Annotated in this window: 410 protein-coding genes, 1 other RNA gene, 2 pseudogenes and 1 riboswitch (2 of these 414 cut by a window edge); of the genes and pseudogenes, 169 read left to right on the forward strand and 244 right to left on the reverse strand. The window is 50.8% G+C overall.

What is annotated here, in order from left to right; translation table 11 throughout:
* The 4 genes from bcsQ to ACOTSW_RS03445 form a co-directional block, all read right to left on the reverse strand.
* On the reverse strand, positions 1 to 317 hold the start of the coding sequence (gene bcsQ, locus ACOTSW_RS03430) for a cellulose biosynthesis protein BcsQ (protein WP_423681014.1). 451 nt of this gene lie to the left of the window's left edge; the window shows 317 of its 768 coding nt (coding positions 1-317); its start codon is at positions 315 to 317; its stop codon lies off the left edge, out of view.
* A gap of 35 nt (positions 318 to 352) precedes the next feature.
* Positions 353 to 1,813, reverse strand: coding sequence for a metalloprotease TldD (gene tldD / locus ACOTSW_RS03435; RefSeq protein ID WP_423681015.1), 1,461 nt, complete (start codon positions 1,811 to 1,813; stop codon positions 353 to 355).
* A 124-nt stretch (positions 1,814 to 1,937) separates the two neighbouring features.
* Positions 1,938 to 2,735 (reverse strand): carbon-nitrogen hydrolase family protein, encoded by a 798-nt coding sequence (locus ACOTSW_RS03440; protein ID WP_423681016.1) that lies wholly within the window; start codon positions 2,733 to 2,735, stop codon positions 1,938 to 1,940.
* Entirely contained in the window at positions 2,732 to 6,988 is a 4,257-nt protein-coding gene (locus tag ACOTSW_RS03445) for a YhdP family protein (RefSeq protein WP_423681017.1), read from the reverse strand. Before ACOTSW_RS03445 ends, ACOTSW_RS03440 begins: the two co-directional genes overlap by 4 nt.
* Positions 6,989 to 7,256: 268 nt before the next feature.
* On the opposite strand from ACOTSW_RS03445, the gene glnE reads away from it, so the two are divergent.
* The 6 genes from glnE to ACOTSW_RS03475 all read left to right on the forward strand — a co-directional run bounded on the left by glnE (position 7,257) and on the right by ACOTSW_RS03475 (position 15,512).
* Complete coding sequence (gene glnE, locus ACOTSW_RS03450) at positions 7,257 to 10,007, forward strand: bifunctional [glutamate--ammonia ligase]-adenylyl-L-tyrosine phosphorylase/[glutamate--ammonia-ligase] adenylyltransferase (RefSeq protein WP_423681018.1); 2,751 nt, start codon at positions 7,257 to 7,259, stop codon at positions 10,005 to 10,007.
* Between the two features lie 346 nt (positions 10,008 to 10,353).
* On the forward strand, positions 10,354 to 12,723 hold the full coding sequence (locus ACOTSW_RS03455) for a TonB-dependent receptor (protein WP_423681019.1): 2,370 nt from the start codon (positions 10,354 to 10,356) through the stop codon (positions 12,721 to 12,723).
* Positions 12,724 to 12,768: 45 nt separating this feature from the next.
* Entirely contained in the window at positions 12,769 to 13,977 is a 1,209-nt protein-coding gene (locus tag ACOTSW_RS03460; protein ID WP_423681020.1) for an alpha-hydroxy acid oxidase, read from the forward strand.
* A gap of 13 nt (positions 13,978 to 13,990) precedes the next feature.
* Positions 13,991 to 14,674: a Fe2+-dependent dioxygenase gene (locus ACOTSW_RS03465; protein ID WP_423681021.1), complete on the forward strand. Its 684-nt coding sequence runs from the start codon at positions 13,991 to 13,993 to the stop codon at positions 14,672 to 14,674.
* A gap of 36 nt (positions 14,675 to 14,710) precedes the next feature.
* Positions 14,711 to 14,983 carry a PepSY domain-containing protein gene (locus ACOTSW_RS03470; RefSeq protein ID WP_423681022.1) on the forward strand — a complete coding sequence of 91 codons (273 nt, stop codon included), beginning with the start codon at positions 14,711 to 14,713 and terminating at the stop codon, positions 14,981 to 14,983.
* The gene (locus ACOTSW_RS03475; RefSeq protein WP_423681023.1) at positions 14,967 to 15,512 is read left to right on the forward strand and encodes a cytochrome b/b6 domain-containing protein; all 546 of its coding nucleotides are present in this window, start codon (positions 14,967 to 14,969) and stop codon (positions 15,510 to 15,512) included. The genes ACOTSW_RS03470 and ACOTSW_RS03475 overlap by 17 nt, the downstream gene beginning before the upstream one ends.
* A 125-nt stretch (positions 15,513 to 15,637) precedes the next feature.
* Here the strand turns inward: ACOTSW_RS03475 and pbpG are convergent, their stop codons facing one another.
* The 3 genes from pbpG to ACOTSW_RS03490 form a co-directional block, all read right to left on the reverse strand.
* Complete coding sequence (pbpG, locus tag ACOTSW_RS03480) at positions 15,638 to 16,600, reverse strand: D-alanyl-D-alanine endopeptidase (protein ID WP_423682248.1); 963 nt, start codon at positions 16,598 to 16,600, stop codon at positions 15,638 to 15,640.
* A gap of 165 nt (positions 16,601 to 16,765) precedes the next feature.
* Complete coding sequence (locus ACOTSW_RS03485) at positions 16,766 to 17,461, reverse strand: nitroreductase (protein ID WP_423682249.1); 696 nt, start codon at positions 17,459 to 17,461, stop codon at positions 16,766 to 16,768.
* Positions 17,461 to 17,898 (reverse strand): acyl-CoA thioesterase, encoded by a 438-nt coding sequence (locus tag ACOTSW_RS03490; protein ID WP_423681024.1) that lies wholly within the window; start codon positions 17,896 to 17,898, stop codon positions 17,461 to 17,463. Before ACOTSW_RS03490 ends, ACOTSW_RS03485 begins: the two co-directional genes overlap by 1 nt.
* Before the next feature lie 346 nt (positions 17,899 to 18,244).
* Here ACOTSW_RS03490 and ACOTSW_RS03495 point away from each other — a divergent pair, with 346 nt between their 5' ends.
* Positions 18,245 to 18,811, forward strand: a complete 567-nt coding sequence (locus ACOTSW_RS03495; protein ID WP_423681025.1) for a phasin family protein — start codon at positions 18,245 to 18,247, stop codon at positions 18,809 to 18,811.
* Between the two features lie 90 nt (positions 18,812 to 18,901).
* On the opposite strand, the gene ACOTSW_RS03500 is transcribed toward ACOTSW_RS03495, so the two are convergent.
* The 6 genes from ACOTSW_RS03500 to ACOTSW_RS03525 all read right to left on the reverse strand — a co-directional run bounded on the left by ACOTSW_RS03500 (position 18,902) and on the right by ACOTSW_RS03525 (position 24,442).
* Entirely contained in the window at positions 18,902 to 19,627 is a 726-nt protein-coding gene (locus tag ACOTSW_RS03500; protein WP_423681027.1) for an ABC transporter ATP-binding protein, read from the reverse strand.
* Positions 19,627 to 20,397 carry an ABC transporter ATP-binding protein gene (locus ACOTSW_RS03505; protein ID WP_423681028.1) on the reverse strand — a complete coding sequence of 257 codons (771 nt, stop codon included), beginning with the start codon at positions 20,395 to 20,397 and terminating at the stop codon, positions 19,627 to 19,629. The genes ACOTSW_RS03500 and ACOTSW_RS03505 overlap by 1 nt, the downstream gene beginning before the upstream one ends.
* Positions 20,398 to 20,408: 11 nt before the next feature.
* Positions 20,409 to 21,599, reverse strand: coding sequence for an ABC transporter permease subunit (locus tag ACOTSW_RS03510; RefSeq protein ID WP_423681029.1), 1,191 nt, complete (start codon positions 21,597 to 21,599; stop codon positions 20,409 to 20,411).
* 11 nt (positions 21,600 to 21,610) lie between these two features.
* Positions 21,611 to 22,540, reverse strand: a complete 930-nt coding sequence (locus tag ACOTSW_RS03515; protein ID WP_423681030.1) for a branched-chain amino acid ABC transporter permease — start codon at positions 22,538 to 22,540, stop codon at positions 21,611 to 21,613.
* Positions 22,541 to 23,035: 495 nt separating this feature from the next.
* Positions 23,036 to 23,983 (reverse strand): 4-hydroxy-3-methylbut-2-enyl diphosphate reductase, encoded by a 948-nt coding sequence (gene ispH, locus ACOTSW_RS03520; protein WP_423681031.1) that lies wholly within the window; start codon positions 23,981 to 23,983, stop codon positions 23,036 to 23,038.
* 3 nt (positions 23,984 to 23,986) lie between these two features.
* Entirely contained in the window at positions 23,987 to 24,442 is a 456-nt protein-coding gene (locus ACOTSW_RS03525; protein ID WP_423681032.1) for an FKBP-type peptidyl-prolyl cis-trans isomerase, read from the reverse strand.
* Positions 24,443 to 24,528: 86 nt separating this feature from the next.
* On the opposite strand from ACOTSW_RS03525, the gene radC reads away from it, so the two are divergent.
* The 3 genes from radC (at position 24,529) to rpmG (ending at position 25,757) form a co-directional block, all read left to right on the forward strand.
* A complete protein-coding gene (radC, locus tag ACOTSW_RS03530; protein ID WP_423681033.1) occupies positions 24,529 to 25,203 on the forward strand; it encodes a RadC family protein in 675 nt (224 codons plus the stop codon).
* A 124-nt stretch (positions 25,204 to 25,327) separates the two neighbouring features.
* On the forward strand, positions 25,328 to 25,564 hold the full coding sequence (gene rpmB, locus ACOTSW_RS03535; protein ID WP_162040513.1) for a 50S ribosomal protein L28: 237 nt from the start codon (positions 25,328 to 25,330) through the stop codon (positions 25,562 to 25,564).
* 25 nt (positions 25,565 to 25,589) lie between these two features.
* The gene (gene rpmG, locus ACOTSW_RS03540) at positions 25,590 to 25,757 is read left to right on the forward strand and encodes a 50S ribosomal protein L33 (RefSeq protein WP_110257750.1); all 168 of its coding nucleotides are present in this window, start codon (positions 25,590 to 25,592) and stop codon (positions 25,755 to 25,757) included.
* 145 nt (positions 25,758 to 25,902) lie between these two features.
* On the opposite strand, the gene ACOTSW_RS03545 is transcribed toward rpmG, so the two are convergent.
* From ACOTSW_RS03545 to ACOTSW_RS03610, 14 genes and pseudogenes are all read right to left on the reverse strand, one after another.
* Positions 25,903 to 27,105 (reverse strand): DesA family fatty acid desaturase, encoded by a 1,203-nt coding sequence (locus ACOTSW_RS03545; RefSeq protein WP_423681034.1) that lies wholly within the window; start codon positions 27,103 to 27,105, stop codon positions 25,903 to 25,905.
* A gap of 130 nt (positions 27,106 to 27,235) precedes the next feature.
* Entirely contained in the window at positions 27,236 to 28,552 is a 1,317-nt protein-coding gene (locus ACOTSW_RS03550; RefSeq protein ID WP_423681035.1) for a mechanosensitive ion channel family protein, read from the reverse strand.
* A 57-nt stretch (positions 28,553 to 28,609) separates the two neighbouring features.
* A complete protein-coding gene (locus ACOTSW_RS03555; RefSeq protein WP_423681036.1) occupies positions 28,610 to 29,866 on the reverse strand; it encodes an RsmB/NOP family class I SAM-dependent RNA methyltransferase in 1,257 nt (418 codons plus the stop codon).
* Between the two features lie 41 nt (positions 29,867 to 29,907).
* Positions 29,908 to 30,513, reverse strand: a complete 606-nt coding sequence (purN, locus tag ACOTSW_RS03560) for a phosphoribosylglycinamide formyltransferase (RefSeq protein ID WP_423681037.1) — start codon at positions 30,511 to 30,513, stop codon at positions 29,908 to 29,910.
* A 90-nt stretch (positions 30,514 to 30,603) separates the two neighbouring features.
* Positions 30,604 to 31,023, reverse strand: a pseudogene (locus tag ACOTSW_RS03565) (barstar family protein); the annotation flags it as partial.
* Positions 31,024 to 31,028: 5 nt separating this feature from the next.
* The gene (locus ACOTSW_RS03570) at positions 31,029 to 31,400 is read right to left on the reverse strand and encodes a ribonuclease (protein ID WP_423681039.1); all 372 of its coding nucleotides are present in this window, start codon (positions 31,398 to 31,400) and stop codon (positions 31,029 to 31,031) included.
* A 237-nt stretch (positions 31,401 to 31,637) separates the two neighbouring features.
* A complete protein-coding gene (locus tag ACOTSW_RS03575) occupies positions 31,638 to 32,396 on the reverse strand; it encodes a 3-hydroxyacyl-CoA dehydrogenase (RefSeq protein ID WP_186896748.1) in 759 nt (252 codons plus the stop codon).
* A gap of 253 nt (positions 32,397 to 32,649) precedes the next feature.
* Positions 32,650 to 34,812, reverse strand: coding sequence for a sodium-translocating pyrophosphatase (locus ACOTSW_RS03580; RefSeq protein WP_423681041.1), 2,163 nt, complete (start codon positions 34,810 to 34,812; stop codon positions 32,650 to 32,652).
* A 152-nt stretch (positions 34,813 to 34,964) separates the two neighbouring features.
* On the reverse strand, positions 34,965 to 35,621 hold the full coding sequence (gene adk / locus ACOTSW_RS03585; protein ID WP_423681042.1) for an adenylate kinase: 657 nt from the start codon (positions 35,619 to 35,621) through the stop codon (positions 34,965 to 34,967).
* A 201-nt stretch (positions 35,622 to 35,822) separates the two neighbouring features.
* On the reverse strand, positions 35,823 to 36,578 hold the full coding sequence (gene kdsB / locus ACOTSW_RS03590) for a 3-deoxy-manno-octulosonate cytidylyltransferase (RefSeq protein ID WP_423681043.1): 756 nt from the start codon (positions 36,576 to 36,578) through the stop codon (positions 35,823 to 35,825).
* 12 nt (positions 36,579 to 36,590) lie between these two features.
* Complete coding sequence (locus tag ACOTSW_RS03595; RefSeq protein ID WP_186883146.1) at positions 36,591 to 36,776, reverse strand: Trm112 family protein; 186 nt, start codon at positions 36,774 to 36,776, stop codon at positions 36,591 to 36,593.
* Complete coding sequence (lpxK, locus tag ACOTSW_RS03600) at positions 36,757 to 37,800, reverse strand: tetraacyldisaccharide 4'-kinase (protein WP_423681045.1); 1,044 nt, start codon at positions 37,798 to 37,800, stop codon at positions 36,757 to 36,759. The genes ACOTSW_RS03595 and lpxK overlap by 20 nt, the downstream gene beginning before the upstream one ends.
* Before the next feature lie 141 nt (positions 37,801 to 37,941).
* Positions 37,942 to 38,391, reverse strand: a complete 450-nt coding sequence (locus ACOTSW_RS03605; protein ID WP_186883144.1) for an ExbD/TolR family protein — start codon at positions 38,389 to 38,391, stop codon at positions 37,942 to 37,944.
* A gap of 2 nt (positions 38,392 to 38,393) precedes the next feature.
* Positions 38,394 to 38,999, reverse strand: a complete 606-nt coding sequence (locus ACOTSW_RS03610) for a MotA/TolQ/ExbB proton channel family protein (protein WP_423681047.1) — start codon at positions 38,997 to 38,999, stop codon at positions 38,394 to 38,396.
* A gap of 1,145 nt (positions 39,000 to 40,144) precedes the next feature.
* On the opposite strand from ACOTSW_RS03610, the gene xseA reads away from it, so the two are divergent.
* The 5 genes from xseA to ACOTSW_RS03635 all read left to right on the forward strand — a co-directional run bounded on the left by xseA (position 40,145) and on the right by ACOTSW_RS03635 (position 47,041).
* Complete coding sequence (gene xseA, locus ACOTSW_RS03615; RefSeq protein WP_423681048.1) at positions 40,145 to 41,509, forward strand: exodeoxyribonuclease VII large subunit; 1,365 nt, start codon at positions 40,145 to 40,147, stop codon at positions 41,507 to 41,509.
* A gap of 161 nt (positions 41,510 to 41,670) precedes the next feature.
* Positions 41,671 to 42,249 (forward strand): superoxide dismutase [Fe], encoded by a 579-nt coding sequence (gene sodB, locus ACOTSW_RS03620; protein ID WP_423681050.1) that lies wholly within the window; start codon positions 41,671 to 41,673, stop codon positions 42,247 to 42,249.
* Between the two features lie 311 nt (positions 42,250 to 42,560).
* Complete coding sequence (locus tag ACOTSW_RS03625) at positions 42,561 to 43,433, forward strand: DMT family transporter (protein WP_423681051.1); 873 nt, start codon at positions 42,561 to 42,563, stop codon at positions 43,431 to 43,433.
* A 337-nt stretch (positions 43,434 to 43,770) separates the two neighbouring features.
* Positions 43,771 to 46,461 carry a prolyl oligopeptidase family serine peptidase gene (locus ACOTSW_RS03630; protein ID WP_423681053.1) on the forward strand — a complete coding sequence of 897 codons (2,691 nt, stop codon included), beginning with the start codon at positions 43,771 to 43,773 and terminating at the stop codon, positions 46,459 to 46,461.
* Between the two features lie 187 nt (positions 46,462 to 46,648).
* On the forward strand, positions 46,649 to 47,041 hold the full coding sequence (locus ACOTSW_RS03635) for a hypothetical protein (RefSeq protein WP_423681055.1): 393 nt from the start codon (positions 46,649 to 46,651) through the stop codon (positions 47,039 to 47,041).
* A 167-nt stretch (positions 47,042 to 47,208) separates the two neighbouring features.
* Here ACOTSW_RS03635 and ACOTSW_RS03640 read toward each other — a convergent pair whose 3' ends face one another.
* The 8 genes from ACOTSW_RS03640 to ACOTSW_RS03675 form a co-directional block, all read right to left on the reverse strand.
* Positions 47,209 to 47,364: a DUF3096 domain-containing protein gene (locus tag ACOTSW_RS03640; RefSeq protein ID WP_423681057.1), complete on the reverse strand. Its 156-nt coding sequence runs from the start codon at positions 47,362 to 47,364 to the stop codon at positions 47,209 to 47,211.
* Between the two features lie 155 nt (positions 47,365 to 47,519).
* Positions 47,520 to 49,943 (reverse strand): PAS domain S-box protein, encoded by a 2,424-nt coding sequence (locus ACOTSW_RS03645; RefSeq protein ID WP_423681058.1) that lies wholly within the window; start codon positions 49,941 to 49,943, stop codon positions 47,520 to 47,522.
* Positions 49,943 to 50,071 (reverse strand): hypothetical protein, encoded by a 129-nt coding sequence (locus ACOTSW_RS03650; protein ID WP_423681060.1) that lies wholly within the window; start codon positions 50,069 to 50,071, stop codon positions 49,943 to 49,945. The genes ACOTSW_RS03645 and ACOTSW_RS03650 overlap by 1 nt, the downstream gene beginning before the upstream one ends.
* Before the next feature lie 330 nt (positions 50,072 to 50,401).
* Positions 50,402 to 52,051 carry a beta-N-acetylhexosaminidase gene (nagZ, locus tag ACOTSW_RS03655; RefSeq protein WP_423681061.1) on the reverse strand — a complete coding sequence of 550 codons (1,650 nt, stop codon included), beginning with the start codon at positions 52,049 to 52,051 and terminating at the stop codon, positions 50,402 to 50,404.
* Positions 52,052 to 52,206: 155 nt separating this feature from the next.
* The gene (locus tag ACOTSW_RS03660; RefSeq protein WP_423682250.1) at positions 52,207 to 53,217 is read right to left on the reverse strand and encodes an SIS domain-containing protein; all 1,011 of its coding nucleotides are present in this window, start codon (positions 53,215 to 53,217) and stop codon (positions 52,207 to 52,209) included.
* The gene (nagA, locus tag ACOTSW_RS03665; protein ID WP_423681063.1) at positions 53,210 to 54,316 is read right to left on the reverse strand and encodes an N-acetylglucosamine-6-phosphate deacetylase; all 1,107 of its coding nucleotides are present in this window, start codon (positions 54,314 to 54,316) and stop codon (positions 53,210 to 53,212) included. The genes ACOTSW_RS03660 and nagA overlap by 8 nt, the downstream gene beginning before the upstream one ends.
* Positions 54,313 to 55,047 carry a GntR family transcriptional regulator gene (locus tag ACOTSW_RS03670; RefSeq protein ID WP_423681065.1) on the reverse strand — a complete coding sequence of 245 codons (735 nt, stop codon included), beginning with the start codon at positions 55,045 to 55,047 and terminating at the stop codon, positions 54,313 to 54,315. Before ACOTSW_RS03670 ends, nagA begins: the two co-directional genes overlap by 4 nt.
* Positions 55,048 to 55,069: 22 nt before the next feature.
* A complete protein-coding gene (locus tag ACOTSW_RS03675; RefSeq protein ID WP_423681066.1) occupies positions 55,070 to 56,002 on the reverse strand; it encodes a BadF/BadG/BcrA/BcrD ATPase family protein in 933 nt (310 codons plus the stop codon).
* A gap of 307 nt (positions 56,003 to 56,309) precedes the next feature.
* On the opposite strand from ACOTSW_RS03675, the gene ACOTSW_RS03680 reads away from it, so the two are divergent.
* The 3 genes from ACOTSW_RS03680 (at position 56,310) to ACOTSW_RS03690 (ending at position 60,743) form a co-directional block, all read left to right on the forward strand.
* A complete protein-coding gene (locus tag ACOTSW_RS03680; RefSeq protein WP_423682251.1) occupies positions 56,310 to 57,056 on the forward strand; it encodes a YoaK family protein in 747 nt (248 codons plus the stop codon).
* A 381-nt stretch (positions 57,057 to 57,437) separates the two neighbouring features.
* A complete protein-coding gene (locus ACOTSW_RS03685; RefSeq protein WP_423681067.1) occupies positions 57,438 to 59,537 on the forward strand; it encodes a TonB-dependent receptor in 2,100 nt (699 codons plus the stop codon).
* A gap of 75 nt (positions 59,538 to 59,612) precedes the next feature.
* Positions 59,613 to 60,743 carry a PepSY-associated TM helix domain-containing protein gene (locus tag ACOTSW_RS03690; protein ID WP_423681068.1) on the forward strand — a complete coding sequence of 377 codons (1,131 nt, stop codon included), beginning with the start codon at positions 59,613 to 59,615 and terminating at the stop codon, positions 60,741 to 60,743.
* Between the two features lie 177 nt (positions 60,744 to 60,920).
* Here the strand turns inward: ACOTSW_RS03690 and ACOTSW_RS03695 are convergent, their stop codons facing one another.
* Together ACOTSW_RS03695 and ACOTSW_RS03700 are read right to left on the reverse strand one after the other, a co-directional pair.
* A complete protein-coding gene (locus ACOTSW_RS03695) occupies positions 60,921 to 61,235 on the reverse strand; it encodes a hypothetical protein (RefSeq protein ID WP_423681069.1) in 315 nt (104 codons plus the stop codon).
* A gap of 315 nt (positions 61,236 to 61,550) precedes the next feature.
* Positions 61,551 to 63,230: a peptide chain release factor 3 gene (locus tag ACOTSW_RS03700; RefSeq protein WP_423681070.1), complete on the reverse strand. Its 1,680-nt coding sequence runs from the start codon at positions 63,228 to 63,230 to the stop codon at positions 61,551 to 61,553.
* Here ACOTSW_RS03700 and ACOTSW_RS03705 point away from each other — a divergent pair.
* The 3 genes from ACOTSW_RS03705 (at position 63,220) to sppA (ending at position 66,405) form a co-directional block, all read left to right on the forward strand.
* Positions 63,220 to 63,426, forward strand: coding sequence for a hypothetical protein (locus tag ACOTSW_RS03705; protein ID WP_423681072.1), 207 nt, complete (start codon positions 63,220 to 63,222; stop codon positions 63,424 to 63,426). The two genes, ACOTSW_RS03700 and ACOTSW_RS03705, sit on opposite strands and share 11 nt — an antisense overlap.
* An 84-nt stretch (positions 63,427 to 63,510) precedes the next feature.
* Entirely contained in the window at positions 63,511 to 64,524 is a 1,014-nt protein-coding gene (locus ACOTSW_RS03710) for a S1/P1 nuclease (RefSeq protein ID WP_423681073.1), read from the forward strand.
* 24 nt (positions 64,525 to 64,548) lie between these two features.
* Positions 64,549 to 66,405 (forward strand): signal peptide peptidase SppA, encoded by a 1,857-nt coding sequence (gene sppA / locus ACOTSW_RS03715; protein ID WP_423681075.1) that lies wholly within the window; start codon positions 64,549 to 64,551, stop codon positions 66,403 to 66,405.
* Positions 66,406 to 66,486: 81 nt separating this feature from the next.
* On the opposite strand, the gene ACOTSW_RS03720 is transcribed toward sppA, so the two are convergent.
* The 4 genes from ACOTSW_RS03720 to ACOTSW_RS03735 all read right to left on the reverse strand — a co-directional run bounded on the left by ACOTSW_RS03720 (position 66,487) and on the right by ACOTSW_RS03735 (position 71,312).
* Positions 66,487 to 68,187: a long-chain-fatty-acid--CoA ligase gene (locus ACOTSW_RS03720; RefSeq protein WP_423681076.1), complete on the reverse strand. Its 1,701-nt coding sequence runs from the start codon at positions 68,185 to 68,187 to the stop codon at positions 66,487 to 66,489.
* Positions 68,188 to 68,511: 324 nt separating this feature from the next.
* Complete coding sequence (locus ACOTSW_RS03725; RefSeq protein WP_423681077.1) at positions 68,512 to 69,738, reverse strand: acyl-CoA dehydrogenase; 1,227 nt, start codon at positions 69,736 to 69,738, stop codon at positions 68,512 to 68,514.
* Between the two features lie 65 nt (positions 69,739 to 69,803).
* Positions 69,804 to 70,568 carry an SDR family oxidoreductase gene (locus ACOTSW_RS03730; RefSeq protein ID WP_423681078.1) on the reverse strand — a complete coding sequence of 255 codons (765 nt, stop codon included), beginning with the start codon at positions 70,566 to 70,568 and terminating at the stop codon, positions 69,804 to 69,806.
* 9 nt (positions 70,569 to 70,577) lie between these two features.
* Positions 70,578 to 71,312, reverse strand: coding sequence for a histidine phosphatase family protein (locus tag ACOTSW_RS03735; RefSeq protein ID WP_423681079.1), 735 nt, complete (start codon positions 71,310 to 71,312; stop codon positions 70,578 to 70,580).
* 93 nt (positions 71,313 to 71,405) lie between these two features.
* Here ACOTSW_RS03735 and ACOTSW_RS03740 point away from each other — a divergent pair, with 93 nt between their 5' ends.
* Positions 71,406 to 72,311: a LysR family transcriptional regulator gene (locus ACOTSW_RS03740; protein WP_423681080.1), complete on the forward strand. Its 906-nt coding sequence runs from the start codon at positions 71,406 to 71,408 to the stop codon at positions 72,309 to 72,311.
* A gap of 167 nt (positions 72,312 to 72,478) precedes the next feature.
* Here the strand turns inward: ACOTSW_RS03740 and ACOTSW_RS03745 are convergent, their stop codons facing one another.
* From ACOTSW_RS03745 to rpsP, 9 genes are all read right to left on the reverse strand, one after another.
* Positions 72,479 to 72,817, reverse strand: coding sequence for a DUF3579 domain-containing protein (locus ACOTSW_RS03745; protein ID WP_423681081.1), 339 nt, complete (start codon positions 72,815 to 72,817; stop codon positions 72,479 to 72,481).
* Positions 72,818 to 73,124: 307 nt separating this feature from the next.
* Positions 73,125 to 74,183: an acyltransferase family protein gene (locus tag ACOTSW_RS03750; protein WP_423681082.1), complete on the reverse strand. Its 1,059-nt coding sequence runs from the start codon at positions 74,181 to 74,183 to the stop codon at positions 73,125 to 73,127.
* Positions 74,184 to 74,216: 33 nt separating this feature from the next.
* On the reverse strand, positions 74,217 to 74,753 hold the full coding sequence (locus ACOTSW_RS03755) for a GNAT family N-acetyltransferase (RefSeq protein ID WP_423681083.1): 537 nt from the start codon (positions 74,751 to 74,753) through the stop codon (positions 74,217 to 74,219).
* Between the two features lie 61 nt (positions 74,754 to 74,814).
* Complete coding sequence (locus tag ACOTSW_RS03760; protein WP_423681084.1) at positions 74,815 to 75,765, reverse strand: CobD/CbiB family protein; 951 nt, start codon at positions 75,763 to 75,765, stop codon at positions 74,815 to 74,817.
* Between the two features lie 117 nt (positions 75,766 to 75,882).
* Positions 75,883 to 76,551 carry a CoA pyrophosphatase gene (locus tag ACOTSW_RS03765; RefSeq protein ID WP_423681086.1) on the reverse strand — a complete coding sequence of 223 codons (669 nt, stop codon included), beginning with the start codon at positions 76,549 to 76,551 and terminating at the stop codon, positions 75,883 to 75,885.
* A gap of 95 nt (positions 76,552 to 76,646) precedes the next feature.
* Positions 76,647 to 77,030, reverse strand: a complete 384-nt coding sequence (rplS, locus tag ACOTSW_RS03770) for a 50S ribosomal protein L19 (protein ID WP_186883107.1) — start codon at positions 77,028 to 77,030, stop codon at positions 76,647 to 76,649.
* Positions 77,031 to 77,157: 127 nt separating this feature from the next.
* A complete protein-coding gene (gene trmD / locus ACOTSW_RS03775; protein WP_423682253.1) occupies positions 77,158 to 77,904 on the reverse strand; it encodes a tRNA (guanosine(37)-N1)-methyltransferase TrmD in 747 nt (248 codons plus the stop codon).
* A gap of 25 nt (positions 77,905 to 77,929) precedes the next feature.
* Positions 77,930 to 78,472, reverse strand: a complete 543-nt coding sequence (gene rimM, locus ACOTSW_RS03780) for a ribosome maturation factor RimM (RefSeq protein ID WP_423681087.1) — start codon at positions 78,470 to 78,472, stop codon at positions 77,930 to 77,932.
* A 17-nt stretch (positions 78,473 to 78,489) separates the two neighbouring features.
* Positions 78,490 to 78,741 carry a 30S ribosomal protein S16 gene (gene rpsP / locus ACOTSW_RS03785; protein ID WP_110255824.1) on the reverse strand — a complete coding sequence of 84 codons (252 nt, stop codon included), beginning with the start codon at positions 78,739 to 78,741 and terminating at the stop codon, positions 78,490 to 78,492.
* Positions 78,742 to 78,909: 168 nt separating this feature from the next.
* On the opposite strand from rpsP, the gene ACOTSW_RS03790 reads away from it, so the two are divergent.
* Positions 78,910 to 79,326, forward strand: coding sequence for a hypothetical protein (locus tag ACOTSW_RS03790; RefSeq protein ID WP_423681088.1), 417 nt, complete (start codon positions 78,910 to 78,912; stop codon positions 79,324 to 79,326).
* A gap of 72 nt (positions 79,327 to 79,398) precedes the next feature.
* Here the strand turns inward: ACOTSW_RS03790 and ACOTSW_RS03795 are convergent, their stop codons facing one another.
* The 7 genes from ACOTSW_RS03795 to ugpQ form a co-directional block, all read right to left on the reverse strand.
* A complete protein-coding gene (locus ACOTSW_RS03795; protein ID WP_423681089.1) occupies positions 79,399 to 81,189 on the reverse strand; it encodes an acyl-CoA dehydrogenase in 1,791 nt (596 codons plus the stop codon).
* 147 nt (positions 81,190 to 81,336) lie between these two features.
* Positions 81,337 to 82,266, reverse strand: a complete 930-nt coding sequence (locus tag ACOTSW_RS03800) for an electron transfer flavoprotein subunit alpha/FixB family protein (protein WP_423681090.1) — start codon at positions 82,264 to 82,266, stop codon at positions 81,337 to 81,339.
* Between the two features lie 103 nt (positions 82,267 to 82,369).
* A complete protein-coding gene (locus ACOTSW_RS03805; protein WP_423681091.1) occupies positions 82,370 to 83,122 on the reverse strand; it encodes an electron transfer flavoprotein subunit beta/FixA family protein in 753 nt (250 codons plus the stop codon).
* A gap of 460 nt (positions 83,123 to 83,582) precedes the next feature.
* Positions 83,583 to 83,810: a sulfurtransferase TusA family protein gene (locus ACOTSW_RS03810; RefSeq protein ID WP_423681092.1), complete on the reverse strand. Its 228-nt coding sequence runs from the start codon at positions 83,808 to 83,810 to the stop codon at positions 83,583 to 83,585.
* A gap of 432 nt (positions 83,811 to 84,242) precedes the next feature.
* Complete coding sequence (gene alaS / locus ACOTSW_RS03815) at positions 84,243 to 86,858, reverse strand: alanine--tRNA ligase (RefSeq protein ID WP_423681093.1); 2,616 nt, start codon at positions 86,856 to 86,858, stop codon at positions 84,243 to 84,245.
* 226 nt (positions 86,859 to 87,084) lie between these two features.
* Positions 87,085 to 87,414, reverse strand: coding sequence for a hypothetical protein (locus tag ACOTSW_RS03820; RefSeq protein WP_186883099.1), 330 nt, complete (start codon positions 87,412 to 87,414; stop codon positions 87,085 to 87,087).
* A 141-nt stretch (positions 87,415 to 87,555) separates the two neighbouring features.
* The gene (gene ugpQ / locus ACOTSW_RS03825; RefSeq protein WP_423681094.1) at positions 87,556 to 88,302 is read right to left on the reverse strand and encodes a glycerophosphodiester phosphodiesterase; all 747 of its coding nucleotides are present in this window, start codon (positions 88,300 to 88,302) and stop codon (positions 87,556 to 87,558) included.
* A 43-nt stretch (positions 88,303 to 88,345) separates the two neighbouring features.
* Between ugpQ and ACOTSW_RS03830 the strand changes: the two genes are divergently transcribed.
* The 6 genes from ACOTSW_RS03830 (at position 88,346) to ACOTSW_RS03855 (ending at position 95,470) form a co-directional block, all read left to right on the forward strand.
* On the forward strand, positions 88,346 to 89,587 hold the full coding sequence (locus ACOTSW_RS03830) for a CaiB/BaiF CoA transferase family protein (RefSeq protein ID WP_423681095.1): 1,242 nt from the start codon (positions 88,346 to 88,348) through the stop codon (positions 89,585 to 89,587).
* Between the two features lie 166 nt (positions 89,588 to 89,753).
* Positions 89,754 to 90,896, forward strand: a complete 1,143-nt coding sequence (locus ACOTSW_RS03835; protein ID WP_423681096.1) for a sensor histidine kinase — start codon at positions 89,754 to 89,756, stop codon at positions 90,894 to 90,896.
* A complete protein-coding gene (locus tag ACOTSW_RS03840) occupies positions 90,893 to 91,699 on the forward strand; it encodes a LytR/AlgR family response regulator transcription factor (RefSeq protein ID WP_423681097.1) in 807 nt (268 codons plus the stop codon). Before ACOTSW_RS03835 ends, ACOTSW_RS03840 begins: the two co-directional genes overlap by 4 nt.
* Before the next feature lie 57 nt (positions 91,700 to 91,756).
* A complete protein-coding gene (locus ACOTSW_RS03845) occupies positions 91,757 to 92,233 on the forward strand; it encodes a GNAT family N-acetyltransferase (protein ID WP_423681098.1) in 477 nt (158 codons plus the stop codon).
* Positions 92,234 to 92,290: 57 nt separating this feature from the next.
* Positions 92,291 to 93,169 (forward strand): sulfurtransferase, encoded by an 879-nt coding sequence (locus ACOTSW_RS03850; protein ID WP_423682255.1) that lies wholly within the window; start codon positions 92,291 to 92,293, stop codon positions 93,167 to 93,169.
* Between the two features lie 240 nt (positions 93,170 to 93,409).
* Entirely contained in the window at positions 93,410 to 95,470 is a 2,061-nt protein-coding gene (locus ACOTSW_RS03855; RefSeq protein WP_423681100.1) for a M13 family metallopeptidase, read from the forward strand.
* A gap of 80 nt (positions 95,471 to 95,550) precedes the next feature.
* On the opposite strand, the gene ACOTSW_RS03860 is transcribed toward ACOTSW_RS03855, so the two are convergent.
* Positions 95,551 to 96,120 (reverse strand): flavodoxin family protein, encoded by a 570-nt coding sequence (locus tag ACOTSW_RS03860; RefSeq protein WP_423681101.1) that lies wholly within the window; start codon positions 96,118 to 96,120, stop codon positions 95,551 to 95,553.
* 190 nt (positions 96,121 to 96,310) lie between these two features.
* Here ACOTSW_RS03860 and ACOTSW_RS03865 point away from each other — a divergent pair, with 190 nt between their 5' ends.
* The 3 genes from ACOTSW_RS03865 to ACOTSW_RS03875 are packed head-to-tail and all read left to right on the forward strand — an operon-like array spanning position 96,311 to position 98,659.
* The gene (locus ACOTSW_RS03865; protein WP_423681102.1) at positions 96,311 to 97,228 is read left to right on the forward strand and encodes a LysR family transcriptional regulator; all 918 of its coding nucleotides are present in this window, start codon (positions 96,311 to 96,313) and stop codon (positions 97,226 to 97,228) included.
* A gap of 40 nt (positions 97,229 to 97,268) precedes the next feature.
* The gene (gluQRS, locus tag ACOTSW_RS03870) at positions 97,269 to 98,165 is read left to right on the forward strand and encodes a tRNA glutamyl-Q(34) synthetase GluQRS (RefSeq protein ID WP_423681103.1); all 897 of its coding nucleotides are present in this window, start codon (positions 97,269 to 97,271) and stop codon (positions 98,163 to 98,165) included.
* Between the two features lie 38 nt (positions 98,166 to 98,203).
* Complete coding sequence (locus ACOTSW_RS03875) at positions 98,204 to 98,659, forward strand: hypothetical protein (protein WP_423681104.1); 456 nt, start codon at positions 98,204 to 98,206, stop codon at positions 98,657 to 98,659.
* Between the two features lie 69 nt (positions 98,660 to 98,728).
* Here the strand turns inward: ACOTSW_RS03875 and ACOTSW_RS03880 are convergent, their stop codons facing one another.
* The 5 genes from ACOTSW_RS03880 to ACOTSW_RS03900 form a co-directional block, all read right to left on the reverse strand.
* Positions 98,729 to 100,159: a multicopper oxidase family protein gene (locus ACOTSW_RS03880; RefSeq protein WP_423681105.1), complete on the reverse strand. Its 1,431-nt coding sequence runs from the start codon at positions 100,157 to 100,159 to the stop codon at positions 98,729 to 98,731.
* A 24-nt stretch (positions 100,160 to 100,183) separates the two neighbouring features.
* Entirely contained in the window at positions 100,184 to 101,611 is a 1,428-nt protein-coding gene (locus tag ACOTSW_RS03885; protein WP_423681106.1) for a TolC family protein, read from the reverse strand.
* Positions 101,612 to 101,725: 114 nt separating this feature from the next.
* Positions 101,726 to 102,127, reverse strand: coding sequence for a hypothetical protein (locus tag ACOTSW_RS03890; RefSeq protein WP_423681107.1), 402 nt, complete (start codon positions 102,125 to 102,127; stop codon positions 101,726 to 101,728).
* Between the two features lie 45 nt (positions 102,128 to 102,172).
* Positions 102,173 to 103,447, reverse strand: coding sequence for a diguanylate cyclase (locus ACOTSW_RS03895; protein WP_423681108.1), 1,275 nt, complete (start codon positions 103,445 to 103,447; stop codon positions 102,173 to 102,175).
* Positions 103,444 to 104,571, reverse strand: coding sequence for an ABC transporter substrate-binding protein (locus tag ACOTSW_RS03900; RefSeq protein ID WP_423681109.1), 1,128 nt, complete (start codon positions 104,569 to 104,571; stop codon positions 103,444 to 103,446). Before ACOTSW_RS03900 ends, ACOTSW_RS03895 begins: the two co-directional genes overlap by 4 nt.
* Positions 104,572 to 105,703: 1,132 nt before the next feature.
* Here ACOTSW_RS03900 and groES point away from each other — a divergent pair.
* The 3 genes from groES (at position 105,704) to ACOTSW_RS03915 (ending at position 110,090) form a co-directional block, all read left to right on the forward strand.
* Positions 105,704 to 105,994, forward strand: a complete 291-nt coding sequence (gene groES, locus ACOTSW_RS03905) for a co-chaperone GroES (protein ID WP_423681110.1) — start codon at positions 105,704 to 105,706, stop codon at positions 105,992 to 105,994.
* Between the two features lie 50 nt (positions 105,995 to 106,044).
* Positions 106,045 to 107,694 carry a chaperonin GroEL gene (gene groL / locus ACOTSW_RS03910; protein WP_423681111.1) on the forward strand — a complete coding sequence of 550 codons (1,650 nt, stop codon included), beginning with the start codon at positions 106,045 to 106,047 and terminating at the stop codon, positions 107,692 to 107,694.
* A gap of 413 nt (positions 107,695 to 108,107) precedes the next feature.
* On the forward strand, positions 108,108 to 110,090 hold the full coding sequence (locus ACOTSW_RS03915) for an OPT family oligopeptide transporter (RefSeq protein ID WP_423681112.1): 1,983 nt from the start codon (positions 108,108 to 108,110) through the stop codon (positions 110,088 to 110,090).
* A gap of 63 nt (positions 110,091 to 110,153) precedes the next feature.
* Here ACOTSW_RS03915 and ACOTSW_RS03920 read toward each other — a convergent pair whose 3' ends face one another.
* The 3 genes from ACOTSW_RS03920 to ACOTSW_RS03930 all read right to left on the reverse strand — a co-directional run bounded on the left by ACOTSW_RS03920 (position 110,154) and on the right by ACOTSW_RS03930 (position 114,039).
* Entirely contained in the window at positions 110,154 to 110,867 is a 714-nt protein-coding gene (locus ACOTSW_RS03920; RefSeq protein WP_423681113.1) for a tRNA-uridine aminocarboxypropyltransferase, read from the reverse strand.
* A 59-nt stretch (positions 110,868 to 110,926) separates the two neighbouring features.
* A complete protein-coding gene (locus tag ACOTSW_RS03925; RefSeq protein WP_423681115.1) occupies positions 110,927 to 111,820 on the reverse strand; it encodes a TIGR01777 family oxidoreductase in 894 nt (297 codons plus the stop codon).
* Positions 111,821 to 111,966: 146 nt separating this feature from the next.
* Positions 111,967 to 114,039, reverse strand: a complete 2,073-nt coding sequence (locus ACOTSW_RS03930; protein ID WP_423681116.1) for a TonB family protein — start codon at positions 114,037 to 114,039, stop codon at positions 111,967 to 111,969.
* Positions 114,040 to 114,283: 244 nt separating this feature from the next.
* On the opposite strand from ACOTSW_RS03930, the gene ACOTSW_RS03935 reads away from it, so the two are divergent.
* From ACOTSW_RS03935 to ACOTSW_RS03975, 9 genes and pseudogenes are all read left to right on the forward strand, one after another.
* The gene (locus ACOTSW_RS03935) at positions 114,284 to 115,243 is read left to right on the forward strand and encodes a 4-hydroxyproline epimerase (protein WP_423681117.1); all 960 of its coding nucleotides are present in this window, start codon (positions 114,284 to 114,286) and stop codon (positions 115,241 to 115,243) included.
* A 132-nt stretch (positions 115,244 to 115,375) separates the two neighbouring features.
* Entirely contained in the window at positions 115,376 to 115,942 is a 567-nt protein-coding gene (locus tag ACOTSW_RS03940; RefSeq protein WP_423681118.1) for a response regulator, read from the forward strand.
* Between the two features lie 132 nt (positions 115,943 to 116,074).
* Positions 116,075 to 116,779 (forward strand): MASE3 domain-containing protein, encoded by a 705-nt coding sequence (locus ACOTSW_RS03945; RefSeq protein ID WP_423681119.1) that lies wholly within the window; start codon positions 116,075 to 116,077, stop codon positions 116,777 to 116,779.
* Complete coding sequence (locus ACOTSW_RS03950) at positions 116,760 to 118,829, forward strand: PAS domain S-box protein (RefSeq protein ID WP_423681120.1); 2,070 nt, start codon at positions 116,760 to 116,762, stop codon at positions 118,827 to 118,829. The genes ACOTSW_RS03945 and ACOTSW_RS03950 overlap by 20 nt, the downstream gene beginning before the upstream one ends.
* A 271-nt stretch (positions 118,830 to 119,100) precedes the next feature.
* Positions 119,101 to 119,601 (forward strand): chemotaxis protein CheW, encoded by a 501-nt coding sequence (locus tag ACOTSW_RS03955; protein ID WP_423681121.1) that lies wholly within the window; start codon positions 119,101 to 119,103, stop codon positions 119,599 to 119,601.
* A 71-nt stretch (positions 119,602 to 119,672) separates the two neighbouring features.
* Positions 119,673 to 120,137: an MCP four helix bundle domain-containing protein gene (locus ACOTSW_RS03960; RefSeq protein ID WP_423681122.1), complete on the forward strand. Its 465-nt coding sequence runs from the start codon at positions 119,673 to 119,675 to the stop codon at positions 120,135 to 120,137.
* A gap of 159 nt (positions 120,138 to 120,296) precedes the next feature.
* Positions 120,297 to 121,325 (forward strand): annotated as a pseudogene (locus ACOTSW_RS03965) (methyl-accepting chemotaxis protein); the annotation flags it as partial.
* A gap of 174 nt (positions 121,326 to 121,499) precedes the next feature.
* Positions 121,500 to 123,647: a putative bifunctional diguanylate cyclase/phosphodiesterase gene (locus tag ACOTSW_RS03970; protein ID WP_423681123.1), complete on the forward strand. Its 2,148-nt coding sequence runs from the start codon at positions 121,500 to 121,502 to the stop codon at positions 123,645 to 123,647.
* 70 nt (positions 123,648 to 123,717) lie between these two features.
* Positions 123,718 to 125,295: a methyl-accepting chemotaxis protein gene (locus ACOTSW_RS03975; protein ID WP_423681124.1), complete on the forward strand. Its 1,578-nt coding sequence runs from the start codon at positions 123,718 to 123,720 to the stop codon at positions 125,293 to 125,295.
* A gap of 61 nt (positions 125,296 to 125,356) precedes the next feature.
* Here ACOTSW_RS03975 and ylqF read toward each other — a convergent pair whose 3' ends face one another.
* Positions 125,357 to 126,289 (reverse strand): ribosome biogenesis GTPase YlqF, encoded by a 933-nt coding sequence (gene ylqF / locus ACOTSW_RS03980; protein ID WP_423681125.1) that lies wholly within the window; start codon positions 126,287 to 126,289, stop codon positions 125,357 to 125,359.
* Positions 126,290 to 126,635: 346 nt separating this feature from the next.
* Between ylqF and ACOTSW_RS03985 the strand changes: the two genes are divergently transcribed.
* Together ACOTSW_RS03985 and ACOTSW_RS03990 are read left to right on the forward strand one after the other, a co-directional pair.
* Positions 126,636 to 127,070, forward strand: a complete 435-nt coding sequence (locus ACOTSW_RS03985) for a hypothetical protein (RefSeq protein ID WP_423681126.1) — start codon at positions 126,636 to 126,638, stop codon at positions 127,068 to 127,070.
* 153 nt (positions 127,071 to 127,223) lie between these two features.
* Complete coding sequence (locus tag ACOTSW_RS03990; protein WP_423681127.1) at positions 127,224 to 127,493, forward strand: DUF2798 domain-containing protein; 270 nt, start codon at positions 127,224 to 127,226, stop codon at positions 127,491 to 127,493.
* A gap of 74 nt (positions 127,494 to 127,567) precedes the next feature.
* Here ACOTSW_RS03990 and ACOTSW_RS03995 read toward each other — a convergent pair whose 3' ends face one another.
* The 3 genes from ACOTSW_RS03995 to ACOTSW_RS04005 form a co-directional block, all read right to left on the reverse strand.
* Positions 127,568 to 129,943 carry a putative Ig domain-containing protein gene (locus tag ACOTSW_RS03995; protein WP_423681129.1) on the reverse strand — a complete coding sequence of 792 codons (2,376 nt, stop codon included), beginning with the start codon at positions 129,941 to 129,943 and terminating at the stop codon, positions 127,568 to 127,570.
* A gap of 60 nt (positions 129,944 to 130,003) precedes the next feature.
* Positions 130,004 to 130,090: riboswitch (cyclic di-GMP riboswitch) on the reverse strand.
* 186 nt (positions 130,091 to 130,276) lie between these two features.
* Entirely contained in the window at positions 130,277 to 130,474 is a 198-nt protein-coding gene (locus ACOTSW_RS04000; protein ID WP_423681130.1) for a hypothetical protein, read from the reverse strand.
* A 22-nt stretch (positions 130,475 to 130,496) separates the two neighbouring features.
* Positions 130,497 to 131,435, reverse strand: coding sequence for a histone deacetylase family protein (locus ACOTSW_RS04005; RefSeq protein ID WP_423681131.1), 939 nt, complete (start codon positions 131,433 to 131,435; stop codon positions 130,497 to 130,499).
* Between the two features lie 143 nt (positions 131,436 to 131,578).
* On the opposite strand from ACOTSW_RS04005, the gene ACOTSW_RS04010 reads away from it, so the two are divergent.
* The 5 genes from ACOTSW_RS04010 to ACOTSW_RS04030 all read left to right on the forward strand — a co-directional run bounded on the left by ACOTSW_RS04010 (position 131,579) and on the right by ACOTSW_RS04030 (position 137,330).
* Complete coding sequence (locus tag ACOTSW_RS04010; protein ID WP_423681132.1) at positions 131,579 to 132,499, forward strand: AAA family ATPase; 921 nt, start codon at positions 131,579 to 131,581, stop codon at positions 132,497 to 132,499.
* Positions 132,500 to 132,533: 34 nt separating this feature from the next.
* Positions 132,534 to 133,517, forward strand: a complete 984-nt coding sequence (locus ACOTSW_RS04015; RefSeq protein ID WP_423681133.1) for a DUF58 domain-containing protein — start codon at positions 132,534 to 132,536, stop codon at positions 133,515 to 133,517.
* A gap of 10 nt (positions 133,518 to 133,527) precedes the next feature.
* On the forward strand, positions 133,528 to 135,522 hold the full coding sequence (locus tag ACOTSW_RS04020) for a transglutaminaseTgpA domain-containing protein (RefSeq protein ID WP_423682256.1): 1,995 nt from the start codon (positions 133,528 to 133,530) through the stop codon (positions 135,520 to 135,522).
* A 27-nt stretch (positions 135,523 to 135,549) separates the two neighbouring features.
* The gene (gene mltB, locus ACOTSW_RS04025) at positions 135,550 to 136,671 is read left to right on the forward strand and encodes a lytic murein transglycosylase B (RefSeq protein WP_423681135.1); all 1,122 of its coding nucleotides are present in this window, start codon (positions 135,550 to 135,552) and stop codon (positions 136,669 to 136,671) included.
* Positions 136,672 to 137,030: 359 nt separating this feature from the next.
* Positions 137,031 to 137,330 (forward strand): hypothetical protein, encoded by a 300-nt coding sequence (locus tag ACOTSW_RS04030; RefSeq protein WP_423681137.1) that lies wholly within the window; start codon positions 137,031 to 137,033, stop codon positions 137,328 to 137,330.
* 124 nt (positions 137,331 to 137,454) lie between these two features.
* Here the strand turns inward: ACOTSW_RS04030 and cysM are convergent, their stop codons facing one another.
* The 14 genes from cysM to gyrA form a co-directional block, all read right to left on the reverse strand.
* The gene (gene cysM / locus ACOTSW_RS04035) at positions 137,455 to 138,357 is read right to left on the reverse strand and encodes a cysteine synthase CysM (RefSeq protein WP_423681139.1); all 903 of its coding nucleotides are present in this window, start codon (positions 138,355 to 138,357) and stop codon (positions 137,455 to 137,457) included.
* A gap of 281 nt (positions 138,358 to 138,638) precedes the next feature.
* Entirely contained in the window at positions 138,639 to 139,181 is a 543-nt protein-coding gene (locus ACOTSW_RS04040; RefSeq protein ID WP_423681140.1) for a ComEA family DNA-binding protein, read from the reverse strand.
* A 131-nt stretch (positions 139,182 to 139,312) separates the two neighbouring features.
* Entirely contained in the window at positions 139,313 to 140,224 is a 912-nt protein-coding gene (gene rfaE1 / locus ACOTSW_RS04045; protein ID WP_423681141.1) for a D-glycero-beta-D-manno-heptose-7-phosphate kinase, read from the reverse strand.
* A 20-nt stretch (positions 140,225 to 140,244) separates the two neighbouring features.
* On the reverse strand, positions 140,245 to 141,618 hold the full coding sequence (locus ACOTSW_RS04050) for a UDP-glucose dehydrogenase family protein (protein ID WP_423681143.1): 1,374 nt from the start codon (positions 141,616 to 141,618) through the stop codon (positions 140,245 to 140,247).
* 93 nt (positions 141,619 to 141,711) lie between these two features.
* Positions 141,712 to 142,887, reverse strand: a complete 1,176-nt coding sequence (gene lapB, locus ACOTSW_RS04055) for a lipopolysaccharide assembly protein LapB (RefSeq protein ID WP_423681145.1) — start codon at positions 142,885 to 142,887, stop codon at positions 141,712 to 141,714.
* Positions 142,888 to 143,006: 119 nt separating this feature from the next.
* Positions 143,007 to 143,321: a LapA family protein gene (locus ACOTSW_RS04060; RefSeq protein ID WP_423681147.1), complete on the reverse strand. Its 315-nt coding sequence runs from the start codon at positions 143,319 to 143,321 to the stop codon at positions 143,007 to 143,009.
* Between the two features lie 151 nt (positions 143,322 to 143,472).
* Positions 143,473 to 143,778 (reverse strand): integration host factor subunit beta, encoded by a 306-nt coding sequence (locus ACOTSW_RS04065; protein WP_186883052.1) that lies wholly within the window; start codon positions 143,776 to 143,778, stop codon positions 143,473 to 143,475.
* Positions 143,779 to 143,808: 30 nt separating this feature from the next.
* Positions 143,809 to 145,515, reverse strand: a complete 1,707-nt coding sequence (rpsA, locus tag ACOTSW_RS04070; protein ID WP_423681149.1) for a 30S ribosomal protein S1 — start codon at positions 145,513 to 145,515, stop codon at positions 143,809 to 143,811.
* Positions 145,516 to 145,653: 138 nt separating this feature from the next.
* On the reverse strand, positions 145,654 to 146,334 hold the full coding sequence (cmk, locus tag ACOTSW_RS04075) for a (d)CMP kinase (protein WP_423681151.1): 681 nt from the start codon (positions 146,332 to 146,334) through the stop codon (positions 145,654 to 145,656).
* Positions 146,335 to 146,408: 74 nt separating this feature from the next.
* Positions 146,409 to 147,746 carry a 3-phosphoshikimate 1-carboxyvinyltransferase gene (aroA, locus tag ACOTSW_RS04080; RefSeq protein WP_423681153.1) on the reverse strand — a complete coding sequence of 446 codons (1,338 nt, stop codon included), beginning with the start codon at positions 147,744 to 147,746 and terminating at the stop codon, positions 146,409 to 146,411.
* 277 nt (positions 147,747 to 148,023) lie between these two features.
* Positions 148,024 to 148,941, reverse strand: coding sequence for a prephenate dehydrogenase (locus ACOTSW_RS04085; protein ID WP_423682258.1), 918 nt, complete (start codon positions 148,939 to 148,941; stop codon positions 148,024 to 148,026).
* 7 nt (positions 148,942 to 148,948) lie between these two features.
* Positions 148,949 to 150,022 carry a prephenate dehydratase gene (pheA, locus tag ACOTSW_RS04090; RefSeq protein ID WP_423681154.1) on the reverse strand — a complete coding sequence of 358 codons (1,074 nt, stop codon included), beginning with the start codon at positions 150,020 to 150,022 and terminating at the stop codon, positions 148,949 to 148,951.
* Positions 150,023 to 150,223: 201 nt separating this feature from the next.
* A complete protein-coding gene (serC, locus tag ACOTSW_RS04095; RefSeq protein WP_423681156.1) occupies positions 150,224 to 151,324 on the reverse strand; it encodes a 3-phosphoserine/phosphohydroxythreonine transaminase in 1,101 nt (366 codons plus the stop codon).
* Between the two features lie 4 nt (positions 151,325 to 151,328).
* Complete coding sequence (gyrA, locus tag ACOTSW_RS04100; RefSeq protein WP_423681157.1) at positions 151,329 to 153,971, reverse strand: DNA gyrase subunit A; 2,643 nt, start codon at positions 153,969 to 153,971, stop codon at positions 151,329 to 151,331.
* A gap of 685 nt (positions 153,972 to 154,656) precedes the next feature.
* On the opposite strand from gyrA, the gene ompA reads away from it, so the two are divergent.
* The 4 genes from ompA (at position 154,657) to ssrA (ending at position 157,414) form a co-directional block, all read left to right on the forward strand.
* Complete coding sequence (ompA, locus tag ACOTSW_RS04105) at positions 154,657 to 155,310, forward strand: outer membrane protein OmpA (protein WP_423681158.1); 654 nt, start codon at positions 154,657 to 154,659, stop codon at positions 155,308 to 155,310.
* Between the two features lie 262 nt (positions 155,311 to 155,572).
* Positions 155,573 to 156,277, forward strand: a complete 705-nt coding sequence (ubiG, locus tag ACOTSW_RS04110; RefSeq protein ID WP_423681159.1) for a bifunctional 2-polyprenyl-6-hydroxyphenol methylase/3-demethylubiquinol 3-O-methyltransferase UbiG — start codon at positions 155,573 to 155,575, stop codon at positions 156,275 to 156,277.
* A gap of 55 nt (positions 156,278 to 156,332) precedes the next feature.
* On the forward strand, positions 156,333 to 157,010 hold the full coding sequence (locus ACOTSW_RS04115) for an HAD family hydrolase (RefSeq protein WP_423681160.1): 678 nt from the start codon (positions 156,333 to 156,335) through the stop codon (positions 157,008 to 157,010).
* Between the two features lie 44 nt (positions 157,011 to 157,054).
* Positions 157,055 to 157,414, forward strand: a transfer-messenger RNA (tmRNA) gene (gene ssrA / locus ACOTSW_RS04120).
* 272 nt (positions 157,415 to 157,686) lie between these two features.
* Here ssrA and ACOTSW_RS04125 read toward each other — a convergent pair.
* The 7 genes from ACOTSW_RS04125 to ACOTSW_RS04155 form a co-directional block, all read right to left on the reverse strand.
* Positions 157,687 to 160,458, reverse strand: coding sequence for a molybdopterin-dependent oxidoreductase (locus tag ACOTSW_RS04125; protein WP_423681161.1), 2,772 nt, complete (start codon positions 160,456 to 160,458; stop codon positions 157,687 to 157,689).
* 120 nt (positions 160,459 to 160,578) lie between these two features.
* Positions 160,579 to 160,920, reverse strand: coding sequence for a nitrite reductase small subunit NirD (nirD, locus tag ACOTSW_RS04130; RefSeq protein WP_423681162.1), 342 nt, complete (start codon positions 160,918 to 160,920; stop codon positions 160,579 to 160,581).
* Positions 160,921 to 160,958: 38 nt separating this feature from the next.
* Positions 160,959 to 163,388: a nitrite reductase large subunit NirB gene (gene nirB, locus ACOTSW_RS04135; RefSeq protein ID WP_423681163.1), complete on the reverse strand. Its 2,430-nt coding sequence runs from the start codon at positions 163,386 to 163,388 to the stop codon at positions 160,959 to 160,961.
* A gap of 32 nt (positions 163,389 to 163,420) precedes the next feature.
* Positions 163,421 to 164,233 (reverse strand): ABC transporter ATP-binding protein, encoded by an 813-nt coding sequence (locus ACOTSW_RS04140; protein ID WP_186897153.1) that lies wholly within the window; start codon positions 164,231 to 164,233, stop codon positions 163,421 to 163,423.
* Between the two features lie 35 nt (positions 164,234 to 164,268).
* Positions 164,269 to 165,216 (reverse strand): nitrate ABC transporter permease, encoded by a 948-nt coding sequence (gene ntrB, locus ACOTSW_RS04145; protein ID WP_423681164.1) that lies wholly within the window; start codon positions 165,214 to 165,216, stop codon positions 164,269 to 164,271.
* Positions 165,217 to 165,238: 22 nt separating this feature from the next.
* The gene (locus ACOTSW_RS04150) at positions 165,239 to 166,522 is read right to left on the reverse strand and encodes a CmpA/NrtA family ABC transporter substrate-binding protein (protein WP_423681165.1); all 1,284 of its coding nucleotides are present in this window, start codon (positions 166,520 to 166,522) and stop codon (positions 165,239 to 165,241) included.
* Between the two features lie 425 nt (positions 166,523 to 166,947).
* Positions 166,948 to 167,622: an ANTAR domain-containing response regulator gene (locus ACOTSW_RS04155; protein WP_423681166.1), complete on the reverse strand. Its 675-nt coding sequence runs from the start codon at positions 167,620 to 167,622 to the stop codon at positions 166,948 to 166,950.
* Positions 167,623 to 167,840: 218 nt separating this feature from the next.
* Here ACOTSW_RS04155 and pgeF point away from each other — a divergent pair, with 218 nt between their 5' ends.
* A complete protein-coding gene (gene pgeF, locus ACOTSW_RS04160; protein WP_423681167.1) occupies positions 167,841 to 168,512 on the forward strand; it encodes a peptidoglycan editing factor PgeF in 672 nt (223 codons plus the stop codon).
* Between the two features lie 231 nt (positions 168,513 to 168,743).
* Here pgeF and ACOTSW_RS04165 read toward each other — a convergent pair whose 3' ends face one another.
* Entirely contained in the window at positions 168,744 to 169,181 is a 438-nt protein-coding gene (locus ACOTSW_RS04165) for an amidohydrolase family protein (RefSeq protein ID WP_423681168.1), read from the reverse strand.
* 3 nt (positions 169,182 to 169,184) lie between these two features.
* Positions 169,185 to 169,694 carry a hypothetical protein gene (locus ACOTSW_RS04170; protein WP_423681170.1) on the reverse strand — a complete coding sequence of 170 codons (510 nt, stop codon included), beginning with the start codon at positions 169,692 to 169,694 and terminating at the stop codon, positions 169,185 to 169,187.
* 947 nt (positions 169,695 to 170,641) lie between these two features.
* On the opposite strand from ACOTSW_RS04170, the gene ACOTSW_RS04175 reads away from it, so the two are divergent.
* From ACOTSW_RS04175 to ACOTSW_RS04205, 7 genes are all read left to right on the forward strand, one after another.
* Positions 170,642 to 172,732, forward strand: a complete 2,091-nt coding sequence (locus ACOTSW_RS04175; RefSeq protein WP_423681172.1) for a TonB-dependent receptor plug domain-containing protein — start codon at positions 170,642 to 170,644, stop codon at positions 172,730 to 172,732.
* Between the two features lie 31 nt (positions 172,733 to 172,763).
* On the forward strand, positions 172,764 to 173,165 hold the full coding sequence (locus ACOTSW_RS04180; RefSeq protein WP_423681173.1) for a glutaredoxin domain-containing protein: 402 nt from the start codon (positions 172,764 to 172,766) through the stop codon (positions 173,163 to 173,165).
* A gap of 56 nt (positions 173,166 to 173,221) precedes the next feature.
* Positions 173,222 to 173,377 (forward strand): hypothetical protein, encoded by a 156-nt coding sequence (locus ACOTSW_RS04185; protein WP_423681174.1) that lies wholly within the window; start codon positions 173,222 to 173,224, stop codon positions 173,375 to 173,377.
* A gap of 164 nt (positions 173,378 to 173,541) precedes the next feature.
* Positions 173,542 to 174,345: a YdcF family protein gene (locus ACOTSW_RS04190; RefSeq protein ID WP_423681175.1), complete on the forward strand. Its 804-nt coding sequence runs from the start codon at positions 173,542 to 173,544 to the stop codon at positions 174,343 to 174,345.
* A 162-nt stretch (positions 174,346 to 174,507) separates the two neighbouring features.
* A complete protein-coding gene (locus ACOTSW_RS04195) occupies positions 174,508 to 175,041 on the forward strand; it encodes a cytochrome b (protein ID WP_423681176.1) in 534 nt (177 codons plus the stop codon).
* Between the two features lie 286 nt (positions 175,042 to 175,327).
* Positions 175,328 to 175,639: a hypothetical protein gene (locus tag ACOTSW_RS04200; protein WP_423681177.1), complete on the forward strand. Its 312-nt coding sequence runs from the start codon at positions 175,328 to 175,330 to the stop codon at positions 175,637 to 175,639.
* 15 nt (positions 175,640 to 175,654) lie between these two features.
* Positions 175,655 to 176,983 (forward strand): ferredoxin reductase family protein, encoded by a 1,329-nt coding sequence (locus ACOTSW_RS04205; protein WP_423681179.1) that lies wholly within the window; start codon positions 175,655 to 175,657, stop codon positions 176,981 to 176,983.
* Between the two features lie 82 nt (positions 176,984 to 177,065).
* Here ACOTSW_RS04205 and ACOTSW_RS04210 read toward each other — a convergent pair whose 3' ends face one another.
* The gene (locus ACOTSW_RS04210; RefSeq protein WP_423681180.1) at positions 177,066 to 179,039 is read right to left on the reverse strand and encodes a peptidase U32 family protein; all 1,974 of its coding nucleotides are present in this window, start codon (positions 179,037 to 179,039) and stop codon (positions 177,066 to 177,068) included.
* Positions 179,040 to 179,249: 210 nt separating this feature from the next.
* Here ACOTSW_RS04210 and dacB point away from each other — a divergent pair, with 210 nt between their 5' ends.
* The gene (gene dacB, locus ACOTSW_RS04215) at positions 179,250 to 180,695 is read left to right on the forward strand and encodes a D-alanyl-D-alanine carboxypeptidase/D-alanyl-D-alanine endopeptidase (RefSeq protein WP_423681181.1); all 1,446 of its coding nucleotides are present in this window, start codon (positions 179,250 to 179,252) and stop codon (positions 180,693 to 180,695) included.
* Between the two features lie 94 nt (positions 180,696 to 180,789).
* Here dacB and ACOTSW_RS04220 read toward each other — a convergent pair whose 3' ends face one another.
* On the reverse strand, positions 180,790 to 181,608 hold the full coding sequence (locus tag ACOTSW_RS04220; RefSeq protein WP_186896904.1) for an acyl-CoA thioesterase: 819 nt from the start codon (positions 181,606 to 181,608) through the stop codon (positions 180,790 to 180,792).
* Between the two features lie 67 nt (positions 181,609 to 181,675).
* Positions 181,676 to 182,512 carry a phytanoyl-CoA dioxygenase family protein gene (locus tag ACOTSW_RS04225; protein WP_423681182.1) on the reverse strand — a complete coding sequence of 279 codons (837 nt, stop codon included), beginning with the start codon at positions 182,510 to 182,512 and terminating at the stop codon, positions 181,676 to 181,678.
* Between the two features lie 282 nt (positions 182,513 to 182,794).
* Here ACOTSW_RS04225 and ACOTSW_RS04230 point away from each other — a divergent pair, with 282 nt between their 5' ends.
* The 3 genes from ACOTSW_RS04230 (at position 182,795) to ACOTSW_RS04240 (ending at position 188,321) form a co-directional block, all read left to right on the forward strand.
* Positions 182,795 to 183,184 carry a hypothetical protein gene (locus ACOTSW_RS04230; RefSeq protein ID WP_423681183.1) on the forward strand — a complete coding sequence of 130 codons (390 nt, stop codon included), beginning with the start codon at positions 182,795 to 182,797 and terminating at the stop codon, positions 183,182 to 183,184.
* Positions 183,185 to 183,527: 343 nt separating this feature from the next.
* Complete coding sequence (locus ACOTSW_RS04235) at positions 183,528 to 185,081, forward strand: glycoside hydrolase family 10 protein (RefSeq protein WP_423681184.1); 1,554 nt, start codon at positions 183,528 to 183,530, stop codon at positions 185,079 to 185,081.
* Positions 185,082 to 185,480: 399 nt separating this feature from the next.
* The gene (locus tag ACOTSW_RS04240) at positions 185,481 to 188,321 is read left to right on the forward strand and encodes a TonB-dependent receptor domain-containing protein (protein ID WP_423681186.1); all 2,841 of its coding nucleotides are present in this window, start codon (positions 185,481 to 185,483) and stop codon (positions 188,319 to 188,321) included.
* 104 nt (positions 188,322 to 188,425) lie between these two features.
* Here the strand turns inward: ACOTSW_RS04240 and ACOTSW_RS04245 are convergent, their stop codons facing one another.
* The 9 genes from ACOTSW_RS04245 to ACOTSW_RS04285 form a co-directional block, all read right to left on the reverse strand.
* Complete coding sequence (locus tag ACOTSW_RS04245; protein ID WP_423681188.1) at positions 188,426 to 188,824, reverse strand: glutaredoxin family protein; 399 nt, start codon at positions 188,822 to 188,824, stop codon at positions 188,426 to 188,428.
* 9 nt (positions 188,825 to 188,833) lie between these two features.
* Entirely contained in the window at positions 188,834 to 191,035 is a 2,202-nt protein-coding gene (locus ACOTSW_RS04250) for a TonB-dependent receptor plug domain-containing protein (RefSeq protein ID WP_423681189.1), read from the reverse strand.
* A 78-nt stretch (positions 191,036 to 191,113) separates the two neighbouring features.
* Positions 191,114 to 191,452 (reverse strand): hypothetical protein, encoded by a 339-nt coding sequence (locus ACOTSW_RS04255; protein ID WP_423681190.1) that lies wholly within the window; start codon positions 191,450 to 191,452, stop codon positions 191,114 to 191,116.
* A 671-nt stretch (positions 191,453 to 192,123) separates the two neighbouring features.
* On the reverse strand, positions 192,124 to 193,902 hold the full coding sequence (gene arsA / locus ACOTSW_RS04260; protein WP_423681191.1) for an arsenical pump-driving ATPase: 1,779 nt from the start codon (positions 193,900 to 193,902) through the stop codon (positions 192,124 to 192,126).
* Positions 193,903 to 193,965: 63 nt separating this feature from the next.
* Positions 193,966 to 194,733, reverse strand: coding sequence for an arsenical resistance protein ArsH (gene arsH, locus ACOTSW_RS04265; protein ID WP_423681193.1), 768 nt, complete (start codon positions 194,731 to 194,733; stop codon positions 193,966 to 193,968).
* Between the two features lie 33 nt (positions 194,734 to 194,766).
* On the reverse strand, positions 194,767 to 196,047 hold the full coding sequence (locus tag ACOTSW_RS04270; protein ID WP_423681194.1) for an arsenic transporter: 1,281 nt from the start codon (positions 196,045 to 196,047) through the stop codon (positions 194,767 to 194,769).
* 59 nt (positions 196,048 to 196,106) lie between these two features.
* Entirely contained in the window at positions 196,107 to 196,607 is a 501-nt protein-coding gene (locus ACOTSW_RS04275; protein ID WP_423681195.1) for an arsenate reductase ArsC, read from the reverse strand.
* An 80-nt stretch (positions 196,608 to 196,687) separates the two neighbouring features.
* Positions 196,688 to 197,047 (reverse strand): ArsR/SmtB family transcription factor, encoded by a 360-nt coding sequence (locus ACOTSW_RS04280; protein WP_423681196.1) that lies wholly within the window; start codon positions 197,045 to 197,047, stop codon positions 196,688 to 196,690.
* A 368-nt stretch (positions 197,048 to 197,415) separates the two neighbouring features.
* The gene (locus tag ACOTSW_RS04285; RefSeq protein ID WP_423681197.1) at positions 197,416 to 197,994 is read right to left on the reverse strand and encodes a L,D-transpeptidase family protein; all 579 of its coding nucleotides are present in this window, start codon (positions 197,992 to 197,994) and stop codon (positions 197,416 to 197,418) included.
* A 246-nt stretch (positions 197,995 to 198,240) separates the two neighbouring features.
* On the opposite strand from ACOTSW_RS04285, the gene murQ reads away from it, so the two are divergent.
* Both murQ and ACOTSW_RS04295 read left to right on the forward strand, forming a co-directional pair.
* Positions 198,241 to 199,128, forward strand: coding sequence for an N-acetylmuramic acid 6-phosphate etherase (gene murQ, locus ACOTSW_RS04290; protein ID WP_423681198.1), 888 nt, complete (start codon positions 198,241 to 198,243; stop codon positions 199,126 to 199,128).
* Positions 199,129 to 199,187: 59 nt separating this feature from the next.
* Positions 199,188 to 200,096: a LysR family transcriptional regulator gene (locus tag ACOTSW_RS04295; RefSeq protein WP_423681199.1), complete on the forward strand. Its 909-nt coding sequence runs from the start codon at positions 199,188 to 199,190 to the stop codon at positions 200,094 to 200,096.
* A gap of 1 nt (position 200,097) precedes the next feature.
* Here ACOTSW_RS04295 and ACOTSW_RS04300 read toward each other — a convergent pair whose 3' ends face one another.
* From ACOTSW_RS04300 to ACOTSW_RS04320, 5 genes are all read right to left on the reverse strand, one after another.
* Positions 200,098 to 201,510, reverse strand: a complete 1,413-nt coding sequence (locus tag ACOTSW_RS04300; protein ID WP_423681200.1) for a serine hydrolase domain-containing protein — start codon at positions 201,508 to 201,510, stop codon at positions 200,098 to 200,100.
* Positions 201,511 to 201,512: 2 nt separating this feature from the next.
* Positions 201,513 to 202,112 carry a M15 family metallopeptidase gene (locus ACOTSW_RS04305; RefSeq protein WP_423681202.1) on the reverse strand — a complete coding sequence of 200 codons (600 nt, stop codon included), beginning with the start codon at positions 202,110 to 202,112 and terminating at the stop codon, positions 201,513 to 201,515.
* Positions 202,113 to 202,270: 158 nt separating this feature from the next.
* Positions 202,271 to 204,079 carry an ABC transporter substrate-binding protein gene (locus ACOTSW_RS04310; protein ID WP_423681203.1) on the reverse strand — a complete coding sequence of 603 codons (1,809 nt, stop codon included), beginning with the start codon at positions 204,077 to 204,079 and terminating at the stop codon, positions 202,271 to 202,273.
* Positions 204,076 to 205,062, reverse strand: coding sequence for a succinylglutamate desuccinylase/aspartoacylase family protein (locus tag ACOTSW_RS04315; RefSeq protein WP_423681204.1), 987 nt, complete (start codon positions 205,060 to 205,062; stop codon positions 204,076 to 204,078). The genes ACOTSW_RS04310 and ACOTSW_RS04315 overlap by 4 nt, the downstream gene beginning before the upstream one ends.
* A 132-nt stretch (positions 205,063 to 205,194) precedes the next feature.
* Positions 205,195 to 206,490 carry an AmpG family muropeptide MFS transporter gene (locus ACOTSW_RS04320; RefSeq protein WP_423681205.1) on the reverse strand — a complete coding sequence of 432 codons (1,296 nt, stop codon included), beginning with the start codon at positions 206,488 to 206,490 and terminating at the stop codon, positions 205,195 to 205,197.
* Between the two features lie 251 nt (positions 206,491 to 206,741).
* Here ACOTSW_RS04320 and ACOTSW_RS04325 point away from each other — a divergent pair, with 251 nt between their 5' ends.
* From ACOTSW_RS04325 to ACOTSW_RS04340, 4 genes are all read left to right on the forward strand, one after another.
* Positions 206,742 to 207,698 carry an N-acetylglucosamine kinase gene (locus ACOTSW_RS04325; RefSeq protein WP_423681206.1) on the forward strand — a complete coding sequence of 319 codons (957 nt, stop codon included), beginning with the start codon at positions 206,742 to 206,744 and terminating at the stop codon, positions 207,696 to 207,698.
* Positions 207,695 to 208,483: an N-acetylmuramoyl-L-alanine amidase gene (locus ACOTSW_RS04330; protein ID WP_423681207.1), complete on the forward strand. Its 789-nt coding sequence runs from the start codon at positions 207,695 to 207,697 to the stop codon at positions 208,481 to 208,483. The genes ACOTSW_RS04325 and ACOTSW_RS04330 overlap by 4 nt, the downstream gene beginning before the upstream one ends.
* On the forward strand, positions 208,484 to 208,978 hold the full coding sequence (locus ACOTSW_RS04335; protein WP_423681209.1) for a M15 family metallopeptidase: 495 nt from the start codon (positions 208,484 to 208,486) through the stop codon (positions 208,976 to 208,978). It begins immediately after the preceding gene.
* A 273-nt stretch (positions 208,979 to 209,251) separates the two neighbouring features.
* A complete protein-coding gene (locus ACOTSW_RS04340; protein ID WP_423681210.1) occupies positions 209,252 to 209,443 on the forward strand; it encodes a hypothetical protein in 192 nt (63 codons plus the stop codon).
* 14 nt (positions 209,444 to 209,457) lie between these two features.
* Here ACOTSW_RS04340 and ACOTSW_RS04345 read toward each other — a convergent pair whose 3' ends face one another.
* From ACOTSW_RS04345 to ACOTSW_RS04355, 3 genes are all read right to left on the reverse strand, one after another.
* Entirely contained in the window at positions 209,458 to 210,321 is an 864-nt protein-coding gene (locus ACOTSW_RS04345; protein ID WP_423681211.1) for an HDOD domain-containing protein, read from the reverse strand.
* 109 nt (positions 210,322 to 210,430) lie between these two features.
* On the reverse strand, positions 210,431 to 210,904 hold the full coding sequence (locus tag ACOTSW_RS04350) for a CreA family protein (protein ID WP_423681212.1): 474 nt from the start codon (positions 210,902 to 210,904) through the stop codon (positions 210,431 to 210,433).
* A gap of 53 nt (positions 210,905 to 210,957) precedes the next feature.
* The gene (locus ACOTSW_RS04355; protein ID WP_423681213.1) at positions 210,958 to 212,424 is read right to left on the reverse strand and encodes an APC family permease; all 1,467 of its coding nucleotides are present in this window, start codon (positions 212,422 to 212,424) and stop codon (positions 210,958 to 210,960) included.
* Positions 212,425 to 212,751: 327 nt separating this feature from the next.
* On the opposite strand from ACOTSW_RS04355, the gene ACOTSW_RS04360 reads away from it, so the two are divergent.
* Together ACOTSW_RS04360 and ACOTSW_RS04365 are read left to right on the forward strand one after the other, a co-directional pair.
* Entirely contained in the window at positions 212,752 to 213,126 is a 375-nt protein-coding gene (locus ACOTSW_RS04360; RefSeq protein WP_423681214.1) for a DUF2946 family protein, read from the forward strand.
* A 267-nt stretch (positions 213,127 to 213,393) separates the two neighbouring features.
* A complete protein-coding gene (locus ACOTSW_RS04365) occupies positions 213,394 to 215,610 on the forward strand; it encodes a TonB-dependent receptor (RefSeq protein WP_423681215.1) in 2,217 nt (738 codons plus the stop codon).
* Between the two features lie 141 nt (positions 215,611 to 215,751).
* On the opposite strand, the gene ACOTSW_RS04370 is transcribed toward ACOTSW_RS04365, so the two are convergent.
* The 5 genes from ACOTSW_RS04370 to ACOTSW_RS04390 form a co-directional block, all read right to left on the reverse strand.
* Positions 215,752 to 216,963, reverse strand: coding sequence for an ABC transporter permease (locus ACOTSW_RS04370; RefSeq protein ID WP_423681218.1), 1,212 nt, complete (start codon positions 216,961 to 216,963; stop codon positions 215,752 to 215,754).
* A complete protein-coding gene (locus tag ACOTSW_RS04375; protein WP_423681219.1) occupies positions 216,954 to 217,769 on the reverse strand; it encodes an ABC transporter ATP-binding protein in 816 nt (271 codons plus the stop codon). Before ACOTSW_RS04375 ends, ACOTSW_RS04370 begins: the two co-directional genes overlap by 10 nt.
* Entirely contained in the window at positions 217,766 to 219,079 is a 1,314-nt protein-coding gene (locus tag ACOTSW_RS04380; protein WP_423681220.1) for an efflux RND transporter periplasmic adaptor subunit, read from the reverse strand. The genes ACOTSW_RS04375 and ACOTSW_RS04380 overlap by 4 nt, the downstream gene beginning before the upstream one ends.
* Positions 219,079 to 220,581: an efflux transporter outer membrane subunit gene (locus ACOTSW_RS04385; RefSeq protein ID WP_423681221.1), complete on the reverse strand. Its 1,503-nt coding sequence runs from the start codon at positions 220,579 to 220,581 to the stop codon at positions 219,079 to 219,081. The genes ACOTSW_RS04380 and ACOTSW_RS04385 overlap by 1 nt, the downstream gene beginning before the upstream one ends.
* A gap of 202 nt (positions 220,582 to 220,783) precedes the next feature.
* Complete coding sequence (locus ACOTSW_RS04390; RefSeq protein WP_423681222.1) at positions 220,784 to 221,350, reverse strand: GNAT family N-acetyltransferase; 567 nt, start codon at positions 221,348 to 221,350, stop codon at positions 220,784 to 220,786.
* Between the two features lie 158 nt (positions 221,351 to 221,508).
* On the opposite strand from ACOTSW_RS04390, the gene ACOTSW_RS04395 reads away from it, so the two are divergent.
* Positions 221,509 to 222,192 (forward strand): MarC family protein, encoded by a 684-nt coding sequence (locus tag ACOTSW_RS04395; RefSeq protein ID WP_423681223.1) that lies wholly within the window; start codon positions 221,509 to 221,511, stop codon positions 222,190 to 222,192.
* A gap of 23 nt (positions 222,193 to 222,215) precedes the next feature.
* On the opposite strand, the gene cadR is transcribed toward ACOTSW_RS04395, so the two are convergent.
* Complete coding sequence (gene cadR, locus ACOTSW_RS04400; protein ID WP_423681224.1) at positions 222,216 to 222,647, reverse strand: Cd(II)/Pb(II)-responsive transcriptional regulator; 432 nt, start codon at positions 222,645 to 222,647, stop codon at positions 222,216 to 222,218.
* A gap of 310 nt (positions 222,648 to 222,957) precedes the next feature.
* Between cadR and ACOTSW_RS04405 the strand changes: the two genes are divergently transcribed.
* Positions 222,958 to 225,264 (forward strand): heavy metal translocating P-type ATPase, encoded by a 2,307-nt coding sequence (locus ACOTSW_RS04405; protein ID WP_423681225.1) that lies wholly within the window; start codon positions 222,958 to 222,960, stop codon positions 225,262 to 225,264.
* Here ACOTSW_RS04405 and ACOTSW_RS04410 read toward each other — a convergent pair.
* Both ACOTSW_RS04410 and ACOTSW_RS04415 read right to left on the reverse strand, forming a co-directional pair.
* Positions 225,243 to 225,566, reverse strand: coding sequence for a hypothetical protein (locus ACOTSW_RS04410; protein ID WP_423681226.1), 324 nt, complete (start codon positions 225,564 to 225,566; stop codon positions 225,243 to 225,245). The two genes, ACOTSW_RS04405 and ACOTSW_RS04410, sit on opposite strands and share 22 nt — an antisense overlap.
* 146 nt (positions 225,567 to 225,712) lie before the next feature.
* Positions 225,713 to 227,995, reverse strand: a complete 2,283-nt coding sequence (locus ACOTSW_RS04415; RefSeq protein WP_423681227.1) for a putative bifunctional diguanylate cyclase/phosphodiesterase — start codon at positions 227,993 to 227,995, stop codon at positions 225,713 to 225,715.
* A gap of 188 nt (positions 227,996 to 228,183) precedes the next feature.
* Here ACOTSW_RS04415 and ACOTSW_RS04420 point away from each other — a divergent pair, with 188 nt between their 5' ends.
* Positions 228,184 to 228,795, forward strand: a complete 612-nt coding sequence (locus tag ACOTSW_RS04420) for a TetR/AcrR family transcriptional regulator (protein ID WP_423681228.1) — start codon at positions 228,184 to 228,186, stop codon at positions 228,793 to 228,795.
* Between the two features lie 88 nt (positions 228,796 to 228,883).
* Complete coding sequence (locus tag ACOTSW_RS04425; protein WP_423681229.1) at positions 228,884 to 229,978, forward strand: alkene reductase; 1,095 nt, start codon at positions 228,884 to 228,886, stop codon at positions 229,976 to 229,978.
* 126 nt (positions 229,979 to 230,104) lie between these two features.
* On the opposite strand, the gene ACOTSW_RS04430 is transcribed toward ACOTSW_RS04425, so the two are convergent.
* From ACOTSW_RS04430 to ACOTSW_RS04465, 8 genes are all read right to left on the reverse strand, one after another.
* On the reverse strand, positions 230,105 to 231,517 hold the full coding sequence (locus tag ACOTSW_RS04430; protein WP_423681230.1) for a sensor histidine kinase: 1,413 nt from the start codon (positions 231,515 to 231,517) through the stop codon (positions 230,105 to 230,107).
* 2 nt (positions 231,518 to 231,519) lie between these two features.
* Positions 231,520 to 232,866, reverse strand: a complete 1,347-nt coding sequence (locus tag ACOTSW_RS04435) for a sigma-54-dependent transcriptional regulator (protein WP_423681232.1) — start codon at positions 232,864 to 232,866, stop codon at positions 231,520 to 231,522.
* Positions 232,867 to 233,016: 150 nt separating this feature from the next.
* Entirely contained in the window at positions 233,017 to 234,264 is a 1,248-nt protein-coding gene (locus tag ACOTSW_RS04440; protein ID WP_423681233.1) for an ABC transporter permease, read from the reverse strand.
* Between the two features lie 6 nt (positions 234,265 to 234,270).
* Positions 234,271 to 235,584, reverse strand: coding sequence for an ABC transporter permease (locus ACOTSW_RS04445; protein WP_423681234.1), 1,314 nt, complete (start codon positions 235,582 to 235,584; stop codon positions 234,271 to 234,273).
* A gap of 12 nt (positions 235,585 to 235,596) precedes the next feature.
* On the reverse strand, positions 235,597 to 236,307 hold the full coding sequence (locus ACOTSW_RS04450; RefSeq protein WP_423681235.1) for an ABC transporter ATP-binding protein: 711 nt from the start codon (positions 236,305 to 236,307) through the stop codon (positions 235,597 to 235,599).
* A 9-nt stretch (positions 236,308 to 236,316) separates the two neighbouring features.
* Positions 236,317 to 237,588, reverse strand: coding sequence for an efflux RND transporter periplasmic adaptor subunit (locus tag ACOTSW_RS04455; protein WP_423681236.1), 1,272 nt, complete (start codon positions 237,586 to 237,588; stop codon positions 236,317 to 236,319).
* A 58-nt stretch (positions 237,589 to 237,646) separates the two neighbouring features.
* Positions 237,647 to 238,120, reverse strand: coding sequence for a hypothetical protein (locus ACOTSW_RS04460; RefSeq protein ID WP_423681237.1), 474 nt, complete (start codon positions 238,118 to 238,120; stop codon positions 237,647 to 237,649).
* A gap of 159 nt (positions 238,121 to 238,279) precedes the next feature.
* Positions 238,280 to 238,717 carry a MerR family transcriptional regulator gene (locus ACOTSW_RS04465; RefSeq protein WP_423681238.1) on the reverse strand — a complete coding sequence of 146 codons (438 nt, stop codon included), beginning with the start codon at positions 238,715 to 238,717 and terminating at the stop codon, positions 238,280 to 238,282.
* 75 nt (positions 238,718 to 238,792) lie between these two features.
* On the opposite strand from ACOTSW_RS04465, the gene ACOTSW_RS04470 reads away from it, so the two are divergent.
* The 6 genes from ACOTSW_RS04470 (at position 238,793) to ACOTSW_RS04495 (ending at position 249,734) form a co-directional block, all read left to right on the forward strand.
* Positions 238,793 to 241,498, forward strand: a complete 2,706-nt coding sequence (locus ACOTSW_RS04470) for a heavy metal translocating P-type ATPase (protein WP_423681239.1) — start codon at positions 238,793 to 238,795, stop codon at positions 241,496 to 241,498.
* A 295-nt stretch (positions 241,499 to 241,793) separates the two neighbouring features.
* The gene (locus tag ACOTSW_RS04475) at positions 241,794 to 243,503 is read left to right on the forward strand and encodes an alkaline phosphatase family protein (RefSeq protein ID WP_423681241.1); all 1,710 of its coding nucleotides are present in this window, start codon (positions 241,794 to 241,796) and stop codon (positions 243,501 to 243,503) included.
* 418 nt (positions 243,504 to 243,921) lie between these two features.
* Positions 243,922 to 246,126: a TonB-dependent receptor gene (locus ACOTSW_RS04480; protein ID WP_423681242.1), complete on the forward strand. Its 2,205-nt coding sequence runs from the start codon at positions 243,922 to 243,924 to the stop codon at positions 246,124 to 246,126.
* 193 nt (positions 246,127 to 246,319) lie between these two features.
* Complete coding sequence (locus tag ACOTSW_RS04485) at positions 246,320 to 247,246, forward strand: metallophosphoesterase family protein (RefSeq protein ID WP_423681243.1); 927 nt, start codon at positions 246,320 to 246,322, stop codon at positions 247,244 to 247,246.
* Between the two features lie 277 nt (positions 247,247 to 247,523).
* Positions 247,524 to 248,564 carry a GMP reductase gene (locus ACOTSW_RS04490; protein ID WP_423681244.1) on the forward strand — a complete coding sequence of 347 codons (1,041 nt, stop codon included), beginning with the start codon at positions 247,524 to 247,526 and terminating at the stop codon, positions 248,562 to 248,564.
* 420 nt (positions 248,565 to 248,984) lie between these two features.
* Positions 248,985 to 249,734 carry an energy transducer TonB gene (locus ACOTSW_RS04495; RefSeq protein WP_423681245.1) on the forward strand — a complete coding sequence of 250 codons (750 nt, stop codon included), beginning with the start codon at positions 248,985 to 248,987 and terminating at the stop codon, positions 249,732 to 249,734.
* Positions 249,735 to 249,845: 111 nt separating this feature from the next.
* Here ACOTSW_RS04495 and ACOTSW_RS04500 read toward each other — a convergent pair whose 3' ends face one another.
* Together ACOTSW_RS04500 and tcdA are read right to left on the reverse strand one after the other, a co-directional pair.
* On the reverse strand, positions 249,846 to 250,349 hold the full coding sequence (locus ACOTSW_RS04500) for a chemotaxis protein CheW (RefSeq protein ID WP_423681246.1): 504 nt from the start codon (positions 250,347 to 250,349) through the stop codon (positions 249,846 to 249,848).
* A gap of 186 nt (positions 250,350 to 250,535) precedes the next feature.
* Entirely contained in the window at positions 250,536 to 251,348 is an 813-nt protein-coding gene (gene tcdA / locus ACOTSW_RS04505) for a tRNA cyclic N6-threonylcarbamoyladenosine(37) synthase TcdA (RefSeq protein ID WP_423681247.1), read from the reverse strand.
* 115 nt (positions 251,349 to 251,463) lie between these two features.
* On the opposite strand from tcdA, the gene ACOTSW_RS04510 reads away from it, so the two are divergent.
* The 4 genes from ACOTSW_RS04510 (at position 251,464) to ACOTSW_RS04525 (ending at position 254,562) form a co-directional block, all read left to right on the forward strand.
* Entirely contained in the window at positions 251,464 to 251,997 is a 534-nt protein-coding gene (locus ACOTSW_RS04510; protein WP_423681248.1) for a hemerythrin domain-containing protein, read from the forward strand.
* A gap of 45 nt (positions 251,998 to 252,042) precedes the next feature.
* Positions 252,043 to 252,678, forward strand: coding sequence for a pyridoxamine 5'-phosphate oxidase (gene pdxH / locus ACOTSW_RS04515; RefSeq protein ID WP_423681249.1), 636 nt, complete (start codon positions 252,043 to 252,045; stop codon positions 252,676 to 252,678).
* Between the two features lie 191 nt (positions 252,679 to 252,869).
* A complete protein-coding gene (locus tag ACOTSW_RS04520) occupies positions 252,870 to 254,015 on the forward strand; it encodes an MGDG synthase family glycosyltransferase (protein ID WP_423681250.1) in 1,146 nt (381 codons plus the stop codon).
* A gap of 61 nt (positions 254,016 to 254,076) precedes the next feature.
* A complete protein-coding gene (locus tag ACOTSW_RS04525; protein ID WP_423681251.1) occupies positions 254,077 to 254,562 on the forward strand; it encodes a hypothetical protein in 486 nt (161 codons plus the stop codon).
* A gap of 31 nt (positions 254,563 to 254,593) precedes the next feature.
* On the opposite strand, the gene ACOTSW_RS04530 is transcribed toward ACOTSW_RS04525, so the two are convergent.
* From ACOTSW_RS04530 to msrA, 3 genes are all read right to left on the reverse strand, one after another.
* On the reverse strand, positions 254,594 to 255,670 hold the full coding sequence (locus ACOTSW_RS04530; RefSeq protein WP_423681252.1) for a hypothetical protein: 1,077 nt from the start codon (positions 255,668 to 255,670) through the stop codon (positions 254,594 to 254,596).
* A gap of 10 nt (positions 255,671 to 255,680) precedes the next feature.
* The gene (locus ACOTSW_RS04535; protein ID WP_423681253.1) at positions 255,681 to 256,253 is read right to left on the reverse strand and encodes a lysozyme; all 573 of its coding nucleotides are present in this window, start codon (positions 256,251 to 256,253) and stop codon (positions 255,681 to 255,683) included.
* 134 nt (positions 256,254 to 256,387) lie between these two features.
* Positions 256,388 to 256,927: a peptide-methionine (S)-S-oxide reductase MsrA gene (gene msrA, locus ACOTSW_RS04540; protein WP_423681254.1), complete on the reverse strand. Its 540-nt coding sequence runs from the start codon at positions 256,925 to 256,927 to the stop codon at positions 256,388 to 256,390.
* A 272-nt stretch (positions 256,928 to 257,199) separates the two neighbouring features.
* Between msrA and ACOTSW_RS04545 the strand changes: the two genes are divergently transcribed.
* The 4 genes from ACOTSW_RS04545 (at position 257,200) to ACOTSW_RS04560 (ending at position 262,872) form a co-directional block, all read left to right on the forward strand.
* Positions 257,200 to 257,541: a hypothetical protein gene (locus ACOTSW_RS04545; protein ID WP_423681255.1), complete on the forward strand. Its 342-nt coding sequence runs from the start codon at positions 257,200 to 257,202 to the stop codon at positions 257,539 to 257,541.
* 365 nt (positions 257,542 to 257,906) lie between these two features.
* Positions 257,907 to 259,283, forward strand: coding sequence for a hypothetical protein (locus tag ACOTSW_RS04550; protein ID WP_423681256.1), 1,377 nt, complete (start codon positions 257,907 to 257,909; stop codon positions 259,281 to 259,283).
* Positions 259,280 to 260,041, forward strand: coding sequence for a hypothetical protein (locus ACOTSW_RS04555; RefSeq protein WP_423681257.1), 762 nt, complete (start codon positions 259,280 to 259,282; stop codon positions 260,039 to 260,041). The genes ACOTSW_RS04550 and ACOTSW_RS04555 overlap by 4 nt, the downstream gene beginning before the upstream one ends.
* A gap of 5 nt (positions 260,042 to 260,046) precedes the next feature.
* Entirely contained in the window at positions 260,047 to 262,872 is a 2,826-nt protein-coding gene (locus ACOTSW_RS04560; RefSeq protein ID WP_423681258.1) for an ATP-binding protein, read from the forward strand.
* 133 nt (positions 262,873 to 263,005) lie between these two features.
* Here ACOTSW_RS04560 and ACOTSW_RS04565 read toward each other — a convergent pair whose 3' ends face one another.
* Positions 263,006 to 263,383 (reverse strand): TraR/DksA family transcriptional regulator, encoded by a 378-nt coding sequence (locus ACOTSW_RS04565; RefSeq protein ID WP_423681260.1) that lies wholly within the window; start codon positions 263,381 to 263,383, stop codon positions 263,006 to 263,008.
* A gap of 442 nt (positions 263,384 to 263,825) precedes the next feature.
* On the opposite strand from ACOTSW_RS04565, the gene ACOTSW_RS04570 reads away from it, so the two are divergent.
* Positions 263,826 to 265,508, forward strand: a complete 1,683-nt coding sequence (locus ACOTSW_RS04570; RefSeq protein ID WP_423681261.1) for an alkaline phosphatase family protein — start codon at positions 263,826 to 263,828, stop codon at positions 265,506 to 265,508.
* Positions 265,509 to 265,584: 76 nt separating this feature from the next.
* Here the strand turns inward: ACOTSW_RS04570 and ACOTSW_RS04575 are convergent, their stop codons facing one another.
* From ACOTSW_RS04575 to ACOTSW_RS04585, 3 genes are all read right to left on the reverse strand, one after another.
* Positions 265,585 to 267,141: an oligopeptide:H+ symporter gene (locus tag ACOTSW_RS04575; protein WP_423681262.1), complete on the reverse strand. Its 1,557-nt coding sequence runs from the start codon at positions 267,139 to 267,141 to the stop codon at positions 265,585 to 265,587.
* A 209-nt stretch (positions 267,142 to 267,350) separates the two neighbouring features.
* Positions 267,351 to 270,539, reverse strand: coding sequence for an efflux RND transporter permease subunit (locus tag ACOTSW_RS04580; RefSeq protein WP_423681264.1), 3,189 nt, complete (start codon positions 270,537 to 270,539; stop codon positions 267,351 to 267,353).
* Positions 270,540 to 270,542: 3 nt separating this feature from the next.
* Positions 270,543 to 271,709 (reverse strand): efflux RND transporter periplasmic adaptor subunit, encoded by a 1,167-nt coding sequence (locus tag ACOTSW_RS04585; RefSeq protein WP_423681265.1) that lies wholly within the window; start codon positions 271,707 to 271,709, stop codon positions 270,543 to 270,545.
* A gap of 437 nt (positions 271,710 to 272,146) precedes the next feature.
* Here ACOTSW_RS04585 and ACOTSW_RS04590 point away from each other — a divergent pair, with 437 nt between their 5' ends.
* Positions 272,147 to 272,806, forward strand: a complete 660-nt coding sequence (locus ACOTSW_RS04590) for a hypothetical protein (protein WP_423681266.1) — start codon at positions 272,147 to 272,149, stop codon at positions 272,804 to 272,806.
* 315 nt (positions 272,807 to 273,121) lie between these two features.
* Entirely contained in the window at positions 273,122 to 274,153 is a 1,032-nt protein-coding gene (locus tag ACOTSW_RS04595; RefSeq protein ID WP_423681267.1) for a Leu/Phe/Val dehydrogenase, read from the forward strand.
* Between the two features lie 146 nt (positions 274,154 to 274,299).
* Here the strand turns inward: ACOTSW_RS04595 and ACOTSW_RS04600 are convergent, their stop codons facing one another.
* Both ACOTSW_RS04600 and ACOTSW_RS04605 read right to left on the reverse strand, forming a co-directional pair.
* Entirely contained in the window at positions 274,300 to 275,490 is a 1,191-nt protein-coding gene (locus tag ACOTSW_RS04600; protein WP_423681268.1) for a serine hydrolase domain-containing protein, read from the reverse strand.
* Positions 275,491 to 275,667: 177 nt separating this feature from the next.
* A complete protein-coding gene (locus ACOTSW_RS04605) occupies positions 275,668 to 277,101 on the reverse strand; it encodes an L-cystine transporter (protein ID WP_423681269.1) in 1,434 nt (477 codons plus the stop codon).
* Between the two features lie 259 nt (positions 277,102 to 277,360).
* Between ACOTSW_RS04605 and ACOTSW_RS04610 the strand changes: the two genes are divergently transcribed.
* From ACOTSW_RS04610 to ACOTSW_RS04620, 3 genes are all read left to right on the forward strand, one after another.
* Positions 277,361 to 277,906, forward strand: a complete 546-nt coding sequence (locus ACOTSW_RS04610) for a GNAT family N-acetyltransferase (RefSeq protein ID WP_423681270.1) — start codon at positions 277,361 to 277,363, stop codon at positions 277,904 to 277,906.
* Between the two features lie 407 nt (positions 277,907 to 278,313).
* Positions 278,314 to 278,628 carry an NINE protein gene (locus ACOTSW_RS04615; protein ID WP_423681271.1) on the forward strand — a complete coding sequence of 105 codons (315 nt, stop codon included), beginning with the start codon at positions 278,314 to 278,316 and terminating at the stop codon, positions 278,626 to 278,628.
* 100 nt (positions 278,629 to 278,728) lie between these two features.
* Positions 278,729 to 279,220 (forward strand): DUF805 domain-containing protein, encoded by a 492-nt coding sequence (locus ACOTSW_RS04620; RefSeq protein ID WP_423681272.1) that lies wholly within the window; start codon positions 278,729 to 278,731, stop codon positions 279,218 to 279,220.
* A 123-nt stretch (positions 279,221 to 279,343) separates the two neighbouring features.
* Here the strand turns inward: ACOTSW_RS04620 and ACOTSW_RS04625 are convergent, their stop codons facing one another.
* From ACOTSW_RS04625 to ACOTSW_RS04640, 4 genes are all read right to left on the reverse strand, one after another.
* Complete coding sequence (locus ACOTSW_RS04625; RefSeq protein WP_423681273.1) at positions 279,344 to 279,547, reverse strand: hypothetical protein; 204 nt, start codon at positions 279,545 to 279,547, stop codon at positions 279,344 to 279,346.
* Positions 279,548 to 279,752: 205 nt separating this feature from the next.
* The gene (locus ACOTSW_RS04630) at positions 279,753 to 280,373 is read right to left on the reverse strand and encodes a 3'-5' exonuclease (RefSeq protein ID WP_423681274.1); all 621 of its coding nucleotides are present in this window, start codon (positions 280,371 to 280,373) and stop codon (positions 279,753 to 279,755) included.
* A gap of 57 nt (positions 280,374 to 280,430) precedes the next feature.
* Positions 280,431 to 280,700 (reverse strand): hypothetical protein, encoded by a 270-nt coding sequence (locus ACOTSW_RS04635; protein ID WP_423681275.1) that lies wholly within the window; start codon positions 280,698 to 280,700, stop codon positions 280,431 to 280,433.
* Between the two features lie 3 nt (positions 280,701 to 280,703).
* Entirely contained in the window at positions 280,704 to 283,229 is a 2,526-nt protein-coding gene (locus ACOTSW_RS04640; RefSeq protein ID WP_423681276.1) for a putative bifunctional diguanylate cyclase/phosphodiesterase, read from the reverse strand.
* A gap of 248 nt (positions 283,230 to 283,477) precedes the next feature.
* Here ACOTSW_RS04640 and glyQ point away from each other — a divergent pair, with 248 nt between their 5' ends.
* The 7 genes from glyQ (at position 283,478) to gloA (ending at position 289,644) form a co-directional block, all read left to right on the forward strand.
* On the forward strand, positions 283,478 to 284,407 hold the full coding sequence (gene glyQ / locus ACOTSW_RS04645) for a glycine--tRNA ligase subunit alpha (protein ID WP_423681277.1): 930 nt from the start codon (positions 283,478 to 283,480) through the stop codon (positions 284,405 to 284,407).
* A 70-nt stretch (positions 284,408 to 284,477) separates the two neighbouring features.
* Positions 284,478 to 286,562, forward strand: a complete 2,085-nt coding sequence (gene glyS / locus ACOTSW_RS04650; protein WP_423681278.1) for a glycine--tRNA ligase subunit beta — start codon at positions 284,478 to 284,480, stop codon at positions 286,560 to 286,562.
* A gap of 23 nt (positions 286,563 to 286,585) precedes the next feature.
* Positions 286,586 to 287,161 carry a D-glycero-beta-D-manno-heptose 1,7-bisphosphate 7-phosphatase gene (gmhB, locus tag ACOTSW_RS04655; protein ID WP_423681279.1) on the forward strand — a complete coding sequence of 192 codons (576 nt, stop codon included), beginning with the start codon at positions 286,586 to 286,588 and terminating at the stop codon, positions 287,159 to 287,161.
* A gap of 32 nt (positions 287,162 to 287,193) precedes the next feature.
* Positions 287,194 to 287,940 carry a lysophospholipid acyltransferase family protein gene (locus ACOTSW_RS04660; RefSeq protein ID WP_423681281.1) on the forward strand — a complete coding sequence of 249 codons (747 nt, stop codon included), beginning with the start codon at positions 287,194 to 287,196 and terminating at the stop codon, positions 287,938 to 287,940.
* A gap of 98 nt (positions 287,941 to 288,038) precedes the next feature.
* Complete coding sequence (locus tag ACOTSW_RS04665) at positions 288,039 to 288,209, forward strand: hypothetical protein (protein ID WP_423681283.1); 171 nt, start codon at positions 288,039 to 288,041, stop codon at positions 288,207 to 288,209.
* The gene (locus ACOTSW_RS04670) at positions 288,206 to 289,141 is read left to right on the forward strand and encodes a YgjP-like metallopeptidase domain-containing protein (protein ID WP_423681284.1); all 936 of its coding nucleotides are present in this window, start codon (positions 288,206 to 288,208) and stop codon (positions 289,139 to 289,141) included. The genes ACOTSW_RS04665 and ACOTSW_RS04670 overlap by 4 nt, the downstream gene beginning before the upstream one ends.
* A gap of 104 nt (positions 289,142 to 289,245) precedes the next feature.
* On the forward strand, positions 289,246 to 289,644 hold the full coding sequence (gene gloA / locus ACOTSW_RS04675; protein ID WP_423681286.1) for a lactoylglutathione lyase: 399 nt from the start codon (positions 289,246 to 289,248) through the stop codon (positions 289,642 to 289,644).
* 86 nt (positions 289,645 to 289,730) lie between these two features.
* Here gloA and ACOTSW_RS04680 read toward each other — a convergent pair whose 3' ends face one another.
* The 6 genes from ACOTSW_RS04680 to ACOTSW_RS04705 all read right to left on the reverse strand — a co-directional run bounded on the left by ACOTSW_RS04680 (position 289,731) and on the right by ACOTSW_RS04705 (position 297,389).
* Positions 289,731 to 289,856 (reverse strand): hypothetical protein, encoded by a 126-nt coding sequence (locus ACOTSW_RS04680; protein WP_423681288.1) that lies wholly within the window; start codon positions 289,854 to 289,856, stop codon positions 289,731 to 289,733.
* A 203-nt stretch (positions 289,857 to 290,059) separates the two neighbouring features.
* Complete coding sequence (gene pgi / locus ACOTSW_RS04685) at positions 290,060 to 291,706, reverse strand: glucose-6-phosphate isomerase (RefSeq protein ID WP_423681289.1); 1,647 nt, start codon at positions 291,704 to 291,706, stop codon at positions 290,060 to 290,062.
* Positions 291,707 to 291,773: 67 nt separating this feature from the next.
* Positions 291,774 to 292,550, reverse strand: a complete 777-nt coding sequence (rsmA, locus tag ACOTSW_RS04690; RefSeq protein WP_423681290.1) for a 16S rRNA (adenine(1518)-N(6)/adenine(1519)-N(6))-dimethyltransferase RsmA — start codon at positions 292,548 to 292,550, stop codon at positions 291,774 to 291,776.
* Positions 292,547 to 293,590, reverse strand: coding sequence for a 4-hydroxythreonine-4-phosphate dehydrogenase PdxA (gene pdxA / locus ACOTSW_RS04695; RefSeq protein WP_423681292.1), 1,044 nt, complete (start codon positions 293,588 to 293,590; stop codon positions 292,547 to 292,549). The genes rsmA and pdxA overlap by 4 nt, the downstream gene beginning before the upstream one ends.
* Positions 293,590 to 294,939: a peptidylprolyl isomerase gene (locus ACOTSW_RS04700; RefSeq protein ID WP_423681294.1), complete on the reverse strand. Its 1,350-nt coding sequence runs from the start codon at positions 294,937 to 294,939 to the stop codon at positions 293,590 to 293,592. The genes pdxA and ACOTSW_RS04700 overlap by 1 nt, the downstream gene beginning before the upstream one ends.
* A 161-nt stretch (positions 294,940 to 295,100) precedes the next feature.
* Positions 295,101 to 297,389 (reverse strand): LPS-assembly protein LptD, encoded by a 2,289-nt coding sequence (locus ACOTSW_RS04705; protein WP_423681296.1) that lies wholly within the window; start codon positions 297,387 to 297,389, stop codon positions 295,101 to 295,103.
* Positions 297,390 to 297,487: 98 nt separating this feature from the next.
* Between ACOTSW_RS04705 and ACOTSW_RS04710 the strand changes: the two genes are divergently transcribed.
* The 5 genes from ACOTSW_RS04710 (at position 297,488) to ACOTSW_RS04730 (ending at position 302,145) form a co-directional block, all read left to right on the forward strand.
* Positions 297,488 to 298,555 (forward strand): aminoglycoside phosphotransferase family protein, encoded by a 1,068-nt coding sequence (locus ACOTSW_RS04710; RefSeq protein ID WP_423681298.1) that lies wholly within the window; start codon positions 297,488 to 297,490, stop codon positions 298,553 to 298,555.
* A 10-nt stretch (positions 298,556 to 298,565) separates the two neighbouring features.
* Positions 298,566 to 299,279, forward strand: coding sequence for an N-acetylmuramate alpha-1-phosphate uridylyltransferase MurU (gene murU, locus ACOTSW_RS04715; RefSeq protein ID WP_423681300.1), 714 nt, complete (start codon positions 298,566 to 298,568; stop codon positions 299,277 to 299,279).
* 5 nt (positions 299,280 to 299,284) lie between these two features.
* Positions 299,285 to 300,637 carry an aminopeptidase P N-terminal domain-containing protein gene (locus ACOTSW_RS04720; protein WP_423681302.1) on the forward strand — a complete coding sequence of 451 codons (1,353 nt, stop codon included), beginning with the start codon at positions 299,285 to 299,287 and terminating at the stop codon, positions 300,635 to 300,637.
* A 3-nt stretch (positions 300,638 to 300,640) separates the two neighbouring features.
* Positions 300,641 to 301,828, forward strand: coding sequence for an FAD-dependent monooxygenase (locus tag ACOTSW_RS04725; protein ID WP_423681304.1), 1,188 nt, complete (start codon positions 300,641 to 300,643; stop codon positions 301,826 to 301,828).
* A 104-nt stretch (positions 301,829 to 301,932) separates the two neighbouring features.
* The gene (locus ACOTSW_RS04730; protein WP_423681305.1) at positions 301,933 to 302,145 is read left to right on the forward strand and encodes a hypothetical protein; all 213 of its coding nucleotides are present in this window, start codon (positions 301,933 to 301,935) and stop codon (positions 302,143 to 302,145) included.
* A 160-nt stretch (positions 302,146 to 302,305) separates the two neighbouring features.
* Here ACOTSW_RS04730 and ACOTSW_RS04735 read toward each other — a convergent pair whose 3' ends face one another.
* Positions 302,306 to 302,761, reverse strand: a complete 456-nt coding sequence (locus ACOTSW_RS04735; RefSeq protein ID WP_423681306.1) for an Lrp/AsnC family transcriptional regulator — start codon at positions 302,759 to 302,761, stop codon at positions 302,306 to 302,308.
* A 296-nt stretch (positions 302,762 to 303,057) separates the two neighbouring features.
* On the opposite strand from ACOTSW_RS04735, the gene ACOTSW_RS04740 reads away from it, so the two are divergent.
* Both ACOTSW_RS04740 and rocF read left to right on the forward strand, forming a co-directional pair.
* A complete protein-coding gene (locus ACOTSW_RS04740; protein WP_423681307.1) occupies positions 303,058 to 304,149 on the forward strand; it encodes an ornithine cyclodeaminase in 1,092 nt (363 codons plus the stop codon).
* A gap of 36 nt (positions 304,150 to 304,185) precedes the next feature.
* Positions 304,186 to 305,097 (forward strand): arginase, encoded by a 912-nt coding sequence (gene rocF, locus ACOTSW_RS04745; protein ID WP_423681309.1) that lies wholly within the window; start codon positions 304,186 to 304,188, stop codon positions 305,095 to 305,097.
* 62 nt (positions 305,098 to 305,159) lie between these two features.
* Here the strand turns inward: rocF and ACOTSW_RS04750 are convergent, their stop codons facing one another.
* The 5 genes from ACOTSW_RS04750 to ACOTSW_RS04770 all read right to left on the reverse strand — a co-directional run bounded on the left by ACOTSW_RS04750 (position 305,160) and on the right by ACOTSW_RS04770 (position 309,584).
* Positions 305,160 to 305,945, reverse strand: coding sequence for a tetratricopeptide repeat protein (locus ACOTSW_RS04750; RefSeq protein ID WP_423681310.1), 786 nt, complete (start codon positions 305,943 to 305,945; stop codon positions 305,160 to 305,162).
* Positions 305,946 to 306,169: 224 nt separating this feature from the next.
* Positions 306,170 to 307,615 carry an NAD(P)(+) transhydrogenase (Re/Si-specific) subunit beta gene (locus ACOTSW_RS04755; protein ID WP_423681311.1) on the reverse strand — a complete coding sequence of 482 codons (1,446 nt, stop codon included), beginning with the start codon at positions 307,613 to 307,615 and terminating at the stop codon, positions 306,170 to 306,172.
* Positions 307,615 to 307,941, reverse strand: coding sequence for an NAD(P) transhydrogenase subunit alpha (locus tag ACOTSW_RS04760; protein WP_186882920.1), 327 nt, complete (start codon positions 307,939 to 307,941; stop codon positions 307,615 to 307,617). The genes ACOTSW_RS04755 and ACOTSW_RS04760 overlap by 1 nt, the downstream gene beginning before the upstream one ends.
* Positions 307,942 to 308,058: 117 nt before the next feature.
* Positions 308,059 to 308,421 (reverse strand): aspartate 1-decarboxylase, encoded by a 363-nt coding sequence (panD, locus tag ACOTSW_RS04765; RefSeq protein WP_423681312.1) that lies wholly within the window; start codon positions 308,419 to 308,421, stop codon positions 308,059 to 308,061.
* A gap of 47 nt (positions 308,422 to 308,468) precedes the next feature.
* Positions 308,469 to 309,584, reverse strand: coding sequence for a Re/Si-specific NAD(P)(+) transhydrogenase subunit alpha (locus tag ACOTSW_RS04770; RefSeq protein ID WP_423681313.1), 1,116 nt, complete (start codon positions 309,582 to 309,584; stop codon positions 308,469 to 308,471).
* A gap of 543 nt (positions 309,585 to 310,127) precedes the next feature.
* Between ACOTSW_RS04770 and ACOTSW_RS04775 the strand changes: the two genes are divergently transcribed.
* The 3 genes from ACOTSW_RS04775 (at position 310,128) to ACOTSW_RS04785 (ending at position 312,830) form a co-directional block, all read left to right on the forward strand.
* Positions 310,128 to 310,598, forward strand: coding sequence for an NUDIX hydrolase (locus tag ACOTSW_RS04775; RefSeq protein ID WP_423681314.1), 471 nt, complete (start codon positions 310,128 to 310,130; stop codon positions 310,596 to 310,598).
* A complete protein-coding gene (gene mnmA, locus ACOTSW_RS04780) occupies positions 310,595 to 311,698 on the forward strand; it encodes a tRNA 2-thiouridine(34) synthase MnmA (protein WP_423681315.1) in 1,104 nt (367 codons plus the stop codon). Before ACOTSW_RS04775 ends, mnmA begins: the two co-directional genes overlap by 4 nt.
* A 190-nt stretch (positions 311,699 to 311,888) precedes the next feature.
* Positions 311,889 to 312,830 carry a MurR/RpiR family transcriptional regulator gene (locus tag ACOTSW_RS04785; protein ID WP_423681316.1) on the forward strand — a complete coding sequence of 314 codons (942 nt, stop codon included), beginning with the start codon at positions 311,889 to 311,891 and terminating at the stop codon, positions 312,828 to 312,830.
* Positions 312,831 to 312,924: 94 nt separating this feature from the next.
* Here ACOTSW_RS04785 and ahpF read toward each other — a convergent pair whose 3' ends face one another.
* Together ahpF and ahpC are read right to left on the reverse strand one after the other, a co-directional pair.
* On the reverse strand, positions 312,925 to 314,472 hold the full coding sequence (ahpF, locus tag ACOTSW_RS04790) for an alkyl hydroperoxide reductase subunit F (protein WP_423681317.1): 1,548 nt from the start codon (positions 314,470 to 314,472) through the stop codon (positions 312,925 to 312,927).
* Positions 314,473 to 314,542: 70 nt separating this feature from the next.
* Positions 314,543 to 315,106: an alkyl hydroperoxide reductase subunit C gene (ahpC, locus tag ACOTSW_RS04795; protein ID WP_186882913.1), complete on the reverse strand. Its 564-nt coding sequence runs from the start codon at positions 315,104 to 315,106 to the stop codon at positions 314,543 to 314,545.
* A gap of 370 nt (positions 315,107 to 315,476) precedes the next feature.
* On the opposite strand from ahpC, the gene asd reads away from it, so the two are divergent.
* The 6 genes from asd (at position 315,477) to bfr (ending at position 318,630) form a co-directional block, all read left to right on the forward strand.
* Entirely contained in the window at positions 315,477 to 316,322 is an 846-nt protein-coding gene (gene asd, locus ACOTSW_RS04800; RefSeq protein ID WP_423681318.1) for an archaetidylserine decarboxylase, read from the forward strand.
* 183 nt (positions 316,323 to 316,505) lie between these two features.
* Positions 316,506 to 316,706 carry a hemin uptake protein HemP gene (gene hemP, locus ACOTSW_RS04805; RefSeq protein ID WP_423681319.1) on the forward strand — a complete coding sequence of 67 codons (201 nt, stop codon included), beginning with the start codon at positions 316,506 to 316,508 and terminating at the stop codon, positions 316,704 to 316,706.
* Positions 316,707 to 316,782: 76 nt separating this feature from the next.
* A complete protein-coding gene (locus ACOTSW_RS04810; RefSeq protein WP_423681320.1) occupies positions 316,783 to 317,097 on the forward strand; it encodes a hypothetical protein in 315 nt (104 codons plus the stop codon).
* A 42-nt stretch (positions 317,098 to 317,139) separates the two neighbouring features.
* Positions 317,140 to 317,379, forward strand: a complete 240-nt coding sequence (locus ACOTSW_RS04815; protein WP_423681322.1) for a (2Fe-2S)-binding protein — start codon at positions 317,140 to 317,142, stop codon at positions 317,377 to 317,379.
* On the forward strand, positions 317,376 to 318,062 hold the full coding sequence (locus ACOTSW_RS04820) for an energy transducer TonB (RefSeq protein WP_423681323.1): 687 nt from the start codon (positions 317,376 to 317,378) through the stop codon (positions 318,060 to 318,062). The genes ACOTSW_RS04815 and ACOTSW_RS04820 overlap by 4 nt, the downstream gene beginning before the upstream one ends.
* A 91-nt stretch (positions 318,063 to 318,153) precedes the next feature.
* The gene (gene bfr / locus ACOTSW_RS04825) at positions 318,154 to 318,630 is read left to right on the forward strand and encodes a bacterioferritin (RefSeq protein WP_423681324.1); all 477 of its coding nucleotides are present in this window, start codon (positions 318,154 to 318,156) and stop codon (positions 318,628 to 318,630) included.
* A 51-nt stretch (positions 318,631 to 318,681) separates the two neighbouring features.
* Here bfr and ACOTSW_RS04830 read toward each other — a convergent pair whose 3' ends face one another.
* Positions 318,682 to 319,290 (reverse strand): glutathione S-transferase N-terminal domain-containing protein, encoded by a 609-nt coding sequence (locus ACOTSW_RS04830; RefSeq protein ID WP_423681325.1) that lies wholly within the window; start codon positions 319,288 to 319,290, stop codon positions 318,682 to 318,684.
* A 267-nt stretch (positions 319,291 to 319,557) separates the two neighbouring features.
* Between ACOTSW_RS04830 and purB the strand changes: the two genes are divergently transcribed.
* The 5 genes from purB (at position 319,558) to ACOTSW_RS04855 (ending at position 323,504) form a co-directional block, all read left to right on the forward strand.
* Positions 319,558 to 320,925 (forward strand): adenylosuccinate lyase, encoded by a 1,368-nt coding sequence (purB, locus tag ACOTSW_RS04835; protein ID WP_423681326.1) that lies wholly within the window; start codon positions 319,558 to 319,560, stop codon positions 320,923 to 320,925.
* 267 nt (positions 320,926 to 321,192) lie between these two features.
* Positions 321,193 to 321,729, forward strand: coding sequence for a cytochrome b (locus tag ACOTSW_RS04840; RefSeq protein ID WP_423681327.1), 537 nt, complete (start codon positions 321,193 to 321,195; stop codon positions 321,727 to 321,729).
* Between the two features lie 20 nt (positions 321,730 to 321,749).
* Positions 321,750 to 322,316, forward strand: coding sequence for a YceI family protein (locus ACOTSW_RS04845; protein ID WP_423681328.1), 567 nt, complete (start codon positions 321,750 to 321,752; stop codon positions 322,314 to 322,316).
* A gap of 80 nt (positions 322,317 to 322,396) precedes the next feature.
* Positions 322,397 to 322,966, forward strand: coding sequence for a YceI family protein (locus tag ACOTSW_RS04850; protein WP_423681329.1), 570 nt, complete (start codon positions 322,397 to 322,399; stop codon positions 322,964 to 322,966).
* Between the two features lie 106 nt (positions 322,967 to 323,072).
* Positions 323,073 to 323,504, forward strand: coding sequence for a MarR family winged helix-turn-helix transcriptional regulator (locus ACOTSW_RS04855; protein WP_423681330.1), 432 nt, complete (start codon positions 323,073 to 323,075; stop codon positions 323,502 to 323,504).
* A gap of 97 nt (positions 323,505 to 323,601) precedes the next feature.
* Here ACOTSW_RS04855 and ACOTSW_RS04860 read toward each other — a convergent pair whose 3' ends face one another.
* The 7 genes from ACOTSW_RS04860 to queA form a co-directional block, all read right to left on the reverse strand.
* On the reverse strand, positions 323,602 to 326,688 hold the full coding sequence (locus tag ACOTSW_RS04860; protein ID WP_423681331.1) for an efflux RND transporter permease subunit: 3,087 nt from the start codon (positions 326,686 to 326,688) through the stop codon (positions 323,602 to 323,604).
* Positions 326,685 to 327,956: an efflux RND transporter periplasmic adaptor subunit gene (locus ACOTSW_RS04865; RefSeq protein ID WP_423681332.1), complete on the reverse strand. Its 1,272-nt coding sequence runs from the start codon at positions 327,954 to 327,956 to the stop codon at positions 326,685 to 326,687. The genes ACOTSW_RS04860 and ACOTSW_RS04865 overlap by 4 nt, the downstream gene beginning before the upstream one ends.
* 287 nt (positions 327,957 to 328,243) lie before the next feature.
* On the reverse strand, positions 328,244 to 329,182 hold the full coding sequence (secF, locus tag ACOTSW_RS04870; protein ID WP_423681333.1) for a protein translocase subunit SecF: 939 nt from the start codon (positions 329,180 to 329,182) through the stop codon (positions 328,244 to 328,246).
* 33 nt (positions 329,183 to 329,215) lie between these two features.
* Entirely contained in the window at positions 329,216 to 331,096 is a 1,881-nt protein-coding gene (secD, locus tag ACOTSW_RS04875; protein ID WP_423681334.1) for a protein translocase subunit SecD, read from the reverse strand.
* 77 nt (positions 331,097 to 331,173) lie between these two features.
* On the reverse strand, positions 331,174 to 331,440 hold the full coding sequence (gene yajC, locus ACOTSW_RS04880) for a preprotein translocase subunit YajC (protein WP_423682259.1): 267 nt from the start codon (positions 331,438 to 331,440) through the stop codon (positions 331,174 to 331,176).
* Between the two features lie 230 nt (positions 331,441 to 331,670).
* The gene (gene tgt, locus ACOTSW_RS04885) at positions 331,671 to 332,804 is read right to left on the reverse strand and encodes a tRNA guanosine(34) transglycosylase Tgt (RefSeq protein ID WP_423681335.1); all 1,134 of its coding nucleotides are present in this window, start codon (positions 332,802 to 332,804) and stop codon (positions 331,671 to 331,673) included.
* A 91-nt stretch (positions 332,805 to 332,895) separates the two neighbouring features.
* Positions 332,896 to 333,939, reverse strand: a complete 1,044-nt coding sequence (gene queA / locus ACOTSW_RS04890; protein WP_423681336.1) for a tRNA preQ1(34) S-adenosylmethionine ribosyltransferase-isomerase QueA — start codon at positions 333,937 to 333,939, stop codon at positions 332,896 to 332,898.
* A gap of 122 nt (positions 333,940 to 334,061) precedes the next feature.
* Here queA and recG point away from each other — a divergent pair, with 122 nt between their 5' ends.
* The 4 genes from recG to ACOTSW_RS04910 all read left to right on the forward strand — a co-directional run bounded on the left by recG (position 334,062) and on the right by ACOTSW_RS04910 (position 338,965).
* The gene (recG, locus tag ACOTSW_RS04895) at positions 334,062 to 336,185 is read left to right on the forward strand and encodes an ATP-dependent DNA helicase RecG (protein ID WP_423681337.1); all 2,124 of its coding nucleotides are present in this window, start codon (positions 334,062 to 334,064) and stop codon (positions 336,183 to 336,185) included.
* Positions 336,186 to 336,229: 44 nt separating this feature from the next.
* Complete coding sequence (locus ACOTSW_RS04900; RefSeq protein ID WP_423681338.1) at positions 336,230 to 336,712, forward strand: GNAT family N-acetyltransferase; 483 nt, start codon at positions 336,230 to 336,232, stop codon at positions 336,710 to 336,712.
* Positions 336,713 to 336,882: 170 nt separating this feature from the next.
* Positions 336,883 to 337,797, forward strand: a complete 915-nt coding sequence (locus tag ACOTSW_RS04905; RefSeq protein ID WP_423681339.1) for an SDR family NAD(P)-dependent oxidoreductase — start codon at positions 336,883 to 336,885, stop codon at positions 337,795 to 337,797.
* Positions 337,798 to 338,020: 223 nt separating this feature from the next.
* On the forward strand, positions 338,021 to 338,965 hold the full coding sequence (locus tag ACOTSW_RS04910) for a hydrogen peroxide-inducible genes activator (protein WP_423681341.1): 945 nt from the start codon (positions 338,021 to 338,023) through the stop codon (positions 338,963 to 338,965).
* A gap of 55 nt (positions 338,966 to 339,020) precedes the next feature.
* Here the strand turns inward: ACOTSW_RS04910 and ACOTSW_RS04915 are convergent, their stop codons facing one another.
* The gene (locus tag ACOTSW_RS04915) at positions 339,021 to 339,806 is read right to left on the reverse strand and encodes a helix-turn-helix domain-containing protein (protein ID WP_423681343.1); all 786 of its coding nucleotides are present in this window, start codon (positions 339,804 to 339,806) and stop codon (positions 339,021 to 339,023) included.
* Between the two features lie 200 nt (positions 339,807 to 340,006).
* On the opposite strand from ACOTSW_RS04915, the gene ACOTSW_RS04920 reads away from it, so the two are divergent.
* The 5 genes from ACOTSW_RS04920 (at position 340,007) to ACOTSW_RS04940 (ending at position 342,336) form a co-directional block, all read left to right on the forward strand.
* Positions 340,007 to 340,204: a hypothetical protein gene (locus ACOTSW_RS04920; RefSeq protein ID WP_423681344.1), complete on the forward strand. Its 198-nt coding sequence runs from the start codon at positions 340,007 to 340,009 to the stop codon at positions 340,202 to 340,204.
* 117 nt (positions 340,205 to 340,321) lie between these two features.
* Positions 340,322 to 341,167, forward strand: coding sequence for a 4-hydroxybenzoate octaprenyltransferase (gene ubiA / locus ACOTSW_RS04925; RefSeq protein ID WP_423681346.1), 846 nt, complete (start codon positions 340,322 to 340,324; stop codon positions 341,165 to 341,167).
* Positions 341,168 to 341,314: 147 nt separating this feature from the next.
* A complete protein-coding gene (locus ACOTSW_RS04930) occupies positions 341,315 to 341,626 on the forward strand; it encodes a DUF883 family protein (protein WP_186882892.1) in 312 nt (103 codons plus the stop codon).
* A 3-nt stretch (positions 341,627 to 341,629) separates the two neighbouring features.
* The gene (locus tag ACOTSW_RS04935; protein WP_423681347.1) at positions 341,630 to 342,013 is read left to right on the forward strand and encodes a phage holin family protein; all 384 of its coding nucleotides are present in this window, start codon (positions 341,630 to 341,632) and stop codon (positions 342,011 to 342,013) included.
* A gap of 8 nt (positions 342,014 to 342,021) precedes the next feature.
* Positions 342,022 to 342,336 (forward strand): YqjK family protein, encoded by a 315-nt coding sequence (locus tag ACOTSW_RS04940; protein WP_423681348.1) that lies wholly within the window; start codon positions 342,022 to 342,024, stop codon positions 342,334 to 342,336.
* A 6-nt stretch (positions 342,337 to 342,342) separates the two neighbouring features.
* Here ACOTSW_RS04940 and proC read toward each other — a convergent pair whose 3' ends face one another.
* Both proC and ACOTSW_RS04950 read right to left on the reverse strand, forming a co-directional pair.
* Positions 342,343 to 343,170, reverse strand: coding sequence for a pyrroline-5-carboxylate reductase (proC, locus tag ACOTSW_RS04945; protein WP_423681349.1), 828 nt, complete (start codon positions 343,168 to 343,170; stop codon positions 342,343 to 342,345).
* Complete coding sequence (locus ACOTSW_RS04950; RefSeq protein ID WP_423681350.1) at positions 343,160 to 343,864, reverse strand: YggS family pyridoxal phosphate-dependent enzyme; 705 nt, start codon at positions 343,862 to 343,864, stop codon at positions 343,160 to 343,162. The genes proC and ACOTSW_RS04950 overlap by 11 nt, the downstream gene beginning before the upstream one ends.
* Before the next feature lie 132 nt (positions 343,865 to 343,996).
* Here ACOTSW_RS04950 and ACOTSW_RS04955 point away from each other — a divergent pair, with 132 nt between their 5' ends.
* From ACOTSW_RS04955 to ACOTSW_RS04965, 3 genes are read left to right on the forward strand one after another with little or no spacing between them, the layout of a single operon-like run.
* Positions 343,997 to 345,040, forward strand: coding sequence for a type IV pilus twitching motility protein PilT (locus ACOTSW_RS04955; protein ID WP_423681351.1), 1,044 nt, complete (start codon positions 343,997 to 343,999; stop codon positions 345,038 to 345,040).
* A 24-nt stretch (positions 345,041 to 345,064) separates the two neighbouring features.
* Positions 345,065 to 346,201 carry a PilT/PilU family type 4a pilus ATPase gene (locus ACOTSW_RS04960; RefSeq protein ID WP_423681352.1) on the forward strand — a complete coding sequence of 379 codons (1,137 nt, stop codon included), beginning with the start codon at positions 345,065 to 345,067 and terminating at the stop codon, positions 346,199 to 346,201.
* Between the two features lie 2 nt (positions 346,202 to 346,203).
* The gene (locus ACOTSW_RS04965) at positions 346,204 to 346,689 is read left to right on the forward strand and encodes a glutathione peroxidase (RefSeq protein ID WP_423681353.1); all 486 of its coding nucleotides are present in this window, start codon (positions 346,204 to 346,206) and stop codon (positions 346,687 to 346,689) included.
* A 37-nt stretch (positions 346,690 to 346,726) separates the two neighbouring features.
* Here the strand turns inward: ACOTSW_RS04965 and ACOTSW_RS04970 are convergent, their stop codons facing one another.
* The 11 genes from ACOTSW_RS04970 to rplM form a co-directional block, all read right to left on the reverse strand.
* Positions 346,727 to 347,452: an LrgB family protein gene (locus ACOTSW_RS04970; protein WP_423681355.1), complete on the reverse strand. Its 726-nt coding sequence runs from the start codon at positions 347,450 to 347,452 to the stop codon at positions 346,727 to 346,729.
* Positions 347,449 to 347,781, reverse strand: coding sequence for a CidA/LrgA family protein (locus ACOTSW_RS04975; protein WP_423681356.1), 333 nt, complete (start codon positions 347,779 to 347,781; stop codon positions 347,449 to 347,451). The genes ACOTSW_RS04970 and ACOTSW_RS04975 overlap by 4 nt, the downstream gene beginning before the upstream one ends.
* Positions 347,782 to 347,790: 9 nt before the next feature.
* Positions 347,791 to 349,020: a glycolate oxidase subunit GlcF gene (gene glcF / locus ACOTSW_RS04980; protein ID WP_423681357.1), complete on the reverse strand. Its 1,230-nt coding sequence runs from the start codon at positions 349,018 to 349,020 to the stop codon at positions 347,791 to 347,793.
* Positions 349,021 to 349,026: 6 nt separating this feature from the next.
* Positions 349,027 to 350,091, reverse strand: a complete 1,065-nt coding sequence (glcE, locus tag ACOTSW_RS04985) for a glycolate oxidase subunit GlcE (RefSeq protein ID WP_423681358.1) — start codon at positions 350,089 to 350,091, stop codon at positions 349,027 to 349,029.
* Between the two features lie 32 nt (positions 350,092 to 350,123).
* On the reverse strand, positions 350,124 to 351,611 hold the full coding sequence (locus ACOTSW_RS04990) for an FAD-linked oxidase C-terminal domain-containing protein (RefSeq protein ID WP_423681359.1): 1,488 nt from the start codon (positions 351,609 to 351,611) through the stop codon (positions 350,124 to 350,126).
* A 139-nt stretch (positions 351,612 to 351,750) separates the two neighbouring features.
* The gene (gene erpA / locus ACOTSW_RS04995; protein ID WP_423681360.1) at positions 351,751 to 352,101 is read right to left on the reverse strand and encodes an iron-sulfur cluster insertion protein ErpA; all 351 of its coding nucleotides are present in this window, start codon (positions 352,099 to 352,101) and stop codon (positions 351,751 to 351,753) included.
* Between the two features lie 50 nt (positions 352,102 to 352,151).
* Positions 352,152 to 352,544: a bactofilin family protein gene (locus tag ACOTSW_RS05000; protein WP_423681361.1), complete on the reverse strand. Its 393-nt coding sequence runs from the start codon at positions 352,542 to 352,544 to the stop codon at positions 352,152 to 352,154.
* 75 nt (positions 352,545 to 352,619) lie between these two features.
* A complete protein-coding gene (locus tag ACOTSW_RS05005; protein WP_423681363.1) occupies positions 352,620 to 353,345 on the reverse strand; it encodes a DUF6776 family protein in 726 nt (241 codons plus the stop codon).
* Between the two features lie 7 nt (positions 353,346 to 353,352).
* Positions 353,353 to 354,390 carry an N-acetyl-gamma-glutamyl-phosphate reductase gene (gene argC, locus ACOTSW_RS05010; RefSeq protein WP_423681364.1) on the reverse strand — a complete coding sequence of 346 codons (1,038 nt, stop codon included), beginning with the start codon at positions 354,388 to 354,390 and terminating at the stop codon, positions 353,353 to 353,355.
* A gap of 161 nt (positions 354,391 to 354,551) precedes the next feature.
* A complete protein-coding gene (rpsI, locus tag ACOTSW_RS05015) occupies positions 354,552 to 354,944 on the reverse strand; it encodes a 30S ribosomal protein S9 (protein WP_423014725.1) in 393 nt (130 codons plus the stop codon).
* 9 nt (positions 354,945 to 354,953) lie between these two features.
* Positions 354,954 to 355,382: a 50S ribosomal protein L13 gene (rplM, locus tag ACOTSW_RS05020; protein WP_186882875.1), complete on the reverse strand. Its 429-nt coding sequence runs from the start codon at positions 355,380 to 355,382 to the stop codon at positions 354,954 to 354,956.
* A 290-nt stretch (positions 355,383 to 355,672) separates the two neighbouring features.
* On the opposite strand from rplM, the gene ACOTSW_RS05025 reads away from it, so the two are divergent.
* Positions 355,673 to 356,128: an OsmC family protein gene (locus ACOTSW_RS05025; protein WP_423681365.1), complete on the forward strand. Its 456-nt coding sequence runs from the start codon at positions 355,673 to 355,675 to the stop codon at positions 356,126 to 356,128.
* Here ACOTSW_RS05025 and ACOTSW_RS05030 read toward each other — a convergent pair.
* The 16 genes from ACOTSW_RS05030 to ACOTSW_RS05105 form a co-directional block, all read right to left on the reverse strand.
* The gene (locus tag ACOTSW_RS05030) at positions 356,119 to 356,892 is read right to left on the reverse strand and encodes a BPSS1780 family membrane protein (protein WP_423681366.1); all 774 of its coding nucleotides are present in this window, start codon (positions 356,890 to 356,892) and stop codon (positions 356,119 to 356,121) included. The genes ACOTSW_RS05025 and ACOTSW_RS05030 overlap by 10 nt on opposite strands.
* Complete coding sequence (locus tag ACOTSW_RS05035; RefSeq protein ID WP_423681367.1) at positions 356,889 to 357,854, reverse strand: homoserine kinase; 966 nt, start codon at positions 357,852 to 357,854, stop codon at positions 356,889 to 356,891. The genes ACOTSW_RS05030 and ACOTSW_RS05035 overlap by 4 nt, the downstream gene beginning before the upstream one ends.
* Positions 357,855 to 357,883: 29 nt before the next feature.
* Positions 357,884 to 358,318: a hypothetical protein gene (locus ACOTSW_RS05040; protein ID WP_423681368.1), complete on the reverse strand. Its 435-nt coding sequence runs from the start codon at positions 358,316 to 358,318 to the stop codon at positions 357,884 to 357,886.
* Between the two features lie 162 nt (positions 358,319 to 358,480).
* Entirely contained in the window at positions 358,481 to 359,461 is a 981-nt protein-coding gene (locus ACOTSW_RS05045; protein ID WP_423681369.1) for a porin, read from the reverse strand.
* A 347-nt stretch (positions 359,462 to 359,808) separates the two neighbouring features.
* A complete protein-coding gene (locus ACOTSW_RS05050) occupies positions 359,809 to 361,044 on the reverse strand; it encodes a multidrug effflux MFS transporter (RefSeq protein ID WP_423681370.1) in 1,236 nt (411 codons plus the stop codon).
* A gap of 103 nt (positions 361,045 to 361,147) precedes the next feature.
* A complete protein-coding gene (locus tag ACOTSW_RS05055; protein ID WP_423681371.1) occupies positions 361,148 to 362,629 on the reverse strand; it encodes an NAD-dependent succinate-semialdehyde dehydrogenase in 1,482 nt (493 codons plus the stop codon).
* Between the two features lie 225 nt (positions 362,630 to 362,854).
* Complete coding sequence (locus tag ACOTSW_RS05060; RefSeq protein ID WP_423681372.1) at positions 362,855 to 364,066, reverse strand: THUMP domain-containing class I SAM-dependent RNA methyltransferase; 1,212 nt, start codon at positions 364,064 to 364,066, stop codon at positions 362,855 to 362,857.
* A gap of 115 nt (positions 364,067 to 364,181) precedes the next feature.
* Positions 364,182 to 364,604 carry a CopD family protein gene (locus tag ACOTSW_RS05065; RefSeq protein WP_186897027.1) on the reverse strand — a complete coding sequence of 141 codons (423 nt, stop codon included), beginning with the start codon at positions 364,602 to 364,604 and terminating at the stop codon, positions 364,182 to 364,184.
* A 37-nt stretch (positions 364,605 to 364,641) separates the two neighbouring features.
* Positions 364,642 to 365,910: a glutamate-5-semialdehyde dehydrogenase gene (locus ACOTSW_RS05070; RefSeq protein ID WP_423681373.1), complete on the reverse strand. Its 1,269-nt coding sequence runs from the start codon at positions 365,908 to 365,910 to the stop codon at positions 364,642 to 364,644.
* Positions 365,911 to 366,047: 137 nt separating this feature from the next.
* Positions 366,048 to 367,067 carry a DNA polymerase III subunit delta gene (gene holA, locus ACOTSW_RS05075; protein WP_423681374.1) on the reverse strand — a complete coding sequence of 340 codons (1,020 nt, stop codon included), beginning with the start codon at positions 367,065 to 367,067 and terminating at the stop codon, positions 366,048 to 366,050.
* Positions 367,068 to 367,577, reverse strand: a complete 510-nt coding sequence (gene lptE, locus ACOTSW_RS05080; RefSeq protein ID WP_423681375.1) for an LPS assembly lipoprotein LptE — start codon at positions 367,575 to 367,577, stop codon at positions 367,068 to 367,070. It abuts the gene before it with no gap.
* A gap of 23 nt (positions 367,578 to 367,600) precedes the next feature.
* Entirely contained in the window at positions 367,601 to 370,228 is a 2,628-nt protein-coding gene (gene leuS, locus ACOTSW_RS05085; RefSeq protein WP_423681376.1) for a leucine--tRNA ligase, read from the reverse strand.
* Positions 370,229 to 370,314: 86 nt separating this feature from the next.
* Positions 370,315 to 370,761, reverse strand: a complete 447-nt coding sequence (locus ACOTSW_RS05090) for an ExbD/TolR family protein (RefSeq protein WP_423681377.1) — start codon at positions 370,759 to 370,761, stop codon at positions 370,315 to 370,317.
* 2 nt (positions 370,762 to 370,763) lie between these two features.
* Complete coding sequence (locus ACOTSW_RS05095; RefSeq protein ID WP_423681378.1) at positions 370,764 to 371,450, reverse strand: MotA/TolQ/ExbB proton channel family protein; 687 nt, start codon at positions 371,448 to 371,450, stop codon at positions 370,764 to 370,766.
* Between the two features lie 13 nt (positions 371,451 to 371,463).
* The gene (gene dapB, locus ACOTSW_RS05100; protein ID WP_423681379.1) at positions 371,464 to 372,276 is read right to left on the reverse strand and encodes a 4-hydroxy-tetrahydrodipicolinate reductase; all 813 of its coding nucleotides are present in this window, start codon (positions 372,274 to 372,276) and stop codon (positions 371,464 to 371,466) included.
* A gap of 11 nt (positions 372,277 to 372,287) precedes the next feature.
* Positions 372,288 to 372,827, reverse strand: a complete 540-nt coding sequence (locus ACOTSW_RS05105) for an outer membrane protein assembly factor BamE (protein ID WP_423681380.1) — start codon at positions 372,825 to 372,827, stop codon at positions 372,288 to 372,290.
* 76 nt (positions 372,828 to 372,903) lie between these two features.
* Between ACOTSW_RS05105 and fur the strand changes: the two genes are divergently transcribed.
* Complete coding sequence (gene fur / locus ACOTSW_RS05110; protein WP_423681381.1) at positions 372,904 to 373,335, forward strand: ferric iron uptake transcriptional regulator; 432 nt, start codon at positions 372,904 to 372,906, stop codon at positions 373,333 to 373,335.
* A gap of 47 nt (positions 373,336 to 373,382) precedes the next feature.
* Here the strand turns inward: fur and ACOTSW_RS05115 are convergent, their stop codons facing one another.
* The 3 genes from ACOTSW_RS05115 to ACOTSW_RS05125 are packed head-to-tail and all read right to left on the reverse strand — an operon-like array spanning position 373,383 to position 375,529.
* Positions 373,383 to 373,766, reverse strand: coding sequence for a response regulator (locus ACOTSW_RS05115; RefSeq protein WP_423681382.1), 384 nt, complete (start codon positions 373,764 to 373,766; stop codon positions 373,383 to 373,385).
* A gap of 12 nt (positions 373,767 to 373,778) precedes the next feature.
* A complete protein-coding gene (gene hrcA, locus ACOTSW_RS05120; RefSeq protein WP_423681383.1) occupies positions 373,779 to 374,798 on the reverse strand; it encodes a heat-inducible transcriptional repressor HrcA in 1,020 nt (339 codons plus the stop codon).
* A gap of 44 nt (positions 374,799 to 374,842) precedes the next feature.
* Complete coding sequence (locus tag ACOTSW_RS05125) at positions 374,843 to 375,529, reverse strand: HAD family hydrolase (protein WP_423681384.1); 687 nt, start codon at positions 375,527 to 375,529, stop codon at positions 374,843 to 374,845.
* Between the two features lie 74 nt (positions 375,530 to 375,603).
* Here ACOTSW_RS05125 and ACOTSW_RS05130 point away from each other — a divergent pair, with 74 nt between their 5' ends.
* The 7 genes from ACOTSW_RS05130 to ACOTSW_RS05160 all read left to right on the forward strand — a co-directional run bounded on the left by ACOTSW_RS05130 (position 375,604) and on the right by ACOTSW_RS05160 (position 384,005).
* Positions 375,604 to 376,497 carry an NAD kinase gene (locus ACOTSW_RS05130; protein WP_423681385.1) on the forward strand — a complete coding sequence of 298 codons (894 nt, stop codon included), beginning with the start codon at positions 375,604 to 375,606 and terminating at the stop codon, positions 376,495 to 376,497.
* Positions 376,498 to 376,595: 98 nt separating this feature from the next.
* The gene (gene recN / locus ACOTSW_RS05135) at positions 376,596 to 378,242 is read left to right on the forward strand and encodes a DNA repair protein RecN (protein WP_423681386.1); all 1,647 of its coding nucleotides are present in this window, start codon (positions 376,596 to 376,598) and stop codon (positions 378,240 to 378,242) included.
* 12 nt (positions 378,243 to 378,254) lie between these two features.
* Complete coding sequence (gene hemH, locus ACOTSW_RS05140) at positions 378,255 to 379,361, forward strand: ferrochelatase (RefSeq protein WP_423681387.1); 1,107 nt, start codon at positions 378,255 to 378,257, stop codon at positions 379,359 to 379,361.
* 11 nt (positions 379,362 to 379,372) lie between these two features.
* Entirely contained in the window at positions 379,373 to 380,200 is an 828-nt protein-coding gene (locus ACOTSW_RS05145) for a symmetrical bis(5'-nucleosyl)-tetraphosphatase (protein WP_423681388.1), read from the forward strand.
* 238 nt (positions 380,201 to 380,438) lie between these two features.
* The gene (locus ACOTSW_RS05150) at positions 380,439 to 383,057 is read left to right on the forward strand and encodes a DUF1631 family protein (RefSeq protein ID WP_423681389.1); all 2,619 of its coding nucleotides are present in this window, start codon (positions 380,439 to 380,441) and stop codon (positions 383,055 to 383,057) included.
* A gap of 29 nt (positions 383,058 to 383,086) precedes the next feature.
* On the forward strand, positions 383,087 to 383,257 hold the full coding sequence (locus ACOTSW_RS05155; protein WP_423681390.1) for a hypothetical protein: 171 nt from the start codon (positions 383,087 to 383,089) through the stop codon (positions 383,255 to 383,257).
* Positions 383,258 to 383,339: 82 nt separating this feature from the next.
* Complete coding sequence (locus ACOTSW_RS05160) at positions 383,340 to 384,005, forward strand: hypothetical protein (RefSeq protein ID WP_423681391.1); 666 nt, start codon at positions 383,340 to 383,342, stop codon at positions 384,003 to 384,005.
* Between the two features lie 240 nt (positions 384,006 to 384,245).
* Here the strand turns inward: ACOTSW_RS05160 and ACOTSW_RS05165 are convergent, their stop codons facing one another.
* The 6 genes from ACOTSW_RS05165 to ACOTSW_RS05190 all read right to left on the reverse strand — a co-directional run bounded on the left by ACOTSW_RS05165 (position 384,246) and on the right by ACOTSW_RS05190 (position 389,126).
* Entirely contained in the window at positions 384,246 to 385,013 is a 768-nt protein-coding gene (locus ACOTSW_RS05165; RefSeq protein WP_423681392.1) for a lysophospholipid acyltransferase family protein, read from the reverse strand.
* A gap of 183 nt (positions 385,014 to 385,196) precedes the next feature.
* Positions 385,197 to 386,480 carry a dihydroorotase gene (locus tag ACOTSW_RS05170; protein ID WP_423681393.1) on the reverse strand — a complete coding sequence of 428 codons (1,284 nt, stop codon included), beginning with the start codon at positions 386,478 to 386,480 and terminating at the stop codon, positions 385,197 to 385,199.
* Between the two features lie 82 nt (positions 386,481 to 386,562).
* Positions 386,563 to 387,537 carry an aspartate carbamoyltransferase catalytic subunit gene (locus ACOTSW_RS05175; RefSeq protein ID WP_423682260.1) on the reverse strand — a complete coding sequence of 325 codons (975 nt, stop codon included), beginning with the start codon at positions 387,535 to 387,537 and terminating at the stop codon, positions 386,563 to 386,565.
* A complete protein-coding gene (gene pyrR, locus ACOTSW_RS05180; protein ID WP_423681394.1) occupies positions 387,530 to 388,042 on the reverse strand; it encodes a bifunctional pyr operon transcriptional regulator/uracil phosphoribosyltransferase PyrR in 513 nt (170 codons plus the stop codon). The genes ACOTSW_RS05175 and pyrR overlap by 8 nt, the downstream gene beginning before the upstream one ends.
* Positions 388,039 to 388,446: a Holliday junction resolvase RuvX gene (gene ruvX / locus ACOTSW_RS05185; RefSeq protein WP_423681396.1), complete on the reverse strand. Its 408-nt coding sequence runs from the start codon at positions 388,444 to 388,446 to the stop codon at positions 388,039 to 388,041. Before ruvX ends, pyrR begins: the two co-directional genes overlap by 4 nt.
* Positions 388,446 to 389,126 carry a YqgE/AlgH family protein gene (locus ACOTSW_RS05190; RefSeq protein WP_423681397.1) on the reverse strand — a complete coding sequence of 227 codons (681 nt, stop codon included), beginning with the start codon at positions 389,124 to 389,126 and terminating at the stop codon, positions 388,446 to 388,448. Before ACOTSW_RS05190 ends, ruvX begins: the two co-directional genes overlap by 1 nt.
* An 85-nt stretch (positions 389,127 to 389,211) precedes the next feature.
* Between ACOTSW_RS05190 and ACOTSW_RS05195 the strand changes: the two genes are divergently transcribed.
* Entirely contained in the window at positions 389,212 to 390,699 is a 1,488-nt protein-coding gene (locus ACOTSW_RS05195; protein ID WP_423681399.1) for a cryptochrome/photolyase family protein, read from the forward strand.
* Between the two features lie 120 nt (positions 390,700 to 390,819).
* Here ACOTSW_RS05195 and ACOTSW_RS05200 read toward each other — a convergent pair whose 3' ends face one another.
* From ACOTSW_RS05200 to ACOTSW_RS05225, 6 genes are all read right to left on the reverse strand, one after another.
* Positions 390,820 to 397,179 carry an Hpt domain-containing protein gene (locus ACOTSW_RS05200; RefSeq protein ID WP_423681400.1) on the reverse strand — a complete coding sequence of 2,120 codons (6,360 nt, stop codon included), beginning with the start codon at positions 397,177 to 397,179 and terminating at the stop codon, positions 390,820 to 390,822.
* 89 nt (positions 397,180 to 397,268) lie between these two features.
* Positions 397,269 to 399,605, reverse strand: coding sequence for a methyl-accepting chemotaxis protein (locus tag ACOTSW_RS05205; protein WP_423681402.1), 2,337 nt, complete (start codon positions 399,603 to 399,605; stop codon positions 397,269 to 397,271).
* 57 nt (positions 399,606 to 399,662) lie between these two features.
* A complete protein-coding gene (locus ACOTSW_RS05210; RefSeq protein WP_423681404.1) occupies positions 399,663 to 400,247 on the reverse strand; it encodes a chemotaxis protein CheW in 585 nt (194 codons plus the stop codon).
* A 54-nt stretch (positions 400,248 to 400,301) separates the two neighbouring features.
* Positions 400,302 to 400,667: a response regulator transcription factor gene (locus ACOTSW_RS05215; protein WP_423681405.1), complete on the reverse strand. Its 366-nt coding sequence runs from the start codon at positions 400,665 to 400,667 to the stop codon at positions 400,302 to 400,304.
* Positions 400,668 to 400,693: 26 nt separating this feature from the next.
* Positions 400,694 to 401,095, reverse strand: coding sequence for a response regulator (locus ACOTSW_RS05220; RefSeq protein ID WP_423681406.1), 402 nt, complete (start codon positions 401,093 to 401,095; stop codon positions 400,694 to 400,696).
* Between the two features lie 138 nt (positions 401,096 to 401,233).
* On the reverse strand, positions 401,234 to 401,386 hold the full coding sequence (locus ACOTSW_RS05225; RefSeq protein WP_186883314.1) for a rubredoxin: 153 nt from the start codon (positions 401,384 to 401,386) through the stop codon (positions 401,234 to 401,236).
* A gap of 174 nt (positions 401,387 to 401,560) precedes the next feature.
* Between ACOTSW_RS05225 and thiD the strand changes: the two genes are divergently transcribed.
* Both thiD and hemL read left to right on the forward strand, forming a co-directional pair.
* Entirely contained in the window at positions 401,561 to 402,379 is an 819-nt protein-coding gene (gene thiD, locus ACOTSW_RS05230; RefSeq protein WP_423681407.1) for a bifunctional hydroxymethylpyrimidine kinase/phosphomethylpyrimidine kinase, read from the forward strand.
* Between the two features lie 67 nt (positions 402,380 to 402,446).
* Complete coding sequence (hemL, locus tag ACOTSW_RS05235) at positions 402,447 to 403,727, forward strand: glutamate-1-semialdehyde 2,1-aminomutase (RefSeq protein WP_423681409.1); 1,281 nt, start codon at positions 402,447 to 402,449, stop codon at positions 403,725 to 403,727.
* A gap of 83 nt (positions 403,728 to 403,810) precedes the next feature.
* Here hemL and ACOTSW_RS05240 read toward each other — a convergent pair whose 3' ends face one another.
* Positions 403,811 to 405,103 (reverse strand): amidohydrolase family protein, encoded by a 1,293-nt coding sequence (locus ACOTSW_RS05240; RefSeq protein ID WP_423681411.1) that lies wholly within the window; start codon positions 405,101 to 405,103, stop codon positions 403,811 to 403,813.
* Positions 405,104 to 405,190: 87 nt separating this feature from the next.
* Here ACOTSW_RS05240 and ACOTSW_RS05245 point away from each other — a divergent pair, with 87 nt between their 5' ends.
* On the forward strand, positions 405,191 to 406,195 hold the full coding sequence (locus ACOTSW_RS05245; RefSeq protein WP_423681413.1) for a LacI family DNA-binding transcriptional regulator: 1,005 nt from the start codon (positions 405,191 to 405,193) through the stop codon (positions 406,193 to 406,195).
* A 10-nt stretch (positions 406,196 to 406,205) separates the two neighbouring features.
* On the opposite strand, the gene ACOTSW_RS05250 is transcribed toward ACOTSW_RS05245, so the two are convergent.
* The 8 genes from ACOTSW_RS05250 to ACOTSW_RS05285 form a co-directional block, all read right to left on the reverse strand.
* A complete protein-coding gene (locus ACOTSW_RS05250; RefSeq protein WP_423681415.1) occupies positions 406,206 to 406,754 on the reverse strand; it encodes a YggT family protein in 549 nt (182 codons plus the stop codon).
* Positions 406,755 to 406,843: 89 nt separating this feature from the next.
* Positions 406,844 to 407,611, reverse strand: coding sequence for a histone (locus tag ACOTSW_RS05255; RefSeq protein WP_423681417.1), 768 nt, complete (start codon positions 407,609 to 407,611; stop codon positions 406,844 to 406,846).
* A 424-nt stretch (positions 407,612 to 408,035) separates the two neighbouring features.
* Entirely contained in the window at positions 408,036 to 409,211 is a 1,176-nt protein-coding gene (locus ACOTSW_RS05260; RefSeq protein WP_423681419.1) for a ribonucleotide-diphosphate reductase subunit beta, read from the reverse strand.
* 138 nt (positions 409,212 to 409,349) lie between these two features.
* A complete protein-coding gene (locus ACOTSW_RS05265) occupies positions 409,350 to 412,262 on the reverse strand; it encodes a ribonucleoside-diphosphate reductase subunit alpha (RefSeq protein ID WP_423681421.1) in 2,913 nt (970 codons plus the stop codon).
* 528 nt (positions 412,263 to 412,790) lie between these two features.
* The gene (locus ACOTSW_RS05270; RefSeq protein WP_423681423.1) at positions 412,791 to 414,230 is read right to left on the reverse strand and encodes a sigma-54-dependent transcriptional regulator; all 1,440 of its coding nucleotides are present in this window, start codon (positions 414,228 to 414,230) and stop codon (positions 412,791 to 412,793) included.
* Positions 414,227 to 416,005, reverse strand: a complete 1,779-nt coding sequence (locus ACOTSW_RS05275) for a sensor histidine kinase (RefSeq protein ID WP_423681425.1) — start codon at positions 416,003 to 416,005, stop codon at positions 414,227 to 414,229. The genes ACOTSW_RS05270 and ACOTSW_RS05275 overlap by 4 nt, the downstream gene beginning before the upstream one ends.
* Positions 416,006 to 416,026: 21 nt before the next feature.
* The gene (locus tag ACOTSW_RS05280; protein WP_423681427.1) at positions 416,027 to 416,290 is read right to left on the reverse strand and encodes a PP0621 family protein; all 264 of its coding nucleotides are present in this window, start codon (positions 416,288 to 416,290) and stop codon (positions 416,027 to 416,029) included.
* Positions 416,287 to 417,096 carry a cytochrome C assembly family protein gene (locus ACOTSW_RS05285; RefSeq protein ID WP_423681428.1) on the reverse strand — a complete coding sequence of 270 codons (810 nt, stop codon included), beginning with the start codon at positions 417,094 to 417,096 and terminating at the stop codon, positions 416,287 to 416,289. Before ACOTSW_RS05285 ends, ACOTSW_RS05280 begins: the two co-directional genes overlap by 4 nt.
* A gap of 247 nt (positions 417,097 to 417,343) precedes the next feature.
* Here ACOTSW_RS05285 and ACOTSW_RS05290 point away from each other — a divergent pair, with 247 nt between their 5' ends.
* From ACOTSW_RS05290 to ACOTSW_RS05315, 6 genes are all read left to right on the forward strand, one after another.
* Entirely contained in the window at positions 417,344 to 419,506 is a 2,163-nt protein-coding gene (locus ACOTSW_RS05290) for a S46 family peptidase (protein WP_423681430.1), read from the forward strand.
* A gap of 270 nt (positions 419,507 to 419,776) precedes the next feature.
* A complete protein-coding gene (locus tag ACOTSW_RS05295; protein ID WP_423681432.1) occupies positions 419,777 to 420,346 on the forward strand; it encodes a YIP1 family protein in 570 nt (189 codons plus the stop codon).
* A 301-nt stretch (positions 420,347 to 420,647) separates the two neighbouring features.
* Positions 420,648 to 421,436, forward strand: a complete 789-nt coding sequence (locus ACOTSW_RS05300; protein ID WP_423681434.1) for a type IV pili methyl-accepting chemotaxis transducer N-terminal domain-containing protein — start codon at positions 420,648 to 420,650, stop codon at positions 421,434 to 421,436.
* 54 nt (positions 421,437 to 421,490) lie between these two features.
* Positions 421,491 to 421,706, forward strand: coding sequence for a hypothetical protein (locus ACOTSW_RS05305; RefSeq protein WP_423681436.1), 216 nt, complete (start codon positions 421,491 to 421,493; stop codon positions 421,704 to 421,706).
* A 120-nt stretch (positions 421,707 to 421,826) separates the two neighbouring features.
* A complete protein-coding gene (gene ffh / locus ACOTSW_RS05310) occupies positions 421,827 to 423,194 on the forward strand; it encodes a signal recognition particle protein (protein WP_423681438.1) in 1,368 nt (455 codons plus the stop codon).
* 245 nt (positions 423,195 to 423,439) lie between these two features.
* Positions 423,440 to 423,769: an SWIB/MDM2 domain-containing protein gene (locus ACOTSW_RS05315; protein WP_423681440.1), complete on the forward strand. Its 330-nt coding sequence runs from the start codon at positions 423,440 to 423,442 to the stop codon at positions 423,767 to 423,769.
* Between the two features lie 143 nt (positions 423,770 to 423,912).
* On the opposite strand, the gene ACOTSW_RS05320 is transcribed toward ACOTSW_RS05315, so the two are convergent.
* Both ACOTSW_RS05320 and ACOTSW_RS05325 read right to left on the reverse strand, forming a co-directional pair.
* Positions 423,913 to 424,467 carry a lytic transglycosylase domain-containing protein gene (locus ACOTSW_RS05320; protein WP_423682261.1) on the reverse strand — a complete coding sequence of 185 codons (555 nt, stop codon included), beginning with the start codon at positions 424,465 to 424,467 and terminating at the stop codon, positions 423,913 to 423,915.
* Between the two features lie 177 nt (positions 424,468 to 424,644).
* The gene (locus tag ACOTSW_RS05325) at positions 424,645 to 426,381 is read right to left on the reverse strand and encodes a proline--tRNA ligase (protein ID WP_423681442.1); all 1,737 of its coding nucleotides are present in this window, start codon (positions 426,379 to 426,381) and stop codon (positions 424,645 to 424,647) included.
* 216 nt (positions 426,382 to 426,597) lie between these two features.
* Between ACOTSW_RS05325 and ACOTSW_RS05330 the strand changes: the two genes are divergently transcribed.
* Complete coding sequence (locus ACOTSW_RS05330) at positions 426,598 to 427,173, forward strand: RNA pyrophosphohydrolase (RefSeq protein WP_423681444.1); 576 nt, start codon at positions 426,598 to 426,600, stop codon at positions 427,171 to 427,173.
* A gap of 3 nt (positions 427,174 to 427,176) precedes the next feature.
* The gene (locus ACOTSW_RS05335; RefSeq protein ID WP_423681446.1) at positions 427,177 to 427,710 is read left to right on the forward strand and encodes a CNP1-like family protein; all 534 of its coding nucleotides are present in this window, start codon (positions 427,177 to 427,179) and stop codon (positions 427,708 to 427,710) included.
* Positions 427,711 to 427,755: 45 nt separating this feature from the next.
* On the opposite strand, the gene proB is transcribed toward ACOTSW_RS05335, so the two are convergent.
* From proB to rplU, 4 genes are all read right to left on the reverse strand, one after another.
* On the reverse strand, positions 427,756 to 428,874 hold the full coding sequence (gene proB / locus ACOTSW_RS05340) for a glutamate 5-kinase (protein WP_423681447.1): 1,119 nt from the start codon (positions 428,872 to 428,874) through the stop codon (positions 427,756 to 427,758).
* A gap of 211 nt (positions 428,875 to 429,085) precedes the next feature.
* Entirely contained in the window at positions 429,086 to 430,198 is a 1,113-nt protein-coding gene (gene obgE / locus ACOTSW_RS05345; protein WP_423681449.1) for a GTPase ObgE, read from the reverse strand.
* 149 nt (positions 430,199 to 430,347) lie between these two features.
* Complete coding sequence (rpmA, locus tag ACOTSW_RS05350; RefSeq protein ID WP_423681451.1) at positions 430,348 to 430,605, reverse strand: 50S ribosomal protein L27; 258 nt, start codon at positions 430,603 to 430,605, stop codon at positions 430,348 to 430,350.
* A 42-nt stretch (positions 430,606 to 430,647) separates the two neighbouring features.
* The gene (gene rplU / locus ACOTSW_RS05355) at positions 430,648 to 430,959 is read right to left on the reverse strand and encodes a 50S ribosomal protein L21 (RefSeq protein WP_186882810.1); all 312 of its coding nucleotides are present in this window, start codon (positions 430,957 to 430,959) and stop codon (positions 430,648 to 430,650) included.
* A 285-nt stretch (positions 430,960 to 431,244) separates the two neighbouring features.
* Here rplU and ispB point away from each other — a divergent pair, with 285 nt between their 5' ends.
* The 7 genes from ispB (at position 431,245) to ACOTSW_RS05390 (ending at position 438,015) form a co-directional block, all read left to right on the forward strand.
* Positions 431,245 to 432,225, forward strand: coding sequence for an octaprenyl diphosphate synthase (gene ispB / locus ACOTSW_RS05360; protein WP_423681453.1), 981 nt, complete (start codon positions 431,245 to 431,247; stop codon positions 432,223 to 432,225).
* Between the two features lie 247 nt (positions 432,226 to 432,472).
* The gene (gene pilB / locus ACOTSW_RS05365; RefSeq protein ID WP_423681455.1) at positions 432,473 to 434,212 is read left to right on the forward strand and encodes a type IV-A pilus assembly ATPase PilB; all 1,740 of its coding nucleotides are present in this window, start codon (positions 432,473 to 432,475) and stop codon (positions 434,210 to 434,212) included.
* Positions 434,213 to 434,227: 15 nt separating this feature from the next.
* Entirely contained in the window at positions 434,228 to 435,454 is a 1,227-nt protein-coding gene (locus tag ACOTSW_RS05370) for a type II secretion system F family protein (protein WP_423681457.1), read from the forward strand.
* On the forward strand, positions 435,454 to 436,317 hold the full coding sequence (locus tag ACOTSW_RS05375; protein ID WP_423681458.1) for a prepilin peptidase: 864 nt from the start codon (positions 435,454 to 435,456) through the stop codon (positions 436,315 to 436,317). The genes ACOTSW_RS05370 and ACOTSW_RS05375 overlap by 1 nt, the downstream gene beginning before the upstream one ends.
* Entirely contained in the window at positions 436,317 to 436,952 is a 636-nt protein-coding gene (coaE, locus tag ACOTSW_RS05380) for a dephospho-CoA kinase (protein ID WP_423681460.1), read from the forward strand. Before ACOTSW_RS05375 ends, coaE begins: the two co-directional genes overlap by 1 nt.
* Before the next feature lie 115 nt (positions 436,953 to 437,067).
* Positions 437,068 to 437,823, forward strand: a complete 756-nt coding sequence (gene zapD / locus ACOTSW_RS05385; protein WP_423681461.1) for a cell division protein ZapD — start codon at positions 437,068 to 437,070, stop codon at positions 437,821 to 437,823.
* A gap of 9 nt (positions 437,824 to 437,832) precedes the next feature.
* Positions 437,833 to 438,015, forward strand: coding sequence for a DNA gyrase inhibitor YacG (locus ACOTSW_RS05390; RefSeq protein ID WP_423681463.1), 183 nt, complete (start codon positions 437,833 to 437,835; stop codon positions 438,013 to 438,015).
* Here the strand turns inward: ACOTSW_RS05390 and ACOTSW_RS05395 are convergent.
* From ACOTSW_RS05395 to ACOTSW_RS05460, 14 genes are all read right to left on the reverse strand, one after another.
* Positions 438,012 to 439,571 carry a sigma-54-dependent transcriptional regulator gene (locus ACOTSW_RS05395; protein ID WP_423681464.1) on the reverse strand — a complete coding sequence of 520 codons (1,560 nt, stop codon included), beginning with the start codon at positions 439,569 to 439,571 and terminating at the stop codon, positions 438,012 to 438,014. The genes ACOTSW_RS05390 and ACOTSW_RS05395 overlap by 4 nt on opposite strands.
* Before the next feature lie 27 nt (positions 439,572 to 439,598).
* Positions 439,599 to 440,150, reverse strand: a complete 552-nt coding sequence (locus ACOTSW_RS05400) for a hypothetical protein (RefSeq protein ID WP_423681465.1) — start codon at positions 440,148 to 440,150, stop codon at positions 439,599 to 439,601.
* A complete protein-coding gene (locus ACOTSW_RS05405; RefSeq protein ID WP_423681466.1) occupies positions 440,147 to 441,439 on the reverse strand; it encodes a D-amino acid dehydrogenase in 1,293 nt (430 codons plus the stop codon). Before ACOTSW_RS05405 ends, ACOTSW_RS05400 begins: the two co-directional genes overlap by 4 nt.
* Positions 441,440 to 441,502: 63 nt before the next feature.
* A complete protein-coding gene (alr, locus tag ACOTSW_RS05410; RefSeq protein ID WP_423681467.1) occupies positions 441,503 to 442,627 on the reverse strand; it encodes an alanine racemase in 1,125 nt (374 codons plus the stop codon).
* Positions 442,628 to 443,010: 383 nt separating this feature from the next.
* Positions 443,011 to 443,385, reverse strand: coding sequence for a hypothetical protein (locus tag ACOTSW_RS05415; RefSeq protein ID WP_423681468.1), 375 nt, complete (start codon positions 443,383 to 443,385; stop codon positions 443,011 to 443,013).
* A gap of 395 nt (positions 443,386 to 443,780) precedes the next feature.
* Positions 443,781 to 444,170 carry a hypothetical protein gene (locus ACOTSW_RS05420; protein ID WP_423681469.1) on the reverse strand — a complete coding sequence of 130 codons (390 nt, stop codon included), beginning with the start codon at positions 444,168 to 444,170 and terminating at the stop codon, positions 443,781 to 443,783.
* Between the two features lie 385 nt (positions 444,171 to 444,555).
* Positions 444,556 to 444,975, reverse strand: coding sequence for a hypothetical protein (locus tag ACOTSW_RS05425; protein ID WP_423681470.1), 420 nt, complete (start codon positions 444,973 to 444,975; stop codon positions 444,556 to 444,558).
* Entirely contained in the window at positions 444,975 to 446,363 is a 1,389-nt protein-coding gene (locus ACOTSW_RS05430; protein ID WP_423681471.1) for an RHS repeat domain-containing protein, read from the reverse strand. The genes ACOTSW_RS05425 and ACOTSW_RS05430 overlap by 1 nt, the downstream gene beginning before the upstream one ends.
* Positions 446,364 to 446,647: 284 nt before the next feature.
* A complete protein-coding gene (mutT, locus tag ACOTSW_RS05435; RefSeq protein WP_423681472.1) occupies positions 446,648 to 447,094 on the reverse strand; it encodes an 8-oxo-dGTP diphosphatase MutT in 447 nt (148 codons plus the stop codon).
* The gene (locus ACOTSW_RS05440) at positions 447,087 to 447,965 is read right to left on the reverse strand and encodes an ATP-binding protein (RefSeq protein ID WP_423681473.1); all 879 of its coding nucleotides are present in this window, start codon (positions 447,963 to 447,965) and stop codon (positions 447,087 to 447,089) included. Before ACOTSW_RS05440 ends, mutT begins: the two co-directional genes overlap by 8 nt.
* Positions 447,966 to 447,976: 11 nt before the next feature.
* Entirely contained in the window at positions 447,977 to 449,215 is a 1,239-nt protein-coding gene (gene argJ / locus ACOTSW_RS05445; protein WP_423681475.1) for a bifunctional glutamate N-acetyltransferase/amino-acid acetyltransferase ArgJ, read from the reverse strand.
* Positions 449,216 to 449,359: 144 nt separating this feature from the next.
* The gene (locus ACOTSW_RS05450) at positions 449,360 to 450,568 is read right to left on the reverse strand and encodes an acyl-CoA dehydrogenase family protein (protein WP_423682262.1); all 1,209 of its coding nucleotides are present in this window, start codon (positions 450,566 to 450,568) and stop codon (positions 449,360 to 449,362) included.
* Between the two features lie 461 nt (positions 450,569 to 451,029).
* Positions 451,030 to 453,792 carry a preprotein translocase subunit SecA gene (gene secA, locus ACOTSW_RS05455; RefSeq protein WP_186882792.1) on the reverse strand — a complete coding sequence of 921 codons (2,763 nt, stop codon included), beginning with the start codon at positions 453,790 to 453,792 and terminating at the stop codon, positions 451,030 to 451,032.
* A gap of 171 nt (positions 453,793 to 453,963) precedes the next feature.
* Positions 453,964 to 454,920, reverse strand: coding sequence for a M23 family metallopeptidase (locus tag ACOTSW_RS05460; protein ID WP_423681476.1), 957 nt, complete (start codon positions 454,918 to 454,920; stop codon positions 453,964 to 453,966).
* A gap of 70 nt (positions 454,921 to 454,990) precedes the next feature.
* Here ACOTSW_RS05460 and ACOTSW_RS05465 point away from each other — a divergent pair, with 70 nt between their 5' ends.
* Complete coding sequence (locus ACOTSW_RS05465; protein WP_423681477.1) at positions 454,991 to 455,506, forward strand: DciA family protein; 516 nt, start codon at positions 454,991 to 454,993, stop codon at positions 455,504 to 455,506.
* 22 nt (positions 455,507 to 455,528) lie between these two features.
* On the opposite strand, the gene ACOTSW_RS05470 is transcribed toward ACOTSW_RS05465, so the two are convergent.
* A complete protein-coding gene (locus ACOTSW_RS05470) occupies positions 455,529 to 456,080 on the reverse strand; it encodes a cob(I)yrinic acid a,c-diamide adenosyltransferase (protein ID WP_423681478.1) in 552 nt (183 codons plus the stop codon).
* 303 nt (positions 456,081 to 456,383) lie between these two features.
* Between ACOTSW_RS05470 and ACOTSW_RS05475 the strand changes: the two genes are divergently transcribed.
* On the forward strand, positions 456,384 to 457,268 hold the full coding sequence (locus tag ACOTSW_RS05475; RefSeq protein WP_423681479.1) for a LysR substrate-binding domain-containing protein: 885 nt from the start codon (positions 456,384 to 456,386) through the stop codon (positions 457,266 to 457,268).
* Here the strand turns inward: ACOTSW_RS05475 and ACOTSW_RS05480 are convergent.
* From ACOTSW_RS05480 to ACOTSW_RS05490, 3 genes are all read right to left on the reverse strand, one after another.
* Entirely contained in the window at positions 457,258 to 459,576 is a 2,319-nt protein-coding gene (locus ACOTSW_RS05480) for a putative bifunctional diguanylate cyclase/phosphodiesterase (protein WP_423681480.1), read from the reverse strand. The two genes, ACOTSW_RS05475 and ACOTSW_RS05480, sit on opposite strands and share 11 nt — an antisense overlap.
* Before the next feature lie 661 nt (positions 459,577 to 460,237).
* Complete coding sequence (locus ACOTSW_RS05485; RefSeq protein WP_423681481.1) at positions 460,238 to 460,900, reverse strand: DsbA family protein; 663 nt, start codon at positions 460,898 to 460,900, stop codon at positions 460,238 to 460,240.
* Between the two features lie 53 nt (positions 460,901 to 460,953).
* A protein-coding gene (locus ACOTSW_RS05490) for an anhydro-N-acetylmuramic acid kinase (protein ID WP_423681483.1) crosses the window boundary here: on the reverse strand, positions 460,954 to 461,373 show its 3' portion. It continues 702 nt past the right edge of the window; only the last 420 of its 1,122 coding nucleotides appear in the window; the start codon falls outside the window, past its right edge; its stop codon occupies positions 460,954 to 460,956.

A 461,373-nucleotide genomic window follows, 5' to 3' on the forward strand; every position in this document is an offset into this window, starting at 1 on the left:
CAGTCATCCTGTTGCTCCAGAACACTCTCAAAACGCAGACGCTGAACTTCTCCACCACTGCCGTATGGAGAAAAATAGACATGGTATGGACTGCCATGCGTCACGCCTGCTAGCCTGGTACGCGGGCCGGTCAGTGCACTGATTCCTTTGCAATTGCTCTGTTCCAAGCCGCCGAGATGCCATTGCAGTGCATTCTGTGGGTCGAGATCGATCACCAGAGTGGGGTGACCACGCTGAGCAATACCGAATGCAAGGTTGGCAGATAGCGTAGTCTTTCCTACGCCACCTTTTGCTGACACAACAGCGATCACAAACATGGAACCCTGACCTCAATTTTAAACCGGTAAAAAAACTAAGCGGTGCCGCCGACTGTCAGACCATCAATCCGCAGACTAGGCTGACCAACGCCGACCGGCAGACTCTGTCCCTCTTTACCACACACGCCGATACCAGAATCGAGGCGCAAATCATTGCCGATCATGGACACATGGTTCAGTACTTCAGGTCCATTACCTATCAGGGTTGCACCTTTGACCGGATAACTGAGCTTACCGTTTTCTATCATATAAGCTTCGCTGGCAGAGAACACAAACTTACCATTCGTGATATCAACCTGACCACCACCAAAATTCACAGCGTATAAGCCATTTTTCACAGACGCCAGAATTTCTTGCGGATCTTTATCTCCGGCCAGCATATAGGTGTTGGTCATGCGTGGCATCGGTAAATGGGCAAACGATTCACGACGGGCATTCCCCGTAACTGCCATCTTCATTAGACGCGCATTCATCGTGTCCTGCATATATCCCTTCAGTATGCCGTCTTCAATCAGTGTACTGCATTGGGTTGGATTACCCTCATCGTCAATATTGAGCGAACCGCGGCGATTCCGCATCGTGCCGTCATCAACGACCGTCACACCTTTTGCAGCAACGCGCTCACCGATGCGGCCGGAGAACGTACTCGATCCTTTGCGGTTGAAATCACCCTCAAGACCATGACCCACCGCCTCGTGCAGCAATACGCCGGGCCAGCCAGGGCCAAGCACGACCGTCATTGGCCCCGCTGGTGCCGGGCGTGCATCCAGATTCACCAGAGCAGACTTCACAGCCTCATCAGCATATTGTTCAAGCAAGGCATCAGAAAAATAGGAATAATCATAGCGACCACCGCCACCGCTGGAACCCATTTCACGACGTCCGTTCTGTTCCGCAATCACGGTCAGCGAAACGCGTACCAGAGGACGGATATCTGCTGCCAGCGCACCATCGCTGCGGGCTACCAGAACGACATCGTATTCACCGGCGAGCGACGCCATCACCTGAACGATACGAGGATCTTTCGCACGCGCAATTTTTTCTATACGCTCAAGCAAACGTACCTTCTCGTTGGCGTCAAGAGAATGCAGAGGATCATCATGTAAATACAAATCCCGCCCCTGAATTCCGTGCAAAGCGGAAGCGACTTTGATCTTGCCCGCCCCCTGAACCGCAATCGTTCTGGTTGCTTTGGCCGCATCAGACAAGGCTTTTTCAGATATTTCATCCGAATAAGCAAACGCAGTTTTATCGCCGGAAACAGCACGGACACCCACGCCCTGGTCGATAGAGAAACTGCCGGTCTTCACAATGCCCTCCTCGAGACTCCAGCCTTCGCTGCGGGTGAACTGGAAATATAGATCAGCATAGTCCACACGGTGAGTGAACATAGAACCAAGCACTTTCGACAATTTATGGTCGTCCAGACCAAATGGCGTCAATAAAATGTCACGTGCAATAGCGAGGTGGTTCAAGGCTGAATTTGAAGAACTCATAAAGTAGATTAACCAATACAAAAGAATGCAATATATGCATTGTAAAACAACTCAGCGACGACAACAGTATGCTGATAACTTACACTTGAAGTTGAGCCATCCTGAGAGGTAAGCCGGATGGCAACTATAATTTCCGGTGTTGCAACGCGGGCAGACTGGTGCGGATCTGCTGCAACAATTCCGCATCGATGTCACCGCTGACCATCCCCTCACCTTCGGGCAATTCCGCGAGAATTTTCCCCCAAGGATCAATCAACATACTGTGCCCCCAAGTACGACGGCCATTGATATGTCTGCCACCCTGCCCCGATGCCAGAACATAACACTGATTCTCTATCGCTCTGGCGCGCAACAGAATTTCCCAGTGCGCCTGACCTGTGGTGTAAGTAAAAGCAGCAGGAACAACGATCAGAGAACAAGGCCCCATCGCGCGGAATAATTCAGGAAAGCGTAAGTCATAGCAAATAGACAGACCAACCCGGCCGGCCTCAGTTTCAAAGGTGGCTACCTGTTCGCCGGCAGTAATGGTACGTGCTTCTTCGTATGACTCATCGCCTTTGGAGAAACCGAACAAATGAATTTTGTCGTAGCGAACGCGCTGCACTCCCTGCGGATCAAATACCAGCGTCGTATTCATGACTTTGCCAGTTTCGGCTGATTGCAGCGGGATAGTGCCTCCGATCAGCCAGACCTTCAGCGAACGCGCCATTTCCGCTAAAAATTCCTGCATAGGGCCGCTGCCGGCAGGCTCGGCAATCGCCAGTTTATCGGTATCCTGCAAGCCCATTAAAGGCCAGTATTCCGGCAATAACAGGAGTTTGGCACCGTCGCCTGCTGCACTGGTCAGCAGACGTTTTGCTGTCGCCATATTGTCTGCCAGAGTGGCAGAAGAAACCATTTGTATCGCTGCAACTTTCATCATTCACCTTTCCTGGCATCTGGCTGTCGATGCTCAACGGCAACGTCCTGACTGTCCTGACGCTCAATTTTTTTCACCAGAGGATCCTTCCACGGGCCACTCACCATATATTCAAAGGTAAAAGCCTTTGCCAGCGGTTCACGTAAGAACAATTGCGCGAGGAAGGTTCCCAGACCAATAACGGGATTCACCGCTAGTCCGTACACCACCGACGCCGCGCCGGCATTGATAACCGGAATGACCACTACATGCAATTGCTGGGATTCATTGACGATATCTGCGTTACCCGCCATCACCACGGTCGCATTCACTCCGCGCATTTTCAGATTATCAGTGCGGGCTACACCCTGCACAATCTGCGCGCTGCCGGTAATGGCATCAAATGCGAAGCCTTCAGAAAATATATCCCGGAAATCCAGAGTAAGGCGTCGTGGCAAGGACTGCATACTCAGCACACCCAGCAGCTTTGCGGCCCCCGGATCGACCTTTAAAAACTGCCCGGCGGCCAGATCGAGCTGCACTTTGCCGCTCATACTCGGAATATCCATTGCATAGGGCAGGCCATTCCATTTCACGTCGCCATCCAAACGTCCGCGCCCGCCGCGTACAACATTGGCAAAACCCAGCCTGTCCAGCAATTGCCCGGCGTTCGTAATGTCGAGCACGTAATTGAGTTGCGTTACGCTACTCCCTGCACGGTTGCCCCAACGCCCGGTTGCCCTGAGTTCCGCATCCGGATTTTTCAATAATACTTTACTGAGCAACCATTCACTGGATGCGCCACTCATCTGATTACTGGCTTGCAGTTCCAGTCTGCCGAGCTTTTTATTGAATACCTCAAAACTATCGGCAACGATATCGAGTCCCGGTATCTGGGTACTGCTGCGCTTATCCTCCAACAAATCACTGACATCGCTGGTCGCCGCTTGCGGGATCGTCAGCTTGCTTAAACGTGCCGTCACCGTGCCCGGTCCCGCCGGCCCTGCCGTCCCAGCTTTGACACTGCCCTCATTCCAGCTGATATGCCCAGAAACCTGACTGGCGTCGATATTCGCCTGCCACAGATCATTGTGATGAGACATACCCATCACCACGTGATCCAGCTGCTTACCCAAGATATGCAACTGACCGGTTTTTAATGCCAGTGTGCTGATGTCGAGATAAGGAGCAATATTTAAAGCAGCACCGCCCTGCGCTGCTTTGCCCGTAGTACCGTTCAATGCAGAGGTGTTCGTCGTATTCCCAACTGCGGTATTGACGGAACTTGTATTTAAAACGCTACGCCACTCGTCCGCTTGCAGTACATTCGCTTCAATATTGACCGCCACGCCGCGCAAAGGCTCGGGCGCAGGCACATTCACACCGATACCGCCACGCAAGAGCTGCCAGTTGGCTTGCTTATCGGTACTTTTCTGACGTACGTATTTTGCATGCACTGCATTACCAAGATGCATCCGCAACTCATCCTGCAAAACGCTGCTGTCAGCTGTGTTCTGTGGCACCAGTTCGATGCGCAAGGGCATCAACTCCGTCGCATTTTTTTTCAGGGGTGCGGGAAAATTGAATGCCATTCCCTGTAAATTCGATTCAATCACGATTTCCGGTAATTGCTTTTTCACGGCAATCGTTGCGGTGTAGCGACTGGTACCGTCTATTTTGATTTGCTCGCGATTTGCAGCTGGCAGCATCTGCCGTACACCCTCACCAGTGACGCTGCCATCAAGCCGGACGCGAATACTGTTATCTTTTTGTGAGCCGCCGCTGATGACAATTGGACCACCCAGCGCACTTCCCTTCAGCGTCCCGAGATTGACGCCGCGCTCGTTAAATTCGAGTTTGCCATTGACCCCGGTGACCAGTGGAATACCGGGTTGCAGTACCACGTCATTATTGGCGAATTGCAGTACGCCGTTGACTTTTGCATCGATCATATGACGCAGCGGTAATTGCAGCTTTAAAGTTAAACCTGCGTTCGCACTTGCTTTCGACTCTGCCAGGAAATGCCCCAGCCAGCCAGCCACAGGACTTGCACTGACGTATGCCAGCATGGTCTGCAACTGGCCGCTGGCGTTGCCATCGATATTCAGGACAGATCCCGCACTTAATAAATCGGGAATCACCGCTTTCACCTTGCGCAGATCTGCCCCCAGAGTTTTCGCTGTGTCACCGTTAATTTCCATTCTGGCGCGCTCAAAGATGAAATTGCCTTTGATATCGTCAATGACCGGCCATAAAGGCGCCTTACCGCCTTCGGCCAGTTCGCCAGCGGTGAAATCCAGTTTGCCGCCGCTCAGACTGCCTTTGACCAGAAACTCCCCTTTATTCCTGGAGTGCGGGTCACTCGCAGAAAACGGGAAATGCGCGAGATCACCGCGAACACGCACAGTCACATCATCGGCACGGCCATCCAGTATGCTTTTCGTCAGCCAGTGACGCAAATCTGCTTCGGCGACGGTGGGAATATAGCGTTCGAGTCGCTTCAGATCAAAGCCGTCAATATGCGCAGTTAAGTCGACCTCACCGGGTTGCGGCTGCGCAGATGCACGCATAGACATGACGTGTTTGCCGGACAAAGTGGCATGCATACTGTCTTGCGTCATATCCATCTTATTGATCTGAAACACCAGCTTATCGTCCGCCTGAAATTTCCAGTTCGCCTCCATTTGCAGGCGATCGAACGGCATCACAGGATCGATGAAATAACTGGTGAGGCGTAATGACAGATCTTTGGAATCGAGTGAAAAATTTCCACCGCGATCACTCGCATCCACAGTACCGGATAAATTTTCAAAGCCGGGAATCGCTGGAACGGCTGCTTTCGCGGGTGTTTTTGCAGTTTTGGCCCGGGCTAACTGTGCAGGTTGCGGCCGCATGGACAAATTAATAAATTCGCCCTTCACTTTATATGCAGCCACATCCGGATATGTTCCCTGCCAAGAGGCAGAAAATTCCTTTAACTGACCTTTTGGCGCAAAATCCAGCAACATCTGCCGCTGGTCTGCAGGTAAGGGTAAGTGTCCGGCAAAGTTAGCCAGAATTTGTAAGTCCAGAAATTTGGTGTACAGCTCAACCTTCGCCGACTGATTGCCTGTGCCCGGGGTAAAACTTTCCCTGATAGTGGTTGGTGGCATGACCGAACCATCCCTGGCTTTCATATAAAAATCGGTCAGCGCAATGGTGTGTCCGGCTTTACCGAACAAGGACGGCAGATATTTTTTGCCAAGATCGGCTTTTTCACTGGCGGTGACGCGGCCACGGATTTCCGCCATATCCAGTTCAGGCAGATCTTTGGCAAATTGACCTTGCACGTCAACGAGCCTCAGATCGGCACTGACATCTGCGACGCGGCCGCGATCGAGTCGCAGCCAGGATCGTACTGCACCATGTCCCTGACTGATATCGCCCGGATAATCAATATACGAGCGCAATGCATGCAGATCGGTACTTTGCAGATCGGCATACAGTTCGCCGCTCCAGTTGGAGAAATCCGACACTTGTCTGGTGAATGCCGGATGTTGCACATCGCCGCGGATATCGACCGGCGCAGATAAGGCCGCCGGAGGCGTTGCACGCAAGGCAAACTGGTGGTGACGCCAGCGATTGCGCAGAATCAGGCTGACATCATTGAGTTGTAATTCCGGCGCCTGACGCACCCGGTCATTCCAGCGCAAAACGCCTTGCCTGATGACAATCTGATGCTGTGCCAGCACCCAGTCCAGCCCCTTGCCGTCGCTTTTCTTTTTCGGATCGATAAAAAAACCGCCGATATACAATTTGCCGTCGGTATCGCGCTGAATATCGAGTACTGGCTGATGCAGCTCGATGTTGTCAAAGCGCAGATCAAGCAGCGCCAGACTCCACCACGACAGCGTCGTCCTGACTTCAGGCAGACGCAAGGCCGCGTTGCCATGCTGGTCAAGCATCTCCACATTCTGTAATACCAGTTGCGGATTAAGCCCTTGCCAGGATGCCTGCAATGACACCATGTGCAATTCGCGTCCGATCGCACGGCTGACCATGGTTTCCACTTCCTGCTTGTAATCAGCCACGTGTGGCAACACCAGATAGCGCAACACCAGTACGAGGGCGCAGAACACAAAGTACAGCACCAGCACCGCACGAAGAAAAAAGCGGAGCCCGCCACCGCAAGCGGCAAAAGTATGCGACAAAAGGCGACGCCAGCGCGAGCGTGCTGGCAACACTGGCTCCTGATCTTCCGCAGCAGAAGGCTGAGAGGCGGGAATATCCGTTCTCATTTAAGCAATGACACTATTCTGCCGACGAGGCACTGGTCACTGGATATACCGCAATTTTCAACATACTCCCCTATATTTCTCTTCATTTCACCCAATTGTCCGCATAAACATTGGGGTTTAAATAATACTCCCCCGGAGTATATTTATGCCTTCCGGGAGAAACTTCACACTTCTTTGATTAAGACGCCCGCAGCCGATCAAGATGACTTAGAATCGAAGCAACACTGCAATAGGACTTACGCAAAACCGCGCTTTCCCGACATTGACTATGAATCTCACGCCACCCGACCAAGCTGACCTCCCCGATATTCTGAATGCATCGCGTTTCCTGCAACGCTGGCTACAAGGCGGCAGCGACCGTCAGACAATGTTGGACGAGATTTCAAGATTATCCTTGACCCCGGCGATTTTTGCTCAGATTTTACAAAAAGAAATTTCATCTGGCGCGACTCTGAACAAAGCCATGCGTCGTTTGCGCAACCTCGTCGTCTGCACACTGATCAAGCGCGATCTGTGCGGCGACGCCGACATGAACGAAGTGGTGACAACCATCAGCGAATTTGCTGACTTCGTCGTGCAACAGCATCTGGCCGCCCTAAATGCAGAAATGCAGGAGTTATACGGTACGCCGACCGGGGAAGAAAGCGGCCGCGCACAGGAAATGATCGTGCTCGGCATGGGCAAGCTCGGCGGCTATGAACTCAATGTCTCGTCGGATATCGATCTGATCTTTTGCTATGCCGAAGATGGCGACACCGTTACCAGCGACAGCACGCAACGCAGCTTGTCGAATCATGAATATTTCACCCGCCTCGGAAAAAAGCTGATTGCCGCGATTTCTGAAGTAACCGAAGACGGTTTCAGTTTCCGCGTTGACATGGCATTGCGCCCGAACGGCGCCTCCGGGCCGCTGGTCGCCAGCTTTGGTATGGTCGAAGAATATTTTCTGATTCAGGGTCGCGAGTGGGAACGTTATGCCTGGGTCAAAGCACGCGCCATGACTGGCACAGCGGAAGATATAACCACGCTGGAAAAAATTATCCGCCCGTTTGTCTATCGGCGCTATCTCGATTACGGCTCGATTGATTCGCTGCGCTCCATGCATGCCCAGATTCGTGCCGAAGTGGTACGCCAGGAAAGCAAGCACCCGGAACGCAGTAATAATGTAAAGCTCGGTCGCGGCGGCATCCGTGAAGTGGAATTTCTGGCACAGGTCTTTCAACTGATACGCGGCGGTCGTGACACCAGCCTGCGCGACCGCTCGACCCGCAACACCTTGAAAACGCTGGCTGACAAAGGGATACTCGACACCAGAATAGTGCAACAGCTAATTACTTCTTACACTTTTTTGCGTAACCTGGAACATCGTTTGCAATATCTGGATGATGCGCAAACGCACACTTTCCCGGCGCAGACAGAAGACCAACTGCGCGTTGCGCAGATGATGCGTTGCCAGACTGTGGACGAACTACTGACGCAATTGCAGCCGCATCGCGCCTTTGTCGCGGAACAGTTCGACGCCATTTTTAAAGATAAAGCAGACAACAGTACAGAAGCAGCCCAATACTTGCTGACGGCCAGTCTCGGCAGCAGCGACAGCGAAGAACTACTGACATCACAACTGACAAGCGCAGGCTTCCATGAGGCGGGCGATGTTGCGCGCAGACTGATCGCCAGTTGGCAATCAGCGAAAATTCAGAGCTTGTCTGAATCGAGCCGCACAAAAATGATTGCGCTGATCAACAATGCTTTGCCGCAGATTGCCAGACTGGAAGAAATGCAACTGGCTTGCTGGAACCGTCTGCTTGATTTTCTCGAAACCATTGCGCGTCGATCTGCTTATCTGTCTTTACTGACCGAATATCCGCACGCGCTGGAACGCGTAATCCGTATGATGGCCGCCAGCGACTGGGCCGCCAAGTTCCTGACACGCCATCCGATTCTGCTGGATGAACTACTCGACGAATCATCGCTGCACCAGCGTCCTGACTGGAGCAGCTTTGAGCAGGATCTGCAGCGCCAACTCAGCCAGCATCAGGGCGACACGGAACGCCAGATGGAAACCCTACGTGAATTGCACCATGCAATGCAATTCCGCTTACTGGCTCAGGATTTGGAAGGCCAGCTCAGCGTTGAGCATCTGGCGGATGAACTCTCGAAACTCGCTGATCTGATCGTGGCCGCAACCTTACAGGCCGCATGGGAAACCATCGCCGGCAGGCATCGCGAAGTGCCGCGCTTTGCCGTGATCGCCTACGGCAAACTGGGCGGTAAAGAACTCAGTTACGCGTCGGACCTGGATGTGATTTTTCTGTACGATGATGACGATCAGGAAGCGCCCGGTAATTACGCCAAACTGGCACAGCGCTTCATCACCTGGATGACCAGCCATACACCGGCGGGCATACTGTTTGACATTGATATTGCGCTGCGTCCCGATGGTGCCAGCGGATTATTGGTGTCGTCGCTAAGCTCGTTTGCCCGCTATCAGGAAAAATCCGCCTGGTTATGGGAACATCAGGCACTGACCCGCGCCCGCTTTTGCGCCGGTGACAGCGGGATAGCACAGGAATTTGAACGTATCCGCGATCAGGTATTACGTCAGCCCAGAGATGCTGTCAGCTTATCGCAGGAAGTCGTCAGCATGCGCAAAAAAATGCGTGACGCCAACATTAACCGGAGCGAATTATTTGACCTCAAGCATGATGCTGGCGGCATGATCGATATTGAATTCATAGTGCAGTATTTAGTGCTCAGATATGCCCACCAGTATCCGCAGCTGACCGCCAATATCGGTAATATCGCCTTGCTGAAACTATGTGGTGAGCTCGAACTGATTGATGCTGATCTGGCTGGACAAACTGCCAAAGCCTATCGCTGGCTGCGCAAGTTACAACATGGCATACGCTTGCAAGGGGAAGACCGTGCTCGCATCGCTGTCACCAAGGTTGCCCGGGAAGCAGAAGCAACCCGGCAATTATGGGACTCGCTGTTTGGTAAGGACATCACCCCAGCCTAAATCCCCTCCGAATTTCCGCCTGTCTCAGGGTAAGGACGACACCCAAACGCCTTTGCCCTGCATCTGCTCCCCTGACTGGTTCTCATCAGCCATTCCTCTTTTCATTATCGGCAAATACCAGTCGCCCAAGCAAAGCCGCGACCGGCATCAAATAACACCTTTAGCATGCCTCGCTCCCCCGCCCTCGCGGCAACATCAGCACCGATGCCAGACACTGCCTCTGTCACCCGCAACATATTCTTTGAAAAAAATAAACACCAATGCAAATGAGATTAATTCCTATTTACATTAACTAAAATCTTGTTTACACTACGCTCAAATCTTCAACACCACTTGGGAGTACATCTTGAAACGTAAACAAACGCGCCAGCCAGATAGCCTACGCACCAATGACACGAAGTTCACCTCCGTGAACAAAACCAGCATTGCCATGGGCATTTCCAGCGCGATGTTTATTCCTTTAGTAGCGATGGCGCAGACAACCCCGGCAAAACCTGCAGATGACAAAATGCAGGTACTGCCAGAAGTACAGATTTATGGCAAAGCGCTGGATCCGAACCCGAATGCAGAATCTGGCGTGCCTTACAAGGCAAAAACGTCTGGTGACTCCCGTCATACTCGCCCGCTGGCAGAGACACCACAGACCATTTCTGTCATTACTAAAGCAGCTATCGATGATTCCGGTCTGACTGAGCTGAAACAGATTCTGAATGCACAGCCCGGCATTACCCTCGGTACCGGTGAAAATGGTAACGCCTTCGGCGACCGCTATATCATCCGCGGTCAGGAAGCGCGTAGTGACGTTTTCGTTGATGGTCTGCGCGACCCCGGAATGACGACACGCGAAAGTTTCGCGATTGAACAATTAGAAATCTCCAAGGGGCCAAGCTCCAGTTTTGCCGGGCGCGGCAGTGCTGGTGGCGCGGTCAATGCCATCACAAAACAGGCAACTTTAGATAAGGACTTCTCCAAAGTGTCTATCGGGGCAGGTACTGATAATCAGAAACGTGTGACCGCCGATGTGAATAAAGGCTTTGGTGATAATTTCGCTTTGCGTGCCAACGTGCTCTACGGTGATGAAGGCATACCAGACCGCTCACCATCGAACCGAAATCGTAAAGGTGTGGCTCTGTCTGGACTGTGGGAAGCCAATGAAAATCTGTTTGTAACGCTGGATTACTATGGTTTGCGTACCGAAGATAAAGCACCGGATCTTGGTTACTATCTGGTTGGCACGGTGCCTGACCGCGTTCCGGCAAAAAATGTTCCGGTATATGCGCAGGCCAATGATTTTCTCAAATCAGATGTCGATACGCTGACCGCCCGAGTCAAATGGAAAATCGCCCCGGCGCTCACGCTCAACAGCCTGACACGTTACGGTAAATCAGGTAATTCCTATGTTACGACCGGTGCATCCAGCGCAACCCGCTACGATGGCGCGACTGGTAAAGCTTACACGACAGGCGTGCTTGATAACGGGCATACCGGCTGGCAGGACGTTGACTACTTCGCGCACCAAAGTAATCTGCGCTGGGATAAAGAATTGCTGGGTCTGAAGCACGAATTCATCTTTGGTGCAGAATACACAGATCACAAAGTGGTTTCCGGTAACTTCGCCATCAGCAACACCGGTGCATTTAACTGCAAAACAACCGCAGGTATCGGTGCAAATAACGGCTATTGCTTTACTGATAGCAATGGCGTTCCCGTCAGCAACCTGAACACACTCGCTGGTCGTAACGGAACCCGTCTGGGCTGGACACAGAACTGGCAGGTAAAAACGATCGCACTGACGGCGATGGATACCGTTGATCTGACGGATCGCTTCACGGCATTTGGTGGCTTGCGTGCCGATTATTTTGACCTGTCACTGATCCGCCGCAATAATACAACCGCAGCGATCACTGGCGACTACAGCTACAACGACACGCTGGTCAACGGTCACCTCGGTCTGAGCTATAAAGTCACGCCAAAACTGATCGTCTACGGCAGTGTGGCAAGCGCACAGGATATCAACGGCGGTGAAGCAGATGCCGGTACCAGCAGCGGTTACGGTGGTGCTGTCCTGTATCAAAATCAGATCGCTGGTGCTAAACCTGAAACTTCGATCAATCTGGAACTGGGTGCCAAGTGGAATCTGTTTGACGACAAATTACTCGCAACGGCAGCGATATTCCAGACTAAAAAATCGGACGTGATGGAAGGCGCCAATTACGACACGATCGGTACTTTCAACACGGGTAAAAATCGTGTACAGGGGATTGAGTTTGGTCTCGCTGGTGATGTGACTGAGAAATTGTCAGCACAAGTCGGCCTGGCAATACTCCGCTCGAAAGTGCTGGACTCAGCAACCGCGTCGAATATTGGTCGCCCTTTAAGTAACTTCGCAGAAAAATCATTCTCTGCACAAGCGAAGTATCAGTTGACAAACGCGTTCTCGTTCGGTGCCACTGCCCGCTACGAAAGCGACCGTTGTGGTGGTCAGCCAGACACTGCGGCTGGTTACACTGCAACTGGCTATTGCTCGCAACCCGTGCCGTCATTTGCGGTCTATGATGTGTTCGCGGCCTATCGTTTTTCCAAAAAACTGGATCTGCGCGTGAATGTGTTAAACGCGACAAACAAGGACTATTACACAGCGGTTTATCGTTCCGGTTCATTCCTGTACAAAGGTGATGCCCGGGCAGTCCGGTTAACGCTGAACTATGAAATGTAATCTCGCTGCAAAAACCATTATCAACGCAATATAACGTTAGATACCATGTCGGGCACTTGCCCGACATTTGCTGATATGACCAATACCACCTCACAGGCGCAAGCTCCGCTCAGCACTATTCCACCAGACATACGCTGCGCACAGGATTACGAGCGTCTGGCGCAACAATTCATGGCGCTCCCCCACTATGAATATGTTGCCGGTGGTTGCGGTCGAGACATCACTGTCGCGGCGAATCTGAACGCATTCGCCCAATGGGCGATTTATCCTCGTCTGCTGCGTGACGTCACCGCTGGGCATATCCGACTGACGCTGGGTCAGCAAACATTCCCCCACCCGATTTTCATGGCACCGGTTGCATTTCAGCGGCTTGCCCATCCGGCCGGAGAAATAGAGACTGCCCGTGCCGCACAGGCGATGCACAGTTGCATGGTCAGCAGCACGCTGTCATCTGTCCGCATGGAAGATATTTCTGCGGCCGCCAATAATGGCGGCTCGCCGCACTGGTTCCAGCTATATTTTCAGCCCCGACAAAATGACACTCTGGACCTCATCAACAGAGCCGCCAATGCGGGCTTCAGCGCCGTTGTCGTCACTTTAGACGCATCGATTCAAGCCGCCAGCTTGCGCGCCCAGCGCGCTGGTTTTCGCATACAACAAAGCTGTTTGGCGGCCAATCTGCGCAATCATGCTGCCCCTGAGAACATCACACTCGGTCCCGAGGAGAGCCGCGTCTTTCAGGGCATCATGCGCGATGCGCCAACCTGGAAAGATCTTGAGTGGCTGATGGCCCAGACATCGCTGCCGGTCTGGGTAAAAGGTGTGTTACATCCCGACGATGCACGCGCACTGCAAAACATGGGCGTGGCTGGCCTCATCGTCTCAAATCACGGCGGGCGTAGTCTGGATGGTGCCCCTGCCAGCCTCGATGCGCTGCCAGCCATTCGTGCTGCCGTCGGTAGCAGTTTTCCCTTGTTGCTCGATAGCGGCATACGCTCTGGCAGCGATATATTCAAAGCCCTGGCATTGGGTGCAGATGCCGTTCTCATAGGCCGCTTACAAATGTACGCACTGAGCGTCGCTGGTGCTCTGGGCGTTGCCCACATGATCAAGCTACTGTGCGAAGAACTCGAAATATGTATGTCGCTGGCTGGTTGCGCGACACTGAAAGAAATCAATCGCGGCGCGTTAGTGCGATGCGGCGCGTCGGCCACGTCCACGGATTGCCCTCCTCACGACAACAGTCACGAATAAATGAGATGAAATTATGCTGATTACTATTGATCACGTATTGAGTAAGGAAGAAGTAAAACAATTCCGCCGCCATCTGGATACAGCGGACTGGAATGACGGTACCAAAACAGCCGGAACCCTGGCGCGGAATGTCAAACGTAACGCGCAGATTGACGATAATTCAGAAATTGCGATCAGCCTTGGCAATCATATTCTGCGTTCGCTCGGGAATAATCCTCTGTTCGTATCGGCAGCATTACCACGCAAAATATATCCCCCAAAATTCAATCGCTATGCTGACGGCGGCACTTATGGCACACATGTGGACAGCGCGATCATGCAGATACCCGGCACAAATCTGAGTCTGCGCACCGACTTATCAGCCACATTATTTCTGGCCGAGCCGGATGAATATGAAGGCGGCGAGCTGGAGATCGAAACGGAATTCGGTGTGCAGGCAGTCAAACTGGAAGCCGGCAATATGGTGTTGTATCCATCTTCCAGTCTGCATCGGGTCATGCAAGTTACCGAGGGCGCCAGAGTCGCTTCGTTTTTTTGGATAGAAAGTCTGGTTCGTGACGAAGGCGAACGTGCGATGCTGTTCGACCTCGATCAGACTATACAAAAACTGACACCCGCAATTGCTGCAAGCGATCCTCGTTTGCTCAGTCTGACCGGCGTCTACCATAATTTGCTACGCCGCTGGACGATTACCTGAATATCCGTTTCACATTACCCTCATAAAGGAGTTTTTATGACATCAACAATGAAAAAATTTATTCCTCTGCTGCTCGCATTCTCCGCCAGCTACGCCTCTGCTCACGGAAACGTGAAGTGCACGACACAGCCAAAATCGGAATGGCGACCACATACAGAATTACAGGAGAAACTGACCAAGGAAGGCTGGGTCATACGCCGTATGGAAATGACTTCAAGCTGCTACGAAGTCTATGCCAAAGACCCGCAAGGCAAGCGCATCGAGGCTTTTTTTGATCCGGTGACATTCAAGCGTGTTGAAGAAAATTAAGCAGCAAGTCTGGGATTTGCCTGTACGCCTGCTGCACTGGTTGTTGGTTGCAACGATCGCAGCAGCATGGATAACCAGTCATCGTACCGGCTCAGCGCACGAATATATTGGCTACGGTGCGGGTGCGATCGTTTTGCTAAGGTTACTGTGGGGTTTTACTGGCAATCGTTATGCCCGCTTCCGGCAATTCGTTCGCCCTGCCCCGCAGACGCTGCAGTATCTGCGCGAAGTAATGCGTGGCAACGCAGCCCGCTATCTGGGACACAATCCTCTGGGCGGGTGGATGGTCATTGCATTACTGGTCTGTGTCGGTTTGCTCGTTATCACTGGCTGGCTAACGACCACTGATATGTTTTGGGGCTACGCATGGCCAGTGCTAATCCACATCACCATCGCCTGGACCTTAATCGGACTGATTGCTTTGCATATCTGCGGTGTCGCGTTTACCAGCTGGCAGCATCGTGAAAACCTGATTGCAGCAATGCTCACTGGTAAGAAAGCGCCACCCTGCGAGGGCGATATTCAGTAGCGCAACAGGGTCGGAAAAATCAGACAGGAAACATTAAAGAAAGTACGGGACGGCAGCACCGGAGCGAGAAGAAAGCGGTGATGCCGTTACCGATGTAGTCAGATCAGTATTGATCTGAAGGATGCTCAGACTTGAGGTTTAGCACTTTCCAGCCATTTTTTGATACGGCCTGCATCCGCCAGTCGAGAGTATTTGCCCTTTGAGTCCAGAAATACCATGACAATCGCGCGGCCTTCTATCATCGCCTGCATCACCAGGCAACGGCCAGCCTCTGCGATATACCCGGTTTTTTGCAAGCCGATTTCCCAGGCAGGATTAGAAACCAGTTTATTTGAGGTGCCATACTCAAGCTGACGACCACCCGGATTAACCACATATTTAGAGTCGGTTGAATACTCGCGAATGACAGGATGCTGATAAGCAGCATTAACCAGTTTAACCAGATCCTTTGCGCTTGCTCGGTTCTGACTCGACAAGCCACTGGAATCGACATAGTGCGTTTCCGACATTCCCAGTTGCCGCGCTTTTGCATTCATTGCATTAACAAAGGCAGGCAGACCACCCGGATAATTGCGTCCTAATGCCGAAGCCGCACGGTTTTCGGAACTCATTAAGGCGATATGCAGCATGTCCGAACGTGACAGCTTCGCACCTATCTTCAGACGGGAACCGGTTCCCTTTTCCTTATCAATGTCTTCTGTCGTAATTTCTATCAGTTCGTTCATATCCTGATTCGCCTCAACCACAACCAGACTCGTCATGAGTTTGGTAATGGAGGCAATCGGCAAAGACACATTGGAATTTTTTTCAAACAAGACCTTAGAACTCGCCTGATCAACCACATAGGCAACGTTTGACTGTAAGGCTAAAGGATCGTGTGAATGATTGAGTCCTACAGTATCGCCAACACTGGGCTTTTCTGGCACGATCGGAGCTTGTGCCACGCGTTCATTCACCAGTTTACGCTTACCATTGACAACGACATAACGTTTAGCCGGTTTTGCAGAAGCTGTTTTAACCACTTTTTTGTGGACAACATGTTTCTTGTGCTGGGTATGTTTATGCTCACTCGCCTGCGCGGATAACATGGTGGCGGGAAATAGGCTCACCAAAGAGAGAATTAAAGCTTGACGGGCAAATTTCACTGTCACTAACTCCTATATAAAATATGCCAAAAATTTGATGAAGTTTAGCAAATATCAAAAAAATCGCAAGATAATTAATAACTTAGCGCAAGTTTTTGAAGCAACACATCATGTTAAAAACTTAACGAAAGCAGATACTGACTCACGTTCAGTTACAAGTGAATTTTCTACTTTCGACATATCCGCGTAACCCAGAGCCATGCCACAAACAAGCATTTCATTTTCAGGAAATTGCAGTTGCTCACGAATCAATTTATGGTATTGAGTAAAGGCCGCCTGAGGACAAGTGTCCAGACCACGGGCTTTCGCAGCAAGCATAATATTTTGTAAAAACATGCCATAGTCCAGCCAGGAGCCTTGTTCCATTACGCGATCAATGGTGAAAATCAATCCCACCGGCGCATCAAAGAAAGCATAATTCCTGCCATGCTGCGCATGCATGCCCTGTTTATTCTCACGTGCAAGGCCGAGTAAGGCATATAAATCCCAGCCGACTTTGCGCCGCCGCTCAAGATAGGGACTGATCCATTTTACCGGGTAATAATTGTATTCCTCGGTATGCGGTTCGTCCGCGGAAGGATGATGATGAGCATGCAGGATCTTTTCAGATAACTGCGTGAGGCTCTCCCCCGTCAACACGTAAACCTTCCATGGCTGAGTATTGCTTCCGGATGGTGCACGTGACGCGACCTCAAGAATGCGCTGTATTTCTTCGCGATCAATGGTATCGGGTAAAAAGGCGCGGATAGAACGACGTTCAGTAATGATCTGATCAACAATTTGCTGGGAAGGGGAAGTTATCATCATGAGTCACTTTTTATCGATTGCAACAGTATGCGTAAAGCGTCCGGGAGCGGAACCGGCCTGCGGCTGTCCCTGTCCACATATACGTGAACAAAGTGTCCCTGAGCACATGCTTCAGTTTCATCGCCTTTGAAAATTCCCAATTCGTAACGTACGCTGGAATTCCCTAATTTACTCACAGAAACACCGGCCGTTACTTTTTCGGGAAAAGCGACAGAAGAAAAATAATTGCATTGCGTTTCTATCACGAGCCCGATCACATTACTTTTTTCAACATCAAGTACCCGATTGCTGATCAGAAATTCATTGACCACCGTATCAAACCAGCTGTAATACACCACATTATTCACATGCCCATACGCGTCGTTGTCCATCCAGCGTGTGGTTATTTCATGGAAATGGCGGAAGTCGCTGCGACTTTTCGCTTGTATCTTCATCAGTCCCCTTTTTCATCGGCTCAGACGGCCGCTTGTTGTCCTAGATAAAAGTCTAACATAAGCCTACAAATTCATGACCCTGTCATACAGGCCAGAGACACTAGGGATTGAGAACCGATATTTCTCCTGACTCATCATTCAAAGTCAGTGTTTCACCAAAAACCATAGCGTTAAAAAATTGCATTATTTGCACAATTAAACTTGATTAAGCGCTATGAAATAATATAATTATTACTGCATTGCACAAATTTAATGAACGACTGCATTTATCGATTGTATTTGTTCTGTTTCAATAAATGCTGAAAACACCCTCAGTCTGATTCCCCCTTTTAAACAGGAGATCATCATGTTTTCCGTACCTGAACAACTTTCCAATGCAACTAAAGCAAACTTAGATGCGCAACTCGCCTTGTTCTCTAATCTGAGCGGCAAAACCATCGAGAACCTTGAAAAGCTGATGGAATTAAACCTCAACGCAATTAAGGGCTCATTCGAGTCGTCTGCAGCAACCACAAAGCAATTACTGGCAGCAAAAGACCCTCAGGAATTCTTTACGCTGAGCAGCGCGCATGCACAGCCACGTGCAGAAAATCTACTCGATTACAGCCGTCATCTGACATCAATTGCATCTGCCGCACAAGCAGAATTAACACATGCAGCAGAAGTACAGATAACAGAAAACAATCGCAAATTTCAGGCCTTATTCGATGAAGTATCGAAAAATGCGCCTGCCGGATCCGAACAATTTGTGTCGTTTTTTAAAACGGCTTTCGCGAATATGAATTCCGGCTACGAGCAATTAAGTAAAACGACTAAACAAGCCGTGGAAGCAATAGAAGCAAACATGAACAATACCGTTGCACAAATTTCGCAAGCAACAGAAAAAGTAAGTCCCCGCACTGCCAAGAAATAAACTATCACCTGCACCTCTGCAGTCCGCATTCTCTGTCGCAGAAAGAAAAAGCCCCGGAATTTTCCGGGGCTTTTTGCTACAAAAAAACAATCAGGCTTCACCTAAATACGCTGCCTGAACCTTAGGATCATTCAGCATATCTTTGGCGTTCCCGTTCATGGTAATCGTACCCGACTCCATCACATAACCGCGATGAGCTGCCTGCAGAGCTAATTTTGCATTTTGTTCTACCAGCAAAATCGTAATACCCTGTGCAGAAACATTTCTGATTACTTCAAAAATCTTTTCAACCATAATGGGTGACAAGCCCATCGAAGGCTCATCCAGCAACAATAATTCAGGGTGACTCATTAATGCCCTTGCCATCGCCAGCATCTGTTGCTCACCGCCGGAAAGCGTACCTGCCAGTTGTGCAGAGCGCTCTTTGAGGCGTGGGAAAATCGAGAACCATTTAGCGATATCGCTTTCAATACCTGCTTTATCATTTCTGGTAAAAGCGCCCATCATCAGATTTTCGTGAATCGTCATGCGGGTAAAGACACCGCGCCCCTCAGGCACCATCGCCAGATGACTGGTCACCAGTTCGAAAGAATTTTTCCCCCTGATGGATTGACCGAGATAAAGAATATCCCCCTCAACTGTACAGCTGGGTAAAGTACCTGTGATTGCTTTTAATGTTGTGGTTTTTCCCGCACCATTCGCACCAATCAGGGTAATCAATTCGCCCTTATTCACCTCAAGGTCGATGCCTTTGACGGCTTTAATACCACCGTAAGCGACCTTCAGATTACTGATTTTTAAAATATTCTCGGCCATTAATGAGACCCTCCCAAATATGCTTCGATTACCGCAGGATTTTTCTGAATATCAGCGGGAACACCTTCTGCAATCGGTTTGCCATAATCCAATACGGTAATACGGTCACACAGGCCCATCATCAATTTCACATCATGCTCAATCAGTAATACAGTCTTTCCTTCTGCCTTGATTTTCACCAGCAGTTCCCTGAGCGCGAGCTTTTCAGTCGCATTCATACCAGCAGCCGGCTCATCAAGAGCAAGTAATTTCGGATCAGTTGCCAAGGCGCGTGCAATTTCAAGCCGGCGCTGATCTCCATAAGAAAGAAACTTAGAGGTACGGCCGGCAAACTGCCCAATACCGACGAAATCAAGCAACTCCTGCGCCCGGCGACGGATTGCAGCCTCTTCCTGACGTGCAGCAGCGTGCTGAAATATCGCACCAAAGACGCTCTGTTTTGTGCGGACATGACGCCCGACCATGACGTTTTCGAGCGCTGTCATTTCGCCAAACAGACGGATATTCTGGAACGTACGGGCAATCCCAGCCTTGGCAACCTCATGCGGAGCCGAGGGTGAATAAGGCTGACCATCCAGCTCAAAACTGCCGGAATCAGGCTGATAGAGACCGGTGATCACATTAAAAAATGTGGTTTTACCTGCACCATTCGGGCCGATCAAACCGTAAATCTGCCCCTTCTTGATGTCAATTCCTACATTTGACAATGCTTGCAAACCACCAAAACGCTTGTTCGCACCCTCAATTTTCAACATTGTTTGTTCAGTCATATTGATTTTCCTTATGCCGCGGCGTCATTCGTTTTGGCCATTCTGTCTTCATGTTTTGGCGCTGGCCATAAACCTGCCGGACGATTCAACATGACAACCACCATTGCCAGACCGTATAACAATTGACGCAACACCTCAGCATCAATCCAGATTTTTCCGAATATCAATATTTGTACTGGTTCAACCACGTGCCGTAACACTTCTGGCAAAGCGGCAATCAGAATCGCCCCCAGAATCACACCCGGAATATGCCCTATGCCGCCCAGCACAACCATCGCAAGTATGACCATTGACTCAGTCAGAGAGAAAGACTCGGGTGAGACGAATCCCTGGAATGAAGCAAACATCGCACCGGAAATGCCGCCAAACGACGCGCCCATGGAAAAAGCCAGTAATTTGACATTACGTGTATTAATGCCCATCGCTTTGGCTGCGATTTCGTCTTCGCGTATCGCCACCCACGCCCGGCCGAGACGGGAATGCTGCAAACGTGTCGATACAATCACAATCGCGACACACAAAATCAAGAACAGAAAATAGTAGGCATTGACCGATGGCATACTGAAACCAGCCAGGTTAATTGTTGCATTAGAGCCCGCCTCACCCGCCAGTGACACTCCGAAGACACTGACCGGGTCAATCATATTAATTCCCTGAGGTCCGTTCGTGATGTTGACCGGTGCATTCATGTTGTTCATGAAAATGCGGATAATTTCACCAAAACCCAGGGTCACAATTGCGAGGTAATCGCCACGCAGCTTTAAAGTTGGCGCACCAAGCAATGCACCAAAGAAGCCCGCAATGACCGCAGCAAACGGAATAATGATCCAGACAGAGAGATGAATGCCCTTTTGCGCAATTTCAGGACCAAACAGCGTCACCAGAAAATTCCCGAGTGCCGGATAATTTTCGACAAAAGACTCAAGGACAATCGCGAATTGTGGGGATCCGAACAATGCCGCCAGATAAGCACCTACTGCATAAAATGCAATATAGCCAAGATCCAGTAGTCCGGCAAAGCCGACCACAATATTCAGCCCCAGCGCCAGCATGATATACAGCAGCGCAAAGTCAATGATGCGAACCCAAGAATTACCAAAATTCGCCGCAACAAACGGGAAAAGAACCAGTACCAATCCCAGCACAGCAAAACTGGTGTAAGCCTTCTTCGGATTAGCTTTTACATCAAATATAGTTGACATCGTCTTTCCCCTTACGCACGGTCAGCAACGCGTTCACCCATAATGCCAGATGGTCGCAATGTCAGAACGATAATCAAAACAATGAAAGCAAAAATATCCTGATACTGACTGCCGAGCACGCCTCCGGTCAGGTCGCCGATATAGCCCGCCCCCATACTTTCGATTAATCCAAGAATGATGCCACCGACCATCGCACCGTAAATATTACCGATTCCACCTAAGACCGCAGCAGAAAAAGCTTTTAAGCCAGGAACAAAGCCCATGGCAAACTGCGCGGACGAGTAGTTTGCTGCCCACATCACGCCGGCAATTGCAGCAAGAGCGGCACCAATCGCAAACGTGGCTACGATTACTTTATTCGAATCGACACCCATTAAGCCGGCAACTCTGGGATTCTCCGCAGTTGCACGCATTGCACGTCCCATTTTGGTCTTTTCCACCAGCAGCACGAGCGCTATCATCGCCACGGTAGCGAGTACCAATAACAGAATTTGTACTTGAGAAATCACTGCGCCACCAATCTCAACGGGAACTATCGGCATCACGGATGGGAATGAGATAGGACTACGCCCCCAGATCATCATGGCAAAGGTCTGCACCAGAAGTGAAACACCGATTGCCGTGATCAAAGGTGCCAGACGAGGAGCATTGCGCAGACGACGGTATGCCACTCTCTCAATCAGCAGGTTGACGGCGATACAGACTGGAATGGCGCCAATAATTGCGATGAGTAACATGACGAATCCGGGAAGTTCAGGAGCATATACCAGTAATAGCTTGATAATACTCAGCCCTGCCATCGCTCCGACCATCAACACATCACCATGGGCGAAGTTAATCAGATTCAGCACACCATAGACCATGGTGTAGCCCAGGGCAACCAGAGCATACATACTGCCCAGAACAAGCCCGTTAATTATTTGTTGGATAAAGGTATCCATATTTTGCATCTCTCTTTATAAACGAATCGGAATTTCAGCCAAACGACGACTTACAACTGGATAAGCTAGTCTGCAATCAGCAAAAATCATTCCTGTTAACAAAAAACGGCTCCCTTTAATCAGGGGGCCGCTCGTGTTTTAACAATTTGCTATCCGAAAAGGCGCGTCATCATATCGAGAGTGCCAATAGTACGTGTAATGCACATGATCAATTCTCCTCTGCAACTTTTTGTAAAAGTTTTTCTAATATTTAGACTTCTTTAGTACGCCATTGAAGTGGGCGGAATTATACAGATGCGGCACACTATCCGAGTGGTAAAAAAACCACCCGATGCTACGTATTTTCCACAAAATTCAATACTGGCTGAAAACACTTGATCAATCTGGCAAATATCCGTATTGATGTGTGAAGTAATCTTAAATACGAATTAGCTAAATAAAATATTGAAAATTTTAAAAAAACAGATTTTTCAATTGTTATGTGAGTACACCCTCCTATTGTGCCGCTTCCTTATTGCCACCGAGTCCCTTTGGCATTGGAAACGTTACATGTTCCTCAACCCCATCTAAAGTCCGGACGCTACGCGCACCAAGATCGCGCAATCTGGCAATCACCTCTTCCACCAATACTTCCGGAGCAGATGCACCGGCGGTAACACCGATACGCACCACGTTCTCCAGCCAGACTGGATTGATCTGGGCCGCGTTGTCCACCATAAACGCTGGCACGCCTATTTTTTCAGCCACTTCACGCAAACGGTTGGAATTCGAACTGTTTGGACTGCCAACAACAAGTACCAGATCGACTTGCGGCGCCATGAACTTCACGGCCTCCTGCCGGTTAGTTGTGGCATAGCAAATATCGCCTTTTTTGGGTTCGCTGATCAATGGAAAGCGTCTCTTTAAAGCCGCAATAATTTCAGCAGTATCATCAACAGACAAGGTCGTCTGGGAGACATAAGCCAGCTTATCAGGATCAGCAACGGACAACTGCTCTACATCATCTGCCGTCTCAACCAGATACATCCCGCCCTCTGCCTGCCCCATAGTGCCTTCGACCTCAGGATGTCCCTGATGCCCAATCATAATAATTTCACGTCCTTCGCCGCGCATTTTCACGACTTCGGTATGTACCTTGGAAACCAGAGGACAGGTCGCATCAAAAATCTGTACACCTCGCTCCTGAGCCTCTTTACGCACAGCCTGAGATACGCCGTGCGCAGAAAAAACCAGGGTATTCCCATGTGGAACATCGCTCAGGTGCTCAATAAAAATGGCTCCTTTGGCTTTTAAATCATTGACGACATAAGCGTTGTGAACGATTTCATGCCTGACATAAATCGGCGCACCGAACTTTTCCAATGCTCTCTCAACGATTTCAATCGCACGGTCTACTCCCGCACAAAAACCACGGGGCTGGGCCAATAAAATCTCTTTTTCCATGTCTTACAAAATCCCGATGATTTTTGTTTCAAACAATAAAGTCTGTCCTGCAAGAGGATGGTTAAAGTCAAAAATGTATCCCTGCTCATCCACTGAGCGCAGGACACCGGCAAAACGACCACCCGACGGAGCGGCAAAATCCACCAGATCGCCAACAACGTATTGTTCGCCAAGCGCGGAGTTTTCTTTTAAAGTAGCAGCAGATACACGCTGAACCAGATCCGGGTTACGCGGACCAAACGCTTTTTCCGGCGGCAGCTCTTGCGTGACATGGGAGCCCTCTGCCAGACCGATCAGGGAAAGTTCGAGCTCCGGTGCGAGCTGACCAGTTCCCATCTGCAACGTAGCGGGGCTCTCTTTAAATGTAGTGATAATGTCTTCGCCATTTAAGGTCGCAAGCCGGTAATGCAAAGTAAGATAAGCGTCTTTGGTAACAACGGGAGTATCGGTAGTAGTCATGATGAATGGCTTTCACAAATAAGTCTCTATTGTAAGCCAGCTTTCGTAGTTCGATTCTTTTCTCAAAATCCTGGAGCGACCTGACTATGGCGATTAATGAATGGCCCGAAGACCAGAGGCCGAGAGAAAGACTGATTAAGTTCGGCGCTTCCGCCTTATCAGATGCCGAGCTTCTGGCCGTATTTTTAAGAACAGGGGTGGCCGGAAAAAGCGCTGTGGATCTGGGACGGGAAATGATCAATAGCTTTGGCTCTTTATCAAAATTATTTAATGCGACCATTGCAGAGTTCTCTGCTATTCATGGATTAGGAAGTGCCAAATATGCGCAGTTGCAGGCAGTCCTTGAATTAGCCAGACGATCGATTTATGAGGAGCTGCAAAGCAACGCATCGCTCTCATCGCCGCAAGCAGTCAAACATTATCTGCAACTGTTAATCGGAAACAAAGCACACGAATCATTTGCAGTGCTCTTTCTCGATACAAAAAACAGACTGATTACATCCGAAGAATTATTTCGGGGCACACTCAATCACGCCAGCGTATACCCGAGAGAAGTGATTAAGACCGCCTTACAACACAATGCTGCAGCCATTATCCTCGCTCACAATCACCCATCTGGCTCCTGCGAGCCCAGTGACGCCGATTTAAGACTGACACAAACACTGAAGCAAGCGCTGGAACTGGTTGACATCAGAGTTCTGGATCATTTTATTATCGCTAATCCTGAAGTTTACTCATTTGCAGAGCATGGTTTACTCTGATTTTAAATTGTTAAATTATTTTTTTTAATAAGACACAATTGTTTTTTGCAAGTCGTTGATATTTCATGAGATTTTGTTTATACTCTCATTTTTTCCAATTTCGGAAACTATCAAGGAGTTAAATATGGCACGTGTCTGCCAAGTAACTGGGAAAGGGCCGATGGTTGGCAACAACGTTTCCCACGCTAATAACAAAACAAAACGTCGCTTTTTGCCTAACCTGCAAAACCGTCGCTTTTTCGTAGAATCAGAGAACCGCTGGGTTTCTCTGCGTTTATCTAACGCTGGTCTGCGCGTCATTGACAAAATCGGTATTGATGCGGTTTTGGCTGACCTGCGTGCTCGCGGCGAAAAAGTTTAAGCTAATTTATTGTTAGGAAATTATCATGGCTAAATCTGGTCGCGACAAAATCAAACTGGAATCGACTGCTGGTACAGGTCACTTCTACACAACGTCCAAAAACAAGCGCACGATGCCTGAAAAAATGGAGATCATGAAGTTTGATCCTAAGGCACGTAAGCATGTGATCTACAAAGAAACCAAAATTAAATAATTTTAGTTTGCTTATGTAGCAATAAAAAAACCTCGCGATGCGAGGTTTTTTTTTCGTTTATTCGTTTTCATTTTTTCGAAACGCCATCGATTATTCACAAAAAAAAACGGCGTTAGTGACGCCGTTTTTCTTACAACGAAATCAATCAGGCGTAGGTACGCAGCCGGCGGGAAAAATCATGCAAAGCCTGGATACCAGATGCTTCCGCACGCAGACACCAATCCTGTAACTGATGTACAAGCTGCTCACGACTGACTGTCGAACGTTCCCAGATCAGCCCCAACTCTACTCTCATATCGTGCATCGTCTGCAATACCGTGCTGTGTGCCAGCACTTCTGACAATGCCTGTTTCTGAGATACTTCCAACTTGGTGGGTTCGCGCTGCAACAACTTTTTGGTCAATTTCAACCGTGCAGCTTCAAATTGCGCTTTCTCACGTAATAAAACGACTTCATCGTGCCAGGTTTTACGCAAAGATTTTGCATACTTTGCCATCACGTCATAGCGATTAGTAATGACGGCTTGCAAGGTTTCCATATCGACTGATGATTTCAATTCGACGAACTTCGGTTCCGGAGCAACTTTTTTAACAGTTGCCCAGCCAACGATTTCCATCATACGGATATACATCCAACCGATATCAAACTCATACCATTTAGACGATAACTTCGCGGAAGTACCAAACGTATGGTGGTTATTGTGCAGCTCTTCTCCGCCGATTAATATACCCAGCGGAAATATATTTGTCGAAGCATCCACACAATCGTAGTTACGATAGCCCCAGTAGTGACCAATGCCGTTAATAATCCCTGCAGCTGTAATCGGAATCCAGGCCATCTGTACAGCCCATACAGTAATACCGATAACGCCAAACAGCAGAAAATCGATAATGAGCATTAATACAATACCTTGCCCTGTAAAACGGGTGTAGATATTCTTCTCAAGCCAATCGTCAGGTGTGCCATGGCCGTATTTCTGCATCGTTTCAAGATTCTTACATTCACTACGATATAGTTCCGCGCCCTCGAACAACACTTTCTTGATACCTCGCGTTTGCGGACTATGCGGATCCTCTTCAGTCTCACATTTTGCGTGATGTTTGCGATGAATAGCGGCCCATTCTTTGGTGACCTGACCAGTCGTCAGCCATAGCCAGAAACGGAAAAAATGGCTGGGAATGGCGTGTAACTCCAGAGCACGGTGCGCCTGACAACGATGAAGGAAAATTGTGACACTGGCAATCGTAATATGAGTAACGATTGCCGTGAAGATGAAAATTTGCCAGCCAGTAGCGCGGGTAATGCCGTTGGACAGAAAATCAATTACTGTTTCAATAAAAGTGCTCAAAATATCATTTACTCCGTTGTTATCGCTTGCTTCTCAGCTTATGCTGTAAAAATATTGCACTACAAATATGTAGTATGTTACATCGGTATTGTACGCGTTTTCAGAGAGCTACCCCAATTAAAAGCGCAGCTCATTCTGACTTTGCTACCTCTGAGGACTCGTTCTGGATCAAGGTCACCACTCTCTGAGGATACGGCAAATCAACATTGTGCTCTTTAATGAGCTGCCAGATCGCCAGATTGACCTCAGACAGTACGCCGACACGTCCGTTCTCGGGATCTGATATCCAGAATCCTACGCGGAGCTCAAAACCATCAGCACCAAACCTGATCAGAGATGCAGACGGCACCGGATCCGGTGCGACCCGCGCAACCTTAGCGACCACAGAGGCTAAGAGAGGCAGCAAAACATCCAGATCAGTCTGATAAGAAACCGTCAGATCTGTCGACATCGCCACCTTACTATTGGTTAAGGAGTAATTTTGTACCGGGGTAGATACCAGCATTTCATTCGGAATCACTGATTCGGAACCATCCGGTCCCAGCACAACGGTGTAGCGGGTATTAATCTGAGTGACTTTTCCACTAAATTTATCTACGGCAATCATGTCCCCGATAGACATGCTGCGATCCAGCAAAATAATAAAACCCGAAACATAACTACTGGCGATTTTCTGCAAACCAAATCCAAGACCGACACCCAGTGCACCACCGAATACCGAAAGAACAGTTAAATCGATACCTACAATCGTTAAGCTCATCAAAATTGCAATGAGGATAAACAGAGCTCGTCCGACGCGGGAAAGAACAACTTTTAACGATGTATGCACAGTTGGCAGCATCATCAGCCGAGACTCGAGTGAAGCGCTGGCCCACAATGCAACTACCAAGGTAATAGCAACAGAGATACTTGCCTGGAAAATCGTCAGCAAAGAAATTTTATTCTTACCGACAGGGATAACCAGGCTTTCCATTGCCTCCAGCAAATCAGGCCACAAACCGCTGAAATGTAAAACTACACCTATCCAGACCAGGCCCGCAAAGAGCTTCTCAAAAAGAGCGAGAAACTTACCTATGCTTCCATCCCTCGCAAAAGTCTTACGTACGACGTAAAACCCGAAGCGAATCAGTGCCAGTGAACCGATAACCGGAAAAAGTAATTGAATCAGGTTGGTATGCTGCCATTGACCTAAAATCGCCTTACCAATCAGTAAAAACAATAAGGTCAACGCAGGGGTGAGAACGCGAGAAAAACTGCCGACACCTAACTGAACAACTCCCGAAGCGGCTCGTTCATGCGTAGTCGCGACGCTGTTTTTGAGAAAGCGTGAAGCTCCCCAGGCAAGCGCGAAACAACATAATACGGTCCCGACTTGCCAAAAAAACTGAGGCTCACGAAAATCGGTCGCCAGATCGGATAATAAGCTGGCAAGTAATGGTGCACTCATATCGGAAAAATAAAAATGTCCCCTGCGTATAACGAAGGGGACGAGAGATGGAACAAATTATTTATTGCGCTCTAATACCGCGGCAAAGAAGCCATCGGTCTGATGAAGATGCGGATACAACTTCAGATAATCGCCCATCTCCAGTTCTATCTTCTGCTCAGCCAGTACTTTCGACGCCGGAACTAAGGTGAAATCAGGATGTTCCGCCATGAAGGCCTGAACAATCGCCTCATTTTCCTCATCCAGAATACTGCATGTTGCATACACCAGGCGGCCACCGGGCTTCACCATACGAGAGGCGCTCGCCAGAATAGAGGCTTGCTTTACATTCAGCTCAGCTACCCCTTCTGCTGTCTGACGCCATTTGACGTCCGGATTACGGCGCAAAGTTCCAAGACCACTACACGGAGCATCGACCAGCACACGGTCGAGTTTGCCTGCCAGTCGCTTAATTTTTGCATCTTTTTCATGTGCGATCACAACCGGATGCACGTTCGACAAACCGCTGCGGGCAAGCCGAGGTTTCAATTTCGCCAGACGCTTCTCCGAAATATCAAAGGCGTATAAGCGGCCTGTATTGCGCATGATCGCGCCAAGTGCCAAAGTTTTACCGCCGGCACCTGCGCAGAAATCGGCGACCATTTCACCGCGACGTGCACCGAGTAGTTGCGCCAGAAGCTGACTACCCTCATCCTGGACTTCTATCGTGCCATCTTTGAATAAGGGTAAATTCTGTATCGACGGTTTTTTCTTTACCCGCAAACAAGTGCCCGCATATGCTGTCGGTTCGGCGATGATCGGAGCCTCTGCAAGAGCTGCTGCAACATCATCTCGATTGGCCTTCATCGAATTCACACGTAAATCAAGCGGAGCTGGTTTATTCAGGGATTCCGCCAATGTCAGTGCTGTATCCTCACCAAAACGTTCGCTAAGTTTATCCCATAGCCATGCCGGTAAATTAGCTTTCATGGCGACAGGCAGATGTGAACGATCAATCTGCATCACACGCTCTAACCAACTGGCTTCATCTTCTGTCAGTCCACCTAGTGATTCTACGCCGACAGCATCGGCGAGACCGAGTAAAGTCAGGCGTCGCATCGGAGAACCAGAGCCAGATTCAGCAAAATTGGTATACACCGATTTATTCCGCAACAAACCATATATTGCCTCCGCTATCACGCCTCGTTCGCGCGAACCAAGGCGAGGATGTTCGCGGAAATAACGGGATAAAGTACCATCAGCTGGACCGGTAAAACGTAATATCTCGCGTAAAACTTCTTCTGTGTGGCCAGTAATGGCGGGAGGTAATCTCATACTGCTTCCTTCAATTTCTGTATCGGTCAATATTGACCTGTTTATTCACTGACCTTAACTATATGGCCAGTAATATTGATTTTATTTTCCACGAACTTGCGCACTGCCTGTGGATAGATAACATGCTCCTGTTCGAGCACGCGCTGCGCCAGACTTTCTTCAGTATCGTCGGCTTTCACCGGAACAACTGCCTGTGCCACGATAGGTCCGTGATCAAGCTCAGCCGTCACAAAATGTACCGTTGCACCGTGCACCTTGACGCCGGCATCCAGCGCCTGACGATGCGTCGCAAGACCAGTAAAACTCGGCAACAATGATGGGTGAATATTCAGCAGACGACCGGCATAATGTTCGACAAATGCAGGGGTGAGTATGCGCATAAAACCCGCCAGAACAACCAGATCGGGAGAATATTCATCAATCTTCTGCTGCAGTGCGTGATCGAATGCTTCGCGCGAAGAAAATTCTTTACTGACGACAACGGCTGTATCTAAACCAAGCTCTGCTGCATAAGACAGACCACTGGCGTCGGCTTTGTTACTGATAACGGCAGCAATCTGAGCTGGCCATTTTTGTAAAATACAGGCATCAACTATGGCGCGCATATTACTGCCGCGACCAGAAATGAGAATAACGATCTTTTTCATGGCGGCATTGTAACGCCCTAAGGCACTGATTCCAAAATAAAAATGCCGGTCATGAACGCCGGCATTTTTATTATGGCAACGTCAGCATGACTATTCAAATGAATAAAATACCCGGAAAGCAACTTTTTTTTCTGCCCAGAATTCGGCTGCATCACGAAACACATCTAATAAAATTTCACGCGCTTCTTTATCGAATTTCGGTGTATTCGGCAATTGCTCAAGAACGATAACAAATCCGGGCTGAGGACCAGCCTGATGAATCATGTCTGTCAGGCAATCATACAAAGCGTCAAAATTTTTTCCGAAATGCTTAGGAAAACCAAAAGACGCGGCAATTTTCCCCAGCACTTGCTGTTTAGTCGTGGCGTCCAGACAGTAAGCATACAAAAAATGCTGTCCCAGATGCACTGCTTCTGCCTGCAGATCCGGTACACGAAAAGCCCGTATCGACTGCACGACGTTCGGCGCCACTGTTGCTAACAAATCCATTTCTCCCTCAGGTGATGAGATCATAATTATTCTCTGATACGCCGGAAACTTTCGTAATGGTCATCGGTATAGTAGTACTCTCCGGATTGAGCCGGTATTCCGCCTGTGATAATGCGGCGAGCCCCGCGATTACGGGCTTTCGGAGTTTTCACTGTGTATTCGTGATAATACCCGCGCTTTTGTTTTGGGAGTCTGGACTCATAGTTACCAAAAACAACGCCATCTTTGTCGTATGGAAACGGGCCGCCTTGTTTAATCAGGGCCAGGGTTATCTGCGCCTCACGCGGAAGCTCGCTGACGAAAACGATGCCGATATTATCTTTGGCAAACGCAACAGAAGCAAGTAAAGCGATTGCCAGAAAGAGGAAGTACTGACGAAAAAATCGGAAATTTCTCATTAATCACTCATTTGTTTAGCATTATGCAAACTATCAACGAAACCGTAGATTAACGTTTTGCTCGTCATGTATCAACCCGCATTCTTAGCCGGCAGCTCTGTCAGAAATATGGCAGATCGGCTGAAAAATAAAAAAAGGGCAAACAAAGGTTTGCCCTACTGTACCTGTCTGACCAGAATTGTTATCAGATTAACTGCGGGATCCGCACTAAAATAACAATTATGACCCGACAAGCCATTATTTTGGCTGCATGCGGATAGCGCCATCCAGGCGGATAGTTTCGCCGTTCAGCATCACGTTTTCAATAATCGTTTTGGATAAATGTGCATATTCTTCCGGCTTACCGAGGCGGGGTGGGAATGGCACCATTTTTCCTAACGCATCCTGCACTTCTTGCGGCATGCCCAGCAACATCGGTGTTTCAAAAATACCCGGTGCAATCGTCATAACACGAATCCCACTGCGGGATAAATCACGCGCCATCGGCAAAGTCAGCCCAACAACCGCTGCTTTAGAGGATGCATAAGCGGCCTGACCGATTTGTCCGTCATACGCCGCGACAGATGCAGTATTAATAATCACGCCGCGCTCGCCTTGTTCTGTCGCGTCTGTCTTTGCCATCGCATCAGCGGCCAGACGACACATATTGAACGTGCCAATCAGATTAATATTGACGACACGCTGAAAAACGTCGAGTGGATGTGGTCCGTCTTTACCGACAGTTTTAACCGCCGGCGCAACGCCCGCACAGTTCACCAAGCCACGCACAGTACCCAAAGCAGTCGCGGCTTCGACCACCGCTTTGCCATCGGCTTCTGAAGTCACGTCACACTTCACGAAGATCCCGCCCAATTCTGCAGCCAGTTTCTCGCCAGCGTCCACCTGCACATCTGCCAGCACAACTTTACCGCCATTGGCAGCAATCATCTTTGCCGTCGCGGCACCCAAGCCGGAAGCACCACCAGTAATAATAAAAACACCATGTTGGATTTGCATGTTCTGTCTCTTTCGTTTTGGTTAAGAAATAGCAAACTAATGCTATTGATGTGAAAATCTGACCAGATATTGGGCTTGTATTTCAAGGTAGAAGCAAACACATTACGTTTACGTAAACGTCATATCCGTATTGTATCCAACTTTGCCGCACCGCTAAAAGAAAAAAGATGCTCCGCCATTCTGGCACGCATCTTTTTTATCTGAATCAAATATTCCGTTTATATCTGTGTCTTTTTCTGATTTGATCTTGCATCTATTTCTTTACCGACGCTGACAGAATCCCCTCGGGTGGATGTACAGCAGGAACGACGACGACAGCGACAGATGATGCGGAAACACTTGCAGCAATTCCGCCAACCGACTGAGGCACCGGATGCGGTAGCAGCGGCACAAGCAATAAGGCAACAATATTAATAATTTTGATCAGCGGATTCACCGCCGGTCCGGCGGTGTCTTTGTATGGGTCCCCCACCGTATCCCCGGTCACGGCCGCCTTATGCGTCTCAGAGCCTTTGCCGCCGTAATGCCCATCCTCAATGTATTTCTTTGCATTATCCCAGGCACCGCCGCCGGTCGTCATCGAAATGGCGACGAATAATCCGGTTACTATCGTTCCCATTAATAATCCACCCAGCGCTGCCGGTCCCAGCAGTAAACCTACAAGCAGCGGCACGATTACGGGCAGCAGCGACGGCAATATCATTTCCCGTATAGCTGATGTCGTCAGCATATCGACCGCCTTGTCGTACTCTGGTTTGCCAGTGCCATCCATAATCCCTTTGATTTCGCTGAACTGGCGGCGCACCTCCACCACGACGGCACCAGCCGCGCGCCCGACGGCTTCCATGGCCATCGCACCAAACAGATAGGGAATCAAGCCACCGATAAACAGCCCGGCAATGACCTGAGGATTGGACAAATCAAATGCCGTCGATTTACCGACCGCATCTAAAGCATGGGTGTAATCGGCAAACAAGACCAATACGGCCAAACCTGCAGAGCCTATCGCGTAGCCTTTGGTTACCGCTTTGGTGGTGTTACCAACCGCATCCAGCGGATCGGTAATGGCCCTGACTGAAGCAGGCATTTCTGACATTTCAGCGATACCACCAGCGTTATCTGTAATCGGGCCATATGCATCCAGCGCAACGATGATACCAGCCATCGACAGCATCGCCGTCGCAGCAATCGCAATACCATATAAACCACTAAAGCCGTAAGAGGTCAGAATGGCGGCGCACACCGCCAGCACCGGCCACGCGGTCGACTTCATCGACACACCCAGACCAGCAATAATGTTGGTACCGTGGCCAGTCGTCGATGCCTGCGCCACATGCTGCACCGGCTTAAAATCGGTTCCTGTGTAATATTCAGTGATGTACACCATCAAGCCAGTCAGCACGATACCAACCACGGTCGCGCCCATCATACGCCAGCGCATTGCGTCGTCGGGCCACACCAGCCAGGTAACGATCGCAAAGCCGATCAGCGACAAACCGGCGGCCCACCATAAGCCGGTATACAGTGCTGACATGATTTTTTTATCAGGACGGGCTTTCACGGCAGAACAACCGACAATTGAGGCGAGTAACGACACCGCGCCGAGCAGCAAGGGATAAACAATCGCTTGCATTGCTGCGTTAGTGACGACCAGCGCTCCCAGTAACATCGTCGCAATCAGCGTCACGACATACGTTTCAAACAAGTCTGCAGCCATTCCTGCACAATCACCGACATTGTCGCCAACGTTATCGGCAATCACGGCAGGATTACGCGGGTCATCCTCGGGAATACCTGCTTCAACTTTCCCGACCAGATCCGCGCCGACGTCGGCGCCTTTGGTGAAAATACCGCCGCCCAGCCTGGCAAAAATGGAAATCAGCGAAGCACCGAAGGCAAGCCCGATCAAGGGCTGAATCACATCGTGCTGACTCAGCGTCAGCCCCATCCCATGCGGCGCGGAGAGTATGAGTATCGAGTAAAAACCTGTGACACCTAACAAGCCGAGTCCGACGACCAGCATGCCGGTAATTGCACCGCCACGAAAGGCAACATCCAGCGCGTCATTCATCCCTTTGGTTGCCGCCTGCGCAGTACGTACATTCGCCCGCACCGACACATTCATACCGATAAAACCACAGGCACCGGACAAGACTGCGCCGATCAGAAAGCCGCAGGCAGTCGTCAGGCCCAAACCGGGAATCGCAGCAATCGCAATGAACAGGATCACGCCCACCAGCGCTATCGTACGGTATTGTCGCGCCAGATAAGCTGACGCGCCTTGTTGTATCGCCGCTGCAATCTCCTGCATACGCGGAGTGCCGGCATCTTGTTTTAATATCCAGCGGCGCGACAGCAAACCGTACAGCACGGCAATCATGCCGCAGCCGATCACAAACCAGAGACTAGCTACCATGGTGACTCCTCCTGTTGTTGTCGTTGTCAGACAGCGTCGTCCGGGACGAATGCTCAGAGACGACAGAAAAACTCAGTACATGACCAGATCAGGCACAACAGGAGCAGAGACAAAAAAAAAGCGGACATATTGTCCGCTCCCTCTTACTACTCTTATTCCGTTAATGCAGCGAAAGCGCTGTCGCGTATGCTCTCGACTGGCCCTACTCCCGGAATCTTGCGATATTTAGGCGCACCGGGCTGACCTGATTTTGCCCAGTTACCATAGTAACTCACCAGCACTTCTGTTTGTTCGTGATAGACAGACAAACGCTTTTTAACGGTTTCTTCCTTATCGTCGTCGCGTTGTATCAGGTCTTCACCTGTGACGTCGTCTTTTCCTTCCACTTTTGGCGGATTGTATTTGACGTGATAAGTACGACCTGAACCCGGATGCACACGACGGCCACTCATACGGTCAACAATCGCTTCATCAGGAACGTCGATTTCCAATACATAATCAATCGCGACACCGGCTTCTTTCATCGCGTCGGCTTGTGGCGTTGTGCGCGGAAAACCGTCGAACAGATAACCATTTGCGCAGTCGCTTTCTTTCAGACGATCTTTGACCAGACCAATAATGATGTCATCGGAGACCAGACCACCTGCGTCCATGACTTTTTTTGCTTCCAGACCAAGCGGGGTACCAGCTTTGACCGCGGCGCGTAACATATCGCCAGTCGAGATTTGCGGAATATTGAATTTTTCTTTGATGTAATTAGCCTGCGTGCCTTTACCAGCACCTGGCGCTCCTAACAAAATAAGACGCATTTTATTTCCTAAGACGAGTTTGAATTTGTTTGCACGCTCGCAAGGGAGCATGCGGAATCTTTTTTAATTTACTGCGTAACACTACGGAATTGTTTTTCTTTTAGTAGTAATAACACAGAATCTTTTCACGAAACTTACCACAATTTCCGGCGCTATTGCTGTCTGAATATGAAATCAATCCAGAGTCATCAATGTTTTAGCTCATTTCCCTGAAAAAATACGACGAACCCGTTCCAGATCTTCCAGCGTATCCACACCGGGCGCCGGGCTGGTCTGCGTTACATGTACTGCGATCGGATAGCCGTGCCACAGCACGCGTAACTGTTCCAGTGCTTCGATCTGTTCCAGAGGCGAGATGTCGAGTTGTGGATACTGTTGTAAAAAATCATTGCGATAGGCATACAGACCAATGTGCCGCAACGGCGTATAGCCAGCCGGCAGCTGCTCACGACTTGCCGCAAACGCGTCGCGATGCCAAGGGATCGTTGCGCGTGAAAAATACAAAGCGCGGCCAGATTTATCGAGCACCACTTTCACCACATTCGGATTAAAAACTTCAGCGACGTCATGCAAGGGATGCGCTGCGGTCGCCATCGGCACCTGCGCATTCACCAATGCTGCCGTAGCACCGATCAGTGCCGGATCAATTAAGGGTTCGTCGCCCTGCACATTGACCACCACCGCGTCTGCTGGCAATTGCATGCTGGCGGCCACCTCTGCAATCCTATCAGTGCCAGACGGATGATCCGGGCGCGTCATGCGCACAGGCACGCCATGCACCTCACAAGCGGCGACAATATCGGCATGGTCGGTTGCCACCATAATCGCACTGGCGCCGGATGCAAGCGCACGTTCGGCGGTGCGTACCACCATCGGTTTACCAGCGATATCCGCAAGCGGTTTGTTTGGCAGGCGACTCGATGCCAGTCGCGCCGGAATAATGGCGATAAAACTCATACGGCGTCCCGCTCAGCGCGCGTCGATTTCTTCTTGTGTCAGGGTGCGCGCCTGATCTGTCCACATGACAGGAATATCGTCACGCACAGGAAACGCCAGTTTATCGGCATAGCAAATTAATTCTTGCGCAGCTTTGTTGTAGACCAAAGGTCCCTTGCAGACAGGACAAACCAAAATATCAAGCAGGCGAGCTTCCATGCTTTTTCTCCGAAATCATTTGAAGTAGATCTGCTGCAAATGTGCCGCCGAGTTGCGCCTCAACAGGCACCACCCAGATGCGGGCATCGTTTTGCAATGCAGGAATTTGTCGACATTTTACTGCATCCTTTTCCGTGATCAGAATGCAATCGGCAGCGATGGCCTGAAAAGTCGTGGCGTCAAAAGCGAAATGATCCGGCAACGCCACACCTTCACATTGCAACCCCGCATTAGCCAGCGCAGTGAAAAAACGCTGCGGATGACCTATGCCAGCAACCGCACACAAGCGCTTTGCAGCAAAATCGGCCAGCGGCTGACGACATTCCGGCTCCGCCAATTGATACGCCTGTTGTGCTTGTAATTGCATGCGAACCGCGTCAGCGGGAATACCGGGCACCGCTGCGGCGCTGATCTCTGCGGGCGCATTGAGGACGGTAAAATCACGCCTTCTTTGTACCGGTTCGCGTAAAGGACCCGCCGGCAACATCCAGCCATTACCGGCACCACGCTGATCGAACAACATGATTTCGATATCGCGCGCCAGAAAATAATGCTGCAAGCCATCGTCGGCAATCAGGATATCCACTTCCGTATGCGACGCCAGCAATGCGCGTCCGGCAGCCACGCGATCCCGCCCGACAGCCACCGGAACACCCGTGCGTTGCGCAATCAACAGCGGCTCATCGCCGACCTGTGACGCCAGCGCATCCGCCGTCAGCAGCGTCACGTTGTCAGCTTGCACCCCATAGCCACGTGAAATGACGCCGGGCCGATAACCAGCCGCCTGCAATTGCTGCACGAGCCAGATCACCAACGGGGTTTTGCCGGTGCCACCGACATAGATATTGCCAACCACGATCACTGGCACACTGAGTTTCACTTGCGCTTTGTAACCCAGCACAAACAAGCCAAAGCGGAACGTAACAATCAGCTGAAACAGTCTGGACAGCGGCCACAATAAGCACGCCACGACGCCGCGCTTTTGCCACGCCTGCAACAGCCAGGATTCCAGCCAGATCCGCATCGTTTTTCCTCTGCTAAAAAACAAGCGGGGAGTAAGATACTCCCCGGTAGTATGCTATTCAAAAATGAAATTGTCCGCTAAAACATTGGGAGATAGCGCACAGTATTCATATACTCCCCAAAATCACCGTGCCGGAGAGGCTTACTTACTGCGGCTTCCAGCCTGGGCTGCGAATGTCACTTTGGCTAATCCGGCGATACGCGCCGCTTCCAGCACATCAATCACCGACTGGTGCGTCGCCGCGCGGTCTGCATTGATGATCACAACGGGCTCAGCCTGCGCGCCAGTCGAGCCCTCGGCCAGCGCGGCACTGGCACGCCGCAAATCCTCCGCCAGCGTCGCAGTATCCAGAAAAGAAACCGCCTGATTATTGATCTTGTATCGCCCTTGCGCATCGATACCGATATCAATCTGATTCGGCTTTTCCTGTGCTTTTTCGGCATCTGCCGTTGGCAGTGTGATCTGTAATTCGGTGAAACGGCTATACGTCGTCGTCACCATCAGAAAAATCAGGATGACCAGCAGCACGTCAATAAACGGGATCAGGTTAATTTCAGGCTCTTCCCTGCCCTTTCCTTTACGAAAATTCATGTTTACTTCCTGGCGCTGTGAACAACGTCAACAAATTTGACGGCCTGTTGTTCCATATCAATCACGAGACTATCTACCAGGGCTCTGAAATGGCGGTAAGCGACCAGTGCAGGCATCGCGATCAGCAAACCAAAGCCCGTGTTATACAAAGCCACCGAAATACCATGAGCCAATTGCGCCGGATTCGCGCCGGTCGCCGTTTGTGAACCGAAAATTTCTATCATCCCGACCACCGTACCGAACAAGCCCATCAACGGCGCCAATGAAGCGATCGTGCCCAGCGTTGTCAGGAACCGCTCCAGTTCATGTGCGACCGCAGCGCCGGCTTCTTCGATGGACTCTTTCATCACTTCACGTGGCGCGCTGACGTTGCGCAAACCCGCAGCCAGCACTTTGCCCAAAGGGGAATTGCCTGCAAGTTGTTGTATGACTTCCGGCTTCACCTTGCCTGCCTGATACACGCGTATCACCTCATCGAGCAGCGTCGATGGCAGGATTTTATTGCGACGCAAGGAAAAACTGCGTTCAATAATCAGCGTTAAGGCGATCACAGAAGAAATCAACAACAGATAAATAGGCCAGCCGGCGGCTTGAATAATGGCGAACAAAGCGCACTCCTAATAGGTTCAGAAATCCAACCCCGCAATGTAGCGCTTTGTGTGCAGACGGGCAAGGGTACTCAAGAAAAAAACGACGTCTGTGCATATCCGGCGTGTTTTACACAAAATCTGTGCGCAAGCCTGTGGATAAGTACTTGATAGCACATTAAGTCTTTGAAATAAAACAGATTTCTTTTTAAGCTTAAGAATTAGGCAGGAATTTTCAGGGCATGCGTCATGGTTTTTCTGCAGTATTTTTTCTCATTTCTGCACACTTTATGTGGACAAGCTTGTGCACAAGGACCGGGAAATAAGTTAAGTCCCTGATTTTTAAACAGATTAATCTTCTGCAAATTATTTAAGCAAAAGCCTTTTTTCAGGCTGATTTGCTGAAAATAACAGCACTCAGATACTGGTCGTGGATAAGTGGATTGTTTTGCACAAATTATGTGGACAAATTTGTGCAGAATGCTGAAAAAGTGCGGCAATTAATTGATTTATATAGATAAATACAATTCGCTCAAAAAATATGCAAATCGGTATTGAAAGCGTTTCTGTCATTTTTTATTGCAATAAAAATACGGCAAATTCAGCGTATCAGGGGATAACTCTGACTTTTTGCACATTTTTTGTGGACAACATTGTGAAAAAGGCGGGGCAATCATATTAAGTTCATGATTTATATCAATTATTTTTAAAAGCCTGTTTTTTAAGCAGGCTTTTAAAATAAGAAACGTCAACGAAATCATGTTTTAAAAAGCAAATTTTTATGTGAACAAGTCGGTTTTTCTCACATTTTTTGTGGAAAAGACTGTGTAAAAACAGAAGAAAACACAGTAACTCTTTGATTTTATTAACAAATAAGATCATGCACAAAATATAGGCAACACCCTCGTTTTATCACCAGATAAAAGATACTCACATTTTATGCACTTATTCTGTGGATAAGTTTGTGCACAAGCCATGTATCGTTCTGTAACACCCTTGATTTGTAAGGATTTTTTCATATTGCCCGATTTACTTGCAGAGAGATTGATAATAAAAATCAAGGACTTATATCCAGAGTTTGCATTTCTTTTGACTTATTGCTGTCTCAATGACATGCTGACGACCACCACAGGCTTATGTGGACAGCTTTTTTGATTGTATGCCTCATGAACACTGATTCCCGTCCATCAAACCCAATCCCGGCGAGCACTGTCATCAGTGTTTCTGCGCTCAACAGCGCCGTTGCTCAACTCTTGGAACGTAATATCCCGCTGACATGGGTTTCCGGCGAAATATCGAATTTCACCCTCGCCAGCTCTGGACATTGGTATTTCACCCTAAAAGACAGCACGGCTCAGGTACGTGCAGTGATGTTTCGTGGCCGCGCCCAGTATGCCGATTTCCAGCCACGCGAAGGTGATAAAGTCGAGGTGCGGGCGCTGGTGACTCTGTATGCGCCGCGCGGCGATTACCAGTTGAGCGTCGAAGCAATACGCCGTGCCGGCGTCGGCAACCTATATGAAGCCTTTTTACGCCTGAAAGCGCAACTGAGTCAGGAAGGCTTATTTGATCCGGAACGCAAACGCCCGCTGCCGGTGTTTCCTAAAACCATAGGCATCGTCACCAGCCCACAGGCAGCCGCATTGCGCGATGTCCTGACGACATTGCGCCGGCGTGTGCCGCATGTTCAGGTCATTCTGTATCCGACGCAGGTACAGGGCGAAGGTGCCGGTGCCAAAATTGCACAGGCGATAGCAACCGCCGCCGCACGTGAAGAATGTGATGTGCTGCTGGTCTGCCGCGGCGGTGGCAGCATCGAAGACTTATGGGCATTCAATGAAGAAATCGTCGCCCGTACCATCGTCAACTGCCCCATGCCGGTGATTGCCGGCATCGGTCATGAGACTGACTTTACGATCGCCGATTTCGCCGCGGATATGCGCGCAGCAACACCGACGGCAGCGGCAGAACTCGCTGCCACGCCGCGTGCCGACTGGGTCAGTGCTTTAGAACAACAGCAACACCGCATGCAAAGAGCCATGCAAAGGCAAATCGCGACCCAGAATCAGACGCTGGACGGGCTGTCACGCCGCCTGCTGAGTCCGGCGGCAGCGATTGCGTTGAAGCGACAGCAACTACAACATTGCCTGCAAACTCTGCGTTACAGCAGTGGCATTCCGCTGCAGCATTCACGTCATGCGCTGGCGCAGCTGGACATGCGACTGCAAAGCCAGCGCCCGGATATGACGCCAGCACGAACAAAATTAAACGAACTCCGGCTTCGGCTGCAGCAATTCCAACGCCACGCGCTGTTACAGCAACGCCAGCAACTGGGCGCACTGCAAACCCAGCTGGAATTACTGAACCCGCAACGCACGCTGGATCGCGGTTACGCGATTATCCGCGACCACAAAGGCCGACTCCTGCGCTCAGCACAGGAGTTGCAGCCACACAGCCTGCTCAATATACGCCTCTCACATGGCAGCGCGGAAGTCGGTATCAGCAGTGTTCAGACCAGTCTCGATCAGTGATGACCAAAATATGCTACCGGCATGACACGTTCTGCGAGCGCTTCCTGATTCGAAAATCACACAGTTGCGCTGCAAGCTTTTGCACAAACGCTTACAATGAGCGTTTTACCCGTTCGTCGTCGTCAAACGGAAACCACTGAAGAAAACTAAAAGGACACATCATGGAACATACCTTACCGGCATTGCCCTATGCATTGGACGCTCTGGCTCCGCACATTTCCAAAGAAACACTGGAATATCACTACGGCAAACATCACCAGACTTATGTGACCAACCTGAACAACCTGATCAAAGGTACAGAGTTCGAAAATTCCACACTCGAAGAAATCGTTAAAAAATCTTCCGGTGGCGTATTCAATAATGCGGCACAAATCTGGAATCACACATTCTACTGGAATGGCCTGAAACCTAATGGTGGTGGCGCTCCTACTGGCGCACTGGCTGACGCGATCAACGCCAAATGGGGTTCTTTCGACGCGTTCAAAGAAGCTTTCAATAAATCAGCTGTCGGCAACTTCGGTTCTTCCTGGACCTGGCTGGTGAAAAAGGCAGACGGTACACTCGATATCGTCAACACATCGAATGCTGCCACACCACTGACAACAACAGACAAACCACTGATCACCTGCGATCTGTGGGAACACGCTTACTACATCGACTACCGCAATGCGCGTCCAAAATATCTAGAAGCGTTCTGGGCGCTGGTTAACTGGGATTTCGCTGCCGCGAACCTGGCGTAAGCTACCAAGTTACCGGGTCTGTTCTGACGCTGGTTGGAACAGATGAAAAAAACCTGTGCATGTTTCGGCATCACAGGTTTTTTTTCATCTATCCCAAAGTAGCTTTATGCGAAGATAGTTGCGCATAAAAAACAATAGCTATAAGCAGCGACAAACAGATTTGCCTTCAATGATGAATCTGCCCGGGAGTTTGGAGTATTTCCGGGTTACCGCCGCGTATTCAGAATATGCGCTCAACAGCGCGAATTCACTGATTCCGGCCAGAGAACGAATACATCCCTATTTCACTCACGCCCCGATACCGACTTCGTATGCAATCAAATTCAAGTCTGCTGCTTAAATCATTGCCCGCCATCTTCATTTTTATCTGGGCGTCCGGCTACGTCGTTGCTAAGTATGGTCTGCCCTATGCAGAACCACTGACATTTTTATGCATGCGTTATATGGGCGTGGTTGTCATGATGCTGACGCTCGCCATACTCATGCGCGCGCCCTGGCCCGCCCGCAAAGACCTGTTACCGATCGCCATCGCTGGCATACTGATGCAAGCTTTGTATCTCGGCGGTATCTGGTGCGCGGTCAAGCTCGGCATGCCGGCAGGTGTGGCGGCTCTGATCGCCAATGTGCAACCTATTCTGACTGCTGTCATGGGACCTTTTATCGGTGAGCGCATACGTGGCAGACAATGGCTGGGACTGGCTTTCGGCATCGCTGGTGTCGGTCTGGTCGTGGCGAATAAAATTTCTGTTGTTGCCCTGTCGCTGACCAGTGTCAGTCTGGCGGTGATGGCTTTGTTTGCAATGACCTCGGGCACGCTGTACCAGAAAAAAACCTGCCCTTCATTTGATGTGCGCACCGGGCAAGTGATTCAGTTTGCCGCGTCGCTGTTAGTTACCGCACCATTTGCATGGATGCTGGAGACACAGACGATACTGTGGACGCCACAATTTTTCGGCGCACTTGCCTGGTCGGTTCTGGTGTTATCCGGTATCGGCATCTCTGTTTTATACATCATGATACGACATGGTGAAGCCACCAAAGTCACCAGCTATATGTATCTGGTCCCGGCCGTCACAGCCGCAATGGCATGGCTGATGTTTGGAGAAAAATTCACCCTGACCGCACTGGCGGGAATGGCTATTGCGCTGGCTGGCGTGGCTTTAGTCGTCAGACCAGCACGCTGAAAATAGGCCTGAAGCGGATGCGCTTCAGGCCTATTTTTTCGGAGAGAAACCTTCACCACCGACAGCTGCGGTGACACACCTCAGCTCATCAGCTCAACGCATATCGACAACGTGTCCGCGCCGATGGGTACGTACAGAAAAATATTTGTATGCAGCAGGAACTCGCCAGACCGTATGCGTGTCTATCCCGCTTGTCTGCAAATTGGCTGTCGGCTGATCAGTGCAGGAAGCCCGGATATTGACCATCCGGGATGCGCTGCTAACCAGATACAGACATGCCGAATCTCACCTCGTTAACGTCATAAATCATCCTATAAAAACAATGAAGGCAAGTACTATGTTCCCGAAATTTATTCCTTTCAGTATTGCCCTCGCGTGCTCAGGCGCAGCGCTGTTACCGCAGCATGTCGCCCATGCAGCGCCAACCGGCAACGTCATTGCAAAAATCCAGCCTGCGGATCTGACGCTGGAACAGGTATTCCGTGCAAAACCGTATGCAGGTCAGGCAGCAAAAGTCATCAGCTTCAGCCACGACGGTCGCTACCTTGCTTACGTCTGGAATCCGTTTAATGAAATCGGCTCTGACTTGTATGTGCACGACACGCAAACAGGAGAAACCCGCCGCATTACTTCACCAGCACTGATGAAGACGTTCGATGCGCCGGAAGTGTGGGACCGGTTCGAGAAGAAAGCAAAGCAAAAAGAAAAAGAAGAATCAGAGCGTCAGGCAAAGGCTGAAGCCCATGCCGCTTACCTGCGTGGTGAAAAGGTTAACCTGCAACAATGGGAAGAAGCCGGCTTAGAGGAAGTAAAACGTGAACTGGCTGATAAAAAAGCCCGCGATGCGAAGAAGAAAGCCGAAGCTGATGCAGAAGCTGCAAAAGAAAAAGCTGCCGAGAAAGCAGCAGCAAAAAACAGTGCTACGGCTGATACTGCGTTAGCAAAGTCGGACGACAAAAAAGACAGTAAAGCCGATAAAGACAGCGACAAACAAAAAGAGCTGTGGGAACTGCGCGATGAACTGAAAAAGAAAATCGCCAAAGAAAGACTGAAACCCAGTGACCTCTATCCAGGTGTCGATTATCTGGTCTGGGCAAATAAAAAAAATGAACTGATATTCCAGTATCGCGGCGATTTATTCCGTCTGCAGGCAGCCAACGGCAAGGTGGAAAGGCTGACGCAAACCGACAAAGCAGAACGCATCGTCGCTTATCGTGCGGATGACAAAGGCTATATCTATATGGATAGCAAGAGTCTCTACAGTGCCGCCTTCGACAACAGTGCGATTCGTCAGTTGAATCGCGAACTGATCCATCCCGATGATGCAGAGAAAAAATATAGCATCGCCAACACGGAGCTGAGCGAAGATAAACAATGGATGGCGATCTCCGCAGTGGCACCCGATGTCGACGAAGAAACCGGTAAAGTGAAACCATCTTCTGAGCGTCAGGTTGAAATCATGAATTACAACGAGCGCTTTGCGACAGCAAAAAAAGTGCCGCGCGAAGTGTCGGATGACAAGCGCAAAATCCCGGCAACGGCCTTATACATTCGCCGCGTTGCCGATACATCAGTTCGTCAGCCACAACCGGTATTCACCAACAATGGTGGAGATGTCTGGTTTGAAATGAGTAAAGTCAACTGGGCGAAAGATGGCAGCCGCTATACATTTTCAACCTGGGAACGCGAAAAAAATCTGCTGCGCATTTATGTAGGCAAAGCAGAAGAAGGTGTCAAGCCAGCCTTAGTGTTCGAGCGTCGCGGCAATGTTGGTCATGAAGTCGTGAATGTGCTGGAGCCCAAATTTACTCCCGACGGAAAACAACTGATCGCCGTACTTGACGAGCAAGGATATCGCCAGCCTTACATTATCAGTACTGATAACAACAATGGCAGCGGCAGTGCCAAAGCCATTCTGAAAGGTGATTTTGAAGCGCACCAGATCATCGGTTTTACGCCAGATAGCAAATCCATGTTCGTACTGGCAAATAAGGATGACTTCGCTTCGATGAATGCGTATAAGGTCGATATCGCCAGCGGCGACATGAAAGCACTCGGACAAAAGGGCGATTTCCATCGTGCCAGCGATGTCGCCGATAGCGGTGACAAACTCGCCAGCGTCGCTGGTCAATGGTCGAGCCGTCCGGAGTTAAAACTGATTGATGTGAAGTCCAGTAAAAGCACGACGCTGACGCAAAGTCACGATCCTTTGTGGCAGGCGATTGATATTCAGCAGCCAGAACGTTTTAGTTTTAAAAACCGTTACGGCGATCAGATACAGGCGTATGTTTTCAAGCCAGCAAACTGGAAAACCAGCGATCAGCGTCCCGCTATTGTCTATACCTATGGTGGCCCGCTGAATGACAGACACATCATTGAAACCGACAGCTTCCAGCAAACAGCCTATATGTTTGGCATGTATATGTCGGCAAAAAATGGTTATGTGACTGTGGCAGTTGATCCGCGCGGACATTCCAATTACGGTCGCAAATTCAGCGATGCCAACTGGGAACAGGCGGGCAAACCGCAAACCGAAGACCTCGAAGATCTGGCGCAATACATGCAGAAAAACCTTGGTGTTGACGGTCAACGCATCGGTCTGACGGGCTGGAGTTTCGGCGGTTTCCAGACCCAATACACAATGTACACCAGCCCGGATACCTTCGCTGCCGGGATTGCCGGTGCTGGCCCGACCGAATGGGAAAACTACAATAGCTGGTACAGCGGCCGCACCATAGGTAAGACTGAGCGTAATAAACCTAACCTTCGCAAGTATTCTTTATTGCCGCTGACTGCTGGCCTTAAAAAGCCGCTGCTGCTGGTGCATGGCATGCAGGATCCGAATGTATTGTATCAGGACACCGTGAACGTCTATCGCGCCTTACTGGAAAATGGCAAGGAAACACTGGTCGATCTTTTCCTCGATCCGGATGGTGAGCATGCTTTGGGTGGCGCGATCAAAGCCAAAGCCTGGCACAAAAAATATGAAGCCTTTTTCTTACAGCATTTAGGCTCAGGCAATCAATAATCAGCGGGATACCGGAGTGATGCTGGTTGCAGCGATTTGCATACATCATCACTCTGATTTTCTCTTCGCAGTCCCGCGCAAGGCAGGATTTTTTATTTGAAAAACATACCCCAAAGCGGCAGACTCAGATCTGCGTTTCGCATCACAGATAACATCTGCACGGCAAATTCGAGAAATTATTACCGTTGTGAAGCAAACGGATACACGCAATAATCAGCACCAATTCAGCCTGCCATTTATTCCCGACGAAAGACGCTACACGAAAGCCACTATGAATGCCTTTTCGCAATATATGTATTCAGTCCTGCGCCAGGTCACGCAGGAATTCCGTCAATTAGCATCGAAATGTGCGCTGGCGATGCTGCGTACACCGCTGCCGCGTATTTTTGTGATCTGCGTCGCGATTGCGCTCGCGATCAGTCTGATTCCGTTTGTGCTGAGCTTGTTTGTACTGTTTGTGGTGTTGAGAGTTTTCCTCGGTCTGCTGAAAACACCGCAGCAGGATCGTACGTACAACCAGCAAGCGCAGTCATATCAGGAACAGCGGATTTACATCAGACGTCTGCGCAGAGATGAATAATATCAACGCGACTTCCTGAAGAACATTGACGTCAACCGCCGCACCGGGCAACCTCAATATCCTTGTCCGCTTGCGCTCTTGTTATTCTGCACCGATTTGTATTAATCCCCGTCTGCATATAAGGTCAGCGGGGATTTTTTGTGTAATGCGGACATCAATGATGATCGTCAGAACAGATGAAAACGCCCCAGCCCGAAGATGCCGGCCAGCCCGACAATAATGAGGTACAAAGCAACAATAAAGCTGACCAACTTCGGTTTCACCAGAATACAAAGACCTGCGACCAGCGCTAGTACAGGCATCAGAGAAAGATGAATGTTCATGAATAACCAATCAAAAAAGCAGTAAAAAGTCTGATAAAGAATCCGCACGTTCACCCGGCGGCGCTCATTCCGTACCGAGATCATTACCGTTCATAAAAAAGCCCTGCAGGCGCTGTGTCTCTGTCAGGTGGATGAATACAGAATCAGCTCTGTACTCACTGTTTATCGTGCAGCAATGAGGCATCGTTCACCTCACCCGGCGCTGTATCCGCATAGGGCGCGGTGAGCGGCAAATGAATGATAAAACGCGTTCCGCGACCTACGACACTCTCCACTTCCAGTTTTCCGCCAAGCATTTTAATAACGATATTGTGAACGATATTTAAGCCAAGACCCGTGCCACCGCGCCCCATTTTAGTGGTGTAAAACGGATCAAAAACGCGCGACATATGTGCGGGTTCTATTCCTATACCGTCATCAGCAAAAGTAATTTTCACTTTATCCGGCTCTGTCAGTTCGGCATGGATAGTCATCGTGCCCGAAGATTGTCCATCAAACGCATGTGCAACTGCGTTATTAATCAGATTGGTGATGATCTGTTCTAGCGCACCGGGGAAACTGTCCATGATCAGTTTTTCCGGAATGTCAACCTGAAGTACAAACGGTGTCTTACGTAACATGGGTTGCAATAAGCTGGTGACTTCTTTTACCACCGCCTGCAAATCAAAAGGACGGCGCTGATCAGATACCTGATCTGCTGCCACCTGTTTGAAATTCATCACCAGTTCACTGGAACGGTTAAGCCCGCGCAACAGTATCCCCATCCCTTGCTCGGTATCCTGCAAATAACTTGCGAGCAAAGAACGCTTTAAGCTTCCGTCTCCGAACGCCGTGCTGATCTCGCGGGATTTTTCGAGCAGCGTGCTGGCGACCGTCAGACAGTTACCGATAGGTGTATTGAGTTCATGCGCCACCACTGCAACGACATCACCGAGCGCACGCAATTTTTCTGAACGCAGTAACTCGGTCTGTGCCATTTGTAAATGCCCCATCGTCGAAGCAAGCTCATGATTCGCCGACTCCAGCTCTGCCGTGCGTTGTCGTACCCGCGATTCGAGTTCACCATTCAGCTGATTCAAGGCTTCACGCGCTTCGATCTGCGGCGTGATATCGCGAGCAATACCGAGGTAGCCGGTGATTTCCTGATCCGCGTTAACCAGCGCCGTCACACTCAGGGATACATGAATTTTTTTACCGTACTTGGTCACGTAAATCCAGTTCCGAGTCTCCATCCCAGACTGGATTGCGATGCTTGAAAAAATATCGATACCCGTAATTTCACGGCCGAATTTCTCAGATAACTCGCGGCTGCGCTGTTCCATCTCATCGGCATCATGAAAATCGGTCGCATGCAGCTGACCAACACTTTCGTAAGACCGATAGCCAAGCATTTTTTCAGCTCCGCGATTAAAGATCGTGACCAGTCCTTCCTTATTGGTCGCGATGATGGAGATTTCCGATGCGGCGTCGAGCACTGCCTGCAGGTCCCGACGGGCGGCTTCTACCCGAGCTTCAGCCTCCAGACGATCGGTAATATCTTTGCAGATCGCCACGATATGTCTGGCACCGTCAACTTCGACTATCGCCGCAGATAATAATCCGGATCTGACTTGTCCATCCTTGGTCTGCATTTTCCCCTGAAAATCGCTGACTATCCCTTGCTCCAGAATCATACTGGTCCAGGTTTTGCGCTGTTCAGGGTCTGACCAGATACCCAGCTCGAGCGAAGTCTTGCCTATCGCATCCTGTTTGTTATGGCCTGTGAGTTTTTCAAATCCTGCATTCGCATACAGGATACGGCCAGTTTCTAAATGGCTCAGCGTCATATAGTCAGGCACGGCCTCAAACACTGCCAGCAGACGATTCGCCGTTTCCCGCTGCTGCTGCTCGCTCAGCCGGAGTGCAGCAATTTCACTAGCCAGCTGATCGCTCATCACATTCAGCGCGTGACCGACCACACCGATCTCATCCTTGCCGGTGTACTTCACTTTGGTGTCAAACTCTCCGGCGGAAATCGCATTGGCAGCGGCTTCCAGTTGTCGCAAATGGCGGGTCAGCCACAGCCCCAGCAAATAAAGGAATAATGTCGAAACGACGACTTCAAAAAACGAAATCAGTATCGACTCTTCAAACAGCTTTTTTTGGGCTTCCTGCGCAAACCGGGTTGACAGTCCAAACACCAGTTCACCTTGATTGGAGCCGCCAGCGACGAGAGGAACACGGATATCGCGCCGATGACTGTCCAGCGGCAAACGTAAGCCGTCGCTGCTGACAGGCAGGGCATCAGTCCAACCTGAATGCAGCAACAGCTGGTGATCCTGGCCGAACAACAGAAAATAATCGATCCCATGCTCCTGGGTACGGAACAACTCTGTGATCGCAGCGTAGTCTTTTTGCAGTAGCAATGGCGCGATTTCAGCACTGAGTAAATGCGACATTTCACGCGCCCGCAACTCAGTCAGTTGCGATAAATTTTCCTCATTGAAGCGCAGGCTGTTGCCAACAAGAACGGACAACATCACGACTTCAACGAGCACGCTGACGAATATCAGCTTCCAGCGTAAAGACAGCTTCATCATCAGATCGCCCGTGCCACTCTGGCACCGGGCATATCAACGCCGACGCAAAACGACATGGCAAAAAAAATGCTGCGCCCTGCGGCCGCGCGCATCATCGCCATCATTGGTGTAAAGAATTCCATCGACATCTTCAAGCCCTAGTCTCCTCTGTACGCTCCGCTCTGCCTGACAAATCAGATGCAGATATCATTTCATCATGTCGTGGACTGAATATCGGATTGTATTCAACAGATAATGCAACATACTATCCGATAGGATTACGCTTTTGCTCATCGCCACAGGGAAAAATAACATTCATTCACAAGCGGTGTTTCCGGTACAACAAACCACGGTAATCCGTAAGTTCAGTGTCAGCATCCTGTGAATTTCACGATGAAAATTCAGACCAAATAGTTTATACACTACTATTTTTTCGCACTGACTTTGTTGATATTTAACAAAGCTGATTCTTGGCTGATCTATACATGTTTATCAGGCGGATAGCCGGAAATATCGACAGGAATATTTCCCTGCGCACCGACCTCACCGGCCAGCCACGCACGTACTGCCGCGATTGCAGGTACGGCGAAACCATAAGTGATCAGCGCAGGAGCCTGAATATCGAGCATGTGAAACGGATTCCACAATACCAGATGCAGATCCGGTTTCCACGAACGGCGCACCCGTTCACCATAGCGTTTGCGTACAGTGGAGGCGAGGATGACGAAGCGATCATCCAGCGGCAGACTTTGCCAGTCAAACTGTTCAGCATCGCTGAAGGTCACAGTCTCAACGTCATACAAATCTGCCAGCATCGATGCAACTTTGTCTGCCGTGATACCTGCTTCAGAAACACCATCACTGACCGCGTCTGCGCGTATCACCAGCCTTACCCGGCTGCCTTTTGCCGGCGCCTGCGGCTCACCAGCACTGGTCAGACCTCGTTGCCACGCATGCGCCATCAACGCTCGGTCAGCGGCATCAGTCAGATAGTCAGTATCGATGCAAGGATAAGCGTCAGTCAGTTGCCGTATGCGCTGCAATTTCTGCTGCACTGTCTGATATGAAATTTGTCCAGAGAGTATGACTTCTGTGAGTGCCGCCAGCGTTTCGGTTTGCGCCTCGCGGCTGCCGATCGCCATCACCATATCGGCACCAGCCAGCAATGCTCTCACCGCTGCATTGCCGACGCCGTAGCGCCCCGCAATCGCCTGCATATCCATGCCATCGGTAATCACGACACCGCGATACTGCCACTGCTCACGCAATAAATGCGTCAGTATCGTCGGCGACATGGTTGCCGGATTTTCCGCATCCAGCGCGGGATAAACGATGTGTGCCGTCATCATCGCCGGCGCATTGCGGCTGACAGCATTCTGGAATGGAGCAAACTCCATTGCCTGCAATTCGGCCAGCGATTTATTCACTGTCGGCAGCGCGCGGTGCGAATCGACATTGGTGTCGCCATGCCCGGGAAAATGTTTAACGCAGCAAGCCACGCCTTCCGACAGGCTGCCATCCATCCACGCCAGCGCCAGCGTGCTGGCACGCTGCGGATCAGCACCGAATGAGCGTTCAGCGATGACAGGATTATCAACGTTATTATTCAAATCCAGCACCGGCGCGAAATTCCAGTTGAAGCCCAGCGCCTTAATGTTACGTGCGACTGCCGCACCGACCTGATAGCACAGATCTGCATCGTCGCTGGCACCCAGCGCCATCGCTGACGGCGGTTGCGGTATCCAGGTTGGCCGCACGACTGCACCACCTTCCTGATCGAGCGCGATCAGCGCTTCCGGCCCCATCACAGCGCGCAGATCTGCGGTCAGTTTTTTGAGTTGTACTTCGTCCGTCATATTGTTGCGGAACAGGCAAACGGCGCGGATATGATGCGCGCGTAAAAAATGCGCCAGATCGTCATCCATGCGGGTCACGGTAATGCGCACCATCATCAGTTGCCCGGCCAGACGACGTGCATCATCAATATTTAGCAGAGCGTTCAGCGCATGCGGCGGTTCAACTGGCGAGATGGAATTGTTATTTGTCATAGGTCTCTGGTGGCTGCTATTACGGGTATTTACGGCATCGAGAATGTCAACGCTCATACCATTCAGGCTGAATTTGTTCATATTGCCGGTCTAGTTCCAAACCAGCGCTGACGCGTCTGAGTATGGATACTCCCCCTGCTTTTGTTAAAAATGCCTTTATTGTCAGCATAGAATAAGGGGCTTAAAAAATACTGGGGGGAGTATATATAAGCCTAAAATCCGGTCATTTCACTGATTTAACTGGTTTTAGTCACTTTACTTAAATGACGCGGCTGATCGGGGTCCAGCCCGCGCGCCACTGCCAGTTGCGCTGCCATCACATAAAACGCCTGAATCGCGACGATGGGATCAAGGTCCGGCGTCGCCGCCACCGGTAAAGTCAGTTGACGTTCGCGCACATCCTCCGGCGCGGCGAGCAGGACATCAGCACCGCGTCCGCGCATTTCTTCTGCGAGCCGGATCAGACTTTCCTGCGCCGGACCACGAGTCGCGAATATCAGCAATGGATAACCTTCATCAATCAAGGCCATCGGGCCATGTTTGATTTCTGCACCGCTGAACGCTTCCGCCTGTATGGCGGAGGTTTCCTTGAATTTCAGCGCAGCTTCGAGCGCCACTGAAAAACTGATGCCACGGCCGACCACCATCATGCGCTGCGCGGGCACCAGCACATCCAATGCCGCCGACCAGTCTGTTTTGCTGGCGGTATCAAGCGCGGCAGGTAGCTGTGCGATTGCTGCCAGCAACAGCGGATCGTTCTGCCAGTGCGCAACCAGACGGGCGGCGGCCACCAGCGAGGTGATAAAACTTTTAGTGGCCGCAACGCTGCGTTCCGGCCCTGCATGCAAAGGCATCGTCCACTCTGCGGCTGCGGCTAAGGGTGAGCTGAGATCATTCACCAGCGCCACCGTGGTCGCACCCGCCTCACGAAAATAGCACACGGGATCAACTACGTCCGGACTTTGCCCGGATTGGGAAATCGCAATCGCCAGCGCGTCCCTGACCAGCAAAGGTGCATGATTCAAGGTCACCAGCGATAACGGCAGCGAAGCGACGATACGGCCGAGGCGCGCCATGATCAGATATGCCGCGTAATTGCTCGCATGATCGGAGCTGCCGCGGGCGATCGTCAGTACCGATGATGGCGGTTGCGCCCGCAAATGCGACCCCAGCCTGGCATAGCGGTCGCCATCGTGCGTCAGTTGGATGGCAACCTGTTCTGCGGAAGCACAGGCCTCGTTAAGCATTTGCGAATTCAATCTTTTCTCCTTCGATATAAACGGCAAGCAGTTGCAAGTCCTGATCAAGGACGACGATATCGGCGAATGCGCCCGGCGCTAAGCGACCGCGTTCAGGCAGCCCGAGATAATCGGCAGCGTAAGTCGAAACGCGCCGCGCCGCATCATCCAGCGTCAGGCCTATGCTGACCAGGTTGCGCAGCGCCTGATCCATCGTGAGTGCACTGCCCGCCAGCGAACCATCGGCCAGACGCACGCCGCCCAGGCATTTATGCACACGCTGCCGCCCCAGCATATATTCGCCATCAGGCATGCCGGTGGCGGCGGTTGAATCAGTCACGCAATACAAATACGGTATCGCTCTTAATGCAGCTTTAATCGCCCCCGGATGCACATGCAACAGATCGGGAATAATTTCTGAAAACTGTGCATGCGCGAGCGCCGCACCGACCATGCCGGGCGCGCGATGATCGAGTCGTGACATCGCGTTATACAAATGCGTGAAGCCGCTGGCACCATTTTCCAGCGCGGCAACGCCCTCTTCGTAACTGCCGGTGCTGTGACCGAGCTGCACCCTTATGCCCAGCGCCGTTAACTCACGTACCAGCGCCAGATGGCCGTCCATTTCCGGTGCCAGCGTAATCAGTTTAATGGCAGCAATCGCATCAAGCGCCTGTACCTGCGCGAGCGAGCCTATGCCGGCAAAGGCAGGCTGGGCACCGAGTTTGCCCGGATTAATATATGGCCCTTCCAGATGCACACCCAGCACACGTGCGGTACCGGCGGGACGCTGCTGTATCAGCGGTTGTATTGCACTCAGTGCTGCCTCAATATCGCTCAGCGGCGCAGTCATCGTGGTTGCCAGCAAACTGGTGGTGCCGTGTTGCGCATGCAAACGAGCGATGGTTTCGACGGCACTGCCCGCTTCCATCGTATCTTTGCCACCCGCGCCATGCACATGCAGATCAATGAAACCAGGCAGGATGTAATGCGCTGTTTCGCGCAGCGGTGCGCTCTGGATACGCTGTATCTTTTCGCTGAAATTGATGCTGCCGTTTACCCAGCCATCCGGCGTGAGTATCTGGCCGTGTAATTGCTGTTCGCTCATCGGAATAACTCCGCGACAAAATCGTAATAATCACTGCGGCAATACGAATGCGTGAGTTCGATTGCGGTGCCATCTTGCAGATAACCGATGCGGGTGATGAACAACATCGCAGCGCCGGGCTTGATATCCGCCAGATGTGCCTGTTCCGCGGTCGCATTGATGGCGCGGATATGCTGCAAGGCGCGTGTCGGTGCGCAATGATGCGCATCGAGGTAGCCGTATAAACTGTCCGTCACCAGTTGCGGCTGCGGCATATACGCCGCCGGGATGGTGGTGGTTTCGATTGCCATGACCACATTGTCAGCGGTGCGCAGGCGTTTCAGACGCGAAACCGCAGTATTCGGTGATAAACCCAGCGATAAAATTTCCTCTGGTGAAGCGATGCCGGTTTCACGCTGTATCCAGCGCGAACCGGGCACAAAACCGCGCTGGCGCAATTCTTCGCTGAAGCTGGTGAGGCGCGATAAAGGCTGTTCCAGTTTCGGCGTGATGTAGGTGCCGGAACCATGTCTGCGGCTCAGCAAGCCGCGCTCGCATAACATGGCCAGAGCCTTGCGTGCGGTGACGCGGGAAATTTCCAGCGTCTCAGCCAGCAGACGCTCTGACGGCAAGGCTTCATCGGGCTGCCAGCGCCCGCTTTGTATGCCTTGTGCCAGCTTGTTCGCCAGTTGCAGATACAAGGGCGTGGCATTGTCGCTATCCGGTTTGAAATCGCGCAGGGAAAACTGCATGTCGCCTCGATTTTTTAATAATTCAGGTTGAACGTAAATGTTGTTGCAGCAAAATCAGGGCACCGCTGGCAGAATCGCCCAGAGGCGCACGCACTCTTTGTCGCAAGCCCTCTGGCAGAAACGGTAGCAGCGCAGCAGCCAGCCCGCCGCACAGCGCCAGCGGTAATGAATGTGTGGGATCAAGCGCGTCCGCAATTGCCTCGACTTCATGCCCGGCATCAAGCAGCATATCGCGCGCGACCAATGATTCTTCGGCGTGTCGAAAAACAATAGGTGCGACTTCGGCATAACGGGTTTGATTTGCCTGCGCCAGCCATCTGAATACCGCGTCTTTGTCACCGCCGCAGTGAGCATAAATTGCGTCAGCAAAACGGCTTCCAGCCGCTCTGCCATCAAGCACGCGCTGCAGATGATTGACGGCACGCATTCCTATCCATGCGCCGCTGGCTTCATCACTGACAGGAAAGCCCCAGCCGCCGACTTCACGCCGTTGTCCATCGCTTTGCAAGACTTCACCCACACTACCGGTACCAAGCGCAATCACCGCGCCCGGCGCGCCATGATGCGCACCAATCAGGGTTGTACCGGCATCGGTTTCTGTCAGCAGCAGCGCAAATCCCGGATTGAGCGCCTTTAGTTCGGCCGCCCACTGCGCGTTATTCACGCCGGACAGTCCGCATGCGATTGCAATCTCAGACAAGGCCGGAAGCGTCAGATGCGCCTGCGCAAATGCGTCATCAATGGCCTGCAGAATCGCATCCCAGGCCTGCGGGCGACCATGCGCAAGCGCCGAAGGCCCGGCTGCGCCGCGTGCCAGCTGCTTACCATCAAGGTCCGCCAGTACGACGCGCGTGCCAGTGCCGCCGCCATCGACTCCGATCAGATACGCGATTCGTGCGATGTCGGCGGAGTACAGTTTTGCTCGTATCTGGGTTTGTATCGTCGTCTCTGCCATGAGGTTTTTTTCATTATTCTTTCGTATGTTGCAAACGCGCTTGCCGGATGGCATGCGGCGGATACGGCGCTGCCTTCTTAATCAGTTTCGGGAGAGTAGTTTGCTGAAAACGAAGCTGAGAATGTAATTTTTTTTATAGTGGTCGTCAATAGGTATTTAAGTGGTATTGCCATTAGACGCAAGACAGGCATTATCTTTTTCTGCCAGCAATGCACACACCATGCCAGAACATTCACAGTACGGCCCGGTGTCGGTTACACTAAGACTAGGTTTTCATCATTTAAGGCCGTCTGCGATGCCCATCTCCATTCCGATTAATTACCTCGCCAAACTGACATCCCCCAAAAGAACACCGCGCTCGAATATGCATCTGGGCATTACCCTCGCCTGTATCGCAGGCGCAGTGAATGCCGGTGGCTTTCTTGCTGTCGGTCAGTACACGTCGCACATGACAGGCATGATTTCCAGCGCGGCTGACGATCTGGTTCTCGGTAAATTTATCCCTGCATTTGCCGCGATCTTTATGCTGATTGCATTTGGCTGGGGCGCCGCCTGCACCTCGCTGATGGTGAACTATGCAAAACGCAATCACATGCGTTACATGTACACACCGGTGCTGCTGCTGGAATCGGTCTTGTTGCTGGTGTTCGGTCTGGTCGGCACAGAATTACAGGAGCACGCGGTCGTGACGGTTTCTTTCACCACGGTGCTGCTGTGTTATCTGATGGGCTTGCAAAATGCACTGATCACCAAAATTTCACGGGCCGAAATCCGCACCACGCATGTGACCGGTCTGGTGACCGATATCGGTATAGAAATGGGAAAACTGATTTACTGGAATAAAAATAAAGACGAGCTGCATCCTGAGCAGGAAATTAATGCCAATCTGCAGAAGCTGCGTCTGCATCTGCGGCTGGTTGTGGCATTTTTTATCGGCGGCATTCTCGGTGCATCCGGCTTTAAACACGTTGGTTTTATCTCCACCGTGCCACTCGCAATCGCGCTGATTATCTTATCGCTGGCACCGAATATCAAAGAACAGCTGAAGCAATGATGCAGTCTTTCACTCAAACGGCAGCCCGCGCCAGATGTATATGCAAGAATGTTCAGTAGTTTGAAAGTAAAAAAACGGGAGAAAAGTCAGAGAAAAAATACACAAAAAAGTATTAAAAAAATGAGATACACACGCTGGCGAACGCGTAAAAATCACGCCCATCCTACCTAAGAATTTCCTGCCACCAACAATTCCACGCCTGAATCAAGAAAACAACACACACATAATAATTATTGCGAATCATTATCATTTGCGTTAATATATTCAGCACTTGCTCTTGCTGCATACCCCATCAGGTCGATTCCTGGCTACGTCGCGTTTATTCGCCAACGCCATGTAAGAAAAAGCAACTGTGTAACGACGATCTCTCTCAATTCCGATATGAAGAACTTTCAATTAAAAACGATTGCCGGCATTCTGGCTGGTGGGCTATTTTCAAGCTATGTGCAAGCAGACAATCAACTGCCGGAAATTCAGGTAAAGGTTAGAGCCGAAAAAACGGATCAATACGATGTTACTGAAGCCAGCAGCGCAACCAGACAAAAAATTGCTCTGCGCAATATTCCACAAATTGTTAACGTCGTGCCAGACATCGTCATGCGCGAACAAAATGCCAGCTCGGTTCAGGATGCCTTGCAAAATGTGGTCGGGCTCAGCTTCAGCGTTGGTGATGGTCAGCGCGATCAGGTCGCCATTCGCGGCTTTACCGCTATTTACGATCAGTACATCGACGGTATCCGCGATGACGCGATGTACTTCCGCGACTTATCAAATATTGAACGCATCGAAGTGCTGAAAGGCCCGACATCGGTCTTATATGGCCGAGGTTCAGCTGGTGGACTGATCAATCGCATCACCAAAAAGCCGCAAGCGCATCCGGAATCTGAGGTTGCTCTGAGTCTGAGTTCGCAAGGTCAGAAGCGCACGAGCTTCGATGTGGGCGCTGCCGGTGAACAACTGAGTTTCCGCATTAACGGTGCGCTGGAAGACAGTAGTAATTTCCGAGATCAGTTTTCACTCAAGCGTCAGGCTGTTGCGCCTTCTGTAACCTGGCAGGTGAATCCGGCAACACGCATCACTGCGCAAGCCGACTATCTGAAAGATAAACGCATCGCAGATCAGGGTTTGCCTTCCTACCGCGGTCGTCCCGTGGATGTGCCTGTCAATACATTCTATGGTGCGGCCAACGCGAGTGATGTTGGTTATGTGCAGTCTGATGTCGTCAGCGGCACGATTACCCTCGACCATAAAATTAATGAGAACTTCTCGTTACACAGCGCGATCCGCTCTTATGATTTCAAACTTGACCGAAATTACACCGGTATCGGTGACATCAAAGACGGCGCGACACCGACGGTATCGATAGGCCAATCCAAGCGCTTGCGTAATGAGAACGGCACTTACTGGCAAACCGAGCTATCCCAGAAAACACAATGGGGTGACACGCGCCATCAGTTGATGTACGGCGTGGAATTAGGGACACAAGACAAAGAAGAAATTCTCTGGAGCCGGAATAACGTCGCGACCTACAATTTATTCCAGCCGGTCAGAGTCAATTTAGCGGCAATGCCGACGACACTTGTTCCGGGAACCAATACATTGAACCGCTATGAGTTTGCTGCGGCGTATGTGCAGGATTTGATCAGCCTGACGCCACAATGGAAAATTCTGGCGGGTCTGCGCTATGACAGTTTGCGCCAGAATCGCGATGACCGCACTTCAAAGAATCTGGATCAATCTCGCCAGGATAATAATTTCGCGCCCCGACTTGGCTTTGTCTATCACGCCAGCGATGCGTTAAGCTTTTACGCCAGCAATAGCACCTCGTTCCAGCCACTGGCCGACACCTTTACGATACGTACCAACACCGACAAGCTAGAGCCAACGAAAACGACGAATAACGAGGTAGGCTTAAAGCTCGACATCGATGCCAAAGCAAGTCTGACGCTCGCCGTATTCGACATGCGCCAGAATAACGTACAGGTACAGGATCCTCTGAATAAAAATGCTTCTCTGCCTGTCGGAAAACAAGGCACGAAAGGTGTAGAACTGCAGTACACAGGCGAGATCGCCAAAGGCTGGGACATACTCGCCGGTTACGCCTACATGCGCGGTGAGATTCTCGAATCTACAGAACTCACCAGTGCCGGCACACCGTTCAAAGGCAATACCTCAGCACTCACGCCAAAGCATAGCGCCAACCTGTGGCTGAAATATACAATCAATCCGGCATGGTATGTTGCCGGTGGTGGACGTGCAGAATCGGCACGTTATGCGTCGCCGGATAATCTCGTTACCTTACCTGGCTACACCGTTATTAACCTGGCAACCGGTTATCAGGCCGGAAAACTGGAATTCAATGTCAGCCTGCGTAATCTGTTCAATCGTCGTTATTTTGTCGCCGCTCACAGTGGTGCGAATGACTACAATATGCCGGGTGAAAGCCGGGGTCTGTATATGACGACACGCTACCGTTTTTAACAAGCAGACACGTTGAAATAATCTCCCCCAATCAAACGCACCGCAACCTTGCGGTGCTTTTTTATTTACATAGCCATGTCGTATAAAAAAATTTTCCGGCGTTTGCACTTATGCTTTGCACTGACGGCCGGCCTCTTCTTTGTGCTGTTAGGACTAACCGGCAGCATACTCAGTTGGCGGCATGAAATTGATCAGTGGCTCAACCCCGGCTTACTGACTGTATCGGCAAACACTCAGAAAGCACCGCTCGCACAACGTCCTGACGACCTGCAACGTTTGCTGGTAAAACTTTCGGAAACACAAGCGTCCGCACCGAGCCGTATCGAATTGCCGGAAGATAACCAGCATGCGGTGGTCGTCTGGTATAAATTAAGCGCTGACAAAGAAAAAGGAGTATCTCGTCAACTCATGCTGAATCCTGATACCGGCGCCATTCTGGGTGAGCGATATTGGGGTAAGAGCGGCTTCAGCCGTGAGCAAATCATGCCAACAATTTTTCATTTGCATCATTATTTGCTGGCAGGGGAAACCGGGAAACTCATTTTATCGATCGCAGCCATCATCATCGTTATGCTGAGTTTATCGGGCATTCTGCTCTGGTGGCCCAAAGCACGCTGGCAAACGCTTCGACAAGCGTTAACCACAGGTAAATTCGTCAGTTGGCGTGCATTAAATTTCCGCCTACACCGTGCTGCAGGGTTTTACTTTGCCCCCGTATTTCTTACTCTTGCAATCACGGGAATCTACTTTAATTTTCCCCAATGGATAACGCCGCTGATCGCGCAGATCATGCCACTCTCGGCACAAGTCAAAAAAACTGAGCAGATCTCTGCAGAAACCCGATTATTACCACTTCATCAAATTTTATCGGTCGCGCAACAACAATTCCCCGACGGGAAATTAACCCGCCTGGCGTTTCCGGCAAAATCCGGAAACGTCCTGGAAGTACGGATGCGCCAACCCGACGAAGTCAGAAAAGGGGCAGGGTCCACCCGCATCGCTATCGACATGCGCGATGCCAGCATATTGCAGATCACAGATCCGAAGCGACTACAAAGCGGGAACTTAGTATTGAACTGGTTTTTTCCCTTGCACACAGGGGAAGCATTTGGCATCGCGGGAAGAATTTTTATCAGTCTTACAGGGATAATGCCACTGCTGTTTATGTTCAGCGGAATATGCTTATGGCTACGGCGTCGCAGCTAAAGGACTGAATGGGACAGACGAAAAAATTTGAAACGATAGCCGTCACCAGTAAACAACTGCCTTTGCCCTGCATAAGATGACATTCGATACAGTCTCTTTTGCAGAGCAAAGAACAGAAAAATATTAAATACCCCAGACAATTTTATTTTTCAGAATAAAAAGTCTTCATGGCCGTAGTTAAAACGATGGTAAATCCTGCAAACGGATACCATCGCTGCCACTTGCATCACCACACAACCCGCGCACACCATCTTCGTATAACACGCCGGTGACTTTTTCGCCGAGGACGATACCACGATCGCCATGGAGCTTCGTCACCACTTCATCACCGTTGGCGATGGTATCCCAGACGACGCCGACATCGACCTCCTGCGGGTCATCCACTGTTGCCGGTGGCATCACCTGTCCGCCTTTACTTCGTCCCCAGCGTACTTTTTCAATACGCTTACCACTTTCATCAAACCTGATTGCTTCAATAAAGAATAATGCCATGATGAATCTCCCTGACGATGAATCAAAAAACGGAAGTCAATTCGGAATTACCGTAGGTCATCCGCAGCACGCCCGGCTGCAGGTATACCGTTCAAAGGTATACAGGTGAAATAGTAGCAAATAAAAATGCGGTTTTAATTTGTGTTAACAGTCCCAATAAAAATGCGGTCTGCAAAGGAAAAAACCTTCGCAGACCGCATCAGATCTGGATTTTTGGTATTGGCAGCGCTCAGAACGCTGCTGAGAGCTCAGATTCCCGCCACATCACAAGTCAGAAGCCTAAATCGAGTGGCATCGATATTGTTTTATGCCGGTTTATCCCAGCTTCGCCGCGTGTTCACGGGTCGCGTGGAACGTGATGCCGGGCCAGCGCTCCTGCGTGAGTTTCAGATTCACACCGGAAGTCGCCAGATACGCCATGTTCCCCGCCGCGTCAAAAGCGATATTCGCACCGGCAGATGAACGCTCAAAGTCTGCCAGCATTTTTTTATCGTCGCAGGTAATCCAGCGCGCGCTGCTGATGCTGGTGCCTTCAAACACAGCATCGACGCCGTATTCATTTTTCAGACGACTGGCGACCACTTCAAACTGCAGTACGCCGACCGCACCAAGTACCAGATCACTGCTGACCACGGGCTTGAATACCTGTACCGCACCTTCTTCTCCGAGTTGCTGTAAGCCTTTTTGTAATTGCTTGATTTTCAGCGGATTCAGGATACGCGCGGTGCGGAAAAAATCCGGCGCGAAGTATGGAATGCCAGTGAATTGCAGTAATTCGCCTTCCGAAAAACTGTCACCGATCTGCATATTGCCGTGATTCGGCAAACCAATAATATCGCCCGCATACGCCTCTTCGACCTGTTCACGCGAAGATGCCATGAAGGTCACGACCGACGACACTTTAATCTCACGGTTCAGGCGCAAATGCTTGAGCTTCATACCGCGCTCGAAGCGGCCGGAACACACGCGCAAAAATGCAATACGGTCACGATGTGCCGGATCCATATTTGCCTGAATCTTGAATACAAAACCAGAAAACGCCTGCTCTGTCGGTTCGACAGAACGCACGGTGGCATCACGTTCGCGTGGTGGCGGTGCCCAGTCCAGCAAGGCATTCAGAATTTCGCGCACACCGAAGTTATTAATCGCGGAACCAAAGAAGACCGGTGTTTGCACACCGGCCAGGAAATCTTCCAAGCTGAACGGATGCGATGCGCCATGCACCAGTTCCACTTCCATCTTCAGTTGTTCGATTTCCAGCGGGAACATCTCCGCCAGACGTGGATTATCGATGCCTTTGATCACTTCAAATTCCTGATCGGCACGCTCGCTACCCGGCGTGAACAACAAAATTTCATCGCGCAGAATATGGTACACACCGCGGAAGGTTTTGCCCATGCCGATAGGCCAGGTGACCGGTGAACATTGAATCTTTAATACGGATTCCAGCTCATCGAGCAATTCCAGCGGATCGCGGGTTTCACGATCCATCTTGTTGACGAAACTGATAATCGGCGTATTGCGCATACGGCAAACGTTCAGCAGTTTGATCGTTTGTTCTTCCACACCTTTCGCCGCATCAATCACCATCAGCGCAGAATCGACTGCCGTCAACACGCGATAGGTATCTTCAGAAAAATCCTGGTGACCTGGCGTATCGAGCAGATTCACGACGTGATCGCGGTATTCAAACTGCATGACGGACGAAGCAACCGAAATACCACGTTGCTTTTCGATTTCCATCCAGTCCGAAGTCGCATGGCGACCGCTCTTACGCGCCTTGACCGTACCGGCCAACTGAATCGCGCCGGAAAACATCAGCAGTTTTTCTGTCAGCGTCGTTTTACCCGCATCCGGATGGGAAATAATGCCGAAAGTGCGACGACGCTTAACTTCGCGGCTGATCAGATCTTTTGACACAGCATTGCCTGGCCTGACATCCGTCGCTGATGCCGATTCTGAAGTGTCGTCTGTGGATTCGTGATTGGTATTCATTGCAGATGCCGCAAAAATGGAAGAAAAACGCGCAAGTTTAACTGGTATTGCGGGTGAAGTCGAATGTACACCTGACGCCGCAGCGAAGGACGGCGCTACCACCTCGCAAGACGGCATCACCCACGGCTCCGGTAACGGCCGCATGCAGAGGACAAAACGATGTACGGTATCTGCTCTGCAAAGGACTCAGATCTGAATAAAATTTTCTCCGTTTGCTATATCCTCGTCATCTTTGTGTACTACTATTCATGCTATTTTCTCAACCTTTATCTGAACTTCTATGAAAAAGATATTCATTTCCGCCCTGATGCTCTGTGCGGCCAGCCTGCCGCAACTCAGTTTTGCCTGGGGCGCTGACGGTCACCAGACAGTCGGAGCGATTGCAGATCAATTACTGTCCGGCACCAAGGCTGGAGCCCAGGTCAAAGCCCTGCTGGGTGACAACACGCTGGAAAAAATGGCGGTCTGGGGCGACTGCGTTAAAGGCATTTCACCTGAAAAGGATTATGCGTACACATCCGCCGGGCGCTATCCGGAATGTGCACCATTTGAAAATCCGGCCGGTATCGCGGCAATGGCAGATTATGTCCGTCGCAACAATACGAATTGCAATCCGGCGTTTGATGAAGAAAACTGCCATAAGCAATATCACTATGCTGACGTCGCCCTGCAGCACGATCATTACAAGACCGGCTATGTCGGCACCAGCGATCATGATGTGGTGAATGCGATCCGTGCCGCTGCGCTGGTTTTGCAGGGAAAACCGCAGCCTAAACCGTTTGCATTCAAAGACAAACAAGAGGCACTGGCCTTGCTGACGCACTACGTCGGCGATATTCATCAGCCGCTGCATGTAGGCTCAGTATTCCTGAATGCGGAAGGGAAGATCGTCAATCCGGATGAAGGCGAATACGACCGCGGCAGCAATACCGTCGGCGGCAATGCCTTACAATGCCCTTGCGGCAACCTTCATTCTTTATGGGATGATTTGCCACCGCAGTTTAAACGCGGCCGCATGAATGAAGCACTGACTAAAAAAGCCCGCAATCTGGCTGTCAAAAAAGCACCGCTGGAACAATTGCCAGCTTTGTGGGCAGACGATGCGGTCAGCGATGCGAAAAAATTATTTGCGGGCACACAGTTCAGTAAAAGCACACCAAATCAGCGCGGTAATAGCTGGTCGATCGCGCTGCCGCTGGAATATGAAAAAACCATGGTCAGCATGAAAGAAGATGCCTTAGTACGTGCAGGAGCACATCTGGCGCAGATCTTACAAACTGTCTGGCCGGAATAATCACTACGCCGCCAAAGGATTACTATGAGTTTTACGCCATTTCGCTGGATAGGTCAGGGTTTCCGCTATCTCTGGAGCGCGCTGGATTTCAGCCGCCGGGTGCTGCTGAATTTACTGTTGCTGATATTTTTTATCGCACTGCTGATCGGTTTTTTTACCGGTGGTATCAAAAAGCTGGAAGACAAGACCGCGCTGATTCTCGATTTTAAAGGCGCGCTGGTCGAACAGCATTCCGGCAATGCCCGCGAAGCCTTGCTCGCTGAAGCACAGGGTAATGCGAAAAAGAGTACGCAATTGCGCGACATACTGAGCGTGCTCGACAGCGCTGCCAAGGATGACAAGATCCACAGCGCCGTCCTTCTGCTCGATGATATGGGCAGCGCGGGCTTGCCTATGCTGCGCGAAGTGGCCGCTGCCATCGACCGCTTCAAAGCATCCGGCAAACCGGTGATTGCCTGGGGTTCGAGTTTCGATCAGCGCCAGTATTTTCTGGCAGCACATGCAAACCAGATCTATCTGCATCCTATGGGTTCCGTGATGATAACGGGCTTTGGCCGCTATCGTAACTACTACCGCGATGCGCTTGATAAAGTCGGCGTGACCGTGAATCTGCTCAAGGTCGGCACCTACAAAAGCTTTGCAGAGCCTTACATTGCCAATGAACCATCGCCAGCCGCAATGGAAGCCGATACTTTCCTCTACAACGCGATGTGGAAAACCTACACCGACAATGTAGAAAAAGCACGCAAACTGCCTGCCGGCAGCATCATGCAGGGCATCAATGAATTGCCGGAACAAATGAAAGCGGCAGGTGACGACAGCGCAAAACTGGCATTGAATCTGAAGCTTGTCGATGGTTTGAAAACCCGCGATGAATTGCGTGATCTGATGCTGAAAAACGGCGCCAGAGACGAACAAGGCAAAACCTTCCGTCAGATCGCTTTTGACGATTATCTTGCGCGTCAGAAGCCACAGTTATTCGGTGATGCAGTCGGCGTCGTCGTGGCATCCGGTGAAATCAGTGAAGGCACAGCAACCGCAGGCGCGATCGGCGGTTTGTCAACGTCCAAACTGATCCGTAAGGCACGTGAAGATGACAGCATCAAAGCGATTGTCTTGCGTGTTGATTCGCCTGGCGGCAGCGCTTTCGGTTCCGAATTAATCCGTCGTGAACTCGAACTGACGCGCAAAGCTGGCAAGCCTGTCGTGGTTTCCATGGGTAATGTTGCTGCCTCCGGCGGTTACTGGATTTCCATGGCGGCCGATGAAGTGATCGCCGATGAAGCGACGGTCACTGGCTCCATCGGTGTGTTTGCGATTCTGCCGACCGCAGAAAAAGCGCTCGATAAAATCGGCGTGCATACCGGCGGTACCACGACCACCTGGCTCGGCGATGGCTTCAACCCTCTGCGCCCGCTGAATCCGAAATTCGGTGAACTGGTACAAAGCAGCATCAATCATATTTATGCGGAATTCACGAGCAAGGCAGCAGCGGCCCGTAAAACCACACCAGAGAAAATCGACGCTGTCGCGCAGGGACGTGTCTGGACCGGTGCGCAGGCAAAAGAGCGTAATCTGGTCGATACCGTCGGCAGCTATTCTGACGCCATAAAATCGGCTGCGAATCGCGCTAAACTCGGCATCGATTTCCGCGTCACCTACGTCGAGCCCGAACTGTCAAAAGTTGACCGTATTTTTGATCTGCTCGGCTCACAAACGGCCAAAGTACTGCAACAGCAATTCAAAGTCGCACTGGTACCGACCGGCGTACCACCGGCAGCAGCATTGCAAATGGCATCGGAACTGAGCTGGCTCGCCGACATTAACAAAGATGGCAAAGGCTATACGGCACTGACACATTGTCTGTGTACGAATCCTTAATCTAAGACCAATGCTAAGCGACAGAGCATATAAAAAAGGGAGCGATCGCTCCCTTTTTTTATGTTGCTTTACATCGCAGTTTTATGCGGTAACGCGTTTCTTCGCCTCTTCATCGTAGAGCTCTTTTTTCGATAATTTGCCGACCGGTGTTTTCGGTAATTCCGGGCGAATTTCCATTGCCTGCGGCATCTCATGTTTGCCGAGTTTGTCTTTCAAAAACTCTTTCAACACATCGAAACTAAACGGCGTCTGTCCTGTTTTGAGTTTGATAAACGCTTTCGCTGCCTGACCACGATATTCATCAGGAATACCGATCACACTGACTTCCGCCACTGCCGGATGCTGATAAATCGCTTCCTCGATATTGCGCGGATAGACATTGTAGCCACCCGATAAAATCATATCCTTGGTGCGATCCACGATGTAGATGAAACCTTCTTCATCCATATAGCCGACGTCGCCGGTGCGGAAATAGCCATCGGCAGTAAACGCATCGCGGGTCGCATCTGGCTTATTCCAGTAGCCTTTCATGACATTCGCTCCGGCAACGCAGATTTCACCGCGCTCACCTCTCGCCACAAACGTGCGCGGGTCATCGATGCTGGCGAATTTAAAGCGTATGCCCGGTGTCGGCAAACCGCAGGAACCTGCTTTACGCACACCGGAAACAGGCGTGAAAGTGCCGGTCGGTGAGGTCTCAGTCATGCCCCAGCCTTCCAGCAAAGTGCAGCCTGTAATAATCTGGAACTGCTGCAATACCTCGGCAGGTAAAGGGGCGCCGCCGGAATTGCAGAATTTGAGCGAACGCAGATCGAAGTCTTTGATCTGTGGATAATGAATGATGGCGGTATACATCGTCGGCACCCCGGGAAACACCGTGATTTTTTTTGCGGCCAGATCCTTGACGACGGCTTCCACATCGAAGCGGGTATGCAGCACAATTTCTGCACCGATGCGGATACCGAACAGCATATCGACGGTCAGCGCGTAAATATGAAACAGCGGCAACACCGCCAGCAAACGTTCTTTCCCCTCTTCTAACAAGCGTGGCTCGGTCTGCGTGGTTTCTACGATCTGGCTGCAGGCAGCGGTCAGATTCGCATGGGTCAGCATCGCGCCTTTTGCCAACCCAGTGGTGCCGCCGGTGTATTGCAACACCGCGATCGTCTCGACAGGATCGGTCGCAGCCACCGGTGTGTACTGTCCATCATTCGCCAGCAAATCGGCAAACAACACATGTTGCGCATCGTGCGGAATCGCGCATAACTGTCCGGCCTTCTCAAGGTTAGCGCGCACCGCATCAGGATACGGTGTCATTTCAGCGATATTGCCGATGATGAGTTTTTGCAGGCGCGTATGTGTCAGCATGTTCGCCATCTGCGGATACAGCATGCTCATGTCCAGCGTGACCAGCATATCGGTATGGCTGTCTTCGATTTTATGTTCCAGCACTTTTTCAGCGTCGAGCGGCGAGTAATTCACAACCGTGCCACCCGCCTGCAGAATGGCAAAAAAACTGATCACATAATGCGGTGTATTCGGCAAAAACAAACCGACGTGCACGCCGGGTTTGACGCCCAGTTGCTGAAATCCTTTGGTCGCCTGATCGACCAGTGCCTGCAATTCACGGTAGCTGGTTTTTTTGCCCATGAATTCCAGTGCCGGTAAATCCGGCCAGCGGGCGACTGCATCATGCAGCAGTTGCGGCACGCTACTGAGTGTTAATGCGGCATCCCAGTGTACGCCCGCAGGGTAAGAATTGATCCAAGGTGTGTCGCTCATTTTTGTCTCCTGAATAATGATTTTTTTGGAAAATTAAGCACAACAGATCGTCAGAGACATTAAAAAATACTCCCGGGGAGTATTTTTTAAACCCCTTTATTTATGATGAGAATAAGCCGTTTTTTTAATATACTCCCCTCAATTTCGTATCTAAGCAGTATGAATAACACTTAATGTCAGATTTTTGCAAGCGAACTTTTGAACGACAAAAGACCGGATAACCGGTCAGTCCTGCTGTCGCAAAAGTCAGGGTAAATCAAAAACAAAGCCAGAAAAATTTCCGCTGCTGCTACGATCAGAAAAACACAGAGCAGCGGAATATAGTCACTTCGCCGGCATATATTTTTTCAATTCCATTTTGCCGATCTGGTTACGATGTACTTCGTCCGGGCCATCGGCAAGGCGCAAGGTACGTGCCTGCGCATACGCATACGCCACACCGAAATCATCCGACACACCGCCACCGCCATGCGCCTGTATCGCCCAGTCGATCACCTGACAAGCCATATTCGGTGCAGCAACTTTAATCATCGCGATTTCTTTTGCGGCCGCTTTATTGCCAACGGTATCCATCATTTGCGCGGCATTCAAAACGAGGAAACGCGCCTGATCGATCAGGATACGCGCATTCGCAATCCGTTCCAGCGTGACGCCCTGCTCTGCGACCCGCCTACCAAAAGCAACCCGGCTCAGCGAACGTTTGCACATGTCTTCCAGCGCGCGCTCTGCAAGGCCGATCAGGCGCATGCAGTGATGTATGCGGCCTGGGCCAAGACGCCCTTGCGCGATTTCAAATCCACGGCCTTCTCCGAGCAAGATATTCGATGCCGGTACGCGCACATTTTCAAATACCACTTCGCCATGACCATGCGGGGCGTCGTCATAACCGAACACCGGCAAGGCGCGTAATATCGTCACGCCCGGCGTATCGCGCGGTACGATGATCATCGATTGCTGCTTGTGCCGGTTTTCATTTTGCGGATCGCTTTTGCCCATGAAAATGAACACTTTGCAGCGCGGATCATTCGCACCGGACGACCACCATTTGCGGCCGTTGATCACGTACTCATCACCATCTCGCACGATAGAAGATTCAATGTTCGTCGCATCAGACGACGCAACAGCTGGCTCGGTCATCGCAAAGCAGGAACGGATTTCGCCGTTCAATAACGGTGTCAGCCATTGCTGCTGTTGCGCTGGTGTGCCGTAACGCGCCAGCACTTCCATATTGCCGGTATCCGGCGCAGAGCAGTTGAACACTTCGGCCGACCACAACGCGCGTCCCATGATTTCACACAATGGTGCGTATTCCAGATTCGTCAGGCCTGCGCCCTGATCCGATTCCGGCAGAAACAGATTCCACAAGCCAGCAGCACGGGCTTTGGCTTTGAGCTGTTCGACGATTTTCGTCGGTATCCACGCGTCACCCGCCTGACGATTCGCGGCGATTTCACCGAAAAATACTTTTTCATTCGGATAGATGTGCTCGTCCATAAATGCAATCAGACGGGCTTGCAATTCTTTGACTTTAGGGCTGTACTGGAAATCCATGATGATCCTTTGATATAAAAAAAATCTGCGATGCCTGACGCATCCGATTTGATTAACTGATGACTTCAGCTGACTAAGTAACCGCCATCGACATTGATGCAGGCACCTGTCGTGTAGCTTGACGCGTTGGAAGCGAGATACAACACGGTTCCTGCCATTTCATCCGGTTCGGCAATGCGCTTCATTGGAATCCGGGTCAGGGCTTTTTCCAGAATTGCCGGGTTGTGGAATAAAGCGGAAGCAAATTTAGTATCGGTCGCGCCCGGCAGCAGTGCGTTCACACGCACGCCCATCGATGCACATTCCTGCGCGAAAGATTTGGTCATCGCTATCACTGCTGCTTTGGTGATCGAATAAATGCCCTGCATCGCACCAGGAATAACACCGTTGACGGATGCCACGTTGATAATGCTGCCGCCGCCATTTTTTGCCATCAGCTTCGCGCCCGCGCTGCACATAAAGAAATAACCGCGAATATTCACATCCACTGTTTTTTGAAATGCACCGACATCGGTTTCTGTGATGTGGCCGAAATGCGGGTTGGTCGCCGCATTATTCACCAGAATATCGAGTCGACCATGCGCCGCAGTGATGTCAGCAAACAAGGCATCGATCTGTGCCATTTCACCGATATGGCACGCGCGCGCTTCGGCTGTCCCGCCGGCAGCCACAATCGCCGCCACCACCGCTTCGCAGGCTTCTGCTTTGCGACTGGACACAATCACATGCGCCCCGCGTGCGGCCAGCGTTTTTGCAATCGATTCACCAATCCCCCGGCTGGCACCGGTGACCAGTGCGACTTTGCCACTCAGATCAAACATGTCTGTCATTCTTTACTCCTAAACGTAGGTAATGTTTTTCGGGTTATTCAAGACTTCGAGATGAGAAAAATTATTCAGATACGCGAGCGCCAGACGCACCGGCCGCTCCGGCGTGGCGGTTTGTACATGCAACCGGGTTACAGCGCTGTTGACCAGCGACCAGTTCAGTTCGGCAAAACGGGGGTCGGGAAAGCCCAGCACATGCTGGCAAATCGCGGAAATCGTGCCGCCGGAAGTGAAAATCGCAATGTTTTTAGCGCCATCATCGTGTGCAAGTTGCCGCTGTAATGCCGCCACACAGCGTGTTTGAAACGCGCGCCAAGTTTCGCTGTAATCGGCATCGTGCTGGCCGGAAACCCAGCGTGCGACGGCTTGCGAAAAAATATCCTGAAACGCTTGTTTGCCATTCGGCGTATGCATCAGAAAATGTTTGACCGCGGCCGGATCATCGAACTCCGGCACATGACGCGCCAGCACTTCATGGTGGTTGTACTCATTGAAATCAGCGTCGGTGTGCCATGCGGAGGTGTCAGTCTGGCTCGCCTCTTGCGCTTGCAACGTCGAGATGCAGGCGAGCGCCGTTTGCTGATGACGGTGCATGCCGCCGGTGACGACGCGACCAATGTTCAGCTCACGTTGTGCCCACCAGCGCCCCAGATGCTGCGCCTGTTGCTGCCCCAGATCAGAAAGCTGATCGTAATTCTGACTGCCAAATGATGCCTGCCCGTGACGTACCAGGTAAATCTGTGCCATTGTTTCCTCGTTCTGCAACTCACTGAAGACTGAGTGTAAAACGACGGATATAATTGATCAAATGAATAGTTATTATCAAATACTATTAATATCATGCATATATCCAGAGTTGACCTGAATCTGTTCACCGTCTTTGAAGCCATTTACAGCGAAGGCAGCGTGACCCGCGCCGCCCAGCAACTACATCTGACCCAGCCCGCGATCAGCCACGCGCTGAACCGTCTGCGGCAGATGTTTGATGACCCGTTGTTTGTCCGGCAAGGACAAACCATGGTCTCGACACCGCTGGCGCGCAGCATCATCGAACCGGTGCGGCAGGCCCTGCGCGGCTTAGAACTGACGCTGACCGACAATGGCAATTTCGATCCGGCGCAAGCCGTCAAGCTGTTCAATCTGGCATTGCGCGATGTGCTTGAATCGACGGTGTTGCCGCCGCTACTGGAACGGATTACGCAGCAGGCTCCGGAGATCAATCTGGCAGCCATTCAGGTTGAGCGGCGTGAGCTGGTCAGTGAGCTGGCAGCGGGAACATTAGATCTGGCAATCGATATGCTGCTGCCGTTGCCGAATGAAATCCGGCGCCAGCAAATTTCACGCGATACCACTGTCGTGCTGGCGCGCCGTGATCATCCGCTGGTGAAGGGCAAACTTGATCTGGACATGTATTTGCAGGCTGAACATATCCTCGCCAGCTCGCGTCGCAAAGGTATGGGGCTGGAAGATTTCGAACTCAGCCGCCTCGGTTTGCAGAGAAGAATACGGCTGCGCTGTCAGCATTATTTTGCAGCTTGCCGGGTTGTCAGTCAGACCGATTTATTGCTGACGATGCCGGAAGGCTACGCACGTATTGCGAATCAGCAATTTGGCAATCAGATTCTGCCATTGCCGGTCAGCATGCCATCGTGGGATGTCTATCTGTACTGGCATCAGAATGTCGAACATGATCCCGCTAACCGCTGGCTACGCGAGCAGGTGATTCTGTCCTTATCAGGAAAATAAGCGCATCAGAATCCGCTTGAAATGAGGGGAAATGCCTGGTGACGGTGAGAAAATGTGGGGGGCAAGAAGACCACAAATATTGCAGCGACAGTCACGCGACTGCCATCAAAATGGCCGGGGTACAGAAAGACGACGCCACGTCGTCAGAACAAAGTGCGGTTGAGGTTTTATTTGCTGGCTGGCGGTTCATCGGGCAACAAACACGCATCAATGATTTGCAAATCATTGTCTTTTGCGAAATTCACCACGAAATGATAGGCCAATGGCTCAATATCCCGGATTGCTTCGTTCACAACGACAGAACGTATACCATTTAGCAATATCGGGCGGACATAAGGAGAATATTGCAGATGCGAGTGCCGACCACCGTCCGGGTTGAAACAGGACATGGCGCCGCAAAGACGCTCCGCCCAATCGCTGGGGCGAAACTGCTTTCCATCGCTGGTGATACCCTGGATGAAAAACTCGCGTACTGGCTTAGGATGAGTTTTTTTTGAATCGGCCATGTGCTCGGCTCGCTATGAAGCAAAATAAAAAAGCAACAATGTCATTATGTGACACCGAGCTTTCAAAATACATGAGTATTATATCTTATAGAAGAGTTGGATCGAAACCTGAGCGTCAGATAAATATCCAAACAATCGGTCCATCACGATGCCAGCTCTCAATATAGTGTATTTTTACCCAAGTAAACTTTACAAACAGATACCGTCAGTCACCTTGCCTGAAAAAAATTGCTTCATCGGCATCAGTTTATTTATTGCAAAAAAGATCAGAATTCCACAGCTTTTTCGGTTTGTTATCCCAGTTATATCAGCGCTGGCGAGGCAGCAATAATGCAGAAAACAAAGGTCGCCGTTTGACCAGCGCCAGCAATCCCAGCGGAAGCAGCACACCACCAAGCAAAGCCGGTATCGCATTCAGATCATCCGAAGCACTGACTTTTGCCATCAGAGAAAAAATTTTCCACTCTGTCCACGAATGGAAAATCAGGATAAATAAACTGCCCTGGCCGATATACGCAAGTATGCGCGCAATATCAGGCCATTTCTGTAAAACAAACGCCAACGACAGTAGCAGATAAATTCCCGATAAAGCCTGGGCTGTCGAGATCCAGAAATGACCGTAATGCCGCAAATGTAAATCCATGGTTTCGTCAAAAAACCAGTGCAAACTGACGAAAATACCCAGAACAAGTGCAAACCAGTATTGTTGAAAATGAAATTTGGCAACAGCAGACTGACAAGCAACGCCCAATAGAATGAAAGCACTGCTGATTCCAAGCAAATCAAGGCTCCAGGGCAAACCGGGGAAGCCTGACTGGTGATCATTGAAGAGGAAATTAACGTCTTGCCAGTCCAGGCTTTGTAAATTCTGCGCCCACATCAGGCAGAAATTTCCCAGACTCAAAAGCAATATCGCCAGCAGACATGTCGCGATGAATCGCTGTTGTTGCGGCAGTTGTTTCAGCAATTTACAGATTGCAAACACCGCCAACAGACAGATAAACAAATGCGGGAGATACCACAAGGGTACCCATTCTATGGTGTTACCAGTCGCATACAGCACGCCAGAAAAATACGGCTGCCACGTCGCAGCAGCGATTGCAATCCGCGCTAGTCCCCATACGCTGAGCACAACAAAATATGGCTTGATCAGCGCGTCGGCACGGGAAATAAAAAAAGATCCGAAACTGCTGTTACTTTTAAAAACGACGCCCGATAAAAAGAAAAACAAGGGCATGTGAAACGAGAAAATAATCCGGTACAACTCGCCGTGATTGTGCGTAATGATCCAGTTATGCCCCAACACAACCAGAATAATCCCTGCCCCTCTGGCGATATCAATCGTGTTATTGCGAGGAACGCTCATAAAAGGGCAACTTGAAAAAAGCAGAAAATACGGCTAGGTGTACGTAAGGCAAGAGGCGATGCGTACCTCACCGGGAATCAGGGAATAGACAGCTGCATCGACACTACTCCCGTTCAGATACAGACGATGACGCGCCAGCCCCTCAAATTGCGCCCCGGCTTTATCTGCAACGCGGCGGCTGGCCAGGTTAGTCATCGCCATCACCAGCTCAACTCTGAACAGTTGCAACTCTGAGAAAGCATATTGTGTCAGCGCCGACGCTACCGTCGTTGCAATGCCCTGCCCTTGCCAGCGTGGAGAGACCCAGTAGCTCAGGTTACAACGCCGGCAGATGCGGTCTATCATGTTGATACCTGCCGCACCTGATAGCTCGCCAGACTCTTTATTGAAAATACCGAATTCATACGCGGTTTGGAATGCACGTTCTTGTGCACAGACCGCGAACCATTCCAGCGCCTGCGCCTCGGTATAGTCAGGATGGCACCAGTACATCGACTGATCAGCACTCATCGCTGTGTCGCGCACCATCGCTGCAAATGCCGCCGCATCTTTTTTTTCAAAAGCACGCAAACAAAGATCAGATATCGTTATTTGCTGCATCTGATGCTAAAAGATGTCGCCATCATACGGATCAGACCCAGACTGAAAACGACAGTAATGCCAGCATCAGCATCCACAATAACAGTGCACGCCAGACGAGGCCAACAACGCTTTGCAGCGCGCGTGGCGTTGCTTCGCTTCCAGGCTGGCTTTCGAGCTCAAGGCTGTCAACGTCCACTGCGGTTGCATCCGCTTGCAACACCATGGCTTTTTCTTCAGGCTCGCCTAAACGCAAACCAAGCGCCCCGCCACCGGCAGACAAAATAATACCGACAGCTTCATCAGACCAGCGATCAGCATAATTACGCCACGAATACACTGCGTCTTCGAAATTACCGACGATGGCAAATGCGACGCCAGTCAGACGCGCAGGAACCCAATCGATCCAATAGAATACTTTTGCAGCATAAACACCAAACTCTTCATTTTTCATATGCTCAGGCTCTGTCCATGCATGTGCAAGATATTCGGCTACCCTGTACATCACAGCACAAGCTGGCCCGACCGGCATCAGAAACCAGAAAAACACGCCGAATACATTTCTGTGAGTAGCAATCAGCGAGCGTTCAACCGCGAGACGGGATATTTCTGACACATCAAGGTCACTGGTATCGCGGTGGATCCAGTCGGACAGATGACGTCTGGCGGCGTCCTCATCACCTGCACTCAGAGCTAGTTGTATCGAAGTGAAGTAATGGCTGTAACGACGAAAACCCAGCGTCAGATAAACGATCACGACATTCCATGCAAATGCGGCGAACGGGCTCAGACGCAGACAAAGCCAGTAGATCAATGCGGTTGGAATTGTCAGCGAGCCGACCACAATCCACCAGCCCAATCGGCCATGGGCAACCTTACCAGCATTGAAGGAGGCTTCAATTTTATTTGCCAGCACCTGTATCTGTGCATAGATAGGATTATCTGCACGCAAGGGTTTGAGTTGCTCAAAAAGGAGGGCAAACAAAATAGAAATAAATGTCATGATAGGCTGAGCTAGATTCGCAGTCAGACGACTGTCTTAGAAGAATTTACCGGTGCGGCAAGTGTAAACCGAATTCCCCAGATTATGAAGCTTTGTTCCCGGAGAAACGTGTTCTTGTCATGCTCGCAGAAAATGAAACAGATTACGCAACATGCCAGCAGTCGCGCCCCAGATAAATCTGTCCTGATATGGCATTGCATAAAACATTCTGCTCCCGCTTCCATCCGGCATTTGAAATATACGTCGCTGGTGGTGACGTGCATTCATCAGAAATGCCAGCGGTACCTCGAATACAGAAGCCACTTCACCGGGATCAGTGATCGTTTCGAAAGGCGGCTTGACTAAAGAAACAATCGGGCTGACCTGATAACCCGTTCCGGTTTTGTAGTCAGGTAAAGCCCCCAGAATATCGATATGAGAACGAGGTAAGCCAACCTCTTCTTCGGTTTCACGTAAAGCAGTTTCAGTCGCGCTTCCATCCGCCAATTCAAAACGACCACCTGGAAAACTGATCTGCCCCGCATGATGCTGTAAATGTGCAGCGCGTTCAGTCAGCAGCAGGGTAAGCCCATTTTCACGCGTCACGATAGGAATCAATACCGATGCCGGACGAAACACCCGCTCGCCCGCCATCAGCTCTTCATTACTGGATTCCGGCGTCCATATCGGCGGACTGGAAAAACGCTGCCTTAACCATTCCGGCGTCAGCCTTTCTGCTTCAACCTCATCCTCGTCTGCGATCGAATGAATCGGTAAGTGCTCGGGTGTCAAAATCAATTTAGTCACGACAATCAACTCTTATTTTCTTAGCTTTTATTTTCAGCGGCACATAAAAAAAGGGACGCCGAAGGCATCCCTTTTTTTTACGGCATAAACAGATATTACTCTGCTTTTGCAGCTGCGACTTTACGTGCTGGCAATTTCTCTTTAATACGAGCAGATTTGCCTGAACGTTCACGCAGGTAGTACAACTTAGCACGACGTACATCACCGCGACGTTTCACTTCAATAGAAGCGATCAGTGGAGAGTACAACTGGAATGTACGCTCAACGCCTTCACCGGAAGAAATTTTACGAACGATGAAGTTGGAATTTAAACCACGGTTACGGCGGGAAATAACAACACCCTCGTAAGCCTGTGTACGTTTACGTGTACCTTCAACAACGTTAACGCTGACAACAACAGTATCGCCTGGCGCAAAGTCAGGAATACTTTTACCGAGACGAGCAATTTCTTCTTGCTCTAATTTTTGGATCAGATCCATTTTTATACTCCGATAACCATCTTGCCGACGCTGCAGACGGAGTCTGACTTCTGCCCGGTAGAGGATGGGGTTTAACATGCGAACCAGATAGGAACGCTCTTTTATATCCCTGCATCAGCAGAGAAACTTACAAACTACTCAAAAACTTCTCATCCGCACGGCTGAGCAAACCAGCTTCCCGAGCCGCCAGAATCAAATCGGGGCGTTTCTTTGCACTTGCTTCCAGTGCACGCTGACGCCGCCATTTTTCAATTTCAGCATGATTTCCGCTCATCAGAACAGCCGGTACCGCTTGCTGTTCAAATATCTCGGGTCTGGTGTAATGCGGACAATCCAGCAAGCCATTTACAAAACTATCCTGCACGGCCGAGTCATCATCGTGCAAAACGCCGGGAATCTGGCGGATAACGGCATCCATTAACGCCATGGCTGGTAATTCACCACCGGACAATACAAAATCACCGAGGCTGATCTCTTCATCAACATACGTATCGAGCAAACGCTGATCAACAGCCTCATAACGACCGCACAGCAAGATCAGTCCAGATAACTCAGATATCTGCATCACGCGTTTATGCGTCAGACGCTGTCCCTGCGGCGACAGATAAATAACCTTAGGAGCCGGTTTCGTCAGTTCTGCCTGACGCGCTTTAGCTGCATCAATTGCCGACTGCAACGGTTTGGCAAGCATCACCATCCCAGGGCCACCTCCGTATGGACGATCGTCCACCGTGCGGTGACGGTCCGTTGTGAAATCACGCGGACTCCACAGCTTCAACTCACATTTACGCTGCTCAAACGCACGTCGCGTCACACCTGATTGCGTAATAGCGCCAAACATTTCCGGGAACAGAGTGATGACATCAAACTGCATACACATGCCTTCTGATTGCATCGGGTTAATAATCTGTACCCCAGTCAACCTGAATTTTGCCAGCTGCCTGATCAACCTCTTTGACGAAATGATCGACAAAAGGAATCAATTTTTCATGCTTTTGCAATTCAGATTCAGGAACATCGGCAGCAGCGACTCGCAGAATAGGATGAGCACCATTATCCATCAGATCACGAACCACGCCGAGGTATTCACCCTGCAAATTCTCTACTACCAAACCGATCAGATCATGCCAGTAAAACTCTCCCTCAGCCAAAGCCGGGAAGTGCTTACGTGATATTTTGATAGTCGCGCCTTTCAGTGCTTCGGCAGCGTTCCGATCCGGAACACCAACCAATCTTGCCACCAGGTCTTCGCCGTGAATTTTTGCTTCAAGTCGATTAACATCGTGCAGATCCGGCTTATCAATCCACCAGGTTTTGGCAGACAACATTGCATCAGCGTCTGGCGAGTAAGGACGAATCTTTACCCATCCATGAATACCAAATGCTCCCGAGATATAGCCCACCAGGACCAAATCTTCAGGAACATGAACTTCAACTGGCATTGAGAGCAAACTAACTATTAAGCTGCCGCTTTGCCAGACTGAGCTACCAGACGAGCAACTGCTGGCGACAATTGTGCGCCAACGCCTTGCCAGTAAGCCAGACGATCAGCAGCAACGCGTACTGTTTCTGCGTTGCCAGTTGCTACTGGATTGTAAAAACCGATGCGCTCGATAAAGCGGCCATCGCGACGATTACGGGAATCAGTTGCAACGATGTTGTAAAAAGGACGCTTTTTTGCGCCACCACGAGCTAAACGAATAACGACCATAATATTTCCAAAAAAATTGTTCTAAACGCGGAAAAAGCTGTAGATTATAGCCCGTCCAAAACAAAACAAGCAAGGACTATCAAAGATATGTGCCATAAACGTGTTGATTTGGATACCAGCCACAGCGTCAGCTACAATTATCCCTCTGACAAATTGTAAGAAAACCTGATGATAGCCACACACAAAAACAAAACCATCACAACCTTACTGGCGGCAATGGCAGGCTGCGTCGGGGCGCACAGATTTTATCTGTATGGCAAATATGACTACTGGGGATGGGTTCATCTTGCCAGCTTACCAATCTCCATCCTGATCAGCCATTTTTACTTTGGCTCTCAGGCTCTGCTGACCTATAGCTTGCTTATTTTATCATTCTTAATTGCCTTAATTGAAGCACTGGTAACGGGACTGACACCCGACGAAAAATGGGACGCCAGACATAACCCGGACTCAGTCAAAACAAGCGCATCATCATGGCCACTGGCATTGATACTCGTCCTGACCGCAGGAATCGGCGCCATCACACTGATCGGTGTCATTGCCCGCGCATTTGATCTGCTATATACCGGTGGCGCCTACGGCTAAGCCGGATCAGCAATAAAAAAAGGGACTCAGAAATGAGTCCCTTTTTTATTTTACATTTTACTTCAGTCGAAATTAAAACTGATCTTCATGTAAGGCAAGCACCCCTGCACTACCGTCAACGATAGCGGAACGCAATCCTTGAGCAGCGGACAGAATATGGTCAGCAAAGAATCTTGCCGTTTTAATTTTCGCCTGATAAAAAGCGGTATCGCCTGCCGTCGATTGGAGCTTCTGCTGGGCGATCAATGCCGCACGGGCCATCTGCCAGCCCCCCAGTACAATGCCAGCCAGCTTCAGATACGGCACACTACCTGCAAAGACGCCTTTGATATCCTGCTTGAAATTCGCAACAACATAGGCAACCACGTCCTCAAGCGCAGCAGAACCTGCCGCCAGTTGCTTCTGAATAGCCAGTAAATCAGGTTGATTCGTTGCCGCCAGTGCTGTTTCCGTTTCACGGATTTGCGCAATCAAGGCTTTTGCCGTAGCACCTCCATCACGTGCAGTCTTACGTCCAACCAGATCATTCGCCTGGATTGCTGTCGTGCCTTCGTAAATTGTCAGGATTTTGGCATCGCGGTAATGCTGTGCTGCTCCGGTTTCTTCGATGAAGCCCATACCACCATGTACCTGCACACCAGTTGAAGTCACATCCAGTGACATCTCGGTCGACCAGCCTTTGACGATAGGAACCAGATATTCATACACAGCCTGATTCGCTTTACGTGTTGCCGGATCAGCATGATGGTGCGCAATATCGCTCAGTCCGGCAGCAACATAAGCCAACGCCCGGGCTGCCTCTGTCTGAGCACGCATGGACATCAGCATACGGCGTACGTCAGGATGATTAATGATTGCTACCGGACCTGCAGAGCCTGCGAGATCACGGGACTGAATACGGTCTTTGGCGTACTGTACCGCTTTTTGATATGCGCGCTCAGCGACACCTATCCCTTGCATACCGACGCCGAAACGTGCCGCATTCATCATGATGAACATGTATTCCAGGCCACGGTTTTCCTCGCCTACCAGTGTACCGATCGCACCACCGTTGTCGCCGAATTGCAACACTGCCGTCGGGCTAGCCTTAATACCCAGCTTATGCTCAATCGAAACACAGTGCGCGTCATTACGAGCCCCCAGACTACCATCGGCGTTGACCAGGAATTTCGGTACGATAAACAGGGAAATACCCTTCACGCCTTCCGGTGCATCTGGTGTACGGGCCAAAACTAGGTGAACGATATTTTCGGCCATATCGTGTTCACCATAAGTAATGAAAATCTTGGTACCGAAAATCTTGTAAGTGCCATCGCCTTGCGGAACGGCCCGTGTACGTACCATCGCCAGATCCGAGCCAGCCTGTGGCTCAGTCAGATTCATCGTGCCTGTCCATTTACCTGAAATCAGATTTTCCAGATATATTCCTTTTTGCTCATCACTACCTGCTGTCAGCAATGCTTCGATTGCGCCGTCGGTCAGCAATGGGCAAAGTGCGAATGAAATACTGGCTGAATTGAGCATTTCTATGCATGGTGTCGCGACCAGCTTAGGCAAGCCCTGTCCGCCGAACTCCTGTGGATGTTGCACACCCTGCCAGCCGGCTTCAGCAAACATTTTGAATGCTTCTTTGAAGCCTTTAGTCGTAAAGACTTGTCCATCCTGCCAGTAACTTGGCGCTTTATCGCCTTCCCAATTCAAAGGTGCAACAACCTCACCCGCAAATTTTGCATTTTCTTCCAGTACCGCCTCTACAGTTTCAGGCGTGGCATCTTCACAGCCGGGTAAAGCATTCACGTCTGACAAGCCCGCAAGTTCATTCATCGCGAACAGCATGTCTTTCACAGGTGCGACATAAGTCATAGCATTTCCTAAAAATAGAAAAGAAAAAAGGACAGAATCAGCAATGTGTCACAACAACAAAAACACTGCTGTCAATGGCGCGACAAACCACTCATTCTGTCCAGTCTGGGCCGGTTATCAAATTAACGGCCCACGAATTCATTAAAATCAGCCCAGTTCAGCAACGAGCTGAGGTACGATTTCAAACAGATCACCAACGATACCGTAATCAGCAACGGAGAAAATCGGTGCTTCTGGATCTTTGTTGATCGCTACAATCGTTTTCGAATCCTTCATACCAGCCAGATGCTGGATCGCACCGGAAATACCAACGGCGATGTACAGTTGAGGTGCAACGATCTTACCGGTCTGACCAACCTGCCAATCGTTAGGAACGAAGCCCGCGTCAACCGCAGCACGGGATGCGCCCATTGCTGCGCCCAATTTGTCTGCCAATGGCTCCAGTACTTTAAAGGCATCCGCAGAACCCATACCGCGACCACCGGAAACGATGATTTTTGCAGCAGTCAGTTCAGGACGGTCAGACTTGGCAACTTCACGCGAGACAAAAACCGATTTACCAGAGTCAGCAACTGCAGCAATGGTCTCGACAGCAGCAGAGCCACCTGTTGTCGCAGCGTCAAATCCTGTGGTACGAACGGTGATTACTTTAACTGTATCGGTCGATTGCACGGTTGCAATCGCATTACCCGCATAAATCGGACGTTCAAACGTGTCAGGAGCATCGACTTTTGTAATTTCAGAAATCTGAGAAACGTCCAGTTTAGCGGCGACGCGTGGCAGAATGTTTTTACCGTAAGCTGTTGCCGGAGCCAGAATATGGCTGTAACCAGCAGCAACAGCCAATACCTGCTCAGCAACATTCTCTGCCAGACCATCAGCAAAATGTGCTGCGTCGGCATGCAATACTTTGCTGACGCCAGCGATCTGTGCTGCGGCTGCGGCTGCGGCACCGGCATTGGAACCTGCAACCAGTACGTGAACATCACCGCCGCATTGAATCGCGGCAGTAACGGTATTCAAAGTGCTGCCCTTGAGGCCAGCGTTGTCGTGTTCAGCGATGACGAGTGTAGTCATGATGTTTTCCACTTAATAAATCACCAGCATGCTATCTGATGAAAAAATTTGTAAATAAGGTGTGGTGAAGCAATCCGTAATTGAATCGGCTGCAATCAGCAAATCAGCCAATCACTTTTGCTTCGTTTTTCAGTTTGGAAACCAAAGTTGCCACGTCAGGAACAACAATACCTGCGCTGCGTTTTGCCGGCTCAGCCACTTTCAGTGTTTTGACGCGGGAAGCGACATCTACACCCAGATCTGCAGGCTTGACATTATCGAGCGGCTTTTTCTTCGCTTTCATGATGTTAGGCAGAGTCACATAGCGTGGCTCATTCAGACGCAAATCCGTTGTCACGATTGCAGGCAGAGTCAGGGCAACAGTTTCCAGACCACCGTCTACTTCACGGGTCACAGTTGCTTTACCGTCAGCGACGGTCACTTTCGACGCGAAAGTAGCTTGTGGCCAGCCCAATAAAGCCGCCAGCATCTGACCGGTCTGATTGCAATCGTCATCAATAGCTTGCTTACCGAGAATAATCAGTTGTGGTTGCTCTTTATCGGCCAGCGCTTTGAGCAATTTTGCTACAGCCAGCGGCTGTAAATCAGCATCAGTCTCAACCAGAATGCCGCGGTCTGCGCCAATCGCCATTGCAGTACGCAAGGTTTCCTGGCATTGAGTAACACCGCACGAAACAGCAACAATCTCAGTCACAACACCGGCTTCTTTCAGGCGGGTTGCTTCTTCGACGGCGATTTCATCGAAAGGATTCATCGACATTTTGACATTGGCGATATCAACACCTGTGCCATCTGACTTGACACGTACTTTGACGTTGTAATCGACTACTCGTTTGACTGGTACCAGGACTTTCATAGTTCTGCCTTTTTGTGAGCTAATTGGGAATACAGATGAACTTACTTCTATTGGATTTATTTATTACTAATTAATACCGGGCCATGCTGATCAACCAGTTTAACCAGGTCGTAAAGCCCCTTGCTTCACGAACAACTACAGGACCTGTCTGGTTAAGTAAATTGACGTATACGTAAAGTAAACCGGGTTCATTATAAATCGAAATGATAAGATTTCGCACAATTTAGCACGATCGTTCCTTTTTTGTTTGGATTGCGTCTAGAGCAGAGTATCTAATCAGCATATTTTACAGGTGTGCAAGCTCTCAATGGTCCGGGATTTTGAGCGACAGATCAGCTTTCGTTTCGCAGTCTCCATACGTCAGCATCAGAATGATCAACATCTTTCAACGCTACTGACAATTATCCTCATAATAAAAAAGCCCGCAAATTATTGCGGGCTTTTTTGTGAAATCTGAGATTTATTTGCGCTTAATAAAATACTCGAATTCATTACTACTTTCCTGATGCGACAGCAATTCATTTCCTGTTTGTTTTGAAAATGCTTTGAAGTCACGAACGGACCCGGGATCAGTTGCAAGCACGTGCAAGACCTCACCGGTAATCATTTCAGCAAGTGCCTTTTTCGTCTTCAAAATAGGCAAAGGACAACTGAGTCCACGAGCGTCAAGTTCTTTGTTGAATTGCATGATTTTTCCTGTAGCAGCAAACGATATAGGTCATTTGCAAAACATTTGACGCACCAATTCTACCGGAATTTTCATTGACATGGTGCGATGCAGCAGACTAACAACATTTGTCCTGTTTTTTAACGCAAAATCTGCACCAAAATATCGCAAATCGCTTTCCGAATCCATTCTGTATTTCAAAATTTATATCAACAGAAACAAGGCAAACTAACATTGAGAGTTATAACGGCACCGATCCATACCAAAGGGAACTGTCTTCTGTTTTATTATTTCATCATAGGTGAAATCCTGCGCATTTTTTGAAAATTCTCAGGCAGAGCTGTTTCTGAACCGTTGTTCCTGATCAGAAAATTTTTTAAATTCAAATCGCCGAGAATAAAAAAACCGGCACGCATGCCGGTTTTTTGTCAGGCTTTTACTCAGAAACTGTGATCAGGCTAATTTAGTACTGATCCAGTCTGCCACGCCCGCGAGTGCATTTGGTAAACCTGAAGGATCAGTCCCACCGGCTTGCGCCATATCCGGACGACCGCCGCCCTTGCCGCCGACTTGCTGCGCCACAAAGTTAACCAAATCACCGGCTTTCAATTTAGATGTGCTATCTGCTGTCACACCAGCGATCAGACTGACCTTTCCGTCGTTCACAGCAGCCAATACAATCGCCGCAGTTTTCAATTTATCTTTCAGTTTGTCCATGGTCTCACGCAAAGCTGTGACATCTGCGCCATCCAGCGTCGCCGCCAGAACCTTGATACCCTTAACATCGACTGCTTTGTTGAGCAGATCGTCACCCTGACTGGATGCCATTTTAGATTTCAATGTTGCCAGCTCTTTCTCAAGGGACTTGACATGATCCTGCACCTGTCCGATACGCTGCGTCAATTCTTCCGGTTGTGTTTTCAAGGCTGCAGCAGCTTCATTGATGCGGCTGTTCAGATTCTGCACCAACGCCAGCGCGACCTCACCCGTTACTGCTTCAACACGGCGTATGCCCGCTGCGACACCACTTTCAGCAACGATCTTGAATAAGCCTATATCGCCAGTACGGGACACATGCGTACCACCGCACAACTCACGGGAAGAACCGATGTCCAGCACGCGGACTTCATCACCATATTTTTCGCCAAACAAAGCCATCGCGCCATGTTTGACCGCGTCGTCAAAAGCCATCAGTTGTGCGCTGGTCGCAGCATTCGCCAGAATTTCACGATTAACAATGGTCTCTACCTGACGGATTTCATCCGCAGTCATCGGGCCATTGTGACTGAAGTCGAAACGGGTTTTTTCAACGTCAACCAGGGAGCCTTTTTGCGCAACATGGCTACCCAACACTTCACGCAATGCCTTATGCATCAGGTGCGTGGCTGAGTGATTACGCATCGTTTGTGCACGAATTTCTGCATTTACTTCCGCCTTGACGTTTTGCACGATAGTCAGGTTGCCGGATTTCAACACACCGTGGTGACCAAAAACATCCGCCTGAATTTTCTGCGTGTCTGCCACTTCAAAGACCGCACCGTCCAATCCTAACAACACTCCAGAATCGCCACACTGACCACCGGATTCAGCATAGAAAGGGGTCGTGTCGAGCACTACGATCGCTTGTTGACCAGCCTTGATTTCATTAACGGCACTGCCATCAACATACAACGCAACAACCTTCGCTTCGTGTTGCAATTGATCGTAGCCGACGAACTTGGTTTTATCGCCGCTGTATTCAATCGCGGTCGCCATTTTGAACTTACCGGCAGCACGCGCAGTCTGTCTTTGCCTTTCCATCGCGGCGTTGAAGCCAGCCTCATCCAGAACAACATTACGTTCTCGGCAGATATCAGCGGTCAGATCGAGTGGGAAACCATAAGTGTCATACAGAGTGAACGCGGTTTCGCCATCAAGATTTTTTCCATCTTTGAGGAGCGCTGTTTCCAGAATTTTCATGCCGTGTTCCAGCGTTTCGCCGAAACGTTCTTCTTCCTGCTTCAATACTTGAGCAACACGCTCTGCTGCATCAACCAGTTCAGGATAGGCACCGCCCATTTCCTTGACCAGATCTGCCACCAGCTTGTAGAAAAACGGCTGGCTTTGCCCCAATTTATGGCCATGACGCAAAGCGCGGCGGGTAATTCGGCGCAGCACGTAGCCACGGCCTTCATTACCAGGAATGATGCCATCAACAATCAGGAAACCAGCGCAGCGAATATGATCCGCAATCACGCGCAGCGAATTGTTTTCCAGATCAGTACATCCAGTTTCACGGGCAGCCGCCTTGATCAGGTTTTGGAAAGTATCGATTTCATAGTTGGAGTGTACGTGCTGCAACACCGCGGACAAACGTTCCAGACCCATGCCCGTATCCACGCATGGTTTAGGCAATGGATGCAAAACACCCGCCTCATCCTTGTTAAACTGCATGAACACCAGATTCCAGATTTCAATAAAACGATCGCCATCTTCGTCCGGTGATCCTGGAGGACCACCCCAGATTTCAGGACCGTGGTCATAGAAAATTTCGGTACACGGGCCGCAAGGACCAGTATCCGCCATCTGCCAGAAGTTATCGGAAGCGTAGCGCGCGCCTTTGTTATCACCGATGCGGATGATGCGCTCTACCGGTACGCCAATTTCGTTTTTCCAGATTTCGTAAGCTTCATCATCTTCCTGATAAACGGTGACGGTCAGCTTTTCTTTGGGCAAACCATAAACTGAGGTCAGCAATTCCCATGCATAGTGAATAGCGTCTTTCTTGAAATAATCGCCGAAAGAGAAATTACCCAGCATTTCGAAGAAAGTGTGGTGACGCGCTGTATAGCCAACGTTTTCCAGATCATTATGCTTACCGCCTGCGCGTACACTACGTTGTGCTGTTGTCGCCCGCGTGTAACTGCGTTTATCCTGTCCCAGAAACACATCCTTAAACTGGACCATACCGGAATTGGTGAACAATAAAGTCGGATCATTGCCCGGAATAAGGCTGGACGAACGCACACGGGTGTGCCCTTTGGATTCGAAAAAACTAAGGAATTTATCGCGGATTTCTGACGAGTTCATAGAAAGATAGGCCAAAGCTGAAAATGAGTTAACTTCTGATTATACGGTATAAATTCTGCCTTATAACAAGAGTCAGCGCTGTGAAATCCGAAGATTCGTCAATTAAATAGCGATCGGTGATTACCATTGAGCCAGCGCACAAAACGACTAAAGCTGTCCGCAAACTTCAAAAGAAAAGACCGTCAATGTTGCTTGCATTGACGGTCTTTTCCCAATGAGAGCAATTTTATTGGCTGGTTTCGACTTTTCTGGCGTTATGTTTTTTTGTATAGATACGCTTGCTGGCGACGTTTTCCTGATGTTCCAGCTTTGCCCGCTCCTGTTTAGTCACGACACCATCAGCCGCGGCAGCCTCTTTGTTTGCTTCAATCTTCGCTTCGCGTTTTTCCAGATTTGCGCTTTCTTTCGCAGTCAATTCGCCATTGCTGATGCCTTTGGCGATCCGTTCCTGCTGACGTGCCTGACGTTTATCGATATTCGGTGTTGCAGTCTGCGCAAACACTGGCGCAACAAAAGCAGTGGCAAGAATGAATGCCGTCATCTGTATCGTTTTCATGTTGTACCTTTCAATGTAGAAGCATGTTTCCGGGGAGTGAAATCAATGGGTTGTTCCCATAGACTCCACAACGAAGCGCAAACCTTCAGCGATGACAAGTATTTGTATAGTCATGTAACAAGCGGTAAGCAGACATGAATCTCAGAATCCGGCAGGTATCAGATCAATCCTGTCAGTGCAGAATCCATCGACGCCCCAACGTAAAATTTCCGCTGCGCGCTCGGCACTGTTGACGGTATAGCAAAATAATCCGTAGCCAGCGTCTTTCACATTTTTTGCCAGAGATGGACTCAGATACTTGTGATTCGTGTGCAGGGACACTGCACCTACTTCCTGCAATTTCGATTTCCAATCCGACGTAATCTCATCCATCAGCAAACCGCGCGGAATAGTGGGTGCGGCACGTTTGGCGGCCATCAGGGCAACAAAAGAAAACGAGGAAAACAAAGGCAGGTGCTTTACATCGCTCACAGCTACATCGGCAAATAGTTCAGAACTCCGGGCGGCAACGATATGCCCGGTTTCCTCTTCAAAGCCCGGGGCAGGCTTGATTTCTACATTCATCCAGATGTCATGCTGACGGCATAAACGGACGACATCAGAATACAGCGGCACCGGCTCCCCTTTATAGCTGGAGTCAAACCACGCACCCGCATCCATTTTTTGTAAATCGGCAGCAAGCGTATTCGCTACATGCCCACGACCATTGATGGTCCGGCCAAATTCAGGGTCGTGCATCAGCACAGGAACGCCATCCTTTGATAACATGACATCAAATTCCACCGCATTGAAACCGTGCGCAGCTCCACACTCGATTGCCGCCAACGTATTCTCTGGCGCAAGTACGCCGCCACCGCGGTGTGCCAGGACTTTGGGATACGGCCACATATTCATCTCCAGAAAAATATTGCAGACAAAAGGATAATCCAGGATGACAGCGACGTCGTTACAAAAAAAAGCACTCGGCCATATACGTATTCTTGATCTGACTCGCGTCCTGGCGGGACCCTGGTGTGCGCAGAATTTTGCTGATCTGGGAGCAGAAGTAATTAAAGTCGAACGTCCAGGGAATGGTGATGATACCCGCTCCTGGGGGCCGCCTTATCTGCGTGACGAGAATGGCGCTAATACGACGGAAGCCGCGTACTATCTTGCTGCGAACCGGGGTAAGCAAGCCATCACGGTGGATATTTCCACGCCTGAAGGTCAGGAAATTATCAGAAAACTGGCGGCACAATCCGACGTAGTTCTAGAAAACTACAAAGTTGGCCAGTTAAAGAAATATGGACTTGATTACGCATCTCTGAAGGAAATTAAGCCTGATCTGATTTACTGCTCGATTACAGGCTTCGGTCAGGATGGTCCTTACGCTCATCGCGCTGGCTATGATTTTATCGTTCAGGGTATGGGCGGATTTATGTCGCTGACCGGGGAGCGCGATGATCTGCCCGGTGGCGGTCCGCAAAAAGCGGGGGTTGCGATTGCCGATCTGATGACCGGCATGTACGCCACTATCGCGGTGATGGCCGCACTGACACATCGTGACCGCACTGGTGAAGGTCAGTACATCGATATGGCTTTGCTTGATGTGCAGGTCGCCATGCTGGCAAACATGAATACGAATTATCTGGCCAGCGGCAAACCGCCGGTACGCTGGGGTAATGCGCATCCGAATATCGTTCCTTATCAGACATTCGCTACGTCAGATGGACATATTATTGTCGCAGCCGGCAACGACGGCCAATACAAAAAATTCGTCACGGCTGGCGGCGAGGAGCAGCTTGCCAATGATGAGCGCTTCAGCACAAATCCGGCGCGCGTGGCAAACCGTGAGGTATTGATTCCATTACTGGCGGACATGGTGAAACGCAAATCCAGACAAGAGTGGATAGCGCTGCTGGAGGACGCCGGTGTTCCGTGTGGACCGATTAACCAGCTGGACGATGTGTTTAATGATCCTCAGGTCAAGGCGCGCGGTATGCAGATTACCTTGCCGCATCCAACAGCCGGCAGCGTGAAGTTAGTTGGCAACCCAATGAAACTATCGGCCACGCCACCGGATTATCAGTCACCGCCACCTTTACTCGGACAACACACTGATCAGATTTTAAAATCTGTGCTGGAATATGACGACGAACAATTGAGCCAGCTCAGGCAACGAGGAATTATCTGAGACACGAGGTCCCACACTGGCAAAAAATCCAAGTGCTGTTTCACGCCGGATAAAGCAGGCTTGACGACCTATTCCGCACGACCCGTCGCAATACAATATCGGGAATTCCGGATACGCGCTAAGCTCGGGTCAGGATCAGCTGTTGCATCAGATATTCGGTAAAAAAATGACGACACCACCCATTCCTCAATCAACAACCCGCCCCGCTGAAGACCAAAAAGCGTGCCCGGAAACACATCTTCAGAAATTCCTGCAGGATCTGCCGCGGCTGTTACTTATCAACATCATCTGCACACTGATCGTCACTTATGTGATGCGGTCAAACAATTCTATTTTTGAGAGCTGGGTTTTTTCAAATTGTATAGGCTTCAGTTGCTACGCACTGATCAGGATCATCCAGCATCTGTTCTGGCGCACACGCAAGCCACAGCCGGTTGTTTTTTTTCTGGCCTGTCTGCTGATTACCCCTCTGGGATTTGCCGCCGGCGCAACGCTTGCTGCCGCCATTTTTTCGTATCCGCTGCTGAGTGTTTTTTCTATGCAGTGGACTTATTTCAGCAGCTTCATCGGATTGACGATGGTGATCAGCCTGATTTCAGTATGGTCGTTCTGGAATAAAGCCAAAATGGCAGAGCTGGCAGCACAGGCTGAAGCAGAAAAAGCAAAATCCGCAGCGATAGAACGGCAGGCATTACAAGCGCAACTACAAATGTTGCAGGCGCAAATCGAACCGCATATGCTGTTTAATACGCTCGCCAATCTGCAAGGTCTGATCACTCTTGATCCGCCACGGGCGCAACACATGCTGTCGCAGCTGATTGTCTATCTGCGCAATACCCTGAGCGCCTCGCGCGCAGAGCACACCACTTTACAGAAAGAATTTGCGCTGATCGAAGCCTATCTGGAGTTGCTCGCAATCCGCATGGGAAAACGTCTGAAGTACAACGTCGAGCTGCCCGCAGAATTACGACAACAGCCGATTCCACCTATGCTTTTACAACCACTGGTAGAAAACGCCATCAAACACGGTATAGAACCAAAAATTGATGGTGGCACGATCGATGTCACAGCAGAAGACGATGGTCATTTCCTTTATCTGCGGGTCAGTGATACCGGTCTTGGTCTGTCGTGGAATGATGACGGCTTACCTACAGCAGACTCAACTACCGGTCTGCATCTGGGCAATGCAAATATCAAAGAGCGTCTGCTGGTCTTATTCGGCCCCGCTGCAACACTCACATTGACCGCAAATGAACAAGAAGGCACGCGTGCCTGTATTTCCATTCCTCACATCAACCCGACATCATGATAAAAAAACGCGCCCTGATTGCCGAAGATGAACCGATACTCTCACTCACCCTGCGACAGATGCTGGAAAAACTCTGGCCAGAATTAAGTCTCTGCAGCGTGGTGGAAAATGGTGTTGACGCTGTAAAGGAGGCCTTAACTCAGACACCGGACATCCTGTTTCTGGACATTAAAATGCCCGGAAAAACCGGTCTTGAAGTCGCTGAAGAACTGGCTGAAGAATGGCCGGAAAACAGTGCGTTTCCTCTGATCGTTTATGTTACTGCGTATGACGAATTTGCGATTCAGGCATTTGACCATTCCGCATCGGACTACGTACTCAAACCTGTCAGCGAAGAGCGTCTGAGCAAAACAGTACAGCGTCTACAGATGCGCCTGAGAGATCAGTCGCAACCAGGTACCGAACTCGAACGTGTGCTTGAACAATTGCGTCACATGATGCCCGCGCACATGCACGCGCGCGGATCTGCAACACCTAAGCCTTTACACATGATACGTGCTGCAGTCGGCAATCAGATCCGCATGATTCCGGTAGAAGATGTTTTGTATTTTGAAGCGACAGACAAATACATTAATGTCGTTACGAAAGAACATTCATCGCTGATCCGCAGCAGCTTACGCGACTTATTGCCGCAGATTGATTCCGATGTATTCTGGCAGATTCATCGTAGCACGGTTGTCAACAGCAGAAAAATTCTCGCTGCACACAAAGATGACAGCGGCAAACTGACACTGAAATTAAAAGACAGTGATGATAAGCTGACCGTCAGCAGAGTCTATACACATTTATTCCGGCAAATGTAAGACGCCATCACAACGCTCCCTTACATACGGTAACTCCCCGCCTACAACTCCGAATCTATGACAAATCAACTTACACAATTACGCTGGCAGTTAACAGCCTTTTCTGAATTCAGTCCCGAGCAGTTACACAAGGTGTATCAGGCGAGGTGCGCCGTGTTTATCGTTGAACAAAATTGCCCGTATCAGGACATTGATGGCAAAGATCCGCTCTGTCATCACCTCATCGCCTGGGATAACAATGATGAGGTTGCCGCCTATTTACGGATAGTCCCGGCAGGTGTCAGCTACACGGAACCATCGCTGGGTCGCGTTCTGAGCACGCAGGCGTGGCGCGCGAGCGGCGCAGGAAAAGCTCTGATTGCGAACGGTATCAAGGCGCTGCGCGGGCTGTATCCGTCTGCGCCGGTGCGTATCGGTGCGCAAGCCTATCTTGAAAAATTTTATGCAAGCTTTGGCTTTCAGACAGTCTCCGACATTTACCTCGAAGACGATATTCCGCACATCCTGATGTTACTGCCAGCAGGCTCCCCCTGAATTCAACTATAATTCCGACAAATCAATGACTTACTGAAATCAGTGAATTCCTCAATTATGCCGGTCGCACAGTTATCCCCTGCCACACCTTACGTCAATATCTCTGCCTACAAATTTATCACTTTTAACGATACTGCTGAAAAGCGGCAGGCGTTTATTGATAAATGCCAGGAACTCAATCTCAAAGGAACGATTCTGCTGACGCCGGAAGGCATCAATATGTTTCTCGCCGGGCTGCGTCATGAAATTGATGCCTATATGGACTGGCTGCACGAAGATCCGCGTTTTTCCGATATCGTCGCTAAAGAAAGTTTCTCTGATCGTCAGCCATTCACCAAATTACTGGTGAAGCTGAAAGCTGAAATCATCACCATGCGTATGCCGCTGATCAAACCTGAAAACGGCCGCGCACCCTCTGTTGACGCGCAAACTCTGAAACGCTGGCTGGATCAGGGTCATGACGATAACGGCAAACCGGTAGTGATGGTCGATACCCGAAATGACTTTGAAGTCGATGTCGGCAGTTTTGATAATACGATCGATTACCGCATTTCAAAGTTCACGGAATTTCCGAAAGTCATAGAAGAGCACCGCGACGAACTGAATGATAAAACCGTCGTCACTTTTTGTACCGGTGGCATCCGCTGCGAAAAAGCGGCGATCCATATGCAGAATGTAGGCTTCAATAGCGTGTATCAGCTTGAAGGCGGCATCCTTAAATATTTTGAAGAGGTCGGGGGTGAGCACTATCACGGCGACTGTTTCGTTTTTGATTACCGCACTGCGCTGAATCCGCGACTGGAAGCAACCGAGACTACCCAATGTTTCGCCTGCCGATCGGTCGTCACACCGAGAGAACAACTCTCTGAGTGGTATGTGCCTGGTAAATCCTGCCCACACTGCAAAAAAATGCGGGCAGAGAAACCAAGCACCTGACCAGTACCACCGGGAAATTTCCGGGAAAGCATCGCGCATTCGTGCCCGATGCTTTTTTTATGTCTGCAGTGAACTTCCGCAGCCACTGCATGTCACAATCACAATCCTGCTTTTCTCCGCACTGACGCGTAACGGATAACGTGGCACCCTGCATCCGCGATACCAATGTTCGCAGGTCTTCATGACGTCATTGCTGGCGTAACAGCTTTTTTCTTAACATCATTTAATCTGGATTGATTTATGAAACGTCTTTTACTGAGCACGCTCGTACTAAGTCTTCTATCCAATGCGGCTATCGCTGCAGAACCAGTGACTCCTCCTGCAGGTAATGCTGCATTTGTGCTGGGATCAGGCATTTTCCCGCGGAATTTTGATCCGACCATCCGTGGTCAGGATGATTTTTTCAGGCATGCTCAGGGCGGCTGGTTAAAAGCAACTGAAATTCCGGCAGACAAATCCGACTGGGGTTCTTTCATGGAAGCTCGCGAAAATGTTCAGTACCAGCTTCGTTCCCTGATACTCGATGTGGCAAAAGATGAAAAAAATGAGCCTGGTACAGAACGCCAGAAAATTGCTGATCTATACCTCAGCTTTATGGATGAAGAAAAACTCGACAAGCTCGGTACTACACCGCTGAAATCCGAACTGGAAAAAATTGCCGCTATTAAAGATAAAAATGCGCTCGCGGGTCTTTTCGCTGAACTTCAGAAAATCGGCGTCACCACACCGCTGCGTATGAGTGTTGAGCAGGACAGCAAACAATCGAGTCAATACATCGTCGATCTCGGACAATCCGGCCTGGGCTTGCCAAATCGTGATTACTATCTGAAAACCGACGATAAAAAAATGAGCGAAGTGCGCTCAGCCTATCTGGCACATATTGAGAAAATACTGGCTCTGGCTGGCGATAAAAATGCTGCAGCCAGCGCCAGACAAGTGCTTGCAGTAGAAACCGAACTCGCCAGAGTGCAATGGTCTAACGTGGAAAACCGCGACCCGTTAAAGATCTACAACAAAATGAACATCGCCAAACTGGATACGCTTGCGCCGGCATATCAATGGAAATCGTATTTCCAAGCCGCGGGTATAGGCGGAAAAATGGAACAGGTGATGGTACAGCAGCCGTCTTATCTGAGCGGCTTCAGCCATGCACTGAAAACGCTGCCCTTGTCTGCCTGGAAAAACTACGCAGAATGGCATGTACTGAACGCCTACAGCCCTTATCTGTCGAAAGCATTTGCTGATGAAAACTTTGCATTCCGAGGCACCACACTGGCAGGCATTAAAGTCAATCGCACCCGTGAGCAGCGCGGCGTGGCGCTTGCCGATCAGATGCTGGGTGAAGCAGTCGGTAAGCTCTATGTAGAAAAATTTTTTGCGCCTGAAAGTAAATTACGCACAGAGAAAATGGTGAAATATTTCCTGGCTGCGTTCAAAGAAAGTATCGATGCGCTGGACTGGATGAGTCCGGAGACAAAAAAACAGGCGCAGATTAAATTATCAAAAATCAGCGTCAAGATCGGTTATCCGGACAAGTGGAAAGATTATTCCGCAATTAAGATCAGCAAGGACGATCTGGTCGGAAATCTGAAACGCATCCGCACAGAAGAATTTGAAAAAAACATGAAGCGTCTGGGTACGCCGGTGGATCGTTCTGAATGGCACATGACGCCGCAGACTGTCAACGCTTATTACAGTCCGGAAATGAATGAAATTGTGTTCCCGGCAGCACGTCTGCAAGCGCCCCTGTTCAACGTTGCGGCGGAAGATGCGGTGAACTACGGTGCGCTCGGTATTTCTATCGGTCATGAAATCAGCCACGCATTTGACGATGCAGGATCGCAGTATGACGGCGATGGTAATCTGCGCGACTGGTGGACGAAGGAAGACCGTGAGAAATTCAACCGCAAAACCAAAATACTGGTTGAGCAATACAACGGCTACAGCCCGGTTCCGGGTCACTTCCTGAATGGCGAACTGACCCTGGGTGAAAACATTGCGGATAACGTCGGTATCGTGATGGCATTGAAAGCATATCGCCTGTCACTCGAAGGCAAGCCGTCACCAATTCTGGATGGCTGGTCTGGTGAACAGCGTCTGTTCCTCGGCCTCGCCCAGGCCCGCAGAAGCAAAGCCCGCGAACAGCGCGCACTCGCACTGATCAAAACAGATCCACATTCTCCGGGGGAATTCCGCATCAATGGCAGCCTCAGAAATAACACCACTTTCTACCAGGAATTTAATGTCAAACCCGGTGACGGTATGTATCTTCCGGAAAATAAACGGGTCAGCATCTGGTAACTGAATCTGGTAACTGAGTCATAAAAAAAGTCCGCTTTTACAGCGGACTTTTTTCATTTGTCGTCAGAAAATTGACGGTATTAACTTAATTTTTTCGCCACTTCGGCAATGCGCTGACCAAACAGTTTCGCGGTTTCCAGATCGCCAGGCAACGGGCCTTCTTCCGGCGACGAGTCTGATGGGGATTGCGTCATCAGACCGCTGAAGCTACCGACATAATTAATATCGTTACGTTGCGCCGCTTTACTATTCGATGGCATCAGACCTGTGCCAACCCAGATCATCGAATGTTGCTGGGAAAACGTAAACAAGTATTGCAAGGTGCTGTGTTTGTCACCGTTCATCGTCGCTGAATTTGTGAAGCCTGCCGCAATCTTGTTCTTCCATTGCTGGTGATACCACGGTTTCGATGAGGCATCGGCAAACTTTTTAAATTGCCATGACACCGTGCCCATGTATGTCGGCGAGCCAAACACAATCGCGTCTGCGGCAGCCAGACTTGCCCATTGCGCCTCGGTGATGTTGCCTTCCGCATCAATCAGTATCAATTCTGCTGCTGCACCGTTAGCAACAACACCTGCCTGCACCGCCTCAGCTGCTTTAGTGGTGTGTCCGTAACCTGAGTGATAAACAATCGCTACTTTTGTCATGTCATCTTCCTTTGATTTAAATAAAATTGATCTTTGTTATCCGCAACGGCTGTCGTCAGCAGATACAAAGCACGAATAAAATCACCAGCTTTGTTCAAAATAATTGATGCCGTACTCCCAATATACATAAGCAAGGATGGCAAGATAAGGGTAAAATTTTCGATATCTCATTCAAATTAATTGAATAAATATGAATCTGACTCTGGAAGCCCTGCAAATCCTCGATGCGATCGACCGCAAAGGCAGTTTTGCGGCAGCGGCGGCAGCTCTGGATAAAGTTCCCTCGGCAATCACTTACAGCATTCGTAAGCTCGAGGAGGATCTGGATGTGCTGTTGTATGACAGACGCGGTCACCGGGCCAAACTGACCAACGCCGGCGAGGAGTTGTTAACGCAGGGCAGACATTTACTGTATGCAGCGCAGGATCTTGAAAATCGTGTTAAACGTGCAGCAAGTGGCTGGGAAGCCGACTTTCATATTGTGATCGATGGCATTATCCGCTTCGAAGATCTGATCCCTTTAATTAAAGAATTTGAACAGCAAGGTGGCGGCACCCGCATCCGCATTTCGCAGGAAATTTTGTCGGGGGTCTGGGAAAGTCTGATTTCCGGTCGCGCCGATCTGGCCATCGGTGCCGCTTATGATGGCCCTGACGCGATACGCATGCATGGAGAATTTCAGACCCGTTCACTGGGAAACATCGACTGGGTGTTTGCCGTTGCTCCCGACCACCCGTTAGCCTGTGCCGCAGAGCCGCTCAGCCACGCTGTGATATTACAACACCGTGCCGTTGCTGTCGGCGATACCAGCCTTACATTACCTTCAATCACTGCCGGTTTGCTGATCGGACAGGAAACGCTGACCGTACCATCAATACAAGCGAAACTATCTGCGCAACTGGCCGGGCTGGGCTGCGGACATTTACCCAGAAGAATTGCACAACCATATTTGCAGTCAGGCTTGCTGATAGAAAAAAAGACCAGCGCCAATCGCCTGCTGGGTAATAACCGCATCGTCTGGCGCAGCACGAACAAAGGCAAAGCACTGCAATGGTTTTTACAAAAACTGAATGATCCGATAGTACAGAAAATGTTAATGGGTAACTGACGTTACGCTGAGCCATACTACAAAATGAATTAGACTGGATATGTCTGCTACGACTGATTACATAGGGCGTTTTGCGCCCTCTCCGACTGGCCCGCTGCACATGGGCTCGCTGGTTGCCGCCATGGCGAGTTACCTCGACGCCAAAGCGCACCAGGGCACATGGTTGCTGCGTATAGAAGATCTGGATTTCGACAGAAATGTGGCAGGAGCTGATCAGCAGATTCTGCGCTCACTGCAACGTTGCGGTATGCAATGGGATGGCGAAGTCGTCTGGCAAAGCCAGCGCCAGCATTTGTATGAGGCGGCGTTAAGGCAACTGGGCGACAAAGTTTATCCCTGTGCCTGCTCGCGCAAAGAAATCGCTGATTCACGCCTTCGTCTCGGCGATACCGCCAGTCAGATTTATCCGGGCACCTGCCGACACGGCATCCCCGCTGGAAAATCGGCCCGCGCATGGCGTCTGCGTGTGCCTGAGCCGGGCCAAGACATCATCTGCTTTGAAGACCGTTTGTGTGGTTCGCAAAGTCAGCATCTGGCAACGGAAGTGGGCGACTTCGTTCTAAAACGCGCCGATGGTTTCTGGGCGTATCAGCTCGCCGTAGTTGTTGATGATGCGGCACAAGGGATCAACCATATTGTACGCGGTGCCGATCTGATCGACTCCACCGCACGTCAGATTTACCTGCAAGGCTTGCTGGGATTGCCGACTCCCAGCTATCTGCATGTTCCCGTCGTTACCAACGCGAACGGCGAAAAATTGTCAAAACAAACCGGCGCACTGCCATTTGACAGCGGCAATAATGATTTATTACATGAAGCATTGCTGCCCGCCGCCCGATTTCTGGGTTTACAACTCCGCCCGGTGGTATCGGATCTGCATGAATTCTGGCAACAGGCCATCAGGCTTTGGGCAAAAAAATTGCATATTGGTTTGTAGTTCAACACGATTTAGACTCTTATTTAACATTAATCACCATGCCCACACTCAGTACAATGCAACGCAGTCTGATCGCCATCGTTCTGCTCATCATCGCTCTTGTTTTCAGCATTCCATGGGGCTTATATTATCTTGGACTGAAAGATGTCGGTGGCAGACCGGACTTACCCGCGCGTATGATCTCAAGCGACATGCAGCAAAAAATCTGGGCAGAGTCTGGGTATGAGGGGCAACCTGAATCAGTCGCCTTAAATCCGGTATCGTATATTTTGTCTGCCTCTGGTCAGGATGCACCACCGCCGGTAACTTTGTTTGCATGGCGCGTCGCTTCCTCGTATCAGCGTCAGCATCATGCACACGACGGTGTCATGTGGCAGCAGCTATCCGGCGGTGCGCTGACGATATGGCTGAGCAGACACTGGACGATAGAGCAGTTACTCTCCAAGGTGGCAGAACTCGAAGAAAAAAAACGTCAGACCAGCAAAGCGGACTGACGTTTTTGGAATCGCACTAACCTTGTTCTGCGTGAACAAAACACGAATTCACAACCAATTTTTCACATATCAGTGCCCTTCGTGCCCCTTGGGTTTCACGACCTGCACCTCGATTTCTTTTTCCGCAGATGCTGGCGCGTGATGATGGTGCATACCGGCATGATCAGCAGCGGGAGGTCTGGCTGGTTCACCTAATCCTGCGGTATCCCCCTGATATTCATACGCCGCAGTTCCTTTCGGATGTGCATACCAACCCGGATCTTTGTAATCACCTGGCTTCTGATCCTTGCGTACTTTCAGAACGCTGAACATGCCGCCCATTTCTACTCCGCCAAATGGTCCCTCGCCTGTCATCATCGGCAAAGTATTTTCCGGTAAAGGCATTTCCATCATGCCCATATCTGCCATACCTTTATCACCCATCGTCATGTAAGCGGGAATCAAGCGACTGATTTTATCGGCGACATCTTTATGATCAACACCGATCATGCTCGGCACGCTATGTCCCATCGCATTCATGGTGTGATGGCTTTTATGGCAGTGTAATGCCCAGTCGCCCTCTTCATCCGCAATGAATTCGATCTGGCGCATTTGCCCGACACCGATATCGGTCGTCACTTCCGGCCAGCGTGCAGTTTTGGGAATCGGGCCGCCATCGGTACCGGTCACCATAAATTCATGGCCGTGAATGTGTATCGGATGATTCGTCATTGTCAGATTACCGACACGGATTCTGACTCTGTCATTTTTACGAACATTCAGTGTGTCGATACCAGGAAAGACACGACTATTCCACGACCACAAATTAAATTCCGTCATGGTCATGATATTAGGCAGGGAAGCCCCCGGTTCGACGTCATAGGCGTTCAGCAAAAAAACAAAATCCCTGTCCACCTCGGCGATCAGCGGATGTTTATTTTTGGGATGCGTGATCCACGACCCCATCATACCCATGGCCATCTGCGTCATTTCATCCGCATGCGGGTGATACATGAATGTGCCGGGACGACGCGCGACAAATTCATACACAAAGGTTTTGCCGGGTTGAATGGCGGGCTGCGTCAGGCCGGTAACACCATCCATACCGTTCGGTAAACGCTGTCCGTGCCAATGCACACTGGTGTGTTCCGGCAAGCGGTTGGTGACAAAAATACGGACACGATCCCCTTCCACCACCTCTATTGTCGGGCCAGGACTTTGTCCGTTATACCCCCACAAATGTGCTTTCATCCCGGGTGCCATTTCGCGCACAACAGGCTCGGCGACCAGATGAAATTCCTTCACCCCATTTTTCATCCGCCACGGCAGCGTCCAGCCGTTCAGCGTCACAACAGGATTGTACGGACGACCATTTGCAGGTACTAAAGGCGGCATGGTATCCGGGCTGGTTTGGGTCGCAATTTCCGGTAATGCAGCTAATGCGACCTTGCTTACCGCGCTGGCGGCCAGCGCACCGCCGGCGATACCGGCAACTTTGAAAAAGTTTCTTCTTGAGTTCATTGTTATTCCTTCCCTGTCCCTTGATCAGTGTGTGCTGGCTGATTCATTGATAATGCCGGCAGCAGTCACGCTGAAACGTTCCGGACGGCCTATCATGGATGCCTGCAAAGCCACGTCTGCGAGCCAAAATTGCTGTTCTGCGTTAATCGCTGCAATCACGCTGCTGATCTGCTCCCGGCTATCAGCCAACAAATCAAAAACACTGATGAACATGCCGTTGTAACGGAGCTGATTTTCCTGAGAAATACGTTTGCGCAAAGGCAGAATTTCATGTTGATAGTGATAGGCAATATCGTAACTGGTGCGATATGCCGAATAACTTTCACGCAACTCGGATGCGGCATTGCGCAGTGTATTTTCCAGGCGATAACTGGCGGCCAGCGTCGTGGCATTCATCGCATCACGGCGCAATTGTCCGCTGTCGAACACAGGCAGACGCACACCGATTTCCACGCCTCGTTTTACATCACTGGTTTTGCCGGCATTATCAAAAATAGTATTGCGCTTCACCGAGAGTTCGATATCCGTCATGCTGGTCGCCAGCGTCAAACCTTGCTGCTTTGCAGCGGTATCCAGTAAGGCTTGCGCCATACGGACATCGATGCGACTTTCATTCGCGACTGCCGTCACTTTCTCTGCCGGATACGCTGCCGCAGGCAAATCAGGCAGACGCTCGGGCAAACGCAAATGTACCTGCTGATCGCTTGTCAGCCCCAGCAAGCGCACCAATCCCTCGCGAGCCGCCGTATTGCTATGGCGCGCAGCCGCCAGTTGCGCAACGGCATCTGCATAGAAAGCGCGCTGTCTGGCGGCTTGCAACTGATTGAAGTTACCTGCGCTGCGCATACGTTGCGCCAGCTCTGCACTGGCTTCAGCCGCTTCGCTGACTTGCGTTGCATAATTTAATATCTGCTGTGCGGCGACTGCCTTTACCCACGCGGCCCGCACCTGTGTGATGCGGTCAATCAGCTCATTACTGAATTGCCATTGCGCTGCCTCCAGTTTGCTTTGGGCGATCGCATTTCTGCGCGGTAAAGTCAGCACATCCAGCAAGCCAACACTGATGGTGCGTGCGATCTCAAACTCATCGGCAAAACGGCTGCGCTCAAAACTGAACAGCGGATTGGCAATACGCCCTTGTTGCGCTGCATTCGCTCCGTATGCCCAGTATTGTGCGAGCATGGCCTGAAATGCCGGACTATTCGTCAGCGCAATCTGCACAGCATCGTTTTGTGAAACAGGTTCCTGCAGCAAGCGATCAGCAATCGCCTGCAGTTCTCTTCTTTGTTCCTGCGTGAAGGCCGGTTTCAGCGATGCCTGCGTGAACGCAGAAAACTGCTGATTGATACCGGCAATCGATTTTTCCGGCTCAAAACCGGTACAGCCTGCCAGCAACATGGCTGACGCCAATGGAAGTAAAACACCAAAAGAAATAGGTAAAGGTGGTGACATGTCGTCCTCGTCAAAATCCGATCTGACCTGATCATCTCAGGTATGGTTGAACTCTGCGCAGCCATCGCTGAAGTTACTCAGCGGCGCAGCAAGCGACCGCGCGGCATACGCAATTTAAACTGAGAATTTTTTTGGAGGACGTTCCAGCGCGCGCGCAGGCGCCGAAGAGAAAGCGTGAAAATCCATCGGATACACCGTGACAGTCGCAGGTAAAAACCACTGAGCTGGCTGCTGCAACAACAAGGCGATGAGGATGCAGCAAGGCGATGCACCTTTGCAATGATTCTGCAGATCCGGCTTAACCACGTGCGCATCCCGAGCAGAGACTTGCTTGTCTTGCTGCATGGTGTCGCAATGTTCATGCGCACTGACGGTATTGTTGGTATCCGTACCCGACGCTACCTGCGGTATGTTGTCATGCACAAATGCCCACCAGCCAGTGCTTGCGAAGCCTTGCAGAGGCAGCAACACCAGCATCAGACAGATCAGCAGAAAACGCGGGGAATACGATTGCATGAACCGGAACTTACCATAATTCAGCCAGTGCGGCCATCGCCGGCATCAAAGCGTGTCCACTTCCTGGCTGGTACTGCCACTTGCCGGTTGAATCTGATTGCGCCCCAGTGATTTCGATAAATACAAACACTGATCCGCCCGCTGGACCAGCGTCTCTATCGTGTCGTCAGCGACGCGTTCCGCAACACCGAAACTGGCAGTCACATTCAGACGCTGTCCATCGGGCAGTGTCACTTTCAGATCCCGCTCAACGTTGACCCGCATCCGCTCCGCCGCTTCAATCGCAGCCGGGAGCGGCGTTTCCGGTAAAACGATCAGAAATTCTTCACCACCGTAACGTACCAGCCAGTCGATTTCTGCTCTTAATTCCCGCTGCAAAGACTCGACAAAAGCGATCAGCACGTCGTCGCCCACACCATGACCGTGCTGATCATTCACCGACTTAAAATAATCAATATCGCAAAACACCACGGACAAATCGCGCTCGTAGCGTATCGCCCTGTGCATTTCACCGGGCATGCGTTCATGGAAAAACAAACGGTTATAACAACCCGTGAGGACATCGGTGATCGACAGTTTCTTTAAGCGGTCCATTGCCTGTTGCAATTGCACGGTGCGTTCGGAAACCAGCGCATCCTGATGCTCGATGTGCTTTTGCAATCTGTCCTGCATCGTGCGGAAACCGTCAACCACCAGATCAATCTCGTTATAAACATGACGCGGACCAAGATCCAGTTCAAGGCGGGTCGCAATTTTATTGGCTTGCAGATTATTGACAAAATCGGCCAGTTGCCGCATCGGACGCTCAAGATCGCGTCGCAATATCGTATACACAGCGGCAAAAATAAAGACTGAGAGCAGTATCACTTCCGTCAGAACGATCAGAAAACTGCGCATCAACTCCTGGCGCAGCACGCTGCGGTCAACCATCAGCTCCATGGTTCCGATACGGCTGCCCTTGCCGTCGGGTGCCGGAATGTCAAACGTCAGATGCTCATCAGCACGCGCATTGCCGCCGTTGCCACCGACGAATTGCTGGCCGGTGCTGGCTTTGATGACAACATAAGCAATATTCGTGTTTTTCGTCAGCAGAGAAATCTGTTTTTGTATAGCCTGCAATTCGATATCCCAGATCGCGAGCGACAACATAGGCAGATGCGTATTGGCCACATCTCTGATGGTCATATCAAAGTTACGCTCGATCGCCCGGTAGTTCAGATAAGCCTGCAGGCTGCTGAAAAGCACAATACACAGAATGACCCATTTAAAGACTCGTCTCAGCAACAAGCTGGCAATGGGTTGTGACAATCGGGGTTTCATCGACGTTTTTCGACCTGCGTTAAGATCTGACGGAAATTAAATTCATATTTACGTAACTTCGGATTCAGTACTTTACTGAATTTTCGGAAATCCACCTGATCGAAATTCAGCTGACCAAAGTGACGCTGGAATCTGCGTGCATCTTCCTTACTGAAAAGAATAAACATCGAGCGGTCCAGCTCCAGACCTTCCTCTTTGAAATCTTTACCATGATGATAGTCATACAGCATCACCAGGCCAAATGCACCGGCAATGAAATGCCCGCCAGCCAGCGCAGTCAGACTACCGGATTCCAGCGCAGCCAGTGCCTCGGATGACGTATTGACGCCGCTGAAACAAGCATCTTTTCCCGGTTCACCGCCTTGTTTTTTCCAGCTGTCCATCGCGCCGAATGCCATCAGATCATTACCGGCCCAGATCAGCCTCGCCTGCGGGTGGCGCTTGAACAGCCATTCGCTTTGCTCCTGCGCTTTGGCGCGACTCCATTCGGCATACACTTCCTGATCAATGACAACATCTTTCGCTTCCGCCACCGCGCGGCGCATGCCCTCGTTACGCTTCAGCGAAGCGGGTGTGGAACGGTCGCCAGCAATCGCTAACATGTGTAAACGCCCGTCTGCTGCCTTCATGTGATGTTGTAAGCCGTGCTGAATCAGTGCCTGTGCTGTCAGGTAACCGGCATCTTCGGCGCGTGGTTCCAGAGACCCCAGCCATCCTTTGAAATGCTGGCGCGGCTCGGTGGCGAGCAGACGCTCACTTTGTTCACGCAAACCACTGAAAGCCAGAAATGTCTTGATGTTTGCCGCATCCAGGATGCGAATGACTTCAAATCCCACCGCATGGTCATTCGACAGTATCACATAGTCCGGCCGGTCTTTCGGCGCGCGGGCAGCCAGTTGTTTTGCCTGTGTCAGCGTATTCAGGTGATTGCGGTTGGCATATAACACCTCCAGTCTGACATTCAGATCTTTCGCGGCTGCCGCCATGCTATTGCTGGACGTCAGCCAGTAGACCTCATCCGGCTTTCCGGGGTTCAGAAACACCACCGACATTGCCATTGCTGCGCCAGGCAAGACCAACGTCACAGTGAGTCCGACTGCCATTAAATACCGACGCCACCGCATAAAACCCACCTATACGAATGCAGGTATGCATACTCTGCATTGATGAATACACATCAGCGATTACTGACGCTGAACAGACAACACCTTCAGCACGCGAAGCACCACCCTCCGATGCCCCATCATCCGCCGCATGTTAAGCCAGCGCTGCGATGCACGTCCCTCAGAACAAACAGCATGCTGTGCGATACAAAAGCCCGACATTATCAGACTTCTTGCGCATAATTGCAGCAGATTATTTCTGTCTCAGACAGAGCTCGTCCTGCAGCAAAAGAAAGCACGCTGCAAACGAGCAAAAGCCAGACCCCATCCTCGATCAAAATATAGAAAAATGATAAACATGCGGACAGCATGTCAGCTTCAGGCCGCGTCAGCTCAACGGACATGCGGAGACGGTAAAGTCATGCGTTTCATTACAGCACCAGCCGCACACAACAAGTCTCAGTCCGTCAACATACCGTCAGGATTCAGCGAAATTCACATACTCCCCCATATTTTTAGAAAAACACCGTCAATCCCTGCGAAAACACTGAGCTTGTAAACATACACCGGGGAGTATATTTTCCGGGTATTCAGGACATAAAACGAGCTGAGACTTCATTTATCACAGCCCGCACTACATCACGCTGAAAAAACACGGTCATCGGATTATTTTCAAGAAGGCAATGGATGTCTGTCACAAGCTGGCAGCAAGTGTTTCATCTCGCCTCAGCTTACTTAAAAAATATCGGCACCGGCGTCGCTGATTGTTCATATATTCCCGACAGGCAATACTAAGCCTCTGATTTTTAAAATAAAAATGCTTTTTTTAAGGTTCTTTCTTGAAAAACACCCGACTCATCCATACAATTAGCACTCCACACAAGAGAGTGCTAACAATGTTAAAATCGACTGGTTTCAGCATTGCAGGCATCCCAGCCACTGATGGCGTGCTGGCTCTTGTGCAGCACATGTTTGTGCGAAGTAAGGGCTTGAAAGTGGCGAACACTGACACCATCTACTGCGCACATTTTTGTTTGTTTGCTGATGGGACTTGCACATAACCAGGTCATGCTTCAATGCAAATCAGTCTGTGTTTGTGATAAGCCCGTTTTACTTCGGTAGTTTTACTTTCGTCATTATTTTAGGAGTTAATATGAATCTTCGTCCCCTGCACGATCGCATTATCGTCAAACGTCTGGATCAAGAAACAAAAACTGCATCCGGCATCGTTCTGCCAGACGCAGCAGCTGAGAAACCAGACCAAGGTGAAGTATTAGCCGTTGGCGCTGGCAAGCAGTTGGATAACGGTTCGGTACGCGCACTGGAAGTGAAAGTCGGCGACCGCGTTTTGTTCGGTAAATACTCTGGTCAGGCTGTTAAAGTTGACGGCAACGAAGTGCTGGTCATGCGTGAAGAAGATATCTTCGCGATCGTACAGAAGTAATTCCTTCCCCGTAGCACTAAAGAAATCCACAAGATTCTGGAGAAAATAACATGGCAGCTAAACAAGTAATTTTTGGCGATGACGCACGTGCGAAAATCGTTAATGGCGTAAATACTCTGGCAAATGCAGTAAAAGTCACTCTGGGCCCTAAAGGCCGTAACGTTGTTCTGGAACGCTCTTTCGGCGCGCCTACAGTAACTAAAGACGGCGTTTCTGTTGCGAAAGAAATCGAACTGAAAGACAAACTGGAAAACATGGGCGCGCAGCTCGTGAAAGAAGTTGCTTCCAAAACGTCTGACAACGCTGGTGACGGTACAACAACAGCAACCGTATTGGCTCAAGCGATCGTTCGCGAAGGCTTCAAATATGTTGCAGCTGGCTACAACCCAACTGATCTGAAACGCGGTATCGACAAAGCTGTGACTGCGCTGGTTGCAGAAGTCAAAACTCTGTCCCGCCCAACGACAACCAACAAAGAAATCGCTCAGGTTGGTTCTATCTCTGCGAACTCTGATGCAGACATCGGCGACATCATTGCTAACGCAATGGACAAAGTCGGTAAAGAAGGCGTGATCACTGTTGAGGATGGTAAATCCCTCAACAACGAACTCGATATCGTTGAAGGTATGCAGTTTGACCGTGGCTACCTGTCACCTTACTTCATCAACAACCCAGAAAAACAATCCGTTGTTCTGGAAAATCCATTCATCCTGCTGTTCGATAAAAAAATCTCGAACATCCGCGATCTGCTGCCAGTACTGGAGCAAGTTGCTAAGTCCGGCCGTCCACTGCTGATCATCGCTGAAGACGTCGATGGCGAAGCACTGGCAACTCTAGTGGTCAACAATATCCGTGGCATCCTGAAAACAGCGGCTGTTAAAGCACCTGGCTTCGGTGATCGTCGTAAAGCGATGCTGGAAGATATCGCGATTCTGACTGGCGGTAACGTGATCGCTGAAGAAGTTGGTCTGACACTGGAAAAAGCAACTCTGACAGATCTGGGTCAGGCTAAACGTGTAGAAATCGGTAAAGAAAACACCACCGTGATCGACGGCGCTGGTCAGGCTATCAATATCGAAGCACGCGTTAAACAAATCCGCGCACAAATCGAAGAAGCCACTTCTGACTACGACCGTGAAAAACTGCAAGAGCGCGTTGCCAAACTGGCAGGCGGCGTTGCAGTGATCAAAGTTGGTGCTGCAACTGAAGTTGAAATGAAAGAGAAAAAAGCGCGCGTTGAAGATGCTCTGCATGCAACCCGTGCTGCGGTTGAAGAAGGCGTTGTTCCTGGCGGTGGCGTTGCTCTGTTGCGCGCTCGTGCAGCGGCAGGCGTGATCAAAGGTGACAACCATGATCAGGACGCAGGTATCAAGCTGGTATTGAAAGCAATCGAAGCACCATTGCGTGAAATCGTGGCAAATGCCGGTGGCGAACCATCTGTTGTGGTCAACGCGATCATCAATGGCTCTGGCAACTACGGTTTCAATGCGGCTAATGACACCTACGGTGACATGATCGAAATGGGTATTCTGGATCCAGCAAAAGTAACACGCTCCGCATTGCAAAATGCAGCGTCTGTTGCTGGCCTGATCCTGACTACCGATGCTCTGGTTGCTGAACTGGCAGAAGACAAGCCAGCTGCTGGTATGGGCGACATGGGCGGTATGGGCGGCATGGGCGGTATGGGCGGCATGATGTAATACTGCTTGCTGCTCAGTTTGAGCTGCACACTGAAAAGCCCTGCAAGCATTTTGCAGGGCTTTTTTACATTTCAGCGCTGTCTTTTCCACAGCTTCCTCACCATGCGTAACGCAAGCGGAAGCTGAATTATGTTATTGATTTCTTCCCGCTCCCCTCTTCATCAGCCCTGTTCTGTCATGGTTTACGTCCTGCTCTGACGCCTGCGTGGCACAGTGCTGTAACTGCACCGCCAAAGAACAGAGATATTTATCATCACATATCTTGACAGCAGGATTGATGACTCAGATACTGCGAAATCTGAAAAATTATTTTCATTATTTCGACATCAGCGCCGATTAATCCGGCAGATACTGCCGCCTCTGATTTGTACGCTGATGTGCTTAGTATCCAATTTCCTCATCCCGGAGACACAATGGCGTTGCAGCAATTATCTGAAGAGCAGATACGCACCTGGACCCGCGCTCAGAAAGACGAGTGGTGGTTCAACAATATTTATCGCGGTGATATGCCGCAGCTGACGGTCCGTTCAGCACTGACAGGCTTTTTATTGGGTGGCATTCTGGCGGCAACAGCGCTGTATATCGCAGCGAAATCCGGTGTGAATATCGGCGTCGGTCTGACGTCCGTGATTCTGGCCTTTGCGCTGTTCCGGATTCTGTCCAAAACCGGTTTCGCCAGAGACTTTACCGTTCTCGAAAATAACTGTGCGCAATCAATCGCTACTGCCGCCGGTTATATGACCATGCCTATGGTGGCACCGATTACTGCGTACATGCTGGTGACAGGGAAAATTATTCCGTGGTGGCACATGATGATCTGGATGGTGGTCTGTTCGGTACTGGGTGTACTCGTCGCTTTTCCATTGAAACGCCGCTTCATTAACGAAGATCAGTTGCCGTTCCCGGAAGGCCGTGCCTGCGGCGTGGTGCTCGACACTTTATATTCCGGCGACGGTAAGGAAGGCATGCGTCAGGCAAAACTGCTGGGACTGACAACATTGTTTGCCGGTGCATATCAGTTTCTTATCAGCGATGGCTGGATGCGACTGCTGCAATTCAAGCTGCTGCAAATGGACAAATGGGCGGGCATGAAAGAAGCCTGGCATTTGCAGGAAAGGTTTGACGAATACTATTACATGGCGGCGGTGAAATTTGATTTGTGGATACCCAAAATTCTGGGCATCGATTTCCGCACCCTGGGCCTGCGCTTTACCGTCGATGCGGCCATGTTCGGCGTCGGTGGTCTGATGGGGATACGCGTCGCTAGCAGTCTGTTATTCGGCAGCCTGCTGAATTTTGCGGTACTCGGTCCTCTGATGATACGTCAGGGCGATATCGTTGAACGCATTGCTCCGAGTGGTAAAGTGGTCCCGATTTCACGCGTTGAAATTCTGAATCAGTGGGGCTTGTGGTGGGCGGTATCGATCATGGTCGTCGGCTCTATCGTCACGCTGGCAGCCAAACCGGAAATTTTCACCAGCTTATTCAAATCTTTCGGTCAGAAGAAAGTGCCAGGCAACAACAATGATTTACTGAAAAATATCGAATTGCCGCTGATGATTTCCTACATCGGTATTCCGGCTTTCAGTCTGCTCGGCGCATGGCTGAATTTCAGCTTTTTCGGTGTGCCTATGGTACTGACATTTGCAGCTTTGCCATTGGTTCTGCTGCTGTCAGTCATTTGTGCAAACTCGATGGCACTGACTTCCTGGACACCCACCGGCGCACTGTCAAAAATCACCCAGATCACGATGGGAACGATAGATCGCGTCAACCCTGCCAGCAACATGATCCCGGCAGGCATGACAGCCGAAGTGGCATCGAATGCATCTAACTTATTATCCGACATCACACCGGGTTACATGCTGGGCGCGAAACCACGTCAGCAGGCGATTGGCCACATCATCGGTATTATTTCAGGTGCGCTCGCTTGCGTACCGATTTACTACCTGCTGTTCCTGCCTGCCGACGCGCAGGGAGTGCGCGATACGGCAAGCATCGTCAGCGATCAGTTTTCTCATCCGTCCGCGATGCAGTGGAAAGGTATGGCAGAACTGATCGCCAAAGGCGTCAGCAGCCTGCCAGGCTCAGCAATTATGGCGATGGTCATCGCGGCGATTGCGGCGTTAGTAATCGAAGGTGCTAAGATCTTTACCAAGGGCAAAGTGCCGGTATCCGCTGTCGCTATCGGTCTTGGCGTTGTCTTACCGCCGGACGCATGCCTGGCAATGTGGATAGGTGCAGCCGTATTCTGGTGGATGGGTCGCAAGCATCCGGAAAAAGGCACAACTGGTCATCAATTCTGGGTTGAAGGTTGCGAGCCTATCTGTGCCGGTTTAATTTCAGGTGCTGCTCTGATGGGCATAGGCAATGCGCTCATCAATGTGCTGATGTAACCTGTCACGCCATCACAGTCTGTCGGTACAGACATCGAAGCCCCGCACGATGCGGGGCTTTTTTTACCTGAGGTTTGCCGGAATACTGCCGAGTTGCTGATCAACGAAAGCATCAAATGCCTGCAGTAAACATTGATATTTGTGTTCATCGTTCTCCAACCGCATCAGCGCATACGCACACGCTTCCAGACTCGATAATTGATCCGGCTTATGGGCTTTTCGTATCCGGTAATGCGATGCCGGCATCTGCTCCAGACTCAGACGTGGCAAAGCTTGCAGCAAAGGATTCAGATACAGCATTTTGCGACTTTTACGCCAGGTTGCATCGATAATCACCAGTCGCAGTCCTTGTATTTGCTGACTCGCCTGATATTTTTCTGCCACAGGCAAGGCCAGATCTGCGGCTTCGATGAGAGACGTATCAGGATAGAGCAACACAGGCCGAATTTGCGCCACAGGCCGCGTATCATTTGAGACATCCATCGCCGCATCTGCAGCTACATCGGCAAGCCCATCAGCCGGTGCATACAAGGCCTGCAGCAAAGTTTCGGCAGTAAAAACCTCGCCCGTCAGAACACATGAATGCTGCAGACATAAATCCAGCAGACGTACGCTGCCTTTCGCATTCTTCGCTTCCAGCGGATGCTGCAGTATCAATACCTCCACCTCGTTGTTAACAGGCACGATACAGTTGCAGATACACGCAGATGGCGGGCGCAGGCAGCGCTGACAAATCGCACGTTTACCAGAAGTAAGAAAAATCCCAGAAAAACTCATACGATAAGACAGTTCATGTGTATGCCGCACAAGCTGAGCTGAGTGTGGCGGAATACCGCTCAAAGCAAATCATGCAGTGCTTCCGCCAGATACGGATACTGAAATTCATACCCCAGCTCCGCAACGTGCATCGGTTGTACACGTTGCCCCCCGGTCAGCAATTCTGCCATCTCGCCCATCGCCAGTTTCAACAGAAACGCAGGAGCAACGAACAACGCGGGGCGATGTAAGGCGGCAGCCAGAGTGCGGGTGAATTCACGGTTAGTCACAGGATGCGGGGCGACCATATTGTATGACCCGGCTGCATTTTTATCATCCAACAAATAGCGCACGATCGCCACATAATCCTGCACATGAATCCAGCTCATCCACTGTTTGCCATCACCAATCTGCGCCCCAAGAGCGAGGCTGAATGGCAGGCGCATTTTTTTCAGTATGCCGCCGGCAGCATCCAGCACCAGTCCGGTACGTAAGATGCAGAGACGTATTCCCATCTCCGTGGCTCTGGCTGCAGCAGCCTCCCAGTCGGCGCAAAGGTGCGCACCAAAATCCTTACCCACAGCTGCCTCTTCGCTGAACCACTGATCGCCGCCACTACCATAAATACCCACTGCCGAGCCGCTTAAAAACACTTCCGGCTTAAAGTTAGCGGCAGAAATTTTTTGCATGAGTCTTTCAGTCAGGGCAATCCTGCTGTCACGTAATACTCTTCGCCGTGCAGAAGTCCAGCGTTTATCGACTATCGGCTCCCCGGCCAGATTAATCACCGCATCAAACTCGGTATCCACATGATACTCATCCAGCGATTGCATCGCGTTAACCGCATTGCCGCACAAAAATTTCACCGTTTCCGGATGACGGCTGAAAACGGTCAGCACATGCCCATGTTCAAGTAAGGACGAGCATAAGCGACGGCCTATCAATCCGGTACCACCTGTGATCAGAATACGCATATCTGCCTCGTAAATTTTTAATTAAGTTCTGTCTTCTGTCGCCACTTTCACATTCCTGCTTTGCGGTCTGATGAGCAGCGAAAAAGCCGCAGCCAGCAGGTATGCCAACAATGCAAAAAATACTTCAGTATCATCTGAAGTGATAATCAGCGTAACTCCTCGAGCAGGCGCAGGCCATCATCAAAATTCCAGACGCGACGCACTTCTATCACATCATATTGTGCGGCGATATTCGGCGGGAATGCCGCATATCTGGCGTTGATACGAACAATATTGCGCACTGCCTGATCCAGATCAGCACGTCCGCTCGAGCGGTGTATCGTGACTTCTTCAACACTGCCGTCGCTGCGGATCGCCACCGTGACGACAGGATCACCGCGCGCTTTATCACGCGAGGTCTGGGAAAAATTCAGATTCCCGTTTCTCTCAATTTTCTGCTTCCAGCTATCGACATACATGCGTAGTTGTATATCTTTTTCCGCGCTGCCTAACACACTGCGGCGGCGCGGCCGCTCTTCGGTATCAGCACGCGGCAATGGCGGCGCACCGCGCAGCAGGTCCAGGCCCCGCGCCTGTTCGCGTGAGCGGTTCGCCAGATCGCTGCTGAGTAAGCTTCGGGGCAAAACGAAAGACGCCGTCGTGTCACCGCTTCCCGTTGCATTGCCTGCAGCTGATCCTGCTACCGTATTTGGATTGCTGGCGACAGCCGCTTTGCCGGCAGAACTGCCGCCGCCCACCTTACCTGCAATGGCTGTCAACTCGATAGCCTTGGCTGTCTTATCTGCGCCTGCCGCGAGTGCTGCCAGCTCACGTTCGCGTTGCTGCACCTGCGCAGCCTGTTGACGGGAATCTTCGGCACGCTGTTTTTCAAGCCGTTCCTGCAGCGTTTTTTGTTGCGCCTCTTGTGCTTGTTGCAGTGCCTGTTGTTGTATTTTTTGCTGCGCCTGTTGATCCGCCATTTTTTCGATTTTCTGGCGTTCCTGTAATGCCTCGTTTCTGGCCTGAGCGATCTGCATTTCCATCTGTTGACGACGTAAGGCTTCCTCCTGCTGACGTTTTAATTCTTCTTCGCGTTCTTCTGCCTGCTGGCGGGCGGCTAGTATGGCAGCCTGACGTTCTTTGCGTTGTTGCTCGCGTGCGGCAATCTCCAGTTGCATCTGCTGCCTCAGGCTGTCGTCAACCAGTTTCAGATTGTCGCTTCGTTGCAGCGCCATCGCAGCCAGCGCGCTGGCATTCGCTTTACCTGCCTCCTGCAAAATACGCTGCTGTTGCTGCCCGGCCTCCTGTTGCTGTTTCAGTGCCAGCGCCGCGTCCGCCTCGGCACCTGCTGCCTCCGCGACCTGCTGGCGGCTCGCCTCTTCCATCTGCTTCATGCTTTGTTGTGCTGATGCCGGCAAAGGAATTGTCTCTTGCAATAATTCTCTGGTCGCCTGCAGAATTTTTTCTTGATGCCGTTCGCGCTGCTGTACATCGCGCTCATAGCGGCTGACCACGACGGGCGGCGACTCAGACAAATCCTCACCGGATTGGCTGACAGGATCTGGAAACGGTTTCGGTTCTTCACGCTGTACGGGTTCTTTTTTGCTTTCTTCCGGATCGCGTACCGCGACGCTGAACGTCTCGTTTCTGACACTATTCTGGGTAATGATATCGGGCACATCAAGTGCAACAACACGAGGGGGGCGCGGCATCTGTGCCGGAATCCGGGTCACCGACTTTTTCACTTTCGCCGCTTTGCTTGATATTTTTTTTTCCGGCACAGGTACGCTTACAGCGGGAACCGATGGTGCCAGTAATTGTATGCCCTGCGTCACCCCTGATTTGCGTGTCGGAGTGATCGCCCCGACAGCAGAAGCCTGTGGCGACGCGGTCAGCGGTGGCATCTGCGATGGTACGCTGCTGAGTGTTTGAGTTGCGCCGTTTATAGCAGCAACAGGATCGGTATGGCTGATATCAGAGGCTACCGGTGCTGGGATAGAGGCGGCAACAGAGGCAGCAGAGGCCGGAGCGACATCGGCAATTTCTACACTGACCGGCACTGTTTCTGCGCGGCGTTTATCCCAGGGGACTTCCAGTCCAGGCAAGCCGACACCCGGTAAGCCGAACTGCAAAGACAGGATAAAAGCATGTACCAGTAAAGAAATTAATAAGCCGCCCGTCAGGCGTTTTTTAATCTCATCAGGCAATGGATGTTCAGTTTTGACTGGAAACAGATTCATGCAGCAACGATTGGCGTATTCGGCTAAATTTCAGGTTAATCAAGAACCGGGCATTGGCGATGATGTCTTACACTGTTGTCTTCGCCAGAGCTCATTATCGCATGCTCTGCAACTCATATTGCGGCAGAATCCAAAGCACAGATGAGCAGTGGCTACCGGTAAAAGTCAGCTGGCGGAATGAACAAAACCCCGGAGGCTTTATACTATGGCGCCATCACTGCTCTCCAAGCGCGGAAAGAACGACATGTTAAAAAAAATCTCTATCATAGACTCTCATACCGGCGGTGAGCCGACCCGCATCATCGTTGGCGGCGGTCCGGAATTAGGAAACGGTACGCTGGCCGAACGTCTGCAAATTTTTCGCGATAAATTTGACCACTATCGCAGTGCAACGGTGTGTGAACCACGTGGCTCGGATGTCATCGTCGGCGGACTTGCCTGCACACCGGCAGATCCAACCTGTATTGCCGGGATCATCTTTTTTAATAACGTCGGCTATCTCGGCATGTGCGGTCACGGCATGATAGGTTTTGTGGCAACGCTGGCTTATCAGGGCAGGATCAGCGCCGGACAGCATCGCATAGAAACACCGGTCGGCGTCGTGAATGTGGAATTGCATGATGATCACAGTGTGACCGTACACAATGTTCCCGCTTATCGTTACCGGACTGCCGTCAGTGTGGAAGTGCCCGGCATAGGCGAGGTCTGCGGCGATATTGCCTGGGGCGGCAACTGGTTTTTCCTGATGAATCAGCACGGGCAAGAATTGCGTCTGTCGAACGTAGAGCACCTGACGGATTATGCATGGCGCGTAAGACAAGCATTGGAAGCCAGCCAGATTACTGGCGAGAACAACGCGCTGATTGATCATATTGAATTGTTCGGCGCCGCGACCAAAGCGAATAATCACAGCCAGAACTTTGTGCTCTGCCCCGGCAAAGCCTATGATCGTTCGCCTTGCGGCACCGGCACCAGCGCCAAGCTGGCTTGCCTTGCGGCAGACAATAAACTCGCTCCGGGTCAGCTATGGCGCCAGGAAAGTATTATCGGCAGTGTCTTCGAGGCATCGTATCAGTTGCCAGCCTCGCCTGAGAGTCAGGCAAGCGGACAGATATTGCCGAGCTTACGTGGAATGGCCTTTGTCAACATGGAGGCAGATATACTGCTGAATGAGGAAGATCCGTTTGTCTGGGGCATACGCTGAACCGGATAGCGGGTGCGGACGCACCTCCGGATAATGTAACAAATAGATATAAGCAACATTATTTTTATTTCCCAAAATCAATAAAGTGACATAATTAGAAAAATCAACAAAATTATCGAATTAATCGTTTTTATGACCGAAGATTACAAAAAGAAACCTTATCTGACACCAAATGAAGTAGCGCAATGGATGATGGTGTCGCCAATTACCGTAAGGAGTTGGGCGCAAAGAGGTTTATTGCAGGCAGAAGTCACGCCTGGCGGACATCGTCGGTTTCGTCTGGAAGAAGTTGAGCGTTTCGCCCGCCAGTGGAATCCCGCCGGTAATAAAGGGCCAAAGAGAATTCTGATTGTCGATGACAATAAGGCTTTCGCCGGATTCCTGATGGAATTACTGGGTGAAGGCGAACATCCTATGATAGTCGAAGCCGCCTATGATGGTTTCGATGCCGGACGTAAAGTACACACTTTCTCGCCGGATATTATCCTGCTCGACCTGATGATGCCGGGGATCAAAGGGACGGAGGTCTGCCGTCAGATCAAAGAAATACCGGGACAAGCCAATGTCAGGATTATCGCCATGAGCGGTTACCTGAGCCGGGAAAACGAAGCAGAACTCCTGGCAGCGGGTGTCGAATGTTGCTTTTCCAAGCCAATTGATACAGCTCGCTTGTTCCAGGTCATCGGTCTGGACATCTGAGCATGTCAGAATACGTCTGTCGCCCCTAAATCATCTCCGTCCGGCAGGTCAGACTGGCTCTCATCATTCACAGCGCCTTATCTGACGATGACGACAATTTGTTACCACGATGAAGGCTGAATAAACGACGTCATGCTCATCCACAGGACAAACGTAAAACATCGCTTGCCACGCCAGCAAATATATCTGGTCGGCGCTTTTGTCGCCTTGTTTTTACTGGCGATGATGCTGCCTCTGACAGAGTTTAACCTTCCGCACCATTATTTCCTGCCGCTGCATACCTTCCTGGAATTTGCTGCCATCCTGTTCGCATTTCTGGTTTTTGCATCAGTCTGGCATACGCCGGAAAAGGAAGTTTCCACGTCATCGCTACTGATCGCGGTTACTTTATTGGCTACCGGCTGGCTCGATTTTGCCCACGTCATGTCGTATAAAGGCATGCCGGATCTGATCACTCCATCCTCACCACAAAAAGCGATTGCTTTCTGGCTGTTCGCGCGCATCCTGTTTGCCGGTGTGATTTTATTTGTCAGTTTTTTCCCTCATCTGCATCTTCCCGGACGCCGCTTCCGGTATATGTTGCTGGCCATTTTCAGCGCGATTAATCTGGCCGTCTTGTGGCTGGTTTTTTTTCAGGAATCCAGCCTGATCGTAACTTACGACGAAAGCACGGGATTAAGTCAGTTCAAAATCATCACTGAGTGGGTAATTACCGCCATGCTGGCGGTCGCGGCCTTCCGTTACTATCGTCTCGCATGCGCATCCGGCCACGAATTTTCAACGCTGATGTTCTCCGCGATTGCCATCTCTGCTATGAGTGAGTTTTTTTTTTGCTGACTACGCGATCGTCAGCGACACCTCCAACTTAACTGGTCATTTTTACAAAGTTGTCAGTTATGCGCTGATTTACCGTGCGATGTTTGTAGTAATTGTGCGTAAGCCATACCAGACACTCGCCCGGCATGCGGCAACCGTGCAAAAAATTAATGAGACCCTGCGTTCGCAGGCGATGGCGCTGGAGTCATCAGCAACACCGATTTTCCTGACCGATGAAAACGGCATACTGCGCTGGCGCAACCCGGCATCACGCGCCATTCTGCCTCCCGATGCGTCCGAAGTCGCCGGTAAGGCATGCCTGTTTGCAGCGCCGATCACTCCCAATCCCAAAGTCGCTGCAGAATTAAAGAAAACAGTCGAGGCCGGGCATATCTGGCGGGGCGCCATCACCATCAGCAGAAGTGATAAAGAAACTTTCATCATCAACCGTACTGTTACCCCGCTGCTGAATGACAACGGCATCATTGAGGGTTATGTTTCAGTCGGTGAAAACATCACAGAAAGCACCAAAGCCTTATTACGGCATAAACGTGTGCTCGATACCGCGATTGATGGTTTTCTGATCCTCGATGATCAGGGCAAGCTGCTCGAAGTCAATGACGCCTACGTGAAAATGTCAGGCTATGCGATGGAACAATTACTGACAATGCATATCACTCAGCTCAAAGTGATGCAGGATGCGGAGAATATTGAGGATCACCTGCAAATCATCAGGGCACAAGGTCACGATCAGTTTGAAACGCATCATCGACATCAGGATGGTCACATCTTCAGCGTTGAAATTTCCGCGACTTACGATCCTGAGTCCAGGCATTTCTTCGTCTTCATACGCGACATTTCTGAACGAGAAAAAGCGGAGAATGACAAGCAGGAGCTGGAACGGCAGTTACAACAGTCACAAAAGATGCAGGCACTGGGGCAGCTGACCGGCGGCATTGCACATGATTTCAATAACATTCTGGCTGCCATCCTCGGCTATTCCAATCTGGCACTGGAACGCTTCGTCCCTGATCAGCAAAGCAAACTGGCGGTCTATCTGAAAGAAATCATCACGGCCAGCGAACGTGCACGCGATCTGATCGCAAAAATGCTGACCTTCACCCGTACGCAGGCCAGCAGCAGCGTGAATCTGATGTCTCCCGCCGCGGTCATACAGGAAGTTGTGGCGATGATGTTACCGTCACTGCCTTCCAGCATACAGTTACAGAGTCATATCGAAGATGATCTGTGCATCCGTATGGACGCAGGAGAATTAAGCCAGATCCTGCTGAATCTCGTCATCAATGCGCGCGATGCGATTGACACTCACGGTGTGATCGATATTCATCTGCACCAGACCGAGTTGGATGGAGCAATCTGCGCCATCAGTCAGCAACGGCTGTCCGGGACTTATCTGGCAATTGATGTCTCTGATAATGGTGCAGGTATCTCACCGGAACACATGTCACGCTTGTTCGATCCTTTTTTTACGACCAAGGAAGTGGGCAAAGGCACAGGTCTGGGTTTATCTATGGTGCAGGGCATACTGCGACGCTCGGGTGCCCATATTCTGGTGGAATCGCGTCCTCATCTGGGAAGTCGCTTCCGGCTTTTGTTTTCTATCGTCGCTGATTCGGATTGTCAGGAACCATCTGCAAAACTTGTCAGTACCGAAGGCGCCAGTGGCAATGGACAATGCATCTGGGTCGTCGATGACGAACCGGCGGTCGGCAGATTTCTGCAGGAGCTGCTGGAAGGTGCCGGTTATCAGGTCGAATTATTTACGGATCCGTACAAGGTGATGAATGCACTCGCCAACGACGATATCGCTATCGATTTACTGATCACGGATCAGACGATGCCGGGCATCACTGGTCTGACGCTGACCCGCTACCTGCACAGCATGCAGGCAGATTTACCAGTGATTCTGTGCACCGGTTACAGCGATGGTCTGAACCGGGAAGAAGCCCTGCGTAAAGGAATAAGTCATTACTTCACCAAGCCGGTTCCCGCGGCGGACTTAATGAAAACAATTGCCGATATTTTCGCGCACAATCACAAGAAACATTGATGTAAAGCAATGCACACTTTGCAATCCTCTGTCCACTTGCAAACAACAAATCGATAAATTCGATTGACTCGATATAATTAATCAGATTAACATTTCCACCTGGAAATAATTTCCGCGCTCTCATCACATTGATGGTGCGATTCTGATCCGATATTTTCTCAACAGGTCTGTCAGCGAAACGCCTCTTTGTCTCAGGTGAGTAACCTGCTTTTGCCGCGAGAACGCTGATCAGATAAAAAAAAATCCCTTTCAATGAATGCGAAGGATAGTGATGCAACTGACAGACAATAACAATGCCACCCCGAATCCCGTCGCCGGGCTGAGTTCACTGGAGTTTCTGGCATTCACACTGGGCAAAGAAGAATACGGTATTAACATTCAGCGGGTGCAGGAAATTCGCGGTTACGAAGCAGTGACGCGGATTGCCAATGCGCCGGATTTCATCAAAGGCGTCATCAATCTGCGCGGAGTGATCGTCCCCATCGTCGATATGCGTATTAAATTTAATCTGGACAATCCGGCGTATGACGAATTCACCGTTGTGATTATTCTGCATGTCTGCAATCGTATGATAGGCATGGTCGTCGATAGTGTTTCCGACGTCATCAACCTGCAGCAGGAACAAGTCAAGCCAGCACCTGATATCGGCTCACTCAATAGCAGCCATTTAATAGGCGTCGGCACATTAGATGACCGCATGCTGATTCTGATCGACATAGACAAACTCATTTCCAGCAGTGATATGGGTTTGATAGAACAACTGTCTGAATAATCTCATTCATCTCAATCGTTGGATGAATACAGACAGCTCCGTTTCAACTCACTCACCTGAAGAGAATACAAATGAATATGAATATGAAAGTCGGCACAAGATTAGGCATAGGTTTTGGTGTCGTCGTCATGCTGTTGATCGGCATGACCTTGTTTGGCATCAACCGCATGAGTTCTCTCAATGACGGCACCAGTCTGCTGGTTAATGACCGTTACCCAAAAGTGGTGCTCGCCAATGAAATACTTGATGGAATTAATTTCAATGCACTTGCAATGCGGAATTTACTGATCACAGAAGACCCGGAGAAAATTAAAGCAGCACTCAACGAAATAAAATCCAATGTCACACGTGTTGGTGAAAAAATTGCCCAACTGGACAAAACGATTTCGACGGAAAAGGGCAAGCAGGTTTTCAATGATGTAAAAGAGGCGCGCAGTAAATACGTTGTTACGCAAAATGAGTACCTGAAGTTGATTGACGAAGGTAAAAAACAGGAAGCCGGCGAATATCTGTTGTCGTCTGTCGTACAAGCTTAGACCGGCTATTTCTCTCAGGTACAAAACCTGATTGCCCTGATTGGCACCATCATGGTTAAAAGCGGTGAGGATGCTGAACAAAATTATCAGAGCAGCAGAAATATGCTATCGGGAATTGCGATCATTGCGATTCTGCTGGCCTGCGGTTTCGCTTACTGGACAACACGCAGCATTACCCGGCCATTGAATCAGGCTGTACAGATTGCCCGCACGATTGCCGATGGTGACCTGACCAGCAACATTCAAGTCGAATCCAGCGACGAAACAGGGCAGTTACTGCAGGCGCTGAAAGACATGAATAACAGCCTGGTCAGAATCGTGGCACAGGTCAGAACAGGAACCGACACCATCGCATCCGCTTCAACCCAGATCGCGGCAGGAAATCTGGATCTGTCTTCACGCACTGAAGAACAGGCAAGCTCGCTGGAAGAAACCGCCGCATCGATGGAAGAACTGACCAGCACCGTCAAACAGAATGCCGACAATGCACGTCAGGCAAATCAACTCGCAGCAGAAGCGTCTGATGTGGCAATCAAAGGCGGCGAGGTGGTCTCTGAAGTGGTCAGCACGATGTCATCTATCAATAATTCGTCGAAAAAGATCGTTGATATTATCAGCGTCATTGACGGCATCGCATTCCAGACGAATATTCTTGCGCTCAATGCCGCTGTCGAAGCAGCACGTGCCGGCGAACAAGGCCGCGGCTTCGCTGTCGTTGCCAGCGAAGTGCGCAATCTGGCGCAGCGCAGTGCTGCCGCCGCGAAAGAGATTACCGTGCTGATCGGTGACTCTGTCGATCAGGTGGCAGCAGGTACGCTGCTGGTCAATAAAGCCGGCACGACGATGAGCGAAGTCGTCAACAGTGTTCGCCGTGTCACCGACATCATGGCGGAAATCACGGCAGCGAGCCATGAACAGAGCACAGGAATCGAACAGGTTAATCAGGCAATCGCGCAGATGGATGAAGTGACGCAACAAAATGCCGCGCTGGTTGAAGAGGCAGCGGCAGCAGCGGCCAGCCTCGAAGACCAGGCCGCTAATCTGTCGGAATTGGTCGATGTATTCCGCATAGACAGTACACAAATCGTGGCAACACCTGCCACTCACACTGCGTCGAACATACAAAAAGCCAGTGCAGCAATCCGCCCTGCCGCGCAGAACACCGTAAAACGCCTGACAAACACCTAAGAAACTCCTGCGCTGTCCGTCTGCGACAACAAGGACTTCATCAATGGTGAGCAACAGTAGCAAGACGCCGGGGCAGTATCACTTCAGTGTGACCTGCTCCGGCGCAATCGTGTACCTGAACAACTGAAGTCTGTATGGAGTAAATGAAATGGCTGCACAGGATAGGAACTGATCATGATATCGAGACTGCTCAAGACTACAGCTGTCGCAAAGACAGCATCGTCAGCACCAGCTCAACTGCAGCTACACGCCGGCAACAAGGCGGAATATCCTGGGCAAAACGTCCCGCTGCAACATTATGCTGAGAGCATTGTCAGCAGTCTGAATGTCGGCCTCATCATTACCGATAAAGCACTGTTCGTGCTGAGCGCGAACGATTGCATCTGCAACATCCTCGGACTCGAGGATACCCGTCAGATCACAGGCCAGCATCTGCGTACGCTGTTACCGGCACTCGAGTCACCGCAGGTCTTACATCCATTTCTGTCAGGGAAATCAGGCAAACGCTATCTCAGTATTCCGTACGAACAAAGGCATCTGCGTATCACTCTGACAGAGATCATCGGCAAGCATGCGCAACAACATCTGCTGATCACAGTAGAAGATATCACCGACGAACATCGCCTGCGCGAAGAAACGCTGGCGAATGCTGCGCATCACAGGAATCAGGCATCGTTGCTCGACAAAGCCAGTGACGCCATTATCGTGATCGGCATCAATCACCATATTTCGTACTGGAATAAGGCGGCAGAAAAACTGTATGGCTGGACCTGTGCCGAAGCACTCGGTAGTTCACCGGAAAATTTGCTGTGGGACGATGAAGCAGCGTTTAATGAAGTGACCCGTCAGACTATCGAAAACGGTGAATGGCGCGGTGAAATTTCACAACGGCGTAAAGACGGCAGACCATTTATCGTCGAGAGTCAGCGCACGCTGGTCAGGGATGAAAGCCAAAGACCAAAATCGATACTCATCATCAATACCGATATCACCGAACGCAAAGCAAATGAAGAAAGAATCCGTCATCTGGCTTTATATGACAGCCTGACCGGATTGCCCAACCGTACCCTGTTCATGGACAGACTGAGGCAGGCGATCAGCAATGCGCGTCGTTACCAACGACAACTGGCGATTCTGTTCCTGGATCTGGACCGCTTTAAAGAAATCAATGATACGCAGGGCCACGATGTCGGCGACCAGGTATTGATGCAAGTTGCACAGCGTTTTGAAGCGACCCTGCGCGGTGAAAAAACCCTGGCGCGGCTGGGTGGCGATGAATTCATCGTGGTCACCGAAGTCGAAGATCAGGTGGCTGCAGCGATGATAGCCGAGCGTCTGCAACAGACACTGACCACACCGCTATGCATCGGCGACGATCACTTTTCAGTCGGCGTCAGCATAGGTTTATCGTTTTATCCTGAAGACGGAAACAACGCTGATGACCTGATGAAATGCGCCGATATCGCCATGTATAAAGCGAAAACGACAGGCGCAGGTTATATCGCTTATCAGGCAAGAATGAGTGCCGACCTGAATGAACAGATGCACATTGCCAGAAATCTGCATCAGGCGATGAACGCAGACAAATTAGAGCTGCATTACCAGCCCAAAATCAATCTGAAGACAGGTGAAATCGACGGTGCAGAAGCCTTGTTGCGCTGGAACGATGCAGAACGCGGCTGGATCAGCCCGGCACAGTTTATTCCGATTGCAGAAGCGCGCGGCATGATGGCGCAATTAGGCTTGTGGGTGCTGGAACAAGCCTGTCGTCAGATCTGCGCCTGGCAAGCGGCAGGCTATCGTTTCCATGGCCGGCTGGCGATCAATCTGTCAGCTCAGCAACTCAGCGACCCGGAACTGGCCGATAAAATTCTGCAAACTGTGCTGGCCGCGGGCCTCAGCCCGGCATGCATAGAACTGGAACTGACAGAAAGCAGCCTGATGCATAACGTTGCGCAGTCCATCGATATCATGAAATCGCTGAAGTTAATGGGATTTGCATTATCGATTGATGATTTTGGCACTGGCTATTCTTCTCTTTCCTATTTAAAATGTTTCCCAGTGGATACATTAAAAATTGATATCTCTTTTATCCGTGACATGCTCAATGAGCATCAGGGTCACGCTATCGTTACCACCATTATTGGCATGGCGCGTAACCTCGGCCTCAAAGCGATTGCCGAGGGAGTGGAAACACAGGCGCAGGCAACCAGCTTACGCGAACTGAATTGCGATCATGCACAGGGTTATTACTTTGGCCGCCCTGAGCCTGCACAGATATTTGCCTTAACATGGTTGCGGTGTTCTGCGGACACCGCGTGAAACAAAAAAAGCCAGCCGGACTTCGTATCCGGCTATCCGTTTTCCCTTCACATGCAGAATAAAACTTACTATGCGTCTTAATACGCCAGTCACGAATCACGAGTACATCCTGAACGACACGGAAACTATCGTGTCCACCACCGATTTGCAGGGCAATATCACCTATGCGAATCCGTACTTTATTCAGGTCAGTGGTTATACCGAGGAGGAACTCATCGGTCAGCCGCAAAATATTCTGCGCCATCCGGATATGCCTGCTGAAGCATTTGCCGATTTATGGGCCACCATCAAAAGCGGTGAGCCATGGACCGGTATGGTTAAAAACCGCTGCAAGAACGGCGATTTTTACTGGGTGCTGGCAAACATCACACCTGTCATCGAAAACGGTCGTCCGGTCGGTTACATGTCGGTGCGGACCAAACCGGGACGTGAACTGGTGCAGCAAACCGATGCCTTGTATAAAGAAATCAAAGCGGGCAATCCGCGCAATATCACAATCAGCCGTGGCAGCGTCAAGCTGACGGGTATCGCCGGTGTCTGGAGTGCATTGCGTCATCTTTCGCTGCAGCAGCGCGCGAACTGGAATCTTGGTTTTCTGGTGCTGCTGATGAGTGCCATACTGATACAGAATCTGCTTTTTAATCCTGCTCCTTCAATCTGGCTGACGGTACTCTCCGCTGTCGGCATTGCCACCACCTTCAATTTCTGGCATGCCCTGCACCGTGCGGTGATCGTGCCTTTGCATCAGGCACTGAAAGCCAGTCAGATCATGGCGGGCGGCGATCTGACGCAGGAGATAGACAGCCACGGCAAAGACGACATGGGCCAATTGCTACTCGCCCTGCGCCAGCTGAATATCAATCTGTACTCGATTGTCGGCGATGTGCGCCGCAGCTCAGACCAGACCCGTATCGCCACCAGCGAAATCGCCGCCGGCAATATGGATTTATCGGAACGCACCGAATCGCAGGCTGCCGCGCTGGAAGAGACTGCTTCCAGCATGAATCAACTCGCTGCCACCGTCGATCACAATACGGCGCACGCCGTCCAGGCGAACCAGATGGCAGGCGACGCATCGCTGGTCGCGGACAAGGGTGGTGCCATCGTGTCACAGGTGGTCTCGACGATGAACGACATCAACACATCATCGAAAAAAGTGGTCGATATCATCAGCCTGATTGAGGGGATCGCATTCCAGACAAATATTCTCGCGCTCAATGCCGCCGTTGAAGCGGCGCGCGCAGGAGAACAAGGGCGTGGCTTTGCCGTGGTGGCCACCGAAGTGCGGCAACTCGCACAACGCAGTGCGAATGCTGCAAAAGAAATCAAAGATCTGATTCAGCTTTCTGCCGAAAAAATTAATGCAGGAACGATGCTGGCCGGCGAAGCGGGCAACACCATGCGCGACATCATCAGTTCAGTACAAAATGTGCGCGATGTGATGAGTGAGATCGCTGCGGCATCACGCGAACAGAGTGCCGGTATCGCCAAGGTCAACACCGCTGTCCGCCACATGGATGATGTGACAATACAAAATGCCGCGCTGGTAGAAGAAGCGGCCGCTGCCGCCACCAGTCTGCAGGAACAGACTATCAAAGTCGTACAGGCGCTGGCGGTGTTTAAGCTGGACAAAAAAATACGCCGCTGATACTACGAATCGCGGCGTTATCTGCACCATCTGCCATCGGCTGGTCCGCGATGGCAGCGCTTTACTCTTCTCCTTCTGCTTCCTCTTCCATGCCGGTTTGCACGCTTTTACCCTGACCAAGCAATACAGGTGGCACGTAGGTCGCCAGCAAATGCTCACGACTGGCGGGCGTTTCGAGGCTGATACGGCCCAAAGCACCGCTGCGGTAATCGAGCAGCAAGGTATGCGAGGCCTTTTCAAAATCCCAGTCGCCACCTTTAAGTTTATAGCCGCGTTTTTGCGCGATGCCTTCGATCACCGCCACCGCATCCATGCCTTCCAGATTGAAGCCGTAGCGGGTCACTAATGACTTCGGATAGTGAATAAGCAATTGCTCGGCGAGGAAAGTCGCGATTTCTTCTTCGATCAGCGCATTGATACCGATCGCATGGCTGGCCGCCAGCATCAGGCCGTCGGTAGGATGTTCGATCTTCGGCCACAACATCCCCGGCGTATCGGTCAGGATCATGTTTTTACCGAGATACAGGCGTTGCTGCGTCTTCGTCACCGCAGGTTCATCACCGACGTTGGCAACACGTTTTTTCAGCAAGGCATTCATCAGCGTCGATTTACCGACGTTAGGAATGCCCATGATCATCATGCGCAAAGGCTTGGTCGGCACGCCACGGTGCGGCGCCAGCTTCAGCGCCAGCCCCGGCACCTTGGCGACATCGGCCGGTTTTTTGCAGCTCATCGCAACCGCAAACACGTCTTTCTGGGCGTTGTAATAATCCAGCCATAATTTAGTTGCGTTCGGATCGGCCAGATCGGCTTTATTTAAAATTTTCAGGCAAGGGCGTTGGCGGAAAACGCGCAGTTGCTCCACCATGGGATTGCAACTCGCTTGCGGAATGCGGGCATCCAGCACTTCTATCACCAGATCGGTGTTTTCCATGGTTTCCGCCGCCTTCTTGCGGGCAGCGTTCATGTGGCCGGGGAACCATTGTATCGACATGCGTATTCTTCTTATGAGCAAAAACAAAGCGATATTGTACGGAACTCTGCCCTGCTCCACGCAGAATCTGCACAGAAGTTTGTGTTTTACCCCGGAATTCTGCATAAATAAGGGGGTATATGCGATTTTTGCCCTAATCTCTAAGTAAATAAAGGGCTTTAAAATATACTCCCCCCAGTATTTTTTGGCCTTATGCGGCTGGAATAACGCTATTCTGAGCCACTGAGCGCAACTGGTACGCTGATCGCTATGCGGCTGCAATGCGCTGGCGGTTTTTCGTTTATATTGTGATATTGCCGGTCAACATCCGGCTGAACCTGTCTTCATCACATCGCCAGGAAAAATGATGCCGTCCACCACCACTCTGCTGACACGCATGCTTAAACACCTTGCGGCGTTGCTGTGCGCCGCGCTGCTATCCACCATTTCCTGTGCCGAGACCATGATGAAAGAACCTGCGAATTCCAGCGATCGCCAGCTGACAGAAAGAATCATCCGCAATTTATCGCCCTGCTTTCAGACTGTCGGTGTGACGCAGGCAGCGGCTCATGCTTTTCCGCAAGCAACCGCTTTACCGCCGGATAGCGAACTCGTCGTGGTGACTGCGATGCCAACGACCGGCCCGAAAATTTCAGACAGCTACCATTACACCCTGGCCGTGCACCAGTCGCGCCAGCAGGTCTTCATCAAACAGGTCGGTGGTATTGGTGGTCTGCAAAAAGTATTCGGCCCGATAACGGTTGATAGTCAATGTCAGCAGGAAGACAGCGGCGAAAAGTAAATGTCTGCGTCTTTTTCTGCGCTCTTGTAACATAAGCGCACTCTGTATCTGGCGGAAAACTGTCAGCAGTACATGCGCCGCAATATTCTGAAAACATAAACTGCGATGATCTGATTTTGTTGTCAGAGCATCGCCCGAATTTTGGATTTTTTTATGCACTCAACACCACCACGCAGGCCATCCGGTTTACCAAAACTGCCGGCACGTTATGCCGGTATCGTCATGCCCTTCTTTTTGTCCGTCATCATGACCTGCATCGTCTCCGCCATCAGCACTTTGCGCAGCGTCGGTCTGGCAAACAATTTCCTCGCGATGTGGATGGGTTCATGGGGAATTTCATGGCTGGTGGCATTTCCCGTGTTGCTGCTGATATTGCCTGTGGTCAGAAAAATGACGGCGATGGTAGTCGCACCACATCCCTGAAGCATCAGAGACCGCCATAAAAAAAACGCCCATGCAAGAATCACATGGGCGTTTTTTATGAATCTGATTCCCGTTTATTTCGCCGTAATCGTAACCGGCACCGATGCCTGCGCTGTACGTCCGGCGGAATCCGTCACCACCACTTTCAAAGTGTAGCTGCCAGTAACAGGCGATGGCCAACTCGCTGTGATCGCCAGACTGCTGCTCATGGAAAAACTCATTCCAAGCGGTACACCTGAAATCGATACGGATACCCAGCTGACGCCGGGATCAGAGATACTGATTTGTCCGGTCAGTGCTTTACCGGCAACGCCCGTTATCGCTGGGGCGGTAATCACCGGACCACTAACCGTCGCGGCCGATACCACAACGGTGTAAACCGCCTGACCGCTGAGTCCGGTTTTTGTATCTTTGGCGATGGCTGTCACGTTATACGTTCCGACCACCGGGGATGCCCAGCTGACGACCCCACTGGTGCTGACCGCCATACCCGCCGGTGCGCCGGTGAGGCTGTACGTTACAGGATTAGCCGCAGTCACGACGACAGAGAATGATAAAGCAGAGCCTGCTTTAGCACTGATTGTGCCGCCTGTTACCACCGGTGCCTTCGCCGCAGCAATCGTGATGTTATACACCGCTTTGCCACTCAACCCGGTTTTTGTATCAGTTGCAGTCACTGTGACCGCATAGCTTCCGGCGACCGGTGTCGTCCAAGTCACAATACCTGTGCTGGCAATCGTCATGCCTGACGGTGCGCCGCTCAGTGCATACGTCAGCGGATTCGTCGATGTTGCCGAAACGGTGAAGGTCAGCGCAGTCCCGACCTGCCCGCTGATGGTCGCCCCCGTTACCACTGGCGCCGTCGGAGCAATGGTAGTGCCCGCCATTGTGCTGATCAGATTGGCTATGTTCGGCGTACCCAATCCTGTCAACTGGTCGTAACCGGTCTTCGCGTAGCATGTCGCACAAGTTCCGTCTGAACCTTTGACGATGTCAGCAAACGTGCTGGCGTATGTGCCGGGTACAGTAGAAATCTGTCCGTACAAGATACTGTGAGGCTGCCCGAGCGGAGCTTTGGCCAGTTGTGCACGCGTTGCATTTGCCACGGCGACGATCCCTGCCCATTGAGGTGTCGATAAGCTGGTGCCACCGGCACTGATCCAGTTAACCGTTGTGCTGCCAGGATTGATCACCGCCACATACTGACCAGTTGATGGATCTGCATTGAACGCTACATCAGCGACAGTGCGGCGCGCCAGCGTGCCCATGCCGGGAACGCTGCTATTCTGATACGACGGCAAAGCGGTGTATGCACTGGTGCCACCACCGGTGCCAGACCAGCCGATTTCACTCCGGGCGCCGCTGCCGGAATACGTCAGCGAAGTGCCGCCGACCGCCACCACATAGGGTGAAACCGAAGGCCAGCTGACGGCCGCGCCGGAGTCACCCGTCGCTGCCAGATACGTCATTTTGGCGGCGCTGAAAGCAGCATCGACCGATGCCGTCCAGTTACCTTCTGCCGCACCAAAACTCATGGATACCACACCCGGCCCCATCGCATTCGCCAATTTGACCGCGCCCAGCAAACTATTCAATGAGGCATCAGCTGCTTCAATCAGAACGATGCGCGCCAGCGGTGCTGTTGCATGCGCCCACTGTACATCGAGTGTGATTTCAGTCGCCCAGCCTGAGTTGTAGGCCGGCGCAGTGCCAGTCAGTGTGCCGCTTGCGGTATTGTAGGCGACCACTAATTCACAAGCGTTGGTCGCCGGTGCTGCCAACGGCAAGGCGCTGGTGGCCGCCAGAGTTTTCGCAGTACAGCCAGGCAAACCGAATTTTTGATTGAATGCCGCCAGTTCGGCGGCAACATTCGGATCGTGATACGCATCAACGATATAAATCGTTTGACCGGCACCGAGTTGCGCGGCTTGCGCAGCTGTCAGCCCAGTCATGCTCGTAGGCAATGCGGCAAGACCGTATGCCGCGCGGATCTGCGCTGGCGTATAAGTCGATACAACGCTGGACGTGGCTTGCGGTTGTATCACGCTGTTGCCCGGTAAGGAGCGAACGCGTGCCCCCTGCGCCGCCTGCACTTCCTGCATCGCCGTCACGGTCAGACCACGATCCGACAATTGCCGGAATTCTTCGGGTATCACCTGCTGACGCGGCCCCATCATTGCCGATGCACTGCTGTTGAACACATCGATATCAGCTGGCGTATCCAGCAACACCGGTGCGACGTGAAACGTCGGTTGTGCGATCTGCGCTGCTGCTGTATCCGGCAACTGGACGATATCCGCACTAAGGGTTGTGGTCGCAGTCGCAATCGCGGCCGGTGCCTGATTCAGCGACGCATGATCAGAATTACTGCCGCAGGCACTCAGCAAGGCCAGCAAACTGGCAGTAAGAATCCGGGGGACAGGCTTGGAGACGGGACGGGTGACAGACATGGGCTCAGCTCTCAATTGTTGGCGAGGGCCGCGCGCATTCCCTGATGACAGCACAGGGGAGTCAGCAACCCCGCTACCGTGGCGCTTGCGCGCTGTAGGCCGGAGGCTTTGCGTCTCTGCCTTTCGACAGATTTGCCCTCAGAATCGTCGCACCGCACATGCGGTACGACCAGATACGACATTCAGTAAACGGTGTCGAGTGTAAAGACTATGCGGAAGAATGGACAGCGTACAACTGTTAAAGAAGATTGAAACGATATCGTGATTGACATCATTTTGTCGCCAGCCAGCAACGACATTTATTTTCAGACAAAACAGCCGGCATATCCACCGTCAGCCAGCAGTCGGCGTATTTGCGGAAAACCGGAAAATGCGGCTGTAAGACACTGCAGAAAAAGGGATATATGGCACGACGCGGAAGAAAACAGGGGGAGTATCGCCAATTTCTGCTTTTATGTCCGCAGAAACAAAGGGCTTGTAAAAATACTCCCCCCAGTATATTTGAAGGTGATTTGCGGCAAATTGACGCATATGCAGAACCGGGCGCAGGCCTTCACTCCAGATCGGCCAGCACTTTCAGATGGGCCGTTACACTGCGGGCCAGTGCTGACAGGTTGTAGCCGCCTTCCAGACAACTGACGATGCGGCCTTTGGAATAGTCTTTCGCGACCGCCATCACCTGCCTGGTCAGCCAGGCAAAATCAGCTTCGGTCAGCCCCAGTTGCCCCATGTCGTCTTCGCGATGCGCGTCAAATCCGGCCGAGATAAAAATCATTTCCGGCTGAAATGCGCGCAAGGCTGGTAGCCATTTTTCCGTGACCAGTGTGCGGATCACATCGCCATAGCTGTGCGCCGGTACCGGCACGTTGACCATATTGCTGGCCGGTTCGCTATCGCCGGAATACGGATAAAAAGGATGCTGAAAAAAACTCACCATCAACACCTGCGGATCGTCGCGAAAAATATCTTCGGTGCCATTACCGTGATGCACATCGAAATCAACAATAGCAACCCGCTGCAAGCCGCGCACATCAAGCGCATGACGGGCAGCAATCGCGACATTGTTAAACATGCAGAATCCCATCGATTCTTTGCGGCTTGCATGATGTCCCGGCGGGCGCACCGCGCAAAACGCATTTTCGATTTCAGCATCAATCACCGCATCGGTTGCGGCGATGGCTGCTCCTGCTGCTCTCAGACTGGCGCGCCAGGTGTAACTATTCAGGGCAGTATCGGCATCGAGTGGAAAGTGGTCGTATTCGGAATGTTCAGACGGACAATTTTCGCGTATCCGGTAAATCGCGTCCGCCGTATGCACCCGCGCCAGATCGCTCTCTTCGGCGGCAGGAGCATCTCGATGATCCAGCAAAGTGCTGATGCGGCTGGCGATCAGTTGGTCTTCTATCGCCTGCAAACGTTCTGGTGATTCCGGGTGCCATGATCCCATTTCATGGCGTTTGCAATCTGCATGGGTGTAATACGCGGTTGTCATGTCTCGGATTTTTGTAGATTTAACTGTCAGTTTCACCTTATTTAAGCGCTTTTGCAAATGCCCCCTGTCCGGCCAGTGCAGGGATTACAACAAGCTGCGCTAATTCAGCTACACTGAGCGCTGATTTTTACTTGAGGAAATACATGTTTTCCCAATTGCATCAAGTTGCAAAACAAGTCAATAACGTCATTATCGGTAAAGAACTGCAAATCCGTCAGGCGCTGGCCTGTCTGCTCGCCGGTGGTCATTTGTTGATCGAAGACTTACCCGGCGTCGGTAAAACCACACTCGCGCACGCGCTGGCAATTTCCCTGGGTCTGAAATTCAACCGTCTGCAATTCACCAGCGATTTACTGCCCGCCGATGTCGTCGGCGTGTCGATTTTTGATCGCGAAAAAAATCAGTTTATTTTTCACCCCGGCCCGGTATTCACTCAGGTGTTACTGGCCGATGAAGTTAACCGCGCCACTCCCAAAACCCAGTCATCGCTACTGGAAGCGATGGAAGAGCATCAGGTCTCAGCCGAAGGCCAGACGCGCAAACTGCCCGCGCCGTTTTTTGTGATCGCAACGCAAAATCCGGCGCATCAGGTCGGCACTTTTCCGCTGCCGGAATCGCAACTCGACCGTTTCCTGATGTGCCTGTCACTCGGCTATCCGGATGCGGCGGCAGAACGTGCGTTGTTATTGGGTGAAGACCGCCGCGCCTTACTGTCTAAGCTGCCTGCATTGATGCAGGCCAGCGAGTTATTGCAGGCGCAACAGCAACTCAGACAAATACACACCTCACCTGCACTGGTTGATTATGTGCAGGCGCTGGCACAGGCAACCCGCGAGGGCGATGTCTTTGCCGAAGGCATGAGCCCGCGCGCATCGCTCGCCTTGTTGCAGGCAGCGCGTGCCTGGGCGGCACTGGAGGGGCGTGATCATGTACTGCCGGAAGATGTGCAGGCCATCATGATTCCGGTAATTGCACACCGCCTGCGTCCGCTGAAATCGGTCAATGCGAAAGCCAGCGCCAGCGCAGATTTACTGGCGCAAGTGATCAAACGCGTTGCCGTCTGATGGGTGCTGAACCTAAGACCGGAAAACGGATACCATGCTGACCGCTTTATCTGAACGCTGGAAAGCCCGCCTGCACAAGATTATCTTTCTTGAGGATCAACCCGAGAGCGGTGAAGTTTTTCTGAAACAACGCCGCGTCTTTACCTTGCCAAGCAAGGCAGGCTGGATGTTTTTGCTGATGCTGCTGATCCTGTTTATTTCTGCGACTAATTACAATCTCAGCCTAGGTTTTGCATTAACGTTTGTGCTCGGCAGCGTCGCGCTGGTGAATGTCTTTTTCTGCTTCAGGAATCTCGCCTACCTGCATCTCGACACCGGCCCGGCACAAGCCGTGTTTGCCGGCGAAGAAACGCACTTCACCATTTTTCTGATCAACCGGCGCAAATATCAGCGCTACGCGATCTGGGTCGGTTTCAACGAAAAAAATGCGCCGGAAAAAGCGGTGGATATTGCCCCGGACAGCCGAACCAGCATACAACTGAGTTATCCGACTCACACCCGCGGCTGGCAGACGATTCCACGGTTGCGCCTGCAAACCTGGTTCCCCCTTGGCTTGTTACGCGCCTGGAGCACCTGGCTGCCGGATGCACGGGCACTCGTGTATCCGGAGCCGGAAGAACATGCACCGCCGCTGCCCACCTCCGGTGCCGCATCGAACGAACGCGAAGGCCAGGGCGGCGACGAGGATTTCTCGGGCGTACGGGCGTATCAGCCGGGCGACGCACTAAAACATCTGGCGTGGAAACAAATCGCCCGCGTCGATACTGCGCTCGGCGGACAACTGGTAACCAAACAATTTACCGGTGGTGCCGGCAGCGATATTCTGCTGGATTTTTCTGCCCTGCCAAGAACGATGAATCTGGAACTCAAACTCTCGCGCATGACCCGGTGGGTGCTGGAAGCAGATCAGGCCGGGTTGCAGTACGGTTTTAAGCTGGGACAGGAAGATTACCCTCCGGCGCAGGGACCGGCACATCGCGATGCCTGCCTGCGGGCCTTAGCGCTTTACGAATTGTGATCGTGTGACTATGCGCCGCCCTTTTTCCCTGCCCGTTTTCAGTCGCGATAAAGCAGATACACTGCTGTTAATCGTTGCCTGCCTGAGTGTATTACTACCGCATTTTTCGCATCTGGGAATATGGGTCAGTATCAGTTGCGTCGGGCTGCTAATGTGGCGCGGCTGGCTGACGCTGACAGGTCGCCGCCTGCCACCGGGATGGATACTGATTCCGGTGTCAGCGCTGATGATGCTGGGCGTCTATCTGACGCATAAAACCTTCTTTGGGCGTGAAGCAGGCGTCAACATGCTGGTGCTGCTGCTGACCTGTAAATTATTAGAGATGCACGCCAGGCGGGATCTGTTTGTCGTGCTTTTTCTGAGTTTCTTTTTACTGCTGACCAGTTTTTTTTATCAGCAAACCATTGCGGCTGCGTTGATGACGCTGGTTTCGGTAAGCCTGCTGTTAACAGCGCAATTATCGTTTCAATACACCGGTATTTTTCCATCTCTGAAACAGCGCCTGAAACTGGCGATGGGCATGATGGCACTGGCGATTCCGCTGACGCTGTGCGCGTTCTTGCTGTTCCCGCGAATACAAGGCCCGCTCTGGGGTTTGCCGGGAGACGCACATAGCGGCCGCTCGGGCTTATCGGAAACGATGTCACCGGGCGGCATCAGCGATCTGGTCTTGTCAGAAGAGATTGCGTTCAGAGTGAAATTTTCGCGAGCGGTACCGGATAAATCACTGCTGTACTGGCGCGGTATCGTGATGACTGAATTCGATGGAAAAACCTGGTCGCCATCCCGTTATTTGCAAATAAATAACGGCGATATAGCGCAGTTCGCAGGAACACCGATCACGCAGGAAATCATTCTGGAACCGCAAAGCCAGCGCTGGCTGTTTGCGCTGGATTTACCCGCCGCCGCACCACAGACAGGCGGCCAGAATATCGCCACGATCAACCGGCAAATGGAGCTGCGCAGCAACGATATCATCAGCCAGCGTCTGCGTTATCAGGTGACGTCTTATCCGCAATATCGTTACCTCGTCGAAAACAATCTGCGTGAGTTACACCGGGCATTGGAAATCCCTGCCGGTTACAACCCGCGCAGCGCTGCTTTCGCAGAAGTGCTAAGGCGTCAGTACAGCGATGATCGCGCACTGGTCAATGCAGTCTTGCAGTATTTTCGCAAGGAAGCATTTACTTATACGCTGGAACCACCTCTGCTCGGCGTCAATAGCATTGATGATTTCCTGTTCAAGAGCAGAGCCGGATTTTGCGAACACTATGCGAGCGCGTTTGTGAATCTGATGCGGTTGGCCGGTATTCCGGCACGAATCGTAACGGGTTATCAGGGTGGCACGCTGAATGAAGTCGATGGCTATTTTGAAGTGCGGCAATCTGACGCCCACGCATGGGCCGAGGTATGGCTGGAAAGCCAGGGTTGGGTGCGGGTCGATCCTACCGCCGCGGTCGCGCCGGAACGGGTCATGCAAAATCTGAATCAGGCAATTCCCAGACGCGGCTTTGCCGGACTGATGAATTTTGCCCTGTCCGGCAATTCATGGAGCCAGTCTATGCGGATGCGCCTCGACGCCATCAATAACTCGTGGAATCAGTGGGTACTCAATTACAACCAGCAAACGCAGAAAAATTTTCTCAGTTCCTTAGGATTTAAGGATGTCGACTGGTCGCGCATCAGCTTGCTGTTTTTTATTACCGGCAGCCTGATTATCGGTGCAATTGCCCTGCCTTTGATGCTGAACAGGCCATCGCTGTCTGCGATTGATAGAATATACTCAGCGTTCTGCAGAAAAATGGCAAAAAAAGCATCTCCCCGCGCTGTAGATGAGGGACCGTATGCGTATCTGCAAAGATTGAAAAATACCTTGCCAGCAAAAGATATTCCCGCAGCAGAACAATTCCTGCACGCTTATATCAATGTGAAGTATGGATCAGACTCCTCGTCCGAAAGCCAGCGAATACGCCGAATGAAAACCCTGTTAGCAGCATGTCGCTGATTGACTGAACCTGCATTTTTGACATCGATGATTGTGAAACCTATTCAATACCTCGTCCGCAGTTGCTTCTGTGCTGCGCTGATCGGCAGCATCGCTCTGCCAGCATACAGTGCCGCAACTTCCGCCAAAAAAAACGTCGCCAGACGCAGCACCGCAGCAACATCTGCGACACCGGTGACGCAAGAAAACGTGCGTTTTAATGAATGGAAAGAAGTCTCAGCATTCATTACAGAAATGGCGGACAAACATCAGTTTGACAAAGCACAGTTGCAAACTGTGTTTGAACAAGTGCGTTACGTTGAAAGCGCAAGGCAACTGATGCGCCCGGCTCCGGCAGGGAAACCGAAAAACTGGAAAGCCTACCGCGCACGGTTTGTGGAACCTTACAGGATAGAAGCAGGGGTTGCCTTCTGGAATAAGTATGCGGATGCACTGGATCGTGCGCAGCAGCAATACGGCGTACCACCGGAAATCATTGTCGGTCTGATCGGTGTCGAAACCATTTTCGGAAAAAATACCGGAAAATTCCGGGTCATGGATGCCCTGACGACGCTTGCCTTTGATTATCCAGATACGCCGAGCAGAGACGCTCGCATGCAATTTTTCCGCAGTGAACTGGAAAACATGCTGCTGATGGCAAGAGAATCTGGCGTTGATCCTTTTGCATTTAAGGGATCGTATGCAGGTGCGATAGGCTGGCCACAATTCATGCCCGGCAGCATCCGTAAATTTGCCGTCGATTTTGACGGCGATGGCAGCATCAATCTGACCGACTCACCCGTTGATGCGATCGGCAGCGTTGCCCACTATCTGGCAATGCATGGCTGGAAAAGAAATCTCCCCGTTACCTTTCCTGCCACCCTTACATCGGGCGAAGCAAACCCGGCGTTGTTAAAAACAGCGCTGAGTCAGGGCTTGCGAGCAAGTTATTCTCTGACCGATCTGAAAAGCTTTATCAGCACGGCCAGCAGCGAAGCACCGGCCAATATCCAGTACGGTGTGATCGACTTACAGAATGGCGATGACGCCACCGAATACTGGCTGGCAACTGACAATTTCTTTGCAATTACACAATATAACCGCAGTTATTTCTATGCGATGTCGGTCATCGATCTTGGGCGAGTCATCAGTGCGGCAAAAGAAAAATAGGTTTATGTCAGTTTGTACAAAACTTTTTAACAATATGTTTCGTTTTCACCAATTGATTTAAGGTACTTTTTACCCAATACTATCTTCGTAAGTAATTGCTCGCATGCAAAAGACAGAAATAACCATCCTTTGCATGCTTTTTTGAAAACAAGCGTTGCGATTAATTGCAAATTAATCTACAGTGAGATTGTCTTATTAACACTAATGCATGTTTTACGCTGAGTGTGAATAGGGATTTAACAATGGTTTGCTATTCTTGCTAAAGGCAAATTCTATTTTAAAGTTACAATGTTACCGTTTGATTAATTCTCATTGACGCAACTAAATCCAGCATCAATAGACTAGACAGCGAGGTAATTATGGCAAATTTAACCCAGCTTGAATCGGATGAGATCGACTACGATCCTAATAATCTTTTAGATACTCTGATCAAGCAATTGCATTTGAAAAATGACGCAGCACTCTCAAGAGCGTTAGAAGTTGCGCCACCGGTCATCAGTAAAATCAGACATCGCCGCCTGCCTGTAGGCGCATCATTGTTGATCCGCATGCATGAAATCAGCGATATCAGCATCAAAGAATTACGCGAACTGATGGGTGACCGTCGTGCGAAATTCCGCATCAGCGACAAACAATTCAAACCAAAAGAAGCTGCTTAATCACAGTCCGGGTAACACCCGGCACCAGATGAAGCAAAAATACCGAAACTACTGATGAGTAATTTCGGTATTTTTTTTATTCTGAAAGACTGACGAGCGCATCAGCGCTCACCTGTTCCGGATCTCAGGCAGGAAAAACACCTGTCGACAAATATCGGTCCCCGCGATCGCAAACGATAAACACGATAGTCGCGTTTTCCACAGTCTCAGCAACTCTCAGTGCAATTTCGCAGGCACCAGCTGCCGAAATACCGCAAAAAATCCCTTCTTCGACCGCGAGTCTGCGCGCCATATGTTCCGCATCGCCCTGACTCACTGATTCGACCCGGTCAACTCTGGCCTTATCAAAAATTTTTGGCATATACGCTTCCGGCCATTTACGAATACCGGGAATTTGCGAGCCCTCTTCTGGCTGCGCACCGATAATCTGAATCTGCGGATTTTGCTGCTTCAGATAGGCGGAAACACCCATGATCGTTCCGGTTGTTCCCATCGCGCTGACAAAATGGCTGACTTTACCGCCGGTATCTCGCCAGATTTCAGGTCCGGTACCTTCAAAATGCGCGAGAGGATTATCCGGATTGGCAAACTGATCGAGAATCAGGCCCTTGCCTTCTTTTTGCATCTGTTCTGCCAGATCCCGTGCATACTCCATGCCGCCGGTTTTTGGCGTCAGGATGATCTGGGCACCGTATGCCGCCATACTCTGACGTCGCTCTATACTCAGATTTTCCGGCATCAGCAAAACCATCTTGTAACCGCGCATTGCGGCCGCCATCGCCAGAGCAATACCAGTATTGCCACTGGTTGCCTCAATCAAGGTATCGCCCGGTTTTAACTGTCCCCGCTCTTCAGCGCGCCGGATCATCATTAATGCCGGTCTGTCTTTAACTGAACCGGCCGGATTATTCCCTTCCAGCTTGCCCAATATAATGTTGTTACGACGCCGGTTTTCCTCTCCGGGTATTCTTTGCAAACGTACCAGAGGAGTGTTACCTATCGTGTCTTCAATGGTCAGGTAAGACATAGTTATCAATAGTCGTGAAATACAGGCTTATTCTAAACGGACTTGAATTCTGCCGCTTGCGGCATATCACCGGACACCGTATCGCAAAACGGTGCTATCTCACTGATTTAACGGCAAAAAATTCCTGGCAGACTGCAAGTGCAGGGCGCAGTTTCCTTATACATAATTCGCATAAGCTAATAAAAAAGCCCCCGATGATTCAAAATCGGAGGCTTTTAGTAAAACACAGGCGATGACGGTGAAGATCGAAGCCTGAAAATAAAACTATTTATTTAATCAGATTATTTTGCTTTGCCTTCTTTTGCACTGGCGGCTGCTTTCTCAGCAGCCTCTGCTTTTTCTGCTTTTTCTGCTTTTTCTGCTTTCGCTGCTTTTTTCTCTGCTTTTGATGCTTTTACTGGTTTTTCCGAATCTTTTTCTGCAGCCTTGCCATCCGCTTTTGCTGCTTTAGCGGATGCATCTGCAGGCGGTGTATCCGCTTTAGACTCTTTGGTCGCTTTTGCAGGCTTGCCTGCGGCCTTATCCGCAGTAGCAGGTTTGGCTGGGGCACCTGGTTTTGACTGTCCATTCACTGTCAGGCCTGCTTCTGACAACTTGGTCGAATTCTTATCGCCAATTCCCTTCACACGTGCTTCAAAATCTGCCCAGTCTTTGAAATTGCCATTTTTTGTACGCTCTTCAATAATCGCCTTGGACTTGGCAGGGCCTATGCCTTTAATACCATCCAGAGCAGCCTGATCACCTTTATTGACATCAACGTCGGCGAACGCAAAACCCATGGTGACAATCATTGCGGCGACTGCCAATAATAATTTCTTGAACATATGAAGACTCCCCAAAAAGTGATGAACTTAAATGATCATGTTTCATTTTCTAAGAAAGCAGAAAACGAAACATGATTATTAACGGTAAAAGCACATAAGGGTTGACTTATTTTCACCAGATTGAGAGAAAACTACAACTGAGCGAATAATTCTTCTTTTGTCACAGTCGCCGTGCCCAGTTTGCCGACCACAATTCCGCCGGCACGGTTGGCGATTGCAACGGCATCCTGCATACGCATACCGTTGGCCATCATCACCGCCATTGTCGCAATCACGGTGTCGCCAGCTCCGGAAACATCAAACACTTCCCGCGCCATAGCTGGGACATGGGTAACATCTTCTTCGGTAAATAGCGTCATCCCTTCTTCAGACCGCGTTAATAACAAACCTTGCAGATCTAATTCGCGCCGCAAATTTTGTGCTTTTTCAGTCAACTCGGTCTCATTTGCCCAATCGCCGATAATCAGTTTCAGTTCTGATTTATTCGGCGTTAATAATGTTGCTCCAGCATAGCGGGCGAAATCACGGCCTTTGGGATCCACCAGCACTGGCTTACCGGCGTCCTTTGCAGCCTGTATCATCGCCGTCACGTTCATCAGCCCGCCTTTGGCATAATCGGAAAAAATGACGACGTCGTACGCACTGAGTAATGCATTAAAACGATTCAGCTTGTCTCTCAGAACGATTTCTGTCGGTTTTTCCTCAAAATCTATGCGTATCAGTTGTTGCTGACGACCGATCACGCGCAATTTAATAATTGTTGATATCTGCTTATCCCGGCTGAGGTAGCTGGAAATCCCTGCCTTTTTCAACAGATTCTCAATACTGTCACCAGCCTCGTCATCGCCGATAATGCCCATTAAACCCGCATTGACACCAAGCGCTATCGCGTTTAACGCCACATTTGCAGCTCCGCCTAGACGCTCTTCACGTCGTTCCACGCGAACGATAGGAACCGGTGCTTCCGGCGATATCCGGTTCACCTCACCAAACCAGTAGCGGTCGAGCATGACGTCGCCAGCGATCAGAATTTGCTTTTTCACTTGCCCGTTCACAACCGGCCTCACTTCCGTGTGAGTACGGAGCGGCCAATGCCGTGATATTCAATGCCCAGCTCATTCATCACTGCTGGTTCAAACAGATTTCTGCCGTCAAAGATGACGGCCTGTTTCAAACGCTGTTTCACCTGATCAAAATCGGGACTACGGAAAGCCTTCCATTCAGTCACGATCGTCAGCGCATCTGCATCATTAAGCGCATCCATAGGGTTTGCTGCGTAACGGATAGAAGCGAGTAATTCCGGCGCATCATAAAAATCCAGTTCAAACACACGTCTGGCTTCGTCCATAGACACCGGATCATAGACCGCGACCGTGGCACCATTACGCAGCAATTCACCGATCAGTACGCGGGATGAAGCGGCACGCATATCGTCAGTGTTAGGCTTAAATGCAAGGCCCCAGATTGCAAAGTGTTTACCGGCAATCTTATTATCAAAGCGCTGCATAATTTTGGCACCGAGAATCTGCTTCTGACGCGCGTTAACTTCTTCAACCGCCTGCAAAATCAACAGATTCAGACCGTAGTCCTGGGCCGTACGTTCCAGTGCCTGTACATCTTTCGGGAAACAGGATCCGCCATAACCGCAACCTGCATATAAAAAACTATGTCCTATGCGTGGATCAGAGCCGATACCATGACGCACCGCTTCAATATCGGCGCCGACATGATCCGCGAGATTGGCAAGTTCATTCATAAACGAAATACGCGTTGCCAGCATCGCATTTGCGGCATACTTGGTGAACTCCGCAGAACGAACATCCATCCAGTAAGTGCGTTCGCGATTACGATTAAATGGTGTGTACAACTTTTTCATCATATCGCGCGCTTTTTCTCCCTCGGGCGTCGCGTCGCAACCAATCACAATACGATCTGGGCGCATAAAGTCCTCAACCGCAGCTCCTTCTTTCAGGAATTCGGGATTAGATACGACGGAGAAAGTTGCAGTTGCTGCGCGCGCAGCCAACTCCTCTTGTACGGCAACGCTGACGCGGTCAGCGGTACCAACAGGAACGGTCGATTTATCGACGATGACTTTAAAGCCGGTCATGTATTTACCTATATTACGTGCCGCCGCCAGCACATATTGCAAATCAGCGGAGCCGTCTTCATCGGGAGGTGTACCAACCGCAATAAACTGGATATCGCCATGTGCCACGCTTGCCTCGACATCAGTCGAAAAACGGATACGCCCGGCAGCGCGGTTACGCGCAACCACTTCTTCCAGTCCGGGCTCATGGATAGGAATTTCCCCATTGTTCAGGATGTCAATTTTGCGCTGATCGACATCGAGACAAAAAACATCGTTTCCCAATTCAGCGAGACAGGCACCCGTCACGAGGCCAACATAACCAGTACCAATAATAGTAATTTTCATTTTGCGATCACAGTCCCAAACAAATAGTGCCGTATTCCTGCCGGAGTCGTTTTTCCGTTCTGAGGAAAACACATCTCATGCAGAGGAATACCATTAATTCATTACATTTAACTCTTCTGTACGTCTTGGCGGATACGTTTCCCAGCGACTGCAGCCCGGGCAATGCCAATAAAATTGCCTCGTCTTAAAACCACAATGCGAGCACTGATAGCGTGACAATTTCTGTGCATAACCATGCACCAGATTTTTTACCAGAGATAATTCTGGCCGGAATTCAGGTGCAACCTCAATCAACCGCGCATCCAGTAATTTTTCCAGCCCCAGCAAGGTAGGCGTTCTGCGCAATTCATCGCTGACCAACTGATTCGCCGCTTCTACCGTATCAAGCTCTATCGTCGCTTTAAAAACCACCTCGAGCAAATCCACAGACGGGGCTTCTTCGAGATAGTTTTTCAACAGATTCAGACCTTCCTGAGGGCGTTCGAGCTTACGATACGCATCCATCAGCCGTTGTGCAACCAACGCCACATGCGGAACACTTTGCTGCTCAACTCGCAACCACGCAGTAACGGCTTTTTCTGTTTCACCGATTGACTGATACACATCGCCCATCAATATCACAGCACGGACGCTTAAACGGTCTATCGCCAGCGCTTTTTCCAGGACAGCAAGCGCCGCCTCAGTATTACAACGCGCCAGCTCATCCTGCGCAATTTCGCAATAAAACTGTGCTATCTCTTTTTGCCGGCCACCGGCACCGGCTTCTTGCAATGCGTAAGCGGCATCGATCGCACGTGCCCATTCTTTTTCACGCTGATAAATTTCGAGCAGAGCGCGACGTGCCTGGACTTCAAACGGCCCTGACACAAGCTGATTAAACGTTTCTTCCGCACGGTCTAATAAGCCCGCTTTTAAGTAATCCTGCCCCAGCTCGAACATTGCCTGCGTCTTTTGATCGGAAGGCAAATCAGGGCGCTGGACCAGATTTTGATGCACCCGGATAGCGCGCTCGGTTTCACCGCGGCGGCGAAATAAATTTCCTAATGCAAAATGCAACTCCACGGCCTCGGGATCGAGCCGGACGATATCGATAAACGCATCGATCGCCTTATCCGGCTGTTCGTTCAGTAAAAAATTGAGCCCTTTGAAATAGCCACGCGGCAGGCTGCGTGACTCAGAGAGCAGCTGCCGGATATCGACCCGGGCAGCAATCCAGCCAAGAGTAAAAAACAAGGGGATGCCGAGCAACCACCAAATTTCAAATTCCATTTTTCTTATTTTCTTTAATATTTTTTTAGATGATAAGGACCAGACTGCATGATGCCTGTGTACGACAAATCACGTCTTTACCATACTCGTGTCTCAGAGCGACGCTGGCACATGAGAGCTTAATCGTTCCGGACACTATCCGGTTGTGGCGCCTGCATGCTAGCCTGCTCCGCAAGCAAACGTTCTTTCTCAATCTCCGCCAGTGTTTTCTTATGGCGGGAGAGATCACGACGATGTCTGAATATCATAGGAACCATCGCTAAAGCCCCGAGCACAGCGCCTGCTATGAAAAAAACCAACAGCATAATCACCAGAGGTGCAGATTGTTGATAACCAAAGAAATACTGTAGCGTGACGATCTGATCATTCTTTAAGGCAAAGCCAAAAAAGATGATGAAAAGTATCGCAGCAAGCAATCTGGAAATATATTTCATGGTTACATCCTAATGAATAAAAGCGGCATTGACGAACGCTGTTGCTTTACTGTGTCTGCAAAGCGATCATTGTACTGAAAAAAAACGGCATACCGGAAAAACCGATATACCGTTTTTTAATTTGCATCAATCGCGAGGCCCGATGACCCGTCTAGTCATCGTGTATCGGCTGCCCAACCATGGCATCGACACGTTCGCGTAATTCCTTACCTGGCTTGAAATGAGGTACCCGTTTTTCAGGCACCATCACCTTGTCACCTGATTTAGGATTACGACCTATCCGTGGAGGACGACTGTTCAGAGAAAAACTGCCAAAACCCCTGATTTCTATCCGTTGCCCTGTTGCCAGAGCATCGGTCATTGCATCCAGTATAGTTTTGACAGCGACATCCACATCTTTAGCAACCAGCTGCGGATATCGCTCTGCCAGACGAGCTATCAGCTCCGACTTCGTCATATTTATAAAACCTTATGACTAAGATTGAGCTTAGTTTTTGTTGTCGAGTTTAGCTTTCAACAACGCGCCCAGGCTGGTAGTACCGGAAGCTGCATTGGAGTCTACTGCTGTAGACATTTTTTGCATTGCTTCTTGTGTTTCAGCGCTGTCTTTTGCTTTGATAGACAACTGAATACCACGTGCTTTACGGTCGATGTTCAATACCAGTGCTTCAACAGTATCGCCGACTTTCAGGTGTGTGCCAGCATCTTCCACGCGGTCGCGGGAAATTTCGGAAGCACGCAGGTAGCCTTCAACGTCGTCTGCCAGTTGGATCACTGCGCCTTTTGGCTCAACAGATTTCACTGTACCGGTAACGACTGCGCCTTTGTCGTTCATTGCGCAGTAGTTATTGAATGGGTCACCTTCGAGTTGTTTAACGCCCAGGGAAACGCGCTCACGCTCAACGTCGATGGCCAGAACAACGGCTTCCAGTTCGTCACCTTTCTTGAACTTGCGAACAGCTTCTTCGCCAGTTTCATTCCAGGACAGGTCAGACAGGTGAACCAGACCGTCGATGTTGCCGGACAAGCCAATGAATACGCCGAAGTCAGTGATCGATTTGATCGCGCCTTTGACTTTGTCGCCTTTCTTGTGGTTGATCGCGAAATCATCCCAAGGATTAGCTTTACATTGTTTCATGCCCAAGCTAATACGACGACGTTCTTCGTCGATTTCCAGAACCATCACTTCAACTTCGTCGCCCAGTTGAACAACTTTGTTTGGTGCCACGTTTTTGTTTGTCCAGTCCATTTCGGAAACGTGAACCAGACCTTCGATACCTTGTTCAACTTCAACGAATGCGCCGTAGTCGGTCAGGTTAGTGACCTTACCGAACAGACGTGTGTTCGCTGGGTAACGACGGGACAAGCCTGTCCATGGGTCGTCGCCCAATTGTTTTACGCCCAGAGACACACGGTTTTTCTCTTGGTCGAATTTCAATACTTTTGCAGTGATTTCCTGACCAACTGTCAGCACCTCGGAAGGGTGACGTACACGACGCCATGCCAGATCGGTAATGTGCAACAAGCCATCGATGCCGCCCAGATCAACGAACGCGCCGTAATCAGTGATATTTTTAACGATACCAGTAACTACTGTGCCTTCTTTCAGGGTTTCCATCAGTTTCTGACGCTCTTCGCCCATCGATGCTTCAACAACAGCGCGGCGGGACAGCACAACGTTGTTACGCTTGCGATCGAGCTTGATCACTTTGAATTCCATGGTTTTGCCTTCGTAAGGAGTTGTATCCTTAACAGGGCGTGTATCAACCAAAGAACCTGGCAAGAAAGCGCGGATGCCGTTCGTCAGAACAGTCAGACCACCTTTAACTTTGCCGTTAACTGTACCAGTAACGATCTCGCCAGACTCCAGCGCTTTTTCGAGCGCGAGCCAGGATGCCAGACGTTTTGCTTTGTCGCGGGACAGGATAGTGTCGCCGAAACCGTTTTCCAGCGAATCAATCGCTACGGAAACGAAATCACCAACATTCACTTCCAGGTCGCCCTGGTCGTTTTTGAATTCTTCAACAGGGATGAAGGCTTCAGACTTCAAGCCTGCGTTCACGATCACAAAGTTGTGGTCGATACGAACGACTTCAGCAGAAATCACTTCACCGGAACGCATATCCTGACGTGACAGGGACTCTTCGAACAAAGCTGCGAAGCTGTCTGCACCGGTTGCGAAATCTTGGGACATGAATACAGTAGACATAATATTTTTGAGTTAGCCGGAACAGAACAAAGGCGCTGTTTACCGGGTTAGGTTGAACAACCCTTTAATAAACTTGCTTTATCAAAGGGACTTACTCGCACATTCAGCAATCAAACAGTCTTACTATTGAGACGACTTGCTTTCCTGCGCTTCTGCATACCATTCCAGCACCTGATTCACCGCTTGTTCAGCCGTAATTTCTGAGGTATCGAGAATAATTGCACCTGATGCAGGTTTGAGTGGGGCGGCTGCGCGGGTACTGTCTCTCGCATCACGTTCCATCAAATCTTTTACCAAGTTTTCCATATTAGCAGAAATTCCCTTTTCAATCAATTGCTTATATCGACGGCTTGCGCGCGCCTCTGCACTTGCTGTCAAGAAAATTTTGAGACTGGCATCGGGGAAAATCACACTGCCCATATCACGCCCGTCCGCCACCAGGCCGGGAGCATTGCGGAATGACAATTGCAAGTCCACTAAGGCTTTGCGGACTTCCGGTAATACTGCGATGCGTGATGCCGCAACGCCTATCGCTTCGGCGCGCACATCGTCAGTCACATCGTCGTTTTCCAGCATGACGTGGCCGTGAACGAAATGACAGGGCAAGGCGCGTGCCAATGCAGCAATGCTGGTTTCATCGTCAAGCGAGACACCTTTACGTTGTGCCATCAGGGCAGTTAAGCGGTAGAGCGCACCAGAATCGAGGTAATGAAAACCCAGATGTTTGGCAACGCGATGGGCAACGGTTCCTTTGCCGGAAGCAGTCGGCCCATCAATCGTAATTACTGCGTATTTATTTGTCATTTTGGGGGAGTATCCTTCAATTTCGCCCTATTGTCCGCATGAACAAAGGCTGCTTTTATATACTGAGGGGAGTATTAAAACAGCTCCTGATGGTTGATTTTGGCAAAAACCTCAAAATAATCAGGGAAAGTCTTGGCGACGCAATGCGGTTCGTTAATCCGCATCGCCGCCCCGCGCCGCGCCTTACCATCCAGACTGGCAAGCGAAAAGCACATCGCCATGCGGTGATCATCATAGGTATCGATGGTCGCGGGCAAAATCTGCGCCGGTGGTGTGACGCGCATGTAATCCGCGCCCTCTTCCACGGTTGCGCCGAGTTTTCTTAATTCTGTCGCCATCGCCGACAGACGATCAGTCTCTTTGACGCGCCAGCTCGCAATATTGCGCAGCGTCGTGGTGCCATTTGCATACAAGGCCGCCATCGCGATCGTCATCGCGGCGTCAGGGATATGATTGAAATCCATATCGATCGCCTGCAATACGCCATTCGATGTGGCTTCTATCCAGTTATCGCCGCGGGTGATGGTTGCCCCCATTTTTTCCAGCGCTTCGGCAAAGCGGACATCGCCCTGTATGCTGTTGCGCCCGACGCCTTCCACTCTGACTGGTCCGCCAGCAATCGCGCCAGCCGCCAGAAAATAGGACGCAGACGACGCGTCGCCTTCAACGTGCACCACGCCGGGCGACAAATAATGCTGCCCACGTTTAATAGTAAACGCCTGCCAGCCATCGCGTTCGACGGCAACGCCAAAACGCTGCATCAGATTCAGCGTGATTTCAATATATGGCTTGGAAATTAATTCACCAACGACATCAATCACGATGTCGTGTTCTTTCGCCATCAATGGCGCTGCCATCAGTAAGGCGGTCAGAAACTGGCTGGAGACATTGCCTTTGACTTGCAAACGCTGCGCATGAATATGACCGCGACGAATGTGCAAAGGCGGATAGCCAGGATTGCCGGTGTACTCGACCTGCGCTCCGGCGGCATTCAGGGCATCGACCAGATCGCCAATCGGCCGCTCATGCATACGCGCCACGCCATGCACGGTGTAATCACCACCCAGCACCGCCAGCGTCGCGACCAATGGGCGAATCGCAGTGCCCGCATTTCCCATGAACAAATCGGCCTGATGGCGCGGTAATTGTCCGTTGACGCCGCGAACCGTGTAGTTCTGGCTGTCACCTTCCTGCTCCCAGTGCACACCGAGTTGCTGCAAGGCGTTCAGCATCACCAGCGTGTCGTCGGAGGCCAGTAAATCTTTGATTTCTGTCGTCCCCTGCGCCAGTGCTGCGAGCAACAAGGTGCGATTGGAAATACTCTTGGAGCCGGGCAAGCGCACCGTGCCCTGCACCTGCATGATTGGCTGCAAATCAATGTATGGCGGATAGTGTTTGCTTTGTTGCGTCATAGTGATGAACTTATTCGGAAAGCATCCGGAACCTGATCCGGAATGCAGATAATTTATTTTCGACAAAGACAGGATTGATGTAAAACCGCCCCAGCGGCGTTATGACTCCTCGCCGTACTATTCGTACTGTCTTCGTCGCCATGTCTTGCCGGGACAACTTTGCATCCATCCTAAAAGAATAACAGACGAATGACAGATGAACCCCGATCAGTGGCAATCTGACCAGATCAGAATTCGTCCGTCGTCATCCGGAATGAAGCCGAGAACATTGGCGATGTTAATCGCCACCTTCACGCTGCTGCTTTTCTGCGGCTTCAATCGCGGAAATCCAGTTGTGACGGGCGCGTTGTGCGTTTGCATAAATGCCTTCGATGCCCGCTGCATCAGCATTGACTAAATGCTGGCGCAACACCGCCAAACGCGCGGTGTACGAATCCAGTTCCTGCAACATCGCGTGCCGGTTTGCCAGCGTGATGTCGCGCCACATTTCCGGCGAAGAACCGGCAATCCGGGTGAAATCACGAAAGCCGCTCGCCGCATATTGAAACAGGGTATCGGCATGTTCTTTACGGGCGATATCATCCACCAATGCATAAGCAAGCAGATGCGGTAAATGACTGACTGCTGCAAACACCGCGTCATGCCCGGCCGGATCAAGATAATGAATAATCGCGCCACATTGTTGCCATGCCCAGGCAACGCGCGCCACATCCGCATCGCTGTTTTCCGGCAGGCGTGTGATCACCGCTTTTTTACCGACATACAAATCAACGAGTGCCGCTTCTGGCCCATTCAACTCGCGACCTGCAATCGGATGCGCAGGGACAAACTGGCGCAACTTTGCGCCCAGCGCTTCTTTTGCGGCATCAACGACATCGGATTTGGTACTGCCAGCGTCGGTAACAATCGTTGTTGGCGATAAATACGGCTGTATGGAATCCAGAATTGCTTTGGTTTGCGCGACCGGCGCAGCAATCAACACCAGATCAGCATCCTTGACTGCAGCTTCAGGCGAAGTCGCAATGCTGTCGATAATACCGAGCTGCAATGCTCGTTCCAGCGAAGCCTGACTACGCCCGGAGCCAACGATATGCTGCACAGCGCCAGCTTTTTTCAATGCCAGCGCAAATGAGCCACCGATCAGGCCAACACCAAAAATCGCAACACGCTTAAAAAAATTCGGGACCTTATCCATCACGATCTCACAACGTACAAGGATAAGAACCCAGGACTTTGAAGAAAGCTGCTTTTGCATCAAGCTCAGCCATCGCCGCTGCAACTCTTTCATCCATGACGTGTCCTTCGACATCGACATAGAAGTAATATTCCCAGTTGCCGGTGCGGGCGGGACGCGATTCAAAACGGGTCATCGAAACGCCGTGTTTGGATAAGGGTGCCAGCAGATCATAAACTGCACCGGCTTTGTTCGGCGTCGCCAGCACAATCGATGTCTGATCTTTGCCGCTCGGTGTCGTATGCAAACGTCCTATCACCGCAAAGCGCGTACGGTTATGCGGATCGTCCTGAATGTGTGCGCTGACGATACCGAGGTTATATTGGGTGCCAGCGATTTCACTGGCGATCGCAGCAACGGTGTAATCACCACCGGCCATGCGCGCAGCTTCGGCATTCGATGCTACGGCCTGACGCTCAATATGCGGATAATGCTGGTTCAGCCATGCCTGACACTGCGCCAGCGCTTGCGAATGGGCGCAGATACGGCTCACGCCTTCCATATTGCCGGATTTGCTCATCAGACTGTGCTGCACCGGAATCGCCAGTTCACCGCTGATGATCAGACTGGTTTGCAGCAATAAATCGAGTGTGCGATTAATCGCACCTTCGGAAGAATTTTCAATCGGTACCACGCCGAAATCCGCTGTGCCCGCTTCGGTGGCCCGGAACACCTCATCAATTGAAACGCAAGGCAAAGCCTGAATCGCATGACCAAACTGCTTGTACACCGCCTGTTCGCTGAAAGTGCCGACCGGGCCTAAAAACGCCACGACGACACGCCGCTCCAATGCACGGCAGGCGGACATGATTTCGCGGAAAATCAGTTGTATATCTTCGTTCAGCAAAGGACCGGGATTACGCTCCGCAACCCCGCGCAATACCTGCGCCTCGCGCTCAGGACGAAACACCGGCGCATTGGTTTCGGCTTTGACATGGCCGACTTCTTCAGCCACGCGGGCACGCTGATTCAGTAAATCGAGAATCTGGGCATCAATCGTATCGATCTTGATGCGCAGTGGAAGTAATTTGTTGTCGCTCATAACTGACCTAAAAACCGTTTTTTGAACACTGTGAAAGCGGAAAACCAGCCTTAAGCATCCTGTCTGCCGCTTTGAATTATTTGATTCCTCACCAAGCTTTTGATCTGGTTCGACAGCGCCACGGTTTCCAGGTAATGGGTTATGCCATGTTCAGAAAGGCCTGTCGCCTGAGGATAAGGCGATACGTTACTACTATTACGTTCAGGAATGCGCGCTGGCAAACTCGCGCATGAAATGAACCAGTGCCTGCACACCGGCGAGCGGCATCGCATTGTAAATAGAGGCACGCATACCACCGACCGATTTGTGCCCCTTCAACTGCAACAAACCTTGTAATTTTGCTGCTGCTAAAAACTCTGTATTCAGAGATTCGTCTTTCAGGAAAAACGGCACATTCATCCGGGAGCGGCATTCTTTTGCGACGCGATTTTCATAAAAATCGGTGGAATCCAGATAGTCGTACAACAGTGTTGCCTTCGCAATATTTTGCGCTTCCATCGCCGCCACGCCGCCCTGACGTTTCAGCCATTGAAACACCAGACCGGCAATGTAAATCGCATAGGTCGGCGGTGTGTTGTACATCGAACCGTTGTCGGCGACAATTTTCCAGTCAAATGCGGACGGGCACACCGGCAAAGCATGTCCAAGCAGATCCTCACGTACGATCGCCAGCGTCAGACCTGCCGGGCCGATATTTTTCTGTGCGCCGCCAAAAATCACGCCGTAGGCAGACACATCAATCACTCGCGACAAGATGTGCGAAGACATGTCTGCCACGATAGGCGCACCACCGGTCTGTTCCGCCACCTCAGGTACGAAATGGTATTCAACACCATCTATCGTTTCATTGGTACAGAGATGCACATAGGCCGCATCTTTCGACAACTGCCAGCTTTCTCTGGCCGGAATCGCCGTAAAACCGTTGCTGGCAGCCGAGGCTGCCACATTCACTTTGGCGTACTTTTGCGCTTCTTTGATGGACTTACCACTCCACGAGCCGGTATGAATGAAATCTACCGGTGCATCGGGACAACGCCCCATTAGATTCATAGGAACGATGGCATTTTCAGCGAGACCACCACCTTGTAAAAACAAGATTTTGTAATTTTCCGGAATCGCCAGCAGATCACGCAAATCACGTTGGGCGGCATCCATGATAGACATGAATTCCGCACCGCGGTGACTCATCTCCATGACCGACATACCGCTGCCATGCCAGTCCAGCATTTCTGCAGCGGCCTGCTGCAAAACCTCTTTAGGCAAAACTGCCGGACCCGCCGAAAAATTATAGATGGTGGTCATCGTTTTACTCCGCTACATCGCCAGCGGCCTGATCAGCCGATGAGCCTGCTTCAGTGTCATCCTGATCTGCGTCGGTCTCGACGATACGCTGCAAACCGGACAAAGTCGTACCATCCTCAACCGCAATCAGTGTAACGCCTTGCGTTGCACGTCCCATTTCACGAATCTCGGATACTCGGGTCCGGATCAGAACACCACCGGTTGTGATCAACATGATTTCATCGCTCGTGTCGACCAGAGTCGCAGCAACCACTTTGCCATTACGCTCAGAAGTCTGAATTGCGATCATGCCTTTGGTACCACGGCCATGACGTGTGTATTCGGTAATCGGTGTACGCTTACCGAAACCATTTTCTGTTGCCGTCAAGACTGATTGCTGTTCGTTTTCAGCGACCAGCAAAGCGATCACTTGCTGTGATTCGTCCAGATTCATGCCGCGCACACCACGCGCAGTACGGCCCATCGGGCGCACATCATTCTCATCGAAACGCACTGCCTTACCTGCGTCCGAGAACAACATCACGTCGTGCTTGCCATCCGTCAGTGCGGCACCGATCAGGAAATCACCTTCATCCAGATCTACCGCGATAATGCCGGCTTTGCGAGGATTACTGAAATCGGCCAACGGCGTTTTCTTCACGGTACCCAGGCTGGTTGCCATGAAAATGTAACGATCTTCAGGGAAGCTACGGTTATCACCCGACAAAGGCAGAATCACGGTGATTTTTTCGCCATCCTGCAGCGGGAACATATTCACGATAGGTTTTCCGCGAGACGTGCGTGAACCTTGCGGCACTTCCCACACTTTGAGCCAGTACAGGCGGCCTCGATTACTGAAGCACAGGATGTAATCGTGAGTATTAGCGACAAATAATTGCTCAATCCAGTCATCATCCTTGGTCGCCGTCGCCTGTTTGCCCCTGCCACCGCGTTTCTGAGCGCGATATTCAGACAAAGGCTGCGACTTCATGTAACCAGTGTGTGACAAGGTCACCACCATATCGACCGGCGTAATCAGATCTTCGGTTTCCAGATCTGTCGCATTGTGCGTAATTTCAGAACGGCGGACGTCTTTATTTCCTTCGCCATACTCATTTCTGGCGAGTGTCAGTTCATCAGTAATAATCGTTGTGACACGTTCCGGCTTTGCCAGAATATCGAGCAAATCGGCGATTTCAGCCATCACGTCTTTGTATTCGTTGACGATCTTATCCTGCTCCAGACCAGTCAGACGTTGCAAACGCATTTGCAGGATTTCCTGCGCCTGATCGTCAGATAATTTATACAGACCATCCGGCTGAATACCGTAATGCTTAGGCAAACTCTCAGGACGGAAAGCATCAACCCCACCCGGATTATCAGCAGCAGTGCGTGTCAGCATCTCACGTACCATGGAACTATCCCAGGCACGCGTCATCAATTCCTGTTTCGCCAGAGGAGGCGTTGGCGCCGCTTTAATGATGGCGATGAAATCGTCGATGTTCGCCAATGCCACTGCCAGACCTTCGAGCACATGACCACGTTCGCGCGCTTTGCGCAGTTCAAACACGGTACGACGCGTGACAACTTCACGGCGATGCGACAAGAAGCACGCCAGCATTTCTTTCAGGTTCAGCAGCTTAGGCTGGCCATTGACCAGCGCCACCATATTCATACCGAACGTGTCCTGCAACTGCGTCTGCTTATACAGATTATTCAGTACCACGTCCGGTACTTCACCACGTTTAAGCTCAATGACCACGCGCATGCCGGATTTATCGGATTCATCGCGAATATCTGAAATGCCGTCCAGCTTTTTATCGCGCACTAATTCTGCGATACGCTCAAGCAAGGATTTTTTATTAACCTGGTACGGCAGCTCATCAATAATCAGCGCGGTACGGTTATCTTTACCAAATTCTTCAAAATGCGTCTTCGCACGCATCACAACGCGACCGCGACCGGTGCGGTAACCGTCGCGCACACCGGAAACACCATAGATAATGCCGCCGGTCGGGAAATCCGGTGCTGGGATAATCTCTATCAGCTCATCGATCGTGCAATCGTCGTTCCGCAACAAGTGCAGAGCACCATTGATAATTTCGGTAATGTTGTGCGGCGGGATATTCGTCGCCATACCAACGGCGATCCCGGAGGCACCGTTGATCAACAAATTGGGGATACGGGTAGGCAGAACCGATGGTTCTTTTTCTTTACCATCATAGTTCGGTACGAAATCGACTGTTTCTTTTTCGATATCCGCCAGAATTTCGTTAGCAATTTTGTCTAAGCGACATTCGGTGTAACGCATCGCAGCGGCACTGTCGCCGTCAATTGAACCGAAGTTCCCCTGACCATCGACCAGCGTGTAGCGCAAAGAAAAATCCTGCGCCATACGTACCAATGTGTCATAAATAGAAGCATCGCCGTGCGGATGGTATTTACCCATGACCTCACCGACAACGCGCGCGCATTTGACGAATGGGCGGTTATAAACATTGTTCATCTCATGCATCGCGAACAAAACGCGTCGATGTACAGGCTTGAGACCATCACGCACATCCGGTAAAGCTCGGCCAACGATCACGCTCATGGCGTAATCAAGGTAGCTCTTGCGCATTTCTTCTTCAAGGGAGATCGGGAGTGTTTCTTTTGCGAATTGATCCATTGGCATGCCGGCAAATTAGAGCTTGGTTGAATGATAACTTCGAGAAAAACAGTTGCTGCCAATGCTGGGTTTGCTAATACTGCTTGCCAGCAGTGCCCGGCTTTTCACAAGCAAGACAAGATCAGAGACAAAAGTTTTTCGAATTTTTAGCCTAGAATTTTAACATGCCAGGGAGGCCAAACGTCACAAAATAGCAAAACAGAAATACGCGCAGTAACAGTGGGGTTGCTGCATTTCAACAAAGGATCCCTGCTATTTCAAATCCGCACAAAGTGATTCACTGCTGACTGGCAAGCATCGGTCTATTACCCTGGAGCATGACCTTCCTTATCATCTGCAATCAGTCAGGACTGAATTCGGAACATCAAACAACATTTGCAAAATTATAAAATTAACAAATAAGTTCACCAGAGAAATTATTGCCAATATAAAATCTTTTAAATAAGAATCACATCAGAAACACAGCAACATTGTTGCCCATGCACGACATATTTAACGAAGTGTTACTTTAGCGATTTAACAAGTCATGCTGGATTGACGTGATCTATGGCAAAATATGGGCGGAATAACAGTATTGTTCGTTTGACGAAATAGTAATGTCATCAAGCGCGTGGTATCATCAGGTTTTAAGCAGTAATTTGCGCAGTTTATCTGCGATAATTAAATCTCAGTCGAGAGGATAAATATGAAAATTCTAGTTAAGCTCGTTATCGCAGCGTCCGCAGTTGCTTCCTTTTCTGCATCCGCACAACAAGACATCAAAGCGAACGCACCACACAGCGCTTATGTGCAAGATGCTCGCGGCGTTATCGTTCGTGATGCATTCGGTCTGTGCTGGCGCACTGGCTACTGGACACCTGCTGATGCAGTGCCAGGTTGCGACGCTCCTTTAGTAAAAGAAGCGGCTCCAGCTCCAGTTGCTGCCCCAGCCCCAGTTGCTGCCCCAGCTCCAGCTCCAGTTGTTGCTCCAGCTGCTCCGACATCTGAAAAAGTGACTTTCGCTGCCAGCGCATTGTTCGATTTTGACAAATCCGTATTGAAACCAGAAGGTAAAGCACAGCTTGACGACATGGTTTCCAAATTGAAAGCAATCAATCTGGAAGTTGTTATCGCTGTTGGTCATACTGACTCTGTTGGTACTGATGCTTACAACCAAAAATTGTCTATCCGCCGCGCAGAAGCAGTTAAAGCTTATCTGGTAAGCAAAGGTATCGAAGCTAACCGTGTTTACACTGAAGGCAAAGGCGAAAAACAACCAGTTGCTGATAACAAAACAGCAGAAGGCCGCGCTAAAAACCGTCGCGTAGAAATCGAAGTTGTTGGTACACGCAACAAATAATTAAACTCAGTTTAATTACGCAAAAAGCCCCGCTCTGGCGGGGTTTTTTGTTTTCAATTCTCCTTCCCGGTATGTCAACTCCGTCACAAAATACAAGATAAGTATTTATTCTTGAAAGCCACTCTATCTGTAACAAGCACAAAGCAGGATGTTCTGCAGAAACTCGCCTTGTCTTGACATGATCAAGTGCGGTAAGCAGCGGGATCGCCTACAATACGCCTTTGGTTTTCTTATATTTAACTTAGTTATCTCCGCAGACATCATGCCGACACTCAATGCAGATCCAGCAGAAATTCAGAAATTCAGTGACCTAGCTCATCGCTGGTGGGATCCAAATTCAGAGTTCCGCCCGTTACATGAAATCAACCCGTTGCGTCTGGAATGGATTAATCAACGCATTCCACTGGCAGGTAAAAACGTTATCGATGTCGGCTGTGGCGGCGGCATCCTCGCTGAATCGATGGCAAAAAAAGGCGCTATCGTGACCGGCATCGATCTCTCCGAGAAAGCCCTGAAAGTGGCCGATTTGCACGGTCTGGAGTCCGGCATCAGCGTACGTTATAAAAACATTCCCGCAGAAGAAATGGCTGAAGCAGAAGCCGGTCAATTTGATGTCGTCACCTGCATGGAAATGCTGGAACACGTACCCGATCCATCTTCCATCATTCGTGCCTGTACAAAATTACTGAAACCGGGTGGACATGTCTTTTTTTCGACGCTGAACCGTAATGTAAAATCGTATCTGTTCGCTATTATTGGCGCTGAGTACGTATTGCAGTTATTACCGAAGGGAACGCATGACTATGCCAAATTCATCACCCCGGCAGAACTTTCCCAAGATGTACGCAATGCGGGTCTTGAATTAAATGCAATGAAAGGCTTGAGCTACAATCCGCTGACAAAAATTTATTCATTAAATAACGATACCAGCGTCAATTACATGATTGCCTGCACCAAACCCGCTTAACTCAGATCATGTACAAACGGCATGCAAAGCCGTTTGTACATTCACCAATTCACGTATGCACAATCCTCAAGCAATTTTATTTGATCTCGATGGCACCTTAGCCGATACCGCACCGGATCTGGCTGCGGCCATCAATGCGATGCGTGCGCAGCGCGCATTACCTCCCGTGCATTACCTGAGTCTGCGTCCATTTGCATCTGCCGGGGCCAGAGGCTTACTCGGTGCGGGCTTCAATATCACCCCGGATGATGCCGACTACGAAGCGATGCGCATCGAATTTCTGAATACGTATGAATCTGCACTCGCCGTGCATAGCCACCTGTTTGAACACGTCACCACCTTGCTTCACGGACTGAACCAGCTAGGGCTTTGCTGGGGAATTGTCACCAATAAGGCGCAACGCTTCACGAAGCCACTGATCTCTCTGCTTGACCTGCAGGAAGCACGCTGTGTCATTTCAGGTGACACCACGCCTTATGCAAAACCACACCCCGCCCCGCTGCTGGAAGCTGCGCGACGCATTGGCGTACGCTCAGAACATTGTTGGTACATCGGGGATGATTTACGCGATATTCAGGCGGCCGAAGCCGCAGGAATGACCAGCATCGCAGCGGCATGGGGCTATTGCGGAGCGACCGAACCAACGCAATGGAAAGCCGATGCCATCATCGACAGTCCGCTGGAATTACTCGAACTGATCAGAGCCAAACATTTACAAGTTGCCACCTCTTGAATTCTTCGTGCAACATCGCATATAGGTTATACTAACGAAGCTTTGGGGACGACCTGGTTTCGACAGGGGTTGCAAAGCAGCGCAGGGCATACCGAGGCCAGACTACCTCGTAAATACAATCTGAACTATATAACTGCAAACGATAACTCGTACGCATTAGCCGCTTAATACCGGCTAACCTTACACCACCTCTTCCCTAGGGTGGGCTGGCAACAGCAGTAAGGACATTCATAGGGAATCGTCTTGAACCGGGTTACTTGGCGCAGGATTAAACTTAAGGTAACTCGCCTCATTGCAGCGTGTGCGTCCGCGTCAATGTGGTTAAATCAAATGGCAGCACTAAGTATGTAGAACTGTCTGTAGAGTGCTTCTGGACGCGGGTTCGATTCCCGCCGTCTCCACCAAATTACTGCAAATGCATCACAAAGTTTGACCAGAACCCGCCCTTCTTCATAGGAGAGCGGGTTTTTTATTGCCCATCGTCGCCCATTGTTAACCGGTAACTGCAATGCTCATATGCAGTCACTATCGCATCAACTCAGATTTTACGGTTATCTAGTCATCCTTCAAATTTTCGTGTGAACATCCCCGTTCACGACCAAGCAGGAGCATTAAAAATGCTCCATCGCCAGCGATTCATATCCGCTATCTTTTGGCGTATTTTTTGAGACACTTTTTATACGCTAAGCACTTCTGCTTTTTTCAATGCAATCATGCGGCGGATTTCCGGTACGCATGAGCCGCAACTGGTGCCGCAGCGCAGGCGGCTTTGCAGGCCAGCCAATACATCTGTGGGCGTTGCGTCATTCTGAATTAGCTCTCCATTCAGCGCATCCTCAATCTGGCTTTCAGCGACATTCAGACAAGTGCAGATCACTTTGCCTTTTGCCTGAAAACCTTGTGGCGTATTCGCGCCTGGCATCAGCAGCAAACGCCCCAGTTTTGCCACCGGCTCCTGCTCCATCAGATAAGGTTTCAGCCAGCTTTCGGCAGAGACATCGCCAGTCAATGCGACTGCCTGCAACTGTCCGTCACGAATCGCAATATGCCGCCCGGTGCCGCGCCGCTGATCGTCATAACGCAGCACGGCAGCGCCAGCGATGCCGAATAATTTTTCGATTTCCTGTACCAGTTCAGCAGTAGGCGCGACATCATCGGCCGCACGAAACAGCAAGCCGCTTTTTTCACGACCGAAAGGCACACAACTCGCATAAGCAAATTGCCGCAGATACGGGCGTAATACCTGTTGTAAGGCGAAGACCTGCGCCTGCTCCATCCAGCCAAACACCACAAAACGCCACGGTAATTCGGCTTTGATAATTTTCACTGCGGCATGTTTGAGTTCCGGCTGGCGCGACACAGAATCTGTCGCTGGCGACATCAGGGCATTCACGCCATACGCCACATGTTGTCCATGCCCGCGACCGGAAATAAACTCTTCGCCCCAATGCATGCCGATAAAGGTTTGCCCGGCGCGCAGATCATCGCTCTCGCTGACAGCAAAAATCTGCGTGCCACGACGATTGCTGACATGCACCAGATCGCCGTTTTTCAAAAAGCGCCGCTGCATATCCTGCGGATGCATATTGATCACGGGTTCGGCGGCATGTGCAAACAGTTGTGGCACAGTGCCAGTGCGACTCATCCCGTGCCACTGATCGCGCAGCCGCCCTGTCGTCAACGCAAACGGATGGCGCGGGTCTACTTTATCGGCCGTCACCTGATATACGGTATTCACAAAACGTGCGCGGCCATTCGGCGTCGCGAAAATATGATCTTCATACAGTCTTGCTTTACCGGCGCTGGCACCTTGTGGATATGGCCACTGCTGCGGCCCCTTTTCTTCTAATAATGCATACGATAAACCCGTGATATCGAGGTCGCAGCCACGCGTGCTGTCGCGGTGTTCATTCCAGATTTGTTCCGGCGTTTCATAAGCAAAATCCGGCTTGCTTTTATCCAGCAACAGCGCCAGTTTTTGCGCAAACAAAGTCGCAATTTGCCAGTCGTGTTTCGTTTCTGCCGGTGCCGCGAGTGCCGCATTCACACGAGAAATACGTCGTTCTGAATTCGTCACCGTGCCGGATTTTTCGCCCCAGCTGGTCGCCGGTAACAACACATCAGCATAAGGCACCGTCGCCGTCGTTGTATAGGCTTCCTGCACGATCACCATGTCGGCTTTTAACAGCGCCTCACGAATCAGATTTTGCTCGGGCATGGATTGCGCGGGGTTGGTACAAACAATCCAGAGCAGGCGGATCTGCCCTGCGCGCACTGCTTCAAATAATTCAACGGCCGTTTTCCCCGGCGTTGCCGGTACCTCGTCCACACCCCAGTATTGCGCGATGTCGGCACGGTCAGCGGCATTGCTCAGATCGCGATGCGCCGACATCAGATTCGCCATGCCACCGACTTCACGCCCGCCCATCGCATTCGGTTGTCCGGTCAGCGAAAACGGCCCGGCACCGGGTTTGCCTATCTGACGCGTTGCCAGATGCAGATTGATCATCGCGGCATTTTTTGCAGTACCGGATGAGGACTGATTCAGGCCCTGACAATACAAAGACAAGGATGCTGCCGAGCCGCCAAACCAGCGTGCGGCCTGCAGTAAATCGGCTTCCTTGATGCCGCAGGTTTGCGCGACCATCGCAGGGGTGTAATCGCGCACGGTTTGCCGCAGCTCGGCAAAGCCTTCGGTATGCGCTGCGATAAATGCGGTATCGATCAATTCTTCCCACAAACACAGATGCAACATGCCGTTGAACAGCGCCACATCGGTGCCCGGTAAAATCGCCAGATGCAGATCGGCGTCACGCGCGGTATCGGTGCGGCGCGGATCAGCAACGATAACTTTAAGCTGCGGATTATTTTTGCGTGCTTCCTCGATGCGGCGGTACAAAACCGGATGCGCAAAAGCCGTGTTAGAACCGGCGATAAAAATCACTTCAGCGTGATCGATATCTTCGTAACTGCACGGCGGCGCGTCGGCACCTAGCGTCTGCTTGTACCCTGCAACGGCGCTCGACATACACAGGCGTGAATTGCTGTCGATATTATTCGTACCGATCAAGCCTTTGGCGAGTTTATTGAAGACGTAATAATCTTCCGTCAGCAGTTGTCCCGAGATATAAAAGCCGACGCTGTCCGGCCCATGCTCGCGTATCGTCGCGGCGAATTTTTCTGCTATCAGATTCAGCGTGCTGTCCCAATCGCTGCGCACGCGCGGAAGATTTTTTTTTGTGCGGATTTCAGGATACAGCGCCCGCACTTGCTGCTGAATCACAGGCTGTGCCGACAAGTGCAACGTGCTGCCCTTGCTGCATAATTTTCCTGCATTCGCCGGATGTTCGGGGTCGCCGCGAACACCGGTGATCTGCGCGCCATCGGTCGCAATCAGCACGCCGCAGCCGACGCCACAATAGCAACAGGTCGATTTTATTTCCGTCATGCTTGCCCCTTGCTGCCTGCACTATGTAAATATACTCCCCCGGAGTATTTTTTAACGCCCTTTATTTATAAGGACATTAAGCATAAATATTAAAAAATAGGGGGGAGTATCTGTCTTTCTTTATTCCGGCGCTGCCGTGCGCAACTCTTCGGCATCCAGAAATACCCGCTCGTTTTCGACTTTCAGACGAAAGCGCTGGGTGCAACCTTCATCCGGCGATACCGCACAGCCGGTCGGCAATTCGATATTCCAGTTATGCAAAGGGCAGGCGACCCGCTCCCCGAAAACAATCCCTTGCGACAAAGGGCCGCCTTTATGCGGGCAGCGATCCAGCAAGGCAAAAATCTTGTTTTCACTGTTTCTGAAAATCGCCACATCCGGTTTGATCTGGCGTTCAACCACACGCGCACCGAGGACGGGAATATCCTCAACCCGGCACACCATTTTCCATTGTTCTGACATGCTGTTTCCTTTATCTGTTTTGCGATCAGCGGAGAGAATCACACCGTCAATGCGGTGAACTGCCGCGTATCGACTTGCGCTTTTTCAGGTGCATGCCACGGATCGCTCTCACCTTCCAGAGAAAACAACAAGCGCTGGTAAAGTTCCTGACGACGCTCTTCATCTTCCAGAATGATCTTCTTCACATAGTCGAGACCGACCCGCGCCAGATAATGCACGGTGCGTTCCAGATACCAGCCTTCCTCACGATACAGCTGCAAAAACGCGCCTGTGTATTCCATCACTTCTTCATGCGTTTTCAGCTTCACAAAGAATTGCGCAACCTCGGTTTTGATGCCGCCATTGCCGCCGACATACACTTCCCAACCGGAATCGACGCCGATCACGCCAACGTCTTTAATCCCCGCCTCTGCGCAGTTACGCGGGCAGCCGGATACCGCCAGCTTGACCTTATGCGGCGCATACATGCGTGCCAGTTCGCGTTCCAGTTGTTGTCCCATGAGGGTGGAATTCTGCGTGCCGAAGCGACACCATTCGCTGCCGACGCAGGTCTTCACGGTACGCAAACCTTTGGCATACGCCAGGCCACACGGCATGCCAAGATCGCTCCACACCGCCGGTAAATCTTGCTTTTTGACACCGAGTAAATCGATACGCTGACCGCCGGTGACTTTCACTGTCGGTATCTGATATTTATCGACCACATCGGCGATCCGGCGCAATTCGGACGCATTGGTTTCGCCGCCCCACATGCGCGGAATCACAGAGTAAGTGCCGTCTTTCTGAATGTTTGCATGCGAGCGTTCATTGATGAATCGTGATTGCGGATCATCAATCGCTTCGCGCGGCCAGGTGGAAATCAGGTAGTAATTCAGCGCCGGACGGCAGCTCGCACAACCATTCGGCGTGCGCCAGTTCATGAATTGCTGCACGGCTACCACCGTCAGTAAATGCTGCTCTTTAATCGTTTGCCGAACCACAGCGTGCGAATGATCGGTGCAACTGCACATCGCCTTGGCTTTCGGCGTTGATGAATAATCACCGCCCACCGTGAACATAATGATCTGCTCAACCAGCCCGGTGCACGAACCGCAGGAAGCCGAGGCTTTTGTGTGTTTGCGCACATCTTCCAGCGTGAATAAACCTTTTTCTTTGATCGCCTTGACGATAGTGCCTTTGCACACGCCGTTACAGCCGCAGACCTCGGCGCTGTCCGGCATCGCCGCGGCTTTGGTATGACCTTCGTGGCCGACATCGCCGGTATTCGATTCGCCAAACATCAGCGTGTCGCGAATCTCTGCAATATTTTTTCCTTCGCGCAGCAGTTTGAAATACCAGCTGCCATCCACCGTATCGCCATACAAACAAGCGCCGATCAGCTTGTCATCTTTGAGTACCAGCTTTTTGTAAACGCCGCCTATCGGGTCGGACAAAATGATTTCTTCGGTATCGTTGCCACCCATGAATTCACCAGCGGAAAACAGATCAATGCCGGTGACTTTGAGTTTGGTGGATGTCACCGATCCCTGATAACGACCGATGCCGAAATTCGCCAGATGATTCGCGCACACCTTGGCCATTTCAAACAAAGGGGCAACCAGACCATACACCGTGCCACGATGATTCACGCATTCACCGACGGCATAGATACGCGGGTCATAGGTTTGCATGGTGTCGTTGACGATGATGCCGCGATTGCAGTACAAGCCTGCGGATTCGGCCAGCGCCGTATTCGGACGTATCCCCACCGCCATCACAATCAGTTGCGCCGGAATTTCCAGCCCGTCAGTAAAACGTATCGCTTTGACCTGACCTTGTTCATCGCCGAGTATGGCTTCGGTATTTTTTTCGAGTAAAAAATTCAGGCCACGGTCTTCCAGAGACTTTTGCAGCATCTTGCCTGCCACCGGGTCGAGCTGCCTTTCCATCAGCCAGCCAGGCAAATGCACGACCGAGACCTGCATGCCGCGCATTTTCAGGCCATTCGCCGCTTCCAGTCCGAGTAATCCGCCTCCGATGACGACTGCATGCGTATGCTGTTCGGCAGCAGCGATCATCGCATTCGTGTCATGGATATCGCGATACGCGATCACGCCTTGCAAATCCTTGCCCGGCACCGGCAGCATGAAAGGCGTGGAACCAGTCGCCAGCAAGAGTCTGTCGTATTCGGTTTGCGTACCATCGTCCGCAATCACCAGCCGTTTCACACGATCGATACGAACGATTTTTTTCCCCAGATGCAGCGTGATATGGTTTTCCTCATACCAATCCACATCATTGAGCATAATGTCTTTGATGGTCTGCTCACCGGCCAGTACCGGCGACAATAAAATCCGGTTGTAATTGGCGTAAGGTTCGGCACCGAAGACCGTGACGTCATACAGATCGGGGGCGATCTTCAGTAATTCTTCGAGCGTGCGTACACCCGCCATGCCATTCCCGACCATCACCAGTTTGAGCTTTTTCATTGTATGTCCCTGTTCTGTTTTGATTGCCGGGCTTACGCCACATCTTTGGCAGGATGCGACTGACGGTGATACAAAAATTCCAGCACTTCACTGCGATACGCGGCATATTGCGGATTCTGTGACAGCGCCACACGATCACGCGGGCGTGGCAGATCGACATGCAGAATTTCGCCTATCGTTGCCGCCGGGCCATTGGTCAGCATGACGATGCGATCCGACAGCAGCACCGCTTCGTCCACATCGTGCGTCACCATCACAACCGTAGATTCAGTCTTGGCAACAATCTTCAGTAATTCATCCTGCAAGTGCGCGCGGGTCAGCGCGTCAAGCGCGCCGAAAGGTTCATCCATCAGCAAGACTTTCGGCTCGATGGCGAGTGCGCGGGCGATGCCGACGCGTTGTTTCATGCCGCCGGAAATTTCATTCGGACGTTTTTTTTCCGCATGCGTCAGCCCCACCAGTGACAAGGCATGCATGGTGCGCTTGATCAGCTTGGTCTTATTTTCAGACGCGCCGAATACACGTTCGACCGCCAGATAAATATTTTCAAAGCACGTCAGCCACGGCAGCAGCGAATGATTCTGAAACACCACGCCGCGCTCCGGTGAAGGCCCGGCAATCTCACGGTGCGCGCATAGCAAGGTGCCGGAGCTGGCTTTGGTCAGACCGGCAATCAGATTCAGCAAGGTCGATTTACCGCAACCGGAGTGACCAATCAGGGTCACAAACTCACCTTTAGCGACGTTCAGATTAATCTCGCGCAACGCATGAAAGCTGCCTTTGCGCGTATCGAAACGCATCTCGACCTGATTGACTTCTATGTACTTCTGATCGATTTCGCGCATTTTATTGCCTGCGGCATTGCTCATCGTTTCCATGTTCATGCTCCCGTATCTTCGTAGGTGAATGCGCGTGCCGCAGCAACCAGTATCTGTTCGAGTATCAGACCAACCAGGCCGATGACGATGATGGCAATAATGATGTGCGGTACATTCAGGTTATTCCATTCATCCCAGACCCAAAAGCCAATACCGACGCCGCCGGTCAGCATTTCTGCTGCCACAATCACCAGCCATGCAGTGCCAATCGCGAGCCGCACACCGGTCAGCATGTAAGGCAAGACACTCGGCAACAAAATGCGGGTGACGATTTTCCATTCCGACAGATTCAGTACCCGCGCCACGTTCATATAATCCTGCGGCACACGTTGCACACCGATCGCGGTGTTGATCACCATAGGCCAGATCGAGCAGATAAAAATCGACCAGATCGCAGCCGGATGCGCCGACTTGAAGACCAGCAAACCGATAGGCAACCATGCCAGCGGCGAGACGGGTTTCAGCAAGCTGATGACAGGGTTAAACATGCCGGATAAAAATGGAAAACGCCCGATCAGAAAACCCAGCGGAATACCGACAATCGCTGCCAGCCCGAAGCCCACCGCGACGCGTTTCAGCGAGGCATAAATATTCCAGCCTATGCCCTGATCATTCGGCCCGTTTTGATAAAACGGATCAGAAAAAACTTTGATCGCTTCCTGCAAAGTCACCCACGGCGAAGGGAAAGAGGAATCTTTCACCGCGATAATCGACCAGATCAACACCATCAGCGCGATGCCAAACAAAGGTGGCAATACTTTGAGTAACAAAGGCCGGAATGAACGCTGCACCTGCTTTACCGGCGCTGCTGCTGTGTTTGCGACTGTGCCTGCGGTTACCACTGCTGCCGTTGTTGTGGCTGTTACCGCGCTTGCTGAAGTGCCGTTGCTGATCTCAGCGGTAGTCAGTTTTTCTGTGGAACCGATTGCATCATGAACTAAGGTCGTCATACTTTCCTCCCGAAACCGCTTGTCAGGCTTTGATTTTGAACGAGGCGGCATACGCTGCAGGATTCTTACCATCCCACACCGTGCCATCCATCAGCTTGCTGCTGCGCATCACGTCTTTAGGCACATTCACCTTCGCCATCGCCGCCGCGTCTTTATAGATATCAATCCGGTTCACTGCTTTTGCCACCGCCAGATAATCCGGATCAGTCTTCAGCAAGCCCCAGCGTTTATGCTGGGTCATGAACCACATGCCGTCTGACAGATACGGGAAATTCACCGCACCATCGTTAAAGAATTTCATGTAATTCGGGTCGTCCCAGGTTTTACCCAGACCATTCTGATAACGCCCTAAAATGCGTTGATTAATCACATCGACCGAGGTATTCACATACGATTTGTCAGCGATCGTTTCTGCCATTTTGGTTTTGTTCGATAAGGACGCATCGATCCAGCGGCTTGCTTCCAGTATCGCCGCCGTCATCGCGCGCGCAGTGTTCGGATATTTTTTGGTGAATTCATCGGTGGTGCCGAGCACTTTTTCCGGATGGTCTTTCCAGATATCCTGCGTGGTTGCCGCCGTAATGCCGATGCCATCGGCAATCGCGCGGTGATTCCACGGTTCGCCGACACAATAACCATCCATATTGCCGACCCGCATATTCGCCACCATCTGCGGCGGCGGTACGGTAATGACCTTGGCATCTTTCAAGGGATGAATGCCATTGGCTGCCATCCAGTAATACAGCCACATCGCATGCGTACCGGTAGGGAAAGTCTGGGCAAACGTGTATTCACGTTTTTCGCGTGCCATCAGTTTGGCCAGACCAGCGCCATCCACCGCCCCCCGATCCGCGAGCTTTTTCGACAAAGTGATCGCCTGACCATTGTTATTCAGCGTCATCAGCACAGACATATCTTTTTTCGCGCCGCCTATGCCCATCTGTACGCCATACAGCAAACCGTATAAAACATGCGCCGCATCCAGCTCGCCATTGACCAGTTTATCGCGCACACTCGCCCAGGATGATTCCTTGGTCGGCACGATCTTGATGCCATACTTTTTATCAAAGCCCAGCACCGAAGCCATCACAACGGAGGCGCAATCCGTGAGCGGAATAAAGCCTATGCGCACTTCTGTTTTTTCTGGTTTATCCGAGCCCGCCGCCCAGACACCGCCGGTCGATAAGCCCATCATGCTGGCTCCCGCAAACACGCCCGCGCTTTGCAACAAGCTGCGACGCGGCAAATTAATCGTTGCTTCTTCATGGTGGGCTTCCTGATTCTGAGGTTGTTGCGGCTTAGTCATGTGCACTCCAGCGAATAAAAAATAATCCCAACAGGATTTACGCAAAACCGCCCCAGCTGCGTTATGGCTCTTAGCCGTACTATTCGTACTGTCTTCATCGCCATGCCTTGCCGGGACAAATTTGCGTAAGTCATAATCAAAAAACAAAAAAGGTGCCTGCCATCCGTTTTAAAAAACAGATGGAAAGACACCTTTGTCTGAACGACACCGCCGCCGTTAGCGGTGAACGCTGTATTCCCGGCAATTTCGTTCGCCGGTTGATTGGTCCTGCATTTTACTGACGCCATCGTTGGCGCTTGAATTTGTATGAGCAATTGCTGTGCCAGCAAGCGGCCAGAGTGAAATACGGTGAAAAAGCTAGGTTGCCAGCAACACCCAACGCACTTTAGTTGTGCGGCGCACCAAAGCAGAACATCCATGTGGCGCTATCCCAATAAATCCGAGGCATCCAGCAGACGCTGGGCAAGATCAACCAGTTTCATGTTTTTTTCCATCGCCTGCTTACGCAAACGCTGGTAAGCATCGTTCTCGGATAAATGATGGCGCTCCATCAGATAACCTTTGGCACGCTCTATGGTTTTACGCTCCGCCAGCCGGGCTTTGGTGTCGGATAATTCCGTGCGCAACTTCTGATCTGCATGAAACCTCGCCATCGCCACGTCGAGCACAGGCTTCACGCGCTCCGTTTGCAAGCCCGCCACCACATACGCCGACACGCCCGCTTCCATCGCCGCCGCCAGTTGCGAAGGATTGCCGTCTTCGGTAAATAAAACGATAGGACGCGGCGCATCGCGCGTCGCAAAGACCATGTGTTCCAGCACATCACGGGCATCGGATTCGGCATCGATGACGATCATGTCCGGCTGCAACTGCGCAATGCGCTCTATCATGTAAATATCACCCGGGATCGAGGCAATAATGTTGTAGCCCGCCTGCAGCAAACCTATCCGCAGCGCCCGCGACCGCGCTAGTTGTGCCTCCAGCGCCGCGCGTGCTTCAGCATCCGGCTCGTGCACGTCTTCCTGCAGATTCACGGTATTGACGACCACGATCTTCAGGCTGCTCTGTTCTGGCAAGGGATCAGACTTGGAAAATGGCATCGTCAGCGGAATGCTTTAAAAAAACTAAACGGAAAACGGACATGCAAGAAGCGAACCAGACCAGAGATCAATATCTGGTTCGCCAATTTATGTTGATCGCAGGCATGCATTAAAATGTCAACGTCAGCACCAGATGCCAAAACAAATCGCCAATAGACCTGTGATCGCTTCATTTTTTAACTCCGCTTTTCGATAATTTTTTTCACAAGACCATTGCCATGTCCCTGACCTCCCCGTTGCTCGCTGCTATTCCCGGTATTCAATATGGTTTCGGCACGGCACGCCATCTGGTGCCAAGCGCGCTCAGCCCCTATTGGCATCGCGTGCCGGAGAAAACGCAGGTACACGGAACGCAGATCGTCGAGATCACCAGCGAACAACAAATGTGCGGTGGAGCCGACGGTTTTTTTACCCGCCAGCCCGGCATCCCCGTCACCGTGATTACCGCCGATTGTGTGCCCGTGCTGTTTGCGCGGCGCGACGGTAAAGCGATTGCCGCTGTGCATGCGGGCTGGCGCGGTCTGCGCTATGGCGTGATTGGCGCGTTGTGGCAACGACTGCGCGCCGAAGGGGAAGACCCGGCAGACTGGGTTGCGGCCATCGGTTCGCATATCAACGCCTGCTGTTTTGAAGTCAGCGCAGAACTCGCACAGGAATTTGTCAGCGCGTTTGCAGACCATCCGGCCGAGCTCATCACGCCGTCTTACCGGCATCTGGATCTGAATGCGATTGCCGTCATCGAATTACAGAAAGCAGGCTTACAGCAGATCGACAAAGGCCATTCCTGCACGCTATGCAGCAGCCACACCGATGGCAAATTCCTGTATCGCAGCTACCGTCGCGGCGACCGCAATTCCCATCAGCATTCGGGCTTGGTAATACTCCCGTAATTCGCATTTTCAGGGGAGTATCTGCGTTTTTCGCCTTATTGTCAGTGTAAAACAAGGGGCTTTAAATATACTCCCTGGGGTATATTTTTAACCTGGAACTGATTCCGGTGAACATGTGGGTTCATCACAGATGCTGACCGGCCTGTTGTTTGGGCTCTTTGATTTGGACTCTTAATTTACACTCTTTGATTTGCGCTCGGTCGCTTCCGTCCGTCGGTACGAACGCGCCGCTCAGCGCGGCTTGCCATAAACACGTTCCGCATTTTTCCAGGCGATCATCTGCGCCTGTTCATCTGGCAGTTGTCCGAGAATACGACGCCAGCGACTGACGATGTGGCCGTATTTATCCCAGCGAAAATCTTTGTGCGCATCGGTGGCAAACATAAAGCGTGTCGGGAAACGATCAAGCAAAGCCCGCCATTCAGGAAGAATCACGCCACAGTCATCAACCATCGCGCCGCCAAGTTGCGAAGATTTTTCTTCGCTGCTGAGGCTGCGCTGGTCTTTTTCTGTTTTCGACAAACTGATGATGACATTCTCATGTTGCGACAGCACTGTTTCTGCCTGCGCCGCCGAGCCAAAGCCAGCGTGTGGCCAAATGAATGTCAGTTGCGGAAATTTTCCGTATAAGGCATGAAACACAGGCCAGTCGCGGTTCCAGTTATACACTTCCTAATGCGTCATCACCGGTGCCTGTAATATCTGCAGCTCCTGCATCAGTTGCAATACATTCGGTTTTTCGGCGGAAACGTAACGCTCACCGCTGGCGGTTTGTTCACCATGAGATTTATCGCCATGCGCAAACATGATTTCGCCGACAAACTGATAAGGCCCATCCCGTAACCCGGACAAAGTCTGGCGCAGATACATCGCTGACACATCGCCCCTCAAATCAAACCATTTGGGTGTACCGATAATAAATTTCTGCGGAAAATTTTTCTTCAGCGCCAGAACATCGGCATCGCCGTTACTTTTATGAGTCAGACGCGCGAACAATGCCATCCCCTGCACGCCTGACTTGTCCATCTTCGTCAATACCTGATCGTACATTCCACGATCAATCTGCGCCATCGCGTCAAACAAGACACCATGATATTTGACAGATTTCTCTTCGGATTCACACATCGCCAGCGCAGAAACAGAAATAGTAAGGCCGGCGATCATAAGCAAAAAGCGTTTCATATTGAGACAAGCTTTCCAAAACAGGGATCAAGCGAATTTCAAAAGTAATTATTATGTTCGCACGAAAACACGCTCATCGTCGACGCAAATGAATGCAGTCAGAACAGAATCAACAGATAAAGAAATCGCATTGTCGTCGATATAAAATTTCCAGTATTGCTTGTTGTGAATCGACGCTGTGCGCAACGTCGTAACACCCCTCAACTTCCAACGAACACGATGTAAACGTCGCCCCCCCACCAACCGCGGCTAGCGCCGAAAGTGTGAATGCCCGTCGGGGAATCATCATGAATTCTTCAGTATGAAAACTAATATTGACGTTACAAAAAATATCGCCAATAACGCAACACCAAATAAAAACCGTAGCAAACCTGCTGGATACATCATTGTCATTCGAGATGTATTTACGGAGAAACCTGCACGATAGGCTAGTGAAACTAAGCGCACAAGACATAGTTCAAACTATTAATTCTTGTAGATTCAGTTCATTAATAAATTACGGTAATTATTCTTATATAAATTAACATTGAGGAAATTAATTATTTATGTGATAACATTTAATCTCTGTTCGCTCACTAAAAGGAAAATCAAATAATTCGTCGTTTAGCAAACGATATTTGTATTTTTTACTGCCGTGTCTGCGCCGTATGCAGAAGGAAACGAATACAACGATTACATTACTTGTGACGCTGGTTGCTTCGGCCTTTGTGGTTTGGAGGGCATATCTCAAGCAAAATGCAAACGTATCTGTGGCTGTTAAGATTTTAAATTGAATTTTGCAGGACTATCAGCGTTTCTTCGCTGCTGATAGTCCGTAAAAACCACCTAGTTGAGAAGGTCGCATCATAAAAACAATAGTTTTATTTTCGGTCGTAATTATCCCCGCGTTTTCGTATGCTACGCCAAGCTGGGCGAGTGAGCCGCCAACACCTCCGACATCTGAAGATGTGATCATCAATGGCAGTTTTACTGATATTGAAGCACGACGTGACTTTGTGGCGGGCAAAATCATTATTGGACGTAAGCGCATTCAAGAAAGTGGCTTACAGAATGTCGAAGATCTATTAAAACGTGAACCAGCCATCACTGTTGGTAAAGATGGTCGTATAGGTTTGCTGGGCATGCCCGGCGACACCCAGATACTGATTGATGGCATGCCGCCGACAACGGGAAAAGATATCAATGAACTGGATCTGATTCGCGTCGAGAAAATTGAAATTATTAAATCGGCTGTCGCTGAATTCGGACCTTTCGGCATTGCCGGCACGATTAACGTCATTACCCGCAAAATAGAGCGGAAAAAGACAGAACAATTACGTATCGGTACTAACAATGCCGATGGCAGACTCAGCGGCGACTTTTCTTATTCAATCAACCAAAACGAAACTGGCTCGCCACTGAGTTTCAATGCACAAATTTCTGCGTATCGCCATTCCACGGCAACGGACAGTGAGCTGGAACAAACCATTCGCCGTTCTGGGCTGGCGACGTCGGCTAATTACAAAGCTTCCGTGTTTAATTACAACCAGAATTCTGACTTTTCTGCGAACGGCGCTGTCGAATGGAAGGCAAATACACGTAACACAATTACCTTCTCCCCCGGCATCAGCAGCACTAATTTTGATCAGGGTAGTGCGGAATACAAAAACTATGCGGATGGAAATTCACGCCATTTGCAACAGCGAACAACCGGCCCCTTCGTATTTTTTGGTCTGCCGCTCAACTGGACTTATACACCAACCGACGACAGTGAACTGGTGCTGAACTGGAATTCCAATCGCATACGCTCACGCTCAGAAATGCATCAGTCGGAAACGATCTCTCAGCAAGCAACGACGTTCCGCCAAAGGAATGAAACCAAAGACATTGATTCAGACTTTTTACGTATCAACTACAAAGTCAGTTTGCCGGATCAACACGATTTCAAGGCAGGCGGGCACATTGGCTACGGCAGAAACAGCAATGAATTTAATAATCAGATCAATGGTGCTCCCGACCCAAGCCTCGACATATTAGGACAACGGCGCAACATCCGGCAAAATCAACGCCGCCTTTTCATGCAAGATGACTGGCACCTGAGTAATGAACTTGCACTGAATGCCGGCTTATCATTTGAAGATCGTACTATCGACATTAACGAAGGTGAATTCCATAGCGAGGTGCACTATCACTTATTTTCACCATCAGTTCACATCGCAAAAAAAATCGATGGCGATGAGGCGCGACAATTCCGGATCAGCATTGCACGCACATTTAAAGCACCGACCCCGGATCAGCTCAGCCTGAGGCCAACGATAAATCCTTTAGCAATGTGTGTCGCCAAAGAATTTTGCGGCATGAACGGCATAGAAACGCCAGATACGGCCGGTAATCCCGGCTTACAAGCTGAGCGAGCACTTGGATTCAATTTATCTTACGAACATGGCATTAGTGCTGATAGCCAGTTCAGCGTCGAACTCTATTCTCGTGCAATTGAACGCCTGATTGGCACTGACGTCGCACTAGAAACGGTATCATGGTCGACCATGCCAAGATATGTCGCCCGTCCGGCGAATCTCGGGAGTGCAACAGTACAAGGTGTTGATCTGGAAATGCAATTATCGATGCGCGACATTTGGCAGCAGGCGCCTAAACTTGAAGTTCGAGGTAGTCTCGGTTTTGCACGTTCACAAATCGATCGCTTGCCCGCCCCGGATAATCGTTTAGCAGATCAATCGCCTTGGCGCGCAAAATTTGGGTTGACGTATTCAGCTAAAGAATGGCCCTTAAAACTCAGCGCGGACGTTAACTGGACGCCGGGCGATTGGGTGCGTAGCAATATATCTCAGCGCATTTTCTACGCCAACAAAATGAATCTGAGTGCTAATGCTTCGTGGAAATTTACCTCCAACGTGAGATTTTTTATCACTCTCGATAACCTATTAAACAGAACATCGACACGTGTCGATGAATACGCCATCAATGAAGAATTAGTAAGGCTCCAAACAAATAAAAGAACGCCTGCCAAGATTGGTGCGCGTTTGGAAATTAAATTGTAATTATTGGCACCCTGCAGAAAAGGATGAACAAGTGAAAAAACAAATCAAGAATTGGATTATCAATATAGTGCTGATGACACTCACAGCAACCGCTGCGGTCGCAATAGGAAGCAATTTACCGCACCTCATCAACACTTGGCGCGGCCCTGTTAAAAGTGGCGATTTTTCATCCCATATAGAGAAAATGCCTTATCGTCTGACTTTATATGGGACAAGTACGTGCCCGCATTGTCACTCAGCCCGTGCATTTCTGAAGCAATCGGGCATCGCTTACAACGACATACTTATTGATCAATCTGCAGAGGCAATGACGAGTTTTAAAAAGTTAAAACAAGAAGGTGTGCCGGTATTAGTTTCAAAAAATAAATTAGTTGCTGGTTTTGATGAGAAGGCTTTTGACGCGATAATCAAGAGTCAACTCACTGATAAATAAACTGCTCAATAGATAAACATCTGATTTTTTAATTTACATTTTAATGAGGAGAAAGCATGAAAAAATATATTCTCGTATTCATTAGTTTTACCTTCCTGTCTGCATTATCGTCTTATGCGTTTGGAATCAAAAAAGATTGCTACAAACGCTGCATGAAGGAGCTTGACGATAAAGAAAGGTGTGAAAGAATTTGCAAAGACGACAGTGAGTAAATCAAGATAAGAATACGTTCCGTCGGTTCGACAACTGCAGGCTGCTTGCAACGACCAAGCAGCCTGCGAATGTCTGACAAGCGAACGAAATTTATTTCGAATGAAATTACTGACACAGCGTGCTAAGGTCTGATACCTCTGCTGTTGTCTTTTTTAAATACGCCATGTCTGCCAGTGTTCTTCGTCAGTTGTTTTCCATCGTCACTGTATTGATCGCCGCGCTGCTCGTCGTTGATGCGGTTTTTCTGATGTCCACCGGGCTGGTGAATTTCGGGGTGGTGCTGCCGTTGTGCATCGGTTGCGGACTAATCCTCTTGCGCTGGAAATGGTTGCAATTCGGGCGCTGGCGTTCGCAAAGAGTGTGGCGACAGAAAGTCTGGACGCTGGCGCAGTTGCTGGCTGGCGCGTGGTTGCTGAGTCTGGTTCTGTTTTTCATTTTCTTACAACGCAGCAATGATGCCGCCGGACTGACCGATAAAAATACAGCGACGGTCAAAGCCATCATGGTGTTGGGCTCGGGTTCATTAAAATGCAGTGCATCACCAACGCTGGCAAAGCGGCTGGATCTGGGGCTGGAATGGGCGCGGCGTTTGCCTGCGGCGAAGGTGCTGGTCACAGGTGGAAAAAACTGGACGCTACCTTGTAGCGAAGCCCAGATTATGGGCGATTATCTGCGTGTTCACGGGCTGGCAACCGAGCGCATCATTCAGGAAGAACGCAGCACCACGACGTATGAAAATCTGTTGTTCAGCCAGCCTTTGCTGGAAAAAAATGCGGTGACGCCGCACGATGGAATACTCATCGTCAGCAGTGATTTTCATGTACTGCGGGCACGCATGATGGCGCGTCGGCTGGGTTGGTCATCTGTGCAGACTGCCGGTGCAGCGACGCCGCTATACATACGTTATAACGATTGGCTACGCGAATACTTCTCATTCATCAAGGGCTTTTTACTCCGCATGTATTGATGCAGATCATCGCTTTGCGCTGGTCATACCACTGACGGGTCGGTTAGTATGAATCACTGCCGCATGACGCCGGGTTGACTGGATGCTATGCGCTATGCTTTCATTCCATTTCTTTTCCCCAACCCGCTGTGTTTTCACAGTGTTTCACCAGGTACAAAGAACATGCAAACTTCACGTTATCACCCTCTCTCGGCAGCCTTACACTGGCTGATGTTCATTCTGATCGCCGTTGCGCTCGCAGCAATTCAGATCAGGGAAGATATTCCGAAAGGCGAGCCTTTGCGCGACACCTTGAAGTCGGTGCACATGCTGGCAGGACAACTGGTGTTTTTATTTGTACTGGTTCGTCTGGCGCTGCGCTTAACGTTCAAGGCACCGGCCGCTTTACCGGGACCGCGTTGGCAAACCGGTAGTGCGCATCTGGTGCATCTGGTGCTGTATCTGATGATGCTGGGTTTGCCTTTGAGCGGCGTGCTGTTTTATCAGGCGGGCGGACGCGATGTCAGCTTTTTCGGCATGCTGTTGCCGCAACTGATTGCACCGAATCCTGAACTGAAAAGTAGCATCAAGGAACTCCATGAAACGGTGGGCGAAGCGATTTATTTTGTGGTCGGCTTCCACGTTCTGGCGGCGTTATGGCATCACTTCATCGTCAAAGATGGCACGATGCTTCGTATGCTGCCGTGGAAAAAGTGAGGCAGCACATCACCTCACGGCGGCGTAATGTCGCCTGAAAATGTCGGGACATTTTCCCTGCATAGAGTAAAAACGGGGGAGTATCTTCATTTTTATCTTTATTCTCAACGTAGAATAAGGGCCTCAAAATATACTCCCCGGTAGTATATTTAAGCAATCAAACTCACCGCCAGCCCGGACAGTGCCGCTGGCGGACTGCGGCAATATTCGCCACTGCTGGGTCCGGTCTGATCTGCCTCACTGCTGACAGGATCATGTCGCTATTAAAAAATTCAAGGCACTCTGCATGACAACACCACAAACAAAAAAAGACAGCACGCCGCATGCGTGGGTATGGCTCATTTTTTTCGCTCTGCTCGGCGCTTACGATTTGTTTACTGCCTGGAAAATGCAGTTACTCCCGCAGGCGCTCACCGGCGCCGCCTTCATCCTGTTTGCGATCTGCACTTACAAACACCGGGGTATTTTCCAGTTTTCAACCCGTGCCGGCGATGCATCACAGGAGAAGCCCGGTTTCGTCTGGAAAACCATGTATTACGGTGCGATGGTACTGATGGTCATTGGTTTTTCGATGAAGCAGGGCTGGCTGAGAGTCTGATGCGGAAAGTCAACGATGAAACATATTCAAAGGATATATCTGCTGCTCATCGCTCTGCTGAGCGTCTTGTGGCTGCTTGCCGATACGGTATTGAGCGAGCCTTATAATTTTTTCAGCTTACGAACGTCGCTGATGAATTACACCGGCATTATCGGCATCGGTGTGATGAGCATAGGCATGATGCTGGCGATACGGCCTGCGATAGGCGAAAACCTGCTCGGCGGTCTGGATAAATCCTATCGTCTGCACAAATGGCTGGGCATCACTGCGCTGGTCATTTCCATTATTCACTGGTTGTGGGCGAAGGGGCCGAAATGGATGGTCGGCTGGGGCTGGCTGACGCGGCCTGCACGTAAACCGGCAGCCGAGCAGACCGTGCCTTTATTTCAGTTTTTTCAAAGCCAGCGCCACCTCGCTGAAGAGGTCGGAGAATGGGCGTTTTATGCGATGGTGCTGCTGATTGCTCTGGCACTGATCAAACGTTTTCCGTATCGCTATTTCTTTAAAACCCACCGCTTGCTGGCGATTGTGTATCTGGTGCTGGTATTCCATTCCACGGTGCTGATGAAATACACATACTGGGATCATCTGATCGCGCCGCTGATGGCGGTGCTGATGGCGGGAGGCACGATTGCCGCATTGATGTCGCTGTTCCGTCAAGTTGGCGCGCAACGGCAGGCAGTCGGTGCGATCGAAGAGATTCAGTATCACACCGATAATCGCGTACTGAAAGTGGTCATCAATCTGAAAGACCGCTGGAGTGGCCATGTCGCCGGACAATTTGCGTTCCTGACGTTTAACCGCAGCGAAGGCCCACACCCGTTCACGATTTCTTCGGCGTGGAATGAGGATGGCAAACTGACGTTTCTGATCAAAGGGCTGGGTGATTACACCGATACCTTGCCAGCAACATTGAAAGCCGGTGATCTGGTGAAAGTGGAAGGCCCGTATGGGCGCTTCGCCTTTGACGATAACAAATCGCGCCAGATCTGGGTTGCCGGTGGTATCGGCATCACGCCGTTCATCGCGCGTATGCAGGCGCTGGCAGAGCAGGCCAATGCGCGTGAGATCGATTTGTTTTACAGCACGGCAGCGCCGGATGAAGATTTCATTGCAAAAATACAGGCCAGTGCCGACAAGGCTGGCGTGCGTTTGCATATCTTGCGCTCAGACGCTGATGGCAGACTCAGTGCTGACCGGGTTTGTGCGGCAGTACCGGCATGGTCGTCTGCCAGCGTCTGGTTCTGCGGCCCCAAAAATTTCGGCAATGCGCTACGCCAGGATCTGCTCGCAAAAGGTCTGTCCGGCAATGATTTTCATCAGGAATTATTTGATATGCGCTGATTCCGCGACGACATCAAAAAAGGCTGAACATGGTTCAGCCTTTTTTGTTTTAGCGCTTAACGCCCGTCATTGGAGGAACAGATCAGTTTGCCGCTGGCCGGGTCTTGTGAAACACCATAGGACTGTAAGGCACCGACGATGGCGGCGGCGATTGCAGTATGTGTTTTTTCATCGCGCCGATGATGTGCATTTCGCAGGGCTTACAATCAAATTTGAGCGTGTATTTTTCATCGCCCGTCACCAGCGTCATCGGTTCGGCCTTCACCTGACCCTGAACGCCCTTCACACCTTTCGCCTGTTTCGGGCACAGATTAAATGAAAACCGCAGGCAGTGTTTGGTAATCATCAGCGACACCTCGCCCGCTTCTTCATGCGCTTCATACGCAGCGGCGATCAGTTGTACACCATGCTTTTTATAGAACTCCCTTGCCTTGCTGTTATACACATTCGCCAGATAACTGAGCGTGGTTTCAGGATAAGCGACCGGTGGCTCGACTGCCGGTGTGCGGGGCTGGCGAGGCCAGGCTGCGATCCGCGCCGCCTCATGCGCTGCGACAGTATCGCGGCGCAAGGCATTGATGACAGAGGAAGGAACAAACCACGGATGGCGCAAACGCAGATCCACATTCGCCGCTTCAAACATGGTGTTACCGAGTTTGGCGAGACTGTCGCGCAGCGATGCTGCGGCTTTGTCGGCTTGCTGCGCCGGCTCCAGCGCCAGCGCTGTGTGTACTGATGAAGTGACGCCATCGGCATCATGCATAGTCAGCGTCAGACCGTCGCTATCGTCACTGAGCGTGAGCCAGACCGGCACGCGGCGCTCTGCCGATTTTTTGGTCAGCGCCTGTTCCCAGCGCTGATCGCGGTTGCGATTAATCAGCATGCCGACTTTCAGCCCAATCAGCTCGCTGACTTTTTCATTCGGAGAAATGCGCCAGACGTCGCCATTCTCATTCTTGCCCATGTGCTCGACGGTGTTCGCCTGTATGCCCACCACTTCGCGCTTGTGCATGTAGTTCAGACCATCGCCGTTCGCCATAGGCTCATTCGCTTCGATCTCAAACCAGGTCGTGCCTATGCGCGTGACATAACCAAGATGCAGACCGACGTATTTTGGCGAATCAAACGCACCGATATTATCCAAGCGCCCGTTGGCAAAATAATCGGTGTGACCACGATGGAAATTTTTATCAACATCCGGTGTAAACGCGATCTGGCTATGGCCGCTGGAGGCACGGGTAAATTCCGGGCGGCGTTCTAAAATTTCATCGAGCAACATACGATAATGCGCGGTGATATTTTTGACGTAGCCCATATCTTTGTAGCGGCCTTCAATCTTCAGCGACTGCACACCGGCATCGAGCAACGCTTCCAGATTGCGGCTCTGGTCATTGTCTTTCATCGACAATAAATGTTTTTCATACGCCACCACCCTGCCCTCGCCATCAGTCAGCGTATACGGCAAACGGCAGGCTTGCGAACAATCGCCACGATTGGCGCTACGGCCATTATCCGCATGCGAGATATAACACTGGCCGGAAAAAGCGACGCACAAAGCGCCGTGTACAAAATATTCCAACGGTGTTTTCACCTCAGCTTTAATCGCCTTGATCTGTTCTATCGTCAGTTCACGCGCCAGCACCAATTGCGAGAAACCGACATCGCCCAGAAATTTTGCTTTCTCGACGCTGCGGATATCGCACTGGGTACTCGCGTGTAACTGTATCGGTGGAATATCGAGTTCGAGTATGCCCATGTCCTGCACGATCAGCGCATCGACACCGGCGTCGTATAACTGGTGAATCTGTTTGCGTGCCGGTTCGAGTTCGGATTCATGCAATATCGTATTCATGGTCACAAAAATCCGCGCATGGTAGCGATGGGCGAATTGCACCAGCCCGGCGATATCACTGAGCTCATTGCTCGCATTGTGACGCGCACCAAACGACGGGCCGCCGATATATACCGCATCCGCGCCATGCAGAATAGCCTCGCGCCCGATATCGACATTCTTGGCGGGGGATAACAGTTCAGTTTGATTGACGAGCAGACTCATGGCGGTGACCGGTGACAAAGGAAGGGCGAAATTATAACGAAATCAAGGGCTTATGTCCTGAAACAGCATTTTTTCGCAGATAACGATAAGGAATTGGCATACCTAATAGGCATACAACACAGCGAATCTGTCATGACTTGCAAGCCGTCCGCAGACTGTTGCTGCCTGCTGCATTCCTCTACAATGCAGCATCGAAGAAAGAGGATCACCATGCTGAAACCGACGACGTGCTTGCTGGGAATAATATCTTCAACGCTGTATTCAGCCAGCCTGCTGGCACAAACGGTGCTGCCGCTGAAAGTGGAAGACGCTTTCCGTCATTCTCCGGTTCCGTCTGAGGCGATGAGTGCGGTGGTGATACCGCTGAATTCGGCAACTGCGACGCCGGTATTACAACAAAATGCCGATGCCAGTTTCAGTCCGGCATCGACGATGAAGCTGCTGACAACCCTGATTGCACTCGAAGAACTGGGGCCGACCTTTCGCTGGAAGACGCAATTTCTCACCGATAAGCCACTTAAAAAAGACACACTGAACGGCAATCTGTATTTGCGCGGTGGTGGCGATCCGAATCTGACCTGGGAAAAATTCAGCGTCATGCTGCGCGCTTTACGCACGCAAGGCATACGCAAAATCAATGGCGATCTGATTCTGGACCGCAGTTATTTTCAGCCTGAACGCCTCGACATCGGTGCGCCACCGTTTGATGAACATCCCGATGCGTATTACAACGTGATTCCTGATGCCCTGCTGATCCACAGCAATCTGACCTCATTCGCCATCGAATCAACCGCAGAAAGAATCGATACCCGTTTGCTGACGCCGCTCGATAAAATCAAATTTTCAAACCACCTGCATTTTAATGAGAAATCCTGCGCCGAATGGGAAAGTGAATGGAAAGCGCCGGCCATAGAATTTCAGCGTAAAGATCAGATCGAGATCATGCTCAGCGGCGGTTTTCCACGGCGCTGCAAAATCACCACGCACCTGAACATCATTGAACGCAATCAATACATTGCGCACATGTTCCGCACGCTGTGGCAGGAAATGGGTGGCAGCTGGCAAGGTCAGGTGCGCGACGGTCTGGTACCGGCGAATGCGACACTGTTACTTGAACGCGCCTCGGAAACGCTGGCAGATACACTGCGTATCGTGAACAAGCAATCTGATAATGCGATGGCGAAGATTTTGTTTCTGACACTGGGCGCAGAATCGCCTGACAAAATCAACGGCAACACCTTGCAAACCGCCGATGCCAGGGTCAGAAACTGGCTGGCGAAGCAAGGCATCAGTGATGCAGGACTGGTGCTCGAAAACGGCTCAGGCTTATCGCGCACAGAACGTATCAGCGCGAATCAGATGGCGGCGATTTTAGAAGTCGGTGCGCGCAGTTTATGGAGCCCGGAATTCAGCTCCAGCATGCCGGTCGCCGCGCTTGATGGCACCATGCGCAAACGCCTGAAAGGCAGCGCCGCTGAATTACGCGCCCGTATCAAAACCGGCACCCTGAAAAACACCACGGCGATTGCCGGTTATGTGCGCGACATTCACGATCAGGCGTGGATTGTTGTCGCCATGATTAACCACGATGAAGCGAGCAAAGCCAAGCCTGCATTGGATGAATTGCTGAACTGGGTTGCCGCTGGTCGGCCCTGAATACGCGCTGAACTGGCACTCTGTATGAGTCGCCGCAACAAAAAAGGCAGTACCGGTTGAATTACGGTGCTGCCTTTTTTTAAGGTACACAGAATTACTGTTTGTAATAGACGACCTGTGTGGTGGTTGCCAGTAATGCGCCGTCCGGCGTCCACAATTCAGCGATCTGATCGAAATAATTATTATAAAAACGATTCGCACGCGCATATCCCAGTACAGGCTGCGTGCCGTGTGCAGTCAGCGTTGCGGCATCCGCATGAAAATATACGGTCAGTGAAACGGTTCCGGCTGGCACTGCCTGTTTGCGTTTGATGAAAATACGCGGAAAAAATGCATCGGCAATCGCAGTCAGTGAGCAAAAATCCATCACGCGTGGTGGCTCATCGCGTATCCATTGCTGAGTGACCGTGTCGCTGCTCGTTTCCTGCGATGCCGGAGTCAGCCCGAGATGGCCGCGCAGCGTGCGGATATGGTAACGATTCACCCATGCCAGCCCGGTTGGCGGAATTTCCATGCCTTCACCGGCATCGCTGATGTCGGGAAACTGCGCTTCGGTTGCTGACCAGGTTTCACGGCGCGTCGCAAACAAGGCGGTGGCAGTGGCAGCGATCTGGCCGTGTTGCACTAACTCCATGCTCCAGTGCTGGGTTGAACGGTTGGTGCGGATCAACTTAGGGATAAGATCAAACTCACCGTCGGCAACGGGTGCGGCGAAATTCACCGTCAGCGCCAGCGGCTCGCCCTGACATTCCGGATGATCGATTACGGCGCGCAGCAAGGTCGCCGCTGTGACTCCACCAAACGGGCCGACCATATTCGCGTATTTCGGTGAAGTCTGGCCGCGGTAATGATCGCCCTGTGGCCTCAGTTGTATTGCTTCGTCAAACGGGTGCATCGTGTTCGCTGTCGTCATAGTCTCTCGTTTTGATTATTGTTGAACGTTGTTGAATGTGATGATTTATTGTCGGTGCTGATGCTGATCAGAAGCCGCGCACAGGAAAGCTGGCATCGCGCTGTATCCAGTTTTGCGGCGAATAGCGCGTTGCGCCATCGGTCACATGCAGGGTGTAGGCATGGCGCGATACCGGCGAGCGGTTCGGCGCGCTGTAATGCGGCAGCAGCCCGTGAAAACAGACCAGACTGCCGGCTTTGACCTCAAGCGGCACGGCAGTGCTGTCATCCGGCCACGGTGTGGCATCGAGTTTTTCCACGCGCACCAGATCACCTTCGCGCACAAAGCGTTCGCGCATAGCCGTGCGGTGTCCACCCGGTTCTGCCCACAGACAACCGTTATCCAGCGTCGCATCTTCGAGCGCAAACCAGAACGTCGTAACGCTGACCGGGTCGGTTTCAAAATAAGTCGCATCCTGATGCCAGCGCACCTCGCCACCGATGCCAGGCTGCTTGAAAATATACATCGACTGCCAGATTTGCGGCTGCTGCAAACCCAGTTGCTGCGCGACCTGTGCCAGCGCCGGGCCACGCGAAAACGCGCTGAAAACAGGGTCGAGATCATGCATCGCATGGCCGATTTTATTAATCGACAGCGATTTATCCTGACGCAGATTGCCTTGGGCGTCGAACGCTTCTTCTTCAAAAAAACAGCTGATGTTATTCGCTGAATTTAAGAAATAGTGATCGATATGTTGTTCCTGCTCTTTGGTCGTGAAGATGGAACGGGATTGCGCCGGGTCGAACGCATCGACAATCTGCGCCGCACGTTCGCGCAGCGCAGCGATCTCAGCTGCAGTTTTAAAATCCGGCACGACGACATAGCCATCTTGTGTGAATTGCTTGATTTGTTCTGTACTTAACATCGTGATTTCCTGTCCGTATCTATGGCTACGCTGTCTATCTTAATAGAATTTCTATGTCGCCGGCGGCAACACAGCCTGATCGCGATGTTGCTGTGTTGCTGCGGTGTTGCTACGATCGCGGTGATGAGAAAATAGACATTAACATTTCAGCACAGAAACATCAGACCTTGCATGAAAAATGTTAGCATCACCCGGGACAGACAAAAAAAGACAGTCCATCCACAGAACAGCGCTTCAGACTGCCCCGTTCGGAACGATAGCCCGGTTACCAGCGAGACTCCCATGATTGCTTTCATCAAGCGCCATATCAACACAGTGATCGATGCTGTCCGCGATCCGTATTTCTTGACCTGGTTTATTCCGCTGATGACGATCGCCCTGATCGCGGCGGGTCTGTTGTTTGAACTGATCAGCTACGACAGAATTTTTAAACTGGCGCATTTATATTCAACCCATTGTCGCGAACTGAATGACAAAGAAGCCTTTGCGATGCTGATGATGATCTTCATCGCCGGCATCAGCTGCCTGACAACGATAGGCGAATTAATGATTTTTGCCGACAGGCGCCGTCGCGGTCTGCGAATTACATACACCGGCCTGACGATCAGCGCATCGGCAGCCGTACTTTCTCTGGCACTGACGCTGGTGCTGTCACAACAATGGTGTCGCTGAGACGGATTACTCCCTGCATTGTTCACTCTTATCTCGCTATCGCACTAACTACCGGCAGCTGCCTCAGAACCGGTAGCGCAACAGCACAGTAGCCAGCCTGCGACCATCATCATCCAGTGACATTTATATACTCCCCCGGGTATATAAAATCCCCCTTTATTTTATTAGGACTATCGATAGTTTTTTAAAAAATAGGGGGGAGTATGCATATACGGCGGATTAACGCTGGTTTGTCGATGACGAATGCAGTAGCATCTCAGCTCTTTTTTGTTTTCGCCGTTACCGACGCATGATCTCGTTTTCAGCCTCACCGTTTTTGCTCATAAAAAATCACCGGAACATCGTGCGTACGGTGCTGACCGGCCTGCTCATCGCCATACTGAGCGCCTGCAGCTCACCACCGGTCAGCGTGAAAACAGCACCGGCACCATCGGCGATTATCGCTAATGCGCCACCGCCATCCTTACCCCTAAGCCGTGAAACGCCGCCGACACCGCGTGAATTCCGCGCCACCTGGGTATCCACTGTCGCCAACATCGACTGGCCGAGCCGCCGTGACCTCAGCAGCGATAAACAAAAAGCGGAGATCATCACCATTCTCGACAATGCGGTACAGATGAAGCTCAACGCCATCGTGCTGCAGGTGCGCCCGGCCGCTGATGCGATTTATCCGTCGGCGATAGAGCCGTGGTCGGAATTTCTGACTGGCGAACAAGGCCGCCCACCTTCGCCGTATTACGATCCGCTGCAATTCTGGATAGAACAGGCGCATGAACGTGGCCTGGAATTGCACGCCTGGTTCAATCCTTACCGCGCCCGCACCGCGCAGGCAAAAACAGCAGTGGCAAAAAATCACATCAGCAAAACTGCGCCTGACGCCGTGAAACAGTATGGCGATCAGTTATGGATGGATCCGGCAGAACCCATCGCCATGCAGCAAACGCTGAATGTCATCAGCGATGTCGTGCGGCGCTACGACGTTGATGGCGTTCATATTGATGACTATTTTTATCCGTATCCGGTCAAAGCCGCGAACGGCAGTGAGGTCGAATTCCCGGATGACAAAGCCTGGATCAGGTATCTGCAAAGCGGCGGCAATCTGATGCGCGCGGACTGGCGACGTGCCAACGTCAACCATCTTGTCGAGGCAATTTACAACGCGGTGCATCAGGAAAAAAGCTGGGTGAAATTCGGCATCAGTCCGTTCGGCATCGGCCGCCCTGACCGCTTACCGGCGGGCATCACCGGCTTCAGCCAGTACGACAAACTGTACGCGGATGTAGAACTCTGGATGGCAAAAGGTTGGTTTGATTATCTGGCGCCGCAATTGTACTGGCCTATCAATCAGACACCGCAGGCATTTAAGGTATTGCATGACTACTGGATAGGGCAGAATTTACAAAAACGTCAGATCTGGCCCGGCTTATATACCAGCCGCATTGATCACAGTGATAAATCCTGGCCTGCCGAAGAAATTCTGAATCAGGTGGATGCAGTGCGTGAACGCGGTGGTAACGGTCATATTCATTTCAGCGCTATCAGCCTGAATCAGAACCGCAAAGACATACGCAAACGCTTGATGACTGAAAAATACACGTCGCAGGCGCTGATTCCGGCAATGCCGTGGCTCAACAGCAGCAATATCACCGCGCCGCAGTTGCAACTGTCGGAGGACAAGAAAACCGTGGACGTGGCGCTGGCTGACGCCGCCAACACAAAATTACTGGCGATCTGGAAACGCACCGATCAGCAATGGCTGTTCTCAGTCCAGCCTGCGACAAAACTGAGCATTGATACCAGCGCTGATCCCCAGGCTGGTGCAATCCGCCAAATCAGCGTGATGGCGATCAGCCGTTCGGGTCAGGAGAGCCAGCAGGCGAGCGTGCAGTTACCCTGAAAATGCGCGCTCAGCAGCGCCGGAACCTGCTCTGAATGTGGTTTTTTTGAGATTCCCTCTGCTGTTTTTTTAAGCATACAAAAAATTTATTCAGAGTATCAATCCCTCTTGCACTGCCTGTGTCATACAGGCCCGGAGAACGATTTTTTTATCTATATCTTTTAGTTATTACCTGAGTAGAATTTTTCATTTGTCACCGGCAAAGTGAAAACTCTAGTCTGAATCTCAACGCGTATATCGTTATAACGATTTTGCACGACACCAAAAAATCCAAATTGGTGCAAAAAGAAAAAACCTTGTTAACGGATGTGACTTTTGATGGTCGTTGTCATTCTAAGCCCGTGATAATTGCCCTACATCCTGATCACACATTGAACAGAATTATTTGAGGAGAGACCCGTGAAATTGAAAACCATTGCCCATTGCATCGCCATTATCGGCGTGACTGGCGTTTCTGCGACATCTGCGATGGCGCAGGAAAAACCAGCCGACGTCACGCAACGTATCGAAATTACCGGTAGCAGCATCAAACGTATCGCCGCCGAAGGTGCGTTACCCGTCGAAGTCATTACCCGCAAACAGCTCGAAGCCTCGGGTATCGTGACTGCCGAGCAGCTGATTGCTACGCTGAACATCAATGGCAATGGTTCCGATAATCTGGCAAGTAATGCCGACGTCACCTCCGGTGCGCAGCGCGGCAATAACGGCGCTACCTCCGCCAACCTGCGCGGTCAGGGTTCAGACAGCACACTGGTTCTGCTGAACGGTCGCCGTATCGCCACACACGGTATGAAAGGCTCGGCAGTCGATCTGAATTCGATACCTATGGCAGCGGTTGAACGCGTTGAGGTGCTGAAAGACGGCGCTTCCGCGATTTATGGTACCGATGCAATCGGCGGTGTGATTAACTTCATTCTGCGTAAAAATTACAACGGCATTGAAGCACAGGCCTTCACTGATCTGACACAGCAAGGCGGAGCCGATATTCACCGCGTTTCTATCGTCGGCGGTTTCGGTAATCTGGAGAGCGATGGCTACAACGTGCTGATTACCGGTACCCACAGCGAGAATCAGGCATTGCGCGGCGATCAGCGTTCGTTTGTGAACACCTTCCAGCCGAATCGTGGTTTGTCAGTTGATACGCGCGGTACCCCGTTTGCGACCGTATTTGCGACGTCGCTGGCCAACACCATCATGAGTAACAAGAGTAATACCGGCCCTATCCTGCCTGGCACAAACCAGTCGATGAATGCGGTCAACGTGCTGAATTTGCCGGGTGGCGCGGGTTGTAACTCCATCGATGGTATGGCTGCTTATGATTACAAAATCTGGGATGTCGCTTCTTCCAAATATGCGTGTGCCTGGGATACAGGTCGCGCCGCTGTTTTACAACAGCCTGTGACCAACGATAATTTCGTTTCGCGCGCCACATTCAAAGTCGGTGAACATCAGGTGTTCGCTGAACTGGTCGGTTCCCGCGTTGATGTATCAAAAAGCTTCTCGCCGAATCAGGTGTCGCCCGGCAGCAACTTCCCGGTATCGTCGTTCTATCCTAAAACCGGCGCTGCGTATGACATGGTATTCAATTCCATCGCTGCGCTCTTACCAAGCATTAAATCCAATTACGGCGCGCCTATCGCTTATCGCTGGCGTTGTATGGAGTGCGGCAACCGTGAAATCAGCACCCGTACCGATGCCGCCCGTCTGCAAATCGGCGCCGATGGCCAGATCGGTAACTGGGATTACCGCGTCGGCCTGTCACGCGCTTACAGCGAATCACAATCGACACTCGGCAATGGCTATAACTACACGGTCGCACTGGCGAATGCACTCGGCACCGGCATCATCAATCCTTTCCTGTTGCCTGGTCAGAAGCAATCACAGGCAGCGCTGGATCTGATCGCCAGCACCTCTGCTAAAGGCGTGGTGTTGTACGGCGGTAAAACCACGTTGACGCAAGCCGATGCCGCGATCTCCGGTGAAATTTTCAAACTCCCTGCCGGTGCAGTGATGGCAGCGGTTGGTACCGATCTGCGTAAGGAAGAATATTCGTTTAACGGCGATGCACGCGCCTCGAACGCACGTCCTGCGATTCTGAATGCGCCGTTTGATGATGCGAATGCACTGCCAAGTGTAAGCCGTGATATCCGCGCGATCTACGCCGAGTTCCTGGTGCCCGTCTTCAAAAATATGGAAGTCACCGTCGCTGGTCGTCAGGATCATTACACCGGTTTCGGCAATACCTTTAACCCGAAAGTCGCGTTCCGCTATACACCGGTTGAACAAGTATTGTTCCGTGGTTCGTATAACACCGGCTTCCGCGCACCTTCATTCAATCAGTTGTTTAACGGCATTACCGAGTCGCCATACGCCGGTAAAGATCTGGTCGATCCGGCGAGCTGCCCAAGCCTCAAAGCAGACAGCACCAAACCGGGTTGCGGCATTATCAACCCGAATACCCTGACCGGTGGCAAAGCCAATCTGGGACCGGAAACCGCAAAACAGGCGACTGTCGGCGTCGTCTGGGCACCTAGCAAACATTTCAGCGCGAATATGGATCTGTGGGAAATCCGCAAGGAAAACACCATTACCTCGCTGGATTTAACCACCATGCTGCAAAACTACAATCTGTTCAGCGGCCAGTTTATCCGTGATGCCAGCGGCGCGATTGTGCAGATCGATCAGCGCTGGGTAAATGCAGGTTCAAGCATCACCCGTGGTCTGGAAGTCGGCGCGAATGCGAATGGCACGATCTGGAACGGTAAATGGACAGCAGCGATTGACGGCTCGTACCTGATCGAGAAAAAATCCCGTCCGACCGCGAATGCCGCCTATGGCGAAAGCGAAGTCGGCCGTTTCACCTTCACTGGCGATTTGGGCCTGCGCTGGAAACACACTGCCTATGTGACCTACACAGAAGGCAACTGGACGACCATGCTCTCGCAAATCTTCCGCTCTGGCTATAAAGATCAAGTCTTGCCTGGCGTACTCAATGGTCTGGTTTCCCCATCGGATTACAACCCGAATGTGAAAAGCTATTCCATCTTTAACCTGAGTGCGACCTACAGCGGCATCAAAAACATGACGCTGACCGCAGGGATCAAAAACATCCTGAACACCGACCCGCCATTTGCCATCACTTACGACAGCAACTCCGGCGCCGGCAGTTCATGGGAACCACGCGTCGCCGACCCACGCGGCCGCTCATTCACCTTGCTGGCGAATTACAAGTTCAAGTAAGCGCGGTTGTACTGAAAAAAACAATCCCCGGTAGCGATGTCGGGGATTTTTTATTCTGAAGAAGATGACTACATTACACTCATATAAAGTTGCTTCATCTACGTTTATCGCACTCTGCTTTCCTTCAACATTTCTTGGTAACGCACTGGGCTAAATCCAACGAGTATTTTGCTATCACTAACAAGAACCGGTACGGCTTTTTCACCTAGTTGTTGATATAACCTTGCTGCATCACCTGATCGATCAATCATCTGATCATTGAACTCGATACCGGCTTGCCGCAAATAGGTACGAGCGTTTTGGCAATGCTGGCAGGTTGCAGTACCATATAAAGTCAGTTTGTAAGGAAACGATTTCACATGGGCAGAGTAATCTCCATTTTTAAATGGCCCTTGCCATAAACGATACCAATGAGGAATATTTTTTCCTAAAAAAATCGCGAGAATGGCGACTACAATCAATAGAAAAATATCTTTGATATATTTCTTGTAACGAACTTGCATTTAATATCCTTAGAGTTTGAGTTCCATCCTGATGCCAACTCGGGTATAAGCCGAGTTCTTATTACGTGTTTGCAAAGTCGTGCTATCCGTAAAATACTCACGAATTGTGTATGCTTCTGGTGCAAAAAGATTATCCATGTTCATGACCAGGCGCATCCTTGGATTCACGGTCCAGATGGCGTTCGCGCTTAGGCTTCGCTGACGGGACTCATAAGTTCTCTGGGTCAGATTATTACGTAGCCAGTCCGCCGGAAGCCAGTTAGCATCCAGATCGATTTTCACCGGCAGATTAGCCATGACATAGCTCAATCCAAGTTTGGCACGCCATGGCAATTGACCTTCCAGATGGTTATCCTGCGCGGGCAAGTTACTCATCACCGAATGCGCCCAACCGACGCTGCCACGCAAATCTAATTTGGGAGAGGCAGACCATATATCAGTCACGGCAACGCGCCAGTTGAGACTCACACCTTGAATCGAAGCGTCGCCGAGATTGGCGGGTCTTTGCACATAGCGCGGGCTTGGTGCCCAAGACACAGGCATTAACAGAAGCTCGCTGCCAATTTTCCTGTCGATCTGGCGCGAATAGACATCAATACTGATTTGACTATCCCGACTCAGGCCATGTTCATAACTCAAATTCAAAGCGAGCGCCCGTTCTGGCTGCAAGCCCGGATTACCGGCACTGTCGGCGGTATCGATCGTATTATTACCGCAACCAGTATTGGTAAAACATGGTGCAAACGGGTTAATTGCGGGCTGCAGCATTAACTGGCTTGAATCTGGTGCCCGGAAACTACGTGCCAACGAAAGACGGAACTGGCGCTTCTGATCGGCCGCCAGTTTTTTTGACAAATGCGCCGACGGCGACCAAACTCTGAAACGCGCCTGATTACGCATACCCTCTTCAAGCATATTCAGCGTCTGATCTTCCATTGACAGACCAGCATTTAAGGCCAGGGTCTTATTCACACGCCAGTCATCCTGAACAAAAATCCTGTACTTTTTCTCAACATTCTGACTTTGTCCGCCTAACCAAATGAGACTCGTATCAACGACATCATTGAGCCAGTACACACGCCGGGTTTCATGTCTGCTATGTGTCCACTGCAGGCCGGATTTGATGTTATGCCCATCGCTGATACTGTTACTGTAATTGAATGACCAGATCGTGTTGCTTTGATCATCGCGATAATGCTGGCGACGCAAGGCGTAATTAGCTCCATTCGGATTGGCGCTATCCTGATCAATTCGCAAGCTATCACTTATATTTTGCATTTGACTGAAGCGCAGGCTTGTATCAATCTGACCGAAATCGCCACTATCATAAGTCCAGCTCAGTGGCAGGTTATAACCGCTGAGGGGTGAGGTGCTGCGTTGCCAGGCTTGTTGCAAACGGTCATTGACCCAGTGTCGTTGTTCGGTCTTGGTTTGATCCAGCGTGATCTGGCCATAATCCGGTTTAAAACTCAGCGTATTTCCGGCACCAAATTGATACGCCAGCTCAGAGGTCAGCGTTGAAAATTCATCCCTCCTCAAGGTATGACGGCTTGCCTGGAACTGCGGTTGCATACCGAGCGATGTGAGCAATTGCTGCTCATCTGCTCCGTTACCCGGGCTGCGGTTGTGGCGCGCATTGGCGCTCAGGCTAAAACTCCATGGACTCTCCGGACTGAACTGATTCATCCTCCATGTGCCATTAGCGCCGTACTCACCCCTCGTTTCGGTCACACCAAGGTTCAGTTGCTGCTGAATTTTGCGTTCAATTTTGCGACTGATCACGTTGATCGTTCCGGCTATCCCGAAGGGCCCAGTTTCTGCCGTAGTGGACTTAATGATTTCTATCTTATCAACCTGGCTCAAATCCAACTCTAACGGGCTCTTTCCCATCGGAGCACGTCCATCCAACAAGATTTGGGTATAGCCAGGCAAACCCAGCAAACTGATACGGCCATCTTTACCAAGTGTAATGACAGGGTCGCGTTTCAGTATTTCTGTCACATTTTGCAAGCCGCTTTGTTCGATTTGCTTGCGCCCGATAATCACCTTGCCAGCCACAAAATCCTGGCTGGCCTCGATATCTGTCTGTGATCCATTCACGACGACTTGCTGGGGGGACTGCTCAGAACCTTGAACCTGACCGGCTTGCTGTGCAAATGCGGATACGCTGGTTAGCAGCAAGCTACCTAACGTGTTGATCTTGTTATACATAAATCCTATTTCTACGCTGTCAGGAATCGCTGGGTTGTCTCATTAATTAGCAGGGTACTACCTTTGGTGGCTTGGCTTCTATTCAGGATTACCTTCGCACATAAACTCACAAAATTCAGCCAGCTTTTCTGTGGCGCGTTCCAATTCCTCTTTTTCTTTTTGGCGCAATACCTGGACTTTTTCCGGATCGGTTTCTTTTGCGATCTCTTCACGGATTTTGTTTAGCTTCCCACCAAACTTAGGCTGCGTTAATCCTCTTTCATTGCAAAGCTGTGTGCATTCAGCGCGAGGGCGTGCCTTCTTCAATGTCTGCGCAAAACTTGTTGTCCCGACTAGTGCCGCGACGATGAGAACGAGCAGATGACTTTTTTTTATATCCATTTTTATCAATGATCCACTTAATTTACTTAAGGACATCTTTTCGTTCAAGCAAACCCCATCAAGGTGTTTTTAACCTGAGATGAGGTTTGCCACTTAAGTTATTAACTAGTGCATAAATCAACACAGAATTCAACCTCTTCCCACCCTAGAGCACCAACGCATCTTGAAATGCACTGCATTTCTGGCGAAACCTCACCGTTATTACTGGCGTATGAAGCTGAAACGCTGACGAAAAACATAAATGTAAGAATTGATTTACGTAACATAATTACCTCTTTTGGGAGTTGTCGGAATAGAAATATTATTCTAAAGCATTTTTTATTGAAATATTAAAAATTAAATATCTTTTGAGTTACACTTTATTGCAACAATTTATCTGCGTTTGTTTTAATCAAAATGAATGTATTTATTGCCAAAATAAATCTCCATCATTCATTGTCACGTGCGATCCGAGTTTTATGACTGCCGAAATAATCGACATTCAACTACTGTCATACCGTTAAGTGAATCCTTTGGGAATTGCTTCTTGTTTCGCAGATCCACAATTCCGCTTTTGCTATAACTTCCTGCAAGCAAGCGTCGCCGACCCACGCGGCCGCTCATTCACCTTGCTGGCGAATTGCAAGTTCAAGTAATTCCGGTTGTACTGACAAAAAAATCCCCGGCAGCGATGTCGGGGATTTTTTTTATTCAGCGTCAGAAATGAATCACTTTGCATTCAGCAGCTTTGTCAGTTTGTCGATACCGACAGGTTCTTCTGCCTGTAAAGGAATAATCGCCCAGCGCTGGCTGTGTTGATCTGCGACCAGGCGGATTTGTTGCAATTCATTTTTTGCCCTTTGCTGTAGCAACAGCGATTGCGGTTGCGCCATCGCCAGGCTGTTGTTGATGACCCATGCCCACGGCTCAATACCGGCGCGGCGTAAGTCATTTTGCAGGCCAGCGGCTTCCAGCACTGGCGTGGTTTCTGCCAGTGTCACGATCACGATTTTCGTTTGTTGCGGGTCCTGCAATTGCATCATCGGCGTCGTGTAATGAACGCCGGTATGCGCCATCTGTCGTTCGATTTCACGATGATAGGCACCGGTGGTATCGAGCAGCAATAAGGTGTGGCCGGTCGGTGCGGTATCCATCACCACAAATTTTTTCCCGGCTTCGCGGATGACGCGTGAAAACGCCTGGAACACAGCGATCTCTTCGGTGCATGGTGAGCGCAAATCTTCTTCCAGCAAGGCTTTTCCTTGCGCATCAAGGTGCTTACCTTTGCTCGCCATGACTTCCTGACGATAGCGCGCAGTCTCGGCAACAGGGTCAATCCGGCTGACGCTCAGATTCGGCAAGTTGCCTTCCAGTGTTTCAAGCAGATGTGCTGCCGGGTCTGAGGTCGTCAGATGCACCGGAAAACCGCGTTGCGCGAGGGCGATAGCGATCGCCGCAGCAACCGTGGTTTTACCAACGCCACCTTTGCCCATCGTCATGATCAGGCCATGCCCGCTACCTGCCAGACCATCGACCAGCGTCGCCAGCGATGGCGCGTCCGTCAGGGCAGGCAATGTTTGCGTTGCGGATGGATCAGCGTCATTAGCACCATCGACCGCGGTAGAGGCCGTCAGCAAATGACGCAAAGAATCAAGCCCGACCAGATTGAATGCGCGCAGCGGAATATGATCTGTCGGCAAGCCGCGTAATACCTCGGGCGTGGCAGCCAATGCCGCCTGCTCGCGTTTCCAGACGGCGCGCGCCAGCGCATCGTGTAGTGTTTCTGCTTCCGGCAACACGCCATTGATGATCAGATATTGTTGATGAAAACCGATGGCTGCCAGCTCATCATGTGTGCGTGCAGCTTCTTTCAGGCTGGAATGCTGGGCACGTGCCACCAGCACCATGCGGGTACGTGCCGGGTCGGCTAAGGTCTGCACGGCTTCATGATATTTTTCACGCTGCTTGCCCAGACCTGCCAGCGGCCCGAGACAAGAGGCATCGCCTTTGCCCTCTTCCAGAAAGCCGGACCAGGCACCGGGCAGTTGCAACATACGTATCGTGTGCCCGGTCGGCGCGGTATCAAAAATGATGTGATCGTAATCCCGCAGCATCTGCGGATTGGTCAGCAGCCCGGTGAACTCATCAAATGCGGCGATTTCTGTGGTGCAAGCACCGGACAATTGTTCCTCCATCGCTTTGATCACCACCTCGGGCAGGGTGCCGCGCGCAGGTGTGACGATGCGGTCGCGGTACAGTTGTGCTGCCGCTTGCGGATCAATTTCCAGTGCAGACAGATTGGCAACCGACTCCACCGCTCTGATGCTGTTACCGATACGGATGCCGAATACCTGACCGACATTCGATGCCGGGTCGGTGCTGACCAGCAATACGCGTCGTCCCTGATCGGCAAGCCAGACGGCAGTGGCGCAAGCGACCGAGGTTTTGCCGACGCCGCCTTTACCGGTGAAGAAAAAAAATTTCGGCGTATTATCCAGAAAAAGCATATTCATTCCTTTTATAAAAACGGTGTAAGGCTGTCACCCGGCAACGACTCAGTTAAGCACGAATCAGGCTTTGGCGATGATCTTGTTGGCGGCGTTCAATGCATCCTGTTTGCGTTCACTGTAACGGCTGGTCAGATAATCGCTGCGACCTCGCAACAACAGCGTGAATTTAAATAATTCTTCCATCACATCCACCAGCCGGTCGTAATACGGTGATGGTTTCATGCGTCCGGCCTCATCAAATTCTTCATAGGCTTTCGGTACTGATGACTGATTCGGTATCGTGAACATGCGCATCCAGCGTCCCAACAGACGCAGGGTGTTGACGGTATTAAACGACTGCGAGCCGCCACACACCTGCATCACTGCCAGTGTACGCCCCTGGCTGGGGCGTATCGCACCTTGTTCGAGAGGAATCCAGTCGATCTGATTTTTCAGCACCGCCGTGATCGCGCCATGACGTTCAGGGCTGCACCAGACCTGCCCTTCCGACCACAAACAACTCTCGCGCAATTCCACCACCTTGGGATGCGTTTCCGGCACACTGCCAACCATAGGCAAATCATGCGGATTAAAAATTCTGACTTCCGCACCCATGTGTTGCAGCAGGCGCGCCGCTTCCTCGACCAGCAAGCGGCTGAACGAGCGTTCACGCAGCGAGCCATACATCAGCAATATCCGTGGCGGATGCTCAAAGCCTGACACCGGTGCGAGTTTCGCGGCATCAGGAATATCCATGTGTGCCATCTTTACGTTCGGCAGATCGGGGGCTAAATTTTGAGCTAAATTTTGGGCTGAGTTATCGATAATTTCTCCTGCCACATCAGTCATGCTTTACTCCTTTACGGTGATAGCGTCGGCTTTTCAGCTTAAACGTAATGCCAGCGCGGCCAACGTCAGCAACAGCACCGGCAAGGTCAGAACGATACCCAGCCTGAAATAATAGCCCCAGGAAATCGTGATATTTTTGTTTGCCAGCACGTGTAACCACAACAATGTGGCGAGGCTGCCGATAGGCGTGATTTTCGGGCCGAGATCGCAGCCGATCACATTCGCATAAATCATGGCTTCGCGCACCGCATTGTTTGCCACGGCGGCATCTATCGACAAAGCGCCGATCAGCACTGTCGGCATATTGTTCATAATCGACGACAGAAATGCGCTGAGTAATCCTGTACCCAGCGCCGCGCCCCAGACACCATGTTCGGCAAAACGATTGAGCACGCCGCTGAGTTGATTCGTCAACCCGGCATTGCGTAAGCCGTACACCACCAGATACATGCCCAGCGAAAAAATCACGATCTGCCACGGCGCATTTCTGACGACATCACGGGTGTTAATCACCCCGGCGCGCGTAGCGACGGCCAGCAACACCGCCGCCCCCGCTGCTGCGACCACACTGACTGGAACACCCATGCCATCCAGCCAGAAAAAACCGAGCAACAGCCAACCCAGCACCCACCAGCCCGTATTGAATGTGGCGCGGTCACGAATCGCCAGCGCAGGTTGGAGCAGTTGTTGCACCTCATAATCGGCAGGCAAGTCGCGCCGGAAAAACAGCAGCAACACCGCGATCGTGGCCATGACCGACACCAGATTCACCGGTAGCATCACCGATGAATAGGCGGCAAAGCCCAGCTTGAAATAATCAGCCGAGACGATGTTCACCAGATTCGATACCACCAGCGGCAGACTGCCGGTGTCGGCGATGAAACCCGCCGCCATCACAAAAGCCAGCGTGGCTTGCGGTGAAAACCTTAATTCAAGCAACATCGCAATTACTATCGGCGTCAGGATCAGCGCCGCGCCATCATTCGCAAATAAAGCGGCGACCACGGCACCGAGTAACAGCAGCAACACAAATAATTTGCGGCCGCTGCCACCGCCCCAGCGCGCCACATGCAATGCCGCCCATTCAAAGAAACCCGCTTTATCCAGCAACAGGCTGATGATGATGACCGCGATAAATGTGGCCGTTGCGTTCCAGACGATATGCCACACCAGCGGAATATCCGATAACTGTATGACCCCGGCCAGCAAAGCCAGCAACGCGCCGCCAGCCGCGCTCCAGCCTATGCCCAGACCGCGCGGCTGCCAGATGACAAAGGTCAGTGTCAGCAAAAAAATCAGGATAGCAATCAGCACGACATGCGCCCCATTTCAGAAATGAATTTGATGTACTGCGAGATCATGAGATGGACGCATCAGTTGAGCTGATCTCTGATCGCTTTAAGTTCCTGATGAATGGTATTTTTTTCCAGTATGTGCGCAGGGAGCGAGACGAAGCTATTGATGCAAGACATAATTTCGCGGAATACCTTATGAAATGCCGCGCGCTTTGCTTCATCGCTGCCAGTCACTGCAGCCGGGTCTTCAAAACCCCAGTGCGTCGTTACCGGACGACCGGGCCAGACCGGGCAGACTTCACCGGCGGCGTTATCGCAGACGGTGATGATGAAATCCATCACCGGCGCATCGGCCGCTGCGAACTCGTCCCAGCTTTTGCTGCGTAAAGCAGTCAGCGGATAGTCTGTCGTCTGAATCTGCTCTATCGCCAGCGGATTAACCGTACCGGTGGGAAAACTACCGGCAGAATAGCCCTTGAAACGCCCCTGCCCCATCGTCGTCATCAGGGCTTCCGCCATGATGCTGCGCGCAGAGTTACCGGTGCAAAGAAACAGTACGTTGTACACTTTATCAGTCATTTTTGTCTCGATTCATTGGTGAAAAGGAATTGCAAGGATAAGGAATTACAAAGAAAACCAGTGTTCACAGCAGCTGCTTACTACGCTTTACACGGAGCCTGATCCGCCAAGTGACTACCCGCCAGGCTGCCTGTCTGCAATGCAGGCAAACAAGCCTGACCGTTGCAACAGCTGTCACTCAGAAATGCCAGCAAATCATTCATGGTACTGAAATTGGCGGCGTAAATAATAAAACGCCCATCCTGACGCGCCGAAATCAGATCAGCATTACTGAGTTCTTTGAGATGAAATGACAATGACGAAGCCGGAATCGCCAGCTCTTCCGCGATTTTGCTGGCTGCCAAACCTTCAGGGCCAACCCGCACCAGCAGGCGAAACACCGCCAGCCGCGACTCTTGCGCCAACGCCGCTAATGCGCTGATTGCTTGTTTATTTTCCATAGGCGGACTCCGGTTCAGGCTTATTTCTATATTTCGACAATTATCGAATTATAGAAATGAAAGCGGAACTTTGACAACAGGAATTTGTGATTCCTCATGTCCGGCGTGTGCAAAACCGACAGCCCAGTCAATATTGGTACGTATCAGCCAACGCAGCCAATATCCGCCTTGAAAAAAAGCATGAAAACAGCCCTAAAATAAGCACTTTTCGGGGAGTATCAGGCGATTTTGCCTTTATGTCCTTATAAATAAAGGGCTTTAAAAAATACTCCCCCCCAGTATATTTATGCGTCCAGAGGCATGAAAATCGACTTTTCCAGCCTCTTTAGCCCCCGACTTCCAACCAGATTCATATTCCGCGTCTGTGCTTATTTTTGCGGCAGCAAGTCCGCTTCGGTTTCAGCGACAAAGACTTCCGCGCCTACACCCACCTTGTCGAACAATTCAACGATATCGGCAGAGCGCATGCGTATGCAACCATAACTGGCGGGATTGCCGAGCAGGCTTTCCTGCGGCGTGCCGTGAATGTAGATGTAACGCTGATACGCATGCTGATTGCGCTCTTCGGTGCCACGCAGCCAGAGTATGCGGGTCACCACCGGATCGCGCCCCGGCGCATCAATCGCAACGATTTCGCCGGTCGGCACACGATCTTTGAACGCGGTGCCGACCGGCATACCGGCACCGAATTTTTCAGCAATTTCCATTTTGCCACCCGGTGTCATGTAACTATCGGGCAAATCGCCAATACCCCGCTTCGCAGTTGAAATGGTATAAGTGGCGATGAGCTTCCCGTTATCGAATAAGCGCATTTTCTGTTCCGGCACAGACACGACGATGCGGTGTTGCATATCTTTTGGTGTCTGCACAGTATTCAGCAAAGACTGGCAGCCGGATAAGAATAAAGTCAGCAGCAAAAAGAGGAAGGCGAACAGTCGTTTTTTCATGTGGCAGAGATATCAGATGTTATGTCATGGCCTGCTAAACAGAGCAGGCTTAAAAAGCCAGTTGATAGCGCCGGATTATGATGCAAGAAACAAAGTGCATGAGTGGCAGAATAAGCACAGGCAGCCATGCTGGCAAATACCAGTTCGCCAGCAGCACATTACCTGCGGTTATGACTGCGCGATCAGCTTTCATTTGTGAGCAGCGCTAGTCCTCTGTAAGTTCAATAGCATCGTGGAGAAATGATCATGTTGAACACCGAAACACCGAATGTCTTACATACCGAGCTGGATACCTATGCGACGGCAGATCTGGCCGCCGCATTGATCGACGATCAGTTCATTGCGGTGCAGGCGGTGCGCGCTGCTGCACCACAGATCGCCGCAGCAATTGATGCGGCACTGCCACGCATAGAAGCGGGCGGGCGTCTGGTGTATGTCGGTGCAGGCACATCGGGGCGCCTCGGTGTGCTCGATGGCGTGGAATTATTACCGACCTTTTCGTGGCCGGATGAACGGGCGATTTCGCTAATTGCCGGTGGCAAACAGGCGATGTTCGTCGCCGTCGAAGGTGCTGAAGATGACACCGAACAAGGCGCGATCGATATTCGCGAGCTGCATCTGAATCAGCATGATGTGGTGTTGCTGATCGCGGCATCGGGTGCCACGCCGTATGTGCTGGGCGCGTTGCAGGCAGCGCGTGCCAGTGGCGCATTAACCGTGGGCTTCGCCAATAATCCTGATGCGCCGGTAACCCGATGTGCAGACATAGGCATCACACTCAACACCGGCAGTGAAATCATTTCCGGCAGCACGCGGCTGAAGGCCGGCACCTCACAAAAAATTGCGCTGAATACTTTTTCCAGCGGGCTGATGGTGAAACTGCATAAGGTTTACGGCAATCTGATGGTGGATGTGAAACCGACCAATATCAAACTACTGCGGCGTACCGTCAGCCTGACCATGCATGCAACCGGCGAGGATGAACAGACCTGTCGCAAAGTGCTGGAAGAATGTGACTTCCACGTCAAGACTGCGATCGTGGCGATACGCAACAAGCTCAGTGTGGCTGACGCTGAAAAACTGTTGTCGCTCTGTCAGGGTGACGTTCGAAAAGCGCTCGAAGCTGCCGAATAAACTCCTTCTGCGGTTACAATCGCAGGGTACAAACGGGTAACGGTAACAGGTCAACACTCATGCGATTGCGTCACATAGAAGTTTTTCATGCGATTATGCAGGCCGGCACGATCAGCGGTGCCGCACAATTACTCAGTATTTCCCAGCCCGCAGCAACCAAGGTCTTGCAACATTGTGAATTGCAGCTCGGCCTGAAATTGTTCGAGCGTATCAAAGGAAAATTGCATCCGACACCGGAAGCGCACAAGCTGTTTGCCGAAGTCGATAAACTGAATCGCGATCTGCAATCGGTACGCCGTCTCGCCAATAATCTGAAAAATCATCCGGATGAGGCCGTCCGGCTGGCATCGACACCGACCTTATCGATCACGGTCGTGCCAGCTGCACTGGCCGCCTGGCGCAAAAAATTCCCGCAAGTGCACTGTACTTTATCAACGCACCATACCAGCGATATGGTGAATGCGCTGCTGCTTGGCGACGTTGATTTTGCTTTGTCTTTGTATGACCCATGCCATCCGAATCTGGCATCGGAACCGCTGGTACGCGGCAGTATGACGGCAATTGCACCGATAGGCAGCTGGGCAAAAAAACTCGACAACACGCCTTTGCACGTCGCTGATTTACCCAAAAATCTGATCGCGCTGGATCTGGATGATCATCTGGTCAGTCGTGTGATGGACGCCTGCGAAGAACTCGGCATCAGCTTTACTTCTTACACCGAAGTGCAGACCTATGTGCTGGCGCGCACGCTGGTGGAGTTTGGTGCCGGTGCCGCAGTGATCGATCCGTTCACCGCCGCGACCGCTAATCACGATAAAGTGCAATGCCGCCCACTGCTACCGAATGTGCCGGTGGATCTATATTTACTCACCAAAAAATCGACACCATTGTCGCGCTCTGCCCGGGCGTTTGTTGATTGCGTACAAGCGGCGGCCGCCGAATTTATCGCCAGAACCAGCAAGGAATAATTCAGCGAAGCTGTTTTGCCAGCGCGGTCATGATTTGTTCCTGCCACAAACTGAGGCTGGAATACTCACCGGTGTTTTTATCCGGATCGGCACCTGTCCCACCAATCAGATAAATCATACCGTTACGGGTTTGCGGGTCGAACACAAAACCTGACTCCAGACCGTAAGCAAATCCCAGATGACCAACGCCGGTGAATCCATGTCCGCCGGACGTGACAGGTGGCGTCAGACGATCGCCATGATGCGCTGCGCTGGTATCGGTGAATACCTGAAACCCCAGCGCCCAGGACTGAAACATGCCCTGATAATCGTCGCCATTCTGCAATGCTATATCGTAGCGCCACTGCGGTGTTAATAACGCCCGCACACTGGCTGGCTGTAATACACGTACACCATCGAGCTCGCCCTCGCGCATCAGCATCTGCATCAGACGGCTCAGGCCACACGCGCTGATACGCAAGCCGCCCTGCGGGCTGAATAAAGTGGCATTCCAGCCTGGACGATACGTCGCCAGATATGTGCGCTTCGGCACGCCTTGCTGATGATAATCATCGACCTGAGGCTGCCATGCAAGTGCTGTATCCCAGACATCATTTTTCTGTTTGCGGTACAAGGTGGCGAGATTACTCAGCTCTGCCGGATTCAGATTTTCCGGATGAAAACTACCGCTGATATGCAACGGTTGCAAAATCAATTCCTGCATCAGTACATCGAAACGTTGTCCTGAGACCGCTTCCATGACCGAGCCGATCACACCCCAGTTCAGATTCACATAACTGAAGTAGCTTCCCGGTGCATAATTTTTGTTGCTCGCATCCGGTCTGGCCCAGATCACGGTCGGTGTTGCAGATTTATCTGCTGCCTGCAAAACGCTTTGCAGCGAAACATTTGCCGGGAAATTATAGCCACCATCATCGCGCAAGGACGAAGTATGACTCAGCAACATGCGCAGCGTAATCGCGACATCGGGATAGTAAGGATTTCTGAGGGTGTAACCAAGATAGCGGCTGACATCGGTATCGAGCGTGAGCTTGCCTTGCTCAACCAGACGCATCAGCCCCAATGCCGTCACCATCTTGGATACCGATGCGACACGGAATAAAGTGTCGGCATTCACCGGCAAGCTGGCGGTGGCCTCAGCGGCAATATATCGTTTGCCGAACTGCTGTTCATAAACGACACTGCCGTCACGGATAGCAATCACGGATAAACTTGCCAGTGGCCGTTGCGGCTGACTGACAATCGCTTGTAGTTGCTGATCGGTCGTCGTTTTCATGGATGACACTGAGGACGCTGGCTGCATCGTTTTTGCCTTGTTCACCGGTGCGGACGGGGTCGCTGCCGGCACTTCAGCAATGAAAAACAGCGTCAGCGCAAGACTGAGAGTGACGCAGGAAACGCGCTGCGCAAACATGCTCAGTCTATCCGCAGATAAGTCTGACGGACGACCGCCGGATCACCGAAATTGAAATGCCACCATTCGCTGTTGATCCCTCTGAAACCCGCATGAAACATGGCTTGCCGCAGTATCTCGCGATTGCTGCGCTGCTGCGCGGTAATTTGTCCGGCCGCGAGCATTTTTTCTTCCAGCGCCGGATGCGATTTTTCTGCCATTTCATCGAAGCCGCTGCCCATATCGATTTCTTTGCCTTGCGGATCAAGGATAGTCACATCCACCGCCATGCCAAACGAATGAATAGAACCGCGCGCAGGGTCAGCCACATACATTTGTAAAGGTGTGCCATCGAGATGCGCCCACAACATTTCCTGTACACGGTGCGGGCGCAAAGCGTCCAGCACAATAATCCGGTAACCCGGATGCTGCTCCGCAAGATAGTGTGCCGCCTGCTCCAGCGCTGCTGCGGCTTCCCTGTGCAGCCACGCGCAATCGAGATCGCCATACAAGTCGCGTCCGACAAAATTATCGGCACCGACATAGCGCAGATCAACTGCAATGCCCTCTATCGCAGAAAGACGACGGAAGTCAGGGTGATCAGCAATCAATTCACAACGCATGTACGACTTCTCCAGATAATCAGACAACAACCAGAACTCTTTTCAGTTTGTCAGAATAGAGTTTGCTCTCGCTGTCTTCCAATGAAACTTTACTTGTCACGTATAACCGTAACTCATTATTTGATATGCGCCCTTAACTGTGGCGCATGCGCCTGTATTTATCGCTTCGCGTTTTGTTTCGCATCCGGCGCGATATCAAGATAACGCCAGTTCGTAAAATCGACCGGATGGCGCTGATAATGCAGTACCCACGGCTGCCGTATGTCAGCGGATAAAGGATGCACCCGTGGTATCCACGGGTTATAGGCATGCATCAGCAAGGCCATTTGACGGTATAACGCGCGCCGTTCGGGTGAATCGGTCATCGTCAGGGATTTTTCATACAACTGATTAAATGCAGGCAAATTAAAGCGCGAATAATTTGCCCGCCCGATATTGGCGCCGTACAGCAATTGATAAAAATTTTCGCCGTCAGGAAAATCCGCAACCCAGTTTGCCTCGGTCATCTGCACCTGCCCCAGACGGGAAGCGCGCAAGATTTCTGAATGTTTATCGGTTTTAAAACTGATGCGTATGCCGATCGCATCCATGGTCTTGCGCCAGACTTCATCGCGCAGACGCCCGGTGGTATTGGCCTGACTATGCATCAGCAGATGCAAAGGCTGCCCGTCCGGTAAACGGCGATAGCCGTCCGCACCGCGCTGATAGGAAAAACGATCAAGCAAAGCATTCGCCAGCGCAGTATCGTAAGGCACCGGGCTCTTGAAGCTGGCATCGTAGCCAAGCACGTTCGGCGGCAACGGTGACTGCGCGGGAATCGCCAGACCTTTTTCCATCAGGCTGATATCTTCGCGGCTGTTATAACTCATCGCAATTGCGCGCCTTAACGCAATTTTTTCCTGGCTGTATCCTCCGATAACAGGATCATCCATATTCATCCAGACATAGTAGGTCTGCAACGGAGAGAATAAAGACAGCTGCACACCTTGCCGTTGCAGATCAGGCTTCAGTTTACCGTCTTTCATGATCATATCTGACAAAGGCGGCGGCACTTGTTCCAGCGTATCAAATTCCCTATTCATAAAGCCCAGCACGCGCGCCTGCTGCTCTTCGACGATCGCAATCGTGACGCGCGACACCAGGGGAATAGTCCGTCCTTTCAAGTCTGCCGCGATCTGCTGTGATACATCGTCTTTCCCAGCTTCACCATCAAATATCACCTTGCGATAGTCAGGATTGGCATTCAGTACCAGACGAAAACTACGCTGCCATTCACCCAGCATAAACGGCCCGGTACCAACAGGATGATTGCCCGCCTGATTGCCGTAGCTCTCGATCACTTCTCTGGCAACGGCAGATGTGGCCGTGGTCGCCAGAATAAACAAAAAATTGTTATCGGGCGCATTCAGTCGTATGCGTAAGGTATAACGATCCAATGCCTGCAGGCCGGGAATGGCGGCATTGCTATCGAATTTCCAGCTGGGTGCGGCTTGCAGATTGCGCAGTTTTTCGTCGCCCAGCAACTTACCTTCAAACATGAATAACCACGGCGATTTCAGCGCAGGATCGTACAAGCGGCGTATGCTGTACACATAATCATCAGCGGTTAATTCGCGTACTTTGCCTTTGAACGCCGGGTCGGGTGTGAAATGGATGCCGGGTTGCAAATGCAGTGTATAAGTCTTGCCGCCATCGCTGATTTCCGGCATCGCCTTGAGAGTATTCGGCTTCAATTTGACCGGGCGCGCCAGATAATCGTAGCGCAGCATAGGTTCAAAAATATTCTCATTAATGCTGAGCGTGGCAATATCGGAAGCAACAGCCGGATCGAGAGCGCTTTCGGGCGTCGTCAGCAAAACATTCAAGGTTTTGCCTGTGCCTGCCTGAGCAGCCTGAACATTCAACGCAAATAGCGACAGCACCAGCAAGGCACACAAACGATGCAGCCATGGCATTACTTGCTTCATGCGTTTCCCTCTTGAATCCTGTCGCTGTAACGGGTGATATAAAACCACTCCTCGCCACAATGCGCACCGGCATCCGGGAATATCATACGGCCATCCATTTCCGCCCTGACCTCGCTGCCATCATGACGGAGACCGATCAGATCACCTTTTTTTACTTCGTCAAAACTGCGCCACTCGCGAATGAAATGATCGTCGTCGTGCAGCTTGTCGATCACATCATAGATACGTAGGGTTTCAATTTCTTTGACAGCAGCAGGTGCTGTTCCGGCAATGATACCGAGATGCGTCAGCGTATTGATAATCGCGCGGTACGCGACTTCCGGTGCCTGTGGGTCGAGATGCTGGCCACACTCCAGCGTGACTGCATACCCGCCGACGGAACGCATATATTCGGTAGTGCCGACACCGAACTGGGTATTCGCATTCGCCAGCATTCTGGCATCCGCATCCGGCCCCAGCCTTTGCTGACGGCGGGCGACACCGCGCGCATAAGTGCTGAGCCAGCCATCCACCATGCGATGCACTCCCAGACGCCGCGCCATCGCCAGCTCGGCTTCTGCATGCCGGAAAGGTTCGATATCGCCATTATTATTTTCCGGCCCAACCAGAACGAAAGCCTCGCCTTCGCCGCGGAAAGAATGCAGGTCGAGTAAGACATCGTGCTCCGCCAGTAAAGGGCACAACCAGTTGGCAACATGATCCTCAAACTCCACTGGCGTTGCCGTTGGCAACAAGCGGCGGTTCAGATTACGGTCGCCCTGTCTTTCGCCGCGCTGATAAGCCAGCGGATTTGTGACCGGTACGAAAGTCACACAACCGGACACGATCTGAATGATGCCAGCGTCGATTTCAGCAATCACGCGCCGTATCGCCAGCGTGCCGCAAATCTCGTTACCGTGTACCGCACCGGTAATGATGATGCGTGGTCCGGCAAGCGTGGACTGATAGCGCTGACTGTTAAAAAACAAATGTTGCGAACTCATACTTTTACTCATTTCAGACTAAAACGACGCTGTATTTTTATTTATTACTTCTTGCTTATAGGACTGACGCAAAATTGCCCTGGCAAGGAACCATAACGCCGCTGGAGCGGTTTTGCGTCATTCCCTTACTTATTACTTCTTGCCAAATTCGGGATCAACCTTAATCAGGGCAGTCACAATAAAGGTCGGGATCGCGGCAAGACAAATCCATACAAAGAAATTCGCGTATCCCAGCGTTGCCTGCAACCAGCCGCTGAACATACCGGGCAGCATCATGCTCATCGCCATGAACCCGGTACAGATCGCATAATGCGCCGTCTTGTGCTCACCATCGGCGATCATGATCATGTACAAAACATAAGCGGTGAAACCGAAACCATATCCCATCTGCTCTATCGCCACTGCGGCACCGACCAGATAAATATTTTGTGGCTGTACGAATGCCAGATAGACATACACGATATGCGGCACGTTGATTGCCAGCGCCATCGGCCACAGACAACGCTTCAGACCATAAATTGAAATCAGCGCACCACCGGCGAGGCCGCCCAGCGTCAGCGCGATCATGCCGCCGGTACCGTAAACAATACCAACCGCCTGCGTCGATAAACCCAGCCCGCCCTTATCCAGACTATCGAGCAAAAACGGCGGTGCCATTTTGACTAACTGTGCCTCGCCGAAGCGATACAGCAACAGGAAAGCGATCGTCAGCAGAATATTTTTTTTCTTAATGAATTTGCCGAAAATCGTAAAAAACGTCGCGACCACCTGATTCGGATCACCCTGCGCGTGATCGCTGTCGGGTCTGGGCAAAGCCCATTTGTGATACAGCGACAGACTAACAAACATTGCCGCCAGCACACCGAACACGACCATCCAGCCAAAGGCGACATTGCCGGTCAGATCTCTCAGCGTTCCGGCAAGATAAACCAGCGCGCCCTGTCCCGTCAGCATGGAAAAACGGAAAAACATACTGCGCACACCGACGAATGCCGCTTGCTGATGCTGTTCCAGCGCCAGCATATAAAAGCCATCACTGCTGATGTCATGCGTGGCGGCACCGAATGCCAGCAACCAGAACACCAACAGGGTCATCTGAAAAAAACTGCTCATCGGTATCGTGAATGCGACCAGGCCAAATAACACTCCGATCACCAGTTCCAGCGTAATCACCCAGAAACGTTTGGTCTTGAACATGTCCACAAACGGCGACCATAAGGGCTTGATCACAAAGGGCAGATATAACCAGCTGGTGTATAGCGCGATATCCGCATTGGAAATACCCATGTTCTTGTACATAATGACGGACAAGGTCATCACAACCACATAGGGAATGCCCTGACTGAAATACAATGACGGTATCCAGCGCCAGGCACCGGTGGCAGGTGTTTGTTCAGTATCAGGAGAGTTTGTGACGTCTTTGGTCATCGTGTGAATTTTTCTTAGTGAACTACTGCAAGTACATCTTCCCAGCAAAAGTACTGGAAAACGATTGAATTTTTACGCTTTGCTCATAGAGTAAAGTTATACACTGGCTTTATCTTTTCATTTTCTGCCTGTCGTAAAAGCGACCTATGATAAACGAAGCAAATACCGATGAGTATGCTGCGTTAAAATTTGATGCGCCATCGTGAGTAATACGTTTTACCCGACAACATGACAGAACAGATCAGCACAATATGAACTCAGCGGCAGCTTTTGTTTCCCCCGACATCAACGACAGCGCATCAGCGCTGGCTCTGGGTATCGACACGGGTGGCACACAAACACGCTGGGCACTGGCAAAAGCCAATCAGGACATTATCGCCAGCGGCACTGCTGCAGGATTGACAGCTCTGCAACTGAAGTCACAACAGGGCAGACGGGAGTTCGCGCAGGTATTTTCAGATCTGGCGGCAGCGGTTCGCAGTCACGGTCACTTACAGACAGTCAGAGTCGGCATTACCGGTTTCAGCGACGATATGCGTGTCGTCATTCTGGAGATGCTGACCGGCATTCTGCAAATGCCTGAATCACGGATTCGCCTCGGTACCGACATCGAAATTGCGTATCTGGATAGCTTTAAACCAGGAACCGGCTATCTGGTGTATGCCGGTACCGGTTCTATCGCCGCTTATATCGATGGAAGCGGGCAGTTTCACCGTGCAGGAGGCCGGGGTTATTTATTGGACGATGGCGGCAGCGGCTTCTGGATCGCGCGTGAAGCAGTACGCCATATCTGGCGCACCGAGGATGAGTGTCCGGGAGCATCGCGCGATTCCCTGCTCGCGCAAGAAATATTCAAAGCAATCGGTGGCGATGATTGGGACAGTTCCAAAGATTTCATGTATCACCGCAGCCGTGGCGACATCGGTAAACTTGCACTGGCAGTGGCTGCCAGCGCGAATGCCGACCCAGTGGCAGCCGATATACTGAAAAGAGCAGGTCAGGAACTGGCACGTCTGGGAATGGCGATGTGCCAGCGCTTCGGCAACAAGCCTGTGGTTCTCAGCGGACGGGTACTTGAACTTCATCCATTCATCGCAGCTTCTTGTCGCACCCATTTACCTTCAGAGATCAACTTACGTACCAGTATTTGCCAGGCACATTTTTCGGCAGCCCGGCTCGCTGCCAGACAACTTCAATCAATCACATGAAAAAATTACTTTTACTCGGATTTCTCGCCGCCTTCCTCACCGGCTGCGCCACGTCAAGGATCGATTCCAGTATCTCGGCGAAAAGCCAGGAGGATCGTGTGCAGTTTCTGATTCTGCACTACACCGCGATTGATGAACCGACCTCGCTCAAGGTGCTGAGCCAGCAGGGCGTCAGCAGCCACTATCTGGTCGGCGATCAAATGCCGGTCAAGGTATGGCAACTCGTTGATGAAAGCAAAATGTCATATCACGCCGGGCTCAGCGACTGGAAAGGTTATAGCCGTCTGAACGCCAGTTCGATTGGCATCGAAATTGTGAATCTGGGCTTCCGCGACACACCTGAAGGCCGTACCTATTTTCCTTTCCCACAAGCGCAGATCGACCGCGTCATTGCGCTGGTAAAGGATATCGTAGCCCGCCATCAGATACGCCCTGAATACATACTCGGTCATTCCGATATTGCTCCGCAACGTAAATCCGACCCGGGCCCGCTGTTCCCGTGGAAACAACTGGCCGACGCAGGCCTGATCCCGTGGCCCGATGCAACCCAGGTTGCGCAGCGCGTCAGCATTTACGAACAGCAGTTGCCGGACGTCAGCTGGTATCAGAAAAAACTGGCGCAGCACGGCTACAACACACCGCAGACGGGTGTGCTGGATGAAGCAACCAAAAATGTGCTGATCGCGTTCCAAACCAAATATCGCCCTGAAAAATTTGACGGCGTGCCGGACGCGCAGACGGCAGCCATGCTGGATGTCCTGACCTCGAACACGAAGACACGATAAATGCTGGACGCACTGGGGATCAGCGCTGAGATTTTGCGGCAACGAGGCTTTATTGCTGTCTCCGAAGCTGAAACCCTGGTGCTTGCCGAAGTGGGCGCCGATGGCCGCGAATATCTGCTGACCCCTGCTGCCAATCAGGCCTGGCAAGCAATGAAGATTGCTGCTGCCGATGACGGCATTGCACTGCTGATGATTTCAGCCTTTCGCAGCATCCAACGCCAGGCTGACATCATACAAACCAAACTGGACTCAGGACAAACCATACAAGACATCCTGCAAGTTTGTGCGCCGCCCGGATACAGCGAACACCACTCCGGTCGCGCAATTGATATTGCGACACCGGAAGATCCCGAACTGGAAATCTCATTCGATACCACAGCAGCATTCCGCTGGCTACAGCAACATGCTCTCGCATTTGGTTTTGACATGTCTTACCCGCCACAAAACAGCAGCGGCTATCAGTATGAGCCGTGGCACTGGTGCTACCGACGCTGAACACATCAGCATTGAGGCTGCTCTGATCCTCTGAGTTTCCATCTGAAAATACAGATATTCATCGCGGATAAAAACACTCTGTTCCCGCAAAATGACGCTTCATCGCAAACTGCTCGCCTTTACTGATCGCAGTGCCTACAGTGACATCACCTCACCTTATATTGAAAGGACATGGTATGAAACTCACAGCAAATATGGATGGCGTCGTCATCGCTGCAATCGCACTGGTTATGCTGGGTAACCTTATCCATCAGCTGCTGGCCTGAGGCGATGATGCTGACATTACTCATCTGGATTTTTTTATTGGTATTTTGCTGGCCGCTGGCCATCATGGCACTGTTGCTCTATCCCGTATTCTGGTTGCTGTTACTGCCGTTCAGAATAGTCGGGATTGCAGTTGATGGTGTGCTGGAATTACTGCGCGCGCTTGTCATGCTGCCAGCGCGCTTGCTGGGCGGGCGCTGATCCGCCCGCAATATTTAATGAACGCTGCTGAACAAGTCGTGCAACTCTTCAAAACGATCTTCAACTTCATCGTTCGCGAGGCCAAGGAAATCACGTGCCAGCTGTCCGCCTTTATCCCACTCCGTCCAGTGTTCCTGGCCGTGATAACGGTGTATGCCATATTCTGCAACGAGCGCCAGTGCCACTAAGGCACGCACGCGTTCATCCGTCGCGGAATCGGCAAGAACGGCATAATCATGATGCAGCAAAATACCGTTAGAGACTTCTTCGGGCAATCCCCATGTACGCGCCATTAAAGCACCGATGGAGGTATGGCTGGTGCTGTGTCGCTGCTGCTCTATCGTTGTAAATTTTTCTTCCGCTTCCTGATTCGCTAATACCAGCGTCTCCTGATAATCCGGAAAACGTTCCAGCAGTAAGGGAATACCGATGTCGCAAAATAAGCCGAAAGTATGAGCGATATCCGCAGAACAAATCCGCATACGGCTCGCCAGATGCGCCATTGCCTGAGCACGTTTAGATGAAAAATCCCAGAATTTGGCGAGTGGAATTATTTCCGTCTGGACAGCCTGACGCGCAATAATACCGGTCATCAGCAAACCACATTGCTGTATGCCTAATAATTTGACGGCATGCGCAACCGACGTCGCCTTTAAGCGCAGACCAAAAAATGATGAATTAGTCACTTTGAGTAAAGAGGCAGACAGCGATACATCATTCGAAATAATGGCTGCCAACCTTACGGGATCTGGTTCTTTACGGGATAACTCGGTCTGCAGATCCAATAGCATGCTCGGCCGTGGCGGAATGCGTATGGTCTTGATCAAGGCGTCAACGGATTGATCGCTGGCAACGTGCGCAGTGCTGGGTGGATTCATATCAGGACGACAATTAATAATCTTGTGCAGCGCACATTTTAACGCATATTCCCGCTGAGAAAGAACCGCATGACCTGCGTTTCTGTACTTATCTGAGCGGTGATTCTATTTATTTTTTAACAGGAATCGGTGTGTTTCTGTCGACCGGAACTGCGGTGACACTATTCTGCGGTGAACCATCAATCAGCTTGTCAGAATAGGTCAGATAAACGAGCGCATTTCTCTTCTGATCGACCATACGGACAATACGTAATTTTTTGAACAGTATCGATAAGCTCTGATTAAACACTTCTTCCTGCTGCTTCAGGGCTGCCGGAAAGCTGACAGGGCCAACCTGACGGCAGGCGATCGACGCTTCTGCTTTATCTTCCGCTAAACCCAGTCCCCCCGAAATGCCGCCAGTCTTGGCGCGCGAGACATAACAAGTCACCCCGTTCACTTTCGGATCATCATAGGCTTCCACCACCACTTTATGGTCCGGGCCTATCAGTTTGAAAGCCGTATCAACGCTGCCGATATGCTCAGCGTACGCAGCGATTGGAAATAAAATCAGTGCTGCACATGCCAGCAACAAATGTTTCATGTGGTTCGCCTTTCAGTGATGGTTCATTCATCGCCGGCATCTGGTGCCGGGCACTATTTATTCAGACCAGAGTGCCGCTTGCTGTATGCAAAATAAATACTGATCGCAATAAACATCCAGATAAAAAATACTTTAAATGTTGTTCCTGACAAATCTTTCAGAATATACAGGCAGGCAAAAATACTAAGCGCCGGAATCAGATACGGACCAAAAGGTACGCGAAAACCCTGAGTACCATGACCGATACCTTTTTTCCGGATGACGGGTATCGATGCGGACACGACAATAAATGCCACCAGCGTTCCCATACTGACCATGTCCCACAAGAATGTCGCATCGACGAGACCGGCAACGATGCCGACCAGCAGGCAGACTAAAATCGTGTTGATGACCGGAGCGCGCGTACGCTGATGCACTTTCTGAAATGACGCAGGAATCAGGCCGTCTTTACTGATGGCGTACAAAATACGACTCTGGCCGTAAATCGTGACCAGCGTGACACTGAAGACCGAGATCACGGCACCGGCAGACAACACCAGCGCCGGCCACGCCTTACCGGTCACATTCTGCAGAATCACTGCCAGCCCTGCTTCCTGCCCTTCAAACATATGCGCGGGTTGTGCACCGACAGCGGCAATCGCCACCAGCATGTAAAACAAGGTCACCACAATCAGCGCCGCCATAATTCCCAACGGCACGTTCCGCTTGGGATTTTTGACCTCTGCACCGGCGGTCGCCACCGTATCCAGACCGATAAACGAGAAAAAAACGGTGCCGGCTGCGGCGGTCACACCCGCCATACCCGCCAAACCCTTGCTGTTGTCAGTGTTGAAAAACGGGGTGAAATGCTCTGCGTGAAAACCTGAAAAAGCGATGACGGAAAAAAACACCAGTATCGCCAGTTTAATCATAACCATGATCGCATTCACCGTCGCCGACTCTTTTGCACCTCGCATCAGCAGAACGCAACAAATCGCCACCAGGATAACCGGCGGCAGGTTAAATTGTCCCGGATGAATTTCAACACCATTTGCACCGGCAACGATCATCGGCGTGCGCAACATCTCGGGAATCTGCCAGCCCACCGCGTTGTGCAGAAAATTATTCAGGTAGGCCGACCAGCCTATCGCTGTCGCGCTTGCTGCCAGACCATACTCCAGCAACAGACAGGCGGCGACAATAAATGCAGCAAACTCGCCGACGGTCGCATAAGCAAATGAATACGAAGAACCGGAAGCCGGAATCCGCGCCGACAACTCAGAATAACAAAGCGCTGTCAGCCCGGCAGTTAACGCCGCAATCAGAAACGACAAAATAACCGATGGCCCGGCTTTCGGTACCGCTTCGACCATGGTGAAAAAAATGCCTGTTCCTATCGTCGCACCGACGCCGATCATCGTCAGCGAAAACAAGCCCAGCGAGCGATGCAGGCTGTGCTGATGCTGCTCCTCAATGATCACTTCATGTGCATCAATCGGTTTGGTGCGGGTTAATTGGCGGGCTAATGATGTAAAGCTCAAGATCATTCCTTGTTTTCAGAAGCGGCAGCGCATCCGATGAAATAGCAAAGACCAGACACTCAGATCTGGCGCGGCGTGCAAAAAGTGCAACTGCATCCGGAATCAGTCAGACACAGACAATTCCCTGACAGCAGAACTTGCTAAGCAAAAATTGTACATACACAAACAGTTACGCTGAGCGGAGCGATTGCGTATATTTCATAACGATTACACGAAAACCGCAATAATAGCGGCAAATCCCTTCTGCATAACGCGAAGCAGCGTAATTTGCAGAGTTTGTGATACATCATGGTAAAAAAACACTGGCGATGTTAGCATTCGGAACTTATGCCTATGCTCCGGATTTCCCTGCTGACATTTCACCACCTGGTGCGCACAGTCTTACTGATGTATGTACTGACGCTGGGTGTTGCGATGGCGTCGCCGCTGATGAAGCCGGACGCGATGAATCTGATCTGTACCAGCACCGGATATAAACTGGTCGGCACCAGCACAGATGCAGACCAGGGCAGGAGCAGTGCACAGACACATCTACTCGATTGTCCTTTGTGTGTCGCAACCACACTTCCTGTGGTGCTTGCCTCAGACAGTATTTTCGAACCGCCGCATGCATTATCGTATGCCACGCAGTCGATTCCGGCTGCACGACTTGCGGCAACCGTCTCCGCCCCCCTCCCCGCTCGGGGTCCTCCGTCGATCTGAAGTACCTTTCTGACTCTGTTGTCTCTTACGCATCTGAATGACATGCGCGGGTCTGATCACGCTCAAGCCTGATTGTGCTTGGCCGCGCTCGCCAGAAAGTCATCACACGCGCTCAACTGACAGAATCTTCTTTTAGCCCCGGTGCGGCCTGTGCCTGCCCCGAACGATTACCGAACCATGCCCGGAATCCAATTATTTCCGGAGCATGATGACTGCGGCTCTGCTTTTGTCCGCAGCGACGCATCACTTACGAAAGACCCTATTTTTATGCAAACTCATTTCAAACGACATATTCTGGCAACGTCTATCGCCGCCCTGCTTCCATGTGCCGCTGCGCACGCTCAGGAACTACCGTCAAAAAAGACATCTGAAGTTGTTGTCATTCATGCCGAAAAAATTGCGGCACCAAATGTTGATGGCATCAGCCAGAATGCGGCGCTCAGCGCCACCAGCGATGTCGCCACGCTGCTGCGCGACGTACCCGGTGTCAGTCTGTATTCCGCGGGCGGTGTATCGAGTCTGCCGGCTATCCACGGCCTCGCCGATGACCGCTTGCGGATACAGGTTGATGGCATGAATCTGATTTCGGCATGTGCCAATCATATGAACCCGCCTTTATCCTATATCGACCCGACGCAAGTGGGCAGTATTCAGGTATTGACCGGTATCGCTCCCGTCAGCAGTGGCGGCGACAGCATAGGCGGCACCATTAAGGTGAATTCGCCCGATCCGGAATTCGCAGCAGCAGGCCAGGGCACATTGCTCAAAGGTCAGGCCGGCAGCTTTTATCGCAGCAATGGCGATGCCAGAGGCGTCAATTTTGCAGCGACTTACGCCACTGAAATATGGAGCCTGAATTACACCGGCGCGATTGCCGAAAGCGGTAATTACCATGCCGCCAGCGATTTCAAAGCAGCAAAGCCAGCCGCGTCTGACAAAGCCTGGATCGCCGGTGACGAGGTTGGCTCATCCCGCTACAAATCTGAAAATCAATCCTTGTCTGTCGCAATGCGTAACGCAGGCCAACTGCTGGAACTGCGGATCGGTACACAAAATATCCCCTATCAGGGCTTTCCGAATCAGCGTATGGATATGACAGGCAATAACAGTGAACAGGTCAATCTGCGCTACAAGGGCCAGTATGAATGGGGCAAGCTGGAAGCACGCCTGTACAACGAGCACACGCGTCACCGCATGAATTTCGGTGACAATAAGCAATTCTGGTACGGCAATGCACCCGGCATGCCGATGGATACCGAAGGTAAAAATACGGGTGCGCTGATCAAGGCGGAGTTGATGTTATCGGCGCGCGATACGCTCAGTGTCGGCACGGAATATCAGCGCTACCGCATGAATGACTGGTGGATTGCTTCCGGTACCGGCATGATGATGGCACCGAATACTTTTGTGAATATCGCCGATGGCCAGCGTGATCGTCTCGGTGTGTTCGCGGAATGGGATGCCAGCTGGACTCCGCAATGGGTAACGCAACTGGGCCTGCGCTACGAAAATGTGAAAATGAACAGTGGCAATGTCGCCGGATATAGCAATATGTACGGCGATCCGGCACTGGCCAGCTCTGTTCCAGGTGCATTCAATGCCGCGGACCGTCAGCGCAAGGATAACAATATCGATCTCACCGCCACCGCACGCTATACGCCGACTGCCACGTTCAGTATCGACGGCGGCTATGCGATGAAATCTCGCTCCCCGAATTTATATGAGCGCTATACCTGGGCCAGCAATAACACCATGGTGATGAATATGAACAACTGGTTCGGCGATGGCAACGGTTATGTCGGCAATCTTCAATTGAATCCCGAAATTGCCCACACCCTGAGCGCAACGCTGAACTGGCATGACGCGGAACTATCCGACTGGGAATTGAAAGTGGCGCCTTACTACACGCAAGTGCGCGACTATATTGACGCCAGCAGTTGTACTGCCGTCGGCAAAACCTGCGGCGCACGCAAAGACGGCTTTCAGAATCTGAGCCTCAGTAATCAGAAAGCAAGGTTGTACGGCCTCGATATTTCCGGCCACAAGCAACTCGTGAAAACGAGTGAAATCGGCAGTATTTCGCTCAATGGATTCCTGAATTATGTGAATGCTAAAAACACCGTGACCGACAGTGGCTTGTATAACATCATGCCGCTGAACGCACGGATCTCGCTGACTCAGAAAAAAGATCATTGGGACAATACGGTGGAATTGCAGATGGTCGGTGCTAAAACCGATCTGTCAGACATACGCAAAGAACTGCGTACCGCCGGTTATACCTTACTGAATCTGCGCAGCAGCTACACCTGGAAACAGGCACGTTTTGATATCGGTATCGACAACCTGCTGAACCGCTTTTACAACTTACCGCTGGGCGGCGCCTATCTCGGACAAGGAGCCACGATGGGAGCCGGCGTTGCGCATGATACGCAAGTGCCGGGAGCAGGACGTTCTGTGTATGCCGGGGTCAATATCCGCTTTTAAACGGAGAAGCGCGCCTGCAACCGCGCCTTTATCCTGATAAAAAATGCCCGCCGTTTTTCATATGGCGGGCATTTTTTTATTAAAACAAAGCGTATCTGTTTTTCAGTGCCGATGCGCTTCACAGCGACAGCATGCAGTATTTTATTCGTGCCGCAAGGCTTCAATCGGATCGAGCTGAGCGGCACGGCGTGCAGGGAAATAACCAAACAGCATACCTATGCCGGCGGAAAAGAAAAACGACATCAGGTTGATCGAAGGATTGAACATATAAGGCACCTGCATGATCTGCGCGAGCAAGATCGAGGCACCCGCTGCCAGCACAATACCGATCAGGCCGCCGAGCGTCGATAAAACAGTAGCTTCAATCAGAAATTGCAGCAGTACTTCTCGCTCCAGCGCACCTATCGCCAGTCGCAAGCCTATCTCGCGGGTACGTTCTGTCACACTGACCAGCATGATATTCATGATACCGATGCCGCCGACCAGCAAACTCACCGCAGCAACCGCGCCAAGCAGGGTTGTCATGACCTTGGTCGTACCTGACATGGTTTCTGCCAGTTGCTTGGTATCGAGCACATTGAAGTTGTCTTCATCGGTATCGGCCAGTTTGCGTCGCTCGCGCAGCAATTGTGTCAGACTGACTTTCAGTGTCTCGCTATCGGCATCATCTTTCATCGACACCAGTAAAGTGGCGACGCGACGGTTGCCAGTCACGCGGCGCTGCAAGGTATGTAAAGGAATCAGTACCACATCATCCTGATCATTGCCCATGGCCGCCTGACCTTTCGACGCCAGCACACCGACGACTTCGCAGGAAAACTGCTTGACGCGCACATGTTCACCAACTGCATTTCCCGCATCAAATAATTCGCGCCTGACTGTTTCACCGATAATGCAGACGGCAGAACCGGCCTGTAATTCCCCCTCGTCAAACTGACGCCCCGCCGCCAGTGTCCAGTTATTTGTGCGTAACCACGCATTGGTGCTACCGGTCACACTGGTTGACCAGTTACGGCCATTCGCGACGACGACGGCACTGGCACGTCCTTCCGGCGCCACGGCTTGCACACCTCCGATTTGTGAGGCGATGGCTTCAGCGTCGGCTTCTTTAAAAGAGGCAGTACCAGCACCGCCACCGCCGCCGAAGCTCAATCGCTGACCTGGGCGGACCTGCAATAAATTGGTGCCGAGACTGGAAATTTGCGCCTGTACCGCAGCGGTCGCGCCGTTACCTAACGTGACCATCGTAATCACGGCGCTGACACCGATCACAATGCCGAGAATAGTAAGAAATGAGCGCAACAGGTTACGGCGTATCGAACGCAGCGCCAGCAATATCGTGTTCAGGAACATGTATCACCTCCTGTCGCAGCCGTCGCATCAGCCGTCGATATTGCGACCGGATGCGGATTGATGGTATCCGTATCCAGCAGACCGTCGACAAAGCGGACGATACGTTTGGCATACAAAGCCATATCAGGTTCATGTGTGACCATCAGGATAGTAATGCCATGCTCCTGATTCAGGCGCGACAGCAATTCCATAATTTCACGGCTGCGCTGAGAATCGAGATTGCCGGTCGGTTCATCCGCCAGCAACACCGCCGGCTCGGTCACGATGGCTCGCGCGATCGCTACCCTTTGCTGCTGACCACCCGATAATTCTGCCGGTGTGTGATGCTCCCAGCCCGCCAGATCGACCGATGCCAGGGCTTTAGCGGCCAGCCGATGACGACTGGCCGGGCTTTCGCCGCGGTATAACAACGGCAATTCCACATTTTCCTGAGCGGACGTACGCGCCAGCAAATTAAACCCCTGAAACACGAAGCCAAGATAACGACGCCGCAAGCGCGCCCGCTGATCACGCGTCAGGCTTTCAACATGCATGCCCTGAAATAAATACTCACCGCCGGATGGCGTATCGAGACAACCGATCACATTCATTGCCGTCGATTTACCCGATCCGCTCGGCCCCATAATCGCGACAAACTCACCCTCGCAGATATCGATATCGACGCCTTTGAGCGCCATCAGAGCCGCTTGTCCGCTACCGTATTGTTTCGTGACGCCACGCAGGCGTATCAAGGGCGGCGCTTCACCGTCTGCAAGCTTTGCCTCAGATACCGGAGCCGTTGCCGTTGCTGAGATCGGAGAACTCATTTTGCTGCCATCTGACGTTGTTCCGTAATCACCTGCATCCCCGGCTGCAATTCCGGTGCGCTGATTTCCGTCATTTTGCCGTCGCTGATGCCGCGTTTCACTGCAATCGCGACCGCTGCATTGTCACGTAAGATCCAGATCTGCTGCACTTTTTTACCATTCACCGATTCGGTCGCTAACTTCCGTGCTGCCTGACCTGGCGGACGCGGCATCAGACTGCTCATCAATCCGCTTTTACCCGGGGCAGCAGCAATACCAGCGTGCGATGGTGTAAAACGTAAAGCCGTATTCGGCACAATCAGCACATCGTTTCTCTCTTTCGCGGTGATCGTTGCGGTCGCCGTCATTCCCGGACGGAGACTGAGATCGCTGTTGTCCACATCCAGATAAGTAATGTAAGTCACCACGTTATCAGTAATCGTTGAACCATAGGCAACGCGGGTAATCGTCGCCGGATACTGGCGGTTCGCATAGGCGCTGACGGTAAAGCTTGATTTCTGCCCCAGCGCCACTGCACCCACATCGGCTTCATCGACATTTACCTGTAAGCGCAAACGTTGCAAATCTTCTGCAATCGTAAACAGCGTCACCGCCTGCAGTGACGCAGCTACCGCATTCCCGGGATCAACCGAACGGGTCAGTATCACACCATCGATCGGTGAGCGGATAGAAGCACGTGCCAGATTCGTTTCATCTGTCGATAAAGTGGCCTTGGCACTGACCACATTTGCTTCTGCACTGAGAACCGATGCGTTTGCTCTGTCGAGTGTCGCCGCGGCAGTATCGAGTTCGGCTTTCGATGGCACTTTGCCGCCGGACAGTCGCGCCACTTCCTGCAAACGATCAAAATTCGCCTGCGATTCTTTCACGGTTGCTTTGGCCAACGCCAGCGCGGCTCTCGCGGAATCCAGCGCGGCACGCGAACGGACAATCTGATCGTTTAACTTGGCAGTGTCGAGTTCGACCAGTACCTGACCTTTCTTGACTTTGTCGTTCACATCGACCAGCACACGGCTGACCGTGCCGGATAATTCACTGCCTATACTGACCGAACGCGTCGGCTGCAAAGTGCCATTCGCCGTCACGGTTAACGTCAGGTTGCCGCGCGTCAGCGGCGTGGTGACAAATACCGGTGCGGTCTGATTTGTCTGACTTTTATTCCAGAAAAACCAGGCCACCATCAACGCTGCCAGCAACAGCATGATCAGCGGAAATGCTGGCCGCCGCCACCAGGCGCGCGCCTTGGGATCTTGCAGCACATTGAGCGCATCCGCTCCGTCTTTTTTTGTCATCACAGGAGGTGTCATCATCATTTTTTAATATCATCATTGCTCGGGTTACGGCTGTCACGCATGCTGACAGCCTCATCCTGATCCGGCTGCCAGCCGCCGCCCAGTGCTTTATACAAACGCACATAATCTGCAGCCAGATCGTTGCTGCCGGTGGCGACAGCATCCTGGGCGCTGTACCAGGTACGCTGTGTTTCAAGAATGGTCTGGAAATCAATGAGCCCGCTGGCATAACGCTGACGGGCCAGTACCGCCGCATTACCGGCAGCATCGGCAGCATTGCGCAGACGTTGCAGGCGCTCTCGATCATTCTTCAAAGCGACCAGCGCATTTTCAACATCCTGTAATGCAGTCAGTACTACGGCTTTATATGCAACCTGCGTTTGCTCCAGTGCTGCCTGCTGCGCCTTGATCTGCGAGCGGTTTGCACCGCCGTCCAATACCGGCAGCGAGACACCCGCCAGTATGCTGCTCAGCAGGCTGCCGCTGCCACCGAGCGCACCGGCCGTCAACGCGCGCAGACCGAGCGAGCCACTCAGATTGAAATTCGGATAATTCGCCACATCTGCCTGACGCACCCGCGCCAGTGCCACATTGATCTGATGTTCAGCCACGCGGATGTCAGGACGTTGGCGTAAGGTTTCGGCAGGCAGACTCAGCGCCAGATTGTCATCTGCCTGTGGAACGCCGGATGCGACACTCAGCATGTCGCCAGTGATGGCAACACGGCTTTGCAGTTGTTGACGCAGGGATTCCGGTGCCTGCCCGCACAGCACCTCCAGACTATGCCGACTCTGCGCTTCCGTCGTTTCCAGCGCAGAGATCTGCGCCTGTGCCTGTTCACTGGCAGCACGTCCCTGCTCACCTTCGACAGACGTCAGTAGCCCTGCCTGTACGCGCCAGTTTGTAATTTGCAAAGTCTCAGCCTGACTCGCGACATTCGCCCTCGCAATTGCCAGACGAACCTGCGTCATTCGCAATTGTATATAGTTCAGCGCGACTTCAGCCGCAACGGAGATCTGCACGTCGCCCAGACTGGCGGCACTGGCGCGGGCGCTTGCTTCACTGGCGGCAAGTGCCTGCCGGTTAGCACCAAAAATATCCGGCTCCCAGCTGGCATCGAAACCGGCAGAGAAGGAATTGGCCGGAGCAGTCGTTCCCGACTTACTGCGTTGCGCTGCTGCGGATGCACTGAGTTTCGGCATAAAGGCCGCGGCACTGACATCTCGCACAGCGCGCGCCTGGCGCAATGCTGCCTGTGCGCTCTGAACCGTAGTGTTGGTCTGCAGCGATTGTGTGATCAACTGATTTAACAACGGGTCCTGAAAGCGCTGCCACCAGACAGCTATATCTGTATGTGGTGTCCCTGCCGGTGATAACGCATCTTTCGCACTGCGCATGCTGCCGGACCAAGCAGCAGGAACATTCATCCCCGCGGCCTGATCTACCGTTGGCGGCACCATTGACGAGACGCAGCCAGCCAGTGGCGACAGCAGAAACAGCAGGCAGATTTTGTGCTTCATAGCATTTTTCTGGTAACTCATTAAGCCCATCAGGTCTGTTAATCAATCCAGTGCAAATTGTAGCGCCGTGGCGTTGTTATCAAAGCGTAATCTGTGTATCGCTTTGTGACGGATTATTGCGCACGATCAGACAAATGCGATATTCACCAGACGCTGCCCGGACCGCGCGTTTCCGATATACGCCGAGCAATGCTGCTACCTGCTAAGACCGCGATCTGCTGCGCCATTCCCGCGCCAGAAGGGAATAACATTTCAGATCGACATAGCGATCGTCCTTGCGTTCACACTCGCGCAGAATTCCTTCTAACTGAAATCCGAGTTTTTCTATCAATTTCCAGCTTGCCGGATTATCCGGCTCGACCATGGATTGCATGCGATGCAGCCCGAGTACGGAAAAGCAGTAATCCAGCATCGCCGACAGACATTCCATCATCACGCCTTTCCCCCAGTATTCAGGAAAGATCCAGAAGCCGGTTTCGGCGCAATGATCATCCTGCTCCCATTCGTTGATACCGCAGGTGCCGATCAAGTCCTGCGGCGCATCGCGATGGCAGATGCCCCACCAGATTCCGGTACCGGTTTCATAAATCAGTTCAAACCAGTCCAGCTGCGCTTGCGTTAGTTCCAGTGTTTCGTAACTGATACCGTAATACTCGGTGACACGCGGATCAGACATGCCGCTGAAAATGCGCGGCAAATCTGTTGCGACAATTTGTCTGAGCAAAAAGCGCGAGGTCTGGATCACGGGAAACGGAGATTTTTCTGACATAATCGAATCTGTTCACACATGGACAATGCTTGGATAACACACGAATAACATAAGCGGATAAGCAGCAGCAATAAACTTGCCTGATTTAAAACCAGAAACAGGATATTTCGCGGATATTCTGTTGCATAATCGTGCCCTCAATTTTTTCAGGAGTTTTTATGAGTATGGCGATGATCGTCTTCTTCAAGGCGTTGCTGGTGGTGCCTATCACTTTGTTGCCAATTTTAAATCCGATTGCGATTGCACCTATCTTTTTGTCGATGACAGGACCGATAGAACCGGAAATCGCCAACCGGCTGGCGAAACGCATTGCGATCAACTGTTTTTTTCTGCTGATGGGCGCGATTTTTATCGGCTCTTACGTGCTGGATTTTTTCGGCATTTCGCTGCCTATCGTGCGCGTTGCCGGGGGCATCGTGGTCGGCATGGCCGGCTGGAAATTACTGAATGACCAGAGTCAGGACAAATTGCTCAATTCGGTCGCTGCTTCGCACGGCGGACAGTGGAACCGTGAAGAATTGCGCCGCCGCAGTTTCTATCCGTTCAGCTTTCCTTTAACCGTTGGTCCCGGCACGATTGCCGCCTCCGTCACACTCGGTACGCAAATGCCTCACAAGCCTATCGACTGGTTGCTGACAAGCATCGCCTCTGCGATGGGCGTGTTACTGACGACGGTGGTGATTTATCTGTGCTACCGCTTTGCGCGGAATATGGAACGTTTCCTCGGCGATATCGGCGCCACGGTACTGATGCGCTTATCCGCGTTTATTCTGTTGTGCATAGGCATAGAAATCGGCTGGGCCGGCGTCTCTGATCTGATGGCCGATCTGCATCTGCGCTGATTTCCGGTCTGCACATCGCTTTTTCACAGGTTCTCCGCATGGCAGGCACACGCTTCGCCATGCGCCGCAGCCACCAGCTCATGCAAAATCCCGCACTCTTTTCCATGATGCCGTTCGTCGCAACGCGCACGTAACTGACTGAGCTGCTTTTCCAGCGCCCGCATGCTTTTCAGCCGCGCTTTGACGCGTGCAATCTGCTGATCGATGAGCAGATTAATATCGCCACAATCATCCGCCGGGCTGGCGATAAACGCTACCAGCCTGCGCACATCGGCCAGCGGAATATCCAGCGCCCGGCAATGACGGATAAACGACAAGCGCTCCAGATGCTCGCCGGTGTAGCTGCGGTAACCGTTTTCCTCCCGATCCGGTGCCGGTAACAGGCCTTGTTTTTCGTAATACCGGATGGTTTCCAGATCCACTCCGGTCGCTTTCGCCAGTTCACTGATGCGCATTTTTTCACTCACGCTAAATGATGATGGGTTGCTGAAGATGCATTTATGATTAATTAATACTCCCCCGGGTATATAAAAAGCCCCTTTGTTTATGAAGACATTAGAGCAATTTAATTAAAAACAGGGGGGAGTATATAAATATTGGTCTGTATTGACAGCTTTTCTGATGCCGGCTTTCAGTCAGCAACATCCTATTTTCCGTGCGATATTTCTATCTGCACTAGTGCGGAAAAGTATCCTCAAAAAAAATCTTGACCCCGTAGCCACTCCAGAGTCTACACTAAAGCAAATGTAATCATCAGGAAGTGATATGGCAGATAAAATTGCTTGTTGTGGCCACGACCACACACCGGAAAAATCCGCTGAACCAGCGCCGCATGCACACGTGCACGCCCATGAGGGAAAACAAAGCGTGTGCGGGCATGATGCATGTACGGCGACTGTCCCGGCAACTGCCCAAGAACCCCAGCCGGATCTGCCAAACGATGTGCAACGCCTGCGCTTTCATGTCGCACAAATGGATTGCCCGACCGAAGAAGCGCTGATCCGTCGTTCGCTGTCAGAATTGCCGGATGTCCTGCGGCTGGATTTTGATTTGCTGAACCGTATTCTGACCATCCATCACCGCCAGCAAAATATTGCCGATATTCACCGCAAACTGAATGCCGTCGGTATGGCCGGCACCCAGCTGGACGTCGGGCAGCCAGCAGCTACGTCCAGCGAAAAGCCATCACGCCGCCAGTACTGGAAAATGGCGCTGGGCGGCATCGCGGCTTTCAGTGCAGAAGTCATCGCCTGGATCAGCGGCAAAGAAAGCTCGGTCATCATAGGCTTACTGGCACTGTTTGCGATACTGATCTGCGGCATCCCGACTCTGAAAAAAGGCTGGATCGCGTTGCGCCATTTCACGCTGAACATTCATCTGCTGATGACGGCGGCAGTTGCCGGAGCGGTCGCGATCGGCCAGTGGCCGGAAGCAGCGATGGTGATTTTCCTGTTCGCTGTCGCCGAAATGATAGAAGCGGCGAGCCTGATCCACGCCCGCAATGCCATCAGCGGCTTACTCGAACAGGCGCCGGAAACAGCGCAGGTACAGCAGGCGGACGGCAGCTGGCAGGCTGTCAGCACACACGCTATTGCCGTCGGTACGCTGGTCCAGTGCCGCCCCGGCGACAGAATCGCGCTCGACGGCTTCGTTGTATCCGGCCTGTCGAGTGTTAATCAGGCCGCCATCACCGGTGAAAGCATGCCGGTAGAAAAGCAGCAGGGCGATATCGTTTATGCCGGAACACTGAATCAATCCGGCACCTTACAGATACGCGTCTCTGCACCGGCGAACGCGAGCATGCTGGCACGCATTGCCCATTCGGTGCAGGAAGCGCAAAGCCAGCGTGCACCGACCCAGAGTTTCGTCGATAGATTTGCCTCCATCTACACACCGCTGGTGTTTGTGCTGGCCTTACTGACCGCGATACTGCCACCGCTATTCCTGCAGCAAGACTGGCATGACAGCCTGTACCGGGCACTGGTGTTGCTGGTGATCGCCTGCCCGTGTGCACTGGTGATTTCAACACCGGTCACTGTCGTCAGCGGGCTGGCACTGGCAGCACGTCACGGCATCGTCATCAAGGGCGGACTGTTTCTGGAGCAAGGCCGGCTGCTGAAAACGCTGGCTTTCGATAAGACCGGCACACTGACCGAAGGCAAGCCCGGCGTCAATCTGATACGCAGTCTCAGCGATCTCGGGGAACCAGAAATTCTGCGTCTCGCCGCCAGTCTGGATGCCGGTTCCAGCCATCCTCTGGCAGTGGCGCTGACGGCTGCCTGCAGCGAGAACTTATCCGCCGTGAACAATGCCCAGTTATATGAAACCCAGCGCGGGCGCGGCGTCAGTGGTGAAATAAACGGTCAGCTTTATTACCTCGGCAATCGCGCCATGCTTGATGCACTGTCCATCGCGACGCCGACCGCTGGCTGGCAAAATCTCGATGCCCAAATACACACTCTGGAACAACAGGGAAATACTGTGATTTTTCTCTGCCGTCAGCAGAACTTACTCGGCCTGATTGCGATCTCGGATCAGGTCAGGGAAAGCAGTCAGGCAGCGATTGCCGAATTACACGCGCTTGGCGTTACCACCCTGATGCTGACCGGAGATAATGCCGCGACCGCGCAGGCGATTGCAGCGCAAACCGGGATCAGCGAGGTACGCAGCCAGTTGCTGCCTGAAGACAAACTCGAGGCCATCCGAACACTGCGCGCACAAGGCGTTACCGGTATGACCGGCGATGGCATCAATGATGCACCAGCTATCGCCACCGCTCATATCGGCTTTGCGATGGCAGCCGGCAGCGATACCGCACTGGAAACAGCAGACGTCGCTCTGATGCAGAATGATTTGCGCAAATTGCCGGAATTCATCCGTATTTCACGCAAAACCAGCCAGGTTCTGTGGCAAAACATCAGCTTTGCACTGGCAGTCAAACTGATCTTTTTTGCCCTCGCACTGAGCGGACATGCGAGTTTATGGATGGCGGTATTTGCCGACACCGGCACCAGCCTGCTGGTGGTGCTCAATGGTGTGCGGCTGTCCCGTTACGCTGGTAAAGATGTCTGAGCCGTTTCAGCGACCGGCTCATTCAGTATCAGTGCATGTTCAACCTGATCGGATTCATCACCGATGCGGCTCTGCCATGCACGCAGAAAGTAATTTTTTTCCGCAGACGTCGGTGCTTCGTGCCAGATCACCATCAGCGTTCCTTTATGGTCGTGTATTTTCGCCAGTTTGGTGATGCAGTCAGTATTCTGATCGACGTCAGCCAGCCCGATCGCATAGCCATAAACACGGCTCAGACGCTCAATCCGGTCTGGCTCGGTTTCACTGTTCGTGGCAGAAATTCTTGGGTGATCCAGATACATATACAGTCTCCATCAGGGTAGTCTCCGCCCGATTTTATCTGAAGCCGGAAGACGCGGCTATGCTTTTCCCGGCGAAGGTCTGAAGCTGACGACAGTTTGCAGTAAAAAGCCTGCAAAAGAAGCGACGCTGGCCTGAGGATCGCTGACTAACCCGCCTCTTTCAGCAATGGCAGATGGCTCACGAGCAAATCACTCATGTCACGCATATTGAGCGGATGGTAGAAATAATATCCCTGAAAGAAATCGCAGCCGACTTCTTTTAAAAAATGTTCCTGATCCTTGTTTTCAACGCCTTCCGAGACCGTCTTGCAGGACAGAATCTCTGCCAGAGAAATAATCGCCTTGATGATCATTTCGCTCTTGGCGTTGTAGCCGATCTGGGCCACAAAAGAGCGGTCGATTTTGACTGTATGGGCTGGAAAATGACTGAGCTTGGACAATGAGGAATAACCCGTGCCGAAATCATCAATCGCAATGCTGAAGCCACGCTTTTTGAGTGCATTCAGATGCTGGATCGATATTGCTTCATTCGCAATCAGGCCGGTTTCTGTAATTTCCAGTTCCAGATAGCGGGTTTCAATCCGGTAGTGCTGGCAACGCTCTTCAATCAGCTCGATCAGATTAACGCGTGCCAGATCTATCACGGACAAGTTGAGTGCCACTACCGGGCTCTCGCCGTAGGTGTCGAGCCACTGACGAATTTGGGCGCACACCGCGTCAAGCACAAAATCACTGATGTGGTGAATCAGACCGGAATGTTCAGCAACCGGAATAAATTCCGCCGGTGAAACCCGGCCCAGACTGGCTGAATCCCAGCGCAGCAGCGCTTCCACACCTGCCAGACCGCCATCGTGACTGATCTTGGGCTGATACAGTAAATGAAATTCATTTTGTTTGAGACCGCTGATAATGCCGACCTCGATTTCAATATTCCGCCGGATTTCCTGAGCTTCGTCGTCATCAAACAGGCTGGTGCTGTGATCGCTGGATCGTCTGGCGGCATCGAGCGCCATTTCACTGCGGCGGATCAGATCGTCCGGCTCGCTTTCTCCATGACGCAACAGGGCAATACCGGCGGAGAACTGCACCTGTATCATTTCGCCGTTAATCTCGATTTCTTTCGGCATTTTCTCGCGGACCTGCTCGACAAACAGCACCACATCCCCCGGCGTCTGGAAGCGTTCGAGCACAAACGAAAATACGATACTGCGCAGCCGTGTGCAGAAACTGTTTTCCGGCAGCACAGCGCCCAGTTCGTCGGCAAAGCGCCGTAATAAAGTGTCGCCGGCGGGTGCGCCGAATTGCTGGTTGGCGTGCCGTATACTGTTCAGTCTGAACGATACCAGGGCTGTCACATGGAGTCCGTCGTGTGCTGCCAGAACTGTGGTCAGATGCTGACGCAGCATGCTGCGGTTAGGAAGATTGGTGAGCGGATCATGGCTGCTCAGATAACCTTCGCGCTGAATGCTGAGTTGCAGCGCATGATGCATTTCATAAAACGAGGAGACATCGTTTAAAGCCACAATAAAATCGCCGGTCGCGGTCTGCGAGATATTGTTCAGAACAACCATTTTTCCATTGCGCGTCTGATAAGCGGACGCGCACTTATTTTCTTCGCCCTGGTCGTGTTCAGCGTGCAGACGCACCTTGTCATCGACGGAAAGCCAGCTGAACAGATCATGAGCGTGTTTTTCGTGTGCCTGCCGCCCGAGCAGAGTGTTTGCCTGATTATTTGCCCGTAATATCTGACCAGCCTCATCCGTCAGAATCAGGGCTGTTCCTGCATTTTCAAAAATTTCCTGATATTGCGCATGACTTAATTTCAGTGCGTGGCTGGCGTTTGTGAACTGATCCAGTGCGGCATCAAGCTCGTGTAGGACCCTGAACACGGCAAGTGGCAGGCAAAAATTAAAAAACAGAAAAATTAATGCGTGCACATCTGTCCGCACACCGGACAATGAGGTCTGCAGATCCGGCCATCCTGACTGGCTGGACTGAGAAATCAGAAATAAAAACGGAAGTATATTGAAAAACATCAGCCACAAGGCCGGTCTCAGTCCCAGAAACAAGCGGGCAATCAACGGCGCGGCATAGATCAGAATATAACCGAGCGCAGCGATCTGATGATCCTGAATCAGGGTGATGACCGCGAGAGTAACGCCATAAATATTCAGAATCAGCAGAGCTGCGCTGGCTCTGACCGACCGGGTTGAATAGTAAATAGCGACCGCCTTGATCACACACAACAAGCCGACCACCCACATGACTTTATAGTTATTGCGGGCAAACGCCGAGGCAGAGGTGTGTATGGCAATCCATAGTTCAAGCAAGAAACCTGAAACCAGGATGATACGTAATGCACTGAGTTTCCAGGCGGCGTTTTCAGCAGGCGTGAGAGCATGCTCATTCGGGAAAAGCCAGCGAAACATCATCGTCAGTGATCTGGAAAGTAAGTAGGTAAGAGAAAATGAAAATAAATTTTCAGCCGTGGTCTGATTTTCTCACAATACAAACTTACCCGGAAGCAACTGTTACAAATATTTCACAAAAGAAACACTTTTAACTCTTTTTCTCCTGTTGTTTGACATTAGACGACTGGTCTAATAGAATGACGGCTATGCAAAAACATGAAGAACGCCCACACAATTATCAAGATACCCGCGAGCGCATTTTGGCGACTGGCGAGCAATTGATTCTGGGTCGCGGTTTCAGCGCTCTGGGTTTAAGTGAAATTCTGGCGGCTGCAGCCGTTCCCAAAGGCTCGTTCTATCATTATTTTCAATCAAAAGAAGGTTTTGGCGTTGCCATGCTGGAACGCTACTTTGCCGACTATCAGCAACGCCTGGCTGCACATTTCGCTGACCAGACTCACTCAGCACGCGAGCGGTTACTGATGTATTTCGCCAGCTGGCAGGAAAACGCAGAAAACGGCGGATGTCATAAATTTTGTCTCGCAGTGAAGCTGGCGGCAGAAGTATCCGATTTATCGGAACCGATGCGAACCGTATTGTCGGTCGGTATGCGCGGCATCTGTACACAGATTGCCAGCACAATACGGCTCGCACAGGCAGAGGGCAGCGTCGCAGCGACACTCGATGCGGAGGAATCCGCCACATCCTTGTACAGCTTGTGGGTTGGCGCTTCGCTGCTGGCAAAAGTTCATCATGAGCTGCAACCGCTGGTGCAGGCATTGAAACAGACAGAACTACTGTTACCTGCAAGCCGGTAATGCAGACATTGATATTGTTAACATGGGCATGTGCCCATTTTTTTGAAGCAAAAACTAGACGACCGGTCTAATTCATAAAGGAAATCGTATGTTGAAAAATTTACTCTCCCCTGTGCAGGCAGGTAGCGCTTCGCTGAAAAATCGCGTCGTCATGGCGCCGCTGACACGTTCACGTGCCGGCCAACCCGGTGATGTGCCGCGGGCATTGAATGTCGAATACTATGCGCAGCGCGCCAGTGCCGGACTGATCGTGACGGAAGCCAGCCAGATCTCTCGTCAGGGTCAGGGTTATGCATGGACGCCAGGCATTTACACCGATGCACAAGAAGCAGGCTGGAAAAATGTGGTCGATGCAGTTCACGCAAAAGGCGGCAAGATTTCCCTGCAACTGTGGCACGTTGGCCGTATCTCCCATAACCTGTTACAGGAAAACGGAGCGGCACCGGTATCGGCTTCTGCACTGCAAGCAGCAAACAGCCAGTGTTTCGTTGTCCAGCCGGATGGCACACCAGCCAATATCCAGACAGCCGTACCGCGCGCGCTGACCACAGAAGAAATGCCGGGTATCGTCGATCAATACCGTCAGGCAAGCAAACGTGCCAAACGCGCCGGTTTTGATCTGGTCGAAGTGCATGCAGCGAATGGTTACCTGCTCCAGCAGTTCATGTCCACCAATAGCAATCAGCGCACAGATGCCTACGGCGGCAGCCTGGAAAATCGCGCCCGTCTGACACTGGAGGCAGTGGATGCGGCCATCGCTGAAATGGGTGCGGATCGCGTTGGTGTGCGTATTTCTCCTAACTTTGTAGCGCACGGTATCGCCGACACCGAAGCAGAAGCAATGGCACTGTATTTAGCCAAAGAATTTACTGCCCGCGGTATCGCTTACCTGCATATTGCCGAACCTGACTGGGCCGGCGGCGCAGAACTGACGCAAAGCTTCCGTGAACAATTACGTGCAGCCTTCCCGGCAACCCTGATTTGCTGCGGGGGCTACAGCGCAGCGGAAGCCGATGCGCTTATCAGCAGCGGTCTGGCAGATGCTGTGGCATTCGGCCGTCCTTATATTGCGAACCCTGATCTGGTTGAACGCTTCGCGGCAGGCGCAGAACTGAACACTCCTGACCGCAGCACTTTCTACGGCGGTGAAGAAAAAGGTTATACCGATTATCCGACGATGTAATTCTGCGCCGTCAGGTCATCGCGATGTTCGTGCGCTGACAGATATCTGAGACGAATTATTCAAAAGGCAGACTGCGGTCTGCCTTTTTCTGTTTAATCTGAGACACTTCAGCGGCCTTTCTGCACTTCAGGCAGGCAAGATCAGCGTCACTTGCAGACCACCTTCCTGACGATTGCTCAACAATATGCGTCCGCCATGCGCCTCAATAATTTCCCTGGTCAGCGCCAGCCCCAGCCCGGTACCGTGTCGCTTTGTAGAATAAAAAGGTACCAGTGCATTCGCCATCACGGTATCACTCATGCCACTGCCATTGTCTGTCACATCCAGACGCCAGCCATCATGAATCGCCCTCACCTGCAAGCTGACGCCATCTTCACCGGCACCGGATTCACGGGCATTTTTCAGTAAATTCAATAAGGCCTGTTCCATCTGCGGACGGTCCATTCTCGCCTCTGCCAGCAAGACGGTGTCCTGCTCGCCCAGAAGCAGCTGAAATGGTATCTGCGCTTGTAATGTGCTCAGTAAATCCTGCCAGCGAACAAGCGTGTATCTGGGTGCAGGCAGTTTGGCAAACCGTGCGTAACCGTGAATAAAACTTTCCAGATGACGGCTGCGGTCTGCGATTGTTTCCAGAATCAGTGGCAGGCGTGTCGCATCTCCGCGTCTGAGTAATTCCTGGCCGGAATGCGCCAGCGAAGTCAGCGGTGCCAGTGAATTATTCAGCTCGTGACTGATGACACGTATCACCTTCTTCCAGGTCTGTACTTCCTGCCGACGCAATTCTGTCGTCAGATGCCGCAATAAAAATAAGGTATGCAATTTTCCGTTCAGGCTGAAACTGCGACGCGCCAGATGATAGACCTCGTCGCCCTCATCATCAGGCTCACTCGCCATTGCCTTCGCTGTGCCTTCAATATCCGCAGCATCTGTCGTTGAAGCGGCAGCTTGCTGTTTGTTGCGCGCCGCCACAGTGAAAAAACCATCTCCACCTTTTTCTATCGCTTCCTTTACTGCCGGGGACAGCCCCAGCAAAATTTCCTGCAAACTGAATCCTTCCAGTTGACGACCGTGATGTAACAGCTGACGGGCAGCGATATTCGCGAACACGATGGTTTTATTGTCGGCCACCAGCAACATTGCCACCGGTGTATTTTGCACCATCGTGTCAAGCAAGAGTTCACGCTGCACCAGATTCAGCCTTTGCAGCCGTAAGGTATTGCCCAGTGCATTATGCATTTCGGCCAGTTCAGCCAGTTCATCTTTGTACGGCCAGTGCAGACTGAAAGAATAATCACCGTCCTGATAGCCAATAACAGTACCGTTCACTGCGCGAAACAAAGCGAGCATCGGCGCCAGCTGGCGATACATCAGCCACGCCGCCAGCAATATCATTACCAGCGCGAATGCGATCAGCGCCATCGCACGATAAGCATCAGGCAAGCGCATCAGCCAGACGCTGCCGAGTATGCTGACGGAGGTAAGCGCCCCCGCCAGCAAGCTGAATCGCCATACCAGGGAAATACGTCTGCTTTGTCGCATGCTCATTCCTGACCAGGCCTGGCAATACCGAACCTGTCCATACGTCTGTACAGTGACTGACGGCTCAGACCCAATGCCGACGCGGCCTGCGCGATCACACCATGCGCCCGCAGCAAGGCCGTTTCGACTGCGGCCTTATCCGGCTCCGCATCACTGCTCAGACGCATTACCGGTACCGCAGGCAGACCAAGATCGCCAACACCAATGTGCTCACTGCGGGCGAGTAACTGCGCCCTGTGCATCAGGTTTTTCAATTCACGGACATTGCCCGGCCAGGTATGTGCCAGTAATGCCGCCTTTGCATTTGCATCGAGTTGCTTATCCTGATCGAGAAACGCATGTGCCAGAGGCAGGATATCTTCGGGGCGATCTGCCAGCGCTGGCAGATTCAGTTGTATCACGTTCAGGCGGTAATACAGATCTTCGCGGAATTGTCCGGCCCGTATCATGGCCGGAAGGTCAGCGTTGGTCGCGCTGATGATGCGCACCCTGACCTGCTTTTCGCGGTTCGATCCGAGTCGCTGAAAACGTCCGGTTTCCAGTACACGCAACAACTTCACCTGTCCTGCCAGTGGCAGATTGCCAATTTCATCCAGAAATAAAGTCCCGCCATCGGCAGCTTCAAATTTACCTTCGCGCGATTTTCCGGCACCGGTATAGGCACCGGCCTCAGCACCGAATAATTCAGCTTCAATCAACTCAGCCGGAATCGCGCCGCAATTCAGTACGATAAATGGCCCGTCTTTTACAGCGGAATTTTTTTGTACAATTTCGGCGATGCGTTCTTTGCCGGCACCATTCGGCCCTGTGATCATCACTGAGGCGTCAGAGCGCGCAACCTGACACGCGATTTCCAGTACTTTTTCAGTAGCGCTATCCTGCCACACCAGACCGCACAGATTGAATTGTGTTTCCAGCGCTTGCTTACGCTGGCGTTCGCGCTGCAGGCGACGTTGCAGGGCACGATTGGCCTGTCCGAGTTCAATCAGGTTACGCACCACGGTCAGCAGACGCTGATCGTTCCAGGGTTTTCCCATGTAATCCGCAGCCCCGGCTTTGATCAGACCAATCGCAGTATCCAGATGTGTCCATGCCGTCAGCAAAATCACCGGCATATCGGGGCAGCGTTGCCGGATCTGACGAAACAGTTCCATACCCTCTTCGCCTGAAGTTGTATCGGTACTGAAATTCATGTCCTGTATCACCAGATCAATCACCTGCTGCGACAGTAATGTCAGCCCCATGTCGGGCGTCGATGCAGTCACACTCTCAATCTCGTGCAGCGACAACAGTACTTCGAGTGCCAGAGCGACTGAGGGATTATCGTCAATGATTAAGACTTTAGGCATGTCCGTATTAACTTTTAATTTGCTTCAAAAAGCCGCACGCCGGTTAATCAAGGATAGCAAGCAGCCGGGTGCGAATAAGAGTCTGTATTAATAAGCAACAGAGTTGCCTGCATTATCAGATAAACAGGCACCCTGCCGCAAACCATTTCATCAGACGCTGCGGGTGGCGGTCGCCGGTGCAATTCTGGCCGCCCGCCACGCAGGTGCCAGCGCCGCCGCAATACCCAGCAGACAGAACAACAGCGGGGACCACAGCAGATAAGACAACGGTAATTTGCGCATATCAAACTGGGTCACGAGTAACTGATTCAGACCCAGCGCCAGCACGCAGCCCAGTAAAACACCCAGTGCTGAAATCAGCAGATTTTCGGTCAGGAAGTGCATCAGAATATGCCGTCGTGTCGCCCCTAAAGCGCGGCGTATGCCGACTTGTTTGGTGCGTTGTGTCACCCACAGGCTGCACATGCCGACGATGCCGCTGGCAGTAATCACGATCAGTAATCCGCACACGGTGAGCAACATCCAGGACAAGCCTTTTTCATTGCGATAGCGGTTTTCACGTATCGTGGTCAGCGTCTGTATCGCGATATTCAGCGGCTCTGAAGATGCCGCACGCAGCGTTTTTTCGACCTCGGCCTGCACACGCTCACGCTGCCCCGGTGCAGTCCGCAAGACATAACCCGAATAGGCATCATTAGTCAGACGTACCGGCAGCAAAACAGACATATCGCCGGATAATCCTTCCTGCGCGCCCGAAGATTGCAGCGTATCGACGACGCCAATAATCCGCATCTGCAGCGCACCATCCCCTGTACCGAAATAAAAATTCTTCCCTGCATAGCTGCTGGCTTCAGGAAACAAGGTGCGTGCCATCGCTTTCGTGATTATCGCCACTTCCGGATAATTGTTCGCCGTATTCTGATCCAGCTCCTGAAACTCGTCCTCTTTAAAATCACGGCCATCGATCAGGCGCAGTCCCCACACCTTTACCAGCGAACCGGGCGAAATATAAATTGCTGCATTTCCGGTCGGAGAAGACTGCCTGCGATCCGCTGCAAAGCTGTTGTTGGAGCCGGACTGCGACATCGGTATCGAATTGACCCTTGCCACGCTTTGCGCCCCAGGCACGGAACGCATAAGCTGCTCCTCCCGTTTTTGCATCTCCAGTTGCTGCTCATGCCCGCCTGATTTCTGATTGCGTACGAACACGCTTAATATCTGCTCTTCCTGCGCAATACCACTGGGACGCGCAGAGCTGCTGAGTCTCTGATTCACCAGATACAAGGCGTTCGATAATATCGCCAGGCTCAGGGCAATTTGCAGCGCGACCAGCAACGGCCCCGTTTTATTTTTCAGCATCGCCAGTAAGACTGGCTTCAATGGAAACAGCTGTGTCATAGATCCTCACTGAGATTTCAACTGGATAGCAGGTGTAATCTGGCACGCACGCCAGGTCGGCAACAGCCCTGCAAGTAATGCCGCAAGTACGGACATGGCCACAGTCAGCAACAGCATTTCCCAATCCATGCGGGCAACCGTTTTCAGGTAACCGGCCTGCAAGCTGATCAGTTTCAGAAACAACACCGATAACAAAATGCCGCTGATTGCGCCAACCAATCCGACCACGCCGGTTTCTATCAGCACCTGTAAAAATATCTGCCGGCGTGTCGCACCCAGCGCACGTCGCACACCGATTTCTGCCGCACGCGCAGAAAATTTAGCCAGCAACAGTCCTATCGTATTGACCAGGCAAAGCATCAGAAATCCGAAGGCCAGCCACACCGACATTTTTTCATCATCCCCCACGACTTTCATTTCCTGCAACCAGCCGCGTACGTCGAATAAAAGATTCGGCGCGTGCCGTGGGAAACGTCCCAGTTTCTGCTGCTCACTGACATAGGCATCCAGAAATGCTGCCAGTTGCGGCCGTTCCGAGGCCTTGTTCATCTCAACCCAGAAAGTCAGCCAGGTACATTCTGAGTCCAGTAACGCCTGCCAGCCCGGCTCACGCTTGCTTGAACAACTCATGCCACCCGAATGCGGCGTCTGATTACGCATCGCACTGTAAAACGGGACAATGAAACCTTCTTCGTTACCAAATGCACTATTACGCCCGTTGAACCGGTAAAAACGCGGAAGTGGACGCCAGTTATCCATCACACCGGCGATCAGATAACTCCGCCCCCACATGGTCGCTGTGCGGCCGACGGGATTTTCTGCGCCGAACATTTTTTCCGATGTTTTCCGGCTCAGAACAACCACATCAGCACCATTTTTGTCATCCGCCACTGACCAGCGTTCGCCATACAGCATCGGTACCTGCATCATGGGAAAAAAATCACGCGACGCCGCCATTCCCTCGACCTCTAACACCCCCAGATCTTTGCGCGGCATTTCTATCAGAGCGGAGATACCGTATAAACCTGCGCGATATTTTCCAATATCGCTATTGAGTAAAGCATGCACATCACGATAACTCATCTGCTCGTCACCATAGCGCTCTCCGGGGTGGTAACCGCTGGCCGGTGCGTTATCAAGAATAGGACTGAATAATCTGTCACTCTTTTCGGGTATCGGGTCTGCAGACATCATATGCAGTATTGTCAGCGTGGATACACTGGCAGCCACGCCGACCGATAAAATTAATATCATCAGTCCCGTCAGCCACGGATTTCTGCGTAAGCTGCGGAAGCCCAGCCATGAGTAGTAAGAAAACATAGGTGCTCCCGTTCAGGCGTATTGCAATGAGGTTACCGCCAGCGACGGTGTCGGCCGCACCAGATCCGAGACCTGGCCGTCAATAATATGCACATTGCGCTGAGCGCGGATCGCCAGTTCAGGATCGTGTGTCACCATTAAAATAGTCGTGCCACGTGCATTGATTTCTTCCAGCAATTCCATGACGCTGCGCGCCATCTGGGTATCGAGATTCCCGGTAGGTTCATCTGCCAGTAAAAGCCGGGGCGAACCTGCCAGCGCACGGGCGATCGCAACCCGCTGTTGCTGGCCGCCGGACAATTCAGCAGGATAATGCTTCATGCGCGCCGCCAGCCCCACCTGCGCCAGCGCATCTTCAATCCGCTCCTTGCGCTCTTTCGCAGGCAAGCCACGATAACGCAGTGGAACGTCAACGTTATCAAACAAATTCAGGTCAGGAATCAGATTAAATCCCTGAAAAATAAATCCCAGCTTTTCATTCCGCAAACGCGTGCGTGCATTGTCATCAAGTCCTTTAACATTCACACCATCTAGAAAATAATCACCATCACTGAATTCTTCGAGCAAACCGGCAATATTGAGGAAGGTTGTTTTGCCTGAGCCGGAAGGCCCGGTCACCGTCACAAACTCACCTTCTCTGACATGAATTTCAAATCCCCGCAATGCATGGGTTTCGATTAAGTGTGTGCGATAGACTTTATTTAATTTCTGCATTCTTAACATCACAAACTCCTATTGATTGATGGTGATCCGTTCGCCTTTTTCGAACAGCTCCGTCCCGGAAATGAAGATTTTGTCTCCGGCTTTTAATCCACTTCTGATTTCAACAGCATGTAAACTTGTTGCGCCAAGAACGATCGGTGTCCGTACAGCGATCCCGTCGCGCAGCAGATAAGCGAAATGTCCGCCGTCACTCTCGACAAAAGGGCCGCGCTGCACCATCAGCACATCCGGTTTTTCCTCGATCAGCATACGCGCTGACACACGCTGACTCTGCCGCAATCCGGCTGGTACGTTTCCATCAAAACGAACCCGTGCCAGCACCTGATTTCTGACCACTTCCGGCGACATCGCCGACAGAATACCGCGTGCCTTGACGCCATTAATATCCAGATCCACGGCCATTCCCAATCCCAGCTCGGCAACATAACTCTCCGGAATTTCCAGCTCGACTTCCAGTTGCGATAAATCGACCAGTGTCATCAGTGCCGTATTCGGTGCAACCACTGTGCGGTTCGCCACTGCCAGCGTGCCAACGACACCATCTACCGGCGCACGCAGACGCAGCTCATCGACCCTTCTTTGTAGATTATCTTTGAGCAGACGTTGTTGCTGTAATTGCGCCAGTTTTGATTTCAATCCGAGATCAACATCCTCGCTTTCCAGTGAACTCGCCTGCAATGCATGGCGGGCGCGGATCTCAGCGCTCTGTAAGGCATCCTGTACGCGCAGGAATTCATTTTTCTGCACCACGCCGCTGACGCCGGCTTTTTCGATACGCTGATATGCACGCTCAGCTGAGACGCGTTCAATTTCAGCCTGCTCAGCATCGCGTACTGCCAGCATTTTTTGCTTACGTGCCAGAATTTTTTGTCTGGCAATTTCCGCTTCTAATTGTTCAAGCAAGGCTTGTTCGCGCTTCAGCTCTGACACCAGGTCAGGTGAATCCAGCTCAGCAACGACGTCGCCTTTTTTAACTTTATCTCCGGCTTTGACCAAAAAACTGACGGTACTGGCGGTGCTGGAATACAGGCTCGGACTATTAGCAGCGACCAGCCTGCCGTTGACCGCAGCGTCACGCACCAGCGTTCCTTTGCCCACCGTCGCGACGCTCAGTCTGGACATAGACACAGAACGGCTGCTCCCTGTCCACAGTATTAATGCATAAACGGCGGCGATGAACAGCAAAAGTCCGGCGAGAATGCGCCAAACCCATTTAGACTGCCGCCAGAACGGTACGGCGGCGATCGGCGTATCTTGCAGTGAGGTGTCGCGGATAGACATAGTTAGTATATTTTTAGCAAATGAAAACTGAATCAGTTACCCTAAAAAGACATCGATATCAGCCTAATCTTCGGCGTTCCGGCATGTTGCTGCTATCGGCAGTTGAAAGCAGCAAATGCTTGCACGAAACGGGGAAACGGCGAGTGTCCGGAAAGTGTCCGGCGACTGTCCATTGTTTGTCCGGCACAGGCCAGCCGGTCAGCGTTCTGCCCCAGTCCAGCGGGCCGAATGACCAGCGGCCGCTGGTGCGGTAATCCAATGTCAGACCGGCCCAGGGTTGCACACGGATTTGAAATTGAAAACGATCCAGAGAGAGTTCTGCTTGCACACCGCAACCACGGCAGGCGTCTGCCAATGCTGGTGCAGCACGACTATTTTTGAATTCAATGCGGCTGATGCTTTCACGCTGATCGGGGGTCAGCAGCAACAGCGATAACAATAATAAAGCGGTCGCACACATCAGTTCTGTCGCTCTGCAGCACAACCAAAGCCAGCGTTGCAGTCTCGCATCTGTCTTTGCTATATGTCTCATGATCACCTTCCTCCTCTGTGTTGACTGAGGTATTGCAGAAAGCGTGCCACAAAATATGAAATTGCAAGTATTTGATTTTATTCAGATTTATATGAATCAATCTGAATAATTGTGATAGTCCGGACAATAAAAAACGATGTCCGGACACTGTGCGGACGTTCAGGCGGATTCTGTACCTGAAGTTTGATGACAATCGCTGGAATGACCTAAAGCCTTGATAATCGGGCATTGTGCCTGCTGCGGCGCCGATGCGCAGGCATCAATCAGTTGTGCCAGCATGGTTTCCATTTTTTTTAAGTCCGCCAGTTTGGCGCGTACCTGATCAAGGCGCTCACGGGCAATATCGCGTATCGCCGGTTTGTCGTTACTGTCTTCCAGCATCAGTAAATGCGAAATTTCTTCAAGCGAAAACCCCAGTTCCTGCGCCCGCTTAATAAAGCGGATGCGCTCGGCATCGGCAAACGGATAAGTACGAAATCCGCTGCTCACATCGGGAACTGCCAGCAAGCCGCGGCGCTGGTAGTAGCGTATAGTTTCAACTCCCACGCCAGCAGCTTTTGCGAGTTGTCCTATGGTGTATTGATCTGAAGCAGACATAAATAAAAAGTCCTTGACTCTGTTCTCAGGTACGGAGTCTATGATACAGCGGATAGTCGATTAAGGAGAATAGTCATGACAGACCAGCATCAACATAGCGGCAATTGCTGCGGACAATCTGCCTCTGAATCTACGACCCCATCTGCGCCTGAAGAAAAAAAATACATAGATCCTGTGTGCGGCATGCAGGTAGCAAAAAATACTGAAAAAACGGCGCGCTTTCAGGGTGTTGCCTACTATTTCTGCAGCCAGTCATGCGTGAGCAAATTCAACGCGGCACCTGAAAACTATGTCAAAGCCAAACGTGTGATCGGTATGGGCAGCGTCCCGGGTGCATCTGCAGCGGTGTCCGCATCTGCGCCTGCAACTATGTCCACTGCTGCTATGTCTGACCCGGTAGTACGTGAAGTCAGCCGGATCAAGCAGGCAGGTGGAAATTCTTGTTGCGGCGGCAGCCACGCTGCTCCGCAAAGCATGCAACACGACCCGCAAGGTGCGCATAAAGATCCGGTCTGCGGCATGACGGTGAATGAGAATAGCCAGCATCAGTTTGTGCACGCTGGTCAGACCTATTATTTCTGCTGCGACTCGTGCAAACAGAAATTCAGTAAAAATCCGCAGACATATTTAAATCCCGAGCTGGCGCCAGCAGCCAAACCGGTCGCCAAAGATGCGATTTACATGTGTCCTATGGACCCGGAAATTGAGCAAATCGGCCCTGGTATCTGCCCTATCTGCGGTATGGCACTGGAACCGAAAGAAGCGATCATTGAGGAAGACAACAGCGAACTTCAGGATATGAGCAGACGCCTGAAAATCAGTATCGCACTCAGCCTGCCCTTGTTACTGCTGACGATGGGCGACATGCTGCCCGGTATTTCTTTCCATGATTTACTGGGAATGCGTATATTCGACTGGCTGCAGTTTGCATTAGCAACACCCGTTGTGGCATGGCTGGGGCGACCGTTTTTTGAACGCGCCATCGCCTCCTTCAAAAGTGGCAATCTGAATATGTTCAGCCTGATCGGCGTCGGCACTGCGGCGGCGTATCTGTTCAGTCTGTTTGCGTTGCTGTTTCCGCAGGCTTTGCCAGATGCATTCAAGATGGATGGCATGGCACCACTGTATTTTGAAGCCGCCGCCGTCATTATCTGTCTCGTTATTCTGGGCCAGGTGCTGGAGTTGCGCGCACGCTCACAGACAAATCAGGCCATCAAATCTTTGCTGGCACTGACTCCTGCGACGGCGATACGCATTGCCGCCGATGGCAACGAAGCTGAAATTCCACTCGACAAAGTTCAGGTCGGTGATCTGCTGCGCGTCAAACCCGGTGCGCACATTCCGGTTGACGGGTTGCTGGTCGATGGACATTCGCATGTGGATGAGTCGATGATTACCGGCGAACCGATTCCGGTTGGCAAACAGGCCGGAGATAAACTCAGCGCCGGTACCATCAATCAGCAAGGCAGCTTCAGCCTGCGGGCCGAAAAAATCGGCAGAGATACCCTGATCGCCAAGATCATCGATATGGTGAATCAAGCAGGTCGTTCCCGCGCACCAATACAAAAGCTCGCCGATAAAGTCGCGGGCTGGTTTGTGCCTGCCGTGATCGCGGCGGCAATACTGGCATTTATATTGTGGGCGCTATTTGGGCCGGCACCGGCACTCGCAAATGGCCTGATGGCCGCCGTGTCCGTGCTGATCATTGCCTGCCCTTGCGCTCTGGGTCTGGCAACGCCGATTTCAGTGACTGTCGGTATCGGACGTGGTGCGGTGGAAGGCATACTGATCAAAGATGCCGAAGCACTTGAGCGCCTGGAAAAAATCGACACGCTGGTCATCGATAAAACCGGCACCCTCACCGAAGGCAAGCCAACGCTGCAGGAATTCATCGTCGCAGATGGCGCGAATGAAAAGGAATTATTAGCAATCGCACTGGCGACAGAACAGCAAAGTGAACATCCTCTGGCGCAGGCAGTGGCGGATTTTATCCGAAAAAAAAATATCACCGCAGCCAGCATCAGCGACTTTAAAGCCATCAGCGGCAAAGGTGTGCAGGCAACGTGCAACGGACAGCAGATCTTGCTCGGCAAACCTGCGCTGCTGGAAGAAAACCATATCGGCCAGCAGGAGTTCAGCTCTCGCATCAATGAATTACAGCAGCGAGGTCATACGGTCATGGTGATGGCGGTCAACGCGAAGGCCGCAGCGCTGATCAGCGTTGCCGACAGCATCAAAGCCAGCAGCCTGCAAGCCGTGCAGCAGTTACAGCAACAAGGAATCCGCGTGATTGTACTGACTGGCGACAATGCTCAGACAGCGCAGGCGGTTGCAACACAGCTGGGATTAAACGAGGTGCATGCAGACGTGCTGCCGGAAGATAAATTCCGTTTCATTCAGCAATTGCAGCAACAGGGATGCATAGTCGCGATGGCAGGTGACGGCATCAACGATGCACCGGCACTGGCACAGGCGAATGTCGGTATTGCCATGGGTACCGGCACCGATGTCGCGATGCACAGTGCGCATGTGGTACTGGTCAAAGGAGATCTGCGCGGCATTGCCAAAGCCCGCACGCTGAGTCGGAATGTCATGCGCAATATTCGTCAGAATCTGTTTTTTGCGTTTGCCTATAATTTCATCGGCGTGCCGGTTGCTGCCGGTGTGCTGTTCCCGTGGTTTGGCATCCTGTTAAGCCCGATGATCGCCAGCGCAGCGATGAGCCTCAGTTCAGTCTCGGTGATCAGCAATGCGCTGCGGCTGCGTTATACCCGCCTGTAAGGCCGCGATCATCTGCAACTTTCAGCATTGATGAATTAAAAACAGGAAGTGCGCAACGCACTTCCTGTTTTGCATTGCACGGTAGGTTCAGCAACGCTGATGACACTACACATACTTGTCACATCGGGGTCATCTGTCGCTGCTAGCATCGCACTCCGGCACTGCCCCCTCCACATATCTCTTTCGCGACGGACATCGATTCTGAACATGGGAGGAGAATCTGGCAAAAAAATTGTTCAGCCAGCCGGGAGGACGCCTCGATGTCTGTTCCTCATTCAACTTTTGCTGACCCATGATGAAAAAATTTCCCCTGTCAGCGCTTATACTCAGCGCTTTGTACGCCCACAACGGCTATGCCCAAACCACCACGCCGATTGAGCACGTGATTGTATTGGTCGGTGAAAACCGCACGTTTGACAATCTGTACGGCGTATATCAGCCAAAAAAGAAGCAGACGATCTCGAATCTCTGGTCAAAAGGTATCGTCAAAGCCGATGGCACACCAGGACCTAACTATCACCTGGCAGCACAAAAAACAGCAGAAAATTTTACCGCCTACACACCGACGCCAGAGGTCAAAAATTCTTACGCCACTCTGCCCCAGCCTTATGCTGCGGGCGCCTTTGGTCAGCGTCATGATGTACCGGATGCACGTTTTCCGGCAGACATGCCGAACGGGCCATATCAGATTACCAAACATGTCAGCTACGGGGCGCATACCGGTGATCCGGTACACCGCTTTTTCCAGATGTGGCAACAGATTAACGGCGGGAATAATGACCTGTTTGTCTGGGTTGCGGAAATGACGGGTGTCGGTCCAAGTAACGTACCAGCGCCGTTCGCCCCCGGCCGCACCTATCAGGGTGGCATTGCGATGGGTTTTTACAACATGTCTGCCGGCGATGCACCAATATTCAAAAAGCTGGCCGACAACTATGCGATTGCCGACAATTATCATCAACCTGTCATGGGTGGTACCACCGCCAACTATCTGGCCCTTGCGACCGGCGATGTGACCTTCTATACCGATCAGGGCAAGCCGGCAGTGCCTCCTGTCAAGATGATAGAAAATCCTGATCCACAACCTGGCACCAATAACTGGTACACCGAAGACGGCTACCGTGGCGGCACTTATATTCAGTGTGCCGATCTGTCTCAACCCGGTGCGGCAGGCATACATGCATTCCTGAAAAAGCTCCCGTATCCTGCCTTCAATCAGGGTAACTGCGCACCTGACACTTACTACATGGTGAATAACATGGATCCGGCTTATTCGCCGTTGGGTGAGCCATTGGCATTAGGTGCAGATAAGTTCCTGCTGCCGCCACAAACTATTCCCCATATTGGTGATGCGCTGACAGCTGCCGGCATTTCATGGAAGTGGTACAGCGGTGGCCGCAATGACGGTAAAAAAGTCGATAAAGAATATTGCGCCATGTGCGACACGCCGTCATTCTTTATATCCACAATGACCGGACCTGATAAGCACAAATTGCAGGATCTGCATCAGTTTTATATTGATGTGAAAAAAGATGAAAAATCTTTCCCTGCTGTTTCTTATATCGCGCCGTACGACAGTATTTCAGGCCATCCGGGTTATGCGGTCGAATCCAGTTTTGATGAACTCGCGGCAGATGTGATCGCCCGCGTCAAAGCGAATCCCGAACTCTGGAAAAAAACGGCTATCCTGATTACTTTCGATGAAGGCGGTGGCTATTATGATTCCGGCTATGTACAGTTTATCGATTTCTTCGGCGACGGCACGCGCATCCCTATGCTTGCCGTATCACCTTATGCGAAAAAAGGGCATGTCGATCATACTTATTACGATCACGCATCGATCCTGAAATTCATACAGCGTAACTGGAAGCTGGCTCCACTGTCGAAGCGCAGTCGCGACAATCTGCCTAACCCTGTTATTGATAAGAAAAATCCGTATGTACCTCTGAATCGCCCGGCATTGGGCGACCTGATGGGCTTATTTGATTTCAAACAACAGCCTTAAGCACACATACCATCCGCATCAGTATCTGATGACAAAAGCAGGCAGACGGCAATTGCTGTATGCCTGCTTTTTTTACGAAAGCGCAGATCATTGACGCTCGTCACCATGCGCGGATATGTCGTGCTCACCTTGTAAAAACTCGCCGCAAATATGTCGCCATGATGACCACATTCATCATTCTGTTGCAGAAATGTAGCGAGTATTTCATCCAGTCTTAATTCACTTTCCTGTCATATTGGCTGACTACACTTTGCCGCGTTGACGTCTGGAATCTTCTGCTTTTCATCGCATTAAAAGCACTTTGCTTCCGCGCTTCTGCAGATACGCCATCAGATCAATTCATACCCGTACTGCAGAGTCGCCTGAAGGCACACAACAATTTCTCACTCTTATTTATCATCGACTCAGGAACCCTAACATGGCACCCAAACTTCGTCGTTCCCCGCTGTATCTGATTTTGCTCCAGGCTTTTGCCACTCCCGTATTTGCGGACGAGGCCCCGGCCGACATTGTCAATGTCGTCATCTTCGGCCAGGGCAATACACGTCAGGTTCAGGACGTGTCCAAAAAAGATCTGGCACTCGCGTTACCAGGCACAAGCCCACTGAAAGTTCTCGACAAACTGCCTGGCGTCAGCTTCCAATCTGCAGATCCGTTCGGTGCCTATGAGTGGTCAACCCGCTTCAGCGCACGTGGTTTCAACCAGAGTCAAATGGGCTTCACGCTGGACAATGTACCGCTCGGCGACATGAGCTACGGCAACAACAACGGTCTGCATATCAGCCGTGCAATTTCATCTGAAAACATTGGTCGCGTGACTCTGTCTCAGGGTGCTGGCGCGGTCGGTACGGCATCGACCAGCAATCTGGGCGGTACAGTGCAATTCTTCTCATCTGCACCGACCGATGAATTCGGCCTCAGTGGCGCACAAACAATTGGCAGCGATAAAACTTATCGTACCTTCGCGCGCGTTGATACCGGCTTGCTTTCTTCCGGTACCAAGGCTTATCTGAGTGTGACACGTCAGCGTGCAGAAAAATGGAAAGGCGCTGGCGCTCAGGATCAGGACATATTCAACTCCAAGCTGGTGCAAAAACTGGGTAACAGCAAGCTGACTGCTTTCTTTAATTACTCCGACCGTAAAGAAGTCGATTATCAGGATTTGTCGATAGAAATGGCAAACCGTCTGGGTTACGACTGGGATAACTATGCTCCAGACTGGCAGCGTGCCATCAATGCAGCCAAAGGTGTCTACAGCGGCAAAGTTAACAGCCTCGATGACGCCTACTATCAGGGCAGTGGTCTGCGTAAAGACAGTCTGCTCGGCGCGACACTGGACAACCGTTTTGGTGATGACGTCTATCTGAAAACAACCGCTTACCATCACAGTAATGAAGGTCAGGGTCACTGGTACACACCTTACACACCTTCAACAAATGGCTTGCCGATTTCCATCCGTACCACAGAATATTCGATCAGTCGTAATGGTGTGATTGCCGACCTGACAGCCGAACTTGGCCAGCATACATTCAATGCGGGTTTCTGGGCAGAAAGCAGTCTGCATACGCTGACCCGTAATTTCTACAACGTCACTGGCGGACAGGATACCAACGAGTTCCTGACCAATCCGACCTCGACGGGCTTCAAACAAAATTTCACGACCACCACCACTCAGTTCTACGCTCAGGATACGATTTCCCTGATGGCGGATAAATTGAAACTGAATGTCGGCTTCAAATCTCCGAACGTCAAAATCAATGCCGTCAACGTGGTCGGTACCCGTGCTGCCGGTGATCTGACCGCCTCTAAAAATTTCCTGCCGCAATTGGGTCTGAATTACGCGCTGACGAAATCCGATGAACTGTTCCTGAGTTATTCGGAAAACATGCGCGCGTACCAGCCAGGTGTCAGCGGTCCGTTTTCACAGACACAGACAGCATTTAATCTGAGCGCTGGTTCGATCAAGCCAGAAACATCGAAAACGATTGATGCCGGCTATCGCTTCAAAACTGATAGTCTGGTCGGTTCCGTCGCCGCCTATTTCACACGTTTCGATGACCGTCTGATGGCAGTCGCTACCTGCGCCGGTATCGTTGGTTGCCCTAGTACATTTGTCAACGTTGGTAAAGTCGAAACCAAAGGTATCGAAGCTGCAGCGATGTGGACACTGGCCAAAGACTGGTCTCTGTTCAACTCGCTGACATATAACGATGCGCAATATAAATCCAACTATATGGATGGCAAAACGCTGGTCGATATCGCTGGAAAACAGGTTGTCGATTCACCGAAGCTGATGTTCAAAACTGAACTTTCTTATGAAACGCCACAATGGTTTGGCCGCGTCGGTGGAAAATATACGGACAAGCGTTTCTACACCTACAGCAACGATGCCAGCGTTCCTGCTTACTGGGTCATGAATCTGTCGACTGGCTATAAGCAGAAAAATCTGGGTGGCATTAAGGATTTCTCCATCCAGCTGAACGTTGAAAATCTGCTCAACAAACAATACTTCAGCACCATCGGTTCCAACGGTTTCCAGACCTTTGATCCGACTGGCACCGCACAGACTTTACTGACCGGCGCACCACGTCAGCTGTTCGTGACTGTCAGTGGCAAGATCTGATTGATGTGGTAACTCTGGCTGTCAGCGAATAACTGACTGTCTTATTCAACGCCCCGTACCCGGCATTCCGGCGACGGGGCGTTTTGTATCAGCCAAGCGTCAGGCACATGCTTGGGAAAAGCATCACAGTCCACACTGCTGAGCAGGTAAAATACGCACCTTTGTTACTTCCTTTTGTTGTCCGGAAATACTTATGCGTTTACGCTTCTCTCTGTTGTTACCTGTTCTGATTTCATCTGCTCTTGCTCTGGCTGCTCACCCGGAAGCAGTGACAAAAAAAGGAAATCAGAAAAAATCTGTCAGTCCCACGATCACCGTGTACGCCGCTGGCGATATTGCCGATTGCCGGAAAAAACCGGCTGCTGAATCTGTCGCGGCACGCACCTCAGACATGATCGCCAACGCATTAGAAAAGGACAGTAATGCCATCGTGATCACGCTCGGCGACAATACCTATCCCGTCGGTAAGCCTGAAGAATTCAGCGATTGCTATGATCCGACCTGGGGACGCTTTAAAGAGCGCACACTCCCTTCGCCCGGTAATCATGATTACGGCATGCCGAAAGCACTGGGCTATTACAATTATTTCGGCGAGATCGCTGGTCCCGACCGGCGCGGCTACTATACGAAGCAAATAGGTGCATGGCGCATACTTTCGCTCAACAGTAATATCGATGCGGTGCAGATGGAGAAACAGGTCAGCTGGCTGAAAGAAGAACTCAGCCATAGCAAACAAATGTGCACACTGGCGTTCTGGCATCACCCGGCCTACAGCTCTGGCGGACACGGCAATAACAAACACATGCAGAGTATCTGGAAAATTCTGGCAGAAGCCAAAGCAGATATCGTGCTGACATCTCACGATCATGATTACGAACGCTTTGCTCCCCTCGACGGTAATGGCGACAGGGATGATCAGAATGGTATCCGCAGTTTCGTCGTCGGCACCGGTGGAGCGAAACTGACACCGATGTTTCTGCCGAAAGCAGCGACCGAAATCCGCGACAATAATACTCACGGCGTGTTGAAACTGACGCTGCAGGAAAAAGCCTATGAGTGGGAATTTCTACCTGTTCCAGGCAGTAACTTCAGTGATAAGGGCAAAGGAAGCTGTCACTAGACAGATCATACTTAGTCTGAGTAATGATGCGGCTTAGCGAGGCATTTTGTTTGCTAAGCCGCATTTTTATTAAGCCTTGCAAACACGGTGAACCTTTGCTGCACGATCATAATCCTGCGTATACGCCAGTCGTGATATTCCTCATTTGAAATTCAATTCCGAGGCGGCATTTTTTTAGGACTATACTTAACTACGGCTCAACGGCTTGCTACGGTTCGTTTAATACATCGCACAAGCTATCCCTTCCCGCGTCCGCCAGACGCATTACGGAGTCGTCATGCATATTGAAGAAACACTGAGACTTGATTTTAAAGACGTGTTGATCCGTCCCAAGCGCTCTACCCTTACCTCCCGCGCCCAGGTTGATTTAAACCGGGAATTCGTCTTCCACCATTCCGGCAAAACCTACAACGGTATTCCGATTATCGCTGCCAACATGGATTCCACCGGCACCATTGAAATGGCGCGTGCTCTGGAAGGCCATCAGTTATCCGTCGCCTTGCACAAGCACTACGACGAAGACACACTGGTCAGATATTTCTCGACGCTGGAAAAAAAATCGACCGCGTTTTATTCGATGGGTATTACACAAGCTGACTTTGAAAAATTTTCAGCTGTCATGGCACGCGCAAAAAATGCGATTGAATACGTCTGCATCGATGTGGCGAATGGCTATACCGAAGGTTTCATCAACTTCGTCAAAAAGGTCCGCTCTACCTATCCTCATCTGACCATCATGGCGGGCAATGTCGTCACCGGAGACATCACCGAAGAATTGATCCTTGCCGGCGCTGATATTGTCAAAGTGGGCATAGGCCCGGGCTCAGTCTGCACCACCCGCAAAATGACAGGTGTTGGTTATCCGCAACTATCGGCGATTATCGAATGTGCCGATGCCGCACATGGCCTTGGCGGGCAAATTTGCGCCGACGGCGGCTGCGTTGTTCCCGGCGATTTGGCAAAAGCATTCGGTGGCGGTGCCGATTTCATCATGCTGGGCGGCATGCTGGCGGGTCACGATGAATGCAGCGGCGATCTGGTCGAGCGGGACGGTCAGCAGTTTAAACGTTTCTACGGTATGAGCAGTCGTGCTGCGATGGATAAGTATGCAGGTGGCGTGGCCAAATACCGCGCCTCAGAAGGCAAAGAAGTGCTGATCCCTTACCGTGGGCCAGTGGAAGCCAGTCTGCAGGATATTCTCGGCGGCGTGCGCTCTGCCTGCACCTATGTCGGCGCGCATAAACTCAAAGAGCTGACCAAACGCACCACCTTTATCCGCGTCACTCAGCAACTTAACGAAGTGTTCGGTAAATCCTGATACCCGCCTCACCATTCCTCTCTTGTGCCGCCACAGCCAAGCGCAAGAGAGGCATTACGTTCATCGACAGCACATCATCGCAACAATACAGCACTGAAGCGGTGCATCGTGTCTGCACACTCTCGCTGCCTCCAGCCGTCGATATCCTGTTCCTGTCTGAAAACAGCCCGATTTATTTAACTGCGGGCACTGGCACAATTCCTGCTGTTATTTTTTTCAAAACAGAATCCGCATTGAAAATAGTCATCACAAAAAACATTGCCAGTAAAATTGTTCCGTGTCAGGATAGCAATATATCTTTTATACAATTTATTTCCTTCTGACCAGAATGCGGTTTTGTGAAAACTAAAAAAAACGGGAAATACCGGCACACAAGATTAAAAGATATTGATGCAGCAACCGATTTGTATAGGGAGAAATATGAATAAGGTAGTTCAACAGCGAGCACATAAACGTCACACGTCTGCATACGCCATTCTTTGTACAGGAATACTGATCACCGCGTGCTCGAAAACGCCACCACCGGAAGAACCGGCAAAGGAATCCAGCACATCTGCGTCTTCTGGTGAGATGCCTACGGGGCTGGTCAAAAATCCCGTTAATCATGGTCATGTCGCAGATGTGACCAAATGGATGGATCAGGCATCGACTAAAACAGCTGCGCAAATCGCTCAGGAAGAAAAACTGCTGAAAGAAGCCAGAGAAAAAGAAAAACAGGCACTGGAAGCAAAACGCGCTCCGGAGAGTAAAACGCCAGCCAAACCAGCGCCCGTTGCGCGGGAAGTTCTGGCGGCAGCCTCAGCACCTGCTCCCGCCCCCGCTCCCGCACCTGTCGTGACGAAACCGGCGGAAGCCGCCCCGGTAGTCGCAGCAGCGCCGGCACCGGCAGCACAGAAGGCAGCAGAACCTGAACGTATTGCTTTAAGACTGCTCAATAGTATTCAGCCCAAATATCCTGCAACTGCTGCGCGGGCCGGCGTGACGGAAGGTGTGGTCAGCGCCAAAATTCATATCGAACCGGATGGCAAAGTATCACAGGTCGAAATTTTGAAAGCACGTCCGCCAAGGTATTTTGATAAAGAAGTGATTGCTACGGTGATGCAGTGGAAATATGCTCCGATCACCAGAGCACAAACAACGGTCACCGAGTTTAATTTCAAGATAGACTGAGCTTCCGTATTGCAATTCTGCCTTCAGGCTCACGTACGGACAGCATGTAAAAAAAAGCCCTGCCTGCTACACGCAGATCAGGGCTTTTATATTCAGGTAAAGACGGATTGACTAGTGCGTAATCAGACCCAGCTCAGGACCAGACATCAGTTTTTCAATATCCAGCAAAATAATCATACGGTCATCAATGTCACCCAGGCCAACCAGATAATCTGAGGAAAAGGTCGTTCCCATATCTGGCGGAGGTTTAATCGCAGCAGCAGGCAGTGTCACAACATCAGACACGCTGTCAACGATCATACCTATGACATGCCCGTCGATGTTAAGAACGATCACCACTGTCGAGGCATCAAACGTCGCCTCTCCGGTCGCGAAACGCAGGCGCATATCAATCACCGGGACAATCACGCCACGTAAATTCATCACGCCTTTCAGATACTCCGGCGCATTCGCAATCCGCGTCAGCGGCTCGAAGTTACGAATTTCCTGGGTCAGCAAAATGGGAATGCCATATTCTTCTGAGCCCAGACGAAAAGCAAGAAATTCCTGATCTTTCTGCTGTGCCAGACTATCCTCCGTATCTGCTTTTGTTCCGGCAAGTTCAGCAACGCTCATTGTTCTGCTCCTTTGAAAAATTTAAGCGAAAAACGCAGAAACTTTACTCTGCCTGCGTTCTGGTGAGATCAAATTCGGAGAAGCTTCAAACGCAATAGTGTATGCACTGCACAAAACCATTGCGCCAAAATATTTCCATAAGGAACTAATTTTACTTGATTTACGCCGAAGCACGCGGCTTTTAACTTAATTTAATGGCTTCGCCAATTGACGCAGAACATGTGCAGCCGCCATCAGGCCGAACGATGCAGTCACCACCACGGAAGACCCGAAGCCGGCACAGTTCAGACCACTGATTCCATTATTCCCGTTATTTCCAGTATCGACAGCATCCACCTCACATGCCTCGGCGGTTTCAGGCATCGTCAGTGCTTCCATAGAAAACACGGCATCGATACCAAATTTACTTTTCGTTCCACGCGGGAAACCGTGATTCTGCCGCAAGCGTTTGCGTACCAGCGCCAGCAAAGGTTCTTGTTCGGTACGCGATAAATCGCGGATTTCTATCTTGCCCGGATCCGTCTGCCCGCCTGCAGCGCCTATCGTGATCAGGGGAATAGTGTGCTGACGACAATAAGCGATCAGCGCCGTTTTTGCCTTCACATTATCAATTGCATCAATCACGTAATCGAAACCTTGCTGCCCCAGCATCGCGTCGAGATTGTCCGGTGTCACGAAGTCTTCAACCTCGGTCACCTTGCAAAACGGATTGATCAAGGCTATCCGCTCCGCCAGTGCCGTGACCTTGGCTTTTCCCAGCGTTTCACTGGTCGCCTGAATCTGACGATTGATATTCGATTCGGCAACATTATCAAGATCAATCAGCGTAATGCGGCCGATCGCGCTGCGCGCCAGCGCCTCGACAACCCAGGAACCGACACCACCGACGCCAATCACGCAGACGTGCGAGTCCGTAAAACGTGTCAATGCAGCACTGCCATACAACCGTGCAATACCACCAAAACGACGATCAAAATCAATATCAGAATCTTGTTGCATAATGAGAGAAATTGTAAATTCAGGCGCCATTTTACAAGACCGTGATTGATGTGTCGCAAGCAGGTCTACAATGGGTACTGCATAATGATGATCAACATCTCCAGAAGGAGTCTGCATGAACAGCTTATTTGACAGTGCGCCTGGCTTTGATCAGCCACTCGCGGTTCTCAAACACTGCCACGACCGTATCCGCAAACAACTCGCGACCATGGATAAACTGGTCAGCCATCTCAACGATGTCGGCATTGATGAGAATGCACAGCAAGCAGCAAAAGCGGTCTTACGTTATTTCAATAAAGCCGCGCCCCTGCATCATGAGGATGAGGAAATTGATTTACTGCCTGAATTAAAAGCAACGGTCACAGGCACAGACGCCGAATTGTTTGCGCAATTACACGCAGAAATACTGCAACAGCATCAGCAGATGGCGCAACAATGGCAAGTACTGGGAAAACAATTACAGGCGATTGAAGACGGCACAGGTACGGATTTATCCGCCGCAGATGTGGAAGATTTCGCAGCGCTCTATACCAGCCATATGCAAATTGAAGAAGGCCAGATCGCGCCAATGGCGCAACGCCTGTTCAGTGCCGCTCAGATGCAGAAATTAGGTGCGGCGATGCAGGCACGCCGCGGCATCAGCTCTTAGTACCGCCACAATTACAGATAATCATTTTGTTTTTAAAGGAAATCTATGTCGATCGCCCATCTCCGTAAGGATTATCAACAAGCCAGTCTGTCTGAATCGGATGTAGCCGCTGATCCTGTTGTCCAGTTTGGCACCTGGTTTGAACAGGCATTGAAAGCGGATGTCGCTGAAGCAAACGCGATGAGCTTAGCTACTGTTAATGATGACGGACGACCAACGTCACGCATCGTACTGATCAAGGAATTTGATCAGCGCGGTTTTTGCTGGTTCACCAATTACGACAGTGCAAAAGGTAAGGATCTGGAAGCTCATCCGTATGCTGCCTTACTATTTTTCTGGACTGCACTGGAACGTCAGGTAAGGATTGAAGGCTGCGTAGAAAAAGTGTCTTCGGAAGAAAACGACGCGTATTTCTATAGCCGTCCGTTAGGCAGCCGCCAGAGTGCAAATGCGTCAGCCCAGAGCCAGACAATTGCCAACCGCGATATGCTGGAACAACAGCTGGCCAGTGTTGTCGCTACCTTTGGCGATCAGCCTCCACGCCCTGAACATTGGGGTGGCTACCGTCTGGTGCCGGAAAAAATCGAATTCTGGCAAGGTCGCAGTTCACGCCTGCATGACCGTATCATCTACACCCGTAATGCAGATGGCAGCTGGAGTATTGGCCGCTTGCAGCCTTAAACAGCAGCCGCTTTATCCGCTGCGCCATCGTGTATGGTGCGCACAATATCCCCCGTCACTCTCGTCAGTCGGGGGATTTTTTATCTCCCGCCGACGTCAGAACATGTGTGATCTGCCACCGCAGATCACGTCATCAAGTCATCACACTGCACTGTTATGCTGGACGATCGTTTCTGATCAGTTCACCATTCATGCGAAAAAAAATCTTGTTGCTCAGCGTTTCAGCGGGAAGCGGACACAGACGTGCAGCCGAAGCGCTGCTCGCCTGCACGCCAGCCGACGAGCAGGTGGAAATACGTCATCTGGATGTGATGGATTTCGTCACGGCAGGGTTTCGCAAAATTTACACCGATTTCTATATCAGGCTGGTGAGCCGGGCCCCGCTGTTATGGGGCTATCTGTATCATGCAACTAATAGTGCGCAAGCCAACAGCATCCTGGAAAAACTGCGGCGGGGTGTGGAAAGACTGAATGCCAGGCCACTGAAAAAAATGCTGACCAGCTTTCAACCCGATGCCATTATCTGCACCCATTTCCTGCCGGCGGAAATGCTGTCGCATCTGCTGCAAAAATCAGAACTGAATTGCCCGGTGTGGGTGCAAGTCACCGATTTCGACTTACACCGTATGTGGGTACATGACAATATGGCCGGTTATTTTGCGGCGAATGCAGAAGTTGCTGAACGCATGCGCCAGAATGGCATTCCTGCACAAAAAATACATGTCACCGGCATTCCTGTAATGCCTGGCTTCATGCAACGGCATGATCGCCACAGCTGTGCCACAGAGTACGGACTGGATCCGCTCAAACCAACAGTTTTGCTAATGGGCGGAGGTGCCGGTGTCGGCGATCTCGACAAACTGACTGCGCACTTATTACGCTTAGAGACGCCGTTTCAACTGATCACACTGGCAGGAAATAACACACAGATGCTGCATAAAATGCAGGCACTCGCACACAAACATCCGGGCAAATTGCTGCCGCTGGGATACAGCAATCAGGTTGAGAGACTGATGGCGTGCGCAGACCTGGTCATAACCAAACCTGGCGGTCTCACGACCTCCGAGTGCCTTGCCTCTGGTGTGGCAATGATCGTGACCTCGCCGATTCCCGGTCAGGAAGAACGGAATGCAGACTTCTTACTCGAACAAGGCGTGGCACTCAAAGCGTACGACCAGATCAGTCTTGCCTATCGCCTGAATTTACTGCTCAGCCAACCCGAAAAATTATATGAGATGCGTCGCAAAGCGCTCACCTTAGGTAAGCCAAATGCGGCGGCCGATGTCCTGACACGCGTTCTGAGAGAGGACGCGATACTGACGGAGGACAAACCTTAAGCAAGTAAAGAACAAAGACTGATCCAGCCCCGCACAACACCTCCACATTCACATCATTCGTATGAATTCATCGTTTAAAAATTTATTCCTGACGCTGTTATGGGTCGTTGTACTGGCGATTTTTTTTGCGCAGGTGGAAATCCAGATAGAAGGCGCTAACGGCTGGGGCGGCAGCCTGCCGACCTGGCGCATCAATAAACACTGGCTGCTCGATTTATTCTGGGGCGGTCGGGCAATGACGGGTTACCACGCATGGGTGTTTCCGTTCATCGCCATTTTCTTTCACTTCCCCCTGATCTGGATGCAGCAATGGAACGGCAAAATTCAGGCACGTATCATCGCCTGCATCATCATTTTCTGGATAGTGGAAGATGGCATGTGGTTCGTCATGAATCCCGCCTATGGCATCAGTAGTTTTAATCCTGTACTGGTGCCATGGCATCGCCACTGGCTCTGGGGTACGCCGGCCGATTACTGGATAGGCGGTGCGGTTGCGATCCTGTTACTTTACTATTCCTGCCGGAAAGATCCATCTACCGGACAGTAAAGTACCGCAGCAACAACAGCACCGCCCGGCTTCAGGCAATCGGGCTGTAGGCTTTTTTAGGATCCTCACCGACATCTTCCGTCGATACTGTTGGTTCCGGTGACGCCGGATTAAGCGCGACACTCTGCGTTTTTTCAGGAATTTTAAAACCTGCATAAGTGCCGGCGCTCATCCCCATTAAAGTCAGAATATTGCCGTCAAATTCAGGCATACTGACATGCTGTACAACATACAAAATAAACAGAATGCCAAACAACAGATTGAACACCAGCATCTGAAAACGGTACAAAGCCAGCCCCTGCGCATCACTCAGAATATCGTTCCAGAAACCCTGACTCTCACTGTTGACAGGTGGCTTGGTCGCATCCACGCCAGCGGCGGCAAAATACGTCACGCTGCCTATGCCAAGCAAGCCCAGCGCCTGACTGGATAAGGTCGGAATTCCTTCCCCGACCAGCCACAACCACATGTAAGAAGCAAACACGATAAAAAACCACCATGCCATCTGCACCCGTGACAGACTGAAGCTACGGCAACGAACCGCGAGATCGGTGACATCGCGCAGCAAACCCGAATCACGTCCGAGGCGCAATAATGCAAAGCCGACACCGAGTATGAAGCCGAATCCCAGCAGCAGATACGAAGGACGCAATATCTGCAGACGCAATATGCCGTTTGCCAGCGCCACACTACCAGTAACCGTATTTATGCTCAGGCTGTAAGGCAGGTCGCGGCGAAAGCCGTGTTTCGCATCTTTCCACGGCGAGCCGACCAGTAACTCGCGCATGACACCAAGTTCACTGCCATCAAGCTGCGGCATAAAAAATTGCATACCATATCCAATCGCATCCGGGTTGCAATCAATCGGTTTCAGTGGCGTCAGTTGTCCCTGTATGCGCAATTCCACTCCGGCGTACTGATCGCTGCTGACACGGTCACAAATACCGGGGCTGGCAATCACAAAGCGATGATTGATTTCAACCGCCACAATATCGGCGGAGCGGGCAGCATCGGCAGCATCAGCAGTAATCGAAGACAAACCACAAAGAAGAAAAACAGCGACAAAACATCGTTGCAGCACAGCACACAGAAATGAAGGCGCTCTCATTGTTTTCTCCTCAAGCGGATTGTGCAACTGGTGTGATAGGAGTAAAGGATGCGGGTGCTACGGCTGGCGTCACTACCGGGGTTAGAAATAAATCCCGTTCGGCGGCGCGGCGTTTGACCAGTCCCGGTAAGGGTTTGCCATCCGCCATGACCCACCGTCCGAACTGATCTGCCGCACCGGCACGGTTATTGGCATTGAGCATCTTCAGCAGTGTTGAACTGCGCAAATTACCGATCCCCAGATTGAAGGTAAAACTGGTCAGCGCACCGAATTCATTGTCATTCAGGGACACCAGCACGACCGACGACACATCGCGCCCTGCGTTCATCAGATCCGTATGCAACAAGGCTTCGGCCTGAGCGAGTGTAATGCCCCCTGGATACAGGCTTTGCATCTGCGCCTTATCCGCAACTCCTTTCAGGAATCGCCCCTGATAAGTGATCGCATGTCCCCACCCTATAGTCCAGATACCGACGGGATCAAGATAAGGATCGATATTGTCTGTTGCAGGATTACCGTCCGGTATCCCTTCGTATTGTTTGATCAGGTCTACTGTCGCCTGATTCACATCGCGCAGTGCCATTGCAACCTCCGGAAGAGCGTTTATCGATGCAGAGACCCCGACATCGTCATCCGCGGATCCGGATTTGATACATCAGGGATGAATGTTGAAGCTTTGCAGCGCAGGTTCCGGAGGAATAGTGTCAAATAAATATGTCAATAAATTAATTTATTGGCAAAAATTTTTCGTGCCTTCGCCACTTTAGGCGCCACCACGAACGCGCAATAGCCTTGTTCAGGATGCTGGCGATAATAATTCTGATGGTAGTCTTCGGCGATATAAAACATCGGTGCCATCGTGATTTCCGTCACGATAGGCGCATCCCATACCGCAGCCATCGCCGCAACCACTTCCTGTGCTGTTTTTTTCTGTTGTTCATCATGATAAAAAATAGCGGAACGATATTGCGTTCCGACATCGTTACCCTGACGATTCAACGTCGTCGGATCGTGTATCGTAAAAAACACTTCCAGTAATTCACGGTAAGACACCTGAGCCGGGTCAAACGTCAAGCGCACCACTTCTGCATGACCAGTCTGCCCGGTGCAAATTTGCTGATAACTGGGCTGATGCACACTGCCGCCGGTATAACCGGACTCGACTTTCTGCACACCGCGAATTTGTTGAAACACCGCTTCAGTGCACCAAAAACAACCGCCACCCAGGGTGGCAATTTCTGTGCCGGGATTCGTCATAGTATTGTCCTGATTACGTTAAAACAAAGGTGCAGAAATGGTCTTTTGCTGACAGCGACTCAATTTCAGACCACCGCTGCACCTGTACATAACAACGAGTATATACAAGCGCGAGAACACGGGTTGGTGATAGCTATGGATGACGTCTTCACCGCGCAGGCAACATCATTCTGCATCCGCTTTATGTAATTAAAATTACAATTTTTTACAGGTTACCCCTCGTTCCTGCACTTAAAATTTATGATCACCATTTTCCGGCAGGAGTTGTCATCATGCTTTATCAGGCCATCCGTAAACTCAGAGATCAGTTACGCACGGTATTCCATATACGCCGCCGGCGTTTGCTGCCGCCGCCCGGAGCGAAACCGGCGTTTGGCAGCACGATCACGCTTGACAGGCTGAAGATGCAACTGTTCTTGCCTATCAATTACGAACAATGGGAATGGCTGACTTTACGTGGCTGGCGCACGCTTGATTCGCGCCAGAACCGCCGTCGCTACTACCGGGTGCCACGCGCAGCCGTGACTCGCTTATTGCAAGCGACGCCGGATGAGCGGGAATTCGTACATCAGCGTATCGTCGAACATAAATACGATAAAAAAAGGCTGGAGTAAAAGGCCGGATCAAGCAACAACCTGCAACATGACTCCTGCGCGGTCGGTAGCATCCAATACAAGCGTCTGCCGGGTTAACTGTCCGACAGACCCGCTTTCATCCTGAATTTCGTTTGCTAACCTATCAATTCGGGGGAGTATGTGCCAAAAACATTCAGAGCTCCTTACAAATAAAGAGCTTTTAAATATACTCCCCCCCAGTATTATTTTAGCCCGAGGAACGCCGTCACATCCGTTTCAGCCTGAACCCGGAATTGAACTGCGCCGCTCGGTAGCAAAAACACCCTGCATCAGCACCTCTCTACCCTGTCTGAAAATAGCTTTCAGACAATACTCAAGCCCCTTGCAAGCGGGTAAAATGCCGTATGCAAAATTTTAGTGACGACGCTCACGTCCAGACCGGGGAAGACCTCGCTCTGCAGACGTATTTCAAAACTGGTATTTCTCCCGACGACGTTTCCGCCGTTTTCCCCTTAAAGCGCGCCCAGCCTGTATTACAGGCATTCACGGCGCTGTTTCATGGCGGCTTCAACGGCGTCTTGTTACGTCTGCTGGTCTTGCGCGAGCTGACGGCAGATGTCGAAACGCCATCGCTGAGCCGCGCCGATATCAATGCCAAACTCGGTTATCTGGAGCCGGATGCGCTCGAAACCGTGTTGTCGCGCCTGCGCTCAACCGGCCTGCTGGTGTGGGATGCCAGCCAGTCGGTGTATCGCATCACGCCGACCGCGCGCAATGTGCTGGCCGCCATAGAATCGCTGCTGCACACGGAAGAAAATAACGATCAGGCTGAGATGAGTTACATGCTGACGCAGGTCGCCGGTGCGCAAGCAGTTGGCGGTGTCTCGGTCGAGCAATTGCATCATCTGTTAGGCCGTCTGATCGAGCTGACCGAAGAATTTTCAGATGCGATTGCATCCGGCTCTGAATTCCAGTTACGCGCAGCGCAGCAGAAATGGCATACCGCCTGCGACTGGGTGGAAAAAGGTTCGCAAATCATCCACGCGATCACCCACGATGAACGGGCCGATGCGGCCACCCACCGCGCCGCGCAGGCCATCGGCCGCGCGCAGAGTGCGCTGCTGAATATGCAAGGCATGTTTTCACGTGCGCTGAATCAGATCGAACGGCAACGCGTGCATCTCGGACAGTCGGGTTTATCGACGACCGATATCAAAACCTGGCTGCTGCAAAAAGAAGACCTCGCTGCGCTGGCTGACGATGCGCTGGCAAGTCCGGTCACACCGCTGTTTATCACGCCCTCAGAAATGATAGACGTGGCCGAAAGCGAATTGCTGAGCCATCGTGTATCAGTGGTCGCCGGCGCCCTGCCTGCTGGTGAAAATGCTGTCTCGATTGCCAATGATGATGACGATGCGCTGCATGAACTCGATCACTGGCTGGATCTGCTGAGTAAATCAGACGCGCGCGAGAAACCGATCGCGCTGCAGGACATTTTGCTGCCTGCGAGTTTTTCGATTGCCTCGTACCGCGCATCGATGCTGCCGTTGCTGGGCGATGTCAATGAATCAGCGCTGCAAGGGGCAACGGCCAATCTGGCGCGCTTGCCGCTGGTCTTTCAGTCCAAAGACAAAATGCAAAAGGTACAGGATGCCCATGTCGCCGCGATTTCGGTCGCCAGCATCAGCGCTGCACCTGCTGCCATTCACACGATATTCAGTGCCGACGATGCTGGCAGCAATGCCGGATTCAGCACTGGTACCAACAGAGAAACACCATGACCGAAGATGCACAAATTCTGATTGCGCGCCTGCTTGCGCATCAAACCCTGCGCCGTGAAGACAAGCTCGTCAAACGCGCTTTGTCTGATGAAAATTTCCGTACCGAACTCGATGCGAGGCTCAAAGCCTGCGGCATGAAATTCGTTGATAACGTGTATGCCGATTACGTCACACTGGCATTAACACGCGACAGCGAATCGAAAGTTTTCGGCACCAAAGAAACCTGGCAAAACAATAATTTCGGCCTCGCCCGCGATGGCGTTGCGCTGCTGGTGGTGTTGTGGTCGCTGATTATTCTGCCGAAACGCGAACGCCAGGAAGCACATCAGCTCGCAGAAGAAGATCAGAACGATATGTTTGGTAAAGAAAAACCTTTGCCACGCGCCGAAGATACCTCGATCGGTATTTCATACCGCGCATTGCTGGCCGATTTCGGCGATAAGCTCGGTAAAAAAACGCGCATGGATATGAACCTCGGTCAGCTGGCGCGCGTCGGTTTTATCGAACGCAAAGGCGATCTGATTCTGGAAGGCCCGCTGCTCGATCTGCTGATGGATACCGACACGCTGAAAGACCGCATCATCAATGGCGCGCTGTCGGATATTTTCCAGATTCCCGCTGTGCGTACGCCTGCGATTCTGACTCCAGCCAATGAAGAAACGGACGCCGAAGAAACGCTGGCAAGTGACGACAACCGCGATGCGGATACAAATACAGATACCGATGCAGACGCGCCCCTCAACACCGGAAAAGAATAAAACTTATGTTTCATATTAAATCGCTGGAACTGGTGCACTGGGATTACTGGCAGCGCATCAAAAATATTCCTCTCGACGCCAAGATCATTACGATTGCCGGACAAAACGGTTCCGGCAAAACCACCTTGCTCGATGCCTTGCGCACCTTGTTCGGGCTCGAATGTTCTATGGGACGCTCCTACAAACACTATGCGCGCCATTCCGGCCAGCAAACTGCCTGGATACGCGCAGTAGTCGATAACAGCGCGGTGGGTCCGCAGATTTCAAATCGCCCTTTCCGCATGTCCGGTTTGTACGAAGATGAAGTCACCCTGTTCTGCAAAATAGAAAAAAACGGTGGCGACTGGAAGCGTCAGTATCTGATGCGCGGCGGTAAAGTCGAGATCGAGGAAGTGATCGAAGCGCACGACTGGCTGGGTGTGGAAAGCTACCGGAAACGCTTGTCTCATGCGGGCTTGTCGAATGCGATGGGCAAGGTATTGGCACTCGAACAGGGCGAAACTGACAAGCTGTGCGAATACGCCCCGCGTCAGTTACTCGATCTGGTGTTTCAGGTTTTTGGTGACAAAGAAGTGCTGGATGCTTACGACGATGCGAAGCGTCATCAGCATGATACTGAAGTTGAATTGCAGCGGTTTGAAACTGAACTCGAAGCTGCAAAGGCGAATCTGGAAGGTTTACGTCTGAAGGTCGCCAATTACCATCAGTACGAAAGTTTGCTGAAAGAAAAACGTGATCTGCAGGAAGAAATTCTGCCGACGCTGCAATATCATGAAGCACTGGAAAAAGCCGCTGCCACCAGCCAGTCGCTGCGCGCCGGTAAACGTCTGCTGAAGACACAGGACGAAGCCCTGTCAGGCCGTCGGCAACATCTGGCGCAACAAGCGCATGAAGTGTCGGAAGCCAAACAAGTAGAAGCGGCGCTGGAAGCCGAAGAATCGGCGTTGCGTGAAAAACTGCAGCAAATCAATGCCAAACTGAAACCGCAGGAAAGTCTGCTCGAGCAAAAAAGCCGGTTACAAAAACTGGCCGCCGAAGCTGATGCCGATGTCGCCAACGTCGCCGACGACTTAGAGAAAAAAGAAGCCGAACTCTCGCGTCAGAAAGCGGAACGCGACGCGCTCAGCCAGCGCATCGCCAGCGAGATGGATACCATCGCTGCGCTGCAAGGAAAATCAGCACTGCCCGACCCGGAAAACGTACGCCAGATGCGCCGTGCTCTGAACGACGCGGGCATCGCACATTGCATGTTGCCTGATATTGTCGAAGTCACCGACCCGCAATGGCAAGGCGCGGTAGAGGGAATGTTGCGCGGCTATACCTCAGTGATACTGCTCGATAAAGCCAGCGATGCCACAGCGGCCTACCGCATTGGTGAGAAACAAAAATACAGCCACTTCATCGTGCCTGAGCGTGTCAGCGCTCCCGTCGTCAAAGATCAGAGCCTGCTGTCCGTCGTGAATTTCACCGCGCAGGCACCTGCCTGGCTGATAGAACAATTACAGCGTGTCACCACCGTCGCATCTATCGAAGCAGGCATGAAATTGCCGCGTTCGCAAGAATGGATCACGCCCGATGCCTATCATTTTGAACGACGTGGCGGACGCTCGCTGTTTGTTGACGTATCGCGCTATCGTTTCGGTAACGCCGGTCGTACTCAGCGTCTGGAAGCATTGCTGAAATCGCTGCCGCGCCTGCAATCGCAGGAAGACGTGCTGACCATGAACATCAGCAAACTTGCCGGTGAAATCAGCGCGTATAAAGCGCGTCTGGCAGGTGTCGATGCAGCGAAAGAACTCAGTGCGCGTCACGCCGAATTTGAAGAAGCACAGCGCAATACGCAACCGTTGAAACAACAGCGTATCGAAGTCGGCAGCCGCTTAGGTGAAATCGCACCGCTGCTGAAAGCAGCAACCGAGCAACGCTCTGTCGCGCATCTGAAATGGGAACAGGCCAAGGCAGCGATCGCCGATGCCGAAGCGCAATTGCGTGTATCAGAAAAGCGTCACGCCGAAGAGCGTGCCGCGCAATACGAAACCCTGCGCAGCATGCGCGATACCTGGCATACGCTGCCGCCCAACTGGAAGCGCGCTTCACACCGGCGTGAACTGGTGGCGGAACACGAAAACGTCCATCAGATCGAATTACGACTGCGCAGCCTCAGCAATAATCTGGCGCGCGATGACTGGGAAACCGACTCCACTGTGGTGGATCAGTACACCCGTCTGAACACCTTGCTGCAAGGCCGTCAGGCAGAAACCGATGAGCGCCGTTATCAGAATAACCGGGCGATCGAGGCCACCATCAATGCCCGCGCCGCCTACATGGACAGACTGCGTTACACCATTAAGGCGTACAGCAAAAATATCCGCCAGCTCGGCGAGCTGGCCGGTATTGAAGTGCATACCGATCCGGTGAAGCTGGAGAACGACGATATACAACTTGCGCAGGCCGGCTTGCATGTGCGTTTTAAATTCGATGGCAAAGGCCCTATCGGTATGAATGACGGTGAAGCATCCGGTGGCCAGCAAGTCATGAAATCACTGATTCTGCTGATCGGTCTGCTGAAATCTGAAGACGGTTCCGGCGGCTTCGTTTTCATTGATGAACCGTTTGCCCATCTGGATATCCGTAATATTCAGCTGGTTGGCGAGTTCCTGAAAAATACCGATGCACAATATCTGATGACGACGCCATTGACGCATAACACCGATGTCTATGACCCGTCAGAACTGACGCTGATCACCAGCAAAAAGAAAAAAGACAGCGAATGGGCGCAGCCGATTTTTGTGCTGCAAAGGAAAGTCGAAAAGCTGAAAGATGCAAGATAAGAAAGCATGTGCAGGATGGCGGACAGCGGCTTGCATCGCTGTTTCGGTCTGACTCTGACGTAATACGCATCTATAAAAAACCGGTCAGTAGCAAGCATGCTGCTGACCGGTCTTTTTTAAGAGAGTCAGAAAATTACATACTGGAATGCGGATGCAGATGCAGACGCTGATCGTTGGCTTCAAGCTTCCCCTGACAATCGATACACCGCTCTGCGGTCGGTTCAGCTTCTAAACGTGGAAACGGAATAGTCGCACCGCATTCGCTGCAGATATCAGCAACATTTTCATTGAGTCGCACCCGCGCCCGCTGTAATGCCTGCCACTCTGTGTGGTGATGCAGGAATTGCGCCATTTCATCGGCATTGAGTGCATCGTTCGTCAGGCGATCGCCCTCGCCCGATTGTATCTGCAGACTTTCCGGATTATGTTGCCGCAGCTCCTCTTGTATATTTTGCTGCAAGCTATCCAGTTTTTCTTTTAAGCTGTTTTGTTGTGCGCTGTTGAGACTCATATTTTCTCCCTTAATTCAATCACCTGCCAGATATACAGATTAACCTGGCCAAGACCACACCGTCTTGATCAAAAGCAACTCGGGTACTGCCAGCTTCTACCCTGAGCGGATATAACACCGTGACGACTGCGTTACGGCCCTGATCGCATTGTGCATCCTGTCTGTATCACTCCTTACCTGAATCATTTTGCGGTAGTCCGCAGCTTAAAACAAGATGATCAAGTTCAGCATAAAAGACGGATATTCCGGCTTAAGTTACCATACCTCAGCAGATAACGGCAACGCATGGTCTCAGGCGGCAGGATTCATACTCAGCGGAGCGTAAATAACACCTCGTCAGCAGCTCGGCATGAAATAATGATGCGATATGCTTTTATTCCTTAGTCAGACTACCGGACGTATCCCGGTAGTCTGTTTTCGTTAACCTCAACAACATCACAACATGAAACTAATGAAGCCCGCCTTGCTTACTATGCGCCCCATGCGCAGGCTGTTTTTACTTACTTGTCTCGCTGCCACCAGCAGCCTGGCAGCATTTCCGGCGATTGCGGCAGACAAACCTGCACAACCAAAACTGGTCGTGGTACTGGTGGTCGATGGTTTGCCGCAAGAGCAAGTCACGCGTTATCGTGATCAGTTCGGTCAGGGCGGATTCCGCCGTCTGCTGGATCAGGGAGCCTGGTTCAATAATGCGCATCAGGCGCACGGCGTAACAGTCACCGCGGTCGGTCACGCTGCCGTACTGACGGGCGCGTATCCTTACCAGCACGGCATCATCTCGAACGACTGGACAGATACGAAAACGCTGGAATCCATGTACTGTACGCAAGACAATGCGCACAGTTATATCGGCGATGAAACCAAACCCGGTGCGGGAACCTCGCCTGCTAATTTACGCGCCAGCACGGTGGGCGACGAATTGCGCTACGCAACCGGTAACCGCGCGAAAGTGATCACGGTATCCGGCAAGGATCGCGGCGCGATTCTGCTCGCAGGCAAAGCGGGGACGGCGTATATGTATATGGGCAAATCCGGCAATTTCGCCAGCAGCACCTATTACATGCAAAGCCACCCGCAGTGGGTGCAGCAATACCATGCCAGCAAGCCACAGGATAGATTCTATGGCAAAGAATGGCGTCCCTTACTTGCAGATGCGTCGTATGCCGGTGATGCCAGCGACGATCTGATTGCTGACGAAAAAAACCGCTTCCCGTTTAAATATGAAAGCAAATCCGGCAAACCGGATGCGGAATATTACGGCAAGCTGTACACCGGTCCTTATCTCGATGAAATGACACTGGACTTTGCACGTGCTGCGGTGGAAGGCGAAAATCTGGGCCGCAATCCTGCCGGTGTGCCGGATGTGCTGGGCGTCAGCTTATCCAGCCATGATTATGTGAATCATAGTTTCGGCCCTGAAAGCCGGATGTCGCACGATCATTTGCAAAGACTCGATCGTCTGCTGGCGAATTTTTTCAGTTATCTGGATAAACGTGTTGGCCTTGATAACACCATGGTCGTACTGACTGCTGATCATGGCTTCCCGAATGTGCCGGAATTCTCACAATCGATCAAACGCGATGCACAGCGCCTCGATGGCAAGCAAATGTCGGCAGCATTGAGTAAACATCTGGCGGAAAAATTCGGGCAGGAAAACCTGGTCAGAAAATGGTCACCGCCAAATGTGATTCTGGATTACACACTGATAGAGCAAAAGAATCTGAAACGGGAAGAAGTAGAAAACACCGCCGCACGTTTCCTGTTGAATTACCCTGGCGTGGCGAATGCTTTCACCCGTACTCAACTGGAAAACGGCAATCTGCCAGCTACCCGCATCGGCACCTTGATGCAACGCGCCTGGAATCGTCAGGTATCCGGCGACATCATGGTGGTCATCAAACCTTTCTGGTATTTCAGCAGCGGTAAGCAAGGTACTTCGCATGGTTCCCCTTACTCGTATGACACGAATGTGCCGCTGATGATCATGGGCAAACCGTGGATTAAAGCAGGCGCTTACGGTCAGTATGCAGAGGTGATGGATATTGCACCGACACTCGCGCATCTGTTGCGCGTGCGTCCGCCATCAGCTGCCGAAGGCCGTGTGCTGACAGAAGCACTGCAGTGATCTGATTAATGCAATTAGAAAAAAGCCGCATGAAAATCATGCGGCTTTTTTTATTTCAGTAGCCTGACTTGTTGCTTCAGGCTTTGCGGTAGTTGTTCAGCATTTTGTAGTTCTTCGCATACAGCGCAAACAGTAAGGCCGCGAGTAAGGCAAAACCGGCGAAGAAGAACATCTGAAATGCCGTCACACTAATGCCTGTCGTTTTGATCTGCTCAGTCACTGCTGTGCTTTTCACGCTGGAATTAGCCAGCAATACCCATAAGTTACCTATCGTCACGGACAGATTCCAGAAACTCATGATCACGCCTTTCATTGCCAGCGGTGCCTGACTATAAGCGAATTCCAGACCGGTCGCAGATACCAGCACTTCACCAAAAGTCAGCAAAGCATACGGCAAGATTTGCCATGTGATATCGATCGAATTGCCACCATCAATCGCCAGTTGCATAAAGCCGACGACAATCCATGCCAGGCCGGAAAACGCAATCCCCAGACCCATACGGCGCAGGGCAGTCAGCTCAACGCCCACACGCTTGAGCATAGGGTACAGAATCAGGTTATTGAATGGAATCAGCAGCATCACCAGCATCGGGTTTAATGCCTGCATCTGTGAGGACTGGAACCATGATGGTTTCGTCATCAGATCGGCCTGCAATACCCAGGTTGAGGCTTTCTGATCAAACAAAGACCAGAACGGTGTCACCAGTGCAAACACCACCAGAATACGCAACACAGAACGCACACCATCGACTGCCTCATCAGGATGGGCACCACGCGCGCGATCGAGTTGCATCCATGCGCCCATACCGCCGAATCCCAGCATTAACACGAGCACCAGACACAATGCGGCAACGATGCCGATAGCCGGAATCAGGAACAGCGAGCCAACTGCCAGCAACGCACCCAGCCATGCTATCAGCGTGCCACTATTCGATTGGCCTGCAACTTTGGTCGTCAGCGCAGTACGCACGACATTCAGGAAAGAATGCGGGTCTTTTGAGACCGGTGGCACATGCACATATTTTTTGCGGCCAGACCAAAAAATCATGGTCGCGATGAACATCAGCGCACCGGGAATACCGAAGGCGACGCTGGCACCCAGTTGCTTGAGGAACAGCGGCATCAGCAGCGAAGCAAAGAAGGAACCGAAATTAATGATCCAGTAAAAGCCATCGAATACTTTTTGCGCCAGCTTGCGATTGGTCTGGTCAAACTGATCGCCGACAAACGAGGTCACCAGTGGTTTAATCCCGCCGGAACCGAGCGCGATCAGAAACAGGCCGGTATAAAAACCATTGCGGTTATCCTCGAATATCGCCAGGCACGCATGTCCTGCGCAATACACGAGACTGAGCCAGAACACGGTATTGTATTTACCGAAGTAACGGTCAGCGAGCCAGCCACCCAGCAAAGGGAAAAAATAAACGCCGATCACGAAGGTATGAAAGACTTCTTTTGCCATGCCTGCACGCATGTTTTCCGGCATCGATAATAACAGGCTGGTAATCAGAAACGAGGTCAGGATGTTGCGCATGCCATAAAAGCTGAAACGTTCGCAGCCTTCATTCGCGATAATGTAGGGAATTTGTGGCGGCATTTTCGCTTGTTCAGCGTGCCCGGTATTTTGCGTCATCGACCTCTCCAGTTTCATTGTTGTTGTGTTGAACAATAAGAAAACGGCCCTTGGTAAAGGCCGTCTGTAAAAAACATTTTATCCTGCTGTATTGTTGTCCTAAATAGCGGACGAAGTATCCGGATTTGCCGGTATCACGTCAAGCTGAAGAGACGTCAGCAAGAAGGTAAAGCCCTGACTTGCCGACGACAGCAGAATGATTTTTCGTATTATTTTTTGCCTTTTATTTTGCGCCAGATACGGAATGGCAGGCGGAAAATAAAGCGGACAAACGTCACGGTGAAAATTGCCTCCAGCAAGGTCAGCACAAATGCCACTGCCGTATTCCAGCGTTCATCGCGACGGTGGAATTTCGCCACCATGCGGTCGCTGTTGATTTCTATACTGTCATAGAAAGTCGGCACCACCAGCAAGGTCAGCAACGTCGAGGTGATCGTACCGCCGATAATCGCGATCGCTAACGGACGGTAAAACTCGCCGCCTTCCCCCAGACCGATAGCGACTGGCAACATGCCAGCAATCAAAGCAAATGTCGTCATCAGAATCGGCCGCAGACGTTTTCGCCCGGCATACATCAGCGCTTCTTCGCGATCGAAACCTTCACGCTCACGTTCACGCGCGCAGTCCAGCAGCAGAATCGCATTCTTCGCCACCAGCCCCATCAGCATGATGATACCGATGAAGCTCATCAGATTGAGTGTGCCTTTGGTCAGCAACAGCGCCACCACCACACCGATCAGACTCAGAGGTAAAGACAGCATCACCGCAATCGGTGCCGTGAATGAGCCGAACTGCATGACGAGAATCAGGTACATGAGACCGATGCCCATCACCAATGCAATCCCCATCTCGCTGAACAATTCTTTCTGCGAGCGGGCTGCGCCGCCGAGTTCGAGGGCATAGCCGGAGGGGAAACTCATCGCTTTGGCGATTTTCAGCGCATCGGCAGTCACTTCACCAGCGGAACGCCCCTGCACGTTGGCGGACACCGCAATCATGCGTTTGCCGTCGTAATGCTGAATCTGCGATGGCCCTTTGCCCATCGTGATTTTCGCAATCTGCTCCAGCGGCACCATCTTGTCGCTGCCGGTAACGGAGATCGGCAAACGTTCGATGTTTTCCAGATTGACGCGATCACCCGGTTGCAAACGCACAGACACATCGCGCGTTTCGCCGGTAGGATCAACCCAGTCGCCAACTTCCACACCGGCAAACGCGACCCGCAATGCCTGCGCCGCATCGTTCACAGAAATACCCAGGGTATTCGCCAGTCCGCGATCCATTTCTATCTGTAATTCATCTTTCGGTTCTTGCTCAGATAAACCGACGTCAACTGCACCTTCCACTTTTCTGAGCTTGTCCATGAATTCATTGGCGATCGCCAACAGCTTGCGCGCATCCGGGCCTGAGAACTGTATCTGCACCGGCTTACCGCCGCCATTGTTCAGATCATCCTGCACCACGTATTCGGCACCGATGATGTTACCGACGAGTTTACGTAATTCAACAGCAATCTCTGCCGCAGAACGTTTGCGTTCCGTGCTTTTGCCAATATCGACATAGACGCGGCCACCACTCAGATTGACTGTACTGTTGGTTGCCTTGGTTTCTTTGATCGTGCGTGCGAGCTCTGCTGATTTTTCAACTTTCAGACGCGAGTATTCCAGACTGGAACTCGAAGGCGTGCGCACGTTCACAATCAGCATACCATTGTCCGCTGCCGGTAAAAAGCTGGAACCGCCCAGCGTGGCATGCAAGATAATCGCAACAACGAACGAGACACCCGCAATCACCGCCATCCAGACGCGATGATGCAAGGCCCACGCAATCACGTTACCGTAACGGTCTGACTGATGATCGAACCATTGATTGAATTTTGCCAGAACCAGACTGATCCCTTTTTTGGGCTTTTCATGATGTCCCGGTGGATCGCCCCAGTACGCCGACAACATAGGATCGAGCGTAAAGGAAATGAACAGACTGACCAGCACGGAAGATGCGACAGTCAGCGCAAACGGCCGGAACCACTCTCCGGAAACGCCGGGCATAAACGCGACAGGAATAAAAACAGCGATGATAGAAAACGTCGTCGCTGCAACGGCCAGCCCGATTTCTTTCGTCCCGTTACTTGCAGCAGTACGTCTGTCCACCCCCATTTCCATATGCCGGACGATGTTTTCACGCACGACAATCGCATCATCAATCAGCACACCGATCGCCAGCGATAATCCCAGCAAAGTCATGAAGTTTAGAGTGAAGCCGGATAACCAGATCGCAATAAATGCTGCCACAACCGAGGTCGGCAGACTCAGCGCGGTAATCAGCGTTGATCGCCAGGAATTAAGGAACACATACACTACGAAAATCGTCAGCACCGCACCGAAAATCAATGATTCGATGACGTTATTCAGACTGCTTTCAGCATCCTTACCGCCGTCCTGCGTGATTTCCATTTTGGTACCGGCTGGCAGCGTCTTATTGATTTCATCCACCATGCTGCGAATACGTTTCGCTACCGATACCGTACTCGCATCGCGTGAACGGGTCACCGAAATACCGACGTTAGGATTGCCATTACGGACACTGAAACCGCTGATTTCAGCAAAGCCATCGGCGATATCAGCGACCTGTGCCAGACGGATGATTTCACTGCCACGACGTTTTATCACGATCGCCTTAAAATCTTCCGGCGACTCTATCCTGCCGATCAGACGTATACTTTGTTCGTTGAGTTCACCTTTAACTTTACCTACCGGCGCGGTCGTATTCTGACTCTTTAGGGCGTTCACGACTTCTGCTACCGACACATTGTATTCACGCAGTTTTTGCGAATGCAGCAAGACACTCAGCTCGCGCTTGAGCGAACCATTGACAGTGACTGTCGCAACACCGTCGATGCCACGGAATTTTTCAGAAAATTCATCTTCGGCCTTGCGTGAAATCTCTGCATGCGTCAGCGTGCTCGAAGATAAAGCAATCTGCATGATGGGTTGTGCCGACGGATCTACCCTTTGCAACACTGGCTCGCGCATTTCCACCGGCAGTTTGTAGCGGACGCCGGCAATCGCGTTTCTCACCTCATCAGAGGCTTCCACCATGTTCTTGTTGAAGTTAAAGAAGATAACGATACTCGCGCTGCCTTCATAAGCAGTTGAGGTCAGCTTATCGACACCGGTGATACTCTGCAAAGATTTTTCTATGCGGTTAATCACTTCCCTTTCCACGGTTTCCGGTGACGCACCCGGATACGGCACGCTGACCACCAGCAAGGGCTGATCGACATCCGGAATCTGATTCACCTTGAGTTTTTTCAGGGCGAGTAAGCCCAGCGCCATCAATGCGATGATGATGACGATCATCGCTATCGGGCGTTTGATACTGAAATCGGATAAAAACATGGTTTATTTCCCCGCAGCTGCGGACGCTGCAGCAGGAGTGACTGCAACCGGAGTATTTTTAGGAACAGAAGCCACCATCTGCACTTTTTGTCCGTCTTTCAAGGTCGACAGCGGATTGCTGACCACCTTATCGCCATTCTGCAGGCCGCTGCGTACCACAAAATCGCCCCGACGCGGATCACGTTCACCGATACTGACACTGACTTTATTCAGAACACCGTCCTTAACGCGCCATGCGTAAGCCTTATCACCATCACGTACCAGCGCAGACCCCGGAATCATCAGCGTTTCTGTCGATGCGGCCTCTATCATGCCTTCCGCAAACAAACCCGATACGCGTGGCTGTTCGCCCTCGCCTAGGGTCACCAGCACCTCGACCTGGCGTGTCGTTGCGTTCGCCGCTAAATCGACGCGCTTCACTTTTCCTCTGAATTCCTGATTGCCATAGCCATTGACGCGGAAAGAGACTGCCTGCCCGATCTTGACGCTGGTGACTTTATCCGCCGACACCAATCCTTCAAAACGCATGCTGGTCGGATCGATGACTTTCACCAGTTCCTTACCGATTTGCGCGGTATCACCAGCCGACACTTTACGTTCGCTGACTACGCCATCAAACGGTGCGCGGACTTCGGTGCGTTGTAATTGCTGACGTGCCTGCACTGTGCGCGCCTTTGCGGCAACCAGATCGCTCTGCGTATTATTGCGGCGGATTTCGGCATCTTCGAGTTGTTGTGCCGACGCCATGCCAGATGCCCTGAGAGTTTTCAGGCGCTGCAACTGACGCTCGGCCTGATCAAACGTCTGCACCGCAGCGCGCTCGGCTTCCTGCGCAGAATGGAGGCTGTCTTTGATCGACGTGTCGTCCAGCCGCACCAGCGTATCACCACGCTTGACGGTTTCGCCGTTCTCTCTCAGCACCTGCAAAACAACCGAAGAAATTTCCGAACGCAGATCGGCTTTACGTTCCGGCTGAATCGAGCCGGTAATCACGGGGCCGGAAGACAGTGCGTTACTCTGTACCGTCGATAAATCCTCATTCGTCACCATCAGAGGTTTCTCGGCAGCCGCAGAGGCACTGGCCTTGGTCTGGTCGTCGCTCTTTTTGAACTTGCTGCAGCCAGTGAGGGCAAGCGCAATACTTAATACAATCAGACTGGGTCGCAACATAAGAAATCTCCGGAATACTCTCATTTTAAGAAGGCAGCTTAGACTGAAACTAAAGAAAAAAGGTTCAACGATTAAACCTGTCATGCAGAACATCGCAACACATGGAGCAGATCTGACTGAATCCGGAAAATCCGAGGCGACGCCTGGATCGGAGACAAAGATCAGATACAAGCAACAGGGTCAGCATCAACGCTTCGGCCCGGGAAAAATCCAGGCAATCACAATATTGTCAGTCAGTTTTTTAACATCCCGCGAATCACACTTGCATTCAATAAATGCGTAGTGAGGGATAGAAGCTGGCAGTATCCATGAGTCGCAAAGCTCTTGTCAATCAGACATTGCGTGTATGAAATAAGCGAAGCACAAGCCTTTGTACGGCTTGCTTTTCCCCTGCAAGTCCGGTAGGCTCCGGCCTCCTTTGCTTTTCCGTATTTGTTGTGCCAGCCTTTGTCAAATCTGCTCAAACTGCATCCCCGGCATCTCCAGCCGCCACCGTCACTGCTGCATCAGTCAACCCCGCTGCGACCGTTCTGATTGCCACCGATGTCTTTGGTATCACCCCTGCGGTACAGAGTCTGGTACGTCAGCTCTCAGTCAACGCCCTCATCATCAGCCCGTTTCAGGATACGGAACGACAGTTCCGTTCCGAGCAAGACGCATACCAGGCATTCATTGCAGAAGGCGGCGTCGCCCGCTATACAGAAAAACTTAATGCGATCCTGCAACAACGGAGCGGTCTGAAACACGCGATTGGTTTCAGTGCCGGCGCCAGTGCCTTGTGGATCAGCAGCCAGCACGAATTCGTGCGTTCATTACAGAACATGGTGCTGTTTTATGGTTCACGGATACGCGACCACCGTGAAATACGCCCCGTCTGTCCGGTACGCCTGATTTTTGCGGAGCAGGAAGCCGCTTTTGATCCGGCAGGACTGGTCAGCGATCTGCGCCAACGCGGTCATACGGCAGAACTCGCCAAAGCAACCCGGCATGGTTTCATGAATGCGTATTCCCGCGGTTGCTGCGTTAAATCGCAAACCCGATACTCCGCTGAATTATTCGCGCTGCTGCATCCGGCATCGGGTCAAGCCGCCGCCTGATTTCGCCTTATTTCATCTTCTCTTACTTCGCCGGACCTGTCTGACACCAGCGCAGTTGCTGCCTCAAACGCAGCATCGGCCGCATCTCAGTCACCGCGCCGTTGCTGTGGTTTGAGTAAATGCCGTCCGTCCCTTATACTTCCCGCCGCGTGACACAATCACCGCACCGCGCTTTTGATTGCATCAACCAGCAATCAGCAGCTTTTTTATTCAGTAACTGTTGTACCCGTTTTTATCCCTTTTTCATTCACTTTTTGCAGCCAGACACTGTTGCCTTATCAGGTTCACAGTCGCCCGCTGCGCGGAGCCATAAGCATGACCGCTTTTGTATTTAACGAAATCAACTTCGACAACCACGAACAGGTTGTCTTTGCCTCAGAAGAAAAATCCGGCCTGAAAGCCATTATCGCTGTACACAATACACATCTCGGCCCGGCAATGGGTGGCTGTCGTATGTGGAATTACGCCACAGAAGCAGAAGCAGTACGCGATGTATTGCGCCTCTCACGCGGCATGACTTATAAAAACGCCGTTGCCGGCCTGCCTATCGGCGGCGGTAAAAGCGTCATCATCGGCAACCCGAAAACAGATAAAACACCGGCTTTGTTTGAAGCCCTCGGCGAAGCACTGGAGCGCCTCGGCGGCCGCTATGTCACGGCAGAAGACGTTGGCACCAGCCCGGCAGATATGGCCAATGTCGCCAGCAAAACAAAATACGTTGCCGGTCTCGGCGACCGTGGCGATCCGTCACCATTTACCGCACTCGGCTGCTTCGTCGGCGCACAGGCGGCCATCAGACATCAGCTCAAACGCGACAGCTTTGACGGTCTGACCGTCGCACTGCAAGGTTTGGGTCATGTCGGTTACGACTACGCCCGCCGTCTGCATGCAGCAGGTGCAAAATTAGTCGTGGCAGATATCGATCAGGCTGCATTGCAACGCGCGCAAGACGAGCTGGGTGCAGAAGTCGTCGGCATTGATGCGATCTACGATGTGCAGGCCGACATTTATGCGCCTTGCGCTCTGGGTGCAACACTGAATCCGGATACATTGTCCCGCCTGAAAGCAAAGATCGTTGCGGGTGCCGCCAACAATCAGTTAGCCACCGCTGATATCGGTGAAGCCTGTCGCCAGAAGGGTATTTTGTATGCGCCGGATTTCGTCATCAATGCCGGCGGCATTATCAAAGTCTGCTACGAATACCTGAATACACCGGAAGATGGCATGGAAGCGCATGTACGTCGTATCGGCGACACGCTGACGGAAGTATTCACCCGCGCCGATGCAGAAGGCCTGCCAACCAGCGTGGTAGCTGATCGCATTGCAGAAGCAAAGTTTAAAAAATAAACCGACTGGCGACCGCCTGATTTGCGGATGCTATCTTGAGCGAGCCACCTGAATCATCAGGTGGCTTTTTTATGTGCGTTTCACAACTCCATTATCAGTGGGCAGGCCCCAAAAAAAAGCACCTGACATGGTACGCAGATACAAGCTCATTTTTCCGCTACCTTAGGCAGCAAACCTTCCAGTTGCGCAGGTAAAGATCCGGCGGAATCATAGTTCGACAGCACGATCATTGTGTATCCGCTGTCGAGGTACATTGCAACATCACCGGATACGCCACGCAGGCTGCCCGAATGTCCCGCTACTTTTCCGGCTGGGCTATTCCATATCTGAAAGCCTAAACCGTAGGGTCTGCCGCCCACGTTTTGGCCCTGGCTGTATTCCGTCAGATGTAATTGCAGCGTATCTTTTTTAATTAACTTCCCGCTCTGCAATGCGGTCGTAAAGCGCCATAAATCGTGAACAGTCGAGTAACCTGCACCGAATGGCAGCCCCCGCAAAGGAATATAAAAATTATTCTCTTTTGAAAAATCCGGCGCTTCCGGCGTAGAAAAATAACCAGTCGCCATGTTATCGACAGGCTCATCCCGGAAATAGCTGTCAGAATTCAGCATCCCCGCAGGTCGGTAGATATGCTCACGGATATAGCTGAAAAAATTTTCTCCTGACGCCTTCTGGATCACCAGACCTAATAAAAAATACCCTGTATTGCTATAGGAAAACCGGCTGCCCGGTTCGGCTTTCAGCGTGTCGCCTTGCAGTAAAGGTTTGTAATCGGCGAGTTCCCGCAAAAACAGCAATCTGATGTAAGGCGACTGAATGATCTGCTGCGACAGCATGTCTCCAAAGCCAGCGCGGTGTGACAACAACTGCCTTATCGTGACCTGATCCAGTACATTTTTGGGATACCAACCCACATCCACGTATTGACTCAACTTATCGTCGTAACTGAGTTTTCCTGCGTCCGCCAATTGCGCAATCGCGACGGCAGTCAGCATCTTTCCTATCGACGCGATATTAAATTTTGTGTCTATCGTATTCGCATAGTGGTAGCGCTTATTTGCCTGCCCGCAGGCGCCATCGGCGATGAGGCGCTCTCCATTCGCAATTAAGATCGCACCGGAAAACTGATTCTGCTGACATTTATCCTGAAGAAGTGCGCGGACATGATTCGCTAATTGTTTTTCCACCGGACTTAATAAGGCTGTTTGGTCCTGCGTCGCTGCAACTGCCGGTGTTGTTGATACCGCCTGAGCGACCACCTGCGCAGAAGAAAATGAAGATTCACTGAAAAATAAAACGGCTCCACTAACAACAAACAGCAGTTTTTTTATCCGCATGTGATCACCTTATTTTTCATGGAAAGAACAAGCAGCATTCATTCAACTACGAACTTAAAAAATAAGCAATATCGGCGCACTGGCATTTCACTACCTCTGTCGGGAGCTGAAAATGATAAAGCCGCCTGAAACGGGATTCAGGCGGCTTACCAGGTCTGCTCATTGACAGGACGGTGATTACGCTCGTTGTTCGGCCTCGCCTGTCGTCAATTCTGCGTCGCTGTTAAACACGTTCATATCAGTTTCACCCAATACTCGACTGGTGATCGTCCCCGCTGTCATTGCACCGCTGACATTCAATGCCGTGCGCCCCATATCAATTAAGGGTTCCACGGAAATCAACAGTCCCGCTAATGCGACTGGCAGATTCATCGTGGAAAGAACGATCAGCGCAGCGAAGGTCGCGCCACCACCAACACCGGCCACGCCGATCGAGCCTATCGTGACGATCGCGATGAGCTGCGCGATAAAGCTGAAGGTAAATGGATCGATGCCCACCGTTGGCGCGATCATAATTGCCAGCATCGCAGGATAGATTCCGGCACAGCCGTTCTGACCTATCGTTGCGCCGAACGAGGCAGCGAAATTCGCGATGCCTTCCGGCGTCCCCAGGCGCTGGGTCTGGGTTTGTACATTCATAGGAATGGTACCCATGCTGGTGCGCGAAGTGAATGCGAACGCCAGTACCGGAAATATCTTTTTAGCGAACTTCAGAGGATTCAGCCCGGCACCGGCAATCAGACATAAATGCACACAAAACATCAGTAACAGCGCGCTGTACGATGCGACGACAAAGTTAATCAACTTCAGAATATCGGCATAACTCGATTCCGCCACAACCATCGCTATTAAAGCAAAAATGCCATACGGTGTCAGACGCAGCACCATGGAAACCAGGCGCATGACGATAGCGTGGGCAACGTCGACAAACTGGGTGAATGATGCAAACAGCAAAGGTTTGCTTGCAGCGATACCGGTCGCAGAAAGGCCGATGAAAATCGAAAAAATCACGACCGCTATCGTCGATGTTTTACGTGCGCCGGTGATATCCAGAAACGGATTCGTCGGTATAAAACTCAGAAGCAAACTTGGCAGGCTGATCGCTTTTGCGTTTGCCAGCGTGCCTTGCAGATATTCGCCGCGCGCGACTTCGGCAGCGGTTGAACTCAGGCCAACGGCAGTCAGGCCAAAGAATTTGGCCATCATAATACCAATGCCCGCTGCAACCGCTGTCGTTGCCAGCAAGGTGCCTATGGTCAAGGCACTGATTTTACCCAGCTCACTGGCACCATTCAGTTTCAGAATCGCACCGACGATCGACACCATAATCAGCGGCATCACGATCATCTGTAACAGCTTGACGTAACCAGTGCCAACGATGTCGAGATAAGCATTGGTCGTGGTAATAATCGCTGCGGTACTGGCATCACCGCTATACAACAGATGCATCGCTGCACCCAGCAATACACCCAGTACCAGGCCGGTCAGCACGCGTACTGTGAACGTTGCCTCCCTGCGCTGCTGCCGGTACATCAATCCGCCTATCGCCACAGCGATGGCCAGATTAATCAAAACAAAGATGGTGGAATAAGTAGCGATCGGACCGATCATGAACTTGCCTCTGTCTAAATGAAATGAAGTGAAAAGCAGTGACGGATAGGCCACTCAGCATGTGAAGATTTTTCGATAAAAAATCAATGACTCCTGCGATTATACTTGGCAACGATAAAGTCACTGCATGGTGGCGATGTCGCCACGAGAGCGCAGGTATCAAAGCGCATTGCGAAAGCGTTCCGCTACAAATACACTGAGCGTCTTGCTGCAAAGCAGCCCTACTGATTAACTCTGACGCCTGAGAAGGATACTGCCAATGACGATCTTGCTTACCCCGCGCCTGCAATTGACTCCTATGGACGACAGTCATTTCGACGGTTTGTTCGCAATGAACAGCGATATCGAAGTGATGCGCTACATTACCGGAAAGCCGGATACACCCGCCGACACGCAAGCGATGATCGATCGCGTCAAAGCGCGCTGGAAAGAATACGGATTTTCCTGGTGGTCTTTTTTTGACAGAGACAGCGGTCAGTTAGTCGGTGCTGGTTGCATCCAGCATCTGGGGCGCGATCCGGCAAATCCACTGGAAGCAGGCTGGCGATTAAGACGTGACCGCTGGGGCAACGGCTATGCGTCGGAAGCAGCCAGAGCAATGGCTGGTTTTGCTTTTGACACACTGAACGCGCCCTTATTATGTGCCGTCTGCCATCCGGATAATCATGCGTCTGCTCATGTCATGAAAAAACTCGGCATGCAGTTTAAAGCGACTGAATCCTGGTATGACATGCAAGTCGCCGTCTATGATATGCCGCGTGAAGCCTGGTACGCCGACAGCGCGGCTGGTGATCGCGCAAACTGACTCCGCATAAAGGCGACATCAGTGAGGTTGTCGCCTGCTCTTGAACCCCGGCCCATCAACATCCGGGGTGCATCATTTTTCTCACACACCTGCACGTCAACTTTCTTCCGTCTTCTGCATGCTGCGGATGAAAAACAGCGCCGGCAAGGTTACGCTGTTTATGCTGTCGCTTCGTGCCCCTGTTCGCCACACATTGTCCGCGGAGTGTTGCGCTGGTTCTGTTTTATTTAAACTTTTTCATTTCATTAAAACAACTTCTCTCTTAAAATTGCTTTTATGATCAGGCGGGCGAATGTCGGAGTCAGACACTAAGGTATCTTGCATGACGCATCGTTTTCTGATCGACAGGTATTCGTGGCGCATCACCGGCGTCGTCACTGCGCCGGCTTACAAATCAAGGAGAAAAAATGAGTATGGTGTTTTGCCGCGGCTGCGGTAAGGAAATTCATGAAACCGCGCTGACCTGCCCCCACTGCGGTGCGCCACAGGGAACGCCGCAAGAGACGAGCAAATCGGACAAACGGATACTGCCTGCAGCATTGCTGTGCTTTTTCTTAGGCGTCTTTGGCATACACCGGTTTTATGTCGGAAAAATCGGCACCGGTATTTTGCAGCTGCTGACGTTTGGCGGACTTGGTATCTGGGCGCTGATCGATTTCATCATGATCGTCGTCGGCAGCTTTACGGATAAAGACGGTAATACCATCAATCTCTGGACCTGATATCAAGGGCGAGTCTCAACCACAATAAAACCGCACGGATGCTCTGGCTGTATGCCAGCTGAAAAAGATGTGCAGAACACTCCATCTGAAAAGGAAGAATATGAGCATGGTATTTTGCCGCGGCTGCGGTAAAGAAATTCACGAAACTGCTGCAACCTGTCCGCATTGCGGCGCACAGCAAATTTTATCCACACCTGCAGCGGCGAACGTTGCCGGTGATGAAGTTCAGGCGTTCGACTGGTATGTCGCTGTACTCAGAAATTATGCCGGTTTCAGTGGCCGTGCACGTCGCAAAGAATACTGGTTCTTTTTCCTGTTTAACATCCTGATCAGTATGGGTTTAGGTCTGGTCGATGGCATCACGGGCAGTTCAAATATTTCATCAGGTATGGGATTTCTCGGTGGTCTTTATGCACTAGGTACATTCATCCCTGCCATTGCAGTTACCATGCGCCGTCTGCATGATACCAACCGCAGTGGCTGGTGGATGCTGATCGCACTCGTTCCTGTCGCCGGCATCATCGTGCTGCTGGTGTTCCTCGCGAGCGAAGGTCAAAAAACAGAAAACCGTTACGGTGCTCCGGTCAAATAAGCCGCCTGGCGTCTTCAAAAAAGATCATCAGGTGCTGACCTGATCGTCGATGCGAATAAAAAAGCGACATCACTAACGATGTCGCTTTTTGTTTTTTCCGGTGTTTCTGATCGCCAGTAAATTTTACGAACCAGATGCTGGCGGACGTGGTTTCAATTCAAATCCCTCACAAGGTTTGCCTGATGCTTCGATAATTTCCGTTAGAGGCTGACGCTGACTTTTGATGCCGAACATGCGGCATCCGTACATGAAATTCACATCATGCGTAATGTAGTAATGCACGCATAAGCGGCAGTTTTGCTGTATCGGTTTATTCGTTTCAGACATCATGCTCGGAATAGTAACAACAGTACACCGTCAGCGGCATCCTGTGCACAGCTGCCTGCAGCGGCTCTGCAGGCTGAAATAATACTCCCCCCAGTATATTAAATCGTCCTTTGTTTATGCTGACGATAGACGCATTTTTACAAAATCAGGGGGGAGTATGCTGATTTCATGAAAAATCATCTCCTGCATCAGATCCCACCGGGAATCATGGTGACGGTACTGCAGCTGCTGCCACTGTCGTGTTTCGCGCTGACGCCTGCAATGCCAGCCAGCGCTGATACACTAGCAACGCGACATGCGCATCATTCGCCGCATAGCTGATCTGCTTGTCCGTCAATGGCTGCTGCGCCCAGTTCGAGGTCGAGGTCTTCTTTGATTTCGATAACTGCATGCCGAAAAATTTTGCCACCGCCGCTTTGGCCCCCATATCCTGATGACGATTCACACGCAAGGCCTTGGCCAGATCGAGCACATTCGTCGTCGTGATATTCAGTTTGCTTTTCAAATGACGCAGATCGTCGCTCAAGCCGAAACCGACTTTCAGTATATGCGGCGCTTCGAGAGCTGCTTTGACGACATCGATATTCACCGTCTGCACAACCGGAAAAAGAAAGGCCTCGGTTTCGGTCGCGAGCTGGATCAGATGCGGCCCCTGATGACGCTGGCCTTTTTGAAAGACAGGTTTGGTTTCAGTATCAAAGCCGAGCACGCTGACCTGTGACAGATGCCGGTGCGCAAATGCGGCGCTGACAGTATCGGTGACGATATGAATGTTGGCTGGGTCGATACCCGGATAGAGCGGCAGGCTGGATTCCTGTTCTGACATCATGAAATAAGCGGAAGTGAATGACGGAATGGCTGCCAGTCTACCCCAGTAACGACCTCATGTCGCATCAGGGATGTGCTGCGTTTCATTATGCACATCCTGCCGCCGGCGCGCGGGATGAATTGCATGTGTGGCGAGCGAGATCATTAAAGACTGGCCATCCGGCAGCGTGACGGCCATTTTTTCACAGCCGTTATGCTGAAAATGATAAATCGTCAGATCACCGACGGCGCGCGAATTCTGTATATCGGCATCGACCAGAATTTCAGCCAGAGTATTGGCGGCACCGACATGCCACAACAGCTGATTAGTCAGCACTTTACTCATGACTCACTCCTCCGGACGCCGCGCCTGATTTTTCAGCACAAAAGCGGCAAATGCGGAAGCATCCACCGGTTTGGAAAAATAATATCCCTGCACCTGCGTGCAGCGCATTTCTCTGAGCAGAGCAGCCTGCTCCTCTTTTTCAACACCTTCCGCCACCACGTTCAGGCCCAGACTCAGCCCCATGGCAATGATCGCGCCGGCAATCGCAGCATCATCCGGATTCACATGAATATCATTGATAAATGATTTATCGATCTTCAGCTCATCAATCGGAAAACGGCGCAGATAAGACAAACTGGAATATCCTGTGCCGAAATCATCGAGTGAAATCGACAAGCCCAGATTTTTCAAAGAACGCAAGGTCATCAGGGTGCTGCTGACATCCTGCATCACCATGCTCTCGGTCAGTTCCAGTGTGACGGCGTGAGGATCAACGCCGCTGCGCTGAATAATATTGGCCACGCGTTCAGCAAGATCATCTTGCCGGAACTGGCGTGACGACATGTTCACCGCAATCTTGAGCGCGCCCAGACCATTATTCAGCCAGATAACCTGCTGACGACAGGCTTCATTCAGCACCCATTCACCGAGCGGCAAAATGAGGCCGGTTTCTTCAGCCAGCGGGATGAATTCTATCGGATGGATCAGCCCTATCTGCGGGTGATACCAGCGCACCAGCGCTTCCGCGCCGATGACTAATCCGGTTTTAAGATCAATTTTCGGCTGGTAATGCAGGGCAAATTCGGCGCGTTCCAGACCACGCCGCATCGCGCTTTCCATGTTCAGGCGACTGATCGCAGTAACGCCCATTTCTGGAATAAACTGACGCACGCTGTTACGCCCGTGCTCTTTGACGCGGTACATCGCAATATCGGCATAACGCAGCAGAATTTCGCCATGATCACCATCACGCGGATACACCGATACGCCGATACTGGCAGTGACAAAAACTTCTCTGCCATTGATGTGCATGGGGCGGGACAGGGCATGCATGATTTTTTCTGAAATCGCTTCCACGTCATCGCTCTCAGGCAAATCCGTCAACACGATCACGAATTCATCACCACCGAGACGCGCAACCGTATCAGTGTCACGCACACACAGATTCAGCCGTTGCGCGACTTGTTTCAGCATTTCATCTCCGGCGCCATGACCGGAAGCATCATTGATCAGTTTGAAATGATCAAGATCCAGCAGCAGCAAACCCACATGCAGATTCTGACGTTTGGCCCAGGCAATCGCCTGAGAAATGCGGTCATTCAGCAGATTGCGGTTCGCCAGCCCGGTCAGGCTGTCATGCGTCGCCTGATATTCGAGTTCTTTCTGATAATTAACGCGCTCGCTGACATCATTGATCACGCTGACGAAATGGGTCGTCACCGCACCCGCAGCATCCTTGACCGGGGAAATCCGCAACTCATTCCAGAACTGCGAGCCGTCTTTGCGATAATTTCTCAGCAAAGCGCGCCCCTCGCGCCGCTCACGCAGCGCAGAACGGATTTCTTCCAGATCCGGCTGCGCCAGATCGTCACGCACCAGAAAGCGCCCTTCACGCCCGATCACTTCGTCGGCGTGATAACCGGTGATCCGTTCAAACGCAGGATTCACATAAACAATGGAATGGTCGGTCTCGTCACTACGGGTGATCATGATGCCATTGCTGCTCGACACCAGCGCCTGCTCCCGCAATAACAATGCCTGCTCGACCTCCTGCAATTGAAACTGTTTATCGGAGATATCCTGACGCACGGCAACCAGATGCGTGACCTGTCCCAGTTCATTGCATAAAGGGCTGACGAGCTGGCGCTCCCAGTACAGATGCCCATCAAAATGCCGGCTCTGCACATCGCCATGCCAGTGCTCTCCGTGCCTGAGCGCCAGAAATGCCTGCATGTGCTGCTGGTCGCTGGCGGCACCGTTATTCCACAGTACGTGGGTTTTCCTGATTTCGTTGAGGCTGAAACCAGAGATGCGGGTATAACTGGCATTGCAGTATTCCAACTCGCCGGCAGCATTCGTAATCAGTATCGCATACGGGCTCTGATGCACCGACAGCGCCAGTAACTCAAGATTATTTTGCAGGTCATGGTGATCCTGGGTAGTCAGCAGTGCACGTACCGCTGTGACCAGCTCGTCTGCAAAGCGCGTCAATATTTTCCGGTGTTCCGCTGCTTCATGCAGTTCAAATGGTGCCCTGACGGACAGTTTCAGATGCATCTGCGGCGCGATATTGAAATCCAGCACCAGCGCATGGATGCCGTCACGCTCATCCTCGGGAGGAGTAAATGATAAATCCGCTGTCCGTGTTGACGTCGCTTCAAAACGCGATGTCTGACCGTTATTGTCAAAAAAAATTTCAGTATGCGAATAGCCTGCCCGCAATACCATTATCTTGCAAAATCCTTCCAGCAATCCGGGTAAATCTTCCGGATACCAGAGACAATCCGTCAGCTCTCCCAGCAGCAGATACCAGTTTTCCAACCTTTGCGACTCTTCGTCCAAAGAATTTGCGCGGCCTGTTATGTCCATCAGCTACATCGCTCCCCTCAATCATCGTGAAATCTGCGAGAAGATTTTTATACCTCGTTAAAAACATTAACGCAATATAAACATTGATCTGAGGAACGAAAAGTCCGCGGGACGAGGTTTCACGTTGCAGCAATGTGTCGCCTAGTCTGAGCGGATGACATTCCTGCCCCCATTTCTAGGTTAAAATCTAGGGTTTAGCAAACACTACACCTCGCGCCGCCCCGGCTGCGATAAAGGCAGACAGCACGATGCTCACATTTCAACAAATCATCCTGACATTACAAGATTACTGGGACAAACAAGGCTGCGCCTTGTTGCAACCTTACGATATGGAAGTCGGTGCAGGGACATCGCACACCGGTACTTTTTTACGTGCTATCGGCCCGGAACCCTGGCGCGCTGCGTACGTACAGCCTTCACGCCGCCCGAAAGATGGCCGCTATGGCGAAAATCCGAATCGTCTGCAGCACTACTATCAGTATCAGGTGGTATTGAAACCGGCACCGGAAAACATTCTTGATCTGTATCTTGGCTCGCTTAAAGCACTGGGACTGGATTTACAGCAAAACGATATCCGCTTTGTTGAAGATGACTGGGAAAACCCGACGCTGGGCGCCTGGGGTCTGGGCTGGGAAGTTTGGCTCAACGGTATGGAAGTCACACAATTCACCTACTTCCAGCAGGTCGGTGGTCTGGATTGCAAGCCGATTCTGGGCGAAATCACTTACGGTATTGAACGTCTGGCGATGTATCTGCAAGGCGTGGAAAATGTCTATGACCTGGTCTGGACCGAGCGCGAAGAAAACGGTAAAACCGTGCGTCTGTCTTATGGTGATGTGTTCCATCAGAATGAAGTTGAGCAATCGACCTTCAACTTTGAATATTCGAATACTGATTTTCTGTTTTCTCTTTTCACCAACTACGAAGCAGAAGCCAAGCGCCTGCTGGAAGTGACAGAAAAATCACTGGCTCTGCCTGCTTACGAAATGATTCTGAAAGCCGCACACACATTCAATCTGCTCGATGCACGCGGGGCGATTTCGGTGACAGAGCGTGCCGCGTATATTGGCCGCATCCGTAATCTGTCGCGTGCAGTTGCAGCCGCCTATTACGCGTCGCGCGAAGCGCTCGGCTTCCCTATGTGCGCCGCTGATGATAAGCATAAACCTGTCGCCTGAAACCTGAACGCGCAGACGCCTTCCATAATTTCGGATGCCGGTTGCTGACCGGTATGCAGGAAAGAAAAACATGAACCAAACACTGTTAGTTGAATTATTTACAGAAGAACTGCCACCAAAAGCGCTGGCAAAACTCGGCGAAGCGTTTGCCGCTGGCATCGTGAACGGCCTGAAATCGCGCGATTTTCTGGAAGCGGATTCCGTCGCCACCAGCTACGCTTCACCGCGTCGTCTGGCCGTCAGCATCACGCGTGTACGCGCGACGTCGCCGGATATACAAATCCGCGAAAAAGTGCTGCCGGTTTCTGTCGCCATGGATGCCGCCGGTCAGCCGACGGCGCCACTGGCAAAGAAACTCGCAGCAATGGGTTTCGCTGATTTACAGATCAGTGATCTGGAGCGCGCGGCCGACGGCAAAGCAGAGAGTTTTTTCTATACCTACACATCTGCCGGCTCTGCGCTGGCGCCGGCTTTACAAACAGCGCTGGAAGAATCCATCGCTAAATTGCCGATTCCTAAAGTGATGAGTTATCAGCGTCCGGATGGCGATACCGTGCATTTTGTGCGTCCGGTACATAAAATCATCGCTCTGCACGGCGCAGATATTATCCCCCTGTCCGTTCTTGGTCTGAACAGCGACCGGATCACCAAAGGTCATCGTTTCCTGTCTGCAGGCGAAGTCAGTATTACGCATGCCGACAATTACGCTACCGAGCTGAAAACAGTAGGCAAAGTGATTGCCAGCGTCAGCGAACGTAAAGAACAAATCCGCTCCGCGCTGTTGGCAAAAGCGGGCGCCGATCTGGTGCTGATGCCGGAATCGTTGCTGGATGAAGTCACAGCGCTGGTCGAATGGCCGGTCGTGTATGAATGTCATTTCGAAGAGGAATTTCTGGCAGTTCCGCAGGAATGTCTGATTCTGACAATGCAAACCAATCAGAAATATTTTGCGCTGACCGATGCGAACGGCAAACTGCGCTCACGCTTTCTGATCGTCTCGAATCTGGAAACAGCAACACCGGAACACATCATCCAGGGCAATGAGCGCGTGGTGCGTCCACGCTTGTCGGATGCGAAATTTTTCTTTGAGCAAGACAAGAAAAAAACGCTGGCATCACGCCTGCCTCTGCTGGCGAATGTGGTGTATCACAACAAACTGGGTTCACAAGCCGAGCGCACAGAGCGGGTCAAAACACTGGCCGGAAAAATCGCAGCCACGCTGCATAGCGACATTGCACTGGCCGAGCGTGCAGCCTTGCTGGCAAAAACAGATCTGCTGACCGACATGGTCGGCGAATTCCCTGAACTGCAAGGCATTATGGGCACCTATTACGCCCTGCACGATGGCGAACATGCTGACGTCGCGGCGGCTGCTTCCGAGCATTATCAACCGCGCTTCTCTGGTGATGCATTGCCGCTGACAGCAACCGGCACCGCCGTTGCGCTGGCCGATAAACTGGAAACCCTGGTCGGCATCTGGGGCATCGGTCTGCAACCAACAGGTGACCGTGACCCGTTTGCACTGCGTCGCCATGCGCTCGGCATTTTGCGCATGCTGGTCGAAAAACGCCTGCCCTTGTCTTTATCTGCCTTGCTGGCAGATGCAGTTGCCTTGTTTACAGGTAACAGCCAGTTCAAAGATCCGGGCGCAGAGGTATTGAATTTCCTGTTTGACCGTCTGCGTGGTCAGTTGCGTGAACGTGGTTTTGCACAAAACGAAGTTGAAGCAGTCGTCGCTCAAAATCCGGATACGCTGGACAACATCGTTGAACGTTTACAAGCGGTACAGGCATTTGCGGCTTTGCCGGAATCGGTCTCGCTGGCGGCGGCAAATAAACGTATCACCAATATCCTGAAAAAAGCCGAAGGCACTCCGGGCGCAGTGAACGCAGCCTTATTACAGGAAACAGCTGAACAAGCGCTGGCGAAAGCAATGGCCGATGTGAAACCACAAGTTGATGCAGCCTTTGCCAAAGGCGACTTTACTGCTGCGCTGAAAACACTGGCCGCCTTGCGTGCTGAAGTCGACAGTTTCTTTAACGATGTGATGGTGAATGCGGAAGACCCGGCATTGCGGAATAATCGTTTAGCGCTGTTGTCCAGTCTGCATGGCATGCTGAATCAGGTTGCTGACATTTCCAAACTCGCTGCTTAAGAATGACGTCTAAGGATTTGCCGATGAAACTCATTATTCTCGACCGTGATGGCGTCATCAATCATGATTCCGATGCTTTCATCAAGTCGCCGGATGAATGGGTGCCTATCCCCGGTTCACTGCAAGCGATCGCCCGCCTGAATCAGGCGGGTTATCGCGTGGTCGTGGCGACCAATCAGTCTGGTATCGGACGCAAGCTGTTTGACATGACCACGCTCAATGCGATTCACCAGAAGATGCATGCGGCAGCACAGCAAGTCGGCGCGACAATTGACGCTGTCTTTTTCTGCCCGCATATGGCTGATGATAATTGTGACTGCCGCAAACCTAAGCCCGGTATGTTGCAGGAAATTGCCCGTCGCTATGAAGTGAATCTGAAAGGCGTGCATACGATTGGCGATTCCTTACGCGACCTGCAATCCGGCTTTGTGGTCGGCTGCATTCCTCATCTGGTGCTGACCGGTAAAGGCCGCAAGACGCAGGAAAAAGGCGGGCTGCCGCCGGGTACACACATTCATCCCGACCTCGCAACTGTGGTCGATCATTTGCTTGCCGCAAATCAAGCTGAGATCAAAACTGACATTAATATGGCGATCTGACTTTGCTGTCGGCCGCAACGAATGGAAATCTTATGTATCGCGCACTCCTTTTTATCCGCTCTTTTATTTTCATGTTGCTGATGATTGCCATCACGGTGATCTGGTCCCCCATCAGCATGCTGTTTGCGTTCCTGCCATATAACCAGCGTTATTACATTACTGCGCGCTGGAACGTTTTTGTGGTGTGGGCTGCTAAAGTTGTTTGCGGTATCCGTTATGAATTCAAAGGATATGAAAATTTTCCGGATGCACCGGCGATTATTTTGTCCAAACATCAGTCAGCATGGGAAACGATTTTCCTGCTGATGGCGACACCGAGACCATTGGTTTTTGTATTCAAAAAAGAAATTACGTATATCCCGTTTTTTGGCTGGGCGATTTCGTTGTTGCGCATGATCCCTATTGACAGAAACAAAGGTAAGGATGCGTTTGCCCAGGTTGTCAGCATCGGTAAGAAGCATCTGGCAGATGGTCAGTGGATCATCATGTTCCCGGAAGGCACCCGCATCGCGGTCGGTAAAAAAGGCTCTTACAAAGGTGGTGGAGCCCGTCTGGCGGTCGAAACCAATACACCGGTGGTGCCGATTGCGCTGAACTCAGGCGAATGCTGGCCAAAAAATTCGTTTATCAAAAAACCAGGGCTGATCACAGTCTCGGTTGGTAAACCGATTTCACCGGAAGGCTGCACTGCGGCAGAACTGATGCAAAAAGTCGAAACCTGGATAGAGGCGGAAATGCGGGTGATTTCCCCTGAGGTTTATAAAGACGAGAAGAAATAATCCCCTGCCCCGCCTGCTTGCTGAATACGTCTGCAAGCCTTGATGCGCGGTGATGAATTCCCGGCAAATACCTGCCGCTGTATCACCGCTCTATCAACGTGAATGCAACGCTTGATTGCCGCTTTGTCTTTGCTTCAATGCAGTTTCGCGCGACTCCAGCGGATTTTTTCAACTTGGTATACATTGCGCTCTGGTTCTTCTTTTTTGTCGTTGCGGATAAAAATGTGCAATACAAGTTCAGTGTCATCAATGTATCTCAGTTGAAATGAAATCCCCGCTTCCATCTTTAGGTAATGCCATACAACGCGCCTTACAACTGGATTTGTTCGGCGATTTTTTGTTGTCGGAACGCCTGCGCTCACCTACTCCGGCGGCGACGCCAGTACTAACTCCACAACCAGGCAAACCAGCGGTACAAGCACCTGTACCTTCGCCAACATTACCAGTCACAGACACCGTTACAGCGCCCAGAGCAGGCGATTTGCGCCGCTTACTGCTGCAGGGAACATGGCTGACGTATCAGTTGCAAAGATCAAAGCGACGCAGCATCGGTTTCCTGATCAACGAAGACGGCCTGCGCGTCACCGCGCCACGCTGGGTCACGCTCGCTGATATTGAAAAAGCCATCCATGAAAAGCAGGCGTGGATCTTACGCAAGCTGGCGGAACGGCGCGAACTGACCGCACGTCGTCTGCGGCCGGCAATGGAATGGCGCGACGGTGCCCGGCTGCCCTATCTGGGAAACGAGATTACCTTGCGCATCGCACCAGGCGCTGCCAATGCAGCTCATTTCTGCCACGAAGCGAATGAACTGATGATCAGCCTGCCGCACGAAGCCAGCGAACAGCAATTGAAAGACCGGGTACAGGCATGGCTGCAGCAGGAAGCCAGACGCGAATTTAATCAGCGCTTGCCGGTCTTCGCCGAGAAATTGAATGTCCGTTATCACAGCATGACTTTATCAGCAGCGACAACCCGCTGGGGATCATGCACCTCGCAAGGTAAGATAAGACTGAACTGGCGGCTGATCCATTTCTCGCCACAAATTATTGATTATGTCGTCGCGCATGAACTCGCGCATTTGCGGGAAATGAATCATAGTCCGCGTTTCTGGGCGACGGTACAATCGGTCTTTCCTGACTTCGAGACGGCCCGCCATCAGTTGCGTCAGCATGTCAGCGCAGATCTACCCGAATTCTGAAAAAAAAGGGGGAGTATCCTGAATAGTCCCTCTTTAATCAGCATCAACACTAAGGCTTTTTTAATAAATTTGAATTACTCCCCCCAGTACATAAAGGAAAACACATGCGCATTCTGCACACTATGTTACGCGTCGGTAACTTGCAACGATCCATAGCTTTTTATACCGAAGTGCTTGGTATGAAATTACTGCGCCAGTCGGATAACCCTGAATACAAGTACACGCTGGCGTTTCTGGGCTACGGCAGCAACCCTGAGCATGCCGAACTGGAACTGACTTACAACTACGGCGTTGAGCAGTACGATATGGGCACAGCCTACGGACACATCGCAATCGCAGTACCGGATGCGTATGCCGCCTGTGAAGCGGTCAAAGCACGCGGCGGCAATGTGACACGCGAAGCCGGTCCGGTGAAAGGTGGCAGTACGGTTATCGCGTTTGTACAGGACCCAGACGGCTACAAAATTGAATTCATTCAGCGTATGTCTGAAGTCAGCCTGTAATCGTTGCGGTAATACGCAGCTTCAATAAAAAAAGCGCGGAGTCTCTGCGCTTTTTTTAGACATCCTAAAGAATGGATTGCGTCCGGCTACTTTTGTTCTGCTTCTTTTTCCTTCTCGCCCGGATAACTGACCATCTGATTGATTGCCCTTGCGAGGAAACGTACGCTGAGAATAAACAGCAAGAATAAACCGGTAAAAATCGCTGTCCACATCAATGCAATCCAGACAAAATAAATTTTTTATTACAGCAACAACGAATATGCAAGGTTAATAACGTTTGCCCGAATCAATGATTCATTGATGACGCATGTTTGGTTATTGCATTGTTCAGCAGCCGTTTACAGACTTTCCGCGGGCAGACGAACAATTGGCTTCAAGATATTGAACACTGAAAACATACGCTCATCTTTGATGCTTATACATGTCCGTACCGGCGAAAATACGCAATCAGGCCGCTGGTCGAGGTGTCGAGCTGGGCATCATTCGACTGATCCCCCATAATCGCCGGCAATAAGCGGTTCGCCAGTTGCTTACCTAATTCAACACCCCATTGGTCGAATGAGTTAATGCTCCAGATCACACCTTGCACAAAAACTTTGTGCTCGTACAGCGCCAGCAGCATCCCCAGCTGGAAAGGGTCCAGACCCGGCATCAGTATCGTGGTGGAAGGCTGATTGCCTGCAAATACCTTATGCGGCAGCAATTTCGCGATCTGCGCCTCACTCAGTCCCGCCTGCGTCAGTTCTTCCCTTGCCTGCGCCTCCGTTTTGCCAAACGCAAGCGCTGCGCTTTGGGCGAGGCAGTTCGCCAGCAATGGCGCCTGATGTCCGGGCAAAGGAAAATCACTGGATGCCGCCACCACGAAATCACAGGGAATCAACCATCCGCCCTGATGCAGTAGCTGGAAAAAAGCATGCTGCCCGTTAACGCCGATTTCTCCCCAGACAATGGGATTCGTGCGGCACGTCAGCGCCTGACCATCGCGATCAACAGCCTTACCATTCGACTCCATTTCCAATTGCTGTAAAAACGCCGGCAAATGTCGCATCGACTCGTTGTAAGGCAAAATGGCGGTCGTTTCAGCACCAAGAAAATTCGTGTTCCAGATCGAAATCAGCGCCATCAGCACGGGCAGATTCTGTTCCAGCGGCGTGGTCCGGAAATGGCTGTCCATCGCTTCTGCCCCCATCAGCAGTCGCTCAAAACTATTCATGCCTATCGCCAGGGCTACAGATAGCCCTACCGCCGACCACAAAGAATAACGCCCTCCGACCCAGTCCCAGATTTCAAGAATATTGCTGTCGGGAATACCGAATTCATGCGCCTTCGCCGGGCTGGACGTGACGGCAATAAAGTGTTTGGCGATTGCCCATTCCTCCATCGCGGCTGCCATCAGCCATGTGCGGGCTGTATGCGCATTAATGCTGGTTTCCTGTGTCGTGAACGTTTTGGATGCCACCACAAATAAGGTAGTGCGCGGATCAAGCTCCTCCAGCAGAGGCGCCAGATGTGCGCTGTCCAGATTCGACACATAATAAAATTTCAGATGCGGATGCTGTAATGCTGACAGCGCACGGGTGGCCAGTTTAGGACCCAGATCAGAACCACCGATACCGATATTCACGATGTTTTGTATAGCGTCGCCCTTAAAGCCACGCCACAAGCCGCTGCGGACACGCTCAACAATGTCGCGCATCCGTTTGCGGACCGCCCGCACCTGCGGCATCACATCATTGTCTGCCGCCGGAAACGGCTTGTAATCCATGTGGCGCAGGGCGGTGTGCAAAACAGCACGGTCTTCGCTGATGTTAATTTTCTCACCGGAAAACATACGGTCACGCCAGCCTTCGACATCGGACAGACGTGCCAGTGCCAGCAGGCTGTCCAGTGCAGGCTGATCCAGCCGCTGCTTGGAATAATCGACCAGCAAGCCTTCGAGTTCTGAGGAAAAACGCTGAAATCGCTGACTATCCTGTGCAAACAAATCCCGCAGATGCATCTTTTCGAGACGCTTCTGATGTTGTAACAGAGAGTGCCATTCCGGTGTCAGCGTAATATTCATATCGTCAAAACCAATGTGAACTGAAAGTGAAGAAATAATCCGCAGTGAATCAATCGTTAAGCAGTAACTACGCAGCAGACAGCAGGCGGGCCAGATTCACATATTGCTCCAGCGCGATTGTCTCAGGCCGCGCCTGTGGATCGATACCGGCATCCAATAACTGCTGTTCGGTAAACATACCGGCAACGCAATTCCGCACCACTTTCCGCCTTTGCGAGAACGCTTTGGTCACAACAGCTTCGAGATTCGCCTGTTCGCAAGCCAGCATGTCCGATTTCGGGATCATACGTACAATCGCCGAATCCACTTTCGGCGGTGGATCAAAAGCCTCGGGCGGCACGATAAACAACAGATCCATGTGATAACGCCATTGCAGCATGACTGACAAACGCCCGTAGGCTTTACTACCCGGCTCGGCCACCATACGTTCAACCACTTCCTTCTGCAACATGAAATGCTGATCCTGTACCAGCGGTGCAATCCCGGCCAGATGAAATAATAAGGGACTGGAAATGTTGTACGGCAAATTGCCGACGACCCGTAATTTCTTTCCTTCCGGTACGGGAATGGAAGAAAAATCGAATTTCAACGCATCGCCTTCATGCACGATCAGTTTTTCTTCGGGAAAACTTTTTTTCAGACGAGCAACCAGATCGCGATCCAGTTCGACGACATGCATCTGCGGCACACCTTCCAGCAACAGTTGCGTCATCGCGGCGAGACCGGGACCGATCTCAACCATGGTATCACCCGGCTGCGGATTGATAGCGCGGATAATCTGGCTCAATACCAGCTGATCGGTCAGAAAATTCTGACCGAAACGTTTACGAGGAATGTGTTTCATGATGATGTTTTGTTTTTTGCCATGGCGGCGGCGCTGCGTATTGCCACTTGCATGCTACCGATATCGGCGTGTCCCACGCCTTTAGCAGCGAGGTCGAGCGCAGTGCCATGATCGACGGAGGTACGGATCAGCGGCAGACCCAGAGTAATATTAACGCCCAGTCCGAAACTCGCATGTTTAAGTACAGACAGCCCTTGGTCGTGGTACATGGCCAGCACACAATCTGCGTCCGCCAGGTATTTTTGCTGGAATAAGGTATCGGCCGGATAAGGACCGCTGACATTGATACCCCTGCTTTGTGCTTGCTGAATCACGGGTGTAATGACGTTGATTTCCTCCATACCGAGATAACCGTTTTCACCCGCATGAGGGTTTAAACCTGCGACCAGAATACGTGGCTGCGACAGGCCGAACTTGCCCCGTAAATCGGTATCAATGATCTGTATCGTGCGCAATAAATGCTCAGGCTGTATCGCCTGCGGAACGTCTTTTAATGGCAAATGCGTGGTCGCCAGCGCAACGCGTAAGGGTTGAGGCAAGTGGTCGCTGGCTTCGCAAGCAAGCATCATCACAACCTGTGGCGTATGGGTTTTTTCCGCGAAATATTCTGTATGACCACTGAATTTGACGCCTGCGTCGTTGATCGTGCTTTTCTGCAGGGGCGCTGTCACGACAGCATCACACCAGCCCCGTTCCACCGTTTCGATAGCGATGTCCAGTGTATGCAATACTGCGCGGCCATTACGCGGATCTAACTGACCCGCAACCACGTGCGCACTTAGCGGGCAGTCAATGACGCTCATCCGGTCAGCCGGTATTGCCGACAGGCCATAATTCCTTACCGCCTCGATAGAGACTGCCATCAGGCGAATGGCCGGATCAACGTCATTTGCCAGCATCGCCAGATAAGCAGCATCACCTATCAGTACCGGCCTCACCTCGTGACGTAAAGACCAGGCCGCACGCAGAGAGATTTCCGGTCCGATTCCTGCCGGCTCCCCTACCGTCAGGGCAATGACCGGCAATCTTGGTTCTGGCATTATTGATCTTCCCGGTATTCAACATAAGTACGGTCACGCAATTCGCGCAACCAGTCCTGCAGTGCTTCATCCGCTTTGCGTTCGCGCAAAGCCTGACGTGCGATCATGCGCTGGCGGTCTTTCGACTGATCTTCCACTTTACGTTCCAGCACCTGAATCAGATGGAATCCGAATGGTGATTGCACGGGGTCGCTGACTTCATTGATCGCGAGTTTATTCATCGCATCTTCAAATTCTTTCACGGTATCACCCGGATAAATCCAGCCAAGATCACCGCCTTTTGATGCACTGCCATCAGCAGAATTGGTTTTAGCCAGTTCTTCAAAGGTCGCTGTTTTATTCTCTATCTGCTTTTTCAGATCCAGTAATTTCTGCCGGGCCTCAGCTTCTGTCACGATCTGATTTGCTTTGATCAGGATATGACGAACGCGGGTTTGCTGAACCGCTGCAACAGCAGGCTGTCCCTCACTGGCAGCGCGCTTACCAACCAGTTTCAAAATATGAAAACCGTTCGGACTACGTATGATTTCAGAAAACTCGCCGACCTTGATTTTGTTAATCGCATCAATAAACAATTGCGGAATACGGTCTTGTTCACGCCAGCCGATATCGCCGCCTTTCAGGGCTTCGGCGCTGTCTGAGTAAGTCACTGCCAGCTTGGCGAAATCACCGCCCGAACGCAATTTCTGCACAACTTCTTCAGCGCGGTTACGGCGCAGAGCGATTTGCTCAGCAGTGGCATTTTCAGGAATACGGACCAGAATATGCTGCAAGTTGATTTCCTGCTTACCTACTTTGGCACTGGCTTCTGCGGCGAGAAAATTATCAATCTCTGATTCGGTAATCAAAATTTTGCTATCGACTTCACGCTCACGGATACGTTGCATCATGATGTCGTCACGGATCTCTTCGCGGAAACGCGCAAACGAAGTACCTTCACGTTCGATCTGATTGCGAAATTCCTGCAGATTCATCTTATTCTGCTCCGCCATACGCTGTAAGGTACGGTCCAGCATCACATCATCGACCCGCATGCCGTTTTCTTTGGCCAGTTGCAGCTGAGCACGGTCAACAATCAGGCGCTCAATTATTTGTTTCTTCAATTCTGCCCGGTCCGGCAAAGCAGTTCCTTGCGCTCTGAGCCGGCGCTCAACAGAAACGATACGCTCATTGACCTCTTGCTGCGTGATCACTTCATCATTCACAACCACGGCAATGCTGTTGATCGCTTGCGGTTTCGCTGACGCAGTTACCTGCTGCGCCAGAACGGACTGACTTGCCAGCATACTTGCGGAAACGGCCAAAACAGTAATAAGAGTGCGTTGTTTCATGTACAATAAATGTCGCATAATGTTCTAAAAAGCTGGTTAAGCAAGGCGTCAGAGCAGCGTGTTCTGAGAGAGCAAAAGCTGCAATATACACGTTCGCTCTCATTTCACAAACAAGCGCAGCCTGACATTGCCGCAGAGAAAATCATCAATGACTTTTTTTCCGTCTAAACGAACGTCAATTAACGCTCACTAACCGGTTGATAACCGGAGATATTCCTTTTTAATGCTTCTATCGGGTTATTACCTATCCCCAGGCGCGCCAGGCCATTGAGTTCAAGCTGTATCGAAAAACCTGAATTATTGTTAGTGCTGTTGACCGCAAAACGCTGCGCGAGGAAGCGCAAGGACCAGCAATCGGCTTTGTATTCAAAACCAACCAGACCATCAACCACGCGCTTGTCCATCAGGGAATAATTGCTGCGACCGACGGCATACCAGCGATTCGCAATCGGCCATTGTCCCGAAATATCGAGCTGTTTCAAAGTGTCTCTTTGCAAGCGGTATGACAGATTCAGGATCTTTTTCACTTCGGGCTGCCAGCGTATACCGTAACTCGCCTGAACTGACTGATGCGTACTCTGATTCAACTGCAACGCGGCATCTGCCGTCAATGTCGGCGACACTTTCCCTGAGGCTGCCAGCAATATGTCTGAACGGCTGGGACTGGTCACATTATCCAGCGTCACACGCTGCGTGTTGAAATAAAAACGCTGTCCCAATGCGAGTTTCAGTCTTTCTTCACCATCCAGCTCGATATAGCGTGACACCAATGCGGCTGTAATCTGATTGGCGTCACCGATACGATCCTGTCCGGTAAAGCGGTTTTCGCTGAAAATCTGGGCAAAATTAAAATCGGCGACACCGCTGTCAAAATTAGGGAAAGCAGACTGTTCGCGATAGGGAGTACGCACATAGAACAGGCGTGGCTCCAGCGTTTGCGTCACTTCTCTACCAAGCAGGCTGGACTGCCGCTCAAACACCAGACCGCTATCAACCGAGAAAGTCGGTACTACACGGTGAAAATTCGGATCCTGTCCCGGCGCGATATTCGACAACTGGTAATTGGTGGCATGCAGTGAAACTTTAGGCACCACAAAATAGGCTGGTTCAACCAAGGGGAACGAAACCTGTGGATTGATGACCAACCTGTCACCTCGCACTTGCGTCGGATGCCAGAAGCGCGTCAGCATTGCATCCGCGGACCAGTCAAAGCCTTTCACATCATGTTGCTCAGCATGAAATTGCAGTTGCGGCAAACGATCATATGGCCGGGCAATGGGTGCTGCATAATCCTGCAGCACCTGATAATTACTGGCGCGTAAATTCAGATTCCAGAACGATCCGGCATACGTGAAATTAATATCGCGCATTAATAAACGCTGTGAGGTTTTGGTGATCGAATTGGAAAAATCAGAGGGATAGTTATCATCTGACGCGTAGTTCAGATTCCAGTTCATTCCCAGCTCTGGCAGCAGTTGTTGCTGATGAACGGATGTCAGCGCATAGCGATTGGTATTTGTGACACGGTCATTATTGAGCCCCTCAATACTGGTCTCACCGCGATAGGTTTCACCCAGATAGCGTCCTTCCGCACCGAGTTGCAAACCGCGGCGTGAAATAAGCTTAGGGTAAAGAGTCAGATCGCGATTCGGCGCAATATTGAAATAATAGGGTAACGCAAATTCTGCGCCGCCCTTCGACGACGCACCGAAAACCGGTGGCAGAAAACCTGAATGACGCGCGCCGGACAATGGGAACGTCAGCGAGGGCGTTGCCAGAATCGGTGTTCCAAGAAAATACAGCACAGATTTGCCGGCCACTCCTTTGTCGAGCCCGGTATCGAGATCCAGCGTTTCAGCACGTAAATACCAATCGGGGTCCAGACCTTCACAGGTGCTGTAGGTTCCCTGATGAACCACAGAACGTTCGTCATCAATGAAATCGATCTTTGCTGCCTTACCCTGTGCATTATTACGCAACAGTTTATAAACAGGATTCATCACATTGCCCGAACTGGAATCCAGCTGGACACGGGCACTGTCACCGCTGTAGCAATCACCGTTGCGTTGCAGCCTTACCTTTCCTTCCGCGTCAACTTCATCTTCGAGAAAACGGTAAGACGCTTTATCCGCATTCAGCGTCGTCGCGCCTTTCACTACTTCGACATCATTTTCAAAGTGGATAAATCGTTCAGGCCGTCCCCACATCCGTTCAGACTGTACCGTCGTTGGTGCATCTTTATCGTCGGTTTTAGCTTGATTTTTTTTCTGACGCAGCACCATATCTTCCTCGAAATTCTGAGGACTTGTTGTTTGAGCCTGGGCCTGCGCGAAGAAGGCCGGTACGAGTACCGATACGACAATCGCTGGGATAGTAGGAAACATCAGCGGTGAATGAGATAATACGGGTTTCCTGCGCATGTATTCAGAGGTCAGTAAGCGTTTTGCAAGTATGCTGGTCGGTATCATTCAGACAATCCGCCAGAAATCAGTCGCCTATTATAGGTGAAATGCTGACAAAACCATCTGAACAGTGCAGACAAACTAACTCTCTTACCATTTTGCCCATGTCATCGAACGTTACACCGACGCAAACACCGACACACAATCCCTCTTTACCGGATAAAAAAGAAGAACGCCGGCTCGCTCTGCGTGAGTGGTTGACTCATTTCCCGGAATACGAATTGCTGACAGAGACGATGCGTCCGGCCTCAGCCGATGCCAGTTTTCGCCAGTTCTACCGGCTTGACACCAAAAGCGGCGGCAGCCTGATCGCGGTTGATGCACCGCCAGCCACAGAAAACTCAGCGGCTTATATCAAGGTGGCCGATCTGTTACGTCAAATGAATTTGTCGGTGCCACAGGTATTCGCGCACGATCTGGCGCAGGGCTTTCTGCTGGTCAGCGATCTGGGTCAGCACACCTATGCGCATGTACTCAACAATGACACTGCCCATAAACTGTATCTGGATGCGATAGACAGCCTGATCCTGCTACAAACCCAGAGTCAGCCGGATGTATTGCCAGAATACGATCGTGCATTTCTGTTGCGTGAACTGAATATTTTCACCGAATGGTATATCGGTAAACATCTGGGTATTACTCTGACAGAAGCGCAAACCAAAACGCTGGACAAAGTTTTTGAACATCTGCTCACCAGTGCAATGGCGCAGCCACAGGTGTTTGTTCACCGTGATTTTCACTCACGCAATCTGATGTGGATGGATAAAGGCAATCCCGGCATCATCGATTTTCAGGATGCGGTATACGGCCCTATCACCTACGATCTGGTATCCTTGCTGCGCGACGCCTATGTACAATGGGATGAGGAAATGGTGCTCGACTGGGCCATACGCTATTGGGAAAAAGCGAAACGTGCAGGCTTGCCCGTCCCCACTGACATCGACAATTTCTACCGCGATTTTGAATGGATGGGACTACAACGTCATCTGAAAATTCTCGGTATTTTCAGCCGTCTTTCGCATCGCGATGGTAAAGACACCTATCTCGCCGATATACCGACGGTGATGGAATATATACGTAAGACCTCACACCGTTATAAAGAACTGGTGCCGCTGTTGCGCCTGCTCGACGAGTTGGAAAATACAGCGCCACAAGTTGGCTATACTTTCTGAGGCGAACATCATGAAAGCCATGTTACTCGCAGCAGGACGCGGTGAACGCATGCGTCCTCTGACTGATGATTGTCCGAAACCCTTGCTGAAGGTGCGTGGCAGACCACTGATCGTCTGGCACTTACTGAATCTGGCGAAAGCAGGCATCACCGAGATCGTTATCAACCATGCTCACCTTGGTCACATGATAGAATATGCGCTGGGTGATGGTTCAAAATTCGGTGTGCAGATTCAATATTCAGCTGAAGCCAGTGCGCTTGAAACCGCAGGTGGTATCGCTAAGGCGCTGCCTCTGATCGGCGAAGATCCGTTTGTGGTTGTGTCGGCCGATATTTATATTCCGCACTTCGATTTTAAAGAATGTCTGAACACGCTGGAAGACCATGATCCATGGGGCAATCCGCACCCTGTCGATCAGCGTGATATCGCCTGGCTGTATATGGTAAAAAATCCATCCTTTCATCCGGGGGGCGACTTTGCAATGACGCTCATGGGGCTGTCGAACGAAGGCACACCAAGACATACCTTTGCCAATGTCGGCGTGTACCGGCCAGAAATGTTTGCCAGCATACGCCCGGGCGATCACGCAAAACTCGGCCCACTGCTGCGTGAATACATCGATGCGGGTCGCGTCGGCGGAGAATTGTATCGCGGTGAGTGGCATAACCTCGGCACACCGGATCAGTTAAACGCACTCAACGCACCGTTGACGTTCAAGCGGTGAAAACAATGGAAAAACACAGCCATGCCCATTACCAGATCCGGCGCCAGCGACTGATGGCGCTGATGCAGGCACATGGCGGCGGTGTCGCCATTATTCCGACTGCCCGCGAACATATCCGTAACAACGATAATCCGTTTCCATTCCGGCACGACAGTTATTTTTATTATCTGTCCGGCTTTGATGAGCCTGAAGCAGTATTGGTGTTAGTTGCCAATGCAAATGAAGAAAAATCGATATTGTTTTGCCGTGAGAAAAATCCCGAACGGGAAATCTGGGATGGTTTCCGCTTCGGACCAGCTGCAGCTAAAACTGCATTCGGCTTTGATCTCGCTGATGCCATCGACAATATCGACACTGCAATGCCGGATTTTCTGGCCGATGCGCACACCTTGTTTTACAGCACTGCTGCAGAACCGCATCTGGACACGCAGGTACATCAATGGCTACAGGCAGTACGCGCCAAAAGCCGCACAGGGATTCAGGCTCCGTCCCATACCATAGATGTGCGGGTACTTCTGGATGAGATGCGACTCATCAAAGATGAGACAGAAATCGCCCTGATGCAACGCGCCGCGGACATCTCTGCAGCGGCACATGTGCGAGCCATGCGCAGCGCCCGCCCTGGTCAGTTTGAATATGAACTTGAGGCTGAATTGCTGCATGAGTTTCTTCGCCTGGGCGCACAGTCCCCGGCGTATGGCTCCATCGTTGCCAGCGGCGCCAATGCCTGTATTCTTCATTATCAAAGCAACCGGGCACAAATAAAAGACGGTGATTTGATCCTGATCGATGCCGGCTGTGAATTCAACAGCTATGCTTCCGATATCACGCGTACTTTTCCGGCGAATGGTCGCTTCAGTCCGACACAGAAAATCTTATACAACATTGTGCTGGCAGCGCAGCAGGCGGCACTGGACTGCGCGCGCCCTGGCAGCAGATATATGGATGGACATCATGCGGCGTTACGTGTGCTGACGCAGGGAATGCTGGATACCGGTTTATTAAACAGAAACAAGGTCGGCAATCTTGATGATGCATTGGCAAGTCAGGCTTACCGGCGCTTTTACATGCATGGCACAGGGCACTGGCTGGGGCTGGATGTACACGACGTAGGCAATTACAGGGAAAGCGAATACAGCGGCGATGAAAGACCCTATCGCCAGCTACAGGAGGGGATGGTGATTACGGTAGAGCCAGGTATCTACGTACAGCCTGCTCCCGACGTGCCGGAAGAATTCTGGAATATCGGCATCCGCATCGAAGACGATATCCTGATTACCGCTGACGGACATCACAACCTGAGCCGGGATACACCAAAAACGGTGACAGAAATTGAAGCAGAAATGCATTCCACATAGATGATGAAATCAACGACTCCAGCCATTATCAATGATGTCGACATCGCTATCTGCGGTGCTGGCCCAGCCGGACAAGCGCTCGCTTTGTTGTTGCATAAACAGGGAATAGCAGCAGACCGGATCGCCTTATTTGACGGAAAAACCAGTGCCGAGGCTGAGCAGGATGCACGTACAATCGCTCTGTCCGCCGGCAGTCAGCAAATTTTAGAGATGGCAGGCAGCTGGCCAGTCAAAGCAACCCCGATCAACGAAATTCATGTCTCGCGGCGCGGCCATTTCGGACGCAGCCTGATCAACGCTGATGATTATGCAGTGCCAGCCTTAGGTTATGTCGCACGTTACGGCGACATCATCGCACCAATGCAAAAGGAAATTCTGCGGGTCGGTATCCGGATTCACCGTCCCCTGCTGGTCAGCGGTCTGGATGAAGCGAATGACCATGTGCGTATCAATCTGCATAATCCGGTAACTGGCGATCACAGCAGCATGAGCGCTAATGTGGTTGTGCAGGCAGAAGGAGGCACATTTTCCGATCAGTCTGCGCGCACGCGTCGCCATGATTATCAGCAGACCGCCATCATTGCCCATGTCACCAGTGATCAGCCTTTACCACACCGGGCATTTGAACGTTTTACCGAACAAGGGCCGCTCGCCTTGTTACCGCAGGAAAACGGATATGCACTGGTCTGGTGTGTGCGTCCAGATGTCGCCGATACATTATCCGCTGCCGATGATGTGAGCTTCAAACAAGCGTTGCAAAAGGCATTTGGTAATCGCATCGGACAACTGCAGCAAATATCAGCAAGGGTATCTTACCCGCTCGGTCTGAATGTGCAGACACACGCAACAGCCCGCACCGTCAGCATAGGTAATGCAGCGCAAACTTTGCATCCGGTGGCGGGACAAGGACTGAATCTGGGATTACGAGACACATTTGTTCTGGCCCGTTGCCTGAGCCGCCATGCGCATCAGCTTGATCATCCGGCAGCCATACTGGAAGCTTTTATCCGGCAGCGGCAAGCGGATCGCGGCATCACCATACACCTGACCGATACGCTGGCGCGTGTTTTTGCCAGTACGCCAGATGGCTCATTGACGCAGTCGCCGCTAGGTCTGGGTCTCAGCGTGGTGGACATATGCAACCCTGCACGCGACGTTCTGGCAGGGCATATGATGTATGGCTGGCGTTAAGCAGGCTGATGTCAGCATGCATCCGTCATCGCGTTTTCACCGGAGCTTTTTCTTAAACAAGCTATAATCCGCCCCCTGCATTACTCATCACTAAGGACTCGGTTATGAAATTACGTACCAAAAGACGCGCACTGAATTACACACGTTTGTACAATTACCAGCTCGCCACCGTACTCGAAGCAGCATTCGAAGAATTCCGTATCAGCTTTGCCAAAGAAGGCGAATCTCTTTCTGAGTCCCTCGATTCCCTGCAAAAACTTGGCGCCAGCTATCGTCACTTCAAAAAATTTGCTTTACGTTTTGGCTTTACCCGCTGATACGATTCGATATCCCGTCAGGAAGGGCATTCTGCCCTTCCTGTACACTTCTTAGCTGCTTAAACGGGGCGTACTTTGCCTGCATAGCCGCAGCTGGCATCACAAACTGACTCAGGTGGGTTCTGATAAAACTCGCTGAAAAACAAAAGCATCTGAGCTGTTATTCTATCGGCAGGCCACTGACCGGTTTAATTTCTTCCATACAAATCATCGAACGCAGAGATGCAACGCCGGATACCTGCATCAAGGTATCCGTCAGAAACTGCGACAAACTCTTGAGATCTTTCGCAACGACTTTCAGGATGTAATCAAAGTCGCCTGAAATCGTATGGCACTCAATGATGTCAGGGAATGCCATCAGTTGACGTTCAACCTCACGCACATTTCGAAACTGCTCGCGATCGAGTGACAGGTTCACAAATGCCATGACGCCGAGACCAACGGACTCAGGTGCAACTTGCGCGACATAGCCGCGTATCACTTTTTTTTCTTCCAGCGTTCTGACCCGACGCAAGGTTTGCGGAGCAGATAAATGTATCTGCTCCGCCAGATGCAAATTACTCATACGGCCATCGTCTTGCAGGCAACGCAAAATACTGCGGTCATAATTATCCACACTAGACTCCAATCAAAATATTTTATTAAAAATCTTATTTTAGAAATTAAAACATACAAATTTTTATTTTATGAAATTTAATTTCTATTTTTAACAATAAAACATTGAATTTAGCAATCTAATTATTGACCTGACTGGCTACAATCTTCAGCAGAACACGTCATGTAATAAGGCACAAAGATGCGTGAGGCTTTTACGAAATTCTGAAAATTTCACAAAAGCATCCGGGCTGACAGCAGGCAGATCAATTCAGTCCAGTGACGATGTTTTTACTTACTATCAATACGGAGAACATCATGGTCGCTTTCATTGGCACACAAGACATGCAAAAGCATTTGCGCGAAGTTGGCGTCGACACAGCTATCACCCGCATGGCAGCAATGATCAGGGAGGACTATCTGCGCTGGGAATGCTTCGACAAATCTGCCAGAGTTGCACATCATTCGGATATTGGCGTCATTGAGCTGATGCCAATTTCTGATGGTAAGAGTTACTCGTTCAAGTACGTCAATGGTCACCCAAAAAATACAGAAACAGGTTTGCTGACAGTCACCGCATTCGGGGTGCTGGCCGATGTCGCAACCGGTTACCCACGTTTACTTTCAGAACTGACACTGACAACAGCGATACGTACCGCTGCGACTTCTGCACTGGCTGCATCCTGTATGGCACGTAAAAATTGTCGCAGTATGGCATTGATAGGCAATGGTGCACAGAGTGAATTTCAGGCCATTGCGTTTCATACGATGCTGGGAATCAAAGAGTTGAGAATTTATGATGTCGATCAGCAAGCCAGCGATAAACTGATACGTAACTTAAGCAGCTTTCCGGAAATACGTATTATCCGTGCGATCTCGATCGCTGAAGCAGTCAAAGGTGTAGATGTGATCACCACGGTCACTGCGGATAAAACCAATGCAACGATCCTGACGCCGGAGATGATAGAGCCGGGTATGCATATCAATGCGGTGGGTGGCGACTGCCCGGGAAAAACGGAACTGCATTCCGCCGTGCTGCAGAACGCTCAGGTTGTCGTCGAATATGAGCCACAATCACGTATCGAGGGAGAGCTACAGCAGATGCCGGCAGATTTCCAGGTAACAGAATTGTGGAAAATTTTGAGTTCAGACAGTGTTTATCGTCAAAACGACGACAGCATCACTATTTTTGATTCTGTCGGCTTCGCGCTGGAAGATTTCTCTGCGATGCGTTATCTGGAGAAATATGTGATGCCACATTCCTCCACGGTTCTGGATCTGCTGCCAGTCATGCAAAATCCTAAGGATTTGTTCGGTATGAGCATGAGCGGCAAACACAATAACGATACGTACATGTCAGTCACTGAAAGAGAACAATATAGTCTTCCTGAAATATCCTCTCCCGCTTAAACTTGCACCTATCTCACTCACATAATTTAAAAAAGAATGAAGACTATTTCTTTAATTGGTGCGCCAACGGATGTAGGCGCGAGTGTCAAAGGTGCCGGCATGGGGCCGGATGCACTGAGAGTGGCAGGACTCAATGAAGCACTCGTGGCACGCCAGTTTCATGTCGTTGATCATGGCAATCTGCATGGTCCAGCCAATCCCTGGCAACAGCCGGTCAATGGTTTACGTCATCTGAAAGAAGCGATCGACTGGAATCAGGCTGTGTACGACGCGGTCAACCAGGCACTAATACAGGGACATATTCCGATGATGTTAGGCGGCGATCATTGCCTCGCCATCGGCTCGATCAGCGCGGTCGCGACGCATTGTCGCCGCGCAGGAAAAAAGCTGCGTGTATTATGGTTCGATGCGCATGCGGACAGTAATTTATCCACCATCAGCCCGACCGGTAATATTCATGGAATGCCTGTTGCTTGTCTGATGGGACATGGTCCGCAGGAGCTGATCAGTTATGCCGGGCACACTCCTGCAATGCAAGCTGCCGATATCCGCCTGATAGGGATTCGCAGTGTCGATGCCGGAGAAAAAAAGTTTATCCACGATCTGGGAATGCAGGTATTCGATATGCGCTACATTGATGAGTATGGCATGCGCAATGTAATGAGCTCTGCGCTGGCAGGTATCGATGCAGACACGCACCTGCACGTCAGCTTTGATATGGATTGTCTCGACCCAGGCATCGCTCCTGGCGTCGGTACTGCAGTGCTGGGAGGCCCGACTTACCGTGAAGCACAACTGTGTATGGAAATGATTGCCGATACCGGTTTGTTGGCTTCACTTGATCTGGTGGAATTAAATCCAGCACTGGATATCCGTAACCAGACAGCCATTCTGGCAGTCGATCTGATCGAGAGTTTGTTTGGTAAGTCTACATTGGTGAGAATGTAGACCCGAATTGGCTCCCTAAACGGATGTTGTAATCAAGATAGTGTGCACAACATCCGTTTATTTTACCGAGGCTTAGACCCAATTTTATCAATCAGTTTTTCTCTTGTTATTCCCGAGTTACCATCCTGATCTTTTTCTCGAATTTCCTTCTCCCGCAATACCTTTTCATTATTTGAAATAACGTAACTTTCCGTCAGCTTCTTCCACGACGCCTGTTTTTCTAAAATAGTATCTGTTACTTTTTTTGCTTCGGTAGAAATATGAGCGTAGGTTGTATCCATCAAATGAACGGCTTTTGTCATTTCCTCGTCCGTCATGATTTCCTCAATATCTTTGGGAATCGCTTTACCCGCAGGTAAAACCAGATTGACGTTGTCAACGAAACGGTTATAACACTCCAGCCATGACTTAACCTCGTTCGTAACTCTCTTAATATCATCGTTTGTTTTAGATACATCCGGTATCGAAGGCTGAACGCAGTTAAAGCGTTCAAACTTAACGTCACCGCCATCAAACTGGTCTGTGAAATACTGAATTTGTGATTTTTTCAGGTTCCGTTTAGCAATCAGATTTACAAAACCCTGTGCTTTCTGATTACCTTGTGCTGCCGACTTTTTAAACCACTGCTCCGCTTTGTTGGTATCGATTGCCATACCATCGCCGTACCAGTAAAGCTCCCCCATCATTTCCTGTGCTTCAGCATTACCATTATCAGCCAGTTTGGAAAACAAGGCGGCCGATGCTTTGTACTCTTTATTTTTATAGAGCTTATACGCATCAGAAAGCTCATCTGCGTAGCTGTCGGCGACAAATGACAGAGCAAAAGCAACAAAAACTAATTTAATCATTTGAGATCCTTTCATCCATGTTCATTGAATTTTTTAATCAGAAAACTATTTTTCTGCTCAGTGGAACTCTCTGGATTTTTTTCAAAAAAAGAGATGGTTTCTGAATAACATTATTAATATTGCATGTCTACAAATTCTTCACTATTTCTGAAAATAAAAAGTAAAAAGATAAAAAAACCTCTCGTTGTCTTACGAGAGGTTTTAGAAAAAATTAAGAATGACGCTTAATCAACCGCTTTCACCATATCTTCTATAACTTTCTTCGCATCACCAAACACCATCATGGTTTTATCCATGTAGAACAATTCATTATCGAGACCAGCGTAGCCGGAAGCCATAGAACGCTTGTTCACGATGATGGTTTTGGCTTTGTAAGCCTCCAGAATTGGCATCCCTGCGATCGGTGATTTAGGATCTTTTGCTGCAGGATTGACGACGTCGTTAGCACCGAGTACCAGCACAACGTCTGCCTGGCCAAATTCGCTATTGATATCTTCCATCTCAAACACCTGGTCGTACGGTACTTCCGCTTCTGCCAGCAGCACATTCATGTGTCCAGGCATACGCCCCGCCACAGGATGAATCGCATATTTGACGGTAATGCCTTTGTGTGTCAGTTTTTCCGTCAGCTCTTTCAGCGCATGCTGCGCGCGAGCCACAGCCAGACCGTAGCCGGGAACGATAATGACTGTTTCCGCATTACCGAGCAAAAATGCAACGTCATCTGCCGAACCGGACTTCACATTTCGCTGTACCTGTCCACCGGCGGCTGCTTCAGCGGGCGCGCCACCAAAACCACCAAGAATCACATTGAAGAACGAGCGATTCATTGCCTTACACATAATGTAAGAAAGAATCGCGCCGGACGAGCCAACTAATGAGCCTGCAATAATCAGCATCGAGTTATTGAGTGAAAAACCAATTCCCGCGGCTGCCCAACCTGAGTAACTATTGAGCATGGAAACCACGACCGGCATGTCGGCACCACCGATAGGAATGATGATCAGCACGCCCAATACAAATGCGATCAGCGCCATCAGGACAAACGGTATCCATGCTGGTTCTGTACCAGGCGCAAAGCAGAAGATCAGTCCGAGCCCGACCATCGTGATCGCCAGAATCAGATTCAGAAAGTGTTGCCCTGCAAAACTGACCGGTGCGCCCTGAAACAAGCGGAACTTGTATTTACCTGATAATTTTCCAAATGCAATCACGGAACCTGAGAACGTAATCGCACCAACAAACGTACCGATAAATAACTCAAGTCGATTACCGAAAGGAATCGCAACATTACGTGTCGTGATGTTGAAAATCCATGGTTCTGCAACGACGGCCACAGCAATACATACTGCCGCTAAACCAATCAGTGAGTGCATCGCAGCAACCAGTTCCGGCATCTTGGTCATTTCAACCCGTTTTGCCAATGTTGCACCAATACCACCACCGACAATCACACCCAGCGCGACCAGGCCATAACCAAGTCCACCGCCAGCCGCTTCAGTCTTGAGTTTAAAGATCAGGGCGATGGTCGTCGCAACAGCTACGACCATCCCTATCATGCCGAAAGCGTTACCACGGCGCGCCGTCGATGGATGCGACAAGCCTTTTAACGCCTGAATAAAACAAACAGATGCAATCAGATAGAGCATCGTGACCAGATTCATGCTCATTATTTGCTCTCCTTGCTCGCGTTGGTCGGCGTAGCCTTAGGTTCTTTTTTCTTAAACATTTCCAGCATTCTCTGTGTCACCAGAAATCCGCCGAACACATTCACTGCCGCCAGCGCCACCGCCACAGTTCCCATCACCTGGGCCAGCAAACCTTCAGTCAGTCCTGCTGCCAGCATGGCACCAACGATGATGATGGCAGAAATCGCATTAGTCACGGCCATTAATGGTGTGTGCAATGCGGGAGTAACCGTCCACACCACGTGATAACCGACATAAATTGCCAGTACAAAAATGATGAGGTTGGTTAGGGTATGACTTACTTCCATGATGTCCTCTCTTTAGTATGGATTAAGACATGCAAAAGCAGACGATACTGTCGCGAGGAACAACCAGTCTGAAAATTTTTAAAGATTCAGTCCAGATGCTGCCTCGCCAATATTGCCTCAATACTCTTTCAAACTGGTGATCTGATTTTTTGTATTCACAAACACCACATTCGGTTTGTGATTTCGCGCTTCCTCGTCTGTCATCGGCGCGTATGTACAGATAATCATCAGATCACCCAGTTGCACCTTGCGGGCTGCAGCGCCATTCAGGGAGATTTCGCCACTTCCACGTTTGCCTTTGATGGCATACGTCGAAAAACGCTCACCGTTATTGACGTTATACAGCTCAATCTGTTCGTTCTCGATGATATTCGCAGCGTCGAGCAGATCTTCATCTATCCCACATGAACCTTCGTAGTGGAGATCGCACTGGGTCACAGTTGCGCGATGAATTTTGGCGCGGAGCATATTTCTTTGCATGGTATTTCTACTTTCTATTGCTTGTTACAAAAAACTTAAAATCTGTTTTATTTTCTGAGTACCTCACCGCCAGCACAAACCAGAGTTGCAGCTACGATTTCGTCTTCACGATTAATCGCCAGTCCGGCCTCTTTATCAATAATTAATTTCAGAAAATCGAGTACGTTACGTGCATATAAAGCGGACGCATCGGCTGCAACCAGGGTCGCCAGATTCGGTTCGCCGATAATGTGTACACCATATTTAGTAACTGTTTTGTTCAATTCAGACAAAGGACAATTACCACCTTGCTCCACCGCCATATCCACAATGACCGAACCAGGCTTCATCGCTTTGACTGTTTCCTCCGAAATTAAAACCGGGGCTTTCCGTCCCGGGATCAGCGCTGTCGTGATGATGATGTCAGCTTGTTTCGCTCTTTCGTGAACTAGCGCAGCCTGACGTGCCATCCAGGCAGCAGGCATAGGTCGCGCGTAGCCACCAACGCCCTGAGCGATTTCACGCTCTTCGTCTGTCTCGTAAGGTACATCAATGAATTTTGCACCGAGCGATTCAACCTGCTCTTTCACTGGCGGTCTGACGTCGGATGCCTCAATGACAGCACCAAGGCGTTTGGCCGTCGCAATTGCCTGTAAACCGGCCACACCGACGCCCATGATTAAAACGCGAGCCGCTTTCACCGTTCCGGCCGCGGTCATCAGCATAGGCATAAAACGCTGATAAGTATTTGCAGCCAGCATCACTGCTTTATAACCAGCAATGTTTGCCTGAGAAGACAGCACGTCGAGTGACTGCGCACGGGTAATGCGCGGCGCAGCTTCCAGAGCGAATGCATTCAGACCGTGTGCGGCCATTACTGCAATATTTTCAGTATCGAAAGGATTCAGCATGCCCACTAACGTTGTACCGGACTTGATCAAAGCCCGTTCGTCAGCGTCCGGGGCACGCACTTTCAGCACCAGTTCGGTACCAAATGCGTCTGCAGCAGAACCTATTTGAGCTCCTGCTGCTTGATAAGCTTCATCAGTGATACTCGAGGCCACACCAGCACCAGACTGCACAATCACCTGATGTTTTGCAGCTACGTACTTCTTAATGGTTTCCGGAGTTGCCGCAACACGCGTTTCTCCGGGCCGAGTCTCGGCGGGGATGCCGATTTTCATAGATTTGCTCCCTGACTAAGTAAATGAAATCTTTTTTATGCACATCGCAGAAAAACAAGTGCAAACCTGCTCTCCTGATCTGGCATCGGTCAGTTCAGGAAATCAATAAGGAACTGATCCGGCCAGCTGAATCCGGTAACGGCAGACACCGGGGTCAATCTGAAAAAAGCCATGACTATCTGATGTAAAAAATAACAATGCTTACCAGATACTTACATTTAACAATAGGAAACGATATTACACGTAAAATGTTTTTTAGAACAACCGTTCGTTTTTGTGGTTTTCTACTATTTTCTGTTTGATACAAAGTATGTTATGCACAATGATGCCGTCAATTCCAGACTATTTCAGCTCTCAGCACTGCAGCTTTTAGAAAAAAACCATTGTTCTCCGCCGGACTTCAGTGCACTCCCCACCTGCATGTGCTTAACTCAGTAGCCATAGAACATTTACAACATCCGTACTTCGAGCCTGTAACAGAATGCTGACTGACGACACAAAAGCCCGTGGCAAAGTAAAATGTCGGACTTACTGAGAAAAGCTATGTCAACTATCTGGAAACCATCTGTCACAGTCGCAGCCATCGTCGAGCGTAACAAACGCTTTCTAATGGTGGAAGAAGAAACAAACGAAGGCATTCGCATTAACCAGCCTGCCGGCCACCTGGACCCGCGGGAATCGCTTGAACAGGCGGTAATACGTGAAACGCTGGAAGAAACAGCTCACGACTTCACGCCGACGGCGCTGATCGGAACTTATCTGTCACGCTACGCATCTCCCAAAACCGGGGACGATGTAACTTATCTGCGTTTTGCATTCACCGGTGAAGTCGGGCAGCAACATGATCGCCCACTGGATACCGGCATTCTGCGAACGATGTGGATGAGTTACAACGAAATACTGAATGCAGAACATATTCACCGCAGCCCGCTGGTGTTGCAATGTATTGATGATTATTTGCGAGGGAAGCGTGCGCCGCTGTCCCTCATGTTCACACACCCGAGCGTATTATGAGTAAAAAACGAGTAGTGATAGGTATGTCTGGCGGCGTTGATTCATCTGTATCTGCATGGCTATTAAAAGAACAAGGTTATGAAGTCATCGGCCTTTTTATGAAAAACTGGGAAGATGACGATGACTCAGAATATTGCTCCACCCGTGAAGACTGGATAGATGCGGTCAGCGTTGCTGATGTCGTTGGCGTCGATATTGAGGCAGTCAATTTCGCCAGCGAGTATAAAGATCGCGTGTTTGCTGAATTTTTACGGGAATATCAGGCTGGACGTACACCTAACCCGGATGTGCTGTGTAACGCAGAAATCAAATTCAAAGCATTTCTGGACCATGCCATGAAACTGGGTGCCGACTACATCGCAACGGGTCACTACGCACGTGTGCGGGAGGTCAATGGTGAATTTCAGTTATTAAAAGCGATGGACGCCAGCAAAGATCAAAGTTATTTTTTGCACAGGCTAAATCAAAAGCAACTCGCCAATACTTTATTTCCTTTAGGTGACATTCATAAAACTGAAGTCAGGAAAATTGCCGAGCAATTACAATTACCAAACGCAAAAAAGAAAGACTCGACCGGGATTTGCTTTATCGGCGAACGTCCTTTCCGCGAGTTTCTGAACCGCTATCTATCCTATAAACCGGGTCCAATTAAAACCCCTGAGGAAGAAATAATAGGGCAGCACGTTGGTCTGAGTTTTTATACCTTAGGACAACGTAAAGGCATAGGCATAGGGGGCATCAAATCTCACCAGAATGCTGACGGCAGCAGCGATGCCTGGTATGTCGCAAGAAAAGATGTGGCACAAAATACCTTGTACGCAGTTCAAGGGCACGACCATCCCTGGCTCTTGTCTTCTGACCTCGAAGCAACACAAGTCAGCTGGGTCTCGGGACGCGCTCCTGAGACCGCGGCCTTATCCGCAAAGACGCGCTACCGTCAGCCCGACGTCCGTTGCCGTTTTGACGGGGATCTTGAGCAATTTCATCTACATTTCGATCAGGCACAATGGGCCGTGACACCGGGGCAATCTGCCGTTTTATATGATGGTGATATCTGTCTCGGAGGAGGGATTATTCATTCCGCCAGCGCTAAAAAATGAATTTTTGAGCACAACGGATCAGTGTGAAAAATATGGAAAAGCTGGTTACGACGGAATTAATCTAAATTTTATTTAAAATATTCTTTCCTGAATTAAATAATCGCAATTTTTTGATACGTTTTGTCGCTTTACAATTCAGTTTAATGAAATTACATTTACATTTTTCTTACACTGGAAACGCCAGCAAATCATGAATCATCCTGATACGCAAGTCCTGGGCGGTACCGTCAATGCGCGGATAGGCAAGGTGTATATGAACTTGTCCAAAGCACATAAAAAAGCCGCGGACTATGTACTGTCGAATGTGTTCCGGTCAGCGACGATGTCGATCGACGAGCTTGCGAATGCGGTTGGCATTTCCGTTGCTACTGCCAACCGGTTTGCGCGTGCGCTGGGGTTTGACGGATATCCCCAATTCCGCGCGGAACTTGTATGTGGTTTTGAGGCCATGCTCGCACCGATCGACAACCTGCGCAGCGAAGTTCAACGTCCTGCAACCAGCACCGAGATTATTGCTGGCTCTCTTAACGAAGATCTGGCGAATCTGGAAGCCACACGTCGCGGCCTCGATCCGGCATTGTGTAACCAGGCCGTCAAAATGATCCTGAATGCCGAGCGCATTTACATCATTGGTTACGGTGCGAGTGCCTTTCTCGCAGGACTGATGGCGCACAGTCTTGACCCATTTTGCAATACCGTACAATCGACTATCGGTACAGGCGGCCCTTCCACAGTAGCCCGGCAATTGTTCAAATACACTTCGCGTGACCTGGTGATTGGTATTTCTTTTCCACGCTATGCAGAAGATGCTGTGACCATTTTGCGGCAACTGAATGAGAAAAAAGTGCCGGTACTGGCACTCACTGATGCACCCAGCTCACCATTAGCAGCGCTGGCAAATATCACTTTGTATGCACAGACACGGCGTCATTTCTCACCTAACTCTGAAGGCGCAGCACTCTGCCTGATCGAAGCTATCTGCAGCGCCGTAGCCCATCAGGCAAAAGCGCCGGTACATGCCGCATCGGAAATGACAAAGTTTGTGATGCCATGGCTGTATCAGGAATCAAATACAGGTGGTCGCAAATCATCACCGGAACTGAGAGTGATCGACGCTGACCGGCCTGCGTAAAACAGGTTTCAGCAATTCCAGCTTACGCATAAAAAAACCTCAAGGCGATTGTTGCCTTGAGGTTTTTTTATGTTACGTCAAATTAAAACTGAAGTCAGGAACGGATAATGTAATCAAACGCTGCCAGTGAAGCCTTAGCACCTTCACCGACCGCGATCACAATTTGTTTATATGGAACAGTGGTCACGTCACCAGCAGCAAACACGCCGGGCAAGGAAGTTTGTCCACGCGAGTCGATTTCAATTTCGCCATGACGTGATAATGACAAACTGTCTTTCAGCCATTCTGTATTCGGTACCAGTCCTATCTGAACGAAAATACCTTCGAGTTCAACATTTTTTAGCTCACCACTGGTAAGATCTTTGTAGCTCAGCGCATTTACTTTCTGACCATCGCCATGCACTTCTGTCGTTTGTGCCTGGGTAATCACCGTCACGTTTGGCAGGCTACGCAGTTTGCGCTGTAACACTTCATCGGCACGTAAGGTGACACCAAATTCCAGCAATGTAACGTGGCTGACGATACCTGCCAGATCAATAGCAGCCTCAACACCGGAATTACCGCCACCAATCACTGCGACCCGTTTACCTTTAAATAATGGCCCATCGCAGTGAGGGCAATAAGCGACGCCGTGGTTACGGTATTCGCGCTCACCGGGAACATTGATTTCGCGCCAGCGCGCGCCCGTCGCCAGAATCACCGCTTTGGCTTTCAGCGTTGCGCCACTGGCTAACTGAATTTGATTGATGCCATCTTTTTGCGTCAACTTTTCAGCCCGCTGCAAATTCATAATATCGACATCGTAAGTCTTCACGTGCTGTTCCAGTGCTGCCGCAAACTTTGGCCCTTCTGTCTCGGTAACGGAGATGAAATTCTCAATCGACATCGTATCAAGAACCTGTCCGCCAAAGCGTTCAGCCACCACACCAGTACGAATTCCTTTACGGGCCGCATAAATCGCCGCAGCCGCGCCGGCAGGACCACCACCGACGATCAGCACGTCATAAGGTGCTTTGGCGTCCAATTTTTCAGCAGCACGTTGCACAGACCCGGTATCGAGTTTCGCCAGAATCTCTTCAATCGACATACGTCCCTGACCGAATACCTGACCATTCAGATATACGGTGGGCACAGCCATAATCTGACGTTGTTCAACTTCAGCCTGAAACAAAGCGCCATCGATCGTGACCGATTTCACGCGCGGATTTAATACCGCCATCAGATTCAGGGACTGCACAACTTCGGGACAATTCTGGCAAGTCAGAGAAATATAGGTTTCGAAGTGAAAATCGCCATCGAGATTTTTGATCTGCTCAATCACATCGGCATCAACTTTCGGTGGATGTCCACCAGCCTGCAATAAAGCGAGCACAAGAGAAGTAAACTCGTGCCCCATCGGAATACCAGCGAAACGCAGGTTAATGTCGTGCCCAGGTGAAGTAATCGCGAACGATGGTTTGCGCTCAAGATCATCGGTATTTTCAGACAGACTGATTTTGTCAGACAACTCTGCAATTTCACGCAACAAGGTCTGCATTTCCTTCGCCTTCTCGCTGTCATCGAGCGAGGCCTCCAAACGAATCGGGCGCGTCAGTTTTTCAAGATATGCTTTTAATTGCGTTTTGAGAGTCGTGTCTAACATGATGCCTTCTTTCTGATACTGTTGAATTCATCTTCCCGGTAAAAATCACCGGGAAGATGCGAAATACTACTTAGATCTTGCCAACCAGATCCAGGGATGGAGTCAGAGTTTCTGCGCCTGGTGTCCATTTCGCTGGGCAAACTTCACCTGGGTGATTTGCAACGTATTGTGCGGCCTGAACTTTACGCAGCAATTCTTTCGCGTCGCGGCCAATACCGTTGTCGTGTACTTCCATAACTTTGATTTCGCCCGCTGGGTTCACAACGAATGTACCGCGCAGTGCCAGACCTTCTTCTTCGATCAGCACTTCAAAATTGCGGGAAATCGCCAGTGTTGGATCACCCAGCATTGGGTAAGTGATTTTGCCGATAGTGTCAGAAGTGTCGTGCCACGCTTTGTGGGTGAAATGTGTATCTGTAGAAACGCTGTAGATTTCAACGCCCAGTTTTTTGAATTCTTCGTAGTGATCAGCCAGATCGCCTAACTCAGTTGGGCAAACAAAAGTAAAGTCTGCTGGATAAAATACAAAAACAGACCATTTGCCAGCCAGATCTTCGCTGGAAACCGGAACAAATTTGCCATTGTGGTAAGCGGTAGTTTTAAATGGCTTTACAGTAGTATTAATCAGTGACATGGTAATTTCCTTTGTTGTTGAAACAGGTGTTAAGTGATGAGTTCAAATAATAAAACGTTTTTCCATATTTAAATAGCTAATTAATTTTATTGAACTCATTAATTTTAGCTATCGGAACTAGTATACCGTAATATTCTTAAATAGATATGTCATGTACTCACGTGAGCAGATCACAGAATCAAAACGGTCAACAGAAACGGATGTGTCGCCCCAGCTGTCGCCATCACAGTCAACAACGTTGCTCCTTGAGATTCAATGATCAACTCTGTGAGAGCGAAATAATAATTTCTATGTCGAATCTACAAAGCATTCGATTTCTTATTGTGCAACGTTATAATTCCCGACCACCTCATCACAAGGAATATCTATCGTGTCAGACCGACTTGCCGTTCTTCCTCAATACCTTTTACCTAAACGGGCTCTGACCGTATTTGCCGGAAAAATTGCGAATGCCAAGGCAGGCAAGCTGACCACTCACCTGATCAAATGGTTTGTGGACAAATATCAGGTCGACATGAGTGAGGCAGCCAATCCGGATATCGCCAGTTACACCAGCTTTAACGAATTCTTTACGCGACCACTGCGGAGCGGGATCAGACCGCTGGCAAACAGCGATTTAGTTTGTCCCGTCGACGGTGCAATCAGCCAATTCGGGCCAATAGCCAAAGGGCAAATTTTCCAGGCAAAAGGACATGATTATTCAGCGACCGCATTGCTTGGTGGAGATAGCAAGGCTGCCGCCCAGTTTCACGATGGCAGTTTCGCGACCATTTATCTGAGCCCCCGCGATTATCACCGCATACACATGCCTTGCGATGGAAAGCTGACCCGCATGATTTACGTGCCGGGTGATTTATTCTCCGTCAATCCAACAACTGCCCGCGGTGTTCCAGGCTTATTTGCGCGAAATGAACGCGTTGTCTGCTTTTTTGAATCTGCTGCAGGTCCATTTGTATTAACCCTCGTCGGGGCGACGATCGTTGGCAGCATGGCCACCGTCTGGCATGGCATTGTGAATCCGCCGCGCACTAAAAATATCGTCGAATGGGACTACACCAAAGACAACATCGTCCTGAAAAAGGGCGAAGAAATGGGACGCTTCATGCTGGGATCAACGGTGGTATTACTTTTTCCTCATAACACGCTGGCATTTAATTCTTCGTGGACTGCAGCAAAGCCTGTACGCATGGGAGAAGCCATGGGAAGTCGTTCGTAAGGCTGATGCTCCTCCACTCACCAGACAAAGCCTGCAATTCGATATTGCAGGCTTTTTTTATTGCGCGAACGCAAGCAATTACATTCAGAGACATCTGCATACTAAAAAAATCTTGCCAATCTCATTTATTTGCATAATAATCTAAATAAGAATTGTTCTCACTTAGATTTATAGGAAAGCAAAATGGCTGAATTTAATACGCAACAGATGTTCGTCTCAGGTACGTCGGCAAAGGCGCAACTTCAGCCTGTCGCTCGCAAAGCAGTCCCTCGCTTAAGCAGCAGGGAGCTGATGCAGTCTTCCCGAGAACTCGAAATTGATCACGAAGGGCGTATTTATCGCCTGCGGATCACACAGTTAAATAAATTGATTCTGACAGCCTAAGCCGTCTCTGATTTCACAGGTAGCCAGCCAATCAGGGTTCAGCCAATCCGATCCGGTTCTCACTGAGGAAAATACCATGTCGATTCACTATGAAATGCATTCTGAGTTATCAACGCCACCAGCAAAAGCATCGACGCCGGAAATATTGGTTTCCGCAGTTCTGCATCTGATGTCGCATTACACCGTGAACTCAGCCAATGCCGAAGGTGAAGCTGCCTGCGTCAAGTTGGCATCCGTGATTGAAAAGCATCTGCAAGCCTTGGCTGAATTACCTGAATTAGCACCGGTGTTGCGAGCAACCTGTCAGCAATTATCGGAACAATGGGCAACATTAGTTGATCGCAATTTATGTCAGCCAAGGAAGTCAAAACGCTTTTCCTGGCTGATGTGAAATGCGTGTAGTTATTAAAGTAAAGAAAAAAGCGAGGGAGCTATGATTGTTTGTGTTTGCAACAATATCTCTGAAAAAAAGATTCATCACGCGGTCGATGCCGGGATGAGCACTATGTCCGATTTGCGCGCTCATCTGAATGTAGGTACTTGCTGCGGCAAATGTGCTGGCTGTGCACGACAAGTGCTGCGTGAGTACATCGTCAAAAAAGAATCAAGAGAACATGAAGTACAGTTATTTTTACATAAACTGGGCTTTCAGAATAACGAGATACCAGCATGAATAGACACTTCTACCCGACGTATGGCAACGAAGAAAAAACACTGAGCCGCTCACGCATTTTGTCATTTTCGGCCATCGTCCTTGCGCATCTGGGTCTGGCCTACGCGCTACAACATGGCCTGATTTCTAAAGTAACTCAATTGCTGCCACGTGAAGTGGTCATGACCCTGATACAGCCGGAAACGCCAGTACCGGAACAAACCAAACCGCAAATTATTCAGAGCAAAAAAACGCTCACTCCGGTCACAACAGAAGTAATTCCGCCTAAAACGCCTATCGTCACTCCGAATAACATCCCGAATGAACAGGCGATCGTTGCAGCCGCAACGGAAGCACCGGTTGCCAGTGCAAAAACGGAAGTAACGACTCAGGCACTGACCGGGACGCCTTCCCCGACAGCAATCAAGACTGTCAGCGCTGTTGAATATATACGCGCCCCAAAAGCCGAGTATCCGCGCGTATCCAGACGCATGGGTGAAGAAGGCAAAGTAACCTTACGCGTATTGGTCAATGAAAAAGGATATGCTGAAAAGGTCGACATTCAGAAATCATCCGGTTTCCAGCGTCTGGACGAAGCGGCGCGTCATGCATTGATGCAAGCCATCTTCAAGCCCTATCTCGAAGATGGAAAAGCTCTGGCGATGATTGCAACTGCGACTATTAATTTTTCTCTGGACGTATAACCAGATTGCACATTCGTTTTTTATTTCGATAGCGCAGTAACTTGCTATGATAGGAGCACTTCACTCTTCACCACTGTCGAAAGGGTTCATGATGAAAGGCGATGCGAAAGTCATTAAGCTGCTCAATGCGCAACTGACCAATGAATTAAGCGCGATCAACCAGTATTTTTTACATGCACGCATGTACAAACACTGGGGGCTAGAAAAAATTGCGAAAAAAGAGTACGAAGAGTCTATCGGCGAAATGAAACATGCTGACAAGCTGATCGACCGCATACTGATGCTTGGCGGCTTGCCGAATCTTCAGGCGCTGCATAAGCTGATGATAGGTGAAGACACACCTGAGATGCTGGCGTGCGACTTGAAGCTGGAGCAGGCTGCGCAAAAGACCGTGAAAGAAGGCATTGCAATGTCAGAAAGTTGCGCTGACTATGTTTCCCGTGACTTATTTCAGATGATCCTGGAAGACACTGAAGAACATATAGACTGGCTCGAAACGCAGATAGAATTGATCGAAAAAATTGGCGTTCAAAATTATTTGCAGTCGCAACTCTGCAGCGAAGAATAAAAAAAAGGATGATGCTCACTACATCATCCTTTTTTGACTATCGGCTTTAACTTATTGCGGAACTGTATCTTTAAAAGACTGGCGCTCGGATAATTTATCAAACAATTTTGCGAGGTTAGGATATTCATCGCGCCAGGTGATTTCAGGAAAGCGGAAACTGAGCCAGCCCAGTGTGCAGGCAACGCTGATATCAGCCAAAGTTAAGCGATTGCCAGAACAAAAAGGCATCTCTCCCAAGCCGGAAGAAATAGCTTGTAATCCGGCATTCACCTTCCCCATCTGACGATTAATCCAGTCTTCACTTTGCTGTTCTTTAGGGCGCAATGTTTTTTCCAGTCGCACCAGAATCGCAGCATCCAGAATACCGTCTGCGAGGGCTTCCCAGCATTTCACTTCAGCGCGCTCGCGTCCCAGCGAAGGAATCAAGCGCCCAACCGGCGTCAATGTATCCAGATATTCGACGATAACGCGTGAATCAAACATCGCCCCACCATCTTCCATTAACAGGCACGGGACCTTGCCTAAAGGATTAGACGCCTGAATCGTCGTATCTTCAGCCCACACATTTTCTAATAAAAAGGCGTAATCCAATTTTTTTTCCGCCATCACAACGCGGACTTTTCTGACATAAGGACTGGTAGTGGAGCCAATAAGTTTCATAGTTTTTGCATGGTTAATTAAGTCGGGATTATAACGGTTAAGCACATTATTTCCATCCACCCCGACAAGCGATCTGACTTTACTCAAAGAAGCAATACCCGGTTACAAGCAGCTTCACAATGGTAAAATCTCGTAATCAGTGCAAAAATCTTCGATAGTCTGCAATTTATCCCGGGTTTCATTACTCGCCGGCAAATTTCACATAATTTGTAAAATCGTTGTTTTTTGCGTAAGCATTTTCTCTTGACTTCCAAATATACCCTCACCATGTCCCTCTCTTCTCTCTCAGCCCTCTCCCCTCTTGATGGCCGCTATGCAGCCAAAGTCGATGCTCTTCGCGCAACCCTGTCAGAAGCAGGTTTCATGCACCACCGTGTCAAAGTTGAAGTGTCATGGCTGCAGGCTTTATCCGAAGCAGGCTTCGATGAAATTAAACCTTTCTCCGGCGAGGCCAATGCATTGTTGAACAAGCTGGTCGCTGAATTTTCAGAAACCGATGCACAACGCATCAAAGAGATTGAAGCAGTAACGAATCACGACGTCAAAGCAGTCGAATACTGGTTGAAAGAAAAAGTAGCGGGTTCGGCAGAACTGGTAGCTGCAAGCGAATTCATACACTTTGCCTGCACTTCGGAAGACATCAACAATACCTCCCACGGCATGATGCTGAAAACCGCCCGTGACAGCGTGATGGTGCCGGCACTGCAAAAAGTGATTGCCCGCCTGACAGAACTGGCGCACACGAATGCAGACGTGCCTATGTTGTCACGCACACATGGTCAACCTGCCAGCCCGACCACACTCGGCAAAGAAATGGCGAATGTCGTGGCACGTTTGCAGCGTGCGATCAAACGTATTGAACAAGTTGAAATTCTCGGAAAAATGAATGGCGCAGTCGGTAACTACAATGCACATTTATCTGCGTACCCAGCATACAACTGGGAAAATTTTTCTAAAAACGTGATCGAACAACGTCTGGGTCTGACTTATAACCCATACACGATACAAATTGAGCCGCATGATTACATGGCTGAAATGTTTGATGCTTTCGCACGTGCTAATACCATTTTGCTGGACCTGAACCGTGATATCTGGGGTTACATTTCCGTCGGTTATTTCAAACAAAAAACCAAAGCGGGTGAAATTGGTTCTTCTACGATGCCGCACAAAGTGAACCCTATCGATTTTGAAAATTCCGAAGGCAATCTGGGTCTGGCAAATGCACTGCTGCGTCATCTGTCTGAAAAATTGCCGGTGTCCCGCTGGCAGCGTGATCTGACTGACTCCACTGTATTGCGCAATATCGGTGTCGCTTTCGGTTACACCCTGCTGGCTTACGACAGTTGCCTGCGCGGTCTGAATAAGCTCGAAACCAATCCGGAACGCCTGGCTGCCGATCTGGACGCGACATGGGAAGTGCTGGCAGAACCTGTGCAAACCGTGATGCGCCGTTACGGAATTGAAAACCCATACGAACAGCTCAAAGAACTGACACGCGGCAAAGGAATTTCCAAAGAAGCGTTGCGTGAATTCGTGTTGACACTGGCGATTCCTCAGGACGCCAAAGACTTATTGCTGGCGATGACACCGGCGAACTATATTGGTATCGCGGCTAAATTAGCAAAAGCAATCTAAGCAGCTATCTCCTGCATTAAAAACGGCGCATCAGCTTTCTGATGCGCCGTTTTTTTCACCGGTACCACCTGCCGGAATTTGGATGATCAGGATTTAGTAGATAGATTCCTAGATGCCAAACCAACCCCGAAAGGATTCACGTCCGAGTAAGATAAACATCCTGTTACTGCGACAGCCTTATTTTTAAGGTGACTCTGCACACTTTCATTTTTTTTGCTATATTAGTCCTAATGCGAACTAATTTTCAATTTTAAAAGGAATATTCCGATGGCAAACACTGAGCGCTACTCGACAGTTTCAGTGGCACTGCACTGGCTGATCGCTTTGCTGATTATTGCTGCCTTTTCATTGGGCTGGGTAATGACGGATATGAAAATCAGTCCGACAAAACTGCAATACTACTCTTACCATAAATGGATAGGTGTGACGGTACTGACCTTGGTCGCGTTGCGCCTCCTGAACCGGTTGCTGAGTACAGCACCCGCCTATCCGGCCCACATGAGCGTCTGGCAACAGAAAGCAGCCAGCTTCACGCATCTGCTGTTGTATATATTGATGTTTGCAGTGCCGTTGTCGGGTTATTTTTACACTTGTGCTGCAGGTTACCCTGTCGTGTATCTGGGCTTGTTTGAATTACCGAGTGTTATCGCACCGAATCCGGAAATCAAACACAGCCTGAAAGAGTTGCATGAAATACTCACCTACGGCATGGCGGGTCTGGTGTTCATGCACATCGCTGCTGCATTAAAGCACCAATTCATTGATAAAGACGGTCTGCTGCGTCGCATGATGCCAGGCAAATAATTTCTTACAGAAAGTATTTTATGAAACTCTCAACCTTATCCCATAAATTCACCGCTTCCGCACTTGCACTGGCAGTTGCCATTCCTGCACTGGCTGCCGTAGCGAAGCTCGACAACACCAAAAGTACCGTGGCTATCGTTTTCAAACAAATGAATGTGCCAGTCGATGCAAAATTTAAAAAATTCAGCGCGAACATCGATTACAACGCTGCTAAACCGGAAACGTCGAAAGCGAGTGTCGAAATTGAACTCACCAGCTTTGATCTTGGTGATCCCGAATACAACAAAGAGGTCTTGAAAAAAGAATGGTTTAACGCCGCACAATTTCCGAAAGCCAGCTTCGTTGCCACCACGATGAAAGCCAGTGGCCCCGGCAAGCTCGACGTCAACGGCACGCTCACCATCAAAGGAAAAAGCAGCAACGTCAGTTTTCCACTCAACGTCAAGCAGGATGGAAAGAATCAGATTTTTGACGGCAGCCTGCCGATCAAACGTCTGACATTTAACATCGGCGAAGGGGAGTGGAAAGATACAGGCATGATCGCTGACGAAGTTGTCATCAAGTTTCATGTAGTCACCACGCAGTAAAACAGCAACGCAATTTGTAGTTTGTCAGATAAGACAATCAGCAGTCACACACGTAGTCTATTTTTTAATCAGGAGTTATTATGAAATTCAGCAAATTCATCATCGCCGCTTTGGCTGTCAGTGCAGCACCAGCATTCGCGCAAACCTACAACATCGAGCCAAATCACACTTACCCGAGTTTCGAAGCCGATCACATGGGCATCTCAGTATGGCGCGGTAAATTCAACAAAACCAGCGGTAAAGTGGTTCTTGACCGTGCGGCAAAAACAGGAACTGTCGATATCACTATCGATACTTCCTCTGTCGATTTCGGTCACGAAAAAATGAACGAACACGCAAAATCAAAAGACATTTTCAACGTTGCTCAATTCCCGACTGCCACCTACAAAGGCACATCGATCAAATTTGAAGGCGACACACCAGTGGCAGTTGAAGGTAACTTTACATTGCTTGGCGTAACAAAACCGCTGACATTAAAAATCAATAAATTCAAATGTATCCAGCATCCGATGTTCAAGAAAGAAGCATGCGGTGCCGACGCTTCTGCTGAATTCAAACGTACCGACTTTGGTCTGAATTACGGTATGGCCTACGGCTTCGCACCAGAAGTCAAACTGGCAATTCAGGTTGAAGCCATCAAAGCTGACTAAAAAAAACCGCACACTGTTTTTTTAAACATTGTGCTGAGCAGCTGAAGAACCAGGCCGATCCTATGATCGGCCTTCTATTTTGAGTGTTGATTTGTGAGTGTTAAATATGGATAAGCGATTCCTACGCAGCATACGTTTGCTGGCCGAATGTATGCAATTATTTGAGCAGATCTCCACTGCCAAAGTCCGGCAATTCGGTTTGACGCACTCTCAGTTTGACATCATCGCCACGCTGGGAAACACGCAGGGTATGACATGTAAAGAACTCGGCGAAAAAACCCTGATTACCAAAGGCACGCTGACCGGTGTGCTCGACAGGCTGGAGCAGAAAAAACTGATTTCCCGCGAACGGGGCAGCAACGACCGCCGGCAGTTTTTTGTGAAGTTGACCCCGCTTGGGGAAACCGCCTTTGCAGAGGTTTTCCCACATGTCGTCGCGGAAGGCGACAAACATTTTGCCGACTATTCAGAAGCCGATTATCAGGCGTTGGAAGAAGCTCTCGGCAAACTCAAGCATCATTTCAGCGCACAGGGATAAATATATACTCCCCCCAGTATATAAAAAGGCCTAATGTTTCTGGAGACATCAGGCCTTTTTTGTAAAAATGAAGGGGGAGTATCTGTATTTTCCGGTCTTACAGATGATCTCCGACGATAGGGCCTTTGCCACTGAAGCGATCCAGCGCCAGATAAATCACAGGTGTAATGAACAGCGTAATCGCCTGTGAAAAAATCAAACCACCGACCACTGCAAGCCCCAAAGGCTGACGCAGTTCGGCACCAGCCCCCAAGCCCAGCGCGATTGGTAAAGCACCGACCAGCGCTGCCAGTGTCGTCATCATAATCGGACGGAAACGCTGAATACAGGCTTCGCGTATTGCCTCTGCCGGCGTCATGTTCTGATGCCTTTGTGCATCCAGCGCGAAATCGATCATCATGATCGCATTCTTTTTCACGATACCGATCAGCAGCAAAATACCGATAGTCGCAATCAGGGTCAGGTCTTCGCCGAACCATTTCAGTGTCAGCAAAGCGCCCACCGCAGCCGATGGCAAGCCAGCGAGAATCGTAATCGGATGAATGAAGCTTTCATAAAGTACGCCGAGCAAAACATAAATCACCAGCAGCGCTGCAACGATCAACACAACTTGTCCGGATTGCGAATTTTTAAACACCGCGGCATCACCGCCATAACTCGTGATGATGGAGGTCGGCAATTTAATCTCTTCCCGGTATTTTTCAATGCGGTTGGTTGCCTCACCCAATGCGGTATCGGGTGCCAGATTAAACGAGACCGTCACCGCCTGTAACTGCCCCACGTGATTGATCGAGGTCGGGCCGACCGTACGTTTGACGGTTGCCACACTCGACAACGGTACCAACGCGCCGGTATTACTGCGGACATAAATGCCGTTGATCGCGCTTTCATCTTTTTTGGCATCCGGCGCAACCTCCATAATGACCTGATAGCTATCCACATTCGTGTACATCGTCGATACCTGGCGCTCACCAAAAGCACTGTACAAAGCAGACCGTATGCTATCCATACCGACGCCCAGCGTATTTGCGCGGTCACGGTCAATTTCCAGCGCTGCCTGCAGACCTTTCAGCTGGGAATCCGTGGTCACATCTTTAAAGCCTGGGTCGTTCCGCAGTTTTTCCTGCAACTTGTTAGCCCAACCATTGAGTTCACCGGCTTCCACACTTTGCAAAATATACTGATACTGACTTTTACTCGGGCGTCCACCGAGCTGCAAGTTTTGTGTTGGCCGCAGGAAGACATTAATACCTGGAACCGCTGCCAGCTTTTTACGCAAACCATCAACCACTTCTTTCATCGGCTTCCGTTGATCGCGTGGTTTAAGATTGATGAACATACGACCGGTATTCTGCGAACCGCTGCCGCCGTTAAACGAGGTTGCCGTCAGCACGTTCGGATCGTCACGGATAATCTTCGCGACTTTGTCCTGCAAGGCCACCATCGCCGGGAAGGAAGTGTCTTCCGCAGCTTCGGTGGAAACGTTGATCTGGCCGATATCCTCCTGCGGGAAAAAGCCTTTGGGAATCACATTAAACAGATACGCCGTTGCTGCGAAAGTAGCGAAGGCAATCAGCAGCACGGCCACGCGATGCCGCAAAGCGAGATCAAGGCCGCTGGTATAAGCCCGCAGCGAAGCATTAAAACCACGCTCAAAAGTATTCAGCATTGCGGCGACCAGCGGCGAAGGTGCTTTCAGTTCATGTTCACTTTTCAGGAAACGACTGGCCAGCATCGGCACCAGTGTCAGAGAAACAAAGGCAGATGCCAGAATCGCCAGGCTGACAATCACCGCGAATTCATGGAACAACTGACCGATGACGCCCGGCATGAAGAAGATAGGAATGAAGACCGCCACCAGCGAAGTCGAGATAGAAATAATCGTAAAGCCGACTTCGCGCGAACCTTTTAATGCAGCCTTGAAAGGCTCCTCGCCGTTTTCAACGTGGCGCATGATGTTTTCCAGCATCACGATCGCGTCATCCACCACCAAACCCACCGCCAGTGTCAGTCCCAGCAAAGACACGTTATCCAGCGTATAGCCAAAACCCCATAACAGGCTGATCGCACCGACTAAAGAAACCGGCAACGACAAAGTAGGAATAATGGTAGCGACCAAGCGGCGCAAGAAGAGGAAAATGACAACGACCACTAAGAAGATCGTCAGCAGCAAAGTCAGATTCACATCGTGCAAAGCATCGCGGATAGAAATGGAGCGGTCATTCACCAGATTCATTTTGACTGAAGCAGGTAATTGCGCCTGAAAACCGGGCAAGGCAGCTTTGATCGAATCAACCACTTTCACTGTGTTCGCATCCGACTGACGCTGGATCGCTAAAGTGATGGAGCTTTCACCATTGAAATTCGCGGAAGTTTTCACCTGTTCATAGCTGTCTTCAACGACCGCGACATCACGCAGACGAACCACCTGCCCGCCTTTATTACTGACCACCAGATTGGCAAATTCTGCCGCGCTCTGCAATTGTTTATTAGCCAGCAAAGTCAGAGTTTGCTTATCACCGTCCAGCGTACCGACTGGCGTATTGGCATTCGAAGTTCTGATACTGCTTGCCAGCTCGTCCAGCGTGAGGTTACGTGCGGACAAGGCATCCGGCATCACCCGTATGCGCACGGCATAACGTTTGATACCAAAAATATTCACTTGCGCGACGCCTTCCAGCGTGGACAAACTAGGTGAAATCAGATGCTCAGCGTAACTGGTCAGCTCGGCCAGACTCAGCGAAGGCGAAGTCAGGGCAATAAACAATACCGGCGCATCGGCAGGATTGACCTTGCGATACGACGGAGGTGACGTCATATCAACGGGTAAGGAACGCTGCGCACGTAATAAAGCGGCCTGCACATCGACTGCGGCCGCATCAATATTACGATTCTGATCGAACTCCAGCGTCAGCGATGTATTTCCTAACGTATTGCTGGAACTGATAATCGACAAACCCGGGATGGTGGCAAACTGTTTTTCCAGTGGTAACGCAACTGAAGTCGCCATCGTTTCCGGGCTGGCGCCGGGAAGATTCGCGTTGACGCTGATCACCGGCGTGTCGTAACTCGGTAAAGCGGCAATCGGAATATAGCGGTAGGCCAGAATACCGGCGATAACGATAGACAGATTCAGCAACACCGTCATCACAGGACGGCGTATAAACAACTCGGATAAATTCATGATGCACTCGCTGCAGAAGCCGATGAGGATGCTGCCGGTTGCTCAGAAGCTTTCGCAGCTGCCGCTGGTTTTTCGCGCTTACCGGATTTGTCGCCTTCTTTCGCATCGTCAGCGCGCTCTTTGACGACCGCTCCGGGACGTAAATTCTGCTTACCTTCCAGCACCACTTTAGCGCCGGCCTCAATACCGGTCACCACCGCATCCGTACCGAAACTTTGTGTCACGACGACAGGTTTCAACTCGGCTTTCGATTCCGCATTCACGACATACACAGACTTGCCACGCGCACCGACAACCACGGCATCTTGCGGTACAACGACGGCATCTTTCAACGTCTGCACACTCATCTCCAGATTCACATACGCACCCGGCCAAAGTTTCATTTCCTTGTTGTCGAACACGGCTTTCACTTTCACGGTGCCAGATGAAGCGTCCACCACGTTATCAACAAACTGCAGCTTGCCTTTGAATTTGCTGACACCATCCGGCAAACTCGCAGTCACGTAACTGTCCTGTCCTTGCATACTTTGCAGCGCATCAGGCAAATTCCGTTGCGGCAGCGGAAAGGTCACTGCAATCGGATTCATCTGCGTAATCGTCACCATCGCTGCTGCTGTCGCACTAGGCTGAACCAGTGATCCCGGAAAAACGCTGATGATACCGGTACGACCTGCTGACGGCGAGACGATACGGTTATAGCTCAAAGCAACACGAGCCGCTGCCACAGCGGCCTTGTCGGACGCAACGACAGCCAGCTGTGCATCGACCAGCGTCTGGCTGGAATCGAGTGCGCTCTGGGCTATAAATTTTTTCGACAGTAATTCTTTGCTTCGCGCCAGTTGCCGCTGATAGTCAGCCAGCGTTGCCAGATCTTTGTCCAGCTGCGCCTGCGCCTTCGCCAAATTGACTTCGTCGGTACGGCTGTCGAGTGTGAAAAGCAGATCACCGGCACGCACAAACTGACCTTCTTTGATATGGACTTTCGTCACGGTACTGGTGATCTGAGGCCGGATATCCACTGTGTTCAAAGCGGAAACGACGCCATTCGCAGCGATACGCACAGGGTAATCGCGCTTTTGTGCGACGATGGTTGAAACGCTGACCGGACGACTCTGCGCATCACTTTTAGGTCCACCGGTTTTCACAACAGCTAAGGGATCAGTTTTAGGGTCAACTTTATTTTTTTGTGACGGAGCGACGAAATAATAGGTTCCGCCCGCGACCGCGGCAACCACCGCAACGATAGTCAAGATTTTCAATTTGCTCATGTTATTTTTATCCTTTTGCAGACGCAGTAAGACTGGCATCTGATCAGAAAGTTCTACGGAATTATTCAAACAGGTTGAGCTGGCTTGGGATTATTTAGCCTAGCAGCAAATAAAAAGAGGCCGCATCCACACCCTGTGCTGCTGTTTTGCAGCAACGGCAATACAGAAAAGTTTTTTTCAAAAAAAAATCTGTCTGAGGCAAATCGTAACAAAAAAAAAGCCAGCTAGAGTGCTGGCTTTGATTTTAGATACCTATCGTTACATCATAACGACGAATATCAGCGTTTTTAAACTACGGCGCCGTCGGTATCGTCTTTTTCCTTGACTGGTTTCACCAGATCTTCGCGTTTGACACCCAACCACATCGCAATGGCAGCAGCAACGAAGACAGAAGAATAAATACCGAAGCAGATACCGATCGTCAGCGCCACGGCAAAATAATGCAAAGTCGGGCCACCAATGAGTAACATGGACAACACCATCATTTGCGTGCATCCATGAGTGATGATGGTACGCGAGATGGTGCTGGTGATCGCATGATTGATCACCTCTGTCACTGACATTTTTCGCTGAGTACGGAAATTTTCACGGATACGATCAAAAATAATCACGGATTCATTCACCGAGTAACCCAGCACTGCCAATACCGCCGCCAGCACGGAGAGGTTAAATTCCCACTGAAAGAACGCAAAGAAGCCGAGAATAATCACCACGTCATGCAAGTTAGCGAGAATCGCTGCGACCGCGAATTTCCATTCAAAGCGTATCGCCAGATAAGCAACCACCCCCAGCACCACGAATAACAACGCCATCAGACCATCATGCGCCAGTTCGTCACCAACCTGCGCACCGACCTGCTCTACGCGTTGTTGTTTCACTTCAGGGTCTTTTGCCTGCAGTGCTTTCATGACCTTATCAGCCTGATCTGCTGCTGTCACGCCTTTTGCCAACGGCAAACGGATCACGACATCCTGCGCCTTACCAAAGGTCTGCACCGGCGCATCAACATAACCGAGGCTTTCAACGGTACGGCGTATGCTGTCAACGTCAGCCGCTTTTGGATAGGTGACTTCCATCACCGTACCGCCGGTAAATTCGACAGAGAAATGCAAGCCTTTGTGCAGCAGGAAAAATACGGCGGCGACAAAAGTCAGTGCAGAGATGACATTGAAAATCAGCGCATGGCGCATGAAAGGAATGTCTTTTTTAATGCGGAATAATTCCATAATGAATTCCTGAATTCTTATCTGGGCAATCGGTTATTTGGCTGCATCATCGGTTGGCTTCCAGATCTGACCGATAGAAAGCGAAGTCAGTTTTTTCTGACGACCGTACCAGAGATTCACCACGCCACGCGACACAAAGACTGACGAGAAAATCGAGGTCAGAATACCGAGGCAGTGAACCACAGCAAACCCGCGGATCGCACCTGAACCGAAAATCAACAAGGCCAGACCCACAATCAGCGTCGTCACGTTGGAATCCAGAATTGTTGCCCAGGCGTGGCCGAAGCCTTCTTCAATCGCCTTTTGCGGTGATCTGCCAGCACGCAACTCTTCGCGGATACGTTCGTTAATCAGCACGTTCGAGTCAATCGCCATACCCAGTGCCAGCGCAATCGCGGCGATACCAGGCAAAGTCAGTGTCGCTTGCAGCAAGGACAACAGCGCGACCAGTAACAACAGATTGACGGACAATGCCAGCACGCTGAAGAAACCGAACAACATGTAGTAGATGACCATAAAGATCGAGATCGCAGCAAAACCGTATAAGGTTGAATTGCGGCCCTGCTTAATGTTTTCCACACCCAGTTGCGGGCCTATCGTACGCTCTTCGATAATTTCCATCGGTGCAGCGAGCGAACCGGCGCGCAACAACAAAGCCAGATCGGCAGAGGCCGCAGCTGTACCCATACCGGTAATCTGGAAGCGTGAACCCAGTTCATCGTTGATGGTCGGAGCAATCAGGACTTCGCCTTTGCCTTTTTCAAACAAGACAATCGCCATACGCTTACCTATACGGCTGCGGGTTGCCTCGCGCATCTTACGGCCACCATCGCCGTTCAGATCGACTCCGACAGCTGGCTGCTGGTTGTGATCAAAACTGGCAGTCGCACCAGTAATGTAATCACCAGTCACCACTGGGTCTTTGGTCAGGATCAGCAACTCGCCACCACGATTGCCTTTGAACATTTCCGAGCCATACGGCACTGGCGTATTCGCATCGACCGGGCCAATCACACTGTCATCCAGCAAGCGCACTTCCAGCGTTGCGGTACGTCCGATAATTTCTTTTGCACGCGCCACATCCTGCACGCCTGGCAACTGTACAACGATGCGATCAGGGCCTTGTTGTTGAATAATCGGCTCTGCGACACCGAGCTCATTCACACGCTTAGACAAAGCGGTAATGTTTTGCTTCACACCTTCGGTCACTACGGCTTGTAAAGCTTCTGGCTTAAGGCTGACAGTGAGATTGAATTCGGTATTATCGGCACTGACAACATCTGTCAGATTCACATCCGTCATTTGCGATGCTAATACGGTCTTCGCTGCAGAGCGGGTTTCAGCATCACGGAACTTCACCGAAATATTATCGCCATCGCGGCTGATGCCAGCATGACGGATATCTTTTTCACGCAATGCGGAACGTACGCTCGATTGCAGCCCCTGCACCCGCTTGGCCAGAACCGCCTTGGTATCGACCTGCATCAGGAAATGCACACCACCGCGCAAATCCAGACCAAGGTACATCGGCAATGCATTCAGACTTTGCAGCCACTTCGGCGTATTCGGTAACAGATTGAAAGCCACTGTATAAGTTGGATCCGTTGCGTCAGGATTCAGTGTTTTTTCGAGTATGTCTTTCGCTTTAAATTGCGTATCGGTATCAGCGAAGCGTGCACGCACAGAGCCCTGCATACCGTTAAAGTCATAGAACACGCCACTGTCTTTCAGACCCGATTGCTGCAAGGCTTGTTCGACACGCGCCTTCATGCTTTCGTCAATTTTGACAGTCGATTTCGCACTGCTGATCTGGACCGCCGGCGACTCACCAAAAAAATTGGGCGCGGTGTACAACACACCGAATACCAGCGCAATCACAATCAACAGATACTTCCAGAGTGGGTAGCGATTCATAATTAAAAAAGAAATGGAAGCTGAAAAGCACAACGCAGCCCGGATATCGATCGGACTGCGTTGCAGGTATTTACTGATTAAATCGCTTTAATGGTGCCTTTAGGCAACAACATCGTGACGGCAACTTTTTGCACAACGATCTCTGTGCCTTCTGCGACTTCTATCGTCACATAGCTTTCACTGACCTTGGTCACTTTGCCGAGTATGCCACCGGAAGTCACTACTTCATCATTCTTTGCCAGCGCATCCATCATTGCTTTTTGTTCTTTCTGGCGCTTCATTTGTGGTCGTATCATCAGGAAATACAAGACGACAAACATTAATACCAGAGGCAGGAAACTCATCAGGCCACCATCAGCACCAGCACCCGCAGATTGCGCATAAGCGTTAGAAATAAACACGTTCAGACTCCGTTAATTGTATAAATATTATCCAGCCAGTGTTGGGCAAGATAATGATAAATAGTGACGATCAACTACTTTTCAAGCAGTAAAGCGCCACATTCTAGCACTGCTCTACATCAAAACTGGCGAAAAAAGCCAGAGACGGACTCAGATACAGACTAAGGTGCAGACTAGATGCCGCGCGCGCGGTCAGCATGAAACTGCTGTACGAACTCAGGAAAACGTTCCTCATCCAGCGCCTGACGGATGTTTTTCATCAGATCGAGATAATAATGCAGGTTATGTATCGTATTCAGACGTGCGCCGAGAATCTCGCCAGTGCGATGCAGGTGATGCAAATACGCACGAGAGAAGTTTTTGCAGGTATAACATTCACACGTTGCGTCCAGAGGTTCTTTGTCTTCCTTGTAACGCGCGTTTTTGATTTTCACATCGCCGAAGCGGGTGAATATCCAGCCATTGCGCGCATTCCGTGTGGGCATCACGCAGTCAAACATGTCGATACCGTTCGCCACGCCTGCCACCAGATCTTCCGGCGTACCGACGCCCATCAGATAATGCGGCTTGTTTTCCGGCAGTTTCGGGCCGGTATGCGCCAGAATGCGCATCATGTCTTCTTTTGGCTCACCGACCGACAGCCCCCCTATCGCAATACCGTCAAACCCCAGCTCATTCAGGCCCGCCAGTGATTCGTCGCGCAAGTTTTCAAACATACCGCCCTGAACGATACCAAACAAAGCATTCGGATTTTCACCTTGCCTGAATTCGTCTATCGAACGCTTGGCCCAGCGCAGCGACATGCGCATCGATTTACCGGCTTCTTCGGTAGTCGCCGGTCTGCCGTCAATTTCGTAAGGTGTACATTCGTCAAACTGCATCACGATATCGGAATTCAGCGAGCGCTGAATCTGCATGGAAATTTCCGGCGACAGGAACAAGCGTTCCCCACTGATCGGCGACGAAAATTTCACCCCCTCTTCCGTGATCTTGCGCATCGCTCCGAGCGAAAACACTTGAAAACCGCCGGAATCGGTCAGGATAGGTTTATTCCATCCCATGAAGTCATGCAAACCACCGAATTTATCCAGCACACTCAAGCCAGGGCGCAGCCACAGATGAAAAGTGTTACCAAGAATAATCTGCGCGTCGATTTCTTTGAGTTCCAGCGGTGACATCGCTTTCACAGAACCGTAAGTGCCGACTGGCATGAAAATCGGCGTTTCGATTTCGCCGTGATTCACCTTCACACGTCCACGGCGGGCAGCGGTCGTTTTGTCTTTTTTTATCAGAGTAAATTCAAGCATGATTCTTCCTTGTGCGCTCCGCAAAGCGCACGGTAATGAGTCGTCCTACGTCTTTCTTATCCAGCCTGTTTCCGCTTGATTTCAGCAATTTTCAGGCCTTCCCGGAGGCATTGGTCAGCAACATCGCGTCGCCGTAACTAAAGAAACGATAACGCTGCGCAATCGCATGGGCGTAAGCGGATTTGATTCTATCGTAACCGGCAAACGCCGATACCAGCATCATCAGCGTCGATTTTGGCAAATGGAAATTCGTGATCAGGCGATCAACCGTTTTAAATACATAACCCGGCGTTATGAATAATTGCGTATCGTCACTGCCAGCTTCGAGCTGACCACTTTGCGATGCAGATTCCAGCGCGCGCATACTGGTAGTGCCGACGGCGATGACTTTGCCCCCCGCCGCTTTCGTCTTGCGTACCGCATCGACAGTCTCTTGCGGTACGGTGTACCACTCGCTGTGCATTACATGTTCATTCAGATTCTCAACCCGCACCGGCTGAAATGTGCCCGCACCGACGTGCAGAGTCACGTACGCCAGCCCTATGCCTTTTTGCTGGCAGCGCTCTAATAAAGCCTGATCAAAATGCAGACCCGCCGTTGGTGCAGCGACGGCACCGGGCACACGGTTATACACAGTCTGATAGCGCTGCTCATCAAAATCATCAGCATCATGTTCGATATACGGTGGTAAAGGCAGGCGACCGTAAGTTTCGAGCAAAGTAAATATGTCGTCAGGAAAAAACAAAGTGAAAAACTCACCCTGACGTTCACCCACGACGACATCGAATGCATCTGCGAGCCTGATTTTACTGCCCGGTAGCGGCGATTTCGATGCGCGCATCTGCACCAGCACGCTGCGGTTGTCATCCGTATTCGATAACACGCGCTCAACCAGCAATTGCACTTTGCCACCAGTTTCCTTGACGCCAAAAAAACGCGCTTTGAGCACGCGGGTATCATTGAACACCAGTAAATCGCCTGCAGACAGCTGATCGATCACGTCAGAGAAATGGCGATCCACCAGTTGTTCACCATCGACATGCAATAAGCGCGAAGCGGTTCTGTCCGGCAGCGGCATTTGCGCGATTAAAGCATCGGGCAGATCAAAATCAAAATCACTCAAAGAATATTTCATGCGCGGGAAACGAATAGAGATGGAACAAAATGCTGCATACTGTATAAAAACTCAGTAAAATAAGCTAAAGAAGGACATTCCTGCACAACTAAGCCAACAGCAAAACCCACCATTTTACACCCATGGCAGCTGAAGACCCAAACGCAAGTACAGAGACACACGCGCCACCGATCAAAGCAGCCCGTCAATCCGGTAAAAAGCCGTCCTCTAAAGCGGCGGGCAGCACCAGCAAAGCCAGTGAAAAACTCGCCCGGCTGGGTTTGCGCAGAGACATGGACTTCGTCCTGCATCTGCCTATGCGCTATGAGGATGAGACCGCCGTTATCCCCATGCATGATGCGGCCTTACGCGGTGGCAACACCGTACAGGTGGAAGGCGTCGTGACCGCATCGGATGTGCAATATCGCCCGCGCCGCCAACTGGTTGTCACCATCAGCGACGATAGCGGGCAAGTCGTTTTACGCTTTCTGAATTTTTACGGCAGCCAGCTCAAGCAATTAGCAATGGGTGTGCGCGTCAGGGCACGCGGCGAATTGCGGCATGGTTTTTTTGGCGCGGAAATGGTGCACCCCGGCTACAAAATCGTCAATGAAGGCGCGCCCTTACCAACCTCCCTGACCCCGGTTTACCATTCCGGAGAAGGCGTACCGCAGGTACTGTTACGCAAAGCGATTGCGAACGCCATGACCAGAGTCAACTGGCGCGACACCTTATCGCCAGCACGTTTAGCGGCCTTAGGTTTACAGGGATTCGAGGCAAGCGTACGCACATTGCACAATCCGCCGCCGGATATCGATCAGTACAGTTTGATGGAACGGGAACATCCGGCATGGGAACGTATGAAATTCGATGAGCTGCTGGCACAGCAACTCTCGTTAAAACGGGCGCAGATCACACGCCGCAGCAAAGGCGCGAACGCGCTGCCTGTCACAGGCGAACTGAGTAATTCATTTTTACTGAATCTGCCTTTTTCGCTGACCAATGCGCAAGAAAAAGTGCTGGCGGAAATCCGCGCCGATTTACGCGAAACCTTTCCCATGCAGCGTCTGTTACAAGGCGACGTCGGCAGCGGCAAAACCATCGTCGCTGCGTTGGCTGCAACACAAGCCATAGACAATGGCTTTCAGGCGGCCTTAATGGCGCCAACAGAAATTCTGGCAGAACAGCATTTCAGAAAAATCGCTGCATGGCTGGAGCCGCTGGGCGTGAAAACGGCCTGGCTGACCGGCAGCCTCAGGAAAAAAGAAAAAGAAGCGGCCAATGTGCTGATTGCCTCCGGCGAAGCGCAACTGGTGATAGGAACTCACGCACTGATACAAGATAACGTGCAGTTCAAAAAGCTGGGATTAGTGATCGTTGATGAACAGCATCGTTTCGGCGTCAGTCAACGTCTGAATCTGGCGAATAAGGCTGAAGCAGGGAAAATTCCGCATCAGCTGATGATGTCAGCAACACCGATCCCGCGCACACTGGCGATGACCTATTTCGCCGATCTGGAAGTGTCCGTGATTGACGAATTACCACCGGGACGCACGCCCATCGTTACCCGCGTGATAGACCAGAATCGCCGCGATGAAGTGATCGCGCGGGTGCACGCGGCAGCGCTGGAAGGCAAACAGGTGTACTGGGTCTGTCCACTGATCGAAGAATCCGAAACCCTGCAACTGCAAACCGCGACTGACACTCACCTGATGCTCGCGGCTGCGTTGCCGGGAGTGCAGGTCGGACTGGTACATGGCCGACTCAAGCCTGCGGAAAAACAGGCGGTGATGGATGATTTCATCCACAACCGTACGCAGGTGCTGGTGGCGACTACCGTCATTGAAGTCGGGGTCGATGTACCGAATGCGAGCCTGATGGTGATTGAACACGCTGAGCGCTTCGGACTCTCACAACTGCACCAGCTGCGCGGCCGCGTTGGTCGTGGCGCGGCCGCCAGCGTCTGCCTGTTGCTGTATCAGGGGCCGTTGGGTGGCACCGCGAAACAAAGGCTGGCGACCATGCGCGAAAGCAATGATGGCTTTGAAATCGCCCGTAAAGATTTAGAGTTACGCGGTCCCGGCGAATTTCTCGGTGCAAGGCAATCCGGCGAAGCCATGCTACGCTTTGCGAACCTGGAGACAGATCAATGGCTGGTTGAAAAAGCCAGAAACCTGGCTGCTGATTTATTAAAAAATGACCCCGTCACCGTCGCTGCGCACTTAGAGCGCTGGCTGGGGAATAAAGAAGAATTCCTGCGCGTGTAATGAACTCGCAGCTCCCGTCAAACCTTACTCCGCTAATCCCTTTTATGCTTACAATCATCAATGCAGATCTGCACAACGAACAACACGCTCATGATGTGCTGGCCATGCTTAACAGTTACGCGCAAGACCCCATGGGCGGCGGTGAGGCCCTGTCTGACTATTGCCAGAAAAATCTGATCAATGAATTAAAAACCCGCAACACCGTGCGGGTGGTACTGGCGTATGCCGGTGATCAGGCTGCCGGACTGGCGATTTGCATCGAAGGCTTTTCAACCTTTGCCTGCAAGCCGCTGCTGAACATTCACGATTTTGCTGTCCATCCGGATTTTCGCAGTCAACATATCGGCGTCCGGATGATGGAACACATCACGCGGCTTGCTGTTGAGCTTGGTTATTGCAAAATCACGCTGGAAGTTCTGGAACGTAACCTCCCTGCGCGTCAGTTATACCTGAAGCAGGGATTTGCCACTTACGAGCTGGACCCGGCGATGGGTGGCGCCATCATGATGCAGAAAAAACTGAACTGATATCTGCAGCACAGGTACTGATTGCATACAAAAAGACGATGGAAAAGTACCAACCGCAGATCAATCGGATTACTCTGAGGGAATCAGGCAAGTTAAAATCACTACCGGGCAATTTGTCTGTCAACAACTACGACTATCTGATTAACTAATAAATTAATGGGACAACAAATATGAGTATCGATTTTAAAGGTCGCGTGGCAATCGTCACCGGCGCGGGCGGCGGACTCGGGCGCGAACACGCGCTGGCATTGGCTGCGCGTGGTGCCAAAGTGGTCGTCAACGATCTGGGCAGCGCACGTGATGGCTCCGGAGGTTCATCTGCCGCAGCGTTAGCGGTCGTCGAGGAAATCCGAGCAGCAGGTGGCGAAGCGATTGCAAACGGTGCTTCCGTTACTGATTTTGCCGCGGTACAGGCAATGGTCGATGACACGATGAAACAATGGGGCCGCATTGATATTCTGATTAACAATGCCGGTATTTTGCGTGATAAAAGCTTCGCCAAGATGGAACTCGATGATTTCCGGCTCGTGATGGACGTGCATCTGATGGGTGCCGTTCATTGCTGCAAAGCGGTGTGGCCTATCATGACAGAACAAAAATATGGTCGTATCGTCATGACGACGTCCTCCTCAGGGCTGTACGGCAATTTCGGTCAATCCAATTACGGCGCCGCCAAAATGGCCTTGGTCGGCCTGATGCAGACGCTGGCACTGGAAGGTGCAAAACACAATATCCATGTCAACAGCCTGGCACCGACCGCCGCCACACGCATGACAGAAAGCCTGTTCCCAGCGGAATTCTTAGCGGCACTCAAACCTTCCGATGTCGTTCCTGCAATGCTGGTACTCGCGGCTGAGAGCGCGCCAACCAGAACCATACTGTGTGCCGGCGCTGGCAGCTTTGAAGCGGCGAATATCACGATGACACAAGGTATCTGGGTCGGTCGTGAAGGCGATGCTCCGGAGCAACTGGCTGCCCGTCTGAACGAGGTGCGTCAACGAGACGGTGAAATCGTTCCTGACAGTGGTGCAGCGCAGGGGCATCTGGAACTGACCAAAGCGATGAGTCACGCGCAGAAAAAATAAACACCTGACCGTAAAATCACATAACTGTCTTCATCCTGAGACTCGTATTATCACTGGATGAAGATGATACTCTGGGGGAGTATAAGTAATTTTCGCGCCAGCCTCCAATAGATACAAGGGCATTAAAATATACTCCCCCTCATATATTTATTTTTAGGTTTTCTTCAGAAAATAAATAAACCGGATTGCTGACGCCAACCGGACTCTGTGCCAAACTTAGCTCATGACACTCACAGAATTAAAATACATCGTCGCGGTCGCACGCGAAAAACATTTCGGCCATGCAGCAGAAGCTTGTTTTGTTGCGCAACCGACGCTATCGGTTGCGATCAAAAAACTGGAAGACGAGCTGGGAGTCACCATATTTGAACGGGGCGGAACAGAAGTATCGACGACACCGCTGGGCGCACAGATCGTGGCGCAGGCAGAACGTGTGCTCGAACAGACCGCCGCCATCAAAGAAATCGCCAAACAAAACAAAGACCCGCTTGCTGGTCCTTTCCGTCTCGGCGTGATTTACACCATCGGCCCTTACCTGCTGCCCACCCTGGTGAAAACCATGATCAGACAAGTGCCGCAAATGCCACTGGTATTGCAGGAAAACTTCACAGTCAAACTCATGGAACTGCTGCGTCAGGGCGAACTGGATGCAGCCATCATGGCCTTGCCGCTGCCGGATCAGGGTCTGATGACACAAGCTCTGTATGATGAACCTTTCGTCGTCGCGATGCCGCGCGAGCACGCGTGGGCTGAGCGCAAGACAATCTCCGCCGAAGAATTAAAATCGGAAACCATGCTGCTGTTGGGGAATGGTCATTGTTTCCGAGATCAGGTCTTGGAAGTGTGTCCTGAAATGGCAAGATTCTCGACGACTGGTGACGGCATTGCCCGCACCTTTGAAGGCTCCTCTCTCGAAACGATACGTCACATGGTCGCCTCCGGCATAGGCCTGACTGTACTGCCCGTTGCGTCAGTGCCGGACATGAACGCCAAAGATGGCATGCTGCGCTACGTGCCTTTTGCAGCCCCGGTACCAGATCGCCGTGTAGTGATCGCCTGGCGTAAAAGTTTTACTCGCCTGGCAGCCATTGAAGCGATCCACAAGGCCGTGCTTGCTTGTGATTTACCCGGTGTGACGATGCTCGATTTACCGCCTGCGGCACAATAGCGAAATCAGCGCACCTGCGCAAGCAACGCTTGTCGGTCTGAGCCGGTCACCCGGCTTATTTCTTGGTTGCGATATGATGTGTAATGCCCGTCATAACAGGTCTGGCCTCTGGACGGCGTAAAGCGGTGAAAGCAGAAAACTCCCATGAACGAAAACCGACCAGCAAAGTAAAACCATCGATTTCTTCTGGCCGCAGCTTCCTGTCTTCCTGATGCAGACGCGCCAGTTCTGCCACCAATTGCTGAATTTTTTGTACGACTTCCTGCGCACTCCGACTGGAAACCCGCGCTGGCACACAGAGCAGAGTTTCGCCCACATGATCAAAGCGGCCATTGAAATAATCGCTGACGACGTAGTCCCGGAAAAACTGCTGAACCGGGCCATCCGGCAGCCAGTGAAATGCCGGCGAGACATTCAGCCGGTAGCGATTATTTGGCCGCAATTCGATCAGTTCCAGCTTATCCAGCGCAATCAGATGTAAGATGACTTCTGCCTGACTGATCTCATAGGTATCGACGATCTGCTCTAGGCTCCAGTGACCGAGACAACAAATCGCAACCAGCAATAATTTAGGCTCGGCAATCAGGGATTTCTCCTGCGCCAGCGTCAGATTATCCGAGTGCGGCGCGACATCTGCGGCCTGGCGCAAAACATCTTCCATCGCGATACCCGATGCCTTACATATCTGCGCCAGACGAGACAGGCTCATGTCTTTTTGTCCGAACATACGCTTGACGCTGGACTCGCTCATGCCTATCCGTTCGGCGAGAATTTTATAAGTCACGCCCGCCGCACGCAGCTCTGTACGCAAGACATTTAACAACAACTCCGGTGAACTCATTTATTCCTCCATCGAATACGCGGCTCGCGAATGGTAGCGTTTTTTAATACCAATCATCCTGAAAATTTATTCTTTGAACATTTTATTAGTACGAAGTTCACAGTATTGAGAAACTCTTTTTACTTATCGTCGGCCCTGAACCCGACTCCGATTATCCAATTCCATCAGGACCACTTTTCATCTGACATTGAAAGTAAGAAATGAAATCAATCCTCCGATATCTTGCTTGTATCTGCGTCACCCTGGCCGTATTCACGTCCGGCTATGTGATAGGAAAGACCAGCAATATGCCGGCCAGATCCGCTTGTTCCGGGGCTTCCGAAGCTGAATGTCCGGTGAATTACCGCTCAGACTCCGATCAGCGTGTGACCAGACCTCTGGCATCATTGCTCACCTGAAAAGCGCTCAATGCGGCAAGCTGCCGAGACAGCATTCTGGCAACAGGATAAATCGCACTTATAATGGCGGGGCTGACATCACTCCGTTTTTATGACATGAATGCTTTACTCTCGCGAATGCAATGGTATTTAAAACTGTTACGGCTCGATAAGCCTATCGGCATCGTATTGCTGCTGTGGCCGACTCTGATTGCGCTGTGGCTGGCAACCGATGGAGCGCCCGATGGCAAACTGGTAGCAATCTTTTGTCTTGGTACGGCACTGATGCGGTCAGCAGGCTGTGCGGTGAATGACTATGCTGACAGAGAGTTCGACCGCCACGTCAAACGTACCGCAGATCGGCCGCTGACCAGCGGTAAAGTATCCGGGAAAGAGGCCTTGCTGATTGCGCTGATATTGTCGCTGATTGCCTTTGCCCTGATCCTGCCGCTCAATACACTGACAAAACAATTATCCGTTCTGGCGGTGATCATTGCTGCGACCTATCCGTATTTCAAGCGTTTCTTCGGCATTCCACAAGCCTATCTCGGGATTGCTTACGGTTTCGGTATTCCGATGGCGTTTGCGGCGGTGCAAAACACAGTTCCATGGACGGCGTGGATGCTGCTGATCGCCAATGTGTTCTGGACAGTCGCCTATGACACTGAATATGCGATGGTGGACAGAGATGATGATCTCAAAATAGGAATCAAAACTTCCGCGATTACCTTTGGCCAATTTGATGTCAAGGCGATCATGGTCTGCTACCTCATCAGCCTCGTCATGATCACGTCCATCGGTTGGTATTACGGCTTGCACAGCTGGTTTTTCGCTGGCATCGCTGTCGCTGCAGGCTGCGCGATTTATCATTACACCCTGATTAAAGATCGTGACCGTATGCGCTGCTTCGCTGCCTTCCGGCACAATAACTGGCTGGGTGCCGCAATCTTTGCTGGCGTTGCTATTGACTATGTATTACATTAAATGCGACGATTAAAACGATCAACGTCGGCGCAATCCGCCTGCGTCGCAATGAAGTTCGACTCTGTTTGATCTGTCGCAAATGCTGTTAAGTTGTACTACCTAGACTGTCAACAGATACTCTTTATCAACACTTTTAAAGGAAATACGATGAGCTCAATAGAACAGCACAAAGATCAATTGATGCACGATCTGAATCAGGTCATACGCGATGCCGAAGAAATGTTGAAGAATACAGAACAACAGACAGGTGAAGGCTTCAAATCGGCAAAAGCACGTTTTGAACAGACACTGAAAAATGCGAAAGCAGAAGTACAGCGCGTTGAAGATCTGGTCATCACCAGAACCAAAGATGCGGCAAAAGCGACCGACGTCTACGTCAAAGAAAATCCATGGCAATCTGCCGGTATCGCTGCCGGTGTTGGCTTGCTGCTCGGTTTGCTGATCGGACGCAGTAAGTAACTCATGGCTATTCTCGACTCTGTGGGGAAGCTCATCGCGACCTTTTCAGGCATAGTACACACACGTCTGGAACTGGCGGCGGTCGAAGTAGAGGAAGAGCTCAGCCGCTTTTCCTCTATTCTTCTGTGGTCATTGACCGCACTGTTTTGCGCTTGCTGCGCCGTTGTCCTGATTGTGGTTCTGTTGATTGCCGTATTTTGGGATACCCACAGAATTGAGCTGATTTCCATCCTGATTGCCTTGTTCGCAATTGCAGCGGGGGGTATTACCTGGCGGATACGCCAACAACTGGAAGCAAAACCAAGACTGTTATCGCTGACACTGTCAGAGTTGGAAAAAGACGGGCAGGCGCTGCGTGATAATTTCCCTCACTCCTCTTCGAACTGAGACACACAATGTCGTCTGCCTACAAAGATAAACTCGCTCTCCGCCGTGAAGCATTGCTGCTGAAAGTGCATGCGCAACGACAATTATTCTCTCTGCAGACACAAGAACTTCAGCAGTCCATAGAATTCGCTGAATTCAGTCTGAATTTCGCGGCAAAAGTCTTCGTCACTATCAAAAATAAACCGATACTGGGAGCCGTGCTGGCAGCAGCAGTTTATGTGGTGAAGCCTGCCCGCGCCTTGTCTCTCATCGTAACCTCGTTACGGGCTCTGCAAACATGGCGCAAACTTGCGCCATTGCTTAAACAAACTCAAAATCAATAAGCGGACTTATTCCTGCTGACCAAATTCGTCACCCAGCTCTGCACCTCGGGCGGCAGCTGCCTGAATAGCGCGGATGATCGCTTGTTTGACTTCGCTATTTTCCATGCTGGTCAAAGCGGCATAAGTGGTACCGCCCTTAGAAGTCACCCGCTCCCGTAATACCGCAACAGGTTCATTCGAGTGCATCGCCAGTTGTGCTGCACCTTCGAAAGTCTCAATGGCAAATTGCGTTCCTTGTTCGGCACTCAGCCCCAGCGTCATGGCGGCTTCCTGCATCGCTTCAATAAAATAAAAGACATAAGCCGGGCCGCTGCCGGAAACAGCGGTCACTGCGTCAATCAGGTCTTCTTTGTCTAACCAGGAGGTCAGCCCGACCGAGCGCAGAATGTCATCGGCGACTTTTTTCTGTTGTTCGCTGACGCCCGGCATCGCATACAGACCGGTAATCCCTTTACCAATCAGTGCAGGCGTGTTCGGCATTGCACGGACAATAGTCGGATATGAGTTGAGCCAGCGGGAAATATCCGTGGTACGAATACCTGCTGCGATCGTCAACAATAACTGCTGTTGAATGAATGGCGCGAGTGCGCCGATGACATCGCGCAATTGCTGCGGCTTTACGGCCAGTACGATCACATCAGCGGCTTGTATGCGTTCATCAATACACAGTGCAGTAGTCACACCAAATTCCGTCTCCAGCCGGTTTAAAGACGCTTGATTCACATCGACGATATGAATATGGTCGGGCGCAGTGAAATCCGGCAGCAAACCACCGATCAATGCAGATGCCATATTACCGCCACCGATAAAAGCAATCTTTAATTTATTTTGCATAATTTCTACTCCCAAAAATTGCGGTTCCTATTCTGACCATCGTGCTTCCTTCGGCAATAGCAGCATGCAAGTCGCTGCTCATACCCATCGATAAGGTATCCAAAAGAACCCCGTGCGCCGATATTTTTTCGCTTAACTCTTTTAAATGATGAAATGCCTTACGCTGCTGCGTGACATCCGGTGTCGGTTCGGGCACCGTCATCAATCCCCGTAACCGAATACGTGGTAAGGCAGCAATTTTCAGCGCCAGCGCCACAACCTCTTCCGGAGCAACGCCACTTTTACTCTCTTCACCGCTGATATTGACCTGCAGGCAAATATTTAAATCCCGCATAGCCGCTGGTCGCTGCTCAGACAAACGGACGGCAATTTTTTCTCTGTCCACCGAATGCACCCAGTCAAAATGCTCGGCAATCGGTTTTGTTTTATTACTCTGTATCGGGCCAATGAAATGCCATTCGAGCTGCAGCTCAGGTGCGGTGTTGTGTATCAGCGAAATTTTTTCTAATGCCTCCTGAAGATAGTTTTCTCCGAAAGCAGTCTGTCCATGTCGCGCAGCATCCAGAATAACGTCAGCGCCGAATGTTTTGGAGACGGCTAACAACCGGACTGACTGTGGAGGGCGATTAAACCTGAGCTCTGTTGCCCGGATGTCATCAAGTACGGCTTGCAAGTTGTCAGAAATTAAGGACATAATCAGATAATGTTGTAGGGAACTTCATCAATTTTTTGTCTGCTCTTTTTTATCAGGGCAAAATACACTACGCTTGGTCGCCGCTTGGTCGCGATTTTCATCCAGGACACCTACCAATTACCGGAATTATAAATGGACATTTCTGAACTGCTTGCGTTCTCCGTCAAGAATAACGCCTCCGATCTTCACCTGTCATCAGGTCTGCCACCAATGATACGGGTTCATGGCGACGTACGCCGCATTAATTTGCCGCCACTCGAGCATAAAGATGTACATGAGTTGATCTATGACATCATGAACGACTCCCAGCGCAAAATTTACGAAGAAACTCTGGAGTGTGATTTCTCTTTTGCGATTCCGGGACTGGCACGTTTCCGTGTGAATGCATTTAATCAGGAACGCGGCCCGGCGGCTGTTATGCGTACGATTCCGTCAAAAATTCTGACGCTGGAACAATTGAACGCACCACGTATTTTTGCTGACCTCGCACTAAAACCGCGCGGTCTGGTTCTGGTCACAGGGCCAACCGGCTCAGGCAAATCAACCACGCTGGCAGGAATGGTGAACCATCTGAATGAAAATGAATATGGACATATCCTGACCGTAGAAGATCCTATCGAGTTTGTGCATGAGTCGAAAAAATGTCTGATCAACCAACGTGAAGTCGGTCCGCACACCATGTCATTTAATAACGCTTTACGTTCTGCTTTGCGTGAAGATCCGGATGCGATTCTGGTTGGTGAGTTGCGTGATCTTGAAACTATTCGCCTGGCATTGACGGCAGCTGAAACAGGTCACTTGGTCTTCGGTACCTTGCATACATCCTCCGCTGCAAAAACGATAGACCGTATTGTTGACGTATTCCCGGCAGAAGAAAAAGAAATGGTACGGTCGATGCTGTCGGAGTCCCTACAGGCTGTCATTTCGCAGACGCTGCTGAAAGTCAAAGATGGCTCGGGACGTGTAGCGGCACATGAAATCATGATCGGTACCCCGGCGATTCGTAATCTGATCCGTGAAGCGAAAGTTGCGCAGATGTATTCCGCGATACAAACTGGTAACAACATGGGTATGCAGACACTGGATCAGAATCTGACCGATCTGGTGAAGCGTAACGTGATTTCAGTGGGTACCGCGCGTGCAGCAGCGAAAATTCCAGAGAATTTTCCTGGTTAATTGATCTGATAGAAAGAGACGAACATGGAACGCGATCAGGCAACCAAATTCATGCATGACCTGCTCAGACTGATGCTGAGTAAAAACGGGTCGGACTTATTCATCACTGCTGACTTCCCACCTGCTTTCAAAATCGATGGCAGAGTCACGCCAGTGTCAAACCAGCCGCTGACACCTGCTCATACAGTTGATCTGGCACGTGCCATCATGAATGATAAGCAGGCAGCTGAATTCGAATCGACCAAAGAATGTAACTTCGCGATCAATCCGGCAGGCATGGGCCGCTTCCGTGTCTCTGCCTTCATGCAGCAAGGTCGTGTCGGGCTCGTGTTGCGGACGATCACGACCGCGATTCCGAAATTAGAAGACCTGGGCTTACCGGAAAATCTTAAAGATATTGTGATGGCCAAGCGTGGTCTGGTGATCATGGTCGGGGCAACAGGGTCGGGTAAATCAACAACGCTCGCTGCGATGGTAGGGCACCGCAATCAATCAAGTTACGGGCATATTATCACCATTGAAGACCCGATCGAATATGTGCATCCGCATGCGAACTGTATCGTCACGCAACGGGAAGTCGGCATTGATACGGAAGACTGGGGTGCCGCACTGAAAAATTCATTGCGTCAGGCGCCTGACGTGATCCAGATCGGTGAGATCCGCGATCGTGAAACCATGGACTTTGCTATCGCATTTGCAGAAACCGGTCACCTGTGTCTCGCAACGCTGCATGCAAATAGTTCCAATCAGGCGCTGGACCGTATCATCAACTTTTTCCCTGAAGAGCGCCGGGCACAATTATTAATGGACTTATCACTGAATCTGAAAGCCGTTGTATCACAGCGTCTGATACCGTTAAAAGGCCGTAAGGGACGGGTTGCAGCAGTCGAGATCATGCTGAACTCGCCGCTGATTTCAGATCTGATCTTCAAAGGTCAGGTACATGAAATCAAAGAAGTCATGAAAAAATCACGTGAACTCGGCATGCGTACATTTGACCAGGATTTATTTGATTTGCACGAAGCCGGCAAAATCACCTACGAAGATGCGCTGCGTAACGCGGATTCTGTCAATGAATTACGCCTCGCGATCATGTTACAGGGCAAAGAGGCGAAAGAGCGTGATCTCACCGCCGGTACCCACCATTTAGGCATCGTCTGACAATGAGTGCTCTCGACTACTCCGTCACAAATTTGCAGGGACAGACAGTTGACCTGAAACAGTATCAGGGCAAAGTGGTTCTGATCGTCAACACCGCGAGCAAATGTGGTTTTACGCCTCAGTATAAGGGGCTGGAAGCGCTTTATCAGCAATTCAGAGACAAGGGTGTGGTGGTGCTTGGATTTCCGTGTAATCAATTCGGCCACCAGGAACCCGGCACCGCCGATGACATCGGCAGTTTCTGCGAAAAAAACTACGGCGTTACTTTTCCGCTGTTTGAGAAAATTGATGTCAATGGCAAAAACGCACATCCGCTGTTTCAGTACCTGAAATCTGCGGCTCCCGGCCTGCTTGGCATAGAGGCGATTAAATGGAATTTCACAAAATTTCTGATTAAACCGGATGGCTCCGTGTACAAGCGCTATGCGCCGCAGACAACACCAGCCGAGATTATTCAGGACGTGGAGAAACTGCTTGCAGCTAGCTAAGCCGCCTTTTTAAGTTGTACGCTTATGGTTGGGAGAATCAGATCACTCCCAGCCAATGTAATACCAGCGGCAAGCATATTGCAGTCAGCAACCCCGACAATCCCATTGCCAGGCCCGCAAACGCCCCCATTTCCTCGCTTAACTGAAAAGCTCTGGCTGTACCAATGCCATGCGCACTGACACCTAAGGCAAAACCGCGCACGCTGTCTTCTTTAATATGCAGAAAATTCAGGATACTTGTCGCCATCATCGCCCCCAGGATGCCGGTCAGCATCACCAGTGCCGCAGTCAGGGAGGGTAAGCCACCGACTTTTTCGGTAATCCCCATCGCAATGGCCATCGTGACCGATTTTGACGCCAGAGACAAAACAGTCACATGTGACGCACCGAACCATTGCGCAAGCAACATCGCTGTGCCAATCGCAGACGCACTGCCTAACACTGCGGCAAGCAGAAATGCCCGCCACTGCGAGCGCAGTTTATTCATCTGCTGATACAGCGGCACAGCCAACGCTACCGTTGCCGGCCCTAGCAGAAAATGGACAAACTGCGCGCCTGAAAAATAAGTCTGATATGACGTTCCGGTTCCGCTTAGAACCAGCACAAGCATTGCGACGGCAATTGCGACTGGATTTGCAAGCGGGCTGAACTTACAACGGGCGTAGATCACATAGGCAAGCTGATAGGCCAGCAGCGTTGCAGTCAGTCCCAGCAGGGGCGATGCCGCCAGATAAACCCAGACGTCCGCTAATCTTGCGTTCATCGTGACATCCATTTCACGCACAATGCCGTCACGACAATCGATACTGCTGTACTCAGCACCAGTGCAATGGCCAGCGGCATCCATTCATCCAGGACAGTTTTGCCATGTACCATGATGCCGACCCCCGCCGGAATAAACAGTAGCGATAAATGTCTGAGCAACTCCTGTACGCCGGCGACCAGTCCGGAAGCTGCTTCTTTTTTCAGCAACAGAAAAACAAACAGCAACAACATCCCTATGACCGGCCCCGGAACGGGGAGTTTCGACAGAAAGACAATACCCTCTCCCAGACACTGAAAAATCAGTAGTATTGAAAAGGTTCGGATCATGATGCCAGCTCAGGACGATGCCAACGCGTGATCGATTAATTCGACCCAGTGTTTTACCGGTGTCTCAGTTCCTGATTGTAAATGGGTCAGGCAGCCAATGTTCGCCGATAAAATCATGTCTGGCTTCGTTGCCAGCAGATTGTGCAATTTTTTATCCCGCAACTGATATGACAACTCCGGCTGCAAAACAGAGTAGGTTCCTGCCGAGCCACAACATAAATGGCTGTCTGCACACATCTGCACATCAATCCCGATGGCTTTCAGTAAGCCTTCGACTTTGCCGCGGATTTGCTGACCATGTTGCAAGGTGCACGGTGGATGCCAGACGATGCGCTGACTGAGTTTGCCCTGTAATCTGCCGACCAGTTCAGTTTCAAACGCCGGCAACACTTCACTAAGGTCGCGTGTCAGCGCTGAAATGCGCTGCGCCTTTTCTGCATACACCATATCGTGTGCAAGCAGATGCCCATATTCTTTCACTGTCACGCCACAGCCGGATGCAGTCATGATGATGGCTTCTGCACCAGACTCCACATATGGCCACCAAGCATCAATGTTATTGCGCATATCATTCAGTGCCGCTTCCTGCTCATTCAGGTGATGGCGGATAGCGCCGCAACATCCGGCTTTCGGAGCACGGATCAGCTCGATACCCAAGGTATCCAGCACCCTGGCTGTCGCGAAATTAATGTTCGGTGACATCGATGGCTGCACACAACCATCCAGCAACAACATTTTTCGGGAATGCGGTTGCTGTGGCCATAATCCGCCAGATTGTCGAGCAGGAACCTTATTCTTTAAGGCTTTGGGCAATAATGGGCGAACGGATTGGCCGAGACTCATTGCCGGTTTGAATATCCAGGGCGTAGGCAACATCGTTTTCAGTGTGCTCCGGATGAGCCTTTGTTTCAGCGAACGCGGCACTTGCTCTTCCACAACCTTACGGCCAATGTCGAGCAGACGCCCGTACTGAACACCGGAAGGACAGGTCGATTCGCAATTGCGGCAAGTCAGGCAGCGGTCAAGATGCTGCTGCGTTTTTTCGGTAGCAACTTTTCCTTCCAGCACCTGTTTGATCAGGTAAATGCGGCCACGCGGGCCGTCGAGTTCGTCCCCCAGCAACTGATAGGTAGGGCAAGTCGCTGTACAAAAACCGCAATGCACACATTTACGCAAAATGTCATCGGCCTCTTTGCCCTCACGGGTATTCTTTATAAAGTCTGCGAGATTAGTTTGCATAGCGAATTAAAAATCCTTGTACAGGCGGCCAGGGTTAAAAATACCTGATGGATCGAAAGCGACTTTCAGACGCTGATGTATCTTCGCCAGCGGCGTCGATAAAGGCGTGAAAACACCAATGTTTTTTTCACCGCCACGGAACAAGGTCGCATGACCGCCAGCTGCTTGTGCCGCGGTACGAATAGCGTCCGGACTCTCGTCGCTGAATAACCAGCGCTGCGCACCACCCCACTCTATCAGCGACTTACCGGTCAGTTTTAAAGGTGCTGTCGTGGATGGAACAGATAAACGCCACAAACCATGGGCATCATCCTGAGAAAAGAAATCATGCGTCTGTTCGCGTAATTCATTCCATGCAGAAGCAGCGTCCTGCATCTCTTCCCCCCCCAGTTTCTGCTTGGCTGCACGCACAGCAGCTTCGGCGCCGGAGAGTCGCAACATCAGCCGCCCTACATGCCAACAGCTACCGGACAACGGTAATGCCTGTCCGGCCCACTCATTCATCTTTTGAATCGCATCAGCTTCGGATAAAGCAAATACCAATGTCGTTTCCGCAAATGGTCGCGGTAATACTTTGACCGATATATTCAATACCAGACCAAGGGTTCCCATCGCGCCGGCGAGCAAACGTGAAACATCATAGCCGGCGACATTTTTCATAACCTGGCCACCAAATTCCAGCACTTGTCCGCGACCGTCCATCAATGTCGCACCAAGAATAAAATCACGGGCAGCACCGACATACGGACGGCGCGGACCTGAGAGGCCCGTAGCAAGCATACCCCCTATAGTTGCTGTTGCCCCGAATCTCGGTGGCTCGAATGCCAGCATCTGGTTGTTTTCTGCGAGTATCGCTTCAATCTCAGCCAGTGGCGTGCCACAGCGTGCTGTCAATACCAGTTCGGTCGGCTCATACGCCAGAATGCCTGAATACGCCCGGGTATCAAGCACATCACCTTGCGGAGCCTGTCCATACCAACGCTTACTGCCACCGCCTTCGATTTGCAGTGAAAGGTGGTTCTGTGAGGCATTCAATATCCGTTCCCGGAAGCCTTCTATCAAATTGTTCATCACTGTGTCCATCTGTATGGTTTTTTATTTTTTTAGAAACGAGGTAAATCCGGAAACCTCAGATTTCCCCGTTTCACGTGCATACGTCCATATTCAGCGCAGCGATGCAAAGTTGGTATCGCCTTATCCGGATTCAGCAAAAAATGGGGGTCAAATGCGCGCTTCACCGCAAAAAATGCATCCAGTTCCTCACGCGAAAATTGCACGCACATGGAGTTAATTTTTTCTATACCAACACCGTGTTCACCGGTAATCGTGCCGCCGACCGTCACACATAATTCCAGTATCTCGGCACCGAATGCTTCAGCACGTAAAAACTCCCCTTCCTGATTCGCATCAAACAAAATCAGCGGGTGTAAGTTCCCGTCGCCGGCATGAAACACGTTGGCGCAGCGCAAGCCGTATTTTTCTTCCATGTGAGTGATGCCTATCAATACTTCTGATAAGCGCTTACGAGGAATCGTTCCGTCCATACAGTAGTAATCCGGCGAGATACGTCCCGCTGCGGGAAACGCATTTTTCCGACCGGACCAGAAGCGCAAACGTTCTGCTTCACTCTGGGAAACAGCGATTGCCGTCGCACCGGCCTGCTCCAGCACGGCGGACATACGTGCAATTTCTTCCTCAACCTCTTCCGTTGTGCCATCAGATTCGCACAGCAGGATTGCTTCCGCATTAATGTCGTATCCAGCTTTAACAAAAGGCTCCACCATACGCGATGAGGTTTTATCCATCATCTCTAGACCTGCTGGAATAATGCCTGCAGCAATCACGTTTGCGACTGCATTTCCGCCTTTCACGACATCATCAAATGAGGCCATAATCACGCGCGCAACCTGCGGTTTAGGTACCAGCTTGACCGTTACTTCGGTGACGATACCGAGCATACCTTCTGAGCCGATAAACACCGCAAGCAAATCCAGACCCGGGGCATCCAGCGCTTCACCGCCAAGCTCAATCACTTCCCCATCAATCGTGACGACACGTGCACGCAATACATTGTGCACAGTCAGGCCATATTTCAGACAGTGAACACCACCAGAGTTTTCGGCGACATTACCCCCTATCGTGCAGGCGATCTGCGATGAGGGATCGGGTGCGTAATACAAACCTAAAGGGGAGACTGCTTCCGAGATTGCCAGATTGCGTACACCTGGCTGAACCACGGCTGTTCGCGAGTAAGCATCTACTTTCAGAATTTTGTTGAATTTGGCAGTGGACAACACGACACCATCAGCGATCGGCATTGCGCCGCCAGACAATCCTGTCCCGGCACCACGTGGCACAACTGGAACGCTCAGGCGCCGGCAGACTTCCATCACAGCGATGATCTGTGATTCACTCTCCGGCAGACACACAATCATTGGCAACTGACGATAGGCCGCCAGACCATCGCACTCATACGGACGGACATCTTCCTCATGATGCAGGATACAATGTCCGGGCAATACCTGACGCAGAGCCTTGACGACCTCCTGCTGCCGCTCGCGATACGAATCAATTGAACTGTTCTGCTCCATCGTCTTACCCTATCTGTTTTTTTGTCAGTGTAATCAGCTTTGATACATCTGGGATGAATACTTTAAGCAAGACTGACTGAATTTTTTTCAGGACATAAAAAAAGGACGCCGTAGCGTCCTATTTTAAGTGATTACCTGCTTAAACTGAGAAAGACGAACCACATCCGCAAGTTGTCGTCGCGTTCGGATTTTTAATCACAAACTGAGCACCTTCCAGATCATCTTTATAATCGATCTCAGCGCCTACCAAGTACTGATAGCTCATGGAGTCGATTAACAGCTGCACACCATTTTTAGTCATGGTTGTGTCGTCTTCATTGGTAATTTCATCAAAAGTAAAACCATATTGGAAACCTGAGCATCCGCCGCCTTGTACAAAAACGCGTAATTTCAGATCCGGATTACCCTCTTCTTCAATCAGCTGAGCAACTTTTGCAGCTGCGCTCTCTGTGAAATTGATTGGTGTTGGCATCTCGGCTACAGCATTCATTTTTTGCTCCTTCAATCTAAGATATGCTCATTATAGTCCCGACTCCGGAACTATGCATTGGACGCTGCCAGTTTCAGCGTGGCTGGCTCTTGCGCAAGATCATGGGTCAGCTTGCCTGACACCAGGGCGCCACTCAGCATTTCCAGTGTCTTGTAATGGACGTCGCCAGAAATTTTCGCTTTAGGCTGCAGCTCCAGCAGTTCTGTTGAAAATACCGGCCCGTTAATCACGCCGTTCACTACCAGATGTGCCGCTCTGACTTCGCCATCGATGACTGCCTGTTCGGAAATGACCAGCATACTCAGCGACTCCGTATCTGCAATAACATTCCCGCGAATATGACCATCGATGCGCAAACCACCCTTAAAATGCAGATCACCTTCGATTCTTGTCGTTGATCCGATAAGGCTGTCGATAGTACTTTTGGTTTTACGACTGAACATGAGAGAATTCCTTTTCAGGACATGGATCAAAAATATTAACGAGCGCAACCCCACTCATTAATAATTGATGCTGGTTTATAAATTAACCGTTTGTTGAGCGCGGATTTGTCCCCGGTCTAAGACTTTCACCTGGACATTTTTGGCAACCGCGCCGTCTGGAAGAGTAATGACGCCCTCCAGTCGCTGGTAATGTCTGAACGATAATTTCAATTTACCAGCCTCACCCGACTTAGGATCAGGGAAGGACATCGTAGCAGGTTTACCTGCCTGAACCAAGCCTAATAAAAGTTGCAATTCACCGTTAAAATCCCTGCCATTTTTGACACCCTGCATCACCAGAGCTCGATAACGTAACTGACCAGGAGCAAGCATTTCTATCTTCAGATTTTGAACAGTAATACCATCATTACCCGTCGCCGACGGCATCACGCCCTCAAAAAAAGCCAGGTCATCTTTGAGTTTCTGATTTTCTGCGGTCAGCGTTTTGATCTGATCCGTCAGTTCTTTCTGCATGGAACGATCAATATTCTGCTTACTTTCTATCGTGTTTGCCTCCAGCAAGAGCTTGTCGCGCTCAGCTGTCAACTCTCTAACCTGTGTTTCAAGTGCCTGCACCTGATTCAGATTCACCTTTGTTCCGAAGGCAAAACTCTTTCCAAGATCGTAGGTCCACCAGGCAACAGCGGACGTCAATGCGATAACCATCACCATCATAGCCAGCCTGAGCGGCCATGGCTGCTGATGCGTAATCGTCATTTTCGACGCCAGATGGCGTCGTTGCCAGAGTCGCTTTTTTACCATGAGTGAATTAAGGCAAAACCGGCATATGTTGCAATCCGGTGACCTCATCCAGGCCAAACATCAGATTCATACATTGGACCGCCTGCCCTGATGCACCTTTTACAAGGTTATCCTGCACCACGAGAACGATCACTGTCTTGCCATTGTTCGGCCGGTGCACAGCGATACGCAGCATATTGGATGCCCGGGTAGAACGTGTTTCCGGATGGGAGCCAAATGGCATCACATCAACAAAAGGCTCATCCTTGTACGCATTTTCAAACAATGCCTGCAATTCATCGTTGCTGATTTCTGCGGTCAGACGTGCATACAAGGTCGAGTGCATGCCACGTATCATCGGAACAAGATGAGGAGTGAATAATAAACCGACCTTTTGCGTGCTCATACGCTGCAACTGTTCTATGGTCTCAGGGGTATGGCGATGACCGGAGACTCCGTAGGCCTTGAATGTATCGCTGGACTCGGAAAACAGGATGCCGATCTCAGCCTTACGTCCTGCACCCGATACGCCTGATTTGCAATCAGCTATCAGATCAGTCGCATCGACGATTCCCGCTTTCAGTAACGGATAGAAACCCAGTTGCATCGTCGTTGGATAGCAGCCAGGATTACCAATGACACGGGCTGCTTTAATCGCGTCACGATTCAGCTCGGGCAAACCATACACCGCTTCCTTCAGAACGTCCGGACATGCGTGTGGAACACCGTACCATTTTTCAAACTGAGCAACATCCTTCATCCTGAAATCTGCCGCCAGATCAATGACTTTCACGCCCGCTGCCAGCAGCTCAGGCGTTTGAGCCATAGCAACACCGTGAGGTGTCGCAAAAAAGACGACATCACACTCTGTCAGCTTCGCTTTATCAGGTGAGGAAAATGCCAGGTTGACACGTCCGCGCAACGAAGGATACATGTCAGCCACTGGCAAACCGTCCTCTTTCCGCGACGTAATTGCTGTTAATTCCACCGCAGGATGCATTGCCAGCAAACGCAACAACTCAACCCCGGTGTAGCCGGTTCCACCTACTATTCCTACTTTAATCATCGACGTTCCTTGCAAGAAATTTTCCGCTATTTTAACAGTAGTCGCTCATATCAAGACGACTTCACGGAACTCAGTCATGACATAGTCTCATGAGTACATAAAAACAAAAAAGCCGCCCAGCTGAGGCGGCTTTTTCGGCAATTCGTGCCAGCGATAAGAAATTAACGCTTGGAGAACTGTTTTGCGCGACGTGCTTTGCGCAGACCAACTTTTTTACGTTCAACTTCGCGAGCATCACGAGTAACGAAGCCTGCTTTGGACAATTCAGATTTCAAAGCTGCATCGTAGTCGATCAGAGCGCGAGTGATACCGTGACGAACAGCACCGGATTGACCAGATTCGCCGCCGCCGTGAACGTTGACCATAATATCGAATGTTTCGAGATTATTAGTCAGTTCCAGAGGTTGACGGATCACCATCAGGCCAGTTTCGCGAGAGAAATACTCGTTAGCTGGTTTGCCGTTGACAACGATCTTGCCGCTGCCGGATTTCAGGAATACGCGAGCAACTGCGCTCTTGCGACGGCCAGTTCCGTAGTTGTAATTACCGATCATGGCTAATCCTTAGATGTCGAGTACTTGTGGTTGCTGAGCTGCGTGCGGATGCGTTGCATCTGCATATACTTTCAGCTTCTTGATCATTGCATAGCCGAGTGGGCCTTTAGGCAACATGCCTTTCACTGCTTTCTCGAGTGCACGACCTGGAAAACGCTGTTGCATTTTCGTGAAATTTGTTTCATAGATACCGCCTGGATAACCAGTGTGACGGTAGTATGTTTTGTTCAGAGCTTTAGTGCCAGTCACGCGCAGTTTGCCTGCATTAACAACAACGATAAAATCGCCTGTGTCTACGTGTGGAGTAAATTCTGGTTTATGTTTGCCGCGTAAACGGAGTGCCACTTCGCTGGCAACACGTCCGAGTACTTTATCTGTCGCGTCAATCACGAACCAGTCGCGCTGAACCTCATGGCCCTTAGCGGAAAAGGTTTTCATGTTGAATCCTAAAAAGTTAAATACGCCCTTTTTTGGTGGTTCTGCCTATGATCTGACAGACTCTCCCTTGTTAAACTCTCAGTCGGGCAAATTGAGAATCAGAAATTATAGGGTTTTCAAAGACTTAGTGCAAGAACTGTTTAAATTTTAAGCAAAATAGTTAGAAATTGCCCGCATAACACTGAAAGTGTATTTTCAAACGAATAAAGATGTGATGCAGCCCGACCAATGCGCAATGGTCAGATGCAGTAAAATCAGGAGCGATACACATCACATCTAACGAGGAATAAATGGAAGCGACCGTACGCTGGACAGGCTTATCTGGCATGTCATTTTTGGCAGAAACAGGCTCAGGCCACGCAGTTTTAATGGATGGAGCACCGGAAGGTGGTGGTCATAATCTGGCACCACGTCCTATGGAAATGGTGTTATTGGGGACAGGGGGATGCACAGCATACGATGTCGTATTGATTTTACGGAAAAGCAAACAGGACGTACGTGGCTGCGACGTAAAGCTGAGCGCGGAAAGGGCAGAGACAGAACCGAAAGTTTTCACCAAAATTAATTTTCACTTCACGATCCGCGGACGTCAGCTGAAACCTAATCTGGTGGAACGCGCAATCAAGCTATCTCATGAGAAATACTGTTCTGCATCTATCATGCTCGAAAAAACGGCTCAGATGACCCACAGCTACGAAATTATTGAGGACATGGATATCCCCTCTGAGCACGATACTCAGGATTGAAGCGTCTCTTCAGGCTGCTCAAAAATATCCTGATACGTAGGATAAAATGTGCAGTATCTGACCGTTGTCAGTAAAGCCAGCACAGGCATCATCAGTAACACGACGAAAACGGTGTTGCCTGTCGCCAGCGCTAAAATCTCCACAAAAATAGCCGGCAATAATCCTGAAATCAGGAACCACGACAGGGCATAAATCAAAAATGCCTTCGCTGCCCGTTTTACCGAAAAAAAACTGTAAAACAAAGCTTTTGGAACAGACATCCCGCGCCACATAATCAATGGTCCTGCAAACCAGAAAGCCATCAACGCAGGTAAAAACGCAAGTACTGCTACGATCATCCCTAAAAATAAGCGCCCTTGAGGCAAGTCCTTGGGATCGACTGGTTTTTCACTCGAAATAAACTCGAATAAGGCACCATCATCAAAAAGTTGCGATATCAATGCTGCGCCAGAAATTGCCAGCAGATACAGGCAACCCAGCGCGAGTAAGCGCAAGAAGAATTCTGAACGGAAGCCCACCAGCAATACGCCCGGCCTGACACGCACGCCATCTTCAATCTGACGGCAGGCCTGCATAAAACTCATGGCAAAGACGGGAATTAAGACTAAAGGCAAAAAGCGACCGATCAATGGCACCAGACTGATGCCCATGTTAAAAAACATATATGCAAAAAAGAGCGTCAGCATTTCTGCAGGTTGCTGACGGAACAGGGCGAAACCACGTTTAACCCACGTCCATCCAGTTGAAGCCGGTACTGAAGTCATAAATCACTTGTTAATGGAGGGACAGGCAAAGACTCACGCAGACGTAAAATCCGTTCAAAGTGTGCAGGATCATGCGGGGTCAGCATTTCTGCATCACGCGGCAGGTAATAATCGTATAAGCGGGACAACCAGAAGCGCAGAGCGGCTGCCCGCAACATCGGTTTCCACGCTACGGATTCTTCCTGCGTGAATGGTCGCACTTGGTTATACGCGTTCAACAAAGCCCGTACCCGCACAACATCCAACTCGCCAGTTGCAGTATCAATACACCAGTCATTGACGGTTACGGCAACATCAAAAATCCAGGCGTCACAGCCAGCAAAATAAAAATCAAAAAAACCTGTCAGTTTCTCGCCATCAAACATCACATTATTACGGAATAAATCCGCATGGACAGGACCTCTCGGTAAAGCGCGATATACCGGCGTGCTGTCGAAAGCGTCCTGATAGTGAACTTCTGCACACAACATGTGGCGCAACTCTTCGGAGAGGAAAGGAAGAACTTTCGGCGTGGTTTCATGCCACCAGTTCAAAGATCGTAAATTTTCCTGATATAAGGGAAAATCTTTTCCCGCGAGATGCATGAGAGCAAGCATCGCACCGACTTCGGCACAATGTACCGGTCCGGGACACATCTGCGACTCGCCCTCAAGCTTACTGACAATGGCGGCAGGTTTTCCGTGCAAAGCGGTCACCAGATCACCAGCATTATTGGCAACGGGTGCTGGTACCAGCACCCCGCGATCCGCGAGATGGCGCATTAACTTCAGATAAAACGGTAATTGTTCGAAAGTCAGATTTTCGAAAATCGTCAGAACATACTCACCGGTCTCTGTCGTGATAAAAAAATTGCTGTTCTCAATTCCAGAGGCTATTCCTTTAATTGCCAGCGCTTTTCCCAGCGGAAATTGATTAATCCACGAACTGAGGTCATCGAGTGTCACTGAAGTAAAAACTGCCATTGTAATATCGCAAAAATAGAATAAGAAACTTACTTACCGGTAGAACTGGCCGGTGCGGACTGAACCGGAGCTGGCGGCAATACAGGTGGCTGCTCGACTTCTTTGCTCTCTTTTTTTCCGCCAAACTCAAGAATAGTCCACTGTGGTGCCCGGTTTGCATTTCCCTGAACGGTCCCTTTGGGGGCATTACCAATCTCAGGATCTGCTTTTAACGTGTAATTGCTTTTACCTGATTTCACCTGTACTTCAGTGACTTTGCCAGCGTTATTACGCTTCTCTGTAATCTTATTTTTCGGCTCTGGTTTCCCGACGGATAATGAAGGATCTGTCGCTCCCTCTTCCAGTTTATCCAGCTTAGGTGGTGCCTGATCAGGCTTTTTAGTCTGCGCAAATGCAGCGCCAGTAAAACCCAAAAAGAAGATACCAGACAGGACTACTGACAGGATTTTCGACATTTTTTTCATGGTTAATATCCAATTGGCTTAATCTGGCAGACATTGTAACAAAGCAGTGCTCTCACTGACAGGGATAAACAAGGCCTTACACCAGAAAACAAAAAAGGGAGGCGTCCTGATGACGACTCCCTTCTGATGTTCTGACTTAACCGGGATTAACCCCGGATTCAATTAGAACTTGTGACGGATACCAACGTTGATCAGCTTGTCTGTCTGACCAGCAGTTGCCACATTGTATTTAGCATTGCTGTCGTTAGTTGTGCGTGAGAACGATGTGTAGATGTCTGTACGCTTGGACAGGTCATATGTGTAGCCGATAGCGAATTGTTTGCCATCTGCATTTGCAACAGCTTTGTTTTTCGCTTGAGTGAAGTCAGCTACAAACGCGCCTGGGCCAAACGGTACTGTTGCACCGATCATCCAGATACGTTCGTCGTTAGTGCCGCCTTTGATTGTTTCGTATGCAGCGTGTGCTTTTACAACTGTGAAGTCGTAAGTGCCACCAACGAATGTTTTCTTACCAGCGTTTGCGTCATTGCCGACTGCGTCGTTCAGTTTTTCGTAAGCGATTGCAGCGTACACTGGGCCTTCAGAGTAAACACCGGAAACACCAACTTTACGGTTGCCAGAATTATTGCCAGCAACTTCACCGAAACCGTATTGCAGAGAACCTACAAAACCACCCAGGTTAGTTGTAGAGTAAGTTACAGCGTTGTCAGTACGTGTGGATGTTTTGAACAAACGGTTGATGTCGCCTGCCAGACCGATGTGGAATGGATCAATTGTATCGCCGATGTCGTAAGTAACAGATTTTTGACGACCCAGATTTACAGAACCGAAATCACCGGACAGACCAACATAAGCTTGACGACCGAAAGCCAGACCGCCTTGATCAAGCGCGCCAGTATCAGTTTTCAAACCCATTTCCAAAACGAAGTTTGCTTTCAGACCGCTACCCAGATCTTCAACACCTTTGAAACCGAGGCGTGAACCGTTTTGGATACCGCTATCTAAAGAAGTTTTTGCGGCATCACCGTTGTCGTCACGAACCAGACCCATGTCAACCATACCGTAGATAGTTACAGTAGATTGCGCGAAAGCTGCACCGGAGAATGCACCCATCAGAGCGAGTGCGAGGAATGATTTTTTCATTGTCTAGTATCCAAAAATGAATGTTAAATTTTTGCTGCACCACAAACAAAACGCGGCAAAAAACTGAATTGCAGGTCAATTTACAGCCTTGAACCAAGAATTGATTCAATGACAAATGTCACGATACCTGCGAAAAATGACATTTTGATGAAATCAGACTACTTAATAAACAAGGACTTACAGAGCGTTGCAATTTAAAGACATTGCTAATTTTGAAAAATTTAATCAGGTATTTAACAAAGCCAGCGATGTCCAGGCTCGCATTATAGGCATTTTTTACCTTTGCTGCACAGCACCAGTAAGATGAGGGATATCACTTATTTTTCAAGAGATATAAAAAAAACATATTATCCTACGGTTTCCCATGCATTTTGCTTCTGTGCCGTTTTCGACCGCCAGTAGGCACGGCCGCTGTACCAGAGCACTGCCGCTATCAGTGCACAAATCAGCTGGCCGAGAGCTAGCGCGAGCACAGAATGATCCAAAGCAGGTGCTGCAACGCCGGCAATTACCGCCCCCAGCAAAGTCAGCAACGCAGACTGACAGGACGCAACGATCCCTCTGATTGTAGGAAATAAGTCCAGAACCAGCAAGGTCGCTCCCGGTGCAACCAGCGACATCCCGAACGTGTAAAAAAACAACGGCATGACCGACCACAGCAATACAGGGGCTGATAGAACATGAAATGCCACGTTAAATACTGAGGCACCGATCAGGAACAGAAAACCGATACTGACCTGCTTCCATACCGAGAGTTTGCCAGCCAGTCTGTTTGCTGCAAGAGCGCCTAAAAAAATACCGGCGACAGAAGGAACGAATTGCCAGCCAAACTGATCGGCCGACAGTTTCAGATGCTGAGTAATAAAGACGGGAGCAGCGGAAACATATAAAAACATACCGGCAAAATTAAATGCAACGGTGCCAGCTTTTAGATGGAATAAAGGAGACTTAAATACTTTTAGATAACTAAGCCAGAGAAATTCCATGCTGAATTCCTGCCGTTTATCTTTCGGCAACGATTCGGGCAAGAGCTTAAAGCAAGCAAACCAAAGCAAAATCGTGTACAAAAAAAGCAATAAAAAAATTGCCCGCCAACTCATAAAACCAATGATCCAGCCGCCAAGTATGGGCGCGATGGCAGGTGCAATGGAAAAAATCATCGTCACCATCGACAACAAACGTTCCGCCGGTGCCCCCGCATATAAATCGCGTATCATCGCTCGTCCGACCACCATCCCCGCACCTGCAGACACGCCTTGCAGGATACGGAATCCCCACAGGTAATGAATGCTGTGCACCGACGCACAACCAAAACTGGCGACGGCAAAAATCGCTAAGGCGACCAGAATGACATTGCGTCGCCCGAACGCGTCCGACAGCGCACCATGCCACAAAGTCATAAACGCAAACGACAACATATAAGCAGTCAGTGTCTGCTGGACTTCCAGCGAGGTGGCGGACAGGCTGCTCTGTATATGAGGGAAAGCAGGTAAATAAGTATCAATGGAAAATGGTCCCAGCATCGCCAGCGCAGCTAATAAAGTGGCAAGTCCGGCATTACTGAGCTGTCGGCGGGAGTGCATTTGTTGATCAATCATTCAAAAAAACAGATAAAAGCTGTTACAAAAAAAAGCAGAAAGGCGAAAATATTTCGCCTTTCTGTTGCTCATGCGATACAGTAAAGAGTTAAATTCCACCCATGCACAGGTATTTCATCTCCAGATATTCATCCATCCCGTATTTGGAACCTTCGCGTCCCAGCCCGGATTGTTTGACACCGCCGAACGGTGCAACCTCATTGGAAATTAAGCCAGTATTAATCCCCACCATGCCATATTCCAGTTTTTCGGCAACGCGCCAGACGCGGCCGATATCACGCGAATAGAAATACGATGCCAGTCCGAAGTCGGTGTTATTTGCAGCGGCAATGACTTCTTCTTCCGATGTGAATTTCACAACGGCGGCAACCGGTCCGAAGGTTTCCTCGTTCATCACCAGCATGGATGCTGTGACATCAGCCAGAACGGTCGGTTCATAGAATAATTCCCCTGCACTGTGCGGTTTGCCGCCGGTCAGCAAACGGGCGCCCTGCGCAATCGCGTCAGCAACATGTTCTTCTACTTTCGCCACCGCTTGCGTGTCGATCATGGGGCCCTGATTCACTCCGGTCTCAAAACCGTCGCCCACTCTGATTTTTTTTGCTCCAGCCGCTAATTTATTAACGAATTCATCATAGACCGATGCATGTGCATAAAAACGGTTGGTACAAACGCAGGTCTGACCTGAATTGCGGAACTTGGATAACAAGGCGCCTTCGACAGCAGCATCAATGTCAGCATCATCGAAAACAATAAATGGCGCGTGACCGCCCAGCTCCAGCGCCAGCTTCTTGACCGTTGGCGCTGATTGCCGCATCAGAATACGGCCTACCGGCGTCGAACCGGTAAACGATAAATGACGAACAACCGGGCTATCGCATAAAACTTTACCGACAGTAATAGATTGCTCCGCATCGGCAGTAATAATATTAATGATCCCGGCAGGAATACCTGCGCGGTGTGCCAGTTCGGCAATTGCCAGTGCCGATAACGGCGTCTGCTCTGCAGGTTTAATTACGATCGAACATCCCGCAGCCACAGCCGGAGCGACCTTACGGGTAATCATCGCAATCGGGAAATTCCAGGGCGTGATTGCGGCACACACACCTATCGGTTGCCGCAACACCACCATGCGTTTATCGCTCCAGGTTGAGGCCATCACATCGCCAGCGACACGCTTCGCTTCTTCGGCAAACCATTCAACAAAACTGGCGCCGTAGATAACTTCGCCCTTTGCCTCGGCAAGCGGCTTCCCCTGCTCCGCGGTCATGATCGCCGCCAGATCGTCGGCATGACTAATGATCAGATCAAACCAGCGACGCATAATATTGGCACGCTCTTTACCCGTTCTCGCCGCCCACAGCGGGAAAGCAGCCTGCGCGGCAGCAATAGCGGCAAGCGCATCAGATTCGGCTAAATTAGGTACAGTCGCCAGCACAGTATTGTTTGATGGATTAAACACATCAAACCTGTTCTGTGCCTGCACCCAGTTGCCATTGATATACGCCGCGTCACGCAACAACGACGCGTCTTTTAATCCTAATGCTTTTGCAGTTTGTTCTGATGACATCACTCCATCTCCATTCTGTTTTTGACTGATTAATGAACCGCACATACCGGACTTACGCCATACCACACACAACAAGATGATCGCTTGTTGACAGGCAGATCTGTCAGTTCTGACAAACACGCCTCGCGTTGAATTGCCGCAAGTGCGCAAATAAAAAGAAAGCCTAAAGCAAAACAGCCAGGTCTGCTTGACCCGGCTGTTTTATTCAGATGAATTATTTTGATGTCATCTCTGCTCTTTTGGTTTGGCTTCCTCGCGTCGGTTGAAACCGGCAACCATATCAAAGCGGAATAAGCGACATTCCAGCGCACCGTTAAAGAAAGGCGTTTTACGTGATTCTTTTAAACGCAGCATCTTGGGTACAGTCAGATCGGCGGTAAACAAAAAGACGCTCCAGCCGGCAAAACGTTGTTTCAAGGTGGTGCTGAAGGCGCTGAAAAACTCTTTTGCCAGTTCATCGCTTTCCATTGAGCTATCACCGCGCACACCGATACGTTCGCCATACGGCGGATTGGTCAGCAATATGCCGGGCTGCGTCGTCGGTGCTTTGATTTCCTGCGCTTCAATCTGTTTCAGCGGCACTTCAAAACGGATACCTGCCTTATTCAGATTATTGCGCGTCATGACGACCATATCGCCGGAAATATCGCTGCCGAAAATTGTCGGTTCAGCAGGCAAAGGATTTGGTTTCGCGGCGGCTTTAATAGCAGCCCACGCATCAGCATCAAACTGATGAAATTTTTCAAAACCGAATTCGCGTTTTAATCCCGGCGGAATCCCTGCCAGAATTTGTGCTGCCTCAATCAATATCGTGCCGGAACCGCACATAGGGTCAAACAAAGGCACCCCCGGTTTCCAGCCCGCAGTACGCAACAAACCTGCGGCCAGATTTTCGCGCAAAGGTGCGTCACCGGTTTCCATACGCCAGCCGCGCTTGAACAAAGGTTCGCCGGAAGTATCGAGATAAATCGTGAAATTATGCGCATCGAGAAAACCGACGATACGCATATCCGGTGTTTTCGTATCAACCGAAGGACGTTGCGTGAACTGATCACGGAAACGATCGCAAATCGCATCTTTGATTTTCAGCGTGACAAATTCCAGACTTTTGACTGGTGACTTCACTGCCGTGACATCGACGCGTATCGTGTGATGATAACCGAACCAGTCTTCCCACGCCTGCGCTAACACCAGATCGTAAATATCGTTTTCATTCGAGTAACTCGCATGCGCCATACGCATCAGCACGCGTGAGGCGATACGGGAATGCAAATTGATGCGCCAGCCGTCTTGCAGACTGCCGGAACAATGGACGCCGCCCGGTACTTGATTGTGGACTGCCATGGTTTTATCCATCACAGCAATTTCGTTCAACTCTTCAGCGAGAGCGATTTCCATGCCGCGCGGGCATGGACAAAAATAAGAATGACGTGTCATGGGGAACCTTTTATCCGTTGTAATTCAAAAAATACAGGGTGAGCATGGCTCACCCCTCACTACACTTACACGCAGCCGCTGTACATCAGCAACGTGCACTATTTTTTGTCGCCAATCAGAAAGGCTTGACGACAACTAATATCACGACGATCAGCAACAAAATCACCGGTACTTCGTTAAACCAGCGGAACCAGACATGGCTGCGCTTATTTTGGCCTTTTTCAAATTTTTTCAGCAAACTGCCGCAGGCATGGTGATAACCGATCAGCAAAATCACACACAATAATTTCGCATGCATCCAGCCATTACCGGGGCCTTTACCGATGCCGTAACCCAGCCACAAATACAAGCCCAGCAATATCGCTGGCACCATCAGCATCGTGGAAAAGCGATACAGCTTACGTGCCATCAGCAACAAACGTCCGGTGCTAGTGGCATCGGTTTCCATCGCCAGATTCACCAGTATGCGAGGAAGATAAAACAAACCGGCAAACCAGGAGGTGACAAACAGAATGTGCAGCGCTTTAATCCAGAGCATAATTTGCTTTCAAAATTTCAAAGTAGCATACAAAAATTTACTGGCGAACTTCGCCGTGACCAAACACGACGTATTTTAACGACGTTAACCCTTCCAGGCCGACCGGGCCACGGGCATGCAATTTGTCGTTGGAAATACCGATTTCCGCACCCAGCCCGTATTCAAAACCATCCGCAAAACGGGTGGATGCATTCACCATCACCGAAGCCGAATCCACTTCACGTAAGAAGCGCAGCGCTCGGCTGTAATCTTCGGTGATGATCGCTTCGGTATGCTTCGAAGAATAATCATTGATATGCGTCATCGCCGCATCGATATCCGCCACCACTTTGACTGCCAGCACTGGTGCCAGATATTCTGTGCTCCAGTCTTCTTCGGTGGCTTGCGCAAGATAAGGATAGTCAGCCAGAATCACCGCTGCTGCTGGGTCGCAACGCAATTCGACTTGTTTGGCCTCATACAGTTTTGCCAGTGGCGGCAAGACCTGCGCGGCAATTCCTTCAGCGACCAGTAAAGTTTCCATGGTGTTGCAAGTGCCGTAACGATGGCATTTGGCGTTGAATGCAACGTCCAGCGCTTTTTGCAGATCGGCTTTATCGTCGATGTACACATGGCAGATACCGTCGAGATGCTTGATCATCGGCACGGTTGCTTCCTGCATCAGTCGCGCGATCAGACCTTTGCCACCGCGCGGCACGATTACATCCACATACTGCGGCATGGTGATCAGTTCACCGACCGCAGCACGGTCGGTGGTTTCCACGATCTGCACCGCGTTGGCCGGCAAGCCAGCGCCAGCCAGACCTTCTTTGACCAGTTTTGCCAATGCCTGATTGCAGTGAATCGCTTCCGAGCCGCCGCGCAGTATCGTCGCATTGCCGCTCTTGATGCACAGACCTGCCGCATCAACGGTCACATTCGGGCGAGCTTCGTAAATGATGCCGATCACACCAAGTGGCACACGCATCTGCCCGACCTGAATGCCGGTCGGACGATACTTCATATTCGAAATTTCACCGATAGGGTCGGCCAGACTGACGATCTGCTCCAGACCTTCGGCCATCGTTGTAATCGCTTTATCTGACAACGTCAGGCGATCTAGCATCGCGGCTTCCATGCCTGATGCTTTGGCTGCGGCGAGATCGAGTTCATTCGCGGCGCGTAATGCTGCTGCGTCGCGCCGGATCGCGGCAGCAATCAGACTCAAGGCGCGGTTTTTCGCCGCCGTATCGGCCTTCGCCATCGCCCGCGATGCCGCACGGGCACGGGCGCCAAGGTCGTTCATGTAGTGTTTAATGTCCGTCATGTCATTTTGGGAGCTTTATATACTCCCCCTAGTATTTTTTTAAAGCCCTTTATTTACAAGGACATTAGGCGTTTTTTTTAGGATACTCCCCTAATTTCGGGGATTTTTGGCATTTCCGGCAGTGCTGCGGCGGCAGTTCAGGCGGCGCTTGCGACTTTTAATCCCAACTGCAGCAGCGCATCCCAGGCGTCACCGGCGAATGCTTTGGCACGTAAACCTTTGACCATCTTATCGACTTGCGAGGCTTCTTGCAGCGCTGTTTGCAAGGTCTGCAAACTGACTCTGCGTAATGCCGGGTCCATGAGTTTTTCTCTGGGTCCCCAAATTCTGTACTCTTTCAGCAGGGCGGATAATGGCCGCCCTTGTTGCATGCCGGATTTCAGTTTCAGCAAAGTGCGGATTTCTTCCGCCATCGCCCACAACACCAGCGGCAATGCTTCGCCCTCGCCTTTGAGTCCGTTCAGCATCCGCGATAAGCGGGCGACGTCACCCGCCAACATCGCTTCATTGAGTTTGAACACATCATAACGGGCGACATTCAGCACCGCGTCGTGGATTTGTTCAAAGCTCAGCTTGCCGGCCGGATGCAGCAAAGCGAGTTTCTGTATTTCCTGATGCGCAGCAAGCAGATTGCCTTCGACGCGATCGGCGATGAAATCCAGACTTTGCCGGTCCGCGCTTTGTTGCTGCAAAGCGAGACGCTGACTGATCCAGTTCGGCAACTGATTTCGCTCCACCAGTGGAATATCGATATACACCGCCGCTTGTTGCAGACTGCTGACCCAGGCCGCTTTTTGCGTTGCCCAATCGAGCTTAGGCAAGGTAATCAGCGTCAGATTATCCGGCGATAAATGCGCGACATAATCCTGCAGCGCCTGTCCGCCGTCCTTGCCGGGCTTACCGGTCGGAATCCGCAGATCGATCAGTTTTTTATCGCCAAACAGCGACTGCGACTGATTCGCTGCCAGTAGCGCGCCCCATTTAAAACTGCGCTCGACCGTTAAAATTTCACGCTCATAAAAGCCCTGCGCTTTGGCCGCACGACGGACTTTGTCCGCAGCTTCCAGCGCGAGTAAATGCTCGTCGCTGGTAATCACATACAGTGGTGCCAGCGTTTTTGCCAGATGGCCATCAAGGGCATCAAAGCGCAATTGCATTTATTGATCCATCTTCACGACCGACAGGCGACGCATAATCTGCTGCACCAGATCGCTTTGCATATCGCGATAGAGCAAAGCTTCTTCGGATTCTTTCGCCAACACCTGCGCTTCATTAAACGTGATCGTGCGTTTCAGTTGCACTGTCACTGGTTCCAGATATTCTTTACCAACCGCATTACGCAAACGGAAACGGAAGTTATACAGCAGATTGTATTCACGTACCCGGCCCTGACTGTTCAAGGACAGAATCTGCTTTTCGCGGGTTTCGCTCAGCACATCGAGTATCACTTCCGCGTCTTTCGCGTCAGCGGTGATTTGCGTCTGTCCGTTCGCGCGTATCTGACGTTTTAACTCGCCCCCCAGCGACGATGCTTCCGGCAATCCTATGTAAATGCTTTTGAAAGGAAAGCTGACCGGTCCGCGCAAGGCAAAACCGCATGCAGACAAGCTCATCAGCATGACGACTGCGAGCAGCCATGTCAGTTGACGTGAAAAAACAGAACGCATGCGGATCACTCCTGTAACAAAAATTAAGCGACGATGTTGACCAGTTTACCCGGTACGACAATGATTTTCTTCGGCGCACCTTCGATGAAACGCTGCACGCTCTCGCTCGCCAGCGCGGTCGCTTCTATCGTGGCTTTATCTGCATCTTTACTGACCTTGATGCTGCCGCGCAGTTTGCCGTTCACCTGCACCATCAGTTCGATTTCATCCTGCACCAGTGCTGCTTCATCGACTTGCGGCCATGGTGCATCGATCAGCTCGCCGAGTTCGGCTGCGAAACCGAGTTCCTGCCACAACGCATGCGTGATGTGTGGGCAAACCGGATACAGGCCGCGCAACAAGACGCTGAACGCTTCACGCAATGCCGCTGCAGAGCCTTCTGCATCCGATTTGAAAGACTCTATCGTATTGAGCAATTTCATCGCACCGGATACCACGGTGTTGTATTGCAGACGATCGTAATCGGCATCGATCTGTTTCAGGGTCAGATGTACTTCACGGCGCAATACTTTGACATCCGCGGCATAGCTGGCTGGTGCAACAGCGCCGGCAGCAATCGTTTCTGACAATTTCAGTGCCGATGCCCACAGGCGACGCAGGTAACGCGAGGCACCTTCAACACCGCTGCTGCTCCAGGCAGCACTTTGATCCGGTGGGCCAGCAAACATCGTGAACAGACGCGCCGTATCTGCGCCAAACTGGGTGATGATGTCTTTCGGTTCGACCACGTTGTTTTTGGATTTCGACATTTTTTCTATGCCGCCCATTTGCACTGGCTGACCGTCAGATTTCAGGCTCGCCGATACCGGACGGCCTTTGTCATCGTGCTGAACTTCGATTTCATTCGGATAGAACCAGGTTTTCTTGCCGCTCTCGTCTTCGCGGTAGAACGATTCATTCAGCAACATGCCTTGCGTGAACAGATTTTTGAATGGCTCATCGATTTTCACCAAACCAAGGTCGCGCATGGCTTTGGTCCAGAAACGGGCGTACAGCAAATGCAAGACCGCATGCTCGACGCCGCCGATATACTGATCCATCGCCATCCAGTAGTCGTTGCGTTCATCGACCATCGTCGTCGCATCCGGGCAGGTATAGCGCATGAAATACCAGCTGGAATCGACGAAGGTATCCATCGTGTCAGTTTCACGCTGCGCTGGCTTACCGCATTTAGGGCAAGGCACATTCAAAAATTCTGCATGCGTTTTCAGCGGATTACCGGAACCGTCAGGAATACATTCGGTTGGCAATACCACAGGCAAATCTTCGTAAGGCACAGGTACATCACCACAGCATTCGCAATGAATGATAGGAATAGGCGTGCCCCAGTAACGTTGACGCGAAATACCCCAGTCGCGCAGACGCCAGGTGGTTTTTTTCTCGCCGACGCCTTTGGCGGAGAGATCAGCGGCGACAGCGTCCACCGCTGCCTTATAGTTCAGACCATCGTATTTGCCGGAATTAACGGTCACACATTTCTGTTTGTCACCATACCAGTCAGCCCATGCTTCAGTGGTAAAGCTTTCACCTTCAACAGCCACCACTTGTTTGATCGCAATACCGTATTTTTTGGCAAAAGCAAAATCACGTTCGTCATGCGCAGGTACGCCCATCACAGCGCCGTCACCGTAAGTCATCAGCACATAATTACCGACCCAGACTTCAACCTGTTCACCGGTCAGCGGATGCGTGACGAATAAGCCTGTTGGCAGACCTTCTTTTTCCTTGGTCGCCATTTCAGCTTCGGAAGTACCGCCGGCTTTACATTCTTCGATAAACGCTGCCAGTTTCGCATTATTTTTTGCAGCGACAGTCGCCAGCGGATGTTCCGCCGCCACGGCGCAGAACGTCACGCCCATGATGGTGTCAGGACGAGTCGTGAAGACATACATTTTGCCGTCTTGTACCAATGCGCCGGTGTCGTCTTTGATCTCGTGACTGAATGCAAAGCGCACGCCTTCGCTCTTGCCTATCCAGTTGCGCTGCATGGTGCGCACTTGTTCAGGCCAGCCATCAAGCGTATCAATACTGCTCAGCAATTCCTCGGCGTATTGGGTGATACCAAAGTAGTAACCGGGAATTTCACGCTTTTCCACCAAAGCGCCAGAGCGCCAGCCGCGACCATCAATCACCTGCTCATTCGCCAGCACGGTCTGATCAATCGGGTCCCAATTCACGACCTGCGTTTTTTTATAAGCAATGCCTTTTTCCAGCATCTTCAGAAACAGCCACTGGTTCCAGCGGTAGTAATCCGGATCGCAGGTCGCCACTTCACGCGACCAGTCGAACGCCAGCCCCAGCGGTTCCATCTGCGACTTCATGTCCTCGATATTCGCGTAGGTCCATTCTGCAGGTGATTTTTTATACGCAATCGCCGCATTTTCAGCTGGCAGACCAAATGCATCCCAGCCCATAGGCATCAACACGTTGTACCCCTTCATACGCAGCTGGCGCGCCAGCATATCGTTGATGGTGTAATTACGCACATGACCCATGTGCAGCTTACCGGAAGGGTAAGGCAGCATAGAGCAGGCATAATATTTACCTTTAGGGAAACGTGGATTGTTTTCTACCGCCTTATAGGCATCGATTTTTTTCCAGTGGGATTGCGCCGATTGTTCGACGTCGGAGGGCGTGTATTTTTCTTGCATGGCGTGACCAGAAGTAGATGCGGAAATGACTCAGAACCTTAGATTATAACTGGTTCAGGGGGGATATTGAGCAATGCTTGCGAGCATCAGGGTTTGGCGGCGTCAGCTTCCGTTACCGGTTGCATCACAAACGCAATTTTGTTCAGCCCCTGCGCCTGCGCCGCCGCCATCAGTTGCGCAATCACATCGTAACGGGTGGATTTGTCGGCGCGTAATTGCAGATCAGGTTGCGGCTGTTGCAAAGCTGCCTGCCGGAAGCGGGGCTCCAGCGCTGCCAGATCTGTGGCAACACCCTGCAGATAAATTATGCCTGCAGCATCAATGGCAATTTGCAGCGATTCCGGCTGTTGCTGACTGGCCTTCGCCGCAGCCTGTGGCAAATCCAGTTTGATCGCTGGTGTCATCAATGGTGCGGCAATGATGAAAATCACCAGCAACACCAGCATCACATCCACCATAGGAGTAACGTTGATGTCTGCCATGCTGTGCATCTGTGATCGTCCGGCTTTGTCATTAAACGAACCAAACGCCATGCTTACACCTGCTTGTCAGAATGTTGCGGATCGCTGCTGTGGCTGCAATGCGCATGCAGATCATGTGCAAAGCCATCAAGCTCTGCAAATGTAATGCGGTTAAAACGGTTGAAAACATTGTAAGCAAGCACTGCAGGAATGGCGACAATCAGCCCAAAGGCAGTCATGATGAGCGCTTCACCGACGGGTCCCGCAAGCTGATCTATCTGTATCGTGCCTGCGGACGATATCGTCGTCAGCGCGTGATAAATACCCCATACCGTACCGAGCAAGCCGACAAACGGCGCGGTGGAACCAACGGATGCCAGCACCGTCAGGCCATTTTCGAGACGACTTGTGGTTACCTGCAACTGCTGACGCAAAGCGCGTGTCAGCGCATCATTCAGACTGCTGTCAGCACTCAATGTTGATGCACGCTGAGCGGCATCCATTGCCGACATCGCCGCTACCGCCAGCGACAGATACACATGCTCTTTATCGCGTTGTTGTAACAATCTCTGCGCATCGGCGATGGTCGGCGCGAGCCAGAATGTCGGCAATACCGGCGCTGCCTGACGCACCCGCCAGAAAGACCAGGCTTTAGCAAAAATCAGCGCCCAGCTCAACAATGACATCAGCAGTAAAAGATAGGCAATAGCATGCCCGAACTGATCTGCCTGCTCCCAGTAATGCGCGATTGCAGCGTTCATTGCGATGGATGAGTTAGTGATTATTCAGCCCGAGCACGTCGTACATATCGAACAGACCGGTTGCCTTGTTGTTCAGGAAACGAGCCGCCCGCAAACTGCCGTGCGCATAGGTGACGCGACTGGAAGATTTGTGTGAAATCTCAACACGTTCCCCGATACCGGCGAACAGCACAGTGTGATCACCGACAATATCACCGCCACGTATCGTCGCAAAACCAATCGAAGACGGATCGCGTTCACCGGTCACACCTTCGCGTGCAAAAACACCAACCTCTTTCAGATCGCGACCGAGCGCGTCAGCAATCACCTCGCCCATTTTGAGCGCGGTACCAGAAGGTGCATCGACTTTATGCCGGTGATGCGCTTCAATGATTTCGATGTCGTAGCCTTCGGCGAAACTCCTGGCTGCCATTTCCAGCAGCTTCAGCGTCACATTGACACCAACACTCATATTCGGCGCAAAGACAATCGCGGTTCGTTTGCCCGCTGCTGCAATGGCTGCTTTACCCGCATCGTCAAAACCGGTCGTGCCGATAATCATTTTGATGCCGTGCGCGGCACAATACTCAAGGTGTTTCAGTGTCCCTTCGGGGCGGGTGAAATCAATCAGAAAGTCCGCGTCCGCCAAAGCCTTGGCCAGATCGGATTCAATCAGCACGCCGGCCGGTTTCCCCAGGAATGATCCGGCATCAGTCCCTATTGCCGGGGAACCGGCAACATCCAGTGCGCCAGCCAGCACCATATCATCTGAGTTGCTGATCGCTTCAATCAGCATCTTTCCCATGCGGCCGGAAGCACCCGCCACTGCTACTTTTAATGCGGTCATACTAGCTTTCTTTATTTTTTATCTTTTTTCTTCGGCGTGCCGTCGAGATCATTCAGCGACTCAACTTTGTCTAAGCCCAACGCCGACTCGGTGATCCTTGCCAGATATTCTTTTTCCGTTGGCAAACTACCGCCCTCAAATTTAGAGACAGTATTGTTTTTAAAATAAATCGTCACCTGGCTGACAACCTGCTCACCATTCGGCTTGGTCAGGCGGAAAGGATAGTCCCAGCGGTCTTCGTGAAACATATCGGTCAGTAAAGCGGTACCGAGCACAAAACGGACTTGCTCACGTGTCATACCTTCTTTGATCTGCGCCATCATTTCCTGAGAAACGAAGTTACCTTGCTGGACAGTAATACGATACGGAGAAATATAGCCCAGGAATTTGTTCACCCCGGTCGGAGCGTATACTTGCGTACCAGCTGTCGCTGGCACTGTTTTATCCGCCACCGGTGCTTTCGATGCACAGGCAGACAAACCCAGCACCAACGTCATACCTGCAAGCCGTATGGCTTTATCCTGAACAGATTTTGAAAACAACAATCGCATAGGTACCCTCAGTAATTGAGCAACATGCCCTGAAACCCGATATCATAAAGCAGATAGCCCTCTTTTGACCGAAAACATGACAAACAGCACCCCAAATCTGAAAGCCAGCGGACTGAAAGCAACCTTGCCTCGCCTGAAAATCCTTGAAATTTTCCAAAACAGTAAGGTCCGCCATCTGACTGCAGAAGATGTCTACAAGATACTGTTGAACGACAATATGGATGTCGGCCTGGCTACCGTCTACCGGGTATTGACGCAATTTGAACAGGCAGGACTGCTGCACCGGAATCATTTTGAAACCGGCAAAGCGATCTTTGAATTAAACGAAGGCTCGCACCATGATCATCTGGTCTGCCTCGATTGTGGACGCGTGGAGGAGTTTTTTGACGCTGAAATCGAAGAGCGTCAACACACCATTGCTCTGGAGCGCGGCTTTAAAATTGCCGAACACTCACTCGCGATCTATGGCAGTTGCACGAAAGAGAATTGCGAACACAAACACAATTAAGCCTCCATGACCTCATGTGATCATGTGAATAAGTCGGCGGTAACGGATTACTTTTTTATTTTTGCAGCGACACCGGCGACGGTATCAATGATTTTCTGCGCATTAAATGGCTTCAGGATAATGCCGTGTATGCCTGATTTCACGGCTTCCGACAGAACATCTTTATCGTGACTCGCTGTCACCAGCAATATCCTGGAATCCGGCAGCATGTCCTTGATTTTCGGCAACACATCGAGCCCGCTGACTTTGGGCATCACAACATCCAGCATAATCACATCCGGTCTCAGTTTGAGCGCCAGATCAAGTCCGGAGCCGCCATCCGTCGCCTCCCCTGCAACCGTGTATCCCTCGTTGCGCAACACGACACGTAACACCTCGCGGGTAATGTCGTTGTCATCAATAAGCAAAATTGAAATATTTTTATTTAACATCAGATGTCTCTTTTACTGACTCAAGGCGTTAGAAAGTAATTTCGCCGTGATATCGACTATCGGAATCACTCGCTCATATGCCATCCGCGTCGGACCGATCACCCCCAGAGTACCGACAATCTTGCCATTGACCTCATACGGTGCCGTAACAACGCTCATTTCATCCATGGGCAGTAATTGCGATTCGCCACCGATAAAAATCTGTACTCCGGTTGCCTTGCATGACACGTCCAGCAATTGCATCAGGCTGCTCTTTTGCTCAAACATATCAAACAGCTTACGCAGCGATGTCATGTTGGACGACAGATCCTGCACATTCAGCAAATTAGTCTTTCCTGAGATAACCATGTCATCGCTCTGTTCGGACAAGGCATCACTGCCCGCTTCCACGGCGGCCTGCATCAGCCTGGTCATATCTGTTTGCAACTGGCGCAATTCACTGTTAATGCCCAGTCGTGCATCTTCAAAAGCATGTCCGCTGAAGTTCTGATTCAGGTAACTCGCCGCCTGCGATAACTGCGCCGGGGTGTAATCCGTGTCCGTCAGAAGCAGGCGGTTATGCACTTCTCCGGTGGGAGCAACAACGACCAGCAAAATACGTTTTTCCGACAGACGCAGAAACTCGACCTGTTGAAAAATCGATTCAGTTTTCGGCGTCATGACGACACCGGCAAACTGCGACAACGACGACAATATCTGCGCGGCATTCGCAATGATTTTTTGTGGGGGTTGAGATAACAAACCCGATTGCAGACGCGACTCCAGCCCCAGTTCGCTGATTTCCTGCACCGTCAGTAATTTATCAACAAATACCCGGTAACCTTTAGGCGTAGGGACACGGCCTGCAGAGGTGTGCGGGCTGGCAACCAAGCCCATTTCTTCCAGATCTGCCATCACATTCCGGATCGTCGCCGGTGAAAGATCAAGGCCGGAAATTTTTGAAAGAGCACGCGAACCGACCGGCTGACCGTCAGCAATGTAGCGTTCTACGAGGGCTTTTAAAAGAGTTTGAGCGCGAGTATCTAGTAGCATCTATTCATTTTATGCGTTTGAAGCAAACCTGAACATAGAAAACTTCATAACCATTTTGTCAAATCATGTAAATTTTTAAATTCTGCGTCGGGCTCAATATGCTGATGGCGCTCGTCCGTCTTCTCCTGACCATGCCGGTTCATCCATGCACCGCGTAATCCGGCTTGTTGCGCACCCTGCACGTCCAGCAACAGGTCGTCGCCGACATACAAGGTTTCATGAGGCGCTGCACCCAGCGCTCCACAGGCAGCGAGAAAGATACGCGGGTCAGGTTTGGCGCAGCCAAACTCACGTGCCGCAATCGATGTACGGAAATGTGAAGCAAGACCAATTTCACGCAGATCAGCAAAGCCATTTGAGACCGAACCCAACAGAACCCGCTGCGACAATACCTTTAGCGCTGGAACAACATCATCATACAAACTGACCTGATTGCGGGCATCGGCAAATACCGCCATGGCCTGATCGGCCTTCGTGACAGGCACATCATGTTCTGCGAATATCTGACTCAGTAAGGTGTGTCGCAAAGCCCACAAGTCATATTGAAAACGGGGATCAGTCGGCACCAGTTTATTGCGCCGTTGCCGCATCGATTCGACGGAATAATTCCCTGCCACCGCAGGCACATGCTGCTGCATCCACTCATATAAACGCGTCTCCGCATGTTGAATCACCGGTGCAACCGGCCACAAGGTATCGTCCAGATCCAGTAATACAGCTTTAATTGTCATAAATAGCAGTCAGTTGATTCATTTCTACGCTAATTATGGTCTAATCTGACGAATCACGTCACCACTCTTTTTTTATGACTGTCATACCAAAAACGATTGCACTTGTTGGTAAATACAATGCGCCCGGCATCGCAGAATCCATGAGTGAACTCGCCAGCTTTCTTGACCGCGCCGGACATACGGTCGTGGTGGAAGCGGAAACAGCGCAATACATAGAATTGCCCGGTTTTCATGCGATGTCAGTTGCAGAGATAGGCAAACACGCGACTGCCGCCATCGTCGTCGGCGGTGACGGCACGATGCTGGGTATTGCACGCCAGCTTGCTGAATATAACGTTCCCTTAATAGGGATCAATCAGGGCAGGCTGGGTTTCATTACCGATATTCCGCTGGACCGCATGATTCCTGTGATTGCCGAAATGCTGAAAGGAAAATACGTCACCGAGCGCCGCAGCCTGTTGCAGGCCATAGTCGTGCGGGAAGATCATCAGATCTTCAGTGGACTTGCATTCAACGATATCGTGGTATCCCGCGGTACGGGTTCCGGCATGGTCGAACTCAGCGTCGAAGTCGATTCTCACTTTATGTATAACCAGCGCTCAGACGGGCTGATCGTGTCCACTCCGACCGGATCAACCGCCTACTCGCTCTCCGCAGGCGGGCCGCTGCTGCATCCCAGCCTGAGCGGTATCGTCATGGTGCCAATCGCACCACATGCTTTATCGAACCGCCCTATCGTGCTGCCGGAAAGCAGCGAAATCGTGATCGAAATCGTTGCCGGTCGCGATATCAGCGTCAACTTTGACATGCAAACCTTTGCCAGCCTGTTGCGCCAGGATCGCATCATCGTCAAACGCTCCAACCACACGGTCACTTTCCTGCATCCGCACGACTGGAATTATTACCATACGCTGCGGGAAAAACTGCACTGGAATGAATACCCTACCGTCGAAGGTGCTCTGAATTAACGACAGACGCGGCCTGCCGGCAGTAGCACGTTCTTACCGTAGTTATTGCTAAAATATCTCAGTCTGCTCTTTCCATTTTATTTACTACTTCTGCTCTTATGCTGCGTACGCTTGCCATTCGCGATTTTGTCATTGTTGATACTCTTGAGCTGGAATTTTCCTCTGGCTTCAGTGTCCTGACGGGTGAAACCGGCGCTGGAAAATCGATATTAATCGATGCTCTGACACTGGCACTGGGTGGCCGTGGTGACGCCAGTATGGTGCGCGAATCCGCCGCCAGGGCAGATATCAGCGCCGAATTTTCTATCACGGAACACATCCAGCAATGGCTGCTGGAAAACGAATTCAGCGATCCTGAGCAACAGTTGATTCTGCGCCGCACGATCGACAACGCAGGGCGCTCGAAAGCCTGGATCAACGGCATCACCGCCACCGCAACGCAATTACGTGAACTGGGGGATCTGCTGGTCGATATTCATGGTCAACACGCGCATCAGTCTTTACTCAAAGCGGAAGCACAACGCTCACTACTGGACATGCAGGGCGGCTTACAAGAGCGCGCCGCAGAAGTCGCCGCTCGTTATAAAGCTTGGCGTAATCTGAGCCGGCAACGCGAAGAATTTGAAACCAATGCCAAGAATGTTTTACAAGAACGTGAGCGCCTCGAATGGCAGGTCGGTGAACTCGACAAATTGCAAATCAAGGCGGGCGAATGGGAAAACATCAGTCAGGAACACAGCCGCCTCGCACATGCGGCAAGCCTGCTCGATGGTGCGCAGGAAGCCGCTGCCCTGATTTCGGATTCTGAGCATCCAGTGCTGTCGCAACTGACTGCAGTACAACAGAAATTACTCAAGCTGCTGGATTACGATGCAGCGCTGAAACCGGTTACCGAAGCGCTGGAATCTGCCTGCATCAATTTGCAGGAAACCACTTATGCGCTGAACGATTATCTGAATCGCACCGAGCTCGATCCGGCACGCTTACGTGAAGTCGAACAACGCGTCGAAAGCATACATACAACGGCGCGCCGCTTTCATGTTGCTCCTGAATATTTATATCAGGAGTTTGCAACTCTGTCTGAACAATTAAAACAGTTGTCCGATGCCAGTGATATGGATGCGCTTCGCTTGCAGGAAGAAAAAGCGTATCAGCATTATCTGCAAGCCGCGCAACAACTGAGCAAAGCGCGCGAAAAAACCGCAAAAACACTGAGTGTTGCGGTAACGGCGGCAATGCAGGAATTGAGCATGGCCGGTGGCAGTTTTGCCGTCAGTCTGAATCCATGTGAGCCTGCTGCATACGGTATCGAGCAGATTGAATTTTTAGTCGCCGGTCATGCCGGGGTACAAGCCCGTCCGCTGGCAAAAGTAGCGTCCGGAGGAGAACTGGCGCGGATCTCCTTGGCTATTTCTGTCATTACTTCAGGCGCGACAGCTACGCCAACTTTGATTTTCGATGAAGTTGACAGCGGCATAGGCGGCGGTGTTGCCGAAGTCGTCGGACGCTTACTGAAACGACTGGGGCAAGACCGTCAGGTATTGTGCGTCACCCATTTGCCGCAGGTCGCAAGTCAGGCAAATCAGCATTTTCAGGTCAGTAAAACAAATCACAACGGTAAGACCCTCTCCCGTATTGACGTGCTCGATAACAAACAGCGCGTCGAAGAAATCGCCCGTATGCTGGGTGGCATAGAAATCACTGCAACCACTCGTAAACACGCCAGAGAATTACTGGCCTCATAAAAAGTAAATACCATGCGCTTTCTGAAAGAACCTGATTACTCCCACGGAAAAATCGGAAAAACGGCGGTCGTACTGATTAATCTCGGTACGCCGGATGCACCGACCAGACCGGCAGTACGCCGCTATCTGAAACAGTTTTTATGGGACAGACGTATCGTCGAAGTACCCCGCGCAATCTGGTGGCTGATCCTGCATGGGATTATCCTGCCCTTCCGCTCCGGTCAGTCAGCAAAGAAATATGCATCCATCTGGACCAATGACGGTTCGCCGTTAAAAGTACATACGGAAAAACAGGCGGTGCTGTTGAAGGGCTATCTTGGTGAACGTGGCCATGAGGTACACGTCACTTATGCGATGCGCTATGGCACGCCATCCATCCCCGATGTGCTACAAAAGCTGAAAGCAGATGGTTATGATCGCTTATTGATTTTGTCGGCTTATCCGCAATATTCGGCGACAACGACCGGATCGAATTTTGATGCGGTGTTCAGCCATTATCAACAGGTCAGAAATATTCCAGAACTGCGTCTGGTCAAAAATTATCATGACCATGAGGCTTACATAGAAGCGTTGCGACAATCTGTGATAACAAGCTGGCAAAGCAACGGCAGGCCGGAGAAACTGGTGATGAGCTTTCACGGTTTACCAAAAGCATTTCTGTTACGCGGTGACGTCTATCATTGTGAATGCTACAAAACGGCGCGCCTGCTTGCTGAAAAGCTCGGCCTGTCGAAAGATCAGTACGTCGTCACATTTCAGTCGCGTTTAGGAAGAGCCGAATGGCTGCAACCTTACACGGCGCCAACGGTAACGCAGCTTGCAAAAGACGGGGTTCGGCGGATTGATGTGATTTGCCCCGGCTTCATCGCTGATTGTCTGGAAACGCTGGAAGAAATTGCGATGGAAGTACGGGCCGATTTTCTGCAGGCCGGTGGTAAAGAATTTAATTACATTCCTTGTCTGAATGAATCACCTTCGTGGTTACGCGCTCTGGCCGAAATTGCTGAACAACATCTGATTGGCTGGCCAACCATGCTGACTGTCAGCATGCGCGAAGAACAGAAGCAACAGGCATTGCTCAGCCGCGCCGAAGCCAAACGTATGGGTGCAAATCAATAAGCGCCATAGACATGACGACAGCCACATATTTTATCGGCGACATTCAAGGTTGCGACGATCAACTGGGTGAACTGCTGCATCGCATAGAACAGCGCTCACCTTCCGCCCGCTATCTGTTTGCCGGTGACCTGGTGAATCGCGGGCCTAAATCCTTGCAGACTCTGCGTCGCGTACGTGCTTTGCAGCAGGCCGGGCAAGCAGAGAGTGTGCTTGGGAATCACGATCTGCATCTGCTGGCGGTGGCTCATGGCATCCGTCCCGCACATCGCAGCGATACGCTTACAGAAATATTAGATGCGCCGGATTGCGCTGAATTGCTGGAATGGTTGCGCCGGCGGCCGCTTGCAATCACAGAGCAGCAGCACTTACTGATTCATGCCGGACTTTTTCCGACGTGGTCGGCCGAAAAAGCAATGGCACTCGCGGGTGAAGTGGAAAGCATGTTACGCAGTCCGGACTGGCTGGACTTTTTACGGCAAATGTATGGTAATACTCCGGCTTACTGGGATGACGGTTTACAGGGTGCAGATCGCTTGCGCTGCATCGTCAATGCCCTGACACGGATGCGTTTTTGCAGCATTGAAGGACAAATGGATTTTGCCAGCAAGGATGGCGTCGGTACTGCTCCGCAAGGATATGCGCCTTGGTTCGATCTGCCACGCGCCTCAGACAACAGCACGGTGGTGTTTGGTCACTGGTCCACCTTAGGACTGGTATTGCGTCCCAATCTGATCAGCCTTGATACCGGTTGCGTCTGGGGCGGTAAGCTGACCGCAGTTGCTCTTCACGACAGAACGCTGGTACAGATAGACTGCCCGCAACAGCAAAAACCAGGCTGATATAAGCAACATTTTTCCCATTAAAAACAATCTGGCGGCAAGTGTGCTCTTCGCTCACTTGCCGTTGTTGTCTGCGCGATGAAGATAGGACAAAACAGTTGTGAACAATGTTTAAAACATTATATTTAAATAACAATTTAGCAATCTTCTGATTTATACTCAAAAATGACAATGCCGTTACATTTATTACGTTTTTAAACTTTTTGACATATAGCGGTCTGCTGTATCTGAGGAAAACATGGATCCGAATGAATTTCTGCCCGCAACACGAAAGGAGTTTCACCGGACTTTTCTGATTGCGATAGAGGCAGCGTTACCGCACACGCTGGACGCGTTATTTAAACGAGCCGAAGCAGCACACAGCTCTCAGGAACAAAGAGATTATTTGCATGCCAGCATGCGCTTAAGGCAGGACAGACAAATGTCCGATGCCATGAGTGAGGCGATGGATGAGCTGCTGAACCGGAGCTTTCAGACCACCTACAGTACATTTCGTCCGGCATCCGTATTGAAATTGCAAAGTGAAAGCCTGTCGCTGGTCGATTCCGACATACTCGAAAACGAGCTGCTGCTCAAGGACATGACGGCGAGCTTCCGGGCCGAAGCAGAAGAGCAGATACGTGACCTGAATATCCGCATCGCGCTGATATTCAGTCAGGAAAAAATCAGCGAACGGGAAAATCCGTTCCGGCCTTATATCATCGCCCGCTGCATTACCAACGGGGTAGAAAAATTTGAACTGGGTAGCAAAATTTCTACGGTTGTCAGCGCACAGCTTGCAGAAGATCTGATACCTCATATAGCCAAAATTTATGATGCAGTGAATAGCTACTTTGCCGCTCAGGGTATCGCAGCAGAGCTGCAGTTAAAAATCAAAAAAACACCGCCTGCCACTGCAACTGCGAATCCGGCAGCCCATACCGCAGACGCTGCTCAGCATGTCGACGACAACGCAGTTGCCGTCGATACGCATGACGAAGCACTGAGAGCTGCAGCCATGCATCAATCCGCATTCTCAGCGACCGAGGAATTTGCAACGCCTGCGTACGCCACACAACCACAGACAGCTCCGCAGGCGCCGATAGCCGCCGTCAGCAAAGTCGAACAATTATTTAACAGCGTGCGCGATATCGCAGCCGGTTTCAGTGTCAGTAAATTCGGTTCAGCGACGCAGCAGTTTTCCCGGCAACTGTTGCAACAGACAGCCTCTGCTTTCTCATCTCAACCAAGGGCAGTCGCTCCGCATCCGGGTTTTGATGAATACACCGCGCCGATGACCTCTGCTGGACGAATGCACTCGCAAGGATTTCAATGGTTAGAAAAAAATCAGTCCGTTGGAACAACCTTGCGGCAACTGTTCGGTGGTGGCAGCGGCATGACCGGTGCCACCGGCAGCGCAGCAAATCATGCCACCGGCAATACACGCAATGATTTTGTTGGCAGCGATAGCTCGGGCAATCATGCGACAGACATCCCTGTTTCCGCACCCGGCGGAAGCCATAGCGATCAGCGCATGCACCAGGTACAAAGCAAGATACCGCCGGACAATGCATCAGTGGCACCATCCACTCAACACGGTGTCCAGAGCGAAAATACAAGTCAGAGATACCATTCAGATCCCGGTTACAGCTCTGCGGAAAGCTCATCGGCCGATGCCGGTAGTGGCATCGTACAGTCAGTGCATGAACTACAAAAAAATAACATCATCTCCGGCGAACAGATGTTCAATCATCTGGGTGGCATCCGTAATCTGATTCTGGAGCAAAGAACCACGCTCAACGACATGACGGAGAATGTCGATGAGCAGATGACGATAGACGTCGTCGCAATGCTGTTTGAATTTATCTTAAGCGATCCGCAGGTACCAGCTGAAATACGCGCACAACTGGGACGTCTGCAATTTCTGGTGTTGAAAATTGCTCTGCGTGATCAGACTTTGCTCACGCAAAAAGGGCATCCGGCACGCATGCTGATCAACCGTGTCGGTTCCATTTCACTGGGACTGAAACAGATAGATCCAACGGGTGCGTACATCACACAGGAAATTTGCCGTATCGTCGAAACGCTGCTGGAAGACGACAGCGAAAATTCGCAATTATTCGTCCGTATGCTCGACGAATTTGATGCGTTCATTGCACGTGAACTGCGCTCCAGTGAACAGACGGTTGCACATACCATCGAAGCCATCGAAGCTGCGCAGAACCGTACTTTGCGGCTGGTGCATATCTCGGCGCAGTTACGCGAGGTGTTACAGAAACTGCAGATCGACCCCTATCTGCGCGATTTTTTAGAAAACACCTGGGTGCTTGCAATCGAATATGCAGAACGTGAAGATGCCAAACGCGGCATCCGCTATCGTCTGTTGATTCCCGATCTGCTGTGGAGCATCGTCCCCAAACTGAATGAGGACGACCGTACACAACTGTTCGCGCTGCTTCCCATCATTCTGAACACATTGCGCGAAGCACTGACTGCCATTCAGTGGAGTAACACTGAACAAAAACGTTTGCTCGACTGGCTGGTCGACGCTCATACGAACGCCTTACGCACCGTGCAGCAGGCGCTTCACCCGCAATCACATTCGCTGACTCTGCCGGCAATTCATGAACATTTTGCAGACTTCGTTTATCACAACGAAGCCTCACAGGAAGTCTTGCAAGAACAGTTACGGGCGCCGGAGACGCAGCAAAGACTCGATAAAGCAATACGTGAACTCGATATTCAGGTACAGATGCTCGATGAGTTTTTCGACAGCGAGCTGCCAGCAGATACCGTCGAATTTACTCAGGAAGTGATACAGGAACGCCTGCGCAGCGGTAAGTCAAACTCGGCATTAAACCCAGTATCGCCAGACTGAACTGGGTCGATCCTTCGCACAACAATCTGGTGCTGACGCTGGCAGGCAATGAAAAGCCGTCACTTGTCAGCGTACGCATGTTCCGCCGCATGATCGCTCACGGTCGCGTGCGTTTTCTCGAAAATGAGCCCCTGTTTGAACGTGCGGTACAGGCATTGCTGACGTCCGCAGACGCTGTCGATCGGCCGGCGCTGGCTTGAATATCCGGAACTGGCAAGGACGTCTGAACTTGTAACGATGCAGAGAGTCTGAGACGATACCGTCATCAACAAAGCGTCTGTCATGAATGTGATTTCTGATCACCGCGCATGGAATGCGCCTCATACCGCAGCGCGGCTATGTTCCGCGCTGCTGGCTGCAGCAGTCACGCTGTTGCTGATCCTCTTGCTATCACAACCGCTTCATCTCAAAACACATGATGCCGTACGTTATCCGGTACCAGCCATGCTGCTGCAATTTCCGCTGAATATCCGTGACGTCGTTGATGCGGCAAAAGACGCACCGGTAATGACGGCACCTGCAGCAGAGACGGTGCGTCAGGTACGCAAGAAATCAGACACAAGAGCAGACACCAGCTCGGACACCAGCACAACAACGCTCAGCTCCGCCGCAGTTCCCGCCGGCGAGACCAGTGTCGCCATTGACAGCATCACGGTAACACCGGGTCCGGCAACGCTGGATATCAGCCGGCAAAGTATCGCCAGAGCCTATCAGGCAAGTAAGAGTGAATTGCAGCAAAGGGCAGAAGCCAGCGGCAGAACGCTGAACAATACCGGTCCGGATAAATATGAACGTCTGCAGAAAGATTTGCAACAAGCGACGATTCCGGGATGCACGGATGAGGATGCCTTAAAACATCGTCCGGCAAAAATCGGTGGTGTCGCCTTTATTGGATTACTCGCAGCGCCATTCTGGGCACAGGCAGCGATGTCGGGTAAATGTCGCTGATGCGCTTCGACAGGAGACGATCTGAGCCATACTATGGCTGCTGTAAGCCTGAAAATACTCCCGGGAGTATATTTAAAGTTCGTTGATTGACGCTGAGAATAGGTGTTTTTTGGCACATACTCCCCAAAAATTCATTTTTTTAATATCGTTACAGGCCTGCAGCACGAAAAGCAGACGTTGAGATGAACGAAGAAACTGCGACAGCATGAGCGTGGTCAATACAGCTTCTGACCTCTATGTTTATCCGGCAGTTTTCGAGGATGCGTCAGGCAGATCCTGCGCCAAGCCTAATTCACGCAGTACCAGTTCGCGTGCCTGCAAAGCGATGTCGCGACGATGTGCGCCTTCGGTTGCAATTGCTGGCAGACGGATCACTTCAGCAATCATGCGCGGCGCTTTGAGGATAGTGCTCATACTTTCGGCAAACGTCATATCGCCAATGAAATCTGCCGCCGGATGAAATTTGCCTTGCGTATCGACATAACGCAGTACAAATGGCTGCACCGGCACTTTGGCTTCTATCGCTGCTTCAAATAAATTGGCGTGAAATGGCAGCACCGTGCCCTGCGCTGCGGTCGTGCCCTCAGGGAAAAAGGCAATGCGTTTACCATCATGAATCTGATGCACCAGACCTTCGTAAATCCGCCGCACTTCACGTTGCTTACCACGTGCCAAGAAAATGGTTCCGGCTTTTTCACATAACCAGCCCAGCACGGGCCAGGAACGGATATCAGCTTTCGCAACGAAATGACATGGATGCACCGTATTAATAACAAAAATATCGAGCCAGGAAACGTGGTTAGAAACAATCAGTGCCCGTTCCGCAAAGCGCCCCTGACTGGCATCTTTAAACACTACATCCACGGTACAAATCGCCATCAGCTGGCGCGACCAGCGTTGCACCAGCGCCTCTCTTCTGGCAGCCCCCACGATGGGAAAGAGCAAAGCACTGGTCAGCAAGCCTGCAAGCAGATGGAGGAAAACGCGGAAAAAATGCCAGAAAATCATACGGACTCGCCAGATACTCCAATGGAGCATTCATTAAAATTTTTGTTCTTCGGTACAAAGCCAAACGAGGCGTCGCAGATGGCATTCATACGCCCTGTTTGCTTTATATATAGCGGTTATTGCCAGCAGTCACCGCATCGCCCAGCGATAGCGGGCGATGCGGGTAACGGTATTGAATGCAGATTACAGATTGTCAAAGGCAATATGGCCATCGACCATCGTCAGCTTAACGACACCCGGCAATTCGTAGCCAAGAAACGGCGTATGCTTGCCCTGACTCGCTAAGGCCGCCGCTTCCACTTTCCAATGTGCGGCAGGATCAAACACGCACAGATCAGCGGCGCTGCCGGCCGTCAGCTTACCCGCAGCAATTCCGGCTACTTGCGCCGCACTGCTGCTGATTTTCGACAGCGCTTGCGACAAGGTCACGGCGCCACGGCTGTCTTCCGCCCATTTCAGCGCGAGCGACAATAACAATTCCAGACCAGTTGCCCCCGGTGACGCTTCGGCAAATGGCAGCAGTTTTTCATCATCATCAACCGGTGTGTGATCCGAGCAGATCGCATCGATGGTGCCATCGCTCAGTGCTGTCTTGATCGCATCACGGTCGCGCTGACTACGCAATGGCGGCGTCATGCGCGCATTCGAATCGAAGTAAGCAATATCGTTGTCGGTCAGATGGACATGATGGGCACCGACATCACACGTCAGCGGCAAGCCTTCCGCTTTCGCCTGACGTACCAGTTCCAGACCGGCAGCAGAGGAAATACGGCACAGATGCACTTTAGCACCCGTGGCCCGCATCAGCTCAAACAAGGTATGCAGCGCAATCGTTTCTGCCATGACAGGCACACCGGATAAGCCCAGACGCGATGCCAGCGGGCCACTATGCGCGACGCCACCTTTACCGATATAGGCGTCTTGCGGACGTAACCAGACCGTGTATCCGAACGTGCTCGCATATTGCAACGCGCGTTGTAAAGTATTGGTATCAGAGATCGTCACCTCAGCCTGCGAAAAACCGATACAGCCAGCCTCAGTCAGCGCCGACATTTCGGTCAGAGACTCACCTTTGAGCCCTACCGTCAGCGCACCCAATGGATATACATGGGCTTTATTTTGTGTGCGCGCACGTTGTCGCAGCATTTCGACCAGACCCGATTCATCCAGCACCGGATCGGTATCCGGCGGACACACCAGACTGGTGACGCCACCGCGCATCGCGGCCTGCAATTCCGATTCCAGTGTGGCTTTATATTCAAAGCCCGGTTCACGCAAACGCGCACTTAAATCCACCAGCCCCGGCGCCACAACCAGCCCGCTGGCATCCACAACTTTATTGGCGACAAAATCAGCCGGTGCCGCACCGACAGCAAGAATTTTTCCGGCAGCGATAAACACATCCTGTACCGCATCAACGCCGCTCGCCGGATCAATTACGCGGCCATTTTTAATTTGAATTTTCATGTTGCTTCCCTGTACGTCTCACGTAACGGATAACGCACGATCAGTTATCGCCGGGCCTGCGCCTGGCCGAATCTCACAGATATCAAGCGTCACTGCCGCTGTTGCCGGCGACAATACTCATCACAGCCATGCGCACGGCAATACCGAAAGTCACCTGCGACAAAATCACTGCCTGCGGGCCATCCGCCACAGCAGAATCAATTTCCACGCCACGGTTCATCGGTCCCGGATGCATGACAATCGCATCAGGATGCGCCAGCGCCAGCCGCTCCGGCGTCAGTCCGTAGCTCTTGAAATATTCCTGTGCAGATGGCAGCAAGGCACCGCTCATACGCTCATTTTGCAGGCGCAACATGATGATGACGTCCACACCTTTCAGACCTTCGTTCATGTCGGTGAACACACGTACCCCCATCTGCTCCAAGCCCCCCGGCAGCAGCGTATGAGGGCCAATCACGCGGACTTCAGGAACACCCAGTGTGGTCAGTGCATGAATGTCTGAGCGTGCAACGCGGCTGTGCAGGACGTCACCGACTATCGCGACGGTCAGATTCGTAAAATCTTTTTTGTAGTGGCGAATGGTGTACATGTCGAGCAAACCCTGGGTCGGATGTGCGTGACGACCATCACCTGCATTCACCACATGCACATGATGCTGCTTCGTGTCATTCAGATGTTTGGCGATCAGAAAAGGGGCGCCGGAAGTCGCATGACGTACCACGAACATATCGGCGTGCATCGCGGCCAGATTATCGATGGTGTCAAGCAGGGATTCGCCCTTGCTGGTACTGGATGCCGCGATATTGAGATTGATCACATCGGCTGACAGACGTTTCGAGGCAATCTCAAATGTGGTGCGGGTGCGGGTAGAGTTTTCAAAAAACAGATTGAACACACTTTTACCGCGCATCAGCGGTACTTTTTTAACTTCGCGGTCGCTGACACTGACAAATGACGAGGCGGTATCGAGGATATGATTGACGATGGATTTAGGCAGACCGTCTATCGTCAGCAGATGCTGAAGTTCGCCGTGTTTATTGAGCTGAGGATTATGCATGATCGATAGAAAAACTAAGTGTGCCATCGTCTGCGCGTTGCAGATTCACAGAGACAGCGGGTTCAAATGAGGCGACATGCGCCACAAAATCGGCAGCGATCGGCAATTCACGCCCACCGCGATCCACCAGTGCTGCCAGCATGACACGGGCAGGTCTGCCGTAGTCGAACAACTCATTGATCGCTGCACGCGTCGTTCGCCCTGTATACAAAACATCGTCAACCAGTATGATGTGCGCACCATCCACTTCGAACGGGATATGCGTCGGTTTGACATCGGCATGCAAACCCTTAGCCGCATAATCATCGCGATAAAACGACACATCAATCAGACCGGGTTTATTTTTCAGACCAAGATCATTCACCAGACGTTCAGCAATCCAGGCGCCACCTGAATAAATACCGATGATCGCCAGATTATCATTCGCCACCGCTTGTGGTTTGATCTGCTTCAGAAGCTGCTGATACAGCGCTTCCGCATTCAGTGTGGGGGAAACATTGCTCATGGGTTCTCGTCAAAATATTGTTGCAGAATCAGGGCTGCGGCATCGTCATCAATATGTGCACCGCGCTTGCCGTTCAGAACGGCGGAGGAATAACGCTCATCGACCAGTATCGTCGGAAGCCTGAAGCGGCCTTGCAACTGGTTCGCAAAGCGGCGGCAACGTTGCGTCATTTCGTGAGATTCACCATCCGGATGCAGCGGCAAACCAACAATGCATAACACAGGCTGCCAGTTACTGATCAGCGCAGCGATTTCGGCAAATTTGCCATCGTTGGTCGGTGCATGAATGATGTTGAGTGGTTCGGCCTGACGCAGGAAGGTATTGCCGACCGCCACACCAATACGTTTCAGCCCGAAGTCAAAGGCGAGTACAGTACCATCAGCTCTGACTTCCTGCGTCGCCATCAGGCATGCCCCGCTTCAGACGACAACATGGCAGGATCAATACCGAGTAATTTGATGGCCGCATTGAACCGCTCTTCGACCGGCAGCGAAAAAATAATCTGCGGATCGGCAGCAACAGTCAGCCAGCCGTTCGCAAGGATTTCTTTTTCAAGTTGTCCTGCGCCCCAACCGGCATAACCGACACTGATCACGATACGCTCTGGCCCCTCACCAGCCGCAATCGCTTCGAGCACGTCGCGCGAGGTTGTGAACGCAATATCATCAGTCACTTTGAGCGAAGATGTATAGTCTCCCACCGGTGAGTGCAGCACGAAACCACGGTCATCCTGCACCGGGCCACCAAACATCACCGGGCGTTTGCCCATAGGATGTGAATCGGGAATGACTTCCAGGCGCAGGTCGATACGGTCAAACAATTCAGCCACAGTCATATCGGTCGGACGATTAATCACCATACCCATCGCACCGCGGGGATTGTGTTCACACAGATACACCACGCTGCCGCCAAATACGGGATCGTGCATAGAAGGCATTGCAATCAGGAAATGATTTGTTAAATTTAAATCAAATTCCGGAACGTTATCGCCGCTCGCTGTTGCAACAATGTCAGAAATCTTGCCAGTCGGTGCAGGGACACCGTCGGACAGTTCAGAGTGTGGGGATTTTGTTTGCTTCGCCATGCCGCCATTTTAGCATTTTTAACGTGTATTTTCGATGTGTGCTAAGGTTCCGCACCATGATTCCGACTTTCCTCTTCTGATACTTATGCAAGAAAAATCTGTTTCTTTTCAGCGCGCTCTGGTCTGGTTCCGGCGCGATTTACGCTGCTTTGATCATGCCGCGTTATATCAGGCTTTACGACATAGCAAAGAAGTCATCTGTGTTTTTATTTTTGATCAGACCATATTGAAACATCTGCCGGCGAATGACAGGCGCGTGCGTTTCATTCACGACAGCATCGTCGAGCTGCAACAGGAAATCGGCAAGCTTGGCGGTAGTCTGCTGGTGATGTACGGCGATCCGGTCGAGGAAATTCCGCGTATCGCAGAGCAGTTCCAAGTCAACGCAGTTTTCGTCAACCATGATTACGAACCCGCTGCAATACAAAGAGATACAGCGGTGAAAGCAGCGCTCAGCCAACGGCAACGTACATTTTTAAGTTTTAAAGATCAGGTGATCTTTGAGAAAGACGAAGTTTTATCGCTGGCCGGTACGCCATTTTCCATCTTCACTCCATACAAAAATGCGTGGCTGAAAAAATTCTATGCGGAAGCTACTGACTTTTACGCAAAATCGTATCCGGTAGAAAAGTATGCTGTGCATTTTTGTCGTATCGACGTGCCTGGCATACCCGCATTATCAGAGATGGGGTTCAGCGACGTACAGACTCAGGTACTTCCGATACGGGCAGGAATGTCTGGCGGAACACAGCTGATACAGGATTTTCTGAACCGAATGAAGCACTACGATGTTGCCCGCGATTTCCCGGCACTCAAAGGACCGTCGTATTTGTCAGTGCATCTGCGCTTCGGCACGGTATCTGTGCGACATCTGGTACGCGAGGCAATGCAGCAAATCAGAACTGGCAGCAATCACGGCGCAGAAATCTGGCTGGCTGAACTGATCTGGCGCGATTTCTATTTCATGATTCTGCATCATCATCCGCATGTGACTGAGCGTGCGTTCAAACCCGATTACGACGCGATTCAATGGGAAACTGGAGAACAAGCGGATGCGCATTTCGCGGCGTGGTGTGAAGGTAATACCGGCTATCCGCTGGTTGATGCAGCGATGCGCCAACTGAATCAGACCGGTTATATGCATAACCGCCTGCGCATGGTGACCGCCTGCTTTCTGATTAAGGATCTGGGCATAGACTGGCGCCGCGGTGAAGCTTATTTTGCCGAAAAACTGAATGACTTTGATTTATCGGCAAACAACGGCGGGTGGCAATGGGCGTCGTCGTCTGGCTGCGACGCGCAACCATATTTCAGAATTTTTAATCCGATAACACAATCCGAAAAATTTGATGCCGAAGGTAAATTCATTGCGCGCTATTTACCGCAATTAGCAAAACTGGATAAGCGCACAATTCACGCCCCATGGAAAGCGGCACCACTTCTGTTACAGCAAGCTGGCATCAGTCTGGGAAAAGATTATCCTTATCCCATCGTCGAACATGAGGTCGCGCGAAAGAAAACCCTGGAGCGTTATGCCGTAGTCAAAAAGCCAGGGATGCTATCTGCGGAGTAAAGTGCCTCAGGCAGGGACAAATAATCGATTAAAGCGGTGCAGAACATAAACAGCGCGAAATTAACATAAAAAAAGCAGAGACGAATCTCTGCTTTTTTTATTTGCCCAATCAGGAATTACTTACACTACAACCGCCTGCTCTTTACCAACAAAGCCGACAATCGCTTCAAGTAAATCGTCTTCTCGGTAAGGCTTACCGAAATACTCATTCACGCCAAGTTCACGTGCGTAATTGCGATGTTTATCGGCGGTACGCGAGGTAATCATGATAATAGGAATATGTGCCGTACGCGCATCGCTGCGTACGTTACGCGTCAAATCGAAACCATCCATGCGCGGCATTTCAATATCGACCAACATCACGTCAGGCGTCACTGATTGCAATTGTTCAAGCGCATCAATACCGTCTTTCGCCAACACGACCTGATAGCCTTCACGCGTCAACAAACGCTGGGTGACACGACGCACTGTCAGCGAATCATCGACAACCATGACGATATGCTGTGTCCGCAATCCCTGCACAGGCTCGGCATTTACCTGAGCAGCGCTGCTTTCCTGATGCAAATCAGCAACAGCACCTAAATCAGAAACGGCTTCTGCTCCAGATTGCATACCGGACTGCGGCAGACGGACATGCTCATGCTCTACACGCTGCGCCAAAGGCACAGGGTTCAGAATCAGAACGACATCACCGGAACCAAGTACTGTTGCGCCGGCAATACCCACCATACGCGCCAGTTGCGGGCCGATGTTTTTAACAACCACCTCACGATTCCCGACGATATCGTCGACGTGTATCGCCACACGATCAGTACCGCTTTTCATGATCAACAAGGGCGTGTATTGCTGCGTCACGGGAACGGCGTCACGCTGACCTAACAGCGCCGACAGATAATGCATCGCAACACGTTGTCCCTGCCACATCAAAGCGCCGTCATTATATGCATTGGCCAATGCATTCGACTTCAGATGCTGCACCTGTTCCACCAACACCGACGGCACCGCGTAAGTACGTCCGCCAGCGCTCAGCAATACGACCTGTGTCACGGCAAGCGTGAGCGGCAGGCGAATAGTGAATTCAGCACCCTTACCTTCTACCGTAGAAACTTCAACACGACCACCCAGCGACGCTGCCTCAGAACGAACGACGTCCATACCGACACCGCGTCCGGCCAGCTCAGTTACTTCATTCGCAGTTGAGAATCCGGGTTCAAAAATCAGGCTGGCAGTTTCAGCATCACCCGGCGTTTCATCTGTACCGATCAGACCAACGCTGAGTGCTTTCTGACGGATATTCTGCAAATCCAGTCCGCGGCCATCATCATTGAAGCGGATAACAACTTCATTACCTTCCTGACGAACCTCGATCAGCAACTCACCGGTTTCTTGCTTACCGTTCAGACGCCGAACGTCGCGTGATTCAATACCATGCACAATCGCATTACGCAGCAGATGCTCAAAAGGCCCGACCATTTTTTCCAGAACGCCGCGATCCATTTCGACGCCTGAACCACGGATATCCAGATTGACGCGCTTATCAACTTCTTTCGAAGTCTGACGCGTCACGCGATACAGACGTTCGGAAACACTCGCAAACGGAATCATACGTACACGCATCAGATCCTGTTGCAATTCACGGGTCAGACGCGCCTGCACATGCAAATTACTCGAAGCGCCATCTATCGTCCGCGTCAGATTTGTCTGTACGGTTGCCACGTCGCTGACGCTTTCCGCCATCATACGCGTGAGTTCCTGCAAACGAGTGAACCGGTCAAACTCCAGTGGATCAAATTCGCGATCACCAGATAGAGCCATACGCGATGTAATCTGCGTTTCAGCCTGAATTTCCACTTCACGTAACTGATCGCGCAGACGGCTGACGTTGGCGGTCAATTCACCTAATGAGGAACGCAACGTGCTGACTTCATTCTCTAAGCGCGAACGTGAAATAGACACTTCACCGGCCTGGTTGACCAGACGATCAAGCACGTCAGCACGCACACGCACCAGAGGTACAGGCGCTCCCGCTATTGCCGGTGCGCTGGCCGGAGTGTGTGGCGCCGGTACCGCTCTGATGGCAGACTGACTGTCAGACACTGGCATCAACGGTGTCAGGTTGACCATTTCACGCAGAGCCTCCGCCGCTTCCGGCGCTGCGAGACCGGCAGCCTCGTTCGCGACCAATGCTTCCTGGAACTGATCAAGTTCCTGCGCCGCGGTTAATGGTTCCGGTGCCAACGGCTCAATGTTCGCTTCAGGATTTTGCAGGCGATCAAACAGCTGCATGCTGTAATCATGGCGAGCAAGTAAATCATCCATCAACGGCGCACGCACTGCGCCACTGGTGTGCATCAGACTTTCAATACGCGTTTCCATGTCATGGATGTGCTGACCCAAGCCCATCGCACCAGCCATACGTGCACTGCCTTTAATCGTGTGCATCAGACGTGCAATGGACTGGGGTATTGCCGTGTCATCCGGCTGTGCCTGCCAGCTGCGTAACAACTGACCGACCATTGGTAACAAGTCATTTCCTTCTTCAAGGAAAACCGGCAACAAATCCAGATCGAGATCATCTTTGAGCGGACTTGTCTGATGCGAACTACTTTCAGGCAATGCGACACTGACCTGCTGCACTACAGCATCATCTGCCAGATTCAGTGTCGCAGACTCGTCAGCAGAAGTTTCCGTAGTTCCGCCGGACAAGGCTTCAGCAAGCACAGATCCGGACAAATCTTCCGGATTCAGTTTTTCATTCGTCGAGGTAATGAACTCCTCATCCGCCCCCGAACTTGAACGCTCTATCACCTCTTGCAATAACTGATCTAACTGTCTGACATCATCCGGCGCAAATTCCGCCATTTCAGACAGCGCAAATTTCTGCAGCATCCGTTTTGCAGATTCCAGCGCATGATCCAGAATGTCGAAGTCAGCTGGAGTCAAGGTCACAGGGTGACGCTCCAGACGCTGTAAAACAGACTCCAGACTATGCGCCAGTTCTTTCAAAGGAATAAGACCGACGGTCGCTGAACTGCCAGCAAGAGAATGCGTGGCATGAATCGCCTGGGTCGAGACATGACGCTCAGATTCGTGCCGCCATTCAGACAAATCCTGTGTCAGGAAACGGACAATTTCATCTGTCTCTGCCATATAGATCGAATACAGCGGCACGCTGATTTCCAGATCGCCAATACGCTTGATATTGTCATCCAGCGTCACGGCCGGTTTATTCAGATCCGGAAACTCAATGATTTTCGCGCCGCCAGATTCCGACACCGGCACTTCGGCGACGACCTGTTCCTCAACGATTGCTGGAATGGATGCATTACTGTCTGCAACCACAGGAACGTCCTCAACGGCATCTTCTGCGGTCAGTAACGTTGCCTCGATCTGTTCTTCCACAGGGCTCAGCAAGTCAATCTCGTTTTCAGACAAGGTTTCCGGAACATGCGCTTCCTCATTGACGAGGTCCGGAGTGATAACACTGATTGTCTCTGCCTCGCCGTCGGCAACTGCCTCTGCCGAAATAACGATATCGTCAAGATCGGGTAAAGGCAGCGCTGTCGTCACGTCATCAAGCGTCGCAGCTGTTTCTGCCAGTACATTGGCGGCACTTGGCAGATCATCGAATGCACTGAGTTCGAATTCAGGAGCCAGCTGTTCTGGAGTGGCGTTGACAGCAGCATCTTCGACTGTATCTTCGGCAACATCTGGCAGCGGCAAGGCTTCGATTGTTTCAGAAGCATCATCCATAGCGGCAAATGCTTCAATATCAACAGAAACAGTCGCCTCAATTTCAGGTTCGACAGCTACGTCAATAACAGGCGCCGGCACCTCAGAAACATCAAGCGTTTCAAGCACCGACTCCGTTTGCGGTTGCAGTGCTGGCGTCAGAGACTCTTCCGGAGTTTCCGGATGTACGACAGGTAATTCTTCGGGTTCCTGATAATCGAGGCCGGCTTTAACTCTCTCCGCAGCTGCAATAATTGCAGCACCCGTTCTTGCTGAATGTCCAGATTGTTTGAGTTCGTTAACCCATGCATACATTTCACCCGCAGTACGTTCGAGCAGGGCATACAGATTGTCATCGCCACGACGCGATTCCGACAACCATAAATTCATTACCTGTTCAATACTCCATGCAGTCTCACCGAATACATTCAGGCCGACCATACGGCTGCTACCCTTCAAGGTGTGGAAGGAACGACGCAGGCTGGTCAGGTATTCCTGGTTATCCACATCGGCGCGCGAACGCGGCAAGGTATCCTGAACAAATTGTAAAACCTCATCTGCCTCGGTCAGGAAAATTTCGAGCAATTCGGCATCAATTGCTTCCTCACTTTGTGGCAGGACAGCAGCAGCCGTAACAGCCTTCACTTGATCAGCAGCTACCGGCGCAGTGACAGCAACGATATCCTGCAAACTCTCTGTTGAATGAGATGCGTCTCCAGATCCAAGTAACTCAATTGCTGCTTTTGCGCGACCGCTGGCGGCGGAATCATCCAATAAGGTTGCGACAGACCTTTCGGACTCCAGTGAGTCTTTCAGTTGCGCCTTCAGCGCTTTGTCATCAGGATTTTCTGCTAAAGATGCCGCGAGACGAGCCGACTCCTGCTGTTGGTTAAGCAGTTCTTTTTCAGTGGTTAATACAGAAGCAGACTCTTCCGCAGCAGCTTGTGACGAATCCGTCGGGAAAATGATGTCTTCACTGACAGGCAATAATTCTTTCTGTGCCGGAGCATCGAGCAGGTTAGAACGGAAAATACCCGCATCAGCATCAAACACGAATTTCTTTTTCGCCGTTTCTGGCTGAGTCTGCAAAGTTTCAATGAAAAAACTGAGCGCACCGATATTCTGCGCCAGTTTCTGATGCTCAGCGTCCCGCTCAGATTCGCCTAAATCTTTGGCATCGGCCAAAGTAGCGACCGTCTTTCTGGTAGCTTCCAGCGCCTGCATCGCCGCATCCTGATCCAGGATCGCCATTGCGCCGCTGACCTGATGCAACATGTTATCAATCGAGTGCAGGGATGCACTTTGCGCCGGATCGCGGAAATATTCATCCAGCGTTTTTTCAACCTGACGTAAGCTCGTCTGAATTTCAGAAACCAGCACTGACATCGTCTGACGCTGTTGAGCTTCGCGTGAAATTTCCCCCATCCAGGCCGCCTGGGACTGCGGCTCATCACCGGATACAACAGATAGCAAGCGCGCAGTAATTTCATCTGCACGTTCTGAAAAATGCGCCGGTAACCGGGTAATCTGGTCGAGCGCATTTTCAACGAATAACAAACTGGTCGCTAATTCCAATGCCAGCTTACTGCCATCTGCCGAGTGCGAGACATGTCTGGCAATACCGCTTAATTCACGCAACAGCTTAGACAACGATGGGACATTTAAGCCTGCACCGGTATCTGCCAGCTCCTTCATCTTTTGAGAAAATTTATCGCCCAGATTTCCATCACCGTTCGCAATCCGGCCCCATAAATTTTTAACTGCAGTAAGCTGCTCCTTGGCCGTGCTTAATACACCGGCAGCGATCTGACCGTAATTTTTCTCGTTATAGTCAGTTGGCACTTTATTATCAAGCTGATATGCGCGACGAATGCTTGAAACAAAAGCAGATGGATTTTCTACCTGAGCCAAAAAGAACAGGGCATCTCTGAGCAGACGTTCAGGGATGGTATTGACGCCTTCGACCAACCGGCGGATCTGTAAATTAATACGGCCGAAAATTTGTTTCACATATTGCTGATCGTCGATTCCACCATCGGCAACAGCCTCGACAAATGCACGCATAACAACCCAAAAAGCTTTGGCCTGAGAATTGGTCTGCATCTGATCGATTTCATGAATCAATCCGTGCATACTCTCAGCGGCTTCGCGTCGCTTCTGCTGATCTTTACTGGTCAGAACCGTCAGCAATAACTTTTCAAAACGCTGACGTAAACCACTGTAATTCGCTGGTTTGCCGTTTGCTGTAACTGCGAGTTCAGGAACTTTTTCTGTCGCAGATAAAGAAGGAAAAAATAAATCTGCTGGATGTATCCGTTCCGCTCCCTTTAGCTCCAGTAACGCGCGATAGTATGGAAATAGTCTGACCGGCTGATGCGGCGCTCCTGAAAGCAGATCCTCAAGGTACCGCAAGACTGCATGAAACGCATCAAGAATGACATCAACGTTTGTCTGCGTCATTTCTAAATGACCGCTTTGCAGACGTTCTATCAACTCTTCTATGGTTTCGGTGACTATAGAAACACCGTCGATATCGACAATTTGTAAAGCACCGTGCGCCTGATGCAAATAACTTTTTGCATGCAGTAAAGTAGTGGATCGTGCTTCAACGTCTTGCGTCAGTGCCTCACTGAGCACTTTGCCAGCGTTGGTCATCGCTTCCCGCACCTCGGGCATAACCCAGGAGAGAGGTCCAGTATCAAACTGTTCCTGAGGCAGATGTGACGAATTTGAAAAATCGGATGTCATGCGCGCTCCGCAAACTCAAGCGACGATGAACCCTGGTTCATCGTCTGCAAATATGATAGGGCCATTTATACAGCCCATAGACTGGAAAATCAGGCAGTTACACGGAAACGGGATACGGAGTTCTTCAGTTCCTCGGCCAAAAGAGACAATTGCTTAATCGACTCTGCAGTTTGCTGTGTGCCGCTCTGGGTCTGTTCAGTAATAGTCAGAATGTGCTGAATATTTTGCGCAACGCCGTTAGCTGATGTCGCCTGCTGCTCGGTCGCCAGAGAAATCCCCTGAATCAGTTCCGCCAGACGGTTCGAAACGCTACGGATTTCAGACAACGCTGTACCCGCCGCATCGGACAGTTTCGCTCCCTCAACCACACCCTGCGTGGATTTTTCCATCGCCGCAACGGCGTCGTGGGTATCCGTCTGAATCGTACGCACCAGCGCACCAATCTGCTTGGTAGCCTCTGCTGAACGTTCCGCCAGACGCTGCACCTCTTCCGCAACCACCGAGAAGCCGCGCCCCGCTTCACCCGCAGACGCTGCCTGAATCGCAGCATTCAGCGCCAGCACGTTCGTCTGTTCGGTAATGTCAGAAATCAGCTCGGTGATCTCACCAATTTCCTGAGAAGATTCACCCAGACGTTTAATACGTTTAGAGGTTTCCTGAATTTGTTCGCGAATCTCGTTCATACCTTTGATCGCGTCTTCCACCGCGTGCGCGCCTTGTTCCGCCGCCGCAACCGACTGACGTGCAACCTCTGCAGATTCATTCGCAGAACGCGAGACGTCGGTAATATCCTGCGCCATCGTCAGAACGACCTGACCAGCATCAGAAATTTCGCGCGATTGTTGTTCTGACGCTTCCAGCAGGTTAGTCGAAATGTCCTGCGCCTGATTCGATGCAGAAGTAACCTGTTCAGCTGTTGTGGTAACCCGGCCGACCAGTCCACGCAACTCTTCCACCGTATAGTTAACCGAGTCAGCGATCGCACCGGTAATGTCTTCAGAAACCGTCGCCTGAATAGTCAAGTCACCGTCCGCAACCTCCTGCAACTCATTCATCAGTCGCAAAATCGCGGCCTGGTTCTGATCATTTGCAGCTTTCGCTTCTTCCTCTTGTTTTTTCGCCAGCAACATTTGCTCCGCAGCTTCCTGACGGCGTTCATTCGCTTCTTTAGCGCGATTTCGGCTATCCTGCAACAGAACCAAGGCAATACCAACCGCAGACGCTAACGCAACAGCTGCAGAGATCAACATCAGCCAGAAAGAAAAACTGGTGGAATCCTGCTGATCCGTATAAGTCTTTTGTAACTTGGTCAGTTTGGCTTTCAGGTCCTCATTTTCATTAAACAATAACTGTTCGGATTGTTTAGCAGCAATGAAGTTTTGCAGGTTACCCAGAATAGTGGATACCGAAGCCTGATATTCAGCAAAAGCTTTTTTCAATTCTTCGAGTTTTTCGCGTGTATCAGCATCTTTCGTCGGCGTCAGGCGAAGAACCTCACTACCATTGAGAAAGCCGTCAACCAGGTCACGGAAAGTATTCGTATCTTTACCCAACAGGAAAGCGGTCTCAGGATTAACACCCTCGGATGTCAAAAATTCATTCGCACTACGACCCAGACGCTGAGTCAGCATGACCAGCTGACCTGATGCAGAAATCTCCCGCGCAGATCCGCCACCTTGTACCTTCAGTGTGGAAATCTGTTCGGTCAGTTCCAACAGGACCGGGGACAAGGAGTTCAGCTTTTGCAGAGTCTGACCAAAACCGGTCAGCTCCTGGCGACGAGCCAGAATTGTTTCCGCTGCTTTATTGGAATTTTGCCAGGCTTTGATCGTCTCTTTTAACACTGGCTCCAGAGTGGAGTCTGCAGACTTAACGTCGCGCCCCTGATAAGTACCACCATCCAACAGGATTTTCAGATCATTATTAATTTCTTTGCGACTGTCTTCCAGCTGTTTAAAAGCCTGGACATTACCCTGAATCGAGTTTGGTGCTGCTTTACCAATACGTTGAGAATGCATCAGTACGTCACCGGAAATCTGCACCTGTGTGGAGATCAGAGCTGAGTGGTTCGCATTGAGCCAAACAAAAAATGCACCTGCCACCAACGCACCAACCATGGTTGTGGACAAAATGCGCATTTGCCTTTGCAGAGACATTTTACCGATAATCGGCAAATGAATATCGCCACCTTTTTCGAGGGCGTCACCGATAAATGTCGCATCGGCGCGATTATGAGTCGTATCGAAGTCAGTTGTCGTTTGTTTCTGCTCGCCTTCCTGAGCTGATTCTGGCGTTAACATTTTCACGTTACTGGCCTCCTCAACTTCAACCGAACCAGCATTACCGAATGACCTTGCCGCAACTTCTGCTCCGTCAATTTCCGGATTTTCTTTTCCTTTGGACAAGAACGGTAGTTTCAATGCCATTACTGAATCTCCTAAACGATTGAATATCTGTCAGCGGTACTTCAAATGAAGTTCTGACTATAAACCTATATGCAGAAAATCCTGATTCTGCACTAACGCAGCCAGGCTAAGTTCATGCCACACATTACCATCACGGTCACGAAACCGTCTTTGCAACCATTCCCGGCCATTGCCATCAGTCTCACTCGATGGAATCTCTTCCATCTCAGCAAGGTTACGCAAACCCAGAACCTGCGATACCAGCAAACCACTATTAAATCCCAGGGCAGGAGCGAAAGCCACAATACGGCAGGAATTATCAAGCTTCGTCAGTTCCAGCCCCTGAAAACGCGATAAATCAACGACACTGGTCAGGTTACCGCGAATATTTGACAAGCCGACATACCAATCCTTGGTCAAAGGAACATCGGTCAGTGACGTGGCACTGACGATTTCACCGGCCTCCCGCAAATCAAGCAAATAACGCTGCTGCCCAATAACAATCCCCAGTTGACTAAGCTTGGAAAAACCACCGCGCTGCGCGGCCTGCATACGCTCAACCAACTGCGCCTGAAACTCACGCAAGCGCGTGCGTCGCACGCCGCCGTCTGACTTGGTAATGTCCAGCTTGGCAGCGGCGGGGTCACTCAAAGTAGTAGTCATGAGGCAATCCGGGTATTTCTTAAAAATAGAGACAAGCAGCGTATATGCAGATCATTAACCAAGAGCGGCAATTTTAGCCAGCAACTCTTGCGGATCAATCGGCTTTACCAGGTAATCTTTAGCGCCCTGACGCAATCCCCAGATACGGTCTGTTTCCTGATTTTTGCTGGTGCAGATGATAATCGGCACATCCTGTGTTTCAGGATCTTTGGCAATGGCGCGCGTAATCTGGAAACCATTTTGCCCAGGCATTACCACGTCCATCAGAATCAACTGAGGCTTATCTGCTTTAATTTTTGTCAGGGCTTCCTCGCCGTTTTCAGCGGTAGATACAGAGAAACCATTTCTGACCAGAACCTCTGTTAAAAAATAACGCTCTGTTGGAGAGTCATCTACTATTAGTATTTTTTGAATAGCCATTTGCTAATTCCTCACATGAAACTGAATCATTTTTCCTGCGCACCAGAGGTGTAATTCCGCACAGTTCTCAAAAGACTATCTTTTGTAAAGGGCTTGGTCAGATACTCATCCGAACCAACCATGGCACCACGCGCTCTGTCAAACAAACCATCCTTGGATGACAACATGATGACCGGTGTATCCCTGAATTTGACGCTCTTCTTTATCAAAGCACAAGTTTGATAACCATCCAGCCTTGGCATCAGAATGTCGCAAAAAATCAGGTCAGGATGAGAGTCGTTGATTTTTGCTAGTGCGTCAAAGCCATCCTCAGCCAGGACAATGGTATAACCCGCTTGTCCAAGGAATATCTCTGCCGACCGACGTATCGTGCTGCTATCGTCAATCACCATGATTTTCAAGTTTTCATTGCTTGCCAACGCTGACATAAAATCATCTTCCCGACAGAAAAATAGCAAGCTTGCACTTTAACAAAAAAATTTTCGATCTGGCGTTTATTTCCCTGGAATAAACATTCTTTATAGCCAAAAAGACACACTTTAATAGCCAAAAAGTCACATTTTCGATTAAATCGCCGTCATTTCAAAATCTTCTTTACGCGCACCACATTCAGGACAAGTCCAGTTCATGGGCACATCATCCCATAAAGTGCCGGCAGGAATACCATCTTCGGGGGAACCTTGTTCTTCATCATAAACCCAGCCACAAATCAGACACATCCATGTTTTATACTGTGGCTTTCCACCTGCACTATCACTCACGACTAAAATCCTTCTATCAAGTAAAATATTGTGTACCCTGCATGAAATTACAAAAAAAGCTGCGTCCCTGTGTAATTTCAATTGATGAATCATCCCTGATTCTGCAAGGCCGCCTATATTAATCTACCAAACGTGCAAAACCAAATTTCTCCCATTATTCTTAGTTTCGGTGCCTCTGACCCGGTCGGAGCAACCGGACTTTCTGCAGATCTGGCCTCCTTTGCCGCGATGGGCTGCCACGGACTGCCGGTTGTAACTGCCGTACTCACTGGTGATACTTCGCAGGTCGACAGCATCCTTCCTCTGGATGCAGATCTAATTGATGAACAGGCCAGAACCGTTCTGGAAGATATGCCGGTGCTCACAATCAAAGTCGGCCAGGTCGGCAGTGTGGATAACGTCACGACCATTGCGGAAATTGTTTCTGATTATCCGGAAATGCCGTTAATTCTGGATCCATTTAATACTGCCATCACGGATCACATCAGCGATGCAGAAGATCTGACTTTATCCATACGGGAATTATTAATCCCGCAAGCAACCCTTTTACTGATTTCTGCAGTGGAACTGTCGCGTCTGGCAGAGACTTGGAAGGAAAATGCAGAACCGGAAGACTTAATGGCCGACGTGATGACCTTGATAGACTCAGGCTGTGAATATGTTTTTGTAACGGGAACGCCTTGTGGCAGCGGAGAGGTCGCTAATACGCTGTACAGCGAATCCGGGATTGTCAGAAGAGATGTCTGGCAACGCGTGCCGGGCTCACATGCCGGAGCAGGAACAACGCTTTCAGCAGCAATTACCGCGTTGCTGGCAACCGGTCTTGACATTCCTGAGGCAGTAATGGAAGCGCAGGAATTTACCATGGCCGCTGTAAGCCATGCGCAGCAATTGGGGATGGGAAAACTGATTCCTGACCGCTACTTCTGGGCGAGAGAGCCACAACATTGAATCCACCCTTTATGAATGAATGTTTCATTCAACGCTAACTCCACCCGAATTAATCACCCTTTCTATCATGACGAATAAAAACGAAACCCTGTTTGCCCGTGCGCAAAAAACCACCCCAGGTGGCGTCAATTCTCCGGTCAGAGCTTTTCGCTCCGTCGGAGGCACGCCACGCTTTATCACTCGTGCTGAAGGACCCTACTTCTGGGACGCAGAAGATCAGCGTTACATCGACTATATCGGTTCCTGGGGACCTGCCATTGTCGGCCATGCGCACCCTGATGTGGTAAAGGCAGTGCAGGAAGCCGCTGCCCGCGGACTGAGTTTTGGCGCACCGACCGAAGGCGAAGTGCTGATGGCAGAAGAAATCTGCAACATCGTTCCAGGGGTAGAACAAATCCGCCTGGTATCGAGTGGAACAGAAGCGACGATGAGCGCTTTGCGCCTCGCCCGCGGCGCGACTAAACGCGACAAAATTATTAAATTCGAGGGTTGCTACCACGGCCACGCCGACTCTTTGTTGGTGAAAGCTGGCAGTGGCTTGCTGACTTTCGGCAACCCGACATCGGCCGGCGTTCCGGAAGATTTCAGCAAACATACACTGGTCCTAGACTATAACAACTGCCAGCAACTGGAAGACGTATTTCAATCGATAGGCGACCAGATCGCCTGCATTATCGTTGAGCCGGTTGCGGGGAATATGAATCTGATCCGTGCCACATCGGAATTCCTGCAAACGATGCGCCGCCTTTGTACTGTGCATGGCAGTATCCTGATTTTTGACGAGGTGATGTGCGGCTTCCGTGTAGGACTGCAAGGTGCGCAAGCCTTGTTCGGAATACAGGCCGATCTGGTCTGCATGGGCAAGGTCATCGGTGGCGGTTTACCTGTCGCCGCATTTGGGGGACGCGCCGACATCATGGCGCACATGGCGCCGATCGGTGGCGTGTATCAGGCTGGCACCTTATCCGGCAACCCGGTCGCCGTTGCGGCAGGCATGACAACATTGAAGATCATCCAGCAACCTGGCTTTTACGAGCAATTGACGGCACAAACCCGCAAACTCGCAGATGGCCTGACTGCAGCAGGACAACAGGCAGGATTTGACTTCTGTGCCGATGCGGTAGGTGGTATGTTTGGCCTGTATTTCGCGGCACAGATTCCCGACTCCTATGCAGCCATGATGGCGACGGACAAAGATAAATTTAACCGCTTCTTCCATCTGATGCTAGATGCTGGTGTTTATCTGGCACCATCGGCGTTTGAAGCCGGCTTTGTCTCGATCGCGCATGACGATGCGATTATTGATACGACGATAGCAGCAGCAAAACAGGCATTTTCAAAAATGTAACTCCTAATATTTACGCGGCTGACAGAGCAAAAATAGCCTGTCAGCTGCGTGAATATTCAGAGTCCTGTTTTTCCCTTCCTTTTTTACGCGCCTTTTCCATCCCCTTGCCTTCTGAAACTCACCCGCGTTTCTTTGCCGGATAAATGCAGCAGCGCTTCCTGTTTTGGTGTTTCACTGATGATCTGGCCGCGTTTAATCACGTAGCGTCGCACCGGGCGCAAACGTAATGCCTCGATACTGCTGGCAGCATCAAGAATAACGAAATCAGCAAAGCAACCCGGCTGCAAACCATAGCCTTCCAGTCCCATGATTTTGGCGGGCGTTTTAGTCACAGCATCAAAACACTGCCGCATCGCCTGCTGGCCGGTCATCTGTGCAACATGCAAGCCCATGCTCGCCACTTCCAGCATGTCACCAGACCCCAGGCTATACCAGGGATCCATCACGCAATCATGTCCGAAAGCCACATCGATTCCCGCCGCCAGCATTTCAGGGACGCGCGTCATGCCGCGACGTTTCGGGTAAGTATCGTGACGGCCTTGCAAAGTAATATTAATCAAGGGATTGGCAATGGCAGCGACACCTGCTTCGCGCATCAGAGGCAACAACTTACTGACATAGTAGTTATCCATCGAATGCATTGATGTCAGATGCGATCCCGTCACCCGATGATGCAAACCGAGGCGCTGCGTATGAAATGCCAGGGTTTCTATATGACGAGACAAGGGATCATCGGATTCGTCGCAATGCATATCGACACGCAGACCTTTTTCTGCGGCGAACTCACATAACAGGCGTACCGATTCAGCACCTTCTGCCATCGTCCGCTCAAAATGTGGAATGCCTCCGACCACATCCACACCCATCGCAATCGCGCGTTTCAGATTGTCGAATGCAGTCGGGCTACGTAACAAGCCATCCTGCGGAAATGCCACCAACTGCAAATCGATATACGGTGCCACCTGCCGCTTTACCTCTAGTAAAGCCTCAGCCGCCAGCAAGCGATCATCGCAGATATCAACATGGGAACGTATCGCCAGCAAACCTTTGGCGATAGCCCAGTCGCAATACTCCATTGCTCTGGCAATCAAGGTATCCTGCGTCAGCGCCGGCTTAAGTTCGCCCCACAAGGCGATCCCTTCTAACAGGGTGCCAGACTGGCTCACTCGTGGCAAACCATACGACAGTACAGCATCCATATGGAAATGCGCATCAACAAACGGTGGGCTGAGTAAATCTCCTTCTGCATCAATTTCAGGAACAGCAGTCACCGGTAAGTGCTGCTCCATTGCTTCTATCCTGCCCTGCCGTACCAGAATATCGATACCACAGCGCCCATCGGGCAAATTCGCGTTCCGGATCATAAGATCATGCATAGGAATCCCTTTCTGGAAGTTTGCAAAAATTTTAAACGCTGCCGCTATCCTGCGTCATAATCTCATCATCGAAAAGCAGGAATTTTTATGGCAACAATGAAGCAGGTCGCGGAAAAAGCGCGCGTATCAACGACTACCGTTTCGCATGTAATCAATAATACCCGTGTTGTCAGCGATGACGCCCGAGAACGCGTCCTCTCTGTCATCAAAGAATTGCGCTACATTCCCAGCGCGGTCGCGCGCAGTTTAAAAAATGACCGGACGCATACCCTCGGTATGATGATTCCGAATAATTCCAATCCGTATTTTGCCGAAGTGATTCAGGGTATAGAAGATGCGTCGTTCAAACTCGGCTACAACATTATTCTGTGTAATTCCGATGATGACCCGAAAAAGCAGGCCGCTTATATCCGCGTACTGATGGAGAAGCGTATTGACGGTCTGATTCTGGTGCCATCAGGTTCAGACGAAGAATTAACAAAATTACTGGCCGATGAAGGCATACCGAAAGTACTGGTTGACCGCGAAGTAGCAGGCGTTGCGGCAGATTTAATTGAAGCCGATCACGCACAGGGTGGCTATGATGCGACCCGCTACCTGATCGGATTAGGACATCGCCGGATTGCCTGCGTTGCCGGACCGGACACGCTGCTGCCGAGCGGTGGGCGGGTCACAGGTTATTTACGCGCATTAGCCGAAGCAAAGTTGGAATTTCGCACTGAATATCTGATCCATAGCGACTTTACCAGCCAGGGAGGATTTCATGCATTTAAACAGTTATTGGCTTTACCAGAAAGACCGACTGCGATTTTTGTTAGCAATGATCTGATGGCTATCGGCGGTATCTGTGCAGCGAATGAAGCTGGTGTAAAAATACCGCAACAACTCTCTGTCATCGGCTACGACGATATTGCGTTGGCCTCGTTCAGCACCCCGCCATTGACAACCATCGCTCAGCCCAAACACGATATAGGGCAACTCACTGCGCAGGTTCTGGTCGCCAGAATTACCAATCCTGCCCTGCCACTGCGACGCGAAATGCTGAGATCACAACTGGTCATCCGCCAATCGACCGCCTGCCCGGAAAAGTAAGTCAATAGCGTTACAGCATCAACAGGCGCGGCATCACTTCATTAAGTACCCTGCTCAGTATCTGCAATAAAATCAACACCAGCAAAGGAGAGAAATCCAGGCTACCCGACGAAGGCAATACCTTACGGAAAGGGGATAACAAAGGTTCATTCAACGCTCGGACGAAGGGGGCCAGCGGTGCATGAGGATTCACCCAGCTGAAAATTGCTTCAAGTACCAGTAAGGCCATCAGACCGTACAGTATCCACTGCAACACGCGAAACACCATGAGTAACACAATCGTGGTGATTGAAACCTCAGATAACAACCAGAAGTCCAGCACCATTGATAACAGCGCAGTCAGAAAAACACCAACCATCGTTGCCCAGTCATAGCCACGATATCCCGGTATGACACGACGTATTGGATGCACCAGCCAGTCTGTCATCTGAAAAATAGCCTGCGCCAGACCTGCAGGCGGGCGGACCCGCTGCACTTGCATCCAGAAACGCAACAGCAAAAATCCGGCAAATAAGCCAGTCACGATATCGATGACGAGAGTAAAAATTCCATGCAACACGAGTTATCCTCAAAAAAAAACCCACCAAGTGAATCATCACATAGTGGGTATTGTGCCTGAATAAAATCAGGCGACCAAGCAGTACCGGATTACGCCGGACGATTGCCAGTTGGGAAAGGCCACGCAGCATTAGGGCTGACGACTGTTTTTGCATCAGGAGTCGCTGGCTTAGCTGGAGCTGCCTTTTTCACTGCAACTTTTTTCGCGGCTGGTTTCGCCGCTGCTTTCGCCGCTGGCTTCGCTGCTACTTTTTTCGCTGCTGGTTTTGCTGCTACTTTAGCGACAGCTTTCTTCGCTGCTGGTTTCGCCGCTGCTTTTGCTGCTGGCTTTGCCGCTACTTTTTTCGCTGCTGGTTTTGCTGCTACTTTAGCGACGGCTTTCTTCGCTGCTGGTTTCGCTGCTACTTTTTTCGCTGCTGGTTTTGCTGCTACTTTAGCGACAGCTTTCTTCGCTGCTGGTTTCGCCGCTGCTTTTGCCGCTGGCTTCGCTGCTACTTTTTTCGCTGCTGGTTTTGCTGCTACTTTAGCAACAGCTTTCTTCGCTGCTGGTTTCGCCGCTGCTTTTGCCGCTGGCTTCGCTGCTACTTTTTTCGCTGCTGGTTTTGCTGCTACTTTAGCGACAGCTTTCTTCGCTGCTGGTTTCGCCGCTGCTTTTGCTGCTGGCTTCGCCGCTACTTTTTTCGCTGCTGGTTTTGCTGCAACTTTAGCGACAGCTTTCTTCGCTGCTGGTTTAGCTGCTGGTTTCGCCGCTGCTTTTGCTGCTGGCTTCGCTGCTACTTTTTTAACAACAGCTTTTTTTGCTGTTGTCTTTTTCGCAGAGGCGGAATCGGCCGCTGCCGCTTTTGGTGCTGTTGCCATTTTGTTTCTCCTTCGATAGAGATGGAAAAAATCGGATAAAAATTAAATCCGCTCTATCCTTTCAAGCGGATTATTCATGGGCACAAACATAAACGATGTTTGCGCTAATGAATTCGGCACCGGCTGAACTGCTGCATGCCCTCAATGTGATGCAGCACTTCAGCCATAATTTTTTACTCTGCGATCACCGTCTGATGCGGTCAATCTGAAACACCCGCACATTGCGTATGTCAATAATATTCAAGAACTCAAGATACAAAGCCAAAAACCGCAATACCCGACATGGCCAGGTATTGCGGCACTAACAGTACAAGTAATTTAATCTGTGACTGTCCATTCAGTTTGGTGAGGCCTCTCGAGTTTTACATCTCGTGCAAACCGTGAGTATTCCTTTTTCAGGAAGCCGGGGCGCTATATTCAGCAGCTACTCCCAATTGAGGGCTCCCCCGGTTTGATACTCAATCACGCGCGTCTCAAAAAAATTGCGCTCTTTTTTCAGGTCTATCATTTCGCTCATCCATGGGAAAGGATTTTCTTCCTGAGGGAACAAAACATCAAGACCAATTTGCTGTGCTCTGCGATTTGCAATGAAGCGCAAATATCCTTTGAACATCGGCGCATTTAATCCAAGCACTCCACGCGGCATTGTATCCTCTGCGTAGCGATATTCCAACTCCACCGCGCGCAAAAACAACGATTTAATTTCGTCTCTGAATTCTGCGGTCCACAAATGCGGGTTTTCCATTTTAATTGTGTTGATCAGATCGATACCGAAGTTGCAGTGCATCGATTCATCACGCAAAATGTATTGATACTGTTCTGCCGCGCCCATCATTTTATTCTGACGCCCTAACGCCAGAATCTGTGTGAAACCGACGTAGAAGAACAAGCCTTCCATCAGACAAGCAAATACAATCAGTGAACGCAGCAAAGTCTGATCCGCTTCAGTGGTGCCTGTTTTAAATTCAGGATTCGTCAACACATCGATGAATGGAATCAGAAACTGATCTTTGTCACGGATCGATTCGATTTCGTTATAAGCATTAAAAATTTCGCCTTCATCCAAGCCCAGTGATTCAACGATGTACTGGTACGCATGTGTGTGAATCGCTTCTTCAAATGCCTGACGCAACAGGTACTGACGGCATTCCGGCGCGGTGATGTGACGATAAGTACCCAGCACAATATTGTTTGCAGCCAGAGAATCTGCAGTCACGAAAAACCCGAGATTACGTGTCACCAGGCGACGTTCGTCATCCGTCAGTCCGTTCGGATTTTTCCACAATTCAATATCGCGTTGCATATTGATTTCCTGCGGCATCCAGTGATTCGCGCAGCCAGCCAGATATTTATCCCACGCCCACTTATACTTGAACGGCACCAGCTGGTTCACGTCAGTCTGGCCATTGATAATCCGTTTGTCTGCAGCATTGACGCGACGCGCCATATCTTCTGCGCTCGCAGCTCCGGCTTTTTTTACCAGTGCCGGGTTCAGCGCAACTTCCTGCAATTGCAAACCTACCTGTGTATCATTGCCTACCGGGCGCACGGCTGATGGCGTTGCTGCAGCTGGCGAGGGTTCATCATCCCAAGATAACATTTTCATTCCTTACAAAGTAACACTGCTTTTTATGCCTCGACACACATGTGTAGCATAGGGCGAACGATGGACGTCTCACACCGTTCGCTTGCAGCTCAGTTGGTTAATACTTCCGCTCCCATCGGAACGCCGACATCATTACTGACAAGCTTCGCACTCTTCAAAACCGGGGTCACCTGGACGAAGGTAGCAAGCTGCACCGTCTGCTTCAGGAGCGACTGCCGGCACTGCCGCAACCGGTGCTGCGCTGAACGCACCCGCACCGCCATCCACCGCAACCGCATTCAACGCACCGGTTTTCGATGTCGATTTTTCTGTATGCGTCGCACCTATCGTACGCAGGTAATAAGTCGTTTTCAGACCACGCAACCAGGCCAGCTTGTAGGTCTCATCGAGTTTTTTACCGGATGCGCCTGCCATGTAGATATTCAGGGATTGCGCCTGATCTATCCATTTCTGACGACGCGCAGCAGCCTCAACCAACCATGATGGGCTGATCTCAAATGCAGTCGCATACAATTCACGCAAATCCTGAGGAATGCGATCAATGCGAGCCAGACTACCATCGAAATATTTGAGGTCGGCGATCATCACCTCATCCCACAAGCCGCGCAATTTCAGGTCGCGCACCAGATGCTCATTAATCTCTGTGAACTCACCGGACAAATTCGACTTCACATACAGATTCTGATAGGTCGGCTCAATACACGCTGAGACACCGATGATGTTAGAAATTGTTGCCGTCGGCGCGATCGCGACGCAGTTGGAATTGCGCATACCGAATTGCTTAATGCGGTTGCGAACGATGGTCCAATCCATGGTTTCGCTAAAATCTGCTTCCAGATAACCGCCACGCTCTTCTGCCAGCAGCTTCAATGAGTCCTGAGGCAGAATGCCACGATCCCACAGCGAGCCTTTGTATGAACTATAGGCACCGCGCTCCTCCGCCAGTTCTGTCGACGCCAAGTAAGCGTAATAGCAAACGGCTTCCATAGAGGTATCGGCAAACTGCACCGCTTCATTCGATGCATAAGGAACACGCATCATGTGCAGGCAATCCTGGAAGCCCATAATACCCATGCCGACCGGACGGTGACGCAGATTAGAGTCGCGCGCTTTCTGTACAGCGTAGTAGTTAATATCAATCACGTTATCCAGCATACGCATCGCAGTACGGATAGTCTTTTGCAGTTTGACGTGATCCAGTTTGCCGTTCTTCATATGTGCTGGCAGATTGACGGAACCCAGATTACATACGGCGATCTCACTCTCATTGGTATTAAGTGTGATCTCAGTACACAGATTCGATGAGTGCACTACACCCACATGTTGCTGCGGGCTACGGATATTGCAAGGATCTTTGAATGTGATCCACGGGTGACCTGTTTCAAACAGCATGGACAGCATCTTGCGCCATAAGTCGAGCGCAGGCACTTTTTTAGATAATTCAATCTCTCCGGAAGCAGCTTTCGCTTCGTAAGCAAGATAAGCGCTTTCAAATGCTTTACCAAATTTATCGTGCAGATCCGGTACGTCCGATGGTGAGAACAGGGTCCATTCGCCTTTTTCCATCACGCGCTTCATGAACAGATCCGGAATCCAGTTGGCTGTATTCATGTCATGCGTGCGACGACGATCATCACCAGTGTTCTTACGCAGATCGAGGAACTCCTCAATATCCATATGCCAGGTTTCGAGGTAAGCACAGACAGCACCTTTACGCTTACCACCCTGATTGACCGCAACCGCAGTATCGTTAACCACTTTCAGGAACGGCACCACGCCCTGAGATTTGCCATTCGTGCCTTTGATATGCGCGCCGAGCGAACGTACCGGAGTCCAGTCATTCCCAAGACCACCTGCATATTTCGCCAGCAAGGCGTTTTCTTTGAGTGCATCATAAATACCGGCCAGATCATCAGAAACAGTCGTCAGATAGCACGACGATAACTGCGAACGCTGTGTGCCTGAATTAAACAGCGTCGGTGTCGAACTCATGAAATCAAAACTCGACAACAGATGGTAGAACTCGATCGCACGGGCGTTACGGTCTTTTTCTTGCAGCGCCAGCCCCATTGCCACACGCATGTAGAAAGCCTGCGGCATTTCGATACGGGTGCCCCGGACGTGCAGGAAATAGCGGTCATACAAAGTTTGCAAACCGATATAACTGAATTGCAAATCACGTTCAGCAACCAAGGCTTTAGCCAGGCGCTCCAGATCAAATTCCCCTAATTTGGTATCCAGCAATTCCGCCGCGATACCTTTCTGGATAAATTGCGGAAAATAAGTAATATATTCAGCTGCCGCATCCTGCTGAGCGACCTCCTTACCGAATACTTCTTTACGTACTGTATGCAACAACAAACGGGAAGTTACCTGACTGTAAGCAGGTTCTTTTTCCATCAACGCCCGCGCTGCCAGAATTGCTGATTTATGTAATTCCTCGACAGGCACACCGTCGTACAGGTTCTTCAGTGTTTCGGTCAGAATTGCTTCAGCATCCACCAGTTTGTCCAGACCGACACAGGCAGCAGTAATCAGGGTGCGGACTTTTTCAATATCAAGGATCACTTTTTCGCCATCAATGACCACATGAATTTTCGGCAGTTTTGCCTGAGAAGCTTGCTGTGCTTCACGCTGCAGGCGGCGCTCTTCCTGATGCTTCGCGCGATACAGCACATAGGCACGGGCAACATCATGCTCACCGGAGCGCATCAGTGCCAGCTCAACCTGATCCTGAATATCTTCAATGTGAAACGTGCCACCGGTTGGCTGTCTGCGCAGTAATGCCGCAACAACAGTCGCCGTCAGTTGTTCAACGAGTTCACGGATACGGGCAGATGCGGCCCCCTGACCACCGTTGACGGCAAGAAAAGCCTTTGTCATCGCAATCGCAATTTTTTGCGGCTCAAAACCAACTACTGCACCATTCCGGCGAATGACCCTGTGCTCGCTGTATCCGGTGCTGGCTCCTGTCTGAACGGCGTTAGCGCCTACAGAGCTTAGGTCGGAATGAGATGGCGTTGATGTTTCCATTGAAGAGTGCATTGAACCTCCAGAGTCGGTGATATCGTGAGTCGCTTCATGATCTCAGTCAGATCATGACCACGCTCGGGTTAACTGAATGTTGCGCCTTATTACAAACTAGCTTTTACACGGAAAAAGGCCGTGTTATTTCTTCATTTTCAAATCAATTGCTGCTAAATCGGGGAAGGTGAAGCAAGAAAGGCAAAACAAGAAAAACTACTATATATAGTGCACAAATAATTTATAGCCCTAATTCTAGTGCCCGATGCTAAGGTGCGCAACCGCTTTATCTGTTCATTTTTCAGTAAATTTTTTTGTGCAGGCGATTGACTTTCGCAGATGATCAGAAAACTGCAGCAAACTGGGTAAGTGAGTACTAACGGAAAATAGCCACACTGAGAACAGGATATTTATTTGTCTGTTTTTCATCGGCAGGATCAGACAAAAGAAGCAGGATCCGATTAAAAGGCAGAAGCAAAATCCGGGGGAAACGCATGCGCGACTTCCCCCACGAAACAACAATCCAGCGCAGAATCAGTATGCGGAAAATTAATCCTGGATTTTCAGTTTCTGTATCTGGTAACGTAGCTGCCTGAAGCTGACGCCGAGCAACTCGGCAGCCTGCGTCCGGTTGTGCCTGGTCTGCTCCAGCGCCCTTATTATCATTTCACGTTCAATTCTTTCCAGATATTCTGGCAAAGAACAAGGAAGTAACGGCGGTAAAAAAACGTTGTCGTCTTGCGCAGGAACGATGTCGCTAATCACGCGTTCAGAATGGCCAGTCTCACCAGTAACCGGTTCAGTTACTGATTTTTTATGATGACGTAAAGCGAGGTCGGCCACCTGAATACAGCCATCATTGGCAAAAGCAAGAGCACGCTCCAGAATGTTTTCCAGTTCGCGGACATTGCCGGGGAAGTCATACGTACACAAGGCTTGCAATGCGGCCGGCGATAACGTGACCTGACCACCAGCGAGCTTACCCAATATCGCCAGAGATAAATCAGCAATGTCTTCAAGCCGCTCACGCAACGGCGGCAAGTGCAGCTCAATGACGTTTAAGCGGTAATACAAATCCTGCCGGAATCGTCCTTCATTAACGCAGTTACTCAGATTCTGATGAGTTGCGCTGATAATTCTGACGTCCACGGACTCCTCCAGCGTCGCGCCGACTTTACGGATACGGCGCTCCTGTATTGCCCTCAACAACTTCACCTGCATCGCCAGCGGTAAATCGGCGACTTCGTCAAGCATCAGCGTGCCGCCATTCGCCGCCTGAAAAAATCCTTCACGATCATCGGCCGCGCCGGTAAAAGCCCCCTTGCGGTAGCCAAAAAATTCCGCTTCCATCAGCGTTTCGGGAATCGCACCGCAATTGACTGCGATGAATGGCTTACCGGCTCGTGAACTCGATATGTGGATCTCACGCGCTGCCAGCTCTTTACCGCTGCCGGATTCTCCGGTAATGATAACCGGTGCCATGCTACGTGCCAGACGGGCAATTTGCGCACGCACCTCCTGCATACCGGATGAAGAGCCAATCAGAAAAGAGACCGGCCCCTGCTCTGATACATGCGACATCACCTCTGGTTCCGCATTGCTCAGATTCACCTCCAGCGCCGAGCGCACCAGCTTGCGTAAATGATCCAGCGCCACAGGCTTGGAGACATAATCAAATGCTCCCGCCTTCAAGGCTATCACCGCATTATCGGTACTGCCGAAAGCAGTGATGACGGCAATCGGGGTGTTTTTATAATGAAGATTGACTTCTTCAACCAGTTCCATACCCGAACCGTCAGGTAAACGCATATCCGTCAGCACCAGCGAGTAACTGTTTTTTTGCAGCAGACTTCTGGCGATATGCAGATTTTCAGCGCTATCAACATCCAGCCCCATTTTAATCAGGGTAATCTCTAACAATTCCCGCAAATGCGCTTCATCATCAACAACCAGAATGCGTGGACAAGTGGTGCCGGTAATGTTGCTCATGTGTTTAATCCAGAGAAATTAATCACGAAACGGCCGCTGGGCTCGCTGTCTTCAGCAGCACTGTGATCGACACGATATTCATAATCGAGCAAGGCTTTGTTATTCAGGCAGAGCTCACGCGCCATATACAATCCCAGCCCGGTTCCCATACGGGAAGTCGTGTAAAACGGTTCAAATAAATGTGCGCGGACTTCAAAACTGATTGCGGGGCCATCATCCTGAATATGTAATTCCTGACGACCACCAGGATTCATCATCGCGTAAAGACGAATACTGCCGGGAATACCACTGGCGTACCGGACCGCATTCGATAATAAGTTAGAAATAATTTCTGTCAGATGACCAGGATCAAAACTGACTTTAAAATCAACAGCCTGATCTACGGTAATCAGATCTGGAGCTACTTTTTTTATTTCAATGAAATCCTGCACGCAGCGACTCACCAGCGGCATCAGAAAGTACGGTTCGACATCATTGCGTGCTTTACGTGAGAGCTTCAGAATATCCTCGATCAACTGATTTAAGCGACCTACGTTATCATCCACAATTTTCAGCAGCCGTTTAGCCTGCTCTTTATTATCTTCTATGTGAGCAATATCCTCATTCAGTAAAGAAGCCGCATACGAAATCGATGACAAGGGATTTCTGACTTCATGCGCAATGCTGGCGGTCAGACGTCCCATCGACGCCAGTTTCAATTGTTGTGCGTGATTTTCAATATCCGATACATCCTGCATAAAAATCACGGTGTAATCATTCGCTGACGCTTGTAACCCCGTTTCATTTGCTTCTTTGACGATAATCATCCGCAATTTCAGATGCGTGACAAAATGAGGCCGTTCCGATCTGACGCCAAAACTACTGTGCTCAAAACCTGCGCGCGGCACTGCTGTGCCAGACGTACCCACTTTGCTTTCATCGAGGTGACACGGAATAGAAACAAACGAAATTTCATCTTCCAGCTCTCTGTGTGTCTTACCGGCGTTTCTGCTCTGAATATCCGCGAGTGTTTCCACCAAAGGGCGCAAAGCGATAACGTCGGCCAGTCGGACTCCTGTCATGTCCTTGCGCAGATTTCCTCCGAGCATACGTTCAGCGGCCGGATTCATTTCAAACATACGCCCGGAATGATCCAGTACCAGAATACCGTCATCCATATCGGCGATTACCAGGCGATTAATCGCCTGCTGCATGATCAACTCATTGCCTCTCAATGCGGCCAGTTGTTCCTGGCGGATAAGATTACTCGCCAGGCGATTCACCACATACACAACAGCAAAATAAGAGGCCCCGAACAAACCCGCCTGAGAAACCTGGCTGCCGTCACTGAACTCGAGTGAACGGTAGACCCCCTCCGTCAACAGTAACAAGCTGACGATTGAGCAAAAAAAGAATGCCCACAATAAAGGCGCCAGAATTGAAACGCCTGCAAGAGGAAACAAAAACAAGATATTGAAACCACCGCGACCACCACCGGAACCGAGATAAAGCAAAGAAATGATGATGATGTCCAGCGTAATCTGCGACAGCAGTTGCAGGATGAAATGCCGCGTATGCACAACCTTGAGTATCGTAAAACCTATGCTGGAAAGCAGATAGGCGATACATATATCAACGGCAAACACATGGGAAAATACCCAGATATCTTTAGTGCTGCGTAAATTGAGCAACAACAAAAGACTAATGGCAATAATCACCCTGGAAATATTCAGGGTTTGCAGAGACCGCCAGAAGGAAGGGGTCGGTTCAGGAAAAACAGAAAAAGTCGCTGTCATGAATTCAGCAGATTTTCTGATTTAATGTAAATCAGCGTGCGCTGATGAACAATAAATTTGCTGTCCTCGGATCACGGCTTCAGAGGCAGGTAAATAAATCTGGCAATGCGCACAGCAAACCATGGTTTCTGTTGCCTGCGCTGATGTTGCCGACCGGTCGAATGCAGCGCCGGATGTCGTCTCCGCATCCCGGCTGCGTATGCTGTCCTGCATCAAAGGTCTGGCTTTTTTACGGATTGCCAGAATCACCAACACTGCCAACACCAGCCACATCAGCAATTTCATACCAGACTCCTGTGCAACACCACTTCCAGCACGAAACGACTGCCGACATATGCCAGCAGCAAAGTCAGGAAACCGGACAAAGTGAAATTCAACACCGTTTTTCCACGCCAGCCGCGCCACCGGCGCCCCACCAGCAAGATGGCAAACAGCAACCATGACAACAGAGAAAGGATGGTTTTATGATCCCATTTGAATGCCACACCAAGCACTTGCTCAGAAAATACAATGCCGGACAATACGGTCAGACTCAGCAATACAAATCCCACGGAAATCAACCGGAACAACACCTTTTCCATCGTCAGCAAGGCCGGCAGCTTATCAATTGCCGCACTCAGCCATGGCCGCAAAGCCTGCGAACGCAATTTATGTAAATGCTGATCCTGCAGGCTCATGATCGCGGCATGAAACGCCGCAATCGTCATTGTGCTGTAGGCCAGTAAGGCAATGCTGACATGCCACGGGAACATGGCCGTTTTGCCTGCCAATGCAATCATCGCCCCGGGGAAGAAGGCGGGTAAGACAGAAAATCCTGCAGCAGGCGGAAATAATAAAAATTTCAAGCCATCGAGTGAAAAATTACGATTTTCTATCAGGTACACAGAAACAGTCACCCAGAGCGCCGCTGATAACATCGTCGCAAAACCGATACGCAAAGCATCATCCGCGAACACGGCCAGCCATAATGAGACGGCATGCAGCAACCAGGCAAGGACGCTGATCCCCGCACCCAGAATGCGTTGCCGGAAGGGAATGAACGCAGCGGCCAGATAGAGAGCGACCACCAGAAAAGATAAATAAATATGCATCGGCTAAGTTTACACCATGTCGCCCTAAAAATTGACGTTCGCTGTCACCACGGTTGCAATTGAGATCCAAGGAAACTGACAGGGCTGAAAAATCCCGCAACTCTTGAGTACATCAGAATTAATGACAAGAATGCGCTTTTTTTGAACTTTTCAGATTTTTTTGCAACTAAACTCTCTGCGTCCAGTATTTCTATACTGAGCCAAGGGATAGACTCACTTCGTTTTCTTACCTTTCGATAATAAAACCATGAAAAAAACACTCATTACGCTGGCTGTTCTGAGCACCGCCTCAGTCGCCTATGCTGACGAAGGCATGTGGATGCCACAGCAGTTGCCACAAGTAGCCAAAGAGCTGAAAGCCGCCGGTTTAAAACTGGATCCGGCAAGCTTAACCAAACTGACAGAATTCCCTATGGGCGCCATCGTCAGCCTTGGTGGTTGTTCAGCTTCTTTCGTTTCGCCGCAAGGTCTGGTGGCGACCAACCATCATTGCGTCTACGGCAGCGTGGCTTACAACTCCAAACCTGAACGGAATCTTCTCGCAAACGGCTTCCTTGCCAATACGCTGGAAGAAGAATTGCCGGCAGCACCAGGTTCACGTATTTTTGTCACCAAAGAAGTGACCAACGTTTCTGACAAAATCATCAGCAAAGATGTTGCGAAACTGGAAGGCAAAAAGCGCGTTGACGCGATAGAAAAAAACTCCAAAGCGCTGGTAGCCGAATGTGAGAAAGATGCCGGTCATCGTTGCAACGTCTATCCTTACTATGGCGGTCTTGAGTTTTACATGATCAAACAGATGGAAATCCGCGACGTCCGTCTGGTACACGCACCTGCCGAAGGCGTGGGCAAATTCGGTGGCGACACCGATAACTGGATGTGGCCACGCCACACCGGCGACTACGGCTTCTACCGCGCATATGTCAGCAAGGATGGTAAAGCCGCTGACTACAGCAAGGATAACGTTCCTTACGTTCCTAAACATTATCTGAAACTGGCAAAAGACGGCTTGTCTGAAGGCGATTTCGTCATGGTACTGGGCTACCCTGGCCGCACCAACCGTCACCGTCTGCCATCTGAAGTCGCGTATACATTCGACTGGAGCTACCCTGCATTCGTCAAAGCTTCCGGTGAGTCCCTCGCGATCATCGCTAAAGAAACTGCCGATGATCCTGACGCTAAACTGAAATATGCGAGCCAGGTTGCCGGTATCAACAACTACTACAAAAACCGTCAGGGCATGCTCGACAGTTATGCTGGCAGCGATTTCCTTGCGCGCAAAACCAAAGAACATGAAGAGCTGAAGGCATGGGTCAACAGCAATCCCGCCCGCGCAAAAGAATTTTCCAGCGATATTGCGAATGTTGAAAAACTGATCGCTCAGCGCGACGCGCAAGGCAAACGTGAGTTTTTCCTCGAGCGTTCATATCCGCGTCTGCTGAGCACTGCCCGCAGTCTGTATCGCCTGGCAAATGAAACGACGAAACCGGATGCTGAGCGTAAAGCCGGCTATCAGGTCCGCGACCTGCCACGCTTTAAAGCAGGTGTGGAAGCAGTTGAGCGCAACTATGTCGAGAAGGTCGATAAAGCGCTGGTACTGAACAGTCTGAGCCAATATGCTGCACTGCCAAAAGATCAGCGCAGCGCCAACTTCGATGCGGCGATTGGCATCAAAGACGGCATGAGCGAAGCTGACCTGAAAGCCTTGCTGGATAACTTGTATGCCGGCAGCAAACTGGGCGATAAAGCGACACGTGCAGCATGGCTGAGCGCCAAGCCTGAAGACTTCAAAGCCAGCAACGACAGCTTCATCAAAGCAGCGGTAGCAATGTATGAAGGCGGTCTGAAACGCGAAGCGGAAGACGAAGAACTGGCAGGTAAAATCCAGCAAGCCTATGCCAACTACATGAAAGCAAAAATTGCCTTTATGAAGAGCAAAGGACAAGCGGTTTATCCTGATGCGAACAGCACATTGCGTGTCACGTTCGGTAAAGTGGCTGGACGCGATCACGGCACAGCCGATGGTCTGGCATGGTCTGCATTCACGACCGTCAACGGCATCCCGCCAAAAGCCACAGGCAAAGGCGAGTTCAATGCCCCTGCGGCACAACTGGCGGCAATCAAAGCCAAAGACTTTGGAAAATATGTTGATCCTAAGCTTAAAGCAGTACCGCTCGCGTATCTGGCAACGCTCGATATCACTGGCGGTAACTCCGGTTCTGCTGCGCTGAATGCGAAAGGTGAATTCATCGGTTTGGCCTTTGACGGTACACTCGACTCCATCATCTCTGACTGGGATTACAACAAAGCTAATACCCGTTCTATCCAGGTCGATCTGCGCTACATGCTGTGGCAAATGAAGCATGTCGATAAAGCCGACAAACTGATTAAGGAAATGGGCGCAGAATAATTCGCCTTGCTTCTTATCAAAAGCCACGCTGATCGCGTGGCTTTTTTTATTGTTATGCAGGATTACCGGCGATGACCCGCGAAGACCGGTCCTTCATGCAGCATCGCCTGTCGTTTCCTTGACTTTCTCTGCTTATTTCATACATTGATATCAATTCTGTGCAACAAGCTTCCCCTTAGCGAACGCCCGCTGCACGAGTTAACTGATTGGTGAGCAGCCAGACTGACACCGACATCCATCAAAGCACAATAAAGATAAGGACGAGACATTATGAATCTGCTGAATCTGGGAAAAATGCCATTTTCATTTCATGGCGGCTGGGATACGGTAAAGAAAATTCACCCTTCTGTTGTCAGCAGTTTTTTGTTGCTGGTACTGCCATGTTCACTGATCCCTCCGCTGGCACTGCTGTACGCAGGCAGTCATCATGCTGCCCTGTACTGGGTTAATGCACCTTATCTGCGCTGGCTGGATGTAGCTGTCGTGTTCTTTGCCATGGAATTACTGACCGTACCGCTGATGGGCTGGCTGATCCGTAAGCTGGCGGAAGATCATCAGGTGACGATCGACTTTCAGGATGGATTTCTGCTGGCCAGCATTACCGCCGTGCCGATGTGGTTGTCCAGCCTTGGTTTATTATCCGGTGATCTGTGGCTGGTGATCGCCTGCGTGGTCATGGGGCTTCTATTGGCTGCCAGCGTGCTGTATCACGGCCTGTATGCGATTTTGAAATTAGAAGATACCGTTGATGCACAGGTCATGGGCTACAAAATTTTCTCTTTTGGTGGCATCGTCTGGATCATGCTCTGCAGTTTCGTTGCGTTACCACTGATGTGGTAAAACCTGCCGCTAGGCGAGCTAACATACGTTAGCTCGTCGCCGCCGTCCCCTGATGCCGGACATGCTGCATCTCAGGCTACATGTCCGGCGTCGCATTACCAGATACTCCCCCCTCTTTTTTCGCAAAAAGCCTTATTGTCGGCATCAATAAAAGGCCTGTTCAGATACTCCCCGGAGTATCTGAACAGGCCGGAAGTCCCCACATATCCTGCATTTGCCTTGCCGCGCCTAGTTCCAATGACGAATAGACGCCTGTTCGCACAACTCTTAGCATGCTCAGGATCATTCCAGAGAGCAAATCATGAAACGCAGAACCTTTATCTTCACCAGCCTGGTCCTCAGCAGCTGGGTGATACTGCCGGCGTCAGCACAAGTGAGCAATCTCAGTGACGCGATCAATAAAGCCGGGCGACAGCGCATGTTGGCACAGCGGCTGGCGAAAGCCTATCTGCAGTTAGGCATGGATATCGATACCGAACACGCCAGAAAAATTCTGGATCAGTCCTTATCCGTATTTGATCTCCAGCTGGTGGAGTTACGGACCTTCGCGCCGAATCCCGACATCAAATCGCGCCTGAGCGAAGCCGAAAAAATATGGCTCGATTACAAACAGCTGCTTGTCGGGAAAGCCCCCAACAAAGCCGATGGAAAAAGTATTCTGGTTTCGAGTGACAAACTGATGCAGCTCGCAGATGACAGCACCCTGCAACTGGAAAAAATCGCCGGTAACAGTAGTGGAAAATGGGTGAATCTGGCTGGCCGGCAGAGGATGTTGTCGCAAAAGATGGCGAAGCTGTATCTGGGCCGGCAATGGAATATTGCACCGGCGGATACCGGCAGTCTGCTCAGCAACGCACGCAAAGAATTCATTGCTGCCCAGAGTGCCCTGAAAAACGCACCTGTCAACACCGCAAAAATCAGAGATGAGCTAGAACTGGCGCAGCAACAATGGTTATTTTTCGATCATGCGCTGCAACAAGCGGATGATAGTAAAACACAGCATCAGTCAGCCACCAACGTGGCCACCAGCAGTGACAGAATTCTGGAGCAGATGGATAAAATCACCAGCCTGTATCAGCAACTTAGTTAACGACGTCGGGCACACGTTTTTTGCGGATGACAACGTCAGTGCAGACTGATCGTTATGAATTCAGCTGATATTTTTTCAGTTTGTCTTGCAGCGTATTCTCAGAAAGGCGAGACTGCACCCCGTCAGCGCGACGATCGTCTGCCGCACACACAGCAACAGCACGGACATCAAGGCTTCGTTCGCTTCCTTTTTTCCGGCATGCAGCCTGTATCCGGCAAGGAAGGCGGATTTTATGCAACGTCTGCATTTGAGCCACAGGTATTTCTGTGAATTCGCAGAGAGGATGCAGTGATCGGGTAAAATGGCGGATTGTTTTGCTCCGGGCGACTGACCGTCACCGGGCAATCGCTTTCAAATTGCTTTTTACCCAAGAAATTCTACTCGTTCGCTATGCTTGATAACCTTACCCAGCGCCTCGCCAAAGTCGTGAAGACTATGCGCGGCGAAGCCAGACTGACCGAATCCAACACAGCCGATATGCTGCGCGAAGTACGCATGGCGTTGTTAGAAGCGGACGTTGCCTTGCCTGCAGTCCGCGAACTGATCGCCCGCGTCAAAGAAAAAGCGATGGGCGAAGAAGTAATCTCTTCACTGACTCCCGGTCAGGCATTAGTCGGTATCGTTCAGAAAGAACTCGCTGTATTAATGGGCGCTGATCTTGGCGAAGAAGCCTCGCAACTCAGCTTCGCCTGCCAGCCACCGGCGATTATTCTGATGGCGGGTTTGCAGGGTGCTGGTAAAACAACGACCGTCGGTAAGCTCGCCAAATATCTGCGGGAACAGAAAAAGAAAAAAGTGCTGACGGTTTCTGCCGACGTTTATCGTCCGGCCGCGATCGGCCAGCTGCAAACCGTGACCGCGCAAGTCGGAGCGGATTTTTTCCCGTCCACACCGGATCAGAAACCAGTCGATATCGCCTTAGCCGCTCTCGATTACGCAAAAAAACATTACCACGATGTGCTGATCGTCGATACCGCCGGTCGTCTTGGTATTGATGAAGCGATGATGCAGGAAATCGCTGCCGTGCACGCTGCCGTTCAGCCTATCGAAACCTTATTTGTCGTTGACGCGATGCTGGGGCAGGATGCGGTCAATACTGCCAAGGCATTTAATGATGCTCTGCCTCTGACGGGTGTCGTGCTGACCAAGCTCGACGGTGATTCGCGCGGTGGTGCGGCTTTGTCGGTTCGTTACGTCACGGGTAAGCCGATTAAATTTGTCGGCGTCGCAGAAAAACTGGATGGTCTGGAAGCTTTTGATGCGACCCGTATGGCCAGCCGCGTGCTCGGTATGGGCGACATTCTGGCGCTGGTCGAATCAGCGCAAAAAGGCATGGACGTCGCCGCGGCACAAAATCTCGCGCATAAAATCAAAGACGGCGGCAAGTTCGACATGAACGACTTCAAAATGCAAATTTCGCAAATGAAGAATATGGGCGGGCTGTCAGGACTGATGGATAAATTGCCCGCACAAATGCAACAGGCTGCCGCCGGTGCGAATATGGATCAGGCGGAAAAATCCGTGCGCCGCATGGAAGGCATTATCAATTCCATGACACCACTCGAACGCGCGAAACCGGAACTGATTAAAGCCTCACGCAAACGCCGCATTGCCGCCGGTGCCGGTGTGCAGATACAAGAAGTCAATCGTATGCTCGCGCAATTCGAACAAATGCAGTCTATGATGAAAAAATTACGCGGTGGCGGCATGATGAAAATGCTGCGCGGAATGAAGAGCATGATGCCGGGAAAACGCTGATTTTCAGGCACTCAGTACTCGAGTAAAAATGGCCGTATCAGAGGTAAAAACCTGCTGATACGGCTTTTTTTTGGTTAGAAATCCAACGAAGCGGCATTTCCTGCATTTTTTCTTAAAAAACGCACAAAAAACACTTGCATCACCGTGGAAACCGCACCACTATGGGCGATGCGTGAAGTGACGCAATGCAGGAGCTTTTCAAAACGATCAAAGCTCCGTCCACAAAATTGTGAAGGAGGCTATTTATGGCAACAGCAGCAAAAAAACCGGCAGCGAAAACAGCTGCAGCACCAAAAAAGGCAGCAGCAAAACCTGCAGCAGAACGTAAGCCAAACGCAGCGTTCATGAAGCCAATGACAATTTCCCCAACACTCGCAGCAGTGATCGGTGCCGCACCGATTCCACGTACTGAAGTGACGAAAAAAGTATGGGAATACATCAAGAAGCATAACCTGCAAGACGCTGCTAACAAACGCAACATCAATGCAGATGACAAGCTGAAAGCCGTGTTCGGTGGTAAAGCACAAGTCTCCATGTTTGAAATGACAAAACTCATTTCCGGTCACCTGTCCTGATTCATCAGGAACAGCAACCGCAGTTGCGTTGGGAAACTTTATGGGAAGATAATGTCCCATCCCAAACAAAAATGCCCGCATCGCGCGGGCATTTTTGTTTTCTGCAGCTCTTTCCTGAGTGCAGAGCTCAGAAACGCTCTGAACTATTTTTTATATTCCCAGTTCTTCCAGTTTGCCAGTACGGCATTCGGGTATTCCGGCTTACCACGGCTACCGTTATAACGCCCCAGCGCCATGTACAAATCGCCCTTTTCCATATCCATATACAAGCGCAGGATAGAGCAGCCATAGCGCAGATTGGTCTGCATGTGAAATAACTTGGTCGCGTCACCATCACCGATGCTGCGCGCCCAGAACGGCATCACCTGCATATAACCGCGTGCGCCGACCACCGAGGTCGCATATTTACGGAATGCCGATTCTACCTGCATCAGGCCCATGACCAGCGCCGGGTCCAGCCCGGCACGTTTGGATTCATACCATATCGTTTCCAGCAACTCGATGCGCGTCTGATAATCAGGTATCCGCTTTTTGAGACGTGACGACATTTCGCCCAACCAGTGCAGATAGCTGATGCGCTCTTCTATTGTATTAAAGCTCGGTTTGGGCGGGCGCGGATCAGAAATCGCTTTCGACAAAGCCAACCGGACCGAATCCGCCAGAGCTTCTTCTTTCTGATTACCGGCTTGCGCAGGCATGGCGTACAACAATGCTGCCCATACACTGAGCAGCAGAATGATCCATCGGGATAACAGCAAAATCGCTTTCAACTTCTTAAAAATGAAGAATTAGGGGGAGTATCTGTCATTTCATGCCTATCGTCTGAATAAACAAAAGGGAGTTTTAAGATACTCCCCCCAGTATATTTAGACGCTTTAAGCCGCAATCAGCTTGCTCTGCACAAAAGCCAGCATCTCAGCAACCGGAACGTTAGTCGCTTCAGTATCGCGGCGACCGACGTATTCGAGTTTGCCTTCTTTCAGACCACGGTCACCAATCACCACACGATGCGGCACACCGATCAACTCCCAGTCAGCAAACATCGCACCCGGGCGTTCACCGCGATCATCCAGAATTACATCGATACCAGCCTCCAGCATCGCCGTGTAGAGCTTTTCGGTTTCCGCTTTGACCGCCTCGCTGCGATCCATACCCATAGGGCAGATCACCACTTCAAACGGAGCCAGCGCTGTTGGCCAGATGATGCCTTTTTCGTCGAAATTCTGTTCTATCGCCGCGCCGAGAATACGGGTTACGCCAATACCGTAGCAACCCATCTGCAGTAATTGTGGTTTGCCGTTTTCGTCGAGGAAGGTCGCTTTCATATCTTGCGAATAGCGGGTACCAAGCTGGAATACATGGCCGACCTCAATCCCACGTTGGATCGCCAGCACGCCTTTACCATCGGGGGAAGGATCACCATCGACCACGTTACGGATATCCATCACCAGCGGTTCTGGCAAATCACGTCCCCAGTTCGCACCGGTGAAATGGAAATCGGCCTCATTCGCGCCGCAAACAAAATCGGCCATATTGGCCACCGTGCGATCGGCGACGACGTGGACAGGCTTTTTAGTATTGATAGGACCGAGGTAACCTGGCATTGTGCCGAACCATTCGACGATTTCCGCTTCGGTAGCAAAACGGTAATTCGCCAGACCGGGTATTTTGTTGGCCTTCACTTCATTCAATTCGTGATCACCGCGCAGCAGCAGCAGCCAGATTTGTTTGCCAGCTTCACCTTTTTCTTCATCATCCACCGCGAGCACGATCGATTTAACGGTGCTTTGCAAAGGAATGTTCAGGAATGCAGCAACGTCCTCGCACTTGGCTTTGCCGGGTGTCGCTGTTTTCGTCAGCGTTGCACTCGCGGCAGGACGGGTTGCTGACAATGCCACCGCCTCGGCCGCTTCCATATTGGCCGCGTAATCCGATGTCGGGCAATACACCAGCGCGTCTTCACCGGTTTCTGCAATCACGTGGAACTCATGCGAGCCAGAGCCACCAATCGCGCCGTTATCTGCGGCGACCGCGCGGAATTGCAGGCCAAAGCGCTGGAAAATCCGGGTGTAAGCGTCAAACATGATCTGATACGATTTCTTCAGACCTTCAACGTCGCGATCAAAAGAGTACGCATCTTTCATCGTAAATTCACGACCACGCATCAGACCGAAACGCGGACGGCGCTCATCGCGGAATTTGGTCTGAATGTGATAAAAATTCACAGGCAACTGACGGTACGAACGGATATCAGAACGCACAACATCGGTAATCGCCTCTTCCGACGTAGGCTGAATGATGTAATCGCGGCCGTGACGGTCTTTGACGCGCATCAGTTCCGGGCCCATTTTGTCCCAGCGACCGGTTTCCTGCCAGAGTTCCGCAGGCTGCACGACCGGCATCAGCATTTCAATCGCACCGGCGCGATTCATCTCTTCGCGGACGATATTTTCGACTTTACGAATCACACGCAAGCCCATAGGCATGTAGTTGTAAATGCCGGATCCCAGACGTTTAATCATGCCGGCACGCATCATCAGTTTATGGCTGACGATCTCAGCATCGGCAGGGGCTTCTTTAAGTGTGGAAATAAAAAATCGGGTAGCTCGCATGACAGTGATTCTTTTTAAATGGAAGGTTATAATCAACTCAATTTTAAAGGATTAGCTGGCTAATGCGCCCACTCTTTGCATATTTGATGAAGGAAACCGCGTTTTGTTCGCCAGACTGGCTGCTGCCCGGAATGAAATGGGCTCGCTTTTTGACGTAACCGACGCTTTCAATTGCAGGGACAAGCCGTGTAGCCACAGAAAGTTTTGAGGTTAGACATGCTCGATCGTGAAGGCTTCCGCCCTAACGTTGGCATAATTTTGCTTAACGCCAACAATCAAGTCTGGTGGGGAAAACGTGTGCGCGAACACTCGTGGCAATTCCCGCAAGGTGGCATTAAATATGGTGAATCTCCTGAACAGGCAATGTTTCGCGAGCTGGAAGAAGAAACAGGCCTGTTGCGAGAGCACGTCAAAATTATCGGCCGCACCCGCGACTGGCTCCGTTATGAGGTGCCGGATCATTTTATCAAACGTGAAATTCGCGGGCATTACCGTGGGCAAAAGCAAATCTGGTTTTTGCTGCGCATGGTCGGCCGCGATTGCGATATCAACCTGCGTGCCAGCAACCACCCTGAATTCGATGCCTGGCGCTGGCATGAATACTGGGTGCCGCTGGACGTGGTGATTGAATTTAAACGCGGCGTTTATCAACTGGCATTACAGGAATTATCCCGTTATCTGCACAGAAATGATCACCCCGGAGCCCAGCGCCAGCGCTCGCAGCGACAGCTGCAGAAGGCGAAGGAAAAATTGATTGAGCCCGGTAAACCTGAACAGGAAGAATCAAAATAATTTATGGCAAATGACTATCCATACCGTTCTGCCAAAAGCTGGTCTGGTCTGCTGCTGATCGCAGCCAGTCTGCATCTGCCGCTGACATACGCAACAGAGCTGGAAGACGATGACGCGAATAAGGAAAAACAGGAAGTTGCCCTGCAATTACCCGCCGCACCAAAATCAGAAAATCTGCTGCCTTTTTATAACAGCGGCACACAGACTTTTGCTATCGATAAGCAATCAGTTTCTGTCGAAAAAGATGGCTCCGTACGTTATACCCTGGTGGCAACGAGCAACAGCGGTGCCAAAAATGTCAGTTATGAAGCGATTCGTTGCGAAAGTTACGAAAGGAAACTGTACGCATTTGGCCGCAGTGATGGCAGTTGGTCAGCATCCCGCCGTAAAGAATGGGACAGAATTTCAAACGCCGGCGCGAATAAGCAGCATCATGTTTTATATACGGAGTATTTTTGTGATGGCAACACCATGGGCGGAAAAGCAGCAACGCTGGTCGATCGCTTAAACGGAAAACGCTCACCTTTTAATCGCTAGACAATCCCGTATGCCATACAAAAAAAGGTGCTCAGGCACCTTTTTTTACAGCACAACCAGATTATCCCGATGTATCAGCTCCTGCTCTTCAACAAAACCAAGAATGGCAGCAATTTCAGATGAAGGATGGCGCTTGATCCTTCTTGCGTCTGCACTCGCATAGTTTGACAAGCCTCTCGCAATCACCAGCCCTGCTTCATCTACGCAAGTAACGACTTCGCCGCGGCCAAATTCACCAATGACGTCCAGTACGCCTATCGGTAACAAAGATTTACCATCCTGCGTCAACTTCTGCACAGCACCAGCATCAAGGACAAGGGTGCCTGCAGTTTGCAAGTGATCCGCCAACCATTGTTTGCGTGCGGCAATCGGTGCCATGTCGGAAACCAGTTGCGTACCGATGGCTTCGCCGTTCGCCAGCCGTACCAGCACATTCTCTTCACGCCCCCAAGCGATCACGGTATGCGCCCCGGAGCTCGCTGCACGCTTGGCAGCCAGAATTTTTGTCAACATGCCACCGCTACCAACGTTGGAACCGGCACCTCCAGCCATCGCCTCCAGTGTTAAATCCCCAGCTTTCGCCTCATGGACAAATGTTGCGTCGGGATTTTTTCGTGGGTCTGCAGTATACAAACCTTTCTGATCAGTCAGAATAATCAAGGCGTCGGCTTCGATCAGATTGGCAACCAGTGCTCCCAGAGTATCGTTATCGCCAAACTTGATCTCGTCGGTGACCACCGTGTCATTTTCATTGATGATAGGAACGACACCGAAATGCAACAAGGTAAATAAGGTGGAGCGGGCATTCAGGTAACGTTCGCGATCAGCCAGATCCGCGTGCGTCAGTAAAATCTGCGCCGTACCGATGTTGTGCGCGCGAAAGCTGCTTTCATATATCTGTGCCAGCCCCATCTGACCAACAGCGGCGCAGGCCTGCAGCTCATGTATTCCGGTCGGCCGCTTTTCAAAACCCAGCCGCTGCCGCCCCTCTGCAATTGCGCCAGAGCTGACCAGAACCACTTCCTTTCCCATTTGCCGCAATGCGGCGATCTGCACAGCCCACCGTTCTATCGCGACCTTGTCGATACCTTTGCCGTCATTTGTTACTAGCGAAGAGCCTACTTTGATTATCAGCCGTTTGGCTTGCCGGATCACAGAATGCATAAAGAATAAAACCACCATCAATGGGAGGGAAAGTCTTAAATTATACTTTATGTGGAGTTGGCAGGATTAAACTAAATTTAATTCAGACTTCGCTTTTCTTTTCATACCAATATCCTGCAAAGATATTATTTCAATATGAATCAGGAATCCATTTCCCTATGCCTGACAAAGTAGCAGGCGAAAAAAAAGCCTGAAATTCAGGCTTTTTTGATTACTCGTCCCAGACTTTAAAGCGAGGATCATCAGGATCAATAGATAAAATCCCCTGCGCCTCTTCCTTCATCTTCGTCTCTTGCGAACGCTGTTCCTGTGTACGCTTCTCTTCGATATCTTTGTAAATCGCCATCACCAGATCTTCGCAACCTTCGCGGTTCAGTGCAGAAATTTCAAAGACAGGCCCTTTCCAGCCGAAACGTTTGACAAAGTCTTTGACTTTTTTCTTGCGCTCTTCTTCGCTGAGAACATCGAGCTTATTCAATACCAGCCAGCGTGGCTTGTTATACAAACTCTCATCATATTTACGCAACTCTTTGATCAGAGCTTTCGCATCCTTCACAGGATCAACGTTATCATCAAACGGTGCCAGATCAACAATATGCAGCAAAAGACCGGTACGCTGCAGATGCTTCAGAAATTGCACTCCCAGTCCGACGCCGTCCGCAGCACCTTCGATCAGGCCCGGAATATCGGCAATCACAAAACTCTTTTCATGACTGACACGCACCATACCCAGATTCGGATGCAGAGTCGTGAACGGATAATCTGCAATCTTAGGACGTGCATTGGATACGGCGGTGATGAATGTGGATTTACCCGCATTCGGCAATCCAAGCAAACCAACGTCAGCCAGCACTTTCAATTCAAGACGTAACTCACGCCGCTCGCCCTCTTTACCTTCGGTGCGCTGACGCGGAGCGCGATTGGTTGAGGTTTTGAAATGGATATTGCCCCATCCGCCTTCGCCACCTTTGACCAACTCTACCTGCTGACCATGCTCGGTCAAGTCAGCGATCACTTCGTCTGTATTGCGGTCTGAAATGACGGTTCCCACCGGCATACGCAGGAAAATATCATCAGCCCCCTTACCGTAGCAATCCGCACCCCGGCCATTTTCACCATCTTTTGCCTTGTGCAGTTTTGAATAGCGATAATCAACCAGAGTGTTGATATTACGATCAGCAACCGCCCAGATACTACCGCCACGACCTCCGTCACCACCGTCGGGACCACCGAATGGACGGAATTTTTCACGGCAGAAAGAGGCAACTCCATTGCCACCATCGCCGGCGATCACTTCAATTCTGGCTTCGTCAATAAATTTCATTTTTACCACCTAAAAAAGCTTGTATAAATCTTTGCTACCCAGATGGAACAACCGATTTATACAGGATTTCTTGAAACTAAAAAGGCTCTACCAATGGCAGAGCCTTTTTATCATACTGGCTTGCGCCTTAGCCTGAATTACTTCAAAACTTAAGCTGCAACAACAATTGCGTACTGATGCTTGGAAGCACCTTTAACAGCGAACTGTACTTTACCGTTAACCAGCGCGAACAAAGTGTGATCTTTGCCGATGCCGACGTTTTCACCTGGGTGAACACGTGTGCCGCGTTGACGAACAATAATACCGCCAGCATTGATAGTCTGGCCGCCGTAAACTTTAACGCCTAAGCGTTTCGACTCTGAGTCACGGCCATTGCGCGTGGTGCCGCCGCCTTTTTTGTGTGCCATTTAATAGCTCCTTGATACAGGTAATTAACAGATAACCGAGGATTAGCCGTTGATAGATACGATTTGCAATTCAGTGTAGTTCTGGCGGTGGCCTTGACGCTTCTGGTAATGCTTACGACGACGCATTTTAAAAATACGTACTTTGTCGTGACGACCGTGATCTACTACCTTAGCCAGCACCGTAGCACCTGCGACCAACGGAGTACCAAATTTAATTGTTTCTCCAGCACCCAATGCGAGCACTTGATCAATGGTGATTTCGGAGCCAATGTCTGCAGGTATCTGTTCTACTTTAAGTTTTTCACCAGCGACAACTTTATATTGTTTGCCGCCGGTTTTTATGACCGCGTACATGTGAAACCTCATCAAATAAATAAAAGGGATTTTCGCCCGCACCTCAAAAACCAGCTTGGGAATTCGGGAAAACCCCAAATTATACATAGACTTAGACCTAGCGTCAAAAACAATTTGCATATTTTTTCAGCAGAGAAAGTCACGCTGTCAAAAGCGGCTTGAGAAATTTCAAGAAGAATTAAGAAAACCGGAGCAATCTGGCGAATTGCATACTCTGTTACAGCGCAAATTTGATCTTGTCGTCGTATAATCTCGCGGTCTTGAATTAATTAGCAGGATTCTCCCTTGTCAGCCACTGCAAACCCAACCCCTTTCACCGAAGTGATCACCGCGGACATGTCCGCGGTCAACGGAGTTATTCGTCAGCAACTCTATTCTGATGTGCCACTGGTCAATCAGGTTGCCGAATATATTATCAGCGCCGGCGGTAAACGCCTGCGTCCAGTGCTGGTGTTATTGATTGCAAATGCGTATGGCTACCAGGGTAAATATCATCATGATCTGGCTGCAACAATAGAATTTATCCACACCGCCACTTTATTGCATGACGATGTTGTAGATGAATCATCGCTGCGCCGGGGCCGTCAGACTGCCAATGCCTTGTTTGGTAATGCTGCGTCCGTTCTGGTCGGTGACTTCTTGCACTCACGTGCCTTCCAGATGATGGTGTCAGTTGGCAGCGTTCCGATTATGCAAGTGGTCGCTGATGCCACTAATGTGATCGCTGAAGGCGAAGTGCTGCAACTGCTCAATATGCACGATCCGGACGTCACCGAAGAACGTTACCTGCAGGTGATACGCTCAAAGACAGCCAAATTATTTGAAGCGTCGGCCAAGGTCGGTGCGCTTATCGCCGGAGCGAATGAAGATCAGGTGGAAGCAGCGGCAGAATATGGCCGCAGCATCGGTACCGCATTTCAACTGATAGATGATGTACTCGATTACACGGGAAATGCTGAAGAAATTGGAAAAAACGTCGGCGATGATTTGCGTGAAGGCAAACCGACCTTGCCTCTGATTTACCTTATGAAACATGGCACAGCAGAAGAAAAGGAACTGGTCCGCACGTGTATAGAACAAGGTGATGAATCCAAGTTCGATAAAATTTTACATGCCATTACGCAGTCGGGCGCCCTGAATTATACGAAAGAAAAAGCAGTGGAAGCAGCGCTTAAGGCATCAGCAGCAGTCACTCACTTACCTGATTCTCCTTACAAAGAAGCACTTCTCATCCTGAGTCAGTTCGCGGTTCAGCGCAATCACTGAGCGTTAAAAACTCATTCAAATAGTATGCGATGCGAGGCAAACACAGAAATGTGCTTGCCTCGTTTTATTTGTGCACCACCTGATTCCAGAAGTATTTTTGCTGCATACTTACACACAAAGACAACAGTTCAGTTAACTGACCGCAGCTCAGATGTAAAAAAAAGTAGCATATCTTTACAAAAAAGAGCTTCAGTTGCATCATCGCAAAGCAACTCATTCATTTTGCAAACTTAACCCATAAGTCACTATGTCCGCTGCTCCACCAAACACTGCGCCGCAAGCAACTACACCGGGACTGGCCCGGGCTTTAATGCAAGGTAATTTGCTGACTGCGGCACAAGCCGACACCATAGTAAAAAAAACACAGACGGAAAAAACGGGATTTATCGACGGGCTGTTGCAAAGCAATCTGATCAGCTCTCGGGACCTTGCCACGTTTTGTTCAGAAACATTTGGCTACCCGCTGCTCGACTTATCGGCAATTGATGAGGGCCTGATACCAGACAAACTGGTCGACTCAAAACTGATGCAAACGCAGCGCCTCGTTCCTATTGCAAAAAAAGGAAACAAGCTGGCGTTGGCCGTATCAGATCCAACCAATAATTCTGCATTCGATCAGGTTAAATTTCAGACCAGCCTGGGCATAGAACTCATCATGGTGCAGCATGATGCGTTATTGAAATTGCTGGATAAAATCAGCAAGACGTCAGAGCAAAGTCTCAGTGACCTGTCTGCGGATGAATTCGATCTTGATTTTAAAGAAGAAGATTTAGGTCAGTCAGCAGCAGCGGCCGCAGCTGATGCGCAGGCGAATGAGGTCGATGACGCCCCTATCGTGAAGTTTTTACAAAAAATGCTGGTCGATGCTATCAATATGGGAGCATCTGATCTGCATTTTGAACCGTTCGAAAAATTTTACCGTATCCGCTTCAGGGTCGATGGAGAATTAAGGGAAATCGCCCAGCCCCCGCTGGCTATCAAGGATAAGCTGTCATCACGTATCAAAGTTATTTCCAAGCTCGATATTTCTGAGAAAAGAATACCTCAGGATGGCCGGATGAAACTGGTTCTGAACGCCAACAAATCCATCGATTTTCGTGTCAGCACGCTACCAACATTGTTCGGCGAAAAAATCGTTATGCGTATTCTCGACGGATCGCAGGCACAAATGGGAATTGATGCGCTGGGTTACGATCCGGATCAGAAAGAAATTCTGCTGAATGCGATTCAGCGTCCGTATGGCATGGTGCTGGTAACCGGGCCGACAGGTTCAGGTAAAACTGTGTCTTTGTATACTTGTCTGAATGTGATTAACAAACCTGGCATCAACATCTCCACTGCGGAAGATCCTGCTGAAATTAACCTGCCAGGTGTGAATCAGGTTAACGTCAATGATAAAGCCGGCCTTACCTTTGCTGCAGCGTTAAAGTCATTCCTTCGCCAAGATCCTGATGTGATTATGGTGGGTGAGATCCGTGATCTGGAAACCGCAGATATCGCGATCAAAGCCGCACAAACCGGTCACATGGTGTTTTCAACACTGCATACGAATGATGCGCCATCTACCCTGACTCGTCTGATGAACATGGGCGTAGCACCCTTTAATATTGCTTCGTCCGTCATTCTCATTACTGCGCAGCGTCTGGCTCGCCGCCTTTGTACTTGCAAACGTCCGGCGGAAATACTTGATGAAGTGCTGCTGGCAGCGGGATTCAAAGAAGAAGATCTGGACGGAACCTGGAAACCTTATGAGCCCGTCGGATGCGATCGCTGCAATGGAAATGGCTATAAAGGACGTGTCGGCATTTATCAGCTGATGCCAATTTCAGAAGCGATTGAGCGCATTATTCTGAACAATGGCAGCGCTATGGAAATTGAAGAACAGGCGCAACTGGAAGGCGTTCGTAATTTGCGTCAGTCTGGATTGATGAAAGTGCGCCAGGGCTTAACCAGTCTGGAAGAAGTACTCGGATGTACTAACGAATAATCGGAGAGCAGTTACATGGCAACTAATTCCGCCAAACCTATAAAAAAAACGAAAGACGTTCTCTATGCCTGGGAAGGTAAAGATAAATTCGGTAAGACAGTGCAGGGAGAATTACGTGCGGGCGGAGAAGCGATTGTTAATGCAACGCTGAGGCGTCAGGGGATTCTGGTTACCAAGCTGAAGAAAAAAACTTACAGTTCAGGTAAAAAAATTACCGATGCTGACATTACCCTATTCACACGTCAGCTTGCGACCATGATGAAGGCCGGGGTTCCATTGTTGCAGTCGTTTGATATTGTTGCCAAAGGAAATGCCAACCCCTCAGTATCCAAACTGCTGCAGGACATTCGCGGCGATGTAGAAACAGGGACCAGTCTGAATCAGGCATTCAGAAAGTTTCCTTTATATTTTGATCCGCTGTTCTGTAATCTGGTGGGTGCTGGTGAGCAAGCCGGTATTCTGGAAGACTTGCTGACCAGGCTGGCGATTTACAAAGAAAAAACCCAGTCGATCAAGAAAAAAATTAAATCTGCATTAACCTACCCGATTGCGATTCTGTCTGTCGCGTTTGTTGTGACAGCCGTGATCATGATCTGGGTGGTGCCTGCATTCAAAGAAGTCTTCACCAGTTTCGGAGCGGATCTGCCTGCGCCGACCTTGTTTGTTATGGCGATATCCGATTTCTTTGTCAAATACTGGTACATGATTTTCGGTGGTCTTTTTGCGGTCATCTATTTTTTCTTTCAGACCTGGAGACGCTCCTTACAAATGCAACGCACCATGGACAGGCTGCTGTTGCAGGCACCTATTTTCGGCGCCGTGATCAGAAAAGCGACAATTGCTCGCTGGACGCGTACTCTGGCAACCATGTTTGCGGCCGGCGTTCCTTTGGTTGAGTCACTGGACTCTGTTGGCGGTGCTGCGGGCAATGCAGTGTATCTTGACGCTACGATAAAAATTCAAACGGAGGTCAGTACCGGTACCAGCCTGACAGTCGCCATGCAAAATGCAAATGTTTTCCCTACGATGGTGACACAGATGGTTGCGATCGGCGAAGAATCAGGTGCACTCGATAATATGCTGGGAAAAGTTGCTGACTTCTACGAGGAAGAGGTCGATGAGGCCGTTGCGTCTTTATCGAGCTTAATGGAACCACTGATTATGGTGATTCTGGGTGTCATTATCGGTGGTCTGGTCGTCGCGATGTATTTACCAATTTTCAAACTGGGTTCTGTCGTCTGATGTTAGAAGAAATTTTTTTTGCACAACCCGGAAATGTCATCAGCACGCTCGTATTAGGCCTTTTCGGGTTGTTGGTCGGCAGTTTTCTGAACGTCGTGATTTATCGTCTGCCCAAGATGATGCAGCAAGAATCGGATAACTATATTGCGCATGAAACCGGCAAGGAATTACCTCATCAGGAACCTTATAACCTGACGGTACCGCGTTCTGCCTGTCCTCATTGCGGGCACAAAATCACGGCGCTGGAAAATATCCCCATCATCAGTTATCTGCTCATCGGCGGCAAATGCACGAGTTGTAAATCGCCTATTTCGATTCGCTATCCGCTGGTTGAGCTGGTCACTTGCTTGCTGAGCGCAGGTATGATCTGGCACTTTGGCAGCGGTATTGCGGGATTATCTGCCATGTTTTTTGCCTATTTCTTAATTGCGATGACACTGATCGATGCAGATACGCAATTATTACCGGATGATCTGACGCTCCCGTTGCTCTGGCTGGGCTTGCTGGTCAATCTGAATGGAACTTTCACTTCTTTGTCGTCGGCAGTGATAGGCGCGGTGGCTGGCTATCTATCATTGTGGTCAATTTACTGGCTGTTTAAACTGGCAACCGGAAAAGAAGGCATGGGCTATGGCGACTTCAAACTGCTGGCAGCTCTCGGAGCGTGGATGGGCTGGAGTATGCTCCCTGTCATCATCCTACTGTCATCCGTTGTCGGCGCTGTCGTTGGCATTGCTCTGATCGTCATGTCAAAAATGGGGAAAAATACCCCGCTTCCGTTCGGACCTTACCTTGCCGGCGCTGGCTTAATTGCTTTATTCTGGGGAAAACAGTTGTCCGCCATGTACCTGGGAAGCTTCTGATGACCGGGCGATTTTCGGTCGGCCTCACAGGAGGGATAGGCAGCGGTAAAACAACCATTGCCAATATGTTTGCCAAGTTTGGTGCGAGCATTATTGACACCGATGTCATAGCGCATCAACTGACTCAGCCTGGCGGCTTGGCCATGCCTTCGATACGTGAACAGTTCGGAGATAAATATCTGACTGACGATGGCGCGATGGACAGAACCAGAATGCGTGAGCTGGTCTTTGCTGACAACCAGCAAAAACAAAAGCTGGAAAATATCCTTCATCCTCTGATACGCCAAGAAACCGAAAAAGCGGCGTCTCTGGCCACCGGCGCTTATCTCATTTTTGTCGTTCCTTTACTGGTCGAATCAGCAAGCTGGCGCAACAAGGTAAGTCGTATCCTGGTGATTGATTGTGAAGAGCAAACGCAGATTCGCCGAGTGATGACGCGAAATAATTTAAGTGAGGAACAGGTACGTTCCATCATGCGGGCACAGGCGAGCCGCCAGCAAAGGCAGGAGGCCGCCGATGATCTGATCTTTAATGACGGCGATCTGAGTTTAATCAGCGACCAGGTCAGAGTGCTACATGAAAAATATCAATCTCTGGCAAAATCATTAATAAACAATCATCATAAAAAAGTGTGATGAAATAATTCCCGGCGAGAACAAAAAAAATTCACGTGGCATTTGTATTTTCTGACAGTATGGTTCAGAATCACGTGAAGCTAGAGTTGGCATAAATTTAAACAGGGATACTATTTTGATTGTTTACGAATACCCTTTCAACGAGCGTATTCGAACGCTATTGCGTTTGGAAGACCTGTACGAAAAATTTACTTTTTTCCTGCATCAGCCAGACCCTCTGCAACATCACATCGCGCTTGCAACCATTTTTGAAATGTTGGAAGTGGCAGGTCGTGCCGATCTGAAATCCGATTTACTGCAAGAGCTTGAGCGACAAAAACACACCCTAATCGGCTTCAAATCCAATCCCAATGTGCAGGCAGAAATGCTGGATAAAGTGCTTGACGATGTCGATCGCGTCAGCAGTGCACTCATTGCCTGTACCGGAAAGACCGGACAAAATATTCGTGACAATGAATGGCTGATGAGCATACGTGGCCGTACTATTATTCCCGGTGGCGCATGTGAATTCGATTTGCCCAGCTATCACGCCTGGCAAAAAAACACGACTGAAAAGCGATTTGCCGACATTACCGCCTGGTTTGCACCGATCGCCCCATTGTTTGATGCCATCAATGTGGTGTTACGTCTTTTGCGGGAGTCAGGTACTACCAGCAAAGTCATTGCGCAAGCCGGTAGTTATCAGCAGATGTTACAGGGAAAAGTGTACCAACTCCTGCGCGTCAATGTCGCTCGTGAGACTAGCGCTATTCCTGAAATTTCAGCCAACAAATATATGCTCTGGATACGCTTCATGTCACAAGACGGCGATATGAAACCCAAAGCATTTGAGAGCGACATTGCCTTCGATCTCACCCTCTGCAATTTTTAATTTCTGATCATGGCGACATTTGTCAATTGCCCCACCTGCGGTAACAAGGTGGAATGGAAAGAAAGCAGCCTGTGGCGTCCCTTCTGCTCGGAACGCTGCAAGCAAATCGACCTTGGCGCGTGGGCTGAAGAAAAATACACCATTCCCGCTGTCAACTTGCCGGAAGACCCCGAAGAAAACGCTTTAAATTAACGCTTTTGCGGTATGCCGTATTTGCGTAATTTTGTCGCAATCATGGAATGAGAAGTCGCCAGTCGAGCGGCCAGTTTGCGGCTCGAGGGATATTGTGGATAAAGGCGTTCAAGCAGCGCCCGTTCAAACGCTGATACCGACAAATCCCAGTTCTCTGCCGCATCCAGATTGACCTCATCAGCACTGATGCTGCCCTCCGCCCAATCTACATCAGCAGCGCCAAGCACCCGCTGATCCGACATCGTAATTGCCCGGAATACGACGTTTTGCAACTGCCGGACGTTACCCGGCCAGCGATTCGATACCAGTGCAGCACAGGCAGACGAATTCAGGCGACAAACCGGTTTTTGAGACTGTGTGCAGGCGCGCTCAATAAAATGTCCGGCCAACAGCAAAATATCATCAGGCCGGTCACGTAACGCCGGCATCTCCAGATGAAGAACATTCAGGCGGTAAAACAAATCCTCACGAAACAAGCCTTCTTGTACCATCTTAGGCAAATTCCTGTGTGTCGCACTGATTATACGCACGTTCACCCTGACTTCTTTATCGCCACCGATACGACGAAACTTACCGTCATTCAAAAAACGTAATAATTTCGCCTGCAGATACAATGACATCTCACCGATTTCGTCCAGAAAAACGGTGCCGCCGTCTGCCATTTCAAACAAGCCGGGTTTGCCGCCACGCTGGGCGCCGGTGAAGGCGCCGGACATGTAGCCGAACAACTCGCTTTCAGCAAGACTCTCAGGCAATGCCGCGCAATTCAGCTCAAGAAAAGGCGCGTTACTTCTGGTGCTGACACCATGGCATGCTTGCGCAAGTAACTCTTTCCCCGTGCCGGTTTCACCTGTTATCAGCAAAGGCGCATCCACCACCGCCATACGGGCTGCACGTTTTTTCAGAATACGCATCTGCTCGGACTCGCCGATCAGCAAGTCAAAGCCACTGCCGGCAGAATTCTGCAGGGCATGAATTCTGCCGCCGATACGGGTCGGGGCATGAAACGTCAGCACGGCACCAACGGAGCGCGATAAAGGAGCCAGCTCGGGAAGCAAGGGTTCCGATACCGGCGTCACATCCATAAAGAAAGGTTCGCCATACAAAGTCACTTCGCGGCTGGGAATACGAAAACCGTTCGCAATCAGCTCCTCTTGCAGCGCCGCGTCATCCAGCACCTGACTCAGGGTCAGTCTGCACAGCGCTGCTTCATCCATCCCCGCAACGGCCGCCGCAGCGGCATTAGCAATGACAAGATTACCGCTGCCATCAACTGCCAGCACCGGGTCCTCCATGACCGCCATCATGGTGTCGAGATGCAAACGGCGACGTATACCCGGCAGCACATCTATCACCTCAATCTGACCAACACCATCCACTTTCTGACAATCTTCCTGCAAGGCAGGAAGCATATAGTCCAGCAGCTCCGGGCTGTCGATATAGATATGGGGCGGGTCAACCTCCACTGCAATGACATTCAGACCGCGCCTGGCCAGCACCGCCAGAATTTCATGTGCGATGCCAACCCGGTCACGAAACTGAATATTAATGCGCATGAATTGATGAATGAATGTGGTGGAAAATTAATGCGGCTCAGGAGTATAGTCACGCGGACGCGCGTAGTGACTGCGAAAACTATTTGTTGCGGCCAGACCGCGCAAGCGCCCGAGATCAAATTGCTCGAGTTGCTCCAGCACGGCGCGGTTCACTGTCATCCTGACCTGTATCAGTAACAGATCCACGCTCTGCTGGCTAGGGTTACGGCATGAGCGCAAGCCGTCTCCGGCAAGGCGTACCTCACTCTCGGCAGCTTTACACATAGCGCGCTCTTCGGCTTCCACAAAGCAACGATAAACGTCTGCCAGTGTAAAGAGCTTGCTGCAGTCGCGGCAATGCCAGGCATCTTTCTCTTTACTGTCGCGCCCGACCAGACCATTCTGACTCAGAGTCGAGAGGATAGAACGTATCAGCCGCGGCGACTTTCCTGTCGTTTCCACCAGACTGCTGATACTCGTCGCTCTCGGCATCTCCATCATGATCTGCGCCAGCAGCTCAATTGCCGTGTAAAAACGCGTATTCAGATTCGCATCTGCAAATATCTGCGTTGATGACAGCAATTGTTCAAACTGACTCATACCAGTCCCTGAGGCATCACAACAGGACGATTGACACTGCCGTAACGATCCATGAACAAACCTTCGGTAGAAATTGCCGGACGCTTACCTGACACGATATCAGCAATGAACTGGCCGGAACCGCATGACATCGTCCAGCCCAGCGTGCCATGACCGGTATTCAGGAATAAATTACGGTAAGGTGTAGGGCCAACGATAGGTGTGCCGTCCGGTGTCATCGGGCGCAAACCGGTCCAGAATTCGGCCTGACTGACATCACCGCCACCGGGGAATAAATCATTGACCGAGAACTCAAGCGCTTCGCGACGCTCTTTGCGCAGATCGAGGTTATAGCCGGCAATTTCAGCCGTTCCGCCAACCCGGATGCGATCACCGAGGCGGGTAATCGCAATCTTGTAAGTTTCATCCATGACCGTGGATTCAGGGGCACGTGTCGCATCGGTGATTGGCACCGTAATCGAATAACCTTTAATCGGATACACCGGAATTTTGATGCCCAGATCGCGCAACAGGAAAGGGGAATAGCTGCCCAGCGCCAGTACATAACGATCCGCCTTGAATTCGCCTTCCGACGTGATCACAGAAGTAATCTCATCGCCTTCGTGTACCAGTTTCTGTATCGTTACGCCGTATTTAAACTGCACACCCAGCCCTTCTGCCAGTTTTGCCAGATTCTGCGTGAACTTAAAGCAATCGCCGGTTTCATCGCCAGGCAAACGCAAGGCACCGACAAATTTTTCCTGCACATTCGCTAATGCTGGTTCCACTTTCAGGCAACCCGCTTTATCCAGCGTTTCGTATGGCACATCATAGCGTTTCAGAATGGCGATATCGGCAGCGGCACCATCAAGCTGTTCCTGATTCCGGAATAACTGCAAGGTGCCCTGGGTGCGCTCATCATAAGAAATGCCTGTATCCGCGCGCAATTGCTGCAGCACATCACGGCTGTATTCCGCCATGCGCAACATACGGCCTTTATTCACCTCGTAGCGCGCGGTTGTACAATTCATCAGCATCTGCATGACCCAGCGCCAGGTATTGAGATCCAGCGTCGGCTGTATCGCCAGCGGCCCATGTTTCATCATCAGCCATTTGATCGCTTTCAGCGGCACGCCTGGTCCGGCCCATGGTGACGAATAACCTGGCGATACTTCACCAGCATTGCCATAACTGGTTTCCAGCGCAGCAGCTGGCTGACGGTCGATCACCGTGACTTCATGCCCGGCTTTCGCCAGAAAATAGGCGGAGGTGGTACCGATGACGCCGGAGCCGAGGATCACTACTTTCATATTATTTCTCCTGGATACTGAATACTGAATTAAGCGCGGATGCGTTGTTCGTCTATTGTTCGTCTAGTGTTTGCCGTCTGGTTTACCGTCTGTATACTCGCGCTGATAACGCGCACCGAGACTGGTCAGAATTTCGTAAGCGATGGTGGACGCTTTACCGGCAACGGCATCGACTGTATTGGTTGCGGAAATCAGATCCACCAGTGCACCCGGCTGTAAGTGTTCGCTGGCGATCTGCGTCACATCCAGCGTGATCGTATCCATCGACACCTTACCGACCATAGGCACATCGCGCCCGGCGATCTGTGCAATACCACGGTTACTCAGACTACGCAGCCAGCCATCGGCATAGCCGACCGCCACCGTCGCAATGCGGGTCGTTTCGCTGGCCTGCCATGTCGCGCCATAGCCGACAGTGGTACCGGCAGAGATTTCACGGGTCTGAATGATGCGCCCCTGCAAGTGCGCCACCGGGAGTAAAGGATTTTCCTGCCCAGCAACCGGGGCGATACCGTATAAAGCGGCGCCGGGGCGCGCCAGATCAAAGTGGAAATCCGGCCCCAGAAAAATGCCGGAAGAGTTCGCCAGACTGCCACCGGCAGCAGGAAGCAGTTGCCGCACCTGCTGAAAACGTTGCAGTTGCTGACGATTCATAGGATTACTCTGGTCTTCCGCGCACGCCAGATGACTCATGGCGTAACGCACAGCGATCCCCTGAATAAAATCAGGATCGGTGCGCCATTGCTCAACTTCCGCCGCCGACAGCCCCATGCGTGCCATACCGGTGTCAAACTGAATGATCGCAGGTAAAGCCGTTTGCTTTTGTGCAGCCAGCTTGCGCCACGCCAGAATCTGTTCACGACTGTTCAGCACCGGCATACAGCGATGCTCGAGAAATTCAGCCTCATAGCCGACGGGCGAGCCGTGCATCACGATGATTTGAGCCGCATCCGGTAAATGGGGGCGCAAGCTAATGGCCTCTTCAAGATGCGCGACAAAAAAATGCCGGCAACCTTCATCGTACAACACCTGCGCGACCGGAATTGCCCCCAACCCATAAGCATCGGCTTTGACCGCAGCGCCGCAATGGGCAGTGCCGAGTTTGCTGCGCAGCAGCCTGTAATTGCCCCGCACCGCCTGCAAATCAATACGCAGTACCGCGCCACTCTTTCCAGCTACTTGTTGCATGTTCTTCGCACTCCATCGCTACCGGGAAAATGATGAGTATTCATAGCAATGCCCGTGCCACGTGAATTAGTCTCATTAATTCAAAGACTTAGCTTATAGCCCGGGAAACCACTCAGAAACAGGTGTATTGATTTCAATACACCTGTTGCGGCATTCACCCGGAATCACATGCAGAGCCAGACTGAATCGTATCAAAACCGGCACATCGTATATAAATCAATACAGTGTTCGCATTTTAATACAGCACCGAATTAAAAACGAGCGACGACCATTTTCACCCAAAAAAATATCAGGCAATCGGATACTAAAAGGAAATAGTGATGAATCAGAAAAAGCATCAGGCTTGATGCACTTACCCGGAACGACACTGCATCAACTAAACCCTACGGATCCGCACTCGTCGCGCTGCCATCGGTGGTTCGGCGTTTGCCCCAGCTGTCGTAGGCCAGTTTTTCTTTGAGATTGCCACTGCTGTCGCTGATGCTGATGATGCTGCCCAGTCTGTCGTGATGGCTCCAGTTGAGTTCGCTGGAGCTGCTGCCTGGTTGGTCGATCTCAACACCGAGCCCATACGGCCAGTAGGTTTTGACGGTGGCCTGACCATTGTTGAGTTCAGCTTCTTGTGCTCCGGCGTAGTAGGTGGTGGTGACTGCCGGGTTGCCATTGGGCTGGCTGGTTTTGGTGTGTTTGCTGCGCACTGTCAGATTGACTGCGGGCGAAACGGTATGCGGCGCAGCAACACGGAAAACATCGGTCAATCAGGCATTTTTATGGGGGTATATGGAAAAAACGCCTTTATCTCCTTATCAATAAAGGGCTTTCAAATATACTCCCGGGGAGTATATTTTTAATGCCAGAAGCCATTTCTGTGCGTTGCGGGCATAAAAAAGGCAGAACCTGTTGCGGTTCCGCCTGTGAGATACGATGTCGTCAAGCGTAGCGTGCCTGCTCCATTGGGTGCGGCACTCACACCGCGTTCCTCAATTAAACCTTACTGACAGCAGACGAACATCAATATCGCCTAATTGGTGCGTGTGACGCACCCTACGTTTTAAGAAACCAATGCAAAATCGGCAAAAGGCATATTCGTAATTTGCAATTAAACGATCAGTGTCCTATTTGAATAAAAAATATTCCTTTAAGTAATTCGCCATCAGAGTAAAGGATTTACAAGATCAAAAGAATCCTCGGAAAGAACTTCCCCAGAAAATACACCAATTACTGCCAAATCAAATCTTTCCTTAAAGGCATATAAATTTTCTTCGCTCAAATTAATGATTTTAAAAGCATCACGCTCATTAAAATGAGCAATAAATAACCTAGCTATTTTTGACTGGAGCGTTACTATTCCAAGCGCTAATTCCTTATCAACCGAATCAAAATTTTTAAATTTATCTGCTGCGTTAATAAGATCCAAATGTAGCATCCAAAATTCTTTTGCATCCCATCTTCCAAATTCAGTTAACTGCTCATAAAAACTACCTTCCCAATTTACATTGCCTGGTAGATTGCGAAAGATATTTTCAAACATTGAAGAATTCAAACTAATCTCCTATTTTTTGAAGGTTAACATCAAACGTGCCCGCTCTAGTATCTTTGGGCGAGGATGGCGGGGGGGTGGTTTTAAAGTCGGGTGTCTAGTAATACCCGACTTTTGTCTCAATTTGAGATTTTACGGGGAATTTTATACAGTGTTTATAAGGTCAAAATGGCAACATTTTCCAACTGAACGCGCACCGGTTGGGGTGGCAGGCGGCTGCGCGGGCCATCGTTTTGGGGTGGGCGCTTGTCCCCCATCCGTACAACAGAGGGGGACAATTCTCATTTTGAGAATTTGGGGGAGATTTCGGGTGATTTTCATTAACCAAATCACAACAACACAGCAGCCTCGTCTTCTGCTCCATTGATCCTTCAAAACATCTTCCCTCCTAATAGTACCCCTCTTCAAACACAATCACGCTTTCAACTTTCTGAGCAGTGTCCTCATCCCATCCCGGAGCATACACACCTACTCCAAGCTGGTGCGCGATCATTCCAGCAGAATCAACCTCAAGTGATTGATCGACAGCTTCAAGAATTTTTTTCACCTCATCAGCACTAACACCAATGAGGCGCTTGCCACCAAATAATGGATTTGCAGGCTCAGCAAATTCTAACGCTTCAAGAACACCTGGAAATTTGTAGTATGCAAACACCTGGATATCTGCAAAATAATCGCAAGGAAATGCTGAATTAGGCGTCCTTTTGAAGGATTTAAAATTCTCTCCCAATACGCGCCTTACCTCTTCTACTTGCATCCCGAAGTGAAGCGTATCGACTCCCTGAAGTGGTTTAATTACAAAGTCCATTAGTACCCCAATCCTTTCGTATATTCCTTCATCTGCTGCATGGCTTCATTGTACTTAGCTCCAAACTTTGTTTGAATATCATGGATGTCCATTTGCTGAGCCCCTCTAAAATCCCCATTCTTTATCCGATCAGCTTGCTCTGCACGATATGCACGAGCCTCACGGGAACTACCCCAACTCGCAGTCTCTCTGTGATCAGCTTTTTCCATTGAAATGGCAGGGCCTTTGTTTTTACTTAGCGGACTAACAGAGTCTGCGGGCATATGATGGGACTCATTGCCGGGAATACCTTTTACTTCCCCGTGTGCGCCTCCCAGTTGGACTGTTTCGCCTTGAGTGCTTCTTCCTGCACTACTGAGCTCGCTGAAAATCTTAGTGACACCAATACCCGTCAGAAATTCAATCGTTTCACCAAATAATGGCGTGTCATACGCAGATGGTCGAATTCCATTTAAGAACCGAACATAGCCGGGGTCACCCGGCATTGTTCCAGCAGCAACGAGGTTAGGAACAAGCTCAACCAGGTTCATCAAGCCATTAGTACCACCTTTAACAGTATCAAGAAGCGCGCTCGACAGTCCTTGCGGATCGCGCCCACCCGTGTTTGTGGCGTTGGCAGCAGACTTATTTTCCTGTCCGCCACCGTTCGAATTGTCTTTACTATTGCTGTTGTTACCCCTGACATATCCCAGGAATTGATAGGCATTGCCATTCGTATCGTTGATACAGGTCGCACCTTTGGGGCACGTCTTAACTGGGGTAACAACTGCTGTCGAACTGCAGTTCTTATCATCATTATTGCAAGCAGTGAAGCCCGTCGGATCCGTCAGATTCGTCGGGTTGTTCCACACGTAAGTATACCGGTTGTAGCTCTGGCTATGTGCCGGATCCTGAATCATCGGATCAGCACTCAGAAACCGTGCCATCAGGGGGTCGTAGATCCTGCCGTTCATGTGCACCAGATCAAGCTGATCGAGCATTTCGTGACCGGTGTAGCCTTTGTTGTCGACTTGCCCGTCCAGATTATCCGGTGTCGCGCTGCCATCGGTGGTTCTGCGTTTGCCCCAACTGTCGTAGGCCAGTTTTTCTTTGAGGTTGCCGCTCGCATCGGTAATGCTGATGATGCTGCCCAGTCTGTCGTGGTGGCTCCAGTTGAGTTCGCTGGTGCTGCTGCCGGGTTGGTCTATCTCAACACCAAGCCCATACGGCCAGTAGGTCTTGAGGGTGGTCTGGCCATTGTTGATCTCGGCTTCTTGTGCTCCGGCGTAGTAGGTGGTGGTGACAGTCGGATTGCCGTTGGGCTGGCTGGTTTTGATGTGTTTGCTTCTCTGGTGAATGACTGCGAGCAAAACGATATGCCGTGCAGCAACAAGGAAAACATCGATCAATCAGGCACTTTTAGGGGAGTATGTGGCAAAAACACCTTCATCTCCTTATAAATAAAGGGCTGTCAAATATACTCCCCGGGGTATATTTTTAATGCCAGAAGCCATTTCTGAGCGTCGCAGGCATAAAAAAGGCGGAACCTGTTGCGGTTCTGCCTGAGAGAATATGATGTCGGCAAATATCAAACCTGCCTGCGAAACACACCTGCTCCGTGTGCAGCAGGTGCATCGCGTCATTGAAGCAATCGCGCCGACGCAGGGTCAACAAATGATGAAGCGGATGGTATTTAAGAAAGAGACGACGCCTGCGTGGACATCTGGTCGTTTTGCAATAAGCCCAGCCACTCAAGCAGGGGAATCGTCGCCGGTAACAGGGGAGTCACTCCGACGCTGCCTTGCCAAGCGAATGCCTGCCCCTCCAGACTTTGCGGCTCTCCCTGCCATTCGCGGCAGATGTAAAAATGCAGGCGGACGTGGGCATGCGGATACACATGCTCGACACCACACCACGGCTCCGCACTCAGTATCTGAATGCCCAGCTCTTCGACAAATTCCCGTTTCAGCGCATGCAGAATGGTTTCGCCTTCCTCCACTTTGCCGCCGGGGAATTCCCAATACCCTTCGTAGGGTTTTCCTGCGGGGCGCTGGCCAAGCAAGACATCACCGTTCGGCTTCATTAAGATGCCAACTGCGACGTCAATTGGCTTCACAGCCACTGGCGCGACTTCAGACATGAGGCACCTTCGTCACTTTACCGGCGTAGTCTCGTGCAAACTGCCACGCGACGCGACCAGAGCGCGAGCCGCGCTGCAAAGCCCAGCGCAGTGCTTCGGCGCGGGCTTCTTCAATCTGCCCGGCATCACAACCAAAATGACGGAGCCAGTGGGCGACGATCTCCAGATAATCGTCTTGCTTGAATGGATAAAACGATACCCACAAACCGAAGCGTTCCGACAAAGAGATTTTTTCCTCGACGGTTTCACCGGGATGCAGATCACCATCGTCGCCATGCGTATAACTGCTGTTGTCCGACATTTTTTCCGGCAACAGATGACGCCGGTTCGAGGTCGCATAAATCAGGACATTATCGGATTGCGTCGCAATGCTGCCGTCCAGAGCAACTTTCAGGGCTTTGTAACCGGCCTCGCCTTCCTCAAACGATAAATCATCGCAGAAGATGATGAAGCGCTCAGGTCGCTCCGCAATCAGATCAACGATATCGCCCAGATCAGCCAGATCGCTTTTATCAACTTCAATCAGACGCAAGCCCTGATCAGCAAACTGATGCAGGCAAGCTTTGATCAGCGAAGATTTGCCTGTACCTCTGGCTCCGGTCAGCAAAACGTTATTCGCTGGCAGCCCTTGTACAAACTGCCGCGTATTTTGCTCAATCTGCGCTTTTTGCGATGCGATGTTGTGCAGATCGTCCAGATGAATCGCTGAAGCGTGACGGACGACCTGCAAATATCCCTGACCACCGCGTTTGCGCCAGCGAAACGCATGACCGAGCTGCCAGTCCGGCGCCGGGGTTGTCATCGGCAACAAACTTTCCAGCCGGTTCAATACATGTTCGGCGCGAAGTAAAAACTGATCAAGCTGCGTCATAGTTCAGCGTATCAGGAACGGTAATCAGCATTGATCGATACGTAGTCGTGCGACAAATCGCAGGTCCAGACCGTGGCACTGGCATTGCCGCGTGCAAGCTTAACGCGGACGGTGATCTCGCTTTGCTTCATCACGCGCTGCCCGTCTTCTTCTCGGTAATCAGGATTGCGGCCACCATTTTTCGCGACCCAGACATCATCCAGATACAGATTCAGTTTGCTGACATCCAGATCGGTCACGCCTGCATAACCAATCGCCGCAAGGATACGGCCCAAATTTGGATCAGATGCAAAGAAAGCGGTTTTCACCAGCGGAGAATGAGCTATCGAATACGCAATTTTGCGGCACTCTTCAATGTCACGCCCTTCTTCGACGGCAATCGTGATGAACTTGGTCGCACCTTCACCGTCGCGGATAATCATGTGCGCGAGTTTTTGCGACAGATCGATGACCGCTTTCGCCAGTTGCGCGTATTCCGGCGAACCGATTTCGTTCACTTCCACTTCACCCGCGCCGGTCGCGATCAGCATGAAAGAATCGTTGGTAGAAGTATCGCCATCAATCGTGATGCAGTTAAACGATTTATCTGCGGCCTGCTTGACCAGATGATCGAGTACGGGTTGCGCGACTTTGGCATCCAGCGCCAGATAGCCGAGCATGGTCGCCATATTCGGCTTGATCATGCCAGCGCCTTTACTGATGCCGGTCATGGTCACTGTTTTTCCACCGATCTGCACCGTCGCGGATGCCGCTTTCGGCTGCGTATCGGTCGTCATAATCGCTTCGGCAGCGAAGAACCAGTTGTCTTCTTTCAGATTGGCAATCGCTTGCGGCAAACCGGCCACCAGACGATCAACAGGCAAAGGTTCCAGGATCACGCCGGTAGAAAAGGGCAGAATCTGCGCCGCTTCGCAACCCAGCAAATCCGCCAGCGCAGCACAAGTCGCATTCGCCGCCGCTAAACCGGCATCACCGGTTCCCGCGTTCGCATTGCCGGTATTCACCACCAGCGCGCGGATAGGGCCGGATGCCATGTGCAAGCCTTCCAGATGGGCTTTCGATACCTGTACCGGCGCAGCGCAAAAACGGTTGGTCGTAAACACGCCGGAAACCGTTGCCGTCGGCGCCAGTTCCATGACCAGCACATCTTTGCGGTTCGCTTTACGGATACCTGCTTCGGCATGCCCCAGACGAATACCGGCAACCGGTTTCAGATCAGCAGCGACAGGGACGGGAGAATTAACGGCCATGATAGTTTCCTTGCGATGAAATCAAGCCGCCATTGTAGGACATTTTTAGGCCAGCGAACGGCAAAAATCAGCACCGGAAATGATTGACCAAAACAGACGCCGTAAGCGGATGCCCGCAGCATCCGCCTCATCCGGCGCGGGACATTACAGTCCCATCATCATCTGGGCAATGATATTTTTTTGTATCTCGTTAGAACCGCCGTAAATCGATAACTTACGCAGGTTGAAATAATTGGATCCCAGCGAACGTGCATCGCCATCGTTCGCCGCGTCGCCGTCATAGCCGTACATCGCAGTTTCCGGCTGGAATGGCTGCGCCTGCGGCCCCAGTACCTGCATCAATAATTCGCTGATGGCTTGCTGAATTTCAGTGCCCTTGATTTTCAGTATGGATGCTTCCGGCCCCGGCGCACGCTGACCGGCTTCTGCTGACAGCACCCGCAGATTGGTAATTTCTAACGCCATCAGATCAATTTCCACCTGCGCCACGCGCTGCGCAAACTGCGGGTCTGTAAGCAAAGGCTGACCATTTTTGCATGCACGCAGCGCCAGCTTTTTCAGGCGTCCCAGTTCACGTTTGGCGATGCCGATTCCGGCGATATTGGTGCGTTCATGACCCAGCAAAAACTTGGCATAAGTCCAGCCCTGATTTTCCTGACCAACCAGATTTTCTGCGGGCACCCGAACCTGATCAAACCAGACTTCGTTAATTTCGTGCGCGCCATCCATCGTAATAATCGGGCGCACCGTGATGCCCGGCGATTTCATATCGATCAGCAGGAAAGAAATGCCGCGCTGCGGCTTGACCTCTTTATCGGTGCGCACCAGACAGAAAATCCAGTCGGCGTACTGCGCCAGCGTGGTCCAGGTTTTCTGCCCGTTGACCAGATAATATTCGCCGTCAGCATCGCGCATTCTGACTGCGCTGGTTTTCACTGCCGCCAGATCAGAGCCCGCACCCGGCTCGGAATAGCCCTGACACCACCACTCATCCGCCGACAGAATTTTGGGCAGATAGCGTTGTTGCTGTTCCGGCGAGCCAAACGCCATCAGCACCGGCGCCACCATCTTGATACCGAATGGCGGCAGGCGTGGTGCACCTGCGGCGGCACAGGCTTCTTCAAACAGATATTTTTGCACCGCAGTCCAGCCGGTGCCACCAAACTGCTGCGGCCAGGAACTACCGCCCCAGCCTTGCGCGAATAAAATCTTTTGCCAGCGAACATAGTCGTCACGCTCCAGCTTCCAGCCATTCAAGACTTTATCGCGGATATCTGCGGGTAAGGCACGCGCTAAAAACGCCTGTACTTCGTCACGAAACATGCTATCGGCAACACTCAGATTCAGATTCATCGCAAGACCCGGAGTAGTGAAAAAAAATGAGAAAGCAGAACCCGCAGTATGCAGTAAACCGGCGCTGGCTGGCACTGTCTTCTGATGTTGCACGGCGACAATCCGTCATGACCAGATCAGGTGATCATCTGTATGCCAGCGTCCGATTTTGCATCAAAGAAACGGTTAAAACACATACTCCCCCCTGTTTTTATAAAAATCGGCTTAACGTCAGCGTAAACATTGGCTTTCTTAAGATACTGGGGGGAGTATTTTTAAGGCATACGGAAGCAAAAAATTGTCCCTGCAGACGAGGTTACTGCCGGCACAGGTGTTGTCAGGCAGGTCGCCCGATGGCAAATACAAGCGCAAGTATCGCGGGTAGCTGACGCCAAGATGTTAATCCGGCAAAAACAGCAATAAAAAAGGGATGAATTTCTTCATCCCTTTTTCAATGCCTGACACTAAAATTCAGACTTGCATCACGCCAGCTTGCCGTGGCATTGCTTGTATTTTTTACCGCTGCCGCAAGGGCAAGGATCATTACGGCCAACCTTCAGCGCGTAAGTAATTTCCTGCTGGCCACCGTTATTCGTCGCTGCAGATGGAGCCAGCATTTCTTCCGGTGAGGCGTTTTCATCAAAGTCAGCATGCTGGTAATGCACGTTGCCGACTTGTGATTGCGCCATTTGCTCTTCCGCCGCTTCGATTTCTTCACGCGACTGGATACGGACAGTCACCACGGTGCGAACCACATCGTTTTTGATCAGATCCAGCATTTGTGAGAATAATTCAAACGCTTCGCGCTTGTATTCCTGCTTAGGATTTTTCTGTGCGTAGCCGCGCAGATGGATACCCTGACGCAGATGATCGAGTGCGGCCAGATGCTCACGCCAGTGGCTGTCTATGCTTTGCAACATAACGCTGCGCTCGAAACCGGCAAAAGCGTCTTTGCCGACGATCTCGATTTTTTCCGCGTAGCTCGCGTCCGCCGCCTGCTGCACACGTTCAAGAATATCTTCACCGGTCAGGTTCGGCTCTTTATCCACCATGCTGGTCAGCGGCAGATCCAGCGCCCATTCCGAAGACAATACAGCCTCCAGACCGGGAATATCCCATTGTTCTTCAACCGAACCTGGCGGCACGTAAGCGTGTACCACATCGGCAAACATCCCGTGACGCAGGGACGTCATCAGTTCCGTGATGTCCTGCGCTTCCAGCAATTCATTACGCTGCTGGTAAATCACTTTACGCTGATCATTGGCAACGTCATCGTATTCCAGCAATTGCTTACGCACGTCAAAATTGCGTGCTTCCACTTTACGCTGAGCCGATTCGATCGAACGCGAAACAATGCCCGCTTCAATCGGTTCGCCTTCCGGCATTTTGAGACGTTCCATGATCGCACGTACGCGGTCACCGGCGAAAATGCGCAGCAACTGATCGTCGAGCGACAGATAGAAACGGCTGGAACCAGGATCACCCTGACGACCGGAACGACCACGCAGCTGATTGTCAACACGACGTGATTCGTGACGCTCAGTACCGATGATATGCAAGCCACCGGCATTGACAACCTGCTCGTTGAGCGATTTCCATTCATCGCGTAATTTTTGCGACTGCGCCTGTTTCTCAGCATCAGACAATGCCGGATTCTCATCGATCAGTTGCACCTGTTTGGCGACGTTACCACCGAGCACAATATCGGTACCGCGACCCGCCATATTCGTGGCGATGGTGATCGCTTTCGGGCGACCTGCCTGTGCCACGATTTCCGCTTCACGTGCATGCTGTTTCGCATTCAGCACGTTGTGCGGCAATTTGGCCTTGGTCAGAATACCGGATAACAATTCGGAATTTTCAATCGACGTCGTACCAACCAGCACCGGCTGACCGCGTTCGTAACAATCCTGTATGTCTTTGAGCATCGCACCGTATTTTTCTTCGGCGGATTTATAAACCTGATCCTGACGGTCTTTACGCTGCGAAGGACGATTCGGCGGAATCACGACGGTTTCCAGACCGTAGATTTCCTGGAATTCATACGCTTCGGTATCGGCCGTCCCTGTCATGCCTGACAGCTTGGTGTACATACGGAAATAATTCTGGAAAGTGATCGAGGCCAGTGTCTGATTCTCATTCTGAATCTTCACGCCCTCTTTCGCTTCGACTGCCTGATGCAAACCGTCAGACCAGCGACGCCCCGTCATCATACGGCCGGTAAATTCATCAACGATGACGATTTCATCATCCAGCACCACATAGTGCTGGTCTTTGAAATACAAGGCGTGTGCGCGCAAAGCGGCGTACAGATGATGGATCAGGCTGATATGCGCCGCGTCATACAGCGATGCACCTTCCGGCAATAAGCCCATCTGCGTCAGAATTTTTTCAGCTTTGTCGTGACCCGCTTCGGTCAGCAGGACCTGATGCGCTTTTTCATCTTTGGTGTAGTCGCCCGGAACCTCAATGTGGCCTTTACCGTCCGGCGTTTCTTCGCCGATCTGCAAGGTCAGCAGTTTCGGCACTTCATTAATCTTGTAATACAGTTCGGTGTGATTTTCGGCCTGACCGGAAATAATCAGTGGTGTACGCGCTTCATCGATCAGAATCGAATCGACCTCATCGACGACGGCGAAATTCAGGCCACGTTGTACGCGGTCTTTCGCTTCAAACACCATGTTGTCGCGCAGGTAGTCAAAGCCGAATTCGTTGTTCGTGCCGTAAGTGATATCGGAGGCATAAGCAGACTGCTTGGCGTCGTGATCGAGTTGCGACAGATTGATACCGGTCGTCAGCCCCAGCCAGCCATAGAGTTGTCCCATCCATTCCGCATCGCGCTGCGCGAGGTAATCATTCACCGTCACCACATGCACGCCCTTACCGGACAAAGCATTCAGATAAATCGGCAGGGTTCCCATCAGGGTTTTACCTTCGCCGGTACCCATCTCTGCAATTTTGCCATAGTGCAGAACCATACCGCCTATCATCTGCACATCAAAGTGGCGCATTTTCAGGACGCGCTTACTGGCTTCGCGGCACACCGCAAATGCTTCTACCAGCAAACTGTCTAAAGTTTCACCTTTCGCTACGCGGGCTTTAAATTCAGCAGTCTTGGCTTGTAAAGCCTCGTCCGACAGAGTTTCCAGCTGAGGTTCCAATGCGTTGATCTCACGCACCGTCTTTTGGTATTGCTTCAAAAGCCGCTGATTACGGCTGCCGAATATCTTGGTCAGGAATGACATGCTATGAACGAAAAGTTAAATTCTGAAAAAAGCCGCAGCACAAACTTGCTTGCACAGCAACAATATGGGATAACTCACGATTTTACCACGCGGGAACGGCTTGACCAGCAAATCACTGCTGAAACCTTGACGCATTGGTACGAGTTGGTGGCTATTTGGACAAACTCAAGCCTATTTTTGGTTCAAAGCAGAGAGACTGGCCTGATTGGCTCCGGCCGACAGGAATTTATGCGGATTTTGCGGCACATCCTTGACCCGCACCTCAAAATGCAGATGGGCGCCGGTTGAGCGACCGGTCGAGCCAATATCGGCAATATGCTGTCCGCGTTTGACGATATCGCCGAGCTTCACATAAATTCTGGAGGTATGCGCATAACGGGTAATCAGCTCACCGCCGTGATCAATTTCCAGCATATTGCCGAACTGCGGATGATATTCAGCGGCAATCACCACGCCACCAGCGGCAGCCTGAATCGGTGTTCCGGTCGGTGCTGAAAAATCGATACCCTCGTGAAACGCACTACGCCCGGTGAACGGATCAAGACGCCAGCCAAATCCGGAGGCGTTATATGCCACATTCACAGGCTGTATCGTCGGCAACATTTTTGACTGTATCTTGAAACCCATCAGCTTCGTCTCGATGACGTTCATGTAGTCGGAACGATGTTCAACGTCCTTCTCCAGGGCGTCCAGCGCTGCCTGAAACTCTTCCATGTTCAGCTCGTGTGACGGTGCACTGGAAATTTCAGGACCACCGCGCGCTGGCAACTCCTTGAAATTGAATTCTTCAGGCTTGACACCGGCCAGACCTTGCACACGCTCACCCAGGGCGTCGAGCCGTATCAGCTGCGCCTGCATTTCGCCCAGCTTAACCGCCATTGCCGCCAGATTTTCTTTGACATAGCGGTCTTTCGCACTCGGATCATTGGGCAGTGCGACGCTGGCCGGCAGGATATGTCGTAACAGTGGTAAATCAGCGCTCGCCAGACGGAATGTGAGTGCCGCCATCAGCGCACTACACATGATCGTGATGAGCAGAAAACCCAGTACCGCCAGCACGATATGATGTGACGACAAAGTCACCGATTTCGCCTGGGTAAAGCGGGAGTGCATTAATATAATTTGCATCAATACTACCCCTTAAAAACTCTGTGGAATGCGGCTGTAACGCCGCCCGGTTTGTGGTAATGTGCTGCCCATGTCAACACCATTCACACCATCGCGACCTCCGTACCGGATCAATATCAAGCGCGGACGCCCGCTAACGGGTGCTACCGGCGCTGGTGATTTTTTACGTAGCAACGATAAAATTGCACCACTGTTACCGACAATACAACGTCACTTGTCGCTGCAAAAAGATTGTGCGGCGATTTTGCCACCGATATTTGATACCTGTGAAGTCATGCAACTGGCAGATGGTCTGCTAACGCTGTCTGCACCAAATGCAGCACTGGCAACCAAACTGAAACAACAATGCCCGAAATTGCTGGCCAGCCTGCAAGAGCGGGGCTGGCAGATTAACGCAGTCCGCATCAAAGTACAAGTCAGGCGAGTCGTAGAAAAAGCGCCTCCTGTAAAACAACTTGTACTCCCGGGAAAAGCCCTGCAGGCATTCAGCACACTGGAACGGAATCTGGAAAACTCCTCCCGGAACACGGATTTGCTGACAGCATTATCGCACCTGTTAGAACGCCATCAACAGGCGAAAAAATAACGCTCCCCCGCTGTAACTGCAATCAGCGCTCGCGTTCTTTTTCCCACAGAACATCGCTGCCGCCATCAACCCGGTTCAAAACCCGCGATAAAACAAACAGCAGATCAGACAGACGATTCATGTACTGGCGCGGGTGATCATTGATGGGTTCGCTTTTACCCACACTGACAATCGCCCGCTCAGCCCGGCGACAGACAGTGCGACACACATGCGCCAGCGCCGCAGGCCGGTTTCCTCCGGGCAGAATGAAATCCCGCAACGGTGGTAAATCAGCGTTATATTTTTCCAGCAATGCATCCAGACGCGCGACCTGAGCCTCAGTAATCAGGCTGTAGCCCGGAATACACAACTCACCGCCCATATCAAATAGATCATGCTGGATAGAGATCAGCTCATGCCGTAACTGCGGCGATAAGTTTTCACACAACAAGACGCCGATATGTGAATTCAGTTCATCCACATCGCCCATCGCGTGCACGCGCAAGGCATCTTTATCGACACGGCTGCCATCGCCCAGACCGGTGGTGCCGGTATCGCCGGTACGTGTCGCAATTTTTGAAAGTCGGTTACCCATAGCTCATAGAATTCGGACGGAAGTCGCAGAGCATAAGCCAAAAACGCCGGGAACGCATCATAATAGACGCCGGTAAAAATGCTGCTGATCAGCATAAAATAAAAAAAACAGTGTTATCGCAGACCAGATCCGGGTGTACTAAATAACGACAATACTGAGAGGCTTATAAGGCAGTTGTCAGAAATGCGCGTCATAATGACGAATTGGCGATCATTCGTGTCGCCTTCGCTACGCCAATAACGAGACACACTACATCCGCCCGCGACACTGAGCGCATGGAATGAAGAATCATCAGGATACAGAATGGCTACAAGATTACCTCCGGTTCACGCACTTTCCGCTTTTGAAGCGGCTGCCCGCTTTGGATCATTTGCCGTTGCAGCAGAAGAGCTGTGCATTACTCCTTCTGCGCTTTCACACCGTATACGTTTACTCGAAGAACATTTATGTGAGCGTGTTTTTGTCAGGGAAGGCCGTAGTGTCACACTGACCGAATTCGGTCGTCGCTATCTCGATGTCGTGCGGAATGTGCTGCGCACTTTGTCTGATTTCCCACTGCCGAACAAGGCAACGCAGAATCAGATGCGCGTCAAAGTCACGGTGCCGCCGACATTTGCCCGCTATATGTTCATGCCGCGCCTGGCGGAATTCACGAACAAACATCCGGATATCGAAATTGAAGTTTATCTGTTCGTTCCCTTATACGATCTCAGCCTGTCTGAAAGTGATGTCGAGGTCCGCTTCGGCGCGGGTGAATATCCCGATCTGGTCACTAAAAAGCTGTTTATCGAACCCAGCTTTGCTGTTGCCAGCCCAGCCTATCTGAAGACGATTCCTAAGATCAGCACCCCGGCCGATTTGCGCCACGCCCGTTTGCTCCGCTCGGCGCTGGAACCCTGGCAACCATGGTTTGAAGTAGCCGGTTTAGACTGGGCTGAACCAACGCATGGATTACGCGTAGATGATCTGGGCTTATTACTTGAGGCGATTAAACATGGTCATGGTGTAGGTTTAACACGCCAGCACTTTGCGCAGGAAATGATCGATAACGGAGAAGTCATACGTTTATTTGACACGCAACTGGCAACACCGCCGCACGCTTATCATCTGGTACACGAAGCGCTGCCCAGCCTGAGGCCCGAAGTAGCACTGTTCATAGACTGGATGCAGTCGGTCTTTAAGGACTAACCGTGGCTGCATCAGTCTGGCGCTGCAATGCGATCCACTCTTCCAAAGGCATGGGATGAGAAAATAAAAAACCCTGCATAGAGCCGCAACCGTTTTCGATCAGAAAATCTGCCTGCTGCGTCGTCTCCACGCCCTCGGCAACAACTTTTAAACCAAGATGCGCGGCAATCGACAAAATAGAACGAACGATTGCGGTTCCATGCAAATCGTCCGGTATGTCCTGAACAAAGCTTTTGTCAATTTTTAGTTCATACAAAGGCAGTTTTTTGAGGTAAGAAAAACTTGAATATCCAGTACCGAAATCATCAATAGAAAACCGGATACCCAGTGTATTGAGTTCCAGAATCCGCTCTATCGTTTCTTGTAAGTTGTCAATCAGCAGCCCTTCCGTTACTTCGAAAATCAGCCTTGCCGGATCAGCAGCCGTTTCCTGCAGAATCTCTTTCACTTTCCTGACAAAGTCCGGTTGTCTGAATTGCTTCGGACTGACATTGACAGATAATGCAATCGGCATTCCAGCGTCTTTCAACCGGTTCAACGACAGACAAGCTTCACGCAATAACCAGTCACCTAAACGCAAAATTAATCCGGCATCTTCGGCAACCGGAATAAACACTGCTGGTGAAATAGGGCCATGTACCGGGTGAGTCCAGCGCATTAATAATTCACCGCCGACAGGCGTTCCAAGTCGGTCAACCTGCGCCTGCATATACAGAGATAATTGCTGACTATCCAACGCCTCGCCTAACTCCCGCTCCATCGTGAGTCTCTGCTCAATCTCGTTTTGCATCCATTTTTCATAAAATGCAATCTGATTTCTTCCGCGCGCTTTTGCTCTGTACATCGCGGTATCAGCTTCGCGCAAAAGATCATCAGCAGTTTGATTTTCGCGTGGCAGCAGTGTCACCCCGATACTGCAACTGGAGTTATATAACAAGCCATCGATGTCGAATATCTCCATCATGGTTTGCTGAATTTTCTCAGTAACATGCAATGCTGCATGAGTGCCATTGACGAGATCGTCAGAAATATCCACCAGCAACACAACGAACTCATCCCCCCCAATGCGGGATACGGTATCCACTTCACGCAAGGAGTTAAGCAATCGATGGGCTACTTGTTTCAGTAAGGCATCACCAACAGCATGCCCACGTGCATCATTGATATATTTAAACTTATCCAGATCAATAAACAGTACCGCACTGACCAGACCTGTGCGTCTGGCATGCGCGAGCAAAACACCTATTCTGTCCATCAATAAGCGCCTGTTAGGCAACCCGGTCAGCGCATCAAAATACGCTAAGCGGTGTATATGTTCTTCAGCTTCTTTCTTTTCATTGATGTCGCGTGCTGTCATTACCCAGTGGGTAAGTTTGTCAGCGTCATCTACTAAAGGTACGCCATCGACTTCTACCCAGAATTCACTACCGTCGCGCTTATAACAAATCAATTCAACGTGGAAAGCGCGCACCTGCGACCATGCCAGGCGAATCTCTGCCAGTCGCTCTGCCTGGGTTCGTTGTCCAGTGATTGAATGAGGGATGCGTCCGATAACATCTTCCGCAGCGTAGCCAGTCATGCGTTCAAAGGCATCATTCACAAAAACTATCCGGAGTCGCTCCTCGTCTGAACTATCTGGCAATACACGGATAATCATAACGACTTCGTTTAAATGAGATACCGCAGCAAAAATCAGACGCAATTCCTCGTTCACTTTTTTCAATGACGACTGCTCCTGCACCAAGGTCTGGCTGCTCATTTGTAGTTGTCGCAACGATATCTCCAGACGACTCAGTAACACATTGCAGGAAATGGTCAGCACTGCACAGATAAACGAAAAATTCAGTGTCACAACGAGCCAGCGCAGAAACGTATCGGCATGAAAACTCAACAGCTGAACTTCAACGCCTCCCCAATAGCCAACCAGCAATAAAGTCAGAGAAGACAGGAGTAAAGAAAAGATCGCTTCACGCAGAGAACAGAAAAATGAAGTCATGGCCGGAAAGGCCATTAAATAGATCAAGCCAGTCACACCCACTTTCAACAAAAACCAGATCCCTAATACATAAACAAGTATCAGGAAACTCCAGGCTCTGCGGCGGAAACTTAACTGAGGCAAAAACAGCGTCGCACCAACCCAACAGAGCGCGAGGAAATCAATAACAGCGATGGACCAAAGACCCTCTGTTACTGCCAGCATAATACTGGGGATCGCCGTCACAACGCCCAGCAGCAGCACGCATAGCAAAATTACAGACAGAATTTGGAACCGCCACTCATCAGTATCACGGGCAGCGTGTTGTGACACACGGTACTTTTCAAGGAAAAATTGAAAAACAGCCACGGGATCTGTCCTTTTTCCAATCATGCGGGAGTTGATAAGTACAAGCGAAGGCAATCACTGGTCATCCGGGATGACAACAAACGGCTTGCTGAAGGTAATCTTATACTAAGGAGAAAAATTGTGAAAAATATATTTTTCGGTTAAGTGCCCATTGTCAACAGGTCAAGAAATGCCTGTTCAATCCTGAAAAACACTAGCACAGCGCCAGATACGGTCGATATTTTTGTCCTCAGCCGAGGGCATGACACAAGCCATTATTCACGGGGCAAGCGCCGATTGCACACGAATATATGCGTAATGTCATTCAGATTGACAGTGCAATCCTTCATCGCTGAGACAGATACAGCAGGCGACCGTAGAAAAGCAGCAACAGCATCAACGATGCAGTCAATCTTATTCGAGACCAATGAGAAACATGAGCCCGGCAAGTTAAATGAAGACGGGGAGATATGTGACCAGCAGAATAAGCGTGTCGTGCTGCATTACCCGCGTTGAATTGTCGGTAACAGCAATCGGGTACAAACGACTGACATTGTGTATTGAATGTGACGTCCCGACCACCACCAACCGAAACCTACACGGGATGATTTCAGGTCGGCCGAAGCCACCTGAACACGCGGCGCAATTAAAGCAGTCTGCCGTTTTTTTGTATTTCCTCAATAGCAGAAACTAGTGCGGCCCTCTTAGTAAAGCCGGATGCGATCATGTGCAGCGCGTTGTTGTGAACCAATAACAACGCGGGAAAACCGCGTACCCCCCAGCGCTGGCATTGCTCAAATTCCTGTCGCGTGTCCGCCATACACAGCGGCGAGACCAGCGTCTCATAAAAACTGGACGCATCAAAACTCTCTGCACCGTCTGTCTCATTCAGCGCACGCACCGCGATATCCGACAGAAGACGTAAATCAGTCACGTCTTTCCCTTCTGCATAAAACGCATGCTGAATCGCACGAAAAACCGATAATAACTGGACTGGACTAAGATGATCCGCCAGCATTTTAGTCGCAACAACTGTACGACATGCGGGTTCGGTATCGTATTTAAAACCAGCTTGGGTCATCCCTGTCGCCGCAAACGGCAGACCAGTGGCTTCCGCCATATGCTTCCAGTGACCGCGTATGGTTTGCCGTTGCTCCTCGCTCATGACCTCCTGGTTATAGGCACGCAAACCTCCGACGATGATATCCAGATTCGCATCAGGCATCATTTCCAGTAAGGCTTGCAACTCCGGGCCAAAACCGTAGCACCAAGAACACATAGGGTCAGCGACATAAATCAGTTGAATCATGCGATCTCTCTTTTCGTAGCGAGAAAAATTAAACGGGTCGGAGCGTACGCAAATTATGCGGGATAAAGAGCACCAAGAATACGCGGCCCTCGGGCGCCAGTGACTTCAGGTAAATTACCAGGACGACGCAGACAGAATTGTTGTGCCAGCCAGGCGAATGCCATCGCCTCTACTTGCTCCGGTGCGACACCGAGCGCATCTGTCGTGCATACCAGCGCAGACGATCCAGCCTCAGATAAGAATGTCTGTAACATCAGCATCAGACGGCGATTAAATGCACCGCCCCCACAAACATAGACAGCCTTTGCCTGCTGTCCGCCGTAACGACAAATCGCCTGCGCCAGACTCATCGCGGTAAAGGCGCATAATGTCGTCTGTACGTCAACCGCAGCCACCGCTTCAAATCCCTGTAATTGCTGCTGCAGCCATACTGCGTGAAAGAGATCGCGCCCGGTGCTCTTGGGTGGGGCCAG

It is taken from the genome of Undibacterium sp. WLHG33 (assembly GCF_049544815.1).
Classification (GTDB): domain Bacteria; phylum Pseudomonadota; class Gammaproteobacteria; order Burkholderiales; family Burkholderiaceae_D; genus Undibacterium.

What these genes read in the sequence shown, in the direction of transcription:
- ACOTSW_RS04345 (WP_423681211.1), bottom strand. Translation starts at nt 210,321, where the DNA reads ATGAATCCACCCAGCACTGCGCACGTTGCCAGCGATCAATCCGTTGAC.
- recN (WP_423681386.1), top strand. Translation starts at nt 376,596, where the DNA reads ATGCTGCGTACGCTTGCCATTCGCGATTTTGTCATTGTTGATACTCTT.
- ACOTSW_RS05215 (WP_423681405.1), bottom strand. Translation starts at nt 400,667, where the DNA reads ATGGCTATTCAAAAAATACTAATAGTAGATGACTCTCCAACAGAGCGT.
- ACOTSW_RS03625 (WP_423681051.1), top strand. Translation starts at nt 42,561, where the DNA reads ATGCAATCAAATTCAAGTCTGCTGCTTAAATCATTGCCCGCCATCTTC.
- ACOTSW_RS04000 (WP_423681130.1), bottom strand. Translation starts at nt 130,474, where the DNA reads ATGCGTCAATTTGCCGCAAATCACCTTCAAATATACTGGGGGGAGTAT.
- ACOTSW_RS05200 (WP_423681400.1), bottom strand. Translation starts at nt 397,179, where the DNA reads ATGACATCCGATTTTTCAAATTCGTCACATCTGCCTCAGGAACAGTTT.
- ACOTSW_RS05030 (WP_423681366.1), bottom strand. Translation starts at nt 356,892, where the DNA reads ATGACTTCAGTACCGGCTTCAACTGGATGGACGTGGGTTAAACGTGGT.
- ACOTSW_RS04680 (WP_423681288.1), bottom strand. Translation starts at nt 289,856, where the DNA reads ATGTGGACAGCGATTTTTACCGGTTTATTCTTGCTGTTTATTCTCAGC.
- ACOTSW_RS03685 (WP_423681067.1), top strand. Translation starts at nt 57,438, where the DNA reads ATGAAGAACTTTCAATTAAAAACGATTGCCGGCATTCTGGCTGGTGGG.
- ACOTSW_RS03880 (WP_423681105.1), bottom strand. Translation starts at nt 100,159, where the DNA reads ATGAACTCAAGAAGAAACTTTTTCAAAGTTGCCGGTATCGCCGGCGGT.
- ACOTSW_RS04535 (WP_423681253.1), bottom strand. Translation starts at nt 256,253, where the DNA reads ATGGCACTGCGCGATGTGAATCAGGCGACAGTAGACCTGATCAAACAA.
- ACOTSW_RS04300 (WP_423681200.1), bottom strand. Translation starts at nt 201,510, where the DNA reads ATGTTTGCGCAGCGCGTTTCCTGCGTCACTCTCAGTCTTGCGCTGACG.
- ACOTSW_RS03650 (WP_423681060.1), bottom strand. Translation starts at nt 50,071, where the DNA reads ATGTCGATGGAATTCTTTACACCAATGATGGCGATGATGCGCGCGGCC.
- pdxH (WP_423681249.1), top strand. Translation starts at nt 252,043, where the DNA reads ATGTCGATCGCCCATCTCCGTAAGGATTATCAACAAGCCAGTCTGTCT.
- ACOTSW_RS05040 (WP_423681368.1), bottom strand. Translation starts at nt 358,318, where the DNA reads ATGAAAAAAATGTCGAAAATCCTGTCAGTAGTCCTGTCTGGTATCTTC.
- ACOTSW_RS04230 (WP_423681183.1), top strand. Translation starts at nt 182,795, where the DNA reads ATGATTGCTTTCATCAAGCGCCATATCAACACAGTGATCGATGCTGTC.
- ACOTSW_RS04915 (WP_423681343.1), bottom strand. Translation starts at nt 339,806, where the DNA reads ATGAGTTCACCGGAGTTGTTGTTAAATGTCTTGCGTACAGAGCTGCGT.
- mltB (WP_423681135.1), top strand. Translation starts at nt 135,550, where the DNA reads ATGATTGTGAAACCTATTCAATACCTCGTCCGCAGTTGCTTCTGTGCT.
- ACOTSW_RS03670 (WP_423681065.1), bottom strand. Translation starts at nt 55,047, where the DNA reads ATGCAGTTTTCCCTGCGCGATTTCAAACCGGATAGCGACAATGCCACG.
- gmhB (WP_423681279.1), top strand. Translation starts at nt 286,586, where the DNA reads ATGAAACTCATTATTCTCGACCGTGATGGCGTCATCAATCATGATTCC.
- xseA (WP_423681048.1), top strand. Translation starts at nt 40,145, where the DNA reads ATGAACACTGATTCCCGTCCATCAAACCCAATCCCGGCGAGCACTGTC.
- ACOTSW_RS03675 (WP_423681066.1), bottom strand. Translation starts at nt 56,002, where the DNA reads ATGGCAGAGACGACGATACAAACCCAGATACGAGCAAAACTGTACTCC.
- ACOTSW_RS05095 (WP_423681378.1), bottom strand. Translation starts at nt 371,450, where the DNA reads ATGAACGCTGCAATCGCGCATTACTGGGAGCAGGCAGATCAGTTCGGG.
- ACOTSW_RS04315 (WP_423681204.1), bottom strand. Translation starts at nt 205,062, where the DNA reads ATGAGTTCGCAACATTTGTTTTTTAACAGTCAGCGCTATCAGTCCACG.
- glcE (WP_423681358.1), bottom strand. Translation starts at nt 350,091, where the DNA reads ATGAACAATTTGATAGAAGGCTTCCGGGAACGGATATTGAATGCCTCA.
- radC (WP_423681033.1), top strand. Translation starts at nt 24,529, where the DNA reads ATGGCGATTAATGAATGGCCCGAAGACCAGAGGCCGAGAGAAAGACTG.
- proC (WP_423681349.1), bottom strand. Translation starts at nt 343,170, where the DNA reads ATGCAAAATAAATTAAAGATTGCTTTTATCGGTGGCGGTAATATGGCA.
- rpsI (WP_423014725.1), bottom strand. Translation starts at nt 354,944, where the DNA reads ATGATCGGTAATTACAACTACGGAACTGGCCGTCGCAAGAGCGCAGTT.
- ACOTSW_RS03595 (WP_186883146.1), bottom strand. Translation starts at nt 36,776, where the DNA reads ATGGAAGCTCGCCTGCTTGATATTTTGGTTTGTCCTGTCTGCAAGGGA.
- rpmG (WP_110257750.1), top strand. Translation starts at nt 25,590, where the DNA reads ATGGCTAAATCTGGTCGCGACAAAATCAAACTGGAATCGACTGCTGGT.
- ACOTSW_RS05370 (WP_423681457.1), top strand. Translation starts at nt 434,228, where the DNA reads ATGGCAACTAATTCCGCCAAACCTATAAAAAAAACGAAAGACGTTCTC.
- ompA (WP_423681158.1), top strand. Translation starts at nt 154,657, where the DNA reads ATGAAAATTCTAGTTAAGCTCGTTATCGCAGCGTCCGCAGTTGCTTCC.
- ACOTSW_RS03710 (WP_423681073.1), top strand. Translation starts at nt 63,511, where the DNA reads ATGAAAAAGATATTCATTTCCGCCCTGATGCTCTGTGCGGCCAGCCTG.
- ugpQ (WP_423681094.1), bottom strand. Translation starts at nt 88,302, where the DNA reads ATGTGGCCGTATCCCAAAGTCCTGGCACACCGCGGTGGCGGCGTACTT.
- hemL (WP_423681409.1), top strand. Translation starts at nt 402,447, where the DNA reads ATGACGAATAAAAACGAAACCCTGTTTGCCCGTGCGCAAAAAACCACC.
- lpxK (WP_423681045.1), bottom strand. Translation starts at nt 37,800, where the DNA reads ATGCGGATCTGGCTGGAATCCTGGCTGTTGCAGGCGTGGCAAAAGCGC.
- ACOTSW_RS04020 (WP_423682256.1), top strand. Translation starts at nt 133,528, where the DNA reads ATGCGCCGCCCTTTTTCCCTGCCCGTTTTCAGTCGCGATAAAGCAGAT.
- ACOTSW_RS04865 (WP_423681332.1), bottom strand. Translation starts at nt 327,956, where the DNA reads ATGAGCAAATTGAAAATCTTGACTATCGTTGCGGTGGTTGCCGCGGTC.
- ACOTSW_RS03820 (WP_186883099.1), bottom strand. Translation starts at nt 87,414, where the DNA reads ATGAAAACGATACAGATGACGGCATTCATTCTTGCCACTGCTTTTGTT.
- ACOTSW_RS04330 (WP_423681207.1), top strand. Translation starts at nt 207,695, where the DNA reads ATGAAAAAATTACTTTTACTCGGATTTCTCGCCGCCTTCCTCACCGGC.
- rplM (WP_186882875.1), bottom strand. Translation starts at nt 355,382, where the DNA reads ATGAAAACCTTTTCCGCTAAGGGCCATGAGGTTCAGCGCGACTGGTTC.
- ACOTSW_RS05150 (WP_423681389.1), top strand. Translation starts at nt 380,439, where the DNA reads ATGGATCCGAATGAATTTCTGCCCGCAACACGAAAGGAGTTTCACCGG.
- ACOTSW_RS04585 (WP_423681265.1), bottom strand. Translation starts at nt 271,709, where the DNA reads ATGTTGCGACCCAGTCTGATTGTATTAAGTATTGCGCTTGCCCTCACT.
- ACOTSW_RS04475 (WP_423681241.1), top strand. Translation starts at nt 241,794, where the DNA reads ATGAAAAAATTTCCCCTGTCAGCGCTTATACTCAGCGCTTTGTACGCC.
- gloA (WP_423681286.1), top strand. Translation starts at nt 289,246, where the DNA reads ATGCGCATTCTGCACACTATGTTACGCGTCGGTAACTTGCAACGATCC.
- serC (WP_423681156.1), bottom strand. Translation starts at nt 151,324, where the DNA reads ATGACCACCATCTATAATTTTTCGGCGGGTCCGGCAGTTTTGCCTAAA.
- ACOTSW_RS03570 (WP_423681039.1), bottom strand. Translation starts at nt 31,400, where the DNA reads ATGAGAAATTTCCGATTTTTTCGTCAGTACTTCCTCTTTCTGGCAATC.
- ACOTSW_RS04010 (WP_423681132.1), top strand. Translation starts at nt 131,579, where the DNA reads ATGTTTTCCCAATTGCATCAAGTTGCAAAACAAGTCAATAACGTCATT.
- secF (WP_423681333.1), bottom strand. Translation starts at nt 329,182, where the DNA reads ATGGAATTATTCCGCATTAAAAAAGACATTCCTTTCATGCGCCATGCG.
- ACOTSW_RS03890 (WP_423681107.1), bottom strand. Translation starts at nt 102,127, where the DNA reads ATGCAATCGTATTCCCCGCGTTTTCTGCTGATCTGTCTGATGCTGGTG.
- ACOTSW_RS05450 (WP_423682262.1), bottom strand. Translation starts at nt 450,568, where the DNA reads ATGAATCTGAATCTGAGTGTTGCCGATAGCATGTTTCGTGACGAAGTA.
- ACOTSW_RS03845 (WP_423681098.1), top strand. Translation starts at nt 91,757, where the DNA reads ATGACAAATCAACTTACACAATTACGCTGGCAGTTAACAGCCTTTTCT.
- ACOTSW_RS04575 (WP_423681262.1), bottom strand. Translation starts at nt 267,141, where the DNA reads ATGACGCAAAATACCGGGCACGCTGAACAAGCGAAAATGCCGCCACAA.
- ACOTSW_RS03640 (WP_423681057.1), bottom strand. Translation starts at nt 47,364, where the DNA reads ATGAACATTCATCTTTCTCTGATGCCTGTACTAGCGCTGGTCGCAGGT.
- ACOTSW_RS04375 (WP_423681219.1), bottom strand. Translation starts at nt 217,769, where the DNA reads ATGAGTTCTCCGATCTCAGCAACGGCAACGGCTCCGGTATCTGAGGCA.
- ACOTSW_RS04380 (WP_423681220.1), bottom strand. Translation starts at nt 219,079, where the DNA reads ATGATGACACCTCCTGTGATGACAAAAAAAGACGGAGCGGATGCGCTC.
- murQ (WP_423681198.1), top strand. Translation starts at nt 198,241, where the DNA reads ATGTTGAACACCGAAACACCGAATGTCTTACATACCGAGCTGGATACC.
- ACOTSW_RS04955 (WP_423681351.1), top strand. Translation starts at nt 343,997, where the DNA reads ATGGACATTTCTGAACTGCTTGCGTTCTCCGTCAAGAATAACGCCTCC.
- ACOTSW_RS03505 (WP_423681028.1), bottom strand. Translation starts at nt 20,397, where the DNA reads ATGACTGAACAAACAATGTTGAAAATTGAGGGTGCGAACAAGCGTTTT.
- ACOTSW_RS05280 (WP_423681427.1), bottom strand. Translation starts at nt 416,290, where the DNA reads ATGAAATTGCTGATGTGGCTGGTGTTGGCAGTGTTGGTGATTCTGGCA.
- ACOTSW_RS05300 (WP_423681434.1), top strand. Translation starts at nt 420,648, where the DNA reads ATGAAACGCAGAACCTTTATCTTCACCAGCCTGGTCCTCAGCAGCTGG.
- ACOTSW_RS04370 (WP_423681218.1), bottom strand. Translation starts at nt 216,963, where the DNA reads ATGTTCCTGAACACGATATTGCTGGCGCTGCGTTCGATACGCCGTAAC.
- argJ (WP_423681475.1), bottom strand. Translation starts at nt 449,215, where the DNA reads ATGGCCGTTAATTCTCCCGTCCCTGTCGCTGCTGATCTGAAACCGGTT.
- trmD (WP_423682253.1), bottom strand. Translation starts at nt 77,904, where the DNA reads ATGCAGTTTGATGTCATCACTCTGTTCCCGGAAATGTTTGGCGCTATT.
- glnE (WP_423681018.1), top strand. Translation starts at nt 7,257, where the DNA reads ATGAATCTCACGCCACCCGACCAAGCTGACCTCCCCGATATTCTGAAT.
- ACOTSW_RS04565 (WP_423681260.1), bottom strand. Translation starts at nt 263,383, where the DNA reads ATGAGTCTCAACAGCGCACAACAAAACAGCTTAAAAGAAAAACTGGAT.
- ACOTSW_RS04005 (WP_423681131.1), bottom strand. Translation starts at nt 131,435, where the DNA reads ATGACAACCGCGTATTACACCCATGCAGATTGCAAACGCCATGAAATG.
- lapB (WP_423681145.1), bottom strand. Translation starts at nt 142,887, where the DNA reads ATGGAATTTGAAATTTGGTGGTTGCTCGGCATCCCCTTGTTTTTTACT.
- arsA (WP_423681191.1), bottom strand. Translation starts at nt 193,902, where the DNA reads ATGCTTTTTCTGGATAATACGCCGAAATTTTTTTTCTTCACCGGTAAA.
- ACOTSW_RS03490 (WP_423681024.1), bottom strand. Translation starts at nt 17,898, where the DNA reads ATGAAGATACAAGCGAAAAGTCGCAGCGACTTCCGCCATTTCCATGAA.
- ACOTSW_RS03720 (WP_423681076.1), bottom strand. Translation starts at nt 68,187, where the DNA reads ATGAGCGACACACCTTGGATCAATTCTTACCCTGCGGGCGTACACTGG.
- queA (WP_423681336.1), bottom strand. Translation starts at nt 333,939, where the DNA reads ATGAAATATTCTTTGAGTGATTTTGATTTTGATCTGCCCGATGCTTTA.
- ACOTSW_RS05335 (WP_423681446.1), top strand. Translation starts at nt 427,177, where the DNA reads ATGGCAAATGACTATCCATACCGTTCTGCCAAAAGCTGGTCTGGTCTG.
- ACOTSW_RS04920 (WP_423681344.1), top strand. Translation starts at nt 340,007, where the DNA reads ATGAAATCAATCCTCCGATATCTTGCTTGTATCTGCGTCACCCTGGCC.
- ACOTSW_RS03895 (WP_423681108.1), bottom strand. Translation starts at nt 103,447, where the DNA reads ATGAAACCCCGATTGTCACAACCCATTGCCAGCTTGTTGCTGAGACGA.
- ACOTSW_RS04610 (WP_423681270.1), top strand. Translation starts at nt 277,361, where the DNA reads ATGACGATCTTGCTTACCCCGCGCCTGCAATTGACTCCTATGGACGAC.
- rplU (WP_186882810.1), bottom strand. Translation starts at nt 430,959, where the DNA reads ATGTACGCGGTCATAAAAACCGGCGGCAAACAATATAAAGTTGTCGCT.
- ACOTSW_RS04295 (WP_423681199.1), top strand. Translation starts at nt 199,188, where the DNA reads ATGCGATTGCGTCACATAGAAGTTTTTCATGCGATTATGCAGGCCGGC.
- ubiA (WP_423681346.1), top strand. Translation starts at nt 340,322, where the DNA reads ATGCAATGGTATTTAAAACTGTTACGGCTCGATAAGCCTATCGGCATC.
- ACOTSW_RS04430 (WP_423681230.1), bottom strand. Translation starts at nt 231,517, where the DNA reads ATGCGACAAAGCAGACGTATTTCCCTGGTATGGCGATTCAGCTTGCTG.
- obgE (WP_423681449.1), bottom strand. Translation starts at nt 430,198, where the DNA reads ATGAAATTTATTGACGAAGCCAGAATTGAAGTGATCGCCGGCGATGGT.
- ACOTSW_RS03745 (WP_423681081.1), bottom strand. Translation starts at nt 72,817, where the DNA reads ATGGCCGATTCAAAAAAAACTCATCCTAAGCCAGTACGCGAGTTTTTC.
- ACOTSW_RS05060 (WP_423681372.1), bottom strand. Translation starts at nt 364,066, where the DNA reads ATGACACGTCATTCTTATTTTTGTCCATGCCCGCGCGGCATGGAAATC.
- ACOTSW_RS03690 (WP_423681068.1), top strand. Translation starts at nt 59,613, where the DNA reads ATGTCGTATAAAAAAATTTTCCGGCGTTTGCACTTATGCTTTGCACTG.
- ACOTSW_RS04990 (WP_423681359.1), bottom strand. Translation starts at nt 351,611, where the DNA reads ATGGAGCAGAACAGTTCAATTGATTCGTATCGCGAGCGGCAGCAGGAG.
- ACOTSW_RS04125 (WP_423681161.1), bottom strand. Translation starts at nt 160,458, where the DNA reads ATGACGGAAATAAAATCGACCTGTTGCTATTGTGGCGTCGGCTGCGGC.
- ACOTSW_RS05210 (WP_423681404.1), bottom strand. Translation starts at nt 400,247, where the DNA reads ATGACTACTACTTTGAGTGACCCCGCCGCTGCCAAGCTGGACATTACC.
- ACOTSW_RS04450 (WP_423681235.1), bottom strand. Translation starts at nt 236,307, where the DNA reads ATGTTAAGAATGCAGAAATTAAATAAAGTCTATCGCACACACTTAATC.
- ACOTSW_RS03915 (WP_423681112.1), top strand. Translation starts at nt 108,108, where the DNA reads ATGGCGTTGCAGCAATTATCTGAAGAGCAGATACGCACCTGGACCCGC.
- rsmA (WP_423681290.1), bottom strand. Translation starts at nt 292,550, where the DNA reads ATGAAACACATTCCTCGTAAACGTTTCGGTCAGAATTTTCTGACCGAT.
- ACOTSW_RS04760 (WP_186882920.1), bottom strand. Translation starts at nt 307,941, where the DNA reads ATGGAAGTAAGTCATACCCTAACCAACCTCATCATTTTTGTACTGGCA.
- ACOTSW_RS04220 (WP_186896904.1), bottom strand. Translation starts at nt 181,608, where the DNA reads ATGACGACAGCGAACACGATGCACCCGTTTGACGAAGCAATACAACTG.
- ACOTSW_RS04640 (WP_423681276.1), bottom strand. Translation starts at nt 283,229, where the DNA reads ATGGACATAACAGGCCGCGCAAATTCTTTGGACGAAGAGTCGCAAAGG.
- ACOTSW_RS04440 (WP_423681233.1), bottom strand. Translation starts at nt 234,264, where the DNA reads ATGACACAGCTGTTTCCATTGAAGCCAGTCTTACTGGCGATGCTGAAA.
- ACOTSW_RS05260 (WP_423681419.1), bottom strand. Translation starts at nt 409,211, where the DNA reads ATGTTATCTTGGGATGATGAACCCTCGCCAGCTGCAGCAACGCCATCA.
- ACOTSW_RS05440 (WP_423681473.1), bottom strand. Translation starts at nt 447,965, where the DNA reads ATGACGCAGCTTGATCAGTTTTTACTTCGCGCCGAACATGTATTGAAC.
- ACOTSW_RS04905 (WP_423681339.1), top strand. Translation starts at nt 336,883, where the DNA reads ATGAGTATCGATTTTAAAGGTCGCGTGGCAATCGTCACCGGCGCGGGC.
- ACOTSW_RS04495 (WP_423681245.1), top strand. Translation starts at nt 248,985, where the DNA reads ATGAATAAGGTAGTTCAACAGCGAGCACATAAACGTCACACGTCTGCA.
- ACOTSW_RS04705 (WP_423681296.1), bottom strand. Translation starts at nt 297,389, where the DNA reads ATGATACCGACCAGCATACTTGCAAAACGCTTACTGACCTCTGAATAC.
- lptE (WP_423681375.1), bottom strand. Translation starts at nt 367,577, where the DNA reads ATGCGTTCTGTTTTTTCACGTCAACTGACATGGCTGCTCGCAGTCGTC.
- ACOTSW_RS05125 (WP_423681384.1), bottom strand. Translation starts at nt 375,529, where the DNA reads ATGACAATTAAAGCTGTATTACTGGATCTGGACGATACCTTGTGGCCG.
- ACOTSW_RS04545 (WP_423681255.1), top strand. Translation starts at nt 257,200, where the DNA reads ATGCTTTATCAGGCCATCCGTAAACTCAGAGATCAGTTACGCACGGTA.
- ACOTSW_RS03800 (WP_423681090.1), bottom strand. Translation starts at nt 82,266, where the DNA reads ATGACTACACTCGTCATCGCTGAACACGACAACGCTGGCCTCAAGGGC.
- ACOTSW_RS04140 (WP_186897153.1), bottom strand. Translation starts at nt 164,233, where the DNA reads ATGCGCGAAATCGATCAGAAGTACATAGAAGTCAATCAGGTCGAGATG.
- ntrB (WP_423681164.1), bottom strand. Translation starts at nt 165,216, where the DNA reads ATGACGACCTTAGTTCATGATGCAATCGGTTCCACAGAAAAACTGACT.
- ACOTSW_RS04520 (WP_423681250.1), top strand. Translation starts at nt 252,870, where the DNA reads ATGCGAAAAAAAATCTTGTTGCTCAGCGTTTCAGCGGGAAGCGGACAC.
- ACOTSW_RS03885 (WP_423681106.1), bottom strand. Translation starts at nt 101,611, where the DNA reads ATGTCACCACCTTTACCTATTTCTTTTGGTGTTTTACTTCCATTGGCG.
- ACOTSW_RS05050 (WP_423681370.1), bottom strand. Translation starts at nt 361,044, where the DNA reads ATGCACTCCCGCCGACAGCTCAGTAATGCCGGACTTGCCACTTTATTA.
- ACOTSW_RS03700 (WP_423681070.1), bottom strand. Translation starts at nt 63,230, where the DNA reads ATGAATACCAATCACGAATCCACAGACGACACTTCAGAATCGGCATCA.
- arsH (WP_423681193.1), bottom strand. Translation starts at nt 194,733, where the DNA reads ATGACTGATGTGGCAGGAGAAATTATCGATAACTCAGCCCAAAATTTA.
- ACOTSW_RS04625 (WP_423681273.1), bottom strand. Translation starts at nt 279,547, where the DNA reads ATGTCTGAAACGAATAAACCGATACAGCAAAACTGCCGCTTATGCGTG.
- ACOTSW_RS04550 (WP_423681256.1), top strand. Translation starts at nt 257,907, where the DNA reads ATGCAAAATTTTAGTGACGACGCTCACGTCCAGACCGGGGAAGACCTC.
- groES (WP_423681110.1), top strand. Translation starts at nt 105,704, where the DNA reads ATGAATCTTCGTCCCCTGCACGATCGCATTATCGTCAAACGTCTGGAT.
- ACOTSW_RS03930 (WP_423681116.1), bottom strand. Translation starts at nt 114,039, where the DNA reads ATGAATCTGTTTCCAGTCAAAACTGAACATCCATTGCCTGATGAGATT.
- ACOTSW_RS04935 (WP_423681347.1), top strand. Translation starts at nt 341,630, where the DNA reads ATGGCTATTCTCGACTCTGTGGGGAAGCTCATCGCGACCTTTTCAGGC.
- ACOTSW_RS05090 (WP_423681377.1), bottom strand. Translation starts at nt 370,761, where the DNA reads ATGGCGTTTGGTTCGTTTAATGACAAAGCCGGACGATCACAGATGCAC.
- ACOTSW_RS05245 (WP_423681413.1), top strand. Translation starts at nt 405,191, where the DNA reads ATGGCAACAATGAAGCAGGTCGCGGAAAAAGCGCGCGTATCAACGACT.
- ACOTSW_RS03580 (WP_423681041.1), bottom strand. Translation starts at nt 34,812, where the DNA reads ATGGTAGCTAGTCTCTGGTTTGTGATCGGCTGCGGCATGATTGCCGTG.
- pbpG (WP_423682248.1), bottom strand. Translation starts at nt 16,600, where the DNA reads ATGTTATCCGCGCAGGCGAGTGAGCATAAACATACCCAGCACAAGAAA.
- ACOTSW_RS04850 (WP_423681329.1), top strand. Translation starts at nt 322,397, where the DNA reads ATGAAATTCAGCAAATTCATCATCGCCGCTTTGGCTGTCAGTGCAGCA.
- ACOTSW_RS04115 (WP_423681160.1), top strand. Translation starts at nt 156,333, where the DNA reads ATGCACAATCCTCAAGCAATTTTATTTGATCTCGATGGCACCTTAGCC.
- ACOTSW_RS04305 (WP_423681202.1), bottom strand. Translation starts at nt 202,112, where the DNA reads ATGCGTTGTGAATTGATTGCTGATCACCCTGACTTCCGTCGTCTTTCT.
- ACOTSW_RS04810 (WP_423681320.1), top strand. Translation starts at nt 316,783, where the DNA reads ATGTCGATTCACTATGAAATGCATTCTGAGTTATCAACGCCACCAGCA.
- proB (WP_423681447.1), bottom strand. Translation starts at nt 428,874, where the DNA reads ATGCATTCTGTGATCCGGCAAGCCAAACGGCTGATAATCAAAGTAGGC.
- ACOTSW_RS05255 (WP_423681417.1), bottom strand. Translation starts at nt 407,611, where the DNA reads ATGGCAACAGCACCAAAAGCGGCAGCGGCCGATTCCGCCTCTGCGAAA.
- yajC (WP_423682259.1), bottom strand. Translation starts at nt 331,440, where the DNA reads ATGAGTTTCCTGCCTCTGGTATTAATGTTTGTCGTCTTGTATTTCCTG.
- rpmB (WP_162040513.1), top strand. Translation starts at nt 25,328, where the DNA reads ATGGCACGTGTCTGCCAAGTAACTGGGAAAGGGCCGATGGTTGGCAAC.
- ACOTSW_RS04785 (WP_423681316.1), top strand. Translation starts at nt 311,889, where the DNA reads ATGAATCATCCTGATACGCAAGTCCTGGGCGGTACCGTCAATGCGCGG.
- ACOTSW_RS05105 (WP_423681380.1), bottom strand. Translation starts at nt 372,827, where the DNA reads ATGCGATTGTTGTTTTCAAAATCTGTTCAGGATAAAGCCATACGGCTT.
- ACOTSW_RS05270 (WP_423681423.1), bottom strand. Translation starts at nt 414,230, where the DNA reads ATGAGCAACATTACCGGCACCACTTGTCCACGCATTCTGGTTGTTGAT.
- ACOTSW_RS03645 (WP_423681058.1), bottom strand. Translation starts at nt 49,943, where the DNA reads ATGATGAAGCTGTCTTTACGCTGGAAGCTGATATTCGTCAGCGTGCTC.
- nirB (WP_423681163.1), bottom strand. Translation starts at nt 163,388, where the DNA reads ATGAAAAAGCTCAAACTGGTGATGGTCGGGAATGGCATGGCGGGTGTA.
- kdsB (WP_423681043.1), bottom strand. Translation starts at nt 36,578, where the DNA reads ATGAGTTTTATCGCCATTATTCCGGCGCGACTGGCATCGAGTCGCCTG.
- gluQRS (WP_423681103.1), top strand. Translation starts at nt 97,269, where the DNA reads ATGTCTGCTACGACTGATTACATAGGGCGTTTTGCGCCCTCTCCGACT.
- ACOTSW_RS04385 (WP_423681221.1), bottom strand. Translation starts at nt 220,581, where the DNA reads ATGAAGCACAAAATCTGCCTGCTGTTTCTGCTGTCGCCACTGGCTGGC.
- pilB (WP_423681455.1), top strand. Translation starts at nt 432,473, where the DNA reads ATGTCCGCTGCTCCACCAAACACTGCGCCGCAAGCAACTACACCGGGA.
- alaS (WP_423681093.1), bottom strand. Translation starts at nt 86,858, where the DNA reads ATGAACTCGTCAGAAATCCGCGATAAATTCCTTAGTTTTTTCGAATCC.
- ACOTSW_RS03990 (WP_423681127.1), top strand. Translation starts at nt 127,224, where the DNA reads ATGCACTCAACACCACCACGCAGGCCATCCGGTTTACCAAAACTGCCG.
- nagZ (WP_423681061.1), bottom strand. Translation starts at nt 52,051, where the DNA reads ATGAACAAATTCAGCCTGAATGGTATGAGCGTTGACATTCTCGATGCC.
- mnmA (WP_423681315.1), top strand. Translation starts at nt 310,595, where the DNA reads ATGAGTAAAAAACGAGTAGTGATAGGTATGTCTGGCGGCGTTGATTCA.
- ACOTSW_RS03935 (WP_423681117.1), top strand. Translation starts at nt 114,284, where the DNA reads ATGTTAAAAAAAATCTCTATCATAGACTCTCATACCGGCGGTGAGCCG.
- ACOTSW_RS04960 (WP_423681352.1), top strand. Translation starts at nt 345,065, where the DNA reads ATGGAACGCGATCAGGCAACCAAATTCATGCATGACCTGCTCAGACTG.
- fur (WP_423681381.1), top strand. Translation starts at nt 372,904, where the DNA reads ATGACAAACAGCACCCCAAATCTGAAAGCCAGCGGACTGAAAGCAACC.
- ACOTSW_RS05395 (WP_423681464.1), bottom strand. Translation starts at nt 439,571, where the DNA reads ATGCGCATTAATATTCAGTTTCGTGACCGGGTTGGCATCGCACATGAA.
- ACOTSW_RS04065 (WP_186883052.1), bottom strand. Translation starts at nt 143,778, where the DNA reads ATGACGAAGTCGGAGCTGATAGCTCGTCTGGCAGAGCGATATCCGCAG.
- ACOTSW_RS05145 (WP_423681388.1), top strand. Translation starts at nt 379,373, where the DNA reads ATGACGACAGCCACATATTTTATCGGCGACATTCAAGGTTGCGACGAT.
- ACOTSW_RS05045 (WP_423681369.1), bottom strand. Translation starts at nt 359,461, where the DNA reads ATGAAAAAATCATTCCTCGCACTCGCTCTGATGGGTGCATTCTCCGGT.
- ACOTSW_RS05220 (WP_423681406.1), bottom strand. Translation starts at nt 401,095, where the DNA reads ATGTCAGCGTTGGCAAGCAATGAAAACTTGAAAATCATGGTGATTGAC.
- ACOTSW_RS03575 (WP_186896748.1), bottom strand. Translation starts at nt 32,396, where the DNA reads ATGCAAATCCAACATGGTGTTTTTATTATTACTGGTGGTGCTTCCGGC.
- ACOTSW_RS04710 (WP_423681298.1), top strand. Translation starts at nt 297,488, where the DNA reads ATGTCATCGAACGTTACACCGACGCAAACACCGACACACAATCCCTCT.
- ACOTSW_RS03995 (WP_423681129.1), bottom strand. Translation starts at nt 129,943, where the DNA reads ATGTCTGTCACCCGTCCCGTCTCCAAGCCTGTCCCCCGGATTCTTACT.
- ACOTSW_RS05130 (WP_423681385.1), top strand. Translation starts at nt 375,604, where the DNA reads ATGACTGTCATACCAAAAACGATTGCACTTGTTGGTAAATACAATGCG.
- ACOTSW_RS04185 (WP_423681174.1), top strand. Translation starts at nt 173,222, where the DNA reads ATGAAAAAATATATTCTCGTATTCATTAGTTTTACCTTCCTGTCTGCA.
- ACOTSW_RS04950 (WP_423681350.1), bottom strand. Translation starts at nt 343,864, where the DNA reads ATGTCCTTAATTTCTGACAACTTGCAAGCCGTACTTGATGACATCCGG.
- ACOTSW_RS03605 (WP_186883144.1), bottom strand. Translation starts at nt 38,391, where the DNA reads ATGAATTTTCGTAAAGGAAAGGGCAGGGAAGAGCCTGAAATTAACCTG.
- purN (WP_423681037.1), bottom strand. Translation starts at nt 30,513, where the DNA reads ATGAAAAAGATCGTTATTCTCATTTCTGGTCGCGGCAGTAATATGCGC.
- tgt (WP_423681335.1), bottom strand. Translation starts at nt 332,804, where the DNA reads ATGCTTGAATTTACTCTGATAAAAAAAGACAAAACGACCGCTGCCCGC.
- ACOTSW_RS05265 (WP_423681421.1), bottom strand. Translation starts at nt 412,262, where the DNA reads ATGCACTCTTCAATGGAAACATCAACGCCATCTCATTCCGACCTAAGC.
- ACOTSW_RS04470 (WP_423681239.1), top strand. Translation starts at nt 238,793, where the DNA reads ATGACAGACCAGCATCAACATAGCGGCAATTGCTGCGGACAATCTGCC.
- ACOTSW_RS03495 (WP_423681025.1), top strand. Translation starts at nt 18,245, where the DNA reads ATGTTTTCCGTACCTGAACAACTTTCCAATGCAACTAAAGCAAACTTA.
- ACOTSW_RS04635 (WP_423681275.1), bottom strand. Translation starts at nt 280,700, where the DNA reads ATGAGTAAAGTGCTGACTAATCAGCTGTTGTGGCATGTCGGTGCCGCC.
- ACOTSW_RS04410 (WP_423681226.1), bottom strand. Translation starts at nt 225,566, where the DNA reads ATGTATCTGGATCACCCAAGAATTTCTGCCACGAACAGTGAAACCGAG.
- ACOTSW_RS04490 (WP_423681244.1), top strand. Translation starts at nt 247,524, where the DNA reads ATGCATATTGAAGAAACACTGAGACTTGATTTTAAAGACGTGTTGATC.
- ACOTSW_RS03460 (WP_423681020.1), top strand. Translation starts at nt 12,769, where the DNA reads ATGTCGGGCACTTGCCCGACATTTGCTGATATGACCAATACCACCTCA.
- ACOTSW_RS04605 (WP_423681269.1), bottom strand. Translation starts at nt 277,101, where the DNA reads ATGATCGGTCCGATCGCTACTTATTCCACCATCTTTGTTTTGATTAAT.
- ACOTSW_RS04320 (WP_423681205.1), bottom strand. Translation starts at nt 206,490, where the DNA reads ATGACCAAAGACGTCACAAACTCTCCTGATACTGAACAAACACCTGCC.
- msrA (WP_423681254.1), bottom strand. Translation starts at nt 256,927, where the DNA reads ATGACGAATCCCGGCACAGAAATTGCCACCCTGGGTGGCGGTTGTTTT.
- ACOTSW_RS04460 (WP_423681237.1), bottom strand. Translation starts at nt 238,120, where the DNA reads ATGAGACATATAGCAAAGACAGATGCGAGACTGCAACGCTGGCTTTGG.
- ACOTSW_RS05025 (WP_423681365.1), top strand. Translation starts at nt 355,673, where the DNA reads ATGGAAGCGACCGTACGCTGGACAGGCTTATCTGGCATGTCATTTTTG.
- ACOTSW_RS05400 (WP_423681465.1), bottom strand. Translation starts at nt 440,150, where the DNA reads ATGAGTCAGTTTGAACAATTGCTGTCATCAACGCAGATATTTGCAGAT.
- ACOTSW_RS03750 (WP_423681082.1), bottom strand. Translation starts at nt 74,183, where the DNA reads ATGAGCGTTCCTCGCAATAACACGATTGATATCGCCAGAGGGGCAGGG.
- ACOTSW_RS04030 (WP_423681137.1), top strand. Translation starts at nt 137,031, where the DNA reads ATGGCAAATTTAACCCAGCTTGAATCGGATGAGATCGACTACGATCCT.
- ACOTSW_RS04390 (WP_423681222.1), bottom strand. Translation starts at nt 221,350, where the DNA reads ATGTCAGAAAAATCTCCGTTTCCCGTGATCCAGACCTCGCGCTTTTTG.
- glyS (WP_423681278.1), top strand. Translation starts at nt 284,478, where the DNA reads ATGAACCAAACACTGTTAGTTGAATTATTTACAGAAGAACTGCCACCA.
- ACOTSW_RS04445 (WP_423681234.1), bottom strand. Translation starts at nt 235,584, where the DNA reads ATGTTTTCTTACTACTCATGGCTGGGCTTCCGCAGCTTACGCAGAAAT.
- tldD (WP_423681015.1), bottom strand. Translation starts at nt 1,813, where the DNA reads ATGAGTTCTTCAAATTCAGCCTTGAACCACCTCGCTATTGCACGTGAC.
- purB (WP_423681326.1), top strand. Translation starts at nt 319,558, where the DNA reads ATGTCCCTCTCTTCTCTCTCAGCCCTCTCCCCTCTTGATGGCCGCTAT.
- rocF (WP_423681309.1), top strand. Translation starts at nt 304,186, where the DNA reads ATGAAGACTATTTCTTTAATTGGTGCGCCAACGGATGTAGGCGCGAGT.
- ACOTSW_RS03955 (WP_423681121.1), top strand. Translation starts at nt 119,101, where the DNA reads ATGCAACTGACAGACAATAACAATGCCACCCCGAATCCCGTCGCCGGG.
- ACOTSW_RS03925 (WP_423681115.1), bottom strand. Translation starts at nt 111,820, where the DNA reads ATGCGTATTCTGATCACAGGTGGTACCGGATTGATAGGCCGTCGCTTA.
- gyrA (WP_423681157.1), bottom strand. Translation starts at nt 153,971, where the DNA reads ATGGATCAATTCGCAAAAGAAACACTCCCGATCTCCCTTGAAGAAGAA.
- ACOTSW_RS05005 (WP_423681363.1), bottom strand. Translation starts at nt 353,345, where the DNA reads ATGGTAAAAAAGCGACTCTGGCAACGACGCCATCTGGCGTCGAAAATG.
- ACOTSW_RS04970 (WP_423681355.1), bottom strand. Translation starts at nt 347,452, where the DNA reads ATGAACGCAAGATTAGCGGACGTCTGGGTTTATCTGGCGGCATCGCCC.
- ACOTSW_RS04740 (WP_423681307.1), top strand. Translation starts at nt 303,058, where the DNA reads ATGGTCGCTTTCATTGGCACACAAGACATGCAAAAGCATTTGCGCGAA.
- ACOTSW_RS04510 (WP_423681248.1), top strand. Translation starts at nt 251,464, where the DNA reads ATGAACAGCTTATTTGACAGTGCGCCTGGCTTTGATCAGCCACTCGCG.
- ACOTSW_RS04600 (WP_423681268.1), bottom strand. Translation starts at nt 275,490, where the DNA reads ATGCGGATAAAAAAACTGCTGTTTGTTGTTAGTGGAGCCGTTTTATTT.
- glcF (WP_423681357.1), bottom strand. Translation starts at nt 349,020, where the DNA reads ATGCAAACTAATCTCGCAGACTTTATAAAGAATACCCGTGAGGGCAAA.
- ACOTSW_RS03725 (WP_423681077.1), bottom strand. Translation starts at nt 69,738, where the DNA reads ATGGATTTCCAGTACAGCCCTAAAGTCAAAGAATTGCAAGCCCGTCTG.
- murU (WP_423681300.1), top strand. Translation starts at nt 298,566, where the DNA reads ATGAAAGCCATGTTACTCGCAGCAGGACGCGGTGAACGCATGCGTCCT.
- ACOTSW_RS04910 (WP_423681341.1), top strand. Translation starts at nt 338,021, where the DNA reads ATGACACTCACAGAATTAAAATACATCGTCGCGGTCGCACGCGAAAAA.
- ACOTSW_RS04040 (WP_423681140.1), bottom strand. Translation starts at nt 139,181, where the DNA reads ATGTTCAAGAAATTATTATTGGCAGTCGCCGCAATGATTGTCACCATG.
- ACOTSW_RS05160 (WP_423681391.1), top strand. Translation starts at nt 383,340, where the DNA reads ATGAATGTGATTTCTGATCACCGCGCATGGAATGCGCCTCATACCGCA.
- ACOTSW_RS04435 (WP_423681232.1), bottom strand. Translation starts at nt 232,866, where the DNA reads ATGCCTAAAGTCTTAATCATTGACGATAATCCCTCAGTCGCTCTGGCA.
- ACOTSW_RS05485 (WP_423681481.1), bottom strand. Translation starts at nt 460,900, where the DNA reads ATGATTCAACTGATTTATGTCGCTGACCCTATGTGTTCTTGGTGCTAC.
- ACOTSW_RS05240 (WP_423681411.1), bottom strand. Translation starts at nt 405,103, where the DNA reads ATGCATGATCTTATGATCCGGAACGCGAATTTGCCCGATGGGCGCTGT.
- ACOTSW_RS05065 (WP_186897027.1), bottom strand. Translation starts at nt 364,604, where the DNA reads ATGCTCTGGATTAAAGCGCTGCACATTCTGTTTGTCACCTCCTGGTTT.
- secA (WP_186882792.1), bottom strand. Translation starts at nt 453,792, where the DNA reads ATGTCATTCCTGACCAAGATATTCGGCAGCCGTAATCAGCGGCTTTTG.
- ACOTSW_RS04500 (WP_423681246.1), bottom strand. Translation starts at nt 250,349, where the DNA reads ATGAGCGTTGCTGAACTTGCCGGAACAAAAGCAGATACGGAGGATAGT.
- ACOTSW_RS04170 (WP_423681170.1), bottom strand. Translation starts at nt 169,694, where the DNA reads ATGAAACGCTTTTTGCTTATGATCGCCGGCCTTACTATTTCTGTTTCT.
- pgeF (WP_423681167.1), top strand. Translation starts at nt 167,841, where the DNA reads ATGTCCCTGACCTCCCCGTTGCTCGCTGCTATTCCCGGTATTCAATAT.
- ACOTSW_RS04860 (WP_423681331.1), bottom strand. Translation starts at nt 326,688, where the DNA reads ATGAATTTATCCGAGTTGTTTATACGCCGTCCTGTGATGACGGTGTTG.
- secD (WP_423681334.1), bottom strand. Translation starts at nt 331,096, where the DNA reads ATGAATCGCTACCCACTCTGGAAGTATCTGTTGATTGTGATTGCGCTG.
- ACOTSW_RS04725 (WP_423681304.1), top strand. Translation starts at nt 300,641, where the DNA reads ATGAAATCAACGACTCCAGCCATTATCAATGATGTCGACATCGCTATC.
- ACOTSW_RS03760 (WP_423681084.1), bottom strand. Translation starts at nt 75,765, where the DNA reads ATGACATTTATTTCTATTTTGTTTGCCCTCCTTTTTGAGCAACTCAAA.
- ACOTSW_RS04770 (WP_423681313.1), bottom strand. Translation starts at nt 309,584, where the DNA reads ATGAAAATCGGCATCCCCGCCGAGACTCGGCCCGGAGAAACGCGTGTT.
- ACOTSW_RS04195 (WP_423681176.1), top strand. Translation starts at nt 174,508, where the DNA reads ATGCAAACTTCACGTTATCACCCTCTCTCGGCAGCCTTACACTGGCTG.
- hemH (WP_423681387.1), top strand. Translation starts at nt 378,255, where the DNA reads ATGCGCTTTCTGAAAGAACCTGATTACTCCCACGGAAAAATCGGAAAA.
- pgi (WP_423681289.1), bottom strand. Translation starts at nt 291,706, where the DNA reads ATGAATATTACGCTGACACCGGAATGGCACTCTCTGTTACAACATCAG.
- ACOTSW_RS05055 (WP_423681371.1), bottom strand. Translation starts at nt 362,629, where the DNA reads ATGTCATCAGAACAAACTGCAAAAGCATTAGGATTAAAAGACGCGTCG.
- holA (WP_423681374.1), bottom strand. Translation starts at nt 367,067, where the DNA reads ATGCAATTGCGCTTTGATGCCCTTGATGGCCATCTGGCAAAAACGCTG.
- ACOTSW_RS05205 (WP_423681402.1), bottom strand. Translation starts at nt 399,605, where the DNA reads ATGGCATTGAAACTACCGTTCTTGTCCAAAGGAAAAGAAAATCCGGAA.
- ACOTSW_RS05295 (WP_423681432.1), top strand. Translation starts at nt 419,777, where the DNA reads ATGAATCTGCTGAATCTGGGAAAAATGCCATTTTCATTTCATGGCGGC.
- ACOTSW_RS05190 (WP_423681397.1), bottom strand. Translation starts at nt 389,126, where the DNA reads ATGGCGAAGCAAACAAAATCCCCACACTCTGAACTGTCCGACGGTGTC.
- argC (WP_423681364.1), bottom strand. Translation starts at nt 354,390, where the DNA reads ATGATTAAAGTAGGAATAGTAGGTGGAACCGGCTACACCGGGGTTGAG.
- ACOTSW_RS03855 (WP_423681100.1), top strand. Translation starts at nt 93,410, where the DNA reads ATGAAACGTCTTTTACTGAGCACGCTCGTACTAAGTCTTCTATCCAAT.
- ACOTSW_RS04975 (WP_423681356.1), bottom strand. Translation starts at nt 347,781, where the DNA reads ATGATCCGAACCTTTTCAATACTACTGATTTTTCAGTGTCTGGGAGAG.
- ACOTSW_RS04245 (WP_423681188.1), bottom strand. Translation starts at nt 188,824, where the DNA reads ATGCAAGTTCGTTACAAGAAATATATCAAAGATATTTTTCTATTGATT.
- ACOTSW_RS04285 (WP_423681197.1), bottom strand. Translation starts at nt 197,994, where the DNA reads ATGAAAAAACGACTGTTCGCCTTCCTCTTTTTGCTGCTGACTTTATTC.
- ACOTSW_RS04900 (WP_423681338.1), top strand. Translation starts at nt 336,230, where the DNA reads ATGCTTACAATCATCAATGCAGATCTGCACAACGAACAACACGCTCAT.
- ACOTSW_RS04015 (WP_423681133.1), top strand. Translation starts at nt 132,534, where the DNA reads ATGCTGACCGCTTTATCTGAACGCTGGAAAGCCCGCCTGCACAAGATT.
- ACOTSW_RS03805 (WP_423681091.1), bottom strand. Translation starts at nt 83,122, where the DNA reads ATGAAAGTCCTGGTACCAGTCAAACGAGTAGTCGATTACAACGTCAAA.
- rimM (WP_423681087.1), bottom strand. Translation starts at nt 78,472, where the DNA reads ATGCCAGTTGAAGTTCATGTTCCTGAAGATTTGGTCCTGGTGGGCTAT.
- mutT (WP_423681472.1), bottom strand. Translation starts at nt 447,094, where the DNA reads ATGTCTGAAGTCGCGCCAGTGGCTGTGAAGCCAATTGACGTCGCAGTT.
- ACOTSW_RS04930 (WP_186882892.1), top strand. Translation starts at nt 341,315, where the DNA reads ATGAGCTCAATAGAACAGCACAAAGATCAATTGATGCACGATCTGAAT.
- ACOTSW_RS04465 (WP_423681238.1), bottom strand. Translation starts at nt 238,717, where the DNA reads ATGTCTGCTTCAGATCAATACACCATAGGACAACTCGCAAAAGCTGCT.
- ACOTSW_RS03840 (WP_423681097.1), top strand. Translation starts at nt 90,893, where the DNA reads ATGATAAAAAAACGCGCCCTGATTGCCGAAGATGAACCGATACTCTCA.
- ACOTSW_RS04050 (WP_423681143.1), bottom strand. Translation starts at nt 141,618, where the DNA reads ATGAAAATTACTATTATTGGTACTGGTTATGTTGGCCTCGTGACGGGT.
- ACOTSW_RS04420 (WP_423681228.1), top strand. Translation starts at nt 228,184, where the DNA reads ATGCAAAAACATGAAGAACGCCCACACAATTATCAAGATACCCGCGAG.
- ACOTSW_RS04720 (WP_423681302.1), top strand. Translation starts at nt 299,285, where the DNA reads ATGGAAAAACACAGCCATGCCCATTACCAGATCCGGCGCCAGCGACTG.
- ACOTSW_RS03555 (WP_423681036.1), bottom strand. Translation starts at nt 29,866, where the DNA reads ATGAGATTACCTCCCGCCATTACTGGCCACACAGAAGAAGTTTTACGC.
- ACOTSW_RS04855 (WP_423681330.1), top strand. Translation starts at nt 323,073, where the DNA reads ATGGATAAGCGATTCCTACGCAGCATACGTTTGCTGGCCGAATGTATG.
- ACOTSW_RS04620 (WP_423681272.1), top strand. Translation starts at nt 278,729, where the DNA reads ATGAGCATGGTATTTTGCCGCGGCTGCGGTAAAGAAATTCACGAAACT.
- ACOTSW_RS03730 (WP_423681078.1), bottom strand. Translation starts at nt 70,568, where the DNA reads ATGACAGACATGTTTGATCTGAGTGGCAAAGTCGCACTGGTCACCGGT.
- rpsP (WP_110255824.1), bottom strand. Translation starts at nt 78,741, where the DNA reads ATGGTCGTTATTCGTTTAGCTCGTGGTGGCGCAAAAAAGCGTCCTTTT.
- ACOTSW_RS04485 (WP_423681243.1), top strand. Translation starts at nt 246,320, where the DNA reads ATGCGTTTACGCTTCTCTCTGTTGTTACCTGTTCTGATTTCATCTGCT.
- ACOTSW_RS04580 (WP_423681264.1), bottom strand. Translation starts at nt 270,539, where the DNA reads ATGTTTTTATCCGATTTCAGTATCAAACGCCCGATAGCGATGATCGTC.
- ACOTSW_RS04280 (WP_423681196.1), bottom strand. Translation starts at nt 197,047, where the DNA reads ATGGAAAATAAACAAGCAATCAGCGCATTAGCGGCGTTGGCGCAAGAG.
- ACOTSW_RS04365 (WP_423681215.1), top strand. Translation starts at nt 213,394, where the DNA reads ATGCAAACTCATTTCAAACGACATATTCTGGCAACGTCTATCGCCGCC.
- ACOTSW_RS03900 (WP_423681109.1), bottom strand. Translation starts at nt 104,571, where the DNA reads ATGCGGTGGCGTCGGTATTTAATGGCAGTCGGACTCACTGTGACGTTG.
- ACOTSW_RS04965 (WP_423681353.1), top strand. Translation starts at nt 346,204, where the DNA reads ATGAGTGCTCTCGACTACTCCGTCACAAATTTGCAGGGACAGACAGTT.
- ACOTSW_RS04595 (WP_423681267.1), top strand. Translation starts at nt 273,122, where the DNA reads ATGACCGCTTTTGTATTTAACGAAATCAACTTCGACAACCACGAACAG.
- nirD (WP_423681162.1), bottom strand. Translation starts at nt 160,920, where the DNA reads ATGTCAGAACAATGGAAAATGGTGTGCCGGGTTGAGGATATTCCCGTC.
- ACOTSW_RS04395 (WP_423681223.1), top strand. Translation starts at nt 221,509, where the DNA reads ATGAGTATGGCGATGATCGTCTTCTTCAAGGCGTTGCTGGTGGTGCCT.
- ACOTSW_RS05225 (WP_186883314.1), bottom strand. Translation starts at nt 401,386, where the DNA reads ATGTGTCTGATTTGTGGCTGGGTTTATGATGAAGAACAAGGTTCCCCC.
- ACOTSW_RS04940 (WP_423681348.1), top strand. Translation starts at nt 342,022, where the DNA reads ATGTCGTCTGCCTACAAAGATAAACTCGCTCTCCGCCGTGAAGCATTG.
- ACOTSW_RS04250 (WP_423681189.1), bottom strand. Translation starts at nt 191,035, where the DNA reads ATGTATAACAAGATCAACACGTTAGGTAGCTTGCTGCTAACCAGCGTA.
- ispH (WP_423681031.1), bottom strand. Translation starts at nt 23,983, where the DNA reads ATGGAAAAAGAGATTTTATTGGCCCAGCCCCGTGGTTTTTGTGCGGGA.
- ACOTSW_RS04275 (WP_423681195.1), bottom strand. Translation starts at nt 196,607, where the DNA reads ATGACTGATAAAGTGTACAACGTACTGTTTCTTTGCACCGGTAACTCT.
- ACOTSW_RS04660 (WP_423681281.1), top strand. Translation starts at nt 287,194, where the DNA reads ATGTATCGCGCACTCCTTTTTATCCGCTCTTTTATTTTCATGTTGCTG.
- cmk (WP_423681151.1), bottom strand. Translation starts at nt 146,334, where the DNA reads ATGACAAATAAATACGCAGTAATTACGATTGATGGGCCGACTGCTTCC.
- ACOTSW_RS03485 (WP_423682249.1), bottom strand. Translation starts at nt 17,461, where the DNA reads ATGATAACTTCCCCTTCCCAGCAAATTGTTGATCAGATCATTACTGAA.
- ACOTSW_RS05175 (WP_423682260.1), bottom strand. Translation starts at nt 387,537, where the DNA reads ATGCATAATCCTCAGCTCAATAAACACGGCGAACTTCAGCATCTGCTG.
- ACOTSW_RS03445 (WP_423681017.1), bottom strand. Translation starts at nt 6,988, where the DNA reads ATGAGAACGGATATTCCCGCCTCTCAGCCTTCTGCTGCGGAAGATCAG.
- ACOTSW_RS04615 (WP_423681271.1), top strand. Translation starts at nt 278,314, where the DNA reads ATGAGTATGGTGTTTTGCCGCGGCTGCGGTAAGGAAATTCATGAAACC.
- tcdA (WP_423681247.1), bottom strand. Translation starts at nt 251,348, where the DNA reads ATGCAACAAGATTCTGATATTGATTTTGATCGTCGTTTTGGTGGTATT.
- leuS (WP_423681376.1), bottom strand. Translation starts at nt 370,228, where the DNA reads ATGCAAGAAAAATACACGCCCTCCGACGTCGAACAATCGGCGCAATCC.
- ACOTSW_RS04150 (WP_423681165.1), bottom strand. Translation starts at nt 166,522, where the DNA reads ATGACTAAGCCGCAACAACCTCAGAATCAGGAAGCCCACCATGAAGAA.
- ACOTSW_RS03830 (WP_423681095.1), top strand. Translation starts at nt 88,346, where the DNA reads ATGACAGCGACGTCGTTACAAAAAAAAGCACTCGGCCATATACGTATT.
- ACOTSW_RS03550 (WP_423681035.1), bottom strand. Translation starts at nt 28,552, where the DNA reads ATGAGTGCACCATTACTTGCCAGCTTATTATCCGATCTGGCGACCGAT.
- ACOTSW_RS03695 (WP_423681069.1), bottom strand. Translation starts at nt 61,235, where the DNA reads ATGGCATTATTCTTTATTGAAGCAATCAGGTTTGATGAAAGTGGTAAG.
- ruvX (WP_423681396.1), bottom strand. Translation starts at nt 388,446, where the DNA reads ATGGCGACGCAGGAAGTCAGAGCTGATGGTACTGTACTCGCCTTTGAC.
- ACOTSW_RS04775 (WP_423681314.1), top strand. Translation starts at nt 310,128, where the DNA reads ATGTCAACTATCTGGAAACCATCTGTCACAGTCGCAGCCATCGTCGAG.
- ACOTSW_RS03470 (WP_423681022.1), top strand. Translation starts at nt 14,711, where the DNA reads ATGACATCAACAATGAAAAAATTTATTCCTCTGCTGCTCGCATTCTCC.
- ACOTSW_RS04670 (WP_423681284.1), top strand. Translation starts at nt 288,206, where the DNA reads ATGAAATCCCCGCTTCCATCTTTAGGTAATGCCATACAACGCGCCTTA.
- ACOTSW_RS05460 (WP_423681476.1), bottom strand. Translation starts at nt 454,920, where the DNA reads ATGCAAATTATATTAATGCACTCCCGCTTTACCCAGGCGAAATCGGTG.
- ubiG (WP_423681159.1), top strand. Translation starts at nt 155,573, where the DNA reads ATGCCGACACTCAATGCAGATCCAGCAGAAATTCAGAAATTCAGTGAC.
- ACOTSW_RS04155 (WP_423681166.1), bottom strand. Translation starts at nt 167,622, where the DNA reads ATGCCATTTTCCAAGTCTGATCCCTTGCCAGAACAGAGCAGCCTGAAG.
- pyrR (WP_423681394.1), bottom strand. Translation starts at nt 388,042, where the DNA reads ATGAGCAATGTTTCCCCCACACTGAATGCGGAAGCGCTGTATCAGCAG.
- ylqF (WP_423681125.1), bottom strand. Translation starts at nt 126,289, where the DNA reads ATGTCGATACAATGGTTCCCCGGCCACATGAACGCTGCCCGCAAGAAG.
- ACOTSW_RS04700 (WP_423681294.1), bottom strand. Translation starts at nt 294,939, where the DNA reads ATGCGACATTTATTGTACATGAAACAACGCACTCTTATTACTGTTTTG.
- sodB (WP_423681050.1), top strand. Translation starts at nt 41,671, where the DNA reads ATGGAACATACCTTACCGGCATTGCCCTATGCATTGGACGCTCTGGCT.
- ACOTSW_RS04205 (WP_423681179.1), top strand. Translation starts at nt 175,655, where the DNA reads ATGAAACATATTCAAAGGATATATCTGCTGCTCATCGCTCTGCTGAGC.
- ACOTSW_RS04630 (WP_423681274.1), bottom strand. Translation starts at nt 280,373, where the DNA reads ATGTCAGAACAGGAATCCAGCCTGCCGCTCTATCCGGGTATCGACCCA.
- ACOTSW_RS05290 (WP_423681430.1), top strand. Translation starts at nt 417,344, where the DNA reads ATGAAAAAAACACTCATTACGCTGGCTGTTCTGAGCACCGCCTCAGTC.
- ACOTSW_RS03795 (WP_423681089.1), bottom strand. Translation starts at nt 81,189, where the DNA reads ATGACTTATGTCGCACCTGTGAAAGACATGCTGTTCGCGATGAATGAA.
- ACOTSW_RS04340 (WP_423681210.1), top strand. Translation starts at nt 209,252, where the DNA reads ATGCTGACATTACTCATCTGGATTTTTTTATTGGTATTTTGCTGGCCG.
- ACOTSW_RS03875 (WP_423681104.1), top strand. Translation starts at nt 98,204, where the DNA reads ATGCCCACACTCAGTACAATGCAACGCAGTCTGATCGCCATCGTTCTG.
- cadR (WP_423681224.1), bottom strand. Translation starts at nt 222,647, where the DNA reads ATGCGCATCAGTGAACTGGCGAAAGCGACCGGAGTGGATCTGGAAACC.
- ACOTSW_RS05115 (WP_423681382.1), bottom strand. Translation starts at nt 373,766, where the DNA reads ATGTTAAATAAAAATATTTCAATTTTGCTTATTGATGACAACGACATT.
- ACOTSW_RS04840 (WP_423681327.1), top strand. Translation starts at nt 321,193, where the DNA reads ATGGCAAACACTGAGCGCTACTCGACAGTTTCAGTGGCACTGCACTGG.
- ACOTSW_RS03525 (WP_423681032.1), bottom strand. Translation starts at nt 24,442, where the DNA reads ATGACTACTACCGATACTCCCGTTGTTACCAAAGACGCTTATCTTACT.
- ACOTSW_RS03660 (WP_423682250.1), bottom strand. Translation starts at nt 53,217, where the DNA reads ATGCTTAACGAGGCCTGTGCTTCCGCAGAACAGGTTGCCATCCAACTG.
- ACOTSW_RS03440 (WP_423681016.1), bottom strand. Translation starts at nt 2,735, where the DNA reads ATGATGAAAGTTGCAGCGATACAAATGGTTTCTTCTGCCACTCTGGCA.
- ACOTSW_RS05425 (WP_423681470.1), bottom strand. Translation starts at nt 444,975, where the DNA reads ATGGACTTTGTAATTAAACCACTTCAGGGAGTCGATACGCTTCACTTC.
- ACOTSW_RS03865 (WP_423681102.1), top strand. Translation starts at nt 96,311, where the DNA reads ATGAATCTGACTCTGGAAGCCCTGCAAATCCTCGATGCGATCGACCGC.
- ACOTSW_RS05285 (WP_423681428.1), bottom strand. Translation starts at nt 417,096, where the DNA reads ATGCATATTTATTTATCTTTTCTGGTGGTCGCTCTCTATCTGGCCGCT.
- ACOTSW_RS03630 (WP_423681053.1), top strand. Translation starts at nt 43,771, where the DNA reads ATGTTCCCGAAATTTATTCCTTTCAGTATTGCCCTCGCGTGCTCAGGC.
- dacB (WP_423681181.1), top strand. Translation starts at nt 179,250, where the DNA reads ATGCTGAAACCGACGACGTGCTTGCTGGGAATAATATCTTCAACGCTG.
- bfr (WP_423681324.1), top strand. Translation starts at nt 318,154, where the DNA reads ATGAAAGGCGATGCGAAAGTCATTAAGCTGCTCAATGCGCAACTGACC.
- ACOTSW_RS04425 (WP_423681229.1), top strand. Translation starts at nt 228,884, where the DNA reads ATGTTGAAAAATTTACTCTCCCCTGTGCAGGCAGGTAGCGCTTCGCTG.
- ACOTSW_RS03975 (WP_423681124.1), top strand. Translation starts at nt 123,718, where the DNA reads ATGCGTCTTAATACGCCAGTCACGAATCACGAGTACATCCTGAACGAC.
- ACOTSW_RS05195 (WP_423681399.1), top strand. Translation starts at nt 389,212, where the DNA reads ATGCAAGAAAAATCTGTTTCTTTTCAGCGCGCTCTGGTCTGGTTCCGG.
- ACOTSW_RS03735 (WP_423681079.1), bottom strand. Translation starts at nt 71,312, where the DNA reads ATGGCACAGATTTACCTGGTACGTCACGGGCAGGCATCATTTGGCAGT.
- glyQ (WP_423681277.1), top strand. Translation starts at nt 283,478, where the DNA reads ATGCTCACATTTCAACAAATCATCCTGACATTACAAGATTACTGGGAC.
- recG (WP_423681337.1), top strand. Translation starts at nt 334,062, where the DNA reads ATGGCAGCTGAAGACCCAAACGCAAGTACAGAGACACACGCGCCACCG.
- ACOTSW_RS04730 (WP_423681305.1), top strand. Translation starts at nt 301,933, where the DNA reads ATGAAATTACGTACCAAAAGACGCGCACTGAATTACACACGTTTGTAC.
- aroA (WP_423681153.1), bottom strand. Translation starts at nt 147,746, where the DNA reads ATGACGCAACAAAGCAAACACTATCCGCCATACATTGATTTGCAGCCA.
- groL (WP_423681111.1), top strand. Translation starts at nt 106,045, where the DNA reads ATGGCAGCTAAACAAGTAATTTTTGGCGATGACGCACGTGCGAAAATC.
- rplS (WP_186883107.1), bottom strand. Translation starts at nt 77,030, where the DNA reads ATGGATCTGATCCAAAAATTAGAGCAAGAAGAAATTGCTCGTCTCGGT.
- ACOTSW_RS03960 (WP_423681122.1), top strand. Translation starts at nt 119,673, where the DNA reads ATGAATATGAATATGAAAGTCGGCACAAGATTAGGCATAGGTTTTGGT.
- ACOTSW_RS05315 (WP_423681440.1), top strand. Translation starts at nt 423,440, where the DNA reads ATGGCAACAGCAGCAAAAAAACCGGCAGCGAAAACAGCTGCAGCACCA.
- ACOTSW_RS04360 (WP_423681214.1), top strand. Translation starts at nt 212,752, where the DNA reads ATGCCTATGCTCCGGATTTCCCTGCTGACATTTCACCACCTGGTGCGC.
- ACOTSW_RS03945 (WP_423681119.1), top strand. Translation starts at nt 116,075, where the DNA reads ATGCTCATCCACAGGACAAACGTAAAACATCGCTTGCCACGCCAGCAA.
- hemP (WP_423681319.1), top strand. Translation starts at nt 316,506, where the DNA reads ATGGCTGAATTTAATACGCAACAGATGTTCGTCTCAGGTACGTCGGCA.
- ACOTSW_RS04830 (WP_423681325.1), bottom strand. Translation starts at nt 319,290, where the DNA reads ATGAAACTTATTGGCTCCACTACCAGTCCTTATGTCAGAAAAGTCCGC.
- ACOTSW_RS05405 (WP_423681466.1), bottom strand. Translation starts at nt 441,439, where the DNA reads ATGAAAGTAGTGATCCTCGGCTCCGGCGTCATCGGTACCACCTCCGCC.
- ACOTSW_RS04200 (WP_423681177.1), top strand. Translation starts at nt 175,328, where the DNA reads ATGACAACACCACAAACAAAAAAAGACAGCACGCCGCATGCGTGGGTA.
- ahpC (WP_186882913.1), bottom strand. Translation starts at nt 315,106, where the DNA reads ATGTCACTGATTAATACTACTGTAAAGCCATTTAAAACTACCGCTTAC.
- ACOTSW_RS04325 (WP_423681206.1), top strand. Translation starts at nt 206,742, where the DNA reads ATGAACTCAGCGGCAGCTTTTGTTTCCCCCGACATCAACGACAGCGCA.
- ACOTSW_RS03835 (WP_423681096.1), top strand. Translation starts at nt 89,754, where the DNA reads ATGACGACACCACCCATTCCTCAATCAACAACCCGCCCCGCTGAAGAC.
- ahpF (WP_423681317.1), bottom strand. Translation starts at nt 314,472, where the DNA reads ATGTTAGACACGACTCTCAAAACGCAATTAAAAGCATATCTTGAAAAA.
- ACOTSW_RS05320 (WP_423682261.1), bottom strand. Translation starts at nt 424,467, where the DNA reads ATGCCTGCGCAAGCCGGTAATCAGAAAGAAGAAGCTCTGGCGGATTCG.
- ACOTSW_RS04755 (WP_423681311.1), bottom strand. Translation starts at nt 307,615, where the DNA reads ATGAGCATGAATCTGGTCACGATGCTCTATCTGATTGCATCTGTTTGT.
- adk (WP_423681042.1), bottom strand. Translation starts at nt 35,621, where the DNA reads ATGCGTCTTATTTTGTTAGGAGCGCCAGGTGCTGGTAAAGGCACGCAG.
- ACOTSW_RS04815 (WP_423681322.1), top strand. Translation starts at nt 317,140, where the DNA reads ATGATTGTTTGTGTTTGCAACAATATCTCTGAAAAAAAGATTCATCAC.
- erpA (WP_423681360.1), bottom strand. Translation starts at nt 352,101, where the DNA reads ATGAATGCTGTAGCCGAGATGCCAACACCAATCAATTTCACAGAGAGC.
- ACOTSW_RS04190 (WP_423681175.1), top strand. Translation starts at nt 173,542, where the DNA reads ATGTCTGCCAGTGTTCTTCGTCAGTTGTTTTCCATCGTCACTGTATTG.
- ACOTSW_RS04405 (WP_423681225.1), top strand. Translation starts at nt 222,958, where the DNA reads ATGGCAGATAAAATTGCTTGTTGTGGCCACGACCACACACCGGAAAAA.
- ACOTSW_RS03740 (WP_423681080.1), top strand. Translation starts at nt 71,406, where the DNA reads ATGCATATATCCAGAGTTGACCTGAATCTGTTCACCGTCTTTGAAGCC.
- panD (WP_423681312.1), bottom strand. Translation starts at nt 308,421, where the DNA reads ATGCAAAGAAATATGCTCCGCGCCAAAATTCATCGCGCAACTGTGACC.
- ACOTSW_RS03985 (WP_423681126.1), top strand. Translation starts at nt 126,636, where the DNA reads ATGCCGTCCACCACCACTCTGCTGACACGCATGCTTAAACACCTTGCG.
- ACOTSW_RS05465 (WP_423681477.1), top strand. Translation starts at nt 454,991, where the DNA reads ATGTCAACACCATTCACACCATCGCGACCTCCGTACCGGATCAATATC.
- ACOTSW_RS04225 (WP_423681182.1), bottom strand. Translation starts at nt 182,512, where the DNA reads ATGTTAAGTACAGAACAAATCAAGCAATTCACACAAGATGGCTATGTC.
- ACOTSW_RS04455 (WP_423681236.1), bottom strand. Translation starts at nt 237,588, where the DNA reads ATGTCTATCCGCGACACCTCACTGCAAGATACGCCGATCGCCGCCGTA.
- ACOTSW_RS04845 (WP_423681328.1), top strand. Translation starts at nt 321,750, where the DNA reads ATGAAACTCTCAACCTTATCCCATAAATTCACCGCTTCCGCACTTGCA.
- ACOTSW_RS04530 (WP_423681252.1), bottom strand. Translation starts at nt 255,670, where the DNA reads ATGAGAGCGCCTTCATTTCTGTGTGCTGTGCTGCAACGATGTTTTGTC.
- ffh (WP_423681438.1), top strand. Translation starts at nt 421,827, where the DNA reads ATGCTTGATAACCTTACCCAGCGCCTCGCCAAAGTCGTGAAGACTATG.
- ACOTSW_RS04335 (WP_423681209.1), top strand. Translation starts at nt 208,484, where the DNA reads ATGCTGGACGCACTGGGGATCAGCGCTGAGATTTTGCGGCAACGAGGC.
- dapB (WP_423681379.1), bottom strand. Translation starts at nt 372,276, where the DNA reads ATGACCGCATTAAAAGTAGCAGTGGCGGGTGCTTCCGGCCGCATGGGA.
- ACOTSW_RS03920 (WP_423681113.1), bottom strand. Translation starts at nt 110,867, where the DNA reads ATGAGTTTTTCTGGGATTTTTCTTACTTCTGGTAAACGTGCGATTTGT.
- ACOTSW_RS05390 (WP_423681463.1), top strand. Translation starts at nt 437,833, where the DNA reads ATGGCGACATTTGTCAATTGCCCCACCTGCGGTAACAAGGTGGAATGG.
- ACOTSW_RS04560 (WP_423681258.1), top strand. Translation starts at nt 260,047, where the DNA reads ATGTTTCATATTAAATCGCTGGAACTGGTGCACTGGGATTACTGGCAG.
- ACOTSW_RS04750 (WP_423681310.1), bottom strand. Translation starts at nt 305,945, where the DNA reads ATGATTAAATTAGTTTTTGTTGCTTTTGCTCTGTCATTTGTCGCCGAC.
- ACOTSW_RS05305 (WP_423681436.1), top strand. Translation starts at nt 421,491, where the DNA reads ATGAATTCAGCTGATATTTTTTCAGTTTGTCTTGCAGCGTATTCTCAG.
- ACOTSW_RS05070 (WP_423681373.1), bottom strand. Translation starts at nt 365,910, where the DNA reads ATGACGGACATTAAACACTACATGAACGACCTTGGCGCCCGTGCCCGT.
- ACOTSW_RS04310 (WP_423681203.1), bottom strand. Translation starts at nt 204,079, where the DNA reads ATGAAGCAAGTAATGCCATGGCTGCATCGTTTGTGTGCCTTGCTGGTG.
- ACOTSW_RS03940 (WP_423681118.1), top strand. Translation starts at nt 115,376, where the DNA reads ATGACCGAAGATTACAAAAAGAAACCTTATCTGACACCAAATGAAGTA.
- cysM (WP_423681139.1), bottom strand. Translation starts at nt 138,357, where the DNA reads ATGTCTTACCTGACCATTGAAGACACGATAGGTAACACTCCTCTGGTA.
- ACOTSW_RS05000 (WP_423681361.1), bottom strand. Translation starts at nt 352,544, where the DNA reads ATGTTCAGTCGTAAAACCAAAAGTACTATCGACAGCCTTATCGGATCA.
- ACOTSW_RS04210 (WP_423681180.1), bottom strand. Translation starts at nt 179,039, where the DNA reads ATGAGTCTGCTCGTCAATCAAACTGAACTGTTATCCCCCGCCAAGAAT.
- rpmA (WP_423681451.1), bottom strand. Translation starts at nt 430,605, where the DNA reads ATGGCACACAAAAAAGGCGGCGGCACCACGCGCAATGGCCGTGACTCA.
- alr (WP_423681467.1), bottom strand. Translation starts at nt 442,627, where the DNA reads ATGCAACAAGTAGCTGGAAAGAGTGGCGCGGTACTGCGTATTGATTTG.
- ACOTSW_RS05035 (WP_423681367.1), bottom strand. Translation starts at nt 357,854, where the DNA reads ATGGCAGTTTTTACTTCAGTGACACTCGATGACCTCAGTTCGTGGATT.
- ACOTSW_RS03860 (WP_423681101.1), bottom strand. Translation starts at nt 96,120, where the DNA reads ATGACAAAAGTAGCGATTGTTTATCACTCAGGTTACGGACACACCACT.
- coaE (WP_423681460.1), top strand. Translation starts at nt 436,317, where the DNA reads ATGACCGGGCGATTTTCGGTCGGCCTCACAGGAGGGATAGGCAGCGGT.
- ACOTSW_RS05275 (WP_423681425.1), bottom strand. Translation starts at nt 416,005, where the DNA reads ATGACAGCGACTTTTTCTGTTTTTCCTGAACCGACCCCTTCCTTCTGG.
- pheA (WP_423681154.1), bottom strand. Translation starts at nt 150,022, where the DNA reads ATGAGCGACAACAAATTACTTCCACTGCGCATCAAGATCGATACGATT.
- ACOTSW_RS03810 (WP_423681092.1), bottom strand. Translation starts at nt 83,810, where the DNA reads ATGCAATTCAACAAAGAACTTGACGCTCGTGGACTCAGTTGTCCTTTG.
- ACOTSW_RS03500 (WP_423681027.1), bottom strand. Translation starts at nt 19,627, where the DNA reads ATGGCCGAGAATATTTTAAAAATCAGTAATCTGAAGGTCGCTTACGGT.
- nagA (WP_423681063.1), bottom strand. Translation starts at nt 54,316, where the DNA reads ATGAGCGAACAGCAATTACACGGCCAGATACTCACGCCGGATGGCTGG.
- sppA (WP_423681075.1), top strand. Translation starts at nt 64,549, where the DNA reads ATGAGTTTTACGCCATTTCGCTGGATAGGTCAGGGTTTCCGCTATCTC.
- ACOTSW_RS04255 (WP_423681190.1), bottom strand. Translation starts at nt 191,452, where the DNA reads ATGTCCTTAAGTAAATTAAGTGGATCATTGATAAAAATGGATATAAAA.
- ACOTSW_RS05170 (WP_423681393.1), bottom strand. Translation starts at nt 386,480, where the DNA reads ATGAAAATTCAAATTAAAAATGGCCGCGTAATTGATCCGGCGAGCGGC.
- ACOTSW_RS04060 (WP_423681147.1), bottom strand. Translation starts at nt 143,321, where the DNA reads ATGAAATATATTTCCAGATTGCTTGCTGCGATACTTTTCATCATCTTT.
- ACOTSW_RS04480 (WP_423681242.1), top strand. Translation starts at nt 243,922, where the DNA reads ATGGCACCCAAACTTCGTCGTTCCCCGCTGTATCTGATTTTGCTCCAG.
- ACOTSW_RS04820 (WP_423681323.1), top strand. Translation starts at nt 317,376, where the DNA reads ATGAATAGACACTTCTACCCGACGTATGGCAACGAAGAAAAAACACTG.
- ACOTSW_RS04570 (WP_423681261.1), top strand. Translation starts at nt 263,826, where the DNA reads ATGAAACTAATGAAGCCCGCCTTGCTTACTATGCGCCCCATGCGCAGG.
- hrcA (WP_423681383.1), bottom strand. Translation starts at nt 374,798, where the DNA reads ATGCTACTAGATACTCGCGCTCAAACTCTTTTAAAAGCCCTCGTAGAA.
- ACOTSW_RS03465 (WP_423681021.1), top strand. Translation starts at nt 13,991, where the DNA reads ATGCTGATTACTATTGATCACGTATTGAGTAAGGAAGAAGTAAAACAA.
- ACOTSW_RS04085 (WP_423682258.1), bottom strand. Translation starts at nt 148,941, where the DNA reads ATGGATAAGGTCCCGAATTTTTTTAAGCGTGTTGCGATTTTTGGTGTT.
- ACOTSW_RS05325 (WP_423681442.1), bottom strand. Translation starts at nt 426,381, where the DNA reads ATGCGAGCTACCCGATTTTTTATTTCCACACTTAAAGAAGCCCCTGCC.
- ACOTSW_RS04415 (WP_423681227.1), bottom strand. Translation starts at nt 227,995, where the DNA reads ATGTTTCGCTGGCTTTTCCCGAATGAGCATGCTCTCACGCCTGCTGAA.
- ACOTSW_RS05470 (WP_423681478.1), bottom strand. Translation starts at nt 456,080, where the DNA reads ATGGGTAACCGACTTTCAAAAATTGCGACACGTACCGGCGATACCGGC.
- ACOTSW_RS05375 (WP_423681458.1), top strand. Translation starts at nt 435,454, where the DNA reads ATGTTAGAAGAAATTTTTTTTGCACAACCCGGAAATGTCATCAGCACG.
- ACOTSW_RS05330 (WP_423681444.1), top strand. Translation starts at nt 426,598, where the DNA reads ATGCTCGATCGTGAAGGCTTCCGCCCTAACGTTGGCATAATTTTGCTT.
- ACOTSW_RS05475 (WP_423681479.1), top strand. Translation starts at nt 456,384, where the DNA reads ATGGCTACAAGATTACCTCCGGTTCACGCACTTTCCGCTTTTGAAGCG.
- ACOTSW_RS03515 (WP_423681030.1), bottom strand. Translation starts at nt 22,540, where the DNA reads ATGGATACCTTTATCCAACAAATAATTAACGGGCTTGTTCTGGGCAGT.
- ACOTSW_RS04555 (WP_423681257.1), top strand. Translation starts at nt 259,280, where the DNA reads ATGACCGAAGATGCACAAATTCTGATTGCGCGCCTGCTTGCGCATCAA.
- pdxA (WP_423681292.1), bottom strand. Translation starts at nt 293,590, where the DNA reads ATGCCAGAACCAAGATTGCCGGTCATTGCCCTGACGGTAGGGGAGCCG.
- rpsA (WP_423681149.1), bottom strand. Translation starts at nt 145,515, where the DNA reads ATGTCCCAAGATTTCGCAACCGGTGCAGACAGCTTCGCAGCTTTGTTC.
- ACOTSW_RS05165 (WP_423681392.1), bottom strand. Translation starts at nt 385,013, where the DNA reads ATGATTTTCTGGCATTTTTTCCGCGTTTTCCTCCATCTGCTTGCAGGC.
- ACOTSW_RS03850 (WP_423682255.1), top strand. Translation starts at nt 92,291, where the DNA reads ATGCCGGTCGCACAGTTATCCCCTGCCACACCTTACGTCAATATCTCT.
- ACOTSW_RS03510 (WP_423681029.1), bottom strand. Translation starts at nt 21,599, where the DNA reads ATGTCAACTATATTTGATGTAAAAGCTAATCCGAAGAAGGCTTACACC.
- ACOTSW_RS03790 (WP_423681088.1), top strand. Translation starts at nt 78,910, where the DNA reads ATGATAGCCACACACAAAAACAAAACCATCACAACCTTACTGGCGGCA.
- ACOTSW_RS04350 (WP_423681212.1), bottom strand. Translation starts at nt 210,904, where the DNA reads ATGAAACATTTGTTGCTGGCATGTGCAGCACTGATTTTATTTCCAATC.
- ACOTSW_RS04525 (WP_423681251.1), top strand. Translation starts at nt 254,077, where the DNA reads ATGAATTCATCGTTTAAAAATTTATTCCTGACGCTGTTATGGGTCGTT.
- ACOTSW_RS03970 (WP_423681123.1), top strand. Translation starts at nt 121,500, where the DNA reads ATGATATCGAGACTGCTCAAGACTACAGCTGTCGCAAAGACAGCATCG.